The 454,275-nt window shown below is 70.0% G+C and carries 408 protein-coding genes, 15 tRNA genes, 3 rRNA genes, 1 other RNA gene, 19 pseudogenes and 2 riboswitches (1 of these 448 cut by a window edge); of the genes and pseudogenes, 224 read left to right on the top strand and 222 right to left on the bottom strand.

Features of this window, described 5'->3' with window-relative positions:
- Positions 1 to 228: 228 nt before the first annotated feature.
- A complete protein-coding gene (locus ACKTSN_RS26110) occupies positions 229 to 1,329 on the bottom strand; it encodes a citrate synthase 2 (protein ID WP_409471333.1) in 1,101 nt (366 codons plus the stop codon).
- Positions 1,330 to 1,693: 364 nt separating this feature from the next.
- Between ACKTSN_RS26110 and pdxH the strand changes: the two genes are divergently transcribed.
- A complete protein-coding gene (pdxH, locus tag ACKTSN_RS26105; protein WP_409471332.1) occupies positions 1,694 to 2,371 on the top strand; it encodes a pyridoxamine 5'-phosphate oxidase in 678 nt (225 codons plus the stop codon).
- 48 nt (positions 2,372 to 2,419) lie between these two features.
- Here the strand turns inward: pdxH and ACKTSN_RS26100 are convergent, their stop codons facing one another.
- The 12 genes and pseudogenes from ACKTSN_RS26100 to ACKTSN_RS26045 all read right to left on the bottom strand — a co-directional run bounded on the left by ACKTSN_RS26100 (position 2,420) and on the right by ACKTSN_RS26045 (position 17,757).
- On the bottom strand, positions 2,420 to 3,070 hold the full coding sequence (locus tag ACKTSN_RS26100; protein ID WP_409471331.1) for a TetR/AcrR family transcriptional regulator: 651 nt from the start codon (positions 3,068 to 3,070) through the stop codon (positions 2,420 to 2,422).
- Positions 3,058 to 3,207 (bottom strand): annotated as a pseudogene (locus ACKTSN_RS26095) (enoyl-CoA hydratase); the annotation flags it as partial. The gene ACKTSN_RS26100 and the pseudogene ACKTSN_RS26095, both read right to left, overlap by 13 nt.
- Positions 3,208 to 3,233: 26 nt before the next feature.
- Positions 3,234 to 4,073 (bottom strand): IS5 family transposase, encoded by an 840-nt coding sequence (locus ACKTSN_RS26090; protein ID WP_409467189.1) that lies wholly within the window; start codon positions 4,071 to 4,073, stop codon positions 3,234 to 3,236.
- A 213-nt stretch (positions 4,074 to 4,286) separates the two neighbouring features.
- Positions 4,287 to 4,895: pseudogene (locus ACKTSN_RS26085) on the bottom strand (enoyl-CoA hydratase family protein); the annotation flags it as partial.
- A complete protein-coding gene (locus tag ACKTSN_RS26080; RefSeq protein ID WP_409471330.1) occupies positions 4,892 to 6,460 on the bottom strand; it encodes a 4-coumarate--CoA ligase family protein in 1,569 nt (522 codons plus the stop codon). The pseudogene ACKTSN_RS26085 and the gene ACKTSN_RS26080, both read right to left, overlap by 4 nt.
- 30 nt (positions 6,461 to 6,490) lie before the next feature.
- Positions 6,491 to 7,651, bottom strand: coding sequence for an acyl-CoA dehydrogenase family protein (locus ACKTSN_RS26075; RefSeq protein WP_409471329.1), 1,161 nt, complete (start codon positions 7,649 to 7,651; stop codon positions 6,491 to 6,493).
- 56 nt (positions 7,652 to 7,707) lie between these two features.
- A complete protein-coding gene (locus tag ACKTSN_RS26070; protein ID WP_409471328.1) occupies positions 7,708 to 9,552 on the bottom strand; it encodes a biotin carboxylase N-terminal domain-containing protein in 1,845 nt (614 codons plus the stop codon).
- Between the two features lie 5 nt (positions 9,553 to 9,557).
- Positions 9,558 to 11,156: an acyl-CoA carboxylase subunit beta gene (locus ACKTSN_RS26065; protein WP_409471327.1), complete on the bottom strand. Its 1,599-nt coding sequence runs from the start codon at positions 11,154 to 11,156 to the stop codon at positions 9,558 to 9,560.
- Positions 11,153 to 12,826: an acyclic terpene utilization AtuA family protein gene (locus tag ACKTSN_RS26060; RefSeq protein WP_409471326.1), complete on the bottom strand. Its 1,674-nt coding sequence runs from the start codon at positions 12,824 to 12,826 to the stop codon at positions 11,153 to 11,155. Before ACKTSN_RS26060 ends, ACKTSN_RS26065 begins: the two co-directional genes overlap by 4 nt.
- Positions 12,823 to 13,617 (bottom strand): TIGR03084 family metal-binding protein, encoded by a 795-nt coding sequence (locus ACKTSN_RS26055; RefSeq protein ID WP_409471325.1) that lies wholly within the window; start codon positions 13,615 to 13,617, stop codon positions 12,823 to 12,825. The genes ACKTSN_RS26060 and ACKTSN_RS26055 overlap by 4 nt, the downstream gene beginning before the upstream one ends.
- Before the next feature lie 167 nt (positions 13,618 to 13,784).
- Complete coding sequence (locus ACKTSN_RS26050; RefSeq protein ID WP_409471324.1) at positions 13,785 to 14,726, bottom strand: EamA family transporter; 942 nt, start codon at positions 14,724 to 14,726, stop codon at positions 13,785 to 13,787.
- Between the two features lie 106 nt (positions 14,727 to 14,832).
- The gene (locus tag ACKTSN_RS26045; protein ID WP_409471323.1) at positions 14,833 to 17,757 is read right to left on the bottom strand and encodes an FAD-binding and (Fe-S)-binding domain-containing protein; all 2,925 of its coding nucleotides are present in this window, start codon (positions 17,755 to 17,757) and stop codon (positions 14,833 to 14,835) included.
- A 222-nt stretch (positions 17,758 to 17,979) separates the two neighbouring features.
- On the opposite strand from ACKTSN_RS26045, the gene ACKTSN_RS26040 reads away from it, so the two are divergent.
- From ACKTSN_RS26040 to serC, 7 genes are all read left to right on the top strand, one after another.
- Positions 17,980 to 19,764 (top strand): ATP-binding protein, encoded by a 1,785-nt coding sequence (locus ACKTSN_RS26040; RefSeq protein ID WP_409471322.1) that lies wholly within the window; start codon positions 17,980 to 17,982, stop codon positions 19,762 to 19,764.
- Positions 19,761 to 20,168, top strand: a complete 408-nt coding sequence (locus ACKTSN_RS26035; protein ID WP_409471321.1) for a roadblock/LC7 domain-containing protein — start codon at positions 19,761 to 19,763, stop codon at positions 20,166 to 20,168. The genes ACKTSN_RS26040 and ACKTSN_RS26035 overlap by 4 nt, the downstream gene beginning before the upstream one ends.
- Entirely contained in the window at positions 20,165 to 20,512 is a 348-nt protein-coding gene (locus ACKTSN_RS26030) for a DUF742 domain-containing protein (RefSeq protein WP_409471320.1), read from the top strand. Before ACKTSN_RS26035 ends, ACKTSN_RS26030 begins: the two co-directional genes overlap by 4 nt.
- Positions 20,493 to 21,125 carry a GTP-binding protein gene (locus ACKTSN_RS26025; RefSeq protein ID WP_409471319.1) on the top strand — a complete coding sequence of 211 codons (633 nt, stop codon included), beginning with the start codon at positions 20,493 to 20,495 and terminating at the stop codon, positions 21,123 to 21,125. The genes ACKTSN_RS26030 and ACKTSN_RS26025 overlap by 20 nt, the downstream gene beginning before the upstream one ends.
- Positions 21,122 to 22,345 (top strand): cytochrome P450, encoded by a 1,224-nt coding sequence (locus ACKTSN_RS26020; RefSeq protein ID WP_409471318.1) that lies wholly within the window; start codon positions 21,122 to 21,124, stop codon positions 22,343 to 22,345. Before ACKTSN_RS26025 ends, ACKTSN_RS26020 begins: the two co-directional genes overlap by 4 nt.
- Positions 22,342 to 23,565, top strand: a complete 1,224-nt coding sequence (locus ACKTSN_RS26015; RefSeq protein ID WP_409471317.1) for a cytochrome P450 family protein — start codon at positions 22,342 to 22,344, stop codon at positions 23,563 to 23,565. The genes ACKTSN_RS26020 and ACKTSN_RS26015 overlap by 4 nt, the downstream gene beginning before the upstream one ends.
- Before the next feature lie 424 nt (positions 23,566 to 23,989).
- Positions 23,990 to 25,108, top strand: a complete 1,119-nt coding sequence (gene serC, locus ACKTSN_RS26010; RefSeq protein ID WP_409471316.1) for a phosphoserine transaminase — start codon at positions 23,990 to 23,992, stop codon at positions 25,106 to 25,108.
- Between the two features lie 63 nt (positions 25,109 to 25,171).
- Here serC and ACKTSN_RS26005 read toward each other — a convergent pair whose 3' ends face one another.
- Both ACKTSN_RS26005 and ACKTSN_RS26000 read right to left on the bottom strand, forming a co-directional pair.
- Positions 25,172 to 25,993, bottom strand: a complete 822-nt coding sequence (locus ACKTSN_RS26005) for an ABC transporter permease (RefSeq protein WP_409471315.1) — start codon at positions 25,991 to 25,993, stop codon at positions 25,172 to 25,174.
- Positions 25,990 to 26,949 (bottom strand): ATP-binding cassette domain-containing protein, encoded by a 960-nt coding sequence (locus ACKTSN_RS26000; RefSeq protein ID WP_409471314.1) that lies wholly within the window; start codon positions 26,947 to 26,949, stop codon positions 25,990 to 25,992. The genes ACKTSN_RS26005 and ACKTSN_RS26000 overlap by 4 nt, the downstream gene beginning before the upstream one ends.
- A gap of 95 nt (positions 26,950 to 27,044) precedes the next feature.
- Between ACKTSN_RS26000 and ACKTSN_RS25995 the strand changes: the two genes are divergently transcribed.
- Entirely contained in the window at positions 27,045 to 27,839 is a 795-nt protein-coding gene (locus tag ACKTSN_RS25995; protein WP_409471313.1) for a TetR/AcrR family transcriptional regulator, read from the top strand.
- Here the strand turns inward: ACKTSN_RS25995 and ACKTSN_RS25990 are convergent.
- On the bottom strand, positions 27,836 to 28,813 hold the full coding sequence (locus ACKTSN_RS25990) for a WD40 repeat domain-containing protein (RefSeq protein WP_409471312.1): 978 nt from the start codon (positions 28,811 to 28,813) through the stop codon (positions 27,836 to 27,838). The genes ACKTSN_RS25995 and ACKTSN_RS25990 overlap by 4 nt on opposite strands.
- An 88-nt stretch (positions 28,814 to 28,901) precedes the next feature.
- On the opposite strand from ACKTSN_RS25990, the gene ACKTSN_RS25985 reads away from it, so the two are divergent.
- Complete coding sequence (locus ACKTSN_RS25985; RefSeq protein ID WP_409471311.1) at positions 28,902 to 29,576, top strand: SGNH/GDSL hydrolase family protein; 675 nt, start codon at positions 28,902 to 28,904, stop codon at positions 29,574 to 29,576.
- A gap of 251 nt (positions 29,577 to 29,827) precedes the next feature.
- On the opposite strand, the gene ACKTSN_RS25980 is transcribed toward ACKTSN_RS25985, so the two are convergent.
- Entirely contained in the window at positions 29,828 to 30,721 is an 894-nt protein-coding gene (locus ACKTSN_RS25980; protein WP_409471310.1) for a LysR family transcriptional regulator, read from the bottom strand.
- Between the two features lie 127 nt (positions 30,722 to 30,848).
- On the opposite strand from ACKTSN_RS25980, the gene ACKTSN_RS25975 reads away from it, so the two are divergent.
- From ACKTSN_RS25975 to ACKTSN_RS25955, 5 genes are all read left to right on the top strand, one after another.
- Positions 30,849 to 31,202 carry a DoxX family protein gene (locus tag ACKTSN_RS25975; protein ID WP_409471309.1) on the top strand — a complete coding sequence of 118 codons (354 nt, stop codon included), beginning with the start codon at positions 30,849 to 30,851 and terminating at the stop codon, positions 31,200 to 31,202.
- A 193-nt stretch (positions 31,203 to 31,395) separates the two neighbouring features.
- Positions 31,396 to 32,016 carry a DUF5753 domain-containing protein gene (locus tag ACKTSN_RS25970; protein WP_409471308.1) on the top strand — a complete coding sequence of 207 codons (621 nt, stop codon included), beginning with the start codon at positions 31,396 to 31,398 and terminating at the stop codon, positions 32,014 to 32,016.
- The gene (locus ACKTSN_RS25965; protein WP_409471307.1) at positions 32,013 to 32,249 is read left to right on the top strand and encodes a DUF397 domain-containing protein; all 237 of its coding nucleotides are present in this window, start codon (positions 32,013 to 32,015) and stop codon (positions 32,247 to 32,249) included. The genes ACKTSN_RS25970 and ACKTSN_RS25965 overlap by 4 nt, the downstream gene beginning before the upstream one ends.
- A gap of 124 nt (positions 32,250 to 32,373) precedes the next feature.
- Entirely contained in the window at positions 32,374 to 32,670 is a 297-nt protein-coding gene (gene yidD, locus ACKTSN_RS25960) for a membrane protein insertion efficiency factor YidD (RefSeq protein ID WP_409471306.1), read from the top strand.
- Positions 32,671 to 32,712: 42 nt separating this feature from the next.
- Positions 32,713 to 33,708, top strand: coding sequence for an aldo/keto reductase (locus tag ACKTSN_RS25955; RefSeq protein ID WP_409471305.1), 996 nt, complete (start codon positions 32,713 to 32,715; stop codon positions 33,706 to 33,708).
- 126 nt (positions 33,709 to 33,834) lie between these two features.
- On the opposite strand, the gene thpR is transcribed toward ACKTSN_RS25955, so the two are convergent.
- Genes thpR through ACKTSN_RS25940 form a run of 3 tightly spaced genes read right to left on the bottom strand, consistent with a single transcriptional unit; the run spans position 33,835 to position 36,307 of the window.
- Positions 33,835 to 34,407, bottom strand: a complete 573-nt coding sequence (gene thpR, locus ACKTSN_RS25950) for an RNA 2',3'-cyclic phosphodiesterase (RefSeq protein ID WP_409471304.1) — start codon at positions 34,405 to 34,407, stop codon at positions 33,835 to 33,837.
- A gap of 43 nt (positions 34,408 to 34,450) precedes the next feature.
- Positions 34,451 to 35,842 carry an MFS transporter gene (locus ACKTSN_RS25945; RefSeq protein WP_409471303.1) on the bottom strand — a complete coding sequence of 464 codons (1,392 nt, stop codon included), beginning with the start codon at positions 35,840 to 35,842 and terminating at the stop codon, positions 34,451 to 34,453.
- 27 nt (positions 35,843 to 35,869) lie between these two features.
- Positions 35,870 to 36,307 (bottom strand): MarR family winged helix-turn-helix transcriptional regulator, encoded by a 438-nt coding sequence (locus tag ACKTSN_RS25940; RefSeq protein ID WP_129803609.1) that lies wholly within the window; start codon positions 36,305 to 36,307, stop codon positions 35,870 to 35,872.
- 148 nt (positions 36,308 to 36,455) lie between these two features.
- Here ACKTSN_RS25940 and ACKTSN_RS25935 point away from each other — a divergent pair, with 148 nt between their 5' ends.
- Positions 36,456 to 36,644: a ribbon-helix-helix protein, CopG family gene (locus ACKTSN_RS25935; RefSeq protein ID WP_129803610.1), complete on the top strand. Its 189-nt coding sequence runs from the start codon at positions 36,456 to 36,458 to the stop codon at positions 36,642 to 36,644.
- Positions 36,645 to 36,660: 16 nt separating this feature from the next.
- On the opposite strand, the gene ACKTSN_RS25930 is transcribed toward ACKTSN_RS25935, so the two are convergent.
- Positions 36,661 to 38,112 (bottom strand): NCS2 family permease, encoded by a 1,452-nt coding sequence (locus ACKTSN_RS25930; protein ID WP_409471302.1) that lies wholly within the window; start codon positions 38,110 to 38,112, stop codon positions 36,661 to 36,663.
- 170 nt (positions 38,113 to 38,282) lie between these two features.
- Between ACKTSN_RS25930 and ACKTSN_RS25925 the strand changes: the two genes are divergently transcribed.
- The gene (locus tag ACKTSN_RS25925) at positions 38,283 to 38,549 is read left to right on the top strand and encodes a DUF2530 domain-containing protein (protein WP_409471301.1); all 267 of its coding nucleotides are present in this window, start codon (positions 38,283 to 38,285) and stop codon (positions 38,547 to 38,549) included.
- A 108-nt stretch (positions 38,550 to 38,657) separates the two neighbouring features.
- Positions 38,658 to 41,051: a cation-translocating P-type ATPase gene (locus tag ACKTSN_RS25920; protein ID WP_409471300.1), complete on the top strand. Its 2,394-nt coding sequence runs from the start codon at positions 38,658 to 38,660 to the stop codon at positions 41,049 to 41,051.
- A gap of 3 nt (positions 41,052 to 41,054) precedes the next feature.
- Here the strand turns inward: ACKTSN_RS25920 and ACKTSN_RS25915 are convergent, their stop codons facing one another.
- The 4 genes from ACKTSN_RS25915 to ACKTSN_RS25900 form a co-directional block, all read right to left on the bottom strand.
- Positions 41,055 to 41,993, bottom strand: a complete 939-nt coding sequence (locus tag ACKTSN_RS25915) for a hypothetical protein (RefSeq protein ID WP_409471299.1) — start codon at positions 41,991 to 41,993, stop codon at positions 41,055 to 41,057.
- Positions 41,994 to 42,140: 147 nt separating this feature from the next.
- Positions 42,141 to 43,001, bottom strand: a complete 861-nt coding sequence (locus tag ACKTSN_RS25910) for a DUF5707 domain-containing protein (protein ID WP_409471298.1) — start codon at positions 42,999 to 43,001, stop codon at positions 42,141 to 42,143.
- A gap of 175 nt (positions 43,002 to 43,176) precedes the next feature.
- Positions 43,177 to 46,302 carry a sacsin N-terminal ATP-binding-like domain-containing protein gene (locus ACKTSN_RS25905; RefSeq protein WP_409471297.1) on the bottom strand — a complete coding sequence of 1,042 codons (3,126 nt, stop codon included), beginning with the start codon at positions 46,300 to 46,302 and terminating at the stop codon, positions 43,177 to 43,179.
- Between the two features lie 90 nt (positions 46,303 to 46,392).
- Positions 46,393 to 47,319, bottom strand: coding sequence for a DUF3027 domain-containing protein (locus ACKTSN_RS25900; RefSeq protein WP_409471296.1), 927 nt, complete (start codon positions 47,317 to 47,319; stop codon positions 46,393 to 46,395).
- Positions 47,320 to 47,631: 312 nt separating this feature from the next.
- Between ACKTSN_RS25900 and ACKTSN_RS25895 the strand changes: the two genes are divergently transcribed.
- The 4 genes from ACKTSN_RS25895 (at position 47,632) to ACKTSN_RS25880 (ending at position 51,238) form a co-directional block, all read left to right on the top strand.
- On the top strand, positions 47,632 to 49,023 hold the full coding sequence (locus ACKTSN_RS25895; RefSeq protein WP_409471295.1) for an MFS transporter: 1,392 nt from the start codon (positions 47,632 to 47,634) through the stop codon (positions 49,021 to 49,023).
- 117 nt (positions 49,024 to 49,140) lie between these two features.
- On the top strand, positions 49,141 to 49,608 hold the full coding sequence (locus tag ACKTSN_RS25890) for a DUF2771 domain-containing protein (protein WP_409474919.1): 468 nt from the start codon (positions 49,141 to 49,143) through the stop codon (positions 49,606 to 49,608).
- A gap of 11 nt (positions 49,609 to 49,619) precedes the next feature.
- Positions 49,620 to 50,330 (top strand): futalosine hydrolase, encoded by a 711-nt coding sequence (locus ACKTSN_RS25885; RefSeq protein WP_409471294.1) that lies wholly within the window; start codon positions 49,620 to 49,622, stop codon positions 50,328 to 50,330.
- On the top strand, positions 50,327 to 51,238 hold the full coding sequence (locus ACKTSN_RS25880; RefSeq protein ID WP_409471293.1) for a 1,4-dihydroxy-6-naphthoate synthase: 912 nt from the start codon (positions 50,327 to 50,329) through the stop codon (positions 51,236 to 51,238). Before ACKTSN_RS25885 ends, ACKTSN_RS25880 begins: the two co-directional genes overlap by 4 nt.
- 14 nt (positions 51,239 to 51,252) lie before the next feature.
- Here ACKTSN_RS25880 and ACKTSN_RS25875 read toward each other — a convergent pair whose 3' ends face one another.
- Positions 51,253 to 51,636, bottom strand: a complete 384-nt coding sequence (locus ACKTSN_RS25875) for a cold-shock protein (RefSeq protein ID WP_129798464.1) — start codon at positions 51,634 to 51,636, stop codon at positions 51,253 to 51,255.
- Between the two features lie 717 nt (positions 51,637 to 52,353).
- On the opposite strand from ACKTSN_RS25875, the pseudogene ACKTSN_RS25870 reads away from it, so the two are divergent.
- Positions 52,354 to 52,868 (top strand): annotated as a pseudogene (locus ACKTSN_RS25870) (Tn3 family transposase); the annotation flags it as partial.
- Between the two features lie 80 nt (positions 52,869 to 52,948).
- Positions 52,949 to 54,310 (top strand): CoA transferase, encoded by a 1,362-nt coding sequence (locus ACKTSN_RS25865; RefSeq protein ID WP_409471292.1) that lies wholly within the window; start codon positions 52,949 to 52,951, stop codon positions 54,308 to 54,310.
- A 61-nt stretch (positions 54,311 to 54,371) separates the two neighbouring features.
- Here the strand turns inward: ACKTSN_RS25865 and ACKTSN_RS25860 are convergent, their stop codons facing one another.
- Positions 54,372 to 54,518, bottom strand: a complete 147-nt coding sequence (locus ACKTSN_RS25860; RefSeq protein WP_409471291.1) for a hypothetical protein — start codon at positions 54,516 to 54,518, stop codon at positions 54,372 to 54,374.
- A 302-nt stretch (positions 54,519 to 54,820) separates the two neighbouring features.
- Positions 54,821 to 56,440: a recombinase family protein gene (locus tag ACKTSN_RS25855; protein WP_409471290.1), complete on the bottom strand. Its 1,620-nt coding sequence runs from the start codon at positions 56,438 to 56,440 to the stop codon at positions 54,821 to 54,823.
- A gap of 220 nt (positions 56,441 to 56,660) precedes the next feature.
- On the opposite strand from ACKTSN_RS25855, the gene ACKTSN_RS25850 reads away from it, so the two are divergent.
- Positions 56,661 to 56,933: a hypothetical protein gene (locus ACKTSN_RS25850; protein ID WP_409471289.1), complete on the top strand. Its 273-nt coding sequence runs from the start codon at positions 56,661 to 56,663 to the stop codon at positions 56,931 to 56,933.
- On the opposite strand, the gene ACKTSN_RS25845 is transcribed toward ACKTSN_RS25850, so the two are convergent.
- Both ACKTSN_RS25845 and ACKTSN_RS25840 read right to left on the bottom strand, forming a co-directional pair.
- Positions 56,888 to 57,535, bottom strand: coding sequence for an HAD family hydrolase (locus ACKTSN_RS25845; RefSeq protein ID WP_409471288.1), 648 nt, complete (start codon positions 57,533 to 57,535; stop codon positions 56,888 to 56,890). The genes ACKTSN_RS25850 and ACKTSN_RS25845 overlap by 46 nt on opposite strands.
- A 236-nt stretch (positions 57,536 to 57,771) precedes the next feature.
- Complete coding sequence (locus ACKTSN_RS25840; protein WP_409471287.1) at positions 57,772 to 58,710, bottom strand: hypothetical protein; 939 nt, start codon at positions 58,708 to 58,710, stop codon at positions 57,772 to 57,774.
- An 80-nt stretch (positions 58,711 to 58,790) separates the two neighbouring features.
- Between ACKTSN_RS25840 and ACKTSN_RS25835 the strand changes: the two genes are divergently transcribed.
- The 3 genes from ACKTSN_RS25835 to ACKTSN_RS25825 all read left to right on the top strand — a co-directional run bounded on the left by ACKTSN_RS25835 (position 58,791) and on the right by ACKTSN_RS25825 (position 62,031).
- Positions 58,791 to 61,394, top strand: a complete 2,604-nt coding sequence (locus ACKTSN_RS25835) for a helicase-associated domain-containing protein (protein WP_409471286.1) — start codon at positions 58,791 to 58,793, stop codon at positions 61,392 to 61,394.
- A gap of 190 nt (positions 61,395 to 61,584) precedes the next feature.
- Positions 61,585 to 61,713, top strand: coding sequence for a hypothetical protein (locus ACKTSN_RS25830; protein WP_263494553.1), 129 nt, complete (start codon positions 61,585 to 61,587; stop codon positions 61,711 to 61,713).
- 84 nt (positions 61,714 to 61,797) lie between these two features.
- Positions 61,798 to 62,031 (top strand): hypothetical protein, encoded by a 234-nt coding sequence (locus ACKTSN_RS25825; RefSeq protein ID WP_409471285.1) that lies wholly within the window; start codon positions 61,798 to 61,800, stop codon positions 62,029 to 62,031.
- Here ACKTSN_RS25825 and istB read toward each other — a convergent pair.
- From istB to ACKTSN_RS25805, 4 genes are all read right to left on the bottom strand, one after another.
- On the bottom strand, positions 62,009 to 63,223 hold the full coding sequence (gene istB / locus ACKTSN_RS25820; RefSeq protein WP_409474918.1) for an IS21-like element helper ATPase IstB: 1,215 nt from the start codon (positions 63,221 to 63,223) through the stop codon (positions 62,009 to 62,011). The two genes, ACKTSN_RS25825 and istB, sit on opposite strands and share 23 nt — an antisense overlap.
- A gap of 284 nt (positions 63,224 to 63,507) precedes the next feature.
- Positions 63,508 to 63,756 (bottom strand): hypothetical protein, encoded by a 249-nt coding sequence (locus ACKTSN_RS25815; protein ID WP_409471284.1) that lies wholly within the window; start codon positions 63,754 to 63,756, stop codon positions 63,508 to 63,510.
- Complete coding sequence (locus tag ACKTSN_RS25810; RefSeq protein WP_409471283.1) at positions 63,744 to 63,968, bottom strand: hypothetical protein; 225 nt, start codon at positions 63,966 to 63,968, stop codon at positions 63,744 to 63,746. Before ACKTSN_RS25810 ends, ACKTSN_RS25815 begins: the two co-directional genes overlap by 13 nt.
- The gene (locus tag ACKTSN_RS25805; protein ID WP_409471282.1) at positions 63,965 to 64,102 is read right to left on the bottom strand and encodes a hypothetical protein; all 138 of its coding nucleotides are present in this window, start codon (positions 64,100 to 64,102) and stop codon (positions 63,965 to 63,967) included. The genes ACKTSN_RS25810 and ACKTSN_RS25805 overlap by 4 nt, the downstream gene beginning before the upstream one ends.
- A gap of 239 nt (positions 64,103 to 64,341) precedes the next feature.
- Here ACKTSN_RS25805 and ACKTSN_RS25800 point away from each other — a divergent pair, with 239 nt between their 5' ends.
- Both ACKTSN_RS25800 and ACKTSN_RS25795 read left to right on the top strand, forming a co-directional pair.
- Complete coding sequence (locus tag ACKTSN_RS25800; protein WP_409471281.1) at positions 64,342 to 65,082, top strand: XRE family transcriptional regulator; 741 nt, start codon at positions 64,342 to 64,344, stop codon at positions 65,080 to 65,082.
- A gap of 4 nt (positions 65,083 to 65,086) precedes the next feature.
- Positions 65,087 to 65,557 carry an NUDIX domain-containing protein gene (locus tag ACKTSN_RS25795; protein ID WP_409471280.1) on the top strand — a complete coding sequence of 157 codons (471 nt, stop codon included), beginning with the start codon at positions 65,087 to 65,089 and terminating at the stop codon, positions 65,555 to 65,557.
- A gap of 63 nt (positions 65,558 to 65,620) precedes the next feature.
- Here the strand turns inward: ACKTSN_RS25795 and ACKTSN_RS25790 are convergent, their stop codons facing one another.
- The gene (locus ACKTSN_RS25790; protein WP_409471279.1) at positions 65,621 to 65,746 is read right to left on the bottom strand and encodes a helix-turn-helix domain-containing protein; all 126 of its coding nucleotides are present in this window, start codon (positions 65,744 to 65,746) and stop codon (positions 65,621 to 65,623) included.
- 73 nt (positions 65,747 to 65,819) lie between these two features.
- A pseudogene (locus ACKTSN_RS25785) lies at positions 65,820 to 66,020 on the bottom strand (recombinase family protein); the annotation flags it as partial.
- Positions 66,021 to 66,073: 53 nt separating this feature from the next.
- Here ACKTSN_RS25785 and ACKTSN_RS25780 point away from each other — a divergent pair.
- The 3 genes and pseudogenes from ACKTSN_RS25780 (at position 66,074) to ACKTSN_RS25770 (ending at position 68,848) form a co-directional block, all read left to right on the top strand.
- A complete protein-coding gene (locus ACKTSN_RS25780) occupies positions 66,074 to 66,259 on the top strand; it encodes a hypothetical protein (protein WP_409471278.1) in 186 nt (61 codons plus the stop codon).
- Positions 66,256 to 67,105 (top strand): annotated as a pseudogene (locus ACKTSN_RS25775) (IS5 family transposase). The gene ACKTSN_RS25780 and the pseudogene ACKTSN_RS25775 overlap by 4 nt, the downstream one beginning before the upstream one ends.
- 93 nt (positions 67,106 to 67,198) lie before the next feature.
- Entirely contained in the window at positions 67,199 to 68,848 is a 1,650-nt protein-coding gene (locus ACKTSN_RS25770) for an ISAzo13 family transposase (RefSeq protein WP_409471277.1), read from the top strand.
- 175 nt (positions 68,849 to 69,023) lie between these two features.
- On the opposite strand, the gene ACKTSN_RS25765 is transcribed toward ACKTSN_RS25770, so the two are convergent.
- Entirely contained in the window at positions 69,024 to 69,431 is a 408-nt protein-coding gene (locus ACKTSN_RS25765) for a DUF3224 domain-containing protein (RefSeq protein ID WP_409471276.1), read from the bottom strand.
- Positions 69,432 to 69,534: 103 nt separating this feature from the next.
- Here ACKTSN_RS25765 and ACKTSN_RS25760 point away from each other — a divergent pair, with 103 nt between their 5' ends.
- Positions 69,535 to 70,506, top strand: coding sequence for a helix-turn-helix transcriptional regulator (locus tag ACKTSN_RS25760; protein ID WP_409471275.1), 972 nt, complete (start codon positions 69,535 to 69,537; stop codon positions 70,504 to 70,506).
- Positions 70,507 to 70,850: 344 nt separating this feature from the next.
- Here ACKTSN_RS25760 and ACKTSN_RS25755 read toward each other — a convergent pair whose 3' ends face one another.
- Positions 70,851 to 71,921: a recombinase family protein gene (locus ACKTSN_RS25755; RefSeq protein ID WP_409471274.1), complete on the bottom strand. Its 1,071-nt coding sequence runs from the start codon at positions 71,919 to 71,921 to the stop codon at positions 70,851 to 70,853.
- A gap of 28 nt (positions 71,922 to 71,949) precedes the next feature.
- On the opposite strand from ACKTSN_RS25755, the gene ACKTSN_RS25750 reads away from it, so the two are divergent.
- Positions 71,950 to 73,590 (top strand): DNA repair helicase XPB, encoded by a 1,641-nt coding sequence (locus ACKTSN_RS25750; protein ID WP_409471273.1) that lies wholly within the window; start codon positions 71,950 to 71,952, stop codon positions 73,588 to 73,590.
- Here the strand turns inward: ACKTSN_RS25750 and ACKTSN_RS25745 are convergent.
- Positions 73,562 to 74,731: pseudogene (locus ACKTSN_RS25745) on the bottom strand (glycosyltransferase 87 family protein); the annotation flags it as partial. The gene ACKTSN_RS25750 and the pseudogene ACKTSN_RS25745 overlap by 29 nt on opposite strands.
- A gap of 280 nt (positions 74,732 to 75,011) precedes the next feature.
- Here ACKTSN_RS25745 and ACKTSN_RS25740 point away from each other — a divergent pair.
- Positions 75,012 to 76,241 (top strand): RNA-guided endonuclease InsQ/TnpB family protein, encoded by a 1,230-nt coding sequence (locus tag ACKTSN_RS25740; RefSeq protein WP_409471272.1) that lies wholly within the window; start codon positions 75,012 to 75,014, stop codon positions 76,239 to 76,241.
- A 34-nt stretch (positions 76,242 to 76,275) separates the two neighbouring features.
- Here ACKTSN_RS25740 and ACKTSN_RS25735 read toward each other — a convergent pair whose 3' ends face one another.
- Positions 76,276 to 76,455: a hypothetical protein gene (locus ACKTSN_RS25735; protein WP_409471271.1), complete on the bottom strand. Its 180-nt coding sequence runs from the start codon at positions 76,453 to 76,455 to the stop codon at positions 76,276 to 76,278.
- A gap of 283 nt (positions 76,456 to 76,738) precedes the next feature.
- On the opposite strand from ACKTSN_RS25735, the gene ACKTSN_RS25730 reads away from it, so the two are divergent.
- Positions 76,739 to 78,817: a HelD family protein gene (locus tag ACKTSN_RS25730; protein WP_409471270.1), complete on the top strand. Its 2,079-nt coding sequence runs from the start codon at positions 76,739 to 76,741 to the stop codon at positions 78,815 to 78,817.
- A 171-nt stretch (positions 78,818 to 78,988) separates the two neighbouring features.
- Here the strand turns inward: ACKTSN_RS25730 and ACKTSN_RS25725 are convergent, their stop codons facing one another.
- The 5 genes from ACKTSN_RS25725 to ACKTSN_RS25705 all read right to left on the bottom strand — a co-directional run bounded on the left by ACKTSN_RS25725 (position 78,989) and on the right by ACKTSN_RS25705 (position 82,709).
- Complete coding sequence (locus tag ACKTSN_RS25725) at positions 78,989 to 79,681, bottom strand: copper homeostasis protein CutC (protein WP_409471269.1); 693 nt, start codon at positions 79,679 to 79,681, stop codon at positions 78,989 to 78,991.
- Positions 79,682 to 79,795: 114 nt separating this feature from the next.
- Entirely contained in the window at positions 79,796 to 80,479 is a 684-nt protein-coding gene (locus tag ACKTSN_RS25720; RefSeq protein ID WP_409471268.1) for a maleylpyruvate isomerase family mycothiol-dependent enzyme, read from the bottom strand.
- A gap of 121 nt (positions 80,480 to 80,600) precedes the next feature.
- Positions 80,601 to 81,506, bottom strand: coding sequence for a DUF3800 domain-containing protein (locus ACKTSN_RS25715; protein WP_409471267.1), 906 nt, complete (start codon positions 81,504 to 81,506; stop codon positions 80,601 to 80,603).
- Between the two features lie 157 nt (positions 81,507 to 81,663).
- Positions 81,664 to 81,867: a DUF397 domain-containing protein gene (locus ACKTSN_RS25710; RefSeq protein ID WP_409471266.1), complete on the bottom strand. Its 204-nt coding sequence runs from the start codon at positions 81,865 to 81,867 to the stop codon at positions 81,664 to 81,666.
- Positions 81,864 to 82,709, bottom strand: a complete 846-nt coding sequence (locus tag ACKTSN_RS25705) for a helix-turn-helix domain-containing protein (RefSeq protein ID WP_409471265.1) — start codon at positions 82,707 to 82,709, stop codon at positions 81,864 to 81,866. The genes ACKTSN_RS25710 and ACKTSN_RS25705 overlap by 4 nt, the downstream gene beginning before the upstream one ends.
- A 109-nt stretch (positions 82,710 to 82,818) precedes the next feature.
- Here ACKTSN_RS25705 and ACKTSN_RS25700 point away from each other — a divergent pair, with 109 nt between their 5' ends.
- From ACKTSN_RS25700 to ACKTSN_RS25670, 7 genes are all read left to right on the top strand, one after another.
- On the top strand, positions 82,819 to 83,319 hold the full coding sequence (locus ACKTSN_RS25700) for an ATP-binding protein (RefSeq protein ID WP_409471264.1): 501 nt from the start codon (positions 82,819 to 82,821) through the stop codon (positions 83,317 to 83,319).
- Positions 83,320 to 83,426: 107 nt separating this feature from the next.
- On the top strand, positions 83,427 to 84,938 hold the full coding sequence (locus tag ACKTSN_RS25695; protein WP_409471263.1) for a type I restriction-modification system subunit M: 1,512 nt from the start codon (positions 83,427 to 83,429) through the stop codon (positions 84,936 to 84,938).
- Positions 84,939 to 85,132: 194 nt separating this feature from the next.
- Positions 85,133 to 85,938, top strand: a protein-coding gene (locus ACKTSN_RS25690) for an IS5 family transposase (protein ID WP_409474691.1) whose coding sequence is annotated in 2 segments (ribosomal slippage) — positions 85,133 to 85,454 and positions 85,454 to 85,938 — 807 coding nt in all. Because the reading frame shifts where the segments join, the coding sequence is not laid out codon by codon here.
- Positions 85,935 to 87,038, top strand: a complete 1,104-nt coding sequence (locus tag ACKTSN_RS25685; protein WP_409471262.1) for a restriction endonuclease subunit S — start codon at positions 85,935 to 85,937, stop codon at positions 87,036 to 87,038. Before ACKTSN_RS25690 ends, ACKTSN_RS25685 begins: the two co-directional genes overlap by 4 nt.
- Positions 87,039 to 87,214: 176 nt before the next feature.
- A complete protein-coding gene (locus ACKTSN_RS25680) occupies positions 87,215 to 90,799 on the top strand; it encodes a DEAD/DEAH box helicase family protein (RefSeq protein ID WP_409471261.1) in 3,585 nt (1,194 codons plus the stop codon).
- Between the two features lie 68 nt (positions 90,800 to 90,867).
- On the top strand, positions 90,868 to 91,512 hold the full coding sequence (locus tag ACKTSN_RS25675) for an HD domain-containing protein (protein ID WP_409471260.1): 645 nt from the start codon (positions 90,868 to 90,870) through the stop codon (positions 91,510 to 91,512).
- Between the two features lie 28 nt (positions 91,513 to 91,540).
- Entirely contained in the window at positions 91,541 to 92,623 is a 1,083-nt protein-coding gene (locus ACKTSN_RS25670; protein WP_409471259.1) for a GNAT family N-acetyltransferase, read from the top strand.
- Here ACKTSN_RS25670 and ACKTSN_RS25665 read toward each other — a convergent pair.
- Positions 92,605 to 92,883 carry a DUF4031 domain-containing protein gene (locus tag ACKTSN_RS25665; RefSeq protein WP_409471258.1) on the bottom strand — a complete coding sequence of 93 codons (279 nt, stop codon included), beginning with the start codon at positions 92,881 to 92,883 and terminating at the stop codon, positions 92,605 to 92,607. The genes ACKTSN_RS25670 and ACKTSN_RS25665 overlap by 19 nt on opposite strands.
- The gene (locus ACKTSN_RS25660; protein WP_129798473.1) at positions 92,880 to 93,263 is read right to left on the bottom strand and encodes a hypothetical protein; all 384 of its coding nucleotides are present in this window, start codon (positions 93,261 to 93,263) and stop codon (positions 92,880 to 92,882) included. Before ACKTSN_RS25660 ends, ACKTSN_RS25665 begins: the two co-directional genes overlap by 4 nt.
- A gap of 55 nt (positions 93,264 to 93,318) precedes the next feature.
- On the opposite strand from ACKTSN_RS25660, the gene ACKTSN_RS25655 reads away from it, so the two are divergent.
- The 3 genes from ACKTSN_RS25655 (at position 93,319) to ACKTSN_RS25645 (ending at position 96,699) form a co-directional block, all read left to right on the top strand.
- Positions 93,319 to 94,233 (top strand): MurR/RpiR family transcriptional regulator, encoded by a 915-nt coding sequence (locus ACKTSN_RS25655; RefSeq protein ID WP_409471257.1) that lies wholly within the window; start codon positions 93,319 to 93,321, stop codon positions 94,231 to 94,233.
- Positions 94,234 to 94,364: 131 nt separating this feature from the next.
- Positions 94,365 to 95,300, top strand: a complete 936-nt coding sequence (murQ, locus tag ACKTSN_RS25650) for an N-acetylmuramic acid 6-phosphate etherase (protein WP_409471256.1) — start codon at positions 94,365 to 94,367, stop codon at positions 95,298 to 95,300.
- Between the two features lie 16 nt (positions 95,301 to 95,316).
- Entirely contained in the window at positions 95,317 to 96,699 is a 1,383-nt protein-coding gene (locus ACKTSN_RS25645) for a PTS transporter subunit EIIC (RefSeq protein ID WP_409471255.1), read from the top strand.
- Here the strand turns inward: ACKTSN_RS25645 and ACKTSN_RS25640 are convergent.
- Positions 96,674 to 97,063 (bottom strand): hypothetical protein, encoded by a 390-nt coding sequence (locus ACKTSN_RS25640; RefSeq protein ID WP_409471254.1) that lies wholly within the window; start codon positions 97,061 to 97,063, stop codon positions 96,674 to 96,676. The genes ACKTSN_RS25645 and ACKTSN_RS25640 overlap by 26 nt on opposite strands.
- Before the next feature lie 114 nt (positions 97,064 to 97,177).
- Here ACKTSN_RS25640 and ACKTSN_RS25635 point away from each other — a divergent pair, with 114 nt between their 5' ends.
- The 6 genes from ACKTSN_RS25635 (at position 97,178) to ACKTSN_RS25610 (ending at position 101,187) form a co-directional block, all read left to right on the top strand.
- Positions 97,178 to 98,017 carry a helix-turn-helix domain-containing protein gene (locus ACKTSN_RS25635; protein WP_409471253.1) on the top strand — a complete coding sequence of 280 codons (840 nt, stop codon included), beginning with the start codon at positions 97,178 to 97,180 and terminating at the stop codon, positions 98,015 to 98,017.
- Positions 98,001 to 98,204: a DUF397 domain-containing protein gene (locus tag ACKTSN_RS25630; RefSeq protein WP_409471252.1), complete on the top strand. Its 204-nt coding sequence runs from the start codon at positions 98,001 to 98,003 to the stop codon at positions 98,202 to 98,204. The genes ACKTSN_RS25635 and ACKTSN_RS25630 overlap by 17 nt, the downstream gene beginning before the upstream one ends.
- A gap of 26 nt (positions 98,205 to 98,230) precedes the next feature.
- On the top strand, positions 98,231 to 98,782 hold the full coding sequence (locus ACKTSN_RS25625; protein WP_409471251.1) for a DinB family protein: 552 nt from the start codon (positions 98,231 to 98,233) through the stop codon (positions 98,780 to 98,782).
- 229 nt (positions 98,783 to 99,011) lie between these two features.
- Complete coding sequence (locus tag ACKTSN_RS25620) at positions 99,012 to 99,878, top strand: hypothetical protein (RefSeq protein WP_409471250.1); 867 nt, start codon at positions 99,012 to 99,014, stop codon at positions 99,876 to 99,878.
- 59 nt (positions 99,879 to 99,937) lie between these two features.
- Complete coding sequence (locus ACKTSN_RS25615) at positions 99,938 to 100,615, top strand: Uma2 family endonuclease (protein ID WP_409471249.1); 678 nt, start codon at positions 99,938 to 99,940, stop codon at positions 100,613 to 100,615.
- 2 nt (positions 100,616 to 100,617) lie between these two features.
- A complete protein-coding gene (locus tag ACKTSN_RS25610; protein WP_409471248.1) occupies positions 100,618 to 101,187 on the top strand; it encodes a hypothetical protein in 570 nt (189 codons plus the stop codon).
- Positions 101,188 to 101,209: 22 nt separating this feature from the next.
- Here ACKTSN_RS25610 and ACKTSN_RS25605 read toward each other — a convergent pair.
- Positions 101,210 to 102,055: pseudogene (locus ACKTSN_RS25605) on the bottom strand (MFS transporter); the annotation flags it as partial.
- A 452-nt stretch (positions 102,056 to 102,507) separates the two neighbouring features.
- Between ACKTSN_RS25605 and ACKTSN_RS25600 the strand changes: the two are divergent.
- Positions 102,508 to 103,841: pseudogene (locus ACKTSN_RS25600) on the top strand (transposase).
- Between the two features lie 426 nt (positions 103,842 to 104,267).
- Here the strand turns inward: ACKTSN_RS25600 and ACKTSN_RS25595 are convergent.
- The 8 genes from ACKTSN_RS25595 to thrC form a co-directional block, all read right to left on the bottom strand.
- On the bottom strand, positions 104,268 to 106,454 hold the full coding sequence (locus ACKTSN_RS25595; protein ID WP_409471247.1) for a permease: 2,187 nt from the start codon (positions 106,452 to 106,454) through the stop codon (positions 104,268 to 104,270).
- Positions 106,451 to 107,104 (bottom strand): ABC transporter ATP-binding protein, encoded by a 654-nt coding sequence (locus tag ACKTSN_RS25590; RefSeq protein WP_409471246.1) that lies wholly within the window; start codon positions 107,102 to 107,104, stop codon positions 106,451 to 106,453. Before ACKTSN_RS25590 ends, ACKTSN_RS25595 begins: the two co-directional genes overlap by 4 nt.
- A 148-nt stretch (positions 107,105 to 107,252) precedes the next feature.
- A complete protein-coding gene (locus tag ACKTSN_RS25585) occupies positions 107,253 to 107,621 on the bottom strand; it encodes a hypothetical protein (RefSeq protein ID WP_409471245.1) in 369 nt (122 codons plus the stop codon).
- Positions 107,622 to 108,542: 921 nt separating this feature from the next.
- Positions 108,543 to 109,670: an NADH:flavin oxidoreductase gene (locus ACKTSN_RS25580; protein WP_409471244.1), complete on the bottom strand. Its 1,128-nt coding sequence runs from the start codon at positions 109,668 to 109,670 to the stop codon at positions 108,543 to 108,545.
- Positions 109,671 to 109,865: 195 nt separating this feature from the next.
- Positions 109,866 to 111,488, bottom strand: coding sequence for a chaperonin GroEL (gene groL / locus ACKTSN_RS25575; RefSeq protein ID WP_385511124.1), 1,623 nt, complete (start codon positions 111,486 to 111,488; stop codon positions 109,866 to 109,868).
- 300 nt (positions 111,489 to 111,788) lie between these two features.
- Entirely contained in the window at positions 111,789 to 111,995 is a 207-nt protein-coding gene (locus ACKTSN_RS25570; RefSeq protein WP_019057200.1) for a cold-shock protein, read from the bottom strand.
- 439 nt (positions 111,996 to 112,434) lie between these two features.
- A complete protein-coding gene (locus ACKTSN_RS25565; protein WP_129798483.1) occupies positions 112,435 to 112,710 on the bottom strand; it encodes a MoaD/ThiS family protein in 276 nt (91 codons plus the stop codon).
- Positions 112,711 to 112,754: 44 nt separating this feature from the next.
- Entirely contained in the window at positions 112,755 to 114,038 is a 1,284-nt protein-coding gene (gene thrC, locus ACKTSN_RS25560) for a threonine synthase (protein ID WP_409471243.1), read from the bottom strand.
- Positions 114,039 to 114,056: 18 nt separating this feature from the next.
- A riboswitch (SAM riboswitch) is annotated at positions 114,057 to 114,204 on the bottom strand.
- A 155-nt stretch (positions 114,205 to 114,359) separates the two neighbouring features.
- Between thrC and ACKTSN_RS25555 the strand changes: the two genes are divergently transcribed.
- Both ACKTSN_RS25555 and ACKTSN_RS25550 read left to right on the top strand, forming a co-directional pair.
- Positions 114,360 to 115,304: a glucosyl-3-phosphoglycerate synthase gene (locus ACKTSN_RS25555; protein WP_224736158.1), complete on the top strand. Its 945-nt coding sequence runs from the start codon at positions 114,360 to 114,362 to the stop codon at positions 115,302 to 115,304.
- A gap of 83 nt (positions 115,305 to 115,387) precedes the next feature.
- Positions 115,388 to 116,776 (top strand): alpha,alpha-trehalose-phosphate synthase (UDP-forming), encoded by a 1,389-nt coding sequence (locus tag ACKTSN_RS25550; protein WP_409471242.1) that lies wholly within the window; start codon positions 115,388 to 115,390, stop codon positions 116,774 to 116,776.
- A gap of 118 nt (positions 116,777 to 116,894) precedes the next feature.
- Here ACKTSN_RS25550 and otsB read toward each other — a convergent pair whose 3' ends face one another.
- From otsB to ACKTSN_RS25535, 3 genes are all read right to left on the bottom strand, one after another.
- Positions 116,895 to 117,752 (bottom strand): trehalose-phosphatase, encoded by an 858-nt coding sequence (gene otsB, locus ACKTSN_RS25545; protein ID WP_409471241.1) that lies wholly within the window; start codon positions 117,750 to 117,752, stop codon positions 116,895 to 116,897.
- Positions 117,753 to 117,909: 157 nt separating this feature from the next.
- Positions 117,910 to 118,143, bottom strand: a complete 234-nt coding sequence (locus ACKTSN_RS25540) for a DUF3263 domain-containing protein (protein WP_409471240.1) — start codon at positions 118,141 to 118,143, stop codon at positions 117,910 to 117,912.
- Between the two features lie 36 nt (positions 118,144 to 118,179).
- Positions 118,180 to 119,430 (bottom strand): extracellular solute-binding protein, encoded by a 1,251-nt coding sequence (locus tag ACKTSN_RS25535; protein ID WP_409471239.1) that lies wholly within the window; start codon positions 119,428 to 119,430, stop codon positions 118,180 to 118,182.
- Positions 119,431 to 119,566: 136 nt separating this feature from the next.
- On the opposite strand from ACKTSN_RS25535, the gene ACKTSN_RS25530 reads away from it, so the two are divergent.
- The 4 genes from ACKTSN_RS25530 to ACKTSN_RS25515 all read left to right on the top strand — a co-directional run bounded on the left by ACKTSN_RS25530 (position 119,567) and on the right by ACKTSN_RS25515 (position 123,307).
- The gene (locus tag ACKTSN_RS25530; protein WP_409471238.1) at positions 119,567 to 120,511 is read left to right on the top strand and encodes an ROK family protein; all 945 of its coding nucleotides are present in this window, start codon (positions 119,567 to 119,569) and stop codon (positions 120,509 to 120,511) included.
- Positions 120,512 to 120,573: 62 nt separating this feature from the next.
- The gene (gene nagA / locus ACKTSN_RS25525) at positions 120,574 to 121,722 is read left to right on the top strand and encodes an N-acetylglucosamine-6-phosphate deacetylase (protein WP_409471237.1); all 1,149 of its coding nucleotides are present in this window, start codon (positions 120,574 to 120,576) and stop codon (positions 121,720 to 121,722) included.
- 132 nt (positions 121,723 to 121,854) lie between these two features.
- The gene (locus tag ACKTSN_RS25520) at positions 121,855 to 122,790 is read left to right on the top strand and encodes a 1-phosphofructokinase family hexose kinase (protein ID WP_409471236.1); all 936 of its coding nucleotides are present in this window, start codon (positions 121,855 to 121,857) and stop codon (positions 122,788 to 122,790) included.
- 97 nt (positions 122,791 to 122,887) lie between these two features.
- Positions 122,888 to 123,307: a hypothetical protein gene (locus ACKTSN_RS25515; protein ID WP_409471235.1), complete on the top strand. Its 420-nt coding sequence runs from the start codon at positions 122,888 to 122,890 to the stop codon at positions 123,305 to 123,307.
- A 132-nt stretch (positions 123,308 to 123,439) separates the two neighbouring features.
- On the opposite strand, the gene ACKTSN_RS25510 is transcribed toward ACKTSN_RS25515, so the two are convergent.
- The 3 genes from ACKTSN_RS25510 to cdgB all read right to left on the bottom strand — a co-directional run bounded on the left by ACKTSN_RS25510 (position 123,440) and on the right by cdgB (position 127,963).
- On the bottom strand, positions 123,440 to 124,390 hold the full coding sequence (locus tag ACKTSN_RS25510) for a carbohydrate-binding protein (protein WP_409471234.1): 951 nt from the start codon (positions 124,388 to 124,390) through the stop codon (positions 123,440 to 123,442).
- Positions 124,387 to 125,850 (bottom strand): RNA-guided endonuclease IscB, encoded by a 1,464-nt coding sequence (gene iscB / locus ACKTSN_RS25505; protein ID WP_409471233.1) that lies wholly within the window; start codon positions 125,848 to 125,850, stop codon positions 124,387 to 124,389. Before iscB ends, ACKTSN_RS25510 begins: the two co-directional genes overlap by 4 nt.
- A gap of 460 nt (positions 125,851 to 126,310) precedes the next feature.
- Positions 126,311 to 127,963 (bottom strand): diguanylate cyclase CdgB, encoded by a 1,653-nt coding sequence (gene cdgB, locus ACKTSN_RS25500; RefSeq protein WP_409471232.1) that lies wholly within the window; start codon positions 127,961 to 127,963, stop codon positions 126,311 to 126,313.
- A gap of 367 nt (positions 127,964 to 128,330) precedes the next feature.
- Here cdgB and ACKTSN_RS25495 point away from each other — a divergent pair, with 367 nt between their 5' ends.
- A complete protein-coding gene (locus ACKTSN_RS25495; protein WP_409471231.1) occupies positions 128,331 to 128,849 on the top strand; it encodes a flavin reductase family protein in 519 nt (172 codons plus the stop codon).
- Between the two features lie 15 nt (positions 128,850 to 128,864).
- Here ACKTSN_RS25495 and ACKTSN_RS25490 read toward each other — a convergent pair whose 3' ends face one another.
- Positions 128,865 to 129,707, bottom strand: a complete 843-nt coding sequence (locus ACKTSN_RS25490) for a sigma-70 family RNA polymerase sigma factor (protein WP_409471230.1) — start codon at positions 129,705 to 129,707, stop codon at positions 128,865 to 128,867.
- Positions 129,708 to 129,817: 110 nt separating this feature from the next.
- The gene (gene arfB, locus ACKTSN_RS25485) at positions 129,818 to 130,255 is read right to left on the bottom strand and encodes an alternative ribosome rescue aminoacyl-tRNA hydrolase ArfB (RefSeq protein ID WP_409471229.1); all 438 of its coding nucleotides are present in this window, start codon (positions 130,253 to 130,255) and stop codon (positions 129,818 to 129,820) included.
- A gap of 160 nt (positions 130,256 to 130,415) precedes the next feature.
- Here arfB and ACKTSN_RS25480 point away from each other — a divergent pair, with 160 nt between their 5' ends.
- Positions 130,416 to 130,991 carry a TerD family protein gene (locus tag ACKTSN_RS25480; RefSeq protein WP_409471228.1) on the top strand — a complete coding sequence of 192 codons (576 nt, stop codon included), beginning with the start codon at positions 130,416 to 130,418 and terminating at the stop codon, positions 130,989 to 130,991.
- A gap of 81 nt (positions 130,992 to 131,072) precedes the next feature.
- Positions 131,073 to 131,615: a GNAT family N-acetyltransferase gene (locus tag ACKTSN_RS25475; RefSeq protein ID WP_409471227.1), complete on the top strand. Its 543-nt coding sequence runs from the start codon at positions 131,073 to 131,075 to the stop codon at positions 131,613 to 131,615.
- Positions 131,616 to 131,638: 23 nt separating this feature from the next.
- On the opposite strand, the gene ACKTSN_RS25470 is transcribed toward ACKTSN_RS25475, so the two are convergent.
- On the bottom strand, positions 131,639 to 133,045 hold the full coding sequence (locus ACKTSN_RS25470; protein WP_409471226.1) for a M1 family metallopeptidase: 1,407 nt from the start codon (positions 133,043 to 133,045) through the stop codon (positions 131,639 to 131,641).
- A 38-nt stretch (positions 133,046 to 133,083) separates the two neighbouring features.
- Between ACKTSN_RS25470 and ACKTSN_RS25465 the strand changes: the two genes are divergently transcribed.
- Positions 133,084 to 133,584, top strand: a complete 501-nt coding sequence (locus ACKTSN_RS25465) for a hypothetical protein (protein ID WP_409471225.1) — start codon at positions 133,084 to 133,086, stop codon at positions 133,582 to 133,584.
- A 113-nt stretch (positions 133,585 to 133,697) separates the two neighbouring features.
- Here ACKTSN_RS25465 and ACKTSN_RS25460 read toward each other — a convergent pair whose 3' ends face one another.
- On the bottom strand, positions 133,698 to 134,399 hold the full coding sequence (locus tag ACKTSN_RS25460; RefSeq protein ID WP_409471224.1) for a pentapeptide repeat-containing protein: 702 nt from the start codon (positions 134,397 to 134,399) through the stop codon (positions 133,698 to 133,700).
- A 161-nt stretch (positions 134,400 to 134,560) separates the two neighbouring features.
- Here ACKTSN_RS25460 and ACKTSN_RS25455 point away from each other — a divergent pair, with 161 nt between their 5' ends.
- From ACKTSN_RS25455 to ACKTSN_RS25440, 4 genes are all read left to right on the top strand, one after another.
- Entirely contained in the window at positions 134,561 to 135,730 is a 1,170-nt protein-coding gene (locus ACKTSN_RS25455; RefSeq protein WP_409471223.1) for an FAD-dependent oxidoreductase, read from the top strand.
- 57 nt (positions 135,731 to 135,787) lie between these two features.
- A complete protein-coding gene (locus ACKTSN_RS25450) occupies positions 135,788 to 136,759 on the top strand; it encodes a zinc-binding dehydrogenase (protein WP_409471222.1) in 972 nt (323 codons plus the stop codon).
- 65 nt (positions 136,760 to 136,824) lie between these two features.
- On the top strand, positions 136,825 to 138,327 hold the full coding sequence (locus tag ACKTSN_RS25445) for an MFS transporter (RefSeq protein WP_409471221.1): 1,503 nt from the start codon (positions 136,825 to 136,827) through the stop codon (positions 138,325 to 138,327).
- A gap of 34 nt (positions 138,328 to 138,361) precedes the next feature.
- Positions 138,362 to 139,240: an aminoglycoside phosphotransferase family protein gene (locus ACKTSN_RS25440; RefSeq protein ID WP_409471220.1), complete on the top strand. Its 879-nt coding sequence runs from the start codon at positions 138,362 to 138,364 to the stop codon at positions 139,238 to 139,240.
- Here the strand turns inward: ACKTSN_RS25440 and ACKTSN_RS25435 are convergent.
- Together ACKTSN_RS25435 and ACKTSN_RS25430 are read right to left on the bottom strand one after the other, a co-directional pair.
- On the bottom strand, positions 139,237 to 140,961 hold the full coding sequence (locus tag ACKTSN_RS25435) for an HEXXH motif domain-containing protein (RefSeq protein WP_409471219.1): 1,725 nt from the start codon (positions 140,959 to 140,961) through the stop codon (positions 139,237 to 139,239). The genes ACKTSN_RS25440 and ACKTSN_RS25435 overlap by 4 nt on opposite strands.
- A 9-nt stretch (positions 140,962 to 140,970) precedes the next feature.
- The gene (locus ACKTSN_RS25430) at positions 140,971 to 141,141 is read right to left on the bottom strand and encodes a hypothetical protein (RefSeq protein ID WP_409471218.1); all 171 of its coding nucleotides are present in this window, start codon (positions 141,139 to 141,141) and stop codon (positions 140,971 to 140,973) included.
- 187 nt (positions 141,142 to 141,328) lie between these two features.
- Here ACKTSN_RS25430 and ACKTSN_RS25425 point away from each other — a divergent pair, with 187 nt between their 5' ends.
- The 4 genes from ACKTSN_RS25425 to ACKTSN_RS25410 all read left to right on the top strand — a co-directional run bounded on the left by ACKTSN_RS25425 (position 141,329) and on the right by ACKTSN_RS25410 (position 144,889).
- Positions 141,329 to 141,631, top strand: coding sequence for a trypco2 family protein (locus ACKTSN_RS25425; protein ID WP_224736702.1), 303 nt, complete (start codon positions 141,329 to 141,331; stop codon positions 141,629 to 141,631).
- Between the two features lie 41 nt (positions 141,632 to 141,672).
- A complete protein-coding gene (locus ACKTSN_RS25420) occupies positions 141,673 to 142,743 on the top strand; it encodes an effector-associated domain 2-containing protein (protein ID WP_409471217.1) in 1,071 nt (356 codons plus the stop codon).
- Positions 142,744 to 142,874: 131 nt separating this feature from the next.
- Complete coding sequence (locus ACKTSN_RS25415; RefSeq protein WP_165396447.1) at positions 142,875 to 143,051, top strand: hypothetical protein; 177 nt, start codon at positions 142,875 to 142,877, stop codon at positions 143,049 to 143,051.
- Between the two features lie 14 nt (positions 143,052 to 143,065).
- Positions 143,066 to 144,889, top strand: coding sequence for an HEXXH motif domain-containing protein (locus ACKTSN_RS25410; protein WP_409471216.1), 1,824 nt, complete (start codon positions 143,066 to 143,068; stop codon positions 144,887 to 144,889).
- 63 nt (positions 144,890 to 144,952) lie between these two features.
- Here the strand turns inward: ACKTSN_RS25410 and fxsT are convergent, their stop codons facing one another.
- From fxsT to ACKTSN_RS25395, 3 genes are all read right to left on the bottom strand, one after another.
- Positions 144,953 to 148,789 (bottom strand): FxSxx-COOH system tetratricopeptide repeat protein, encoded by a 3,837-nt coding sequence (gene fxsT / locus ACKTSN_RS25405; protein ID WP_409471215.1) that lies wholly within the window; start codon positions 148,787 to 148,789, stop codon positions 144,953 to 144,955.
- Between the two features lie 401 nt (positions 148,790 to 149,190).
- On the bottom strand, positions 149,191 to 150,672 hold the full coding sequence (locus ACKTSN_RS25400; RefSeq protein WP_409471214.1) for an effector-associated domain 2-containing protein: 1,482 nt from the start codon (positions 150,670 to 150,672) through the stop codon (positions 149,191 to 149,193).
- 126 nt (positions 150,673 to 150,798) lie between these two features.
- A tRNA-Thr gene (locus ACKTSN_RS25395) sits at positions 150,799 to 150,872 on the bottom strand.
- A 217-nt stretch (positions 150,873 to 151,089) separates the two neighbouring features.
- Between ACKTSN_RS25395 and ACKTSN_RS25390 the strand changes: the two genes are divergently transcribed.
- The 3 genes from ACKTSN_RS25390 to ACKTSN_RS25380 all read left to right on the top strand — a co-directional run bounded on the left by ACKTSN_RS25390 (position 151,090) and on the right by ACKTSN_RS25380 (position 153,750).
- A complete protein-coding gene (locus ACKTSN_RS25390; RefSeq protein ID WP_409471213.1) occupies positions 151,090 to 152,226 on the top strand; it encodes an ABC transporter ATP-binding protein in 1,137 nt (378 codons plus the stop codon).
- Positions 152,227 to 152,442: 216 nt separating this feature from the next.
- On the top strand, positions 152,443 to 152,898 hold the full coding sequence (locus ACKTSN_RS25385) for a hypothetical protein (protein WP_409471212.1): 456 nt from the start codon (positions 152,443 to 152,445) through the stop codon (positions 152,896 to 152,898).
- Between the two features lie 120 nt (positions 152,899 to 153,018).
- On the top strand, positions 153,019 to 153,750 hold the full coding sequence (locus ACKTSN_RS25380) for a nucleotidyltransferase family protein (protein ID WP_409471211.1): 732 nt from the start codon (positions 153,019 to 153,021) through the stop codon (positions 153,748 to 153,750).
- Positions 153,751 to 153,830: 80 nt separating this feature from the next.
- On the opposite strand, the gene ACKTSN_RS25375 is transcribed toward ACKTSN_RS25380, so the two are convergent.
- The 6 genes from ACKTSN_RS25375 to ACKTSN_RS25350 all read right to left on the bottom strand — a co-directional run bounded on the left by ACKTSN_RS25375 (position 153,831) and on the right by ACKTSN_RS25350 (position 160,197).
- Positions 153,831 to 155,567 (bottom strand): DoxX family protein, encoded by a 1,737-nt coding sequence (locus ACKTSN_RS25375; RefSeq protein WP_409471210.1) that lies wholly within the window; start codon positions 155,565 to 155,567, stop codon positions 153,831 to 153,833.
- Positions 155,568 to 155,685: 118 nt separating this feature from the next.
- Positions 155,686 to 156,624: a 23S rRNA (guanosine(2251)-2'-O)-methyltransferase RlmB gene (gene rlmB, locus ACKTSN_RS25370; RefSeq protein ID WP_409471209.1), complete on the bottom strand. Its 939-nt coding sequence runs from the start codon at positions 156,622 to 156,624 to the stop codon at positions 155,686 to 155,688.
- Positions 156,625 to 156,709: 85 nt separating this feature from the next.
- Positions 156,710 to 158,110 carry a cysteine--tRNA ligase gene (cysS, locus tag ACKTSN_RS25365; protein WP_409471208.1) on the bottom strand — a complete coding sequence of 467 codons (1,401 nt, stop codon included), beginning with the start codon at positions 158,108 to 158,110 and terminating at the stop codon, positions 156,710 to 156,712.
- An 86-nt stretch (positions 158,111 to 158,196) separates the two neighbouring features.
- Entirely contained in the window at positions 158,197 to 158,691 is a 495-nt protein-coding gene (gene ispF / locus ACKTSN_RS25360; protein ID WP_409471207.1) for a 2-C-methyl-D-erythritol 2,4-cyclodiphosphate synthase, read from the bottom strand.
- Positions 158,681 to 159,421 (bottom strand): 2-C-methyl-D-erythritol 4-phosphate cytidylyltransferase, encoded by a 741-nt coding sequence (gene ispD / locus ACKTSN_RS25355; protein WP_409471206.1) that lies wholly within the window; start codon positions 159,419 to 159,421, stop codon positions 158,681 to 158,683. Before ispD ends, ispF begins: the two co-directional genes overlap by 11 nt.
- Before the next feature lie 293 nt (positions 159,422 to 159,714).
- Entirely contained in the window at positions 159,715 to 160,197 is a 483-nt protein-coding gene (locus ACKTSN_RS25350) for a CarD family transcriptional regulator (RefSeq protein ID WP_003953493.1), read from the bottom strand.
- Between the two features lie 584 nt (positions 160,198 to 160,781).
- On the opposite strand from ACKTSN_RS25350, the gene ACKTSN_RS25345 reads away from it, so the two are divergent.
- Positions 160,782 to 161,480, top strand: a complete 699-nt coding sequence (locus ACKTSN_RS25345) for a DUF461 domain-containing protein (protein ID WP_409471205.1) — start codon at positions 160,782 to 160,784, stop codon at positions 161,478 to 161,480.
- Positions 161,481 to 161,551: 71 nt separating this feature from the next.
- Here the strand turns inward: ACKTSN_RS25345 and ACKTSN_RS25340 are convergent, their stop codons facing one another.
- Complete coding sequence (locus tag ACKTSN_RS25340; protein WP_129798507.1) at positions 161,552 to 162,232, bottom strand: response regulator transcription factor; 681 nt, start codon at positions 162,230 to 162,232, stop codon at positions 161,552 to 161,554.
- Positions 162,229 to 163,542 (bottom strand): sensor histidine kinase, encoded by a 1,314-nt coding sequence (locus tag ACKTSN_RS25335; protein ID WP_409471204.1) that lies wholly within the window; start codon positions 163,540 to 163,542, stop codon positions 162,229 to 162,231. The genes ACKTSN_RS25340 and ACKTSN_RS25335 overlap by 4 nt, the downstream gene beginning before the upstream one ends.
- Positions 163,543 to 163,779: 237 nt before the next feature.
- On the opposite strand from ACKTSN_RS25335, the gene phoU reads away from it, so the two are divergent.
- From phoU to ACKTSN_RS25310, 5 genes are all read left to right on the top strand, one after another.
- Positions 163,780 to 164,457 carry a phosphate signaling complex protein PhoU gene (gene phoU, locus ACKTSN_RS25330; RefSeq protein ID WP_409471203.1) on the top strand — a complete coding sequence of 226 codons (678 nt, stop codon included), beginning with the start codon at positions 163,780 to 163,782 and terminating at the stop codon, positions 164,455 to 164,457.
- 125 nt (positions 164,458 to 164,582) lie between these two features.
- Entirely contained in the window at positions 164,583 to 164,744 is a 162-nt protein-coding gene (locus tag ACKTSN_RS25325; protein ID WP_409471202.1) for a hypothetical protein, read from the top strand.
- 113 nt (positions 164,745 to 164,857) lie between these two features.
- Complete coding sequence (locus ACKTSN_RS25320) at positions 164,858 to 165,106, top strand: SCO4226 family nickel-binding protein (protein ID WP_224734858.1); 249 nt, start codon at positions 164,858 to 164,860, stop codon at positions 165,104 to 165,106.
- Between the two features lie 135 nt (positions 165,107 to 165,241).
- Positions 165,242 to 165,646, top strand: coding sequence for a hypothetical protein (locus ACKTSN_RS25315; RefSeq protein ID WP_409471201.1), 405 nt, complete (start codon positions 165,242 to 165,244; stop codon positions 165,644 to 165,646).
- A 571-nt stretch (positions 165,647 to 166,217) separates the two neighbouring features.
- Positions 166,218 to 168,260 carry a PA14 domain-containing protein gene (locus ACKTSN_RS25310; protein WP_409471200.1) on the top strand — a complete coding sequence of 681 codons (2,043 nt, stop codon included), beginning with the start codon at positions 166,218 to 166,220 and terminating at the stop codon, positions 168,258 to 168,260.
- On the opposite strand, the gene ACKTSN_RS25305 is transcribed toward ACKTSN_RS25310, so the two are convergent.
- Positions 168,261 to 168,803: an IS630 family transposase gene (locus tag ACKTSN_RS25305; protein ID WP_409471199.1), complete on the bottom strand. Its 543-nt coding sequence runs from the start codon at positions 168,801 to 168,803 to the stop codon at positions 168,261 to 168,263. It lies immediately after the preceding gene.
- Between the two features lie 39 nt (positions 168,804 to 168,842).
- Between ACKTSN_RS25305 and ACKTSN_RS25300 the strand changes: the two genes are divergently transcribed.
- From ACKTSN_RS25300 to ACKTSN_RS25280, 5 genes are all read left to right on the top strand, one after another.
- Entirely contained in the window at positions 168,843 to 169,259 is a 417-nt protein-coding gene (locus tag ACKTSN_RS25300; RefSeq protein ID WP_409471198.1) for a hypothetical protein, read from the top strand.
- Between the two features lie 1,190 nt (positions 169,260 to 170,449).
- Positions 170,450 to 170,926: a hypothetical protein gene (locus ACKTSN_RS25295; RefSeq protein ID WP_409471197.1), complete on the top strand. Its 477-nt coding sequence runs from the start codon at positions 170,450 to 170,452 to the stop codon at positions 170,924 to 170,926.
- Between the two features lie 67 nt (positions 170,927 to 170,993).
- Positions 170,994 to 171,740, top strand: coding sequence for an ABC transporter ATP-binding protein (locus tag ACKTSN_RS25290; RefSeq protein ID WP_409471196.1), 747 nt, complete (start codon positions 170,994 to 170,996; stop codon positions 171,738 to 171,740).
- On the top strand, positions 171,731 to 173,047 hold the full coding sequence (locus ACKTSN_RS25285) for a DUF7224 domain-containing protein (RefSeq protein WP_409471195.1): 1,317 nt from the start codon (positions 171,731 to 171,733) through the stop codon (positions 173,045 to 173,047). The genes ACKTSN_RS25290 and ACKTSN_RS25285 overlap by 10 nt, the downstream gene beginning before the upstream one ends.
- Positions 173,048 to 173,051: 4 nt before the next feature.
- Complete coding sequence (locus ACKTSN_RS25280) at positions 173,052 to 173,642, top strand: hypothetical protein (protein ID WP_409471194.1); 591 nt, start codon at positions 173,052 to 173,054, stop codon at positions 173,640 to 173,642.
- A gap of 167 nt (positions 173,643 to 173,809) precedes the next feature.
- Here the strand turns inward: ACKTSN_RS25280 and ACKTSN_RS47555 are convergent.
- A pseudogene (locus tag ACKTSN_RS47555) lies at positions 173,810 to 173,887 on the bottom strand (transposase); the annotation flags it as partial.
- A gap of 13 nt (positions 173,888 to 173,900) precedes the next feature.
- On the opposite strand from ACKTSN_RS47555, the pseudogene ACKTSN_RS47550 reads away from it, so the two are divergent.
- The 8 genes and pseudogenes from ACKTSN_RS47550 to ACKTSN_RS25240 all read left to right on the top strand — a co-directional run.
- A pseudogene (locus tag ACKTSN_RS47550) lies at positions 173,901 to 174,348 on the top strand (transposase); the annotation flags it as partial.
- A 64-nt stretch (positions 174,349 to 174,412) separates the two neighbouring features.
- On the top strand, positions 174,413 to 175,678 hold the full coding sequence (locus tag ACKTSN_RS25270) for an IS701 family transposase (RefSeq protein ID WP_409471192.1): 1,266 nt from the start codon (positions 174,413 to 174,415) through the stop codon (positions 175,676 to 175,678).
- Between the two features lie 176 nt (positions 175,679 to 175,854).
- Positions 175,855 to 177,117 (top strand): IS701 family transposase, encoded by a 1,263-nt coding sequence (locus ACKTSN_RS25265; protein WP_409467247.1) that lies wholly within the window; start codon positions 175,855 to 175,857, stop codon positions 177,115 to 177,117.
- Between the two features lie 307 nt (positions 177,118 to 177,424).
- Complete coding sequence (locus ACKTSN_RS25260; protein ID WP_409471191.1) at positions 177,425 to 178,150, top strand: sigma factor-like helix-turn-helix DNA-binding protein; 726 nt, start codon at positions 177,425 to 177,427, stop codon at positions 178,148 to 178,150.
- Positions 178,147 to 178,878, top strand: coding sequence for an HNH endonuclease (locus ACKTSN_RS25255; protein ID WP_409471190.1), 732 nt, complete (start codon positions 178,147 to 178,149; stop codon positions 178,876 to 178,878). The genes ACKTSN_RS25260 and ACKTSN_RS25255 overlap by 4 nt, the downstream gene beginning before the upstream one ends.
- 59 nt (positions 178,879 to 178,937) lie before the next feature.
- Positions 178,938 to 180,581, top strand: coding sequence for an ATP-binding protein (locus ACKTSN_RS25250; protein ID WP_409471189.1), 1,644 nt, complete (start codon positions 178,938 to 178,940; stop codon positions 180,579 to 180,581).
- 238 nt (positions 180,582 to 180,819) lie between these two features.
- On the top strand, positions 180,820 to 181,059 hold the full coding sequence (locus tag ACKTSN_RS25245; RefSeq protein ID WP_409471188.1) for a helix-turn-helix transcriptional regulator: 240 nt from the start codon (positions 180,820 to 180,822) through the stop codon (positions 181,057 to 181,059).
- A 553-nt stretch (positions 181,060 to 181,612) separates the two neighbouring features.
- A pseudogene (locus ACKTSN_RS25240) lies at positions 181,613 to 182,864 on the top strand (tyrosine-type recombinase/integrase).
- 78 nt (positions 182,865 to 182,942) lie between these two features.
- On the opposite strand, the gene ACKTSN_RS25235 reads toward ACKTSN_RS25240, so the two are convergent.
- A complete protein-coding gene (locus ACKTSN_RS25235) occupies positions 182,943 to 183,704 on the bottom strand; it encodes a phosphoglyceromutase (protein ID WP_409471187.1) in 762 nt (253 codons plus the stop codon).
- 182 nt (positions 183,705 to 183,886) lie between these two features.
- On the opposite strand from ACKTSN_RS25235, the gene ACKTSN_RS25230 reads away from it, so the two are divergent.
- Positions 183,887 to 185,146, top strand: a complete 1,260-nt coding sequence (locus tag ACKTSN_RS25230; RefSeq protein ID WP_409471186.1) for an MDR family MFS transporter — start codon at positions 183,887 to 183,889, stop codon at positions 185,144 to 185,146.
- A gap of 6 nt (positions 185,147 to 185,152) precedes the next feature.
- Here ACKTSN_RS25230 and ACKTSN_RS25225 read toward each other — a convergent pair whose 3' ends face one another.
- Positions 185,153 to 185,629: a DUF2000 family protein gene (locus ACKTSN_RS25225; protein WP_409474917.1), complete on the bottom strand. Its 477-nt coding sequence runs from the start codon at positions 185,627 to 185,629 to the stop codon at positions 185,153 to 185,155.
- Here ACKTSN_RS25225 and ACKTSN_RS25220 point away from each other — a divergent pair.
- Entirely contained in the window at positions 185,628 to 186,461 is an 834-nt protein-coding gene (locus tag ACKTSN_RS25220) for a helix-turn-helix domain-containing protein (RefSeq protein WP_409471185.1), read from the top strand. The two genes, ACKTSN_RS25225 and ACKTSN_RS25220, sit on opposite strands and share 2 nt — an antisense overlap.
- 32 nt (positions 186,462 to 186,493) lie before the next feature.
- On the opposite strand, the gene ACKTSN_RS25215 is transcribed toward ACKTSN_RS25220, so the two are convergent.
- The 3 genes from ACKTSN_RS25215 to mshA all read right to left on the bottom strand — a co-directional run bounded on the left by ACKTSN_RS25215 (position 186,494) and on the right by mshA (position 189,266).
- A complete protein-coding gene (locus tag ACKTSN_RS25215; RefSeq protein WP_409471184.1) occupies positions 186,494 to 187,300 on the bottom strand; it encodes a hypothetical protein in 807 nt (268 codons plus the stop codon).
- Positions 187,301 to 187,407: 107 nt separating this feature from the next.
- A complete protein-coding gene (locus tag ACKTSN_RS25210) occupies positions 187,408 to 187,911 on the bottom strand; it encodes a YbjN domain-containing protein (protein ID WP_409471183.1) in 504 nt (167 codons plus the stop codon).
- A gap of 14 nt (positions 187,912 to 187,925) precedes the next feature.
- Positions 187,926 to 189,266, bottom strand: coding sequence for a D-inositol-3-phosphate glycosyltransferase (mshA, locus tag ACKTSN_RS25205; protein WP_409471182.1), 1,341 nt, complete (start codon positions 189,264 to 189,266; stop codon positions 187,926 to 187,928).
- Between the two features lie 263 nt (positions 189,267 to 189,529).
- Here mshA and ACKTSN_RS25200 point away from each other — a divergent pair, with 263 nt between their 5' ends.
- The 3 genes from ACKTSN_RS25200 (at position 189,530) to ACKTSN_RS25190 (ending at position 193,294) form a co-directional block, all read left to right on the top strand.
- Positions 189,530 to 190,321, top strand: a complete 792-nt coding sequence (locus ACKTSN_RS25200) for a class I SAM-dependent methyltransferase (protein ID WP_409471181.1) — start codon at positions 189,530 to 189,532, stop codon at positions 190,319 to 190,321.
- A gap of 209 nt (positions 190,322 to 190,530) precedes the next feature.
- Positions 190,531 to 191,610, top strand: a complete 1,080-nt coding sequence (locus tag ACKTSN_RS25195) for a C40 family peptidase (protein ID WP_409471180.1) — start codon at positions 190,531 to 190,533, stop codon at positions 191,608 to 191,610.
- Positions 191,611 to 191,932: 322 nt separating this feature from the next.
- Positions 191,933 to 193,294, top strand: a complete 1,362-nt coding sequence (locus tag ACKTSN_RS25190) for a PP2C family protein-serine/threonine phosphatase (RefSeq protein ID WP_409471179.1) — start codon at positions 191,933 to 191,935, stop codon at positions 193,292 to 193,294.
- A gap of 37 nt (positions 193,295 to 193,331) precedes the next feature.
- Here ACKTSN_RS25190 and ACKTSN_RS25185 read toward each other — a convergent pair whose 3' ends face one another.
- The 4 genes from ACKTSN_RS25185 to ACKTSN_RS25170 form a co-directional block, all read right to left on the bottom strand.
- Positions 193,332 to 193,664, bottom strand: a complete 333-nt coding sequence (locus tag ACKTSN_RS25185; protein WP_385265771.1) for a DUF2516 family protein — start codon at positions 193,662 to 193,664, stop codon at positions 193,332 to 193,334.
- Between the two features lie 155 nt (positions 193,665 to 193,819).
- On the bottom strand, positions 193,820 to 194,485 hold the full coding sequence (locus ACKTSN_RS25180) for a hypothetical protein (RefSeq protein WP_409471178.1): 666 nt from the start codon (positions 194,483 to 194,485) through the stop codon (positions 193,820 to 193,822).
- A gap of 82 nt (positions 194,486 to 194,567) precedes the next feature.
- Positions 194,568 to 195,077: a helix-turn-helix domain-containing protein gene (locus ACKTSN_RS25175; RefSeq protein ID WP_409471177.1), complete on the bottom strand. Its 510-nt coding sequence runs from the start codon at positions 195,075 to 195,077 to the stop codon at positions 194,568 to 194,570.
- A gap of 66 nt (positions 195,078 to 195,143) precedes the next feature.
- The gene (locus tag ACKTSN_RS25170; protein ID WP_409471176.1) at positions 195,144 to 195,626 is read right to left on the bottom strand and encodes an HAD domain-containing protein; all 483 of its coding nucleotides are present in this window, start codon (positions 195,624 to 195,626) and stop codon (positions 195,144 to 195,146) included.
- A 218-nt stretch (positions 195,627 to 195,844) separates the two neighbouring features.
- Between ACKTSN_RS25170 and ACKTSN_RS25165 the strand changes: the two genes are divergently transcribed.
- The gene (locus tag ACKTSN_RS25165; RefSeq protein WP_409471175.1) at positions 195,845 to 196,702 is read left to right on the top strand and encodes a nitroreductase/quinone reductase family protein; all 858 of its coding nucleotides are present in this window, start codon (positions 195,845 to 195,847) and stop codon (positions 196,700 to 196,702) included.
- A 39-nt stretch (positions 196,703 to 196,741) separates the two neighbouring features.
- Here the strand turns inward: ACKTSN_RS25165 and ACKTSN_RS25160 are convergent, their stop codons facing one another.
- From ACKTSN_RS25160 to ACKTSN_RS25140, 5 genes are all read right to left on the bottom strand, one after another.
- Complete coding sequence (locus ACKTSN_RS25160) at positions 196,742 to 197,617, bottom strand: hypothetical protein (protein WP_409471174.1); 876 nt, start codon at positions 197,615 to 197,617, stop codon at positions 196,742 to 196,744.
- A gap of 84 nt (positions 197,618 to 197,701) precedes the next feature.
- Positions 197,702 to 199,831 carry a phosphotransferase family protein gene (locus ACKTSN_RS25155; protein ID WP_409471173.1) on the bottom strand — a complete coding sequence of 710 codons (2,130 nt, stop codon included), beginning with the start codon at positions 199,829 to 199,831 and terminating at the stop codon, positions 197,702 to 197,704.
- A gap of 279 nt (positions 199,832 to 200,110) precedes the next feature.
- On the bottom strand, positions 200,111 to 201,010 hold the full coding sequence (locus tag ACKTSN_RS25150; RefSeq protein ID WP_409471172.1) for a winged helix-turn-helix domain-containing protein: 900 nt from the start codon (positions 201,008 to 201,010) through the stop codon (positions 200,111 to 200,113).
- Between the two features lie 52 nt (positions 201,011 to 201,062).
- On the bottom strand, positions 201,063 to 201,782 hold the full coding sequence (locus tag ACKTSN_RS25145) for an HAD family hydrolase (protein WP_409471171.1): 720 nt from the start codon (positions 201,780 to 201,782) through the stop codon (positions 201,063 to 201,065).
- Between the two features lie 29 nt (positions 201,783 to 201,811).
- The gene (locus ACKTSN_RS25140; protein WP_409471170.1) at positions 201,812 to 202,690 is read right to left on the bottom strand and encodes a GntR family transcriptional regulator; all 879 of its coding nucleotides are present in this window, start codon (positions 202,688 to 202,690) and stop codon (positions 201,812 to 201,814) included.
- A 159-nt stretch (positions 202,691 to 202,849) separates the two neighbouring features.
- Here ACKTSN_RS25140 and ACKTSN_RS25135 point away from each other — a divergent pair, with 159 nt between their 5' ends.
- Entirely contained in the window at positions 202,850 to 203,038 is a 189-nt protein-coding gene (locus ACKTSN_RS25135) for a hypothetical protein (RefSeq protein WP_224737260.1), read from the top strand.
- 38 nt (positions 203,039 to 203,076) lie between these two features.
- Here ACKTSN_RS25135 and ACKTSN_RS25130 read toward each other — a convergent pair whose 3' ends face one another.
- Positions 203,077 to 203,985, bottom strand: a complete 909-nt coding sequence (locus ACKTSN_RS25130; RefSeq protein ID WP_409474916.1) for a FadR/GntR family transcriptional regulator — start codon at positions 203,983 to 203,985, stop codon at positions 203,077 to 203,079.
- A 163-nt stretch (positions 203,986 to 204,148) separates the two neighbouring features.
- Between ACKTSN_RS25130 and ACKTSN_RS25125 the strand changes: the two genes are divergently transcribed.
- Complete coding sequence (locus ACKTSN_RS25125) at positions 204,149 to 204,334, top strand: hypothetical protein (protein WP_409471169.1); 186 nt, start codon at positions 204,149 to 204,151, stop codon at positions 204,332 to 204,334.
- 189 nt (positions 204,335 to 204,523) lie between these two features.
- Here the strand turns inward: ACKTSN_RS25125 and ACKTSN_RS25120 are convergent, their stop codons facing one another.
- Positions 204,524 to 205,774 carry a GNAT family N-acetyltransferase gene (locus ACKTSN_RS25120; protein WP_409471168.1) on the bottom strand — a complete coding sequence of 417 codons (1,251 nt, stop codon included), beginning with the start codon at positions 205,772 to 205,774 and terminating at the stop codon, positions 204,524 to 204,526.
- A gap of 119 nt (positions 205,775 to 205,893) precedes the next feature.
- Entirely contained in the window at positions 205,894 to 206,511 is a 618-nt protein-coding gene (locus ACKTSN_RS25115) for an aerial mycelium formation protein (RefSeq protein WP_409471167.1), read from the bottom strand.
- A 169-nt stretch (positions 206,512 to 206,680) separates the two neighbouring features.
- On the opposite strand from ACKTSN_RS25115, the gene dtd reads away from it, so the two are divergent.
- A complete protein-coding gene (gene dtd, locus ACKTSN_RS25110; RefSeq protein ID WP_409471166.1) occupies positions 206,681 to 207,106 on the top strand; it encodes a D-aminoacyl-tRNA deacylase in 426 nt (141 codons plus the stop codon).
- Positions 207,107 to 207,250: 144 nt separating this feature from the next.
- On the opposite strand, the gene ACKTSN_RS25105 is transcribed toward dtd, so the two are convergent.
- The 5 genes and pseudogenes from ACKTSN_RS25105 to ACKTSN_RS25085 form a co-directional block, all read right to left on the bottom strand.
- Positions 207,251 to 208,216, bottom strand: coding sequence for a YgfZ/GcvT domain-containing protein (locus ACKTSN_RS25105; RefSeq protein WP_409471165.1), 966 nt, complete (start codon positions 208,214 to 208,216; stop codon positions 207,251 to 207,253).
- A gap of 10 nt (positions 208,217 to 208,226) precedes the next feature.
- Positions 208,227 to 208,667, bottom strand: a complete 441-nt coding sequence (locus ACKTSN_RS25100) for a Fur family transcriptional regulator (protein ID WP_409471164.1) — start codon at positions 208,665 to 208,667, stop codon at positions 208,227 to 208,229.
- 31 nt (positions 208,668 to 208,698) lie between these two features.
- On the bottom strand, positions 208,699 to 209,274 hold the full coding sequence (locus ACKTSN_RS25095) for an FABP family protein (protein WP_224735953.1): 576 nt from the start codon (positions 209,272 to 209,274) through the stop codon (positions 208,699 to 208,701).
- Between the two features lie 326 nt (positions 209,275 to 209,600).
- Positions 209,601 to 209,840, bottom strand: coding sequence for a hypothetical protein (locus tag ACKTSN_RS25090; protein WP_409471163.1), 240 nt, complete (start codon positions 209,838 to 209,840; stop codon positions 209,601 to 209,603).
- Positions 209,841 to 209,958: 118 nt separating this feature from the next.
- Positions 209,959 to 211,044 (bottom strand): annotated as a pseudogene (locus tag ACKTSN_RS25085) (RNA-guided endonuclease InsQ/TnpB family protein); the annotation flags it as partial.
- Between the two features lie 70 nt (positions 211,045 to 211,114).
- Between ACKTSN_RS25085 and ACKTSN_RS25080 the strand changes: the two are divergent.
- On the top strand, positions 211,115 to 211,477 hold the full coding sequence (locus ACKTSN_RS25080; RefSeq protein ID WP_409471162.1) for a DsrE family protein: 363 nt from the start codon (positions 211,115 to 211,117) through the stop codon (positions 211,475 to 211,477).
- On the opposite strand, the gene ACKTSN_RS25075 is transcribed toward ACKTSN_RS25080, so the two are convergent.
- From ACKTSN_RS25075 to ACKTSN_RS25035, 9 genes are all read right to left on the bottom strand, one after another.
- Complete coding sequence (locus tag ACKTSN_RS25075) at positions 211,471 to 211,857, bottom strand: VOC family protein (RefSeq protein ID WP_409471161.1); 387 nt, start codon at positions 211,855 to 211,857, stop codon at positions 211,471 to 211,473. The genes ACKTSN_RS25080 and ACKTSN_RS25075 overlap by 7 nt on opposite strands.
- A 10-nt stretch (positions 211,858 to 211,867) precedes the next feature.
- Positions 211,868 to 212,128, bottom strand: coding sequence for a DUF3099 domain-containing protein (locus tag ACKTSN_RS25070; RefSeq protein ID WP_409471160.1), 261 nt, complete (start codon positions 212,126 to 212,128; stop codon positions 211,868 to 211,870).
- Positions 212,129 to 212,216: 88 nt separating this feature from the next.
- A complete protein-coding gene (locus ACKTSN_RS25065; protein WP_010351646.1) occupies positions 212,217 to 212,504 on the bottom strand; it encodes a DUF1416 domain-containing protein in 288 nt (95 codons plus the stop codon).
- A gap of 53 nt (positions 212,505 to 212,557) precedes the next feature.
- Complete coding sequence (locus tag ACKTSN_RS25060) at positions 212,558 to 213,397, bottom strand: sulfurtransferase (protein ID WP_409471159.1); 840 nt, start codon at positions 213,395 to 213,397, stop codon at positions 212,558 to 212,560.
- Positions 213,398 to 213,521: 124 nt separating this feature from the next.
- Positions 213,522 to 213,602, bottom strand: a complete 81-nt coding sequence (locus ACKTSN_RS25055) for a putative leader peptide (protein ID WP_350310325.1) — start codon at positions 213,600 to 213,602, stop codon at positions 213,522 to 213,524.
- A gap of 200 nt (positions 213,603 to 213,802) precedes the next feature.
- Complete coding sequence (locus ACKTSN_RS25050; RefSeq protein WP_409471158.1) at positions 213,803 to 214,537, bottom strand: LmeA family phospholipid-binding protein; 735 nt, start codon at positions 214,535 to 214,537, stop codon at positions 213,803 to 213,805.
- 99 nt (positions 214,538 to 214,636) lie between these two features.
- Entirely contained in the window at positions 214,637 to 215,821 is a 1,185-nt protein-coding gene (locus tag ACKTSN_RS25045; protein ID WP_409471157.1) for a hypothetical protein, read from the bottom strand.
- Positions 215,822 to 215,829: 8 nt separating this feature from the next.
- The gene (locus ACKTSN_RS25040) at positions 215,830 to 216,084 is read right to left on the bottom strand and encodes a MoaD/ThiS family protein (protein ID WP_129798554.1); all 255 of its coding nucleotides are present in this window, start codon (positions 216,082 to 216,084) and stop codon (positions 215,830 to 215,832) included.
- Between the two features lie 63 nt (positions 216,085 to 216,147).
- Complete coding sequence (locus tag ACKTSN_RS25035; RefSeq protein WP_409471156.1) at positions 216,148 to 217,011, bottom strand: alpha/beta hydrolase; 864 nt, start codon at positions 217,009 to 217,011, stop codon at positions 216,148 to 216,150.
- A gap of 165 nt (positions 217,012 to 217,176) precedes the next feature.
- Between ACKTSN_RS25035 and ACKTSN_RS25030 the strand changes: the two genes are divergently transcribed.
- The 6 genes from ACKTSN_RS25030 to ACKTSN_RS25005 all read left to right on the top strand — a co-directional run bounded on the left by ACKTSN_RS25030 (position 217,177) and on the right by ACKTSN_RS25005 (position 222,754).
- Positions 217,177 to 217,956 (top strand): response regulator transcription factor, encoded by a 780-nt coding sequence (locus ACKTSN_RS25030; protein WP_409471155.1) that lies wholly within the window; start codon positions 217,177 to 217,179, stop codon positions 217,954 to 217,956.
- An 84-nt stretch (positions 217,957 to 218,040) separates the two neighbouring features.
- Complete coding sequence (locus ACKTSN_RS25025) at positions 218,041 to 219,063, top strand: LacI family DNA-binding transcriptional regulator (RefSeq protein ID WP_409471154.1); 1,023 nt, start codon at positions 218,041 to 218,043, stop codon at positions 219,061 to 219,063.
- 142 nt (positions 219,064 to 219,205) lie between these two features.
- Positions 219,206 to 220,225 carry a S1C family serine protease gene (locus tag ACKTSN_RS25020; RefSeq protein WP_409471153.1) on the top strand — a complete coding sequence of 340 codons (1,020 nt, stop codon included), beginning with the start codon at positions 219,206 to 219,208 and terminating at the stop codon, positions 220,223 to 220,225.
- Between the two features lie 53 nt (positions 220,226 to 220,278).
- Positions 220,279 to 220,485: a hypothetical protein gene (locus ACKTSN_RS25015; protein ID WP_409471152.1), complete on the top strand. Its 207-nt coding sequence runs from the start codon at positions 220,279 to 220,281 to the stop codon at positions 220,483 to 220,485.
- Positions 220,486 to 220,598: 113 nt separating this feature from the next.
- Positions 220,599 to 221,333: a response regulator transcription factor gene (locus ACKTSN_RS25010; RefSeq protein WP_409471151.1), complete on the top strand. Its 735-nt coding sequence runs from the start codon at positions 220,599 to 220,601 to the stop codon at positions 221,331 to 221,333.
- Entirely contained in the window at positions 221,330 to 222,754 is a 1,425-nt protein-coding gene (locus ACKTSN_RS25005; protein WP_409471150.1) for a HAMP domain-containing sensor histidine kinase, read from the top strand. Before ACKTSN_RS25010 ends, ACKTSN_RS25005 begins: the two co-directional genes overlap by 4 nt.
- A 125-nt stretch (positions 222,755 to 222,879) precedes the next feature.
- Here ACKTSN_RS25005 and ACKTSN_RS25000 read toward each other — a convergent pair whose 3' ends face one another.
- The 4 genes from ACKTSN_RS25000 to ACKTSN_RS24985 form a co-directional block, all read right to left on the bottom strand.
- Entirely contained in the window at positions 222,880 to 223,083 is a 204-nt protein-coding gene (locus ACKTSN_RS25000) for a hypothetical protein (RefSeq protein WP_409471149.1), read from the bottom strand.
- Positions 223,080 to 223,430 (bottom strand): DUF6247 family protein, encoded by a 351-nt coding sequence (locus tag ACKTSN_RS24995; protein ID WP_409471148.1) that lies wholly within the window; start codon positions 223,428 to 223,430, stop codon positions 223,080 to 223,082. Before ACKTSN_RS24995 ends, ACKTSN_RS25000 begins: the two co-directional genes overlap by 4 nt.
- 259 nt (positions 223,431 to 223,689) lie before the next feature.
- On the bottom strand, positions 223,690 to 224,796 hold the full coding sequence (locus tag ACKTSN_RS24990; RefSeq protein ID WP_409471147.1) for an ABC transporter permease: 1,107 nt from the start codon (positions 224,794 to 224,796) through the stop codon (positions 223,690 to 223,692).
- A complete protein-coding gene (locus ACKTSN_RS24985; protein ID WP_409471146.1) occupies positions 224,793 to 225,521 on the bottom strand; it encodes an ABC transporter ATP-binding protein in 729 nt (242 codons plus the stop codon). The genes ACKTSN_RS24990 and ACKTSN_RS24985 overlap by 4 nt, the downstream gene beginning before the upstream one ends.
- A gap of 399 nt (positions 225,522 to 225,920) precedes the next feature.
- On the opposite strand from ACKTSN_RS24985, the gene ACKTSN_RS24980 reads away from it, so the two are divergent.
- The 3 genes and pseudogenes from ACKTSN_RS24980 to ACKTSN_RS24970 all read left to right on the top strand — a co-directional run.
- Positions 225,921 to 226,091, top strand: coding sequence for a hypothetical protein (locus tag ACKTSN_RS24980; protein ID WP_409471145.1), 171 nt, complete (start codon positions 225,921 to 225,923; stop codon positions 226,089 to 226,091).
- An 89-nt stretch (positions 226,092 to 226,180) separates the two neighbouring features.
- The gene (locus tag ACKTSN_RS24975) at positions 226,181 to 226,702 is read left to right on the top strand and encodes a hypothetical protein (protein ID WP_409471144.1); all 522 of its coding nucleotides are present in this window, start codon (positions 226,181 to 226,183) and stop codon (positions 226,700 to 226,702) included.
- Positions 226,627 to 227,016, top strand: a pseudogene (locus ACKTSN_RS24970) (pectinesterase family protein); the annotation flags it as partial. The gene ACKTSN_RS24975 and the pseudogene ACKTSN_RS24970, both read left to right, overlap by 76 nt.
- Positions 227,017 to 227,022: 6 nt before the next feature.
- On the opposite strand, the gene ACKTSN_RS24965 reads toward ACKTSN_RS24970, so the two are convergent.
- From ACKTSN_RS24965 to ACKTSN_RS24955, 3 genes are all read right to left on the bottom strand, one after another.
- Positions 227,023 to 228,651 carry an IS200/IS605 family accessory protein TnpB-related protein gene (locus tag ACKTSN_RS24965; protein WP_409474915.1) on the bottom strand — a complete coding sequence of 543 codons (1,629 nt, stop codon included), beginning with the start codon at positions 228,649 to 228,651 and terminating at the stop codon, positions 227,023 to 227,025.
- Positions 228,652 to 228,912: 261 nt separating this feature from the next.
- Positions 228,913 to 229,974 carry an LmeA family phospholipid-binding protein gene (locus ACKTSN_RS24960; RefSeq protein ID WP_409471142.1) on the bottom strand — a complete coding sequence of 354 codons (1,062 nt, stop codon included), beginning with the start codon at positions 229,972 to 229,974 and terminating at the stop codon, positions 228,913 to 228,915.
- Positions 229,975 to 230,032: 58 nt separating this feature from the next.
- Positions 230,033 to 231,841 (bottom strand): bifunctional metallophosphatase/5'-nucleotidase, encoded by a 1,809-nt coding sequence (locus ACKTSN_RS24955; RefSeq protein WP_409471141.1) that lies wholly within the window; start codon positions 231,839 to 231,841, stop codon positions 230,033 to 230,035.
- Positions 231,842 to 231,986: 145 nt separating this feature from the next.
- On the opposite strand from ACKTSN_RS24955, the gene mshD reads away from it, so the two are divergent.
- The 6 genes from mshD (at position 231,987) to ACKTSN_RS24925 (ending at position 238,460) form a co-directional block, all read left to right on the top strand.
- Positions 231,987 to 232,916, top strand: coding sequence for a mycothiol synthase (gene mshD, locus ACKTSN_RS24950; RefSeq protein WP_409471140.1), 930 nt, complete (start codon positions 231,987 to 231,989; stop codon positions 232,914 to 232,916).
- Between the two features lie 105 nt (positions 232,917 to 233,021).
- Positions 233,022 to 235,379 (top strand): RNA degradosome polyphosphate kinase, encoded by a 2,358-nt coding sequence (locus ACKTSN_RS24945; protein ID WP_409471139.1) that lies wholly within the window; start codon positions 233,022 to 233,024, stop codon positions 235,377 to 235,379.
- Positions 235,360 to 236,529 (top strand): CHAD domain-containing protein, encoded by a 1,170-nt coding sequence (locus ACKTSN_RS24940; RefSeq protein ID WP_409471138.1) that lies wholly within the window; start codon positions 235,360 to 235,362, stop codon positions 236,527 to 236,529. Before ACKTSN_RS24945 ends, ACKTSN_RS24940 begins: the two co-directional genes overlap by 20 nt.
- Before the next feature lie 23 nt (positions 236,530 to 236,552).
- On the top strand, positions 236,553 to 236,978 hold the full coding sequence (locus ACKTSN_RS24935; RefSeq protein ID WP_409471137.1) for an NUDIX hydrolase: 426 nt from the start codon (positions 236,553 to 236,555) through the stop codon (positions 236,976 to 236,978).
- A 380-nt stretch (positions 236,979 to 237,358) separates the two neighbouring features.
- Positions 237,359 to 238,198: a hypothetical protein gene (locus ACKTSN_RS24930; RefSeq protein ID WP_409471136.1), complete on the top strand. Its 840-nt coding sequence runs from the start codon at positions 237,359 to 237,361 to the stop codon at positions 238,196 to 238,198.
- 85 nt (positions 238,199 to 238,283) lie between these two features.
- On the top strand, positions 238,284 to 238,460 hold the full coding sequence (locus ACKTSN_RS24925; protein ID WP_224735933.1) for a hypothetical protein: 177 nt from the start codon (positions 238,284 to 238,286) through the stop codon (positions 238,458 to 238,460).
- An 8-nt stretch (positions 238,461 to 238,468) separates the two neighbouring features.
- Here the strand turns inward: ACKTSN_RS24925 and ACKTSN_RS24920 are convergent, their stop codons facing one another.
- The gene (locus ACKTSN_RS24920) at positions 238,469 to 238,816 is read right to left on the bottom strand and encodes a metal-sensitive transcriptional regulator (RefSeq protein ID WP_224735932.1); all 348 of its coding nucleotides are present in this window, start codon (positions 238,814 to 238,816) and stop codon (positions 238,469 to 238,471) included.
- 212 nt (positions 238,817 to 239,028) lie between these two features.
- Here ACKTSN_RS24920 and ACKTSN_RS24915 point away from each other — a divergent pair, with 212 nt between their 5' ends.
- Positions 239,029 to 239,649: a DUF47 domain-containing protein gene (locus tag ACKTSN_RS24915; protein ID WP_053759661.1), complete on the top strand. Its 621-nt coding sequence runs from the start codon at positions 239,029 to 239,031 to the stop codon at positions 239,647 to 239,649.
- 7 nt (positions 239,650 to 239,656) lie between these two features.
- Positions 239,657 to 240,655: an inorganic phosphate transporter gene (locus ACKTSN_RS24910; RefSeq protein WP_409471135.1), complete on the top strand. Its 999-nt coding sequence runs from the start codon at positions 239,657 to 239,659 to the stop codon at positions 240,653 to 240,655.
- Between the two features lie 579 nt (positions 240,656 to 241,234).
- Here ACKTSN_RS24910 and pstB read toward each other — a convergent pair.
- The 4 genes from pstB to pstS all read right to left on the bottom strand — a co-directional run bounded on the left by pstB (position 241,235) and on the right by pstS (position 245,349).
- Positions 241,235 to 242,011 carry a phosphate ABC transporter ATP-binding protein PstB gene (pstB, locus tag ACKTSN_RS24905; RefSeq protein WP_409471134.1) on the bottom strand — a complete coding sequence of 259 codons (777 nt, stop codon included), beginning with the start codon at positions 242,009 to 242,011 and terminating at the stop codon, positions 241,235 to 241,237.
- Between the two features lie 46 nt (positions 242,012 to 242,057).
- Positions 242,058 to 243,116, bottom strand: coding sequence for a phosphate ABC transporter permease PstA (gene pstA, locus ACKTSN_RS24900; RefSeq protein WP_409471133.1), 1,059 nt, complete (start codon positions 243,114 to 243,116; stop codon positions 242,058 to 242,060).
- Positions 243,113 to 244,120 (bottom strand): phosphate ABC transporter permease subunit PstC, encoded by a 1,008-nt coding sequence (gene pstC, locus ACKTSN_RS24895; RefSeq protein WP_409471132.1) that lies wholly within the window; start codon positions 244,118 to 244,120, stop codon positions 243,113 to 243,115. Before pstC ends, pstA begins: the two co-directional genes overlap by 4 nt.
- A gap of 104 nt (positions 244,121 to 244,224) precedes the next feature.
- On the bottom strand, positions 244,225 to 245,349 hold the full coding sequence (pstS, locus tag ACKTSN_RS24890) for a phosphate ABC transporter substrate-binding protein PstS (protein ID WP_409471131.1): 1,125 nt from the start codon (positions 245,347 to 245,349) through the stop codon (positions 244,225 to 244,227).
- Between the two features lie 558 nt (positions 245,350 to 245,907).
- Between pstS and ACKTSN_RS24885 the strand changes: the two are divergent.
- Positions 245,908 to 246,248 (top strand): annotated as a pseudogene (locus ACKTSN_RS24885) (BBE domain-containing protein); the annotation flags it as partial.
- 27 nt (positions 246,249 to 246,275) lie between these two features.
- Here the strand turns inward: ACKTSN_RS24885 and ACKTSN_RS24880 are convergent.
- From ACKTSN_RS24880 to ACKTSN_RS24860, 5 genes are all read right to left on the bottom strand, one after another.
- Positions 246,276 to 246,980 carry a phosphatase PAP2 family protein gene (locus ACKTSN_RS24880; protein ID WP_409471130.1) on the bottom strand — a complete coding sequence of 235 codons (705 nt, stop codon included), beginning with the start codon at positions 246,978 to 246,980 and terminating at the stop codon, positions 246,276 to 246,278.
- Positions 246,981 to 247,179: 199 nt separating this feature from the next.
- Positions 247,180 to 248,145 carry an NlpC/P60 family protein gene (locus ACKTSN_RS24875; protein ID WP_409474914.1) on the bottom strand — a complete coding sequence of 322 codons (966 nt, stop codon included), beginning with the start codon at positions 248,143 to 248,145 and terminating at the stop codon, positions 247,180 to 247,182.
- 229 nt (positions 248,146 to 248,374) lie between these two features.
- Positions 248,375 to 249,364: a hypothetical protein gene (locus tag ACKTSN_RS24870; protein WP_409471129.1), complete on the bottom strand. Its 990-nt coding sequence runs from the start codon at positions 249,362 to 249,364 to the stop codon at positions 248,375 to 248,377.
- A 319-nt stretch (positions 249,365 to 249,683) separates the two neighbouring features.
- Positions 249,684 to 250,487, bottom strand: a complete 804-nt coding sequence (locus ACKTSN_RS24865; protein WP_409471128.1) for a Uma2 family endonuclease — start codon at positions 250,485 to 250,487, stop codon at positions 249,684 to 249,686.
- A gap of 33 nt (positions 250,488 to 250,520) precedes the next feature.
- Positions 250,521 to 250,946 (bottom strand): ATP-binding protein, encoded by a 426-nt coding sequence (locus ACKTSN_RS24860; RefSeq protein WP_409471127.1) that lies wholly within the window; start codon positions 250,944 to 250,946, stop codon positions 250,521 to 250,523.
- Positions 250,947 to 251,131: 185 nt separating this feature from the next.
- Between ACKTSN_RS24860 and ACKTSN_RS24855 the strand changes: the two genes are divergently transcribed.
- Genes ACKTSN_RS24855 through ACKTSN_RS24845 form a run of 3 tightly spaced genes read left to right on the top strand, consistent with a single transcriptional unit; the run spans position 251,132 to position 252,402 of the window.
- Entirely contained in the window at positions 251,132 to 251,977 is an 846-nt protein-coding gene (locus ACKTSN_RS24855; RefSeq protein ID WP_409471126.1) for a helix-turn-helix domain-containing protein, read from the top strand.
- Between the two features lie 7 nt (positions 251,978 to 251,984).
- Positions 251,985 to 252,164, top strand: coding sequence for a DUF397 domain-containing protein (locus tag ACKTSN_RS24850; RefSeq protein ID WP_409471125.1), 180 nt, complete (start codon positions 251,985 to 251,987; stop codon positions 252,162 to 252,164).
- A complete protein-coding gene (locus ACKTSN_RS24845; protein WP_409471124.1) occupies positions 252,157 to 252,402 on the top strand; it encodes a DUF397 domain-containing protein in 246 nt (81 codons plus the stop codon). The genes ACKTSN_RS24850 and ACKTSN_RS24845 overlap by 8 nt, the downstream gene beginning before the upstream one ends.
- On the opposite strand, the gene ACKTSN_RS24840 is transcribed toward ACKTSN_RS24845, so the two are convergent.
- Positions 252,396 to 253,331 (bottom strand): oxidoreductase, encoded by a 936-nt coding sequence (locus tag ACKTSN_RS24840; RefSeq protein WP_409471123.1) that lies wholly within the window; start codon positions 253,329 to 253,331, stop codon positions 252,396 to 252,398. The genes ACKTSN_RS24845 and ACKTSN_RS24840 overlap by 7 nt on opposite strands.
- An 89-nt stretch (positions 253,332 to 253,420) precedes the next feature.
- Between ACKTSN_RS24840 and ACKTSN_RS24835 the strand changes: the two genes are divergently transcribed.
- The 8 genes from ACKTSN_RS24835 (at position 253,421) to ACKTSN_RS24800 (ending at position 261,537) form a co-directional block, all read left to right on the top strand.
- Entirely contained in the window at positions 253,421 to 254,059 is a 639-nt protein-coding gene (locus tag ACKTSN_RS24835) for a TetR/AcrR family transcriptional regulator (protein WP_409471122.1), read from the top strand.
- 290 nt (positions 254,060 to 254,349) lie between these two features.
- Positions 254,350 to 254,658, top strand: a complete 309-nt coding sequence (locus tag ACKTSN_RS24830) for a hypothetical protein (protein WP_006136301.1) — start codon at positions 254,350 to 254,352, stop codon at positions 254,656 to 254,658.
- 89 nt (positions 254,659 to 254,747) lie between these two features.
- Complete coding sequence (locus ACKTSN_RS24825; protein ID WP_409471121.1) at positions 254,748 to 254,873, top strand: hypothetical protein; 126 nt, start codon at positions 254,748 to 254,750, stop codon at positions 254,871 to 254,873.
- Positions 254,870 to 255,694, top strand: coding sequence for a hypothetical protein (locus ACKTSN_RS24820; protein WP_409471120.1), 825 nt, complete (start codon positions 254,870 to 254,872; stop codon positions 255,692 to 255,694). The genes ACKTSN_RS24825 and ACKTSN_RS24820 overlap by 4 nt, the downstream gene beginning before the upstream one ends.
- Positions 255,684 to 257,024 (top strand): hypothetical protein, encoded by a 1,341-nt coding sequence (locus ACKTSN_RS24815; protein ID WP_409471119.1) that lies wholly within the window; start codon positions 255,684 to 255,686, stop codon positions 257,022 to 257,024. The genes ACKTSN_RS24820 and ACKTSN_RS24815 overlap by 11 nt, the downstream gene beginning before the upstream one ends.
- Entirely contained in the window at positions 257,021 to 258,580 is a 1,560-nt protein-coding gene (locus tag ACKTSN_RS24810) for an SCO6880 family protein (protein WP_409471118.1), read from the top strand. Before ACKTSN_RS24815 ends, ACKTSN_RS24810 begins: the two co-directional genes overlap by 4 nt.
- A gap of 14 nt (positions 258,581 to 258,594) precedes the next feature.
- Positions 258,595 to 260,004, top strand: a complete 1,410-nt coding sequence (locus ACKTSN_RS24805) for an ATP-binding protein (protein WP_409471117.1) — start codon at positions 258,595 to 258,597, stop codon at positions 260,002 to 260,004.
- Positions 260,005 to 260,013: 9 nt separating this feature from the next.
- Positions 260,014 to 261,537 (top strand): type IV secretory system conjugative DNA transfer family protein, encoded by a 1,524-nt coding sequence (locus ACKTSN_RS24800; RefSeq protein ID WP_409471116.1) that lies wholly within the window; start codon positions 260,014 to 260,016, stop codon positions 261,535 to 261,537.
- Between the two features lie 16 nt (positions 261,538 to 261,553).
- Here the strand turns inward: ACKTSN_RS24800 and ACKTSN_RS24795 are convergent, their stop codons facing one another.
- The 5 genes from ACKTSN_RS24795 to ACKTSN_RS24775 form a co-directional block, all read right to left on the bottom strand.
- Positions 261,554 to 262,117, bottom strand: coding sequence for a GNAT family N-acetyltransferase (locus tag ACKTSN_RS24795; protein ID WP_409471115.1), 564 nt, complete (start codon positions 262,115 to 262,117; stop codon positions 261,554 to 261,556).
- 61 nt (positions 262,118 to 262,178) lie between these two features.
- A 5S ribosomal RNA gene (gene rrf, locus ACKTSN_RS24790) occupies positions 262,179 to 262,295 on the bottom strand.
- A 95-nt stretch (positions 262,296 to 262,390) separates the two neighbouring features.
- A 23S ribosomal RNA gene (locus ACKTSN_RS24785) occupies positions 262,391 to 265,512 on the bottom strand.
- Positions 265,513 to 265,815: 303 nt separating this feature from the next.
- Positions 265,816 to 267,341: ribosomal RNA gene (locus ACKTSN_RS24780) — 16S ribosomal RNA — on the bottom strand.
- The 16S, 23S and 5S rRNA genes sit together here, the layout of an rRNA operon.
- A 637-nt stretch (positions 267,342 to 267,978) precedes the next feature.
- Complete coding sequence (locus tag ACKTSN_RS24775; RefSeq protein ID WP_129798593.1) at positions 267,979 to 268,533, bottom strand: MarR family winged helix-turn-helix transcriptional regulator; 555 nt, start codon at positions 268,531 to 268,533, stop codon at positions 267,979 to 267,981.
- 151 nt (positions 268,534 to 268,684) lie between these two features.
- Here ACKTSN_RS24775 and ACKTSN_RS24770 point away from each other — a divergent pair, with 151 nt between their 5' ends.
- On the top strand, positions 268,685 to 269,944 hold the full coding sequence (locus ACKTSN_RS24770; RefSeq protein ID WP_409474913.1) for an MFS transporter: 1,260 nt from the start codon (positions 268,685 to 268,687) through the stop codon (positions 269,942 to 269,944).
- Between the two features lie 180 nt (positions 269,945 to 270,124).
- Here ACKTSN_RS24770 and ACKTSN_RS24765 read toward each other — a convergent pair whose 3' ends face one another.
- Entirely contained in the window at positions 270,125 to 271,771 is a 1,647-nt protein-coding gene (locus tag ACKTSN_RS24765) for an ATP-binding SpoIIE family protein phosphatase (protein WP_409471114.1), read from the bottom strand.
- A 235-nt stretch (positions 271,772 to 272,006) separates the two neighbouring features.
- Entirely contained in the window at positions 272,007 to 273,374 is a 1,368-nt protein-coding gene (locus ACKTSN_RS24760; RefSeq protein WP_409471113.1) for an NAD(P)/FAD-dependent oxidoreductase, read from the bottom strand.
- A gap of 422 nt (positions 273,375 to 273,796) precedes the next feature.
- Between ACKTSN_RS24760 and ACKTSN_RS24755 the strand changes: the two genes are divergently transcribed.
- Together ACKTSN_RS24755 and ACKTSN_RS24750 are read left to right on the top strand one after the other, a co-directional pair.
- The gene (locus ACKTSN_RS24755; protein WP_409471112.1) at positions 273,797 to 274,558 is read left to right on the top strand and encodes a TetR/AcrR family transcriptional regulator; all 762 of its coding nucleotides are present in this window, start codon (positions 273,797 to 273,799) and stop codon (positions 274,556 to 274,558) included.
- A gap of 221 nt (positions 274,559 to 274,779) precedes the next feature.
- Positions 274,780 to 276,609 (top strand): sigma-70 family RNA polymerase sigma factor, encoded by a 1,830-nt coding sequence (locus tag ACKTSN_RS24750; RefSeq protein WP_409471111.1) that lies wholly within the window; start codon positions 274,780 to 274,782, stop codon positions 276,607 to 276,609.
- 34 nt (positions 276,610 to 276,643) lie between these two features.
- Here the strand turns inward: ACKTSN_RS24750 and ACKTSN_RS24745 are convergent, their stop codons facing one another.
- A complete protein-coding gene (locus tag ACKTSN_RS24745) occupies positions 276,644 to 278,728 on the bottom strand; it encodes an asparagine synthase-related protein (protein ID WP_409471110.1) in 2,085 nt (694 codons plus the stop codon).
- Positions 278,729 to 279,440: 712 nt separating this feature from the next.
- On the opposite strand from ACKTSN_RS24745, the gene ACKTSN_RS24740 reads away from it, so the two are divergent.
- From ACKTSN_RS24740 to ACKTSN_RS24725, 4 genes are all read left to right on the top strand, one after another.
- The gene (locus ACKTSN_RS24740) at positions 279,441 to 280,865 is read left to right on the top strand and encodes an MFS transporter (protein ID WP_129798599.1); all 1,425 of its coding nucleotides are present in this window, start codon (positions 279,441 to 279,443) and stop codon (positions 280,863 to 280,865) included.
- Positions 280,866 to 280,950: 85 nt separating this feature from the next.
- Positions 280,951 to 282,162: an L-2-hydroxyglutarate oxidase gene (gene lhgO, locus ACKTSN_RS24735; protein ID WP_409474912.1), complete on the top strand. Its 1,212-nt coding sequence runs from the start codon at positions 280,951 to 280,953 to the stop codon at positions 282,160 to 282,162.
- A 203-nt stretch (positions 282,163 to 282,365) separates the two neighbouring features.
- Entirely contained in the window at positions 282,366 to 283,253 is an 888-nt protein-coding gene (trmB, locus tag ACKTSN_RS24730; RefSeq protein WP_409471109.1) for a tRNA (guanosine(46)-N7)-methyltransferase TrmB, read from the top strand.
- Between the two features lie 49 nt (positions 283,254 to 283,302).
- On the top strand, positions 283,303 to 284,631 hold the full coding sequence (locus ACKTSN_RS24725) for a PrsW family intramembrane metalloprotease (protein ID WP_409471108.1): 1,329 nt from the start codon (positions 283,303 to 283,305) through the stop codon (positions 284,629 to 284,631).
- 124 nt (positions 284,632 to 284,755) lie between these two features.
- On the opposite strand, the gene ACKTSN_RS24720 is transcribed toward ACKTSN_RS24725, so the two are convergent.
- The 5 genes from ACKTSN_RS24720 to ACKTSN_RS24700 form a co-directional block, all read right to left on the bottom strand.
- Positions 284,756 to 285,802 (bottom strand): M23 family metallopeptidase, encoded by a 1,047-nt coding sequence (locus tag ACKTSN_RS24720; RefSeq protein WP_409471107.1) that lies wholly within the window; start codon positions 285,800 to 285,802, stop codon positions 284,756 to 284,758.
- 11 nt (positions 285,803 to 285,813) lie between these two features.
- Positions 285,814 to 285,971, bottom strand: a riboswitch (cyclic di-AMP (ydaO/yuaA leader).
- Between the two features lie 225 nt (positions 285,972 to 286,196).
- A complete protein-coding gene (locus tag ACKTSN_RS24715) occupies positions 286,197 to 287,396 on the bottom strand; it encodes a PP2C family protein-serine/threonine phosphatase (protein WP_409471106.1) in 1,200 nt (399 codons plus the stop codon).
- A gap of 174 nt (positions 287,397 to 287,570) precedes the next feature.
- Positions 287,571 to 287,644, bottom strand: a tRNA-Met gene (locus ACKTSN_RS24710).
- Positions 287,645 to 287,719: 75 nt separating this feature from the next.
- The gene (locus ACKTSN_RS24705; RefSeq protein ID WP_385264396.1) at positions 287,720 to 288,355 is read right to left on the bottom strand and encodes a GTP cyclohydrolase II; all 636 of its coding nucleotides are present in this window, start codon (positions 288,353 to 288,355) and stop codon (positions 287,720 to 287,722) included.
- A 122-nt stretch (positions 288,356 to 288,477) separates the two neighbouring features.
- A complete protein-coding gene (locus ACKTSN_RS24700; RefSeq protein ID WP_409471105.1) occupies positions 288,478 to 288,990 on the bottom strand; it encodes a MarR family winged helix-turn-helix transcriptional regulator in 513 nt (170 codons plus the stop codon).
- Positions 288,991 to 289,073: 83 nt separating this feature from the next.
- On the opposite strand from ACKTSN_RS24700, the gene ACKTSN_RS24695 reads away from it, so the two are divergent.
- A complete protein-coding gene (locus tag ACKTSN_RS24695; protein ID WP_409471104.1) occupies positions 289,074 to 290,204 on the top strand; it encodes a dihydrofolate reductase family protein in 1,131 nt (376 codons plus the stop codon).
- Between the two features lie 142 nt (positions 290,205 to 290,346).
- Here the strand turns inward: ACKTSN_RS24695 and ACKTSN_RS24690 are convergent.
- A pseudogene (locus tag ACKTSN_RS24690) lies at positions 290,347 to 291,423 on the bottom strand (hypothetical protein).
- Between the two features lie 247 nt (positions 291,424 to 291,670).
- Here ACKTSN_RS24690 and ACKTSN_RS24685 point away from each other — a divergent pair.
- Together ACKTSN_RS24685 and ACKTSN_RS24680 are read left to right on the top strand one after the other, a co-directional pair.
- Positions 291,671 to 293,164: pseudogene (locus ACKTSN_RS24685) on the top strand (PP2C family protein-serine/threonine phosphatase); the annotation flags it as partial.
- The gene (locus tag ACKTSN_RS24680; RefSeq protein WP_409471103.1) at positions 293,164 to 293,640 is read left to right on the top strand and encodes an ATP-binding protein; all 477 of its coding nucleotides are present in this window, start codon (positions 293,164 to 293,166) and stop codon (positions 293,638 to 293,640) included. The pseudogene ACKTSN_RS24685 and the gene ACKTSN_RS24680, both read left to right, overlap by 1 nt.
- On the opposite strand, the gene ACKTSN_RS24675 is transcribed toward ACKTSN_RS24680, so the two are convergent.
- Positions 293,615 to 293,800 (bottom strand): hypothetical protein, encoded by a 186-nt coding sequence (locus ACKTSN_RS24675; RefSeq protein ID WP_409471102.1) that lies wholly within the window; start codon positions 293,798 to 293,800, stop codon positions 293,615 to 293,617. The genes ACKTSN_RS24680 and ACKTSN_RS24675 overlap by 26 nt on opposite strands.
- A 226-nt stretch (positions 293,801 to 294,026) precedes the next feature.
- Between ACKTSN_RS24675 and ACKTSN_RS24670 the strand changes: the two genes are divergently transcribed.
- From ACKTSN_RS24670 to ACKTSN_RS24640, 7 genes are all read left to right on the top strand, one after another.
- On the top strand, positions 294,027 to 295,232 hold the full coding sequence (locus tag ACKTSN_RS24670) for a cytochrome P450 (RefSeq protein ID WP_409474911.1): 1,206 nt from the start codon (positions 294,027 to 294,029) through the stop codon (positions 295,230 to 295,232).
- A gap of 114 nt (positions 295,233 to 295,346) precedes the next feature.
- Positions 295,347 to 296,411, top strand: coding sequence for a type III polyketide synthase (locus ACKTSN_RS24665; RefSeq protein ID WP_409471101.1), 1,065 nt, complete (start codon positions 295,347 to 295,349; stop codon positions 296,409 to 296,411).
- A gap of 192 nt (positions 296,412 to 296,603) precedes the next feature.
- Positions 296,604 to 297,836 carry a helix-turn-helix domain-containing protein gene (locus ACKTSN_RS24660; RefSeq protein WP_409471100.1) on the top strand — a complete coding sequence of 411 codons (1,233 nt, stop codon included), beginning with the start codon at positions 296,604 to 296,606 and terminating at the stop codon, positions 297,834 to 297,836.
- Between the two features lie 105 nt (positions 297,837 to 297,941).
- On the top strand, positions 297,942 to 298,184 hold the full coding sequence (locus tag ACKTSN_RS24655; RefSeq protein WP_409471099.1) for a hypothetical protein: 243 nt from the start codon (positions 297,942 to 297,944) through the stop codon (positions 298,182 to 298,184).
- Positions 298,181 to 298,522, top strand: a complete 342-nt coding sequence (locus ACKTSN_RS24650; protein ID WP_409471098.1) for a hypothetical protein — start codon at positions 298,181 to 298,183, stop codon at positions 298,520 to 298,522. Before ACKTSN_RS24655 ends, ACKTSN_RS24650 begins: the two co-directional genes overlap by 4 nt.
- A gap of 363 nt (positions 298,523 to 298,885) precedes the next feature.
- Entirely contained in the window at positions 298,886 to 299,404 is a 519-nt protein-coding gene (locus tag ACKTSN_RS24645) for a hypothetical protein (RefSeq protein ID WP_409471097.1), read from the top strand.
- A 16-nt stretch (positions 299,405 to 299,420) separates the two neighbouring features.
- Positions 299,421 to 299,549 (top strand): hypothetical protein, encoded by a 129-nt coding sequence (locus ACKTSN_RS24640; RefSeq protein WP_409471096.1) that lies wholly within the window; start codon positions 299,421 to 299,423, stop codon positions 299,547 to 299,549.
- Positions 299,550 to 299,908: 359 nt separating this feature from the next.
- Here ACKTSN_RS24640 and ACKTSN_RS24635 read toward each other — a convergent pair.
- The 6 genes from ACKTSN_RS24635 to ACKTSN_RS24610 all read right to left on the bottom strand — a co-directional run bounded on the left by ACKTSN_RS24635 (position 299,909) and on the right by ACKTSN_RS24610 (position 308,370).
- A tRNA-Lys gene (locus ACKTSN_RS24635) sits at positions 299,909 to 299,981 on the bottom strand.
- Between the two features lie 100 nt (positions 299,982 to 300,081).
- Complete coding sequence (locus ACKTSN_RS24630; RefSeq protein ID WP_409471095.1) at positions 300,082 to 301,620, bottom strand: amino acid permease; 1,539 nt, start codon at positions 301,618 to 301,620, stop codon at positions 300,082 to 300,084.
- 61 nt (positions 301,621 to 301,681) lie between these two features.
- Positions 301,682 to 304,813, bottom strand: coding sequence for an FG-GAP repeat domain-containing protein (locus tag ACKTSN_RS24625; RefSeq protein ID WP_409471094.1), 3,132 nt, complete (start codon positions 304,811 to 304,813; stop codon positions 301,682 to 301,684).
- 225 nt (positions 304,814 to 305,038) lie between these two features.
- Entirely contained in the window at positions 305,039 to 307,174 is a 2,136-nt protein-coding gene (locus ACKTSN_RS24620; RefSeq protein ID WP_409471093.1) for a DEAD/DEAH box helicase, read from the bottom strand.
- Between the two features lie 230 nt (positions 307,175 to 307,404).
- Entirely contained in the window at positions 307,405 to 307,944 is a 540-nt protein-coding gene (locus ACKTSN_RS24615) for a hypothetical protein (protein WP_409471092.1), read from the bottom strand.
- 75 nt (positions 307,945 to 308,019) lie between these two features.
- Positions 308,020 to 308,370, bottom strand: a complete 351-nt coding sequence (locus tag ACKTSN_RS24610) for a metallopeptidase family protein (protein ID WP_409471091.1) — start codon at positions 308,368 to 308,370, stop codon at positions 308,020 to 308,022.
- Positions 308,371 to 308,476: 106 nt separating this feature from the next.
- On the opposite strand from ACKTSN_RS24610, the gene ACKTSN_RS24605 reads away from it, so the two are divergent.
- The 4 genes from ACKTSN_RS24605 to ACKTSN_RS24590 all read left to right on the top strand — a co-directional run bounded on the left by ACKTSN_RS24605 (position 308,477) and on the right by ACKTSN_RS24590 (position 310,393).
- Positions 308,477 to 310,030: a metallophosphoesterase family protein gene (locus ACKTSN_RS24605; RefSeq protein ID WP_409471090.1), complete on the top strand. Its 1,554-nt coding sequence runs from the start codon at positions 308,477 to 308,479 to the stop codon at positions 310,028 to 310,030.
- An 80-nt stretch (positions 310,031 to 310,110) separates the two neighbouring features.
- Positions 310,111 to 310,183 (top strand) — tRNA-Glu (locus ACKTSN_RS24600).
- Positions 310,184 to 310,221: 38 nt separating this feature from the next.
- Positions 310,222 to 310,296: transfer RNA gene (locus ACKTSN_RS24595), tRNA-Asp, on the top strand.
- Positions 310,297 to 310,319: 23 nt separating this feature from the next.
- Positions 310,320 to 310,393: transfer RNA gene (locus ACKTSN_RS24590), tRNA-Phe, on the top strand.
- 144 nt (positions 310,394 to 310,537) lie between these two features.
- Here the strand turns inward: ACKTSN_RS24590 and ACKTSN_RS24585 are convergent.
- Positions 310,538 to 311,710: an RNA-guided endonuclease InsQ/TnpB family protein gene (locus ACKTSN_RS24585; RefSeq protein ID WP_409471089.1), complete on the bottom strand. Its 1,173-nt coding sequence runs from the start codon at positions 311,708 to 311,710 to the stop codon at positions 310,538 to 310,540.
- A 155-nt stretch (positions 311,711 to 311,865) separates the two neighbouring features.
- Between ACKTSN_RS24585 and hrpA the strand changes: the two genes are divergently transcribed.
- The 3 genes from hrpA (at position 311,866) to ACKTSN_RS24570 (ending at position 316,643) form a co-directional block, all read left to right on the top strand.
- Entirely contained in the window at positions 311,866 to 315,840 is a 3,975-nt protein-coding gene (gene hrpA, locus ACKTSN_RS24580; RefSeq protein ID WP_409471088.1) for an ATP-dependent RNA helicase HrpA, read from the top strand.
- Between the two features lie 93 nt (positions 315,841 to 315,933).
- A tRNA-Asp gene (locus ACKTSN_RS24575) sits at positions 315,934 to 316,008 on the top strand.
- A 434-nt stretch (positions 316,009 to 316,442) separates the two neighbouring features.
- A complete protein-coding gene (locus tag ACKTSN_RS24570; RefSeq protein ID WP_409471087.1) occupies positions 316,443 to 316,643 on the top strand; it encodes a DUF6274 family protein in 201 nt (66 codons plus the stop codon).
- 392 nt (positions 316,644 to 317,035) lie between these two features.
- Here the strand turns inward: ACKTSN_RS24570 and bldC are convergent, their stop codons facing one another.
- Together bldC and ACKTSN_RS24560 are read right to left on the bottom strand one after the other, a co-directional pair.
- Positions 317,036 to 317,242 carry a developmental transcriptional regulator BldC gene (gene bldC, locus ACKTSN_RS24565; RefSeq protein ID WP_003949541.1) on the bottom strand — a complete coding sequence of 69 codons (207 nt, stop codon included), beginning with the start codon at positions 317,240 to 317,242 and terminating at the stop codon, positions 317,036 to 317,038.
- Positions 317,243 to 317,753: 511 nt separating this feature from the next.
- Positions 317,754 to 318,605 carry a hypothetical protein gene (locus ACKTSN_RS24560; protein WP_409471086.1) on the bottom strand — a complete coding sequence of 284 codons (852 nt, stop codon included), beginning with the start codon at positions 318,603 to 318,605 and terminating at the stop codon, positions 317,754 to 317,756.
- A 221-nt stretch (positions 318,606 to 318,826) separates the two neighbouring features.
- Here ACKTSN_RS24560 and ACKTSN_RS24555 point away from each other — a divergent pair, with 221 nt between their 5' ends.
- Positions 318,827 to 319,927, top strand: coding sequence for a Leu/Phe/Val dehydrogenase (locus ACKTSN_RS24555; protein ID WP_409471085.1), 1,101 nt, complete (start codon positions 318,827 to 318,829; stop codon positions 319,925 to 319,927).
- Positions 319,928 to 320,229: 302 nt separating this feature from the next.
- Positions 320,230 to 320,481 (top strand): DUF3073 domain-containing protein, encoded by a 252-nt coding sequence (locus ACKTSN_RS24550; RefSeq protein ID WP_129798627.1) that lies wholly within the window; start codon positions 320,230 to 320,232, stop codon positions 320,479 to 320,481.
- A 154-nt stretch (positions 320,482 to 320,635) separates the two neighbouring features.
- On the opposite strand, the gene purM is transcribed toward ACKTSN_RS24550, so the two are convergent.
- From purM to purS, 7 genes are all read right to left on the bottom strand, one after another.
- The gene (gene purM / locus ACKTSN_RS24545) at positions 320,636 to 321,706 is read right to left on the bottom strand and encodes a phosphoribosylformylglycinamidine cyclo-ligase (RefSeq protein WP_409471084.1); all 1,071 of its coding nucleotides are present in this window, start codon (positions 321,704 to 321,706) and stop codon (positions 320,636 to 320,638) included.
- A 34-nt stretch (positions 321,707 to 321,740) separates the two neighbouring features.
- A complete protein-coding gene (gene purF, locus ACKTSN_RS24540) occupies positions 321,741 to 323,267 on the bottom strand; it encodes an amidophosphoribosyltransferase (protein WP_409471083.1) in 1,527 nt (508 codons plus the stop codon).
- Between the two features lie 61 nt (positions 323,268 to 323,328).
- Entirely contained in the window at positions 323,329 to 324,132 is an 804-nt protein-coding gene (locus tag ACKTSN_RS24535) for an META domain-containing protein (RefSeq protein WP_409471082.1), read from the bottom strand.
- 46 nt (positions 324,133 to 324,178) lie between these two features.
- Entirely contained in the window at positions 324,179 to 324,976 is a 798-nt protein-coding gene (locus tag ACKTSN_RS24530) for a maleylpyruvate isomerase family mycothiol-dependent enzyme (protein WP_409471081.1), read from the bottom strand.
- Between the two features lie 89 nt (positions 324,977 to 325,065).
- Positions 325,066 to 327,324: a phosphoribosylformylglycinamidine synthase subunit PurL gene (purL, locus tag ACKTSN_RS24525; RefSeq protein WP_409471080.1), complete on the bottom strand. Its 2,259-nt coding sequence runs from the start codon at positions 327,322 to 327,324 to the stop codon at positions 325,066 to 325,068.
- Positions 327,321 to 328,001, bottom strand: coding sequence for a phosphoribosylformylglycinamidine synthase subunit PurQ (gene purQ, locus ACKTSN_RS24520; protein WP_224739379.1), 681 nt, complete (start codon positions 327,999 to 328,001; stop codon positions 327,321 to 327,323). Before purQ ends, purL begins: the two co-directional genes overlap by 4 nt.
- Entirely contained in the window at positions 327,998 to 328,273 is a 276-nt protein-coding gene (gene purS, locus ACKTSN_RS24515; RefSeq protein ID WP_409471079.1) for a phosphoribosylformylglycinamidine synthase subunit PurS, read from the bottom strand. The genes purQ and purS overlap by 4 nt, the downstream gene beginning before the upstream one ends.
- Positions 328,274 to 328,681: 408 nt before the next feature.
- Between purS and ACKTSN_RS24510 the strand changes: the two genes are divergently transcribed.
- The 6 genes and pseudogenes from ACKTSN_RS24510 to ACKTSN_RS24485 all read left to right on the top strand — a co-directional run bounded on the left by ACKTSN_RS24510 (position 328,682) and on the right by ACKTSN_RS24485 (position 331,868).
- Complete coding sequence (locus ACKTSN_RS24510) at positions 328,682 to 328,999, top strand: histone-like nucleoid-structuring protein Lsr2 (RefSeq protein WP_409471078.1); 318 nt, start codon at positions 328,682 to 328,684, stop codon at positions 328,997 to 328,999.
- A gap of 145 nt (positions 329,000 to 329,144) precedes the next feature.
- Positions 329,145 to 329,216 (top strand) — tRNA-Gly (locus ACKTSN_RS24505).
- Between the two features lie 80 nt (positions 329,217 to 329,296).
- Positions 329,297 to 329,372 (top strand) — tRNA-Gly (locus ACKTSN_RS24500).
- Between the two features lie 118 nt (positions 329,373 to 329,490).
- A pseudogene (locus tag ACKTSN_RS24495) lies at positions 329,491 to 329,721 on the top strand (ABC transporter ATP-binding protein); the annotation flags it as partial.
- 160 nt (positions 329,722 to 329,881) lie between these two features.
- Positions 329,882 to 331,579, top strand: a complete 1,698-nt coding sequence (locus ACKTSN_RS24490; RefSeq protein WP_409471077.1) for a hypothetical protein — start codon at positions 329,882 to 329,884, stop codon at positions 331,577 to 331,579.
- Positions 331,580 to 331,795: 216 nt separating this feature from the next.
- A tRNA-Gly gene (locus tag ACKTSN_RS24485) sits at positions 331,796 to 331,868 on the top strand.
- 45 nt (positions 331,869 to 331,913) lie between these two features.
- Here the strand turns inward: ACKTSN_RS24485 and ACKTSN_RS24480 are convergent.
- The 6 genes from ACKTSN_RS24480 to ffs all read right to left on the bottom strand — a co-directional run bounded on the left by ACKTSN_RS24480 (position 331,914) and on the right by ffs (position 341,048).
- Positions 331,914 to 332,813, bottom strand: coding sequence for a phosphoribosylaminoimidazolesuccinocarboxamide synthase (locus ACKTSN_RS24480; protein WP_409471076.1), 900 nt, complete (start codon positions 332,811 to 332,813; stop codon positions 331,914 to 331,916).
- 73 nt (positions 332,814 to 332,886) lie between these two features.
- Positions 332,887 to 334,392, bottom strand: coding sequence for a N,N-dimethylformamidase beta subunit family domain-containing protein (locus tag ACKTSN_RS24475; RefSeq protein ID WP_409471075.1), 1,506 nt, complete (start codon positions 334,390 to 334,392; stop codon positions 332,887 to 332,889).
- Positions 334,393 to 334,717: 325 nt separating this feature from the next.
- Positions 334,718 to 336,868, bottom strand: a complete 2,151-nt coding sequence (locus ACKTSN_RS24470; protein ID WP_409471074.1) for a hypothetical protein — start codon at positions 336,866 to 336,868, stop codon at positions 334,718 to 334,720.
- 285 nt (positions 336,869 to 337,153) lie between these two features.
- Positions 337,154 to 338,404 carry a phosphoribosylamine--glycine ligase gene (purD, locus tag ACKTSN_RS24465; RefSeq protein WP_409471073.1) on the bottom strand — a complete coding sequence of 417 codons (1,251 nt, stop codon included), beginning with the start codon at positions 338,402 to 338,404 and terminating at the stop codon, positions 337,154 to 337,156.
- Between the two features lie 164 nt (positions 338,405 to 338,568).
- Positions 338,569 to 340,881 carry a DNA polymerase III subunit gamma and tau gene (locus ACKTSN_RS24460; RefSeq protein WP_409471072.1) on the bottom strand — a complete coding sequence of 771 codons (2,313 nt, stop codon included), beginning with the start codon at positions 340,879 to 340,881 and terminating at the stop codon, positions 338,569 to 338,571.
- A gap of 68 nt (positions 340,882 to 340,949) precedes the next feature.
- Positions 340,950 to 341,048: signal recognition particle sRNA small type (gene ffs, locus ACKTSN_RS24455), an RNA gene on the bottom strand.
- 72 nt (positions 341,049 to 341,120) lie between these two features.
- Between ffs and ACKTSN_RS24450 the strand changes: the two genes are divergently transcribed.
- Positions 341,121 to 341,205: transfer RNA gene (locus ACKTSN_RS24450), tRNA-Ser, on the top strand.
- A gap of 207 nt (positions 341,206 to 341,412) precedes the next feature.
- Here the strand turns inward: ACKTSN_RS24450 and ACKTSN_RS24445 are convergent.
- Complete coding sequence (locus ACKTSN_RS24445) at positions 341,413 to 342,738, bottom strand: helicase-associated domain-containing protein (RefSeq protein WP_409471071.1); 1,326 nt, start codon at positions 342,736 to 342,738, stop codon at positions 341,413 to 341,415.
- Between the two features lie 58 nt (positions 342,739 to 342,796).
- A complete protein-coding gene (locus tag ACKTSN_RS24440) occupies positions 342,797 to 343,519 on the bottom strand; it encodes a hypothetical protein (RefSeq protein WP_409471070.1) in 723 nt (240 codons plus the stop codon).
- 134 nt (positions 343,520 to 343,653) lie between these two features.
- On the opposite strand from ACKTSN_RS24440, the gene ACKTSN_RS24435 reads away from it, so the two are divergent.
- The 5 genes from ACKTSN_RS24435 to ACKTSN_RS24415 all read left to right on the top strand — a co-directional run bounded on the left by ACKTSN_RS24435 (position 343,654) and on the right by ACKTSN_RS24415 (position 350,285).
- The gene (locus tag ACKTSN_RS24435) at positions 343,654 to 344,898 is read left to right on the top strand and encodes a plasmid pRiA4b ORF-3 family protein (protein WP_409471069.1); all 1,245 of its coding nucleotides are present in this window, start codon (positions 343,654 to 343,656) and stop codon (positions 344,896 to 344,898) included.
- Between the two features lie 78 nt (positions 344,899 to 344,976).
- Complete coding sequence (locus ACKTSN_RS24430; protein WP_409471068.1) at positions 344,977 to 345,258, top strand: CopG family transcriptional regulator; 282 nt, start codon at positions 344,977 to 344,979, stop codon at positions 345,256 to 345,258.
- Positions 345,255 to 345,677: a hypothetical protein gene (locus ACKTSN_RS24425; protein ID WP_409471067.1), complete on the top strand. Its 423-nt coding sequence runs from the start codon at positions 345,255 to 345,257 to the stop codon at positions 345,675 to 345,677. Before ACKTSN_RS24430 ends, ACKTSN_RS24425 begins: the two co-directional genes overlap by 4 nt.
- Positions 345,678 to 346,364: 687 nt before the next feature.
- Entirely contained in the window at positions 346,365 to 348,800 is a 2,436-nt protein-coding gene (locus ACKTSN_RS24420) for a helicase C-terminal domain-containing protein (RefSeq protein ID WP_409471066.1), read from the top strand.
- A gap of 63 nt (positions 348,801 to 348,863) precedes the next feature.
- A complete protein-coding gene (locus tag ACKTSN_RS24415; protein ID WP_409471065.1) occupies positions 348,864 to 350,285 on the top strand; it encodes an ATP-binding protein in 1,422 nt (473 codons plus the stop codon).
- Positions 350,286 to 350,562: 277 nt separating this feature from the next.
- Here the strand turns inward: ACKTSN_RS24415 and ACKTSN_RS24410 are convergent, their stop codons facing one another.
- On the bottom strand, positions 350,563 to 352,296 hold the full coding sequence (locus ACKTSN_RS24410; protein ID WP_409471064.1) for a stealth family protein: 1,734 nt from the start codon (positions 352,294 to 352,296) through the stop codon (positions 350,563 to 350,565).
- Between the two features lie 10 nt (positions 352,297 to 352,306).
- Positions 352,307 to 354,049 (bottom strand): stealth conserved region 3 domain-containing protein, encoded by a 1,743-nt coding sequence (locus tag ACKTSN_RS24405; protein ID WP_409471063.1) that lies wholly within the window; start codon positions 354,047 to 354,049, stop codon positions 352,307 to 352,309.
- 352 nt (positions 354,050 to 354,401) lie between these two features.
- On the opposite strand from ACKTSN_RS24405, the gene ACKTSN_RS24400 reads away from it, so the two are divergent.
- A complete protein-coding gene (locus ACKTSN_RS24400) occupies positions 354,402 to 356,822 on the top strand; it encodes a helicase-associated domain-containing protein (RefSeq protein ID WP_409471062.1) in 2,421 nt (806 codons plus the stop codon).
- 22 nt (positions 356,823 to 356,844) lie between these two features.
- Here ACKTSN_RS24400 and ACKTSN_RS24395 read toward each other — a convergent pair whose 3' ends face one another.
- Both ACKTSN_RS24395 and ACKTSN_RS24390 read right to left on the bottom strand, forming a co-directional pair.
- Positions 356,845 to 357,174 carry a branched-chain amino acid transporter permease gene (locus ACKTSN_RS24395; protein ID WP_409471061.1) on the bottom strand — a complete coding sequence of 110 codons (330 nt, stop codon included), beginning with the start codon at positions 357,172 to 357,174 and terminating at the stop codon, positions 356,845 to 356,847.
- A complete protein-coding gene (locus tag ACKTSN_RS24390; protein ID WP_409471060.1) occupies positions 357,167 to 357,907 on the bottom strand; it encodes an AzlC family ABC transporter permease in 741 nt (246 codons plus the stop codon). The genes ACKTSN_RS24395 and ACKTSN_RS24390 overlap by 8 nt, the downstream gene beginning before the upstream one ends.
- A gap of 62 nt (positions 357,908 to 357,969) precedes the next feature.
- Between ACKTSN_RS24390 and ACKTSN_RS24385 the strand changes: the two genes are divergently transcribed.
- Entirely contained in the window at positions 357,970 to 358,431 is a 462-nt protein-coding gene (locus ACKTSN_RS24385; RefSeq protein WP_409471059.1) for an Lrp/AsnC family transcriptional regulator, read from the top strand.
- A gap of 2 nt (positions 358,432 to 358,433) precedes the next feature.
- Here ACKTSN_RS24385 and ACKTSN_RS24380 read toward each other — a convergent pair whose 3' ends face one another.
- The 10 genes from ACKTSN_RS24380 to ACKTSN_RS24335 all read right to left on the bottom strand — a co-directional run bounded on the left by ACKTSN_RS24380 (position 358,434) and on the right by ACKTSN_RS24335 (position 371,110).
- On the bottom strand, positions 358,434 to 359,219 hold the full coding sequence (locus ACKTSN_RS24380) for an Fpg/Nei family DNA glycosylase (protein WP_409471058.1): 786 nt from the start codon (positions 359,217 to 359,219) through the stop codon (positions 358,434 to 358,436).
- Between the two features lie 91 nt (positions 359,220 to 359,310).
- Positions 359,311 to 361,326 (bottom strand): beta-galactosidase, encoded by a 2,016-nt coding sequence (locus ACKTSN_RS24375; protein ID WP_409471057.1) that lies wholly within the window; start codon positions 361,324 to 361,326, stop codon positions 359,311 to 359,313.
- On the bottom strand, positions 361,323 to 362,636 hold the full coding sequence (locus ACKTSN_RS24370) for a glycoside hydrolase family 36 protein (RefSeq protein ID WP_409471056.1): 1,314 nt from the start codon (positions 362,634 to 362,636) through the stop codon (positions 361,323 to 361,325). The genes ACKTSN_RS24375 and ACKTSN_RS24370 overlap by 4 nt, the downstream gene beginning before the upstream one ends.
- Positions 362,637 to 362,663: 27 nt before the next feature.
- Positions 362,664 to 363,551, bottom strand: coding sequence for a carbohydrate ABC transporter permease (locus tag ACKTSN_RS24365; RefSeq protein ID WP_409471055.1), 888 nt, complete (start codon positions 363,549 to 363,551; stop codon positions 362,664 to 362,666).
- The gene (locus ACKTSN_RS24360; protein ID WP_409471054.1) at positions 363,548 to 364,531 is read right to left on the bottom strand and encodes a carbohydrate ABC transporter permease; all 984 of its coding nucleotides are present in this window, start codon (positions 364,529 to 364,531) and stop codon (positions 363,548 to 363,550) included. The genes ACKTSN_RS24365 and ACKTSN_RS24360 overlap by 4 nt, the downstream gene beginning before the upstream one ends.
- Positions 364,528 to 365,838, bottom strand: a complete 1,311-nt coding sequence (locus ACKTSN_RS24355; protein WP_409471053.1) for an ABC transporter substrate-binding protein — start codon at positions 365,836 to 365,838, stop codon at positions 364,528 to 364,530. Before ACKTSN_RS24355 ends, ACKTSN_RS24360 begins: the two co-directional genes overlap by 4 nt.
- A gap of 226 nt (positions 365,839 to 366,064) precedes the next feature.
- Entirely contained in the window at positions 366,065 to 367,903 is a 1,839-nt protein-coding gene (locus tag ACKTSN_RS24350; protein WP_409471052.1) for a copper resistance CopC/CopD family protein, read from the bottom strand.
- 72 nt (positions 367,904 to 367,975) lie between these two features.
- The gene (locus tag ACKTSN_RS24345; protein ID WP_409471051.1) at positions 367,976 to 368,449 is read right to left on the bottom strand and encodes a cupin domain-containing protein; all 474 of its coding nucleotides are present in this window, start codon (positions 368,447 to 368,449) and stop codon (positions 367,976 to 367,978) included.
- The gene (locus ACKTSN_RS24340; RefSeq protein WP_409471050.1) at positions 368,446 to 369,054 is read right to left on the bottom strand and encodes a GNAT family N-acetyltransferase; all 609 of its coding nucleotides are present in this window, start codon (positions 369,052 to 369,054) and stop codon (positions 368,446 to 368,448) included. The genes ACKTSN_RS24345 and ACKTSN_RS24340 overlap by 4 nt, the downstream gene beginning before the upstream one ends.
- Positions 369,047 to 371,110, bottom strand: coding sequence for a penicillin acylase family protein (locus ACKTSN_RS24335; protein ID WP_409471049.1), 2,064 nt, complete (start codon positions 371,108 to 371,110; stop codon positions 369,047 to 369,049). The genes ACKTSN_RS24340 and ACKTSN_RS24335 overlap by 8 nt, the downstream gene beginning before the upstream one ends.
- A gap of 78 nt (positions 371,111 to 371,188) precedes the next feature.
- On the opposite strand from ACKTSN_RS24335, the gene ACKTSN_RS24330 reads away from it, so the two are divergent.
- The 4 genes from ACKTSN_RS24330 to ACKTSN_RS24315 all read left to right on the top strand — a co-directional run bounded on the left by ACKTSN_RS24330 (position 371,189) and on the right by ACKTSN_RS24315 (position 373,315).
- Entirely contained in the window at positions 371,189 to 371,899 is a 711-nt protein-coding gene (locus ACKTSN_RS24330) for a siderophore-interacting protein (protein ID WP_409474910.1), read from the top strand.
- A gap of 114 nt (positions 371,900 to 372,013) precedes the next feature.
- The gene (locus tag ACKTSN_RS24325; protein WP_409471048.1) at positions 372,014 to 372,691 is read left to right on the top strand and encodes an HdeD family acid-resistance protein; all 678 of its coding nucleotides are present in this window, start codon (positions 372,014 to 372,016) and stop codon (positions 372,689 to 372,691) included.
- A 102-nt stretch (positions 372,692 to 372,793) separates the two neighbouring features.
- Positions 372,794 to 373,105, top strand: coding sequence for a hypothetical protein (locus ACKTSN_RS24320; protein ID WP_409471047.1), 312 nt, complete (start codon positions 372,794 to 372,796; stop codon positions 373,103 to 373,105).
- A 72-nt stretch (positions 373,106 to 373,177) separates the two neighbouring features.
- Positions 373,178 to 373,315, top strand: a complete 138-nt coding sequence (locus tag ACKTSN_RS24315; RefSeq protein ID WP_409471046.1) for a hypothetical protein — start codon at positions 373,178 to 373,180, stop codon at positions 373,313 to 373,315.
- A gap of 73 nt (positions 373,316 to 373,388) precedes the next feature.
- Here the strand turns inward: ACKTSN_RS24315 and ACKTSN_RS24310 are convergent, their stop codons facing one another.
- A complete protein-coding gene (locus ACKTSN_RS24310; protein ID WP_409471045.1) occupies positions 373,389 to 374,936 on the bottom strand; it encodes a recombinase family protein in 1,548 nt (515 codons plus the stop codon).
- Positions 374,937 to 375,003: 67 nt separating this feature from the next.
- Between ACKTSN_RS24310 and ACKTSN_RS24305 the strand changes: the two genes are divergently transcribed.
- A complete protein-coding gene (locus ACKTSN_RS24305) occupies positions 375,004 to 375,300 on the top strand; it encodes a type II toxin-antitoxin system VapB family antitoxin (protein ID WP_004943146.1) in 297 nt (98 codons plus the stop codon).
- Between the two features lie 134 nt (positions 375,301 to 375,434).
- Positions 375,435 to 376,049: a LytR C-terminal domain-containing protein gene (locus ACKTSN_RS24300; RefSeq protein WP_409474909.1), complete on the top strand. Its 615-nt coding sequence runs from the start codon at positions 375,435 to 375,437 to the stop codon at positions 376,047 to 376,049.
- A gap of 25 nt (positions 376,050 to 376,074) precedes the next feature.
- Here ACKTSN_RS24300 and upp read toward each other — a convergent pair whose 3' ends face one another.
- Positions 376,075 to 376,710: a uracil phosphoribosyltransferase gene (gene upp, locus ACKTSN_RS24295; protein WP_129798663.1), complete on the bottom strand. Its 636-nt coding sequence runs from the start codon at positions 376,708 to 376,710 to the stop codon at positions 376,075 to 376,077.
- A gap of 105 nt (positions 376,711 to 376,815) precedes the next feature.
- On the opposite strand from upp, the gene ACKTSN_RS24290 reads away from it, so the two are divergent.
- The 9 genes from ACKTSN_RS24290 to ACKTSN_RS24250 all read left to right on the top strand — a co-directional run bounded on the left by ACKTSN_RS24290 (position 376,816) and on the right by ACKTSN_RS24250 (position 382,400).
- The gene (locus ACKTSN_RS24290) at positions 376,816 to 377,037 is read left to right on the top strand and encodes a hypothetical protein (protein WP_385510586.1); all 222 of its coding nucleotides are present in this window, start codon (positions 376,816 to 376,818) and stop codon (positions 377,035 to 377,037) included.
- A 303-nt stretch (positions 377,038 to 377,340) separates the two neighbouring features.
- Positions 377,341 to 377,880, top strand: a complete 540-nt coding sequence (locus ACKTSN_RS24285) for a hypothetical protein (RefSeq protein WP_409471044.1) — start codon at positions 377,341 to 377,343, stop codon at positions 377,878 to 377,880.
- Positions 377,881 to 377,936: 56 nt separating this feature from the next.
- The gene (gene tadA / locus ACKTSN_RS24280) at positions 377,937 to 378,368 is read left to right on the top strand and encodes a tRNA adenosine(34) deaminase TadA (RefSeq protein ID WP_409471043.1); all 432 of its coding nucleotides are present in this window, start codon (positions 377,937 to 377,939) and stop codon (positions 378,366 to 378,368) included.
- Positions 378,369 to 378,435: 67 nt separating this feature from the next.
- A tRNA-Ser gene (locus tag ACKTSN_RS24275) sits at positions 378,436 to 378,520 on the top strand.
- A 167-nt stretch (positions 378,521 to 378,687) separates the two neighbouring features.
- Positions 378,688 to 378,867: a hypothetical protein gene (locus tag ACKTSN_RS24270; RefSeq protein ID WP_129798666.1), complete on the top strand. Its 180-nt coding sequence runs from the start codon at positions 378,688 to 378,690 to the stop codon at positions 378,865 to 378,867.
- Positions 378,864 to 379,157 carry a Dabb family protein gene (locus tag ACKTSN_RS24265; RefSeq protein WP_409471042.1) on the top strand — a complete coding sequence of 98 codons (294 nt, stop codon included), beginning with the start codon at positions 378,864 to 378,866 and terminating at the stop codon, positions 379,155 to 379,157. Before ACKTSN_RS24270 ends, ACKTSN_RS24265 begins: the two co-directional genes overlap by 4 nt.
- Positions 379,158 to 379,305: 148 nt before the next feature.
- The gene (locus ACKTSN_RS24260; RefSeq protein WP_206306856.1) at positions 379,306 to 380,151 is read left to right on the top strand and encodes an RNA polymerase sigma factor SigF; all 846 of its coding nucleotides are present in this window, start codon (positions 379,306 to 379,308) and stop codon (positions 380,149 to 380,151) included.
- 524 nt (positions 380,152 to 380,675) lie between these two features.
- Positions 380,676 to 381,611, top strand: coding sequence for an RNA polymerase sigma factor SigF (locus tag ACKTSN_RS24255; protein ID WP_409471041.1), 936 nt, complete (start codon positions 380,676 to 380,678; stop codon positions 381,609 to 381,611).
- A 39-nt stretch (positions 381,612 to 381,650) separates the two neighbouring features.
- Positions 381,651 to 382,400 (top strand): hypothetical protein, encoded by a 750-nt coding sequence (locus ACKTSN_RS24250; RefSeq protein ID WP_409471040.1) that lies wholly within the window; start codon positions 381,651 to 381,653, stop codon positions 382,398 to 382,400.
- Between the two features lies 1 nt (position 382,401).
- Here the strand turns inward: ACKTSN_RS24250 and ACKTSN_RS24245 are convergent, their stop codons facing one another.
- Entirely contained in the window at positions 382,402 to 382,596 is a 195-nt protein-coding gene (locus tag ACKTSN_RS24245) for a hypothetical protein (protein ID WP_409471039.1), read from the bottom strand.
- 195 nt (positions 382,597 to 382,791) lie between these two features.
- Here ACKTSN_RS24245 and ACKTSN_RS24240 point away from each other — a divergent pair, with 195 nt between their 5' ends.
- From ACKTSN_RS24240 to ACKTSN_RS24230, 3 genes are all read left to right on the top strand, one after another.
- The gene (locus ACKTSN_RS24240) at positions 382,792 to 383,280 is read left to right on the top strand and encodes a MarR family winged helix-turn-helix transcriptional regulator (protein ID WP_409471038.1); all 489 of its coding nucleotides are present in this window, start codon (positions 382,792 to 382,794) and stop codon (positions 383,278 to 383,280) included.
- 27 nt (positions 383,281 to 383,307) lie between these two features.
- Complete coding sequence (locus ACKTSN_RS24235; protein WP_409471037.1) at positions 383,308 to 385,842, top strand: MFS transporter; 2,535 nt, start codon at positions 383,308 to 383,310, stop codon at positions 385,840 to 385,842.
- A 90-nt stretch (positions 385,843 to 385,932) separates the two neighbouring features.
- Entirely contained in the window at positions 385,933 to 386,760 is an 828-nt protein-coding gene (locus ACKTSN_RS24230; RefSeq protein WP_409471036.1) for a YceI family protein, read from the top strand.
- Positions 386,761 to 386,788: 28 nt separating this feature from the next.
- On the opposite strand, the gene ACKTSN_RS24225 is transcribed toward ACKTSN_RS24230, so the two are convergent.
- Together ACKTSN_RS24225 and ACKTSN_RS24220 are read right to left on the bottom strand one after the other, a co-directional pair.
- Positions 386,789 to 387,181, bottom strand: coding sequence for a VOC family protein (locus tag ACKTSN_RS24225; protein WP_409471035.1), 393 nt, complete (start codon positions 387,179 to 387,181; stop codon positions 386,789 to 386,791).
- Entirely contained in the window at positions 387,178 to 387,480 is a 303-nt protein-coding gene (locus ACKTSN_RS24220; RefSeq protein ID WP_385510572.1) for an ArsR/SmtB family transcription factor, read from the bottom strand. Before ACKTSN_RS24220 ends, ACKTSN_RS24225 begins: the two co-directional genes overlap by 4 nt.
- 165 nt (positions 387,481 to 387,645) lie before the next feature.
- Between ACKTSN_RS24220 and ACKTSN_RS24215 the strand changes: the two genes are divergently transcribed.
- The gene (locus ACKTSN_RS24215; RefSeq protein WP_224737193.1) at positions 387,646 to 388,122 is read left to right on the top strand and encodes a PPOX class F420-dependent oxidoreductase; all 477 of its coding nucleotides are present in this window, start codon (positions 387,646 to 387,648) and stop codon (positions 388,120 to 388,122) included.
- A 4-nt stretch (positions 388,123 to 388,126) separates the two neighbouring features.
- Here ACKTSN_RS24215 and ACKTSN_RS24210 read toward each other — a convergent pair whose 3' ends face one another.
- The 7 genes from ACKTSN_RS24210 to ACKTSN_RS24180 form a co-directional block, all read right to left on the bottom strand.
- Positions 388,127 to 388,888, bottom strand: coding sequence for a TetR/AcrR family transcriptional regulator (locus ACKTSN_RS24210; RefSeq protein WP_409471034.1), 762 nt, complete (start codon positions 388,886 to 388,888; stop codon positions 388,127 to 388,129).
- A gap of 157 nt (positions 388,889 to 389,045) precedes the next feature.
- Entirely contained in the window at positions 389,046 to 390,536 is a 1,491-nt protein-coding gene (locus tag ACKTSN_RS24205) for an MFS transporter (RefSeq protein WP_409471033.1), read from the bottom strand.
- 97 nt (positions 390,537 to 390,633) lie between these two features.
- Positions 390,634 to 392,751, bottom strand: coding sequence for an ArnT family glycosyltransferase (locus tag ACKTSN_RS24200; RefSeq protein WP_409471032.1), 2,118 nt, complete (start codon positions 392,749 to 392,751; stop codon positions 390,634 to 390,636).
- Positions 392,748 to 394,196, bottom strand: a complete 1,449-nt coding sequence (locus ACKTSN_RS24195; protein ID WP_409471031.1) for a glycosyltransferase — start codon at positions 394,194 to 394,196, stop codon at positions 392,748 to 392,750. The genes ACKTSN_RS24200 and ACKTSN_RS24195 overlap by 4 nt, the downstream gene beginning before the upstream one ends.
- Positions 394,197 to 394,210: 14 nt before the next feature.
- Positions 394,211 to 395,794 carry a sensor histidine kinase gene (locus ACKTSN_RS24190; RefSeq protein ID WP_409471030.1) on the bottom strand — a complete coding sequence of 528 codons (1,584 nt, stop codon included), beginning with the start codon at positions 395,792 to 395,794 and terminating at the stop codon, positions 394,211 to 394,213.
- Positions 395,791 to 396,531 (bottom strand): response regulator transcription factor, encoded by a 741-nt coding sequence (locus ACKTSN_RS24185; protein ID WP_409471029.1) that lies wholly within the window; start codon positions 396,529 to 396,531, stop codon positions 395,791 to 395,793. The genes ACKTSN_RS24190 and ACKTSN_RS24185 overlap by 4 nt, the downstream gene beginning before the upstream one ends.
- Positions 396,532 to 396,730: 199 nt before the next feature.
- Positions 396,731 to 397,624 (bottom strand): DUF2797 domain-containing protein, encoded by an 894-nt coding sequence (locus ACKTSN_RS24180; protein ID WP_409471028.1) that lies wholly within the window; start codon positions 397,622 to 397,624, stop codon positions 396,731 to 396,733.
- A 120-nt stretch (positions 397,625 to 397,744) separates the two neighbouring features.
- On the opposite strand from ACKTSN_RS24180, the gene ACKTSN_RS24175 reads away from it, so the two are divergent.
- From ACKTSN_RS24175 to ACKTSN_RS24150, 6 genes are all read left to right on the top strand, one after another.
- Positions 397,745 to 398,284, top strand: a complete 540-nt coding sequence (locus ACKTSN_RS24175; protein WP_409471027.1) for a class F sortase — start codon at positions 397,745 to 397,747, stop codon at positions 398,282 to 398,284.
- 44 nt (positions 398,285 to 398,328) lie between these two features.
- Positions 398,329 to 398,820 carry an RNA polymerase sigma factor gene (locus ACKTSN_RS24170; RefSeq protein WP_409471026.1) on the top strand — a complete coding sequence of 164 codons (492 nt, stop codon included), beginning with the start codon at positions 398,329 to 398,331 and terminating at the stop codon, positions 398,818 to 398,820.
- Positions 398,804 to 399,358 (top strand): hypothetical protein, encoded by a 555-nt coding sequence (locus ACKTSN_RS24165; protein ID WP_409471025.1) that lies wholly within the window; start codon positions 398,804 to 398,806, stop codon positions 399,356 to 399,358. Before ACKTSN_RS24170 ends, ACKTSN_RS24165 begins: the two co-directional genes overlap by 17 nt.
- A gap of 554 nt (positions 399,359 to 399,912) precedes the next feature.
- On the top strand, positions 399,913 to 400,170 hold the full coding sequence (locus ACKTSN_RS24160; protein WP_409471024.1) for a hypothetical protein: 258 nt from the start codon (positions 399,913 to 399,915) through the stop codon (positions 400,168 to 400,170).
- 285 nt (positions 400,171 to 400,455) lie between these two features.
- Positions 400,456 to 401,850: an FAD-binding oxidoreductase gene (locus ACKTSN_RS24155; RefSeq protein ID WP_409471023.1), complete on the top strand. Its 1,395-nt coding sequence runs from the start codon at positions 400,456 to 400,458 to the stop codon at positions 401,848 to 401,850.
- Between the two features lie 169 nt (positions 401,851 to 402,019).
- The gene (locus ACKTSN_RS24150) at positions 402,020 to 402,751 is read left to right on the top strand and encodes a ferritin-like domain-containing protein (RefSeq protein ID WP_409471022.1); all 732 of its coding nucleotides are present in this window, start codon (positions 402,020 to 402,022) and stop codon (positions 402,749 to 402,751) included.
- 171 nt (positions 402,752 to 402,922) lie between these two features.
- Here the strand turns inward: ACKTSN_RS24150 and ACKTSN_RS24145 are convergent, their stop codons facing one another.
- Positions 402,923 to 403,075 carry a hypothetical protein gene (locus ACKTSN_RS24145; protein ID WP_409471021.1) on the bottom strand — a complete coding sequence of 51 codons (153 nt, stop codon included), beginning with the start codon at positions 403,073 to 403,075 and terminating at the stop codon, positions 402,923 to 402,925.
- Here ACKTSN_RS24145 and ACKTSN_RS24140 point away from each other — a divergent pair.
- Both ACKTSN_RS24140 and ACKTSN_RS24135 read left to right on the top strand, forming a co-directional pair.
- Positions 403,061 to 403,282: a hypothetical protein gene (locus ACKTSN_RS24140; RefSeq protein ID WP_409471020.1), complete on the top strand. Its 222-nt coding sequence runs from the start codon at positions 403,061 to 403,063 to the stop codon at positions 403,280 to 403,282. The genes ACKTSN_RS24145 and ACKTSN_RS24140 overlap by 15 nt on opposite strands.
- 67 nt (positions 403,283 to 403,349) lie before the next feature.
- Positions 403,350 to 404,138 (top strand): calcium-binding protein, encoded by a 789-nt coding sequence (locus ACKTSN_RS24135; RefSeq protein ID WP_409471019.1) that lies wholly within the window; start codon positions 403,350 to 403,352, stop codon positions 404,136 to 404,138.
- Between the two features lie 174 nt (positions 404,139 to 404,312).
- Here the strand turns inward: ACKTSN_RS24135 and ACKTSN_RS24130 are convergent, their stop codons facing one another.
- From ACKTSN_RS24130 to ACKTSN_RS24115, 4 genes are all read right to left on the bottom strand, one after another.
- Positions 404,313 to 405,236 (bottom strand): hypothetical protein, encoded by a 924-nt coding sequence (locus ACKTSN_RS24130; protein WP_409471018.1) that lies wholly within the window; start codon positions 405,234 to 405,236, stop codon positions 404,313 to 404,315.
- Between the two features lie 73 nt (positions 405,237 to 405,309).
- Positions 405,310 to 406,143: a hypothetical protein gene (locus ACKTSN_RS24125; RefSeq protein ID WP_409471017.1), complete on the bottom strand. Its 834-nt coding sequence runs from the start codon at positions 406,141 to 406,143 to the stop codon at positions 405,310 to 405,312.
- A gap of 356 nt (positions 406,144 to 406,499) precedes the next feature.
- A tRNA-Arg gene (locus ACKTSN_RS24120) sits at positions 406,500 to 406,572 on the bottom strand.
- 190 nt (positions 406,573 to 406,762) lie between these two features.
- Positions 406,763 to 406,853: transfer RNA gene (locus ACKTSN_RS24115), tRNA-Ser, on the bottom strand.
- A gap of 180 nt (positions 406,854 to 407,033) precedes the next feature.
- Here ACKTSN_RS24115 and ACKTSN_RS24110 point away from each other — a divergent pair.
- Together ACKTSN_RS24110 and ACKTSN_RS24105 are read left to right on the top strand one after the other, a co-directional pair.
- Positions 407,034 to 407,567, top strand: a complete 534-nt coding sequence (locus ACKTSN_RS24110) for an SSI family serine proteinase inhibitor (protein WP_409471016.1) — start codon at positions 407,034 to 407,036, stop codon at positions 407,565 to 407,567.
- A 296-nt stretch (positions 407,568 to 407,863) separates the two neighbouring features.
- Complete coding sequence (locus tag ACKTSN_RS24105) at positions 407,864 to 412,207, top strand: PAS domain-containing hybrid sensor histidine kinase/response regulator (RefSeq protein WP_409471015.1); 4,344 nt, start codon at positions 407,864 to 407,866, stop codon at positions 412,205 to 412,207.
- A gap of 9 nt (positions 412,208 to 412,216) precedes the next feature.
- Here ACKTSN_RS24105 and ACKTSN_RS24100 read toward each other — a convergent pair whose 3' ends face one another.
- Positions 412,217 to 412,795, bottom strand: coding sequence for a TetR family transcriptional regulator (locus ACKTSN_RS24100; RefSeq protein WP_409471014.1), 579 nt, complete (start codon positions 412,793 to 412,795; stop codon positions 412,217 to 412,219).
- Between the two features lie 141 nt (positions 412,796 to 412,936).
- On the opposite strand from ACKTSN_RS24100, the gene ACKTSN_RS24095 reads away from it, so the two are divergent.
- The gene (locus tag ACKTSN_RS24095) at positions 412,937 to 414,139 is read left to right on the top strand and encodes an MFS transporter (RefSeq protein WP_409471013.1); all 1,203 of its coding nucleotides are present in this window, start codon (positions 412,937 to 412,939) and stop codon (positions 414,137 to 414,139) included.
- A 57-nt stretch (positions 414,140 to 414,196) separates the two neighbouring features.
- On the opposite strand, the gene ACKTSN_RS24090 is transcribed toward ACKTSN_RS24095, so the two are convergent.
- From ACKTSN_RS24090 to ACKTSN_RS24065, 6 genes are all read right to left on the bottom strand, one after another.
- The gene (locus tag ACKTSN_RS24090; protein ID WP_409471012.1) at positions 414,197 to 415,852 is read right to left on the bottom strand and encodes a long-chain fatty acid--CoA ligase; all 1,656 of its coding nucleotides are present in this window, start codon (positions 415,850 to 415,852) and stop codon (positions 414,197 to 414,199) included.
- Positions 415,853 to 416,000: 148 nt separating this feature from the next.
- Entirely contained in the window at positions 416,001 to 416,567 is a 567-nt protein-coding gene (locus tag ACKTSN_RS24085; RefSeq protein WP_224740374.1) for a SigE family RNA polymerase sigma factor, read from the bottom strand.
- Between the two features lie 148 nt (positions 416,568 to 416,715).
- Positions 416,716 to 417,861: a lipid-transfer protein gene (locus ACKTSN_RS24080; protein ID WP_409471011.1), complete on the bottom strand. Its 1,146-nt coding sequence runs from the start codon at positions 417,859 to 417,861 to the stop codon at positions 416,716 to 416,718.
- On the bottom strand, positions 417,858 to 418,253 hold the full coding sequence (locus ACKTSN_RS24075; protein WP_409474908.1) for a MaoC family dehydratase: 396 nt from the start codon (positions 418,251 to 418,253) through the stop codon (positions 417,858 to 417,860). The genes ACKTSN_RS24080 and ACKTSN_RS24075 overlap by 4 nt, the downstream gene beginning before the upstream one ends.
- A gap of 2 nt (positions 418,254 to 418,255) precedes the next feature.
- Complete coding sequence (locus tag ACKTSN_RS24070; RefSeq protein WP_409474907.1) at positions 418,256 to 419,113, bottom strand: bifunctional MaoC family dehydratase N-terminal/OB-fold nucleic acid binding domain-containing protein; 858 nt, start codon at positions 419,111 to 419,113, stop codon at positions 418,256 to 418,258.
- Between the two features lie 264 nt (positions 419,114 to 419,377).
- Positions 419,378 to 419,698, bottom strand: coding sequence for a hypothetical protein (locus tag ACKTSN_RS24065; protein WP_409471010.1), 321 nt, complete (start codon positions 419,696 to 419,698; stop codon positions 419,378 to 419,380).
- A 360-nt stretch (positions 419,699 to 420,058) separates the two neighbouring features.
- On the opposite strand from ACKTSN_RS24065, the gene ACKTSN_RS24060 reads away from it, so the two are divergent.
- Both ACKTSN_RS24060 and ACKTSN_RS24055 read left to right on the top strand, forming a co-directional pair.
- Positions 420,059 to 420,928, top strand: a complete 870-nt coding sequence (locus tag ACKTSN_RS24060) for a bifunctional DNA primase/polymerase (protein ID WP_409471009.1) — start codon at positions 420,059 to 420,061, stop codon at positions 420,926 to 420,928.
- A gap of 54 nt (positions 420,929 to 420,982) precedes the next feature.
- A complete protein-coding gene (locus ACKTSN_RS24055; protein WP_409471008.1) occupies positions 420,983 to 421,345 on the top strand; it encodes a hypothetical protein in 363 nt (120 codons plus the stop codon).
- Positions 421,346 to 421,430: 85 nt separating this feature from the next.
- Here the strand turns inward: ACKTSN_RS24055 and ACKTSN_RS24050 are convergent.
- Together ACKTSN_RS24050 and ACKTSN_RS24045 are read right to left on the bottom strand one after the other, a co-directional pair.
- A tRNA-Ser gene (locus tag ACKTSN_RS24050) sits at positions 421,431 to 421,515 on the bottom strand.
- 63 nt (positions 421,516 to 421,578) lie between these two features.
- On the bottom strand, positions 421,579 to 423,066 hold the full coding sequence (locus tag ACKTSN_RS24045) for a S1C family serine protease (RefSeq protein WP_409471007.1): 1,488 nt from the start codon (positions 423,064 to 423,066) through the stop codon (positions 421,579 to 421,581).
- Positions 423,067 to 423,300: 234 nt separating this feature from the next.
- Between ACKTSN_RS24045 and ACKTSN_RS24040 the strand changes: the two genes are divergently transcribed.
- The 3 genes from ACKTSN_RS24040 to ACKTSN_RS24030 all read left to right on the top strand — a co-directional run bounded on the left by ACKTSN_RS24040 (position 423,301) and on the right by ACKTSN_RS24030 (position 426,037).
- A complete protein-coding gene (locus ACKTSN_RS24040; RefSeq protein ID WP_409471006.1) occupies positions 423,301 to 424,128 on the top strand; it encodes a glycerophosphodiester phosphodiesterase in 828 nt (275 codons plus the stop codon).
- Positions 424,129 to 424,267: 139 nt separating this feature from the next.
- Positions 424,268 to 424,906: an ATP-binding protein gene (locus tag ACKTSN_RS24035; RefSeq protein ID WP_409471005.1), complete on the top strand. Its 639-nt coding sequence runs from the start codon at positions 424,268 to 424,270 to the stop codon at positions 424,904 to 424,906.
- Between the two features lie 165 nt (positions 424,907 to 425,071).
- Complete coding sequence (locus tag ACKTSN_RS24030; protein WP_409471004.1) at positions 425,072 to 426,037, top strand: DUF5926 family protein; 966 nt, start codon at positions 425,072 to 425,074, stop codon at positions 426,035 to 426,037.
- Between the two features lie 251 nt (positions 426,038 to 426,288).
- Here the strand turns inward: ACKTSN_RS24030 and ACKTSN_RS24025 are convergent, their stop codons facing one another.
- Together ACKTSN_RS24025 and ACKTSN_RS24020 are read right to left on the bottom strand one after the other, a co-directional pair.
- Positions 426,289 to 426,927, bottom strand: coding sequence for a hypothetical protein (locus ACKTSN_RS24025; protein WP_409471003.1), 639 nt, complete (start codon positions 426,925 to 426,927; stop codon positions 426,289 to 426,291).
- A gap of 55 nt (positions 426,928 to 426,982) precedes the next feature.
- Positions 426,983 to 427,648, bottom strand: coding sequence for a bifunctional DNA primase/polymerase (locus tag ACKTSN_RS24020; RefSeq protein WP_409471002.1), 666 nt, complete (start codon positions 427,646 to 427,648; stop codon positions 426,983 to 426,985).
- A 505-nt stretch (positions 427,649 to 428,153) separates the two neighbouring features.
- On the opposite strand from ACKTSN_RS24020, the gene ACKTSN_RS24015 reads away from it, so the two are divergent.
- A complete protein-coding gene (locus tag ACKTSN_RS24015; protein ID WP_409471001.1) occupies positions 428,154 to 429,662 on the top strand; it encodes a PP2C family protein-serine/threonine phosphatase in 1,509 nt (502 codons plus the stop codon).
- 80 nt (positions 429,663 to 429,742) lie between these two features.
- The gene (locus ACKTSN_RS24010; protein ID WP_409471000.1) at positions 429,743 to 431,209 is read left to right on the top strand and encodes an aminopeptidase P family protein; all 1,467 of its coding nucleotides are present in this window, start codon (positions 429,743 to 429,745) and stop codon (positions 431,207 to 431,209) included.
- 62 nt (positions 431,210 to 431,271) lie between these two features.
- On the opposite strand, the gene ACKTSN_RS24005 is transcribed toward ACKTSN_RS24010, so the two are convergent.
- The gene (locus ACKTSN_RS24005) at positions 431,272 to 431,724 is read right to left on the bottom strand and encodes an ATP-binding protein (RefSeq protein WP_409470999.1); all 453 of its coding nucleotides are present in this window, start codon (positions 431,722 to 431,724) and stop codon (positions 431,272 to 431,274) included.
- Positions 431,725 to 431,965: 241 nt separating this feature from the next.
- Here ACKTSN_RS24005 and ACKTSN_RS24000 point away from each other — a divergent pair, with 241 nt between their 5' ends.
- The 9 genes from ACKTSN_RS24000 (at position 431,966) to ACKTSN_RS23960 (ending at position 441,793) form a co-directional block, all read left to right on the top strand.
- Positions 431,966 to 432,778: a hypothetical protein gene (locus ACKTSN_RS24000; protein ID WP_409470998.1), complete on the top strand. Its 813-nt coding sequence runs from the start codon at positions 431,966 to 431,968 to the stop codon at positions 432,776 to 432,778.
- Positions 432,779 to 432,948: 170 nt separating this feature from the next.
- Positions 432,949 to 433,692 (top strand): YcnI family copper-binding membrane protein, encoded by a 744-nt coding sequence (locus tag ACKTSN_RS23995; protein WP_409470997.1) that lies wholly within the window; start codon positions 432,949 to 432,951, stop codon positions 433,690 to 433,692.
- Between the two features lie 99 nt (positions 433,693 to 433,791).
- A complete protein-coding gene (locus tag ACKTSN_RS23990) occupies positions 433,792 to 434,442 on the top strand; it encodes an SCO family protein (protein WP_409470996.1) in 651 nt (216 codons plus the stop codon).
- Positions 434,439 to 434,888, top strand: coding sequence for a copper chaperone PCu(A)C (locus tag ACKTSN_RS23985; protein WP_409470995.1), 450 nt, complete (start codon positions 434,439 to 434,441; stop codon positions 434,886 to 434,888). Before ACKTSN_RS23990 ends, ACKTSN_RS23985 begins: the two co-directional genes overlap by 4 nt.
- 13 nt (positions 434,889 to 434,901) lie before the next feature.
- Entirely contained in the window at positions 434,902 to 436,851 is a 1,950-nt protein-coding gene (locus ACKTSN_RS23980; protein ID WP_409470994.1) for a copper resistance CopC/CopD family protein, read from the top strand.
- A gap of 7 nt (positions 436,852 to 436,858) precedes the next feature.
- Positions 436,859 to 438,157 (top strand): iron uptake transporter deferrochelatase/peroxidase subunit, encoded by a 1,299-nt coding sequence (efeB, locus tag ACKTSN_RS23975; RefSeq protein WP_409470993.1) that lies wholly within the window; start codon positions 436,859 to 436,861, stop codon positions 438,155 to 438,157.
- A gap of 70 nt (positions 438,158 to 438,227) precedes the next feature.
- The gene (gene pheA / locus ACKTSN_RS23970; RefSeq protein WP_409470992.1) at positions 438,228 to 439,160 is read left to right on the top strand and encodes a prephenate dehydratase; all 933 of its coding nucleotides are present in this window, start codon (positions 438,228 to 438,230) and stop codon (positions 439,158 to 439,160) included.
- Between the two features lie 555 nt (positions 439,161 to 439,715).
- Positions 439,716 to 440,993 carry a serine--tRNA ligase gene (serS, locus tag ACKTSN_RS23965; protein ID WP_224739974.1) on the top strand — a complete coding sequence of 426 codons (1,278 nt, stop codon included), beginning with the start codon at positions 439,716 to 439,718 and terminating at the stop codon, positions 440,991 to 440,993.
- A complete protein-coding gene (locus tag ACKTSN_RS23960; protein ID WP_409470991.1) occupies positions 440,990 to 441,793 on the top strand; it encodes an HAD family hydrolase in 804 nt (267 codons plus the stop codon). The genes serS and ACKTSN_RS23960 overlap by 4 nt, the downstream gene beginning before the upstream one ends.
- Before the next feature lie 409 nt (positions 441,794 to 442,202).
- Here ACKTSN_RS23960 and ACKTSN_RS23955 read toward each other — a convergent pair whose 3' ends face one another.
- The 5 genes from ACKTSN_RS23955 to ACKTSN_RS23935 all read right to left on the bottom strand — a co-directional run bounded on the left by ACKTSN_RS23955 (position 442,203) and on the right by ACKTSN_RS23935 (position 446,084).
- A complete protein-coding gene (locus ACKTSN_RS23955; RefSeq protein WP_409470990.1) occupies positions 442,203 to 442,469 on the bottom strand; it encodes a hypothetical protein in 267 nt (88 codons plus the stop codon).
- 107 nt (positions 442,470 to 442,576) lie between these two features.
- A complete protein-coding gene (locus tag ACKTSN_RS23950; protein WP_129798780.1) occupies positions 442,577 to 443,296 on the bottom strand; it encodes an ABC transporter permease subunit in 720 nt (239 codons plus the stop codon).
- A 10-nt stretch (positions 443,297 to 443,306) separates the two neighbouring features.
- A complete protein-coding gene (locus ACKTSN_RS23945; RefSeq protein ID WP_409470989.1) occupies positions 443,307 to 444,218 on the bottom strand; it encodes an ABC transporter ATP-binding protein in 912 nt (303 codons plus the stop codon).
- Positions 444,215 to 445,123, bottom strand: coding sequence for an ABC transporter permease (locus tag ACKTSN_RS23940; RefSeq protein ID WP_409470988.1), 909 nt, complete (start codon positions 445,121 to 445,123; stop codon positions 444,215 to 444,217). Before ACKTSN_RS23940 ends, ACKTSN_RS23945 begins: the two co-directional genes overlap by 4 nt.
- Positions 445,113 to 446,084 carry an ABC transporter ATP-binding protein gene (locus tag ACKTSN_RS23935; RefSeq protein WP_409474906.1) on the bottom strand — a complete coding sequence of 324 codons (972 nt, stop codon included), beginning with the start codon at positions 446,082 to 446,084 and terminating at the stop codon, positions 445,113 to 445,115. Before ACKTSN_RS23935 ends, ACKTSN_RS23940 begins: the two co-directional genes overlap by 11 nt.
- A gap of 228 nt (positions 446,085 to 446,312) precedes the next feature.
- Between ACKTSN_RS23935 and ACKTSN_RS23930 the strand changes: the two are divergent.
- Positions 446,313 to 448,071 (top strand): annotated as a pseudogene (locus ACKTSN_RS23930) (SDR family oxidoreductase).
- Positions 448,072 to 448,229: 158 nt separating this feature from the next.
- Positions 448,230 to 448,778, top strand: a complete 549-nt coding sequence (locus ACKTSN_RS23925; RefSeq protein ID WP_409470987.1) for an RNA 2'-phosphotransferase — start codon at positions 448,230 to 448,232, stop codon at positions 448,776 to 448,778.
- A gap of 148 nt (positions 448,779 to 448,926) precedes the next feature.
- On the opposite strand, the gene ACKTSN_RS23920 is transcribed toward ACKTSN_RS23925, so the two are convergent.
- Positions 448,927 to 450,177 (bottom strand): RNA-guided endonuclease InsQ/TnpB family protein, encoded by a 1,251-nt coding sequence (locus ACKTSN_RS23920; RefSeq protein ID WP_409474905.1) that lies wholly within the window; start codon positions 450,175 to 450,177, stop codon positions 448,927 to 448,929.
- A gap of 237 nt (positions 450,178 to 450,414) precedes the next feature.
- On the opposite strand from ACKTSN_RS23920, the pseudogene ACKTSN_RS23915 reads away from it, so the two are divergent.
- A pseudogene (locus tag ACKTSN_RS23915) lies at positions 450,415 to 450,690 on the top strand (LLM class flavin-dependent oxidoreductase); the annotation flags it as partial.
- A gap of 98 nt (positions 450,691 to 450,788) precedes the next feature.
- The gene (locus ACKTSN_RS23910) at positions 450,789 to 451,424 is read left to right on the top strand and encodes a DUF6083 domain-containing protein (RefSeq protein WP_409470986.1); all 636 of its coding nucleotides are present in this window, start codon (positions 450,789 to 450,791) and stop codon (positions 451,422 to 451,424) included.
- Between the two features lie 84 nt (positions 451,425 to 451,508).
- Here the strand turns inward: ACKTSN_RS23910 and ACKTSN_RS23905 are convergent, their stop codons facing one another.
- Genes ACKTSN_RS23905 through ACKTSN_RS23895 form a run of 3 tightly spaced genes read right to left on the bottom strand, consistent with a single transcriptional unit; the run spans position 451,509 to position 453,375 of the window.
- Complete coding sequence (locus ACKTSN_RS23905; protein WP_409470985.1) at positions 451,509 to 452,411, bottom strand: LLM class flavin-dependent oxidoreductase; 903 nt, start codon at positions 452,409 to 452,411, stop codon at positions 451,509 to 451,511.
- A 26-nt stretch (positions 452,412 to 452,437) separates the two neighbouring features.
- Positions 452,438 to 452,872: an SDR family NAD(P)-dependent oxidoreductase gene (locus ACKTSN_RS23900; RefSeq protein WP_409470984.1), complete on the bottom strand. Its 435-nt coding sequence runs from the start codon at positions 452,870 to 452,872 to the stop codon at positions 452,438 to 452,440.
- 17 nt (positions 452,873 to 452,889) lie between these two features.
- Positions 452,890 to 453,375, bottom strand: a complete 486-nt coding sequence (locus ACKTSN_RS23895) for an RrF2 family transcriptional regulator (RefSeq protein ID WP_409470983.1) — start codon at positions 453,373 to 453,375, stop codon at positions 452,890 to 452,892.
- A 565-nt stretch (positions 453,376 to 453,940) separates the two neighbouring features.
- On the opposite strand from ACKTSN_RS23895, the gene ACKTSN_RS23890 reads away from it, so the two are divergent.
- On the top strand, positions 453,941 to 454,275 hold the 5' portion of the coding sequence (locus ACKTSN_RS23890) for an NAD(P)/FAD-dependent oxidoreductase (protein ID WP_409470982.1). It continues 886 nt past the right edge of the window; 335 of the gene's 1,221 nt are visible here — the first part of the coding sequence; the start codon lies at positions 453,941 to 453,943; its stop codon lies off the right edge, out of view.

The raw sequence follows: 454,275 nt of genomic DNA, 5'->3' as shown, positions 1-454,275 counted from the left end.
AAGGAGGTGATCCGGTACATGTATGAAACCCGGACGCGCGAGGTGGCTGCGGGCTAGCGGCCCGTCACCACACCCAGTGCGGTGCCGGACCAGTGCGTGACAGACGCGTGCAGCCGGCCCAATCTCAAGCAGTCACCCGACCCGCGAGTCGCCGGTACGTCCGGCCGGCTCCTCCGCTGGAGGAACCAGACTCGCGGGTCGTCTGCGTTCAGGGACCGTTTCAGGCGGTCAGTGGGCGATGTCCTCGTAGCCCTCGATTGCGCGCAGGTCGCGGGGGCCCGGGCCGACGTAGCGGGCGGAGGGGCGGACCAGGCGGCCGGTGCGCTTCTGTTCGAGGATGTGGGCGGACCAGCCTGCCGTGCGGGCGCAGGTGAACATCGAGGTGAACATGTGGGCGGGGACCTCGGCGAAGTCCAGGACGATGGCCGCCCAGAACTCCACGTTGGTGGCCAGGACGCGGTCCGGGCGGCGGTTGTGGAGTTCTTCGAGGGCTGCTTTCTCGAGGGCCTCCGCCACCTCGTAGCGGGGGGCGCCCAGCTCGCGGGCCGTGCGGCGGAGGACTCGGGCGCGCGGGTCCTCGGCGCGGTAGACGCGGTGGCCGAAGCCCATGAGGCGTTCGCCCTTGTCGAGGGCCTGCTTGACGTATGCCTCGGCGTCGCCGGTGCGCTCGATCTCCTCGATCATGCCGAGGACGCGGGAGGGGGCGCCGCCGTGCAGCGGGCCGGACATGGCTCCTACGGCGCCGGAGAGGGCCGCCGCCACGTCGGCGCCGGTGGAGGCGATGACGCGTGCGGTGAAGGTGGAGGCGTTCATGCCGTGTTCGGCTGCCGATGTCCAGTAGGCGTCGACCGCCGCCACGTGCTTGGGGTCGGGCTCGCCGCGCCAGCGGATCATGAAGCGTTCGACGACGGAGTGGGCCTTGTCGATCTCGCGCTGCGGGACCATGGGCAGGCCCTGGCCGCGGGCGGACTGGGCGACGTAGGAGAGGGCCATGACGGCGGCTCGTGCCAGGTCCTCGCGGGCCTGTTCGGCGTCGATGTCGAGGAGGGGTTTGAGGCCCCAGACGGGCGCCAGCATGGCGAGTGCCGACTGGACGTCGACGCGGATGTCGCCGGAGTGGACGGGGATGGGGAAGGGCTCGGCGGGCGGCAGGCCGGGGTTGAAGGCGCCGTCGACGAGCAGGCCCCAGACGTTGCCGAACGAGATGTGACCGACCAGGTTCTCGATGTCGACGCCTCGGTACCTGAGGGCGCCGCCCTCCTTGTCCGGTTCGGCGATCTCCGTCTCGAACGCGACGACTCCCTCGAGCCCAGGTACGAAGTCGGACATCAGGCGGCTCCTCGTGATGTTGGGACGGGTGGTGTTGTGGAGGGGTTGAGCTGTGGGGCTTGTGGGGGTGGTGGGGCTTGTGGGGTGATGACGGGTGGGCTTCAGCGTGTGGGTGGTGCTGGTGCGGCGACCATGAGCTGGTGCGAGTGTGGTGATCGCCCGGTGGATCCGCGGTCGTGTGCGTGGCGTTCGAAGACTCGCGGTCCTGGGCGGTCACTGGGGTGATGCCCGGCTGGCGGTCACCCAACCGGGACGGCCTCTCAGCACGATATCTCCGAGTGCCACCCTTGGGGAGAGTTTGCGGCACTCAGTGCCAGTCAGTGACGAAGGCCACCGCCCGCCGCGCATACGGCAAGATGATCGCGTGACCGACGAAGCCGCCGTTCCCGCCGCGCACCCCGATCCTGCCGCGATGCGCAAGCACTACCGGGCCGAGGGTCTCGCCGAGACCGATCTGGCCGCCACTCCCGTCGAGCAGTTCGCGCGCTGGTTCCGGCAGGCCGCGACGGAGGGGCGGCTGTTCGAGCCGAACGCCATGGTGGTCTCCACGGCCGACGCGGAGGGCCGGCCCAGTTCTCGTACGGTGCTGCTGAAGCACTTCGACGAGACCGGTTTCGTCTTCTACACGAACTACGACTCCCACAAGGCCCGCGACCTTGCCGAGAACCCGTACGTCTCGCTGCTCTTTCCGTGGTATCCGATGGCCCGGCAGGTGATCGTCACCGGCATCGCGCGGCGTACCGGGCGGGACGAGACGGCGGCGTACTTCCGTACCCGGCCGCACGGGTCGCAGCTCGGGGCGTGGGCGAGCGCGCAGTCCTCGGTGATCACGACCCGTGCGGATCTCGAGGCCGCGTACGCCGAGCTGGCGGCCCGCTATCCGGACGGTGAGCAGGTGCCGGTGCCGCCGCACTGGGGTGGTTTCCGGGTGGCCGCGCAGGCGGTGGAGTTCTGGCAGGGGCGGGAGAACCGGTTGCACGACCGGTTGCGGTACGTGGCGCAGGCGGACGGCAGCTGGCGGGTGGAGCGGCTCAGTCCGTGACGGGGCCTCATCCGTGACGCGACTCAGTCCAGGACCCGGCTCCGTCCGTCAGGCGGCCCCATCCGTCACGCGGCCCAGCGCGTCGTCCAGGAGTGTCGCCCACTGGGTCACCACGCCTTCGCGGCGCTGGGCGTCGTCGGTGAGAAGGTTGGCCAGGCCCAGGCCGCGGGCCATGTCGAGGAGGCCCTGGACGGTTTCGCGGACGCCGGGGCGGGGTTCGTCGGCGGCGAGGAGGTCCACGGCTATGCGGTGGGTTTCGCGGCCGACGCGGGCTTCGAGTTCCGTGACGCGGGGCCGCAGCTGGTCCTCGTTGGAGGCGGCGACCCAGAGGTGGAGGGCGGCGCGGAACAGTGGCCCTGTGTAGAGGTCGACGAGGGCCGCCACGACGGCGCGGCGGTCGCCGGCGGCGCCTTGGGGGAACAGGGCGCGCAGGGCGAGGGAGCGTTCCTCGGCGACGTATTCGACGGCGGCGGTGAAGAGGTCCTCGCGGGTGGGGAAGTGGTGTTGGGCGGCGCCGCGGGAGACTCCGGCGCGTTCGGCGACGACGGCGACGGTGGAGCCTGTCCAGCCGTGTTCGGCGAGGCAGGCGACGGCGGCTTCCAGGAGCCGTTGCCGGGTGGCGCGGCTGCGGTCCTGCTTGGGAACGCGGTCGACGGTGGTCACCGTGGTGATGGTGTTGGCCGAGTTCACAGCACCCATGGGGGATCCCGTCGTTCGAGGAAGGCGGTCATGCCTTCGCGGGCGTCGGCGGAGGCGAACATGCGGGCCGAGAGTGCGGTCAGGTGGGCCGCGTCCCGGTCGAATGTCTCCAGCACCCTAGCTGTGAGAGGGCGTTTGATGTAGACGAATTGCCGTTTATTTCCTAGTAAGTTCCTCGCCAGGTTGGTGTGGTCTCGTCCGTTATGCGCTTGGTGAGGTTGTCGATCGAGGCGATGTGGATCATGGCTTCGGAGCTGGCGGGCAGGGTCTCGTAGTCGCGGGTGAGGCGGCGGTGCATCATGATCCATCCGATACTCCGCTCCACGACCCAGCGTCTTTTGACGACATGAAAGCCGCGGATTTCGGGGTTTCTTTTGACGACTTCGACGTCGATTCCGAGGTTGGCTCCGTGCTCGATGACGGCGTTTTTGAAGCCGGTGTCGACCCACGCCTTTGAGATGGTGGGGTAGGTCTTCTTGGCCTGGTCGAGGAGTTGTATTCCTACGGCGTTTTCCGACAGGCTTGCGGCGGTGACGGTTACGGCGAGGAGTAGGCCGAGTGTGTCGGTGATGATGCCCCGCTTCCTACCGACGATCTTCTTTGCGGCGTCGGTTCCCTGGCTGGTCAGGGGTACGTTGGTGGAGGTCTTGACGCTCTGGGTGTCGATCACGGAGGCGGTGGGTTCGGGTTTGCGGCCTTCCTTGACGCGGGCCAGGCCGGTGAGGTCGTAGTTGAGCTGGGCGAGGATTCCTTCGTCGCGCCAGGCGGCGTAGTAGGCGTAGACGGTGCCGTGGTTGGGGAAGTCGTGCGGGAGGTATTTCCAGGGGATTCCGGTGCGGTTGACGTACAGGATTGCGTTGAAGACATCGCGCAGTTCGACCTGGGCCGGCTGGCCGGTGGGTCTGCGGTCGAGTCGGGCTTTCCTCCAGGCGGATAAGGTCGGTTCGATCAACGCCCATCGGGCGTCGGACAGGTCGCTGGGGTACGGCTTGCGCTGGCTCACGAAAGGGCTCTTACACGAACAGCACCGCTGACAGCGGTACTTGACCGGCTGGGCGTTTCCATGACGTCCATAGACCAGACGGAATCTGGGTGCGAGATGCGGAGTAAATAGGCGCCGAGGCTGGAGCCTGGAAGGCCGTGAAACTGCACGTAGGGCGTGAATCACTCCAAAGAGATCACGCCGCAAGAACGACGCAACACCGCAAGCCATACCTAAACGCCCACTGAGCAGGCGTTTCGTCTCGGTCAGGGCCTGGGGAGCCGCTTTGCGCAGGCTGTCCAGGACGGGGGCCAGTACGTCGTCCACGTCGTCGCCCGTCGCTGTCAGCAGGCCGATGCGGGCGGCCTCGGTGGCGTCGAAGCGTTCACCGGTGAGGTAGTGGCGGGCGAGGGCGCGGGGGTCGGTGCGGGGCAGGAGGGTGAGGGAGATGACGGCGGGGGCGACGCCGATCCGTACCTCCGTGAACGCGAAGGTGGCCGCGTCGGACGCGGCGGCGATGTCGCAGGCGGCGAGCAGACCGAGTCCGCCGGCCCGTACGTGTCCGGTGACTCGGGCGACGACGGGTTTGGGCAGTTCCACGATCTGCCGGAGCAGGCCGACCAGCGTGTCGGGGTGGGGTGGGTCGCGCAGGTCGGCGCCTGCGCAGAAGGTGGTGCCGGTGTGGGTGAGGACGACGGCGCGGATGTCGCTGTCCTTGCCGCAGTCGGTGAGGGTGTCGGCGAGTTCGCCGACGAGCGCTGCCGAGAGGGCGTTGCGGTTGGCCGGGGAGTCGAGGGTGAGGGTCTCGACTCCCCGCGTGCGGGTGCGGCCGATCAGTGTCACGTGGTCTCCCGGAGCTGCCGGCGCAGGATCTTGCCGGAGGTTGCGCGGGGCACGGCGTCGATGAAGGTGACCTGGCGGACCCTCTTGTAGGGAGCGACGCGTTCGGCGACGTACATCATGACCTCTCCTTCGGAGAGGTCGGGTGCGGACGGCTGGCGGACCACGTACGCGCGCGGGATCTCGTTTCCGTCCTCGTTGTAGACGCCGATGACGGCGGCGTCGGCGATGCCCGGGTGGGTGAGGAGCAGGGCTTCCAGTTCGGCGGGGGCCACCTGGAAGCCCTTGTACTTGATGAGTTCCTTGACGCGGTCGACGACGAAGAGCCATCCGTCTGCGTCGACGTGTCCGATGTCGCCGGTGTGCAGCCAGCCGTCGGTGTCGATCATCGCGGAGGTGGCGTCGGGGCGGCCCAGGTAGCCCTTCATGACCTGGGGGCCGCGGATGAGGATCTCGCCGGCTTCGCCGACTCCGAGGTCCTTGTCGGGGTCGTCGAGGGAGACGATCCGCATCTCGGTGCCGGCGATGAGGCGGCCGACGGTCCCGGGCGGGGCGTCGTGCATGGCGTCGAGCGGGACGACGTGCGTGCCGGGGGACAGTTCCGTCATGCCGTAGGCCTGGCCGACGGGCGGCAGGTTCAGGCGGCGCGAGCAGGCGGCGGCGAGGTTGGCGTCCAGGGGGGCGGCGGCGCTGATGACGTACTTCAGGGACGACAGGTCGTACTGCGCGACCGTCGGGTGTTTGGCGAGGGCGAGGACTATGGGCGGGGCGACGTACAGGCCGGTGATGCGGTGGTTCTGGATGGCGGCAAGGAACTGTTCCAGATCGAAGCGGGGCAGGACGACGACCGTGGCGCCCATCCTCAGGGGCGCGTTCATCAGGGCTGTCAGCCCGTAGATGTGGAAGAAGGGCAGGACCGCGAGGACGCGGTCGCCGGGGCCGGCGGAGATGGCCGGTTCGAGCTGGGCGAGGTTGGTGGCGATCTGGCGGTGGGTGAGCATCACGCCCTTGGGGATGCCCGTGGTGCCGGACGAGTACGGGAGGGCGGCGACGTCCGCCACGGGGTCGATGTCGATCTGCGGTTCGGGGGCCGTGGACGCGAGCATGTCGATCAGCGAGCGGTGGCCGGGCGCGCTGTCACAGACGAAGATCTCCCGGACGCCGCCCGCGAGTTCGGCGGCCCGCCGGGCGGTGTCCAGCAGCGGCGAGACGGTGACGATCCAGCGGGCGGCCGAGTCGCGGAGCTGCTTGGCGAACTCCTCGGCCGTGGCGAGCGGGTGGACGGTCGTGACGGAGGCACCCGCGCGCGTGGCGGCGTAGAAGGCCGTCGGGAAGGCGATGGTGTTGGGGCTGTGCAGGGCGAGGACGTCGCCCTTGCGGACGCCGGCCTCGGCGAGCGCGGCGGCGATCCGCCGGTGGAAGCGGTCCACCTGCTCGTAGGAGAGGGTGGTGCCGTCGGTGCCGTCGATGAGCGCGGGCGCGTCACCGAATTCCGCGGCCCGGCCGAGCACGGCCTCGTGGATGGGCAGTTCGACGGGTGATACGTCTGCGTACTCGCTGCGGAACATCGGTTCCTCCTCGCACAACGCTGTGCCGGATCAGTACGACTTGGGCAGGCCCAGGGTCTGGTGGGAGACGTAGTTGAGAATCATCTCCCGGCTCACCGGTGCTATACGAGCAACGCGTGCGGCCGTTATCAACGATGCGAGCCCGAACTCGCGCGTGAGGCCGTTTCCGCCGAGGGTGTGCACGGCCTGGTCGACGGCCCTCACACAGGCCTCCCCGGCCGCGTACTTGGCCATGTTGGCGGCCTCTCCCGCACCCATGTCGTCCCCGGTGTCGTACAGGTGGGCCGCCTTCTGCATCATCAGGCGGGCCAGTTCGAGGTCGATGTGCGCCTGGGCGAGAGGGTGGGCGATGGCCTGGTGGGCGCCGATGGGCGTGTTCCAGACGCTGCGGTCGCGGGCGTACTCGATGGCTTTCGCGAGGGCGTAGCGGCCCATGCCGATCGCGAAGGCGGCCGTCATGACGCGTTCGGGGTTGAGGCCGGCGAAGAGTTGCAGCAGGCCGGCGTCCTCGTCGCCGACGAGTGCGTCGGCGGGCAGCCGTACGTCGTCCAGGACCAGCTCGAACTGCTTCTCCGCGGCGTTCAGTTCCATGTCGATGGGGTGCCGGGTGAAGCCGGGCGCGTCGCGCGGGACGATGAACAGGCAGGGCTTGAGGCGGCCGGTGCGGGAGTCTTCTGTGCGGCCGACTATGAGGGTGGCGTCGGCTGTGTCGACGCCGGAGATGAAGACCTTACGGCCGGTCAGGAGCCAATCGGGGCCGTCTTTGCGTGCCGTCGTGGTGATGCGGTGGCTGTTGGAGCCGGCGTCGGGTTCGGTGATGCCGAAGGCCATGGTGCGGGTGCCTTCGGCGATGCCGGGGAGCCATTGTTGTTTCTGGTCGTCGGTGCCGAAACGGGCGATGACCGTGCCGCAGATCGCGGGGGATACGACGAGCATGAGGAGGGGGCAGCCGGCTGCGCCGAGTTCTTCGAGGACGATGGAGAGTTCTGTGATGCCGCCGCCTCCGCCGCCGTATGCCTCCGGCAGGTTGACGCCGAGGTAGCCGAGTTTTCCGGCTTCTGACCAGAGTTCGTGGGGGTGGCGGTTTTCGGCGACGGCTTTGGTGAGGTATTCGCGGCCGTAGCGGTTGCCGAGGGCGGCTACTGCGGCTCGTAGGGTCTTGTGTTCTTCGGATTCGATCGTAGGGGTCATGTGCGCCCTCCGGGTGCGGGTTGTTTGTGGCTGGTCGCGCAGTTCCCCGCGCCCCTTTAGGTCTCCTGCACTACCGCCAGTAGTGCGCCGACCTGCACTTGTTGGCCCGGGGTGGCGTGGAGGGCTGTGAGGGTGCCTGTGGCCGGGGCTGAGATCTTGTGCTGCATCTTCATCGCCTCCAGCCACAGGAGGGGCTCTCCGGCCCGTACCGGTGCCCCTACGGTCACGCCCTCGGCGACGCGGACGACCGTGCCGGGCATGGGGGCGAGGAGGGATCCGGCGGCGTGCTGGGCCGTGGGGTCGGGGAAGCGGGGGAGGGCTGTGAGGGAGGTGGAACCCACGTACACCTGGTCGCCGTACGCCGCCACCTCGAACTTCCTTCGTACGCCGTCCACTTCGAGTACGACGAGCGTGGCGCCGGCGTGCACGACCCGTACGCCGTCGGCCGTCAGGCCGCCTCCGCGTGTGTGGCGGTAGCGGGCCTCGTGTTCCTCGCCGGCCATCAGGTACCGCTTGATCTGCGGCTGTGAGGGCACGTTGCGCCAGCCGGCGAAGCGGGAGCGGCCGTGGGCGTCGGCGAGGGCGGCGGCCAGGGGGGTGAGGGGGTCGGGGGTGGGATCGGTGAGTTCGGGGAGGTGGCGGTCGTAGAAGCCCGTGTCCATGCGGGCGGTGGTGAACTCCTTGTGCCGCAGGGAGCGGATCAGGAGGTCGCGGTTGGTGGTCGGGCCGTGGACGACGGTTCGTTCCAGGGCGCCGGCGAGTTTGCGGAGGGCCTCCGCGCGCGTGGGGGCGTGGGCGACCGCCTTGGCGAGCATGGGGTCGTAGTGGATGCCGATGTCGTCGCCGTCGGTGTAGCCGGTGTCCAGGCGGATGCCTTCGGGGGCGGTGAGGCGGTGCAGGGTGCCGGTCTGGGGGGCCCAGTCGCGGGCCGGGTCCTCGGCGTAGAGGCGGGCCTCCATGGCGTGGCCACGCGCGCGTGGGGAGTCGATTTCGAGGGCGTGGCCCTCGGCGACGCGGAGTTGGAGGGCGACCAGGTCGATGTCGAACACGGCTTCTGTGACGGGGTGTTCGACCTGGAGGCGGGTGTTCATCTCCAGGAAGTGCGCCTTGTCGTCGGCGACCAGGAACTCGACGGTGCCGGCGCCGACGTAGCCGACGGCGCGGGCGGCGCGTACAGCGGTGTCGTACAGCTCCTGGATGAGCTCGTCGGTGAGGCCGGGGGCCGGTGCCTCCTCGATCACCTTCTGGTGGCGGCGCTGGAGGGAGCAGTCGCGGGTGCCGAGCGCCCACACCGTGCCGTGCGTGTCGGCGAGGACCTGCACCTCGACGTGGCGGCCGTTCTCCACGTACGGCTCGACGAACACCTCGCCGTCGCCGAAGGCGCTCGCCGCCTCGGCGCGGGCGCCCTCCAGCGCGGCGGGCAGGTCGTCGAGCCGGCGCACGATCCGCATCCCGCGCCCTCCGCCCCCCGCGGCCGCCTTGACCAGCACCGGCAGGTCGTCCGCGGTGACGTCACCCAAGGGCGCCAGCCCCAGCAGCTGTTTGGCACGTGTCTTGGACGCCATCGCTTCGATGGCCTGCGGGGGCGGGCCGATCCACACCAGGCCCGCGTCGAGGACCGCTCGGGCGAAGTCGGCGTTCTCGGAGAGGAAGCCGTAGCCGGGGTGGACGGCGTCGGCGCCGGCCGCGACGGCCGCCTTCACGATCAGGTCGCCGCGCAGATACGTGTCGGCGGGCGCCGTGCCCGGCAGCCGTACGGCCGTGTCGGCCACGCGCGCGTGGAGGGCGTTTTCGTCGGCGTCCGAGTGCACGGCGACCGTCCGGATTCCCAACTCACCGCAGGTGCGGAAGATCCGGCAGGCGATCTCGCCCCGGTTGGCGACGAGCAGAGTGGAAATCATGGACCTCACATCCGGAAGACGCCGAAGCCGCCGCGTACGCCCTCGTAGGGCGCCGTGTGGATGGCGGACAGGCACAGGCCGAGGACGGTGCGGGTGTCGCGGGGGTCGATGACGCCGTCGTCGTAGAGGCGGCCGGACAGGAACATGGGCAGGGACTCGGACTCGATCTGCTGCTCGACCATGGCCCTCAGCGCGGCGTCGCCCTCCTCGTCGTACGGCTGCCCCTTCGCGGCGGCCGACTGGCGGGCCACGATCGAGAGCACGCCGGCGAGCTGCTGCGGGCCCATGACGGCGGACTTGGCGCTGGGCCAGGCGAAGAGGAAGCGGGGGTCGTAGGCGCGTCCGCACATGCCGTAGTGGCCGGCGCCGTAGGACGCGCCCATGAGGACGGAGAGGTGGGGGACCTTCGAATTGCTCACCGCGTTGATCATCATCGCGCCGTGTTTGATGATGCCGCCCTGCTCGTACTGGCTGCCGACCATGTAGCCGGTGGTGTTGTGCAGGAAGAGCAGGGGGATGTCGCGCTGGTTGGCGAGCTGGATGAACTGGGCGGCTTTCTGGGACTCCTCGCTGAACAGGACCCCTTGGGCGTTGGCCAGCACGCCTATGGGATAGCCGTGCAGGGTCGCCCAGCCGGTGGCCAGGCTGGTGCCGTAGCGCGGCTTGAACTCGTCGAAGTCGGAGGCGTCGACGATCCGGGCGATCACCTCGCGTGGGTCGAAGGGGGTCTTCAGGTCGCCGGGGACGATGCCGAGGAGCTCGTCCTCGTCGTACTTGGGGGGTGCGGCCGGGCCCGGATCGTCGTACGCCTTGCGGTGGTTGAGGCGGGCGACCACGCGCCGGGTCTGGCGGAGCGCGTCCTGCTCGTCGACGGCGAAGTAGTCCGCGAGGCCCGACACGCGCGCGTGCATGTCGGCTCCGCCGAGGGACTCGTCGTCGCTCTCCTCGCCGGTGGCCATCTTCACCAGTGGCGGGCCGCCGAGGAACACCTTCGCGCGTTCCTTGACCATGATCACGTGGTCGGACATGCCGGGGATGTATGCGCCGCCCGCGGTCGAGTTACCGAAGACCACGGCGACGGTGGGGATTCCGGCGGCCGAGAGGCGGGTGAGGTCGCGGAAGATGGCGCCACCCGGGATGAAGATCTCCTTTTGTGAGGGCAGGTCGGCGCCGCCGGACTCGACCAGGCTGATGCAGGGCAGCCGGTTGGCGAGGGCGATGTCGTTGGCGCGCAGGGCCTTCTTCAGGCTCCAGGGGTTGCTGGCGCCACCGCGCACGGTCGGGTCGTTGGCGGTGATCAGGCACTCGACGCCCTCGACGACCCCGATGCCGGTGACGAGCGAGGCGCCCACGGTGTACTCACTGCCCCACGCGGCCAGCGGCGACAGTTCCAGGAACGGCGTGTCGGGGTCGAGGAGCAGCTCGATGCGCTCACGGGCGAGGAGCTTGCCGCGCCGCCGGTGCCGTTCGACGTACTTCTCACCGCCGCCCGCGAGGGCCTTGGTGTGTTCGGCGTCGAGGTCGGCGAGCTTGGCGAGCATCGCGTCGCGGTTGGCCCGGTAGTCGGCGCTGGTGGTGTCCAGGGCGGAGGACAGGACGGTCACAGGAGGGCCTCCGGGATGTCCAGGTGGCGGGAGCGCAGCCATTCGCCGAGGGCCTTGGCCTGCGGGTCGAAGCGGTGCTGGGCGGCGACGCCGGCGCCGAGGATGCCCTCGACGACGAAGTTGAGGGCGCGCAGGTTGGCCAGGCTGTGCCGCGTGACCGGCAGGGTGCGGCTCTCGGGGATCAGCTCGCGGAAGCGGTCCACCGTCAGCTCGTGCGCGAGCCACCGCCAGGCCTCGTCCGTACGGGCCCACACCCCCACGTTGGCGTTCCCGCCCTTGTCGCCGCTGCGGGCGCCGACGACCAGGCCGAGGGGGGCGCGGCGGGTCGGGCCTGGTGGCAGGGGCTCCGGCAGGGGCGGTTCGGGCACGTCTTCGAGTACGAGGGTCTCGGCGGCGGGAGCCGCAGGTAGACGGCGTCCGTCGTGGAGGACGGCCACATGGTCGACGGCACCATGGGGGACGTAGACATCCTCGAAGACCCCATAAGTCGAGCCCTTTCCAGGTGGCGCCAGCACATGGAAGCCGGGGTAACTGGCCAGCGCCAGCTCGACGGCGGCCCCGCTCAGGGCCCGGCCGACGGTCTCCTGGTCGGGGTCCCGTACGACGAGCCGGAGCAGGGCGCTCGCGGTCTCCTCGGTGTCGGCGTCGGGCCGGTCGGTGCGTACGAGGTTCCACCGCACCTCGGCGGGCGGGGACTTGGCGAGGGCGTCCGCCATCTGCTGCCGCACGAGCGCGGCCTTGGCGTCGATGTCGAGGCCGGTCAGCACGAAGGTGACCTCGTTGCGGAAGCCGCCGAGCCGGTTGAGGCCGACCTTGAGGGTCGGCGGCGGGGCCTCGCCACGGACACCCTCGATGCGGACGCGGTCCGGTCCGTCCTGCGTCAGCCGTACGGTGTCCAGCCGGGCGGTGACGTCGGGCCCCGCGTACCGGGCGCCGCCGGTCTCGTACAGGAGCTGGGCGGTCACCGTACCGACGTCGACGAAACCGCCGGTGCCGGGGTGCTTGGTGATGACGGCGGTGCCGTCGGGGTGGATCTCGGCGAGGGGGAACCCGGGCCGGTGGGCGTCGCCGTCGCGGAAGAAGGAGTAGTTCCCGCCGGTGGCCTGCGTGCCGCACTCCAGAACATGCCCGGCGACGACGGCGCCCGCGAGCCGGTCGTACTCCCCCGGCTGCCAGCCGAAGTGGGCGGTGGCGGGCCCGGTGACCATGGCGGCGTCCGTCACCCGCCCGGTCACCACGATGTCGGCGCCCTCGCGCAGGCAGGCCGCGATGCCGAAACCGCCGAGGTAGGCGTGGGCGGCGAGGCTTCCGGGGTGCCGGGCGGTGAGGTCGTCGCCCTCGACGTGCGCGACGCGTACGGGGATGCCGAGGCGGTCGGCCAACTCCCGTACCTTGTCGGCGAGTCCGGCGGGGTTGAGGCCGCCGGCGTTGGTGACGATCCGGACTCCCCGCTCGTGCGCGAGCCCGAGGCACTCCTCCAGCTGCCGCAGGAAAGTACGGGCGTATCCGGCGCCCGGGTCCTTCAGCCGGTCGCGGCCCAGGATCAGCATGGTCAGCTCGGCGAGGTAGTCGCCGGTCAGGACGTCCAGTTCGCCGCCGGTGAGCATCTCGCGCATGGCGTCGAAGCGGTCGCCGTAGAAGCCGGAGGCGTTGCCGATGCGGAGGGTCATCCGGCGGCTCCCTTGGGTGGGCGGCCGGTGCCGGGCGGGCCCGCGAAGGCCTGGGCGATGTCCAGCCAGCGGTCGGCGTCCGAGCCTTCGGCGCGTAGGGCCAGGTCGGTGCGGTGGGCGCGCTGGGTGACCAGCAGGCAGAAGTCGAGGGCGGGGCCGGTGACACGCTGGGCGGCGTCCTCGGAGCCGTATGCCCACAGGTCACCGGAGGGGCTGCGGAGTTCGACGCGGAACTCCTCGGCGGGCGCCGTGAGACCGTGCACGCCGAAGGCGAAGTCGCGGGCCCGTACCCCGATGCGGACCACATGCCTCAGCCGGTCCGTGGGGGTGCGCACCACACCCAGGGCGTCCGCCACGTCCTGGCCGTGGGCCCAGGTCTCCATGATGCGGCCCGTGGCCATGGAGGCGGCGGACATGGGTGGGCCGTACCAGGGGAAGCGGGCGCCGGGCGGGGCGGCGCGCAGGGCCTTGTCGAGGGCGGTACGACCCTCCCGCCACCTCGACAACAGCTCGGCGGGCGGGAGGTGGGCGCCGTCGTCCGCGCCGTCGTCGACGAACGTGTCCGGCGCGGCGAGCGCCTTCTGCGCGACCGCCCGGAAGCCGTCGGCGTCCGTGACGGCCAGCAGGGCCTGCCGGTCGGTCCAGGCGAGGTGGGCGATCTGGTGGGCGACGCTCCAACGGGAGGCGGGGGTCGGGAGCCTCCACTGCTCGGGCGTCAACTCGGCCACGAGCGCGTCGAGTTCCTCGCTCTCCTCGCGCAGATCGTCGAACACGGGCGTCGGATCGGACACGGGCGCTCCCTAGGGCACGGCGGTGTGCGGCGCGGTGTGGGGAGCATGGCAGTGACGCCAGAAACAATCAAGCGTGCTTGCATGAAAATATGGCCGGGTTGCGCGGAAGCGCTCGGGCGGGGGGCGGGGCAGCCCGGCACTGATGGGTGCCGCAGCGGCCCGAACCGTCAAGAGGCGACCTTGCCCCTCAACTGTCGCGTCTGCGTCCGCACCGCCCCCATGCTCGCCGCGACGACAAGCGCGATCGCGGCGGCCTCCATGACGGAGAGGGCCTGGTCGAGGACGAGGAAGCCGGCCGTCGCCGCGAGGGCCGGTTCCAGGCTCATCATGATGGCGAAGGTGGGGGCGGGCAGGCGGCGCAGCGCGAGGAGTTCGAGGGTGTAGGGGAGGACGGAGGAGAGAAGCGCCACCGACGCACCCAGGCCGAGCGTCACCGGGTCGACGAGTTTCATCCCGGACTCGGCGATGCCCAGCGGCAGGAACAGCAGGGCCCCCACCGCCATCGCCAGAGCGAGTCCGTCGGCCTGGGGGAAGCGGCGACCCGTGCGGGCGCTGAAGACGATGTACGCCGCCCACATAGCGCCCGCGCCCAGCGCGAACACCACCCCCACCGGGTCGAGGTCGCCGAAACCGCCGCCGCTGAGCAGGACGACACCGGCGAGGGCCAGCCCGGCCCACACCAGGTTGAGCGCCCGGCGTGACGCCAGGACGGACAGGGCGAGGGGGCCGAGGACCTCCAGCGTGACCGCCGGGCCCAGCGGGATGCGGGCGACGGACTGATAGAAGAGGCCGTTCATCGCGGCCATCGTGATGCCGAAGACGATCACCGTGCCCCAGTCGGTACGGGAGTGACCACGCAGGCGCGGACGGCAGACCAGCAGCAGGACCACCGCCGCCACCAGCAGCCGGAGCGCCACCACGCCGAGCGCACCGGCCCGCGGCACCAGGGTGACCGCCAGGGCGCCGCCGAACTGCACCGAGACCCCACCGGCGAGCACCAGTCCGACGGGACCGAGTGAGCCCCAGCGGCGTGCGGTGCCGTTCTTCGACGCGGGTGCGGTCCGAGTAGGGGTGGGCGAAGACGTGGTGGTGGCGTCGGGGGTACTCACAGGCGATCCAGGGCTCGGCTCGAGGTTCGTTCATCACGATGTACTGACGAGTCCAGGGTAGTGGACTACGTCAGGTGTGTGAACCCATGATGCGACTGTCCCGGAGTCAGGGCCCGGACGCCTCCAACGCCTCCGCCAACACCTCGGCCAGATGCCGCCCCCGCACCCCGGCCAGCTGCTCCAGCTGCGTCCGGCAGGAGAACCCGTCCGCCAACACCGCCGCCTCCGCCGCCGCGCCCCGCACCGCCGGCAGCAACTGCTCCTCCGCGCACGCCACCGACACCTCGAAGTGCCCTTTCTCGAAACCGAAGTTGCCCGCAAGGCCACAGCAGCCGCCGCTCAGTCCCCCGGAGAGCCCCGCAGCCTCACGCAGTCGGCGGTCGGCCGCGTCCCCCAGTACCGCGTGCTGATGGCAGTGGGTCTGCCCCACCGCCGCACGGTCGACCGGGGGCGGCCTCCAGCCGGGGGCGAGTCGCTCGAGGGCCTCCGCGAAGGTCAGGACGCGGTCGGCCAGGCGGCGGGCGCGCGGGTCGTCGTGCAGCAGCTCCGGCAGGTCCGTGCGGAGCGCGGCCGCACAGCTCGGCTCCAGGACGACGACCGGCGCACCGGCTTCCAGCACCGGTGCCATCAGGTCCAGCGTGCGGCGCATCACCGTGCGGGCGCGGTCGAGCTGGCCCGTGGAGACGTATGTCAGGCCGCAGCAGACCCGGCCGCGGCGGGCGGTCAGCAGAGTGAGCGCACTTCGGTCCTGCCCGGCCCTCCTGCGTGCCGTCGGCGGTAGGGCCACTGTCAGCCCCGCCGCCTCCAGCACCCGTACGGCCGCCCTGCCGACGGACGGCGAGAGGTGCTCCGTGAAGGTGTCCGGCCACAGGACGACCCGGGGGCCGCCACGGGCCCGCGCACCGGACTCCCGTCTCCACCACCGGCTGAACGTCTCCCCGGCGAGCCGCGGAATCTCCCGCTCCGGCGCGATCCCGCCGACCCGCTTGCCCAGCGCCGCCAACAGCCCGACCGATGCCAGGGCGTTGACCAGCGGCGCGGTGCGGGTACGCGCGACCGCCCGCAGCCACACCGGAAGCCACCCCATCGTGTAGTGCGCGGCCGGTCTGCGTCGCCCCGCGTAGTGGTGGTGCAGGAACTCCGCCTTGTACGTGGCCATGTCGACGCCGACCGGGCAGTCCGTGCGGCAGCCCTTGCAGGACAGGCACAGGTCCAGTGCGTCCCTGACCTCCTCCGAGCGCCACCCGTCGGTGATCACCTCGCCCGCCAGCATCTCGTGCAGCAGCCGGGCCCGCCCGCGCGTGGAGTGCTCCTCCTCGCCCGTCGCCCGGAACGACGGGCACATCACGTCCGCGCCGGACACCGTCGTCGTACGGCACTTGGCGACGCCCACGCACCGTCGTACCGCCGCGGAGAAGTCGCCGCCGTCCGTCGGGTAGCCGAAGGCGACCTCCACCGGCTTGCGCGGCAGCACCGCGAACCGGAGGTTCTCGTCCAGCCGGGCCGGCCGGACCAGCATTCCGGGGTTGAGCAGGTCGTCCGGGTCCCAGATGTCCTTGGCACGGGCGAAGAGGGCGACCAGCTCCGGTCCGTACATCTTCGGCAGCAGTTCCGCCCGTGCCTGGCCGTCGCCGTGCTCCCCGGACAGCGAGCCGCCGTGCGAGACGACCAGTTCGGCCAGCTCGTGCGAGAAGCGGCGGAAGCGGACGATGCCGGCCTCCGTCAGCAGGTCGAAGTCGATGCGGACGTGGATGCAGCCGTCCCCGAAGTGGCCGTACGGCGTGCCGCGCAGGCCGTGGTCGGCGAGCAGGCGCCTGAAGTCCCGTAGGTAGTCGCCGAGTCGGGCGGGCGGCACCGCGCAGTCCTCCCAGCCCGGCCATGCTTCCGTGCCTCCCCCCGGTCCCGTCCGGGAGGTGCCCCCCGGCATCCGGGTCGCCGTGCCGCTCGCGTCCTCGCGCAGCCGCCACAGGGCGCGCTGTCCGGCCGGGTCGGTGACCACCACGGCGTCGGTCACGTCCGCCGCCCGGACGATCGCCTCCGCATGTGCGCGTGCCTCCGTCTTGCTCGCGCCGCCCGCCTCCACGAACAGCCAGGCGCCGCCGCGTGGCAGCCCCGCCGACGGCGGTATGAGGTCGGCGGCCATGCCCTCCACGGTCAGCGGGCCGTACGGCAGCAGTCCGGCCGCGGCCTGGGCCGCCGCGCTCTCGTCCGCGTACGCCAGCACGGCGAGCGCACGCGCGCGGGGTGCCTCGACCAGGCGTACGGCCGCCTCCGTCAGGACGCCCAAGGTGCCCTCGGAGCCGCAGAAGGAGCGGGCCACGTCCGCACCCTTCTCCGGGAGCAGCGCGTCCAGCGCGTACCCGGAGATGCGGCGCGGCAGGGACGGGAACCCCGTCCGCAGGAGTGCCAACTCGCCCTCCACCAAGTCCCGCAGGCCCTCGGGGGCGCCCTGCCAGTCCGGGCCCAGGGTCAGCGCGTCGCCCCGCGCGGTGAGCACCGACAGCGCGCGGACGCTGTCCGCCGTGGTGCCCCAGGCCACCGAGTGGGAGCCGCACGCGTTGTTGCCGATCATTCCGCCCAGCGTGCAGCGGGCATGGGTGGAGGGGTCGGGGCCGAAGCGCAGGCCGTGCGGGGCGGCGGCCTCCTGGAGGCGGTCCAGGACCAGGCCCGGCTGCACCACGGCCGTGCGCGCCTCGGAGTCCAGGGACACGATCCCGTTCATGTACCGGGTGAAGTCGAGCACCACGCCTGTGCCCGTCGCCTGCCCGGCAATTGAGGTGCCGCCACCACGGGCGACGACCGGCACGCCGTGCGCACGGCACACGCTCAGCGTCGCCGCCACGTCGTCCGCGTCCCGGGGAGCCACCACGCCGAGCGGCACTCGTCGGTAGTTGGACGCGTCCATGGTGTGCAGCGCGCGCGCCGTCGTACCGAAGTCGACCGCGCCGCGCACCGCCGCGTCCAGTTCCGCCCGCAGCGCGGCGGCGTCCACGTCCACCGCCGCGGGCTGCCGCTCCCCACGATCCGTCATGTTTCCCAGGATGCCTCCGACCACTGACAGTGACCGGCCCAAAGCGTGCCGAAACCTCACATACGACAGTCGGACGATGGGATTTCGCGCCGGGGGGTGGCTCATTCCGATCAGGGACTCTCCTATAGTTACGCCGATTGAGCATCTGGGGTCGCTGCTCGCCCTCCGGCCCTACGCGCCACAGCCCCTGGACACGACCGAGGCCGACCGAGGAAACGATTCATGACCGCCCCCATACCGTCAGGCGAACGCCCCACCCTCCGCGCCGCCGCACCCGCCGCACTGGCCACCGCCGTGCTGGCGGGCCTCGCCGTCGCCGCCGCGGTCCTGGTGGCGCCGTCGGCGGTCCGCGCCCCCCTCGCCTGGGGCGGCGCTGCCGGAGCCCTGCTGTTGTCCGCGGCGGTCGCCCTCGCCTTGCACGGCACCGGATCGGCGCGGCTGGCGCGCCGCCAACTGGACGCCGTGACGCTGGAGGCGAGCCGAGTGCTCCAGGAGCGCGCCCGGCTCGCCGAGGAGTTCGCGCGGGAGCGGGGCCGGCTGACGGACGGATTCATCGAGGAACGCGTACGGCAGAGCGACGAGTTCGAGCGGGAGCGGGCCCGGCTCGCCGAGGAGTTCGCGCGGGAGCGGGCCCGGCTCACCAACGAGTTCGCCCAGGAACGGACGGCCCTCAACGAGGAGTTCGCCGAGGAGCGGGCCACGCTCACCGCCGACATCGCCCGGCTCACCGTGGAGCGGACCCGTCTCGCCCACCGCCTGCGCCAGGCCACGAACGCGCGGGACGCGGCCCTCTCCGTCACCGCCAACGTCGCCGGCCGCATGCAGGCCCTGGCCACCGGCATGCTCGCCGACCTGCGTGCGATGGAGGACAAGCACGCGGACGAGGACGTCCTCGCCGACCTGCTCCACCTCGACCACCGCACCGCGCAGGCGGGCCGCCTCGCCGACTCCGTCGCCGTCCTCGCGGGCGCCCGCTCCGGCCGCCGCTGGGCGCGCCCCATCGTCATGGAGTCGATCCTGCGCGGCGCGATGGGCCGCATCAGTGGCTATCAGCGCGTCCGTGTCCACTCCTCCAGCGACACCGCGGTGGCCGGGCACGCCGCCGAGGGCGTGATGCACGCGCTCGCCGAACTCCTCGACAACGCTGCCAACTTCTCCCCGCCGACCGCCGAGGTCCACGTCTACGTCGAGGAGGTGCCCTCCGGGGTCATCGTCTCCGTGGAGGACTCGGGCCTGGTCATGGGTGACGTGCAGCTGCGCCGCGCCGAGCGGGCCGTGTCCGGCGACATCGGCGAGCTGGACGGGCTCACCGGCACCCGGCTCGGCCTCGCGGTCGTCGGCCGGCTCGCCCGCAAGCACGGCCTGAAGGTGTCCTTCCGGCCCTCCGCGCGCGGCGGTACCGGCGTGCTGATGCTGATTCCGCAGGACATCCTGTCCCAGCCGGTACTCCCGGCCCCCGCGGATCGCGCACCGGACCAGGTCACCGACGCCGCCGCCGAGCACCAGCCGTCGTACGCCGCCGCCCGGGCCCCGCAGGACCTCGACCCGGACCCGGTGCCCACGCACGAGTCGCCCACCCATGACTCCCCCGGGCCGGACACCGCCGGACTACCCCGGCGCCGCCGCGGGCACACGCTCGCCGCGGCCGAGCGTGCCCACGCCGCCGCCCACGCCGAGCGCGAGCCGCGCCTCCCCGACGACACCATGGCACGGGGCGTCCGCTTCAGCAGTTTCCGCCAGGCGGTCCGCGGCACGATGCCGGACCAGGCCGCGGTCCAGGGCACAACCGCGGAACCGGAAGCCGTACGGGAGGCGGCACCGGAGCCGGAGCCGGAGCCCGGCAGCCGCCTACGTGACACACAGGCACCCGACACGGCAAGCGGGCCTCTCGTACGAGAAACGCCCGAGCCCGCACCCGATCCCACCGCACCGGAGCCGCTCCCCGACCCCGCCGCACTCGAAGCGGCAGCCACCCCCTCGTACCCGGAAGGCAACACCACCCCATGACCGGCACCACCACCGCCGACGAGAAGCTGACCTGGCTCATCCAGGGCCTGCTGGAGCGCACCCCGGGGGCCCGGCATGCGCTCGTGCTGTCCCGGGACGGGCTGAAGCTGTGCCGTACCCCGGAGCTCTCGGTCGACCAGGCGGACCAGCTCGCCGCCATCGCCGCCGGCATCCAGTCGCTCTCCCACGGCGCGTCCATCGAGTTCGGCGACGGCAGCGGAGGCGTGCGCTCGGCGATGGCCGAGTTCTACGGCGGGGTCCTGTTCATCGTCGAGGCGGGCGAAGGCGCGCACCTCGCCCTGGTCACCGCCGAGGACGCGGACGCGGGGCTCGTCGGGCACAACATGAGCGAACTCGTGGAGCAGCTCGGCGAGTACCTGACCGCGCAGCCCCGTACGTCATGAGCCGCCCCGGCAGGGACGACGCGCCGGACCGGCTGTACACCCTCACGGGAGGGCGCAGCCGGTCCGACTCGGCGGACCGGTTCGACCTGGTGACGCTCGTGGTCGCCGAGTGCGACCCGGTGCCGGGCATGCAGTCGGAGCACGCCGCGATCCTGCGGATGTGCGAACGGCCGACGGCGGTCGTGGAGATCGCCGCCGAGCTGCGGCTGCCGGTGAGCATCACGCGCATCCTGTTGTCCGACCTCCTCGCGGCGGGCCGCGTCAGCGCCCGCCACCCCCGTATCGCCGCACTTCCCGATCCCGACATCCTGGAGCAGGTGCTCGTTGGACTCCGCAACCTCTGACGGAAAGACCTCGGACACCCGCACTCCGCTGGGTGCCCAGGCCGACAACGGACTGAAGATCGTGATCGTCGGCGGCTTCGGCGTCGGCAAGACGACCCTGGTCCACTCGGTGAGCGAGATCCGTCCGCTCAGCACCGAGGAGACGATGACCCAGGCCGGCGAGACGGTCGACGACGTGACCGGAGTCGGGGAGAAGTCCGCGACGACCGTCGCCTTCGACTTCGGCCGCATCTCGCTGGACGACCGCAACGTGCTGTATCTGTTCGGCGCGCCCGGCCAGGAGCGGTTCTGGTTCCTGTGGGAACGGCTCTTCTCCGGCACGCTCGGCGCGGTCGTCCTCCTCGACACCCGGCGCATCGACGACTCGTGGTACGCCATCGACCGCCTGGAGCGCCACGGCATGCCGTTCATCGTGGCCTGCAACGACTTCGGCGGCCCCCCGCACACGCACGACGAGATCCGCGCGGCCCTCGACCTCGACCCGCAGATCCCGCTGATCGACTGCGACGCGCGCTCCCGCGAGTCCGGCAAGCAGGTCCTGATCGCGCTGGTCGAACACCTGCAGCACCTCTACGCCGCCCACGCCCCCATAGCCGAACAGGAGCTGGTGTGACCACCGCCCCCGTGCCCCTGAGCGGGCCCCGGTTCCAGACCGAACCCACCGCGCTGTACCGGGAGATGCGGCGCGACCACGGTGCCGTGGCACCGGTCGTCCTCGACGGCGACGTACCGGCGTGGCTCGTGCTCGGCTACCGCGAGCTGCACCAGGTGACCGGCGATCCGGTGCTGTTCAGCCGGGACTCCGACCTGTGGAACCAGTGGGACAACATCCCCGCCGACTGGCCGCTGCTGCCCATGATCGGCCGCAAGCAGCCGTCGATCCTCTACACCGTCGGCGAACGCCACCGCGAACGCGTCGCGATGATCAGTAATGCGCTGGAGGCCACGGACCCGTTCGAACTGCGCGGCCACGTCGAGCGGTTCGCGGACGAGCTGCTCGACGCGGTGTGCGGCAAGGGCGAGGCGGACCTCATCGCGGACTACGCGATGCTGCTGCCCGTGCGCGTCCTGGCGGTCCTGTACGGCTTCGCGGACGAGCAGGGCCCGGGTCTGGTCAGCGCCCTCAACGACATGATCGACGGAGGGGAAGGGGCGATCCCGGGCCAGATGCATCTGGTCACGTCCATGACCGCTCTGCTGGCCGACCGCAAGGCGAACCCCGCGGACGACGTCGTCTCGCGGATGCTCGCCGACGAGAGCGGCTTCACGGACGAGGAGGTCACCCAGGACCTCATGGTGATGATGGCCGCCGGCCACCAGCCGACCGCGGACTGGATCGGCAACTCGCTGCGGCTGATGCTGACCGACGAACGCTTCGCCGCCTCCCTCTTCGGCGGGCGCCACAGCGTCGCCGAGGCCATGAACGAAGTTCTGTGGGAGGACGCGCCCACGCAGAACGTGGCGGGCCGCTGGGCCTCTCGCGACACCCGCCTCGGCGGCCATCACATCCGCGCCGGCGACATGCTGCTGCTCGGCCTCCAGGGCGCCAACAGCGACCCCCAGGTGCGCATCGACGGCTCCGTGCTGACCGGCGGCAACAACGCGCACTTCTCCTTCGGGCACGGCGAGCACCGCTGCCCATTCCCGGCGCAGGAGGTGGCGGAGACGGTCGCGCGGACGGCCATCGAGGTCGTGCTGGACCGGCTGCCGGACATCGACCTCGCCGTACCCGCCGAGGCGTTGACGCGGCGTCCGTCGCCGTGGCTGCGGGGACTGACGGCACTGCCGGTGAGGTTTACGCCCACCCCTTCGATTGGAAGCCCTTCCGCATGACCACTACCGACAGACCTCCCATAACCCTGGACCCCTTTGTCTCCGACCTGGACGCCGAAAGCGCCCGGTTAAGGGAGGCCGGCCCGCTCGCCGCCGTGGTGCTGCCCGGCGGCGTTCCCGTGTGGGCGGTCACCCACCACGCCGAGGCCAGGCAGTTGTTGACCGATCCCCGGTTGGTGAAGGACATCAACGTCTGGGGCGCCTGGCAGCGGGGCGAGATCGCCCCCGACTGGCCGCTGATCGGCCTCGCCAACCCGGGCCGCTCCATGCTCACCGTGGACGGTGCCGACCACCGGCGGTTACGCACCCTCGTCGCGCAGGCGTTGACGCCGCGGCGGGTGGAGGAGATGCGCGACCGGATCACGAAGCTGACGGAGGGGCTGCTGGACCGGCTGCCCACGGACGGCCGCGTGGTCGACCTCAAGGCGGAGTTCGCGTACCCGCTGCCCATGTACGTCATCGCGGACCTGATGGGCATCGAGGAATCCCGGCTGCCGCGTCTGAAGGAACTGTTCGAGAAGTTCTTCTCGACGCAGACCCCGCCGAACGAGGTCATCGCGACGCTCACCGAGCTGGCGGGGATCATGGCGGACACGGTGGCGGCCAAGCGCGCCACCCCCGGCGACGACCTCACCTCCGCCCTCATCCAGGCCTCCGAGAACGGCGACCACCTCACCGACGAGGAGATCGTCTCCACGCTCCAGCTGATGGTGGCGGCGGGCCACGAGACGACGATCTCGCTGATCGTCAACGCGGTGGTCAACCTCTCGACGCACCCCGAGCAGCGGGAGCTGGTCCTGGCCGGCGAAGCGGACTGGTCGGCGGTGATCGAGGAGACCCTGCGCCACTCCACCCCCACCTCCCACGTCCTGATCCGCTTCGCGACGGAGGACGTCCCGGTCGGCGACAAGGTCATCCCGGCGGGCGACGCGCTGATCGTGTCGTACGGCGCTATCGGCCGCGACGAGAAGGCGCACGGCCCGACCGCGGGCGCCTTCGACATCACCCGGGAAACAAAGAACCGGCACATCTCCTTCGGCCACGGCCCGCACGTGTGCCCCGGCGCGGCCCTGTCCCGCCTGGAGGCCGGGGTGGCACTGCCCGCGCTGTACGCCCGCTTCCCGGCCCTCGACCTGGCGGTCCCGCGGGCGGAGCTACGCAACAAGCCGGTGCTGACCCAGAACGACCTCTTCGAGCTACCGGTGCGGCTGACCTCGTAGGACGTGGCGGCCCGGGAAGGTTGTCGGTCGGGGAGCCGCGAAGGTCCCCGGTCGGCGACCCGTGAAAACCCCAGATGAGGGCCCACCAAGCTCCCCGGTCGAGGGACCGCCACAAACCCGACTGGGGCCCGCGAAGGCCCCCGGCTGGGGCCCGCGGAGATCCCCGGTCGAGGGACCCCGAAAAACCCCGGCCGGGGCCCGCCAAGATCCCCGGCCGGGCCTGCTGAGATCCCCGGTCGGCACGACGTGCGACCCCACGCCACAGCTCAGCGTCGGCTGGTCGCGTCACCGAACCAGGCCCGCGAAGATCTGCGGTCCCAACCTCGTATATCCGCTATCCGCACAAGTCCAATGGCCGGAGAGTGTCGTCTCATCGAACGGACACGTTTCCGTCCGGTTTCGCCGAGGAGATACCCTCCGGCTCGTGGCTGATATCCAGATTCCTGACGAGATCAAGCCCGCGGATGGCCGTTTCGGCGCGGGTCCCTCCAAGGTGCGGGTGGAGGCGCTGGACGCACTCGCCGCAACCGGTAGCTCCCTGCTCGGCACGTCCCACCGCCAGGCCCCGGTCAAGAACCTGGTCGGCAAGGTACGCGAGGGCATCCGCGAGCTGTTCCAGCTCCCCGAGGGCTACGAGGTCATCCTCGGCAACGGCGGCTCCACCGCGTTCTGGGACATTGCGACCCACGGCCTGATCGAGAACAAGTCGCAGCACCTCAACTTCGGCGAGTTCTCCTCCAAGTTCGCCAAGGCCGCGAAGCTCGCCCCCTGGCTCGCCGAGCCCACGGTCATCTCCTCCGACCCCGGCACGCACCCCGAGCCGGCCGCCGAGGCGGGCGTCGACGTGTACGCCTTCACGCACAACGAGACGTCGACCGGCGTCGCGATGCCGATCAAGCGCGTGACCGGTGCCGACGAGGGCGCCCTGGTCCTGGTGGACGCCACCTCCGGCGCCGGCGGCCTCCCGGTCGACATCGCCGAGACGGACGTCTACTACTTCGCCCCGCAGAAGTCGTTCGCCTCCGACGGCGGCCTGTGGATCGGCGTCTTCTCCCCGGCGGCGATCGAGCGTGCCGAGCGCGTTCACGCGTCCGGCCGCCACATCCCGGAGTTCTTCTCGCTCCCCACGGCGATCGACAACTCCCGCAAGAACCAGACGTACAACACCCCGGCCCTCGCCACCCTCTTCCTGCTGAACCAGCAGCTGGAGTGGATCAACGGCCAGGGCGGCCTCGACTGGGCGGTGCGCCGTACGGCCACCTCCGCCCGCACGCTGTACGGCTGGGCCGAGGACATCAAGTACGCCAACCCGTTCGTCACCGACCCGGCCAAGCGCTCCCAGGTCATCGGCACGATCGACTTCACCGACGAGGTGGACGCGGCGGCCGTCGCCAAGGTCCTGCGTGCCAACGGCATCGTCGACACCGAGCCCTACCGCAAGCTCGGCCGCAACCAGCTCCGCGTCGCGATGTTCCCGGCGGTCGAGCCGGCGGACATCGACGCACTGACGAAGTGCATCGACTACGTGATCGAGAAGCTGTAGCGGCTTCCCGTACGACGACGAGGGGCGCCCGGAACTCTCCGGGCGCCCTTCATCGTTGAGTCGTCAGCGGCTGAGCTTCTGGAACCGCCGGACGGCCAGCGGCAGGAAGATCACCGTCAGGATCACCGGCCACACCCCCGCCATCAGCAGCGCGTTCTGCTCGACCCAGGAGTCGCCGCCGCCGATCGGCGTGCCGAACAGCTCGCGCGTGGCCGCGGCCGTCGACGAGATCGGGTTCCAGGCCGCCACCCAGCCCAGCCAGTCGGGCATCAGCTGGGGCGCGACGAAGATGCTGGAGATCATCGTCAGCGGGAAGGCCACCGCGAACAGTCCGCCCGCCGCCTCCGGGTTGGGCACGAGCAGCCCGAGCCACACCCCGATCCAGATGAGCGCGAACCTCAGCCACAGCAGCAGCCCGAACGCGGCGAGGAAGCCCCACCCGCCGTCCGGCCGCCAGCCCATGGCCAGCGCCGTCAGCATCATGATCCCCAACTCGGCGCAGGCCACGAGCAGATCGGTCACCCCGCGCCCGGCGACCACCGCGGAGGAGGCCATCGGCATCGAGCGGAACCGGTCGATGACGCCCTTGGTGGAGTCGTACACCACGACCGTGGCGGTGTTGATGAAGCCGAACGCCATGGTCATCACGAACATGCCCGGCATCAGGAAGTCCTGGTAGTCCCCGCCGCCGGGCACCTTCATCGCACTGCCGAAGACATAGCCGTACAGCAGTACGGACAGGATCGGAAAGCCCAGCTGCCAGGCGATGTTGACAGGCTGGCGCTGGTAGTGGGTCAGGCCGCGCCGGACGATGTTCCAGCAGTCGGCGAGCAGCCAGTACGTACGCCCGCGGGTGGCCGGGCCGGTCAGGTCCACGGCGCTCATGCGGCGGCCTCCTTCTCGGTGCGGTGTCCGGTCAGGCGCAGGAACACGTCGTCGAGGCTGGGCCTGCGCAGCCCGATGTCCTCGACCCGGACACCCTCGTCCTGGAGCGTGCGGGCCACGTCCGTCAGCGCGGACACCCGGTCGGTGACCGGTGCGTGCACCCTCAACTCGGTCTCGTCGGCCTCGGGTTCACCGTCCGAGACCCGGGCGACCACCTTCACCACCCGGGGGATCTCGGACCGCTCGGCGACCACGACCTCGATACGGTCGCCGCCGACCCGGTTCTTCAGCCCGTCCGGCGTGTCGTCGGCGATGGCCCGCCCCTGGTCGATGACGGTGATGTGCGAGGCGAGCTTGTCGGCCTCCTCCAGGTACTGCGTCGTCAGCAGCACCGTCGTCCCACTCGCCACCAGCGCCCGCACCGACTCCCAGACCTCACCGCGGCTGCGGGGATCCAGCCCCGTCGTCGGCTCGTCGAGGAAGAGGACCGCCGGGGCCAGGATCATCGAGGCGGCGAGGTCGAGGCGGCGCCGCATGCCGCCGCTGTAGCCGCCGACGCCCTTGCCGGCGGCGTCGGTCAGGTCGAACTGCTCCAGCAGCTCGGTGGCGCGCGCCCGGGCCCGCTTGCCGCCGAGGTGGAACAGCCGGCCGAACATCTCCAGGTTCTGCCGCCCGGTGAGCACCTCGTCCACCGCCGCGTACTGCCCGGTGAGCCCGATCCTCGCCCGCACCTCGCGCGACTGCCGGGCCACGTCGAGTCCGGCCACCGTCGCGCGCCCGCCGTCCAGCCGGACGAGCGTGGAGAGGATGCGTACGGCGGTGGTCTTGCCGGCGCCGTTCGGCCCGAGCAGTCCGTGCACGATGCCCTCGCGCACGGCCAGGTCGAAGCCGTCGAGGGCGCGTTTCTCGCCGTAGCGCTTCTCCAGGCCCTCGGCCCGGACCGCGTATCCGTCCATGGTTGTCCCTTCCGATACCCGCACCAACCGAGTACACCGTACCCGATTTCGCGTACGACGTACTCAGTTTTTCTTCCGGGACATAAGCTGAGGTCATGACGAGCGGCAAGAGCGGCACCGGCGGGCGCACCGGCGCCACGGAGACCAGCGGCAGCGGCGATATCGTCCGCACCCTCGAACTCCTGTGGAACACCGGCCGACGGCCGAGTCGCGGCCCGAAACCGGGGCTGACCCTGGACCGGATCGTGGAGGCAGCCGTCCGGGTGGCGGACACGGACGGCCTGGACGCCGTGTCCATGCGCCGTATCGCCGCCGAACTCGGCACCGGCGCGATGTCGCTGTACCGCTACGTCCCCGGCAAGGCCGAGCTGCTCGACCTGATGCTGGACCGCGTCCAGCGCCCCTCCGAGAACCCCGCCGACCTCGGCGACGGCACCTGGCGTTCCGCACTGGAGGCCCTGGGCCGCGCCACCCTCGCCCTCTACCGCCGCCACCCCTGGCTGCTCCACGTCAACCAGGCCCGCCCGATCCTCGGCCCCAGCGCCCTCGACGGCATGGAGAAGGTCCTCTCCCGCATCAAGCCCATGGGCCTGACCGACCCGGAGCTGGTCTCGGCGATCATCATGGTCGACTCGTACGTCGTCGGCGCCGCGCGCACCCAGGTGTACCAGGAGGAGGCCGAGCACCGGTCGGGCCTGACGGACGCCGAGTTCTGGCAGGCACAGGTGCCCGTACTGGAGAAGGTCATGGCCACCGGCCGCTACCCGATCATGGCCTCCCTCGCGGACGACACCTGGAGCGCCGACTTCGACCACTTCGAGTTCGGCCTGCAACGCCTCCTCGACGGCCTGGAGGTGCTGGTCGCACAGCGGGGTGGCGCTACGAGTTAGCCCTTGCGCCGCAGCAGCCGAAAGCCGAGCAGGACGGCACAGGCGACGGCCACCGCGAGCACCCCGGTCCGGGCCGAGAAGCCCCCGCCCTCACCCTCGCCACCAGCGCTCGAACTCCCCTTGTCGGACGGCGACTTGGACTCGGAGGACCCGCCGGGCACATCCTCCGGCTCCACCGAACTCCCCGCCCCCTCACTGCCGTACATGAGCTTCGCCCCGTCGGCGGAGTAGGTGACGGACTCCCCCTGTCCCAGGAACGGCACGCTGAGCCGCCCGGTCCGCTTGATCTGCCCGCCGTTCCAGTCGTACGCGATACCGCCGAAGTAGCTGCGTACGGCGAGTTGTTCGCCGTCCGGGGACAGCGCGGCGTCGGTGGCCTCCAGTTCGGGGACGGCGGCGATGGGCTCGAAGACGTTCGTTCCGGAGGAGGACAGCTTCGCCGGCCCCTCGTACAGGTGCCCGCCCTCCTCCTTCTTGTCGATGATGTAGACCCGCCCGGTCTTCGGATGCACGACGAGCGACTCGGCGTCGCGGGCGCCGTCGGAGTACTTCACGACGTACTGCGTGGCCCGCACGGTCCGGTCCTGGAGCTCCTTGGGCTCGGGCAGCTGGTAGATCCAGACGTGGTCCCAGGTGCCGCCGAGGTTGTCGCCGATGTCGCCGACGTAGATCTGGTTGCCGGGGCCGATGGAGACGGCCTCGACGTCCCGGGGCGTGCCGACGCCGGTCAGGGTGAGGGTGGCGACGGTCTCGCCGGTCGAGCTGTCCACGGCGTACAGATAGGCCCCGTCGTCGCTGTCGTTGTGGGTCCAGTAGATGCCGGGGTGCTGACGCGATGCAGCCAGCCCGCTGGACTCGGTGATACGCGGGTCCTTGATCGTGAACCCCCCGTCCCCGTCGGCGGCGGAGGCGGACGGCACGGCGAGCGCGCCCGTGAGCAGGGCAGCGGCGAGAACGGCGAAGGATCGGCGCATGCCCCAAGCCTGCCACCCCGCACGCCTGTTCTGGGGGCGTGGCAGGCCTCACACCCCACCGGCCCCGCCGATCATCCATCATGAGCGGATGCTCAGGTTCATGCCCGTAGGCGACTCCATGACCATCGGCAGCGCGGGCGAACACACCTGGCGCTACCGAATGTGGCAGCACCTGCGCACGACGTACGGCGGCCCCTTCGCCCTCGTCGGCCCACGCGAGACGCTGTACGACAAGGCCGCCGACGCCCCCACCTCGTATGAGTACGCCGACCCCGACTTCCCCCGCTCCCACCTGGCCGGCTGGGGCGAGGGCTGGCTGCACATGGCACCGCTGATCGGCGAGGCGGTGCGATCCTGCCGCGCGGACGTCCTCCTGGTCTCCCTCGGCCTGATCGACCTGGGCTTCTATACGAACGCGGAGCAGACGGCGGAGAACGCACGGGCGTTTGTGGGGCAGGCGCGGTCGGCGAACCCGGGGGTCCGCATGGTCGTACTCCCGGTGATCCCGAACGTGCGGGCGGAGTCGGACGCGTTGTTCGCCGCCGAGGTCACCCGCTTCAACGAACTGCTGGCGAAGACGATCGCGAACCTGGACGAGCCACGCTCCCCCCTGCTCCTGGCCTCCCCTCCCCCGTCGTACGACATCCACCTCGACACCTACGACGGCACGCACCCGAACGCGTACGGCGAGCACAAGATCGCGGCGACGTTCGCGGACGCCATGCACCAGGCGTGGGGCATGGGCGACAGCTACGGCGCCTGACCGCCCACGGCCGCACGAGGAACTCGGCACGCCCCCCCGCACTCCGCAGGTGATTGGAGGATCTGTGCCACCAGCCGGCTCCGCCACCTGGGCTTTTCTCCCGCTGGGTGGCACAAATCTGCCAATCACTGTTCCAGTGCCCGCCGTTGGAGCGATCCGAGGGCGGGATACTGGCCGGCCCCGGCGTGCCCGCGCGCACCCGGCGACGATCGCCCGCCACAGGTCGGCGTGCGGGGCGGGGGCGAGGAGGCTTACCGGGGTCTGCTGTCCAGGCAGCAGCGGACGAAGTCCTGAACGACGGGGTTGGTGTCGTCGGCGGGGGCCCAGGCGACGGCGACCTGACTGGGGCTGACGCCGGTGACCGGGCGGTAGGTGATGCCGGGGCGGGCGTAGTAGCGCCCGGCGGATTCGGGGGCGAGGGCGATGCCGTAGCCGTTGGCGATCGCACTGAGCCATTCGTCGGGCTGGTCGGTGACGGCGCCGACGCGGACGGGGCGGCCTTCACGTTCCTCGGTGGCCAGCCAGTACTCCCGCCATCGCCCCGCTTCCGGCGGAGCTGCCACGAACGGCTCGTCCCACAGATCCCGGAAGGGAATCACGTCGCGCGCAGCGAAGGGATGCGCCGTCGGCAGGACGACACACCGGGGCTCGGTGAACAGCACCGCCACCCGCAGCACATCCTGGCCGGGGAAGGGCAGCCGCACCAAGGCGGCGTCGACGTCCCCGTCGGCGAGCCCGGCGGACGGATTCGACCAGGCGGCCTGCCGCATGTCGGCCCGCCAGCCCGGCCGGCGCCGGGAAAACTCCGCGACGATGTGCTGGGTCGCCTCGTTGGCGGCGCTGGCCAGGAAACCGACCCGCAGCACACGCGCCGCCCGGCTGGCCGCGCCCTTCGTCTCCCGCAGTATCCGATCCCACTCGGCCAACAGCACAGGCACCCTCTCCGCCAGCACCCGCCCCGGCTCGGTGAGCGCCATTCCCGCCCTCGACCGAGTGAACAGCGGCACTCCGACCCGAGCCTCCAGCTGCTTGATCTGCTTCGTCAGCGCCGGCTGGGACACGAACAACCGCTCCGCCGCACGCGTCAGACTCCCCTCCTCCGCCACGGCGACGAAGCAGCGCAGCAGCCGGGTGTCGACATCCATACCCAAAGGTTATAGACGCAGGTATTGGACGCCAAGGACACATTCCGGTGAGGCTTGACGTAGCGATCGGGTCGCGCCTCGCCCACGCTCACCACATGCTCAACCGAGAGGGAAGGCGCATGTTCACATGTTCACCGCCTACCTACTGATCACCCTCATCACGATCGCGGCCAACGCCGGGATCGCCGTCGCGGACCTCTCGAGGGCCAGGTTCGTCCTCGCCAACTCGGCCGAGGTAGGCGTCCCGGAATCCTGGATCCCCTGGCTCGCGGCGCTCAAGGCGTCCGGAGCCGCCGGCCTCCTCCTCGGCCTCCTGGGTGCCCGATCCCTCGGCATAGCCGCCGCCCTGGGACTCACCCTCTTCTTCGTCGGCGCCATCGCCGCACACATCCGCGCCCGCGTGTACTGCAACATCGCGTTCCCGGCCGCCTTCTTGACCCTGGCCACCGCATCCCTCACCCTGGCGGCCATCACACGATAACCGCCCCACAATTGGCCGCTTTGCGCCACCAACAGCCCACCCCACCTGGGCTTTCCGCGCCCCAAGGTGAGCCAAAGCGGCCAATTACCGGTCCGACGCACTCCGCACCCCTACCCCACCCCACCCACCGGCCGGGCCGTGTCGCAGACGTGGTGTACGGCGATCGCCCACCGGTAGGGGGGAATCCGCGGGTGTGACACATCTGCCGGAGGTGTCACACTCTCGGCCGGTACACCACGCCCGCCCGTGGACGTGGCCACCGGCCGCAAGCCGCCGCCCCCACCCGGCGTGCCGCCACCCCGCCGACGCGCCCGCCGGCCCCCGCTCACCCCCCAACGGGCCTGACCCGCAAACATGCCTGGCCACCCGCCTTTCCGGGCCGCTCGCTCGCTTCTCCCCCGTGCTTCCGCGAGCCGAGTCAAGGGTCGGCCGCAGGCCGATCGGCCGGCGCAAGCCCGCGCCGACTGTCGGGTTCGTACTCGAAGAGCACACCCTGACTCGTCCCCTCGGCGGCACGGCGGCCCTCAAGGAGCAGTTGGCGTGCATTCTGGACGTCGGCGAGCAACGGAACGTTCAGATTCAGGTCATGCCGCACAACCGTGAGGTCCACGCCGGGCTGAACGGCCCGATGATTCTTCTGGAGACGTCTGAGCGAAAGCAGCTCGCCTACGTCGACGGACCGAGCGGTGGCTACTTCGTCACCGAACAACCCGGCGTGGGCGACCTGTTCGCACGGTATGGCATTCTGCGAGCTCAGGCCCTCAGCCCCGAAGAGTCCGCGAAACTGATCGAACAGGTGGCGAGCGAACTATGAGCACTGACCTGATCTGGTTCAAGAGCAGCGACAGCGAGGGCGAGGGCGAATGCCTGGAAGTCGCCCTCCCCTGGACCAAGTCGAGTCACAGCGGTGACCAGGGCGGCGAGTGCCTCGAAATAGCCCCCACCTCCACCACCATCCACATCCGCGACTCAAAGAACCCCACCGGCCCCACCATCACCCTCTCCTCCCCCGCCTGGACCGCCTTCCTCCCCCATGTCACGACGTAAACCTCACGAGCAGCCCCGCCGCGCGAACCGCTGCTGCACATGTCTGGAAGGTTGCCTGGACATCCGGCTCTGGTGGTCGACCGTCACAGCACCCTGCCGTGAAATCGCCGCGCTAACAGCGTTGTTGACCCTGTTCGGGGCCGCACCCGGCGTCGCCGACCCGGCTGCCCCCACGCCTCGGGGTGCGGCCGCGCGCGCCCTCTACTCTGCTGTCGCGCGCTACCGCTACGAGATCAGCCCGAAGCTGCCCGCCCGTTGCCCCTACACCCCCACCTGCTCGACGTACGCGATCAAGGCACTGCACCGCCATGGCGCACTGCGCGGCGGCATGCTGACCCTCGGCCGCCTGTTGCGCTGTACGCCCGAGCGGGCGCGGCGGCGGGGCGGGCTGGACCCGGTGCCGTCGGCGCGGTCGCGGTAACTCCTTGCATAGAGCGAACTCCAAGCCGTTGGCTTGACCCCCATGAAGTACACGCAGCTCGGACGCACCGGACTCAAGGTCAGCCGACTGGTCCTCGGCACGATGAACTTCGGACCGCAGACGGACGAAGCGGACAGTCACGCGATCATGGACGCGGCGCTGGACGCGGGGATCAACTTCTTCGACACCGCCAACGTCTACGGCTGGGGCGAGAACAAGGGCCGTACGGAACGCATCATCGGAAACTGGTTCGCCAAGGGCGGTGACCGGCGCGACAAGGTCGTCCTCGCCACCAAGGTGTACGGGAACATGGCCCCGGACGACAACGAGCCATGGCCCAACCACAACAAGCTCTCCGCGCTCAACATCCGCCGGGCCGTGGACGCCAGCCTGAAGCGGCTGCAGACCGACTACATCGACGTCTACCAGTTCCACCACATCGACCGGGCCACGCCCTTCGAGGAGATCTGGCAGGCCATCGACGTCCTCGTCCAGCAGGGCAAGATCCTGTACGTCGGCTCCTCCAACTTTCCCGGGTACAAGATCGCCCAGGCCAACGAGATCGCCGCCCGCCGCGGCGGCACCATCGGCCTGGTCAGCGAGCAGTGCCTCTACAACCTTGCCGAGCGCCGCGCCGAGATGGAGGTCATCCCGGCCGCGCAGGACTACGGCCTCGGGGTCATCCCCTGGTCGCCGCTGCACGGCGGCCTGCTGGGCGGCGTGATCAAGAAGGAGGTCGAGGGCGGCCGACGCGCCTCCGGGCGGGCCGCCGCCACCCTCGCCGACCCGGCCGCACGCGCGCGGATCCAGGCGTACGAGGACCTGCTCGACAAGCACGGCCTGGAGCCCGGCGAGGCCGCCCTGGCCTGGCTGCTCACCCGCCCCGGCGTGACCGGCCCGATCGTCGGCCCGCGCACCGCGGAGCAGCTGACGTCGGCCCTGCGAGCGGTCGAGCTGGAGCTCTCGGACGAGGTGCTGGCCGGACTGGACGAGATCTTCCCGGGTCCGGGGCCGTCTCCGGAGGCGTTCGCCTGGTAGGCGCGGGCACCAAGGGGTGGCGGCGCGCTACTGTCCAAACGCCGCCGCCACCGCAACCACCACAAACATCAGCACAAGCGCACCGGCCATGATCCGGTTCCGGGTTTTCGGGTCCACGTATCGAGACTAACCGGCGCCACCGAGCCGCCAGCGGGCGACCGCCTCGTACCGGGGCTGCTCGGCCGGCACCCCGGACTTCGGCAGGTTGCTGCGCACCAGGACCAGCTCGTCCACCGTCCAGGTACGGCTCCCGAACCCGGCCAGCGCGTCGACGTACGCCCGCACGTTCACCCCGTACCGGCTGCGGGCCACCGTCAGGTGGGCCTTGTAGCGGTGGTGCTCCCCCATCGGCACACCCGCCTTCCGCGCGGCCGCCTCGGTGCGGTCGGCCAGCAGCCCCAGCGTCACCAGATCACCCTCGGCCCCGGCCCACAGCGCTCTCCCCCGCCCGAACTGTCCGCCCCCGCGCAGGGCCAGCGGGAAGGCCGGCGTGCGGTGCGCGGCCCGCTCCAGCCGCTCCGACAGTTCCGGTACGAGGTCGTCCTCGACCTCCCCGTAGAACGCAAGGGTGAAGTGCCACCCGGGCCGCCCGGTCCAGCGCAGCCCGTCCGCGCCGGGCAGCTTCTTCAGCTCGGCCACTTCCGAGGCGAGCTCATGGACGACCTCGTCGGGCGGCAGCACGGCGGCGAAGAGTCTCATGAGCCCAGTCTGCCCCCGCTGCACTCGGAGAGGTCTCCGCCGATCACGCCGCCGCAGCCAGCTCCTCCCGCTCCTCCTGCTCCTTCTGCTCCTCCCGCGGAACGAACCGTACCCGCGGATGCCCGGCGTTCCACCCCACCGACAGCCGCAGGCCGCCCGCGCGGGCCAGGATCAGGCCGATGGCAATGGCCGCGGCAGCGGCCACCGCACCGCCGGCCGCAAGGCCGACCCTCGCGCCGTACGTGTCCGTGATCCAGCCGACGATCGGTGCGCCCACCGGCGAACCGCCCAGGAACACCATCATGTACAGGGCCATCACCCGCCCCCGCATCGCCGGATCCGTGGCCATCTGGATGCCGGTGTTGGCGGTGACGTTGACCGTCATGCCGAACAGGCCGAGCGGGATCATCAGCAAGGCGAAGAGCCACAACGAAGGGGTCACCGCGGCCACGATCTCCACCGTGCCGAAGACCAGCGCCGCCGCGGCCAGGAGCCGCAGCCGAGCCGTGCCCCGCCGGGCCGCCAGCAGCGCGCCCGTCACCGAGCCGACCGCCATCAGCGTGTTGAACAGGCTGTACGTGCCCGCGCCGACGTGGAAGACCTCGTCCGCGAACGCCGACAGGTAGACCGGGAAGTTGAAGGCGAACGTCCCTATGAAGCCGACCAGCACGATCGGCCAGACCAGCTCGGGGCGGCCGGCGACGTAGGCCAGGCCCTCACGCAGCTGTCCCTTGCCGCGCGGGGCGCGCCGGACGGGGTGCAGTTCGCGGGCGCGCATCAGCAGCAGGCCGGCGATGGGCGCGACGAAGGACAGGCCGTTGAGGAGGAACGCCCAGCCGGTGCCCACGCCGGTGATCAGGAGGCCCGCGACGGCTGGACCGACCATGCGGGCGGACTGGAAGTTGGCGGAGTTGAGGCTGACCGCGTTCTGGAGCTGGTCGGGGCCGACCATCTCGGAGACGAAGGACTGCCGGGCCGGGTTGTCGACGACCGTGGCGAGGCCGACGGCGAAGGCGGCGACGTAGACGTGCCAGACCTCGACATGGCCGGTGATCGTGAGAAACGCCAGCGCCAGACCCGTCACCGCCATCGCGGTCTGGGTGACCAGCAGGGTGGGGCGCTTGGGGAGGCGGTCGACGAGGACTCCGCCGTAGAGGCCGAAGAGCAGCATCGGCAGGAACTGCAGCGCCGTCGTGACGCCTACGGCCGTCGCGGAGCCGGTGAGGCTGAGGACCAGCCAGTCCTGGGCGATGCGCTGCATCCAGGTGCCGGTGTTGGAGACGACCTGGCCGATGAAGAAGAGGCGGTAGTTGCGGATCTTCAGCGAGCTGAACATCGAGGACTTGCGGATGCTGCGGGTGCCCTCGACGGGGTCTTCGGGGGTGTCGTGGGTGGTCGGTGCGGGGGCGGAGTGTGCTCCGGGTCCCGTACTCAAAGGGGTTCGCCTCCTCCGGTGGTGCGGTTACAGATGCGCGAGCTTCTCCAGTACGGGGGCGGCGGCGCGCAGTTTCGCCCACTCGTCCTCGTCGAGGTCCTCGACCAGCGAGGCCAGAAACGCGTTGCGCTTGCGGCGGCTCTCCTCGAGCATCGCCTCGGCGCGCTCGGTCTGCGTGACGACCTTCTGGCGCCGGTCCTCGGGATGCGGCTCCAGCCGGACCAGCCCCTTGGCCTCGAGCAGCGCCACGATGCGGGTCATCGACGGCGGCTGCACATGTTCCTTGCGGGCGAGCTCGCCCGGGGTGGCCGTGCCGCAGCGGGCCAGGGTGCCCAGCACCGACATCTCGGTGGGGCTCAGCGACTCGTCGACCCGCTGGTGCTTGAGCCGACGGGACAGTCGCATCACGGCGGAGCGAAGAGAGTTCACGGCGGCCGCGTCGTCGCCATGGGTTAGGTCCGGCATGTTCTTTAGGGTAACTCATTACCCTACCTAAGGACCAGTCGCGACACGCACAGATGACCGTGACACGCGCCACCGAAACCGGATCATCACACGAACGAGTGAGCCACTTCCGGAAAGTGACGCACCACTGGGTCGCCTTGCAACCCTCGTGTCCATGGGGACCAGTGTGCTCAGCCTGCGGATCGACGGGGAGCTGCTCGAACGGCTCCGGGACCATGCGGCGAAAAGAGGAATGAGCGTCCAGGACTATGTGATCCGGACGCTCATTCGGGACGACTTCGACGAACGCTTCAAGTCGGCGGTCGAAGAGACGGAGAGGTTCTACGGGGTCACCTGACGGCCCCCGTGCGGCATCAGGTCAGGCCCAGTGCCGGCATCAGGTAGTAGAAGGCGAACACCGCTGCCACCACGTACATCGCCGCCGGGATCTCCCGGCCCCGTCCGGCCGCCAGGCGCAGGACGACGAAGGCGATGAAGCCCATACCGATGCCGTTGGTGATCGAGTAGGTGAACGGCATCATCAGCATCGTCACGAAGGCCGGAATGGCGATCGTGTAGTCCGCCCAGTCGATCTCCTTGACCGAACCGGCCAGGATCAGGAAGCCGACCGCGACCAGCGCGGGGGTGGCTGCCTGGGACGGGACCATCGTGGCAACCGGGGTCAGGAACAGCGCCACGGCGAACAGCGAGCCGGTGATCACGTTCGCGAAGCCGGTCCGGGCGCCCTCACCGACGCCGGCCGTGGACTCCACGAAGCAGGTGGTGGCCGAGGAGGAGCTGGCGCCGCCCGCGGCGACCGCGATGCCGTCGACGAAGAGGACCTTGTTGATGCCGGGCATCTGGCCCTGGGCGTCGGTCAGCTTGGCCTCGTCGCTGACGCCCATGATCGTGCCCATGGCGTCGAAGAAGGTTGACAGCAGGACCGTGAAGACGAACAGGGTGCCGGTCAGCACGCCGACCTTGGCGAAGCCGCCGAACAGGCTGACCTCGCCGATCAGGCCGAAGTCGGGGGTGGCGACCGGGTTGCCGGGCCACGTCGGAGTGGTGAGACCCCAGGAGGGGACGTCCGCGACGGCGTTGATGATCACCGCGAGGACGGTCATCGCGACGATCGAGATCAGGATCGCGCCGGACACCTTGCGCACGATCAGCGCCAGCGTGAGCAGCACGCCGAGGATGAAGACCAGGACCGGCCAGCCGTTGAGGTGACCGGTGGCGCCGAGCTGGAGCGGGACCGTGGTCTGGGCGACGTCCGGGATACGGGAGACGAAGCCGGCGTCGACGAGACCGATCAGCATGATGAACAGGCCGATACCGATGGCGATGGCCTTGCGCAGGCCGTAGGGAACGGCGTTCATCACGCGCTCGCGCAGGCCCGTGGCGACCAGCAGCATCACGACGAAACCGGCGAGCACCACCATGCCCATGGCGTCCGGCCAGGACATCCGCGGGGCGAGCTGGAGCGCGACGACCGAGTTCACGCCGAGACCGGCGGCCAGCGCGATCGGCACGTTGCCGATGACGCCCATGAGGAGCGTGGTGAACGCCGCCGTCAGGGCCGTCGCGGTGACCAGCTGGCCGTTGTCGAGCTGGTTGCCGTACATGTCCTTCGCGCTGCCGAGGATGATCGGGTTCAGCACGATGATGTAGGCCATCGCGAAGAAGGTGGCGAAACCGCCGCGGATCTCGCGGGCCAGGGTGCTGCCCCGTTCGGAGATCTTGAAGTAGCGGTCGAGTGCGCCGTAGGCGGGCTGTGCGCCGGGGCCTTCGGGCGCGGGGGCCTTGGCGGGGGCCGAGGTGGACATGCAGGACCTCATCACCAACGGACACCCCCCATGCCCCGTTGGACTTTCATACGAACAGAAGTGGCCAGAAACAAACGGTTTCAGTATGAACATATGATGACGAGATCGCTATCTTCGCGCGTAGACCCGAAGCGCTCCGAGGACCTCCGGCGACCTCTAAGCTGTCCTCCATGGCGAAGTGGACCCCCAAGCACGAGGCACCGGAGCCCCTGGAGGGCCCCGTGGTCGGCACCATCACCGGCGGCACGATCGTCTGGTTCGCCCTCTTCCTGGTGCAGCTGCCGTTCTACGGCTGGTTCGACGACCACGGGCACACCTGGTGGCTGTGGACCTGCCTGGCCGGCGGGGGGCTGGGGCTGCTCGGCATCTGGTACGTCCGCCGGCGGGACGCGGCGATCAAGCGATCGGCGCGCGAGCAGACGCCGGCCACCCCGTAAGCCCCCTAGTAAGCTCCTACGCCCAGGGCCCTACGGCAGTCCTCCCCTAGTCGGATCTTCCGCCCACTCCGGGGGTGAAGCCCCACATCCGCACGTACCGTCGAATGCATGACGCACATCGACGCGGACGCCGAGCTCGGCCCCGCGCACCCCGCACCCGTGCCGTCGGTGACGACCGGGCTGACGGCCGCCGAGGTCGCCGAGCGGGTCGCACGCGGGCAGGTCAACGACGTACCGGTGCGCAGCAGCCGGTCGATGGCCGACATCATCCGCGCGAACGTCTTCACCCGCTTCAACGCGATCATCGGCGTGCTCTGGGTGATCATGCTGTTCGTCGCGCCGATCCAGGACAGCCTGTTCGGCTTCGTGATCCTCGCCAACACCGGCATCGGCATCATCCAGGAGTGGCGGGCGAAGAAGACCCTCGACTCCCTCGCCCTGATCGGCGAGGTACGGCCGGCCGTGCGACGCGAGGGGGTCACCGCCGAGGTCAGTACGTCCGAGATCGTGCTGGACGATCTGATCGAGATCGGGCCGGGAGACAAGGTCGTCGTCGACGGGGTGTGCGTCGAGGCCGACGGGCTGGAGATCGACGAGTCCCTGCTCACCGGTGAGGCCGATCCGGTCGTCAAACGGCCGGGGGACCAGGTCATGTCCGGGAGCTTCGTGGTCGCGGGCGGTGGCGCGTTCCAGGCGACCAAGGTGGGGCGCGAGGCGTACGCCGCCCAGCTCGCCGAGGAGGCCTCCCGCTTCACGCTCGTCCACTCCGAGCTGCGCTCCGGGATCTCCACGATCCTCAAGTACGTGACGTGGATGATGATCCCGACCGCGATCGGCCTGATCATCAGCCAGCTCGTGGTCAAGGACAACGACCTCAAGGACTCCCTCGCCCGCACGGTCGGCGGCATCGTGCCGATGGTCCCGGAGGGGCTCGTCCTGCTCACCTCCGTCGCCTTCGCGATCGGCGTCATCCGGCTCGGCCGGAAACAGTGCCTGGTGCAGGAGCTGCCCGCGATCGAGGGCCTCGCCCGCGTCGACACCGTCTGCCTGGACAAGACGGGCACCCTCACCGAGGGCGGCATGGACGTCACCCAGCTGCGGCTGCTGAACGGCCACGACGAGGCCTACGTACGGCAGGTCCTCGGCGCCCTCGGCGAGTCCGACCCGCGGCCGAACGCCTCCCTCCAGGCGATCATCTCCGCCTACCCGGACGGCGAGGAGTGGCGCGTCACCGAGGCGCTGCCCTTCTCCTCCGCCCGCAAGTACAGCGGGGCGTCCTTCAGCGAGGGCAACGGCGAGGCCAGTACGTGGCTCCTGGGCGCCCCCGACGTACTGCTCGTGGAGGACGATCCCGCCCTCGCCGAGACCGAGCGGCTGAACGAGGAGGGCCTCAGGGTCCTGCTGCTCGCCCGCACCTCCGGCGACCTCGACTCTCCCGACGTCACCCGGGACGCCAAGCCCGCCGCCCTCGTCGTACTGGAGCAGCGGCTGCGGCCGGACGCCGCCGACACCCTGCGCTACTTCGCCGAGCAGAACGTCCGCGCCAAGGTCATCTCCGGCGACAACGCGGTGTCGGTGGGCGCGGTGGCGAGCAAGCTCGGGCTCGACGGCAGCACGGTCGACGCCCGCCGGCTGCCCGCCGACCGGGACGGCATGGGCCGGGCCCTCGACGAGGGCACGGTGTTCGGGCGGGTCACCCCGCAGCAGAAACGGGACATGGTGGGGGCTCTCCAGTCCCGTGGGCACACGGTCGCCATGACCGGCGACGGGGTGAACGACGTCCTCGCCCTGAAGGACGCCGACATCGGGGTCGCGATGGGCACCGGCTCGGAGGCGACACGGGCGGTGGCGCAGATCGTGCTGCTGAACAACAGCTTCGCCACCCTGCCGTCGGTGGTCGCGGAGGGCCGGCGGGTGATCGGCAACATCACCCGGGTCGCCACGCTGTTCCTGGTGAAGACGGTCTACTCGGTGCTGCTGGCCGTCCTGGTGGTGTGCTGGCAGGTCGAGTACCCGTTCCTGCCGCGCCATCTGACCCTGCTGTCGACGCTGACGATCGGCGTCCCGGCGTTCTTCCTGGCCCTCGCGCCCAACAAGGAGCGGGCGAAACCCCACTTCGTCCGGCGGGTGATGCGGTACGCGATACCGGGCGGGGCACTGGCCGCGCTGGCGACCTTCGGCACGTACCTGATCGCCCGCCGGCACTACACCGGTCCGGGCGCGTTGGACGCGGAGACCAGCGCGGCGACGCTGACGCTGTTCCTGATCGCGATGTGGGTGCTGGCGATCATCGCCCGGCCGTACACCTGGTGGCGGATCGGGCTGGTGGTGGCGATGGGGGCGGGGTTCCTGGTGGTGCTGGTGGTGCCGTGGTTGCAGGAGTTCTTCGCGTTGAAGTTGGTGGGTGTGACGATGCCGTGGATCGCGGTGGGGATCGCCGCGGGTGCGACGGTCGCCCTGGAGTTCCTGTGGAAGTGGGTCGACCGCCGGGTTCCCGCCTAGGGCCTAATACACGTCGACGTAGTCACCGGCCACGGTGGCCGGCGCGGTGCTGGTGATACCGGCGTAGGTGAAGCGCCAGTAACCGTCGACCGAGGCCTTCACCGTGGTCTTCAGGGCGCCGCCCGCCGCCGTCTGGATGCCCTTGACGTTGGTGTAGTTGGTGGTGCCCGCCTTGCGGAACTGCAGCACCACCTTCTGGCCACTGGGCAGACCGACGTACGTGCCCGTCTCCCAGTTGGCGCGGGTCAGCTTGCCCGTGATCGTGAGGGTCGCGTCCTTCTTCACCGGCTCCGGCGAGGCGTTGACCGTCAGCTTGGAGCCGCGCTGCACCAGCGTGGTGCCGAGGTCGCCCTGGTCGGCGTACCCGACCTTGGTGATGTCGAAGTTCTCGCCCGCCGGGTCCTGGCCGTTGTACGCGATGGCCAGCGCCGCGCCCTTCCAGGTGCCGGCGTCGGTATTGAGCAGGTCGCCCTCGCCCGGGTAGATGTCGATCTTGCCGGTGCAGGTGGCGGTGGTCGCCGTGGCGGTCGTGCAGGTGGCCGGCTTCACGCCGAACAGGGTGGTGTCGGGCGTGGCGAAGGCGCCCCGGTAGAGGTAGGGGCCGGTCAGGAAGTCCTGCGCGGTGATGTCGACGTCCGCTCCATGGGTCAGCGTGTAGGTGACCGTCGTGGAGTAGTGACCGGTGGCGCCGACCTTGACCGCCTTGGCGATCTTGAAGTTGGAGAAGGAGGCGTCCAGGGCGTACGGCTCGTCCTGGGCGGCCTTGGTGCTGAACGCCGTCGCACCGGAGGGGGTGTGGGCGGCCTGGCGGATCTTCGCGACGGCCTCGCGGTAGTCGGCGCCGGAGACGCCGGAGACATCGGCGGCCTGAGCGGCCGGTACGGCGAGGGCGGAGAGGGCCAGGGCGCCGGTCACGGCGGCGACGGTGGCTCGTATACGCATGCGTTCCCCAGTGAGTGATCGTGGAGCCTGTTGGCTCACCTGATCAGATAGGCGAATGCCTGTAACGGTTGCTCCGGCAGGGAAAGTTGGGAAAAAAGCACCCGGCCCCGGATGGCTTCCGGGGCCGGGCGGCAGTCGTGCTGTTGCTTACTTCACGTCGATGTAGTCGCCCGTGGCGTTGACGGCCGCGGTGCTGGTGATGCCCGCGTAGCTGAAGCGGTAGTAACCGTCGACGGAGGCCGCGACGGTCGTCTTCAGCGCGCCGCCCGTGGCGGTCTTGATGCCCTTGACGTTGGTGTAGGTGCTGGAGCCCGCCTTGCGGAACTGGAGCACCACGCTCTGGCCGCTGGGCAGGCCGGAGTAGGTGAGGGTCTCCCAGTTGGCGCGGGACAGCTTGCCGCTGACCGTGATGGTCTTGCCCTTCACCACCGGCTCCGGCGAGGCGTTGACCGTCAGCTTCGACGCGCGCTGGACCTTGTGGGTCTTGTAGTAGTCGTTCCAGTAGATCTCGCCGTCGTTGGAGAGCACGCCCGCCGTCACGTGCCAGTTGCCGGCCAGCGAGTTCTTGAGCAGGTCGGCGTAGGTGTCACCGGTGATGGTGAGCTTGCAGGTCGACGTCGTGGCGCTGGAGGCGGTGCAGGTGGCGGCCTCCTCGTTCGGGCCGAGGTAGCCGTCGACGTCGGTTTCGACGTCGGTGCCGTGCCACAGGTCGATGTAGGCGTCCGCGATGCCGCTCTCGTGGGTGGCGGTCAGGGACACCGTGAAGGTCTTGACGGTGGTGGTGCCGAACACGAGGTTCTTGCCCGCGTTCACCGTCACGTTGGAGACGGTGGGCACGGCGGCGGCCGTGCTGAACGCCGACTTGGCGGAAGAGGTGCCGAAACGCTCGGCAGCGCTCGGCCGGTCCAGGCTCGCGGCATCCCGCGAGTCGGCCTGCGCGAACGGCACGGCGAGGGCGGAGAGGGCCAGGGCGCCGGTGACGGCGGCCACGGTGGCTCGTATGCGCATGTGTTCCCCACGTGGAGAGGGGCCCCGACTGTGGTCGTTCCCTACGGCTCGTCGTCGGCCGGGGCCCAAGTGATCGTGGAGCCTGTTGGCTCGCATGATCTGACACGTGACTGGTGTGAATGGTTGCACGTCGTACGAAAATTTTGTGGGGAAATTCTGAGGCTCTGTGAGCGCCTCAGTCGAACCACCGGTCCCGTGCCAACTCCGCCGTCCGTGACGGGTCCTCCAGCAGTGCCGCCACCTCGAAGCGCCGCGGCCACTGGCCCGCCGCCCAGGCGAGACCGGCGGCGACACCCTCCAGCGTGGCGGCGTGCAGTACGCCGTCGGAGGTGACCCACCAGTCGATCTCCACACCGTCGACGACGAGTTCCTCGTGCTCGACGTAGGTGTCGGGCGTCCGGGGGCCCAGCAGCACCCGCACCGGCTCCGGCACCTCGTGCTCGGTGCCCTCGGAGTCCACCTCACCGGTGACGGACTCGCTCAGCCGCCGCACCTGGAACAGCTCCGCCAGCTCGGCGGCCCGGGCCGGCGGCACCGGCAGCAGGGGCACACCCTCGGTGAACGGCAGCAGGTCCGGCGAGTCGACGACCACCGCGTCGGCCGCGTCCACGACCTCGACCCGCCCGTCGACGACCGCCCGCAGCTCGTCCGGCAGGGTCACCTGCTCCGGGTCCAGCTCGGCCAACGCGCCGTACAGGCCGTGCAGTTGGGCGCCGGTGACCTGCCGCTCGGGGTCGGCGAGCCGGTCCAGCAGCTCGGCGGCGCCGCCCGGCTCGTCGAGGAGGGCCGCGACCGACGTTCGTACGCCGAGCGCCCGCAGCACCTGCTCGTCGTCGAAGCCGGTGGCGTCGGCCTCGTCGTACAGGCCGCGCAGCAGCGGATCCCCACCGGCGGCGAGCAGCCCGGCGGGGCGGCGTCCGTCGAGCACCGGGTGCCCACGCAGCCACCAAGCGGTGTAGGGCCGTACGACCTCATGGGTGCCGTCGGGCAGCAGGATGCGCACCGGCTGGATGAGCGCGTCACGCAAGGGGGGTTTCGACAGCAGGGCGAGGGCCTGCGGCCACTTGTCGTCGGCCACCAGATCCAGATCGCGTACGGCGATGAGTTCCGTCGCCACCGGCGGCACCGGCGAGTCCGGGAAGCGGTCGAGGATGTCCTCGCACCAGACGTCCACGGCGTCCAGCAGACCGGGGTCGTCGGGCTCGGCGAAGTCCCCTTCCCGGGGCTCGAGTTCATCGGGGTCGAGGACGACGTCGGTGGCGCGGACCAGCGCGAAGTCGGCGAGGACGCCACAGGCGGCGAGCGGCTGCTCACCGAAACGCTCGGCCAGCTCGGCGTCGACGAAGGCGAGTTCACCCTCACGCATGACCTGGGCGAAGGGGCTGCCGGGGAAGACGAGTTCGCCTGCCGGGGCCAGTTCCCCTTCCTCGTCCGGGAGGGCGAGGGCGCCCAGCCAGGGCTCGTCACCGGCTTCGAGCCCGGCGTCTCGCACGAGCGCGAGGACGGTGTCCGCCAGCTCCTCGGCGTCCGGGGCGTCCTCCTCCCAGAGGGCGCCGCCCTCGTCGTCGAGGGAGGCGGCGACGGCGGCGCGCACCTGCGGGGTGGTGAGCACGGCACGCGGGGTCGCGGGCAGGGCGCCGAGCTTCTCCAGGAGCGGGTGCGCGGCATCCGGGTGGGCGACCTTGAGGCCGAGCCGGGCGAGGACCTCGGGGTCGATGCGGGCGGCGTCCGGGGCGGGCAGGAGGACCTGCCGGGGCCCGATCGTCGTGCGCCGGTCGGCCAGCGGCACGGGAAGCCCGGTGAGCCGGTCCGGATCCACCCCGGCGAGGCTGTCGTACAGCCGCCGCCACCAGCCGGGCTCCTTCTCCAGGCCGGCCAGCCGGTCGATGGCGTCGCTCAGCCGGACCCGGGCGACCCCGAGCGTGCGCAGTTCGACCCGCCGTTCCAGCCCGGCGGGCAGCAGCGTGGGCAGCACCTCGGCGAGCACCCGTACGGTGTCGGCGCCGGCGCCCTCGACGACCTCGGCGTCCCGCGGCCGGAGGGACTCGGGCAGCTCGTCGGAGCCGTCGCCGGCGGGCGGAACGGCCGGCGGCAGGAAGGACGTCCGCGGCAGCCGCTCGAGAATCGCCTGCCGCAGCGCCCCGTCCAGCTCGCCCTTCCCCAGCGGGCCGGGCACGAGGTCGATGATCGCCTCGCTCACCGGCCGCCATTCGGCGAGGAGTTCGGCGTACGCGTCCGCCGCACGCTGCACGACGAAGTCGGTCAGCGGGCCGGGCGCGGCGTGCCGGCGGGTGGTGTCCAGCGGGAAGGACGCGATGAGCAGGGCGGGCACGCCGAGGGGCTCGTCGCTGGGGGTGGGAGCGTGGACGACGGGGCTGGTGCGGGGCCGGACGGGAGTGCCGTGGGCGGCGTCGATGGGCACGGCCCAGGTGACGGACCAGTGGGGGCGCAGCCGCTCCTCGACGGGGCGGCCGGCGAGCAGATCGGGCGTGAGGGGGCCGTGGGCGGAGGAGGTGCGCCAGTGGGTGACGCCGTTGCGGGAGTCCTCCACGACCGTGAAGGCGCCGTCGGTGCTGCGGCGCACGGTGCGGGGGGCGTCGCCGTCGATCTCGACGACAACCTCTTCCAGTCCCGGCAGGGTGAGCAGCAGGGAGTCGTCGACGGCGCGCAGCAGCCGCTCGGCGAGATCGGCGGCGGCGGTGTCGCGCAGCGGCAGGATGACGACGGTGTCGTACGGGTCGGGCGCGGTGCCCTCGGCGGCGAACGGCAGCCGCAGCAGGGGCACGTGTCCGTCCCGCCGGCGGATCTCGTCGCCCAGGCCGGGGCTGTGCCGGGCGGTGTCGGCGGCGAGGTCACGGGCCTCGGCCAGGGACCAGCGGACACCGCCGTGCCGGCCGACGACGGCGGGCTCGTCGGTGACGGCCAGTACGGCGGCGAAACCGACGCCGAAACGGCCGATGGACGGCGTGTCCCGCTTGGCGGAGGCGCGGAGAGTGGCCAGCGACTCGACGCCGGCGGCGTCCAGGGGGGCGCCGGTGTTGGCGGCGAAGAGGACGCCGTCGCGGAGGGTGAGCCGGAGCCGGCCGGGCACGCCGGCGCGGGCGGCGGCGTCGGCGGCGTTCTGCGCCAGCTCCACGACGAGCCGGTCCCGGTAGCCGCCGAGGACGAGATCCTCCTCGGCGTTCGCGTCCTCACGGAACCGCGCCGGGCTGGTCGCCCAGGCATCCAGCACTCCGCGCCGCAGACGAGCCGTCCCGAAGGGGTCCGCACCTTCGGCGGCAGGCCGCACGAACTTGCTCACGTTCACTCTCCTCATCGCCGTGAGGAGAAGGTATCGCGCGGGAGCGACGACCGTGACGTCACGATCTCAGCCGGCCCCGGAGTCGGGACGCTACGAATGCCCCAGCTCGGCCACCGACTCGTCGGGCACCTCCGGAACCGACCCGGAATCCCGCGCCGGCCGCAGCGGGAACGGATCCACCCGCGTCTCGTCGATCACCGGCGGAATCGGCTGCGGCGGCTTCGGCATCACCGCGGCCTCGGAGTGCCCACCGCACCCGTACGCCAGCGACACCACCCGGCCGTCGGCCGGCGAGAACTCGTTCGCGCAGACCCCGAAGGCCTGCCCCAGTGACCCTCCGATCGGCACCAGGAAGCCGCAGCTCGCGCAGGACGCCGGCGCCGCCTGCGCCATCGGCGTCTTCGGGCCGAAGCCCTCCTCCCAGCGGTCGGCGGCCACATGCAGCCCGTACCGGGACAGGACCCGGGCGCGGCGCATGCCCAGTTCCTCGGCGACCGCCGCGATCGAGCCGCGCGTGGGTGCCGTCGGGAGGGTGGCCGGCGGGCCCGCCGTGACCTCGGCGTCCTCGGCCTCGACCAGTTCCGCCATGTCCGCGGACACCGCGGAGTTCGGCGGCGGCCCCTCCTCGCCGGTGAAGCCCGGCTCCAGCCGCAGATCCTCGGCGTCCGTGGGGAGCAGGTCGCCGGGGCCCATGTCGCCGGGGCGCAGCCGCTCGCTCCACGGCACCCACTCCGGCGCCAGCAGCGCGTCCGGGCCGGGCAGCAGGACGACCTCGTCCAGCGTGACGATCTTCGCGCGGGACGCCCTGGCCACCGTCACGGCCCAGCGCCAGCCGCGGTACCCGAGCTCCTTGCACTCGAAGAAGTGCGTGACAACGCGGTCGCCCTCGGAGGCCGTGCCGACGTGCTCCCCGACGACGCCGGGCGCGGCGGCCTCCTCGGCTGCGGCGCGGGCGAGGTCGACGGCCTCGGCGCACAGGCGGTCGGGGGTGCGGCTTCGCGTGGTCGCTGCGCTCACAGGTATCGCTTCTCTCCTACGCCGTCTCTCGGGTGCGGTGCCTTGAGGCGTCGGGGCGGACGGAGCGGACCTGGGGACCGCGTCGACGTCCGCGCGCCATCGCGCTCGGGCGCACCTGTCACCATCCATTCTGCGGGATGGCCGAGATACGCACGCTACCTGTTGTCCGGCGCTGGGCCTACACCGGCGGGAGTCTTCGCTGCTTCCCGGCGGTCTTTCCCGCCCACCCACCGGACGCGGCGACCTGTGAAGTGCACGCCCATACGCGCCGTAACCGCACTACGGACGTCGCTCTCGGGGCACTATGACGGGGTGGCAAGCGGCATCAAGGGCAGCAGCGGACGCAGCGGAACGGGCCGGACGCATGGCTCGCTCCGTTCGCTCGGCCGTGCCCTGCACTTCCCCCTGACGGGTACGGCCCGCGGTATCCGCAAGGCGACCCACGCGCACGGCGCCGGTGAGTCGGGGCTCGGCAAGCTGATCGAGCTGCACGGCGTGAACGGCGCGGGCGATGTCATGATCACCGTGGCGCTGGCCTCCACCGTCTTCTTCTCGGTGCCGACCGACGAGGCCCGCGGGCGCGTCGCGCTCTACCTCGCCATCACCATGGCGCCGTTCACTCTGCTCGCGCCGGTGATCGGCCCGCTGCTCGACCGGCTCCCGCACGGCCGCCGCGCGGCGATGGCGGGCGCGATGCTGGCCCGGGCGCTGCTTGCGCTGGTGCTGTCCGGAGCGGTCATCACCGGCAGTATCGAGCTGTATCCGGCGGCGCTCGGCGTGCTCGTCGCGTCGAAGGCGTACGGGGTGGTCAGAAGTGCCGTGGTGCCTCGGCTGCTGCCGCCCCGGTTCTCCCTGGTGAAGGCCAACTCCCGGGTCACCCTCGGCGGGCTGCTGGCGACCGGTGTGGCGGCGCCGGTCGGGGCGGGGCTGCAGGCGATCGGGCCGCGCTGGCCGCTGTACGGCGCGTTCGTGATCTTCATGGCCGGAATGTTCCTGTCGTTCTCCCTGCCGCCGAAGGTGGACTCGGCCAAGGGCGAGGACACCGCCCTGCTCGCCGCGGACGCCGACCATCTGCACGGGCCGCACCTACGGCCGGTCAAGCGTCCGGGGCTCAGGACGGTCGGGACCGCGGTCACCCACGCGCTCGGCGTCAACGCGGCGATCCGCTGCCTCGCCGGGTTCCTGATCTTCTTCCTGGCCTTCCTGCTGCGCGAGCACCCCATGACCGGGCAGAGCGCGGCAGTGTCGCTGGGCATGGTGGCGGTCGCGGCGGGCGTGGGCAACGCGCTGGGTACGGCGGTGGGGGCGGCCCTGCGGGCACGGGCACCGGAACTGATCATCGTGACGGTCGTGGCGGTGGAGCTGGGCGTGGCGATCACGGCGGCGGTGTTCTTCGGCGCGTTCCTGGTGGCGTGCCTGGCGGCGGTCGCCGGGTTCGCACAGGCGCTGGCCAAGCTGTCCCTGGACGCGCTGATCCAGCGGGACGTACCGGAGCTGGTGCGGACGTCGGCGTTCGCCCGCTCGGAGACGCTGCTGCAGATGTCGTGGGTGATCGGCGGCGCGATCGGCATAGCACTGCCCCTGAACGGCACCCTCGGCCTCGTCGTGGCCGCCTGCATCGTCGCCGCCGGCTGGCTGACCACCGTCCGCGGCCTGCTCAGCTCGGCGCGGCGCGGGGGTGCGGCCCGGGTGCGGGTGGTGTAGGGGCGGGCGAGTCGCGGGTGGTGCAGGGGGCGGGCGAGTGGCGTAACGCACGGCATGGCCTGTACCCCACGTGGGGAGCGGGTCGCGCGTGACCGATAGCCTTCGGGTATGACCACGATGCAATCCGTTGTGCGACGCCGCCGCGCCGTCGCCGCCGCCGGCGCCGTTTCCGCCGGACTGCTCGTCCTGTCGGCCTGCGACAAGCCGTCGCCGATGTCGACGATCACCGTCGGTTCGAGCTCGGTCAGTTCGGAGGCCACCTGCTACCACGAGGGTGACGCTCTCACGGCCGAAGAGCGGTCCGGGTGCCTGAAGGAGGAGGGCATCAAGTCCATCTCGGTCGACCCCGACGAGACTGTGCGCTTCGGTGTGGACCCGAAGATCGCGGACAAGGGCTGGACGATCCTGATGAACGGCCAGCCGCTCACCGACTCCAGCACCAAGACGTACCGGACCATCCCGGGCAGCGTGTTCTTCAACGCCCAGTACGGTGCCCAGGGCAACTCCACGCTCGTCTCGATCATGGGCGGCAAGCAGGAGGCCCCCACCGGCCTGTGGTCCTTCAGGCTGAAGAAGGACGCCTGACCCTCACCGCAGTGTCCCCCGCAGGCATCCTCGTAGCCACCGCCGTCCCCGCAGAACGGGACGCGGTGGCACGTGCGTTCCCGGGCCCGGTCACGGACGTCTCCCTCCCCGGAGCCGCCCTGCACCGGCCCCCCGCCGGCCCCGACCTCCTGGCCGCCGGCGTCGGCCCCGCCCTCGCCGCCGCCTCCACCGCGGCCGCGCTCACCGCCGCCGCCCTGGCCGGCACCCCGTACGCCCTGGTCGTCTCGGCCGGGATCGCCGGCGGCTTCGTGCCCGAGGCTCCCGTCGGCTCGCTCGTCGTCGCCGACGAGATCACCGCGGCCGACCTGGGGGCCGAGACCGCCGACGGCTTTCTGCCGGTCACGGAGCTGGGCTTCGGCACCGTCACCCACCGTCCGCCGCACACCCTCGTACAGGCCGCCGCCGACGCCACCGGAGCCCGCGTCGGCCCGGTCCTCACCGTGTCGACGGTGACCGGCACCGTGGCCCGTGCCACCGCCCTGCGCGCCCGCCACCCGCGCGCCCTCGCCGAGGCCATGGAGGGCTTCGGTGTCGCCGAGGCCGCCGCCGCGCACGGCACGCCCGTCCTGGAGTTGCGCGCGGTGTCCAACCCGGTCGGCCCGCGCGACCGTGCCGCCTGGCGGATCGGCGAGGCTCTGGCGGCGCTCACCGAGGGATTCGGGAAGCTCGCGCCCGTACTGGAGAGTTGGAAGCAACCATGAGCCCTGACATGCGTTCGCTGCAGATCGCGTACTCCCCCTGCCCCAACGACACCTTCGTCTTCGACGCCCTCGCCCACGGCCGCGTGCCCGGCGCTCCCGCGCTCGACGTGACCTTCGCGGACATCGACATCACCAACGGCATGGCCGAGCGCGGCGAGTCGGACGTGCTGAAGGTGTCGTACGCGGTGCTGCCGTACGTTCTCGGCGAGTACGCGCTGCTGCCGTGCGGCGGGGCGCTGGGGCGGGGGTGCGGTCCGCTGGTGCTGACCCGGGAGCCGGGGGTCGACCTGACGGGCCGTACGGTCGCGGTGCCCAGCGAGAAGTCGACCGCGTATCTGCTGTTCCGGCTGTGGGCGGCCGACACCCTTGGAATCGAGAGGGGCGGGCCCGCAGGGCCCTCGGTTGAGGGTGGTGGTGGGCGACGGGTGGGCGGGGTGGGCGAGATCGTGGTCATGCCCTTCCACGAGATCATGCCCGCCGTGCGGGACGGGAAGGTCGACGCGGGCCTGGTGATCCACGAGGCGCGGTTCACGTACCAGAACTACGGGCTGCACAAGCTCGCGGACATGGGCGAGCACTGGGAGAACACCACCGGGCTGCCCATCCCGCTGGGCGCGATCATCGCCAAGCGGTCACTGGGAGCGGACACGCTGACGCTGCTCGCCGAGTCCATCCGTTCCTCTGTACGGGCGGCCTGGGACGACCCCGAGGTGTCCCGTCCGTATGTGATGGAGCACGCCCAGGAGATGGACCCGGACGTCGCCGACCAGCACATCGGGCTGTACGTCAACGAGTTCACCGCCGGCCTCGGCGAGGACGGCTACGCGGCCGTACGCGGACTGCTCACGCGCGCGGCGGCCGAGGGGCTGGTGCCGCCCCTCGGGCCGGAGGCGCTGGATTTCCCCTGAATCTTGAACGGGGTTTACACGTCGAGCTGGTCGGCGACCGCTCGGAGCAGGCCGGCGATCTTCTTGCCGGAGGCCTTGTCGGGGTAGCGGCCCTTTTCGAGCATCGGGGTGATGTTCTCCAGGAGGGTCGTCAGATCCTGGACGATGGAGGCCAGCTCATCCGGCTTCTTGCGCTGTGCGGCCGCGACCGACGGGGTCGGGTCCAGGAGGGTGACCGAGAGGGCCTGGTCGCCGCGCTGTCCAGCGACCACACCGAACTCCACGCGCTGACCTGGCTTGAGCGTCTCGACTCCGGCGGGGAGAACGGAGGAATGGACGAAGACGTCACCGCCGTCGTCGCGGGAGAGAAAGCCGAAGCCCTTCTCGCTGTTGAACCACTTGACCTTGCCAGTCGGCAAAGCACACACTCCCTCGATCGGTCCCGGACGGGCCCCGGACGCCGTTGAACTGCCGTCGAACCACCTTACCGGGGGTCTCTCCAGGGGAACACGCCTTAAAACGGGACTGAGCCTGGACGACGTATTCGCGCACGTCGTCGCGGACGGCATCGGCATCCCAGGCGGCCCGGGCAGTTCTTGCGCGGCAGGTCCGACAGCAGGCCCAGCACCAGCCGCCCGGCGCGCAGGCGGGGTTCGTACCGGGCGAACCCGCCCGCGATACGCCCCATGGCCACCTCGAACGCCTCCCGCCAACGGCCGGGATCTATGCTGCGACCTGCGGCCACCGTCTCATCGAAAGTCCACACAACTCACGATGATCAACGGTGGCCGCGCCCATCTCTGCACCGGCCCCCACCAGCAAGATCACGGTCCAGAGCTGGGGTATTGGCCGCTGTGTCGGTGGCACATGGCCATCGCCGCTGCCCCATGGAAAACCTGTCCTGCTGCATGGGAGCGCGGCGCCGTCATTCGAGACCGCCTGCTCGATCAGCTGGGAGCGTGGGTCAGTAACGGGCAACCGCTGCGTGATCGTGCCGGGCTGCCTGGGACGCCAGCCGGATCACCCCGCAAGGCGCCGGCGGCGGGCACGCTGCCGGCACGTCGCGCCGCAGTAACAGGCCTGGCGGCCGGTGGACCGGGCTGGCAGCGCGGCCCCGCACTCCTCGCAGCGCGATGCGGTTGAGGGGCTCCATCCACACCGGTGCCGTCCGCGCTTACGACGTCATCCGTATGCTCTCGCGCGACGGCCGCCCCACCCCGCTCGGCGACGCGATCACGCACTACGGGCGGATCGCCAAGACCCTGCACATCCTGCGCCTGGCGGACGAGCCCGGCTATCGCCGACAGATGAAGGTGCAGGCCAACCTCCAGGAGGGCCGCCACGCGCTCGCCCGGAAGGTCTTCCACGGGCGGGCCGGGCAGCTCTACCAGCGCTACCAGGACGGCATGGAGGACCAGATCGGCGCCCTCGGACTGGTGCTGAACGCGCTGGTGCTGTTCAACACCCGTTATATGGACGCCGCCGTGCAGCAACTGCGCCCGGACGGGTTCGATGTCTGCGATGAGGACGTGGCCCGCCTCTCCCCTTCGTGCGGCACCACATCAACATGCTCGGTCGCTACTCCTTTCAGCTCCCGGACCTGCCCGGCGGCATGCGGCCTTTGTGTGACCGGGATGCCGCTGACGAATAGATGGGGGTGAGCGGTCCAACAAGGTAGGTGAAGTGTTTGCACCTGACACCGCCGCCCTCGTGGTGGTGCAGGCTAGCCGAATGATTCATACCAACGACGAGGCGACTGCTCAGGCCTGGATCGCCCTCGGCGGGCGGGCCGAACTGGTCGAGAAAGTGTTGTACGAAGGGGCGAGTGGCGTGCTGCCTGCACGTCTGCCGGTGCGGGAGTTGGCGCGGGCCACCGTGGGTGTGTGCTCGCTGGCTGCTGCGGAACTACTGGCGCGGCGGGGCCGGGGTCCGGTACCGGCGGTTCGGGTGCGCGAGGGAGCGGTGGCCACGGCGTTCGTCAGCGAGCGACACCTGCGCATCGATGGCCGTGTCCCGGCGTCCTTCGCACCGTTGTCCGGCTTCTGGCGGGCGGCGGACGGCTGGGTACGGACCCATGCCAACTACCCCCACCACCGTTCCCGGTTGCTGAGAGCCCTGGGCATGTCTGACACCGGCGACGATCGGGCTCTGGCCAAGCTGTTGTCGGACGAGCTGGCTACGCGCTCGGCACAGTCCGTACAGGAGACCGTCTATGCGGCGGGCGGCCTGGCTGTGGCCGTGGCCTCGGCCCTGCTTGAGACCACACTCCCGCTGGTCGAGACGCGGCTCGTCGGGGAAAGCGGCCCACTGACGCTGCCGGCGGCGTCGCTGCCAGCCGGTGGAGTACGGGTCTTGGACCTGACCAGGGTCATTGCCGGGCCGGTCGCGACGCGCACACTCGCCCTGCTGGGGGCCGATGTGTTGCGTGTGGACTCGCCTCAGCTTCTGGAGGACCAGGACGCCCACGCTGACACCGGTTTCGGGAAGCGCTCTACGCTGCTGAACCTCTCTGCTCCCGGAGACCGGAACGTCTTCGAAAACCTCCTCGGCTCAGCCGATGTCGTGCTCACCGGTTACCGGCCTGGCGCGCTGGATCTGCACGGTCTGGCGCCCGACGCTCTGCTGGCAAGGCGACCTGACTTGATCGTCGCCCAGCTCTGCGCCTGGGGCTGGTCGGGACCGTGGGCTTCGCGGCGTGGCTTCGACAGCCTCGTCCAAGCAGCGAGCGGTATTGCCTCGATCGAGGCTTCCACCGACGGCTCCCCAGGAACGCTGCCCGCGCAGGCGCTGGATCACGGAACCGGGTACCTCCTCGCGGCCGCAGTCTTGCGCGCACTGACCGACAGACAGGAAAACGGTGGTGGGAGGCATCTACGGCTGTCGCTTGCGGGCACCGCGTCCTGGCTCTTGCACGACATCCCTCCCGCCCCGATCGAAGGCGACGAATACGCACTACGACCCTGGCTGGCCAGAACCGCGTCACCCTACGGATTGCTCGACCATGCTCTTCCCCCAGTGCACTACGACGGGGCACCTCGAAACTGGGACCGCCCGCCCACGGAGTGGGGCAAAGATCTGCCGGTCTGGGCCTGATCGCGTACAGGGCGCACCCGGAGGAGGGGGACAACGCGGTCTCAGGCAGTCTCTCCCGTACTCAGCGACGGCTGCCTCCCGGCGCGATCTCACCGAGGGGGACCTCCAGTCCCCGCTCGGCGAACGCCTCGCTGGCGGCGGCAGGCACCTGGGCCCGGTTGCGGCGGGCGGCGGCCCGGTCGCCCCCGCGCGCCCGCCTGGTCGGCACCCCGGGGCAGCAGGCCGCGCCGAGCCGGAACGGGGGCTGACGGCCGTTCCCAGCCCCGACGAGACAGGAAAGGAGTACGACCGCACGACCTCCCGGGAGCCGTGGAACCCCGGCGCAGCCGCAGCGACACGCGAAGGCCCCGCCCGCTCTCACGCGAGACAAACGGGGCGAACCAGCAACTCCGTCATGCACTCACGACCACTGACGAATCGAGATTAATTCGAATCGTTAAAGGTATGGGGTCGAATTCCGAAACAATTAAAATGCAAGAATAAAGCCCCGCAATCCAACGGGGATTTTTCTTATACACTCTCCTGTCGCGCAAATGCCAGCGCCTTGAACCGGCATTCCTCCGGTACGTTATGGCTCACCACAATTCTGGTCACCTTCTCTTTCTTGGTCAGACTGAACTCCTGAGCCATGGTCTGAATATCTCCCAGATCCATGACCATTCCCCCCTCTTTCTCGTCCGCCCCCTTATCCCAAGCCCAGACCTTTACTTGGTAGGTACGCAGGAATTCCCTACGATCTTCCTGGTCTTTGACCTCCCAGACTTCTCCGTACTTCTTACCCGTGGCTTTCAGAGTCGGGGTAGCCCTTTCCTCTTCCTGCTTTGCCAGGAGAGCGACTTTCCCAGACAGACTCTTGTGTATACGACGGTAAGACTCTTCCTGTCCCTCTCCGTCGTATTCCCCTGCAAGGTAGTCCGCCTCTAGGCGTTCCAGCCGTGCCCTAGCCGACTGGAGTTCCCTTGCCTGTGAGGGACTCTTACCGGCTCGCTCGTACATGTCCCACTGACCGACGCTCCCCCGGATCTCCTGATCAACCCACTGGTCAAGGGCGTCCGCACGGACATAGAGACCCGTTGCGCACGCCCCACCCTTGAACTTGTTGGAGCACCGGTAATACCTGTGTCCGGGAACCTTCGTACCGTCTTTCCTTGTGTGCCCGGAGCCCAAGAGAGAAGTAACCGGCGCTCCACATTCACCGCAGCGAGCAATACCGGACAGGAGACTCTTAGCGCCATTACGGCTTTCTCCTGTAGAGGCTTTGGGAGCGGGTTTGATCCGATCCACCAGGTCTGCCCATTCATCCATGGAGGCCAGGGGCATCTCAGGGAGAACGACCGGCTCTCCCTGGTCATCCAATACAGCCTCACCCTTGTAGGTGTAGATACCGGGAACCCAGGGAGAGCGGATGAATTTGTTGATGATGGTGGACTGCCACTGAGTTCCCTTGGTTTCCTCCCCCTTCAACTTCCTGAGGTGATCCGACCACGTGAGAATTCCACGGGAGTTGAAGTCACGTGCGATCCGGTGTGTGGACTGCCCCTCTCGGATACGAGAGAAGATCTCTTCCACGTACGGGTGGAAGCCCTGGTCAATCTCCAGGATCTTCCGCTTCCCGCCTTCAACAGCCTTGATGCGGTAGCCGGTAGGTGGAGCACCCGTGAGCCATGAACGGTTCTCCAGCCGAGTCTGTACGCCGTTCAGGACGCGTGCCTGGATCGTGTCCCACTCAGCCTCAGCGAAGACGGCCGTCATCCGAGCCATCATCTTTCCCTGAGGGGTGGACAGGTCGAATCCCTCTTCAACACAGACGATGAACTTGCCGTTCTGCTGTGCCCACTCCAGAAGCTCATTGAAGTGCATGGAGCGACGGGTAAGCCTGTCCATCTTGGCCGCAATGATCACGTCGAACTCATCGGCTCGGGACATGAGCCAGCGTCCAAGCTTGGGCCGCTTGAAGGGACTCAGGGAGCCGGATACGTCGGTGTCCTCTGCCTCCCCCACCAGGACGCCGGACAGGTGAGGAGAGCTGACGTGGTGTCGGATCACGCCACGCTGCCACCCGATGGACGTAGAGCCGTCAGAGTCGGCGGACAGGCGCAGACATGCGAGGTACCGCAGGTTGGGTTGCATGGGAGAGAGGCTAGCGGAGTCTGTGTGTCTAGGTGACTGACTTGACTTTTCCGGTAGGCACGCTTGTCCTCGTGCTCGTCGGAAAACTGCTTCTGAAACGGCTCTTGACAGCACTCGGGCGGGTCGTCCATGACCCGCCGGTACCAAGGCCAATGGGTCTTCAGGCCGGTGACAAGACGTCGCCCGGTTGTTCCTTCGCGCTGGGAACTACCCTGGTCGGGTGCGTGACAAAACCCAACCGAATTCCGCCGCGCCCGGTGACCGACTGATCCGTGCCGGTGCCGTCGTCTTCGTCGTCGGGGCCGTGGCCACTCTCGTCACGGTGGCCCCGCTGTTCCTCGGGACGACGCCTTTTCCGACCTACATGTTCCTACTGAGCATGCTCATGGGGGTCGGCTTCCTCATCGCCGGGGCGGGCGTGTTCCAGGCGATCGCGGCGGGGCGGCGTCAGGCGCGCGGTGCGTCGACCGCTTCCGGTGCTGCTTCGAGATAGGCCGAAAGCCACTCCGGGAACTCGCCGAGACCGGCGAGGACGACATCCGCGCCTGCCGCGCGCAGTTCGTCGGCGTCGCACGGGCCGGTCGCCACGGTCACCGACAGCGCGCCGGCCGCACGGGCGCCGCGTACGTCGCCGGTGTGGTCGCCGACGTACACACTCGCGGCGTGCTCGCGCAGTGCCTCCGCCTTGGCCTCCGCCCATAGGTTGCCGATCACCGCGTCGGGCTCGATGCCGAGGTGGGTGAGGTGCAGCTTGGCGTTGGGCTCGTACTTGGCGGTGACGACGACCGCGCGTCCGCCGGCCGCCCGGACGGCCTCTATCGCCTCGTGGGCGCCGGGCAGGGCGGGGGTCGCGGCGATGGCGATCGACGGGTACATCGCGCGGTAGACGTCGGCCACGGCGGGCACGTCCGCGGCCGGGAACCAGTGGCGCAGCTCCTCCTCCAACGGCGGGCCCAGCCGGGTGATCGCCAGGTCGGCGTCGATGTACGTTCCTGTCCGCTCGGCCAGTGCCAGGTAGCAGGCGTGGATGCCGGGGCGGGAGTCTATGAGCGTCATGTCGAGGTCGAAGCCGACGGTGGGCGGGCGCGAAATCATATGGGCCATTGTGCAGGGTGCCTCCGGCGGTCGGGCCGGGTGTGCCTTGTGCTGGTGGGTGGGCGTGCGCCTTGGGCCGGTGGTGGGGCGGGGTCGGGGCGGTGTGGCGAGTCCGCCGCGGGTTGCGCCCCTCTGCCTGCTGCCACAGTGGGCCGACGTTGGGACCGGCTAAGCGGCGGACTGCGCCACACCGCCCCGACCCGCTTCCGTGGCACGGCGGCTTTCCCGCCGCCTGGCTAGCGCTCCTTCTGGGAGCGCCATACCAGGAACAGGGCCGATGCCAGGGCCGCGCCTCGTAGGACCCAGGGCCAGGTTTCGGCCAGTGCGTCGTTCATGTGGCCCTCGGGAACGGGGGTGCCCCAGCGGCCTTCGGTCCTTCCCCAGAGCCAGACGAAACCGGCGGTGACCGCCAGGGCGGGCAGGCCCATGACCGCCCATTTCACTTCTGCGCGGGTCAGACGGCGCGAGGCGTACGCGATGAGCCAGCCGAAGGCGAGGGCGAGCAGGTTGCCGAGTACCGCGCCGACGACCAGGAGGGCGGCGGCCAGGAGCAGGAAGGGGTTGCTCCAGGTGCCGGGGGACGGGAGCAGGCGGCGGCGAGGGGTGGGTTCGTCCTCGTCCGGTTCCGTCGCCTGCCCGACCGGCGGCTCGGGCTCCTCGGGCAGGTCCTTCGGTGGCGACTTGAGCAGTTCCGGGATCTCCACGCCGCCCACGAATCCGGGCACGCTGTCGCCGACCCCGAACGGGCTGCTGTCCACCCGCCACCAGTCGGGCTGCGTCGCGCTGTCGCCGAGTTCGTGCTCGCCGGCGCGGTGGGGCGGGGACGGGGCGTCGGAGGGTGCCGGTGCGGGGGGTTCGGCGGGGCGGGGGCGGGGCAGCATGCTGCGCTTCGGTTGCTGGTCCCGTTGTGCAGGTACGGCCGTCGGTGGTGACTCCGGGCGGGTGCCGGAGTCGCCTGCGGCGGCGACCACCTCGTCGGGGCTGCCGATGCGGGCGATGATGCGGCGGACGGCGGCGGGGCTGTCGACGACGGCCTTGGCGCGGCGCCGGTCGATCTCGTCGCGCAGCTGCGATACCAGGCGCATCCGGGTGGCGGAGGACAGCTGCCGCTGCTGAGCCACGTCACCGACGCGGCTCAGATACTCGTAGACGACCTTGTCGCTCTCGATCCCCACGCTGTCCCCTCCGGGGCGGGTGTGCCGGTTTCCCCGTGGGACGACGGTAGCGCAGGCCGCCACCCGCTACCGTGGAGCGGATGAGCAGCGATGAGAAGCCGGTGGCCCCGCGGTCCCTCGCGGAGGCGCTGCGTGCGCGGGACGACGCCTCTCTGGCCGTGCTGCTGCGCAGCCGGCCCGATCTCATCACGCCCGTGCCGACGGATCTGACGCAGCTCGCGACCCGGGCCGGCACCCGTGCCTCGGTCGTGCGCGCCCTGGAGCGGCTCGACCGGTTCGCGCTGCAGACGGCTCAGGCGCTGGCGGTGGCGGCGGATCCGGCGACGTACGAGGAACTGCTCGGGCTCATGGCCGGGGACGAGGGCGATCCGCTCGTCGCCGCCGCGCTGCCGCGCGCCCTCGGCACGCTGCGCGAGCAGGCCCTGGTGTGGGGCGACGACGAACGGCTGCGGCTGGTGCGCACGGCTCGGGAGCTGCTCGCGCCGTCGCCGCAGCATCCGTCGCCGACCGGGCTCGGTCCGGCGGTCCAGGAGGCGTCGGCGGGCATGTCGCCGGGGCGTATCCAGGAACTCGTGACGGCCGTCGGGCTGCCCTCCACGCACGACTCCGTCTCCGCGGTGGCCGCCCTCACCGCCCTGTTCACCGACCGGGCGCGGATGGCCGCGCTGCTCGCCGGGGCCCCGGCCGAGTCGCTGGAGGTGCTGGAGCGGCTGGTGTGGGGGCCGCCGTACGGCCAGGTCACCGCCACTCCGGCACCCCGGCTGCGCTGGCTGCTCGACCGCGGGCTGCTGCTGCCGACGGCGCCCGGCACGGTCGCACTCCCCCGGGAGGTCGCCCTGCACATGCGCGGCGGCCGCGCGCACCGTCTGCCGGAGCCGGTGCCGCCGCCCGTGGAGGTGGCGGCCAGGCACCGTCCACAGGTTGTGGACGCCACGGCGGCCGGGCAGGCCTACACCGCGCTGGCCACCGTCGAGGAGCTGATGAAGGACTGGGACGAGGGCGGGCCCGCGGTGCTGCGCGCGGGCGGGCTCAGTGTGCGCGACCTGAAGCGGACCGCCGTCGCGCTGGACGTGTCCGAGCCGGTCGCCGCGTTCTGGGTCGAGCTCGCCTACGCGGCGGGCCTGGTGGCCTCGGACGGCGAGGCCGACGAGCGGTACGCGGCGACCCCGGCGTACGACGAGTGGCTGGAGCAGCCCGCCGCCCAGCGCTGGACCCGGCTGGCGGAGGCGTGGCTCGCCGCGACCCGGACGGCGGGGCTGGTCGGCGGGCGGGACGCCAAGGAGCGGGCGCTGGCGGCGCTGGGACCGGGCCTCGACCGCTCCGCGGCGCCGGAGGTACGGCACCGGGTGCTGAGCCTGCTCGCGGGACTGCCGGAGGGGGCCGCGCCGACGGCGGAGTCGGTGCTGGCGCGGCTGCGGTGGGAGCGGCCGTTGCGGGGGCGGGAGGGCCAGCGGGACGGCGGGGGGCGGGATTCCGCGCGTGATTCCGTCCAGGACGGTGGCACGGGCGGGCGCGACGACGATCTGCGTGCCCGGCTCGCCCAGTGGACCCTGACCGAGGCTGAGCTGCTCGGTGTGACCGGGCGGGGGGCGTTGTCCGCGCACGGGCGGGCGCTTCTCGGGGCGAGCGCCGCCGCGCACATGGCGGACGAGGAGCCGGAAGGCCCCGGTGACAAGCTTCCCGTCCGCCATCGCCCGCCCACTGCCCCGGCGCCCCTGTCGCCCGGCGAGCAGGCCGTCGCCTCCGCCACGGCCGCCCGGCTGCTCGTCCCGCTGCTGCCCGAACCGCTGGACCACGTCCTGCTCCAGGCCGACCTCACCGCGGTCGCGCCGGGCCCGTTGCAGCGGCCGCTGGCCGACATGCTGGACGTGCTCGCCGACGTGGAGTCGAAGGGCGGCGCGACCGTCTACCGCTTCACGCCCGCCTCCGTACGCCGCGCCCTGGACGCCGGCCGCAGCGCCTCCGACCTGCACGACTTCCTCGCGGCACACTCCCGTACGCCGGTGCCGCAGCCGCTCGCCTACCTGATCGACGACGTGGCCCGCCGGCACGGCCAACTGCGCGTCGGCGCCGCCTCGGCGTATGTGCGCTGCGACGACGACGCCCTGCTGGGCGAGATCCTCGCCGACAAGCGGGCCGCCGGCCTGCGGCTGCGCCGCCTCGCGCCGACCGTGCTGGCCGCGCAGGCCGACCCGGCGGCGCTGCTGGAGGGGCTGCGCGCGATGGGCTTCGCGCCCGCCGCCGAGTCCGCCGAGGGCGATGTACTGATCACGCGGGCGCACGCCCACCGCACCCCGCCGCGCACCGCACCCGAGCCGGTGCCGGACGGCCCGCCCGCCCCCGACGCGACGCTGCTGACGGCCGCGATCCGGGCCATCCGGGCGGGCGACCTGGCCTCCACCGCCCCGCGCAAGCCCACCGGGACGGCCCCGGTGACCGGCGGTGAGCTGCCGCGCACCAGCTCCGCCGACACCCTGGCCACCATGCAGGCCGCCGTCCTGACCGGCCAGGCCCTGTGGATCGGGTACGTCAACGCCGAGGGCGCCGCCAGCCAGCGGGTGATCGCGCCGGTACGGGTGGAGGGCGGTTTCGTGACGGCGTACGACCACACCGCGGACGAGGTCCGCACCTATCCGCTGCACCGGATCACCGGGGTCGCGGAGCTGGCCGACGACCAGGTGTGAGCGCCGGTCACTCACACGGGCGTAGGCCCGAATTCATGCACGCCACGCCGGACACTTCCCACCCATGAGGGAGCTTGCAGGTCGCGGCGCATTCCGCTGCGGGCCGCCGGGCAGCCACCGGATGTCCTGATCAAGCCCGAACCGCCCGGCAGGGGGCTCGGGCGAACACAGCTGAAAGGAAATCCCACACATGCGTGCTGCCCGTCGTTTCGCCGCCGTCCTGGCCGCCACGGCCATGATGCTCGGCGCCTTCACCACCCAGGCCGCGGCCGTCGGCATCGATGTCGCCGGCCTGGTCATCGAGACGCCGCCCGTCTGACGCGCCCGCACACCTCATAGGGCCGGTCCCGGCGCCCCGGGACCGGCCCTCCCCTCGACCTCCTGTGAAAGGCCCTGACGTCCCATGCGTTCCAAGCTGCCCGTCCGCGCCCACTCCGCCGTCGCCGTCTGCGCCGCCGCGCTGGTGACCGCCGCCGCCCTTGTCGCCGCGCTCGCGCCCGAGGCCTCGGCTGCCCCGACCGCGCCGCTGCCGCTCCCGGCCGCCGGGGCCGGAGGCGAGCCCCTCCTCGCCAACATCGACGGGCACATCTTCGCTCAACCGCTGGTCAACAACCTCACCCTGCCCACTCCGAAGTAGCCCGGCGCATCCGGTAGCTCTCCCCTTCGAGCCGCACGATCTCGGCGTGGTGGGCCAGCCGGTCCACCATCGCCGGGGCGGCCGGACCGCCGAACACCTCGTCCCACCTCTCAAGCGGGCGGTCGCTGGTCACGATCAGCGACCCCCGCTCGTAGCGGTGGGCAACCAGCTGGAAGAAGAGCCGGGAGGTGTCCGCGTCGAAGGGCACGTACCCGACCTCGTCGACGATCAGCAGCGGGCAGTCGTCGAGGGCGGTGAGCTCCTCGTCGAGCCGGCCCGCCGCCTGCGCCCCGGCCAGCCGCGCGGCCCAGCCGGCGGCCGTGTCGAACAGCACCCGGCGGCCGGCCTGGCAGGCGCGCACGCCGAGCCCGACGGCCAGGTGCGTCTTGCCGGTGCCGGGCGGCCCCACGAACACCACGTTGCCGTGCGCCGCGACGAAGTCCAGCTTGCCGAGCCTTGCCACGGTCTCCCGGTCGAAGGCCCGCGGGTGTTCCGCGTCGAACTCCTCCAGCGCCTTCCGGGCCGGGAAACCGGCGGCGCGGATCCGCTCCTCGGCCCCCGTCTCGGCGGGCGGCGGCCCGGCCTGGGCCGGGATCGACACCGCCGCCGGGGGCCGCACGGGTTCGGAGTCGTCGGCCCGGTGGTCCCGGTGGTGGGCGCGTTCGGCGTGCGCGGCCATCGGGCCCGACATGTACGCCAGGATCGCCGCCGACACGATGAACGCCATGTGGATCACCGTGCCCCACAGCAGGGAGTGCCGGGCGGTGTGGTGCACATCCACGAACATCTGCAGCAGATGGACCGAGGAGATGCCCACGATGGCGGTGGCCAGCTTCACCTTCAGCACGTTGGAGTTGACGTGCGAGAGCCATTCCGGCTGGTCACGGTGGCCCTGGAGGCCGATGCGGGAGACGAACGTCTCGTAGCCGCCGACGATCACCATGATCAGCAGGTTGGCGATCATGACGACGTCGACCAGCTTGAGCACGGCGAGCATGACGTAGGTCTCGGTCGCCTGCCCGGTGATGCACCGGAGGATTAAGGCCCACAGTTCGTTGAAGAACTTGTAGACGTACACCCCCTGCGCGGCCACGAGGCCGAAGTACAGCGGAGCCTGCAGCCAGCGGGTGGCGAACAGGGCGTAGCCGAGGGTGGTGGTGGGCGGGGACGGGTCACGAGTGATGGCCTGCACGGTCGGCCATTCTTCGCAGCCGGAGCCGTACAGGTGAAACCGTTCCACCCCCAGGAATGAATAGACATCCTGTACGACGGGACGTGCGCGCCTCCGCGACCAGGAACCGATCAGGAATCGATCAGGCACACTGGACGTTTGGCCGTACCGTCCGGCCGCACGGAAAGGGTGCCGCGTGAATGGTCCAGTTCCGGCGGGGGTACTGCAGCGTGAAGCCCCGCCCATGCGCCTCGGGGGAGCACGGACGGGGGGCCGACTCAATGAGCCGTGTTGCTCGCCGTCGCTCAGCGGGTCGGGGTCTCTTCGTCGCGGGTGACGCGGGCGTGGTTGGTGTATTCGCGGCGGAACAGGTCGTGTCCCGTGCGTCCGGTGTGCCTCAGCGCCCAGTCCTGGGCGTCGTTCGGATCGCCCTGAGGGCCGGACGATTCCCCGCAGCCGTACGCGACGCAGAACAGCTCGGCCGTGACGCCGCCCTCCGGGGCGTGGCGGATCGTGTGGTTGACGTAGCGCAGGACGGCCCTCACCTCGTCCACCTCCTGGAAGCGTTCACCTCGCGCACCTTGGCGCGGAGTTCGTCGGACGTTGTCGCCTCTCTGAGGGCCTGCGGGGGCACGTCCCACTCGATGCCGCCACCGGGCGGGCGGAGCTGTACATAGGAGCCCTCAGCGCCCATGACCTCGCCGAGGCGGTCGTTCCTTGTGTCCACGGCCAGCGTGCCGACCTCCGGGACGTCCTGGGTGGTCATGAGCACCCCCGGCGGATCACCTCTGCGAGCTTCAGCGCGGTGTCGGAGTTCACCCGGCCCAGGTCCACCAGGGGCAGGCCGGACATGAGCGCGGTGAGGTCGGTGCCCAGAGACGGGAGCGTGATGCCGGCCATGGCACATGCCTCCCTCAACTCCCGTGCTCCGGAGTCCGCTTCGCGCTACACGGCCGACGAGTGGTCCTGTTCGGCCGGCTGTCGTTCCGTGCTCACCGCAGCCCCCTTGCTCTCGGTCATGCCCTCGATCGTCCGCTTGTCACTCGGGACGGTGGAACCTCGTACGTTTCCCACTTCGGGACGTCCTGAAGCGGGTAAAACGTCCCTGGGTACGTCCCGGACATACGAGGGGGGATGGCATGCCGAACGAGAGACTGCGTACGGCCATGGCGGCGGGAGGCTGGACCTGCGCGACGCTGGCAGAGAAGGCGGAAGTCGACCCCAAGTCCGTCGAGCGATGGGTGAATCTGGGGCGCACACCACGCAGGGCCACGGCGCTGCGGGCCGCCGAAGTGCTCGGAGAGGACGTGCACGCCCTGTGGCCCGCGCTACGACAGGCCCGTCCGGCACGCGCCGTGAGTCCCGAACTCGTGGTGCTCTACGGCCAGCGGGCGGACGTGCCGGTATCGGCATACGTAGAGCTTTTCGCGTCGGCCCGTGAGCGCATCGACATCCTGGTGTACGCCGCCGTGTTCCTGCATGAGGCGTATCCCCGGCTGAACGACTTGCTCCGGGAGCGTGCCGCCGATGGTTGCGCCGTCCGCATTGCCGTGGGGGACGCCGACAGTCCGAACGTCCAGCAGCGCGGAAGGGAAGAGCGGTTCGGGCACGGCATCGAGTCACGCTGCCGTCTCGCGCTCCTGCACTACCGCCCACTGGTCGGTGTGCCCGGCATCGAGGTGCGTACGCACGGGACCACGCTGTACAACAGCCTGTACCGGGCCGATGACCAGCTCCTGGTGAACACGCACGTCTTCGGTGTGAATGCCTACGGGGCGCCTGTGTGGCACCTGCGCCGGACCGGCGGCAGCGGCATGTTCGACACCTATGCGGGGAGCTTCGACGCCGTATGGGCGGCCGGCCGACCTGTGGAAGGGTGATCCCGTGGCACGCACCGAGTACTACGACGATCCCAGCGCCCCAGAGCCCAACAGCCTGGTCGTGGCGGCCTCGGCCGTCGTGACCGACGACAAGGGGCGCATCCTCCTCCAGCGCCGCAGGGACAACGACCTGTGGGCCCTGCCGGGCGGGGGGATGGACATGGGCGACTCGTTGCCCGGTACGGCCGTACGAGAGGTCAAGGAGGAGACGGGCCTCGACGTGGAGATTACGGGACTGGTCGGGACGTACACCGACCCCCGGCACATCATCGCCTACAGCGACGGCGAAGTGCGGCGGCAGTTCAACGTGTGCTTCACGACCCGCATCATCGGGGGCACGCTGGAGATCTCGGACGAGTCCACGGAACTCCGTTTCGTGGATCCAGCGGAGCTGGACGCGCTTCCCATGCACCACACGCAACGGCTGCGCCTGACGCACTTCCTGGAACATCGCTCAGCCCCGTATCTCGGCTGAAGCACGTTGCAGGGCCGTTCCCCGACCACCTCCACACGGGGAGACCCCCCAGGGCCAACGGGCCTACTCCGCGTCGGCGAGTGCCCAGTAAAGCGTCGTGCGGCTCACGCCCAGCGCCTTGGCGATCGCCGTGACACTCTCGCCTTCGGCGCGGCGCGCCTGGGCGGCGGCGAGCTTGTCGGCGTTCATGACGGTCGGCCGTACGGCCGAGTACGCGGGCCGCCTCCAGTCCGGCGCGGGTACGGTCCTTGATCAGGGAACGCTCGTACTCCGCCATGGCGCCCACCACTTGGAGCATGAGGGGCCCGTCCGGAGTGTTGGGGTCATTGCTCGCCAGGGCGCCCGTGAGGACCTCGAAGCCGATGCCGCGCGCCGCCAGGGCGCCCACCGTCGTCACCAGGTCGATCAGGGAGCGGGCGAAGCGGTCCAGCTTCCACACGCACAGGGTGTCTCCGGGGCGGATGCACTCCAGGACGGCCGCCAGTTCGGGGCGGTCGGTGTTCTTGCCGCTGGCCTTTGTCGCAGTACCGGCAGGTCTGGGCCGACCACGCCGAGAACACCCAGGCCGTCTTCCTCAGCAACCCCCGGCTCTACAAACACGAACGGGCCCGAGCCCAGGCCGCGTTCGACCGCGCCAGCCGCGTCGTCGCCGAGATCGACGCCACAGTGCACACCCCCGAGGAGCTGGAAAGTGACGCATGACCGCCAGGCGGAGACCGAGACCAGGATCCGAGCAGTGATGCGCCAACTCCTCGCCGGGCCAGACCCCGAGGGCCTGAAGTGCGACGTCAAAAGCCTGTGCACCCTCGCCGGAGTGCCACGGGCGACGCTCTACCGCACCTACCCACACCTCAAAGCCGACTTCGACCGCCAGCGCACGACTTCCCGCCATGGGAGACGGTCTACGGCTACTTCGCGAAGTGGTAGAAGGACGGCGTGTTCGCCCAGCTCAACGGCCTGCTCAGGGAGTTGGTGCGGCAGTAGGAGGGCCGGAACGCGAGCCCGTCGGCCTGCGTGATCGACGCGCAGAGCGTGAAGAACTCCACCAGTGTCCCCGCCACGAGTCAGGGCACGGATGAGGGCAAGAAGATCGTGGGCAGGAAGCGGAGCATTGTGACCGACACGATCGGCCTCCTGCTCGCGGTGCTGGTCACCGCGGCCAGCGTCCAGGACTCCGTGGCCGGCACCCAACTGCTCGGCCAGGTCGCCGCCGACCACCCCGGCATCCGCAAGGCCCGGGTCGACGGCGGCTACCGCAAGCACTTCGTCGAGCACGCCGCCACCCTCGGCATCGACATGGAAATCGTCGCCCGCACCCCCGGGGGCCAGGGGATTCACCCCGATACCGAAACGCTGGACAGTCGAGCGGACCTACGGCTGGCTCATGCTCCACCGCCGCCTGGCCCGCGACTACGAAACCCTCCCCGCCTGCTCCGAAGCCATGATCCACCTGGTCATGACCGACCTCATGGCCCGCCGCCTCACCGGCGAGACCCCATCTCCTGGCGTGACCCCACAAAGCCACATCAACCGCAGATTCCGGGATGAAACATCGGGAGAAAACGACCTCTGAACGCACTTATGATGGGCCTGTCGATGAATTAGTGCGTCTCTTGCGGTAGTTGGGCTCGTTGATGCGGTATGGGGCGCTTCGATGAGCTGATCATGTCGTTGCAGGAGAAGCTGGAGGCGGTGACGCCGCATCTGAACGAGCGGCAGCGCCGGATCCTGTACGCCGCGGAGGCCCGGCAACTCGGGCACGGCGGGATCGCTGCGGTGGCACGGGCCGCGGGCGTCTCGAAGGGCTGCGTCAGCCGCGGCCTGGCCGATCTCGATGCGGGCGAGGAACCGGACGGGCGGGTGCGACGGCCGGGGGCGGGCCGCCCCGCCCTGGCGACAAAGGACCCGGGTCTGATGCCGGCCCTGCTGGAGCTGGTCGAAGACAGCACGCAGGGCGATCCGATGAAGCCGCTGACGTGGACGACGAAATCGTTGCGCCGCCTCGCGGACGAGCTCGCCGCCCAGGGCCGGAAGGCGGGCCGCGACACCGTCGCGGCCCTGCTGAAGGCGGCCGGGTTCAGCCTGCGCGGCAACGCGCGGGTGCTGGCCGGCAGCCACCACCGGGACAGGGACGCACAGTTCCGGCACCTCAACGACACGGTGGCCGAGTTCCTCCACGCCGGGGACCCGGTGATCAGCGTGGACACCAAGAAGAAGGAACTGATCGGCCCCTTCGCCCGGCCTGGGCGCGAGTGGGCCCCGCCGGGCGCCCCGGTCAAGGTCCTCGACCACGACTTCCCCTCACACGCGACCGGCACCGCGATCCCCTACGGCATCTACGACCTGGGCCGCAACGCCGGCTTCGTCGTGGTGGGCACCGACCACGACACCGCCGCGTTCGCCGCCTCCTGCCTGCGTCGCTGGTGGCGGGAAGAAGGACGGGCCGCATACCCGCACGCGAAGCGTCTGCTGATCACCGCGGACGGCGGTGGGTCCAACAGCTCCCGCGCCAAGGCATGGAAGGCCAACCTCGCCGTCCTCGCCACCGAGACCGGCCTCGAGATCAGCGTGCGCCACCTACCGCCGGGAACATCAAAATGGAACCGGGTCGAGCACCGCCTGTTCTCCTTCATCTCCCTCAACTGGCGCGCCCACCCGCTGACCAGCTACGAGACCGCCCTGAACCTGATCTCGGCGACCACCACCCGCACCGGGCTGTCCGTCACCGCGCGCCTGGACACCGGCAGCTACCCCACGGGGATCGAGATCAGCGAGCAGCACGCAGCCGCCCTGACCATCCGCCCCGATACCTTCCACGGGGAGTGGAACTACACCATCCCACCCCAACCCGGACTCCCCGACGTCCCGCTCCATCCGCCCGGCCGCCGGTCCCACCCCCGCCACGCACACACCTTCGGCGCGACCCTGGCCACCCATCCCCTCCTGACGGGTCTCGAGCGCACCGACCTGGACCGTCTCACCATCAGCGTCCGCGAACGCCTCGACGCCCTGCCGCCCAAGCAGCGGCCCCGGCACCGCAAACTCACCACGGAGAACATCATCTGGGCCGCCGTCCTCGACCAGCGCGGCCTGTCCCGCTCGCTGACCTCCTACCTCTTCCGCATCGGAGAGAACCAGATGAGAGCCCTGATCAAACAGGTCCGCCCCTTCCTGGAGGACTACGGCTACCGCCCCGAACCGATCCCCGCCCGCCTGATCGACCCCAGCGACCTCGCCAACTACGTCATGCACGCGACAGCCACAGCCAGCGAGCGCGAAACGTCCCACTAATTCATCGACGGCCCCATGGTGCTCCGGGGCGGGCGGGAGGCGACGTCTGTGACCTTCAGAGCTTCATGACGCTGGGTCTTCATGGGCATTTGGCGCTTGCGTGGGGCGATGGCCCGCCCCATTGTCGGGGCGGGGCCTGCGGGTTCATCCCGAGACGCACTGCCTGGGGTATTTGTCAGTCCAGGTCGTAGTCAAAGGTGTAGGGGACGGACGGTTCGCCGTGCTTGGCGGTGAAGCTGCCGGTCCCGCGCAGTCCGTCCAGTTCTCCGGTTCCTGATCCCGGCACGATCTCGAAGGTGCAGTGCACGGTGCCGTCGGCATCGAAGGAGCCCCGTTCTTCAGCGACGAAGGTGCCCTCGCGACCGTCGAGGCGGCCAGCCAGGACCTCCATGCCGGTGAACGTGCCGGTCTTCTCCGTGACGTAGACGATGGTGTATTCGCAGGTGGTGTCCGTGGCCTCGATGCCACCGGAGAAGGCGTTGGTGACGGTGGCGTGGGCGAGTTTCGGACTCACCTCGCTCGGCGTGAGGGTGCGCTCTTCCCAGTTGGCGAAGGTGAAGTGGCCGCTGGTCTGGACGGGCATGGCTGTCCTCTTGATCGGTCGCACGGTCTTTCCCGTGCAGTGCGTGATCAGCCTGACCGCTGTACCTGACATCTCCCGTCAGGTACAGCAGGACAATGCCTCCATGCGTGCCGACCGGCTTCTGTCCCTGCTTCTGCTGCTCCAGAACCGTGGGCGGATGACCGCGTCCGAACTCGCCGCGGAGCTGGAGGTGTCGGTCCGCACGGTCTATCGCGACATCGAGGCGCTGAGCGCGTCGGGCGTCCCGGTCTGCGCCGACCGCGGGCCAACCGGTGGCTACCGGCTGATGGACGGGTACCGCACCCGGCTGACCGGGCTCACCGACACCGAGGCCGCATCGCTCTTCCTCGCTGGAGCTCCCGGGCCTGCGCGCGATCTGGGCCTCGGGGCGGTGCTGGCCGCCGCCCAGCTGAAGCTGCAGGCCGCTCTTCCAGCCGAACTGGCCGACCGGGCCCGGCGCATCCAGGACCGGTTCCACCTGGATGCGCCGGCCTGGTTCCGGGACGCCGACCCGGTTCCGCATCTGGGGCCGGTGGCCCAGGCAGTGTGGGGACAGCGGGTGCTGCGGGCGCACTACCGGCGGTGGCGTGGCGAGGTGCACCGGGAGCTGCATCCGCTCGGTCTTGTCCTCAAGGGCGGGATCTGGTACCTGGTGGCGCGGGCCGACGAGACCATGCGGACCTACCGGATCTCGCGGTTCCTGGCCGTGAACAGCACGGGAGAAGTCTTTGATCGCCCGGCGGGATTCGACCTGGCTGCCTACTGGGAGGAATCCTCCCGGCGCCTGGAGGCCGCGCTTCACCAGGGAGTTGCGCTACTGCGGATCTCGCCTCGTGCCCAGCGGATGTTGCCCATGCAGTTCGGTGCGGCGGGCGCGCGGGCCCTTGAGGGAGCCGGTCCGCCGGATGCTGAGGGCTGGGTGCAAGTGGAGATGCCGGTCGAGACGCAAGCCGTCGCGGTCAGCGACCTGCTCAGACTGGGTACCGAGGCCGAGGTGCTCGGCCCGCCCGAGCTGCGGGAGGCCATCGCCCAGACCGCGGCCGCACTGGCCAGCCGTTACGCGGCATCGCTGTGAACCCGGGCTTCGGGATCAGGTCCCACCCTCGGCGCGAGGCCAAATAGCTGCCTTTCAAAGGAACTTTCCTTGGGGAATCACAGAGGAAGAAGTACGGAGAGGCAGCTTTTCTGCCTCGACCGGCGGGGTACGGGTCGTGCCTCCGGCGGCCCTGGAACCCGTAACGCCTCTCAGTCGCCATACGCTTGCGGGGCGTGATGTTCGGCCAGGGGGGTGCACCCCACCTCGCTGGCTGTCGGCCCCTCAGCGCCGCGCCCCGTAACCCGCCTCGGGCACGCAAACGGCCCGCCGTTGGAAGCAAGTCCAGCGAGCAGGCCGAGAGCGGTGGTCAGTGCCGGCTCAGCTCAGAAAAGAGTGCCGTCCACCTCCTCCGCCATCGTGTCGATGACGGGTGCGGTGTCCTTGCCGTCCGCTTTGGCGCGACGAAGCTTCCCCTCGTCCCCGAAGAAGACCGAAAGGCGCGAGGTGTCCATGCGGGGGCCGCCACCTCGAGCGGGGGCAACTTCCACATAGGCTCCCGCCTCCAAGAGGAGGTCCCGCTTGCCCTCCGTGTTGGCGTCCTTCCACAGCTCGCCGAACGTCTTCCCCGTCGGCACGGCCTCCACCCCGGCGGGCTTGGCGTTGCCCTGCCGCTCCTTGAGTGAAGCGAGGCGGTCTTCCAGCTTCGCGTACTGGTCGGCATAGCGCCTTGCTCCGTCCTCCCCCTTGAAGAGACCGCGCTCGTAGCGGTCCTTCTCAAGGTCGCTGAGCGCTTCCTCGGCCTGCCGGATCTGCGGGCGGAAGTCCTCTCCCACGCGCTCCACCATGCGCACCACGGGGAGCTTGCCGAACTGTTCGAGGAACAGTTCCGTGACATGTGCTTCGGTGTGCTCGGCCGCCACGTTGGGGCCGTAGCAGGTCCCCTGCTGTCCCGTGCGCTGGCGCTGCTTCAAGCGCCCGATGCAGCGATACCGCACCTTCCCTTTGGCGGTGAAGGTGTACATGCGCGAGTGGCACAGTCCACAGTACAGAACCGCGCGCAGCAGTGACGTACGCTCACGGCGCTGTTCACCCGCCCCCTTGCGACGCTTCAGCTCGTCCTGCAACGCGTGCCACGTGTCCATGTCCAGGATCGGCGGACGCGTGACGAGCGGGAGCCCGTCCGTGCGCAGGATCGGCTTGCCGTCCTCACGGTCCAGGCCGCGCGAGTAACCCGAGACGTCGATGTCCTCCTCGACGGCTATGACCTGCCAGCCACGGGCCGTGCACAGGGCCTCACAGGCCGCACGCTGACGTTCGGGAGAAGTAGACTCTTCTGTTTCGCGCGATAGGCGAACATAGATGGCGGCGCGCATTCCTGGTGTGCTGCCCGGAACGCCCTTCGGGCGCCGGGCACGGGGCATGGCCCGAGCCGTGGCAGGTGTGGTGTCTGTCACGCTGACGATCCTATTCACGGAGGTATGTGTGTCCTGCCTGATCGTCCAGTCCGACAAAACTCTGCTCCTGGAAGTCGACCACGAGCGTGCCGACGACTGCCGTCGGGCCATCGCGCCGTTCGCGGAGCTGGAGCGGGCGCCCGAGCACATCCACACGTACCGGGTGACGCCGCTCGGCCTGTGGAACGCGCGCGCGGCCGGGCATGACGCGGAGCAGGTCGTGGACGCGCTGGTGCAGTACAGCCGCTACCCGGTGCCGCACGCGCTGCTCGTGGACATCGCCGAGACGATGGACCGCTACGGGCGGCTGACGCTGAGCAAGCACCCGGCGCACGGGCTGGTGCTGACCACCACCGACCGACCGGTCCTCGAAGAGGTCCTGCGCTCCAAGCGCGTCGCACCGCTCGTCGGCACCCGGATCGACCCCGACACCGTGGCCGTGCATCCCTCCGAGCGGGGGCAGATCAAGCAGGTGCTGCTGAAGCTGGGCTGGCCCGCAGAGGACCTCGCCGGGTACGTCGACGGCGAGGCGCACCCGATCGAGCTGCACGAGGACGGCTGGGCGCTGCGCCCCTACCAGAAGCAGGCGGTGGAGAACTTCTGGCACGGCGGCTCCGGCGTGGTGGTCCTGCCCTGCGGCGCCGGCAAGACACTGGTGGGCGCGGGCTCGATGGCGCAGGCGAAGTCGACGACCCTCATCCTCGTCACGAACACGGTCTCGGCCCGGCAGTGGAAGCACGAGCTGGTGAAGCGCACCTCGCTGACCGAGGACGAGATCGGGGAGTACAGCGGTACGAAGAAGGAGATCCGCCCGGTCACCATCGCCACGTACCAGGTGCTGACGACCAGGCGGAAGGGCGTCTATCCGCATCTGGAGCTGTTCGACTCCCGTGACTGGGGCCTGATCCTCTACGACGAGGTGCACCTGCTGCCGGCGCCGGTCTTCAAGTTCACGGCGGACCTCCAGGCGCGGCGGCGGCTGGGCCTGACGGCGACGCTGGTGCGGGAGGACGGGCGCGAGTCGGACGTGTTCTCGCTGATCGGGCCCAAGCGGTTCGACGCGCCGTGGAAGGAGATCGAGGCGCAGGGCTACATCGCGCCCGCGGACTGCGTCGAGGTCCGTGTCAACCTCACGGACGCCGAGCGGCTGGCGTACGCCACCGCCGAGACGGAGGAGAAGTACCGCTTCTGTGCGACGACCGACACCAAGCGCAAGGTGACGGAGGCGATCGTCCGCCGGTTCGCCGGGCAGCAGATCCTCGTCATCGGGCAGTACATCGACCAGCTGGACGAGCTGGGGGAACATCTGGGTGCCCCGGTGATCAAGGGCGAGACGTCCAACGCCCAGCGGGAGAAGCTGTTCGACGCGTTCCGGGAGGGCGAGATCAGCGTGCTGGTGGTGTCCAAGGTCGCCAACTTCTCCATCGACCTGCCGGAGGCCACGGTCGCCATCCAGGTGTCGGGCACCTTCGGCTCGCGCCAGGAGGAGGCGCAGCGCCTGGGGCGCGTCCTGCGCCCGAAGGCCGACGGTCACCAGGCGCACTTCTACTCGGTCGTGGCCCGGGACACGATCGACCAGGACTTCGCCGCCCACCGCCAGCGGTTCCTGGCGGAGCAGGGCTATGCGTACCGGATCGTGGACGCGGACGAGATCCTCGCGGAGAGCTGAGCGGCACGTGTCGCACCTCGGCGGGCGCGAGGTGCTCCTGCTGCCGGAGGAGGGCTGACGCCAGCACGGCCAGCCCCAGCAGCGGGTAGGGCGAGGCCAACGGCTGTTGCCACCACGGGAGTCGGAGGTCGAGGTCGCCCTGGTGGGGCAGCAGCCACATCGTGCGGGCCGTGAAGAGCAGGGCCGTGAGCGCGGCCAGGCGGGCGCGGCCCTCGGCCAGGAGTACGGCGATCAGCGGCACGCACCACACCCAGTGGTGGGACCAGCTGATCGGGGAGACGAGCAGCGCGGTGACGGCCGTGACGACGATGCCCCTCCGGTCGTCACCGGCCCGGCCCGCGAGCCACAGCCCGGCGGCGGCGAGCAGCAGCGCCGGGAGCATCCAGGCCGGACCCGGTGACGGGTCGCCGAGCGCGCGGGCGAGCAGGCCCTGCAGGGACTGGTTGTCGACGATCCAGGGCTTGCCCACGCGGTCCGTCTCGTAGAGGCGGCGGAGCCAGAAGTCCGCGCCGGCGGACGGCAGGATGAGGACGCCGAGCAGGACCGTGGCGGCGAGGGCGGCGGTCGCGGTGAACGCCTCGCGGGTGCGGCGGGTGAGGAAGAGATACGCGATGAAGACGGCCGGGGTGAGCTTGATCCCGGCCGCGATGCCCAGCGCCACGCCCTTGCCGGGGGCGCCGGGCGGACGGGTGAGGTCCCACAGGACCAGGCAGGCGAGCAGCAGGTTGATCTGGCCGAAGAGGAGGGTCTGGAAGACCGGTTCGAGCCAGAGTGCCAGGGCCGTGCCCGCGCACAGGGTTGGAAGGCGCAGGGGCAGCCCTGCCAGCCGGGCGGAGAGGTGGACGAGGCAGGCGACGAGCAGGGTGTTGGCTGCGAGGAACGCCGCTTTGAGGGCCGTGACCGGAATCCAGGCCGTCGGGACGAACAGGAGCGCCGCGAAGGGCGGGTAAGTGGCGGGAAGCCGCCACTCGGTGACCCTGAAGCCGTACAGATCGCTGCCGCGCAGGACCGCCTCACCCTGGGCCCGGTAGACCAGCGCGTCCGCCATCGGTGAGCGCTGTACGGCGCACAGGGCGGCGAAGGCCCCCAGGGAAACGGCCAGGAGGAGGAAGGGAGTTGCGGAGTGTGATCGGTGGGTCACGCAGTGACCCTAGTCGGTCACCTGATTCTTGCGAGGACGCCCCGGCGGTCACGCCGGGGAGAAATCGCATCCCGTGACGGCGACGCGGAGCGTCGTCGTGTCCGGTCGCCTGGGGCGCGGAGCGCCCGCAGGACGGCGCGAGCGAAAGCGAACGTGTGTGCCTGTATTCGCTGGTTGTGGTGACAGTGCCGCGGTGGGGGCACGGGTGTGCGCATGTCGCACGTACGGTCTCGCTGTGGAGGCCGGGATGAGCGGGCGGGGCGTGGGAGGGGGTGATGTCGTGTCGCTGGTGAAGGGGGCTGGGGAGGGCGGGCACGCCCGGTACACGTTCCGGCTGCGCGTGTCGTCGACCGCCCGCACCGCGCTGCTCGCCGAGTGGGACCGCTGCCGGTGGATCTGGAACGAGTGCGTGGCCAAGTCCAAGGCCGCACACGCCTGGAACCAGAACCGGCCCGAGGGTGAGGACAAGCGCACCTGCGGCCCGGCACAGCTCGACAGGATGCTGACCGAGGCCCGCGAACGCACGCCGTGGCTGCGCGAGGGCAGTTCGGTGCCGCAGCAGCAGATCATCCGGGACTTCGGCCGCTCCCGCGCGAAGGCGCAGAAGGACATCAAGGACCGGCTGCCCCTGCGGCAGCGGGCCGGAATGCCCAGATGGAAGAAGAAGCGCGAGGCGCTGCCCACGCTGAACTACACCCGGCGCGGTTTCCGGCTGAAGGACGGGCGTTTGCACCTGGCGGGCGGGATCGTGCTGACGGTGGTGTGGTCGCGCGAGCTGCCCGCCGACCCGTCCAGCGTGCGGGTGTACCGCGACAGCGTCGGCCACTGGTACGCCTCGTTCGTCGTGCCCGCCGAAGTCCAGCCGCTCGCCGAGACCGGCCAGGTGATCGGCGTGGACTGGGGGGTGAAGGAGACCGCGACCACCACCTCGGACGCACACGATCTCCCGCACACCGAGCACGGGAAGAAGGCTGCCACGAAGCTGTCGCGGTACGACCGGATGATGGCCCGCCGCAAACCGCCCACGGGCCGGGCCGCCTCCAAGGGCTACCGCGAGGCGAAGCACCTGCGAGCCAAGGCGCACCAGAAGGTCGCCCGGCAGCGGCAGGACACCGGCCGCAAGTGGGCCAAGCGCGTGGTGACCGACCATGACGCCATCGCGGTGGAGGACTTCCGGCCGAAGTTCCTCGCCAGGACGTCGATGGCCCGCAAGGCCGCCGACGCCGCCATCGGCGCCACCAAGCAGGCCCTGATCGAGATGGGCCGCAAGCACGCACGAGACGTCCGCCTGGTGCACCCCGCGCACACCACCATGGACTGCGCATCGTGCGGAGCGAGAACCAAGCACGCACTTCCGCTGTCCGAACGTACCTACACCTGCACCGCGTGCGGGCTCGTGTCCCCCAGGGACAAGAACTCCGCCCGCGTGATGTTGGTCCGGGCAGGTCTGAACCCGGCTGGTGTCGAGGGCGTAAGACCTCCCGGACCGCCGGTCCGGGAGGCTGCCTGAGCCAGGAATCCCCCTCGCTCACGAGGGGGAGCATTCAATTCCGGCGTACGCCCGCCTCCTCGCCGTACTCACCGAGGATGATGACGTCGAACGCGGCCCCCGCGAACACCCGCACGGCGCGCAGGGCCTCGCCGAGACGGTGCCGGTGGCTGCCGACGAGGGCGGTGGCGCCGGACGGCCGGGCCGGAGCTGGGGTGATGGTCGCTCCACTCATGTCTCCATGGTGGATTTCCGCACCCGGGAACGGAACCGGTCTGGGGGCCGAACCTCGACCGCCTCCCCGTAGCTCTCTGGTGGGACCCCCTCCCCTGAAGGGGGATGAGGCACCCCCCTAGGGGTAAGGAATGGGTCGCCGGAAATTCATTGGCGTCGTACTCCCCCGATTACCTAGAATCTCCGCTCTTGCCCGCCTCCCCAGCGGAGTGCCGCCGTCCGGCCGGAAACCGGACGGCATCGACCACCCCACACTCACGCAGGTCCCCGACGGAGGCACCCCCTTGTCCACGCCCGCCGACGACCCCCTCTCCCGCGAGCGCGCCCATCTCTCCGCCTCCCGTGCCGCGCTGCGCGCCATGCGGGAGGACGTCGAGTCGCTCGACATCAGTGACGTCACCGCGAACTGGGTCAACGCCCAGATCCTGGAACACCAGATCGGCGAGCGGATCAAGGCCCTCGCCGATCTCAGCGACACGCCACTGTTCTTCGGCCGGCTCGACTATCTGCACGCACCGGGGGCCGAGCAGGCCGAAGGGGCGGAAGGGGAGCGCCCGCGGCCGGAGGCCGCTTATCAAACACTGCACATCGGGCGTCGGCATGTGCACGACGCCGACGGCGACCCGATGGTGATCGACTGGCGTGCGCCGGTGTCACAGCCGTTCTACCGGGCTTCCAAGAAGGACCCGATGGACGTCGGCCTGCGCCGCCGCTTCGGCTACACCGGCGGCGAGCTCACGGCCTACGAGGACGAGCACCTGTCCGACCCCGCCGAGGCGGCGAAGGCCAGCAGGCTGCTCCAGCAGGAGATCGAGCGCCCGCGTGTCGGCCCGATGCGGGACATCGTGGCGACCATCCAGCCCGAACAGGACGAGATCGTACGGTCGGGACTCTCCGGGACCGTCTGCGTACAGGGTGGTCCGGGCACCGGGAAGACGGCCGTCGGCCTGCACCGGGTCGCGTACCTCCTCTACGCTCACCGGGAGCGGCTCGCCCGCACCGGCACCCTCGTCATCGGGCCGAACCGGTCCTTCCTGCACTACATCGAGCAGGTGCTGCCCGCGCTGGGTGAGCTGACGGTCCGCCAGGCCACGGTCGACGACCTGGTGGCCCATGTGGAGGTGCGCGGCACGGACGACGCGGCGGCGGCGATCGTCAAGGGCGACGCCCGGATGGCCGAGGTCCTCCGCAACGCCCTCTACGCGCATGTCACGCTGCCGACCGAGCCGGTCGTCGTCGTGCGCGGCTCCCGGCGCTGGCGGGTCCCGGCGTACGAACTCGAGGACATCGTGCGGGAGTTGCTGGACCGAGGCATCCGCCACGGCGCCGCCCGCGAGGCGCTGCCGCAGCGGATCGCGCACGCCGTGCTGGTGCAGATGGAACGGTCGGGTGAGGCGCCGGACGACCGGGTGCAGGACGCGGTGGCCCGCAACGCCGCGGTGAAGGCGGCCGTCAAGGCGATCTGGCCGCCCGTCGACCCGGCGAAGCTGGTGCTGCGGCTGCTGACCGACATGGACTTCCTCGCCGTCCATGCGGACGGGATCCTCACCGAGGAGGAGCAGAAGACGATCCTGTGGGCGAGGCCGGTGCGGTCGGTGAAGTCCGCCAAGTGGTCGCCCGCGGACGCCGTGCTGATCGACGAGGCGACGGACCTCGTCGACCGCACGCCCTCCCTCGGCCATGTCGTCCTCGACGAGGCGCAGGACCTCTCCCCCATGCAGTACCGGGCGGTCGGCCGGCGCTGCACCACCGGCTCCGCGACCGTCCTCGGCGACCTCGCGCAGGGCACCACGCCATGGGCGACGAGGAGTTGGGACGAGGCCCTCACCCACCTCGGCAAGCCGGAAGCGGTGATCGAGGAACTGACGGCCGGCTTCCGCGTCCCGACGGACGTCATCACCTACGCCTCACGGCTCCTGCCCCACATCGCGCCGGGGCTGACACCGGTGGCGTCGGTGCGCGAGAACCCCGGGTCGTTCGAGGTACGGCCGGTCACCGGCGATGCGGACGTGGTCGCGGCGTGCACGCAGGCGTTGCGCAACGAGGGCTCGATCGGCCTGATCGCCGCCGACGCCCGCGTACCGGCCCTCGCGGAGGCCCTGACGGCGGCGAGCATCCCGTACCTCTCGCCGGGCGAGGAAACAACCCCCGACTGCCGCCTGACCCTGGTCCCGGCCTCCCTCGCCAAGGGCCTGGAGTACGACCACGTCGTCCTCGACGAGCCCCAGGCAGTGGTCGACGCCGAACCGGACGAACGCACCGGCCTACGCCGCCTGTACGTGGCCCTGACCCGAGCGGTATCGGGCCTGACGGTGACCCACGCGGCCCCACTGCCACCACAACTCAGCGACGCTGCCCGCTAAGCCGCGGGCATTCATGCCGCATAGGGCGGCAGGGGTGGGCGCGGACGACACCCGCCACCCCGTCAGTCCGCGGGCATTCGTGCCGCCCAGGGCGGCACGGGTGGGCGCGGGCGGCACCCCTCAGCGCCGGGCCGCGCGACCCACCCCCGCCCAGCCGCAACGCCGGACCGGTCACACCCCGTCCAGCACCCGCCGCCACTCGGCGACGGCCTCCGCCGAGACCGGCCCGTCCCAGCCCCCCGGCCGAGCCGCCCCGCCGATGTGAAACGCGTCGATCCCCCCGTCCAGCAGGCCCGGCACGTGGTCCAGCCGCAACCCACCGCCGACAAGGAGCTGCTGCTCGTACCCGGGCTCTCCGCAGCGCCGCGCCTCGGCGAGCAGCGTGGGAAGGCCGTCGTCGACACCGCCGACCGACCCGGCCGTCAGGTAGGCGTCCAGTCCCGGGAGGTCCCCGAGCTGCTTACGCAGCGCGTCCCGGTCGGCGGCCCGGTCGATCGCCCGGTGGAAAGTCCACCGGCACCCGCCCAGAACCCCGACCACCCGCTCCACGGCATCCAGATCCACCCCACCGTGCGCATCGAGGAACCCGAGCACGAACTGCTCCGCCCCGACCTCCCGCATCTCCCCGGCGACCCGCACCAGCCGCTCGACGTCCCCGGCGGCGAACCCGTCCGTGAGCCGGAGCATCACGCGTACGTCGATGTCGACGGCGGCCCGGATCGCGGCGACGGTCCCGGCCGGCGGCGTGAGCCCATCGGCCGCGATGTCGGTGACCAGTTCGAGGCGGTCCGCGCCTCCGGCCTGGGCGGCGACCGCGTCCTCGACGTCGAGGGCGATCACCTCCAGGACTGCACGCTTGCTCATGGGACCCCATTCGTCGGCTACAGGTCTAGTCCAATCTAAGACTACGCCCGGAGCCAGCCCGGCACCCCTGGCCACCCGCGTCGGCAGCCTGTCGGCCGCGTTGGCCGCACGGGGTCAGTCACCGAAAATATTCAGCTCCGCCGCCCGCACCCCCGCCAGCTCGAACGCGGCCCCGTCCACCGGCCGCCCCGCATACAGCCGTACGAGCGTCGCCGCGTCCCCGATGTACCGCGCCGGCGTCCGCTCCCCGCTCACCTCACCGAACCGCAGCGGCTCATCCACGTCGTCGAGGTCGGCGTGCAACGGCACATGCCCCCGGTTCCTGGTGATCCAGGCGAGCAGGTCGAGCGCGTACGGCAGCCCCTCCCCCTCGTACGCCCCTGCCTCCCCGAGCGCCTCGCGCACGTCACCAGCGTGCACCCATTCCCCGAGCGCAACCCCGTCCAGCACCCCGCCCGCCTTGGCGATGGCCGGCCCCGCCTCGGTCATCCCGCGCTCCAACTCGTCGACGACCTGCGCGTTCGTCCAGTCGGCCCGCTCGGCGATGTCCCGGTCGTTGGACTCGGGCGAGAACACGCCCTCCTCGAAACGGCGCTCCACCACCCGCATCAGCGCGGCGGAGCAGTGCGCCAGCACATCCCGCACCGTCCACCCAGGACACGCCGCCGTGGGAGTCGCGAAGTCCCCGTCCGTCCTCCCCCGCAACAGCGGGATCAGCGCGTCCCGTTCCACCACCAGCAGCCGACCCGGCAGTTCCGGATCCCGTACGTCGCCGTGCATGTCAGCAGGAGTCGTCATGCCTCCACGCTAGTGCCGGGAGCGCCCCGCAGTCCGTACCGAGCGTGGTACACCCCGTGCTGATCTACGCACTGGAACGGCCAAACCCTCGACCGGTGATGCCTCGTCCCGCATCCACGCACTACAACGCGCTCGGCAGCTCGCCTCCATCCGCCTGCTGTGCGGGGATAACCAGCTTCTGCGCGCCGGGCTTGCCGGGTCCGAACATCAAGCTCGAAGGCTGAGCGGTCCGCCGGTCGGAGACCACGATCCCGCCGCGCCACTTGCCCACTGGGTCCTGGTACCGGAACTGCAGCTTCTTGAGACGCTCTCCGAACTGCTCCCTCAGTGGGCGATACGCGTCGTCACAGTGCACGTTCCACGTCACGTCGCTCAGATAGGCATGACATGCGATGGGGAACAGCAGTGAGGAGACGACGAGGTCCGAGAGCTGAAGCAGCGTGTGCGTGTCACTGTGCCCGAAGACCGGTGACTCGATGACGCCCTTGAGGCTGTCACCGCCCGACCGGTACTTGCGCGTCGTGACGCAGTGCACGTTCGGTGCGTTCTTGGACTTGGTTCGGCTGTCCAAAATCATGACACCACGCGAGTGACAGTCCAGCAGCTGAGCCTGGAACGTCTCGGTGAGGCTTCCGACCGAGGTGCTGTACACGCCGGTCTCGTTGAAGGCGAGGCCCTCTTCCTTCACCCACACACGGGCCAGAAGGCGGGCGTTGTAGCGTTCCAGTAGGCCGAGGATGGAGTCAACGAGGAGCATCGCCGCCCGGCGCTGGTCCCGGTTCCCCACACGGATGTCCTTGCGGACGTCAGAACCCTTGATCTCCGTGTGGATCACCTCGGAGAGGTGCACGGCATGACGTAACTGCGGTCGGTACTTCTTCTTGACGTTGAGGAACTCCCAGGTCAAGTGCTTGATGTCGGAATCGTGAACGGTGAAGCCACCGACGACAAGGACCGGTGGGGCGTCCGGTCTGGCGGGATCGAGAGTCTGGCCGTTACCCGCTTCGTCGATGTAGCACAGGTACAACGATCCCTCCCGGAAAGCACTCGGGCCGCCCCCGAAGGAGCGGCCCCAGGACCTGGTGCAGCCATATGCACCGTGTTTTGTTTGCTACCGCCGATGCTGCCAATGCGGCCGATGAGGGTCAAGCCGACCGTCACGCCATGTTGACGCCGGTTTTCGGTCAGTACAGGCGGACTGCGTTCGTGACGAAGGCGGACCAGGCAGCGCTGGTCACCGTGAAGGTGCCGCGACCGGTGTCCTTGGAGTCGCGGACGTGGACGGAGGCGGGGAGGGCGGCGACCTCGACGCACTCGCCGCCCGCGCCACCGCTGTAGCTGGACTTGAACCAGTGGAGCGACTGCGCCTCGGACTGCTCGGTTTTCATAGGTCTCCTTGCAGCAACTTCTCGATGTGGAGCACGGATTCGACAGGGGACAGCGCCTGTGCCCGCAGGATTCCATACCGCACGGCGAACCCACGTACGCTTTCCCGCTTGGTGATCACGCGCCCGTTGGCCTGGCTCTCCACGTACGCGACCTGCTCCCCGCCCTCTGGGGTCATCATCGTGAACGGGCCGTCTGCCCCCGCGTGATCGACGACCCGAGTCGGCATGACCTGGATCTCGACATGGGGGTTCTCTGCGACGAGCAGCATGTGCTCCAGCTGACCGCGCAGCACGTCCGCCCCGCCGAAGGGACGCTCCAGCACGGACTCCTCGATGACGAAACTGAGCGTCGGTGCGGGCTTCCTCTCATAGATCTTGTGGCGAGCCATCCGCGCCGCCACCATCTGCTCAATCTCGTCCTCTCGCCGCCGGGGCCGCCACACGGTGAACATGGTCCGGGCGTACTCCTCGGTCTGGAGAAGACCGGGCACAGCCAGCACCGCGTATGCATGGAACTCGACGGCCTCCTCCTCGATCCGAGCCGCGTCACGGAAAAAGGCCGGATACCGCGTGAGCGCCACGGCCCGCTTCATGGCAAGCAGCAGCCCACCGCCGTCCAGCAAGCTGTCGAGACTGTCGATAGTTTCCGGCCGCGGAATCCGCCGCCCTTGCTCGATCGCGGCGATCTGCGCCTCGCTGTATCCGAGGCGCGGGCCGAGGGCAGCCTGCGTTAGTCCAGCCCTCTCGCGGAGGATCTTGACCTGCTTGCCGAAGGACCGCAGAAGTTCATCGGCGGGATCCTCACTCCGCGCCGCACGCGGCTGCTCCGAAACCTGCATCATGGGCTGTCCCTCTCCCTGCCCGACAGATACTCCCCGGCATCCCTACAGCGACGCTGTGTAAGGGGTTTGGTGCTGGTCACGGTATGCGCGCAGCGGCACGCTCACTCACATGACGACCGAAACTCCCTCATTCGAGGAAGCCAACCAACTCACCTCGCCCAAGCTGGAGTTCTCCATGCACTTCACGTCCACTCCGCGAGGTGTTCGCCTGGCCCGGCGACTCACGTCCCACCGGTTGAACACCTGGGGCTTCCCGTACGGGTCGGAGGTGAACGACACGGTGACCCTGCTCGTCAGCGAACTCACCACGAACGCGGTGACACACGGCCGTGTCTCCGGCCGCGACTTCCGCCTGGGTCTGGCCCTGGCCGCTGCTCGCGATCTCCTCCGCGTCGAGGTCACCGACACGCGAGACGACCGCCTGCCCCCGCCTCGGCCCTGCGCCCCACAAGACCCTGAGGCGGAAACGGGCCGCGGTCTCTGGCTGGTGGCCTGCCTCGCGAGCCGGCTGTCCGTCGAGCCGCGCGAAGAGGGAGGTCCCGGCAAGACGGTACGAGCCGAGCTGAAGCTCTGCGGCAAAGCGCCCGCGACCGACGGGGTCTCGGACTGACCGGATGACCGTACGGTTATGACGTGAGCGGTACGGGTCCCAGCCGAGGTGTTCCGTATCCTCAGCATCGGCCGCCATTGTCACTGCTGGGTCGTAGGATCCCTCGTGTGATTACGGGCGAGCTGAAGAGCAAGGTGGACCGCGTCTGGGACGCGTTCTGGTCGGGCGGGATCTCCAACCCGCTGGAGGTGATGGAGCAGATCACTTATCTGCTCTTCATCCGGCGTCTGGACGAACTGCAGACGGTCAAGGACAGGATGGCCCGGCGCGGCATCCAGGACACCAACCCCTTCTTCGGCCCTGATCAGCAGAACATGCGCTGGCAGAACTTCAAGGACGACGAGCCGGCGCAGATGTACCAGACGGTCGCCGAGAAGGTCTTCCCCTACCTTCGCGCGCTGGGCGGCGAGGACTCCACGTACTCGCACCACATGAAGGACGCCCGCTTCACGATCCCGACGCCCAACCTCCTGTCCAAGGTCGTCCTCCTCCTGGAGGGCATTCCGATGCAGGACAAGGACACAAAGGGCGATCTGTACGAGTACATGCTCGGCAAGATCGCCACCGCGGGACAGAACGGGCAGTTCCGCACACCTCGACACATCATCCAGTTGATGGTTGAGATGACCGAGCCGAACCCCCGCGACGAGATCTGCGATCCCGCCTGCGGCACGGCCGGTTTCCTGGTGAGCGCGTCCGAGTATATGCAGCGCGTCCACAAGGACGACCTGGTCGAAGCCGACAACCAGCATCACTTCAACAACAGCATGTTCCACGGGTTCGACTTCGACTCGACCATGCTCCGCATCGGCTCGATGAACATGCTGCAGCACGACGTCGCGAGCCCGGACATCCGCTACCGCGACTCCCTCTCGCAGAGCGCGGGCGAGGAGACCGACCGCTACTCCCTGATCCTCGCGAACCCGCCCTTCGCTGGGAGCCTCGACTACGAAACGACATCCTCAGAGCTGCTGAAGGTCGTCAAGACCAAGAAGACCGAACTCCTGTTCCTGGCCCTCTTCCTCAAGCTGCTCAAGCCGGGCGGCCGGGCCGCGGTGATCGTCCCCGACGGCGTCCTCTTCGGCTCGACGAAAGCACACAAGGAACTGCGCCGCATGCTGGTCGAAGACCAGAAGCTCGACGCGGTGGTGAAGCTCCCGTCCGGCGTCTTCAAGCCGTACGCCGGCGTCTCCACCGCCATCCTCTTCTTCACGAAGACGGACTCCGGCGGCACGGACGAGGTCTGGTTCTACGACGTCCAGGCAGACGGCTTCAGCCTGGACGACAAGCGCAACCCGCTGCTGGCTGAGGACCGCCTGGGCGCCCGCGCCACCGACCTCACAGCCGATGAGCATACGAAGAACAACCTCCCGGACGTTCTTGCCCGCTGGAAGCGCCGAACCACCGACGAACGCACCCGCGCCCGCACAGAGCAGAGCTTCTGCGTACCCAAGTCCGACATCGCTGCCCAGGGTTATGACCTCTCCCTGAATCGCTACAAGGAAATAGTCCATGAAGAGGTCGCTACACGGCCGCCTTTGGAGATCTTGGACGATCTGGAGCGGTTGAACAAGGAGATCGAGGCGGGAATGGCGAACCTGCGAGAGGCACTGTCGTGAACAACGCACGGCTTGGTGACGTAGCGTCATTTATTCGAGGTATCACTTTTAAACCAAGTGATGTCGTCCCTCTCGACACACCTGGAGCGGTTCAATGCCTACGAACCAAGAATGTTCAGTCTGATTTGGATCTAAGAGCTTGTCTCACGTGGTGTCTGATCGATGCGGCATGATTCCTTCTTATGGGTGTCGATCTGTCGCAGCGGTTGGTTCCTGACGAACTCTGGTTGCTGGCGGCTCCGTTGCTTCCCTCGTTCGCGCCGCGCCCGCAGGGAGGAGGGACGGCCCCATGCGATGAGCGGGCCGTGTTCACCGCGGTTGTGTACGTGCTGACCAGCGGATGCGCGTGGCGGCATCTTCCCGAGACGTTCGGCGTCTCTCCCGCCACCACGCACCGCCGGTTCTCCGCGTGGACAGAAGCCGGGCTGTGGAGACGTCTACACCGGGCCGTCTTGGACGAGCTCGGTGCCCGCGGAGAGCTGGACTGGTCCTCCACGATCGTCGATGCAGCCTCGGTCCGCGCGAAAAAGGGGGATCGCTGACCGGGCGCAATCCGGTCGACCGGGGCAAGAAGGGCAGCAAGCTGCATGTGCTGTCCGACGCTCAGGGCTTACCCCTGGCGCTCGGCGTGTCCGGGGCGAACGTCCACGACAGCCAGGCTCTGCTGCCCCTGGTCCTGGGCATACCCGCGATCCGCTCGCGGCGCGGTCCGCGCCGGCGCCGTCCCGGCAGGCTCCGTGCGGACAAGGCCTACTACTCCGCCGAGCACGTGAAGTGGCTGCGCGGGCGCGGCATCGTCCCGCGTATCGCTCGGCCCGGCATCGAATCCAGTGAGCGCCTGGGCCGACACCGCTGGAAGATCGAACGGTCGATCTCCTGGCTCTTCGGCTACCGCCGCCTCACCGTCCGGTACGAGAGGAAGGGCACACACTTCTTGGCCTTCCTCGGCCTCGCAGCGGCACTGACCTGCTACAAGAAACTGGCCAAGCTCGCCACGTGAGACAAGCTCTAAAAGATGTGTGGGCCGTCGATTCCAACTTCGTCAAGAGAGGCGAGCAGTATCTAGAGGAGGGAGATCTGCTCATCTCCAGTGCAAATAGCTGGAATCTCGTAGGCAAATGCTCATGGGTTCCCAAGCTTAGCGAACCGGCAACTTTTGGCGGCTTTGTGACAGCCTTGAGAGGGGACTCCTGCACAATTGACCGTCGCTATCTGTACCGCTGGTTCTCCATGCCGCAAACCCAGGAGACGGTCCGGAGCTTCAGCCGCCAGACCACGAATATCGCTAACTTGGACCTAAAGCGTTGCGCCGATCTCAAGGTCCCTCTCCCGCCTCTTCCAGAGCAGAAGCGCATCGCTGCCGCCCTGGACCAGGTAGACGTCCTGCGCGCCAAGCGCTGCCAAGCCATCGCTCTACTCGACGACCTCACCCAATCTGTCTTCCTCGACATGTTCGGCACCGAGAACCCAGATTGGCCAGAAGTCACGGTTGAGGAGTTGGCCCAGGACCGGAAGGGGAGCATCCGCACGGGCCCGTTCGGGAGCCAGCTCCTGCACGAGGAGTTCACCGACAGTGGCATCCCTGTCCTCGGCATCGACAATGCCGTTCACAACGAGTTCCGCTGGGGCGAGCGCCGGTACATCACAGAGGAAAAGTACGAGCAGCTCAAGCGTTATACGGTGCTCCCTGGCGATGTACTCATCACCATCATGGGAACCTGCGGCCGCTGTGCCGTGGTTCCTGACGACATCCCAACCGCCATCAACACAAAACATCTGTGCTGCATCACCCTGGACCGGACAAAGTGCCATCCCGAGTTCCTGCACAGCTACTTTCTACTGCATCCGGCGAGTCGTTCTTACCTGACCCGCACAGCAAAGGGGGCGATCATGTCGGGTCTCAACATGGGCATCATCAAGGAATTGCCCGTCAAACTGCCGCCGCTCTCGCTGCAACAGAGGTATGTGGATGAGTTGAGCCAGATCCGCTCTTCAAGAGCATTCCATGAGCGCCATCTTGCTGCCGTCAGCGAGCTGTTTGCCTCCCTCCAGCAGCGTGCCTTCTCCGGCACCCTCTGGGATCATGAAACCGCCGCGTAGGGCCTGACGGGCTCGCGCGCGCCGCGCATGCATCACCCCGTCACCGACCGTCACCGCAACCACCTGCCAGCCGGTCGGTGTCCAGGTAAACCGTCACACCAAGTCGTAAAGGTCACCGCGGGCGCAACCATCAGGGAAGGCGCACGCATCACAGGGGGAAGGGGCACACCTCCGTCATGGGCATAGAGGGGCACGGGAGCGACCAGGGGCAGCGGAAGGACCGGGAGGAAGGGGACGCGAAGGGCACACGGGACGTCGCCGCCGCCCACAACATCGGCCAACCGCAGAGCAACTTCCTCTTCCTCCGCGACGAGTGGCCCGCCCTCTACGACGAAGCCCTTCGCGCCGAGCGTCTCGCCTACGCGGACCCCCGTACCTCCTGCTTCTACGCCCGCCGAGTCCTTGAGCTCGCCGTGCACTGGATGTACGACAAGGACTCCGCGCTGCGCCCTCCCTACCAGAACGACCTGAGCGCGATGCTCAACGAGCCGAGCATGCGGAATCTGGTCGGGCCGACCCTCAGCGCGAAGATGGATCTCATCCGGCGTCAGGGCAACTACGCCGTGCACCGCCCGGCCCCTGTCCAGGCCAAGGACGCGGTGCGAACGGTCGCCGAGCTGTTCCACGTCTTCTACTGGTTCGCCCGAACCTACGCGCCCGACCCGGCCACGGCTCCCGCCCCCGGCGTTCAGTTCGACACCCAGCGCATTCCGCGTCCCGTCCCCGCCGAAGTCCGGCTGCGCCGCCAGGCCGAACTGAAGAAGCAGGCTGAGGAGGACCAGGCACGCTGGGACGCCCAGGCAAAGGAGCTGGCCGAGGAGCGTGCGAAGGGTGCGAAGCTCGCCTCCGAGGTGGCCGAGCTGCGCGCCCGTGTCACCGAGCTCCGCAAGGCCAACGAGGCGCGCCCCGACACCCACGACTATGATGAGGCCGCCACCCGCGACCTGTTCATCGACCTGCTCCTCAAGGAGGCGGGCTGGGACCTCGCCGAGGAGCGCGACCGCGAGTTCCCAGTCGACGGTGAGCCGGGGGTGATGAGCAAGTCCGGCAAGGGCTACGTGGACTACGTCCTGTGGGGCGACGACGACCGGCCCCTCGCCATCGTCGAAGCCAAGCGCACCCGTGTCGACGCCCGCGCCGGCCGTCAGCAGGCCGAGCTCTACGCCGACGCCCTCGAAGCCACTTACAACCAGCGGCCGGTGATCTTCTATACCAACGGCTACGAGACCTACCTGTGGGATCAGTGGGACGAGAGAAACGGCTATCCGCCCCGCAGGGTTCAGGGCTTCCGCACCAAGGACGAACTGCACTGGCTGATCCGCCAGCGTGCCGGCCGACTCGCCCTGAAGTCGTCCAACGTCAACCAGGGCATCGCGGGCCGCCCTTACCAGCTGCAGGCCATCCAACGCGTCAGCGAGAGCTTCGAGAAGGAGAACCGCCGCCGCGCCCTGCTCGTCATGGCGACCGGCACCGGCAAGACCCGTACCACGGTGGCCTTCGCCGAGCTGCTGCAGCGGGCGGGCTGGGCGCGGCGCATCCTCTTCCTGGCCGACCGCCAGGCTCTCGTAAACCAGGCGGTGCGCGCGTTCAAGGAGCACCTGCCGAACAGCGTGACGGTCAACCTCCTCACCGAGAAGAAGACCGACGCCCACGTCTACGTCTCGACGTACCCGACGATGATGAATCTGGTCAACGAGATCACGGAGGACGGCCGTCGCCGCTTCGGGCCGGGCTTCTTCGACCTGGTCGTCATCGACGAGGCCCACCGCTCGGTCTACGACAAGTACGGCGAGCTCTTCGAATACTTCGACAGCCTCCTCCTGGGGCTGACGGCCACGCCCAAGGACGACGTCGACCACAACACATACCAGCTGTTCCAACTCGAGGACGGCGTCCCCACCGACTCCTACAGCCTGGACCAGGCGGCCGCGGACGGCTTCCTGGTGAAGCCGAACGTCGTCGACGTGCCCTTCGACTCCCTCAGGCGAGGTTTCCGGTACGACGACCTCACCGAGGAGCAGAAGGAGGCCTGGGACAACCTGGAGTGGACCGAGGACGGGCAGGTGCCTGACGCGGTCCCCGCGGACGAGGTAAACCGTTTTCTGTTCAACCGGCCGACCATCGACAAGGCGCTCGAGGTCCTGATGCGGCATGGTCTGCGCGTCGAAGGCGGAGACCGGCTCGGCAAGACGATCATCTTCGCCAAGAACAACACGCATGCCCTGGCCATCGAGGAGCAGTACAACCTCCACTATCCGCAGGGTGCCGGGAACGACGCCCGTGTCATCACCTACCAGGAGAAGAACCCCCAGCAGCTCATCGACGACTTCTCCGACCCGGCCAAGGCCCCGGACATCGCCATCTCGGTCGACATGCTGGACACCGGCATCGACGTGCCCGAGGTGCTGAACCTCGTGCTGTTCAAGCCGGTGTACTCGCGTACCAAGTTCTGGCAGATGATCGGCCGCGGTACCCGCCTGTGCGAGAACATCTACGGGCCCGGCCGCGACAAGGACGGTTTCCACGTCTTCGACCTGTGCGGCAACGCCGAGTTCTTCAATCAGGAGCTCGACCGTGCCCCTGCCCGGCAGGCTCCGACGCTCACCGAGAAGCTCCTGCAGCGACAGCTCGACCTCATCCGGACGCTGGACCGCCGCCAGGCTCCTGACCCGGCGCAGGACGGCGGTCCGGACGCGATCGACACCGAGGCGTCCCTGCGTTGGGCGGCGGCGCACCGTCTCCACCAGACCGTGCGGGGCATGAACCTCGACAACTTCCTCGTACGGCCGCACCGCCGTCATGTCGAGGTCTTCGGCGGTGACTTCGCCGCCTGGCTCCGCATCGATGACGACGCAGCCCACGCGCTGAGCGAGGACGTCCTCGGCCTGCCGTCCGACTACTGGCCCGAGGGCGAGGACACGGGCGAGGAGGCCAAGCGCTTCGATCTCATCGCCTACCGCCTCCAGCTCGCGGCCCTCGAGGGAGGTTCCGACTACACGCGCCTGCGTGGCCAAGTTCAGGAGCTCGCTCAGGACCTTCTCGGCAAGACCAACATCCCCGTCGTTCGGGACCAGGCCGGCTTGTTGGAGGCCATCGCTGACAACGCGTGGTGGCAGAACGTGACCGTCCCGATGCTGGAGCACGTGCGCCGCCGCGTGCGCGGCTTGGCCCATTTGGTCGACACGCCGTCGGCCCGGAAGATCGTCTACACGGACATAGCAGAAGATCACGGGGACCTGACGGAGGTCGAGCTCAAGGGACTGCCCGTAGGCACGGACGAGGAGCGCTTCAAGCAGAAGGCCCGCGCCTACCTCCAGAGCCACCGTGAACAGGAGGCCGTCCGCAAGCTGCGCGAGAACGAGCAGATCATGGCCGAGGACCTCGCCACCTTGGAAGAGGTCTTCCTCACCGAGGGAGTCGCCTCCGCCGAGGACCTGGAGCAGAAGCGCGCGGCCGACGGTGGTCTCGGCGTGTTCCTGCGCCGCGTCGGCGGCCTGGACCAGACCGCAGCGCAGGAGGCCTTCTCCGGCTTCATCGCCGATCACGACCTCTCCGCCGACCAGATCGACCTTGTCGGGCTCATGGTCCGGTACGTGGTGGCGAATGGTCTCATCAGCATCCGCGAGCTGTACGAGAACAACCTCTTCAGCAGTCGCGGGGTCATCGACAACTACTTCACCGACGACGAGATCGACGCCCTGGATCTCGTCTTCCGCACTCTGCGCTCCCGCGCCGTTCCGGATGCGGATCTCGCAGCTTGAGGAAGCCTGGCGTGGGTCAGCCTGCCCAGCAGGCCGCCGTCCGGGCATGCAGCGGGAACAATGACGGTATGGCCGATCTCGACGCCCTCCGCGCCCGTTTCGCCCACGCACTGGAAGGAGCCCGCGGCCCCGGGGGTGGCCCCGATCCCGCCCCCTACGCCGACAACCTCCTCGCCCGCTGGCAGGAGCCGCAGCGCCGCTACCACACGCTCGCGCATCTCACCGCCGTGCTGGATCACATCGACGTGCTGGAGAAGTACGCGGACGATCCGGACGTCGTCCGGCTGGCCGCCTGGTTCCACGACGCGGTCTACCTCCCCGACCGCTCCGAGAACGAGGAGCGGTCGGCCCGTCTTGCCGAGCGGGCGCTGCCCGAGGCCGGGGTGTCCGAGGCGAAGGCGGCCGAGGTCGCCCGGCTGGTCCGGCTCACCGCGGGCCACGCCCCGGCCGACGACGACCGCAACGGCCAGGTCCTGTGCGACGCCGACCTGGCGATCCTCGCCTCGCCCCCGTCGTCGTACGCCGTCTACACCGCCGCCGTCCGCGAGGAGTACGGCTTCGTCCCCTCCGGCGCCTTCCGGGCCGGCCGCGCCGCCGTCCTCCGCGAACTCCTCGCCCTGCCCCGGCTGTTCCGCACGCCGTACGGCGCGGAGCGCTGGGAGGCGACGGCCCGCTACAACATCACCTCGGAGCTGGAAATCCTGTCGTCCTGAGCGGGTGCCGGCCTCTAGCCTGCGGTGCATGACAGACATGGGTGGGGAACGGGTGCGGGAGGCCGTCGCGGGCGCCGTCGCGGTGCTTCGGACGGCGACCGAGCGGGACTGGGAGAGCGTCGACGCGGGCTCGCTGACGTGGAGTTGTCGCAGGACAACCGAGCATGTCGCGAGCTGTCTGCTCGCGTACGCGGGGCAACTGGCGGGGCGGGTGCAGGGGGCCTACTCCCCGTTCAGGATCAGCATCGTGGACGGCACGAGCAACGAGGAGCTGCTCCAGGTCCTCGAGACAACCGGCGCGCTGCTCACCGCGGCTGTCCGCACCGCGCCCCGCGAGGCGCGCGCCTTCCACCCGTATCCCTTCCGCAGCGCGAACCGCGACGGCTTCGCCGCGATGGGCGTCGCCGAGGTGGTGCTGCACACGCATGACATCGCCGAAGGGCTGGGGCTGACGTACGAACCCCCCGCCGAGCTCGCCGAGTTCGTCCTCGGCACGATCTTCCCGCACGTCCAGCCCGGCCCCGGCGCCTGGCGCACCCTGCTGTGGGCCACCGGCCGCGGCGAACTGCCCGGCCGCGCCCCGGTCACCGAGTGGCGCTGGAACAACAACCTGGTCATCCCTGCCGAACGCCTCACGCTGGAAGGCGTCACTCCGCTCGCCGCCGCCGACCTCGCCGCGGGCGGCGACGGCGGGTTCGAGTGGGTCGAGGGCGGCCCGTTCGAGGGCACGCGGGACGCCGCCGGAATGACGGTGAAGGCGTACGAGGCGGGGGTGCACCGCCCGGAGTTCGGGCTGTTCGTGCTCGTACGGCACGAGGACGGGCGCGCGATCGGCGGCATGGGCTTCCACGGCGCCCCCGACGAGGACGACCGCGCCGAGGTCGGCTACGACCTCACCGAGTCCGCCCGCGGCCGCGGCTACGCCACCGAGGCGCTGCGGGCGCTGGCCGGGTGGGCGCTGGCGCGTGCGGACGTACGGTCCCTGTGCGCGACGGTCGACCGGGACAACCTGCCGTCTCAGAGGGTCGTCGAGCGGGCCGGGTTCCTGCGGGTGGGTGAGGACGGGGTCGGCGAGGACGGGGAGCAGTTCGCCTACGAACTGCGGCCCTGATCCAGCCGCTTCCGCCGACGCAACCCGGCGCCGTGCAGCAGCCGCACCACCTCGCGGCTGCTGACCTCCACCGCCCCGGCACGCACCACCTCCGCGTACCGGTGGGAGGGGATGTCGTAGTGGTCCCGCTCGAAGGCCCGCCGGGGCACACCCAACTCCTCGGCGAACTTGTGGAGTTCGTCGTACGAGACATCGCTGATCAGATGCGACCACATGCGCCCGTGGCCCGGCCAGGTCGGCGGATCTATGTAGACCGTCACGAGGACGGCGCCCCGCCCCCGCAGGACCCCAGCAGGCCGACCGCGGCGACCTTCACGCCTGCCTTGTGGCACACCCAGTGCGGGTCGGGCCCGAGCTCCGGTTCGACGTCCAGCGCATGAGGATCCCCGGAGCCGCACACCGGGCACAGCGGCCAGCGCCCGTACCGCTCCAGCAGCGCGTCCTGCACGTCCTGGGCGACCAGCCCGGCCACATACGCGGCGCCCTCCGGCCACTGTTCCACCCACCAGCGCCGCTGCGCGACGGACTCCTCGACCAGCGACACGACGTCCGCCTCGGCGACCTGGTTCGCGACGAGGTCGGCGAGCACCAGGGCGCGGGCCGCGTGCAACGCCTGCTCAAGGGGGCTGATGGGGTCCATGTCCCCATTGTGCGCACTCTTGACCGCAACACCGAGCCGAAAATATCTTTCATCTGTGACCAGTAACGTGAAGGAAACTTTCGGGACGCCTCCCGCGCCCGCAGCCCTCGCCGCCAAGGTGCGCACGCTCGCCCCGTCGATGACGCGGTCCATGCAGCGGGTCGCCGAGGCCGTCGCGAACGACCCGGCCGGCTGCGCGGCCCTCACCGTCACCGGTCTCGCCGAACTCACCGGCACGAGCGAGGCGACCGTCGTCCGCACCGCCCGCCTGCTCGGCTACCCCGGCTACCGCGACCTGCGCCTCGCCCTCGCCGGTCTCGCCGCCCAGCAGCAGTCCGGCCGGGCGCCCGCCATAACGACCGACATCGCGGTCGACGACCCGATCGCCGACGTCGTCACCAAACTCGCCTACGACGAACAGCAGACCCTCGCCGACACCGCGGCCGGCCTCGACATCGCCCAGCTCGGCGCCGCCGTCACCGCCCTGGCCGGCGCCCGCCGGGCCGACGTGTACGGCGTCGGCGCGTCCGGTCTGGTCGCGCAGGACCTCACGCAGAAGCTGCTGCGCATAGGTCTCATAGCCCACGCGCACAGCGACCCGCACCTCGCCGTCACCAACGCCGTGCAGCTGCGGGCCGGGGATGTCGCCATCGCCATCACCCACTCGGGCTCGACGGGTGACGTCATCGAGCCGTTGCGCGTCGCCTTCGAGCACGGGGCGACCACCGTCGCGATAACCGGGCGCCCGGACTCGTCGGTCACGCAGTACGCCGACCACGTCCTGACCACGTCCACGGCCCGGGAGAGCGAGCTGCGGCCGGCCGCGATGTCGTCGCGGACGAGTCAGTTGCTGGTGGTGGACTGTCTGTTCGTGGGGGTGGCGCAGCGGACGTACGAATCGGCGGGGCCGGCGCTGGCCGCTTCGTACGAGGCGTTGGCGCATCGGCATCGGGGACGCGGTAGACCGTAGGGCTGAGTGTCGTGCGTTGTCTGCGGGCCGTATGTGGCTTGTCGCGCCCGCGCGGCGGAGCCGCAAGATGTCACAGCCCCGCGCCCCTTCTCGGCGTGACCTGGACCCGTACTGAAGAGAGCCGTTTCCTCATGACCTCCATGTCCGATCCCCGTGATCTGCAAGCGCAGTTGGACACGCTGACCACCGAAGCCTTCCGCCCCGAGCTCGCCGAGATCGACCGGCTGCCCACCCTGGAGATCGCGGCGCTCATGAACGGCGAGGACGCCGGCGTACCCGCGGCCGTCGCCGAGCGGCTGCCGCAGATCGCCGCCGCGATCGACGACATCGCCGCCCGCATGTCCCGCGGCGGCCGCCTCGTCTACGCCGGCGCCGGCACCGCGGGCCGCCTCGGCGTGCTCGACGCCTCCGAGTGCCCGCCCACCTTCAACACGGCCCCGGCGCAGGTCGTGGGCCTGATCGCGGGCGGCCCGGCGGCGATGGTCACCTCCGTCGAGGGCGCCGAGGACTCCGCCGAGCTGGCCCGGCAGGACCTGGACGCCCTGCACCTCACGCCGGACGACACGGTGGTCGGCATCTCCGCCTCCGGCCGCACCCCGTACGCGATCGGTGCCGTCGAACACGCCCGTGCGCGCGGCGCCCTCACCGTCGGCCTGGCCTGCAACGCGCACAGCGCGCTCGCGGCCGCAGCGGACCACGGCATCGAGGTCGTCGTGGGCCCCGAGCTGCTCACCGGATCGACCCGGCTGAAGGCGGGCACGGCACAGAAGCTGGTGCTCAACATGCTCTCGACGATCACGATGATCCGCCTGGGCAAGACGTACGGGAACCTCATGGTCGACGTACGCGCCTCGAACGAGAAGCTGCGCGCCCGCTCCCGCCGGATCGTCGCCCTGGCCACCGGCGCGCCCGACGACGAGATCGAACGCGCCCTCGCCGCGACCGACGGCGAGGTGAAGGCGGCCATCCTGACGATCGCCGGCGGCGTCGACGGGGGGACGGCCGCCCGCCTTCTGGAGGAGTCAGGCGGCCATCTGCGCGCGGCACTCGAGACGGCGGCCCGCTGAGCAGCACCCTCGGGGCATGCGCAAAGACCCAGCCGAAGTAGCCGCCGCGCTCCTGCCCCTGGTCGGCGGCCCTGCGAACGTCACGTCCGTCGCCCACTGCATGACCCGGCTCCGCCTGGATCTGGCCGACCCGTCCCGGGTGGAGGAGGAGCGGCTGAGGGCGCTGCCGGGGGTGCTCGGTGTCGTCGTGGACGACGACTCGTACCAGATCGTGCTGGGGCCGGGTGCGGTGGCGCGGGTGACGGCGGAGTTCGAGGCGCTTCTCGGGCGGACGACGGCCGACGAACTGGCGGCGCGGGGCGCGGAGCTGAAGGAGGCCCGGCGTCGGCGCAACGCGACGCCGGGGAAGCTGGCCCTGCGCCGCGTCGCGAACATCTTCGTCCCGCTCATCCCCGCGCTGATCGGCTGCGGAGTGCTGGCGGGCGTGAACGGGCTGCTGGTCAACGCGGGCCTGCTACCGGCCGTGACGCCCGCCCTGTCCTCGATCGCCTCGGCCTTCATGGCCCTGATCGCGGTGTTCGTCGGCCACAACACGGCGAAGGAGTTCGGCGGCACACCCGTGCTGGGCGGCGCGGTCGCGGCGATCGTCGTGTATCCCGGCGTGGCGAAGGTGACGGCCTTCGGCCTGCCCCTGTCCCCCGGTCAGGGCGGCGTGCTGGGCGCGCTGGCGGCGGCGCTGCTCGGGACGTACGTGGAGAAGTGGTGCCGCAGACGGGTCCCGCCGACCCTGGACGTCCTGCTGACCCCGACACTGACGGTCCTGGTCGCCGGCCTGGCCACCCTCTACGGCCTGATGTACGCGGCCGGTGAGATCTCCACCGCCATCGGCACCGCCGCGAACTGGCTCCTCACCACGACCGGCGCCTTCGCGGGCCTGATCCTCGGCGGCCTGTTCCTCCCCCTGGTGATGCTGGGCCTCCACCAGGCCCTGATCCCCATCCACACCACCCTGATCGAACAGCAGGGCCACACGGTCCTGCTGCCCATCCTGGCCATGGCGGGCGCGGGCCAGGTGGGCGCGGCGATGGCGGTGTACGTCCGCCTGCGCCACGACACCTCCATCCGTACGACGATCAGGTCGGCGCTTCCGGCGGGTCTGCTGGGCGTGGGAGAGCCGTTGATCTACGGCGTCTCCCTCCCCCTGGGCCGCCCGTTCCTGACCGCCTGCGTGGGCGGGGCGGCGGGCGGCGCGTTCGTCGGCGTGTTCGCGATGCTCGGCGACCAGGTCGGCGCGACGGCGATCGGCCCGTCGGGGTGGGCGCTGTTCCCGCTGCTGGCGGGGAACGCGGGGTTGGGGGTCTCGGCGGCGATCTACGCGGGCGGGTTGCTCACCGGCTACGCGGCGGGCTTCCTGACGACGTACGCGTTCGGACTCACAGCAACCGACTCTCCTGGTTGACACGCCGGACCCGCTCACGCAGCACCTCCTTGGGCGGCACCTCCCCCAGCGACTCCGGCGGACAGTCCCACTCCCGCCCACCGCACACGGGCCGCAGCTGCACCCGGCCACCCACGTGCCCCGTCACTTCCCCAACCCGCCCGTCCCGCACGTCCTCGACGTACGCCCCCACCGGCGGTGTCTCCCCACGCAGCGCGGACGCCAGGTGCTCGGCCGTACGCACATTGCAGCGCCCCAGGTCGACCAGGGCGAACGGCTCGTCACTCGCGCCGGTCACCGGGTCGACGCACAACGACGGCAACACGACGCCGACTCCGTTCAGCGCCGCCCGCAACGACTCCACGATCTCTTCGGTCGACCGCACGCTTCCTTACCTCCACGCTGAGTTTCCGATTCACGACACAGCGTGTCGGGCGCGCTTCTAACCTGGCCAGATATGGCGCCCCAACAACGTCGTCTGTCGGACAGGGAGTTGCCCATGCCAGGACCGAAGGGCCTCGATCCGTCGTCATCGCCGCGCGCGCTGCTGGGCGCGGAGTTACGGCACGCTCGTGAGAAGGCCGGGCTGAGCCAGAACGAGCTGGGGCAACGGCTGTTCGTGAGCGGCTCGTTCGTCGGGCAGCTGGAGGCGGGTACGCGGCGGATCCAGCCAGAACACGCCCGGGTGTTGGATGAGGTGCTGGGGACGGAGGATTTCTTCCAGCGGAACTGCAAGGCGGCGGCCAAGTCGAAGTACCCGGAGCACTTCGCGGAGGCGGCGGAGGCCGAGGCAACGGCCACGGAAATCAGGCAGTACGCACCGCTCCTCATCCCCGGGCTGCTACAAACCCCCGCGTACGCACGAGCCGTGTGCCGGGCGTACCAGCCGACGGCCCCGGAGGAGATGATCGAGGAGTTGGTGTCGGCCCGGATGGAGCGCACCCGACTCCTCGATGATCCAACAGAGCCGTTGTTGTGGGCGGTGATTGACGAGGCGGCTTTGCGGCGGGTGACGGGCGGGCCCGAGGTAATGGCGGAGGCCCTGCGTCATATCGCCGATTTGGGTCGCCGGGGTCGGGGCATCGTGCAGGTGCTGCCGTTCGGTGCAGGAGCGCACGCGGCGATGGAGGGCTCCATCAAGCTGATGGACTTCGAGGACGCCCCTCCGCTGGTCTACTTCGAGGGGGTCGGCACCGGACGACTGGAGGACGACCCGGCGACCGTCAGGCACCAGAGGTTCACCTACGAACTCCTTATGGCCTGCGCACTCTCGCCGCAGAAGTCCCTGGCCCTGATCGAGGCGATGGCGCAGGATTACGCCCATGAGGAACCTCCCTGAGTACGACCTGGACGGCGTCACCTGGCACAAGTCCAGCTACAGCGGTGGCAGTGGCGGCGACTGCCTGGAAGTCACCCACGACTTCCCCACCCTCGTCCCCGTCCGCGACTCCAAGCACCCCGAGGGCCCGAAGCTCATATTCCGAGCGTCGGCCTGGTCGGCCTTCGTTAAAGCGGTCAGGATCTGACCTCAATGACTCCTAGCGTGGCTGTCATGACTGAGACCACGCACAACACCGCCACTGCCACCGCCACTGCCGCCGACGAGCGCGCCGACCTCCTGGAAGCGCTGGCCAAGCAGCGGCACTTTCTGCACTTCACCACCCGCGACCTCACCGACGAGCAGGCCGGGCAGCGGACCACCGTCAGCGAACTGTGTCTCGGCGGCCTGATCAAACACGTCACGTCGATGGAGCGGAACTGGGTGGAATTCATCCAGCACGGCCCGTCGGCGATGGGCGACTTCACCGCCATGACGGAGGAAGACTGGGCCAAGCGGGCCGACGAGTTCCGGATGCTGCCCGGGGAGACGCTGGTCGGCGTGCTGGCGGAGTACGAGGAAGTGGCCCGTCGGACCGATGAGTTGGTCGCCGCCCTGCCCGACCTGAACGCCGCCCATCCGCTGCCCAAGGCCCCGTGGTTCGAGCCCGAGGCTCGATGGTCGGCCCGCAGGGTGCTGCTGCACATCGTCGCCGAGACCGCCCAGCACTCCGGCCACGCCGACATCATCCGCGAGGCCCTGGACGGCGCGAAGAGCATGGGCTGACGCACCGACCGCCCGGCCCGAAGCTCAAGCATCCAGCCCCGAGCCCTCTTTACAAGGAATGGGTGGTGGACCTGAACCCACCCTCCCACCCGGCGAGTTGACTTGACGCGTTCGGCTTGCCACGCAAAGTCACGATCGTCTAGCGTGCCCGCATAACGAACAGCCCCCGCCAGGTGCAGCAACACCTGCGGGGGCTTGACCTACGAGATCGAAGGAACAGTTCGATCCCATGGCTGAAGCCAAGCTTAGTGCTGCCTTCCGCTCTGCGCACGCAGACCCGCACCCCATGGCCAACCCGGGCTACGGAAAACGCAGCGCCCCCGACCAACACCCCCGCACGAACCACGACTTCGCCCACCTCCCGCCTCGCGAAGCCGCCATCGCCGCGTACATCGACCGCCTCCCCGACGGCGCCGACATCTCCGTAAAAACGCTGGCCAAGCACCTCCCGTACGGACAGTGCGCCCTCCGCACGGCCCTCAACAACCTCCAGCGGGCAGGGCACTTGCGCCGTGGTCGCGAACACCTGGCCGACTCGGGAAGCCAACGCTGGATCACCCGAACGTGGTTCACGCGTACCGCACGCGACGATGACTGGTGGGCGGCGTTCACGAAGGGCGACGTGCCGGAGCCGAGGGCGGAGCCGCAACGCCCCACCCGTTCCCGCGCCCACATCCTCCTCGCCGCCCTCGGCCGTACCGCCCCGGCCCTGTCGCTCTCCGAGGCCGAGTGCGCACAGCTCGCCCCGCTGCTGACGGAGTGGTTCGCGCGGGGCGCCACCGACGACGCCGTGCTCCGCGCCCTGACCAACGGCTTGCCCACCCCGGTCCACTCCCCGGCGGCCCTGGTTCGCAGTCGGCTGACCACCAAGCTGCCATCAGAACCCGCAACCCGGCCGCCCCTCCGCATTCTGGAGTGCGCCGATTGCGGCATCCCCGGCCGCCCGGAAGCGCTCCCGGGTGGTCTCTGCGGCGCATGCCGGGGCGAACGCGCCCCCGCTCGCCCCAATACGCCACTGCCCGCCTCCGCAGTCCATGCCCGCGCGGCCGAGATCCGCGCCGCGATGGTCCCACGACGAGAGAAGGCCCTCGTATGACGGCTCCTACGGTCCGACGCCACCGCCCCGGGGCACCATGGAGGGGAGGAGGCAACCACATGACCCCCAGCACCGCTCAGCGCCCGCAGATCTCTCCCGAGGACTTCGAGGAGCTGGCCAGCAACGCCCCCGAGCGCGTGAAGCTCGAGCTCATCGGGGGGCGGCTGTACGTCAAAGGCGACCACATCGAGATCGAGGACTTCGAGGAGCTGGCCCGCAGGGCTCCCGAGGGCGTGAAGCTCGAGCTCATCGACGGAAAGCTAGAGGTCAAGCCGTTGCCCGATCAGCGCCACCGCGCCATCGTCATGTGGCTTCTACGGCTCTTCGTGCAGCATCGCCCCGAGCTTGCTCTCTACCCCGAGCAGGGCCTCAGGATCGGTGCCTACCGCAAGGGCCACGCCTGCGCCGACGGAGCACTGGCGCCGCTCGACCACTTCGTTGCCCAGGACGGCGACTGGGCCGATCCGGACGGCGTCCTCATGGTCGTGGAAGTCACCTCCCACGACCGGGACACCGACAGGCGCGACCGGATCGACAAGGTTCGCGGTTACGCGGAGGCAGGCATTCCCATCTACCTGCTCATCGATCGGGACAACGACACACTCACGGTCTACAGCGACCCCGAGAACGGGGTGTATCGACAGAAACCGTTGTATTCCTACGGAGCCGTGGTCGAGCTCCCTTCCCCTGTGAACCTCACCCTCGAGACCGAAAAGCTCAAGGACTACGCCGACTGACCATGAACCACGCCCAACTCACTGCCCTCGGCCGCGCCCTCCGTCTCCTCGGCGAGCACGGCGAAGGGCTGAACCCCGACACTCCGGACGCCAAACTCCACGAGGTCAAGGCCGATCTGCAACGCGCCCTGGATCTGCTGGAGGAGAGCGTCAGCACGGCCGCGCCCACCACCCGCTGCCCGGAGCATCCCACCGGCCCCGTCGACGAAAGCGCCCCCGACCTCTGCCTGCTGTGCGAGACCCGGCGCCGGGCGGCCCGCCGCGCCGAGTTCAACGGGCCCTCCGCGCCACCCCGCCCCACCGGAAACGCCCCCTCCCGCTACGGCGTGCGCGCCGACCGCCCCCAGCCCCAGCAGCGCTGGCTGCCGGAGCTGTGGAACGGTCAGGAGTGGCAGTTGTGCGGTACGCCGCGCCGGGACCGGCGGGAGGCCGAGCTGTATATCGCAGCCCAGCGGCGCGGCTCCCGGCCCGCCATGGCGTACCGCCTGGTGCACGAGTTCACCGACTACGAGGTGCTGCGCGTGTGGGGCACACCCGTGCGGGTCGACATCGAGCCGATGGGCAACCTGTAGGCCGTACGACGAGCTCGAACGCCTACGCCTTCACTGCGGAGACCTGCGCCGGTTCCGCCTCCGCGGCCGCCGCCCCGGCCGCCGGACGCCCGCGCGGGATGAACGACGCGACGGCGAAGGCGAGCAGTGCCGCTCCCGCGCCGATTGCGAGGATCGTGCGGAAGCCGTCCTGGGAGGGCAGCGCGACGGGGCCGAGGTTGACGGTCATCTGGGCCAGGATGACGCCCGCCACCGCGCTCGCCGTGGACGTACCGATGGACCGCATCAGGGTGTTGAGGCTGTTGGCCGCGGCCGTCTCGGAGGGGGCCACCGCGCCCATGATGAGCGCGGGCATCGAGCCGTACGTGAAGCCGATGCCGGCGCCGATGACGCAGGAGACCAGGACGAAGTGCCAGACGGCGTCCATCAGCACGATGTTCAGGCCGTAGCCGCCGGCCACGATCAGGGCGCCGATCATCAGAGTGACCTTCGGTCCCTTGGCCTTGGACACGGCGGCGGAGACCGGCGCCGTCAGCATCATCACCAGACCGGACGGTGCCATGACCAGACCGGCGGCGAGCATCGACTGGCCCAGGCCGTAGCCGGTCGCCTCGGGCGCCTGCAGCATCTGCGGAATCACCAGGGACATCGCGAACATCGCGAAGCCGACGGCCACCGAGGCGAGGTTCGTCACCAGCACCTGACGACGGGCCGTGGACCGCAGGTCCACCAGCGGCTGGGTGACGCGCAGCTCCCACCAGCCCCACACCAGCAGGACGACGACGGCCGCGGCGAACAGGCCGAGCGTGGTGCCGCTGGTCCAGCCCCAGTCGGCGCCCTTGGAGATCGCCAGCAGCAGGCAGACCAGGCCGGCCGCCATGCCGAGCCCGGGGCGCGTTCTTCGACGAGGCGGAGCGGATTCCGCTGAAGGAGGTGGTGCCCGAGCAGTGGCGGGCGACGGTGGTGGACGAGCGGGGCCGGGTGGAGCGCATTCCGTACGAGTTGTGCGTGCTGGCCTGTCTGCGGGACGCGCTGCGGCGGCGGGAGATCTGGGTGGCCGGGGCGAACCGGTGGCGCAATCCGGAGGACGACCTGCCGCAGGACTTCGAGGACAACCGAGACGTGCACTACGCGGCGATCCGCCAGCCGCAGGATCCGGAGGCGTTCATCGCCGCCTTGCAGGGCCGGCTGCGTGCGTCCCTGGACCGGCTGGAGACGGCGCTGGTGGAGGACACCACCGGCGGGGTGAGCATCACCCGGCGGCACGGCGAGCCGTGGATCAAGGTCTCTCCTCAGCCGAAGCTGGAGGAGCCGGAGAACCTGGTCGCGGTCAAGGCCGAGATGGAACGGCGCTGGGGGACCATCGACCTCCTGGACATCCTCAAGGAGGCCGAGTTCGACACCGGCTTCACGTCGGAGTTCGCCTCGGTGGCCACCAGTGAGCGACTGCCGCGGCATGTGCTGCGGCGCCGGCTGCTGCTGGTGCTGTTCGCGCTGGGCACGAACATGGGCATCAAGCGGGTGGTGGCCACCGGCAAGCACGGCGAGTCGGAGGCGGTCCTGCGCCGGGTGCGGCACCTGTTCGTCAACCGGGACAACCTGCGGGCGGCGGTGACGAAGCTGGTCAACGCCACCTTCGCTGCCCGGGACGAGGCGTGGTGGGGCACGGGGACGGCGTGCGCGTCCGACGGCCGCAAGTTCGGTGCCTGCTCGAGCAACTTCATGACCGAGTGGCACCAGCGCTACCGCGGGCTCGGGGTGATGATCTACTGGCACGTCGAGCGGAAGTCGGTGTGCATCTACTCCCAGCTGAAGTCCTGTTCGGCCTCCGAGGTCGCCGCGATGATCGAGGGCGTGCTGCGGCACTGCACCGAGATGGTCGTTGACCGGCAGTACACCGACACCCACGGCGCCTCGATCGTCGGGTTCGCCTTCGCCAACATGCTCGACTTCAAGCTGATGCCCAGGCTGAAGGACATCGGCTCCTCCCGGCTGTACCGGCCGGCCGCCGGGGAGGACGACAACTGGCCCACCCTGGCGCCGGTGCTGTCCACCCGCACCATCGACTGGGAGCTGATCCGCCAGCAGTACGACCAGATCGTGAAGTACACCACCGCGCTGCGTCTGGGGACGGCGGAGGCCGAGCAGGTGCTGCGGCGCTTCACCCGCGGCGGTCCCAAGCACCCACCTACCGGGCGATCGAGGAGCTGGAGCGGGCGGTGCGTACGGCGTTCATCTGCAACTACCTCGCCGATACCGAGATGCGCCGGGAGATCCACGAGGGCTTGCAGGTGGTGGAGAAATGGAACAGCGCGAACAAGGACCTGTTCTATGGCAAGGACGGCGACCTGACCGGCCAGGACAAGGAGTCCCAGGAGGTATCCATGCTCGCCCTGCACCTCCTGCAGTCAGCCCTGGTCTACGTCAATACCCTGCTGCTTCAGCAGATCCTCGCTGCCCCCGAGTGGGCCGAGCGCCTGACCGACGCCGACCGGCGGGCCCTGTCCCCGCTGTTCTGGACGCATGTCAACCCCTACGGCCGGTTCGAGCTGGACATGAACAACCGGCTCGACTTGGCTCTCGGGGCGGCGGTTCCCGGCCCCCGCACCACACCCGACACGGAGGCTGTCAAGCCGACGTCTCCTGCGGACCGGGCGGGATCACGAGGAGCATAGGCGATGTGCGTGACGTCCTCAGCGGGGACGAGATCAACGACCTGCTCAACTGCGACGGCGACGCTGGGTGGGACGCGGACGACGAATACGAGTGAGTGCGCTGAATATCCCCGGACGCCCAGGCGTCCGGGGCACGTGCGGTCCGCGTCGCGTCGGGGGAGGTCACCCGACGCTGTAGCGGGCGGTGTCGTCCAACCGGGTGATGAAGCCGCCAGCGGTGTTGCGGGTGAGCAGGAGCTGCGGTTCGGCTACCGCCTTCACTGAGGCCGGGCAGCTCCAACTCACCAGCTGAGGAACGGCTTCACTCCGCCTCGATTGTGCACCGTACGCGGAGCACGACTGCGACTGGTGGCGACAGTCCACTCCGCAGGCCCCCGAAACAAGATCACCTGTCTCTACGAAACCCGGACATCCCAAGCAGCCCACTCAGTCTGCTTTTGGTCTCCAGAATGGTGCGGCGCGTCGGGCGGAATGCGCCGCGAGGAGGCCGATGGCCACGGCGGCCAGGGAGAAGCCGGTGGCTGCGGTGGCCAGGACCGGCCAGGAGAATCTGCCCTCCCGCAGGGAGATGACGAAGAACAGTGAGTGCCAGTTGGTGATGAAGGTCGCGAGGGCGGTCGCGGTCAGCAGCGGCACAGTCAGGTACCACAGGGCGATCGTTCGAAAGACCTGGTCGTTGCCGGTCAGAACGCTCAGTGGTGCCAGCCCCGCCCTGATGCGTACGAACTCTGCGGCGGCGCTGATCAGCCCCGCCACGAGCAGCAGTGCCAGGCCGGTGCCGCCGAAGAGGAAGAGCCAGTTGTTGAGCGTGTTCTTCTGTTGAGCGCCGATCACCCAGGTTTCTCCGGGGGTGTCGACGTTGATGCCGGGGTGGGCAGCGTAGGCGGCTTTCTCGATCTCGGCACGGTGCCCGGGTTCATCGGTGGTGACGATGAGGGACCCGTTGATCTGGCTGACGGGCAAGTCGCCGTTGACGGCCCGGACAGTGAGGTTGCCTGCGTAGGGACGGGCCAGTTCTTCCAGCCGGGGATCGCTCGTGGCGACCTGCTGTGCGGTGGCCGGACAGGGCAGGCGCAGGGACTTCAGGTCGGGGCAGGATCCCGCCAGGTCGATGCGAGGGTGGTCACCTTCAGGATGGGTGGTCGCGACCAGGAGATGCGTCCCGTCGGGAAGGTCGCGTGAGAAGTTCTTGACGGCGCCGGAGGTGAGAGTGCTGCTGTGGACGGTGTAAAGAGTGTCGCCGACGCGTTGGGTGATCCGCTGTGCGGCGGCGGCGCTGTCTCCCAGGCGGCTGTTCCAGACCTGGAGGTGGCTGATGAGGCCGATGCCGATGATGAAGACCACGGAGAGGCGCACCAGGACGCCCGGGTGGGCTGCGGTCCAGCGGCCTGCGATGAGCCGGCCGGGATTCCCGTTGCGGTAGCCGCTGGCGGCGATGCGTTTGCCGTTGGCGATGGATAGCTGGGCGATCACTGAGGGCAGCGTGGCCCACATCAGGACGGTGCCAGCCAGGAAGATAGCGATGTCCGGGCCCTTGGGGGCGTACTGGCTGAAGGCGATCGCCAGGACGCCGACCACGCACAGGGCCAGGCGCCATTTCGGCAGCCGTGAAGTGGATGTGCTTGGCCGGGTGGCCGTCTTGGAGCGTTGCACCCGGTGCAGGATCACGACGAGCAGCAGGGTAAGGACCAGGGATACGGCGAGTGCGCCGGACAGTTCGGGCCACGCCCGGCGCGTGTCGGCTGTGTTGATGATGTAGCCGGTGACAGGCAGGCGGACATCGGTGGCCAGCAGCAGTGCGGCCGGGATGAGAGCCACCAGGGTTCCGGCAGCGGCCGGTACGAAGGCCTCCCCGATGTTGATCACGGCTCGGTGGGCCCAAGAGGCGCCCAGGGCGTTGATGAGCTGGCTTCGGCGGTCACGGGTCGCCGATCCGACGCGGGTGGCCACAACCAGCAGTGCCAGGGCGGGTACGGCCATCAAAACGGCGATAGCACCGCCGGTTTCGACCGCCGTGTGGGGATAGGTCTCCTGGTTCATCGGGAAGAGTTGGCCGAAGCCGGTGATGTACTGCCAGGACTCTGCTGTGGGGTCAGCCAGCGGGTGGGCCGGGCGGACATAGGCCATACGCTCGGAGGGCGATCTCAGCCCCTGCGGGTTGATGGTTCCGGCGTAGTGGCCGTAACGGTCAAGGCTGTCGTAGTCCTCAGCTGCCCGGGCCAGCTCGGGAGAGAGGAAGGCTTCGCCGGGGCGGGGCCAGTGGGAGAGCCCTGGCGGTGGAGGACTCTTGGGTGCGAGCGGCTCGATGTAGATGACGCCGTGTGGTGAGGTACCGAAGGAGTCGACGGCTTCCTTCCATAGGGCGGTGGCCTGCTGGGCGCTGCCGGTCACGATGGGGCCGCGGGCAGTGTCGCGCTGGGTGCGTCCGTCGAACGTGGCGGTGGTGGTGGCAAACGCCAGGGCGGTCAGGGCCATGGCGGCCGAGGCTGCCATCAATGCCCAAAAGCGCAGTCGCGTGCCGGGCGTCGTTCGTGCTGCGGCCAGACCGACTCTGAGGAGTTGGATCCACAGTCGGCCCGGGCGGCGGGTCTGGGCGGGGGGCGAGCCGGTCACGCGGGGGTTCCTCGGTGGGTGGGGAGGAGAGTGCTCTCCTGCAGCTGGAACACATCTGTGGCGCGTTCGGCGATGGAGGGGTCGTGGGTGACGACCAGGAGCGCGCAGTGGCGTTCACGACAGAGTCGGAACAGCTGGTCGGCAACGTTCTCACGCGCCTTGGGGTCGAGTGCACCGGTTGGTTCATCTGCCAGCAGCACCGACGGCTGCGCGATCAGGGCCCGGGCCACTGCGGTGCGCTGGCGTTCTCCGCCGGAGAGCATCCCCGTAGGGGTGGTGCCGTGGGGAACATCGAGTTCATCGAGGAGCCGGATGGCGGCCTCGTAGGCCTGGTGGTGGTCGGAGCCGTCCAGGAGCATGGGCAGTGCGACGTTTTCCACGGGCGTCAGTTCGGGGAGCAACTCGCCGAACTGGAAGACCATGCCGAGGTGTTTGCGACGGGCCTTGGCCAGGGCGCCGGGCAGCAGACCGGTCAGACGGTGCCCTCCAGCGGTGATCGTGCCGGAGTCGGGCTTGATCAGGCCGAGTACGCACATCAGGAGTGTGGACTTGCCTGACCCGCTGGGCCCCGTGATGGCCACGGACTCCCCTGGAGCCACGGTGAGGTCGACGTTGTTGAGGAGTACGCGGTCCTCGACCTGATAGGTCAAGCCCTTTACCCGAAGGCCATCGCCCAGCTGCGGTGTGTGGGTCACAGCACGTCCATATTCTTGAAGAAGGCAAGCGAAGAGGAAACGGGTACCGCCGGGCAAACCGCAGTGCGGCTTGCCCGGCGGACGGTGTTGCGGTGACGCCAGGTTACGGAGCAACCCAACCCGAGCAGTCGTCCTCAGCCCAGTCGTTCTCGTCGCACGCCTTGAACTTGATGACCTTCGAGCCGTCACCCGAGATCACGCGGGTCCCGGAACCGCTGTGGTTCCACAGCGTGCGGAGGGTACCGGCGCTGTCCTGCCGGTAGTACTCGGCCTTGCCCGGGTCACCGTCGTTGCTGCCGTCATAGACGGAGATGAGCCCGCTGTCGCTGTTCCACGGGCTGGTAGCAGTGACGCCACCGCCGGTGACGCTAAGCGCCATGGCACTGGTGGTGGGCACCGCGATGCCGATGGCCAGCGCTATGCCGGCTATCGCCTGATCCTGCGCATGAGTGTTTCCCTCCCCTTGAGTCAACCGATGCGGCTCTTGTGCCGCCCGAGATCACTGATTGATCATGTATAGGCCAAAGGTTCTCCCCAACAAGATCACGCATGAATGGCCAAATCACGCCGTGGAACGCACCAGATGGCTGGTTGCGGTCCACGGCGGCGGGGGCGAGCACGCGGTGCGCGGCGGCACGCTGACGGTCGAGGCTGTCCACCACCTCCGGCTTCCACGCGATCGTCACCTTGGGGAACCGGCACTGAAGCTCGGTCCGGAGTTCCATAGCGGCGGCCGGACTGTCGACCGGGTACACCGAGAAGTCGATGCTCTCGCCATCCGGGCGGAAGATCGCGGCACCAAGCCGGATTGGGGTGCTGGCGTGTGCACGCGACGTGCTACTGCTGACCGAGCACGTCGACGCCGAACTCCGTCGTCGGGCGCCGTCGGCACAGACACGGCAGCTGTAGTTCGTGATCGGTAACGGATCCGGGCTGGTCAGCGGTTCCACGAGGCTGCTTGCGGGCATGGGTACGGCCACCGTGATCATGACCGTTTGTGACGACGAATCAGGACGCGGTGGCCGTGGAGGTCACGGTAGCGCAGGCGGTGTGGCGGGACGGCTTCGGGGCGGCCATGGGGCTGGTAGCGGACTGCTTTCCACGCCGTGAGACGCGGCGGACGCTGCGGGAGACGGTCGAGGCGGTACTGATGGGGCTGGAGCGGATCAACTGCTGGACGCTGGCCGAGGCGCTCGGGCACTGCGGTCCGCACCGGCTGCAATGTCACGACACGTTGGATCAGGCGCCGCAAAAGCGTCAGGTGACTACAGAGAGCTACTCGTCGGATGGCGGCAGCTATATCGGATGGCGGCAGCTATACGAGAACAGGGCCCAAAAGGGCGGTGGCCCCGGCGATCACGTGATCGCCGGGGCCACCCACCGTCGCCGATCGTCAGCTCAGCGAGGCCAGCGACGCCGCGCCGTACGGGGCCAGTTCGTCGAACCGGCCCGCCAGCACCTTCGCCGCCCACTGCGGGTCCTGGAGCAGCGCGCGGCCGACGGCCACGAGGTCGAACTCGTCGCGCTCCAGGCGGTCCAGGAGGTTGTCGAGGCTGCCCACCGCGGCGCCCTTCCCCTGGAAGGCCTCGAGGAATTCGCCGTCCAGGCCGACCGAGCCGACGGTGACGGCGGGCTTGCCGGTCAGCTTCTTCGTCCAGCCCGCGAGATTGAGGTCCGAGTCCTCGAACTCCGGGAGCCAGTAGCGGCGCGTAGAGGCGTGGAAGGCGTCGACACCGGCCGACGCCAGCGGGGTCAGGATCGCCTCCAGCTCCTCCGGCGTCTCGGCGAGCCGCGCGTCGTAGGCACCCCCCTTCCACTGCGAGTAGCGGAAGAGGACCGGGAAGTCCGGTGAGACCGTCTCGCGGACGGCGGCCACGATCTCCGCCGCGAACTTCGTACGGGCCACCGGATCGCCGCCGTACGCGTCCGTACGGCGATTGGTGCCCATCCACAGGAACTGGTCGATGAGGTAGCCGTGGGCGCCGTGCAGTTCCACGCCGTCGAAGCCGATCCGCTCGGCCGCGGCGGCGGCCTCGGCGAAGGCCGCGATGACGTCGTCCAGGTCCCGCTGGGTCATGGCCTTGCCGGCGCCCTCCGTGCCGTCCAGGCGCAGCCCGGACGGGCCGACCGCCGGGGCCTCGGGGAACGGCGGCTTGCCCGTGCTGCGCACCATGCCGATGTGCCACAGCTGCGGCACGATCCGACCGCCGGCCGCGTGTACTTCCTCGGCGACCTTCGCCCAGCCGGCCAGCTGCTCCTCGCCGTGGAAGCGCGGGATGTCGTCACTCTCCCCGGCGGAGTCATGGCCGACGTAGGTGCCCTCGGTGACGATCAGGCCGACGCCCGCGGCCGCGCGGCGGGAGTAGTACGACACCACGTCCGCGCCGGGGATGCCGCCCGGGGAGAACGAGCGCGTCATCGGCGCCATCACGATGCGGTTGGGGACGGTCAGGCCGCCCACGGTGAAGGGGCGCGCGAGGACCTGGGCCGCTCGGGAGTCGGAGGACGCGGGAACGGTCACGTGAAGCTCCTGGGAGTGAGTCGGGCCGGTACATGCACATGCATTACTTGCGCACGCACTTCAACGGACTCGTAGGACCCCGCATTCCGTCGCCTCCCCGGCTCCGGCGTGACCCCGGACACGCCCGAGGGCGGCACCCCTGCTGGCAGGGAGTGCCGCCCTCGGTCCAACGGACGGTTGATCAACCGAAGTTGATCAGAAGTCCATGTCACCGCCCGGCATGCCGCCGCCGGCGGGCGCGGCGGCCTTCTCCGGCTTGTCGGCGATGACGGCCTCGGTGGTGAGGAACAGCGCGGCGATGGAGGCGGCGTTCTGCAGAGCAGAGCGGGTCACCTTCGCCGGGTCGATGATGCCTTCCTTGACCAGGTCGACGTACTCACCGGTCGCGGCGTTCAGGCCGTGACCCGGGGTCAGGCCGCGCACCTTCTCGACCACGACGCCGCCCTCGAGGCCGGCGTTGACGGCGATCTGCTTCAGCGGGGCCTCGAGCGCGAGCTTCACGGCCTGGGCGCCGGTCGCCTCGTCACCCTCGAGCTCCAGCTTCTCGAACACCTGGGAGGCCTGGAGCAGGGCCACGCCACCACCGGCGACGATGCCCTCCTCGACGGCCGCCTTCGCGTTGCGGACGGCGTCCTCGATGCGGTGCTTGCGCTCCTTGAGCTCGACCTCGGTGGCGGCACCGGCCTTGATGACGGCCACGCCGCCGGCCAGCTTCGCCAGGCGCTCCTGGAGCTTCTCGCGGTCGTAGTCCGAGTCGCTGTTCTCGATCTCGGCGCGGATCTGGTTGACCCGGCCGGCGACCTGGTCGGCGGAGCCGGCGCCGTCGACGATGGTGGTCTCGTCCTTGGTGATGACGACCTTGCGGGCGCGGCCCAGAAGGTCCAGGGTCGCGTTCTCCAGCTTGAGGCCGACCTCCTCGGAGATGACCTCGCCGCCCGTGAGGATGGCGATGTCGCCGAGCATGGCCTTGCGGCGGTCACCGAAGCCCGGGGCCTTGACGGCGACGGACTTGAAGGTGCCGCGGATCTTGTTGACGACCAGGGTCGACAGGGCCTCGCCCTCGACGTCCTCGGCGATGATCAGCAGCGGCTTGCCCGACTGCATGACCTTCTCCAGGAGCGGGAGCAGGTCCTTGACGTTGGAGATCTTGGAGTTGGCGATGAGGATGTAGGGGTCCTCGAGCGACGCCTCCATGCGCTCCATGTCGGTGGCGAAGTACGCCGAGATGTAGCCCTTGTCGAAGCGCATGCCCTCGGTGAGCTCGAGCTCGAGACCGAAGGTCTGCGACTCCTCGACGGTGATGACGCCTTCCTTGCCGACCTTGTCCATCGCCTCGGCGATGAGCTCGCCGATCTGGGTGTCGGCGGCGGAGATGGAGGCCGTGGAGGCGATCTGCTCCTTGGTCTCGACCTCCTTGGCCTGGTCGAGCAGCGCACCGGAGACGGCCTCGACGGCCTTCTCGATACCGCGCTTCAGGGCCATCGGGTTGGCGCCGGCGGCGACGTTGCGCAGGCCCTCCTTGACCAGGGCCTGGGCGAGCACGGTCGCCGTGGTCGTACCGTCACCGGCGACGTCGTCCGTCTTCTTGGCGACTTCCTTGACCAGCTCGGCGCCGATCTTCTCGTACGGGTCCTCGAGCTCGATCTCCTTGGCGATGGAGACACCGTCGTTGGTGATCGTGGGGGCGCCCCACTTCTTCTCGAGGACGACGTTGCGGCCCTTGGGGCCGAGGGTGACCTTGACGGCGTCCGCGAGCTGGTTCATGCCGCGCTCGAGGCCGCGCCGCGCCTCCTCGTCGAACGCGATGATCTTGGCCATGTGAAGTGGTCCTCCCAGGACTGGGGGTGATTACTTCGGACCGCGCCCGCGCCCGCGACGGACGGCTCGCCTGCCTTGTGGTTCCTTGCCCCACCCGGCCTGCGGCCTCACCGACTCGGTCCTTCTTTGTCACTCTCACCTTCAGAGTGCTAACGCCAATGATTAGCACTCGCCCCTGCCGAGTGCAAGCGCCTCCCACGGACCGAGGCCGACCTCCGGGCAGACCGAAGGGCTCGCACCCCGGGAGGTGCGAGCCCTTCGAAGACGAACAGAAGAACGTCGCTGCAGTCGGCGCGTGCTTCAGCTGGTCGCGAGCCGGACCATGTCCGCCTGCGGCCCCTTCTGGCCCTGCGAGATCTCGAAATCGACCCGCTGACCCTCTTCCAGGGTGCGGTATCCGTCCATCTGGATCGCGCTGTAGTGGACGAAAACATCCGCACCACCGTCGACCGCGATGAAGCCGTACCCCTTCTCCGCGTTGAACCACTTGACGGTGCCCTGAGCCATGCCTAACTCCCCTATTACTGGCCCTTGCACAGATCCACACTTCGCGGATCCGGGTCAGACCTCACCCCCCATTGGTTGGGGGCGTGCGCCGGAACGCGTCGACCGCGGCCGAATGTATCTGTCCAACTGCCGTCTGCAACAGGTCAGTCGGACGAGAATTCTGGGCACCGAGGGCCGGGAATTTGCGGAGAATTCGCCCGAATTCAGGGCAAGTCGGGCCCCATAAAGGGAACGAAAGACGCAAAAGAGCCACACATTTTGGCTGCTTCTTATCGCACGCGGAGCCGGAACTCATATGCGTCCGGCATGCGGGTCGCAGTGCTTTCCCCAACTGTACCGCGCTCAATCACACTGAATTGCCCCCTCCGCTTCTCTCACGGAGGGGGCAAATCGATGAACATTGCGTAACCGGCGTTACTCACGGTAACGCAGGAGCGGATCAGCCGCCCGCGACCGCCGGGATGATGGAGACGCCCGCACCGTCCGGGGTCGCCGTCTGAAGGCCCTGCTCGAAACGGACATCGTCGTCGTTGACGTACACGTTGACGAAGCGGCGCAGCTTGCCCTGGTCGTCCAGGACGCGGGCCGAGATGCCCGTGTGGTTCTTCTCCAGATCGGCGATGACCTCGGCGAGGGTCGCGCCCTCGGCGGCGACCTCTGCCTGACCGCCGGTGTAGGTGCGCAGGATGGTGGGGATGCGGACGGTGACGCTCATGAAATGACCTCCGGTCGGGTGAACGGGCCCAGGGGCGCGGGACTTCAGACGAGGCCGGCTTCCCGGAACGACTCCAGGTTGGGACGAATGGTCGCGGTCAGCCCGGTGCCGGCCACCGCGTCCAGCGTCTTGAGACCGTCGCCGGTGTTGAGGACGACGGTGGTGAGGGCCGGGTCGAGGAGACCGTTCTCGATCAGCTTGCGCGTCACACCCACGGTCACTCCACCGGCGGTCTCCGCGAAGATGCCCTCGGTCCGCGCCAGCAGCTTGATGGCGTCCACGATCTGCGCGTCCGTGACGTCCTCCACCGCACCGCCGGTGCGCCGGGCGATGTCCAGGACGTACGGCCCGTCCGCGGGGTTGCCGATGGCCAGCGACTTGGCGATGGTGTCGGGCTTCTGCGGCCGGACGACGTCGTGGCCCCCCTTGAAGGCCACCGACACCGGCGAGCAGCCCTCGGCCTGCGCGCCGAAGATCTTGTACGGCTTGTCCTCGACCAGCCCGAGCTTGATCAGCTCCTGGAGCCCCTTGTCGATCTTCGTGAGCTGGGAGCCGGAGGCGATCGGCACGACGATCTGGTCGGGCAGCTGCCAGCCGAGCTGCTCGCAGATCTCGTACGCCAGGGTCTTGGAGCCCTCCGCGTAGTACGGCCGCAGGTTGACGTTGACGAAGCCCCAGCCCTCGCCGGCGGGGTCGCCGATCAGCTCGGAGCAGAAGCGGTTCACGTCGTCGTAGTTGCCCTCGATGCCGACGAGTTCGCCGCCGTAGACCGCGGCCATGACGACCTTGCCCTGCTCGAGGTCGTGCGGGATGAACACACAGGAGCGGAAGCCGGCGCGGGCCGCCGCGGCGCCCACCGCACCGGCCAGGTTGCCGGTGGAGGAGCAGGACAGGGTGGTGAAGCCGAAGGCGCGGGCGGCCTCCAGGGCCTGGGCGACCACGCGGTCCTTGAAGGAGTGGGTCGGGTTGCCGGAGTCGTCCTTCACGTACAGCCCGCCGGTGACGCCGAGTTCGCGCGCGAGGTTGTCGGCCTTGACGAGCTTGGTCCAGCCCGGGTTCAGGTTCGGCTTGCCAGCCACGTCCGCGGGGACGGGCAGCAGGGGTGCGTAACGCCAGATGTTCGACGGTCCCGCCTCGATGCGCTTGCGGAGCTCCTCGGCGTCGTATGCGGAGAAGTCGTAGGCGATCTCGAGCGGGCCGAAACACTCCTCGCACGCGAAGACCGGGCCGAGCGGTACGCGGTGGCCGCACTCGCGACAGGACAGCGCGGCGGCGGGACCGAGATCGACGGTGGGGGTGCTGGTGCTTGCGACAGTCTGCACAGCCATGTGAGGCGAGGCCCTTTCTCCTCATCTTCCTCACGACGCATCTCGCCGTGAGACGGAATTGGCACCTTCCCTAGCCGGGAGCCTCACCACGTCTGCGTGACAAGAACCGGCTGGAGGGTTGCCGGGGCTTCATCGGGCCGTTTCCCTCTGCCCCTCTGGATGAGCTGTATGTGGTTGTAGACGCAAACAACCCCCGACATGCGATGGTCATCAGCGTTGTTCAAGACTGTAACCGAAGGCCAGGACAGTTGAGATAGTCGTCCGAACCGCGAGATGGATCACAACCCCCCTCGCCTGGAGAACGCAGAGGAGCCGCAAGCTGTGCTGGAAGAAGTCGAGCGCTGGCTGAGCACCCGCTCCTGGTCCCTGACCGATCGCCCGCTCCACAAGATCCTGGCCGCCAAACGCACGACGGGCCAGTCGGTCAGTGTCGTGCTGCCCGCACTCAACGAGGAGGAGACCGTCGGCGACATCGTCGCCGTGATCCGTCACGACCTCATGCAGCAGCTCCCGCTCGTCGACGAGATCGTCGTCGTCGACTCGGGGTCCACCGACCGCACCTCCGAGGTGGCCGCCGCCGCGGGCGCCCGGGTCGTCCACCGCGACGACATCCTGCCGCGCATACCGGCCGTCCCCGGCAAGGGCGAGGTCCTGTGGCGCTCCCTCCTCGTCACGAGCGGGGACATCGTCTGCTTCATCGACGCCGACCTGAAGGAGTTCTCCTCGGACTTCGTGTCGGGCATTGTCGGCCCGCTGCTCACCGACCCGGAGGTCGACCTCGTCAAGGGGATGTACGACCGTCCGCTCGGCGGTACGGCGGGGCAGGGCGGCCGGGTGACCGAGCTGATGGCCCGTCCGCTGCTGAACATGCACTGGCCGCAGCTGGCCGGTTTCGTCCAGCCGCTGGGCGGCGAGTACGCGGCCCGCCGCTCGCTGCTCGAACAGCTCCCGTTCCCTGTCGGCTACGGCGTGGAGCTCGGCATGCTGGTCGACTCCCTCCACCTGGCCGGCCTCGACGCGCTCGCGCAGGTCGACGTCGGGGTGCGCAAGCACCGCCACCAGGACGGGCAGGCGCTCGGCCGGATGGCGGCGGCGATCTACCGCACGGCCCAGCTGCGGCTGGCCCGCGGCCATCTGATCCGGCCCTCCCTCACCCAGTTCGAACGGGTGGAGGACGGATTCGAACCGCGTACGTTCTCCGTGGACACGGAGGAGCGTCCGCCGATGGTGGAGATCGCCGAGTACGCCGCCCGGAAAGTGGCGTGACCGTTTTATGGGCGTTGTATACGGCCCCGCCGGGCGGCCTTCCGTACGTTTGAGCGGATCCGGCTCGGGCTAGGTTGAGGCGTATGGCTTCAAAGTACGGTGCTGCGCAGGTACTGGTGGCCTCCAACCGTGGCCCGGTCTCGTACGAGGTGCGCGAGGACGGCTCGCTGGCCGCCAGACGCGGCGGCGGCGGGCTGGTCTCCGGGCTGTCGGCCATCGGGCCGGACGCCGGCGCGCTGTGGGTGTGCTCCGCCCTCGGCGACGGCGACCGGGAGGCCGTGCGGCGCGGGGTCGGCGAATCCGGTGTGCGGATGCTGGACATTCCGGCCGACGTGCACGCGGACGCGTACAACGGCATCGCCAACTCCGTGCTGTGGTTCGTCCACCACATGCTGTACCAGACGCCGCTGGAGCCGGTCTTCGACGCGGAGTTCCGGCGGCAGTGGGCCTCGTACGAGGCGTACAACCGCGCCTTCGCCGAGGCGCTGGCGCAGGAGGCGGCGCAGGGTGCCGCGGTGATGGTGCAGGACTACCACCTCAGCCTGGTCCCGGGGCTGCTGCGCGAGCTGCGCCCGGATGTGCGGATCGGCCACTTCTCGCACACGCCGTGGGCGCCGCCGGAGTACTTCCGGGTGCTTCCGGACGACATCGCCGGGCAGTTGCTGCGCGGGATGCTGGGCGCGGACCGGCTCGGCTTCCTCACCCATCGCTGGGCGGACGCGTTCACCGCGTGCTGCGAGGCGTTCGCCGGGGGCCTCGGGGACACGCGCGTCGGGGTGCACGGACTCGGTGCGGACGCGGACTTCCTGCGGAAGCGGTCGCACGAGGCCGATGTGAACGAGCGGATGGCGACGCTGCGGGCGGAGATCGGCGAGGGCCGCAAGGCGATCGTCCGGGTGGACCGGACCGAGCTGTCGAAGAACATCGTGCGGGGCCTGCTGGCGTACCGGCAGCTGCTCGACGACCACCCGGAGTGGCGTGAGCGGGTGGTGCACGTCGCGTTCGCGTACCCGTCGCGGCAGGATCTCGCCGTGTACCAGGAGTACACGGCTCAGGTGCAGCGGCAGGCCGAGGAGATCAACGGGCGGTACGGGACGCCGGGCTGGACGCCGGTGGTGCTGCACGTCAAGGACGACTTCGCACGGTCGCTGGCGGCGTACCGGCTGGCGGACGTGGCGCTGGTCAACCCCATCCGGGACGGGATGAACCTCGTCGCCAAGGAGGTGCCGGTCGTCTCCGACGAGGGGTGCGTGCTGGTGCTGTCGCGAGAGGCGGGGGCGTATGAGGAGCTGGGGGAGGATGCGATCGGGGTGAACCCGTACGACGTGGTCGGGACGGCCGAGGCGTTGTACGAGGCGCTGAGCATGTCGGTCGGCGAGCGGGCCGAGCGGACGAAGAGGTTGGCGGCGGCGGCGACTTCGCTTCCGCCCGGTCGGTGGTTTCTGGACCAGCTGAGTGAACTGAACGCCTGATCAGACGGTGCCCGGCGTTGGTGGCTGTGCCCACCCTCCCCCACTCTCGGCTTCGCTCGAGCGGGGGACCCCCATCGCCCTGCGGAACGACTGCCCACAGCCAGGTCAGGCCAGGCCGTCAGCCGATGTGTGCCGCCAGGGCGGTCAGCAGGTCTACGACGCCCTCCGGGCCGGGCACCACCACGTCCGCCCGTTCCCTCAGCTCGGTGACCTCGTCGCTGCCGCTGCATACCAGCAGGCCTGGGGTGCCGTCGGAGCGGAGTGTGTCGATGGCGGCGTAGGCGGGGAGGTCGCCGAGGTCGTCGCCGGCGTAGAGGACGGAGGCGGCGGAGAGGTCGCGGACGTGTTCCAGGAGGGCGACGCCCTTGTCCATGCCGGGTGGGCGGAGTTCCAGAACCATGCGGCCGGGTTCGACGATCAGGCCGTGCCGGGTGGCGAGGTCGGAGAGGGGTTCGCGCAGGGCCTCGAACGCGGCCTGGGGGTCGGCGGCGCGGCGGGTGTGGACGGCGACCGCGTGGCCCTTGTCCTCCACCCAGGTGCCCTGCCCGGCGCCCACCCGTTCGAGCAGCCCCGGCAGTTCCTCGCGGACGGCGGCGACACCGGGGTGCGGGGCGGGGGCGCTGACCTCGCCGCTCACGGCGTCCCAGCGTTCGGCGCCGTAGTGGCCGAGGACGACGAGGTGCTCGAGGCCGGGTACGCCCGCGAAGCCGCCGTATCGCACGGCCACGTCCGCCGGGCGGCCGGTGATCACGGCGACGGAGGCGACCTTCGGGGCGAGGGCGGCGAGCGCGGGCACCGCGTCGGGGTGGGCCCGCGCCTGCTCGGGGTCGGGCACGATCGGGGCGAGCGTCCCGTCGAAGTCGAGGGCGATCACCGCCTTGCCGGGCCGGGCGAGAATCGCGTCGAGCCCGTCACACCCGGCAGGGGTCGAGGGCGTCGGGAGAGTCGTACGGGGTTCGGTCTCGTGGCTGCCCATAGGGCGACCATATCCGTGGGCGGGCTATTACACGCCGGTCGGCGAAATTGAGCCCGTCCGGCGATTGAGGACGAGGCCGTTCAGGCCGAAGCGGGGGCCTGGGGGCGGCAGCCCCCAGCGGGGGCCCACACCACGCCGGGTGACCAGAAAACGCCGGTCACCGCCCCGCCCGCCACCGCTCCCGCAGCCTGCGAAGGCGATTCACCGTCACCGGATCGTGCGCCAACGCCCGCGGATCGTCGAGCAGGGCGTTGAGCAGCTGGTAGTAGCGCACCGGGGCCAGGCTCAGCTCCTCCCGTATCGCCCGCTCCTTCGCACCGGGCCCGGCAAACCCCCGGCGTTCCAGCGCGAGGATGTCCTGTTCCCACCGTCCGAGCCGCTCCTGCTCCATGCCCGAAACCGTAACCCCCGGCACCGACAGCGCGACCTATCCCGCTGCCGAGCTCTCCGCCGTGGTCGCCGTCGACTGCAGCTGACCGAGGATCGCCGACGGGCTGCCACCGGGCTCCACGGTGGAGCCGATCCGCTTCTTGACCTCCGCGCTGACCGCCGCCCAGGACGTCTTGCCGACGGGGTAGAACTCGGCGAGCGGCAGTTCGTCCAGGAACGGCTTGAGGTCCTGGTCCTCGGACGCGCCGCTCATGACCTCGGACGCGGCGTGGGTGACCGGCAGCAGGTCGTACTCGCGGGAGAAGGCGAGGACGTTCTCCTCGCTGTAGACGAAGTCGAGGAAGTCGCCGACCTGCTCCTTGTGGCCGTTCTGCTTGAACGCCAGCATCCAGTCGGCGACGCCCATCGTGGCCTTGCTCTCACCGTTCACGCCGGGCATCGGCACCATGCCGAACTTCACGCCCTTCTTCTCGGCCATCTTCATCAGGGACGGATGGCCGTTCAGCATGCCGACCTCGCCCCGGGCGAAGGCGGCGAACGCGTCGGCGCGGTTGAGCTTGCCGGGGGCGACCGGCCCGGTGAGGTCCTCGCCGACCAGCTCGTCGCGCAGCCAGGTGAAGGTCTCGACGTTCTCCGTGGAGTCGATGCCGTAGGTGCCGACGGTGTCGGTGTAGCCGCCGCCCCCGCTGAGCAGCCACTGCATGGTCTCGGCCTGCGCCTCCTCGGAGCCGAGCGGCAGGGCGTAGGGGTACTTCACGCCCTCGGCCTTCAGGGCCGCGGCGTCGGCGGCCAGTTCCGCCCATGTGGTGGGCGGGGTGAGGTCGGCCTCCTCGAAGAGGGTCTTGTTGTAGAAGAGCAGGCGCGTGGAGGCGGCGAACGGCAGGCCGTACTGCACCCCGTTGACCTGCCCCGCGCTGGCGAGCGCGGAGGAGAAACCGGCCTGGACCGGTATGGAGAGCAGGTCGTCGGCGGTGTAGAGCAGGTCGTCGGCCGCGTAGTCGGCGTACGCGCCGATCTGGGCCATGTCGGGCGCCTTCCCGGCCTCGATCATCTCCTTCACCTTGGCGTCGACGTCGTTCCAGGAGTAGACGCTGACCTCGACGTTCACATCCGGGTGGTCGGCCTCGTACTCCTCGACCAGCTTCGCCCAGTACTTCTTCGAGCTGTTGGCCGCGCTGTCGCCGTAGTCGGCGGCGGCCAGCCGCAGCGTCACGTCGTCCGTGTCTCCGCCGAGGCCGCAGCCGCCGAGGGCCGCCGTCATGCCCAGTGCGGACACCACCGCGATCATTCCTGTCCTGCGCCGCTGCACGTGCTCTTGCCCACCCTTGCCGAAATATACATCTGACTTTTTAAAACCGAGGTCAAGGTCTACACCACGTAAGTGGACTAGACCTCTTCCGGGTCCTCGGGCCACACTGTCCCCCGTGAGACACGTCATCGCCCTCGATGTGGGCGGCACCGGGATGAAGGCCGCCCTGGTCGGGGCGGGCGGCGCCCTGATCCACCAGGCGCGCCGACCGACCGGGCGGGAACGCGGGCCCGGCGCGGTCGTCGACGGCATCCTCGACTTCGCCGCCGAGCTCCGCGCGTACGGCGAACAGCACCTCGGCACGCCCGCGGCCGCCGCCGGCGTCGCCGTCCCCGGCATCGTCGACGAACAGCACGGCATCGCCGCCTACGCGGCCAACCTCGGCTGGCGTGACGTCCCCCTGCGCGAACTCCTCGCCGACCGGCTCGGCGGCATCCCGGTCGCCCTCGGCCACGATGTGCGCACCGGCGGGCTCGCCGAGGGCCGGATCGGTGCCGGGCAAGGCGCGGACCGGTTCCTGTTCGTGCCGCTGGGCACCGGCATCGCGGGTGCCATCGGCATCGACGGCCGGGTGGAGGCGGGTGCGCACGGCTTCGCGGGCGAGATCGGCCATGTCGTCGTACGGCCCGGCGGGACGCCCTGTCCGTGCGGGCAGCGCGGCTGCCTGGAGCGGTTCGCGTCGGCGGCGGCGGTCAGCGAGGCATGGGCGGCGGCGACCGGGGACGCGCAGGCGGACGCGGCCGACTGCGCCAAGGCCGTCGCGTCCGGCGACCAGAAGGCCGTACGGATCTGGCAGGACGCCGTGAACGCCCTCGCCGACGGCCTGGTCACCGCCCTCACCCTGCTGGACCCGCGCACGCTCATCATCGGTGGCGGGCTCGCCGAGGCAGGGGAAACCTTGTTCACACCGCTGCGGGACGCGGTGAAACAGCGCGTCACCTTCCAGAAACTGCCGACCATCGTCCCGGCGGCCCTGGGCGACACGGCCGGCTGCCTGGGCGCGGGACTTCTGGCCTGGGATCTCCTCGAGACAACCGACCGCAAGGAGGAAACGGCCTGATGGCAACCCCCTCAGGGGCGCGGGGAACTGCGCGACCAGCCACAACGCACCCGCAGCCCGCGATGCACAGAACACCGCTGGTCCTCTTCGGCGCCAACGTGGTCATGCCCACGGGAACCGTCAAAGACGGCCAAGTGATCGTCGACGGCACCCGCATCACCGGCACAGCCCCAGAAAACGCCCAGGTGATCGACCTGCGAGGCCACTGGCTAGTACCCGGCTTCGTAGACATCCACAACCACGGCGGCGGCGGAGCCTCCTTCACCTCCGGCACGGTCGACGAGGTCCTCAAGGGCATCCACACCCACCGGCTGCATGGCACGACCACCCTGGTCGCCTCCACGGTCACCGGCGACATGGACTTCCTCGCCCACCGGGCCGGCCTCCTGTCCGAACTCGCCGAGCAGGGCGACATCGCCGGCATCCACTTCGAGGGCCCGTTCATCTCCCCCTGCCGCAAGGGTGCGCACTCCGAGGAGCTGCTGCGCGACCCGGAGCCTTCCGAGGTCCGCAAGCTGATCGACGCGGCGCGCGGCAGGGCGAAGATGCTCACGCTCGCCACCGAACTGCCGGGCGGCATCGACTCCGTGCGGCTGCTCGCCGAGCACGGGGTGATCGCGGCGGTCGGCCACACGGACGCGACGTACGAGCAGACGGTCGAGGCGATCGGCGCGGGCGCGACGGTCGCCACGCACCTGTTCAACGCCATGCCCGCGCTCGGCCACCGCGCCCCCGGCCCGATCGCCGCCCTGCTGGAGGACGAGCGGGTGACCGTCGAGCTCATCAACGACGGCACGCACCTGCACCCGGCCGCCCTCCAGCTGGCGTTCCGTCACGCGGGCCCGGCGCGGGTCGCGTTCGTCACCGACGCGATGGACGCGGCCGGTTTCGGCGACGGCCGCTATCTGCTCGGCCCGCTGGAGGTGGAGGTCAGCGACGGCGTGGCGCGCCTGGTGGAGGGCGGCTCGATCGCCGGCTCCACGCTCACCCTGGACCGCGCCTTCAAGCGGGCGGTGACCATCGACCGGCTGCCGGTGGAGCACGCGGTGGCGGCCCTGTCGGCCAACCCGGCGCGGCTGCTGGGCCTGGACGACCGGATCGGCTCCCTCGAACCCGGCAAGGACGCCGACCTGGTGCTGCTGGACGCCGACTTCGAACTCAAGGGCGTGATGCGGCAGGGAGAATGGGTGGTTGAGCCCCAACTGCCCTGATACATCCGCCAGTAGAGAGCCGGCCGAAGAGACGGTGGCCGACCGGACGACTGTGCCGACCGCCGTCTCTTTGGCATGATCGACCCTCCGGAAAACGACAAGCGCACGAACCTTCGGGGGAGGTCGGCCCAGGTGATCCTCACGGTCACGCTGAACACCGCTCTCGACATCACCTATCGCGTACGGTCCCTGCGGCCGCACACCACCCACCGGGTCTCCGAGGTGACCGAACGCCCCGGCGGCAAGGGCGTCAACGTCGCCCGCGTTCTGGCTGCGCTCGGTTACGAGGTGACGGTCACCGGCTTCGTCGGCGGCAGCACCGGACGGATCGTGCAGGACGCCCTCACCGCCACGCCGGGTGTGGTCGACGCGCTCGTCCCGATCGGTGGCGTGACCCGGCGCACCATCGCCGTCGTGGACGAGCGGACCGGCGACACGACCCAGCTCAACGAGCCCGGCCCGGCCATCGCACCGGCCGAGTGGTCCGCGTTCCTGGAGGCCTACGAGGACCTGCTGGCGCCGGCGAGCGCGGTGGCCCTGTGCGGCAGCCTGCCGCCGGGTGTGCCGGTGGGCGCGTATGCGGGCCTGATACGCACCGCGCGTGCGGCGGGCGTGCCCGTGCTGCTGGACACCAGCGGCGAGCCGCTGCGCCGCGGGGTGGCCGCCCGCCCGGACGTCATCAAGCCCAACGCCGACGAACTGGCCGAACTCACCGGCTCCCACGAGCCGTTGCGCGCAACACAGGACGCGCGCAGGCGAGGCGCCCGCACGGTCGTCGCCTCCCTGGGCGCGGAAGGCCTGCTCGCGGTAACCCCCGAGGGCCGCTGGCACGCCACCCCGCCGAACCGCACCCACGGCAACCCGACCGGCGCGGGCGACTCAGCGGTCGCGGGCCTGCTGTCGGGGTTGGTGGAGCGGCTGCCATGGCCCGACCGGCTAGCGCGCGCTGCGGCGCTGAGCGCGGCCAGCGTGCTCACGCCAGTGGCGGGCGAGTTCGACGACGCAGTGTACAGGGAACTGCTGATGCGGTCTTCAGACACACGCGAAGGAACAGTGGCGCAAATTTAGCCAGCTAGCTGGCAGGCGCACTAAACCCTCTTGACCGATCGGCAGCGACAGCCAAGATTGACGCATCCCTGACAGTCGAATACATTTTCGAGGAAATATGAAGAAGCGCCTTATGGCGGCGACGAGTGTTGCAGCTTCCGCACTACTCCTGGGCCTTTTTTCTGCCACCCCCGCGTCGGCTGCAACGCTCCGTGGACAGTGCAGCACAACCGGCGCTTGGGGTGGCATAACCGTTAACAACTTCAACGGGGCCACCGACAGAATCGACTTCTCCATGACGATCTCAGACACAAGCGCCGATGGCCATCACGCCAGAATCCGCCTGAAGACGAAGAATCACGTCGGTACCGTGAAGAACTGGTCATGGCACGCAAACTACGGAGGCGAGGGCCATGACGAGAGAGTGGTGACCTACGCACATGATGACAGCGGCATCTTTTCTGTCGGCATCCAGGTAGCCAGGTTCGAGGGCAGCACGCTCCTCAACTCCTGCACCGAGTGGACTACCGCCAGCTGAGTTCTCATTACTCTCATCAGAGATAGATGACATCGTGGCTCCTGTCGTCACTTCTGGAATCTGCACTCCAGTAGTCGCCAGGAGCCTCGTTGGCTTTACATGGGCTTGTTCTACAACCTGACGGCTCCCCTCCTACTTCCACCCCCTCTTAAGCCAAAGCTGGTCGAAGTTGGCCTCGCAGGAGTTGCCCTGCTCACAGGAGATCTTAACGACGTTGGTGCCCTCATTAAGCTGAATGTTGGACCACGTTGAGGTCCAACCCTTCTCGTAGTCGCCCTCTGAAGCCTTCGCGAAGTTGGCCATGTTGAGCGGTCGGGTCTGGGCCGTGCCGTTGATCGTGAGGGTCGCGTTGGCGTCCTTGCCGGGCACGCCGTAGCCGACGTACAGCGTGTACTTGCCGGACTCGGGGATGCCGTTGACGGTCCAGGTGACCGAGGCGCCGACGGCGTTGAAGCCGGTCACGTAGACACCGCCGCCCGCCTTGGCGCCCTTGATGTCGGAGGCGGTGGTGGCGCCGCCCGCGAACTGCAGGGCCCTGGCGTCGATGGCGGGCAGCTCCTCCTCGCTGCCCGCGCTGCTCTCGCTCGAGGGGCTCGACTCCGCGCTCTGGGAGGCCGACGGCGTGGTGGTGGGCTGGTCGTCGCCCGCCGAGTTGTCGTCGTCACCGCCGAGCATCGCGACGCTGATGCCGATCACGACGGCGGCGACCACCGCGATCGCGCCGATCAGCAGACCCTTGGTGTTGGGGCCGCGGCCCCGGCCGCCACCGCCGCCCGGGGCGGACTGCGTCTGGACGGTGGGGGCGCCGCCGGGGAACGACTCCGGCGCGGCGTAGTGCGGGTTCGGCTGGCCGTACGCCCCCTGCTGCTGGGGCACGGCCTGGCCGTACTGCGCGGTGGGTGCGGTGGGCGCCGCCTGCTGGCCGTACTGCCGCTCGCCGACCGATCGCACGCGGTTGACGGAGCCGGGGTAGCCGTAGCCGCCGGACGGCGGCTGGGCGCCGTTGGCCTGACCGTCGGCGTAGAGGTAGCCGAACGGGTCGTCGTCCTCGGGCGTGCTCGCGCCGTTGTTGCCGGGCGTCATCGAACTCCTCCTATGTGGACACCGGCGGCTCCGGCCGGGGACTGGAAGCTCCGTTCCTCTGTGCGGACGGCATAACCGTAGCCATCCGCACGCTGGAGCAGACTCACGTGCTGATGGCCAATACCCTGCACGACACCTTGTCGCGTGCGGATGTTGAAACGTCCTGACGCTCGGACGGCAACTCGGCCCACATGGGTTCCTGCCTTCTTACCGGTCGGCACGACGGCACGCACTAGATCGCCCGTTTGAAAACCATGATGGCTCTTGGTCCGAGGCAGTACGAGACGTGGGAAGCCGTACTTGTCGGTGCGGGTGCGCGCGTAGCTGCCCCGCCCGGTAGCGGTTGCGACAAGCACATGCGACGGGTGGCGCACAATGCGGCAGCCGGGTCCGGTCTCGCCGACTGCCAAGGCATCAAGGGTGTGCGACTTAGCCAGTCCGCACAGAGCACGGTTGTACTTCGTCATCCCCCCGGACCAGCAGGAAACCGGGCGGCCAAGGTTCTGGAGCCGCTCGGCAAGCTGATTGCGGGTGGCGTTCATCACCGCCGCATCCCTCAGTGGAGTCTTGGCCTGCTGCTTTAGCTGTGCAGCAACTTCAGGCCTGCCCTTCAGGAACACCTCGACCGGCAGGGATGCCTTGGCCTGGTTGCAAGGCGCACAAGACAAGGTCAGGTTTGAAATACGGTTTGTCCCGCCGCTGGCCCTGGGTTGGATGTGCTCGACCTGCAGGGGAACACCGCTCCTACCGCAGTAGGCGCAACGCCGCCCCCACTTCTCCAGCAGGTAGTTGCGGAGCTCGTACCCGGCAAGGGTTCCTTGCTGGTACTCGCTCCCGATCAGCCCTCGTCCGGCCGACATCACATGAGTGTCGAAAGCGACTCTCTCGATGTGGACCTCCGTCAGCGGCGCCAATCGCGACAGACGCTCGACCTGTGCCCATGTCGTGTCAACCCTGTGCTGCAGCGATGGTGGCAGCCAACCGCTGCAGCGGCGCCGGTTGTCGAAGCGGGGAGCGCGGTAGCGGGTGTTGGCTCCTCGGCGTCTCCTTCGGTGACTCGCGCGCTGTTCCATACTTGCCCGGATGGCAGGGCCCCGGTGCAGCAGTTCCACCGCGTACAACCCGCGCCGAAGAACGGTGGCATCACGATGGGTAGCTGAAGTCCGAGTGATGTCGTCCGTTACCGCGATACCTGTTGCCTTCGACCCGGGATCGATCCGGACTGCGACGCCACTTACGTCCGAGTCTGCCAGTAGGCGGTCCTTGATGCGGATGGTGAAAGGTGTGTAGCGGGCGACGGCGGCCCGTCCCTTCCGCAGCAATTCGCGAGCCCGGGCGGGGTGGCAGGGCATCAAGGGGCGACCCTTGCGGTCCAGAACGAACACCCGGGGCGCGCCTGTGCCAGGTTTCGGTGGCGGCTCCCGCAGCCCCGGTATGTCCAGGGACTCGTCATCGTGCATCAGGTTGTCCTCGCGATGATGCTGTCGTCACCGACAGCGCGTTCTCTCGCACTCAGCGAAAGCGAGTGTTCTGTGACTCCCACTCGCGAAGGTGATCGCGTGCAGGTATCCCCTCGCCCATGTCCCGTACCGGTTCCCTTGCCCTAAGCAGGCAAGGCCCTGTACCCCGTTTCGTCTCTGCTCCCGGAGATGTCTGCAGGTACAGGTTCCAGAGCAGGCCGCTGAGGAAGCACGGGCTGGTGGGTCGACACACCTGCACGGAACGTAGCCATCAAGGTCACCTCCCTATTGACGATGGCTCGGGCTGGTCACTCAGAACCCGCCGTACAGATGTACGACGGGTTTCAGCCGTCTGACTGTGGAGCGAGTGACCCCTAGGTCTCCTCAATGCGGACGAGCCTACCTGCCGCGAGTGACAGCAGAGGCGGGTTCTGACCTTCTAGGGCCCCTGACCTGGGTCTTAGCCCGCCCGCCGATGCTGTTTGGGACGAGACCGTTTCTCGACGTACATCCGTTCGTCAGCGGATTTCAACACCTCGTCCGCCGTCATGCCGCAGTGCGCCCATCCGATACCGAAACTCGCCCCGACCCGGACGGCCCGCCCCTCGGCCCGGATCGGCTGGATGATCTCGTTCCGCAGCCGTACGGCGAGGTCCTGGGCGTCGGCCCGGCCGAGGCCGTCGGCGAGGATCACGAACTCGTCGCCGCCGAGCCGGGCGACCGTGTCGCCGTCGCGGACGCCGTTGCTGAGGCGGCGTGCGACCTCGATGAGCACCGCGTCGCCCGCGTTGTGCCCGAACCGGTCGTTGATCGACTTGAAGCCGTCGAGGTCGCAGAAGAGGACCGCGAGCCCCTTGGTGCCGTCGTCGTGTTCACCCTCGGGGGCGATGGTGTGGACGTGGTGGTCGTAGACGTCGTACGCGTCCCGGCGCGCCGGGAAGTCGAAGCCGGCGTCGTAGGCGGGGTGGCCGTAGGCCGCGTCCTGGGAGTCGTGGACGGCGGGCAGGCCGGACTGCGGGCGCTGGCAGAGGCGGGCGGAGAGGCGGGAGCGCAGCTCGGCGGAGTTCGGCAGGCCGGTGAGGGAGTCGTGGGAGGCGCGGTGGGCGAGCTGGAGCTCGCGGCGCTTGCGCTCCTCGATGTCCTCGACGTGGGTGAGCAGGAAGCGGGGGCCGTCGGCGGCGTCGGCGACCACGGAGTTGCGCAGGGACACCCAGACGTAAGTGCCGTCGCGGCGGCCCAGGCGCAGCTCGGCGCGGCCGCCCTCGGCCGAGGTGCGCAGCAGCGTGCCTATGTCCTCGGGGTGGACGAGGTCGGAGAAGGAGTAGCGGCGCATCGCGGAGGCGGGGCGGCCCAGCAGGCGGCACAGGGCGTCGTTGGTGCGCAGGATCCGGCCGTGCTGGTCGCCGCCCATCTCGGCGATGGCCATGCCGGAGGGGGCGTACTCGAAGGCCTGCCGGAAGCTCTCCTCGCTGGCCCGCAGTGCCTGCTGTTCGCGTTCCAGGCGGACCAGGGCGCGCTGCATATTCGCGCGTAGACGAGCGTTGCTGATGGCGATGGCGGCTTGGAAGGCGTACATCTGGAGCGCCTCGCGCCCCCATGCGCCGGGGCGGCGGCCGTTGCGCGGCCGGTCCACGGACAGGACGCCGATCAGTTCACCGGAGGACGGGCCGCCCTGGGCGCCCGGCGCGTACATCGGGGCGAACAGCCGGTCGGAGGGGTGCCACTCGTCCTCGAAGCGGGGGGCGGGGCCCTCGGTGTACCACTGCGGGACGTCGTCGTCGTCGAGGATCCAGCCCTCGGTGTGCGGGATGAAGATCAGGTCGCCCCAGGTCTCGCCCATGCTCAGCCGGCGCTCCCACGACTCACGGGAGCCGACCCGGCCGGTGATCAGGGCCTCGGCGGCGGGGTTGCCGGAGAAGGCGGCGACGACGAGATCGCCGTCCGGGCGGACGAGGTTGACGCAGGCCAGCTCGTAGCCCAGGGCGGTGACGACGCCGTCCGCGACGGTCTGCAGCGTGTCGGCCAGGCTGCGTGCGGTGTTCATGTCCGCCATGGCCTGGTGCAGCTGCCGCAGGGACGCAAGGCGGACATACGGCTCCGACTCGGTCTCCATGCTCGCCCTCCCCCCGAGACCTCGCAGCGAATCAAGGGTTCTCTTCGGCGTATCGTCCTTCAGCTTCCCGCCACTGAATCACAGCGCGCTGCCCACTCGGTACACAGGGTCAACAATTAATGCCCCTTGTGACTCAAGTCACAGCAGAACGTGAACAATTGAGTGGGGTTTCTGTGTTTTTCCCGTGCGTTTACCGAACGCAAGCTTTGTAGCGATGTCCTTCGCTGGTCCTACGACCGTGCTCGGGCTGAGGTCCGATGCGGGGGCACGCACCGGAGACTAGCGTTTCGGTGTGCTGAACACCCGCCCTCCCGCTCCGCCCGCCCAACCCGCTCCCGCGGCCGATGCCGCCGGGCATGCTGTGGGGGTGAGCAACGACGAGTTCAGGGCGGCCATGTCCCGGCTGGCGGCCGGTGTGGTCCTGGTGACCGCGAAGGAGCCGCCGCTCGACCCGGACGACCCGCAGGCGCCGGGTGGTGAGGACGTCGGCATGACGGCGACGGCCTTCATGTCGGTGTCCCTGGACCCACCCCTGGTCCTGGTCAGCCTGCGCGAGGGCTCCCGCATGGACGACCTGCTCGCCGAGCAGCCCCTGTGGGCGGTCTCGGTGCTCTCCGAGAGCCAGCGCCACATCGCCGGCCGCTTCGCCATGAAGGGCCGCATCAGCGACCGCCTGCTCTTCGAGGACATCCCCTACGTCCGCGGCGAGGCCACCGGGGCGCCCCTGGTCGGCGGCGCCCTGGCGACCCTGGAGTGCCGCACCGAACAGCGCGTCACGGCCGGCGACCACACGCTGGTGGTGGGCCGCGTCCTGACGGCCCGCCTCCCCAGCGCGGACGGCGGGCCGCTGACGTACTTCAAGGGGCGGTACCGGCAGCTGGGGTAGCTCAGCGCCGGTGGACTACCCCAGGGTGATGTCCAGCCGGGACAGGTCTGCCGGGTCGGTGATGCCCTCGATGACGGCGATCCGGTCCCGTACGAACCTGAAGATCGTCGCCCGCTCGACGCGTCCGTCGGCGGAGAACACCACAAGCCCGGTGGCCCCGTCGACCAGAGCGGGCCGCCCGGTCCGGCCGAGGCGGGCGTAGCTGATGGCGCCCGAGGCGACTGCCGCCGCCCCGGTGTTCACACCGGCCTCGGAGCGGACCACCACATCCGGGTCGAGCACCTCCAGCAGCCCGTCGAAGTCCCCGCCCCGCGCCGCGGCGAGGAAGGCGTCGACGACCTGCCGCTGCCGTACGAGATCGGCATCGGGCGCCGGAGCGCCCTGCACCCGGCGCCGGGCCCGGCTGGCCAGCTGCCGGGCCGCCGTCGGCGTACGGCCCACGATGGCGGCGACCTCCTCGTACGGCACGGCGAACATGTCGTGCAGCACGAAGGCCAGCCGCTCGGCCGGGGTCAGCGTCTCCAGGACGACGAGCAGCGCGACGCCCACCGAGTCGGCGAGCAGCGCGTCCTGCTCGGGGTCGGCTCCGGCGGCGGGGACCGGCGCGCCCGCGTCCAGCGACTCCTCCGCGCGGGACTTGCGGGAGCGAAGCATGTCCAGGCACACCCGGCCCACCACGGTCGTCAGCCAGCCGCCGAGGTTGCCGACCTCCCGGGTGTCGCTGCGGCTCAGCCGGAACCAGGCCTCCTGCACCGCGTCGTCGGCCTCGGCGAGCGAGCCGAGCATGCGGTAGGCCACGGCACGCAGATGCGTGCGGTGTGCCTCGAAGCGCTCGGCAAGGAAGTCGTCGTCGCCCATGTGTCCTGTGTCCCCAGCCCTCGTAGCGGACCACCGTCAGTGGCATTCATTGGCATTCCACCGCCTTGACGGATCCCGCGGGGCAAACGTGACAGCATCCCGGGCACGTTCTATCCCCAGTCGCGGCCCGACCGCCCCCGCTTGGTCTCCGAGCGCTGTTTCTTCTTCCGCAGGCGGCGTTCGTTGATGCCGCGCGGTATGCGTGTCGGTTTGCGGGGCTTGGGCGGGGGTGCGGTCGCCTCGGCGAGGAGTGCTGCGAGGCGTACGGCGGCGGTCTCGCGGTTGCGCCACTGGGACCGGTGCTCGGAGGCGCGGACCGCGATGACGCCATCGACCAGGCGTCCGGCCAGCCGCTCCAGTGCGCGTCGCTTCCACACCTCGGGCAGTGCCTCGGTCGCGGCGAGGTCGAAGCGCAGTTCGACCTGGGAGTCACTCGTGTTGACGTGCTGCCCGCCCGGCCCCGAGGAACGCGAGAAACGCCACTGGAGCTCGGCCTCGGGGAGCGCGACGGAGCCTCGGACGACGTAGGGACCGGACATGGCTGACATGTTCCCGCCTGGAGTGGGCTCCAGTCACGCGAATATCGCCGAAGGTAAAGAAAGTAAAGAGCCGGGAACCCGTGGCACCTCCCTCCACGTTCATAGGGGTAGCTGTAGCTTCAGTACCGCACACGCATAGCGCACGCATCGAGGGAAGGAACTCCCGACCATGGCTGTAAGCCTGTCCAAGGGTGGCAACGTCTCGCTCACCAAGGAGGCTCCGGGCCTGACCGCCGTCACCGTGGGCCTCGGCTGGGACGTCCGCACCACCACCGGCACCGACTTCGACCTCGACGCGTCCGCGATCGCGGTCAACCAGCAGGGCAAGGTGTACTCCGACCAGCACTTCGTCTTCTTCAACAACAAGCAGACGCCGGACCAGACGATCGTCCACACGGGCGACAACCTCACCGGTGAGGGCTCGGGCGACGACGAGCAGATCAATGTCAACCTGGCCGGTCTCCCGGCCGACATCGACAAGATCGTCTTCCCGGTCTCCATCTACGACGCCGAGACCCGCTCGCAGAACTTCGGCCAGGTCCGCAACGCCTACATCCGCATCGTCAACCAGGCCGGCGGCACCGAGATCGCCCGCTACGACCTCTCCGAGGACGCCGCCACCGAGACCGCCATGGTCTTCGGCGAGCTCTACCGCAACGGCGCCGAGTGGAAGTTCCGCGCCGTCGGCCAGGGCTACGCCTCGGGCCTGGTGGGCATCGCCCAGGACTTCGGCGTGAACGTCTGAGTTCCCCGCCCACACAGTGACGTGGCCCCCGGCCGGGAAACGGCTGGGGGCCACGTCGTGTGCCGCGGTAGTTTGCCCCGCGTGCTCATCGACGTCCTGCGCCTCCCGCCCGGCGCCGACCTTCCGGCCCCGCTGCTGACCGAACTCACCGCGCTGTATGCCGCCGACCGCGACTTCCAGGCGCTCAGCGGTGACTTCCCGGACCCGGACGACATCCGTCCGGAGCAGGTGGCCGCCGCGCTGGCGGAGGAACTGGCGAACCCGGACGTGGAGGTACTGCTCGCGCGCGCCTCCGAGCGGCTGGCCGGGATCGCCATCACGCTCGCCCGCCACCCCGACCCGGACGACCCGGACCCGTGGATCGGGCTGCTGCTGGTGGACCCGGCGGGCCGGCGTCAGGGGTACGGCCGCCGGCTCGCGTCCCACGTCGAGGAACGGTTCCGCGCCGCGGGCCGCAGCGCCGTGCGCCTCGCCGTCCTGGACAACAATCCCAAGGGCCTCGCCTTCTGGACGGCCCTCGACTACGAGATCATCGGCCACCGCGGCGACCGCCGCCTGGGCCGCCCGTGCGCGGTCCTGCGCAAGCCGCTGCACTCCCCCGGGCTGTCGGCTCCGACCGAGTAGGGGTACCCCTGAGGTCGGACGCGTCAGGCGCGGTCCGGTTTTCCCTCGCCGTACAGCCAGTCGTCCCAGATGCGGCCGAAGTCCTTGCCGGGGGCCTTCTTCTCGACGTACGCCGTGAAGTCCTCGGTGTCCGCGGTGCCGTGGCGGTGGGCCTTCGCCCAGCCCCGGATCAGTTCGTGGAACGCGGCGTCGCCGACGGTCCGGCGGATCTTGTGCAGGACCATCGCGGCGCGGTCGTAGACGGGTCGGCCGGAGATGCGTGCGGCATCGGGCGGGTTTGCGGGCGGGAACGACCAGATCGCCTCGTTCTCGGCCGGGTTGTTGTAGTGGTCGCCGGTGTACAGGGCGTCGAAGATCTGCTGGGCGGTCTCGCCGCCGTGGTCCTCCTGCCAGAGCCATTCGGCGTAGGTGGCGAAGCCCTCGTTGAGCCACATGTCCTGCCAGGTCCTCGGGGAGACGGAGTCGCCGTACCACTGGTGGGCGAGTTCATGGACGAGGAGCCGGATGTCGGGGGCGCCGGGGAAGACCGGGCGGCTCTGGGTCTCCAGGGCGTAGCCGGCGTCACCGACGCGCTCGACGATCGCGCCGGCGGAGGAGAAGGGGTACGGGCCGAAGAGGTGCTCGGCCCAGGCGAGCACGTCGGGGATGCGGGCCAGAACCGCGCGGCTCGCCGGCGTCTCGGCGGGGTCGACGGCGGTGTACACGGGCAGGCCGTCCTCGGTGGTGGAGCGGGTGATGTCGTAGCGGCCGACGGCGAGGGTGACGAGATAGCTCGCCATCGGGGCGGTGGTGCGCCACGCGGAGGTCGTACGACCGCCAGTGGTCGTCTCGCTCGTCAACTCCCCGTTGGAGACGGTCCGCAGACCCTTCGGGACGGTGACGGCGAGGTCGTACGTCGCCTTGTCGGAGGGGTGGTGGTTGCCGGGGAACCAGGCCATCGAACCGGTCGGCTGGCCGAGGGCGAGCGCGCCGTCCGCGGTGGGCAGCCAGCCCTCCTCGGAGCCGTCCGGGTCGGTGATCGTCACGGGGGTGCCCGAGTAGCGGACCGTCACACGGAACGTGCGCCCCTCGGCGAGGTCGTCGCGGGGGCGGATCGTCAGTTCCTGGCCGGTGCGGTTCCAGCGGGCGGTGGTGCCGTCGACGGTGACCTTCTCGACGTCCAGGCCTTTGAGGTCGAGGTTGAAGGCGGAGAGGTCCTGGGTGGCACGGGCGGTGGTCACCGTGCGGCCGGTGAGGTGGCGGGAGGCGGGGGTGTACGCCAGGGTCAGGTCGTAGTGGGTGACGTCGTAGCCGCCGTTGCCGGCCTTCGGGAAGTACGGGTCGCGGACACCGGAGCCGCCCGGGGTGCCCTGGGCGCCGCCGGTTCCGCACGCGGGCGCGGTCAGGGCGAGGACGAAGACGGTCGGGACAACGCGGGCGAAACGGGACACGTCTGAGATCCTATGAGCGGCGTGACACCATCGCCTACGTGCTCGACATCGGCTACGCCCTCTCCAACCGGTTCCCGGACCCTCCCCAGACCGACTACCGCCGCGCGGACGTACACGCCCTGCGCCACGATCTGTTCTGCGGTGACGTCTATCTCGCCGACACCAAGACGGACCGGGAGCTGTCCACAGCCTGGGGATGGGTGCCGGTGCTCGACTTCGCGTGGGCGCTGTGCGACATCGTCGAGCAGCTCGACCGCGATCCCGCGGGCTCCCGCGCCGCCCGCCCGCAGCGCGCGGAGCTGGACTTCACCGAGTCCACCGACCGGATGCTGTTCGAGCGCCGCTTCGGGTGGGTGGACATCGAGTCCGACTGGATGCCGGCCGAGGAGCCGCCGCTCACCTTCTCCCATGCCGAGCTGCGGCGCGAGGCGCGGGACTTTCTGCACGATCTGATCGCCGACCTGTGCGACCTGCACGAGTCCCTCGCGGACAATCCCGTGATCTGGTCGTTGCAGGCGCGGTTTCCGCGGGTGCGGTGAGTTTTGTGGCGGGCGTCTGCTGGGGGCCGCGCCCCCAGACCCCGCTTCGGCCTGAACGGCCTCGTCCTCAATCACCGGACGGGCTGAAAGTGACCGGCGCTGACCGGTCACCCTTATTCGACCCGAATCCCCGCCTCCGCCGCCAACACCGGTGCCAGGTCCAGCAGTTGCCCCGTGCTGATCACCGCCCCCGACAGCCGGTCGATTCCCCGGGCGATCTCCAGCGGAGCCGCCCCGCGCAGGTCCACGTCTCTCAGCGTCGCCGCGCTGAGGTCGGCGGCTCTCAGCGCGCAGTCCACGAACTCGACGCGGGTCAGTTCCGCGCCCCCGAAGTCGGGTTCCACCAGGACGCAGCCCTCGAAGACGACATCCTTGAGCCGGGCCCGGCGCAGGTTCAGGCAGTCGATCTTGCCGCCGCGGATCAGGACGCGTTCCAGGGCGGCGCCGTGCAGCTGTACGCCACCCAGGCGGGCGTCGGTCAGTTCGACGTCGCGCAGGGTGGACTCCGCCAGGTCGGTGCCGACTCCGCGTGGGGCGGTGAGGACGGAGTCCAGGATGCGGGCGCGATACAGCCGCGTCTCGTCCAGGGCGCACGCCGTGAGCGCACAGTCCATGAAGCGGGCGCCGCCGCCGTCCTGCCCGGCGAAGTCCGCGTCCCGGAAGTCCAGCCCGTCGTAGTCCCCGTCCGGCTCCAACTCACCCCCGTCGTACGGCTCCAGCTCCGGCAGCCGCACCTCCGGCCGCCGCGCCGCCCGCACACCGGACCCACCGCTCCCACCGGCTCCGCCGGCCCTGCCCGTCCCTGTCCTCGCCATGGCCCCATGCTGCACCCCGCCGCTGACAATCGGCGTGAGCTGGGAAAACCTCACCGGGGAGCGCCGCCCGCCGAGCCCGCCGGCCCCCGATGTCACATTCGCGGCCCCTCGATCCGTCGTACTCGTGAAAGAGGCGACCCGAGCAGAGGGAGACCCCACTCATGCACCGCATCACCGTCATCGGCGGCGGTTTCGCCGGCCTCACCGCAGCCGTCACCGCCGCCGAAGCGGGCGCCAAGGTCACCGTGTACGAAGCCCACCACACCCTGGGCGGGCGGGCCCGGACCGCCGAGGGCCCGTACCGCACGAACGAGGGCCCGCACGCCCTCTACAACGGCGGCCCGCACTGGGCGTGGCTCAAGCAGCGGGACCTCATCGGCCCCCTGGCGACCATCCCGCCCCTGGAGGCCGCCAGGCTGCGGCTGCGCCACCGGGGCGCCCTGCGCCGTACCCCGCCGTTCGCCATGCTCAAGCTGCTGCGCCGCAGCGCCCGGCAGGCTCCCGTAGACGTCGACTTCCTGACCTGGGCCACGGAACAGGCGGGCGAGGAGGGTGCGCGGGCCGCCGCCCACTACGCCGCCGTCGCCCTGTTCCACCACGACCCCGGCGCGCTGTCCGCGGCGTTCGTCCAGGAGCGGCTGCGCCGCGCCGCCAAGCTGCCGCCCGAGGCGCACTATCCGCGCGGCGGCTGGGCGAACGTGATCGACCGTATGGCCGCCCGCGCCTGGAATCTGGGCGTCCGGATGGAGACCCTGTCCCGCGTCGACACCCTGCCCACCGACACGCCGGTCGTCGTGGCCACCTCCCTGGACGCCGCCCGCCGCCTTCTCGGCAACGCCTCCCTGACCTGGCCGAGCGGCCGTACCGCCCTCATCGACCTCGCCGTGCGCACCCGGCGCGGCGACGCCTTCGTGGTGTCCGACCTGGACGCGCCCGGCTGGCTCGAACGCTTCACGGCGCAGGACCGCACCCTCGCCCCGGCCGGCGAGCAGCTGATCCAGGGGCAGATCCCGCTCGCCCCGCACGAGTCCCGCGCCGACGGCATCGCCCGCGCCGAGCAGCTTCTCGACCTCGCCTTCACCGGCTGGCGCGAGCGCGTCACCTGGCGGCGGGAGGCGGTCGCGAGCGGCCGTACCGGAGCCGTGGACCTGCCCGGCACCACTTGGCGGGACCGGCCCGGCGTGGACCGCGGCGACGGCGTGTACCTGGCGGGCGATCAGGTCGCCGCGCCGGGTGTGCTGTCGGAGGTGTCCTTCAACAGCGCCCTGACCGCCGTGTCCCTGGCGCTGGGGCAGCGCGGCCGGCAGCCGCTTGACCTCAAGCGCGCTTGAGGCTGAAGGGTGGGGACGCCACCACAGAAGGACACGTCTTGAAAGGCAGGACCTCACATGCACGCCATCCGCCTCCACGCCTTCGGCCCGGCCGAGAACCTCACCCTCGAAGAGGTCGAGGACCCGGTGCCGGGCCCCGGCCAGGTCCGTGTCGCCGTCGCCGCGGCCGGCGTGCACCTGCTGGACACGGCGATCAGGGCGGGCCACCCGGGCCCCGGCCCCGCCCCCACGCTGCCGACCGTGCCCGGCCGTGAGGTCGCCGGCGTCGTCGAGTCGCTCGGCGAGGGCACGGACGAGGCCTGGCTCGGCAAGCGGGTCGTCGCCCACCTCGGCTTCGTCCCCGGAGGTTACGCCGAACTCGCCGTCACCGGCGCCGACCGGCTGCACGAGATCCCGGCGAACCTCGACTTCACGCAGGCCGTCGCCATGATCGGCACGGGCCGCACGACGATGGGGATCGTGCAGTTCGCCGAGCCGGGCCCGGACGACGTGGTCGTGATCCCGGCCGCCGCCGGCGGCATCGGCACCCTGCTCGTGCAGTACGCCAGGAACGCCGGCGCCACCGTCGTCGGCCTCGCCGGCGGCCCGGAGAAGACGGCCCGGGTCGCCGCGAACGGCGCCGACCTGGCCGTCGACTACAAGGACCCGGCCTGGCCCGAGAAGGTCCAGGCCTACGACGGCAAGGTCACCGTCGTGTACGACGGCGTCGGCGGCGACACCGCCCGTACGGCCGTCGGCATGCTCGCCCCCGGCGGCCGGCACATCGTGTTCGGCTGGTCGGCTGAGGGCATCCAGGGCGGCGAGCCGCTGGTCGTCGAGGGCGTCACCGAGCAGGTCCTCGGCCCGGTGATGCTGGAGAAGGCGGGCGGCCCCAACCCCCTGCGCACCCTCGAACTCCGGGCCCTCACCGAGGCCGCCGAGGGCCGTCTCGTCCCGGCCGTGCACCGCTTCCCGCTCGCCGAGGCGGCGGCCGCGCACCGGGCCCTGGAGACCCGCGGAACGACCGGCAAAGTCGTCCTGGAGCCGTGACACGGCACCACCGGACCTCGGTGTAATACACCGCAAAACACCCCGGTTCATGGTCTTCTGGCCGGATGAGTGCTTCCCGGACGGCTGAAGCCGGCGCATCCGTGGACCCCGACCCCCGCCGCTGGTGGGGGTTGATGGTGATCGCCCTCGCACAGCTGATGGTCGTGCTCGACGCCACCATCGTGAACATCGCGCTCCCCTCCGCACAGCGCGACCTGGACATGTCCGACGGCAACCGCCAGTGGGTCATCACGTCCTACACCCTGGCGTTCGGCGGTCTGCTCCTGCTCGGCGGCCGCGTCGCCGACCTGGTCGGCCGCAAACGCACCTTCGTCATCGGGCTCGTGGGCTTCGCCACCGCCTCCGCGTTCGGCGGCGCCGCCGCGAACGCCGGCATGCTGTTCGGTGCCCGCGCCCTCCAGGGCGTCTTCGCCGCGATCCTCGCCCCCTCCGCGCTGAGCCTGCTCACCACGACGTTCACCGACTCCCGGGAACGCGGACGGGCCTTCAGCATCTACGGCACCCTGGCCGCCAGCGGCTCCGCGATCGGTTTCATGGTCGGCGGGCTGCTCACCGAGTACCTGAACTGGCGATGGTGTCTCTACGTCAACGTGCCCATCGCGGTCCTCGCGGTCGCCGGCGCCTTCGCCCTGCTCCAGGACAGCCCCGGCCACGCGGGCGCCCGCCTGGACGTGCCCGGCGTCCTGCTGGGCTGCGGCGGCCTGGTCGCGATCGTGCACGGCTTCGGCGAGGCGGAGTCCCGAGGCTGGTCGGACCCGATGGTCCTCGGCCTGTTCGCGGGCGGCGTGGCCCTCGTGGCCGTCTTCGTGTGGTGGCAGACCAGGGCGTCCGTGCCGCTGTTGCCCCTGCACATCATCAAGGACCGCAACCGCGCGGGCTGCTACCTGACCATGATGCTGGCCGTCATGGGCATGTTCGGCATGTTCCTGTTCCTGACCTACTACCTGCAGACCGTCCTCGACTACACCCCCGTGCAGACGGGTCTGGCATTCCTCCCGCTCACGGCGTCCATCCTCATCGGCTCCACCCAGATCGCGGCCCGCCTGCTCCAGCACGTGCCGCCCCGCCTGCTCCTGGCCCCCGGCATGGTCCTGGCCGCCTCCGGAATGCTGTTTCTCTCGCGGATCACCGTGCACTCCGGGTACGCCACCGACATCCTGCCCGCACTGATCCCGATGGGCATCGGCATGGGCCTGACCTTCACGCCGGTCTTCTCCACGGCAACCGCCGGCGTCGCCCCGCACGACTCGGGCGTCACCTCGGCCGGCGTCAACACCGCACAGCAGGTGGGCGGTTCCATCGGTACGGCCCTGCTCAACACCATCGCCACCACCGGCAGCACCACCTACATCGCCGCGCACCTCACCGGCCCCGCCCAACGCGCCGAGGTGACCCGCGAGGGCATCGTCCACGGCTACACCGTCGCCATCCGGTGCGCCGTCGGCATCATGCTCCTGGCCGGCCTGGTGGCAGTCCTGATGATCACAGCGAAGGCCCCGAAAAGCCGTGCGGCGGCCCAGCCCCCGGTACCGGAGTCGGTCGCCTGACCCGACCGCCCGGCAGCAGCGTTAGGGTCGGGCAGTGATCGAGATTCCGGACGGACTGGCGGCGGCGCAGGCGAAGTTCAACGGCGAGGCGGGCCGGGACTTCATCGCCCGGCTGCCGGAGCTGGCGGCCGCCTTCCTGGACCGCTGGGAACTGGGCCTCGACGGCACCCCGATGCACGGTGTGGCCGCCCTGGTCCTGCCGGTGCTCCGCGCCGACGGCACCCCGGCCGTGCTGAAGCTGCAACTCCTGGACGAGGAGAGCGAGGGGGAGCCGGTCGCGCTGCGGGTGTGGGACGGCGACGGAGCGGTACGGCTTCTCGACCACGACCCGGACACCGGCACGATGCTCCTCGAACGCCTCGACCCCGCCCGCATGCTGTCCCACGTCCCCGACACCCGCGAGGCCGTCCTGGTCATCGCCCGCATGCTGGCCCACCTGACCTCCGTACCGGCACCGGACGGCATGCGGCGGCTCGGTGACATCGCGCGGGCGATGCTGGAGCAGACGCCGGGGGCGCTGAAGCGGATCACGGACCCGCAGGCCCGCCGCCTGCTCGCCGGCTGTGCGGCCGCCGTGCGGGAGGTCGTCGACGAGCCCGGCGACCGACTTCTGCACTGGGACCTGCACTACGAGAACGTCCTGGCCTCCGACCGCGCCCCCTGGCTCGCCATCGATCCCAAGCCCCTCGCCGGCGACCCCGGATTCGACCTGCTGCCCGCCATCGACAACCGCTTCGACGCCGCCGACATCGACTGGCGGCTCGACGCGATGACCGACGTCATGGGGCTGGACCGGGCGCGGGCCCGGGCCTGGACGCTGGGGCGGGTGCTGCAGAACTGCCTGTGGGAGATCGAGGACGGCCGGCCGTTGGAGGAGGAGCAGCTGGAGATCGCACGCCGCCTGCGCGGTTAGGGCCTGTCCGGCGGGAGCATGCGGCCCAGCTCCAGCGGGTCGGCACGTCCGTCGAGTTCGGTGTGCAGGGCCGCGGCCAGCTCCGGTTGGGCGAGCAGTCCCTCGCCGGCGGGGTCCCCTTCGGCCCGGGCGGCGAGTCCCAGCCCCACCCAGGTCTCGGGGTCGCCCTCGCCACGGACGATGCGCGCGTGGCAGGCGCGCATCGCCTCGGCCGTACGGCCCGTGACGAGGTCGATGTCCTCGGGCCGCGCCCCGCTCACCGTGGCACCGGGGTCGTCCCGCAGCCTCTCGAACCCGGCCGGGTCCGCCAGCAGCCACCTCGCCAGCACCGCCCGCGTGTCGAAGCCACGCACCGGCCGCCCCGGGACGAGCGTCGGCCCGTGGCCCGGCGCGACGGGCGGGGCCTCGTGGGGCCAGGCCGCCACGAGAGACCGGACGGTGCCGCGGTCGGGTCGCAGGTGGTACGCCCGCCAGGTCGCGCGGTGGTCCGCGATCGCGAGGTCGGCCGCGGCGCGGGCCCGCCCGTCCACCGGCTCCGCGAGCCACGGCTCCAGCCGCCCGGCGAGCTCGGCCACCAGGCGCCGCCCCAGGTCGGTGAGCCCGTCCGACCGGCCGATCGTGTGGAGCGCGTGGGCGGTCTGGGCTCGCCACAGCGCGTACTCGAACCGCCCGAGCGGATGGTCGCGCCACCGCCAGAAGGCGGTGACTCCGAAGAAGGCGTACACCCCTTGGAGGAGCCCGCCCAGCGGCCGGGGGTCGTCCCGCCACGGGGCGTAGTACAGCCGGGTGTCCCGACCCTCGTACAGGGTGAACAGGTGCATGAACGCGCTGAGTTTGTTGTGCTGGAACTCGTGCACCAGCGTCGAGGCGAACTGCTCGCCGTCGTCGGGGACCGACGCCACCGCCGTGCCGAAGGCGTCGCCGGAGGAGGCGCTGTGCGGCCGGAACCGCTCGGAGCGCGGGCGGGGCACCAGGGACACCAGTCCGTCGGCCAGCGCCCGGGCCTCCTCCCGGTCGGTGGCGTGCAGGATCTCCCAGGCGGAGTCGAACAGCTTCTGCCACTCGGCGGCGGAGTCGAGCGGCTCGGGAAGGCGGGGTGTGCGCAGGGCGCGATAGGGGTCGATGTCGTCCAGGAGGAGCGTGCACCCGTCGGCGCGCAGCTCGGCCGGCGCGTGCCAGTCCGGTCCGCCCAGCCGGCGGCCCGCGACCGTCACGTCCCCGTCCTCGGCCAGGACCTCGACCACGGTCCAGTCCGGACCGCCGGGCACCCGCATGGCCCCGAGCGCGGGCAGCACGGCCCAGCCGTGCCGGACCGGGATGTCGGTACGGAACTCCAGGCCGGCGCGGACCGCCGCGCTCGCCGCGAGTGCGTGCAGGTGCCCCGCCTCCGCCCACAGGGGCGCGTCGTGGTCGGCGGTGCCGCGCAGCCGGCGCAGTGTGTGCGCCGCCCACACGCCGACCGCCGGATACGACAGCAGCCGCTCCACCTCCGGCGTGGCCACGGACCAGGCCCGCGACAACAGCCGCCAACCCTCGGTGAGCGGGGGCAGCGGGCCGGTCGGTGCCGTCGCGGCCGCGTCCAGCAGCGCCCGTACGACAAGCAGCCGCCAGCTGCGCTCGCTCGCGCGCAGGGCGTCCACTGTCGCGGGGCCTCCCCCGCCGCCCAGCAGTTCGTCGAACGACTGCGGTGACAGGACGTGGGGTCGGGCCGTTTCTTGCATGCAGGGTGCCTATTCGTCGCGCTGTGGTTGGTAGCCGCCCAGGCTGCCGGCCGGGTCGTCGATACGGCTGAGCAGGCGCCGCATCGAGCCCTCGGCGGACGGCAGGTCCAGGGCGGGCCAGATGTCCAACGGGACGCCGCTGAGGTCGATCAGCTCCGACTCGACTCCGGACTTCTCCATGACGCCGTCCCCATGACTGTGGAAGTGAAGTGATGCGAACAATGCCTGATTTGTGCCACTACCTTGCAGTTTCGACACTTTCCAGGCCGCTGCATGACCCTAATGCACGCCTGGAGTCACACAGATCCAGGAATGCGGAATCCACCCGGATCGAGTGAAGGAAGGGCGGTCCGGGTAGGGACCGGACGTGATTGAACTCGCCGAGCTGATAGAGGAGTTGCGCCGCGAGCTGACCGCGGCACGCACCGCCGCGCAAGGGGAGGACCTGTACTTCGAGGTGGGCCCGGTGGAGCTGGAGGCGGCCGTCGTCGTGGAGCGGTCCGCGACGGCGGGCGGGAAGATCCGCTTCTGGGTGGTGGAGACCGGCGCGGACGGCCGGATGGCGGACAGCGTCACCCACCGGGTGAAGCTGACGCTCGATCCGCGCACCCGCAGCGGCGGCGGACGTGCGCCGTGGGTGGGCGACGACGAGGCCGAGGGCGAGCGCTGAGCGGGGTGACTCGGGCGCGTCGCGGACTGGAGCCGGCACGGGTGGCGGAGGTGCTGGTACGACGGCCCGAGGGCCGCGGCGCCGGACGCCGGGGTTCCGGCTACCGCGTCGGCCCGTCGTACGTCCTCACCGCCGCGCATGTCGTCCGTACCGCCGAGGGGGAGCGGCCCCAGGTGCACGTACGTTTCGAAGCCGACCGCCCCGACGAGTGGACCGCGCCCGCGCGCGTGATGCTGGCCTCCGAGAAGGCCGACGTGGCGCTCCTGGAGCTCACCGGGCCCGTGCCGCCCGGTATCCACGCGGCCGGGACCGAGCCGCCCGCGTACGGTGCCGTGTCCGACACGGACGAGCTGCTGCCGTGCAGCGCGCTGGGCTTCCCGCGGTTCAAGCTGCGCGAGGACCGGATGCGCCGGCTCGACGACGGCTCCCCCTCCCAGTACCGCGACTCCTGCCACGCCACCGGGATGATCTCGGTGCTGTCCAACCGCCGTGAGGGCACCCTCGAACTCGCGGTCACTCCACCGGAGTCGGACCCCGAACCCGACCGCTCCCCCTGGGCGGGCATGTCCGGTGCGGCGGTCTGGCATGACGGCACGCTGATCGGGCTGGTCAGCGCCCACCACCGCTCGGACGGTCTGGGCCGCCTCGCCGCCGTCCGCGTGGACCGCTGGTACGAGCTGCTGCCGAAGGCCGAGCTCACCCTGCTGCACCGGTACGCCGGACTGCCCGAGTCACCGCCCGAGCCGGCCGCCCTCTCTCCCGGCACCGCGGGCCCCGGCAGCCTGGCGCACCTGCCGGACGACCTGCCGCTGCGGGAACTCGACGGACTGGTGAGCGCGTTGACCGCACTGCCCACGGTGAGCGACCGCACCACCCTGGCGCTGGCGCTGGGCAGCATCGATCCGGTGATCGCGGCCATGAGCCCCCGCTCACCGGCGCTGCGTCCGGACGTGTTCGGGATCCTGCGCACCTGCCTGCGCTATCGCGGCACGTTGGACCAACTCATGGAAGCGATACGGTTGATGGAGGGCGACTCCGCCGGAGTGGCCCGTATGAACGAGGAGGCGGTGGAGCTGTCCCGGCGCCACCGCGGCGGTGATGACGACCGCTGACCTGATATCGCAGCACCGCGCGGATGTGGTGTTTCATCCAGGCTACGGCGGGCCATTATCAGGGGGATGTGAGCAGCCCGCATCCGCAATTGCAGCCGGGGGGAAGGGGTTTGGCCGTCATGGAGCCGTCTGTGGCCGCCGTCGAGTCCAGCCTTGTCGATCTCGCGGGGGTGTCTCTTGAAACACTGCGCTCCATTGACAGTCGATTTCTCGCCGCGTCCCTCGAGGAGCTGCAGCACGGGATCGACCACCCGCTGGCCAGTGTCAGCGACTTCGGAGACAAAGACGGCGTGGAGGCGTTCGACTGACGACGGGGCCGCCCATGAGTGCTGAGCCGTCCCTGCCGCATCATCGTGTCCCGCCCGGCAGCCTCGCCGAACTGACCCGCGGCGAGGGCGGACCGGCGACCGTGGACCTGCTGACCGCGGCCGAACGCAGCCGTCGGCTGCTGCTCTTACGGATGCTCGACGACGCCACGGACCTGGGTCCGGCGTGGGATCTGCTCAGCGCCGCCCAGCGCCGCGCCCCCGCCGTCGTCGACGAGCTGCTCATCTATCCGCAGACCGGGATGTGGCTGGCCACCGCACTGCGCCGGCTGCGCGCGAGCACCGCGGAGAAGGACGAACCGCCGCTGCCGGTGGTACTCGGCCATGTCCGCGCACTGGCCGCCGCGGCTGCGCTACGCGCGGAGCTCGACTTCACCGTCGAGGTACCCGTCCGGCACGGCCGGGTACCCCTGCCCACTCTGGGCTGCGCGGAGCTGCCCTCGGCCGAGCCGTGGACGACGGCCACCGTGCGGGCCGAAGCCGGACGTGCCGTGGTCGAGACGCCGGGGCACATGGTCGCCGTACCGCTGCCGCCGGGCTCGGCGGGGCCGGGGTGGCATCCGGTGCGCCGGCTCGCGGTCGGCCCGGCCGAACGCCGGCTGGAAGTCGCCCTGGACGACGTGGACCCGTACCGGACGTATCCGCAGCCGACCGAGCCGCGGCCGCTGCCCGAGGAGGCCGCGGCGCAGTGGCGGCAGATGCTGGAGCGGGCCTGGGGGGTGCTGCTGCGGGACCAGCCCGAGACGGCCGCCGCGATGCGGCGGGGCGTGTTCTCCCTGAGTCCCACCCCGACAAGGGAAAGGTTTCGGCCGCGCAGTGTGTCGTCAGGTGACGCGTTCGGCGGCATCGAGGCCTCGGAGCCGGACGACGCCGTCCAACTGGCCGTCACGCTCGTGCACGAGTTCCAGCACACCAAGCTGGGCGGGCTGCTGCATCTGACACCGCTCGTGAGCCGGGGCGCCGACAGCGGTACGGAGCTGTGGTACGCGCCCTGGCGGGACGACCCCCGCCCGCTCGAAGGGCTCCTTCAGGGCATCTACGCCTTCGTGGGCATCACCCGTTTCTGGCGTGCCCACCGCCGGGCCGCCGGTGCGCGGACCGCGACGGCGCACTTCGAGTTCGCGCTGTGGCGAGCCCACGTGACCACGGCGATGGAACAGATCCACCGTCATCCACGCCTCACCCCGCTCGGCATCACCCTGCTGGACACGCTGCGCGACCGCTGCGCGCAGTGGCTGGCCGAGCCCGTACCGGAGGACCAGCTGGCGGCGGCCCGGCTCTGCGTCGCCGACCATGTGGCGCGCTGGCGGGCCCACCATCTGCGGCCCGCCCCGGCAGCCGTGGACGAGGCGGTACGGGCCTGGCTGGCCGGCGAGAGCGGACCGCCCGGCGCCCTGGCGGCCGAGCCCGAGGTGGTGCCCGATCCCTCCGCACGGTGGCTGGACTGTCTGGCGATGCTCGTCCGCCACCGCCTCACCGGCGCGGACGACGACCGCCACTCCGAGGAGCCCGAGAAGGCCGCCGCACGGGTCACCGGAGCACTGGCCGGCGACGCCCTGCTGGCCGCCGGCGACGCCGTCGCGGCCCGTCAGGCATACGTGGCCCACCTGGCCGTGGAACCCGGACGGGCCGGCACCTGGGCGGGCCTCGGCCGGGCGCTCGCCACGTCGGACACGCACCCGATCGCGGCCCAACTACTGAGCCACCACCCCGAACGGGCCCGCGCGGTGCACGAGGCCCTGCTCCGCGTCACCGGCACCCCACCGGACCCTGTCCACCTGGCCACCTGGCTCGGCTCACCCTCGTCCGAAGCGCACTGACCGGACACGGCGGTGCCGCCCTTCCTCCGGAAGAGCGGCACCTCGGGTCGTACGCCCGTCACCTCACAGCGGCATCGGGTCGATGTCGCAGTTGGCCCGCTCCCGGGCCCGTGCCTGGAGCGTCGCCGGGTGAGGACCGGAGTCGGCGGAGCGCATCCGGGGTTCGTCCAGGACGCGCTCCAAGCGGGCCAGGACATCCGCGTGCAGCGTCTCGCCCTCCGCCTCACGGCCGACGGCGATGAGGTCCAGGGCGAGATTGGCGCCGCCCACCAGCGTGGTGGGGTGGTCCTCGCCCAGGCGCGCCAGGCACAACGCCCTTGTCTTCTCGCCGAGTTCACGGGCCTCGTCCGCCCGCCCCAGCGCGCTCAGATCGCTCGCCAGGTTGATGGCACAGGCCAGCGCGATCGGATGGCTCTCACCCAGGCGTTCGGTCAGCAACCGGAGCGCCTCCTCGTCGCGCTGCCTGGCCTCCTCGACCCGGCCCAGCAGACGGTAGGTCACCGCCAGGTCGATGTCGGCCGCCAGGACGTGCGGATGGTCGCTGCTGAACAGCCGCCCGAACCGCTCGCACGCCCGCTCGCCGCGGTCGCGGGCCGCCTCCAGCTCGCCGTTGTGCCGCAACGCCACCGCCAGGGCGAGCGCGGCCGTCAGGGACTCCGGGTGGGTGTCGCCGTAGCGGCGGGTGAACTGGTTGAACGCCTCGCGCGCCAGTTCCAGCGCGGTGGCGTGGTCGCCCTCCTTGCGGCAGGACTCGCTCAGCTGCCGGAGAGTCTGGAGGGTCGTGGGGTTGCCCGGCCCGAAGATGCTCCGATAGCCGTCGACGACCGCCTGCTGCAGGGACCGTGCGCCGATGTAGTCACCGGTCTCACGGACGTCGATGGCGATGCTCGCCTCGGTCATCAGCGACTGCCGGTGTTCACGGCCGTACAGCCGCGTCTTCATCGCGTGCGTTTCCCGGTCCAGTTCCAGCGCGCGCTGGAAGTCGCCGACGAGCCGGAGGCTCACGCCCAGGTTGTGGGCGGTGGCCAGCGTGGCGGGGTCGTCCTCGCCGAAGGCGCGGCGGGCCCGGTCGTAGGCCGTCTCGTCCAGTTCGGCGCCGGTGGCGAAGTCTCCCTGGACACGGCGTACCGCCGCCTCCAGGTTCATCGTCTCCAGCGCGTCCTCCCGGGTGTCCTCGCGGTCCGGGGGTGCCGTGCGGTCGTAGACGTCCTTGAGCTGGGCGGCGATCCGGGACGCGTCGTCGTACCGGCCCACCTTCAGATAGAGGAAGCCGAGCCACCACCCCATCAGGAGGGTCTGCTGGTCCTCCTCGCCGAACAGTCGCTGCCAGGTATCCCAGGCCTGCTCGGTGAACTCGCGGGCGACCTTGTGGTCGCCCCAGTACCAGAGGTATCTGGCGACGTTCCGCACGAGCTGGCGGACCCACGGCTGGTCGGACTCGATCGCGCCGGAGGCGATGACATGGCCGTAGAGCTCGGCGTAGCGCGGCCAGTTGGCGGCTGCTTGTGGTGCCTTCGGGTCGGCGGCGGCCAGGAGTGTGTGAGCGCCGTTTCGCATGCGTTTCTGTTCCTCGGCGGTCATCCGGTTGATGAGCACTGCCTGCACCAGGCGGTGCATCTCGATCGAGTTGGTCCGATGGTCTATGCGGGCGAGGGAGTACCGGTTGATCTCCCTTATGGCCCGCGCGAGACGCATCGGATCGTTCAGCGCTCGGTCGAGTTCCGGGTCGATGGTGCTGCCGCCGAGGCCGGAGAAGATGGAGCGCGAGATGGGGTCCGGCGCGAAGTAGGAGCAGAGCTGGAGCAGGCGCAGGGCGGTGAGGCTGCGGGTCTCGAGGTGGTCGAGGGAGACGTTCCACGCGGCGGCGACCGGGAGCTGGTAGTCCGGCGGCGGGGACACCTCGAGGAGCTCGCTGCGCTTGTGCTCGAACAGCCGCAGGTACTCCGACACCGGCATCCCGGTCTCCGCCCGCCAGGCCGCGGCCTGTTCCAGGGCGAGCGGGAGGTCACCCAGGGCGTCGGCAAGGCGGTCCGCCTCGGCGTCGTCGAGGTCGTCGGGACCGGAGCGGCGCAGCAGCTCCTTGCTCTCCTCGCGGGTGAACACGTCGACCTCCAGCGACGGTCCCACCACGCTCCAGCGGCGGTTGCGGGAGGTGACGAGGATGGTGCCGCTGCCCCCGGTGGGGAAGTAGTCGCGGACCCGCTCGGGACTGTCGGCGTTGTCGAAGATCAGCAGCCAGCGGGAGTACGGCCGCCCCTCGCGCAGCGCCTCGCGCACCGCGGGTCCCGCGATGTTGGCCTCTGACGTGGTGACGAGGCCGAGCCGCTGGGCGAGTTCCACCAGGGCCTGGCCGATCTGGCCGGGGCGCTCTGCGGGGATCCACCAGACGATGTCGTACTCGGACTGGTGCCGGTAGGCGTACTCGATGGCCAGCTGGGTCTTGCCGACACCGCCCATGCCGTGGATGGCCTCCGGCAGCACGGTCGTCGTCGTGCCCTCCCGCAGGCGCTCGCTCAGCCGTTCGAGCAGATCCACGCGACCGGTGAAGTTCGGGTTGCGTGGGGGGATGTTGCCCCAGATGCGCGGCTGCGTCGAACGCCCGCTCTCCACCGCGGGCTCCTGCTGCGTGGTGGACATGGCCGTGGCTCCTTCTGCAGTTGTCTCGTGCGCGCGAGGGGCTGGGTGCCCGGGGCGTGGGCCCGCGCCTTTGCGCAGGCTAACGGTGTTCTTGCGGTCGTAATCGCGTAGTGCGCGGGCGAGTCGCTCGGCTTGTGGCAGGAAACGTCCGGACAGAGCACGCAGCGCGGCCAGTTCGACGCGCAGGAACGCCACGTTGTGCCGGGTCACCGGCGGGACACGGGCCGCCTCGAGCGGATCGCCGGCCGGCTCGGTGCCCTGCGGGGCGAGCAGCGCCCGTACGTCGTGCAGCACCCGGACGGTGTCACGGCGGCGGGACAGCGCCAATAACTCCTGGCGGTTGTCCGCACCGAAGGTGAAGGCCACGCCCGCGGCGCGCTCGGCATCGCCGCTCGCCGGCCGCACCAGTCCGCTCATCAGCAGCTCGGTGAGGTGGGCGGGCCCGGCGCCCGACACCGACGCGGTGAGCGCCGTCATCACCGGCAGCGTCAGCGGGGCCGCCGCCAGCCGGGTGGCGAGCGCGAAGGCGGTGGGCGAGGCGGCGGCGCGGAACTCCGAGACGCGCTCCCGGGCGGGGACGGCGCTGTCGGGGTCGGGGACGTCATGGACCCAGGGCACCGCCCGCGCGGCGTCCGCCCGCCGCTTCCAGTCACGGGCGCGGACGCCGGACATCTCCGTCCACCCGGTCGCACGCCCGGCCACCAGGTCGACCCAGCAGGACAGGGAGCGCTCGGTCGGTTCCAGGACGGGGACCGGCACGACGCCGGCCCGGGCGGCCGCGTCGTCGACGGGTTCGAGGGGGGAGGTGCGCAGCTCCCACCGCAGGGAGTCGTTCGGCGCCCAGGGGTGTGCGGCGCCCAGGCGCATACGGTGCACGTCCAGGCCGGTGCGGAACCACAGCCGCTGCGGCAGCAGATGCAGCACGGCGAGCGGCTCGGACCGGCCGAGTTCCCGCAGCAGCGGCAGCACCGCGCCCGCCCGCCAGCCCGCGGCGAGGCCGTCGGTCAGCACCAGCACCACCCGGTGCCGGGTGTCGTTGGGGGGCAGGTGATCCAGCCGGATCCGGGTCGGCTCGGTGTCGTCCGAACTCAGGAGCCGCACGGTGGCGACCGGGCCCAGCCGCTCCTGACGGGCGAGCCCGTCGGCCAGCCGGGCGATCGTCGCCGCCCAGACGCTCATGCTCACGTGGTCGTCGACGACGAGCAGGACGGCCGGGCGGTCGGCCGGGTCCGACGGCTCCAGTCCGCTCAGGGCATGCAGCACGCCCTCGAATGACGTGTCGTCAGAAGTCGGTGGATATACGGGTCGTGGGCCGTCATCACGCTGCATAAGCGCCCTCGGAGCGTCCAGTGCTGCCCGAGCACGGGGGGAGGGCGGAGGAGGAGTCCCGCAGTCCGCGGGCATGCGTGACATCCACGTTGCCAAGCCTGGCAGCGGTCTGCTTGCGGTGCAAGACGGGAGTCCACCGGGCGGATGACGGGAGGGATCACAAGTCGACTGTCGGGAACGCGCCCCCGGTGGTGTGGAGTACGCAGGACGTCCGCTGGGGCCGTCTCGACCACCAGCGTGACACCCCGTCAACCCCCCGCGCAAGACCGTCGCAATCCGTTCCCCCATCGGTAATCGCGGCAGGATCGACTCGGCCTGTGCCTCGTTCCGCAGGGTCATGGCCCGTACCCCGACCCGGGCGGCCCCGGCTTGCGGTCGGGGTCGTCGAGCAGAATGGCCAGGTGGCGGCCCACATGCTGGTCCCAGCCGTCGGGTCCGAGTGCCAGGGCCTCTTTGCGCCACTTTCCGATGCGTTCCGCGAGACTTCCTAGCCCCCGGTCCTGCAGTATTTCGCCGATGGCGTCCTGGAACGACGGATCCGAGCAATCGCTGCGGTGCCAGACCATCGCGGGTACGCCGGCCCGCAACCCGGCCAGGACCTCCCGCCGGCCGGTGCCCGAGTCGTCGCCGGGCGGCTCGCTGAGCACCAGGCAGACTGCGTACCGGTCCTCCTTCAGCTCACGCTCCAGATGGAAGAAGTACGTCTCGTCCTGCTCCGGACGGCTCCAGTGCGGATGGCTGTCCGCCGGGCGCTCCCGAAGCTGGCGCCACTTGTTGTGCCAGGGCCGGTGCCACGCGGCCCGCTGCAACCGCTCGAGGCTGCGCACCACCACCGGGTAGTCCAGCGCCAGCGGGGTGGGCGAGTCGGACTCGGACTCCTTCGGCCACCACTCGACGGGCTCGTTCAGCAGCTCCCACGGCAGGATGAACTCCAGGAGGACGGGCTGCCGCAGGTCGGCCCATCTCTCCTCGACCTCCTCTATCAGCCCCTCCACCGCGCCGGGGAGCTCCTCCCGGTGCAGATGGACGGTCTCACCCCGCACGGGGTGCCAGCCCTCGGGGTCGGACTGACGCCAGTGCGACAGGTAGAAGCGGTCCGGCTCGACCCGGTCCGGCTCGAACTGGATCATCAAATACGCGGGGACGAGCGAGGGCGCGGCCTGCGGGAACTCCGAGTGCTGCCAGTCCGCCAGTGCGCCGTCCAGCCGCAGGGCGTGGGCCTGGCTGCGGGTGAAACGGCGCAGCACCTCGGCGTTGTCGGCCTGGCTCTCCGCCACCAGCCGGTCGGCACACAGCGCGAGGAAGGCCATGCTGGGCGGGAGTTCACCGTTGGGGGAGTTCTCCCCCGCCAGCCGCAGGAAGACCTGCCACCCGGTCCGGCACCAGGGGGGCAGTTCCTGCACCCGGGAGCGGCTCGCGCGGCGCGCCATGGTCGCCAGGTCCGGGGAGTTCATCGACAGCAGGACGGACCGTAACGGACGCAGATCGGCGTTGTTGAAGAAGTCGACGGCCTCCCATTCGTCCACCAGCGGCCACAGAGTGGCGACCGTCGCCGACTGCTGCTCCACGTACTCCAGCGAGCGCACCAGACAGGCCAGCCCGTCGCCGACCTCGGTGCACGCCTTGACGATCTGCAGCAGCCAGGGCCGCAGCCGGTCCCCGCCGAACGGCTCCACGGGCGAGGCCAGCTCGGCCGCGAGCATCTCCCGCCAGATCTCACGGCTGCTCGCCTGAATCACCGTGGCCGAGCCCTGCAGGGCGTCCACGATGGAGACGACCAGCTCGTTGCGGACCCGTTCCGGACTGCGCCCGTTCACCCCGTTACCTCCAGACAGCCGACGCGGTTCCCTGATGGTGCCGACCAGAGTACGGCCGTGGAGCGGGGCAGTGCAGGGGAAAGCGCGGGTCACCGGCACGGTCGGCCCGGGACCCGCACTGTTCGGAGCCCCCTGTCGGATTCGAACCGACGACCTTCGCTTTACAAGAGCGGCGCTCTGACCAGCTGAGCTAAGGAGGCCTGCACGCGCGCATGACGTGCGTGCCTGTGCAGTGTACCCAGGTCCCGGCCGAGCTCTGTCGAAAATTTCCGCGAAGTTCACAGCCTCCGGGCTACTGACAGAACAGGTGAACGGCAGGTACCGTCCTGAGCCAGTTCACTCTCGTGGACTACACCACCACCTTCCTACAACGGATCGTCCGGCACGTTCCTGCCGGTAGAAGGGGGCCCATTCACCATGGCCACTGTCTCGTTCGACAAGGCGACCCGGATCTACCCGGGTTCCACCAAGCCCGCCGTCGACGCACTCGACATCGAGATCGAGGACGGGGAGTTCCTCGTCCTGGTCGGTCCGTCCGGTTGCGGCAAGTCCACCTCCCTGCGGATGCTCGCGGGCCTGGAGGACGTCAACTCCGGCGCCATCCGCATCGGTGAGCGCGACGTCACGCACCTGCCGCCCAAGGACCGGGACATCGCCATGGTGTTCCAGAACTACGCCCTCTACCCGCACATGACCGTCGCCGACAACATGGGCTTCGCGCTCAAGATCGCCGGCGTCAACAAGACGGAGATCCGGCAGAAGGTCGAGGAGGCCGCGAAGATCCTCGACCTCACCGAGTACCTGGACCGCAAGCCGAAGGCGCTCTCCGGTGGTCAGCGCCAGCGTGTCGCCATGGGCCGCGCCATCGTGCGTGAGCCGCAGGTGTTCCTCATGGACGAGCCGCTGTCCAACCTGGACGCCAAGCTCCGCGTCTCCACCCGTACGCAGATCGCCTCGCTGCAGCGCCGCCTCGGCATCACCACCGTCTACGTCACCCACGACCAGGTCGAGGCCATGACGATGGGCGACCGGGTGGCCGTGCTGAAGGACGGTCTGCTCCAGCAGGTCGACTCGCCGCGCAACATGTACGACCGCCCGGCCAACCTCTTCGTGGCCGGCTTCATCGGCTCCCCGGCGATGAACCTCGTCGAGGTCCCGATCACCGACGGCGGCGTGAAGTTCGGCAACAGCGTGGTGCCGGTCAACCGCGAGGCGCTGAAGGCCGCCTCCGACAAGGGTGACCGCACCGTCACCGTCGGTGTCCGCCCCGAGCACTTCGACGTGGTCGAGCACAACGGCGGCGCCGCCTCCGCCCTGTCCAAGGACAGCGAGGACGCCCCGGCCGGTCTCGCCGTCTCCGTGAACGTCGTCGAGGAGCTCGGCGCCGACGGCTACGTCTACGGCAGCGCCAAGGTCGGCGACGACCTGAAGGACCTGGTCGTCCGCGTCAGCGGCCGCGCGGTCCCGGAGAAGGGCGCCACGCTGCACGTCGTGCCGCGGCCGGGCGAGATCCACGTCTTCTCGACCTCGACGGGCGAGCGGCTCTCCGACTGACGCGCGCCAAACACCCATCCCGGGTAATTCACCCAGGTTGACGAAAAGGGCCCCGCTGCCTGCGGCGGGGCCCTTTTTCTTGTCGACAAATACCCCGGCACACCGGCTCATTTCGAGCAGTGTTCGTCAACCTCGCACCAAAAAGAGGCCCTACTTCGCCCCCCGAACCGGTGACCAAATGTCGCCAAATCATTACCGGGCGCTACCCTCACTCGCGTGAAGCACTCCACCACCCAACCCACGCGACGCGGCCAGGGCCCCGCCCGCCGGATCGGCCGCACCCTCGCCCTCGTTCTGCCCGTCGTCCTGGTGCTCTCCGGGACCCTCGCGGTCACGCGGGTCAACTGGTCGGGGAACCCCGAGAGCTCGGTGCTCACCGCCTCGGACGTCTCGGCCTCCGGCGCCACGTCGCGCACCGCCACCCGCGCCCCGCACGAGGTGCTGCGCGACCAGCTCCTGACCGAGCTGCAGGAGCAGAACCCGGGCGTCGCACTCACCCACCTCCAGCAGGCCGTCAACGAGCGCCCCTCGCTCGCCGGGCACTGTGCGTCCATCGCCCGTGCCCTGGGCCGCGCCGCGGTCCGCATCTACGGCCCGACCCGAGCCCAGTCGTACGCCCGCCCCGTCTGTGACACCGCCTTCGCCTCAGGCATCCTCTCCACCCACGCCTGACCCCGCCCCTGGTCCCCTGCCCCGGCCACGCACGCTGACCGGGGCAGGGGCCCGGGGCCCGGCGCATGCCGGTCCCCCTCCCCGACCCCGCCATTCCCACCCCCGCGTACAGTGCCGGGCATGACCGATCCGAACGTCCTGTCTCGGCCCGTCCAAGCGGTCATCCTGGCCGGCGGTCAGGGCTCCCGGCTGCGCCCCTACACCGACGACCGGCCCAAGCCGATGGTCGAGATCCCCGGCACAGGGACGCCGATCATCGGCCACCAGCTGGCCTGGCTCGCCGAAGAGGGCGTGACCGACGTGGTGGTCAGCTGCGGCCACCTCGCCGAGGTCCTGCAGGAGTGGCTGGCGTCCGCCGACCTGCCGGTGACGGTCACGACCGTCGTCGAGACGGAGCCGCTCGGCCGCGGTGGCGGCCTGAAGTACGCCGCCGCTCGTCTCCCACACCCCGACCGGCCCTGGTACGCCACCAACGGCGACATCTGGACCCGCTTCTCGCTGCGCGACATGGCCGACTTCCACACCGAGCGCGACGCCGTGGCGACGCTCGCTCTGGCCCGCCCACGCCTCCCCTGGGGCGCGGTGCAGACGGACGGCTTCGGGCACATCACGGATTTCATCGAGGCCCCGCCGACGACGCACGAGATCAACGCGGGCGTCTACGTCTTCTCCCCCCAGTTCGCCACGATGCTCCCCGAGCGCGGCGACCACGAACGCACCACGTTCCCCCGTCTGGCCCGGGAACGCCGCCTGGCCGGCTTCCCGATCCCGCAGGGCGCCTACTGGCGTGCCATCGACACCGCGAAGGACCTCACGGAGGCCGCGAAGGAGCTGGCCGCACTGGGCCGTTGAGGAGAGGCTGCGAGCACGTACGACGGGGTCCCGCACAGCACACCGTGCGGGACCCCGTCGTCCACGACCGTCGTGGCTGCCTAGCCCAGCAGGCCGCCCACCAGTCCGGGCTCCCCGGAGGACGAGGACCCTCCGCCGGAGGAGCCGCCGGCGCCGGTGCCGCCCGGGGCGCCCGTGCCGCCGGTCGAGGCTCCGGCGGTCGGGCCGGCGCTGGTGCTCGGGGCCTGCTCGCCCGGGGTGGACTGCTGCGGCGGGGCCTGGCCCGCGGTGCCCTGGGTCTGGCTGGGCGAGCCGCCGGTGGCGGTACCGCTGTCGCCGGTGGCGCCCGGCGTGGTCGCGGCGCCTGCCGTGGGCGCGGCCGAGGTGGCGCCCGGGGTGGTCGCGGTGCCGGCCGTGGCCGACGGGGTGGTACTCCCCCGCTCACTGGGCTTCGACGGCAGCGGGGAGCCGGGCAGTTCGTTGCGCGGGGCCTCGCCGGGGCCGGGGACGACGACCCGGTCGGCGTCGCGGACGGCACCGCCGAGCAGCGAGCCGGTGAGCAGGGTCAGCCCGGTGACGACAGCGGTGACGAGGACGCCGCGGCGCAGGACGTAGCGGCGTAGCTCCCAGATGTCGGAGCGGGGTCCGAGCCGGCGCCAGGCGAGTGCGGCCAGCCGGCCGTCGACGGAGTAGACGGGCGCGCCTGCGATGATCAGCGGCGACCAGGCGGCGAGGTAGATGATGTCGGGGGCGTCGTAGGCGGGGACGCTCTTCCAGCTGACGGTGACGAGGAGCGCGGCGGACAGCAGCGCACCGCCGACCGCTGCGACCCGCTGCCAGCACCCCAGGACCGTGAGGACGCCCACGATGACCTGGGCGAAGGCGATCAGCAGCCCGGAGCCGACGGGGTGCTGGAGGGCGAACTGGCGCAGCGGCTCGGCGACTTCCCAGGGGTGCAGGGTGTTGAGCCACCTGACCATGGACCCGCGCTCGCCGCCGTCGAAGAAGACGGGGTCGCAGAGCTTGCCCATGCCGGCGTAGATGGAGATGCAGCCGAGGAAGACCCGCAGCGGGAGGAGGACGACGCCGAGGTTCATCCGGCGGCCGGGGTAGTACGCGTGCCGTGCGGGATCGTCGCCCTGGCGGCGGGTGCGCGTCCCGGTGGTGTCCTCACCGGCGGCGGTGTCGTCGTAGCCGCCGTACTCGTCGCGCTCGTCGTAGCTGTCGTAGCCGTCGAACTGCTCGCCCCGGTGGGCCGGTTCGTCGTAGGCGCTGCCGACGGTGCGCGTGTGCGGCAGCAGACGCGTCTCGCCGGTACCGGGGGTGCGCTGGGCGCCGATGACGGGGGTCTCGACGGTCTGGTCCAGCTCGTCGTAGTCGGCGTATCCGGTGTAGTGGCCACCGCCGTATCCGGCGTCGACGTCGATACGCGGGATGACCTGGGTGGCTCCGGCGTCGACGGCGGACTCCTCCGGATGGCGGACGCCCGCACCGCGCACGGCCTGGAGCAGGCGGTGGGCGCCGGTGTCGTCCGGGGCGGACCTGCCGCTCCAGACGACGGGACGGCGACGGGCGGCGCCGGCCGTCCGGTCCGCTCTGCCCGCCGTGCCGACGAGGGGTGTGCGGGCGGTGTCCGCGGCGGCGCTCAAGTGCCGTGCGACGCGCGGGGATTGGGCGCGCCCCGAGGAGGCGCCCAACTGCACGCGGAAGCTCGCATGGTTGACGATGATCTGCGCCGGATCGCTCGGCACCTTCACCATGCTCAGCGCGGGAGCGTCGTCGAATCCCGACGAGCGGTCCCCCGTGGGTGTGCGGGGTGTTCTGGTGTCCACACTCATCTAACCGAGTGACGTGTGATTAGGACACTGCTTTGACTCGCCGGAAGTGTCCGGACCGCGTCAAGCTTGTCCGGACCGCCCGGAACACCCCGAGTGGGTGACTACGAAGAACAGTTGTTCACGACCGTCGGCGGGCCGCCTCGTACAGCACGATCCCCGCCGCCACACCGGCGTTGAGCGACTCGGCCCCGCCCGGCATCGGAATCCGCACCCGGAAGTCGCAGGTCTCCCCGACGAGCCGGGACAGGCCCTTGCCCTCGCTGCCGACGACGATGGCGACGGGGCCGCCGAGGGCGTCCAGCTCACCGAGTTCGACGTCCCCGTCGGCGGCGAGTCCGACCACGACGATGCCGGCCTTCTTGTACGCCTCCAACGCGCGCGTGAGGTTGGTGGCCCGCGCGACCGGCGTACGGGCGGCCGTACCGGCGGACGTCTTCCAGGCGCCGGCGGTCATTCCGGCCGCGCGCCGCTCGGGCACGACCACGCCGTGCCCGCCGAACGCGGCGACGGAACGCACGACCGCGCCGAGGTTACGCGGGTCGGTCACCCCGTCGAGAGCGACGATCAGCGGGTCCTCGCCCTCGTCCGCGGCGGCGTCGGCGAGGTCCTCGGGGTGGGCGTACTCGTACGGCGGCACCTGGAGCACCAGGCCCTGGTGGTTGAGCCCGTTGGTCATGCGGTCGAGCTCGGGACGCGGCGCCTCCATGAGGTTGATGCCGCCGCGCTCGGCGGCGAGCTGGAGCGCCTCACGGACCCGCTCGTCGCTGTCGATGAACTGCTGGACGTACAGAGTGCTGGCGGGCACGCCCTCACGCAGCGCCTCGACGACCGGGTTGCGCCCGACGACCAGCTCGGACGCCGCCTTGCCGCCGCGGCGCTGCGGCGTACGGCCCTGCGCGCGACGGGCCTTCGCAGCGGCGGCCCGCTGCTTGGCGTGGCCCTTGCGCATCTCGGCGGGGGGCGTCGGCCCCTTGCCCTCGAGGGACCGGCGCCGCTTGCCGCCGCTGCCGACCTGCGCGCCCTTCTTGCCGGACATGCGGCGGTTGTTCGCGGCCATGACCTACCTGTCTGTGTGATGCGATGGAGTACGTACGTCAGTGCAAGTGTGCCGCCCGAGTGGCCGGGCGGCACATCCTGGGTGGTCAGCGCGGACCGGGCATCCAGCGCGGTCCCTGTGGGCTGTCCTCGACGGCGAGGCCGGCCTGCTTGAGCTGGTCGCGGATGGCGTCCGCGGTGGCCCAGTCCTTACGGGCGCGGGCCGCCTCACGCTGGTCGAGTACGAGGCGTACGAGGCTGTCGACGACGCCGTGCAGGTCTTCGCTGCGCTCACCCTCACCGGCCCACTGGGCGTCCAGCGGGTCGAGGCCGAGGACGCCGAGCATGGCGCGGACCTCGGCGAGGCGGGCGACGGCGGACTCCTTGTCGTCGGCGGCCAGCGCGCTGTTGCCCTGCCGGACCGTGTTGTGCACGACGGCGAGCGCCTGCGGCACGCCCAGGTCGTCGTCCATCGCCTCGGCGAAGGAGGGCGGCACCTCGGCGGCGGGCTCGACGGGGCCGCCGGCCAGCTCGACGACGCGCTGCACGAAGCCCTCGATCCGGGCGAACGCCGACTCGGCCTCGCACAGGGCGTCCACGCTGTACTCGATGGTCGAGCGGTAGTGCGGGGTGCCCAGGTAGTAGCGGAGCACGATCGGGCGCCACTGCTTGACCATCTCGGACACGAGCACCGAGTTGCCCAGCGACTTGGACATCTTCTCGCCGCTCATGGTGACCCAGGCGTTGTGCAGCCAGTACTGGGCGAAGTCGTCGCCGAAGGCCTTGGCCTGGGCGATCTCGTTCTCGTGGTGCGGGAAGACCAGATCCAGGCCGCCACCGTGGATGTCGAAGGCCCTGCCCAGGTACTTGTGCGCCATGGCCGAGCACTCCAGGTGCCAGCCGGGACGCCCGCGGCCCCACGGGCTCTCCCAGTCGGGCTCGCCGGGCTTGGTGGCCTTCCACATGGCGAAGTCGCGCGGGTCGCGCTTGCCGGTGATGCCCTCCTCGGCGGGCTGGCGCATCTCCTCCAGGTCCTGCCGGGACAGCTCCAGGTAGGCGGGCCAGGACCGTACGTCGAAGTAGACGCTGCCGTCGGCCTCGTAGGCGTGTCCGCGCTCGATGAGGCCGCGCATCATCTCGACCATCTCGGTGATGTGGCCGGTGGCACGCGGCTCGTACGTCGGCGGCAGGCAGCCGAGCGCGCGGTAACCGTCGTCGAAGGCGCGCTCGTTGTCGTAGCCGATGGACCACCAGGGGCGGTTCTGCTCGGCCGCCTTCCAGATGATCTTGTCGTCGATGTCGGTGACGTTCCGGATGAACGTCACCTCGTAGCCGCGGTACTCGAACCAGCGGCGCATGATGTCGAAGTTGAGGCCCGAGCGGATGTGCCCGATGTGGGGTGCCGCCTGCACGGTGGCACCACACAGGTAGATCGAGACACAACCCGGCGTGAGCGGGGTGAAGTCACGGATCTGCCGGGCGCTGGTGTCGTACAGGCGAATAGTCACCACTCCAGGGTAGTGGGCCGGGAGCTGTGCCTCGTGCCGCTTGTGGACAAGGTGCACCTTTTCGTGACGCCCCCTCCCAGGTGCCGTCAGCCGGTGCGCACCACAAGTGCCGTCGCCACCGCCATCAGGCCTTCCTCGCGCCCCGGGAAGCCGAGCCCGTCCGTCGTCGCGCCGGAGACGGACACCGGTGCTCCCGCCGCCTCGGACAGGACCTTCTGGGCCTCGTCCCGCCGCTTGCCGATCTTCGGCCGGGCCCCGACGACCTGCACCGCGATATTGCCGATCCGGAACCCCGCCTCACGCACGATCCGCGCCGCCTCCGTCAGCAGCGCCACCCCGGACGCCCCGGACCACTCCGGCCGTCCGGTCCCGAAGTGCTGCCCCAGGTCACCGAGCCCGGCGGCGGAGAACAGCGCGTTGCACGCGGCGTGCGCCACGACGTCCGCGTCGGAGTGCCCGGCCAGGCCCGGTCCCTCGCCCTCCCACTTCAGGCCGGCGCACCACAGCTCGCGGCCCTCCTCGAAGGCATGGATGTCGGTGCCGATGCCGACCTGGGGAAGCAGCGGTGCCTCAGAAGCCATCGGTCAGCCTCCGGCGCGCCAGGACCGCCTCCGCCAGCACCAGGTCCAGCGGGCGGGTGACCTTGAAGGCCTCCTCGTGCCCGGGTACGACGACGACCTGTTCCCCGAGCTGTTCGACCATGCTCGCGTCGTCGGTGACGTTGTCGGTGACCGTCTCGTGGGCGCGCAGCAGGACCTCGCGATCGAAACCCTGCGGTGTCTGCACCGCACGCAGCCGGGCCCGCGCGGGCGTGGCCACCACGGGCTCCGGCGCACCGGGGGTCTCGGCGGGCTCGACCTCCTTCACCGTGTCCGCGAGCGGCAGGGCCGGCACCACGGCCGGCGCACCGGCGCGCACCGCCTCGATCACGGCGTCCACGGTGTCGACCGGCACCAGCGGCCGGGCGGCGTCGTGCACGAGGACGATGTCGTAGCCGGGCGGCAGGGCGACCAGGCCGAGCTTCACGCTCTCCTGGCGGGACTGTCCGCCCGGTACGACGAGGAAGTCGGTGCGCTCGGGCAGCACGTCCGCGTCGAGCAGTGACTTGACCTCGGCGGCTCCCTCGGGCGGGGCCACGACGACCACGAGGGAGACGGCGCGGGACGCGGCCAGGGCGCGTACCGCGTGGATGAGCATGGGGGTGCCGTTCAGCGCGCGCAGCGCCTTGGGGGCGCCCGGGCCGAGGCGTACGCCCCGGCCGGCGGCGGGAATCACCGCGGCGGTACGCGAAGGGCGCGAATCGTCAGACATCGGTTCCTGTCAGGTTTGTGTGCTCGGCCTACTTGGGTATGGCCTCAGCGTGCCGGGCGCACAACGGCTTGACAGGACCCTTCCGTGACCCTCGTCGAGCCTCCTGCCCGAGCCCGGCATGCACAGTACCGGGGGGAGATTCCCTCGGCATATGGCGTACGGCGTACGAGCATGCCCGGCCCGGGTGCGAACATGCCGCAGCGCCCGGCGACAGCAATACGTCATCGGGCACCACAGCATTTCGACGTGCCGGCTTTTGATGTCCACAGCGGCAGCGGGCCTGCTGCCTCGCGTCAGGAGGCGAGCACCTCGTCGAGCAGGGCCTCGGCCTTGTCCTCGTTCGTGTTCTCCGCGAGGGCGAGCTCGCTCACCAGGATCTGGCGAGCCTTGGCGAGCATGCGCTTCTCACCGGCGGAGAGTCCACGCTCGCGCTCACGACGCCACAGGTCACGTACGACTTCCGCGACCTTGATGACATCGCCGGAGGCGAGCTTCTCCAGGTTTGCCTTGTAACGACGGGACCAGTTCGTGGGCTCCTCGGCATACGGCGCGCGCAGCACCTCGAAGACCCGGTCCAGCCCGTCCTGACCGACCACATCACGTACGCCGACGAACTCCGCATTGTCCGCTGGCACACGCACCGTCAGGTCACCCTGGGCGACCTTCAGCACCAAGTAGGTCTTGTCCACGCCTTTGATCTGGCGAGTTTCGATGGCCTCGATCAGCGCGGCCCCGTGATGGGGATAGACCACGGTGTCGCCAACCTTGAACGTCATGTGACAGGTACCCCTTCCGTGGCTATCCAGGGTAACACGGAAACGGCAGCTTCTGAATGGCGTTTTCGCAGGTCAGGGCATATCTCGGGGCTTGACAACAGCAACAGGAACGTGCTTCGCCGGACCCGCGGAGCAAAGTATTCGCAGGTCGGAGCGGCTCTCCGGGGCGGGCGAAACGTGCACGTTACGCACCTCCGACGGCTCCATCAACCAGCCGAACGTCCCTAAATGTCCGGTTCCAAACGCTCGACTTCCGCTACTCCGTTCGGCGTCCGGGGGTCGCTGTGAGACGAATCCGGAATTGATCACGACACCCCCGTCACGACCGTGCCGGTGATCAATTCCGGGCCGACCACGCATTCCTTCACCCACATTTCGCGAAGGCTTATGTGAATGCCGTACGAGCGCGTCACACGCCGGAACAGGACACCCGGCCGTACGCCCTGCCGAGCGAAGCCGGGCGCCCGCGGGGGAGGGTCGGGTGCGGCCGCGCGGGAACGGCTCGGTAACCTGGGGCCGCTGACAGCCACTTAGGGCGGCTTTACAAGGAAAGCTGCCCCTGCGTTCAAGGAGTTGCCGCCGCCGTGAGCAGCAGCCTTCGACGCGGCGCCCTCGCCGCCTCCGCCATCGCGTTCTCGATCGCCTCGCTCGCCGCCTGCGGCGCCGGCAACAACTCCCAGACACTGGAGATCCAGCCGGACCACGCGGCCACCAGCGTCGGCGACATCAAGATCCAGAACGCTATGGTCATCACCCAGCCCGACCCGGAGGCGACCGGCCCGGCCGTCGTCTCCGCCACCGTCTTCAACAGCGGCAGGGCCGCCCAGACGCTGGACTCCATCACCGTCGACGGCGCCGGCACCGCCAAGATCTCGCCCGCGACCGGCAGGGGCACGCTGTCCGTCCCGGCCGGCGGCTCGGTCGTCATCGGCGGCAAGGGCAACGCCTCGGCCGTGCTGAGCGACGGCGAGGGCGTCACCGACGGCGACGCGCAGAAGGTCACCTTCTCCTTCAGCCGGACCGGTGACGTGAGCCTGCGTGCCTTCGTCGTCCCGGCCGAGAGCTACTTCACCTCGTGGGGCCCGACGGAGGTGCCGGCCGCGCCCGGGGCTTCGGCCTCCACGAGCGAGGAGCCCGCCGAAGGCACCGAGGGTGCGTCGGGCTCGCCGAACGAGACCGGGTCCGCCACCGGCACGCCGGCCGACCCGGAGTCCGGCACCCCGACCGACGCGGCGTCCGCGTCGGTGACGGAGTCGCCCGCGGAAGAGGACGCCGGTCACTGAGCAGCGTCGTACGCACAGAAGGGCGGGACCTCACTGGGAGGTCCCGCCCTTCTGTGCGTACGCGCTGCGGTTTACGGCTCAAACTTGTAGCCGAGTCCTCGCACCGTCACCAGATACCTCGGCGCGCCCGGATCCGGCTCGATCTTGGCGCGCAGTCGCTTGACGTGGACGTCGAGGGTTTTGGTGTCACCGACGTAGTCGGCGCCCCAGACGCGGTCGATGAGCTGCATACGGGTCAGCACGCGGCCGGCGTTGCGCAGCAGCATCTCCAGCAGATCGAACTCCTTCAGCGGCAGGTCGACCTTGGAGCCGCCGACGGTGACCACATGGCGGTCGACGTCCATTCGGACCGGGCCGGCCTCCAGCGCGGCCGGGGCCACCTCCTCCGGCTCGCCGCGGCGGCGCAGCACGGCGCGGATGCGGGCGACCAGCTCGCGGGTGGAGAAGGGCTTGGTGACGTAGTCGTCGGCTCCTATTTCGAGACCGACCACCTTGTCGATCTCGCTGTCCTTGGCGGTCACCATGATGACGGGGACGTTGGAGCGGCCGCGCAGCTGACGGCACACCTCGGTGCCCGGCAGTCCGGGCAGCATCAGGTCGAGGAGGACGAGGTCGGCGCCGTTGCGCTCGAACTCGTCGAGTCCGTCGGGCCCGGTGGTCGCGACGGCGACCTCGAAGCCCTCCTTGCGGAGCATGTATGACAGAGCGTCGGAGAAGGACTCCTCGTCCTCGACGACGAGCACTCGGGTCACGGAAGGACCTCCGGGGCAGGAAGTGATTCGTACGGGGGTGTGTCGGGGGACGAGTCGGCGGACTGCCCGGCCTCGTCAGGAGCGGGGTGCTGGTGCGCCCGGTCGCGGGCCTGGCCCGCCTCCGGCAGCCGCAGCGTGAAGGTGGAGCCCTGTCCCTCCGAGCTCCACACCGTGACCTCCCCGCCGTGCGAGGCGGCCACGTGCTTGACGATCGCCAGCCCGAGGCCCGTACCACCGGTGGCACGGGAGCGGGCCGGGTCTACTCGGTAGAAGCGCTCGAAGATGCGCTCCTTGTCCTTGTCGGAGATGCCGATGCCCTGGTCGGTGACGGCGATCTCGATGATGTCCCCGCCGGAGCCGTTCACCCGGCGGGCGGCGATGCCGACGCGGGTGCGGGCGGGAGAGTAGTTGACGGCGTTCTCGACCAGGTTGCCGAGGGCCGCGGCCAGCTTGCTGCGGTTTCCCCAGACATGCAGGTCGGCGGTGCCGCCCACCCGTCGCCCACCACCACCCTGACCGAGCCCTTCGGGCGCCCATACATTCGAGGCCATGGTGATCTGCTTGGTGCCCGCCTGGTGGCGGCACCGGTCGATGGCCTCGGCGACCAGCTCGTCCACCCGGACCGGCTCGGCGTCCTCCAGCGGGTCGTCGTTCTGGACCCGGGAGAGGTCGATGAGCTCCTGCACCAGGTTGGTCAGCCGGGTCGCCTCGATCTGCATCCGGCCGGCGAAGCGCTCCACGGCCTCGGGGTCGTCGGAGGCGTCCATGACGGCCTCGGACAGGAGGGAGAGCGCGCCGACGGGGGTCTTGAGCTCGTGGCTGACATTGGCGACGAAGTCGCGTCGTACCGCCTCTATCCGGCGGGCCTCGGTGAGGTCCTCGACCAGCAGCAGCACCAGCCGGGAGCCCAGCGGGGCGACCCGGGCGGAGACGGCGAGGGCCTCGCCGCGGCCGCTGCCGCGCCGGGGCAGGTCCAGCTCCACCTGGCGTATCTCACCGTCGCGCCGGGTGTCGCGGGCCATCTGCAGCATGGGGTCGACGGCGAGCTTGCCGCCGCGGACCAGTCCGAGGGCGTACGCCGCGGAGCTGGCCTTGACGACGGCGTCGGCCTCGTCCAGGACGACGGCCGAGGAGCGCAGCACGGACAGCACCGTGTCGACGCCGGGCGGAAGCACCGGGTCGGTGTGCAGGGAGGTCCGGGTGGGGCGCTTCAGGTCGCGTTCGCTCCAGCGGAACGCCAGCATGGCGATGACACCGGTGAGCACACCGGCGATCGCTGCCGCTGCGGCGACCGCCGCGTTCACGTCCATGCATCCAGGTTAGGCATGCCCTAATGGTTGCCCACAGCCGTCCGGGTGCGAGCTCGAACACTCGTCGCCCAGAGTTCACCTTGGAGCCAGGGATGGTTCATTCGAGGGGGCGGAAACGGACGCGTAGGGACCGGAACGTGGGAGCGTGGGATTCGTAAGACCGGCTTTCACCACGGGCCACCGGCCCTCTGAATCCCCGAATGAATCCCCCCAGAAATCGCACGAGAGGGAACCCTGATGCGGGACGCGTACCACGAGGAACTGGACTCGATCGGCGACAGCCTGGTCGAGATGGCCCGGCTGGTCGGGTCGGCGATCGGGCGCGCCACGACAGCCATTCTCGATGCCGACCTGAAGCTGGCCGAGAACGTGATCGAGGCCGACAAGAAGGTCGACGAGCTCCAGCACGACCTGGAGGCCCGGGCGATAGCCCTGCTGGCCCGCCAGCAGCCGGTGGCCACGGACCTCCGGATAGTGGTCACCTCGCTGCGCATGAGCGCCGACCTCGAACGCTCCGGCGATCTCGCCCAGCACGTGGCGAAGCTCGCCCGACTGCGCTTCCCCGAGCGGGCGGTCCCGCACGACCTGCACGCCACGATCCTGGAGATGGGCCAGCTCGCGCAGCGCCTGATGGCCAAGACCGCCGAGGTCCTCGTCACCAAGGACGTCGATCTGGCGATGCAGCTGGAAACCGACGACGACGCGATGGACCTGCTGCACCGCACGCTGTTCCAGCACCTCATCGACGAGCGCTGGAAGCACGGCATCGAGACCGCGGTCGACGTCACGCTCCTCGGCCGCTACTACGAGCGCTTCGCCGACCACGCGGTGGCCGTCGCCAAGCGCGTGGTGTTCCTGGTCACCGGCGAGCACGCGGACGAGCTCCAGCCCGAGATCCACGTCGAAGGGGCCTGAGCGACGGGCGCGCGAAACCCCTGACCGGGCCGGGCCGCTGCGTGCGCGAGCCACAGTGCGCCGTTGATGCGCCCGGCAAACGGGGCTGCAATGGGCTGACAGGCACCAGCCTTGAGGAGGGACCCATGGCCGAATCCCCCAGCACGCCCGGTACGACGCCCGACCCCACCCAGGAACGCGCCAGCGAACAGCCCGTCGAGATCAACAGCCTCACGCTCATCGGCGCGTGCGGCTGCGGCTCGGGCTGCACGTGCGGCTGCCAGCAGGGCAATCCCTGCCAGTGCTGACTCCGCTCCACGACGCCTGAGGGCTCCCGGCGCCGGCGCCGGGGGCCCTTCGCGTCGCCCTGCCTACGGCACGGGCGCAGCATGGAGTAAGGACGGGAAGGAGGTGCGAGGCCATGGCTGAGTTCATGGACGTCCATCACGACATGCGGGGCATCACAGCCGACCAGCTGCGCCAGGCCCACCAGGCCGACCTCGCGATAGAAGGGGAAGAGGGCGTGCACTTCAAGCAGGCCTGGGCGGACCCGGACTCCGGAGTCGTCTACTGCCTGTCCGAGGCCCCCTCGGCGGAAGCGGTCCAGCGCATCCACGAACGCGCCGGCCACAAGGCGGACGAGATCCATCCGGTACCGCTGACGGTCTGACCCGACGCCACGCAATCACCGACGGCCCCTGCCCGCGGAACGCGCAGACGGGGGCCGAGGAGATCGACCGATCGGGTCGAGTTGCCTGCCCAAGGGCTTGTCGGCCTTCTTCCTGGGCCCTTTTCGGCCCAGGGTGTGATCATGAAGACCCTGCGATTGCACTGTCTGCACCGCTCCGTCGCGAGCGCGGCTGCAGCAGCCGTCATCAGCCTTGCAGCAGCCCTGACCGCCGCCTCACCAGCCGCGGCCCAGGAGGATCCGGCCTCTGCCCGGCAGACATGCCGAGTGACCGTGGAACAGAGGCGGGGCGGCCTCGAACAAGTCATGTGGGCCCTCATGGCCGGCCCCCAGGCCAACACGGCGCTGCAGGAATACTGCTCACCTCAGCGTCAGGACCAGGGCGACGGTCAACGTCAGGACCAGGGCGACGGTCAACGTCAGGACCAGGGCGACGGCCGTACCCAGAGCGACGATGCACGTCTCCCGGCTTCCGGCGACATGACCGACGGCGGGCAGGCGACGCAGAGCGGTAACCCCTGACAGTCACCCGGTGCGCGGGGCCACTTCGGACGCGGCCCGAACACCTTTGAGGACCTGCGACGGCCCCGAGTTGCCACGAGCCCCCTGCCGGCGGAGAACCCGCGGGCAGGGGGCTCGATCAGTGTTGGCTTACCGGTTCGGGCTACTTCTTCTTGCCCTGGGTCTGGCGGGCCCGTTTTTTGGCCCTGGTCAGGGGGCTAGTTACCCCAACTGACCTGCGTTCGACCCGTCGTTGGTGGTCGTTGTCTGTCGTCGTTAGTCGTCCTCGGAGGTGCCAGAGAGGTTCCGGGACTAGTAGTGCTTCGTGAGGTCTGCTGATCTTGGCTGGTCGGGGGCATGGCGGAGGGATGTGGCCGGCGCAAGTCGATCCAGCTGATGGCCGAGCGGTTGCCGGACGGGAACATGCGCGCGGCGCCGCTACGGCTGACGTCCACCGGTACGGCCGACGCGTGGCGAACGTCCGTGAAAAATGGTGAGCGGGCGGGGCAACCCTGCTCTCGCCCCATGAGTCACACAGGCGTCACCCGTTTCACGGCCTTTCCCTTGGTCCAGAAGGGGCCCACTCTCTGTGATGACTCGTACCCGGCTGTCCGCGCTGGCCGCGACGGCCGCGCTCGCCACCACCGGCGGCCTGATCACCGCCGCCCCCGCCTCCGCGGCGGTCACCTGCACCTCTCCCGTCTGGAGGGCGCAGTACTTCGGCAACTCCACCTTCAGCGGCACGCCGAAGCTCACCGCCTGCGACACCGCCATCAGCGAGAACTACGGGTACGGCGACCCGGCCGGCGTCACGCTGCCCAAGGACAACTTCTCCGTCCGTTGGTCCCTCACCCGTGACTTCGGCTCCGGCGGCCCCTTCCGGCTCTCCGCCGCCACGCAGGACGGCATGCGCGTCTACGTCGACGGTGTGCGGAAGATCGACCTGTGGAAGAACGTCTCCACCACCGCCCGCAAGACCGTCGACCTGACCATCCCGGCCGGCAAGCACACGATCCGCGTGGACTACGTCGCATGGACCGGCGTCGCCAACGCCGCCTTCACGTACACCCCGCGCACCGAGGCCGCCGTCGACACCGTCAAGCCGCTCGCCCCGACCGGCCTCACCGCCGCGTACGACAAGGCCACCGCCAAGACCACCCTGCGCTGGACCGCCAACAAGGAGATGGACCTCGCCGGGTACCGCGTGTACCGCCGGCTGAGCGCCACCAGCTGGGCCAAGGTCAGCGGGACGTCCCTGCTGACCACCCGGTCCTTCGTCGACGCCCCGCCCGCCACCGGCCAGACCTTCCTGTACGAGGTCCGCGCCGTCGACAAGGCCGGCCGCGAGTCCACCGGCAGCCCGGACGTGACGGCGACGACCGTCGACCGCACCGGGCCGGCCGCCCCCACCGGACTCACGGTCGCCACCGGCGACGGGTGGTGGGACACCCTGAACTGGCAGGGAGTCGCCGACACGGCGAAGTACGAGGTGTACGCCTCGTCCGCGGCTGCCGGACCGTTCGAGCTGCGCGGTACGACGACCACGACGTCGTACCGGACCAGCGGCGCCGTGAACACGAACACGTACTACCGGGTCCGGGCCCTCGACGCAGCCGGCAACCCGGGGGCGTACGCGACGGTCACCAGCGACGGCGTCGACCGGATGCCACCGAAGTCCCCGACCGGCGTCACCGCCAGCGCCCGTCCCGGCTACACCAACGTGCACTGGAGCCAGCCCGACGGTTTCTACGAGGACTGGGACAACGGCGGGCTCTACCGCGTGTACCGCTCGCCCGGCAAGACGTTCGACCCGACCGCGCGCACCCAGGTGACCTGCGTCGCGGAGGAGAGCCACGAGGCGAGCAACGGCGGCAACTGCTACGACGTGGACATGCCCGCGAACACGTACGTGACGTACGCCGTCACGGCGGTGGACCCGTACGGCAACGAGTCGGCGTACTCCGCGCCGGTCGTCGTCCGCACCGGCGACACCGTGGCGCCCGGCCCGGTCACCGGCGTGAAGGTCACCCCGCGCGCCGACGGCATGCTGGTGAGCTGGGCCGCCTCGCCCGAGGACGACATCGACGAGTACGTGGTGTGGACGGGCGTCCGGCAGGCCGACGGCACGGTCAAGTGGCTCGGCCCCGACACCTGCGCGGAGGGCACGAGCAACCCGCTCGCGATCCTCTGCGGCGACCTGCCGGACGGCGAGACGCACGTGTACGCGGTGATGGCCAAGGACCGCTGGGGCAACACGCTGCACCCGAGCGACCCGAAGGTCACCGTGGTCGAGGCCACCGAGCTCGACGTCCGGCCGTCCGTGACCGTCACCCGGGACTGGAACCTCGGCAGGTTGAGCCACAACGCGACGGCCACCCGTCCGTCCGTCGACTGGCAGTGCACCGACACGGCCCGCTGCGCCACGGTCACCGGCTACCGCGTGAGCCGGTGGAACCCGGTGACCAAGGCGTACGAGCCCCAGCACGACGGACTACTCCCGGCGGACGCCCGGACGTGGGCGGACACCACGGCGACGAAGGGGAACACGTACTTCTACACGCTGGAGGCCGTGACGGCCGACGGTGCCGTGGTGGGCACGTACCCCTGGTACACCGTCTTCCAGGACCGCGTCTAGCTAGTGAGCTGGTCCGGAGATTCTTGAGCAGTAGCGGCAGATGCGGTCGATGATCTGGTCGGCGGTCTTGGTCCACTTGAAGGGCTTGGCGTTGCTGTTCCAGATCTCGATCCAGTCCTCGAGTGTGGTCTTGAGTTCATCGAGGGAGCAGAACACGCCGCGTTCCAGGCAGCGCCGTTCCAACTCGGCGAACCACCGCTCGACCTGGTTGATCCACGATGAGTAGGTCGGGGTGAAGTGCAGGTGGAAGCGCGGGGGCTCCACCAGCCACCGATGGACCACTGGCGCTTTGTGGGCGGAGAGGTTGTCGCAGATCACGTGGACCGCCAGGCCGGGATCGGTCTGGCGGTCGATCTCGGCCAGGAAGTCGCGGAAATCTACCGCTCGGTGCTGCGCGGACAGCTTCCCGGTCACCTTGCCGGTGGCGGTGTTCAGGGCGGCGAACAGGTCCACGGTGCCGTGCCGGACGTAGTCGAAGCTGCGCCGCTCCGGGGTGCCCGGGACCATCGGCAGCACTGGTGCGGTCCGCTCCAGTGCCTGCACCTGGGGCTTCTCGCGCTATACGTCGGGGGGGAGCTGACCGTGGAGAACATCCTGTCCGTGGCCATCGGGGCCGCTATCGGCCTCATAGGGGCGGTGTTCGGTTCGTGGTTCACCGCGCGCCGGCAGGATCACATGTGGCTCCGCGAGCAGAAGCTCAAAGCCGGGATCGGCTTCAACACGGCCGTAGTTCAGCTGCTGGACTACCTGAAGGAATCACAGCTGAGTGACGACGGTCCCGGAGCCAACGAGTTGGCGAACCAGATGCAGGAAGCACGCTCAGCCCTCTACCTGCTCTGTGCCAGCGACACCGTCGATCTCGCCGATGCTCTCGCACGTCGGGTCTGGAGGACCCGGCCCACCGACGGCAGGGACGACCGCCGGGCCGAGTTCCGAGAGACGCTAGACCTCCTGCGTCGCTTCACCCACCAGCTCCGGCAAGAAATCGCCAGATCGTAGTCCCCCACCGTGTCCGGGCTAACCCACGGGCCTGGTCCGCTTGTCGCTTGTCTTGTCGCTTGTCGGCTCGCAGGTCAGAGCCTGTTCCGGGCTATCCCCGCAGTGCGGTCCCGTCTTGTCACGACAAGCGACAAGGGCATGAGCGTGCCGGGGGAAGAAGGGCAAGAAGGAGCGGCCTGCGGCCGCGCGTCTTCGAGGCGCCCACCCGCATCCGTCGCGTGCCATGGCGGCGAAGTACCGCCAGAGCATCGCATCGAGACGCCTCACCCCGCCCTGACGGTCGTCTGACACCTGACGCCGTTACGGCCCCCTGACACCCAACCCCTAGGCAAACGCGGGTGTCACCCGTTCTAACACCCGCCTGACACCTGACGCTGACACCCTCCCCGGCCTGACACCTTGCCCCGTACGCGTCCGAGGACGGCATTCCAAGGGGCAGACGGCAGACCAGCGGACGCCGTCGGGCCTCTACCGCTCCGGGGGCTTCTGGAGGCTTTTCCGCAGGGGGCAGGACGGCCGTGCCCACCGCGCTCCTGCCCCCGCCTGAAAAGCCGTCCCTACTCCCATTACTAGTAGGGCTTGGTCAGGTCGGTGCGGGTGTTGCGTGTCCTGTGGGTTCGGTGTGTCGTTGCTGGTGTGATACCGGAAGAGATGGCTTGTGTGCGTGACGAGTTGCAGAACTTCGCTTCCGAGGTCTTCGAGGCGTTCGCCCCACCGCGACATACCCACGGCGATACCGACCTGGCCACCCCCTACCAGACGCGAGGCTTTGGCGGCCTCGGCCCCGCCCAGCCGTAACCGGCCGTCACCTCATCGGCCACAGCGTCAACATCACCGCCGCGCGAGCGGGGCCCGGCCGCAGCCGAAGGCATCCTCAACTCAGTGTCTGCACAGCAACGACGAATCGATGCCTACTGGGCATTCCGTCTCGAACGGGAGCGCCGACGCGTCCGTGAACCTCAGCACCAGGCGACTTCACAATCGGCGCTTGATCAACAAGTCCCTGTCAAGGAACTGCACAAGTACGCCTGTATGACCTAGAGTTGATCACAAGTGGATCACGTTCATCGGGGTGATCTTCCGTGTGGTCTGAACCGCGGGTGAAGCTTGGCCGCCTCATCCAGGCCGTGCTCCCGGAGGGGACGGCGAGGCCGATCCGGCCTCGCGAACGCCAAACCCAGGAGTGATCCATGCGTTCTTCTCTCAGCATGTCCAAGACCGCGACGGTCGTGGCCTGTGCCGCCCTGCTGCCGCTCGTCGCCGCACCTACCGCGTCCGCCGAGGACGCGCTGGGGGGTAAGCAAGAGGGGATCTCGATACAGGCCATCGACAGCTACCTCACGGCGGTGCGGCCCGGCTTCCAGTCCAGCAAGACCGACATCGGCTCGGCCCCGACGATCATCGACTTCTACAACTGCACCACCTCGGATCACGGGTACGTCAACGAGTCAACCTCAGTTCAGCTGATCAATTACAACTACACCGCTCCGAACGAGTACTGGGAGACGAAGACCTTCACCGCCTGTTTTGACGGAGGCCAGTCCCACGGAGAGTGGACCGGGAGGAAGGGTGATGACCTCTTCTTCCAGATCAAGTCGGTGAACGGGAGCACGAACGGTTCCGGCAGCGGACCGACGCTGAGCGCCACGCGCGTACACATGTGGTGATCTGAGGCAGATCAGGGCCCGCACCGAACCGGTGCGGGCTTTCCCCCACCGTAAGAGAGCGCGCACCATGCCCATCGGCTTCCACGCGGCCGCGTTCGGCTATCGCCGCCGCAGTCCGATCATCCGGGACTTCACCTTCGCCTTCCCGCCCGGCCGAACCGTGTTCCTCGGCCCCAACGGCGCCGGCAAGTCGACGGTCCTGTCCCTGGCCGCCTCCGTGCTACGGCCGCAGGCCGGCACCGTCGCGTACGACAGACGCAGGACCGACCGGCGCGGCGACCTCGCCGAGTACCGTCGGCGCATCGCGTGGCTGCCCCAGCACATCGAATCGGTTCCCCGGTTGACTGCCCGCGAACAAGTGGCCTATGTCGGCTGGCTGAAAGGCATGAATCGCCGGGACGCCTGGGACTCTTCTCTCGGAGCTCTCCAGCGAGTCGAACTCGCCGACATGGCCGACCAGAAGGTACGCCGGATGTCCGGCGGTCAGCAGCGCCGGGTCGGCGTCGCCCAGTCACTGGTGCACGAGGCCGAAGTTCTTCTGCTCGACGAGCCGACCGCCGGCATGGACCCGCGCCAGCGACGCGTCTTCCACGAGATCCTCGGCGGTCTCGACCAGCACGTGCTGCTCTCCACCCACGACGTCGCCGACCTGGAGGACACCTACGACCACGTCGTCGTGCTCAACGGCGGGGTCATCCGCTTCGCCGGTGCGGTGCGCGACTTCCTCGCCCTGGCTCCGTCCGGCACCGCGCCGGGCCGCGTCGCGGAGGCCGCCTACTACGACACCATCCAGGAGGAGGCGGCATGCGCATAGCAACAGCACTGCGCACCACCAGCGTCATCTGGATCGCTCCTCTGGTCCTCGCGTGGGTGTGGCTGGTCACCAGCCACGAGGCGGCGAACGAGCCGGCCTACTGGGCCGGCAACACCGCCCTGGTCGGACACACCCTCCCCTTCTACGCCCCCGCATGCGCGGCCTTCGCAGCCTGGGAGGCCGGGCGCATGAGGAGGGCGGGGGTCCACCGGCTAGCGCCCGTGCGCGGCCGATACGCGATCGCGATCAGCGCACTGTGGCCCGTGGCACTTCTCGGAGTGGCGGGGGTCATGGTGTGCCTGCTGACCGTGCGCCTGGAGACCGGCGCCGCACATGACTGGCCGCACCTGGGCGTGCTGGCCATGGCCGGGTACCTCATCACCGTCCACACAGTCCTCGGCTACGGCCTCGGCATGCTGCTGCCACGGATCCTGGCCACGCCGCTGATCCTCGTGATCGACTACCTGTGCCTGGTGATGCCCGTCACGGTCGTCGACCCGATGTGGCTGCGAGAACTCACCGGATGGCTCGCCGCCCCCTACGGGGACGTCACCATCACCATGAACCCGGTGGCGCTCGCCGTACCGATGGTGCTGGCCACCGGCGTCCTGGCGGCCGTGCTGGTCAGCGCGGAAATCGCCCGGTGGCGTCGCACCCGCGTCGTACGCGTCGGCGCCGCGGCTGTCGCATCCCTGGTCTGCCTGAGCGTGTTCACCGTCTCGGCCGTTCTGCCCGTGCGCGACTGGAACGGTGACCCGCCGCTGCGCGCCCGCACCGACCCGCCCGTGTGCACCGGCGATTCCCCCAGGATCTGCGTCCCCGTGGAGGTGGCCGGCAGCCTGGACCAGTTGGCCGCCGCCGCGAAGGAGATCGTGCCGCGCCTCGTCGAAGCGGGCTTGGAGCCGCCCGAGAAGATCGCGTTCGTCTCCGAGGCAGCCGACATCGATCCGGGGACGTGGCGGCTGTTCCTCCTCCGCGGCATGAGCGACGTGGATGTGAGGGCGAGCATCGCGGCGTCGGCGCTGCCGACGATCCCGCCGTGTCCCACCAAGTCCGATGCCCGCACCGGCCATGCGGGCACGCTCGCGGCCTGGCTCATGGTCAAGGCCGGCATGGACGTCGACGAGATCCGTAGTCAGTACAGTCAGAAGCTGGCCGCCGACCCCCGGGTGATGTCCGTGGTGGACAGGGAGACGAAGCTGTCGCCCCACGAGCAGTTGTCGTGGTTCACGCGCAACGTCACGTTGCTCCAGCAGTGCAAACCCGCTCCGGAGACCATGCCGGCCGTCGCCAGTGCGGAAGGGTGATCCGATGCACCTGTGGCTGAGAACGCGACAGATCCCGGTCCTCGCGGCCGCTCTCGTGGCGTACGCCGCGCTGACCGCGGCGGCCGGGGACACGATGGTCGATCTCCCTTCCCTGGGCAGCGACGCCGCCCGGCCCCTGGTTCTCTTCGCCCCGCTCCTGGCCTGCATGGGGCTCGCGTTCTGCCTCAGCAGCAGGCTCCCCGCCGCCGAGGCCTCGGGCAGCCGTCCCGTCCCCCGGTTCGACCAGGCACTGGTCCTGATCACCGCCTTGGCCACGGTGGCCGTGGCGTACACCGTCACCGTGCTCCTCGACGCCTCGACCGCGAACACCGCCGGCCGCAACACCGCGTTCCTGGTCGGGCTGATGCTGTGCGCCCGCCGGGTGGCGGGTCATCAGGCGGCCGCCATTACTCCCGTCGCCTGGGTGATCACGATGATGCTCATCGGCAACTCGGGCGGCAACGGTCAGGCCCAACCATGGTCGGTCATCCTCATGCCCCCGGACCACATACCCGCCGCACTCACAGCCACCGCGATGCTGGCCCTCGGCACAGCGTCGGCTCCGGCCGCCCCGATGCTCCGCGACGCGGCCTGACTTGGAATGGGGCATGTCGTCGCGGTCGCGGACTTCCTCGGGCAGCGTGACCACCCGTCGGGTGGTCGGGACAATGGAGACCATGACCGATTACGCCGGGTGCCATCCGTCTGCTGTTCCAGAAGTGGTTCGGTGACATGTAAGGGGGCGTTACTGACTTCGGCTTGTCAGGGTGACGCTGGACCGTCGAGGGTCAGGCCGGTTCCGGCTATGAAGCCGTCGAGGGTGTCGGGCCGGTAACGAAGGGGGTTGGAGCCGGTCGAGCAGGGGCAGTAGCCCATGTCCATCGTGGTCACCGCCGGGCATCGCGGGGACTCCCCGCAGTTCGAGGCCGTTTCGGGCCGGGTCGGGGTGCCCCGACCGGGATCGGGCAGGCCGCGCACCCCGCCGCGGCGGGTGCGCGCCGACAAGGCGTACCTCCCGCAAGAACCGCGCCTATCTGCGGCGGCGCGGCATCCGCTGCACCATCCCGGACAAGGCCGATCAGGCCCGCAGCCGCTAGAAACGCGGCTCGCGCGGCGGCCGTCCGCCGACAGCCGATCCCGAGGAGTACAAGGCCCGGCGCGCGGTCGAGTGCGGCGTCAATCGCCTCAAAAGACACCGTGCCGCGGCCACGCGGTACGACAAACTCGCGGCCCGCTACCAGGCAACCGTCCTGGTGGCGGCCATCAACGAGTGGCTTCGACCAGACGTTTCACTCACCTAGTAGTGCTTGGTCAGATTTGGATGCGCTGAGCGTGTCTCTTGGTTCGGTGTGTCGTTGAGGTGGTGTGACGCCAGACGAGATTGCTGCGGTGCGTGGTGAGTTGGAGACGTTCGCGGCGGAGATGTTCGAGCCGTTTGCGCGCAACGACCAGCGCCGGTGGGGCCAGGTCTACCTGCGCGGACTGCTGACCGACGGCAAACGCAAGTCGGTCGAGCCGATGGCCGCCCGGCTGGGCGAGGACGGCAACCGGCAGGCCCTGGCCCACTTCATCACCACCAGCCCGTGGGATCCCTCCCACATCCGGGCCCGTCTGGCCTGGAAAATGGAGACGGAGATCCACCCCACCGTGCTGGTCTTCGACGACACTGGCTTCCTGAAGGACGGCAGCGCCTCGGCGTGCGTGTCGCGGCAGTACACCGGCACCGCGGGCAAGGTCACCAACTGCCAGGTGGGCGTCTCGCTGCACCTGGCCTCCGACCATGCCTCGGCTGCGGTCAACTGGCGGCTGTTTCTGCCGCAGACCTGGGATCCCGCATCGCCGAAGGCGGATGCGGACAAGGTCGCCCGCCGCCGGTCCTGCGGCATCCCCGAGGACGTCGGCCATGTGGAGAAGTGGCAGCTGGCCTTGGACATGGCCGACGAGACCCGTTCCTGGGGGATCGAGGTACCGCTGGCCATCGCGGACGCCGGATACGGCGACGCCGCAGCCTTCCGGCTCGGCCTGAACGCCCGCGGCATGCATTACATCGTCGGGATCTCCACCACATTGTCGGCCCAGCCCGGCGACGCGGTGCCGGTGTGCGAGTCGTACTCCGGGACGGGACGGCCGCCGGTGCCGAAGTACCCGGACAGGCCGCGGTCGGTGAAAGAGCTGGTCATCGCGGCGGGCCGGAAGGCCGCACGGCCCATCCAGTGGCGTGAGGGCTCCCGGCCCGGCACCGGCCGCTCCGGCTTCAAGCGCATGTACTCCCGGTTCGTGGCCTTGCGGATCAGGCCTGCCGGGCGCGAGATCCGGCAGGCCACCGACGGCCCGGAACTGCCCGAGTGCTGGCTGCTGGCGGAATGGCCCGCCGGCCAGAGCGAGCCGGTCCAGTTCTGGCTGTCCGACCTGCCCGCCGACACCCCGCTGACCACACTGGTCCGGCTTGCCAAGCTGCGCTGGCGCATCGAGCACGACTACCGCGAGATGAAGCAGGCCCTGGGACTTGCCCACTTCGAGGGCCGCACCTGGAACGGCTGGCACCACCACGTCACCCTCGTCTCCGTCGCCCACGCCTTCTGCACCCTGCAACGACTGGCACGAGCCCCAAAAGACGCGGCGCCGGCCTGAGCCTTTACCAGGTCATCCGCGAGCTGCAGACCCTCCTCGCCCTCTGGACCGGCGCCTGCCCCACCTGCCACCGCGACATACCAACCCCGCTACGAACCTGACCAAGCACTACTAGTAGGGCTTTGTTAGGTACCCCGATTGATCATCGTCAGGTAGATTGTGATGTTCTGTCAGGTGTGACACCTGAGGAGATGGAGACGGTCCGCCCGCGCCTGGAGGCGTTCGCGGCGGAGATGCTCGGTTCGCTGGCGCGTCGGGACCAGCGGGCCAAGGGCGAGCTGTATCTGCGCGGGCTGATGCTGGACGGCAAGCGCAAGTCCATGCAGCCGATGGCCGAGCGCCTGGGCGTGGACCACCAGCAGCTGCAGCAGTTCGTCTCATCGTCCACCTGGGACTACTCCAAGGTCCGTGAGCGGCTGGCCCGTTGGGCTGCCGCGCACATTTCTCCCGAGGCGTACGCGATCGATGATGTCGGCTTCCCCAAGGACGGCTACGACTCACCGGGGGTGGCGCGGATGTACTGCGGCGCCCTGGGTAAGCGCGGCAACTGCCAGGTCGGCGTCAGTGTGAACCTGGTCAGTGACCGTGCGTCATCGGCTGTCGACTGGCGCCTGTTCCTGCCCGAGAGCTGGGACGACACCAAGTACGGCGAGGACGCGCTGATGGCCGAGGCGATCCGGCGCCGCCGCGCCAAGGCGGGAATCCCGGACACCGAGCGGCACCGGGAGAAGTGGCGCCTGGCGCTGGACATGCTCGACGAGGTGCGCGACAACTGGGAGTTGCCCGACCTTCCGGTCGCCGCCGACGCCGGATACGGCGACGCCACCGGCTTTCGCGAGGGCCTGACCGAGCGCGGCCTGACCTACGCGGTCGCGGTCAAAGCCACCACGACCGCGCACCCCGGCAATGCCACACCCCAACGCCCGCCGTACTCCGGGCAGGGCCGCCCTCCCGTGTCCGCCTACCCCCAACCGCACACCACCCTGCGCGCCCTGGCCCTGGCCGTCGGCCGAGCGGCCACCCGCACCGTCACCTGGCGCCAGGGCAGCAAGGCCACCAGACGCAACCCGAACGCCGAGATGCGCTCGCAGTTCCTGGCCCTGCGGGTCCGACCGGCCAACCGCACCATCCGCCGCGCCGCCGACGGCTCCCTGCCCGACTGCTGGCTGCTCGTCGAGTGGCCACCCGACTCCGCCGAGCCAACCGACTACTGGCTCTCGACGCTTCCCGCCGACACCCCACTGCGCGAACTGGTACGAATCGCCAAGATCCGATGGCGAGTTGAGCACGACTACCGCGAGCTCAAGGACGGTCTGGGCCTGGACCACTTCGAGGGCCGCAACTACCTCGGCTGGCACCGCCACGTCACCCTCGCGTCCCTCGCCCAGGCCTTCTGCACCATGCTCAGGCTCGACCCAAAAGCCCCTGCGCCGGCCTGACCCTCTACGCGGTCCTCCGCGAACTCCAGGCCCTCCTGGCCACCTGGACCGGCGCCTGCTCGATATGCGGCCAACCCGCACCAGCACCCGAACCCCACCACAGGACCTAACAAAGCCCTACTAGAGAGTTGAGGGAAAACAGCGTCCGCAGCGTCCGTCGAGCCTCCCCCACCACTTCTGACCTGCACTGTTCCTGTGGACGCTAAACAAAATGTGTAGCGTCCGCCAGCGTCCGGCCACCCTCTGCTACTAAGCGGTCGTCGTCGTACGAGCGGCCGATGGACTTTAGCGACCGATCACGGCCTACGTGCTGGCCCCGATGGTGGAGGAGCAGCAGGAGCAGCCTCTTGCCGAACGGTCGGAGGAACTGTTGCGGCTGCTGGCCGACCTGCCGGACCGGGAGCGTGAGGCGCTGCTGATGCGGCTGGACGGCTGCTCGAAGAGTGTCGTGGCGTCGCGTCTGGGGTGCAGCCTGCACACCGGTGACCGGCTGTTCGAAACGGCGCTGCTACGGGTCCAGATGTGTCACCCGGAGATGGCGCGCGAGCCGGTTGTGGTGGAGTCCCTCCCGGCCTGGCAGCGTGGGGCGTTGGCCACGCTGGATGACACCCGGCGTCAGGCGCTGCTGAGCATCGGTGACCTGCCGCGTCAGGTGCTGCTCATGCACCTGGCCGAAGGGCTGGACAGCAAGCAGATCGCTGCCCGACTCGGGGTCGACCGCTGGGCAATCATGGGCGCGTACAGCGCCGCCTCTTCGCTCAAGGTGGCCGGGCAGGTCACCATGCGCGGCACGTTCCGTGAGAAGGGTGCCGCCGCTCGCGCCCTGGCGGAGACGCTGCGCGGCGAGGTGGAAGCGCTGAAGCCCGGTGAGCGGGTACCGGCGGAGCGCGACCTTGCCCCCCGCTTCCAGTGCTCCGCGAAGACCGTCCGCGCCGCCATGAACATCCTGCGCGCTGAGGGTCTGGTCACCATGATCCGCCCGTACGGGCTGTTCCGTGGGACGGCGACCCGTGACCTGGCGGTCGCGGCGTGAGCAACCGTCCGCCGCATCTGAACTCGCACCGGCGGCGAGCCCGTAAGCAGCGGCTCGCCGCCCGCGACGGACAGCAGTGCTACTACTGCCGCCGTCCGTTCCGGGAGCTCCGGGAAGCCACCGCCGACCACATCGTCCCGGTGAGCTTGTGGCGCACCTGGGCGGTATCGGCCCTCGTGCTGGCCTGCCGGTCGTGCAACGACACCAAGGCCAACCGGCTCCCGCTCTCGCTCGCCCTGGTGCTGTGCGCGACGTTCCCGTCGACGGGCGTCAACAACGCTTCGACGCCCGTCGACACGGCGGACAGCGGCGCGTCTCTCACCAGCGTGACGACCCGCGTCACACCCAGCGTCACGCCGGACGTCACGCCCTGGATCGACGCCGACTCGACGCCCGTCAACGGGGGTTCGACGCCCGTCGCCCCGACCGTCGACGCCCCGACTGTTCACGTCTACGGCCCCGCGTTCACGGCCGCTCACGACGTGTTCACGGCGTCGTTCACGCTCGCCGTCTGGCGACTGCTGGCCCGACTCGCGCACACCCACCAGCCGACTTTCGCGGCCGTGTGGTCGCCCGACCCGACCGCCCGACGGTCGACCCCTGACCGGCGTCAATCGACCTGCCACGGCCGCCGTGAACGGCGGCCGTCGGCCCGACCGAACTGCCTGCGCGCGCCCCGACCAGTGCGGACGTGCGCGGGCCCGACCGGAGAGGCGGTGCCCGCGTGAACGCGGTGAACACCCCCGTGAACGGATCGACCCGACCCGTGAATGGGACAGCCCGACCGGTGAACGCGGTGAACACCGCCGTGAACACCGATCCGCACACCGACCCCGCACGGGTCGACCGCACGCCCGCACGTGCGGACGGCCGGGCCACACGGGCAGGTCGTACGCCCGCACGGGCCCCGCACACCGACGGAGACGGCAAGCCGCCACCGGCCGCCGCGCGGATCGTGGCCATGGCGCGTGAGCAGTACCGGTTCGTCATGTCTACCGACGGCCGCCCCTACGCGGTCGCCCTGGACGGCCCGAACATCGCGCTCCCGCTGCGGGGCCGGGCGGGTGTGCGTCAGCGCCTGGCCCGGCAGTTCGCGGACGCCTACCCCGGAGAGGTCGCCTCACAGTCCGCCCTCGCGGACGCCATGACCGTGCTGGAAGGCATCGCGGAGGACACCGACCCGGTGGTGGTGAACCTGCGGGTGGGCCGCGACCCCGCCGGCGCCATCGTGGTCGACCTCGGCAGCGCCGACGGCCGCGCGGTCGTCGTGACCGGTGTCGGCTGGAACGTGGTCGACCGGGCCCCGGTCCTCTTCCGCCGATCCGGCGCCATGGCCCCCATGCCGCAACCCGTGCTGGACGGGGACGGTTTGGCCAAGCTGCACGCGCTGCTGAACATGGACGAGAGCACGTTCCATCAGCTCGTGGGCTGGCTGGTCGCGGCCTGGATCCCGGACATCCCCCACCCGGCGCTGGTGTGCAAGGGCGAGCAGGGAACGGGCAAGTCCAAAGCCGCGCAGATGTTCATCAACCTCGTCGACCCCTCCCCGGCCGCCAAGCGCAGTCAGCCACGGGACGAAAAGGCATGGTCACGCCAAGCCTTCAGCTCATGGGCGCTCTGCCTGGACAACATCAGCACCATCCCGCCGTGGCTCTCCGACACCCTGTGCAAGGCCGTCACCGGCGACGGGGTGGTCGACCGGGCCCTGTACACCGATGACGACGTCGTGGTCCTCACCTTCCGGCGGGTGCTGGCCATGACCACCATCGACGCGGGAGCCCTCGCCGGGGACCTCGCCGAACGGGTCCTGCTGCTGGACTTGCAGCTCATCGAATCCACCCGGCGCCGCTCCGAGGAGGAGTTGGACGCCACCTTTGAGACCGTACGGCCCGCCGTGCTCGGGGCCCTGTTCGATGTCCTGGCGTGCGCGCTCGCGGTGCTCCCCAGCGTGCGGCTGGAGTCCATGCCGCGCATGGCCGACTTCGCCCGCGTGCTGGCGGCCGTCGACCAGACGCAGGGCTGGCGCATCCTGGAGGACTACCTCGCCACGTCGGCGAACGTCGCCACGGACGCGATGGAGGGCGACCAATTCGCCATGGCCATCGCCGCCCTGGTCGACCAGGCGGACACCTGGCAGGGCACGGCCGCCCAGTTGCTCGAAGCCCTCCCCGCCCCGCTCGTACGCCCGCCGAACTGGCCCAAGGACGCCACCCGCGCGAGCGGACGCGTCAAGCGACTCGCCCCGCTGCTGCGGTCCATCGGGATCACCGTGGACGACACGCAACATAGCCGCGACCGGCACCGACACCGACTTCTCACCCTGTCCCGCGCACCCGACGAAGACGAGTCAGCGTCCGCACCCGAACAAGCCTCCCTCTGGCCGGAGGTAGCCCCGCCGGGGCACGGCAGAACCCCACCTGAACAGCCCTGACGTCACCGGAACACCTACCGGGCCGGGCCGCACACCAGCGGCCCGGACACGTCGAAGCTGCGGACGCTACAGCCGTCCAGCGTCCACAGCGTCCGCACCCCTCACCCCCACTTGCCTGCACGAATACAGCCGTGCGGACGCTAGGGCGCTGCGGACGCTGGAATACAGCAACTCTCTAGGACGGCCGCCCAGCACCACTCCCACGCACCGCACCCCGGACACGAGGAGTCACCACCCCATGACCACCGAAGAGCCGACCGACCAGCGCACCATCCTGCGCGGCAGCCTCCCTGACCGCTACCTCACCCCGGAAGACCTGGTCACGATGTTCAGCCTCCCGAGCGTCGAGACGGTCTATCAGTGGCGCCGCAAGCGCATCGGCCCGCCGGGCTTCCGAGTCGGCCGGTACATCCGCTTCAACCCCGCCGCCGTACAGGCGTGGGAGGCCGAACGGACCACCCTCGGAGACGCGGCCTGAGCCGTCCGGTCGGCGGGGAGGAAGCACCCGCCGGGCCGGGGAGGCGGGGAGAACTCCCCCACCGCCTCCCCGCCCCGCATTCCCCGCACTGACCAGTGCAAAAGCCCTCCCGAAAACCCCCTCAGGACGCCCTCGAAGCCCCTGTCTCCGCCTCCCCGCCGGGCCATGGCGGACACCGCGACCGGCAGGGAGGAACGACACGTCGGCCAAGGGAGGCAGGGAGAACTCCCTGACCGCCTCCCTGACCCGCTTCCCTCTCCCTGACCAGCGCGGACACCCCCTCAGGGAGGCAGGGAGGCACACCCCCGGCACCCCCGAAAACCCCCTCAGGAAGCCACCCGGCACCCCTATCTCCGCCTCCCTGAACCACCGCCGGACGCTGCTACCGGTAGCACCCCCACCCGCTACCGGTAGCAACTCCGCTAGCAACCCAAACCCCCAGTGATCAGGCCCGTAGCAAGTAGCGGGCCCCGCCCACCACACCCCAAAACCGGCGGGAGAGCCGCCCCTTGGCCCTCCCGCCCCCTGCTACCAACCGAAGGAGACAGCCCTCATGGCTGGCCACATCTTCGACCGCTGGATCAAGACCACCACCGACACCGACGGCAAGACCGTCCGCGTCAAGACCGACCGTTACGGCACGGGGATGCGCTACCAAGCCCGCTACCTCACACCCGACGGCAAGCGGAAGAACAAGTCCTTCCCCGACGGACAGAAGCGCCTCGCCGAACAGTGGCTGAGCACCATGCAAGCTGAGCACCATGCAAGCGGACCTGGCGCGCGGCGACTTCATCGACCCGAACGCGTCCCGTACGACGTTCCAGGAATTCGCGGAGAAGTGGCTCGCGAGCCAGAGCGGCGATCCCAACACCCGCGCGTCGATGGAGTCTCAGCTCAAGCTGCACGCCTTCCCCCGCATCGGGGCTCGTCAGCTCGGATCGTTCCAGCCGAGCCACATCCGGGAGTTCGTGACGCAGCTCGAAGCGTCCGGCATGTCCGGCGCGTACGCGCGCGTCATCTTCTCCAACGTCCGTGCCGTGCTCTCGGCAGCCGTAGAGGACGGATGCCTACGCCGGAACCCCTGCAACTCGCACACGGTGACCCCGCCGGCCATCGGTGCGCGCCGCGTCGTCCCCTGGGAGCCTGAGCGCGTCTTCGCCATGCGCGCCGCCATGGTCGACCGCTTCCGACCGATGGTCGACGTGGGCGCCGGATGCGGCCTGCGGCAAGGGGAGATCCTCGGGCTGTCCGTCGATGACATCGACTTCGACAGCGGCACCGTGCACGTGGTGCAGCAACTCAAGCTGAGCCTGAGCAAGGCAGTGTTTGCGCCACCGAAGGGCGGCAAGCTCCGTGACGTGCCGCTGCCCGATCCCGTGGCAGAGGCGCTTCAGGAGCACATCAAGCGGTTCCCCCCTGTGGAGATCAAGCTCCCCTGGATGCGGGCGAACGGTCAGCCGGTGACGCGGCGGCTCATCTTCACGGGTCCCAACGGTGGGCACGTCTGGCGTACGTCGCTGAACGAAGACCACTGGAAGCCCGCTCTCGCCAAGGCGGGCGTCATCCCGAAGGCCAAGAGCCGCGAGCACGCCGCCGCCCGCGAGCACGGCATGCACGCGCTACGGCACTTCTACGCGTCCGTGCTCCTGGACGCCGGGGAGAGCATCAAGGCCCTCGCGGAGTACCTCGGTCACTCGGACCCAGGGCTGACGCTGAAGGTGTAGGCGCACCTCATGCCGAGTAGCCGGGAGCGGGCCCGGAAGGCTCTCGGGCAGGCTCTCCGGCCACAAGATCAGACGGACTGAGGTTCCAGAGAGGTTCCACGGCATGAAAACGCCCCTGAGTCGCGCCGTATGCGCAGCTCAGGGGCGTGATCACCCAAGCTACTTCTTCTTGCCCTGGTTCTTGACCGCCTCGATCGCCGCCGCAGCCGCCTCAGGGTCGAGGTACGTGCCGCCGGAGGTGATCGGCTTGAAGTCTGCGTCCAGTTCGTAGGACAGCGGGATGCCCGTCGGGATGTTCAGGCCCGCGATGTCCGCGTCGGAGATGCCGTCGAGGTGCTTGACCAGGGCGCGCAAGGAGTTGCCGTGGGCGGCGATCAGGACCGTGCGGCCGGCCAGCAGGTCGGGGACGATGCCGTCGTACCAGTACGGGAGCATGCGGACCACGACGTCCTTCAGGCACTCCGTGCGCGGGCGCAGCTCCGGGGGGATGGAGGCGTAGCGCGGGTCGTCCGACTGGGAGAACTCGGCGCCGTCCGCCAGCGGCGGGGGCGGGGTGTCGTACGAGCGGCGCCACAGCATGAACTGCTCCTCGCCGAACTCGGCGAGGGTCTGCGCCTTGTCCTTGCCCTGCAGGGCGCCGTAGTGGCGCTCGTTCAGCCGCCAGGAGCGGTGGACCGGGATCCAGTGGCGGTCGGCGGCCTCCAGCGCGAGCTGGGCGGTGCGGATGGCACGCTTCTGGAGGGACGTGTGGACCACGTCGGGCAGCAGGCCGGCGTCCTTGAGCAGCTCACCGCCGCGGACCGCCTCCTTCTCGCCCTTCTCGTTGAGGTTCACGTCCACCCAGCCGGTGAACAGGTTCTTCGCGTTCCACTCGCTCTCGCCGTGGCGGAGGAGGATCAGCTTGTACGGTGCGTCGGCCATGGCTCTGAGCGTAATCGAAGGCCCTGATCGCTTGTGCGCCCGGCCGAAGCGTGGACGGTTGACGGGATCTGTTAATTGAGTGGCCGCCCCGAGGCCCGCATCCGTAAGGTCTGCTGACGGCAAGAGCCGCTTACTTCGGCGTCGCTTGCATCCGAGCCGCTTACGTCCGTGGGGGATCCTCGATGTCACTCGCCAGCCTGAGACGCGCCGCCACAGAGACCGTCTCCGGGCTCCCCCGCGAGTTCTGGTGGCTGTGGACCAGCACCCTCGTCAACCGGCTCGGCGGCTTCGTCGCCACCTTCATGGCGCTCTACCTGACCCTCGACCGCGGATACTCCGCCTCGTACGCCGGTCTGGTCGCGGCACTGCACGGACTGGGCGGCGTCCTGTCCTCGCTCGGCGGGGGTGTGATGGCGGACCGGCTGGGGCGACGGCCCACCCTGCTCGTCGCCCAGGCCTCCACCGCCGTGTCCGTCGCGCTGCTCGGGTTCATGCACCATCCGGTGGCCATTGCCGCCGTCGCGTTCCTGGTCGGTGCCGCCTCCAACGCCTCGCGGCCGGCCGTGCAGGCGATGATGGCCGACATCGTGCGGCCCGAGGACCGGGTGCGGGCCTTCTCCCTGAACTACTGGGCGATCAACCTCGGCTTCGCCGTTTCCTCCATGGCGGCCGGTTTCATCGCCGAGGTCAGCTATCTCGCCGGCTTCCTGCTGGAGGCCGGGATGACCATGGCCTGCGCGATCGTCGTGTTCGTCAAGCTGCCCGAGTCCCGGCCCGTCCAGACGGTCGCCGCGGCCAAGGAGGAGGCCGTGGGGCTCGGGACCGTGCTGCGCGACGGGCGGTTCATGAGCGTCGTCGGGTTGTCCTTCCTGGTCGCGCTGGTCTTCCAGCAGGGCTCGGTCGGTCTGCCGATCGCGATGGGCGAGGCCGGGTTCGCGCCCGCGGACTACGGCATGGCGATCGCCGTCAACGGTGTCCTGATCGTCGCCTTGCAGATCCCGGTCACGCGGTTCATCGAGCACCGGGATCCGCGCCGGCTGCTCGTGATCTCGTCCCTGCTCGCCGGCTACGGGTTCGGGCTCACCGCCTTCGCCGGGTCCGTCGGGGTCTTCGCACTCACCGTCTGCGTGTGGACCCTGGCGGAGATCGTCAACGCCCCCACGCAGACCGGTCTGGTCGTGCACCTGTCGCCGGTGCACGGTCGCGGGCGCTACCAGGGCATGTACACCATGTCCTGGTCCGTCGCCGGCCTCGTCGCGCCCCTGATGTCCGGCTTCGTCATCGACCGGTTCGGCGCCGAGTGGCTGTGGGGACTGTGCGCGGCCGTCGGCACGTTGGCGGCCCTCGGCTACGGTGCCCTGATGCGCCGCCTGCCGGCCGAGGACACGCCGGGCGGCCCCACGGCGCCGACCACTGCGAAGCCCGAGGTCAGCGCCGCATGACGCCCCTCAGGGATGCATCCGTGCACCCTTGAGGGCCTTGTCCACGGCATTGCGCGGCCCGTACACCGCGAGGCCCACCAGGTCCAGCTCCGCCGTCGGTACGGCCCGTACGGCCGACCGGTTGTCGCGGTCGTTGCCCGTGGTGAAGAGGTCCGAAGTGAAGACCGCGCGCGGGAGGGCGCGGGACAGCACGCGCGCGTGCGCCGCGGTGAGGGTCTCCTTCGTGCCCTCGAAGACCAGCACCGGCTGGCGGAACATCGGCAGGTACGGCACGCCGTCGGCGTCCTCGTACGGCTCGCCGATCACCTCGGGGACGGTCGTGCCGAGGCCGCTGACCAGGAAGGCGGTGACGTTGAGCCGCTGCCAGGTCTCCAGGTCCTCCCGCAGCAGGACGGCGATCTTGGTGTCGAAGCGGATGGGTTCGGTGGTCATGGGACGAGACTGCCGACCCGCATACGACGTCGTCTTGTACGTTCTTTGCATGGGCACCGGCAAGGGCTCGGCCGAGCAACAGGACGTCTCCGCCTGGCGCCCGCGCGTCAGCGGCGTCGTGGAGGTCTTCCACGCCCACTTCACCGAGTACGCGTATCCGATGCACGTCCACGAGGCGTGGACGCTGCTCATCGTCGACGACGGCGCCGTACGGTACGACCTGGACCGGCACGAGCACGGCACCCCGCACGACACGGTGTCCCTGCTGCCGCCGCACGTCCCCCACAACGGCTCCGCCGCCACCCCGCACGGCTTCCGCAAGCGCGTGCTGTACCTGGAAGGCACGCGGCTCGGCGAGGATCTGATCGGCCCGGCGGTGGACTCCCCCGATCTCCGTGACCCCGTACTGCGCCTGCGCGTCGGCCAGTTGCACACCGCGCTCTCCCGCCCCGGCGACGAACTGGAGGCGGACAGCCGGCTGACCCTCATCGGGGAGCGGCTGCGCGCGCACCTGCGGCCGACGGACAAGGCCGTGGTGGGCACCCGCCGCCCCGACCCGGCCCTCGCCCGCCGACTGCGTGAACTCCTCGACGAGCGCGTCGTGCAGGGCGTCACCCTCGACGATGCGACCGGGCTGCTCCACGCCCATCGCGCCCATCTCGTACGGGCGTTCAGCACGGCGTACGGCATCGCCCCGCACCAGTACCTGATGTCCCGCCGCGTCGACCGTGCCCGCCGGCTGCTCCTCGACGGACGACCGCCGGGCGAGGTCGCAGCGGTGACCGGCTTCTACGACCAGTCCCATCTCACCCGGCACTTCCGGAAGTTGGTGGGGGTGCCGCCGGGGCGGTACGCGAGGACAGCCAAAAGGCAATGGTGGTGAGGACGGCCGGAAAAACGAGCGGCAGAGCCTCGTCAGACGACGTCGACGTAGTCGCCCTTGGCCGTCGCGCCGCCCGTCGTGGCCGTCTCACCGAAGGTCCAGCGCCAGTAGCCGTCGGCGGAGGCCGTGACCGTGGTCTTCAGGTCACCCGTGGAGCCGGCCCGCACGTACTTGACCGTCGTGTACGTGCTGGTGCCCGCCTTGCGGAACTGGAGCTTGGCCAGCTTGTCGCCGTAACCGACGTACGCGTGCTTCACCCAGTCCGCGCGCGTCGCCTTGCCCGTCACAGTGATCGTCTTGCCCTTCGCGACCGGCTCGGGAGAGGCGTTGACGGTGGCCCGCCCCGCGCGCTTGACCTGCACGCTGCCGAAGCCGGTCAGGTACTCCTCGGCCTTGATCTTGGTGTCCGACTCGTCCCACAGGCGCGCGGCGACGGCGATCTTCCAGCTCGTGGCGTCGTTGTTGGAGTCCAGGGTGTAGCGCGGGTCGATGTACAGCTCGCCGTCGCAGTCCCCGGAGGTCGGGCTGTCGTCGTACGTCGTGACGCTGGCCATGTAGATGCCGCCGTGGTCGGCGCCGGCGGCGGCCGTGGTGTCGTGGTACAAGTAGGGATGCGCGTCAATGGTGGTGGGCGTATAGCCCGAGGGCCAGGTCACGCGGAAGCTGACGCTGGGGAACTTCTCCTCGCTGATGCCCACGACGATGGGCTTGCCGTTGTTCACGACCATGTCGGTCACCGTGATGCCGGTGTCCGCCGCCTCCGCGGCCGGTGCGGTGAACGCCACGAAGGCGAGCGCTCCCGCGAGCGCGGCCGCAGTGCCGGTTCTGCCTGTGCGCATGCACAACCTCTTTGCTGGTAAGGGCCTGACAGCGACTGAGACCGCAGCAGGCCCGCAGAGGTTGTACGGATGCCTGTGTTGTGTCCGTCCCCGGACGCCGACAAGGTCTACTCCCTGGGACGCCGCGTGAGATGCGCGAAGGCGTCCAGGTTGCGCGTCGACTCCCCGCGTGACGTCCGCCACTCGTACTCCTTGCGGATCGCCGACGCGAACCCCAGCTCCAGAAGCGTGTTGAAGGCCCCGTCCGCCGCCTGAAGGACCTGGCCGAGGAGGCGGTCGATCTCGTCCGAAGTCACGGCGGCAAGCGGCAGCTTGCCGGTGACGTAGACGTCGCCGAGCGGGTCGACGGCGTAACTCACGCCGTACAGCTTGAGGTTGCGCTCCAGGAGCCAGCGGTGGACCCCCGCCTCGTTCTCGTCGGGGTGGCGGATCACGAAGGCGTTGAGGGAGAGCGAGTGCCTGCCGACGATCAGGGAGACCGTCGTCGACAGCTTGCGGGTGCCGGGCAGCTTCACGACGTAGTGGCCGGACCCGGGACTCTCCCATTCGAGCTCGGCGTCCTTGAGCACGCCCTCGATGACCTCTGCCGCCTGCTGCTGTGCTGCCGCCATGATGGGAGCGTACGTCAGCCGTGCAGGGCGCGGGCGTGGCGGCGGTGGGCGTGCAGTGCGGCCGTGTAGACCTCGGCGGTGGCGGTGGCCGAGGCGTCCCAGCCGAAGGAACGGGCGTGCCGGGCGGCGGCTGCCCCCATCCGGGCGGACAGCTGCGGGTCGTCGGCGACATCACGCAGCACGCGCGCGTAGGCGGCCGGATCGTGCCCCTGGACGAGGAAACCGGTCTGTCCGTCCCGCACGGCCACCGGAAGGCCGCCGACCGCGGCGGCCAGCACCGGCGTACCGGCCGCCTGTGCCTCTATGGCGACCAGGCCGAAGGACTCGCTGTAGGACGGCATGACCAGCACGGACGCGGCCCGGAACCAGTCGGCGAGCTGGTCCTGGTCCACGGGCGGGCGGAACCGCACCACATCCGCGATACCGAGGCGCGCGGCGAGCTTCTGCAGGCCCTCGGGCTTGGCCAGGCCGCTGCCGCTGGGGCCGCCGACGACCGGCACGACGATGCGCGAGCGCAGGTCGGGCCGCTCGTCGAGCAGCACGGCCACCGCGCGCAGGAGCACGTCAGGGGCCTTCAGCGGCTGGATGCGGCCCGCGAAGAGGGGGATCAGGGCGTCCTGCGGGAGGCCCAGCCGGGCACGTGCGGCGGCGCGGCCGTCGGCCGGGTGGAACCGGCCGAGGTTCACGCCCGGGTGCACCACGGCGACGTCGGCGGGGTCGGCGGAGTAGTGCCGTACGAGCTGGTCGGCCTCCTCGGCGGTGTTGGCGATGAGCCGGTCGGCGGCGGCGACGATCTGGGTCTCGCCGATGACCCGGGCGGCAGGCTCGGGGGTGTCGCCGTCGGCGAGGTTGGCGTTCTTGACCTTGGCCATGGTGTGCATGGCGTGCACCAGGGGGACGCCCCAGCGCTGGGCGGCGAGCCAGCCGACATGACCGGAGAGCCAGTAGTGGGAGTGCACGAGGTCGTAGTAGCCGGGGCGGTGGCCGGCCCAGGCCTGCATCACACCGTGCGTGAAGGCGCACAGCTGCGCCGGGAGGTCCTCCTTGGCGAGGCCCTCGTAGGGGCCGGCGTCGACGTGCCGGACGAGAACGCCGGGGGCGAGTTCGACTGACGGCGGAAGGGCGGCGGTCGTGGCCCGGGTGAAGATCTCGACCTCGATGTTGATCGCGGCGAGGCGCTGAGCGAGCTCCACGATGTAGACGTTCATGCCGCCGGCGTCGCCGGTGCCGGGCTGGTGGAGCGGGGACGTGTGCACGGAGAGCATGGCCACACGGCGCGGGCGGCGGTGCCCCAGCCGAAGCCGCGGCGGCGCCGCCGGGGAACGGCGACCGAGCCTGCTGACGTATTGGCTCACGTCGCGTTCCTCCTTGCCGCGGGCACACCTCGGGGAGGACGTGCGGGGTCCTCGAAGGAAGGCAACACCGGAGGGGGCCGCTCCATTTCCACGCAAGGCGTTTTTGCCAAATCATTACCGATGGCCGCTCAACCGTTCGATGGATGTGACGTGCACCAACGCCGGGCAACCAGAAACCCCCGACCACTTACCCTCGACGCATGACGCCCCGCGCAGCGACCCTCCCCCACTCTCGGCTTCGCTCGAGCGGGGGGACCCCCATCGTGGGAACGGTGACGCGCGGGACGACCAACCCCAACCGCCTCCGCCGTATGGACCGCTGGATCGCGGCAACGCACGGCGCCGCCCTCCGCCGCGCCGCCGACCCCGTCGCCGTCGACCTCGGCTACGGCGCCGCCCCCTGGACGGCCGTGGAACTGCTCACCCGCCTGCGCGAGACAGCGCCACGCGCGCGCGTGGTGGGTGTCGAGATCGACCCGGCCCGGGTCACGGCGGCACAGTCGTACGCACGCGACGGCCTCGTCTTCCGGCACGGCGGCTTCGAGATCCCGGTCCCGCAGCGGCCGCATCTCATCCGCGCGGCCAACGTCCTGCGGCAGTACGGCGAGGCGGAGGTCGCCGACGTGTGGGCGCGGCTGTGCGCCCGGCTCGCGCCCCCCGACCCGGCGACCGGTGCGCGGGGCGGACTGCTGGTCGAGGGGACCTGCGACGAGATCGGGCGGCGGCACGTATGGGTGGCTCTCGGTCCCGAGGGCCCGCGCACGGTCACCTTCGCGACCCGGCTGGGCTCCCTGGAGCGCCCCTCGGACCTGGCGGAACGCCTGCCCAAGGCGCTGATCCACCGCAACGTCCCCGGCGAGGCGGTGCACGCCTTCCTGCGCGACTTCGACCGCGCCTGGGCCGCCGCCGCGCCCTACGCCTCGTACGGGGCCCGGCAGCGCTGGATCCGGGCGGTGCGGGACCTGACGGCCGACTGGCCGGTGGCGGACGGGCCGGCCCGCTGGCGGCAGGGCGAAGTGACCGTGCACTGGGCCGCGTTGGCACCCAGGATGTGATCGCTCTCCCCCTCGTTCCCCCACGCGGACCCACACGGGCCGGGGACGCGGAACGATCTCGGTGAGTCGTTCGTCACAAAGAGCGGGGAGATCGTCGTACGACGGGCGGAATGGGGGAGGGAGTCACTGCCTCTGTCGTTTTGCGCCGCGGCGTGGCACGATCCCCGACGTCTGAAGTTACTGACGGTTCATCAGTTTGGGGGCTGGCTATGGGTACGGGCAAGCGCAGTCTGATCGCGGCGGCCGTGACCGTGGTCTGCGCGGTCACCGTGCTGGCGGCGCCCAGAACGGCGTTCGCGGCCCCGGCTCCCACCCCGTCACCCTCGTCGGCTTCCTCAACCACGGTGTCCACCGAGGAACTTGAGACCGTCCGCAAGAAACTCGACAAGCTCTACCGGGCGGCGTCCTCCGCGACCGACGCCTACAACGCGGCGGAGGAGAAGGCCGAGCAGCAGTCCGCCGAGATCGTCGCCCTGGCCAAGAAGATCGCCAAGGGGAAGGAGAAGCTCCGGGAGTTGAAGAAGCGCGCGGGCGCCGCAGCCGCCGCCCAGTACCGCACCGGTGGCCTCCCGCCCGAGGCCCAGCTGATGCTGAGCGACGACCCGGACGAGTTCCTCGACGGCACCGGCCGCGTCCGCCAGGGGGAGCGCGCCACCAGGCACCTCATCGAGGAAATGACCCGCACCCAGCAGGACTTGGAGCTGTACGCCAAGGACGCCTCCGCCCAGTGGGCGAAGCTGGAGGCCAACCGCAAGGCCAAGGCCGCCGCCCAGAAGAAGATCGAGAAGCAGATCGCGGCGGCCGAGAAGCTGGAGTCCCAGCTGGAGAAGGAGGAACGGGAGCGCCTGGCCGAGCTCGAGGAGCAGGCCGCCTACAAGGCACAGACCACCTGGCTCAGCTCCGGCATCCTCGACGAACTGCACGGCACCGCCACCCAGCAGGGCAAGAAGGCCGTGGAATTCGCGACGGCCCAGATCGGCAAGCCGTACGAATGGGGCGCCGAGGGCCCGAAGACCTACGACTGCTCCGGACTGACCTCCCAGGCGTGGGCGACGGCCGGCAGTGTGATCCCGCGCACCTCGCAGCAGCAGTGGAAGCAGCTGAAGCACATCGACATCGAGGACATGCGCCCGGGCGACCTGATCGTCTACTTCGACGACGCCAGTCATGTCGGGATGTACGTGGGCGACGGCGCGATGGTGCACGCCCCACGACCGGGGCGGGCGATCACGATCGCGGGCGCCGGGTCGATGCCGATCCTTGGGGTTGTACGGCCGGACGCGGGCTGAGAGGACGTACGGCGGACCCGGGCCGAGGGACGTAAGGCGGACATGGCCGACGGGCGTACCGCCAACTCGTGAGCTGGGCCACGTGACCCACTCCACCCCGTGCCGCCCCCCAAACCCCCGGCGGACGTGACCTTCGTCATCCCCAGCAGCGCACCACCCTGCCCAACTGCGGTATAGAACGCGGCATATGACAGTGGCCGCATCCGGAGCGGCGTGGCTCACACCATTCCTTTGCGGCGCCGACACCCGCTATGGTCCCGGTCGGTGGGTCGAGGTCCCTCGCCCCGCCGTGCCCTCGGGGGGAGGGAAGGAACTCAGGACAATGCCCGTACCCGTACCGCGGCAGAGAGCGATCCCGGCCGTGGAAAGTGGTCAGGCGCAGGCCGCGTCGACAGTCGGCGGCCACTCCGGTGCTTCCGGTGCATCCGGCGCAGAGACCGCATACAAGGAAAAAACCGCCGAGAACACCAAGAGCACCACCAGCACCCTCGTCAGCTCCGACACGACCAGCACCAACCTGACGCTGCTGCTGATCGAGGACGACCCCGGCGGCTCGCCGATCGTGCCCGAACTGCTCGATCAGGCCGGCAAGCCGATCCGCGTCCGCACCGCCCGCAACCTCACCGAGGCCGAGCGGCTGCTCACCGACGATGTCCACTGCATCCTGCTGGACCTCGCGCTGCCGGCGCCCGGCCGGGCGGACGACAGGGACGACGAGCTGTCCGTGCTGCGCCATGTGCTGGAGCTCGCGCCCCGGCACGCCGTCCTCGCCCTCACCGCGTCCGGTGACGCCGAGCGCGGCGCCGAGGCGGTGCGGGTGGGCGCCCAGGACTACCTGTTCCGCGACGAGCTGGACGGCCGCCTGCTGAGCCGGGCGATCCGTTATGCCGTGGAGCGGAAACGTTCCGACACGGCCGAGCGGCGGCTCGCCGAGGGCCGGATGCGCGCCCAGGAGAACCGCCGACTGGAGCGCGGGCTGCTGCCCACGCCGCTCCTCGACGGCTCCCCGCTGCGCTTCGCCGCCCGCTACCGCCCCGGCCGCTCACGCGCCCTGCTCGGCGGCGACTTCTACGACGTCGTGCGCACCCCGGACGGCACCGTGCACGCCATGATCGGCGATGTCTGCGGCCACGGCCCGGACGAGGCGGCGCTCGGCGTGGAGCTGCGCATCGCCTGGCGCGCGCTGACGCTGGCCGGGCTGTGCGGGGACGAGCTGCTCGGCACGCTGCAGCAGGTGCTGGAGCACGAGCGCGCGGACGACGAAATCTTCGCGACGCTGTGCACGGTGGACATCGCGCCGGACGGCCGCCGCGCGGGTCTGTGCCTTGCGGGGCACCCGGCTCCGCTGGTCGCCCGCCCTGGCCGGCCCGCCCGGCTGCTGCCGTACGACAACAACGGCCCCGCCCTCGGTCTGCTGCCGGGTGCCCGCTGGCCTCGGATGCAGGTGGAGCTGGGCCGGGAGTGGAGCTTGATGCTCTACACCGACGGTCTGATCGAGGGCCACATCGGCCAGGGCCGCGAGCGGCTCGGCCAGGACGGCATGGTCGAGATGATCCGCCGCCAGCTCGCCCAGGGCCTGAACGGCGAGGAGCTGCTGCGGGCGGCGGTCAACGAGGTCCGCCAGCTCAACGGCGGCGAGCTGGCGGACGATGTGGCGGTGCTGCTGCTGGACCGGGTGCCATAGCCTCCGGCGGTCGTGGCAAGCGCCCGCCGTGCACGGCTTACCGCCCGCCGTTGTACGGCCCGTACGGCCCGTCGCTGCTGGAGCCTCTGCGGGCGCGGCCGCCGCCGGGCAGGCCGCGCAGGGCGGGGCGTACGTCGACCATGTACACGATGGTCGCGATGAGCCCGATGATGGGCAGGAACGACAGGATGTTGAAGATCAGGTTCACCACGAAGGCGAGCCCGAGGATGATCAGCCAGAACGGCTTGGTCTGCTTGTCGGCCGCGCGGTAGGCGTCCTCTCGGCGCGTGGCCGCGTCGATCAGCGCGAAGCCGCTGAAAAGGATCAGGGCCATGCTCAGCAGCCACATGAACCCTGCGAACCCCTGCATCAGCACAACGTCCACCACCCGTTTCGGCTAGTCCTACGCGGTCACCGTACCCGCAACCGCAGGCCCGCTACCCGAAGAACGGGTCGGGCACCCCAGGAGTGCCCGACCCGTTACAGGTCACCCGTTCGTGTCACTCAGCGTGATCGCGGACGGTGTCACTTCGCCGGCGGCGTGGTCTTCTTCGCCGTCGTCTTGCGGGCCGGGGCCTTCTTCGCCGCGGTCTTCTTTGCCGGGGCGGCCTCGGTCCCGGCCGCGGCCTTGGTCTCGGTCTTGGCCGTGGCGGGCTTGTCCTCCTTGACCTCGACCGGCTCGGCCTTCGGCTCGACGGCCACGGCCAGCTCCTCGATCTCCTCGGCCGCCTCGCCGCGCCAGGTCTTCACGGCCTGCTCGCCGTGCTCGGCGACCTTCTCGTAGGTCTCACGGGCCTTCACGGCGTACTCGGCGGCCACGCCGACGCTGCGCAGGGCGAGGTCCTGGGCGGTCTCGCCGAGCTTCTTCAGGTCGGCGTCGATCGTGCTGCCGAGCTTCTTCAGATCCGCGTCGAGGGAGCCGAGGAACTCGTTGACCTTGTTCTGGAAGGTCTCCTGTGTCTCCTTGACGCGGGCACCGGCCTCCTTGGCGCGGGCGCTGGCCTTCTCCTGGACGGCCTTGGGGTCGGTGTTGCGGACGGCCTCGATACGGGCCGGGGCCTCGGCGCGCAGCTGCTCGACCAGGCCCGGCACCTTCCTGGCCTGCTGGAGGGCCAGGTCGGCGGTGCCAGCGGCGAAGTAGAGCGGCCTCGGGTCGCTGAGGGTCTTGCGCAGGTCGTCGGTGATGGCCATGGTGCTGGTCCTCCCGGTGGCTTTCTCTTGAGGGTTTGGGGTCCCGCAGCCGGTCAGCCGCCCGGCCGGGCGTTCCGCTCGCTCAACCGGCGGTCCGCCGCTGCGGGTCGGCGTCGCTGCCGTCGGCCGTGCGGGGGCCGCGTACGCCGGTGTCGCTGTCGTGGGCGTCGCCCCGAACGTCATCGACCTGAACGTCATCGACCTGAACGTCGTTGTCCTGAAGGTCCTCGCCCGGAACGCTCTCGAAGCCGTTCTCCTTGCGAAACGACTCGTACACCTGGAGCAGCACCTGCTTCTGCCGCTCGTTGAGGGTGGGGTCGGCGAGGATGACGGCGCGCGTCTCCACCTCGTCCCGGTCCCGCTCGGCGTCGAGGATCCCGGCCCGCACGTACAGCGTCTCGGCGGAGATCCGCAGCGCCTTGGCGACCTGCTGCAGCACCTCCGCGCTCGGCTTGCGCAGCCCGCGTTCGATCTGGCTCAGATACGGATTGGACACCCCGGCGGCGTCGGCGAGCTGCCTGAGCGACAGCTGCGCGTTGCGCCGCTGCTCGCGCAGGTACTCACCGAGATTGCCGACGTTGAGCGTTGCCATACGTCCACCTTGCCGCGTCGCGCTAACAATTGCAAGCACCTCGCTTGCAAAAGTGCGCCACGCCATTCAGCGGCCGCCGAGCCACTCCTCCACGACCCCGAAGTCCGCGTCGGTAAGCCCGTACCGGTGGTCAACGCGGTGCAGCAGCGCCCGTTCGACATGGTGGGCGGCCACCCAGTCCCGGTCGGCGGCGGTGATCTCGTCGTCCAGCCAGACGAAGGGCCGGCCGGCCGCCCACGCGGCGACGGTCCGCGTCTTCCAGTGCAGCGGACCCGGCCCCTCCGCCTCGTCCGCCCAGTGCACCACCGGCAGCGGCGGCAGGCCGAGCCACGGGGCCACGCACGCGTTGGCGTCGTCGAGCCACGTCGTGGCCCACACCAGCTCGCACCCCAGGGTCAGCAGCCAGGGCCCGAGCGCCGGGTCGATCCTGGCCAGCAGGGGGTGCGCGGCGGCCTCGGCGGTCAGCTCGAAAGGTGTCTCGTACACCGGGTACGGGTCCACCGCCCCGAACGGGAGCAACGTCCCGTCGATATCCAGGAAGAGGAGCATCACGTCCTACGCTACTGTTCCCCCCATGACTGCCGGGTTTGCGGCCAAGTGCCGTGAGCGAGTTGGGTGCCCGGCCTCCGAGTGAGGTCGGGGCGGGCGAGGAGCCCGCCGTTCTTTCTCTGCGCATGCGTCCTCTGCGGATACATCCTCCGCGGATACGTCCTGTGCGCATACGTCCCAGAAGACCGACGACGGAGAAAGAACACAGAAGGAAGCGAATGCCCAACGACACCATCAACGACTTCAACCAACAGGTCATCGAGGAGTTCCGCGCCCACCAGGGCCGCGTCGGCGGCCACTTCGAGGGCGCCCGGCTCATCCTCCTGACAACCACCGGGGCCCGCTCGGGCGCCCCGCACACCACCCCTGTCGGCTACCTTCCCGACGGCGGCGAACGCATCCTGGTCATCGCCTCCGCCGGCGGCGCGCACCGGCACCCCGCCTGGTATCACAACCTGGTCGCCCACCCCGAAGTCACCGTGGAGAGCGGCGCGTTCACCTACCAGGCGCGGGCCGTGGTGCTGGCGGACGAGGAGCGCGACCGTGCCTTCGCGCGGGCCGTCGAGGCGGACCCGGGCTGGGCGGCGTATCAGGAGAAGACGCGACGGGTGATACCGGTCGTGGCGCTGTACGAGATCGCCGGCGACGGGCCCCCGAACATCAACGCCGGCTCCATGGGGGAGGCGATCAAGGTCGTCCACGACGCCTTCCGCCGCGAACTCGCCCTGATCCGTCAGGAGATGAGCGCCACGAAGGGCAACATCCCGCAGCTCGGCGCACAGCTGCGCGTCAACTGCCTCACCTTCTGCCACGGCCTGCACAACCACCACACCGGCGAGGACATCGGCCTGTTCCCGTTCCTGGCCGACCGCCGTCCGGCGTCCGCCCCCGTGCTGGAACGGCTGCGCGAGGAGCACGAGCGGATCGCCGAGCTGGTCGAGGACCTGCGCCGGGCGGTCGCCACGGAGGACCCGGCCGTCGCACGCGCCGAGGTCGAACGCCTCACGGCCGAGCTGGAGGCGCATCTGGCGTACGAGGAGGAGCAGTTGATCCCCCTCCTCGACGCCGCCGCCTGACCTACGGCGGGCGCCTGCGCGGCACACCGCAGGCGCCCGTCAGGCCGCCGTCCCGGGCCGCCACCGGGGCCGGGCCGCGAGGGCCCACAGATTGTCGAAGTGCCTGTTCCATGTGGAAAGGGCTGTATCAGCGGCAGCCGTACCTTCCCGGGACGAGACGGTGAGGTCTGTTGTGTATCCCTTGGGGTCGTAGTACTCCGAGCCATTGGCCAGCAGGCTCCTGCGCGCGGAAAGGTCGTACAGGCCGTGCAGCACCTGCTCCCGGTTGAAGATGCAGATCTTGTCGCGGGGAATACCGGGGTACAAGCGGTACTCGGACTCGACCCGGACAAGGCCGGCGGCGTTGAGCCGTTCGGCAAGGACGGTCAGCATCTCGTCGTACTCCCGGCAGCGGCGCTCGAGGCGCTCACGGAAGTCGGCGTCGTCGACGGGGGCACCGTCGTCGCCCACCTTGGACGGCACGATCATCGGCTGTCCGAAGTCCGGGACGAGCATCCGGACCGTGACGCGACGGGTCGGACCGGCGTTGTCGAGCAGGTCCTCGAGTCGGTGGTAGAGCTCGTTGAACAGGGTCTCGCCCGTGTAGCCGAGAAAGCTGATCTCCACTTTCCGGGCGCGGAAGGCGTCGCTCACGAAGCTGCCCAGCCGGCTGGAGTTCACCAGGGTCCGCGACGGCGCCCGCACGGAGGAGGTGAGATCCTTCAACGTGTCGTACAGGACGTAGCCGACCAGACTGAGCAGCGCCCCGCCCAGGTACGCCTTGCCCTCCAGCGCGTCCCCCACCGCCGGGACGACCTGGGCCGTCAGTCCGGTGACGAAGATCCCGAGCAGTACCGCCCGGGTCACCACGGGCTCGAACCTCTCCTGAAAGCGCCTCAGCCGCTCGCTCACGCCACTCTCGGACCGCCCGGCCATTGCGCGCTCCCTCCCCCGCACCGAGGCGACGACGGGCGTCATATGCCCGTGGACAGCTCGGCCCCCGTTCCTGCCATGGTCTCGTCAGGTAAGGGCGCGGGCAAGATAGGGGTTGGCTGTCGCGCGGAGCGGCAGACCGAGCGTCGCCGTGGCCGCCGCCAAGGTCATGGCGTACGAGTCCACGGCCCGACGGACGTTCGGAGCGTCGAGGCTGGCGCCGGTCACCAGGCGGTCGAGGTCCACGTAGGCCGACCGTACGATCTCGAGCCACCGGTAGACCCGCCAGTCCTTGCGCCAGTCACGCGTGTGGTCGGCGGGCAGCCGGCTCTCCCAGCGCCGGAACATGCGGTCCCGGATCTCGGGACGGGTCCGGGTGAGGTGCATGTGCCGGACCAGGTCGTAGAGGGGGTCGCCGACCAGGGCCATCTCCCAGTCGATGATCGTCAGCGCCAGCCGGTCGTCACGGCGCACGAGGTTCCAGGGGTGCAGGTCTCCGTGCAGCAGCGCAGGTTTCCGGTGGGTCACCCGATGCCGGGACAGGATCTCGCGGAGCCGGGAGGCCTTGGGCAGCCCGAGCTCCCTGGCGAGGTGCTGCGACTCCCGCGGCAGATCATGGACCAGAGCAACGAGTTGACCGCAGAGCCAGTCGTGGAATCCCCTTTCGCCGGCCGTCGGGTCGACTGCGGTGTAGTCGACCTTGGTCAACTCGCAGAGCTGGTCGACGAGGCCGTCCGCCTCATGCGGCAGCAGACCGTGCACCGGGTGCTGGGGCACGCGGTCGACTTCACGGGAGCCGACGTGGGGCCCGACATAGGTGTGGACGGCAAAAGGCTCACCCAGGTAGCCCGTGCCCAGGGCGAGGACCCTCGGCGCCGCCACCTCGACCCGTGACTGCTCGATGGCGCGGAGCACGGCGTGCTCGCTGAGATAACTGGGTTCCCGCCGGCATACGCTCGCCACCTTGCGGCGCACCACCACGGGGAAGTCGACCCCGCTCACGCGGACCACGGAGTTGAGGTGTGCGGTGCCCTTGAACACCCGGCCGGCCGGTGCGGCCCCTTCTTCCCGCAGGGCTTCGGTCACGGCAGCGTGGGGGAAGTCGCGGCGCTCCGGCAGCCTCTTGTCGGGCTCCCAGTCAAGATCCTCCGTCACCGGGCCCCGGCCGCCGCTCAGCACCGTACGGTGGGAAGCCCGCCAGCGGTGGAGGATCCCTTCGATCTCCTGAGAGCTCGGCACATTGCTGAGCCTGAACGGTTCCCCAGCCGCCTCGAGAGCCCTGCGCACCGACGCCGTCGCCTGGTGCAGGCTCTCCTGGTCGGTCGATCCCTCCAGAGACCGTGCGGCACGCATCACGTCCGGATAGACGGACTGCGCCCGCTCGAAGTCGACGTAGTGGCGAAGGTCCTTGGCCAGGCCGTTGACGGCCGCCGGGCGGACGTGCCCCATGGCATCGGCCCACGCTGCGGTCACCTCGTCCCACTGGAAGGACGGATATCGCATGCGCACGAGGTGGATGGCGAGGTCGTGCAGGGGGTCGCCGTAGGTCGCCAGTTCCCAGTCGACGCAGACGAGGGGCGGATCACCCGCGTCTGTCACGATCAGGTTGTCCCGGTGAAGGTCCCCGTGGAGCAGGCTGTACGGCCGTCTCGCCATGGTCGGCACCCGCTCGCCCAGCCGGATCAGGGCGTCCTCCGGGATACCGAGTGCCGTGAAGAGTCCACCGAAGGCCGACCAGTTGGGCCTGCGGATCTGCCGGTCGGCGAGGTGGACGAGAGTCTGCAGGAAGCCCTGACTGTCCGTGTGGTTGCCGGGCCAGTGCGCCGGCAGCGGCGGCAGCGCTCCTCGCCGTACGTGTGCCATCCGGGCAAGCAGCCCGGCAAGTGCTCCGACCAGCATCGTGTCGACGGGCTTGTCGTTTCGGCAGACGCTGGAGAGCGGCACCCCTTCCACATGGCTGTGGATCGCGAACCCGTCGCCTTCGGCGAGGCACTCCGGCACCTGTGGGAGGACGCCCCGGACGGCGTCGAGGATCCACGGCTCGTCCTGCCAGGTCCTGATCACCACGGGCAGCACGTCGCGGCGCCGGATCCGCACGGTCACGGGCGTGCCGGGATCGCGGCGCAGCAGGCGCGCCACATCCTCCGGCAACGGCGTCACATAGTTGTGGTTGTGGTGCCCGCTGCTCAGCCGGCCGTGTGCCTCGGCGCTCGCCACGAACTCCCTCAGGACAGCGCCGGTCGCACCACCGTCCGAGCGCACCCCGAGTGCGTGTCGGGAATGAGGAGGTGCGCCCACTGGCCGCTCCGGGGTCATTTGCACAGGATGGACGGATAACGCAAACGCTTGGTCTCAGTACACACCCCGTCCGACCGGAGTCACGCCGGAGTAGGCACAACGGGTGGTGTTCCACTCGTCTGCGCAAGGTCGTGAGGCCGGCCGGTTCACCATGTCACACGGATGGGCGAGCGCGGTTGCTCACGCGATTCGCGCATGCTAGCGCACGCGTCCGCCCGGCCCCGCGCCGAGCAGCTCCCAGACGGAGCTGAACCACGCGCGCATGCTGGTGACGAAGACCGACCCCGACGAGTTCGGATCCGCGTCCTGCACATGGTGGGTCAGCGTGGCGCCGAGGCCCAGCACGTCCAGGGCGGTGACCTCCTCGCCCGTGTCCAGCAGCAGCTGACGCTCCACCACCTCGTAGGGGCCGTGCAGCACCTCGGCGTCGTTCAGTACGTACAGCTTGAAGGCCGGCGTCAGGGGCGCGTGCCGGATCTGCACGTCGACGGACGGCACCAGCTTCTCCGTCCGCAGCTCCTCCAGCACACCGCGCAGGGAGTCGGTGTGGCGGTCGGTGATGGCGTTCAGGCGCTGCCGCAGGCGCATGTCGCCCGGGTTCCCCTTGACCCGCGGATACGGCAGTGGAAGGTCCCTCCCGGGCAGCAGCATGCGCAGACCGATGTGCTGGGGCGCGATGAAGCCGCCGCGGATCCGCTCCGCCTGCAGTCGGATGTGCGCGTCCAGGGACTCGGAGGTCAAGGTGTAGACGTCGAGGGCCACTTCGGGCTGCTCGAAGGCCTCACTGATGAGCGGGCCCAGGGTCACGCCGCCTCGCAAGCGGGTCGCCTTGGCGGCCGAGGACTGGATCCGCTGCGCCTTGACCACCCGCGATCCGCTGCCCTGCCGGGACTCGATCCAGCCCTCGTCGGCCAGCTCGCGCAACGCCCGTTGGACGGTGCCCCGGGAGACCCCGAACTCCTCGGCGAGGTCACGCTGGGACGGCAGGAAGGAGCGCAGCGGGTACCTCCCGTCCGTCATCCGGGTCCGCAGCGCATCGGTGACCCGCTGGAACTCCCTGCCACCGCCCTCACCGGTACCGTGCTGCCGTTCGTACACACGGCGACCGTACCGCTCGCAGTTCACCCGCACCTCTGGTACAGGCGATGGCTCAGGGCCGAATCCGCAGTGCCTCGAGTATCGGCTTCAAGGAGCCCACCACGTTTACGGCTCCGGCCTTCCGCAGCCGCTTCTCCTTGTCCTCGTTACGCGCGTAGCCGAGAAACGGGACGCCGGCTGTCTTGGCGGCTTCCAGGTCTGTGGGAGCGTCACCGATCATCAGGGCGGCCGGCGGCGCTGCCCCCATGGCGCTGAGGGCGCGGTTGAGGCAGTGCGGATCCGGCTTGAGCTGATGCAGGTCCGCGGTCCGGCCATAGATGTGGGGGGCGAAGCAGGAGAACAGACCGCGGCCTGTCAGATACGCGTGGACCACACGAGGCGAGTTGTTGGTGGTGATCGCCAGCCGGGAGCCCAACGCGGTCCAGGTACGTATCAGCGGATCGGCGTACGGCGTGGGCATCGCCGAGGGAGCGGCTCTCAGCTCCTCCTTGGTGAGACGTTCCTCGATCTCGGCCACCAGGTCACTGCCCGGGTGCCTGCGGTTGACGGCGCGCAGGATCTCCTGCGGGTCGTCGGTCTGCCTTTCCTGCTCCTTCAGCAGACCGCTCAGCCCTCGCTGTCCGAGCCAGTCCACCAGATCGCTCGCCACCCGTTCCGCCGAGTGCCCGGCGAAGAGCCGGCAGATCGGCCCGTCGAAGTCCCAGAGCACGACACGTGCACGTGTGATCAGGTCCCGCAGTCCGTCGGTCTCGCTGCCGGTCTGAGATGTCACCGCATCAGTCTGCGTCGTATCAGAAGTCACTAGGAGAGTGTCAGGTCCGTCGTGATGGTTTCCCAGAGGGCGTCGAACCACTTCTGGGATTGCTCCACGAACGCCGCGTCCCGGCTGGCGGCATGCTGCTCGAAGGAGAAGAGGAGGGATTCGGTGCCCAGGACGTCGTACATGTCCAGGGGTCCGGTCCCGTCGTCCTCGGCGCGGCGCGTGACCATGTAGTACGCGATCAGCGCCTCCGTGCCGTTGAGGAGGTACAGCTTCACCGGCGGGGTGAAGGGCAGCGCGCGGAAGGTGACGGTCACGTCGATGCCGTGCGAGGCGCGCAGGGAGCGGAGGTTGTGCTGGAGGACGTGGCCCTGGGCGTTGCGCTGGGCGAGCCAGCGCTGGTGGACTGGGTCGTCGCCGCCGCCGCCCTCGACCGAGATCGGGAAGGCCAGGTTGATGTCCCGCGAGGGCAGCAGGATGCGTACGTCGATGGACTCGGGGTGGACGCGGCCCTCGTGGATGGCACGGACCGAGTCGCCGAGTGCCAGCATCAGGGTCTCGGCGGTCAGGCAGGCGGCGTCGATGCGCACTCTGCGGGCCGCGAAGGCCTCCGTCAGGCGCGGTGCCAGGGCCACCATCGTCGGCTGGGGTTCGTTCCTCGTCGGGGCCGGTTCCGCGATGCGCGGTGGGCTGCCCTTGCTGACGTTGGTGAGGAGGCCGTCCTCCTGGAGGGCCCTCAGGGCCTGACGGACGGTCCCGCGTTCCACGCCGAACTCCTCGGCGAGTTCGGCCTGGGTGGGCAGGCGGTCGCCCGCCTTCAGGTCGCCGGCGCGGATGCGTTCCCGCAGGGTGTCGGCGATCTCCTGGGCCGTGAGCCTTCTCATGCCGTTCACTGCCACGTTCTCCTGGGTCACGACCAAACGCTACAACTCAAAGCCATCTAAGGGCACTTGTTTGGAAGTTGTTTATAGCTAGCAGCCAAGTGGGGACAACTTATACAGAGTTGGCTGCCAACTTAGCGCTAAATGGCTTGAGTTGGCGGAGGCTTTGCCTCCTCAACGCCCGAAGGGGGAACCATCGTGCCTGCCCTCGCCCTCCTCTCCGCCCTCTTCGTCGTCGGCTTCGAGCAGATGATCGAAGTGAAGTACGGCGCCACCGGTGTCGTCGGTCTGCTCCTGCTCACCATAGGCATCAAGGCGAAGAGCCCGGCCGTCAGCTCCGTCGGGGCGGTCGTGCTCGCGCTTCTCCTGACCGGCCCCGCCATGTGAACGACCGGCGCCCGGCGGGAGGCGCCCCCGGGAGGCGCTCAGCTCGTGAGCACCAGCTCCGAACTGATCGTCTCCCACAGCGCGTTGAACCACAGGTGCGACTGCTCGACGAACGTCGTGTCGCGCAGGCCCGCACCCTGCTCGAAGGCGAACAGCATCGACTGTGTGCCCTCGGCGTCGTACAGCTGAAGCTGTTCGTGGTCGATCTCCTCCTCGCGCCGCCGGAGCGTGTAGTACGCGAAGAGCGCCTCCGTGCCGTTGAGCAGGTACAGCTTCACCGGCGGCGTGAACGGCAGCGCGCGGAAGGAGACATGCACGTCGATGCCGTGCGAGGCGCGCAGGGCGAGCAGGTTGTGCTGGAGGACCTGGCCCTGGGCGTTGCGCATCGCGAGCCAGCGCTGGTGCAGCCGGTCGGCGTCGGCGGGGTCCACCGGCGCCGGGAAGGCGAGCTCGATGTCCCGGGACGGCAGCAGGACCCGGACGTCGACCTTGGCCGGTTTCAGCTGTCCCGCGTGGATCCGGCGCAGCGGCTCGCCGATGGAGAGCGTGAGGGATATCGACGTCAGGCACAGGGCGTCGATCTCGACGTGCGGGGCCGCGAAGGCGGCCGCCATGCGGGGCGCGAGGGCCACGGTGGTGGGCTGCGGCGGGGCTCCCGGGCCGGCCAGCGCCCGGCCCGGGTCGGGCGCCACCGTCGCGGGGCTCCCTTTGGACACGTTGGTGAGCAGCCGCTCCGTCTGCAGGATGCGCAGCGCCTGCCGGACCGCCGCGCGCTCGACACCGAACTCGTCGGCCAGCTGGGCCTGGGTGGGCATGCGCTGACCCGGCTGCAGCACCCCGGACCTGATCCGGGCGCGCAGCACGTCTGCCACGTCACGGTGTGTCTTCTGGGGCGGGTGTGGCCTCTTCCGCCCATTGACGGAGGCGTGTTCCGGCTCCACAACCAAACAGTACAACTTCCCGCCATCTTCCGGCAGCTCATAAGTAGGTGGTTATGAGACGCTTCCAAGTGGAGATAAGTACAGTGAAGTTGGTCGCCAACTTCAACAACATGGTCAAACAAACCGGAGGTTGGCCACCAGGGTCGAACAGTCCCGAAGGGGGGACCGTATGCCGCTCATCGCCCTCGTCATCGCCGCTCTGGCCATCGGAGTCGAGCAGTTCGTCCAGTGGAGGTTCGGCCCCCTGGGCCTCATCGCCCTCGTCGCGCTGACCCTCGGCGTCAAGGCCAAGAACACCATGCTCGGGGGCATCGGAGCGGTGCTCCTCGTGGTGCTGCTTTCCCAGTCCGGCTGACACCCAGGATCCGGCTGGCCGGGCTCCCTTCCGGAGGGGAGCCGGGTGCCCGGTCAGTCTGCACAGTCACAACTGAACAGCGACAACCGAACAGCGGAACAAGCACACCGCACAGCCACAACCGAACAACAACCACAACTCAACAGCACGCTACGGATGAGTCCACCCGCCGTCGGCAGAAGGGAGCACTCAGAACAGGTCCGGGCACCAAGGCCGCCTGGACGTGCGCAGCAGGGCGTCGGCCGATCGGGCGGCGCCCGCTCGTGCTTCCCGCACCCGGCCCAGCGTCGCGAGCCGCACCGCCGACTCGTCCCCGAGCCACAGCGCCGCCAGGTCGCCGACGTCCAGCGTGAGGTCGGCGCTCTGCGTGGTCGGCGCACAGGACGCACCTGCCGCAGACGCCTCGAGCCGGTACCGTCCGCCCGCGAGCCCTCCCGCGTCGACCACCTCCAGCACCAGCGAGCCCTCCCCCTCGTACGTCCGCGCCTGAAGCGCCCGTACGACGTCCAGGATCCGCACCCACAGCCAGTCGGCCTGCGTGGTGACACGGGCGGCACGCGGGTCCGGCAGGTAGAGCGGCAGCAGGTCGTCCGGGGCCCGCCAGCCGGTCTTCACCTGGGTGATCCAGTCGATCGAGCAGAGGTAGTGCCACAGGGCGCGCTCGGCGGCCGGGGTCACCGCGATCAGCCAGTTCACGTCGGCGGTGTTGTGCGGCTGCTTGCCGTGCCAGTTGTCGTCGGCCTCGTAGGACACCATGCCCTCGACCTCGCCGGTGGCCGAGCGGTGGACGGCGTAGAAGGGCTCGGTCCAGGACCCGTTGTAGCGCAGGGCGCCGGTGTTGTACCGCCACCACAGCTCGCCCCGGCTGACCGCGCCGGGCTGGGCGCGGCGCAGCCGTTCGTACAGTTCGGGGCCGAGCTTGCGGATGTCCTCGCCGTCCACGACGTCGATCCGGCCGCCGCCCTCCGGCCCCGACCAGCGGGGGTCGAGGCCGGTGCGGGGCACGTCGATGGTCCACTCGGTCGTCCAGGTGGCCGGTCCGAAGCCGTAGCGGCCGTAGATCGGGTACTCGGCGGCGATCAGGGTCGCGACGACGTCCCCGCGTTCCTTCGCCGCCGCCAGGTCCTGGGTCATCATGCGGCTGAGGAGGCCGCGGCGACGGTGCGTGGGGGTGACGGTGACATTGGATATGGCGTCGGCCGGGACGGCGGCGCCGCCCACGGCCGTGAGTTCCTGCGCGAAGGACCGGAACGTCGCGACACACCGCTCGCCGTCGAACGCACCGAGCAGTCTGCCCGGCACGAACTGGTGACGGCGGGCCCGAAGTTGCTCTTCCGTCAGCGTCGGCTCCCGCAGGAAGCCGACGTTCAGGGCGCGATGCCAGTCCTCGAAGTCGGATTCGGTGATCGGGCGTACGGCAAGGTCGTCGCGGCGGCTCATGGGGCCACCGTAGGCGTACGCGGGTGACGGTGTCGCGGGGATTTGAACGGCGGGTGGGCGGATCAGAAGACCGCCCGAGAACCGCCCGTGTCTCCCCCACCGGCCCGCGTGCCCGGGCGTCACATCAGCAGGTCGTCGACCTGCGCCTCCCCCTCGCGGTAGCGGCGGGCGATCTCCGCGCTGCAGCCGTCTGCCGTCCGCTGCAGCCGCTGCCTGCGCCGGGACACCTGCTGCTCGTAGCGCACCAGCCGCCCCATCGCGGTGGTCAGCTCCAGGTCCGTACGTGCATCCAGGGCCGACAGCTCGACCTCGGCGAGCATCTCGGCGGCCAGCCGCCGGTACTCCTCGCTGTGCGGGGTCCCCAGCGTCACATGGCGGGCGGAGGAGCGGTGCCGGGCGGGGGCGTCGGTGAGGATCTCCGAAAGCCGCTCGACGACGGACGCCTCGCCCGCCTCCAGCAGGGACTTCGGCCCGCGTCGCGCCAGCTCCGCGCGCAGGATGTCGATCCGCCCCTGGAGCAGCCGGCGTACGTAACTGAGGTCGGCCTCGTCGCGCTGGGCGTCCCGACGCAGGATGCGTAGTTCGGGCAGGCTGAGTGCGGTCAGATCGTGCTCGGGCGGATCCGGGAGCAGCTGCGGGCTGTCGGTGCGCTGCACGGGCGGCCGGAGTGACTCTCCGCCTCCCGCGTGGGTCAACGAGACAGCCACAGGTGGCTGTCCGGTACTCGGTGTGCTCATGTGCCTCTACCGTCCCCTCAACCGGCTGTTGCCACATCGTGCCACCCCAAGTGGCCCGTATGGGACTTAGTACCCCCGAACGACCCCAGATGGGGGGTTAGGGATCAAAAAGAGAGCTGGTACGGACCATCTGCGAAGCCGGATGGCGCACCCCGGCATGATTGGTCGTATGCGTGCAGTGGTGCAGAGGGTGGACGGTGCGAGCGTCGTCGTGGACGGCGAGACCGTCGGAGAGATCATCGGTGAGGGGCTCTGCGTTCTGGTGGGGGTGACCCATGAGGACACCAAGGAGAAGGCGGCCCAGCTCGCTCGCAAGCTCTGGTCGATCCGCATGCTGCACGACGAGAAGTCGTGCAGCGACGTCGACGCTCCGCTTCTCGTGATCAGCCAGTTCACCCTGTACGGCGATGCCCGCAAGGGGCGGCGGCCCACCTGGAACGCGGCGGCGCCCGGCGAGGTGGCCGAGCCGCTGGTCGACGAGGTGGTCGCTCAGTTGCGGGCGTTGGGGGCGACCGTCGCGACGGGGCGGTTCGGGGCGCGGATGCGGGTGTCTTTGACGAATGACGGGCCGTTTACGGTGCTGTTGGAGATGTGAGCCGCCCTGCGTTGTGGCTGGGGTGGGGTGGGTCGCGCGGCCCGGCGCCGGCGGGGTGCCGTCCGCGCCCCACCCGTGCCGCCTTGGGGGTCCCCCAGGCCCTTGAGGCACTGGGGGAGGCACGACTGCCCGCGGGATGCGGGCCTACGGCTCGACCACGACCTCCTGGGCCGCCGCCGTCGTGTCGGCCACCAGCCGTGCGTCCACCGGGACGTTTCGCTTCACCAGGGCGAGGGCGATCGGGCCCAGTTCGTGGTGGCGTACGGACGTCGTGACGAAACCGATCTTGCGGCCGTCGGGGCCGTCGTCCGCGAGGCGCAGCTCGGTGCCGTGCGTCGGCAGGTGCACCTCGCTGCCGTCCAGGTGCAGGAAGACCAGCCGGCGCGGCGGCTTGCCCAGGTTCTGCACCCGGGCGACGGTCTCCTGGCCCCGGTAGCAGCCCTTCTGGAGGTGCACGGCGGTGCCGATCCAGCCCAGCTCGTGCGGGATCGTGCGGTGATCGGTCTCGAAGCCGAGGCGCGGCCGGTGCTGCTCGACGCGCAGCGCCTCGTACGCCAGGATCCCGGCCGGGGGACCGGCCTTCTCGGCGTACGACTCGAGGTCCGCGCGCGGCAGGAACAGATCACGTCCGTACGCCGTCTCCCGTACGACGGTGCCCTCCGGCACCTCGGTGATCGAACCGGCCGGCAGGTGCAGGACCGCGAAGTCGGCCGTCCGGTCGGCGACCTCGACCCGGTAGAAGAACTTCATCGACTCCAGGTACGCGATCAGCGCGTCCTGGGTGCCGGGTTCGATGTGCGCCCAGACGGTCTCGCCGTCGTCGACGAGATACAGCGCGTGCTCGATGTGGCCGTGCGCGGACAGGATCAGCGCCTCGGTGGCCTCGCCCGCGGGCAGCTCGCTGACGTGCTGGGTGAGCAGCAGATGCAGCCAGCTCAACCGGTCCTCGCCGGTCACGGTGACGACTCCGCGGTGCGAGAGGTCGACGAAGCCGGTGCCGCCGGCGAGGGCGCGCTGCTCGCGGAACAGGTCGCCGTAGTGGGCGGCGACGCCTTCGTCCACACCCTCGGCGGGGACGGCGCCGGGCAGGGACAGCAGGGGGCTCTTCATACGCCCAAGCCTACGACTCGGTAGGTGAACTCCTGGCAGCCGAGCAGTCCCTGCACCGGCCGAAGATCGCGAAGTGCTTCATGTCGGTGTCGAAGCCGAAGCGGTCCCGCAGCTGGGCGGTGAAATCGGCGGCGACCTCCACATCGGCCTCGATGACGTTCGTGCAGTCGCGGCAGACGAGGTGGAGATGGTGATGCCGGTCGGCCAGGTGATAGGTGGGCGCACCGTGCCCGAGGTGCGCATGGCTGACCAGCCCGAGCTCCTCCAGCAGCTCCAGCGTCCGGTAGACCGTGGAAATGTTGACCCCCGACGCCGTCTTCCGTACTTCCACGAGGATGTCGTCGGGGGTCGCGTGCTCCAGGTTGTCCACGGCTTCGAGCACGAGCTGCCGCTGCGGCGTCAGCCGGTAGCCGCGCTGCCTGAGGTCACTCTTCCAGTCGGTGCTCACCACACTGGAAGTCTAGAGCCAGATGAGGAAAGGCCTACTTGAAGAAGGCGATGCCGTCGTCGGGGAGGTCGTCCGGCAGGGCCTTCGCCCAGCGCTCCACGTCCTCCGGGGTGACGACCTTCTTCAGCTGGGCCGACATGTACGGCCGCAGCTCGACCTCGGGGGTCTGCTTCTCGCCGACCCACATCAGGTCGCTCTTGACGTAGCCGTACAGCCGCTTGCCGCCGCTGTAGGGGCGGGACGCGGCGGTGCGGGCGACCGCGTCCGTGACCAGGTCGATCTGCGGCTTCTGGTCGGCCAGCTCGCCGTACCAGATCTCGATGACGCCGTCGTCGCGGGTCATCGTGACCTCGACCTTGCGGTCGGCGTCGATCCGCCAGAAGCCGTGCTCGGACTCCAGCGGCCTGACCTTGTTGCCCTCCTGGTCCAGCACCCAGGTGTGGGAGCGGTACTCGAGGAAGTCCCGGCCGTCGTGCGTGAAGGTGACCTCCTGCCCGAAGTTGCACTTCTCGGCACCGGGGAAGTCGTGCACGCCAGCGCCCGCCCAGTTGCCGAGCAGGAAGGCAAGCGGGACGAGGTCCTTGTGGAGGTCGGACGGGATCTCGATCATGATCAGCTCAGAAGTCTCGTACGTCGGTAATGGCGATGGTCAGCGCTGGCCCTGGTACAGCTTCTTCACGGCCAGACCGGTGAAGGCGAGGACGCCGACGCAGACCAGGACCAGAAGGGCTTCGAAGAAGACGATCACGGGATGCTCCTTGGTGAGCGGAGGTGCGTGTTGCACGGGGCCGGGCCCCAGCTTACGCGGGTGGGGCCCGGCGCTCTCTGTGAGGTACGCCCTCAGCCGAGCAGCAGCAGGTAGATACGCGCGTGGTGCCGTCCTCAGTGGTCCCAGCCGCGTGCGGCGATGTGCCGCAGGCCATGGTCGGTCAGGTCCTACCCGAAGTCCTCCCCGTCCTCCTTCGAGGCGAGCTCTCCGAGGAACTCGCTGTCCGCGAGGTACTCGCTCTCCCGCGCCCCCCTTCGGGCGCTCCGGCAACAGTTCGCGCAGGTCTCCCGTCGGTCCCGACGCGGCGGTCCTGCGGCCGACAGCGGTTCGACCTCGCCCTTCGCCTGCCCGACCGAGGGCTGGGACAGCAGCGGCAACGCGGTGGGCTGCCGGGCGGCCTGCACCACGTATCCGGCGCAGTTGCCAGCGACAACGCCGAGGGCCTCAGCCGCGGCAATCAGCAGCGCCGTACGGCCCTTTCGGCGCGGTGCCGCTAGAGCTTCCGGTGCTCGCGAGACTTCCAGGTCACGAGACGTCCCCCACAGAACTTGAATGCTCCCTCTCCTGATGGAGGGGGATTCCTGGCTCACGCTGCTCGGTGGTCCGGCGGACCGTCGAGTCTGACGCGATCGGCACCAGCCGGGTCCAGACCTGCCCGGCGGAGCATCACGAACGCGGAGTTCTTGTCCCGGGGGACGACCGCTGCGCACGTGGTGCACCGGTAGATACGTTCGCTGAGCGGCAGGCGGTGCTTGGCTCTCGCCCCGCACGCCGCACAGTCTGTCGTGGTGTGCGCCGCAGCCACCAGGCGCACATCCCGTCCATGCTTGCGGCCCATGTCCACCACAGCCCGCTTCGCCGCACCGATGGCCGCATCGGCCGCCTTGCGGGCCATCTTCGACTTCGCCAGGACCTGGGGCGGAAGTCCTCCACCACGATCACGTCATGGTCGCGCACCACGCGTTTGGCCCATTTGCGGGCGCTGTCCTGCCGCTGCCGGGCCACCTTCTGGTACGCCTTCGCCGCCCGGTGCTTCGCCGCACGGTAGCCGCGCGAGGCGGCCTGCCCCTTCCGGGGGCGGCGGCGGGCCATCTGCCGCTGATGGCGAGCCAGTTGGGCAGCGGCCTTCTTCCCGTGCTGGGGGTGGGGCAGGTCGTGGGCATCGCTGGTGGTCGTCGCGACCACGCGCACGCCCCAGTCGACCCCCAGCACCCGGCCCGTGGGCGGCAGCGGCTCACTCGGGGCGGGCACGACGAAGGACGCGTACCAGCAGCCCAGGCTGTCCTGGTAGACGCGGACCGAGGTCGGGGCGGCGGGCAGCGGGCGCGACCACACCACACCCAGCACGATGCCTCCGGCCAGGTGCAGGCGCCCAGCGGTGAGACGGAAGCCACGCTGGGTGTAGTTCAGGCTCGGCCGCGAGGCGCGCTTGCCCTTGCGGGTCTTGAAACGCGGCAGGCCCGCCCGCTGCCGTGGCGGCAGCCCGGCCGCGATGTCCTTCAGCGCCTTGGCGCGGGATCGGCCGAAGTCGCGGATGATCTGCTGCTGCGGCACGCACGAGCCCGCCCGCAGCCACGGCGTGACCTTGCGGGCCCGGGTGAGCATCCGGTTCCGTTCCACGCCTCGCAGGCGACTCATGGTCAACACCGTGGGTTGCAGCTGCGTTGATTACGATTCGGCCATGGCGAAGAAGCTCGTGATCAAGGTGACGGCGGGGGCCGATGCCCCCGAACGCTGCTCGCAGGCGTTCACGGTGGCGGCGGTGGCCGTGGCGAGTGGCGTGGACGTCTCCGTGTGGCTGACCGGCGAGTCCGCGTGGTTCGCCCTGCCGGGCCGTGCGGCCGAGTTCGAACTGCCGCACGCGGCGCCGCTGCCCGAGCTGATCGACTCGGTCCTGGTGGGCGGTCGGTTGACGCTGTGCACCCAGTGCGCGGCCCGCCGGGACATCACGGAGAAGGACGTCATCGAGGGCGTGCGGATCGCGGGCGCGCAGGTGTTCGTGCAGGAGTCCCTCGCGGAGGACACCCAGGCGCTGGTCTACTGACCGCTCTCGGTCCACAGGCAGAAGGGGTGCCCCGCCGGGTCGAACAGCACCCGTACGTCGTCCTGCGGCTGGTACGCCGCGAGCGTGGCCCCCTCGGCCACGGCGCGCCGCGTCTCCCCCTCCAGGTCGTCGACCTCGATGTCCAGGTGGAGCATCATCTGCTGGTCGCCGGGGTTCCTGGTGGGCCAGACGGGCCGGACGTACTCGGGTTCGGTCTCGAAGGCCAGGGCCAGGCCCTCGGTGCCGGGCGGCGGGCCGATGAGCAGCCAGTCGGGCTCCTCGGCACGCACCTCGTAGCCGAGCAGCCGCAGGTAGAAGCCGGCGAGTTCATGCGCGTCGTGCGCGTCGAGCACCACGGTGGACAGCCTCGTAGGCGACATGCACGTCTTCCTACCGCGGCCGCTTCTTGCCGTCCAGCTCGTCCCACCACTCGTCGGACTGTGGGTCCCCGGAGGGGTCGTCCCACCAGCGGTCGTCGGGGCCGCGGCGGTTGGCGATCATCGCGGCGACGGGCGGGATGACCATGGCGACCACGCACATGGCCACGGCGGCCGCCGTCGACCACAGGCGCACGACGCCCCAGGCCAGGACGAAGAGCGTGAGGCACGTTCCCATCATGGCGAAGTAGACGTGACGCCGCCGTGCGTACATGACTCCAGGGTAGGTCCGTAACGCGCCGAAGGGCCGCGGCCCAGGTGTCCAACCCGGGGGCCGCGGCCCTTCGTCGTACGGGGTGCCGTCAGACCGCGATCGCGACCTCCGCCAGACCGCCCTGCTGGGCGACGACCGTGCGGTCGGCGGTGGCGCCGGGGACGAGGGCGCGGACGGTCCAGGTGCCCTCGGCCGCGTAGAAGCGGAACTGGCCCGTCGCGGAGGTGGGGACCTCCGCCGTGAACTCGCCGGTCGAGTCCAGGAGGCGGACGTAGCCGGTCACCGGCTCACCGTCACGCGTCACCTGGCCCTGGATGGTGGTCTCACCGGGCTTGATCGTCGAGGCGTCGGGGCCGCCGGCCTTCGCTCCACACATGTCGTTTCTCCTGAAGAGGTCCAGAAAGGCCTGGAAAGGTCGGTCGGGGTCGGTTACTTGTTGGCGCCGAGCTCGATCGGCACGCCGACGAGAGAGCCGTACTCGGTCCAGGAACCGTCGTAGTTCTTGACGTTCTGCACGCCGAGCAGCTCGTGCAGGACGAACCAGGTCAGCGCGGAGCGCTCCCCGATACGGCAGTAGGCGATGGTGTCCTTGGCAAGGTCCACCTGCTCCTCGGCGTAGAGCTCCTTGAGCTCCTCGTCCGACTTGAAGGTGCCGTCGTCATTGGCGTTCTTCGACCACGGGATGTTGCGGGCGGTCGGGACGTGGCCCGGACGCTGCGACTGCTCCTGCGGCAGGTGCGCCGGTGCGAGCAGCTTGCCGGAGAACTCGTCGGGCGAGCGGACGTCGACCAGGTTCTGCGAACCGATGGCGGCGACCACGTCGTCACGGAAGGCGCGGATCGAGGTGTCCTGCGGCTTGGCCTTGTATTCGGTGGCGGCGCGCTCCGGCACCTCCTCGACCAGCTCGCGGGCGTCCAGCTCCCACTTCTTGCGGCCGCCGTCGAGCAGCTTGACGTTCTCGTGGCCGTAGAGCTTGAAGTACCAGTAGGCGTACGAGGCGAACCAGTTGTTGTTGCCGCCGTAGAGGATCACCAGCGTGTCGTTGGCGATGCCCTTCGCCGAGAGGAGCTTTTCGAAGCCCTCCTGGTCGATGAAGTCGCGGCGGACCGGGTCCTGGAGGTCCTTGGTCCAGTCGATCCGGATGGCGTTGCGGATGTGGTTCTTCTCGTAGGCGGTGGTGTCCTCGTCGACCTCGACAATGGCGATGCTCGAGTCGTCCAGGTGCTCCTGCAGCCAGTCGGCGTCTACCAGGACGTCGCTGCGGCTCATGCTCTTTCTCCTCCGGGGCAGTTGCGGCGGGGCGTGCGAGTGCGAGGGTGCGCTGATGCCGGGGCCGGCGCGGCGCACGGATGCCCTGAGCAGGGCAGGGGAACGCGGAAGGCGGGGCTTCCGCTCAGAAGGTGCGACAGAGCATGGCGGCAACGCGGCACAGGTCTACTGCCCGCCGCTTCGTGAGATCCGCCTGTCGCTTCATAGGCTCGATCGTAGGGACGGATCAGCGGGCGTGTCACCGGCGTGTCGCATTCTGAGACACGATCGTCCGGGATATGGGATCAGATGCGCATCCGGGCCGCCGCGGAGCGGCGTCCGGGCGTGGGGACGCCACGCGGCAACTGCCGTACGGACACAACCGTCTCGCCTTTCGGACAGACCCGGTCCGCCACCCGCCGCGTTCTACCCGGCGAGCCGGACGTTCGAACCCCGCACCGTGAACTCGACACCGTTCTCCGCCGCCTCGACCTTGTCGAGCTGGATGCCGCCGGGCAGCTCGTCGATCCGCTGCTCGAAGTCGGTGATCGCCCGGATCTGTGACTCGCCGACCTCGACGCCCCCGAGCGAGGGCAGCGCGTCGGCGCTCACCCGCACGGTGTCGCCCTCGGCCTTGACGGAGCTGAGCACGGAGACCGGCTGGGGCAGCCTGGTGCCGAGGACCGTCGCCTCGACCGCGACCTTGATCTTGCCGTTGCCGCCGTCGGACAGGCCCACGACCTCGGCGGTGACCCCGGGCGCGACCTGCGTCGGCTCGGACTTGGCGGTCTTGAGCAGCTCGTCGTAGGTGATGCTCGCGGTGCCGGTGGCGCTGGCCGCCGTGGCGGAGCTGTAGTCGCCGGAGAACTCGACGCCCTTCATGTTCGCCGTCAGGTCGTCGATGCGGATCCGCTCACCGTCGCCCGCGGCCGCCTCGTAGTCCTTGATGCCGACCTCGACGTCGTCCAGCGTGCCGCCGGCGACCTGGGTGAGGAACGGGAAACCGTTGATGGACACGTCCGGGGTGGCGGTCAGGTTCTCGGTGGTCTTCAGCCGGTCCGCGACCTCGCCCTCGGCGAAGTTCACGGCGAGGCGGTCGGCCACCACGAACAGGCCGCCGAGGACCACGACGACGATCAGAAGTATTCGCAGCGCGCGCATGTTCCCCCACCTCGGCGGTCTTCAGGTCGAGGGTCACGGTAACCCGGCCGGGAAGGCCCACCGCGGAATTTTCGATCACCTGTGACAACAGGCCGTGCCTCAGACCAGCGCCCGCCCCAGCACCCACACCACCGGTGCCGCCACGCTCAGCGGCAGGGCGACGCCCGCCGTGAAGTGGACGAACCGGGACGGGTAGTCGTAGCTCGCGACCCGGTGGCCGATCAGCGCGCAGGCCGCGGCCGCGGCGCCCAGCAGCGCGCCCCCCGTTCCCACGTCGGTCATGCTGCCCACCGCGATACCCGCACCGGCCGCGGCGAGCAGCGCGACGACCACGGAGGCCGGCGTGGGCAGCGGCAGCGCGCGGGCGAGAACCGCCACGGCCGCCGCGGCGGCACCGACCATGACCGCGTCCGGCTCGGCGGCGAGGTAGCCGCCCGCGACGATGGCCAGCGCGGCCGAGACGACCGTCGCCATCAGGCCGTACATCCGCGTGTCGGGGTCGGCGTGCGAGCGCAGTTGCAGGACCAGCGTCAGCAGGACCCAGACGCCGAGGGTGCCCAGGATCGCGGCGGGCCCGTGGTCACGGCCCGCGACGAGCAGCGCCACGTCGGCGGTCAGCGCGCCCGCGAACGCCAGCGCGATGCCCTGCCGGGCCGGCCACATGCCGTTCAGCCGGAACCAGCCCGCGGCGGTGACCGCCTGCAGGACGACGAGCGGTACGAGCAGGGCGTACTCGCCGAGCGCCGCCGTGCCGGACAGCAGCAGGCCGAGCAGCGCGGTGAGCGCGGCGGGCTGCATGCCGGGCTCGATGATCGGGGAGCGGCCTTCGAGGCGGGCGCGCTGGGCGTCGGTGATGCGGGCGTTCCCGGCGATGGTGGCGGGGCCGTAGGCGGGGCCCGTGGAGTCGGCGGCGGGGGGCGCGGGTGTCGGTTCGGGCGACGTGGGCCGGTCCGGCTGGTCCCACCCGGCGTTCGCGCTCTGCGGGGGCAGGTACTGGCCGGTGGTCCCGTACGCGGGCGACTGCGGCGGCAGGTACGCCGTCTCGGCCGGGTCGACGGCGGCGACCGGTGGGTGCACGTCCGTCTCCCAGGTCTGCCCCTGCCACTGCTGCGTGTACTGCTGGGCGGCCTGCGGATCGTCGTACGACTGCGGGTGCCCGGGCCACGCCTGGGGGACCTGGGGCTGCGGTGCCTGCTGCTGGTACGGGTCGTAGCCCTCGTACCGACCGTCGTAGGACCCGTCGTAAGAGCCCTCGTACGGACCCTGGTACGGCTGGTTGCTCATCGGTGTGGTCACCCTCCTGCGAACGGCGGGAGCACCTCGACCGTGCCGCCCTCGGCCAGCCGTACCGTCTCATGCCCGCGGGTGCCCACGGGGTCACCGTCGACGAGGAAGGAGCATCGCTGCAGGACGCGCGTCAGTTCACCGGGGTGTCGTTCGCGCACGGCGTCGAGCGCCTCGGCGAGCGTGGCCGCGTCGTACGGCTCCTCGGCGATCCCGGCCGCGGCCTTCGCGGCGGCCCAGTAGCGCACCGTGACCTTTGCCATCTCGTTCCTCTGGTCCATTCGGCGATGAACACCACTTGTCGTTCGGCGGTGAACACCGCAAGGCTAGCCCGCCCTGCTGACAGCCCAGTCCCCGATACGGGCGAGGAGTTCGTCGGCGGCCGCGTGCTCGGCGTGGCCCATGCCGGGCTCCAGCCAGAGTTCGCCGTGGTCGCCGGCGGCCGCGGCCAGCATGTGGGGGTGATCGACGGGGAAGTAGCCGTCGCGGTCGCCGTGCACGATGAGCAGCGGGGTCGGTGCTATCCGGGGAACCGCCTCGACCGGGGACAGCGGGACCGGGTTCCAGTCCCGGTGGTGGATGCGGGTACGGAAGCCGTAGCGGCCGACCAGCCGGCCCGCGGGGCGGGTCACCAGCCAGTGCACGCGCCGCATGGGCGCCGTGCCCCGGTAGTACCAGCGGGCCGGCGCGCTCACCGACACCACCGCGTCCGTGCGCCCCTCGCGCTCCCCGCCGTGCAGCGCCGCGTGCCGCAGCACCACCGAGCCGCCCATGGAGAAGCCGACGGTCACCACGCGCGCGTGCCCGAGCCGGCGCGCCCAGGTCACCGCGGCCGCCAGGTCGAGCACCTCGCGGTCGCCGACGGTCGACCGTCCGCCCGACGCCCCGTGACCCCGGAAGGAGAAGGTGACGACGGCGCCGTACCGGGCGAGGGCCCGCGCCACCCGCCGGACGTGCGGCCGGTCCGCGTCACCGGTGAAACCGTGCGCGACGACGAACACCGGATGGCCGAACGGGGCCGTAAAGGTTTCGTATACGACGTCACCCGGGTCGTATACGGCGTCGATCGTCACACCGTCGGCGGTGCGCAGAAACGTCCGCAATGGTGCGGGTCTGCTCACCCCCGGCGTCTCATACTTCGGACGAACGGTGGTGGATCGTGCCGTATGACCTGCCGGACCGTTGCTCATGTGGGCTATTCTGCTGGGCAGAGGACTCGGGCAGCGTAGCCCCCGGGTCCTTTTGTGCTTTCGGGAGCGTTGTATACGAAGCGGGAAACCGCAGGTGTACGGGGCACCGGGATCGCAGCGCAGTACCGCAAACGTCCTCGCAGGGACCGAGGAGGAACCAGACGTATGAGTTCTCTGCTGCTCCTGACCAACGCTCTCCAGCCGTCGACGGAGGTGCTGCCCGCGCTCGGCCTGCTGCTGCACAACGTGCGGGTGGCTCCGGCGGAAGGGCCCGCCCTCGTCGACACCCCGGGTGCCGACGTCATCCTGATCGACGGCCGCCGTGACCTGCCGCAGGTGCGCAGCCTCTGCCAGCTGCTCCGTTCCACGGGCCCCGGCTGTCCCCTCATCCTCGTCGTGACGGAGGGCGGGCTCGCCGCCGTCACCGCGGACTGGGGCATCGACGACGTACTCCTCGACACCGCCGGCCCGGCCGAGGTCGAGGCGCGGCTCCGGCTCGCCATGGGCAGGCAGCAGATCGTCAACGACGACTCCCCGATGGAGATCCGCAACGGCGACCTGTCGGTGGACGAGGCGACCTACTCGGCCAAGCTCAAGGGCCGGGTCCTCGACCTCACCTTCAAGGAGTTCGAGCTCCTGAAGTACCTCGCGCAGCACCCCGGCCGGGTCTTCACCCGCGCCCAGCTGCTGCAGGAGGTCTGGGGCTACGACTACTTCGGCGGTACGCGCACGGTCGACGTCCACGTACGACGGCTGCGCGCCAAGCTAGGACCCGAGCACGAGTCGCTGATCGGGACCGTCCGGAACGTCGGTTATCGATTCGTTACGCCGGAGAAGGTGGACCGCGCCGCGGAGGAGGCGAAGGCCAAGGCGGCCCAGCCAAAGCCGGAGGATGCGGACGAGACGGCCCCGTTGGGCGCCGCCGAGGTCCCGGCCGACCTCTAGCAGGCGCGCGAACGGCTCGGGGCGGGCGCAGGGACGCCCCTGTACGCCCTGCCCAGAGCCGGTCCATCCGCGTAGACTCCGCGCGTGGCCAAGGTGACTCGGGACGACGTAGCACGGCTGGCAGGGACGTCCACTGCCGTGGTCAGCTATGTCATCAACAACGGACCCCGGCCGGTCGCCCCGGCCACGCGCGAGCGTGTCCTCGCCGCCATCAAGGAGCTGGGCTACCGGCCCGACCGGGTCGCACAGGCCATGGCGTCCCGGCGCACGGATCTCATAGGCCTGATCGTGCCGGACGCGCGCCAGTCGTTCTTCGCGGAGATGGCGCACGCGGTCGAACAGGCCGCGTCCGAGCGCGGAAAGATGGTCCTCGTCGGCAACACCGACTACGTCGGCGAGCGCGAGGTCCACTATCTGCGGGCCTTCCTGGGGATGCGCGTCTCCGGGCTGATCCTGGTCAGCAACGCACTGAACGACCTCGCCGCCGCCGAGATCGACGCCTGGGACGCCCGGGTGGTGCTGCTGCACGCGCGACCGGAGGCCATCGACGACGTCGCCGTCGTCACGGACGACCTGGGTGGCGCCCAGCTCGCCGTACGCCACCTCCTGGAGCACGGCTACGAGTACGTCGCCTGTATGGGCGGCACCGCCGAGACCCCCGCGGTCGGCGACCCCGTCTCCGACCACGTCGAGGGCTGGCGGCGCGCGATGGACGAGGCCGGGATCTCCACCGAGGGACGGCTCTTCGAAGCGCCGTTCAACCGCTACGACGCGTACCGCATCGCCCTGAACATCCTCTCCGGGCCGAACCGTCCGCCCGCGATCTTCTGCTCCACCGACGACCAGGCGATCGGCCTGCTGCGCGCGGCCCGCGAGCTGCGCATCGACGTCCCCGGCGAGCTGGCGGTGGCCGGCTTCGACGACATCAAGGAAGCGGCCCTGGCCGACCCGCCCCTGACGACGATCGCATCGGACCGCTCGGCCATGGCCCGGGCGGCGGTGGATCTGGTCCTGGACGACGGACTGCGGGTTGCGGGATCGCGGCGGGAGCGGCTGAAGGTGTTTCCGTCGCGGCTGGTGGTGCGCCGGTCGTGCGGGTGTGAGTAAGCGCTTTCGGCGCTGTATGAACCGTCTCTGAGAGACCTCGCCGAGCCGCGAGAACCATCTTTATATCGGGCATACGAGGTTCTGTCGGGCTTCTCAGGGAGCATTCAGGCAGCTCTCATCGTCGGGCGACAAGCTCATGAACATGACCGAGAGCCTCCGCCCCAGCGGCGAGTACGAGAACCCGTACCAGGGCAACCAGCAGTACGCCTCCTCTCCCGTGAACCCCGAGTGGCCTCCCCCGCCGGCGCACCAGCCCACCGCGCTCCTCACCGAGCCGGTCTCCCACGCCCCCACGAAGAAGCGCACCCGCGGCCCGGTCGCGCTGATCGCCGCCGTGGCGATCGCCGCCGCGGCCATCGGCGGCGGCACGGCCTACGGCATCCAGGAGCTGACCGGCGGTTCCGACACCGTGGCCGCCAGCAGCACCAGCACCCATGTCGTGCCGTCCAGCCAGAAGGGCACGGTCGCCGGCGTCGCCAAGGCGGTCAGCCCGAGCATCGTCGAGATCAACGCCACCTCGAACGCCGGATCGTCCACCGGCTCCGGCGTGATCATCACCGGCGACGGCGAGATCATCACCAACAACCACGTCGTCTCCGGCGCCTCGCAGATCAAGGTGACCACCAGCGACGGCAAGGAGTACACCGCCCGGGTCGTCGGCACCGACAGCAGCAAGGACCTCGCCCTGATCAAGCTGGACGACGCCTCCGGCCTGACGGCGGCCACCCTCGGCAACTCCGACGGTGTGCAGGTCGGCGACGAGGTCGTGGCGATCGGCTCGCCCGAGGGCCTGACCGGCACGGTGACCAGCGGCATCGTCTCGGCGCTTGACCGGGATGTGACCGTCTCGACGGACGAGGGTCAGCAGCAACAGCAGGGTGGCGGTGGCTGGCCGTTCGAGTTCGGCGGTCAGGAGTTCAACGGCGACACCGGTTCGTCGACGACGACGTACAAGGCGATCCAGACCGACGCGTCCCTGAACCCCGGCAACTCCGGCGGCGCGCTGATCGACATGAACGGCAACATCATCGGCATCAACTCCGCCATGTACTCGGCGGCGGGCTCCTCCTCCGACGCGGGCAGCGTCGGCCTCGGCTTCGCCATCCCGATCAACACCGTCAAGTCCGACCTGGCGAAGCTGCGGGCGGGCTCCACCGAGTGAACCGCTGAACGAGAGACGCGCGACGCCAGACTCGGAACGAGAGGGAGTACGTCATGATCAAGCAGGTTTCGCACCACGTGACCGGTGTCGGCGCGGCCGACCTCGCCCTGGCCCTCGGCGTGGCGTACGAGCTGCACACGCCGACGGCACCGACCAGGGCGCCGGAGGTGGCCCCGCAGATGATGGGCCTGCGCACTACGACCGCCCGCCCGCACCGCCGCAAGGTGGCGCTGAACCGTCTCTCGGCGATGCGCGGCTGATCTCCACCCAGCCGTCCTCTCTCCTACGCGCCGACCGGGAGGCATGCGAGGCTGAAGGCGTTCATTACGTCCAGTCCGCCGCCCGTCCCACCGCACCCGAGGAATCCCAGCCCATGAGCCCCGCCGAAGGCGACCGTGACCCCCAGCGCATCCTCATCGTCGACGACGAGCCGGCGGTGCGCGAAGCCCTCCAGCGCAGCCTCGCCTTCGAGGGGTACGACACTCAGGTCGCGGTCGACGGCGCCGACGCCCTGGAGAAGGCGACCGCGTACCGGCCCGACCTGGTCGTCCTCGACATCCAGATGCCCGGCATGGACGGCCTGACCGCCGCCCGCCGCATCCGTGGCGCCGGCGACACCACACCGATCCTGATGCTGACGGCCCGCGACACGGTGGGCGACCGGGTCACGGGCCTCGACGCGGGCGCCGACGACTACCTGGTCAAGCCCTTCGAACTGGACGAACTCTTCGCCCGTGTCCGCGCGCTGCTGCGCCGCAGCTCGTACGCGGCGGCGGTCGCGGGTACGGCCGAGGAGGACGAGGCCCTGACCTTCGCCGACCTGCGCATGGACCTCGCGACGCGCGAGGTGACGCGGGGTGGACGGGCGGTGGAGCTGACCCGTACGGAGTTCACGCTCCTGGAGATGTTCATGGCCCACCCGCGCCAGGTCCTCACCCGTGAGCAAATCCTCAAGGCGGTGTGGGGCTTCGACTTCGAGCCGTCGTCGAACTCGCTGGACGTGTACGTGATGTACCTGCGCCGCAAGACGGAGGCCGGGGGCGAGCCGCGGCTCGTGCACACAGTGCGTGGGGTGGGCTATGTGCTGCGGCAGGGTGGCGCGGAGTGAGAAAGGCGGTACGGCGGCTGCGGTCACTGCCGATTCGCTCGCGGCTGGCTCTGTTGGTGGCGACCGCGGTGGCAGTGGCGGTGGCAGCGGCGTCCGCCGCGTGCTGGTTCATCACGCGGGCGCAGCTGAACTCGCAGTTCGACACGACGTTGCGGCATACGCAGGTCGACGGCCGCTATCTGCGCAGCATGCTCGACGCCTGCACGTCCGACGGCACGGCGACCGTCGGGTCGCTGCCCGGGTACCTCGTGCAGATCGTGACGGCCGACGGCTCCACCTGCCGGCCGTCCTCGGACGCCGAGCTGCCCGTCTCCGCCGAGGACGTGGCGGTCGCGGCGGGCGAGCAGCGTGCCGCCCTGCACACCGTCACCGACGGCAAGGGCGTGGAGCGGCGCGTCTACACCTACGTCCCCGGTCCTGGCCCGGCCACCATCGGCCTGGACCGCTATGCGGTCTCGCTGGCCCAGCCCACGAGCACGGTCGACAAGCCGCTGACGACGCTGGCGTGGGTGCTGCTCATCGTGTCCGGCATCGGCGTCGTCGGCGCCGGAGCAGCGGGCCTGTGGGTCGCCCGGACGGGCCTCCGCCCCGTCGACAAGCTCACCGAGGCCGTGGAGCACGTCGCCCGTACCGAGGACCTGACCATCCGCATCCCGGTGGAGGACGACAGCGAGGACGAGGTCGCCCGCCTCTCCCGCTCCTTCAACTCGATGACGTCGGCCCTGGCCAGCTCCCGTGAGTTGCAGCAGCAGTTGATCGCGGACGCGGGCCATGAACTCCGTACGCCCCTGACCTCACTGCGCACCAACATCGAACTCCTCACCCGAAGCGAGGAAACAGGCCGCCCCATCCCCGAGGCCGACCGCAAGGCCCTCCTCGCCTCGGTCAAGGCGCAGATGACGGAACTGGCCGCGCTGATCGGCGACTTGCAGGAACTGTCGCGTTCGGAGGGCCAGCGGGGCGAGCGCGTCCAGGTGGTGTCCCTGGAGGACACCGTCGAATCCGCCCTGCGCCGCGCCCGCCTGCGCGGTCCGGAGCTGACGATCACGGCGGACCTGGAGCCCTGGTACGTACGGGCGGAACCGGCGGCTCTGGAGCGGGCCGTCGTCAACGTCCTGGACAACGCGGTGAAGTTCAGCCCCGAGGGGGGCACGATCGAGGTCCAGCTGGCGTCCGGCGTCCTCACGGTCCACGACCACGGCCCCGGTATCCCCGCCGACGAACTCCCCCACGTCTTCGACCGCTTCTGGCGCTCACCGAGTGCCCGCGCCCTGCCCGGCTCGGGCCTCGGCCTGTCGATCGTGGCCCGCACCGTCGAGCAGGCGGGTGGCCAGGTCACCCTGGCTCGCGCGGATGGCGGGGGCACGGTGGCGACGGTACGGCTGCCGGGGGCGGCTACTCCTCCGCCGGGAGCGGTGTAAGAGGATCGCCTTCTTGCCAGAAGACCTCTTCGACCACGATCTGGGGATCCTCGGTTCGGCGGACGAAGCCGTACTTCAGCCAGCCGTTTCCGTGGTCGAAGAAGCAGACGTGGCGACCCTTCGGATCAGTGGACCGGCACGACCCACATGCCCTCGGGCAGTCCGGCATCAGCATCGATGCCGCGGAAATACGGGTCTTTCGCCGTGACCAGTTCAGCGCGCGCCGCGAGGGCGATCTCACGAACATGGTCGGGCAGCGCCTCGAAGATGGCGAGAGCATCGATCCGCCAGTCCGCCTGCCAAGGCGGCCCCATGAACCCATCAGTCACTCGCCGGGCTCCAGTTCACGGACCCGGTGATGAATCTTCGCCGCCTCTTCGAGGAGAGGCTTGGCCTCGGCGATGTCGGTGCACTCGTACGCGGCTCGGTGTTCAAGATCGCGAACATGCGCGTCCAGCTCGGGGTCGCGGGCGAGGGCGTACTCACCCCACCAGAGGGCCATGAACGCAGGCACCGGCCCGAGGTTGTAGGCGTCGGCGATCGCCCGCTTCCAGTGCGCGTCGAAATCCGGGAGAAGTTCGGGAGTGTGCTCGGCAATGGCCTCGCGCAACGCCTTCGGGGTCCGCTCGGGCATGGGAGGGATGATCGGATCGGGTTCCGCAGCGTGGGCACTCATGCTCGCTGTCCCCCTTCGACGCGCCGTGTCTACGACCATAGCCGCACTCACCGTCCCCACGCGGATGGTCCTCGCACCGGCTCCGACCGGGACAGTGACCCGACGATCATGTTCTCTGTCATGAGATCACCGTGACCGGGCCGAACCCATTTCCGTCTCGGTTTCCGGCCCGCTTCACTCGATGGTGTTCACGCCCCCCACCCTTGACGCCCACCATGAACGCCGACCATGACGAGGACGGCACCGGCGGCACGCCGGGTCACGCCTCGTCCCAGCGGAACAGCCGGGCGGCGATCAGAGTCAGGACGGCGGCGAAGGCGAGCAGACCCCCTATGACGGGCAGGGCCGTGGACCAGCCTTCGCCTCGGGACAGTACGTCCTGCAGCGCCTCGCCGAGATGCTTGAGCGGCAGAAACTCCGACACCGTACGAAGCCACTGCGGTGCGGAGTCGAGTGGGAAGAAGGAGCCGGAGAGGAAGGCCATCGGGAGGACGACGATCTGGGCCATCCCGTTGGCGGCCTCCTCGGACTTGGCCCAGGCGCCGACGGCCAGCCCGATGGACATGAAGGCCAGCGTGCCGCTCAGGATCAGCGGAAAGGACAGCCACCAGTGACCGGTCAGTCGCAGACCGAAGTAGGGCAGGGTGGCCACTCCGAGGAAGATCGCGGTCTGGGCGAGGGCCAGCGCCAGATTCACGCCGATGCGGGCACCAATCACCGAGCCGGCGTTGACAGGCGCCAGCCACAGTCGGCGCAGGATGCGCTTCTTGCGCCAGCCAACCAGGTTGAGCGCAGTGCCGAACACCGCACCCATGGCCACCGCCCAGCCGAGCAGGCCGGGGGTGAGGAACTGGATCGGCTTGGTCGACTCGTCCTCGACCTGCCCTGACGTCAGCGTGTAGGCGGGCGGCTGACCGGTCGCGGCCTGGTTGGCCCGCTCGACGATCGATCCCAGGATGCCCTGCACGTTCCCCGCCCGTACCAAGTCGGCCGCCGAGAAGCGCAGCTCCACCTGTCCCCCGGTCTGGGTGACCGCGGCGTCGGCGTCGCCCTTGCGGACCTTTTCCAGGGCATCTGTGCGGGCCGCCGCCGAGCCGTCCGTCTTCTCGATCCGCAGCACGTCACGGAGCTGTTCACGTTCCTTGTCGGGCATCTCGTCCAGAACGGCGACATCGCCGACCTGGATCACCTTCGACTCGGAGACGCCGGCGTCCTTGAGCAGGGTGCCGAGCAGTACCAGGAACATCAAGGGGAAGACCAGCATGAAGAAGACCGCTGTCCGGTCGCGCAGCAGGCCCAGCGTCATGGCCCTGGTGAGACTGCGGAAGGACTGAATCCCCGGCCCCGTGCCCTTCCTCGTCCTCACTCGCGGTACTCCCGTCCGGTCAGCTGGAGGAAGACATCCTCGAGGGAGTCCACCCCCAGCTCGCTTATCAAGTCGCCGGGCGGGCCGACTCGCAGGACTCTGCCGTGGTCCATCACCGCCACCCGGTCGCACAGCGTCTCGGCCTCGTCCATGTAGTGGGTGGTCAGGACGACGGTGCGGCCCTCGGCGTTGATGTCACGCAGGAGATCCCACAGGTTCCGGCGAGCCTGCGGGTCGAGGCCCGTGGTCGGCTCGTCGAGAAAGACCAGCTCCGGGTCGTGGACGAGCGCGCAGGCGATGGAGAGCCGTTGCATCTGGCCGCCGGAGAGCCTTTCGGCGCGGACGCCGGCCTTCTCGGTCAGGCCGACCTTCTCCAGCATCGCGTCGGCGTTCCCCCCGGGGACGCCGTAGAGCGAGGCGAAGGTGTGGATCTGCTCACGAGCGGTGAGCCTCTCGAAGAAGGCGGAGGACTGGAGTTGGACACCGATCCGGGGCAACAGGGCCTGGTTGCGCGGCCAGGACGCCTCGCCGAGCACGGTGACGCTGCCCTCGTCGGGCTCACGCAATCCCTCGATGATTTCCAAGGTGGTGGTCTTGCCCGCGCCGTTCGGTCCGAGAATGCCGTAGAACTCGCCGCGCTCGACCTCGAACGAGACGCCGTCGACCGCCTGTACATCCCCGTACCGCTTGCGCAGTCCTTCGACTGTGATCGCATCGGTGGCCATACCGGCCGACGTTATCCCGGAACGCTGGGCTCAGGTGACGCTGTGACAGGTCCTGCCCGGATCCGCGCAGCAGGGCTCACGTCGCGGGCTCCCACTCCGTGCAGCCGTCCGGTTGCGGGGCGCCCAGGATGTCGGTCCCCGCGTACGCGTCCTGTCACTGGTCGGCAAAGGACTTGCGCCAGGCTGGACGCGAAGGCCGGGGACTACGCGGTCTCCTTCACGCCGCGCACGAACGCGGACGAGGAGTCGACCGCAGAGCCGTCCGACCCGGGCCAGGGGGCGACCCCGGAGCCGACCGACGGGGCAACAGAGGCACCGACCGAAGAGCCGACCGAGGAACCTACCGAGCCCAGCGAACCCCCGACCCCTGTCACCGTCGTGACCCAGACCGTTGTCCCAGTGCCCCCGGATGGCAGCGGCGATGGCCTCGGCTCGGTGATCGCCTCCTTCGGCTCCCTGCTGAGTGGTGCGGCAGCGGTCGGCACCCTGCTCCACGCCGTCCATCTGAGCCGGCAGAACCGCAACGCCGCGGCGAGGGACGACGACCCGGCTCCGGAGCCGACCCCGTAAGCACCCCACAAGCACGGCAACCTTTCCCCCCGTCAGCTCCGACAGGCAAGTGACGTACCCCCCACCACTTGACCTGATCGGAAGCAGCCGTGACTGAAACCCGCAACCGGCACCGGCACCGCAGAAACAGGACCGCACTGGCGATCGGTGTCCCCCTCGCCCTGACCGCCGCCGGAACCATGGCCTACGGCAACGCGTTCGGCGTCTTCGGCCAGGACGCCAAATCCACTGCCTCCGCGGCCGCCCCCGTCTGGGCCACCGCCACCGCCGATGGATTCGCCTCCGTCAACTCCCTCGGGCAGAACGGCACTTATGGCGGCCGGGACGGTCAGATCGTGACCGTGAAGACGCAGGCCGACCTGGAGAAGTACGCGACGGCCGCCGAGCCGTATGTCATCGTCGTCGCCGGCACCATCAACATGAACCCCGTCGGAAAAGAGATCAAGGTCGCCTCCGACAAGACCATCGTCGGCTCCGGCACTTCCGGGCAGATCGTCGGCGGCGGGTTCTTCCTCGGTACCGGCGTTCACAACGTGAGAAGCGCTGGGACGGCACGTCGGCGGGGTACGTCACCGCCCCGTCGACCGCCGCGAACCGCAAGGGCATCCTGATCGCCAACTCGACCGTCAACGGCGATGTGTCCGACCGGAGCTTCTACCTCGGCCGTCCCTGGCACGCGGGCGGCGACGCGTCCCTCGATCCGCAGACGACGGTCCGCAACACCAGCCTGAGCGCCGCGATCCGGACCACTCCCTGGACCGACATGAGCGGCTTCTCCTGGAAGGACGACCGTTTCGCCGAGTACAAGAACACCGGCCCGGGCGCGGGCAGCGCGAGCAGCGAGCGGCCGCAGCTGACCGACGCTCAGGCTTCCGGCCAGGAGATCGGTGACTGGTTGGGCGACTGGACGCCGACTGCTTCCTGACCGTTCCTAAAGACTGAGCGGGAGTGAGTCCTGTTGCCAGAACCCATGCTCAGCCGCGTGCCCCGAACGGTGCTGGGCACGCTGGTCGGCCGTTTTCACTCCGCACCCAGCGCCATCGGATCGTGTCCGTGGTCCGGGGATGCGGGGGCGGCTTTCCTCACGCCGTCGGGTGCCGTGTCCGGCCTGGGCGGTCCGATGCCCACACCCATCGCTCTGGTGGGTGCGGGGCGGTGTCGTCCGTCGCCGGATACGGTGCCCGAGGGCGCGCCTTCCGATGGCCGCACTCGCGGCGTCGTGCCGCGTGGTGGCCCGCTTCGTGCTGGTGAGGGGCTTCTGCCAGTGCTGCGCGCCCCACTGGGAGGTGTAGGCGGGATCGACCGCGACGATGGTGATCCCCAGCTCAGCGGCCATGCTGACCAGCCGCGCCCGTAGCTTGGAGACGGGCATGCCGCTGATGAGCTTGCGGAACCGCTTTCGTCTGCCGTGCTTCTCGCGGGTCTTCTCCGCGCCGAAGTCGAGGTCTTCGATCGCGATGTTCAGTCCGTGCCGGGCGGCCCAGTGCAGCAGGCGGATCAGGGCGTGCCGTACCTGGGCGTCCCGGTAAGAGGCGGGGCCTTCGAGGTCGAAGGAGAACCTGCGGGGTTCGCCGCACGGGTTGCCGTGCTCGTCCAGCCGCCAGGCCGCGAGGTGGTCGGCGTTGGTGTCCACGCCGATCAGGCCGCCGCGCCTCGCCCCGGACAGGGGAACGGTCAGAGCCGGAGGGATCGTCCACGAGGCGGTCAGGTACCAGCGCCCGCGCTCCACGTCCAGGTGGATGCGGTAGGCCACGGCCCGGTTCGCCGATACACGGTCGGCCCACTCCTCGCCCCGGTAGCGGAAGACCACAGTCTGGGTGAGGACGTACCGGCCGTGCCCGCTATTGGCCAGGTGGGCGAGCGGAGCGGGAAGCTTGATGGAGACTTCGCCGTCGGGGGTGACGCGGATCGTCTCGTTCCCGAACCTCTTCCCGCTCTCGCCGTCCGCCTGCAAGAACCAGCGCGACGCTTCCCACCGCTGCCGCCACTCGGCTTCGGTGAGCTGGGCGGCTTCGAGACGGTGACGGCCCCGGGCCTGCTTCTTGCCGCCCCGCACGACGCGGACGCGTCCGGCTTCGCGGTCGGCCCGCTCAGCGGTCAGCCGGTCGGCAAGCACGTGCAGACGCCTGGTCTTGGCGAACCACTCCTGCCGGGTGCGGTACCCGCCCGGAGCACGCTTCGTGCCCTTCTCGCCGACCGGCAGGGACAGCCGGTGCTCGATCGTCTCGATGCCCGCTTCCAGTCCTCGGATGTGGGCGAGTTGCGCACGCCGGGACAGCGCCCACTGGTCGTGGGTGGCCTTGGTGATCGATCCGGCCCAGCGGGAGGAGGACTCCTCGGTCAGGGCACGCTTGCGCTCGGCCCACGTGTCCGTGGAGTGCTCCAGACCGTCCATGCAGCGCCGCTTGAGATCCCTTGAGGCGAGCGCGCCGAGGTGCGCGCCCACGGCCCGCAGCACCTTGTCCTCCTCCGGAGTGAGGCCCTTGAGGCGGGTGCGGATGGCGACACCGGACGGGCCGGGCGCCACGAACGGAGCGGCCACCTCCCGCAGCTCACCCACCCCGATCACCCCCAGCCAGGAACAACGCAGTCCGTCACCCCGCTCAACGACCACCATCCGGAAAGGTCATGTATTCGATTGACAGACACAAGTTCCCCGAAGCGGGCCGCTGCTGCCGGGCACTCACTCATCCACACCAGAACACACTTGCGCGTGCTTGTACGGCAGCAGCACGCAACCCCCTCCGACTCCCTTCCCGGCCCCGGCCCCGATCGCAGAGGCAGTCGATCCGGGCCGGGGCTCCGCTCACACCGGCCGCTCTTACGGGCCGAACGCCAGCCCCTCCCCCGCGAGCCGCACCCTGATCCCGTCCTCCTCCACCCGTACGTCCCGCAGGCGCAGCTCGCCCTGGGGCGGCTCCGGCAGCCGGAAGCCGAGGGAGAGCCGGTCGGCGAGGACCGGGCGGGTCAGCCGGGAGAGGGCGTCGAGGAGGGCCGTGTCGAAGCCGAGGCGGTCCAGTACCTCGGGGTGGGCCAGGGCCAGGTCGAGGAGGTTGATCCGCATGGCCTGGTGGACGAAGCGCTCGGAGCCGGTCAGCTCGGCGAGCCGGTCGGCGTTGCTCAGGGCCTCGCGGACCGTCGCCTCGGGCACCCCCATGCGCTGTACGACGGACGGCACCGTCAGCAGCGCCCGTACCTTGCGGGTCTCGCGGGCGAGGTCGGCGGCCGACTTGGGCGTCAGGTGCAGGCCCTCCGAGGCGCGGGCACCGGGCCGGTACGTCGCCAGGTCCCCGATGTCCAGGCGTATTCCGCCGATCTGCGTGTCGATGCCCTGGTCGCCGTCGTGCCCGATGCGGACGTCGGCCCGCAGCCGAAGATCGTGCCCGGCGACCGGCAGCGTGCCGCGCGCCGAGACGCGGTCTCGGCCGGCGCCGGTGAACGTCACCTGGGACGCGCCGAGTTCGCGGTTCAGGTCGGCGAAGGAGAGCAGGACGTCGCCGTTCAGCTCGGGGACCCGGGCCCCGCGTATGGAGGTCGGTCCGTCGCCGTCGAACCGTACGTCGTGTGCTGTGGCCGACACCGCGGCCAGCGTGACCCGGTCGGCCGCCACGTCCGGGACGGTCACCTTCACCGAGTCCAGGCGGCCGTCGACGAGCTGGAGCAGGAAGGGGAAGCCGCCGATCTCCACCTCGGGTGCCGCGGTGAGGTCCATGCGGTCCCCGGAAGGCCGGTCCACGGAAGGCTGGTCCACGGAGGGCTCCTCCGTGGAGGGGTCCTCCTGAAGGAACTCCTCCAAAGGGCCGTCGTCGAGAGCGCCGAGTTCGCCGAGCTCTTCGTGCGGGTTGAAGCGGGAATGCGTCGCTATGTGGTGGGGGGTACGCATCGATCCATCCGAACATGCGTACCGACCCCACCCGCAACCTCTTCCGGAGGTGTGCGACCTAGCTCACGATCGTAATCCGGTTCGCCGCCGGCGGCGAAATCGGGTCCGTGGCCGAGGAGTTGGCCGTCAGGTACTGCTCAAGCACCGCCAGGTCGTCCGCGCCGACCAGGTCGTTCGTGCCCTGGCCCAGCGTGGGGATGCCGTCGCCGCCGCCCGCGAGGAAGCTGTTCGTCGCGACGCGATAGGTGGCCGCCGGGTCGATCGCGGCGCCGTTCAGCCTGATCGAGTCCGTCACCACACGGTCCGCGCCCGACTTCGTCAGGTCCAGCGTGTACGTCAGACCGGCCGACGGCTGCAGGATCTTCGGAGCCGCCTCGTTCGAGCCGCTGACCTGCTCCTTGAGGATCTGGATCAGCTGGGCGCCGGTGAAGTCCTGAAGGTTCACCGTGTTGGAGAACGGCTGCACCGTGAAGCCCTCGGCGTAGGTCACCACGCCGTCGCCCTCACTGCCCTTCGCCGCGTAGGTCAGCCCCGCTCGCACGCCGCCCGGGTTCATCAGCGCCAGGTCGGTCTCCGGGTCGAGCTCCTTGGCGTACGCCAGCTGCGCGTCCGCGATGAGGTCACCCATGGGGGACTCGGTGCCGGTGCTGGGGATGTCGGCGGAGATGTAGCCGATCGCGCGGTTGCCGATGGGCGCCGCGAGGGTGTTCCACTTGCTGATCAGCTCGGTCATGTCCGGCGCCTTCGGGACGTCCCGGGTGACCACGTGATTCGCGGACTTCACGGCCGTACGGGCGATGTCACCCGTGAAGCGGTCGTACGTCAGCGTCGTGTCCGTGTAGAGGCGGCCGAAGGACGCGGCCGAGGTGACCATGCGCGGCTTGCCCGCCGGGTCGTTGATCGTGCACACGTACGCGGCGTGGGTGTGGCCGGTGACCAGCGCGTCCACCTGCGGCGTGATGTTCTTGGCGATGTCGACGATCGGGCCGGAGATGCCGTCGCCCGCGCCGGGCGCGTCGCAGTCGTAGTTGTACGCCGACGAGGCCGGGGCCCCGCCCTCGTGGATCAGCGCGACGATCGACTTCACGCCCTGACGCTGGAGCACCTTGGCGTACTTGTTGATCGTCTCGACCTCGTCCTTGAACTTGAGGCCCTTGACGCCCTCGGCGGAGACGACGCCCGGGGTGTCCTCCAGGGTCACGCCGATGAAGCCGACCTTGACGTCCTTCTTCTTCCACACCCAGTAGGGCTTGAGGATCGGCCTGCCGGTCTTCTCGTCGAGGACGTTCGCCGCGAGGTACGGGAAGTCGGCGCCCGCGAACTCCTCGTCCGTGTAGCAGCCGTCCGTCGGGTGGCAGCCGCCGTTCTGCAGGCGGGCCAGTTCCCTGGCGCCCTCGTCGAACTCGTGGTTGCCGACGGATGTGACGTCCAGTTCGAGCTTGTTCAGCGCCTCGATGGTGGGCTCGTCGTGGAAGAGGCCCGAGATCAGCGGGGAGGCGCCGACCATGTCGCCGCCGGCCGCGGTGATCGAGTACTTGTTGCCCTCGCGCGCCTGGCGCAGATGCGTGGCGAGGTACTCCACGCCGCCCGCGTTGATGGTCTCGGTCGTACCGTCCTCGTGGACCTCGGTGACCCTGCCGGAGGAGCCGCTGGGCGGCTCGAGGTTGCCGTGCAGGTCGTTGAAGGACAGCAGCTGCACGTCCTGGTAGCGGCCGGGTCGGTCACCGCCCTTGCGGCTGTCGTCGGCGCTCGCCGTCGACGGCAGTGCGGCCGCCAGCGCGCCGACCGTGGCGAGTCCGGCGGCGGCCGCGAGCAGCCGGGTCGTACGGCGTCTGCGGCGGTGGTGCGGCTGAGGTGTTGCCGGCATGCGTCCCCCCTGTGGGTCGTCCGAGGCCATGGCGTGATCGCCCGCAGCCTAGGGTCAACGCGCGTAGCGCGACAGGGGGTTAACGGTTACATCCTGGTTTCTCCCTGCCGACACTTTGCCGGGCCCGCCCTTTACCCTCGTAGGCATGACCAGCGACGACAGCGACCGGCAGGCCGGCCACTCCCGATCCATCGAGACCTACGCCGTGCTCGGCCCGGAGCAGACCGAGGCGGTACTCGCCCTGCTCGCCGAGGCCGCGCGGAGCGACGGCCAGCAGGCGGTGTCCGAGCAGGGCCGGCTGCAGCTGCGCGGCGGGGAACGCGAGGGCGTGTCCCATCTGCTGCTCACCGTCGGCGGCGAACTCGTCGGCTACGCCCAGCTGGAGGACACCGACCCGGTGGAGGCGCCGGCCGCCGAACTGGTCGTCCACCCCGCCTACCGCGGTCACGGACACGGCCGCGCCCTCGGCTCGGCGCTGCTCGCCGCGTCCGGCAAGCGGCTGCGGGTGTGGGCGCACGGCGGCCACTCCGCCGCCCGGCACCTCGCCCAGGTCCTCGGCCTCACCCTGTTCCGCGAACTGCGCCAGATGCGGCGCCCGTTGGCCGGCCTCGTCCTGCCCGAGCCGACACTGCCGGACGGCGTGACCGTGCGCACCTTCGTGCCCGGGCGGGACGACGCGGCCTGGCTGGCCGTCAACGCCGCCGCCTTCGCCCACCATCCCGAGCAGGGCTCCCTCACCCAGCGGGACCTGGACGACCGCAAGGCCGAGCCGTGGTTCGACCCGGCGGGCTTCTTCCTCGCCTTCCGCGGCGACGAACTCGTCGGCTTCCACTGGACCAAGGTCCACGCGCAGGAGCAGCTCGGCGAGATCTACGTCCTCGGCGTCGCCCCCGCCGCCCAGGGCATCGGCCTCGGCAAGGCCCTCACCGCCGTCGGCCTGCGGTATCTGGCGGCGCAGGCCCTGCCGACGGCGATGCTGTACGTCGACGCGGACAACACGGCGGCGGTGGCGGTGTACGAGGGGATGGGCTTCACGACCCACGAGACGGACCTGATGTACCGGACGGAGACCTGACCGACACCGCCCCCGCCGCCGTCGACGCCCGGGAGCCTCCCCCCGCTATCCCGCACGTCATGTCTCCGTAACCATCGATTCAGACGGGCTTGCGACGCTCGGCCAATGACGCCCGTCGTGCCAGAGCCTTCGCCGCCCCCCGAGGGGCCCGCGGGGAACGGGGCCGCCGCCACGCTCCCGCCCGCTCGCTCCGACGCGCCCGTTTCGCTCACGGCGCGGAACAATGGGGGCATGAGCCAGCAGAACGTCCAGGCAGAGGTCAAGCACGCACAGCCCTCCGTGGGCTCCATAGCCGCCCACCGCCCGCACACGGTGTCGGCGACGGTCTCCGATCTGGAACCCGACATCGATGCCGACCTCGACGCGTACGAGGACGGGCAGGTGGACGGCGTCCAGCTGCCGCAGGGCCGATTCCTCGACCGGGAGCGCAGCTGGCTGGCGTTCAACGAGCGCGTCCTGGAGCTCGCCGAGGACCCGAACACGCCCCTTCTGGAGCGGGCCAACTTCCTCGCGATCTTCGCCAGCAACCTGGACGAGTTCTTCATGGTCCGGGTCGCCGGTCTGAAGCGCCGTATCCACACCGGCGTCGCCACCCGGTCCGCCTCCGGCCTGCAGCCCACCCAGGTCCTGGAGATGATCTGGGCCCGCTCCCGCGAGCTCATGGCCCGGCACGCCGCCTGCTTCCACGAGGACGTCGCCCCCGCCCTCGCCGAGGAGGGCATCCACCTGGTCCGGTGGAACGAGCTGACCGAGAAGGAACAGGCCCGCCTGTTCACCCTCTTCCGGCACCAGATCTTCCCGGTCCTGACCCCGCTGGCGGTCGACCCGGCGCACCCCTTCCCTTACATCTCCGGCCTGTCCCTGAACCTGGCCGTCGTCGTACGGAACCCGGTGAGCGGCCACAAGCACTTCGCCCGCGTCAAGGTGCCGCCGCTGCTGTCCCGCTTCCTGGAGAGCTCCCCGGGCCGGTACGTCCCGATCGAGGACGTCATCGCCGCGCACCTGGAGGAGCTGTTCCCGGGCATGGAGGTCCTGGAGCACCACGCCTTCCGCGTCACCCGCAACGAGGACCTCGAGGTCGAGGAGGACGACGCCGAGAACCTTCTCCAGGCCCTGGAGAAGGAGCTCATGCGGCGCCGCTTCGGCCCGCCGGTGCGCCTGGAGGTCGAGGAGTCCATCGACCGTGAGGTGCTGGACCTGCTGGTCCGGGAACTGAAGATCAGCGAGGCCGAGGTCTATCCGCTGCCCGGCCCCCTGGACCTCACCGGCCTCTTCCGCATCCACAGCCTCGACCGTCCCGAGTTGAAGTACCCGAAGTTCGTCGCCGGCACCCACCGCGACCTCGCCGAGGTCGAGTCGGCGTCCGCGCCCGACATCTTCGCCGCCCTGCGCGCGAGGGACGTACTCCTGCACCACCCGTACGACTCGTTCTCCACGTCGGTGCAGGCCTTCCTTGAGCAGGCGGCCCAGGACCCGGACGTCCTCGCCATCAAGCAGACCCTGTACCGGACCTCCGGCGACTCCCCGATCGTGGACGCCCTGATAGAGGCGGCCGAGTCCGGCAAGCAGGTCCTCGTCCTGGTGGAGATCAAGGCCCGCTTCGACGAGCACGCCAACATCAAGTGGGCGCGCAAGCTGGAGGAGGCCGGCTGCCACGTCGTCTACGGTCTGGTCGGCCTGAAGACCCACTGCAAGCTGTCGCTCGTCGTCCGCCAGGAAGGCGACACGCTACGGCGGTACTGCCACGTCGGCACCGGCAACTACCACCCGAAGACGGCCCGCCTCTACGAGGACCTCGGCCTGCTCACCGCCGACCCGCAGGTCGGCGCGGACCTGTCCGACCTGTTCAACCGGCTGTCCGGCTACTCCCGCCGGGAGACCTACCGCCGTCTGCTGGTCGCCCCCAAGTCGCTGCGCGACGGCCTGATCGCGCGGATCAACAAGGAAGCCCAGCACCACCGTGCCGGACGGCACGCCTACATCCGCATCAAGGTCAACTCGATGGTCGACGAGGCGGTCGTCGACGCCTTGTACCGCGCGTCGATGGCGGGCGTGCCGGTCGACGTCTGGGTGCGCGGCATCTGCGCGCTCCGCCCGGGCGTGCCGGGCCTGTCGGAGAACATCCGGGTCCGCTCGATACTCGGCCGCTTCCTCGAACACTCCCGCGTGTTCGCCTTCGGCAACGGCGGCGAACCCGAGGTGTGGATCGGCAGCGCCGACATGATGCACCGCAACCTCGACCGCCGTATAGAGGCCCTGGTCCGGGTCGTCGACCCGGCGCACCGCGCCGCGCTCAACCGGCTCCTGGAGACCGGCACGTCCGACTCCACCGCCTCCTGGCACCTGGGCCCGGACGGCGAGTGGACCCGGCACGCGATGGACGGTGACGGCGGGCCCCTGCGAAACATCCAGGAGATGCTCATAGACGCCCGGAGGCGCCGGCGTGGCACAGCAGCACCTTGACCCGACGGACCCCGTGGCCGGTCCGGTGACCGGGGACGCCCTCGCGGGCTACCTGCGGGCCCAGGCCACCGAGTTCCTCCGTGCACTCCGACAGCACCGGGAGACCGGCGCCGGGGGAAACCACAACGGTACGGAGGAGACCGTCGACGCGGCACGCGCCCTGCGCCGCTCGGCCCGCCGCATCAGCGGCAGCCTGCACACGTTCCGTCCCCTGCTGGACACCGACTGGTCGGAGGGAATGCGCCCCGAACTGGCCTGGCTCTCCGGCACGCTGGCCCTGGAGCACGCCTGCGCGGCCCGCCTGGACCGCCTGCTCCAGGCCCTGCACCGCCTGTCGGGCGCAACGTTCCCGGCGCAGGCTGATGTAACTGACGTAGCTGCGGCCGCCGACGTAGCTGCGGGCAGTCGTGCCGCTGGGGCGGCACGGGTGGGCGATGAGGGTGCCCCCGCGCGAGCTCGTTCGAGCGTGGGGGAGGCACCCGGCACCGCCGGCCCCCCGACCCCCCGCCCGTCCACCCGGGAACGCGGCAACCTCACCGTAGGCGCAGCAAAAGCAGGCGCCCTACTGGAACGCCAGCTCACCCTCGCCCGGACCCGAGCCCACTCCAGCGCCCTCCAAGCCCTGGGCTCCAGCCGCTTCCACGCCGTCGCCGACAAGGTCGCCGTCCTGGCCAGCGAGGTCCCCCTCACCCCGACCGCCGCCACAGCCGACCTGCGCCCGCACGCCGCCGCGGCCGAGGAGCGCCTCACGGACGCGGTGGCCGCCCTCCCGCTGATCACCGCCGGTCACCCGTACAACGCGGAGGCGCTGATCCACGGCCTGTCCCCGGACCCGTCCCCGCACCCGCAGGACGCCCCCTGGCACCAGGTCCGCCTGCTGCTACGCCTGCACCGCTACGCCCGCGAGGTGCTGGACGGTCAGAACGCCCCGGTCGACGTCCGTCTGCTGGCCGCCGGCCAGGCCCTCAACCGGCACCGCGACGCCGCGGAGGCGGCAGCGGCAGCAGCCGCGGCGGCCCGTACGCCACGCATCGCCCCGGCGACGGCGTACGCGCTCGGCGTGCTGCACGCCGACCAGCGGCACGAGGTGGAGGCGGCGCGGTTCGCGTTCCAGCAGTCGTGGCAGAAGCAGACGGTAGGCACGTCCTGACCCGAGGGGGCGGTGAACGGCAGGTGACCGGTACGAAGGACAACACGCCCGTCCAGGCAGCCGGCTGCGTCCTGTGGCGCCGCTCCCCCATCGACGGCCAACTGGAGCTCTGCCTGGTCCACCGTCCCAAGTACGACGACTGGTCCCACCCCAAGGGAAAGCTGAAGCACGGCGAGGATCCGCTGGCCGGCGCGCTGCGCGAAGTCGAGGAGGAGACCGGCTACGCCGCCGCGACCGGCGCCGAGCTGCCCACCCTGTACTACCTCGCGAACGGCCGCCCCAAGCAGGTCCGCTACTGGGCGGCCGAGGCCGTCTCCGGCAGCTTCACCCCGACCACCGAGGTCGACCGCATCCTGTGGCTGACTCCCGACGCGGCCCGCCGCCGCCTGACCCGGCCCCGCGACGGCGAGCTGGTCGACGAACTCCTGGCCACCATGCGCCACGCCTGAAGCCGCTCACCGCTCAACGTCAGGATCCGGCTAGATGCCCCGACGCGTCCGTACGGGCCCGGCTTCTCGCCCGGCGGGCCGGCCCACGCCAGCCGCAGGTGCATCGCGCCACACAGAACGGACCCTGCTCGACCGTCGTCGTGCGATGCTCCGGATGATCGTCCCCGGCGTCGGTCCGGCCCCGCTCAGTCACGCCGACAACGTTACCCAGGCCAGGTAAACAGCTCCCAAGCCCCTGGTAAGGGTCTTCTCTGCCCCCACCGGAAACCACCGCCGAGCACCCCCACGACCCCACCCCCCGCGTGACGGCTCAACCTACCCGTCGTTAACCGGAACGACAGGGGGCCAGTGACGGACGTACGGCTGGGGGTAGGCAGGCGATGGCGGAGCAGCAGCAGGGCAGGGCGAGCGGGACGGTCGTCGTGGCGGGGCTGATGGCCTGTATCTGCCTCGGCGGTACCGGATGCTCCGACAGCGGCGCGGCCGCGGACAACGCCCACCCCGCCGACCCGGTCCGCACCCTGCAGAACGCCGCCGACGCCCTGCGGGACGCCGGCAGTTCCAAGGCCCGTACGTCCATGGAGATGGCCACCGGCGGCACCCGTGTCACCATCCGCGGCGAGGGCACGTACGACTACACCCGGCAGCGCGGCCGCCTGAAGGTACTGCTCCCCCAGGATCCGGCCGGCGAGCAGGAGCACCGCCCGATCACCGAACTCCTCGCCCCCGGCGCCCTGTACATGAAGAACCGCGGCGCCGGCGTCCCCGCCGACAAATGGGTGCGCGTCGACACGGCCACCCTCTCCGACGGAAACCTGGTGACCGGCGGCGCCACCGACCCCTTCGCCGCCGCCGAGGTGCTGCGCGGCGCGCGCTCCGCGGAATACGTCGGCCGGACCGAGATCGCCGGCACCGAGGTCAGCCACTACCACGGCACCGCCGACCTGGCCCGGGCCGCGCAAAATGCCTCGGCTGGGAGCAAGGAATCCCTCCAGGCAGCGGCGAAAGGGTTCGCCACGGCCGAGGTGCCGTTCGACGTGTACCTCGACGACCAGGGCCGCATCCGCAAGGTCCGGCACCGCTTCAGCTTCGTCAACGGCCACCACAGGACCCCCGTGGCGGTCTCGTCGACGACCCTCCTCTACGACTTCGGGGCCCCCGTCGACGTACGGCTGCCGCCCGCAGAGCACATCTACGCGGGCCGGATCGCCGAGGAGTGACCGGCGCGAACTAGCCCGTCCGTGCCATGCGCGTTGTGTAGGCCGCTCCCTACTCTAGAAAGTCGGTGACGGCAGAGAAGAGGTGATGCACGTGGCTCCGGTCGGCGGTACGGCAGTTCAGGACCACGTGGCCCTCGCCGAGATAGAGCTGTGCGGAGAGCTGATCATCGCGGCCTCGGCAGCGGACGACAGGCTGAGCCTGGAGAGCATCGACGAGGTCCTGCGAGTGGCCGAAGAACGCGCGGCGGCGTCCAACACCTGAGCGAACGCTCACGTCCGCAGCAACCGCCCGATGGCTTTCGTGGCCTCCTCCACCTTGGCATCGATCTCGCCACCGCCCTTGAGGGCGGCATCGGCGACACAGTGCCGCAAATGCTCCTCCAGCAGCTGCAGTGCGAAGGACTGCAGAGCCTTGGTGGACGCGGACACCTGCGTGAGTATGTCGATGCAGTAGACGTCTTCGTCGACCATCCGCTGCAGCCCCCGGATCTGCCCCTCGATCCGGCGCAGCCGCTTCAGATGCTCGTCCTTCTGCTTGTGGTACCCGTGAACGCCACGGTCGTGGTCGGTCACCACGCTCTCGGAGGGCGCCCCGGAGCCGGTCTCGGTGGTCGTCATGGCGTCCTCCATCCCCATACCCCTACTGGGTATATCGTACCGAACTTTGCTGGGTATAGGCCCCTTGGCCGCTGCCCGGACCGGACCGCCGAATCGCCCCCGTACAGACGAACTATTTTCATGGGCGACACTGGAGGACGGCCCATTAGCCGTGGCCGGATGATGCACCTAGCATCAGCCTGACCGAAACCGAAGCACTTAGAGGAACCCACGTGCGCTTTCGTCTGACCCCCAGGGAGACGAGCTTCTACGACATGTTCGCCGCATCCGCGGACAACATCGTCACGGGCTCCAAGCTCCTGATGGAACTGCTCGGGGCGGACGCTTCCGCCCGGGCCGAAATCGCAGAGCGTATGCGGGCAGCGGAACACGCCGGTGACGACGCCACACACGCGATCTTCCACCAGCTGAACTCCTCGTTCATCACGCCCTTCGACCGCGAGGACATCTACTCCCTCGCATCCTCCCTCGACGACATCATGGACTTCATGGAGGAGGCCGTCGACCTGGTCGTCCTCTACAACGTCGAGGAACTCCCCAAGGGCGTCGAGCAGCAGATCGAAGTCCTCGCCCGCGCAGCCGAACTGACGGCCGAGGCAATGCCGCACCTGCGCACCCTCGACAACCTCACCGAGTACTGGATCGAGGTCAACCGCCTCGAGAACCAGGCCGACCAGATCCACCGCAAGCTTCTGGCCCACCTCTTCAACGGCAAGTACGACGCGATCGAGGTCCTGAAGCTCAAGCAGATCGTCGACGTCCTCGAAGAGGCCGCCGACGCCTTCGAGCACGTGGCGAACACGGTGGAGACCATCGCCGTCAAGGAGTCCTGACCCGTCCATGGACACCTTCGCCCTGGTCGTGACCATCCTGGTCGCCCTCTTCTTCACCTACACCAACGGCTTCCACGACTCGGCGAACGCGATCGCCACGTCCGTGTCGACGCGCGCGCTGACCCCGAAGGCCGCCCTGGCCATGGCCGCGGTCATGAACCTGGCCGGTGCGTTCCTGGGCAGCGGCGTGGCGAAGACGGTCAGCGAGGGTCTGATCGAAACCCCCGAGGGCTCCACGGGGATGGGCATCCTCTTCGCCGCCCTCCTCGGCGCGATCACCTGGAACCTCGTCACCTGGTACTTCGGCCTGCCGTCCTCCTCCTCCCACGCCCTGTTCGGCGGCATGGTGGGCGCGGCACTGGCCGGCGGCACACAGGTCTACTGGGACGGCGTCCTCGAGAAGATCATCATCCCGATGTTCGTCTCCCCCGTGGTCGGTCTCCTGGTCGGCTACCTGGTGATGACGGCCATCATGTGGATCTTCCGCCGAGCCAACCCGCACAAGGCCAAGCGCGGTTTCCGTATCGCGCAGACCGTCTCCGCGGCCGGTATGGCCCTGGGCCACGGCCTCCAGGACGCCCAGAAAACCATGGGCATCGTCGTCATGGCCCTGGTCATCGCCGACGTCGAGGACTACGGCGACCCGATCCCGGTCTGGGTCAAGATCGCCTGTGCGCTCATGCTGTCGCTGGGTACGTACGCGGGCGGCTGGCGCATCATGCGCACGCTGGGCCGCCGCATCATCGAACTGGACCCCCCACAGGGCTTCGCCGCGGAAACCACCGGTGCGTCGATCATGTTCACCACTGCGTTCCTCTTCAAGGCGCCCATCTCCACGACTCACGCCATCACCTCGGCCATCATGGGCGTCGGCGCGACGAAGCGGGTGAACGCCGTGCGGTGGGGTGTCGCCAAGAACATCGTCCTCGGCTGGTTCATCACGATGCCGGCAGCAGCGATCATCGCGGCGCTGGCCTTCGGCCTCGTACACCTGGCGTTCCTGTAACCCCTGCCCGGCGTTGCGCTGGGCGGGGGGTGGGTCGCGCAGCCCGGCGCTTACGGGGAGCCGCCCGCGCTCACCCGTGCCGCTCTGGAGGTCTCCCCCCAGGCCCTTAAGGCACTGGGGGGAGGCACGACTGCCCGCGGCTTGACGGGCATGCCCGCGGCTTGACGGGTTGGGGGCCGCAGTCGCGTACGGCGGGAAGGGGACGTGTCGGGGGGTGTCCGCCCGCAGCGGATGCCGGAACCGACCGGTTCCCAATCCAAGAAACCCAACGGCAGACCGAGGACGGACACCCCCCGGCGCGGCCCCGACCCACAACGAAACCGCAGGCGCAACCCCCACCCCCACGCACCCGCACAGGCCGCCGCAGGCATCCCACCACCCACCCGCACAGGCCGCCGCAGGCATCCCACCACCCACCCGCACAGGCCGCCGCAGGCATCCCACCACCCACCCGCACAGGCCGCCGCGGGCACCCGCCCCGCAGGCCCCCCAACCGAAAGGGGCCCGCCCCCGGAAGCCAGGGGCGGGCCCTTTTTGTCCTCGCGGTGGCACCGCCATGCAGCACCGCGAGGGGTCTGATCAGCCGAACCGGCCGGAGATGTAGTCCTCCGTGGCCTGAACCGACGGGTTGGAGAAGATCCGCTCCGTGTCGTCGATCTCGATCAGCTTGCCGGGCTGCCCGACAGCAGCGAGGTTGAAGAACGCGGTCCGGTCGGAGACCCGCGCAGCCTGCTGCATGTTGTGCGTCACGATGACGATCGTGAACCGCTCCTTCAGCTCACCGATCAGGTCCTCGATCGCAAGCGTGGAGATCGGGTCAAGGGCAGAGCACGGCTCGTCCATCAGCAGAACGTTCGGCTCCACAGCAATCGCCCGCGCGATGCACAGCCGCTGCTGCTGACCACCGGACAGCCCGGACCCCGGCTTGTTCAGCCGGTCCTTCACCTCGTTCCAGAGGTTCGCACCCTTCAGCGACTTCTCGACGATGTCGTCCAGCTGCGACTTCTTGTACGAGCCGAGCAGCTTCAGACCGGCCGCGACATTGTCGTAGACGGACATCGTGGGGAACGGGTTCGGCCGCTGGAAGACCATGCCGACCTCACGCCGCACGGACACCGGGTCGATCTCGGCGGCGTACAGGTTCTCGTCGTCGAGCATGACCTTGCCCTCGACGCGTCCACCCGGAGTCACCTCGTGCATCCGGTTCAGCGTGCGCAGGAACGTGGACTTGCCGCAACCGGACGGCCCGATGAAGGCCGTAACGGACCGGGGCTCGATGGTCATCGAGATGTCCTCGATGGCCCGGAACGAGCCGTAGTAGGCGCTGAGGCCGCTGACATCAATGCGCTTGGCCATGAAAAATCACTGCTTCTTTCGGGAAATCGGTCGCTGAGTGGCCGCGTCAGCGACCGGTCTTCGGGGCCTTCCAGCGGGCGATGCCGCGGGCCAGCAGGTTCAGGATCATCACGAAGGCGATCAGCGTCAGGGACGCCGCCCAGGCGCGGTCGTACGCCGGCTGGGCACCCGCGCTCTGCGAGTACTGCTGGTAGATGTACAGCGGCAGCGAGGCCTGGGCCCCTTCAAACGGGTTGTTGTTGATGAACGGGTTACCGAACACCAGCAGCAGCACCGGAGCGGTCTCACCGGCGATACGGGCGATCGCCAGCATGATGCCGGTGGTGATACCGCCGATCGCGGTCGGCAGGACGATCTTGAGGATCGTGCGCCACTTGGGCACGCCGAGCGCCAGCGAGGCCTCGCGCAGCTCGTTCGGGACGAGCTTGAGCATCTCCTCGGTGGAGCGGACCACGACCGGCATCATCAGGATCGCCAGCGCGAGCGAGCCGGCGAAGCCGAACGGCTGCATCTCGAAGATCAGCATGATGCTGAGGATGAACAGACCGGCGACGATCGACGGGATACCCGTCATGACGTCGACGAAGAAGGTGACGGCCCGGGCGAGGTTGCCACGCCCGTACTCCACCAGATAGATCGCGGTGAGCACGCCGATCGGCGCGGCGATCAGCGTGGCGAGGCCGACCTGCTCCAGGGTGCCGATGATGGCGTGGTAGATACCGCCGCCCGGCTCCCGGTCGGCGACGACGCCCATCGAGTGGGTCAGGAAGTAGACGTCGAGGACCTTGACGCCGCGCTCGACGGTCGCCCAGACCAGGGAGGCGAGCGGCACCACGGCGAGCAGGAAGGCGACCCAGACCAGGGAGGTCGCGATGCGGTCCTTGGCCTGCCGCTTGCCCTCGACCATCGAGGCGATGACGTACGTACCGAGGGTGTAGAGGATCGCGGCGATCAGACCCCACTGGATCCGGCTGTCCAGTCCGCCCACGACACCGATGCCGACGGCGACGGCGAGGGAGCCCGCGGCGATCGCCCACGGGGACCACTTGGGCAGACTGGCGCCGCGCAGGGTGGTGGGGCGCTTGTCGGTGAGGACAGTGCTCATGCGTTGGCCCCCGAGTACTCCTTGCGGCGGGCGATGATCATGCGGGCCGCGCCGTTGACCAGCAGGGTGATGACGAACAGGACCAGACCGGAGGCGATGAGCGCGTCACGGCCGAAGTCGTCCGCCTCGCCGAACTTGGCGGCGATGTTCTGGGCGAACGTGCCGCCGCCCGGGTCGAGCAGGCTGGCGTGGATCAGGAAGTCCGGCGACAGGACCGTGGCGACGGCCATCGTCTCGCCGAGCGCGCGGCCGAGGCCCAGCATCGAGGCGGAGATCACGCCGGAGCGGCCGAACGGCAGTACCGCCATGCGGATGACCTCCCAGCGCGTGGCGCCGAGGGCCAGGGCCGCCTCCTCGTGCATCTGCGGAACCTGCTTGAAGACCTCACGGCTGACGTTCGTGATGATCGGCAGGATCATGATCGCGAGCAGGATGCCGACGGTGAGCATGGAGCGGGGGGCGCCGCCCTGCCAGTCGAAGATGCCGGTCCAGCCGAAGTACTCGTCCAGCCAGCCGAACAGGCCGTCCATCTGCGGTACGAGGATCAGGGCGCCCCACAGGCCGTACACGATGGACGGCACCGCGGCGAGCAGGTCGATCACGTAGGCGATGGGACCGCTCAGCTTGCGCGGGGCGTAGTGCGTGAGGAACAGCGCGATGGCGACCGCGATCGGGACCGCGATGACCATGGCGATGATCGAGGAGACCACGGTGCCGTAGGCCAGTACGGCGATACCGAAGACCGGCGGCTGGGTGCCCGTGTTCCACTCGAAGGTGGTCAGGAAGTTGCCCTCGTCCTTGCTGATGGCGAGGACGGCCCGGTAGGTGAGGAAGCCCGCGATCGCGGCCATGATCGCCAGCAGCAGAATGCCCGAGCCGCGGGACAGACCGAGGAAGATCCGGTCTCCGGGTCGGGTGGCGCCGCGGGCGGCGCGCTTGCGCTCGGCCTCACTGGGCTGGGGCGTGGAGGGAGGTGCTGCAGTGTTCTGTGTCGTTATGTCCATCGGGTTCTCCGGTCTGCGGAGCCGCACTCGACGTACGGATCCTGGCGGCGGTGCACCGGACGGTGCGGTCCGGTCCCGTGGCGGAACCGGACCGCACACTCAGGTCAGCTCAGGCCCTCGATGGTGGTGCGGACCTTGGCGATGATGTCGTCGGGGATCGGCGCGTAGCCGGCGTCGGCCAGCAGGCCCTGGCCGTCCTCGCTGGCGATGTAGTTCAGGAACGCCTTGGTGGCGGGCAGGGTGTCCGCCTTGTTGCCCTTGTCGCAGACGATCTCGTAGGTGACCAGGGTGATCGGGTAGGCGCCGTCGGCCTTGGTCTTGTAGTTGATGTCGAGCGCGAGGTCCTTGCCCGTGCCGACGATCTCGGCGTCCGCGATGGCCTTGGTGGCACCGTCGGTGGAGGCCTTGACCGGCTCGCTGGCGCCGGTGTCGATGGCGACGACGGCCATGCCCTCGGCGTAGGACAGCTCCATGTAGCCGATGGCGCCGGAGGTCTGCGAGACCTGCTGGGCGACACCGGAGGAGCCGGACGCAGCCTGGCCGCCCTCGGCCTGCCAGGCCTTACCACCCTCGTACTTCCAGTTCCCCGGGGTGGTGGCGATCAGGTACTTGGTGAAGTTGTCCGTGGTGCCGGACTCGTCGGAGCGGTGGAACGGCTGGATGGCCAGGTCGGGCAGCTTGGCGTCGGGGTTCAGCTTGGCGATCGCCGAGTCGTTCCACTTCTTGATCTTGCTGTCGAAGATCTTGGCGAGCGTCGGGGCGTCCAGCACCAGGTTGTCGACACCCGGGACGTTGTACGAGACCGCGATCGGGCCGCCGACCATCGGCAGGTCGATGCCCTGGCCGCCGGAGCAGACCTCCTTGGAGGCCGCGATCTCCTCGGAGTCCAGCGCGGAGTCGGAACCGGCGAAGGCGACCTGGCCCTGGGTGAACGCGGTGATGCCGGCGCCGGAGCCGCCACCCTTGTAGTTGATCTGCACGCCGTTGCACTGCGCGGTGAACTGCTTCACCCACGCGTCGATCGCGTTCTTCTGCGCGGACGAGCCGTCGGCCAGCAGCTGGCCCTTGGCGTCGCCACAGTCGATGTTGCCGGCCTGGGCGGTGTTGGTGGCACCGTCACCGCCGTTGCTGCCGGTGTCGTCGGAGCCGCACGCCGTGAGGGCCAGGGCGCCGGAGACGGCGAGAGCACCGAGGGTGAGGGCCCGCCGGTTCATGCGCTGAAGCTTCACTTTCGGGAGTTCCTTCCAGGAGCCGCCGTCCTGATCGGCGGCGTGCGAAGTCTGGGTGATGTGAACGCACGCTCGAGGTGCGCCCGTCATCCGTACGGCCGAAATTAGGCAGAACAGGTGAAGCCACCTATGGCCGTAAGTGAACGCAGGGTGAACCCCTGCGGTCGGTGCGGTTAGGTCACGGAATGCTTACGGGGAGAACACGCCGAGGTTCCGGCAGGTCGCCCATCAGGGGCGACCCCCGCCGAAGCCGTACGAACCGGAAGCGGCACGTCGGATTCCCGGCCCCCGACAGCTGCGCGCCCCGCTGTCTCCGAGAGCTCGTCGGTCACGTACATACGCGGAATCACGGGCGAAACTACACGCTTTCCACAACGCAGGTCATCACGGCCGGTCACGGATGAGACGAGCACCATATGGCGCCGCCCACAGACCGGTCGGGCGTCCGTGGAACCCCCGCGGCAGGGGACCCGTCTCGTCTGACGAAGACGGGCGGTAGCGGGGAGGCACCATGGAGCGGCGGACGTTCATCGGCGGCGGGACGGCCGCGATCGTGGGGGTGGCGTCGGCAGCATCGCCCTGACCGCACTCGGCGGCGCGGTCAACCGCGTCTCCCCGACGGCGACGGCCTTCGTGCACCGCCGCTCCCGGATGCTGGCCCAGTACATCGCCGCCTGGCGCGCGGGCACGTCCGGCTCGACGGCCCAGTCCTGGCTGACGTCGGCGCACCGGTCGATGCGCCCGTACGCCTCGGGCGCGGCCTACCAGAACAGAACTACACGGACCCGACCCTGACGAACTGGCGGAAGGCGTACTACGGGGATGCGGCGACCCGTCTGACGAAGCTGAAGCGGATCTACGACCCGAACCGGGTGTTCACGTACCCCCAGGCACTGTGAGACAGCCGAACGCCCCCTACACGCCCCTCACGCTGCCAGGTCCCGCTCCTCGGACCCGGCCGGTTCCGTACGGGTGTCCGGGATCAGCGTCTCCTGGCCGCCCGCCGAGGAGCGGCGGCGGATCAGCCGACCCGCACGCGGCGACCGCTCGACGGCCTTCATGACCGGCGTGAGCAAGGCCATGGCCAGCGGCGACAGCAGCAGGGCGACCGCCGTGCCGAGCGCGAATCCGCCGATGACGTCCGTCGGGTAGTGGACGCCCATGTAGACCCGGAGGAACCCTTCGAGCAGGGCGAGCCCGATGCCGGCGAGCCCGAACTTCCGGTGGGCGACGAAGAGACCGACACCCATGGCCATGGTGATGGTGGCGTGATCGCTCACGAACGAGAAGTCGGTCTTGCCGGAGACCAGGACGTCCAGCCCTTCGTGGCTGAAGAAGGGCCGCGGCCGTTCCACGAACCCCCGTATCGGCACGTTCACCAGCACCGCGATACCGGCCGCCAGCGGCGCCCACACGAGCGCGGCGACGGAGGAGGCCGCCTCCTCGCCACCACGCCTGCGCACGGACCACCAGCACCACACCACGAGCAGCACCATGGCGAGCAACAGCCCGTACTCACCCACGAACTCCATGATCCGGTCGAACCAGGACGGTGCGTCCTTGGCCAGGCCGTTGATGTCGTAGAGCAACTCGACGTCAGGGTTCGACCCGGATTGTGCGAGTCCAGCCATGGTGCAGCGGGCCCCTTCGTCGTCGTCTCCGCGGGCACAGGTGCGTGCGCCGCTCTGCCACCCCCGTGGTGTGTAGATCCGCGTGGCTCGGCTACGTCAACAGGAACGCACGACTCCCATCACTGCGTTCCACACTCCACTAAATGATCACGCAGACGTTATCGAAGAGAGACCCATCATCGCAGCTCAGGGGGGAGGCTCACGTTCGGTTCACCCCGGATCCGGCGGTGGCCGGGAGCGCTTTTGCGCCATCTTCGGTGACCCGGGTGGCACCGAAGTAGTCAGGGGTGTCGATCGGGTCGAACCGGATGACAGCCCCCGGCCTCGGGGCGTCGATCATGTACCCGCCCCCGACATAGATCCCCACGTGCCGAATGGCCCGCGAATTGGTGAGGTCGTCCGAGAAGAACACCAGATCCCCCGGCAGCAGTTCCTCGCGCGAGGGATGCGGCCCGGCGTTGTACTGATCATTGGCGACCCGCGGCAGCGTGATCCCCACACTCTCGTACGCGGCCTTGGTCAGCCCCGAGCAGTCGAACCGTCCGCCCTGCTCAGCCGTACCGTTGCCGCCCCAGAGGTACAGCGTGCCGAGCTTCTCCTGCGCGTAGTGGATGGCACCGGCGGCCTGCTCGGAAGGATCGACGCGGCCGACGGGCGCGGCGAAGCTCTGCTCGAGGGTCGTGATGGTCTTCACGTAGTTCTGGGTCTCCTTGTACGGCGGCACGCCCCCGTACTTGATGACCGCGTACGCCCCCGCGTTGTAGGCGGCGAGCATGTTCTTCGTCGCGTCCCCGGGCACGTCCTTCACGTACTTGGCGAGCTCGCAGTCGTACGAAGCGGCCGACGGAATCGCGTCATTCGGATCCCACACATCCCGGTCCCCGTCCCCGTCGCCGTCGATCCCGTGCGTGGCCCAGGTGCCGGGGATGAACTGCGCTATCCCCTGCGCCTGCGCCGGGCTCTGGGCCTTCGGGTTGAACCCGCTCTCCTGGTAGAGCTGGGCGGCGAGGAGGGCGGGGTTGATGGCGGGACACATATTGCCCCACTCCTGCACGAGGGGCTGATAGGCCGCGGGCACGGCCCCCTTGGCGAGCTTCTTGCCCGCCCCGTTCACGCCGTTGACGAGGTTTCCGGCGACGAGGTACACGCCCACGACGAGCAGCATCACGAAGCTCAGGCCCAGCGCGACCGCGACACCACTGGCCACCCATACTTTTCGCACGGCTCAACCCTCCCCCATATCGCCGCTGTTCAAGGCCATTTCCAGTGAGAGTGGCGTTATTTCACCGTGAAGCCGCGGATCCTTGTTGGTGCAGCTGATCGGAGACTCGCGGGAGTTGGAGTACCCGCGGCGCGACTCGGCGAGGCGGGTCGAGTACCAAACCCCCCACCGCTCATTGAGAGACCAGCTCGAACGGATGACCAGCGTCGCGGGGGCACACGGCGATGGTCAGCCGGCCGCGGCCCGGCGAGACCTCGGTAGGGTCGTTGGCCCACCTGATGCCCGTGTCCTGCCGGTCCTCGTACGGGATCCAACTGGTGGTGCTGGGGTCCCATTCGTACCGGGCTGCTGTGAGGAGCGGGGCAAGTTCCGTACCGCAGACGGAACAGGCCAGTGTCCGCGGTCCCGTGAGTGGCCAGGCGATGTACCCACCGACCTTCCAGCCAGGAGCTGTGGACAGGTCCGAGATGTACCGATCACCCTCGTCCTCCGGTCCCTCCCATGCGGCGATGCGGTCCTGCAGGGCCGGATCGAGAGCCATGAAGTACGGATGCTCGACGACCTCCTCGGGATGCAGCACGCAGGGGGAGGGGACGAGTTCGGGACGGCCGACGACCTCGGGGACAGGCTGCTCGGCCAACAGCGCGCCGACATCCTCCGAGTGACGCTGGCGCAGCTCCACGTGGAGCTCGTAGCGGCTGTCGCCGTGCCTTTCGAAACCGCACCAGAACACCTGAAGCAGGTCCCCCTCCCCTGTGCCGGGCAGACCGGGGACGTCGCGCCGGTACAACTGAGCCACCGCTATCAGCGGGATGGGATCCGTGTCGGCGAGATGCGGGGCGTGCCGGCCGCGCTTGAACCCGGCGAGTTCCGCGGCTTCCTCGGCGGTCGGCCCTCGTGGGTCGCGCCGTCGGGCCCGCTCCCGGATCTCCCGCTCACGCACCACCTCGGAGTACCGGTAGCCGCTGCCACGCTTGTGCGGGATCGTGCAGACCGGCCACGGCTCGTCCGCGGGCCACAGCAGCGGGCCGCCAACCGAACTGTCACGCATCGTGGGTGTGCCGCGACGCGGATGCAGCCGAGTGGTGGACCGACGCATCGTGGCCAGGTCGGGGAAGACCGCTTCAACATCGACGGGTCGGGGCGGGGTGGTACGGGGCATGGGTCAGGGCTCCCGGGGGTTGGGTGCGGACTCGGACGGGGATACGGGGCCGAGGGCCGGACGGTGATCCCGATGAAGTCCAGAATCTCGTCCAGCCAGCCCAGCAGCGTGTACCCCAAGACCCACACAACCCCCGTCGATGCAGCATCAGTTCAACTAGTCACTTCGGCGTAGCACGTGTAGTGACATGGCCAGTCGAACGATCGTTGCAGTCGACACTGCGTGTGCGAGTCAGGGTTGGCGGAGCCAAGGTTGCTGTCGACGGCCGGACGGGACGCGAAAGTCTGAGACGCCGGCGTCCTGCTCCCCGGAGCTCTCCTTAGCTTTCCTTCTGGCCTTGCCGGCGAGGCGAAGTGCCGTACAGCGGGAAGCCGTCTGTGGAGACCTCGATGCCGAGCGGCTCGGGCAGCCGCACGGATTCCCCGAACTTGCCCGGCAACACATCCTGATAGGCGCCGTTGTCCGGGTGGGTATGCAGGGCCCAGGTGCCGTTGCGGGGGTCGACGACGAGGAGGACGGGGACGCAGGCCACGGCGTACCAGTCGGCCTTGTCCCGGATCTCACGGGACTTCTCCGACCGGGAGATGACCTCGACGGCAAGCGCGGTGTCCTCCGGCGCGGCAAGCCAGTCGTCGTCCTCTTCCCACTCCAGGGGCAGGACGATCAAGTCCGGCGTCACATAGTCGTCCGGGTCTTCCGGCAGGGCGATCGAGGACACCTCGTACACGTCCAGCCCTTCTGGCAGAGCAGCGGCTTCGAGCTGCCTCCGCACCCGCTTCACCACGCCCGCGTGCTTGCCACGTGGCGTCGGGGACATCACGAGCTTCCCTCCCACGATCTGCACGCGCAGACCTGTCGCTTCCTCGATCTTCTCGGCGGCCTCGCGCAGATGCCCCGGACGGGGTCGCAGAGGGGGCCACGTGCCCGGTGACACGGACATGGCTCGCCGCCTCCGTCCCTCCACCTTGTCGGCGTCCTCGGCTGGGCGAGCGGGCTCGGTGGGAGGTCCGACATCCCGCTCGGCGTCGACTCCACCGTACTGTGCGGCCTGCTTCTCCGCCTCCGCGTCACGCTCCCCGCAGGTACGCGCGGTCTTCTCGAGTCGCTGCTCGGCCTTCGCCACGACTCCCCTCCCCACCGCTCCGATAACGCGCCATTACTTTAGGTCACTCCCCTGACACTCGGCCCACAGCAGCTTTCCGCCCGTCACCCCACCGACCTCCACACCCAAGGCGTCGGCACACGCCTGCACGAGCAGCAGCCCACGCCCGTGCTCGGCGTCGGGCGGGGCCGCGGAGAGGGGGGACTCAGCGAACCCTGGTGGGACTCGGGGGTCGGCGTCCCAGACGGCGACTCTGAGCAGTCCTGGCTGGGTGCGGTGGAGGCGGAGGGCGTAGGGCCCGGTGGTGTGCAGGTGCGCGTTGGTGAGGAGTTCGGCGGCGACGAGCTCCGCGGTGGGGGTGAGGTCGGTGAGGTCGTGGGCGGCGAGGACGGTGCGGAGGGTTGCGCGGGCGATGCCCGGTGCGCGTGGATCGTGCGGGAGTTGGAGGGTGTAGGTCCAGGGCGGGGATACGGTGGGCATGGAAGTGTCCGATCAGGTAGGGGGTGTTGAGGTGAGCCCAGTGACCTCGCCGCTCCGTCGAGCGGGGCACTTCTGGGCGGTGGGCCCAGTTGTAAGGTAGCGGCACACAGTGAATGCATGAACCGATTCCTTCTAATCACATTCACTACCACCCCTGTGAGTGACAACGAGGAGGCGGCAAGCCCGTGAGGAACCCGACGGGTCGCCAACTGCGGTTCGGCGCTGAGCTGCGCAAACTGCGCGAACGTGCGGGCCTGAGCGCCACCGAGGCCGGTCAACTCCTGGGCATCAAGCAGTCGCAGGTCAGCAACATGGAGGCCGGTCGCGTAGGCGTGAGCCCCGAGCGGGTACGCACGATCGCCTGCCACTACGACTGCTCCGACCAGCCCCTCATCCAGGCGCTCGGCGACATGACCTCCCAGCGCACACGCGGCTGGTGGGAGCAGTACCGCGAACTACTGCCCACGGCACTCCTCGACCTGGCCGAACTGGAGCACCACGCCCAGTCGTTGCGCGCCGCCACCACGGCTCGCATCCCGGGCTTGCTCCAGACTCGCGAGTACGCCCTCGAAATCTTCCGTCAGGCGGTCACCGAGCTCTCGCCACCCGACATCGAGAACCGCCTCTCGTTCCGCATCAAGCGGCAGGCGATCCTCTACCGAGAGAGCAACCCCACCCCATACGAGGCGACCGTCCACGAGGCGGCCCTGCGCATGAAGGTCGGCGGACCCACGGTTTCCCGGCAGCAGTTGCAGTACCTGCTCGACATGAGCGAGCGCGACCACATCACCCTGCGTGCAATCACCTTCGACGCCGGCGCCTACCCGGGATCCGGACAGTCGATCTATTACTCGTACGGCCCAGTACCCCAACTGGACACCGTCCAGCTCGACCAGTCCCACGGCGTCGCTTTCCTCGATGCCGAGGCTCAGCTACAGAAATACCGGACGCTCTTCGATCGGATCGACGCCGTAGCACTGAGCCCGGAAAAGACCCGCGACCTTGTCCACCATCTGATGCGAGAGCTGTGAGGCACCCATGAACTGGCAGAAGTCCTCCTACTGCAGCGAAGGCAACTCCTGCGTCCACGTCGCCACCACCACCGAAACGATCCATCTCACCGAAAGCAGCGACCCCACCGGAGCCATACTCAAGGCCACCCCGGCCACCTTCGAAGCCCTCCTCGCCACCCTCAAGAAGGGCCCCCACCGTGGGTGAAATCCCCCCGAACCTCACCTGGGAACGCGCCGCCCCACCCGACGCCACCGGCCCTGGCCCCTGGATCGAGATCGCCTTCGGCGAAGGAGAGGACGGCGACGCCCCCGTCTACATCCGCGAGACCAGCGACCCGGGCAACGTGGTCACCACCAACCGCCGCAAGTGGGACGCCTTCGTACTCGGCGTACAGGCAGGCGAGTTCGACCACTTCGTGGAGGGCGTCAACGGCGTTCAGTAACCGCCCCCGCTCACCGCCCCCAGCGGGAACCTCACGCCCGTCAGCTCCTCCGAAACCGTCCACAGCCGCCGAGCCGCCGCCGGGTCGCTCGCCGCAGCCGAGCGGCTCACCAGGGTCGGTGCGCCCCGCATCTCACCCAGGCCGTCGGGGCCGACGTAGCTCGCGCCAGGCAGGTCCTGCGTCGCCACGTACAGCGTCGGCAGGGCCCCCGCCCTGTCGTCCTGGGCGAAGAAGCGGTTGCCGAGCATCATGGCCACCCGGCTCACGCGGCTCGCGGCGTGGCTCTGGAGGTTGGTCGCCGCGTACCCGGGGTGCGCAGCGAGGGCGCGGACGGGAGAGCCGGACTCCGTGAGGCGGCGCTGGAGTTCGAGGGTGAAGAGCAGGTTCGCCAGCTTGGACTGGGCGTAGGCGCGCACCGGCGTGTAACCCGACGTCAGATTCAGGTCGTCGAAGCGGATGACGCCGTCGCCGAACCGGTAGGCGCCCGAGGACACCGTCACCACGCGGTCGGTGACGTACGGCAGCAGCAGGTTCGTCAGCGCGAAGTGGCCCAGATGGTTCGTGCCGAACTGCATCTCGAAGCCGTCCTTGGTCCGCTGCTCCGGGAGCATCATCACGCCCGCGTTGTTGATCAGCAGATCCAGCGGACGGGCCTCCCAGCCCTCCGCGAACGCGCGGACCGAGGCCAGGTCGGCGAGGTCGAGGCGGCGGACCTCCGTGCTGCCGTTCACGGCCGCGGCCGCGGCCCGGCCGCGCTCAGGATCCCGTACGGCGAAGACGACATGCGCCCCCGCCCGGGCCAGCGCGTCCGCGGCGGCGAGGCCGATGCCGCTGTTGGCACCGGTGACGACCACCGTCCGGCCGGTGAGGTCGGGAAGGCGGCTTGCGTTCCATTTCGCCGGCCGGGCCGGCTTACGCGTCGTAGCCATGCTCCCAATGTAGGCAGCGCCAACAATGCTGTCAATGACAACAATGGTGACGACATCAACAAAGGTGACACCGGCAACATCGAGATACGATGGTGCGCATGCCCGAGAGCCGCCCCTACCACCACGGAGACCTGCGCGCAGCCCTGCTCGCCGGCGCCGAGCGCACCCTGCGGGAGAAGGGGGCCGCCACCCTGTCCCTGCGCGAACTCGCCCGCGAGACCGGCGTCAGCCACGCCGCCCCGGGCCGGCACTTCAAGGACAAGCAGGCCCTGCTGGACGCCCTCGCCCTCACCGGCTTCGAGCGCCTGACCGAGACCGTGGTCACCGCGGACGACCCCGCACTCCCGATCGAGGAGCGGCTCACCCATCTCGCCAGGGCCTACCTCGGATTCGCCATCGAGAACGCCGCGCTACTGGAGCTGATGTACGCGCGCAAGCACGACCCGGACGTCTCCCAGCAACTCGCGGCAGCCGTCGAGCGAACAATCGAGCCGTTTGTGCGCCTCATCGAAGGCGCCCAGCAGCGCGGCGAGATCGTCGAGGGGGACCCCGAGCACATCACCCTCATCACAGGCGCCACCCTGCACGGCATCGCCGCCTTCGCCGCCAACGGCTCGCTCCCGGCCCGGGCCGCACTCGACGGCATCGGCGAACTGGTCCACCATCTCCTGCACGGACTCCGGCCCCGCCGACCCCTCGCCACCGAGCCAGGTCACACCGGGAGATAGCCTTCATCCGGAGAACATCGTCACGACCCTGTCACCCGACCGGCCGTCAAAAACGGCTCCGGGGCGCAGAAGAGCACAACGACGGAACCACATGACGGGTTTCGTTCCCACCTCGTTGCCCGGCGTGACCTGCCGTGATACACAGAGTGACGATACGAGGTGTTCGTACGAAACCCGCCACTCGATGACGCCAAGTCGACATACGACAGCGCCATTGTCGGCGAGAATGAGGCCTGACCTCTGCGCACCGCAGGGGACTGCGGAACTACCCACCAGGGGCGGTGACTTACATGCTCTTTGCGGCCGACGAGGGAGACATCAACACCATCATCGGCGGGATCGCTCCGGACTGGGGCCCCTTCGGCAGCCTGGGCAACGAGGCGAAGGTGATGATCGAGGTCGTGATGGCAGTGGCCATCCTGATCTGCCTCGGCATCGCCATCTGGGGCGCCGCCAAGCAGCGCATCGGCGCGACGGCCCTGCGCGACACCTTCAGCGCGGAACAGGGCAAGGGCCTCATCATCGCCGGCCTCACCGGGGTGTTCATCATCGGCTCACTCGGCACGCTCTTCACCATCGTGTACGGCATGGCCGTATAGGCCGCGTCCCTCCCCTCCGGGCACGCCCGGTCCGGTCCCCTCCACCCCACCCGCCCGTCGTGCCCACCGGTTGAGGTTGCGTTTCCCTGATGTCCCTGATGTCGAGTCACCACACCGCGCCCGCGCGGGAACCAGCACGGCTACCGTCGTACATCTACGCGTTCAGTCGGTACGACGGTTTCCGCTACGACGTCGAGGGGGCGTACGCGGCATGAGTCTCGGTGACGAACACGAGGCCTCCGGCGGTTACGGAGGTACGGGTCACACCCGCACCCGGCTGCCCGACAGCGACCCCTACGGGGGTGCGCGGCGGGGCGGCCGTTCGTCGTCGCGCAGCCTCGTGACGGTGGTGGGGGTGGTGGTGCTGCTGATCGCTGCGATCGCATTCGCCAACAGGGGAGGAGACGATTCCCCTTCCACTGACGCGAGCGGCGGCTCCGGCCCGGAGGCGGCGCCTACTGCGGCGAGTGGGGAGCGGCCGGTGGAGGGCAAGACGGGCGGGATTCCGACCGGGTACGCCCATGACGAGGAGGGGGCGCAGAGTGCGGCGGCGAACTATGCGGCCGCGCTGGGGTCTGACGGCATGTTCAATACGTCCAGACGCCACGAGATCGTGCAGACAATCGCCGATCCCGGTGCGGTGGGCCGACTCCAGTCCGGCTTCGACGCCGACTATTCAGCAGACCTCCTGAAGAAGATCGGCCTCAAAGGCGACGGCGCCGCTCCAGCAGGCAGCACCTTCGTCAACCGCACACTGCCGGCTGGCACCAAGGTCACGTCCTTCAATGATGGCGAGGCCACTGTCGAGGTCTGGTGCAACAGCCTGTTCGGCCTTGCCGGCGAAGGCTCGACCAATCCCGTGACCAGCGGGTGGTTCACCGTGACCATGAAGCTGAGCTGGAGCGGTGACTGGAAGGTCCTGGAGACCAGCCAGAAGACTGGCCCGACTCCCGTCGCCGGAGACAACCCCGTTTCCGGCGTCGACGAGATCGGCAAGGCGGTCAAGGAGTTCGGAGGGTTCACGTATGCCCGGTAGCCCGCACCGCGTGCTCAAGCTCACCGGCCTCGTGGCCGCCGCACAGGCAACCGCCGTGCTGGTGGCCAGCCGTGCCTTCGCGGCACCCACTCCCACGCCAACGCCATCGCCGACAGGCAGCGAGGATCCCTGCTCGCTGATCGCCGGCCCCGCGAAGGAATACTGCGAACGCGGCGACAGCGAACGCGGCGGCAGCTCCCCCACCCTCGACCCCACCTCCACCCTCGACCCCCTCTCCTCCCTCGCCCAAGGCTGCGCCGACGCCGCCTCCTGGACCATCGACAAGCTCAGCGAGGCCGTCAACGACACCGCGAACGTCGACTTCACGAACGCCAGGTTCCTCCAGCAGTACGCCGTCGTCTTCGCCGCGTCGACGATCCTCACCCTCCTCCTCTGGCTGCTGGCCGTGGCCAAGCGAGCCGTCCGCGGCGTCCCCCTCAGCACAGCCGTCGGCGAGGCGATCGGCTTCCTCTGGCTCACCGTCCTGGCCTCCGCCTTCACCCCGCTGATCCTGTACACGGTCGTCTCGGCGACGGACGGCGTCTCCGACGTCCTGGCGAAAACCACCGGCGACCAGACGGACGCCTTCTTCGGCAACTTCTCCGGCGCCTTGAAGAAGGGCGAGGACATCGGCGGCGGCCCGATCATGCTGATCGTCGTCTCCCTGGTCTCCATCCTCGCCGCCGGTGTGCTGTGGCTGGAGCTGGTCATCAGGGCCGCGCTGCTCTACGTCGGCGCACTGCTCGGCACCGTCGTGTACGCCGGCCTCGTCGACAAGAACCTGTGGGGTCACGTCCGCCGCTGGGCCGGCATCATGATCGCCGTCATCCTCGTCAAGCCGGTGATCGTCATCGTCCTCGGCCTCGCCGGCGCACTCTCCGCCGACGACGGCCCCGACGCCTTCTCCGCCGTCGTCTCCGGCCTTGCGATCATCCTGCTCGCCATCTTCGCCTCCGCGATGATCTACCGCTTCGTCCCCGGCTTCGGCGACGAGATCGCCGGCTCCCGCAACAACCGCATCATGCAGAGCGCCGAAGGAAAGGCCGCCGCCGTCATCAGCTCCCCGGCGACCCTGGTGGCCCAGGGCATCAAGACCCACAGCACCCGCGCCGACAACAACAGCGGCCAGTCCGGCGCCAACACCGCCCCCCGCCCCGCCAACCAGGCGTCCGGCGGGGTCGCCGCGCACAGCTCGCGCCCCTCGCACGGAGGCGGTGGATCTGTTCCGTCCGCCGCACCCGCGCCGCGCTCGTCCAGCCCGGTGAACACCCCGCACGCCAGCAACACCCGCAACAGCAGTCCCAACCGCACGGGAGGTGAAGGGCGTTGACGACCGAGTCCCACCTGTCCCATCCGGTCACGCCCCGCCGTACATATCTGATCGGCCGCGCCCGGCCGAACGCGATCGTCGGCCGCAACCGCGAGACCGGCGAGATCGCGCTGATCATCGCGGGCGCGTTCCTGGGCATGATGTGCGGGCTTCTCGTCCCGGTCCTCTCCCTGCGCATCGTGCTGCTGATGGGCTTCCCGCTGGTCGCGCTGGCGGTGGTCTACGTGCCGTACAAGCACCGCACGTTCTACAAGTGGTTCGAGATCAACCGCAGTTACAAGCGCACCCTCCGCTCGGGCGCCACCTACCGATCGGCCGCCATCGAGGCCGGCACGCGTCTCGACGGGCTGGAGCTCGAGATCGGCCCGCCCCCCGGCATCGGCCGCATCACCTGGCTCGCCGCACCCTTCGGGCCCGACGAGATCGCCGTACTGCTGCACGCGGACCGCAAGACGGTGACCGCCGCCATCGAGATCGAGGGCCCGGGCGTCGGTCTGCGCGACTCCGAGGACCAGGAAGCCCTCGTCGACCGCTTCGGCACCCTCCTCAAGCACGTGGCCAACGGCGACGGCTTCGTCACCCGGCTGCAGATGCTCGCCCGCACCCTCCCCGCCGACCCCGACGCCCACGCCAAGGACGTGGCCGTACGCGGCGACGACCGGGCCCCGTCCTGGCTGCAGCAGTCGTACGACCAGCTCCAGTCGATGGTGTCGACGAGCAGCGAGCAGCACCGCGCGTATCTCGTCGCCTGTATGCACTACACCCGTGAACTCGCCGCCGAGGCCCATGCGATGGCCCGTGCCGCCCGCCCCCACGGCGGCGGCAAGGTCGACCGGGACGCCGGGCTGGCGGTCGTCATGGCGCGCGAGCTGACGGACATCTGCTCGCGCCTCCAGGAGGCCGACATCCGCGTACGGCAGCCACTCGGGCAGGGACGGCTCGCCTCGCTCATCCACTCCATGTACGACCCGGACCACCCGATCGACCACATCCAGGCAATGACGAAACGCAATGCCTGGCCGGCCGAGCTGGACGCCATGGAGCCGACGTACCTCCAGGCGAAGACCCGCGAGTCGTCCACCCGCGCCCCCTGGTGCCATGCCACGGCCTGGGTGAAGGAGTGGCCGATGACCCCGGTGGGCGTCAACTTCCTGGCGCCCCTCCTCGTCCACACCCCGGACGTCATCCGAACGGTCGCCGTGACGATGGATCTCGAACCCACCGAGGTAGCCATCGAACGCATGCTGACCGAGAAGACGAACGACGAGGCCGAAGCCTCCCGCGCCGCCAAGATGAACCGTACCGTCGACCCGCGCGACGTCGCCGCCCACAACCGTCTCGACCAGCGAGGAGAAGATCTGGCGAGCGGTGCGGCAGGGGTGAACCTGGTCGGCTACATCACCGTCTCCTCCCGCACCCCGGAGGCGTTGGCGCGCGACAAGCGGACGATAAGGGCCTCGGCCGGCAAGTCGTATCTGAAGCTGGAGTGGTGCGACCGCGAGCACCACCGGGCCTTCGTGAACACGCTCCCGTTCGCCACCGGAATCCGAAGGTAGGGGTTGATGCCCTGATGCGGGACCCGCTCTCCGCCATCACCGAAGCCTTCACGTCCTTCCTCTTCGGCAAGGTCGAGACCACCCGGCTGCCCGTACGCACCTCCACGGGCCAGGCGCAGGCGGTCTACCTCCCCACCGCCGCCCCCGGCCTCGGCGACTCCGGCGTCATCATCGGCCGCGAGGTGTACTCCGGGAAGGGCTACATCTACGACCCCTTCCAGCTCTACGGCCAACAGCTCCCCGCCCCGCACTGGCTGGTCCTCGGCGAGTCCGGCAACGGCAAGTCGGCGCTGGAGAAGACATACGTCCTACGACAGCTGCGCTTCCGGGACCGGCAGGTCGTCGTGCTCGACGCGCAGGGCGAGGACGGCGTCGGCGAGTGGAACCTCATCGCCCAGGAACTGGGGATAACTCCCATCCGCCTGGACCCGATGGCCGCCCTCGACCACGGCATCCGCCTCAACCCGCTCGACCCGGCGATCACGACGACGGGTCAGCTCGCCCTGCTCCGGACCATCATCGAGGTCGCGATGGGGCATGGGCTGGACGAGCGGTCCGGCTTTGCACTCAAGGTCGCGCACGCCTACGTCAACGAGACCATCGTCGAGCGCCAGCCGGTCCTGACCGACATCGTGGAGCAGCTACGGCACCCCGAGCCGGAGTCCGCCGAGGCGATGAACGTCGACATAGACGACGTACGGGCGTGGGGCCTGGACGTGGCGCTGGTCCTGGACCGCCTGGTCGACGGTGACCTGCGCGGCATGTTCGACGGCCCGACAACGGTCGGGATCGACCTCGACGCCCCGCTGATCGTCTTCGACCTCTCCCACATCGACCGCAACTCCATCGCCATGCCGATCCTGATGGCGATCGTCGGCGTATGGCTGGAGCACACCTGGATCCGCCCCGACCGGAAGAAGCGCATCTTCCTGGTCGAGGAGGCCTGGCACATCATCAACAGCCCCTTCGTGGCGCAGCTGTTCCAGCGGCTGCTGAAGTTCGGGCGACGGCTGGGCCTGTCCTTCGTGGCGGTCGTGCACCACCTGTCCGACGTCGTGGACGGGGCAGCGGCGAAGGAGGCCGCGGCGATCCTGAAGATGGCATCGACCCGGACCATCTACGCCCAGAAGGCGGACGAGGCGAGGGCGACGGGCCGGGTGCTGGGTCTGCCGCGGTGGGCCGTCGAGATCATCCCGACCCTCACTCCCGGCATCGCCGTCTGGGACGTCAACGGCAACGTCCAGGTCGTCAAACACCTGGTCACGGAGACGGAACGCCCGCTGGTCTTCACCGACCGGGCGATGACCGAGTCCTCCAGCGAACTCGCCGACGACGCCCTGCGCGCCGCCGAGCTGGAGGCGGAGGAGCGGGCGGCGGCCTTCATGGAACAGCACCTCGGCGACTCCGAGTCGACGGTGGCGTAGGAGGGCGGCGTGAGACCGGACGACCACCGGCGGGACGGCCAGGGCGGTATCCCCGACGGCCTGCTGATCGGCATACTCGCGTTCCTGCTCGGCATGACGCTGCTGGTCTGGTCGGCCACGGGCCTCGCCGGCTGGTTCTCCCACGGCGCCTGGCCGTCCGGCGTGACCTTCACCCGCACGCCCCTGGCCATGCGCCACCTCGTCGCCGAGCCCCACGACATCACCGGCGCCTGGCCCCACACGCCGGGGACGCAGCTCTCCGGGTACGGGCTGTTCTGGGGGCTGTTCATCGGTCAGCTGATGGTGCTGGTCGTACTGACGGTGTTCGTGATGGGGACGCTGGAGCGGTGGAAGGCGGTACGGGCGAGACAGAGGTCTGCGCCGACGGGCCGCTCCGAGGACGACAAGAACGTCACCCCGGCCCCGACGATCGAGCCGCAACAGTCCCGGGCCCCGGCAGAGCAGGCACCCATCACGGACCGGGACCGGCCGCACGAGGTCCCCACCCCGAGAAGAGCCCCGGACCCGGATACCACGGCGCCACTCCGCCCAACGTCACCGCACCCGGAGCCCCTCACATCCCTGTTCGGCGGTGAACGGGTGGGCGGATGGGAGAAAATCCTCGTGATGCCGGCGGAAATCCGCCACTCCACCGCAGCCCAGGCCATCCGCGACGCGGAAGGCCCCGCCCTCGTCGTCACATCGAACCCCACCCTCTGGCAGGACACCAAGGACGCCAGATCAAAACTCGGTCCAGTCCTCCTCTACGACCCCACCCACCGCTGCGACACCCCGGCCCGCCTCCACTGGTCCCCCACCACAGGCTGCGAGGACAAGCCGACGGCAACAGCAAGAGCCGCCGCCCTCCTCACGCCGGTCCGCCCCACCGCCAAGATCGACCAGGCCGTCAGCGACACCGCCGAGACGCTGCTCCGCAGCTACCTCCACGCCGCCGCCCTCGACAACCGCACCATCCGCCACGTCCACCGCTGGTCCCAGGGCACCCAGATCCAGGAAGCCGTACGCACCCTGCGTACGCACGCCAAGGCGGCCCCCGGCGCCGCCGGCGAACTCGAGGCCGCCCTCACCGCGCACCCCGAACGCCGCGACATGGCTCACGAGTTGACCAGTCGCGCCCTGTCCTCACTGTTCACGGTGAACGTCCGCGAGGCATGCACCCCAAACCGAACTGATGCGCTCACCTTGGATTCCTTCATCGACGAAGGGGGCACGCTTTATATGGTCGGTGAATCCATCGAGGACCCCAGGACGAACCCCGGCGCGATGCCTCTCCTCACGGCCCTCGTCTCCAGCGTGGTCGAGCGCGGCCGGCGCATGGCCGAACGGTCATCCTCCGGTCGCCTCGACCCACCACTGACCCTCGTCCTCGACGACATCGCGGCCGTGGCCCCGCTCCCCCAACTCCCGTCCCTGCTCGCGTCCGGACCGGACCAGGGCCTCCCCACCCTGGCCCTCATCCGCTCCCGCGAACAGGCCCGTTCCCGCTGGCCGCACGACGAGCTGCCGGTCTGACGTCACCCTCTCTCGTTCACCCTCTTTCGAGAACGAACTCCCGCTCACAGCCGCCCGTTTGTCCGTCCAGCGGCACGGTCACCCCACTCGGCTCGAACCCCACCTTCCGGTAGAAGGCCTGCGCCCGCCCGTTGTCCTCGTGCACGATGAGCCGCACCCGCTCCAGCCCCCGCCTCCAGGCCCACTCCAGGGCCTCGTCGAAGAGCAGCTCGGTCAGCCCGCACCCACGGTGCTCGGGCCGCATGTACACGCCCACGACATGCCCCTGCCGCCGCTCGACGGGAAACCCGGCCCAGTCCGTCGTCCCCGGCTCCTCGACCAGCACGGTCAACGTCCCGACCAACTCCCCGCCAGGTCCCTCAGCAACGATCTGCTGCGCCGCTACCGCTCCCGCGGCACCCCTCGCCGCCCGTTCCTGCCAGAAGGAGTCGGGCCGGGCAGCGGCCTCCTCATACGTCTCCAGAAAGGCAAGATGCGCCACCGGATCCCGCAGCGCCCTCAACCGCAGCTCCTTCACCGCCGGCCACTCGTCAGCACGTATGGACCGGACGACGTACCGCTCATCGGTGCTGATGCTCATGGGCGCCACCGTAACGCAGAAAACCCCCGTGCCGGACGGCACGGGGGTTTTCCCAATGATTGTTCGGCGGCGTCCTACTCTCCCACAGGGTCCCCCCTGCAGTACCATCGGCGCTGTGAGGCTTAGCTTCCGGGTTCGGAATGTAACCGGGCGTTTCCCTCACGCTATGACCACCGAAACACTATGAAACTGTGAACTTTGCCGCGCCATACCCGTGACCTGGGTATGGGGCTGTTCGTGGTTTCAGAACCAACACAGTGGACGCGAGCAACTGAGGACAAGCCCTCGGCCTATTAGTACCGGTCAACTCCACCCATTACTGGGCTTCCATATCCGGCCTATCAACCCAGTCGTCTACTGGGAGCCTTACCCCATCAAGTGGGTGGGAGTCCTCATCTCGAAGCAGGCTTCCCGCTTAGATGCTTTCAGCGGTTATCCCTCCCGAACGTAGCCAACCAGCCATGCCCTTGGCAGGACAACTGGCACACCAGAGGTTCGTCCGTCCCGGTCCTCTCGTACTAGGGACAGCCCTTCTCAAGACTCCTGCGCGCACAGCGGATAGGGACCGAACTGTCTCACGACGTTCTAAACCCAGCTCGCGTACCGCTTTAATGGGCGAACAGCCCAACCCTTGGGACCGACTCCAGCCCCAGGATGCGACGAGCCGACATCGAGGTGCCAAACCATCCCGTCGATATGGACTCTTGGGGAAGATCAGCCTGTTATCCCCGGGGTACCTTTTATCCGTTGAGCGACGGCGCTTCCACAAGCCACCGCCGGATCACTAGTCCCGACTTTCGTCCCTGCTCGACCCGTCGGTCTCACAGTCAAGCTCCCTTGTGCACTTACACTCAACACCTGATTGCCAACCAGGCTGAGGGAACCTTTGGGCGCCTCCGTTACCCTTTAGGAGGCAACCGCCCCAGTTAAACTACCCATCAGACACTGTCCCTGATCCGGATCACGGACCCAGGTTAGACATCCAGCACGACCAGACTGGTATTTCAACGACGACTCCCCCTGAACTGGCGTCCAGAGTTCACAGTCTCCCAGCTATCCTACACAAGCCGAACCGAACACCAATATCAAACTGTAGTAAAGGTCCCGGGGTCTTTCCGTCCTGCTGCGCGAAACGAGCATCTTTACTCGTAGTGCAATTTCACCGGGCCTATGGTTGAGACAGTCGAGAAGTCGTTACGCCATTCGTGCAGGTCGGAACTTACCCGACAAGGAATTTCGCTACCTTAGGATGGTTATAGTTACCACCGCCGTTTACTGGCGCTTAAGTTCTCAGCTTCGCCCACCCGAAGGTGAGCTAACCGGTCCCCTTAACGTTCCAGCACCGGGCAGGCGTCAGTCCGTATACATCGCCTTACGGCTTCGCACGGACCTGTGTTTTTAGTAAACAGTCGCTTCTCGCTGGTCTCTGCGGCCACCCCCAGCTCAGAGCGCGAAGCTCATCACCGGATGTGGCCCCCCTTCTCCCGAAGTTACGGGGGCATTTTGCCGAGTTCCTTAACCATAGTTCACCCGAACGCCTCGGTATTCTCTACCTGACCACCTGAGTCGGTTTAGGGTACGGGCCGCCATGAAACTCGCTAGAGGCTTTTCTCGACAGCATAGGATCATCCACTTCACCACAATCGGCTCGGCATCAGGTCTCAGACTTAATGCAAGGCGGATTTGCCTGCCTTGCGTCCTACACCCTTACCCCGGGACAACCACCGCCCGGGATGGACTACCTTCCTGCGTCACCCCATCACTCACCTACTAACCGCTTGGTTCGGCGGCTCCACCACTCCCCTCAACTCCGAAGAGATCAGGGCGGCTTCACGGCCTTAGCATCACGATGCTCGATGTTTGACGCTTCACAGCGGGTACCGGAATATCAACCGGTTATCCATCGACTACGCCTGTCGGCCTCGCCTTAGGTCCCGACTTACCCTGGGCAGATCAGCTTGACCCAGGAACCCTTGGTCAATCGGCGCACACGTTTCTCACGTGTGTATCGCTACTCATGCCTGCATTCTCACTCGTGAACCGTCCACCACTGCCTTCCGGCGCGGCTTCACCCGGCACACGACGCTCCCCTACCCATCACAGCCGCCGTTGGGCGTATTGCTGCAATGACACGACTTCGGCGGTACGCTTGAGCCCCGCTACATTGTCGGCGCGGAATCACTAGACCAGTGAGCTATTACGCACTCTTTCAAGGGTGGCTGCTTCTAAGCCAACCTCCTGGTTGTCTGTGCGACTCCACATCCTTTCCCACTTAGCGTACGCTTAGGGGCCTTAGTCGATGCTCTGGGCTGTTTCCCTCTCGACCATGGAGCTTATCCCCCACAGTCTCACTGCCGCGCTCTCACTTACCGGCATTCGGAGTTTGGCTAAGGTCAGTAACCCGGTAGGGCCCATCGCCTATCCAGTGCTCTACCTCCGGCAAGAAACACACGACGCTGCACCTAAATGCATTTCGGGGAGAACCAGCTATCACGGAGTTTGATTGGCCTTTCACCCCTAACCACAGGTCATCCCCCAGGTTTTCAACCCTGGTGGGTTCGGTCCTCCACGAAGTCTTACCTCCGCTTCAACCTGCCCATGGCTAGATCACTCCGCTTCGGGTCTTGAGCGCGCTACTGAATCGCCCTGTTCGGACTCGCTTTCGCTACGGCTTCCCCACCCGGGTTAACCTCGCAACACACCGCAAACTCGCAGGCTCATTCTTCAAAAGGCACGCAGTCACGAGACACCAGCAAGCTGATGTCCGACGCTCCCACGGCTTGTAGGCACACGGTTTCAGGTACTATTTCACTCCGCTCCCGCGGTACTTTTCACCATTCCCTCACGGTACTATCCGCTATCGGTCACCAGGGAATATTTAGGCTTAGCGGGTGGTCCCGCCAGATTCACACGGGATTTCTCGGGCCCCGTGCTACTTGGGTGTCTCTCAAACGAGCCGCTGATGTTTCGACTACGGGGGTCTTACCCTCTACGCCGGACCTTTCGCATGTCCTTCGCCTACATCAACGGTTTCTGACTCGTCCCACGGCCGGCAGACCGTGGAAGAGAGATCCCACAACCCCGTATACGCAACCCCTGCCGGGTCTCACACGCATACGGTTTGGCCTCATCCGGTTTCGCTCGCCACTACTCCCGGAATCACGGTTGTTTTCTCTTCCTGCGGGTACTGAGATGTTTCACTTCCCCGCGTTCCCTCCGCATACCCTATGTGTTCAGGTATGGGTGACAGCCCATGACGACTGCCGGGTTTCCCCATTCGGAAACCCCCGGATCAAAGCCTGGTTGACGACTCCCCGGGGACTATCGTGGCCTCCCACGTCCTTCATCGGTTCCTGGTGCCAAGGCATCCACCGTGCGCCCTTAAAAACTTGGCCACAGATGCTCGCGTCCACTGTGCAGTTCTCAAACAACGACCAGCCACCCATCACCCCGAACCCTTACGGTCCGAGTGCACTGGGGCCGGCGACCGAGGAAAGTTCATTCCCTCAGACACCCAACAGCGTGCCCGACACACTCCCCGCTTCCCTCAACGTTCCACGCTCCGAAGAGCAGTACTAGAAGGAGAAGACGATCAAGTGTGCCGAGTAGTCAACGTTCCACCCATGAGCAACCAGCATCAGACGTTCGCCGATGTACTGGCCTCTGACCAACCGGAGTTGGTGAGAAGTGCTCCTTAGAAAGGAGGTGATCCAGCCGCACCTTCCGGTACGGCTACCTTGTTACGACTTCGTCCCAATCGCCAGTCCCACCTTCGACAGCTCCCTCCCACAAGGGGTTGGGCCACCGGCTTCGGGTGTTACCGACTTTCGTGACGTGACGGGCGGTGTGTACAAGGCCCGGGAACGTATTCACCGCAGCAATGCTGATCTGCGATTACTAGCAACTCCGACTTCATGGGGTCGAGTTGCAGACCCCAATCCGAACTGAGACCGGCTTTTTGAGATTCGCTCCACCTCACGGTATCGCAGCTCATTGTACCGGCCATTGTAGCACGTGTGCAGCCCAAGACATAAGGGGCATGATGACTTGACGTCGTCCCCACCTTCCTCCGAGTTGACCCCGGCGGTCTCCTGTGAGTCCCCATCACCCCGAAGGGCATGCTGGCAACACGGGACAAGGGTTGCGCTCGTTGCGGGACTTAACCCAACATCTCACGACACGAGCTGACGACAGCCATGCACCACCTGTACACCGACCACAAGGGGGCGCCTGTCTCCAGACGTTTCCGGTGTATGTCAAGCCTTGGTAAGGTTCTTCGCGTTGCGTCGAATTAAGCCACATGCTCCGCTGCTTGTGCGGGCCCCCGTCAATTCCTTTGAGTTTTAGCCTTGCGGCCGTACTCCCCAGGCGGGGAACTTAATGCGTTAGCTGCGGCACCGACGACGTGGAATGTCGCCAACACCTAGTTCCCACCGTTTACGGCGTGGACTACCAGGGTATCTAATCCTGTTCGCTCCCCACGCTTTCGCTCCTCAGCGTCAGTAATGGCCCAGAGATCCGCCTTCGCCACCGGTGTTCCTCCTGATATCTGCGCATTTCACCGCTACACCAGGAATTCCGATCTCCCCTACCACACTCTAGCTAGCCCGTATCGAATGCAGACCCGGGGTTAAGCCCCGGGCTTTCACACCCGACGTGACAAGCCGCCTACGAGCTCTTTACGCCCAATAATTCCGGACAACGCTTGCGCCCTACGTATTACCGCGGCTGCTGGCACGTAGTTAGCCGGCGCTTCTTCTGCAGGTACCGTCACTTTCGCTTCTTCCCTGCTGAAAGAGGTTTACAACCCGAAGGCCGTCATCCCTCACGCGGCGTCGCTGCATCAGGCTTTCGCCCATTGTGCAATATTCCCCACTGCTGCCTCCCGTAGGAGTCTGGGCCGTGTCTCAGTCCCAGTGTGGCCGGTCGCCCTCTCAGGCCGGCTACCCGTCGTCGCCTTGGTGAGCCATTACCTCACCAACAAGCTGATAGGCCGCGGGCTCATCCTGCACCGCCGGAGCTTTGCAGCCCCCGCCATGCGGCGGGGGCTCATATCCGGTATTAGACCCCGTTTCCAGGGCTTGTCCCAGAGTGCAGGGCAGATTGCCCACGTGTTACTCACCCGTTCGCCACTAATCCCCACCGAAGTGGTTCATCGTTCGACTTGCATGTGTTAAGCACGCCGCCAGCGTTCGTCCTGAGCCAGGATCAAACTCTCCGTGAATGTTTACCGGTGATCCGGTGCAACACCACGAGAGCGGTGCGAGGGGAGGAATAATCCCCTCGCACACAGCGTCCTCGCTGTGTTATTTCAAAGGAACCTCGCCCTCCCGAACGGGAGAGACGGGGTATCAACATATCTGGCGTTGACTTTTGGCACGCTGTTGAGTTCTCAAGGAACGGTCGCTTCCTTTGTACTCACCCTCGCGGGCTTTCCTCCGGGCTTCCCTTCGTTCTTGCGTTTCCGACTCTATCAGATCTTTTTCCGATCCGATTTCCTCGGTGCTTTCCAGGTTCCCGCTTTCGCGTTTCCCTTTCCGGCGGTTCCGACTCTATCAGACCCTTCGGGTCTGACTCCCAGTCAGCGGGGTTTGCCTTCCCGGCCGTTGGGCCGTTCCGACGCCTCAAACCTTAGCGGATTCTCTCGGTGATTCCCAATCGGGCCGCCGAGTCCCACTCGAATTGAATTCGGGCGCGCCGAAATCAACCCCGTCGGGAGATCGTGCTGGTGGTTTGAGTTGCCGCTTTCGCGGCGGGAGGTGCTGCCGCAGAACCGTTACGGCTCCGTGGCAACCCGAAGAACTTTACGGATCGGGTAGGGGACTGTCAAGCTCCCCCTGTCAAGATCTTTTACGCCCGCTTCAGTCCAGGTCGCTGAGGCGGCCGCCGGCGTCCGGCTGGGCGTGTTCCACCCTGCGCAGGAGCCTGGTCAGGACCTCGCCGAGGACTGTTCGCTCGTCCGGGGACAGGTCCTGCAGGAGGTCCTCCTCGAAGACCGACGCCAATCGCATGGCCTCGAGCCACTTCTCACGACCCTCGGGGGTCAACTCCACGATCACCCGTACGCGATTGGTCTCGTCCCGCTCCCGGGTGACCAGACCCTCGGCGACCATGCGGTCGATGCGATGGGTCATCGCGGCCGGTGTGAGACCGAGGCGCTTGGCGAGGTCGCTGGGGCCCATGCGGTAGGGGGCGCCGGAGAGGACAAGGGCCTTGAGGACCTCCCACTCGGCGTTGCTGATGCCGAGCGCGGCGGTCTGGCGGCCGTAGGCGACGTTCATACGGCGGTTCAGGCGGGAGAGTGCTGAAACGATCTTCTCGACCTGGGGGTCGAGGTCCCGGAACTCGCGCTGGTAGGCGGCGATCTGTTCTTCGAGTGTCGGCTCGGTGACGCCGGTGCCGGTGGTGTCGCCCATGGGGGAAGTATCGCACGGTCCTGCTTGGCGTTGAAGTCCTTCTGTATGTACTCTTTAGCTTCGAAGTTTAGGGGTGAAGTCTTCATCCCTAACTAGTGACGCTCGCAAGTACTTGAGAGAGGTGGACGTGACCAGGGCGATGGGCGCAGCAATGCGCCGGATCCACGTGGGCAACGCACTCAGCGCGTTCGGGCTCGGCTTCACCGTCCCCTACCTGTACGTCTATGTGGCGCAGGTGCGGGGACTGGGGGCCATGACGGCGGGGCTCGTACTCGCCGTCTTCGCCGTGGCCGCGCTGGTCGTGCTGCCGTTCGCCGGGCGGGCCATCGTCCGGCGTGGCCCGCTGCCGGTGCTGCTCGCCGCCCTGGTCACCGCCGCGCTGGGGGCGCTGAGCCTGGGGTTCGCGGGCCATGCGGTGGCTGTGCTGCTGTCGGCGGGGGCGCTCGGGGCCGGGCAGGCCGTGATGCAGCCGGCGCTGGCGACGATGATCGTGGACTGTTCGTCGGCGGAGACGCGGTCTCGGGCGTTCGCGATGCAGTTCTTCCTGCAGAACCTGGGGCTGGGTGTCGGCGGGCTCATCGGTGGTCATCTCGTCGACGCGACCCGGGTCTCGTCCTTCACGCTGCTGTTCGCGATCGAGGCGGCGATGTTCCTGCTGCTGGTCGTGGTGATGGCGACGGTGCGGATGCCGCACTCGCCGCGGATCGGGGATGCGCCGGGGCGGTCGGCGAAAGGCAGCTGGAAGCAGTTGCTGGGTAACCGGGCGATGGTGCAGCTGTGTGTGTTGGGGTTCGTGCTGTTCTTTGCGTGCTACGGGCAGTTCGAGTCGGGGCTGAGTGCGTACGGGGTCGAGGCGGCCGGGATTTCTACGTCTGCCCTGGGGACGGCGCTGGCTGCCAACACCGCGATGATCGTGGTGGCGCAGTTCGCCGTGCTGAGGTTCGTCGAGCGTCGGCGGCGGTCGCGGGTGATCGCGGTGGTCGGGCTGATCTGGGCCGTCGCGTGGGTCGTGGCCGGGTATGCGGGGTTGGGGCACGGTAGCCAGGAGATGGCTACGGCGGCGTTCATCTCGACGTATGCGCTGTTCGGGCTGGGTGAGGCGATGTTGTCACCGACGGTGGCTCCGCTGGTTGCCGATCTTGCGCCGGTGGGGATGGCTGGGCAGTACAACTCGGCGTTCGCGCTGGTGAAGCAGCTTGCGTTGGCGGTTGGGCCGGCGGTGGGTGGGCCGATGGGGGCCGCGCTGCACGGGCCGTATGTCGTGACGTTTCTGCTGTTCTCGTTGGGGATCAGTGTGTTGGCGGTGCGATTGGGGCGGCAGTTGACTGAGGTGCAGGATCGGCCGTGGCTGGGGCGGAGTCGGGTTGTTACGCGGGGTGGGGCTTCGGAGGCGGTTCCTGCGGAGGCGTGAGCTGTGGGCACGTGAGGCGGAGGACGCCGACGTTGTGGCTGGGCGGGGGTGGGGTGCGCAGCCGGCGCTGACGGGGTGCCGCCCGCGCCCACCCGTGCCACCCTGGGGGCCCCTCTGGGGGAGGCACGAATGCCCGCGGGCTGACGGCGGCGCGAATGCCCGCGGACTACGGCGTCGTTGTCAGGCCTTCGGGAGGGCGAACTCGCACCACACTGCTTTTCCGCCGCCCGGGGTTCGTCTGCTGCCCCAGTTGGAGGCGATGGTCGCGACGATGGCGATGCCTCGGCCCGACTCGTCGCCCGGTTCTGCGCGGCGGCGGCGGGGGAGGTGGTCGTTGCCGTCGGTGACCTCGACGATCAGGCGGCGGTCGGTGCGGCGTAGGCGGAGGCGCATGGGTGGGGTGCCGTGTTGGAGGGAGTTGGCGACCAGCTCGCTCGCCGCGAGGACGCCGAGGTCATGCAGGTCGGGTGGGAAGCGCCAGCTGGTGAGGACGCCGGAGGCGAACGCACGCGCGCGTGGGGCCGCTTCCACGCCGCCGAGCAGTTCCAGGGCCGCGTTGCGGAACAGGTCGCTCTCCGGGCCCGTACGGGCTGGATGCTGGAGAACCAGGACGGCGACGTCGTCGTCGTGGTCCGCCGTCACGCCCGCCGAGCGGACCAGGCGGTCGCAGATGACCTGCGGGGTGCCGGTCGCGCCTGCCAGGGCGCGCTCGAGGGCGGCGATGCCCTCGTCCAGGTCCTTGTCCCGGCGCTCCACCAGGCCGTCCGTGTAGAGGACGGCGGTGGAGCCGGGGCCCAGGGGGATCGAGCCCGAGGTGTGCATCCAGCCGCCCGTCCCGAGGGGCGGGCCGGTGGGTTCGTCGGCCTGCAGGACGTTGCCGCTGTCGTCGCGGACGAGGATGGGGAGGTGGCCGGCCGAGGCGTACACCAGCCGTCCCTCGTTCGGGTCGTGGACGGCGTACACGCACGTGGCGATCTGATTGGCGTCGATCTCCGCGGCGAGGCCGTCGAGGAGCTGGAGGACCTCGTGCGGGGGCAGGTCGAGGCGGGCGTACGCGCGGACGGCGGTACGGAGCTGGCCCATGACCGCGGCGGCACGGACGCCTCTGCCCATGACGTCGCCGATGACCAGGGCCGTGCGGCCGCCGCCCAGGGTGATCACGTCGTACCAGTCGCCGCCGACGGCGGCCTCGGTGCCGCCGGGCTGGTAGGTGGCGGCGATGCGGAGGTCGTCGGGCTGTTCCAGCTCCTGGGGGAGCAGGGAGCGCTGGAGGGTGACGGCGGTCTCGCGCTGCCGGCGTTCGCTGGCGCGGAGGCGTTCGGCGGCCTCGGCGTGGTCGGTGACGTCCGTGGCGAAGACGAGGACGCCGGGGTCGCTGCCGTCGCCCTCGGCGACCGGGGTGCAGGTGAAGGTGTAGGAGCGGCCGTCGGGGGCCTTGCGGGACTTGACCGTGCGGGGCTTGCCGCTGCGCAGGACCTGGTCCAGGAGGGGCAGCAGGCCCAGTTCATGGAGTTCCGGCAGGGCCTCGCGGGCGGGTGCGCCGGGCGGGCGTACGCCGAAGGCGGTGGCGTAGGCGTCGTTGACGTAGGCGAGGCGGTGGTCGGGGCCGTGGACCAGGGCGACGAGGGCGGGGACTCGGTCGAGGACCTCGCGTACCGGGAGGTCGTCCACGGCGGGGACCGGCACCGGGTCGTCGGTCAGGTGTTCGGTGCGGGCTGCGGGGACGGAGCCATCACCTCGCCGGTCCGGGGTGACCGTGTGTGCGGTCCGCGCTGCGGCGCGGCGCTGCGTTCCGGGGAGCCGGGCGCTCCAGCGCGTGAAGTTCACGAATCCTTGCCTCGTGTAGTCGTCGTCGGCCGGCTCCGGATCCGGCCCGGTCCCCCGGGGGTCGTACGTCGATGGCCGTACCTTGTCACGGCCCCTGGGAAGTACAGCACTTGGGAGAAGCCTCGTGGGTTGGTGGGCAGGGGCTCGCCCTGTCGCGGGGATCAGTCTGGCAGTGTGGCCGACCGTGCCGACATCCGTCAGACGCCGGGGTGGCCGCAGGAGTTCCTCGCGAGGGTCAGGTCGACCCCTTCGGGTCGTAAGGAGGCTTTCCACCGGCCGCGAGTTCGAACTCGGCTCGGGGATGTTCGAGTGAACCGAGCGAGACGATCTCCCGTTTGAAGAGGCCCGCGAGGGTCCATTCCGCCAGCACGCGCGCCTTGCGGTTGAAGGTGGGCACCCTGCTGAGGTGGTAGGCGCGGTGCATGAACCACGCGGGGTAGCCCTTCAGTTTGCGCCCGTAGACGTGGGCGACGCCCTTGTGCAGTCCGAGGGAGGCGACCGAACCGGCGTACTTGTGGGCGTACGTCTGGAGGGGTTCGCCGCGCAGGGAGTGGACGATGTTGTCGCCGAGAACCTTGGCCTGACGGAGCGCGTGCTGGGCGTTGGGGGCGCATGTGGTGCCGGGTGCGCCGACGGTGACGTCGGGTACGGCAGCGGCGTCTCCCGCGGCCCACGCGTGCGCGTGCCCCTCGATCGACAGTTCGGCGGTGCATTGCAGTCGGCCGCGCTCGGTGAGCGGCAGGTCGGTGGCGGCGAGCAGCGGATGGGGTTTCACGCCGGCCGTCCAGACGACCGTACGCGTGGGGAATCGTTGTCCGTCGCTGAGGACCGCGACCCGGTCGGCGCAGGATTCGAGGCGGGTGCCCAGGAGCACCTGGATGTTGCGGCGGCGTAGTTCGGTGACCGTGTAGCGGCCCATTTCCTCGCCGACCTCGGGGAGGATGCGGTCCGAGGCCTCGACGAGGATCCACTTCATGTCCTCGGGCTGGACGTTGTGGTAGTAGCGCGTGGCGTAGCGGGCCATGTCCTCCAGCTCGCCGAGTGCCTCGACTCCGGCGTACCCGCCGCCCACGAAGACGAAGGTGAGGGCCGCGTCGCGGATGGCGGGGTCGCGGGTGGAGGAGGCGATGTCCATCTGCTCCAGGACGTGGTTGCGCAGGCCGATGGCCTCCTCGACGGTCTTGAAGCCGATGCCGTGGTCGGCGAGGCCGGGGACGGGCAGGGTGCGCGAGACGGACCCGGGGGCGAGGACGAGTTCGTCGTACGACAGCTGCTCGGTGCCGGTGCCCTCCTCCTCGGTGGCGAGGGTGGTGAGGGTCGCGACGCGTTCGGCGTGTCGGATGGAGCGGACCTCGCCGATGACGACCCGGCAGTCGGCCAGGACGCGGCGGAGCGGTACGACGACATGGCGGGGGGAGATGGAACCGGCGGCCGCCTCGGGGAGGAACGGCTGGTACGTCATGTACGGGTCGGGCGTGACGACCGTGATCTCGGCCTCGCCGCGCCCGAGTTCCCGTTTCAGCTTCCGCTGCAGGCGCAGGGCCGTGTACATCCCGACGTAGCCGCCGCCGACAACGAGAATGCGCGCAGGTTCCTTCACCATCCCATGACGCACCCGGCGCTTGCGTTTGTCCACAGCTCCGGCAAATTGTGTGACCGCGCGCGGGGCATGCGCGGGGGTGGCCGAAATGTCGGCGCAGGCGACAGCCGTGCAGGTCAGCGAGGGTGAGCCGGGTGGCGTAACGGTGTGCAACCGGGACGTATACGACCCGTACTCCGATCGGGGGGCGCTCCGTGCGGAACCTGCCCCTTCTGAATTGAGCCCCTCTCAACTATGTTCGTGTGTCGACGGGGTGTAGGGGGATGCGCTCGCCGGGTTCCCGGGTGCCTGGGTTCTCGGGCTCGCGACGGGCAGGCTCGTGGTCCGGCGGGCGGGCTCGCGGTTCCGGGCTTGTTCCACACGCTCCGGCTTACCTATGGCGGGGAGAGTCTCCGGGGGGAGACGTCATTACCGGGGGATTTCGTATGCACATTCAGGACTCTCGTTGGTCTACCACTTCTGCCATCGCACCTGGTGGTGTGGTGGGCGCGGCGGCGGGCAACGGACGCGGGGACGGACCGCGGACGACGCCGCTGCGCGTGGACGCACAGCGCAATCTCGAGCATGTACTGCGGGCGGCGCGCGAGGTCTTCGGCGAGCTGGGCTACGGCGCGCCGATGGAGGACGTGGCGCGGCGCGCCCGGGTCGGTGTCGGCACGGTGTACCGGCGCTTCCCGAGCAAGGACGTCCTGGTCCGGCGGATAGCCGAGGAGGAGACCTCCCGGCTGACCGACCAGGCCCGGGCGGCGCTCGGCCAGGAGGACGAGCCGTGGTCGGCGCTGTCGCGTTTCCTGCGTACGTCGGTGGCCTCGGGTGCCGGGCGGCTGCTGCCGCCGCAGGTGCTGCGGGTGAGCGTCGCGGACGAGGCCGGCGAACGCGCCGGGCTCGACGAGGCGCGGGTGCCGCAGCAGCGGATCCAGCCCGGCGCCGGTGAGCTGCGGCTCGTGCCGGAAGGGTCGTCGACGGCCGAGGAAGACAGCGGGGCGGCGGCGCTGCTGGACGTCGTGGGCCAGCTCGTGGAGCGGGCGCGCACGGCGGGTGAGCTGCGGCCGGACGTGTCGGTGTCGGACGTCCTGCTGGTCATCGCCACGGCGGCGCCCTCGCTGCCGGATGCCGCGCAGCAGGCGGCGGCTTCGGCGCGGCTGCTGGACATCCTGCTGGATGGGCTGCGGTCGCGACCGGCGTGACGTGTGGTGCAGCGGGTCGGGGGCGGTGCGCCACCCCCGGCCCAACGCCTCCTCCGTGACCCCCCGTTGAGCCTTGCCCGAACGACTGACGACCGGTACCGGCGCACAACAGGTCCCCACGGACGAGTGGATGGTCCGCACTCCGCCTCCTGAACAAAAGCCAATATGGCACTCTGGCTCCTGTTCGGGGCTGGTTGGGCAGGCGGCGGGGGCTTTCCGCGATGGGCGTTGACGGGCGGGACGAGTCACTCGGTGGCGACGGCACCGAGGCCGAGGGCCTCACGCCACCCCAGGTACCGGCGCAGCGCGACGGGCGGCGGGACGGCTTCCTGACGCCGCCGACGTCCGACGCCGGCCTGGTCACACGGATGCGCGCGGGCGACGACACGGCCTACGAGGAGCTGTACCGGCGCCACGCGGACGCGGTCCGCCGGTACGCGCGCACGTGCTGCCGGGACGCCCACACCGCAGACGACCTCACCGCCGAGGTCTTCGCCCGCATGCTCCAGGCGGTACGCGGCGGCTCCGGGCCCGAGCACGCCGTACGCGCGTATCTGCTCACCACCGTCAGGCGGGTCGCCGCGAACTGGACGAACTCCGCGAAGCGGGAGCAACTGGTCGACAACTTCGCGGTGTTCGCCACACAGGCCGCCCGGTCGGACGGGTCCAACCCGGACACACTCGAACTGGGCGCCGATGTACGGGCGATGCACGAGGCCGAGCAGTCCCTGGCGATGCGGGCCTTCCGGTCGCTGCCGGAGCGCTGGCAGGCCGTGCTGTGGCACACCGAGGTCGAGGACGAGTCCCCGAGCGAGGTCGCCACGCTCTTCGGGCTCGACGCCAACGGCACCCGCGTCCTCGCCAGCCGCGCCCGCGAGGGCCTCAGACAGGCCTACCTCCAGGCCCACGTCAGTGCCGCCCTCACCAGCGACGAGGAGTGCGCGCGCTACGCCGACCAGTTCGGCACGTACGCCCGCCGCAGGCTGCGCACCCGCGCCGAGCGGGGTCTGCGCAAGCACCTGGAGGAGTGCGCCAGGTGCCGGCTGGCCGCCGGCCAGATCGAGGAGGTCGCCGGAGGCATCCCCGCCGTCGTGCCGGTTGCGGTCATCGGCTGGTTCGGAGCCGCCGGGTACGCCAAGGCGGCCGGGATCGTCGCCGGAGGCGCCGGAGCGGGTGCTGCGGGTGCAGCGGGCGCGTCGGGCGGTGGCTCGTCCGGCGGGGCGGGCGCCGGTGGTGCGGCGTCGGAGGGGCTGGGTGCGCCGGTGAAGGCCGGTATCGCGGCCGGGGTGGTCGCCACGGCGATCGCGGTGGTCGCGCTCGCCCTGGCCGGCGACGACAGCCCGCCCGAGGAGCCGGAGGCGAGGCCGCGCGCGTCCGCGCCGATCGTCCGGCCCGAGCCGCCCGCGCCCACTCCCACGCCCACGCCCACGCCGTCGCCCGAGGAGCCCGCTCCGAGGCCGCCGGCGATCGTCCCGGCGGCGGATCCGGCCCGGACACCCACACCGTCCCCCACGCCCACTGCGGCGCCCGCTCCGACGCCCACGCCCACCCTGGAGCCGACGCCCACCCCGACGCCTACGGCGACGCCCACTCCGACCCCGACCCCGCCGCCCCCAGGGACCGACTACCAGCTGAGCGAGCTGTCCTACGACCTCACCGGCGACGGCACCGAGCCCGAGATGCGGCTCAGCGGCAGCACCTGGGTGTGGCAGCGCAGCGGCCTGTCGATCGGCGGTACGTCGTACGCGCGCGGGGTGACCGTCCACGGCCGGTCCTCCGTCACCGTCGACCTCAACCGCGAGTGCGCCTCCTACGACGCGTGGGTCGGTGTCGACGACGGGATGCTGAAGCTCGGCCTGGTCTCCTTCTCCGTCCACGCGGATGGTGTCCAGCTGTGGAAGTCCGGGGTGATCAAGGGCGGCGACGCCGCCGTCCCCGTCCATGTGGACCTCACCGGACGCAGGACCGTACGGCTGGTGGTGGAGCCGCACAGTCCCCTCGACAACCTGGCACTCGCGGACTGGGCCGCGTCGAAGTTCACCTGCTCGTAAGGGGCGTCGAGGCGCGTTCCGCACGCGCGTCGGCTCACGCGCCCGAGGCCAGCGCCCCCCGGCGCGGTGTGATCCCCGCCGGTACCGCACGCGCGCGTGCCGGTGTTCCCGTCCAGCAGGTGCCGCGCCGGGCGAGCAGGCGGCGCAGCCACAGCTCCAGGGACACCAGGTCGGCGAGCCCGTCCAGGGGCAGGGGGTCGCCCTGTGCCGCCGCGCGCAGGGCCTTGCGGACGACCCGGGCCTCGACCAGCCCGGCCTCCGCCAGCAGGGGCGTGTCGAACAGCGCCATCAGGGAGTCCACGGCAACGCGCAGTCCCGCACGTGCGGCCGCCGCCGCGGGCGCATGCGAGGGCGCGCCCCAGCCGGGCGGGAGGTCGGCGACGCCGGCGCCCTTCAGGACCGTACGCAGGATCGCCGCCCGGGCCCCGGGCTGGACGCGCAGCGCCTCGGGGAGGGCCCGGCAGGCGCGCACGACCTGGTTGTCGAGGAAGGGTGTGTGCAGGCGCTGGAAGCGGATCTCCGCGGCCTGCTCCAGTACGCGGAGATCCGCGGCCGCCCGGGCCAGCGCCCCGCGCGCGCGGAAGTCGCCCGGCCGCTGCCCGGGTCCTACTCCGGAGCGATGGGTCGCCCCCTGCAAGCGAATCGATACTTCTGCCAGCGCCTCACCGGTCAGCCACCGGGCCGCCGGCCCCGGTCTGGCCCAGGTGAGCGCGGCGAGCGACGCCCCCACCGCTCCGCCGGGTTCGTCGAACCGCTGCTGGAGCAGCCGCTCGGCGAGCCTCTCCAGACCCGCGCCGTAGGGCGTCCGGGCGAGCCGGCGCGCGGCGGCGTACACGCGCGCGGGAACCATCACCGAGCCCTCGGCCTTCGCCAGTGCGGCCACCGGCCGCACCAGGTGCCGCCGCTGCCGGTCCATCAACAGGTCGGCCAGGCGCGCCGGATGGGCGTCCAGCACCTGTCGGGCGCCGTAGCCGGTGAGGTGGTCGGCGCTGCCCGCGGCGAGCCGCGTGCGATGCCGTACGGCGGTCACCAGGCTGGGGCCGGGCTCGTCCGTCAGCGGGCCGTCCAGGTTGCCGTACGGCAGGGTCTCCTCGCCGCCGGTCACCACCACGTGGTGCAGGCGGGGGTTGGCGGCCAGGGTGCCCGCCCGCTCCAGTTCGGCCTCCCGGCCGCCGACGGCCAGGTCGTTGAAGGTGACGGCCAGCAGCCGCTCGCCCGCGCCCGTGCCGTGCCCCAGCACGGTCCCCGGCATCCCGGGCAGCCCCGCCGCCAGCAGGGCGAGGGTGCCCGAGGCCGACCCGCCCGACAGATCCGCGCCGATGCCGGGCACCGGCGTCCCGCGTGCGGCACGCCGCTCGGCCGGCCCCATGCCGGGCACGGGCCCGGGGTCGATGTCGGCGCCGGGGACGTGCCGGGGCGCGGCGAGGCGGGCGCGTACGGCCTCGACGAGCGCGTCGCGCACGGCACCGACCGCGCTGTCGGGATCGGCGGGTGGCGCCGCGACGGCGAGGGAGGCCACCGGCTCGTACCCGGCGATCTCGCGCGCCCCGGCGCGCAGGATCAGTGCATGCCCCGGCGGAATGCGCCGCACGCCGTCGTACGGGGTGGAGTCCTGCAGCGCGGCGGGTACGTCGGGGGCGGCCAGCAGGGCCGCGAGGTGACCGAAGTCGAGGTTGGCCTCGATGAGGTCGGCCAGCGGCAGCGCGGCGGTCGCGTACGCCGTGCCGCCCGCCCAGGGGGTGTGGAACACCGGGCGGGCGCCCGCCAGGTCACCGCAGACCGTGATCCGCCGGCCGACCTGGACGACCGCGGTGTAGCTGCCCGGCCAGGCCGTCAGATGCCGAAGTGCCCCTCCGCGCGCGGCGAACAGCCCGACCCGCAGTTCCTCGTCCGACGCCCCGCACGTGCCGAGCACCGCGATCCGGCTCTGGGCGTCGGCCGTGACCACCCGTACCTCGTCGGGGCGCCAGTCGCCGACCGCCCACAGCGGATCGGGGTCGCCCCACAGGAGTTGGGAGCCGACCGGGTGCAGGGTCTCGCCGTCGTAGCCGGTGGCTCCCGCGGAGCCGAGGCCGACGGCCCCCGCGGCGGTGCTGCTCCATCCCACCAACCACCGCATCGACGCCTCCACAGGCTGGGGACAACCAGTGCACCGTACGAACCGGTTCCCCATGCTGCCACGAAGCGCGCGCCCCAGAGCGTCGACGGTGCCGCTTGTGATCCCCGAAATGCGCCCCGCGCACCGCCCCGTGCGACCCCGCAGCCGGCCCGAGAGCTCTCAACACCCGCCCCGCACAAGGCAACTGCGACGCGAATGCGCCCCCGATACGCTCCCCGAAAACCCCCAACGCGCCCTCAAACACCATGGTGGACGCGGTAATCACGCACAGACAGCCGGGTCGATTTTCGGCCAATTCGCTGCTACGCCACGTCGACCGCGAGCGCCCCGTACACGCTCCGTACAGGCTCTGCGCACTGCTCGGTCAGCGCACGGTCCGGGAGGCGGAGTTCGCCCCCCGGACCGGTCCGCCGCCCGCGGGGATTGAGGCGGCGGTGTCCCCCAGCCCACTGGTCCCAGTACAGCGGGCCGACCCACGCACAGCCATGGAACCGCTCCCGAGGTGGCCGGAGAAGAGCGCACGGACGGGCGCACGGCCACACACCGGGAGCACGTCACAACTGTGCGTACCGGGACCGTACTTGCGTACGGACCACAATCCCGCCATCCGGAAGAATGCCCCTTAACGCTTGGGATGCGGCGAACTACGCTGGGTTTACGAATGCCGCGTGGTTATGCCAGCGCGGCAGCCGTCTGTGTCGAGGGGTGGCGCATGTCCAGGGAGCAACGCGGGCCCAACGAAAAGCTCGGCGCCGTTCTCGCCCTCGCGGGAATCAGCAACGCAGGACTCGCACGACGGGTCAACGATCTCGGCGCACAACGCGGGTTGACGCTTCGCTACGACAAGACGTCCGTGGCGCGCTGGGTGTCGAAGGGCATGGTGCCGCAGGGTGCCGCGCCGCACCTCATCGCGGCCGCCATCGGCCAGAAGCTCGGCCGCCCGGTGCCGCTGCACGAGATAGGCCTGGCGGACGCGGATCCCGCACCCGAGGTGGGCCTCGCCTTCCCCCGGGACGTCGGGCAGGCGGTGAAGTCGGCGACGGAGCTGTACCGCCTCGACCTCGCCGGCCGCCGGGCAGGCTCCGGCGGCATCTGGCAGTCGCTCGCCGGATCGTTCGCAGTGAGCGCATACGCAACGCCCGCCTCACGGTGGCTGATAACCCCGGCCGACAGTTCGGTCGCGCGGGACGCGAACCCCGCCGAGGGCTCCGGCGCACCGCTCAAAGTCGGCCACAGCGACGTACAGAAGCTGCGGGAGGCAGCCGAGGACGCCAGGCGCTGGGACTCCAAGTACGGGGGCGGCGACTGGCGTTCGTCGATGGTGCCGGAGTGCCTGCGCGTGGAGGCGGCCCCGCTGCTGCTCGGCTCGTACTCCGACGAGGTCGGCCGCGCCCTGTTCGGCGCCTCCGCCGAACTCACCCGCCTCGCCGGGTGGATGGCCTTCGACACCGGCCAACAGGAGGCCGCCCAGCGCTACTACATCCAGGCCCTGCGCCTGGCCCGCGCGGCGGCCGACGTCCCCCTCGGGGGATACGTCCTGGCGTCCATGTCGCTCCAGGCCACCTATCGCGGCTTCGGCGACGAAGGCGTCGACCTCGCCCAGGCCGCGCTGGAGCGCAACCGGGGACTGGCCACGGCCCGCACCATGAGCTTTTTCCGGCTCGTCGAGGCACGCGCGCATGCGCGCGCGGGTGACGCCCAGGCGGCCGGAGCGGCCCTGAAGGCCGCCGAGGGCTGGCTGGAGCGGTCCCGCGAGGGCGACAGCGATCCGTCCTGGCTCGGCTTCTACTCCTACGACCGTTTCGCCGCCGACGCCGCCGAGTGCTACCGGGACCTGAAGGCGCCCCGCCAGGTCCGCCGCTTCACCGAGCAGGCGCTGTCGAAGCCGACGGAGGAGTACGTCCGCTCCCACGGCCTGCGGCTCGTCGTCTCGGCCGTCGCCGAACTGGAGTCCGGAAACCTGGACGCGGCCTGCGAGCAGGGCGTGCGGGCGGTCGAGGTCGCCGGGCGCATCTCCTCCGCACGGACCACCGAGTACGTGAAGGACCTCCTGCACCGTCTGGAGCCGTACGGCGACGAACCGCGCGTGGTGGAGCTGCGGGAACGGGCCCGCCCGCTGCTGATGGCACCGGCCTGAGGCCGAAGGGCCGGCTGAGGGCCCGCCCGGGTTTGAGCGCATTGTCAGTGGCGCAGTGCACTATCGAAGCCGGGAGGTGGAGCAGGTGCGGAAGATCGCCTACGACTGCGACGTGCTGGTGATCGGCGGCGGGATCGTCGGTCTGTCGACGGCGTATGCGATCACGCGTGCCGCGCCGGGCACGCGCGTGACGGTGCTGGAGAAGGAGCGGGGCCCGGCCCGGCACCAGACGGGGCGCAACAGCGGCGTCATCCACAGCGGGATCTACTACCGCCCCGGCTCCCTGAAAGCGCGGTACGCGGTGCGGGGCGCGGCCGAGATGGTGAAGTTCTGTGCGGAGTACGGCATCGCGCACGCCGTCACCGGCAAGCTGATCGTCGCAACGCAGCGGGCGGAGCTGCCCCGGCTGCACGCGCTCGTGCAGCGCGGCCGGGAGAACGGCATTCCGGTACGGGAGCTGGTCGCGGCGCAGATCGAGGAGTACGAGCCTGAGGTGCGGGGGCTGGCGGCGATCCACGTCGGTACGACCGGCGTCTGCGACTTCGCCGCCGTTGCGCGGCAGCTGGCGGAGGCGTCCGGAGCGGACATCCGGTACGGGGCACAGGTGCTGCGGGTCGACCGGCGGGCGGGGCTGGGGGTCGCCGTGCGGACCGCGGACGGGGCGGTCGTGCGGGGGAGGGTGCTGGTGAACTGCGCCGGGCTGTACTGCGACGAGATCGCGCGGATGACCGGGGACGACCCGGGGATGCGGATCATTCCCTTCCGGGGCGAGTACTACGAGCTGGGGCGGCCGGAGCTGGTGCGGGGTCTGGTCTATCCGGTGCCGGATCCGGCGTTCCCGTTCCTCGGGGTGCATCTCACGCGCGGGATCGACGGGGGTGTGCACGTCGGGCCCAACGCCGTGCCGGCGCTCGCCCGCGAGGGCTACGGGTGGGGGGTGATCCGGCCGCGTGAGGTGGGGCTGGCGCTGAGCTGGCCCGGGGCGTGGCGGATGGCGCGGCGGCACTGGCGGTACGGGGGTGGGGAGGTGCGGCGGTCGGTGTCGAAGGGGGCGTTCACCGAGGCGGTGCGGAGGCTGTTGCCGGCGGTGACGGAGGGGGATCTTGTGCCGGCGGCTTCGGGGGTGCGGGCGCAGGCGGTGCTGCGGGACGGGACGCTGGTGGACGACTTTCTGATACGGGAGGGGGAGCGGGCCGTGCATGTGCTCAACGCGCCGTCTCCTGCGGCTACGGCGTCTCTGCCGATCGGGAGGGCGGTGGCCCGGAGGGTGTTGTCAGTGTTGGGTGCGGTGAGCTGAGGGGGACCGGCGTGGGCTGAGCGGGGTTCACGGGACCGGCGTGGCACCTGGCGGGGGTGGGGTGCGCAGCCCGGCGCTGACGGGGTGCCTCCCCCAGAGGGGGGACCCCAGCGCCTACCCGTGCCGCCCCAGGCGGCACGACTGCCCGCGGGCTGACGGGCCGAGCCGGCGCAGTCTTTCGGCCGCGTAAAATCGACTCCACTGTGTCTGACTCTCTCCACACCCCCGAAACCCCCCACCCCACCCCCGGTGTCTCTGTTCGGCGTACGCGGGGGAAGGGGGGGCCGCGGTTTCCTGGTGGGCCCAAGGCGGATCCTGCGGGGTCGCACTTCGAGCGGCGGATTCGGAGTTTTCAGCCGCGGCGGAGCCGGGTGACCGCCGGACAGGCCGACGCGTTGCAGCGGCTGTGGCCCAAGTGGGGACTGGACATCGACGGGCAGCGGGTCATCGACCTGACGGAGTTGTTCGGCAACGCCAACCCCGTCGTGCTCGAGATCGGGTTCGGGATGGGCGAGGCCACCGCCCGGATGGCCGCCGCAGACCCGGACACCAACATCCTCGCGGTGGACGTCCACACGCCCGGCCAGGGCAATCTCCTCAACCTCGCCGACCAGTCCGGCCTCACCAACATCCGGGTGGGCAACGGCGACGCCATCATCCTGCTGCGCGAGATGCTCTCCCCCGACTCCCTCGACGGGCTGCGCGTCTACTTCCCCGACCCCTGGCCCAAGAAGCGGCACCACAAGCGGCGCCTGATCCAGCCGACCTTCCTCACGCTGGCCGCGACCCGGCTCAGGCCGGGGGCGATCGTGCACTGCGCGACCGACTGGGAGCCGTACGCCGAGCAGATGCTCGAAGTCCTCACGGCGCATCCCGCCTTCGAGAACACCCGGCCCGACGGCGGTTTCGCGCCACGCCCCGGCTTCCGCCCGCTCACCCGTTTCGAGGGCCAGGGCCTGGACAAGGGTCATGTCGTGAACGACCTGCTCTTCCGCCGCGTACAGCACGAACAGCACCCCGCAGAACACGCACACGCACAGCACGAAGAGCACCACCAGCAGGACCACGACCAGTCCTCCACCGGCGCCTGAGCCCTCGCGCCCTCGCGGGCGGCGCCCCTGCCTCGTTAGGGTCAATGCCGTGGCCACCAGTCCCCCGTACCCGACGCACCCCAGCGTTCCCACCGGCGGCGCACTGCGGCGGCATCCGCACTGGTGGCAGCGCACGTGGGTGCGTTACGGCGCGCTGATCACCCTGCTCGCGATCTCCGGCCTCGTCATCCTCGCCCTCGTCCGCGAACAGACCGGAACCGAGGGATTTCTGGTCGGCCTCGGCCTCGCGATCCTCCCGGTACCGCTCCTCATAGCCGCCTTCCGCTGGCTCGACCGCGTCGAGCCCGGCCCCTGGCGCAACCTCGTCTTCTCCTTCGCCTGGGGCGCCTGCGCGGCGGCGCTGATAGCGATCGTCGCCAACAGCTTCGCGACGAGATGGATAGCGACGGCGACCGCCGATCCGGCGAGCGCGGACACCCTGGGCGCCACCGTCATAGCGCCGATCGTCGAGGAGTCCGCGAAGGCGGCCGCCATACTCCTGCTCTTCCTCTTCCGCCGCCGGGACTTCACCGGGATCGTCGACGGTGTCGTCATCGCCGGGGTCACCGCGACCGGGTTCGCGTTCACCGAGAACATCCTCTACCTCGGCACCGCCTTCGGCACCGACCAGCTCACCGGCGGCAGCGGCATCGCCTCCGTCACAGCGGCGACCTTCTTCGTCCGCGTCATCATGTCGCCGTTCGCGCACCCCCTCTTCACCGTCCTCACGGGCATCGGCTTCGGCATCGCGGCGCTCGCCGGGCAGCGCCAGCATCTGCGGCGCGTTCTGATGCCGCTGTCCGGGCTGCTGCTCGCGATGGGCATGCACGCGTTCTGGAACGGCTCGGCGACCTTCGGCAACTTCGGATTCTTCGCGGTGTACGGCGGGTTCATGGTGCCCACGTTCGGACTGCTGACCTGGTTGGTGATCTGGACCCGGCAGCGGGAGCTGCGGACCGTGCGCGAGGAACTGCCGGCCTATGTCGCCGCCGGCTGGCTGGCACCGGCCATGCCGTTCGCGCTGGGCTCGATGCGGGCGCGCCGGCTGGCCAGGGAGTACGCCGGGCACCACCTGGGGAAGCCGGCCGCGCGGGCGGTGGCGCAGTACGAGGCGTACGCGACGTCGCTGGCGTTCCTACGGCATCGCGGGCGCCGGGGCCGGGCCGGCGCGGACTTCGTCGTACGGGAAGGCGAACTGCTGTGGGAGCTGTGGCGCCGACGGGAGGTGGCGCGGCCGGCGCTGGAGTATGCGGCGCGGGTCACGGCTCCGCCGGTACCGGTGGCTGTGCCGCCCTGGCCGATGACGGCACCGTATCCCGCATACCAGCCGTATCCCCAGTACCAACGGCATCCCGCGTACAACCCGTACCAGTCGTAGCGGCGCGCCGAGCGATCGGCGCCATGAGGTCCCGGCAACAGCCGTTCCGCACACACCGCGAACCGGCAGCCCTGACGTCGGGGGGGTTGCCGTCAGGACCGCCGGGGTTCGAAAGGAGCGGCTGTCAGGGGTTGAGGCCCTTGCTCTGCAGCCAGGCCAGCGGGTCGATGCCGCTGCCCGCACCGTCGGGGTGCACCTCGAGGTGCAGGTGAGCCCCGGTGACGTTGCCCGTGGCGCCCACGCGCCCGATGACCTCGCCCGTGGTGACCTTCTGGCCGACGCTGACGTTGATGGACGACTGGTGGGCGTACCAGATCTCGGTGCCGTCGTCGAGGGTGAGGACGGTCTTGTAGCCGTACGACCCGTTCCAGCCGGCCTCGGTGATCGTGCCGCTGTGCACGGCCTTGAGCGGCGTGCCCGTCGGCGCGGCGAAGTCGAGGCCGGTGTGGTAGCCGGAGGACCACAGGGCACCGGCCTGACCGAAGCTCGAGGTGATGGTGTACGAGGAGGTGGGCAGCGCGTACTGCTTGGCCAGCTGGGCGAGGCGCTCGGCCTCGGCCTTCTGGCGGGCCTCCTCCTCGGCCTTCGCCTTCGCGGCGGCGGCCTTGGCCTCGGCCTCCTTCTCGGCCTTGGCGGCGGCTTCGGCGGCGGCCTTCTCGGCGGCGGCCTTGGCGGCGGTGGCGGCCTTGGTGTCGACCTGGTCCTGCTGCTGTTCGGCCTGGGCGATGATGCGGGTGCGCAGCGCCTCACCGGCGTCGGTGGTGCCCTGGGCGGTGTCCGCGGTGGTCACGCCGAGGCCGCTGAGCGGAGCGGTGGCGGTCTCGGCGGAGGTGTCGGAGTCGGCGGAGTCGTCGGAGATCAGCGCGCCCACGGCCGGCAGGTCGGGCATCGAGATCGACACCGGCGGCTTGCCGGTCTGCGCGCTGGCCATGCCGCCCGCGCCGACCGCGGCTATGACGCCGACGCCGAGAACCGTGGAGCTGCGGGCGAGTCCACCGCCGCGCTGCTTGGAGACGCGATGCCGGCCGCGTACGGGGCGGAGGGACTCCGCGGTGGGGTTCCACTCCTCCCAGGGACCCTCGTCGGTGCGCTGCCCGCCGTAGACGACGGTGTCGCCGGAGCGCTGGGGCGGCACGAAGGGGGCTTCTGGGGCAGGCCGGTTGGACGCCACGTAGGCGTACTCCTTTCCTTCCTTCTCGCCTACCGGGTTAGCTGACGGGTTCGGAGCAGGAAGGTCTCCTACGCGCGTAAATCAGCCGTGCTACCACGGCGACTTACGCCCGATTCACCCCAAGTTGGTGGTTCCCCGGTTCCCTTACGGGATTCGGCGCGTGCGCACGGAGCCGACTCTTGTGACGGCTGGGACGACCGCGCTGCGTTATCGGACGTTAATAGAAGCGGGGCGTGAATTCCAAGCGGTTCCACTTGATCTTTAACGATTTCCGGCCGGACGTACAGGCCCATGAACGGCGAAAATCGGGCGAGTTGACCACGCTTCAAAGGCGTCACAGTTTCTGACTGTATGTCAGTTGTTATGCGGAGGGCGTTCGCCCGATCACGTCCGGTTACGGTCGTCGTACGGCGAGCAGAGCCATGTCGTCGGTCATCCCGCCCCCGGAGTGCCGACGCACTTCTTCGGCCAGAGCGCCGAGCAGCTCGCCGGGTCCGCGGAAGGTGCGGCCCGCCAGTCGCCCCGCGGGGTCGTAGAACCTGCCGTGCGCGTCGCGGGCCTCGGACAGGCCGTCGGTGTGCAGCAACAGCATCGCCCCGTCCGGAAAACGGGACTCCTCCACACGGGCCGGCCAGGCGCCCAGATCGCCCATGCCGAGCGGTAGCGCGGGTTCGCGGGCGGGCAGCGGACGTACGGCGCCATCGGCACACAGCAGCAGCGGCGGCGGATGACCGCGGTTGAGGATCCGTACGACCCCGTCACCGGGCGGCAGCTCGGCGAGTACGGCGGTGGCGAACCCCTCGGTGGCCTCGACGCCGTCGCGCCGCGCGGCCTCGCGCGTCAGCGCCCGCTCCAGCCGCTCGGCGACCCCCTGAAGCGTCGCCTCCTGCTCGGCGGCCTCCCGGAACGCCCCGATGACCACGGCGACGGCCCCCACCGCGCCCATCCCCTTGCCCCGTACGTCGCCCACGACGAGCCGTACGCCGTGCGGGCTGTCCTGCACCGCGTACAGGTCGCCGCCGATGAAGGCGTCCGCCTGGGCCGCCTCGTAGCGTGCCGCGATGTCGAAGCCGCCGATCCGCCCGAGGGGTTCGGGCAGCACCGCGCGTTGGGCGGCCTCGGCGATCTTCCACGCCGAGTCGAGCCGGGCGTGGCTGCGGCGTACCAGCGCATTGATGAGCACGGCCAGCACGGCGACCGTCGTCACGGTGACGAGCTCGGTGAGCGCGTCGACGCGCAACGCCGTGCCGTACCGGATGTGCAGCCCGAGCGCGACGGTGACGGACGCGATGCCGGTGAGGATCGTGGCCCGCCGGGACAGCAGCGGGGCGGCGACCAGGGGTGCGGCGGTGAACAGGGGGGCCGCGGTGTAGGGGCGGGGTGTGACGTAGTCGTAGACGCCGCCGGTGACGAGCAGCAGCGCGGGCAGCGCCCGGACGAAGGTGCGCGCGTACGAGATCCGCCGCGCCTCGCTCCGGCCGGCCTGCAGGCGCGCGGCCTCACCGCCGAGCCCGTGGCCAGGGACCGTCTCCTCAGGCAACCGCCCGCCCCCTCGGGCGTACGGCGCCTCTCCTTCAGCCTCCGCAGGCCGCACCCTCGTCTCCCGCCACGCACGTCCACGCACCGCCTCGTCCGTCCAGGTTTTCCGGAGCGGGGGCGGGGGGCGAGCCGGATGGACCGACCGGATGACATGCCGGTAACCCTCGGTCATGTCCGGTAACGCCTGAGGCCGGAATCCATGAACTGGATTCCGGCCTCAGACCTTCAGTAGCGGGGACAGGATTTGAACCTGCGACCTCTGGGTTATGAGCCCAGCGAGCTACCGAGCTGCTCCACCCCGCGTCGGTATGACACCAGTGTACGCCATCCGCGGGGCCGGTCGCGCCAGGGTTTGTGTCCGCCCGGCGACCCTCCCGCTCAGCCCGCGTTCAGCTCCGTCAGCTGACCGAGCGGCAGGGTGTGCTGCGTCTGCAGGACCTTGGCGCGCAGGTAGCGGACGTTGTGGGCGGTGGTGAAGACGCCCGTCGGGATACGGTCGCGGACCGTGAGGCCCAGCGTGCGCAGCTGGTCGGCCTTGTCGGGGTTGTTGGACAGCAGGTCCAGGTCCGTGACGGACAGGGCCTGGAGCATCTGGGCCGCCGACGTGTAGTCGCGGGCGTCCTCCGGGAGGCCGAGGGCGGTGTTCGCCTCGTAGGTGTCCAGGCCCTGGTCCTGGAGGGCGTAGGCGTCGAGCTTGTTGTAGAGGCCGATGCCGCGGCCCTCCTGGCGGAGGTAGAGCAGGACGCCGCCGCGGGCCGCGATGCGCTCGACCGCCTCGCGCAGCTGGGGGCCGCAGTCGCAGCGGGCGGAGCCGAAGACGTCGCCGGTCAGGCACTCGGAGTGCAGCCGGACCAGGGGCACGGGCCCGGGGTCGCCGAGGACGACGGCCACGTGTTCCTGGCCGTCGGTCAGGCCGTGGAAGGTGACCAGTTCGGCGTCGACGCTGTAGCCGTCGTGGAAGCGCAGCGGTACCCGGACGCGGGCGCGCGGCGTGGCGGCGGGGAAGTCGGGCATGCGGGCCTCCGATACCGTACCAGCTGCTTCAGTTTTGAAGCAGCCTCTCGATCAGGGACCCTACCCATGCTTGAAGTTTGAAGCAACGCGGATGAGGTGGGGCCGGCGATGTGTGACGCGGCTCACGAACAGGGCGACGAACGGCGCAGCCAGGGGACATCGGTGGGCGCACTCTGCGGGTCGTCACCCTGGAGGGCCCGGGTCACGCCCGTGAAGATCTCCTCCAGCTGACCCACCTGCTGCGGGGTGAGGTGGTCGAAGAGCAGGGCACGTACCGTCTCGACATGACCCGGCGCCGCACGCTCCAGGACCGCCATCCCCTCGTCCGTCAGGGCGGCGACGCTGCCCCGCTTGTCCCACTGGCATTCCTCCCGCCGCACCAGGCCGTCCTTCTCCAGCCGGGTCACCGCGTATGTCAGCCGGCTGCGGGTGATCTTCAGCCGTTCCGCGAGGTCGGTCATGCGCAGCCGGCGCTCGTCGGTCTCGGAGAGGTTGGCCAGGATGGAGTAGTACAGATGCGGCATGCCGGCCTCCTGCTGGAGCTGCCGGTCGAGCGCATCCTCCACGAGGTGGGCGGCCGCGATGTACGCGCGCCAGGCGCGCTGCTCCTCGGGGGTGAGCCAGCGAGTCGTCATACGACCAGTGTAGGTTTGCTTAAAACTTGAACCAAGCCCCGCCGTCTCCGGCCGTCCCGGCCGTTTCCCAGATGGGTGCGCCGATGCCCCTCCCCCACGTCCTGCTGTCCGCCGCCGTCTCCCTCGACGGCTACCTGGACGACACCGGCCCCGAGCGCCTCCTGCTCTCCAGCCCCGCCGACTTCGACCGGGTCGACGAGGTACGGGCATCCGTCGACGCCATCCTGGTCGGCGCCGGCACGATCCGCGCCGACAACCCCCGGCTGCTGGTCAACTCGCCCGAGCGGCGTGCCGCCCGCGTGGCCGCCGGGAAGCCGGAGTATCCGCTGAAGGTCACGGTCAGCGGCTCGGGAGACCTGGACCCGGCCGCCAAGTTCTGGCACACGGGCGGGGAGAAGATCGTCTACACGACGACGGAGGGCGCCCGGCGGCTCCGGGCGGCGGACCTCGCCGCGGACGTCGTGGCGCTCGGACCCGGCCTCGACTGGCGGGCGCTGCTCGAGCATCTGCACGACGTACGGGGAGTGCGGCGGCTCATGGTCGAAGGGGGCGGGACCGTCCACACCCAGCTGCTGCGGGACGGCCTCGCGGACGAACTGCACCTCGTCCTCGCCCCGCTGTTCGTCGGGGACCCGGACGCGCCCCGGCTCTTCGGGCCCGGCCCGTATCAGGGCGGGCGGCTGCGCCTGGTGGAGACGCGGGCCATCGGTGACGTCGTTCTCATGCGCTACGAGCCCACCGCACCGGGCGTCGGCGGGCTGCCGTCGGCTGCCGACCGGCACTGGCTGGCGCTCGCCTGTGAACTGGCCGCGCAGTGCCCCCCGTCGAAGACCGCGTTCAGCGTGGGGGCCGTGGTGGTCGCGGACGACGGCACCGAGCTCGCGCGGGGGTACTCGCGGGAGGCCGGGGATCCGGTCGTGCACGCGGAGGAAGCCGCGCTGGCGAAGATCGACCCCGGCGATCCGAGGCTGGCCGGTGCGACGGTGTACAGCAGCCTGGAGCCCTGCGTGCGCCGGGCCTCACGGCCGCGGCCGTGTGCGCGGTTGATCCTCGACGCCGGGGTGCGGCGGGTGGTGACGGCCTGGCGGGAGCCGGACACGTTCGTCGCCGGGGCCGACGGGAGCGGGGCGCTGGCCCGGGCGGGCGTGGATGTGGTGGTGCTGCCGGAGTACGAGGGGGCGGCGATGACTCCGAACGGGCACTTGCTGGGCTGACCGGCTGTGGGGGTGCGGGTACCGGGCAGGCGCGGTGTCGGCGCGCCAGGACGACGAAGACCAGGATGGAGACGATCTTGGCCACCGTCACGATCCGGCTGATCGCCGCGGGCCTGACACGGATCAGCAGGAAGAACCGTTCCTAGAGACTGAGCGGGAGTGGGTCCTGCTGCCAGGGCCCGTGCTCAGCCGAACGCCCCGAACGGTGTTGGGCGTTCTGGTTCCCCGCGTTCGCTCCGCACCCGGCGCGCACGGATCGTGTCCGTGGTCCGGGAATGCGGGGGCGGGGTCCCTCACGCCCAGGGACCTCCGGTCGGGCCTGGACGGTCCGATGCCCCGCACGATCGCTCCGGTCGTGTGGGGCGGTGCCGTCCTCCCCCAGTGTCTTAAGGGCCTGGGAGGTACCCCCAGCCGGATCGGGTGTCCCTGGGCGCGCCTGCCGATCGCCACGGCGGCCGCGTCGTGGCGGGTGGTGGTGCGGTTCTTGCTGGTGAGGGGCTTGTGCCAGTGCTGGGCGCCCCACTTCGAGGTGTACGCGGGGTCGACCGCGATGATCGCGATGCCGGTGGCGTCGGCCATCGAGGACAGCCGGGCGCGCAGCCTGCTGGTGGGCATGCCGGAGATGAGCTGTCGGAACCGCTTCTTGCGGCCGTGCTTCTCGCGGGTCTTCTCCGCCGCGAAGTCCAAGATCCTCGATGGCGATCGCGGCCACACCGCAGCCCTTGGCCCAGTGCAGCAGCCGGGTCAGGGCGTGCCGGACCTGGGCATCGCGGTGGCCGGCGGTGCCGGACAGGTCGTAGGAGAACCGCCGGGAGCGGTAGCCGCCCGGCGCGCTCTTCGATCCCTTCTGCCCGACCGGCTGCGCCAGCCGGTGCGCGATCGTGGCAATCCCGGCCTCCAGAGTGCGGATGTGAGCCGACTGGCAGCGGCGGGCGAGCGCCCACTGGTCGTGCGACGCCTTGGTGATCGCCCCGGCCCAGCGCGCCGACGAGAGCGGGGTCAGCTCACGCTTACGCGTTGCCCACCGGTCGGTGGAGTGCTCCAGACCGTCCGCGCACCGCGCCTTGAGGTCCCGCGAGGCGAGCGAACCCAGATGCGCGCCGACCAGCGCAAGAACCGTCTCGTCCTGCGCGGTGAGGTGCTTGATCCGGGTACGGATCGCCACCCCGGACGGGCCGGACACAACGAACGGCTCGGCGACCTTGCGCAGCCCGCTCATCCCCACCCCCGGCCCGGCTCCGCCCCGACGATCTCCTCCCCCACCCAACGAAGCCCGACCGCAGAGGTCACGCATTCGACGTCAGGATTTCCGTTCGCCCCACGGCGCTCTGGCGGACACGCGCGTCACGCCAAGCACACTCCCGCTCACCAGAACGCGCTTCACCGAGGCGCCCTCCTCGGTGAGCACCTTCCGGATGCGGAGGCCCAGCCGGTGTCGGATCGTGGAGGCGAGGTGGTGAGAGCGCGTGTCGGACTTCCAAGACCCGGAATCGCCCGCTCCGCTGCCCTCTGCCACCTGGTACGTCCTGGACGAGGACCTGCGGGTGCGGTGGACCAGTGCGGCGTACGACGAGCAGGCGGGCGAGGTCGAGCGGGAACTGCGGAAGGCGCTGGGCGACTCGTCACCGCTTCTGCTGGAGCATGCGTACCACCGGGCCGACGGGTCGCCCTCCGGCCGGACGTACAGCCTGTCCGCGCACCGTCTCGACGGTCTCGACGACCTCGGCGCAGGCTTCCGCGGCCTGGTCGTGGCCGTGCAGGACGTCACCGAGCGCGACCGGACGCGGCGGCGGGAGGTGGCGTCGGCCGCGGTCCGGGCGGCCGTCGGGCGGAGCCTCGATGTCACGGTCACCTGCCGACAGTGCGCTCAGGCCCTGGTGCCGGGGTTCGCCGACATCGCGGTGGTGGACGTCGTGGACGACGTCCTGCGCGGGGAGGAGCCACCTCCCGCCCCGCTGGGGCGCGGCGTCCCGCTCCGGTGCGCGGCCGCATGCGGGGCGGACACCACGCCACCCCGGCCGGAGGGGGAGGTGCGCAGCACGCCCTACCGCACACCGCAGGCGCGCTGCCTGTCCGATCTCCTGTCCCGGCTCGCCGACCTGAGCGACGCCACCGAATGGCTGGCCGCCGACCCCGCGCAGGCCCTGATGATCGAGACATTCGGCGCCCGCAGTCTGCTCACCGTTCCGCTGACGCTGCAGGGTGCGGTGCTCGGGCTGGTCAGCCTGTACCGCCTGCACGGATCCGATCCGTACGACGAGCGGGACGTCACCGTCGCCACCGACCTCGCCTCGCACGCCGCGCTCAGCCTGGACAACGCCCGCCGCTACGAGCGCGATCACACCATCGCGTCGACCGTGCAGCGCCGGCTGCTGCCCCATCGGGTGCCGAGCCCGCCGGCCCTGGAGACCGCCCATGTGCACGTGCCGGGCAGCAGCAGCGGATGCTGGTTCGACGCCATCGCCCTGCCCGGTGCGCGCACCGCACTGGTCGTCGGCGACGTGGTGGGCCACGGCATCGAAACCGCCGCCACGATGGGGCAGTTGCGCATGGCCATCAACGCCCTCGCCGTCCTCGACCTGGATCCGGACGAGTTGCTGGCCCGCCTCGACGACACCGTCACCCGGCTGGCCGCGGAGCGCACCGCGCACCAGGAGCCCGTCACGGCCGACTGCCTGTACGGCGTCTACGACCCGTTCGCGCGCACGTGCACGCTCGCGCGCGCCGGAAGCCTGTCACCCCTGGTCGTACACCCCGACGGCCACACCTTCCTTCCCGACCTGCCGGAGGGTCCGCCCCTGGGCGCGGGCGAGCCCGTCCCGTTCGCCGCCACCACGGTCCCGCTCGACGAGGGCAGCGTTCTCGCCTTCCGCACCGGGGCCTTCGGGTCGGAGGGCGCCGACGCGTCCGACCCCGTACGCCGGGCCGTGGCGCATCCCGACCGCCCGCTCAGGGATCTGTGCGACGCGGCGGTCTACGCTCTCCCCGCGGGCGGCGATGCCGACGGTGCCGTACTCCTGCTCGCCCGCACGGGGCCCTCCCGACCGACCACGCCGCCGCCGTGGAACTGCCCCACGACCCGACGAGCCCGGCGCGGGCCCGGAGCTTCACACGCGACCACCTGGCGGCCTGGCACGTCGACGGGGCCACCTCCTACGCGGCCGAACTCATCGTCAGCGAACTGCTCACCAACGCCGTCCGCTACGGCACACCCCCCGTACGCCTTCGCCTCATCCGAACCGACACCCTGACCTGCGAAGTCCACGACACCGGCGCCGCAGCACCACACCTACGCCACGCCCGCACGGTCGACGAGGGCGGCCGGGGCCTGTACATCGTCTCCCAGCTCGCCGCCCGGTGGGGGACCCGCTACACCCCGACCGGAAAGATCCTCTGGACCGAACAACCACTCACGGCGACGGGCGTGGGGTGGTGAGCTCGGTGGGTCCGTCGGTCGCGGCGTCGGAGTAACGGCGGGGCCCCGTGGGGGTGCGCGGGGCGATCCTGCGCGCGGCGCCGCGCAGTTGCGGCGAAGCCGGCGGGCGGCTCCCGGTGGAGATGCCGCACGACTGCGCCATCGCGTCGACGCCCGCCAAGTCACCATGGTGGAACTCACGGGGACTCAGCCGAATCCGCGGGTCGACCCGCACGTTCTCGTGACGCTCAGCGCAGCCGTCCGCGGCCCGCGATGTGCGGCCATGGCATGCCCAGGATGCCGGGGCGGGCAGCGGCGCGTGTAACTCCACTGGCGATCGGGTACTAATGCCGTGTTCAGCCCAAATGTTGCGGTTTGCCCTCTATGTCCCACACATGGAGCTGCATATGAAACACGGCTCGAACGTACGGCACTGTCCCTTCGAATTCGCCGAAGCCCTCGAATTCGATCCGCAGCTCAAGCAGCTGCTGACCGAGGAGCCTGTCGCCCGGATCCGCCTTCCGCACGGGGAGGAGGAAGCCTGGCTCGTCACCCGCTACGAGGACGTGCAGACGGTGACCACCGACCGGCGTTTCAGCCGGAATGCCATCATCGGCCGGGACTTCCCGCGGATGACCCCGGAGCCCATCGTTCAGGACGAAGCGATCAACTTGATGGACCCACCGGCCAGCAGCCGTCTGCGCAGCCTGATTTCCAAGGGGTTCGCACCGCGCCACATGGCGCACATGCGGATTCGCACCCAGCACGTGGTGGACCAACTGCTGGATGGGATGACGGAATACGGCCCGCCTGCCGACCTTGTCGAGCACCTCGCGAATCCCCTGCCCCTGACCACGATTTGCGAGGTCCTCGACATCCCCGAGGCCGACCGGTCGCAACTGCGTGCGCACGCGCGGACCATGATGGACATCGGCGTCGACAACCGGGACAAGGCCGTACGAGCCAAAGCCGACCTCCGTGCGTACTTCGCCACGCTGACCGCGCACCGGCGCCAGAATCCCGGGGACGACCTGATCAGCGCCCTGGCGACCGCCCGGGACGGGGACGAGATCCTCGACGACCGGGAACTGACCGTCATGGCGATGGTCCTGCTCATCACCGGCCAGGACACGACCACGTACGAGATCGCGAACATCGCCTACACGCTGCTCACTCGACCCGATGAGCTGGCCGTGCTGCGCGCCCGCCCGGAGATGCTCCCGCAAGCGATCAACGAGCTGTTGCGATTCATCCCCTTCCGTAAGGGAGTCGGCATTCCCCGCGTCGCGACCGAAGACGTGGAACTGAGCGGAGTGACCATCCGCGCAGGGGACATCGTGCACGTGTCCTACCTGACGGCCAACCGGGACGGCCGGAAGTTCGACCGGCCTGACGAGCTGGACCTGGAACGGTCCGGTCCGCAGCACATGACCTTCGGCTGGGGCGGGCACCACTGTCTCGGCGCCCCGCTCGCCGCCACGGAACTCGAGGTGGCATTCGGATCGCTTCTTCAACGCCTTCCCGAAATGCGGCTGGCGAAAGCGGCCGAAGAAGTGCGCTGGAACACAACGTCGATCTGGCGTTATCCCCTCGCACTGCCCGTCACCTGGTAGCGAGGTAATGCCGCCCCCGTCCCCGCGCGTGGAATTTCCCTTCCACGACAGGTCGTAGAACCTCACCCCGTGCAGAACCGCACCGTATGGATCCAGTCCGCGAGGAGGAGATTCATGGCTGTTCTCTGCAAACCGGCAATCGCGGTCCCCGAGTACGTCATCACCAACGACGAAACCCTCGAACTGGCTCGCAGGCTGCACAGCGACCATCCGCAACTCGACCTCGTCCTCGACCTGATCGCCCACACCGGGGTGCGGAAACGCCACCTCATACAGCCAATAGAAAGGGTGCTGCAGCACCCTGGCTTCGACGAACGCAGTGTCATCTATGAGGCCGAAACCAAGGCTCGCGTCCCCGCCGTGGTGACCCAGGCACTCGGTCACGCCGAACTCGAGCCGGAGCAGATCGACTTGATGATCTACGTCTCCTGCACCGGCTTCATGATGCCGCCGCCAACGGCCTGGCTCATGAAAACGATGGGCTTCCGGCCACAGACGCGGCAGCTGCCGATCGCCCAACTCGGTTGCGCCGCGGGCGGTGCGGCCGTCAACCGGGCCCACGACTTCTGCACGGCGTACCCCGACGCCAATGTGCTCATCGTCGCCTGCGAATTCTGCTCGCTGTGCTACCAGCCCACTGATGTCGGTGTGGGGTCGCTCCTGTCCAACGGCCTGTTCGGTGACGGTATCGCCGCCGCCGTGGTCCGGGGCAACGGCGGCACCGGAATCCGTCTGGAAGGCAACGGCTCGTACGTCATCCCGAACACCGAGAGCTGGATCTCCTACGCCGTCCGCTCCACCGGCTTCCACTTCCAGCTCGACAAGCGTGTGCCCGGCACCATGGAGCCCCTCGCCCCGGCCTTGAGCGCGCTCGCGGAAGAGCACGAGTGGAACGCCGGCAAGCTGGACTTCTACATCATCCACGCGGGTGGACCGCGCATTCTGGATGACCTCAGCCGCTTCCTCGACGTGCCCCCCGAAGCGTTCCGCTTCAGCCGTGCCACGCTCACGGAATACGGCAACATCGCGAGCGCGGTGGTGCTCGACGCCACGGCGCGCATGTTCGACGAGGCATCGGCCTTCGACGGCGACCGCGGCCTGATGGCCGGCTTCGGGCCCGGCATCACTGCCGAGATCGGGCTGGGCACCTGGACTTCGGGCCCTGACGCAGTGGAGTGAGCTCACCCCTGTCAACAACACCGCGGTCGGCCGGATCGAAACGTGTTCGGAACCATCGCCCTCTTCGCCCGCTGAACAGCGAACGCCCCCTGCGTTGCCACACGGCAATGCAGGGGGCGTTTCGTCATGCCCGTGGCCATTGACGGCCGCCGTACCCTGGCCCCAACGGCACCGGCACCCGAGGGGGCACGCGTGGATCTCTCAGCGGAACTCGGCGTCGGCGAACGGATCAGGGTCCTACGGGAGTCCCGCGGAATGTCCCGGGCTGCCCTCGCCCAGCTCTGCGGCCGTGGCGTCGACTGGCTGAAGAAGATCGAGGCGGGCGACCGCGAACTGCGCAGTCACGAGCTGCTGTTGCGACTGGCCGCCGCCCTCCAGGTGCACGATCTGTCCGTCATCACTGGCAACGACGACGGCCCAGCGAGCACAGTGCCGCTCGGCAGGCTCAACCACCCGGGCATGCCGGCCATCTGGGCCGCTGTCATGCAACGCACCCTCGCCACGCGCAGCTCGGACGCTCCGAGGGATCCGTCGATCCTCCAGGGCCGTGTGGACCAGACCTGGCGCCAATGGCACACGTCGCCCCACAACCGAACCGAGGTCGGCGCCCAGCTACCGGAACTGATCCGGGACGCCGAGGCGACCGTGCGCACGCTCGACGGCGACGAACGGCGGGCCGCCCTCGTCGCCCTGTCCGACGTCTACCGGCTCACCGGACAGGCCACCGCCTACGTCGCCCCAGCCGAGATGGCATGGGTCGTCGCCGACCGCGCCCTGTCCGCCGCGCAAGACGCCGATGCGCCGTCGGCCATCGCCGCAGCGGCCTGGAACATGGGCAACATCCTGCGCGAGACGGCGTACCCCGAGGAAGCGCTGCGCGTCGTCCTGGAAGCCGCCGACCTGATCCGCCCCCACCTCGACGACGCACCCGAGGACTGGCGCGGCATCTACGGCGCACTCCAGCTGCACGCCGCCGTCACCGCCGCCCGCGAGGGCCGTGAGGGCGACGCCTGGCGGTACTGGGACAAGGGCGACCAGGTCGCGAAGTCCCTGCCCGCCAGCTACGTACACCCGAGCACGGTCTTCGGACGGGCGAACGTGGACTTCCACGCCATCTCCGTCGCGACCGACCTGCGCAAGTCCGCGAAAGCCCTGGGCCTGGCCGACGACATCGACCCCGACACCATGCCCTCCGGCGAGCGCCGCGCCCGCCTGTGGGTGGAGGTTGCTCGCGGGCACCTCCAGCGCGGCGACCGCACGGCCGCCCTGCACGTCATGCAGATGGCGCACCGGATCAGCGCCGAGACCGTCTCGTACACGCCGTCCGCGCGGTATGTCGCCGCGGACCTGTGGCGCAATGCCCCACGCGCCATGCGCACGGAGGCCGGCCAGCTCGCCGAGAAGGTAGGCGTCGCAACGGGCTGACCAGGGGGACAGTCTGGGACAGGGGGACAATCTGTCCCCCTTCTCTCTTGCCCACGCCCCTACGGTGACGCTCCGCACTCAGTCACCTACCGAACGGGGCACGACATGGAGTTACTGCCTGCCCGCTTGCACGCCTCCACCCGCCGCCACGAGGCGCTCACCACCGTCAGCGCCACCGGCGAGGTCCGCGTGCCACTCGCGCTGTACGCGGTCGACGAGTTGCGCGGTACAGCCGACCTGGTCATGTCCCGCGCCGAGGCACAGCGGCTCTTCACCCAGCTCGCCGAGGCGCTCGGCTTCGTGTACCAGATGCCGACGCCGACACGCGGGTTGGAGGCCGTGCGATGAACACCACCAGCACGCCGGCTGCCAGTGCACTCGCCGAACCGCCTCTCCCCAGCCTCAACGGTCTGTCAGAGCAGCAGATCCGCGGCACAACGTGTGTGTGGGACGGCATCGCCCTCACCCCGGAGACAGCCGTCGACCTCGGCCCGCGAAAGACGAGGCGCCTCGACGGCGAATGCCAGTGGTTCCCCCGGGCGTGCCGAACGTGCGTCGGCCAGCAGGCCATGCGCGTCCTTTTCGATCACACAGAGGGCTGTGAGCAGTGCAGGCGCACCGAAAAGGACAGCGCCTGCGACACCGGCCGCGCCCTGCTCCGCCTGTCGATCCGAAAGGGACGCTGATCGCGGCCGGTGTCGCAACACCCCAGGCCTCGCTACCGACGAGTGCGGGCTGGAGCGCAGTCAGGGACGAACCGATGACGTGGCACCCGGAGCTCCCGGCCGCCACGGAGCTGACCCGCGCGCAGTACTCGGGATGGGCCTGCTGCTGGTGCAGCGCATCACTGATGAGTGGCGGTGTCAGCGCCGGGATCGCACAGGGCAAGTCCGGCGCCCATGTCCTCGACGTGGAGGTGTACGAGTGCGGGCCGCGCTGCCCACAACGCCCATGCCCCGCTACACGGGCTCCCGCCGGCCGGTGGATCCGGCAAGAACTCCCGGCCCGGGCGGGCCATCCCCATCCGCAACGAGCGATGGAGATCACCCATGAGCGTACCTCCCAACCCCGGCCCTGACCCGGACCCCAAGCCCGGCCCAGTGCCCGCGATCCCGCGGCTCCTCATCACCGACCAGCAGTTCTCCAGCTGCCGCGGCACCGTCCTGGACGCCAACCCGGACATGCCCGAGGAGATGGCCGGCCGCGTCGTCGAGGAGGCGCTGAAGTTCGTGACGGCCTGCGCGAAGAACCCCACCACGGGGCTGGCCCTCTCCCGCATCGTCGACGAGAGATGGCACGCACTGATCCTGCACACCGTCTTGTACGCGGAGCTGTGCGAGAGCCTCGGCAGCTTCGTCCACCACTACCCCGGCTACGACCCGACGCACTACGACCCGCCGATCCTGAACCGGACCCGCGAGAAGATCACGGAACTCGGCTGGGATGCGGATCCTGAGCTGTGGGGGCCGCCCTCTGACGAAACGCTCGTGTCTGTGGCGGCGAAGTGCCAGCACGCGCCCGAGTGCACGATCCGTCCCATGCCGAAGCCCCAGCCGCCCGTAGGCTGACGGCTGGAGGTGTCGCATGGCTGAGTGGATCGACCCGCGGTACGCGGAGCTGGTGGCGGCGTGGAAGCGCGCGCATCAGCCCGACTCCCGCGATCCGCAGCAGGAGCGGCCTGTGCGGGGTTTCGTCACCCCGCCCAAGCCCTGACGGTAATTACTAGTGCCGCGGCAGGCAACGTTCGCCCCGTCGCGACGCCCGGCACGCCCTCTCGCCGCACCGGCCGAAAGCCCAAGTACGTCCAGTACGAGGACTTCCGGCCGGCACGCCGAGAGCACGCACCGGACGCCGCTCCTTGACGGGCAAACGTTGCCTGCCGCGGCACTAGGTCTGGGCTCAAGCCCTGACCGAACCCGCGGCCCCTACCGGCGTCCCCCGTCGCTGGCCAGGGCCGCTTCATGTCCTGATCGTCTGCCCTTCGGGCCAGCAGCGGGCCAGCTAACGATCTCCAACGCCCCGCAAACACCTCGAGCCCCAGTCCAGACACGGTCTGAACTGGGGCTCTCCGGTAGGCCGTGTGGGACTCGAACCCACAACCAATGGATTAAAAGTCCACTGCTCTGCCAATTGAGCTAACGGCCCAGGCGATGTTGCCTCCCCGAGCATAGCCGGACGAGGCCGTGTCGCCGATCGGGTATCCGGGACACGGCCTCGTCGGGGCGCGGACAGGCGACCACGGGCGTTACGGATCAACGGGGTCGGGCGCCCCGGAACGCGACGCCTCACGGGCCATTGTGCGTTCATGGGCGGGGTTCAGGAACCAGTGCCGTGCCGACGCCAGCCACCACGTCGCGGCGAAGCCCAGGACGACGAGGACGGCGACGGGGGCGTAGTTGAACGTCTCCCAGGTGACCGGGGAGACCTGCGGCAACATGAACAGGACCGTGATCACGCCGACCCAGCCGACCGCCACGACTCCGACCGCCGTCGACCACCGGCCCAGATGCCACGGCCCCCGCTCGAACGCCGCCCCCTTTCGCAGTCGCAGCAGTGTCGGGACGACGTACGCGATGTACAGGCCGATCACGGCGATCGACGTCACCGCCGCGTACGCCGTGACATTGATCAGGTACGGCAGGCCGAGGACGAGCGCGCCCAGGGCCGCCAGCCACACCGCCGCGACCGGCGTCCGCGTGCGCGGGCTCACCGTGTGCCACACGCGCGAGAACGGCAGCGCGCCGTCGCGCGAGAAGGCGTAGATCATGCGGCTGTTGGCCGTCACCGACGCCATCCCGCAGAACAACTGCGCGCCGATCACCACCAGCAGGAACAGCTTGCCGGCGGTCGCGCCGAGCGCGTCGAGCAGGATCTGCGCGGGCGGCGCACCGGTCGGCGAGGTGCGGGCGCCGTCGTACGACTGGATGGCGAAGGTGAAGCCCAGCAGCAGCACGAAACCGGCTATCCAGGAGGTCCAGATGGAGCGGACGATGCCCTTCGGGCCCGCCGTGGACGCGTCGTGGGTCTCTTCCGTCATGTGGGCGGAGGCGTCGTAGCCGGTGAAGGTGTACTGGGCCATCAGCAGACCCAGCAGCACCACGTACGCCCCACTGCCCCAGCCCGTGTGGTTGACGAACTCGCCGAAGACGAAGGACGGCGACTGGTGCTCGTCCGGTACGAAGGTCAACGCGCCGACGATCAACGCGACGCCCAGCACGTGCCACCACACGCTGACGCTGTTGAGGAGAGCGACGATCCGTACGCCGAAGGTGTTCAGCAGGCCGTGCAGGATCAGGATGCCGGCGAAGAGCAGGATCGTCCGGCCGGGGGTGACCTCCCAGCCGAACTCCAGGTTCAGGTACGCGCCCAGGAAGGACGCCGCCCCGAAGTCGATGCCGGCCGTCACCGCCACCTGGCCGAGCACGTTGAACCAGCCCGTGAACCACGCCCACGCGGCGGCCGACCGCGCGGGCGCCAGCCGGTGGGCCCAGAAGTACAGGCCCGCGGAGGTCGGGTAGGCGGAACAGATCTCGGCCATCGACAGGCCGACGAACAGTGTCATCAGGCCGACGGCGACCCAGCCCCAGGTGATCACCGCCGGGCCGCCCGTGTTCATGCCGAACAGGTACAGGGTCAGGCAGCCGGAGAGGACCGAGATGATCGTGAAGGAGACGGCGTAGTTGGCGAACCCCGACATCCGGCGGGCGAGGACCTGCTGGTAGCCGAGTTGGGCCAGCCGCTCCTCGTCCGAGGGCGGCGCACTGCGTATGGCGTCATCTGTCATGCCCCCAGCGATTCCCTCACCAGGGGCGTGACATGCGTCACAGCTTGTTACAACAGGCGCATCAGAACAGGCCCTTGTAGCCCTGCCAGCCGGTCGCGATCTTCACACGCGACCCGAACGAGCCCTTGCCGGTGCCGGGGACGCGGTAGAGCACACCGGCGGTGTCGCGCGCGACGAGGTCGGCCGCGCCGTCCCCGGTGATGTCGCCGACCCCGACGACCGCGTTGTAGGACACGCCCCAGCTCGCAGACAGCTTCACCCGTGAGGAGAAGGTGCCCTTGCCGGTGCCGTAGTAGCGGTACAGCGCGTTGGTCCTGTCCTGCGCGACCAGGTCGCCGATGCCGTCGCCGTTCAGGTCCCCGGCGCCCACGACCTTCTTGTACGTCTTCCAGTTGTCGTACAGCTTCACGCGGGACGACAGCTTGCCGGTGCTGGTGCCCTTGTAGAGGTAGACCGCGCCGGTGGAAGCGGTGCGGGCGATCAGGTCCGGCCGCCCGTCCTTGTTCACGTCACCGGGCGAGGTGAGCACGTCGTACTGGTTCCAGCCGGTGCCCGTCGAGATCGTGGTGTACGGCGTCGACGGCGTCAGCGCGGCGTTGCAGGCCGGCCTGTACAGCCGCACCGTCCCGCTGCTGAATCTGACGAGAACGTCGTTGCAGCGGTCGCCGCTCAGGTCACCGACCGGCACCGCCCGCACGCTCGTCGCCCAGCCGCTGCCGGAGACCTTGCCGGAGAACGCGCCCTTGCCCGTGCCCTGCTGGAAGGTCAGGCCGCCGGAGGAGTTGAGGGTGAGCAGGTCGCCGATGCCGTCCGGGTACCCCGACGAGCCCACGTGGTCGTGGCGCACCGGGCTGCCGTCGCGCAGCCGCACCGTGCCGCGCACCTCCAGCGGCGCGCCGACGCCGTCGGCGGGTGTGACGGTGACCGTCCAGTCGTAGGTGCCGTTGGGCAGGAACGCGTCACCGGGCTGCGTGCCGTCGACGGCGAACCAGCCGACCTTCAGCTCGCCGCGGGCGGCCCCGCCGTCCCTGCCGTCGCTGTAGACCTTGCCGGTCGCACGGTTGCGGGCGGTCACCCGGTAGTTCGCGGACGGCTTCGACAGCAGCAGGGTGGTCAGGGTGTCCGGTGTCGTGTCGACGGTGTGGGGTTCGACGTACTCCGCGTTCCACCGCGGCGGCGCCAGCAGGCGCAGCGGCTGCTGCGGCACCCCGGACGGCACCAGGTGTACGCGCTCCTGGCCGTCCACGTACGCGGCGTTGGCGCCGGACTCGTCCACCGTCCAGCGCACGTCCCGCTGCGAGACGCCGGTGTCGGGCAGGTCACCGATGACCCGGCTCGCGGGCGTGCCGTCCGCGACCGTGGTGAGCGTCAGCTTCCCGGCGGCCTTGTCGTGCGTGACGACGTACCCGTCGCCGAGCTTCGCCTCGTCCGCCGGGACCGGCACGGACTTCTTCGCCGTACGGTCGTATACACCGGCGCGGCCGTCGCAGGTCCAGTACAGGTAGCGGCCGAGCGCCTGGAGTTCGGTGGGGGTGCAGCCGGCGTCGGTGGTGAGGGTTTCGGTGGTCTTCTTCTCCGTCAGGTTGTACGCGGTGACGCTGCCGACCGTCGCACCGGCGGTCCACAGGACGTCGCCGGAGAGGGCGGCTGCGCCCGAGGCGCGGGTGACGGCCGGGACGCCGGAGCTGTCGATCTTGAGGACGGTCAGCTGGTCCGCGGTCGTATGGATCAGGTACTCGCCGGACACGTCGGTGATCCGCCCGCCCGCGGGGACGCCACGCTCCCAGAAGTCGTACTGGCCGGGCCCGTTGACCCGGAGCCGGTCGTAACTCGCCGAGTCCTTCGACAGCCAGACCGCACGGTTGTCGGCCGTGCCGTACAGGGAGCAGCCGCCCTCCGCTGTCGGGCAGCTGTGGAGCAACATGTCGGTTCCGTCGTACGAGGAGCGCGCACCGAACTCGGGCGTGCCGGTCGGGGCGACGGTCCGGACGTAGGTGTCGCGGTACCCGCCCCAGCTGTCGTCGGCGACCAAGAGCCGCCCCTGGTCGAGGGCGAGGCCCTGGATCTTGTACGGCGGCTTCGGCAGCGCCTTGACCTGGGTGACGACGGGCGCCGCGCCCTCCGCACCCGGGGTGATGCGCTGGAACCCCCAGTCGTCGGCGGTCGTACCTCCGACGAACAGGGCCGTTCCGTCCGCGGGGGTGGAGACGCCCTGGTTGGAAGAGGTGAGCAGGGAGACAGAGGGGCCGCCCGCGATCGGCACCGCCTTCACGACCCGGCCCCCGCTGGGCCGGTGGACGAGCCAGTCCCCGACGACGGCCAGGCCCTCCGCCGGCCCCGGGCTGGTGCCGGCGTCCAGGCTGACCTCGACCGGGTCTGCCGACAGGTCGGAGCGCGGCACGACCAGGGCTTTGGGGCTGCTCACGCCGGCGTACAGCGCCACGTGGTCCGACGAGAACCTCAGAGAGGAGAAGCCCGAGGGCAGAGGCTGGGTCCAGCTGCGGACCCGGGCCGTCGCCCGGTCGACCTCGACGATGCGGTTGGTACCGTCCAGCCGGGCCATGAAGAAGATGGTGGTCGCGTCCGCGCCCCGCGGCATTCCCAGCACCATGCCCGCGGGTACGCCGATCTCGGTGTCGACCATGGCCCCGTCCTCACCCACGGTCGACAGACGCAGGTCCTGTGCCGTGGTCGTGCCGTCTTCGCCGGTGACGCTGCGGTAGGTGACCGCCGTACTGCCGTAGAAACGGAACAGGGTCCGTCCCTCGGACATCCGGACGGTGCGGCTCGTGCCCTCTGCGGCGTCGAACAGGTCGGTCCGGCCGTCGTTGTAGCGGTAGGCGAGGATGTCGCTGCCCGTGCCGTGGACGAGCATCGCGTCCCCGGTCGGCGGAGCGGCGACGGACGTGCCGTCCGCGTAGCGCGTCCACATGATCCCCGAGTGGCCCTCCATCCGATGGAAAAAGCCCTGGGCACCGGATGCGTCCGTGCCGTACTGGACGTCGGTGGTCCCGACGAGCGACCCCACCGTAGGCGAGCTCCGCAGCATCGCCGGCACCACGGTCTCCTGCGGTACCTCCACCGCCGACGCCGCCGGGAGCAGCCCGGCCCCGGCTGCCAGCGCCACCGATGCGGTGACGGCGACGGCCGCGCGTCTCGCGCGGGAACGGTGTACGGAGACACGACGAGCCAAGATGACCCTCCCCAGAAGTAGCGGAGGGTACCGACGCCCTCCCGGGTGGTCCCGGCCCCCGGCGTCACATCCCTCCCAGAAGTCGGCCGATCATACAGGGACCCCACAGCTCATGGGAACGCGCTTTCGACACCCCGTGCAGGTACGAAAAAGCGCCGTGGCCCCACCCGGCAAAAGGATGGGGCCACGGCGCTCACAGCTCAGTGGCTCAGTTGCCTACGGACGTCAGCCGTTGCGCTTCCAGCGCGGCTTGTCCTCGCGGCGGCCGAAGGAACCGCCACTGCGGTGGTCGTCGCGGCGGCCGTACGGACGCTCGTGACCGCCGGTGCGGAAGCCCGGGCGGTCGCCCTGGCGGTCCCGGTTGAACGGGCGGTCGCTGCCGCGGTGGCCGCCGCGCTCGTCACGGCGCCCGGCGGTGCGGTCGTCGCGGCGCTCGAAGGGACGGCCACCACGGTCGTTGTCCCGGCGCTCGAAGGAACGCCCACCACGGTCACCATCGCGACGCTCGAAGGAACGCCCACCACGGTCGTTGTCCCGACGCTCGAAGGAACGCCCGCCACGGTCATCCCGGTCGTCACGGCGGAAGCCACCACGGTCGTCGCGGCGCTCGAAGGAACGCCCCCCACGGTCGTTGTCCCGACGCTCGAAGGAACGGCCACCACGGTCGCCCCGGTCGTCGCGACGGAAGCCGCCGCGCTCGCCGTCCCGGCGCTCGAAGCCACGGTCACGGTCGCGGTCCCGGTTGAACCCGCCCCGGTCACCGTCCCGACGCTCGAAGGAACGCCCACCACGGTCACCCCGGTCATCCCGACGGAAGCCACCACGGTCACCCCGCTCCTCACGGCGCTCACGACGCTCGTACGACGACGAAGCCTCGGCCCGGTCCACGTCCCGCGCCACCGGCTGCTCGGGCACGGACACCTCGACGGCCTCCGCCACCGCGGCCTGCGCCTCGGCCACCGCCGCCTCGGGGTCCTCGCCCCGCTCGCGTGCGACCCGGGCGACCAGCCGGTCGGCCTCCTCGCGCAGCTCGGCGGCACGGCGCTGCGCCCGCTCCAGCTGCTTGGTGAGCTGGGCGACCTCACGCTCGGCCTGCTGCGCCGCGTTGCCCGCGGACTCGGCCTGCACCTCGGTCATCGAACGGGCGCCGGTGATCTCGGCGACCTCCGGGTCGAAGGCGCCCGCGCCCTGGATGATGTGGCGCGAGGCGTCGACGCCCGCGTCCTCCATCAGCCGGAAGATCTGGCGCCGCTGATGCGGCAGCGCGAGGGAGACGACGGTGCCGGTGCGCCCGGCGCGCGCCGTACGGCCGGCCCGGTGCAGGTAGTCCTTGTGGTCGCCGGCCGGGTCGACGTTCAGGACGAGGTCGATGCCGTCGACGTGAATGCCGCGCGCCGCGACGTCCGTCGCGACCAGGACGTTGACGTAGCCGTCCTTGAAGTCCGCCAGCGTCCGCGTGCGCGCGCCCTGCGTCATACCGCCGTGCAGCGCATCGGCCTTGGCGCCGGCGTCGCGCAGCTGCTCGGCGACCCGGTCGGCGCCGAGCTGGGTGCGGACGAAGATGATGGTGCGGCCCTTGCGGGAGGCGATGGCCGCCGTGACCGGCGCCTTGTCCTTGGGCTTCACGATCAGGATGTGGTGCGACATGGTCGTCACCGCGCCCTGCGCCGCGTCGACCTCGTGCGAGACGGGGTCGTTGAGGTACCGGTCGACGAGGGTCTTGATCTCGTTCTCCATCGTCGCGGAGAACAGCATCCGCTGACCGCCCGCCGGAACCTGGTCGAGCAGCTCCGTCACCTCGGGCAGGAAGCCCAGGTCGGACATCTGGTCGGCCTCGTCGAGCACCGCGATCTGCACGTCCTCGAGGGAACAGGCACCACGGTTGATGATGTCGCGGAGGCGACCGGGGGTGGCGACGAGGATGTCGACGCCACGCTCCAGGGCGTAGATCTGGTTGCCCATCGACGTACCGCCGCAGACGACCTTCATCTTCAGCCCGAGGACGTCCCCGTACGGCTGCAGCGCGTCGGCGACCTGCATGGCGAGCTCACGGGTCGGCGTGAGGATGACGGCGCGCGGCTTGCGCTTCTCGGTGCGACCGCCGGCCAGCGTGGCCAGGGTCGGCAGGCCGAAGGAGAGGGTCTTGCCGGAGCCGGTGCGGCCACGGCCGAGGATGTCCTTCCCGGCCAGGGCGTCCGGGATGGTCGCCGCCTGGATCGGGAAGGGGGTGGTCACGCCGTTCTGCGCGAGCTTGCGCACGACACCCTCGGGAAGGCCGAGGTCCGCGAAGGTCAGCTCGGGGGTTTCCTCGACGGCCTCGTTCTCGGGCACGACGACGTGATCAGTACTGGAAATGGACATGCGTATGCGAAACCTTCCGGAGTCTCGTCGGCACGCGCCCGTCAACTCCGTGATTCGCAATACGACCGCCTCAATGCGGTCCGCCACGGCAAGGGAGAGTACGCGCCACACGGCGCGCTCTGCGTTGGCGCCGGGCAAATGGGATCAAACGATCTGCCACCATACGCACCCACCACCCCCCATGGCAAACCGAGCCCATATCCCCAGCCCAGCGGCCCTGGGGCCGGTACCTACGCCGGCGCCCCGGCCTCCGGCGCCGGCTCGCGGTGCACCAGCTGCGGCCTCGGCTCCTCGTGCGCCGACGACGACGGCTCGGCAACCGTCGGCTCGGGAGACGCCGGAGGTTCCGGCGACGGCGGGGGCGGCTCCGGCGCCGGAGTGGTCCGCGTCGGGCTCGGCGGCGCAGGCGTCGGCGCGGGACCCCCGGGTCCCACGGTCCGCCCCGGCCCGCCCGGCACCGAAGCCGACGCACTCGCCCCGGGGACGTCCGCCGACTCCGACGGCGAGGCCGACTCCCCCGGCTTCGCCGTGCCGTGCCCCTTCCCGCCCTTGCCGCGCCCGTCCTCGGCCCCACCCGCGGCCTGGCCGTGCCCGGCTCCACCGTCCGGCCCCACCGAACCCCCGCCGGGCGCCGCACCGTCCCGCTGCCCCGCCGAATGCGACGGCCTGGCCCGCCCTCCGTCGTCGTCACCCACGCTCATACAGCCGGCGGCAGCGGCGAAGGCCACGACAGTGGCGGCCAGGCGGACGGGTACGAGCAAGGGGCGCACGGGCAGCCACCTCCGGGGAGGGTGAAGGAGTCAACATGCCCAACTCCCGCCGCCCACAAGAGGACACGCGCACGGTCATCCGTATCCCAGGGCGTGCAACCGCGCGTCGTCGATCCCGAAATGATGGGCAATCTCATGAACAACAGTGATTTCGGTCTCCGCGACGACGTCCTCCCGCGAGCCGCAGAACCTGAGCGTCGGCCCCCGGTAGATCGTGATCCGGTCCGGCAACACCCCGGCGTACCACTCGCCCCGCTCCGTCAGCGGAGTCCCCTCGTACAGCCCGAGCAACTCGGGATCGTCCGCCGGGGGCTCGTCCTCGACGAACACCGCGACGTTGTCCATCAGCCGCGTCAGCTCCGGCGGAATCCGGTCCAGCGCCTCGGCGACCAGTTCCTCGAACTCCTCGCGCGTCATCTCCAGCACAGGCCCATTGTCCGGTACGACACCCCCGTATGAGAGCCGCAGGAGCACTCCGTTACGACCTGCACAGCCCCGCATATCCACCCCGGGGCACGGGCATAGGGGACCAATGGCCCGCGTCCCAGCCGCAGTCCTGAACACGATCACCCGCATACGAAGGCCCCGCCGCCTCCGCCCCCACCCCGCAGTCGAACTCGTCTCCCAGCCCCACAACCCCTGGATCCGCGCCCTCGGCCTGATCGCAGTCGTCCTGCTGGGCGCCTGGCTCGGTCTGCTGGTCGTCGGCAACGTGCGCGTCCCGGTCGGCCCGATGGACACGACGATGACCCTGCGCCCGTCCCTCGCCGGCGGCACGAAGATCAACGTCTCTCCACTGGGCGCCCTCCACCTGGACAGCCACATCGCCCCGGTCCGCCTGGACGTGAACGTCGACCAGCTCGACCCGGACCGCTCCCAGGCCCTCGTCGACCACCCCGAACGCCTCTCCGGCCTCCAGGACGAGGTCGCCCAGGACGTCGGCCACGGCGCCCTCGACCTGGCGGTGCGCTCCTGCGTGGCCGTGGTCGCGGGCGCCACCGCCCTGGGCCTCGCGGTCTACCGCCGCCCGCGCCGGGCCCTGGCAGCCGGCGGCCTCGCCCTCACCCTGCTCGCCGCCTCCGGGGTGACCGCGTACGCCACCTGGAATCCCAAGTCCGTCCTGGAACCGAGGTTCTCCGGCCTGCTCTCCTCCGCCCCCTCCCTGGTCGGCGACGCCCGCAGCATTGTCACCGAATTCGACGTCTACCAGCAGGAGTTGGCCCGCCTGGTGACGAACGTGACGAAGCTCTACGACGCCACCTCCACGCTCCCCGCCTACCAGCCGGATCCCACCACCATTCGCGTCCTGCACGTCTCCGACATCCACCTGAACCCGGCCAGCTGGAAGATCATCGCCTCGCTGGTGGAGCAGTACGAGGTGAACGTGATCGTGGACTCCGGCGACACGATGGACCACGGCACAGCGGCGGAGAACGGCTTCCTGGACCCCATCGAGGACCTGGGCGCCCCGTACGTCTGGGTCCGCGGCAACCACGACTCCCTGATCACCCAGCGCTACCTCGAAGGCCTCAGGAACGTGCACGTCCTGGACGACGGCCGGGCGACGACCATCGCGGGCCTGCGCTTCGCGGGCATCGGCGACCCACAGTTCACCCCCGACCGCACCAACAAACCCGGAGCCGACGCCTCCCAGGAACTGGCCGGCGCCCGCCTGGCCTCGGCCCTGCGCGACCAGCGGGCCGCCGGCACCCCCGTGGACGTGGCCATCGCCCACGAGCCGCCGGCCGCCCGCCAGACCGACGGTGAGGTTCCCCTGGTCCTGGCCGGCCATGTGCACCACCAGGAAATGGAGGTCATGCGGTACGGCACCCGGCTGCGCATCGAAGGCTCGACGGGCGGCAGCGGCCTGCGCGCGGTGGAGGGCGAGCACCCGGACCCGATCGAGGCGTCGATCCTCTACTTCGACCGGGACACCCGGCGCCTCCAGGCCTGGGACGCGATCAGGCTGGGCGGCCTGGGCCTGACGACGGCGGAGGTCAGCCGCCACCTGGTCGAGGAGAACCAGCCTGGAGCCACCCCGTCTCCGACCCCGTCCCCCACTCCCTCGCCCACCCCGTCTCCATAAACCGTTTTGGCGATCCCTCCCGCCATCCCATATGCTTCTCACGTCCCCGACGCGCTGAGAAGCGCCCAGGCGGGCCGATAGCCCTCATCGTCTAGCGGCCTAGGACGCCGCCCTTTCAAGGCGGTAGCACGGGTTCGAATCCCGTTGGGGGCACGCAGTACGGTGTGCGACACTGTCGTACGTCATAGCTTGGTCCTGTGGAGCAGTTTGGAGTGCTCGCCACCCTGTCAAGGTGGAGGCCGCGGGTTCAAATCCCGTCAGGACCGCTGAGGCCCCTCGTAGGCCTCACGGCTGGGTAGCTCAGTTGGTACGAGCGTCCGACTGAAAATCGGAAGGTCGCCGGTTCGACCCCGGCCCCAGCCACAGTCAAGGCCCCGATCTTCGGATCGGGGCCTTCTCGTTCGTCTCACGGTCGCTGTACGAGCGATCGCGTCCGCTACCGGGCAAACACCCCCCGGCTCGCAGCTCGCCCCGCCGATGGCTTCGGCGGCGACGGCGCATCCAGCCCTACGCGATCAGCGTGAGGGCAGGGACCTGTGACTCGGCCCCGCAGACCCACGCCCACCAGCCGCGATCGCCGATGACGTGGGACGCATTCAGGTCCGCGTGCTCAACGAAGCCGCAGTTCCTGCAGGTGAATTCGGCCTGGTTCGGCCGGTTCCGCTTGTCGATGTGGTGGCACCGGGAGCACTCCTGGCTGGTGTATGCCGGATCGACGTACACCACCGGTACTCCGACCCTGCGCGCCTTGTATTCGATGAAGGCGCCGAGCTGGGCGAAGGCCCAGGAGTTGATCGTGACGCGTTGGGGCTTTTTCAGCCGTGCCCGTTCGCGGATGCCGCTCAGGTCCTCCAGAGCGATCCCGCGGCCGGTGCGTTGTGCCTCCGCCACGATGTGCTTGCTGATCTTGTGGTTGATGTCACGGACCCGCCGCGCTTCCTTCCCCGCGCGGCGTTTGGCCCGCCGCTTGGCGGACCGGGTCTGTTTCTTGGCGAGCTTGTCCCGATTACGGCGGTCGTTCTCCCTGCTCCGGTTGAGACGTCGGCCGCTGTGCCGGTGGCCGGTCGAGGTGGTGGCGATGTTGGCGATGCCGAGGTCGACGCCGATGAACCCGTGTGGGGCGGGGTTGCACGGGTCTTCTGGAATGTCGACTGTGGCCAGGAGGTACCACTGACCGTTCTGGCTGATGAGGTCGGATTCTCCCTGGCGGTGGCGGGCGAGCAGGCGGAGCTGCTGCTCTTCGCCGGTGAAGGGGAGGCGCTTCATGCGTCCGGCCACGGTCCAGATGGAGACGGTGCGATGTTCCATCTGCCAGGACAGCATGCGGTCGTCGTACGGCTGGGCGCTCTCGGGGCGGAAGGTGATGGGCTTTTCCGTCGCCCTGCGGTAGCGCTTGGAGCCTGGCCTGCCGAGGTTTCCGGCCTTGATGTTTCCGGCGAGGGAGGCGTAGGCGTCGCAGGTTTTCTTGATCACGTGTTGAGCTGCCTGGGCGCCGAGGGACCAGCGAGACTTGATCGTGGTGTAGGTGAGAGCGCGCAGTTCGCGGTTGCGTTTGACGTTGGTGGTGAATGCGGTGTGGGAGGCGTGGTCGGCGGCTTCGTTGCAGGCGTGCAGGGTCGCTTGCAGTGTCGACGCCTGTTGGGGTGTCGGCAGGAGCTTCACGCGGACCACGATCTTCACGAGCAGTGAATCTACGTCGCATCGTGGTGTCGATCAGGGAATCGATCTCCGATCATTCGATCGAATGATGCTTCGGACAGCTGAACGAGTTCGGCCGTCGTGCCCGGCAAAAGCGTTCGCCACGGATTTCCCGGGGATGAGATCCTGGGTCCCGTATGTCTACGCACCCTGCCACCGCCCTCGGCGCCCTCGCCCCCCGCCTCACCGAGCTCTCGCTGCGCGATGCGCACCGGCTCGGGCGGCGGCTCGAGGGTGCGCGCAAGATCCGCAACCCGGAGGCCCGTGCCGCCGTCCTCGCCGAGATCGAGGCGGAGGTCGCCAGGGCCGAGGAGCGGATGGCCGGCCGGCGGGCGCGCGTGCCCGCGGTCACCTACCCGCCCCAGCTGCCCGTCAGCCAGAAGAAGGACGAGATCGCCGACGCCATTCGCGACCACCAGGTCGTGATCGTCGCCGGTGAGACCGGGTCCGGCAAGACGACACAGATCCCGAAGATCTGTCTCGAGCTCGGGCGTGGTGTCCGCGGCATGATCGGGCACACCCAGCCCCGCCGTATCGCCGCCCGTACCGTCGCCGAGCGGGTGGCCGAGGAGCTGGACACTCCGCTCGGTGAGACCGTCGGCTGGAAGGTCCGCTTCACCGACCAGGTGAACCCGGACGCCACCTTCGTCAAGCTCATGACGGACGGCATCCTGCTCGCCGAGATCCAGACCGACCGCGAGCTGCGCGCCTACGACACGATCATCATCGACGAGGCCCACGAGCGGTCCCTCAACATCGACTTCCTGCTCGGATATCTCGCGCAGTTGCTGCCGAAGCGGCCCGATCTCAAGGTCGTCATCACCTCCGCCACCATCGACCCCGAGCGCTTCTCCCGGCACTTCGGCGACGCGCCGATCGTCGAGGTCAGCGGCCGTACGTATCCCGTGGAGGTGCGCTACCGGCCCCTCCTCGAAGAGGACGGCGACGACGCCGACCGCGACCAGATCACCGCGATCACCGACGCGGTCGAGGAGCTCCAGAGGGAGGGCCAGGGCGACATCCTGGTCTTCCTCTCCGGTGAGCGGGAGATCCGGGACACCGCGGACGCCCTCACCAAAAAGCAGTACCGCTTCACCGAGATCCTCCCGCTGTACGCCCGCCTGTCCCACGCCGAGCAGCACCGGGTCTTCCAGCCGCATGCCGGCCGCAGGATCGTTCTGGCGACCAACGTCGCCGAGACGTCCCTCACCGTCCCGGGCATCAAGTACGTCATCGACCCCGGCTTCGCCCGGATCTCCCGCTACAGCCACCGCACCAAGGTCCAGCGGCTGCCCATCGAGCCGGTCTCCCAGGCGAGCGCCAACCAGCGCAAGGGCCGCTGCGGCCGCACGTCCGACGGCATCTGCATCCGGCTGTACAGCGAGGACGACTTCCTCGCCCGGCCGGAGTTCACGGACGCGGAGATCCTCCGTACGAATCTCGCGTCCGTCATCCTCCAGATGACCGCGGCCGGCCTCGGCGACCTCGAGAAGTTCCCGTTCATCGACCCGCCGGACCATCGCAACATCCGCGACGGCGTCCACCTCCTGCAGGAGCTGGGCGCGCTCGACCCGGCCCAGAAGGACCCGCGCAAGCGCCTCACCGACACCGGCCGCAAGCTCGCGCAGCTCCCCGTCGACCCGCGCCTGGCCCGCATGGTGCTGGAGGCCGACAAGAACGGCTGCGTCCGCGAGGTCATGGTCATAGCCGCCGCTCTGTCCATCCAGGATCCGCGCGAGCGCCCGGCCGACAAGCAGACCCAGGCCGACCAGCAGCATGCCCGCTTCAAGGACGAGACCAGCGACTTCCTCGCCTATCTCAATCTCTGGCGGTACATCCGCGAGCAGCAGAAGGAGCGCGGCTCGTCCTCGTTCCGCCGGATGTGCAAGCAGGAGTACCTCAACTTCCTGCGCATCCGCGAATGGCAGGACATCTACACCCAGCTGCGCACGGTCGCCAAGCAGATGGGCATCCATGTCAACGAGGACGACGCCCCCGCCGACCGTATCCACGTCTCCCTGCTCGCCGGCCTTCTCTCCCACATCGGGATGAAGGATGTGAAGGAGTCCAAGGACAGCAGGGACTCCGGCGCGCGCAGGGAGCGCAACGAGTACCTCGGCGCCCGTAACGCCAAGTTCGCGATCTTCCCGGGCTCGGCGCTCTTCAAGAAGCCGCCGCGGTTCGTGATGTCCGCCGAGCTCGTGGAGACCTCCCGCCTCTGGGCCCGCGTCAACGCGAAGATCGAGCCGGAGTGGGTCGAGCCGCTCGCCGAGCACCTCCTCAAGCGGACGTACAGCGAACCGCACTGGGAGAAGGACCAGGCCGCGGTGATGGCGTACGAGAAGGTCACGCTGTACGGCGTCCCGATCGTCGCCCAGCGCAAGGTCAACTACGGCCGGGTCGACCCGGAGGGCTCCCGCGAGCTCTTCATCCGCAACGCCCTGGTCGAGGGTGACTGGCGCACGCACCACAAGTTCTTCGCCGACAACCGCAAACTCCTCACCGAGGTCGAGGAGTTGGAGCACCGCGCCCGCCGCCGGGACATCCTGGTCGACGACGAGACCCTCTTCGACTTCTACGACCAGCGGATCCCCGAACACGTCGTCTCCGGCGCCCACTTCGACTCGTGGTGGAAGCGCAAGCGGCACGAGCAGCCGGACTTCCTGGACTTCGAGCGCGAGATGCTCATCCGGGAGTCGGCGGAGGCGGTCACCAAGGCGGACTATCCGGACTCCTGGCGGCAGGGCCCGCTGAAGTTCCGGGTCACGTACCAGTTCGAGCCGGGCGCGGACGCCGACGGCGTCACCGTCCACATTCCGCTGCAGGTCCTCAACCAGGTCACGGACGAGGGCTTCGACTGGCAGATTCCGGGCCTGCGGGAGGAAGTGGTCACCGAGCTGATCCGGTCCCTCCCGAAGCCGATCCGCCGCAACTACGTACCGGCGCCCAACTACGCGAAGTCGTTCCTGGAAAGCGCCACCCCGCTCCAGGAACCCCTCACCACCACCATGGCCCGCGAGCTGAAGCGCAGGGTCGGCGTCCCCTTCACCGCGGACGACTTCGACTGGTCGAAGGTCCCCGACCATCTGCGCATCACGTTCCGCATCGTCGACGAGCGCCGCCGCAAGCTGGCGGAGGACAAGGACCTTGAGGCGCTGAAGCTCCGGCTGAAGCCGAAGGCCCGCAAGGCCCTCTCGCAGGCCGCCGCGGCCACGGCCGAGCGTCAGGGCGGCGAGTCCGTCGAGCGCAAGGGCCTGACCGACTGGACGATCGGCACGCTCACCCGCGTCTTCGAGACCCGCCGGGCCGGCCAGCCCGTGAAGGCGTACCCGGCGCTCGTCGACGACGGCGACACGGTCTCCGTACGCCTCTTCGACACGGAGGCGGAGCAGGCCGAGGCCATGTGGAAGGGCACGCGCCGCCTGATCCTCCGCAACATCCCGGTGAACCCTGCGAAGTTCGCATCCGAGAAGCTGACGAACGCCCAGAAGCTCGCCCTCTCCGCCAACCCGCACGGCTCGATCCAGGCCCTGTTCGACGACTGCGCGACGGCTGCGGCCGACAAGCTGATCGCGGACTTCGGCGGGCCGGCGTGGGACGAGGAGTCGTACCGAAAGCTGTACGACAGGGTGCGTGCCGAGATCGTCGACACGACGGTTCGTACGGTCGGGCAGGTGCAGCAGGTCCTGGCCGCCTGGCAGGCCTGTGAGCGCCGTCTGAAGGCCGTACGCAGCCCCGCGCTCCTGCCAAACCTCCAGGACGTACGGGGGCAGCTGGACGCCCTTGTGAAGCCCGGCTTCGTGGCGGAGGCGGGACTGCGGCGCCTGCCGGACCTGATGCGCTACCTGGTCGCCGCGGACCGCCGACTGCAGCAGATGCCGACGAACGTCCAGCGGGACACCACGCGCATGGAGAAGGTCAAGGAGATGCGGGACGAGTACGCCTGGCTCCTCGAGCAGATGCCACAGGGGCGCCCGGTCCCGTCCTCGGTGCTGGACATCCGCTGGATGATCGAGGAACTCCGCGTCAGCTACTTCGCGCACGCCCTCGGCACGGCGTACCCGGTCTCCGACAAGCGCATCGTGAAGGCGATCGACGCGGCGGCCCCGTAACGGAGTGGCCACCCAGGGTGAGTTCGACCAGGACCCCGCCCTCCTGTACAGTCTCTTCTCGCAGCGCAACGCAACAAACGCGCAGCGAAACCTGGTCCTGTGGAGCAGTTTGGAGTGCTCGCCACCCTGTCAAGGTGGAGGCCGCGGGTTCAAATCCCGTCAGGACCGCAGCAAACGAATGAGGCCCGCATCCGCTCAGGACGCGGGCCTCGCTCATGCCACCCACCACCCTGCCAAGGTGGAGGCCGCGCCCACGGCGCAGCCGCAATCGGGTACAGCAAATCCCGTCAGGACCGCAGCAAACGAATGAGGCCCGCATTCGCTCAGGACGCGGGCCTTACTCATGCCCCGGCGCACGCATCCGGCGCCGGTCGGCGAAATCTCAGCCCGTCTGGGGCCCCTTCTGGGGGAGTTTGAGGACGAGGCCCGTTCAGGGCCGAAGCGGGGGTCTGGGGGCCGCAGGTCCCCAGGGGGCGGTCACCGCAGCGCCGGGTGCCACGAAGCACCGTTACCGGCGGAGCCCCTCGCCACCTTGACGGCGTCACATTCGCTCGGTACTCAGAAACCAGGGCAGCGTTCCCGTACGACCCCGGAGGTGGCGTATGGCGGCATCGGTCAGGCACGAGACGCGGGCGTTGCTCCGCGCGCATCTGTCGGCCGCGTCGTCGTATCGGCATCTGACCCGGCACTGCCCGATCTGCCACCAGCTCCTGCGGCTCGCCATGGCCTCCGCGCCGCAGGCGACGGACGTACCGGAGGAGAGCGCCGAGGACGAGCGCCCCTCGAGCGCCTCCGTCACATGACCAACTCCCCTATCGCACATAGGTCAGAGGCAACAAGCACCCTGTCATGTGACGGGTGTCACCGCATGAGTTTCTGAAACCGCGGCACTTACCCATCCCCTACAACAGTTCAATTTAATATGTGCAATTGCACTACCAGGGAGGGTGCCCGCACAGCAGCTTCGACACCCCTCCCCAGACTCCGACAAGGCAGCCCACAGGGTCGACCTCCGGCGCACAAAAAGATCGCGCTGGACCCGGCGGAGTCCAGCGCGATCGGCGACGCACCCTGTCAGTTGCCTGAAGACCTTGGGCGTGGACCCTGTTGGGGCAGGATCCGCGTCGGTTGGAGCTTGGTTCGGACGCCGCGGCTGGTTGGGGGAACCGGCCGGTTTGCCCGGTTATTCAGTTGTTCAGGCCTCGCTGCGCTGCTGCGGGATGCCCGCGAGCAGTGCGCGGACCTCGGCCTCGCGGTAGCGGCGGTGCCCGCCGAGCGTACGGATGGAAGTGAGCTTGCCGGCCTTCGCCCACCGCGTAACCGTCTTCGGGTCGACGCGGAACATCGTGGCGACCTCAGCCGGGGTCAGCAGCGGCTCGGCATCAGGGGTGCGAGCGGTCATGAGCGGCCTCCTCGGGAGAACCGAACCTTCTCGGTTCTTTCCTCTAAATTCTGCACCTTGACCCGCGTTGCCCGAAATGGCGGACGCGAGTCGAGTCGGTTATAGGACGAACGGCTTGTCCTCGGCACTACAACTACACCATCTGTCCAGCCGCGTCGGCCAAACCGATGGAATTGCCCTCCCAGGTGTTCATCAGCGACGGAAGCCGATGGACCATGCCATAGCGGACAGTCACGCCGCTGTGACGATCAGTCACAGCGGCGATCCGGAGTCACCAGACCCCCCAAAGCGTGCAATGCTGAGATTCCGCCCATAGTTGAGCACATGGGACGGATGGAGTCCTCCCTGGACTCCTTGTCCTATTTTGGCACGAGGGGGGTCAAGGGGCGCAAGGGACGTGTACGTGCGGTCCGTCACGCTTGTCGCCTCCATCACACCCTTGACACAAACGCCCAGATCGCGCTCTAGGTCCGTTGTTGAGGCTCCGTAAGGTGCGTCACAGCACAGTACGTCAGTTCGCCGAACGCAGGTCGCGTACCGACCGCCAGCGCTCCACGAGCCGGCCGTACGCCTCGCCCGCCGCGGCCCCGTCGCCGTTGCGCAGCGCCTCGATACCCTCGGCCACGTCGGCCGCCGAGTGATCGCCCTCCAGCTCGCCGGCCGACAGGGCGTGCACCAACCCGCCGTAGTCCAGCTCCACCAGGGAACGCGGATGGAACTCCTCCAGCCAGCGCCCGACGTCCACGAGACCGTCGATGAGCGGTCCCTCGTCCATGGCGTTCCTGAGGGTGCGCAGGGCGCGGGCCACCCGGCGCCGGGCCTGCACCATGGGCGTGCGGTAGCGCAGCACCGGCGCGGAGTCCTCCGTGCCCCCGGCGCCCTTGCCGTACTGCCGCTCCTCGTCCGAGACCAGGACGAACCAGGTCAGCGGCACCTGCCAGGTCGCGGTGCGGATCCAGGGGCGGGCGTCCGGGTTGAGGGCGAGCCAGCGCTCGTAGTCCTGGGCGGCCTGGTGGCGGACCAGCGGAGGCAGGACGGCGTCCAACAGGGGCGGCGGGAACTCCTCGGCAAGATCGCCCAGGGCCTGCCAGCCGCGCAGCCGGGTGCGCCAGGGGCAGACGTGGACCACTCCGTCGGCCTCCAGCACGAAGGCGTCGCGGCTCTCGTGCACCGGCACCGCGACGGGCGGGGTGGGCAGCAAGTCGGCCAGGGAGCGGCGGAGTTCGTCCTGGTAGGAGGGGCGGTCGGGGCGGTGGGCGTAGCGGACCCACTGGCCGCGCTCCGGCTCCGGGAAGGCGGCCAGCGGCTCGTACACGCGCAGGTACGCCGCATACGGGACGATCACCGAGGACACCTTGGGCACGCCTGCTCCCTCCCCCGCCGGCTGCCGGGGAAAACTGCGGAACCCGCCCACAAACGCGCGGGAAAACTATGCAAATCGTCGCACGGACGTACTCCGTCCGGAGGTGATCCTGAGCACTGCTCGGTCGGCGGGGCCACAAGGCTCTAATCTCATGCTCACAGGCCCCGCCACCTCTACGGGAGCCCCGTCAACCGCCGCTACTTGCATCAGGAGTCACCACCGTGACCGACGTAACCGGCGCACCTGCTGATGTACTGCACACCCTGTTCCACTCGGACCAGGGGGGTCATGAGCAAGTCGTGCTCTGTCAGGACCGCGCGAGCGGCCTCAAGGCCGTCATCGCCATCCACTCCACCGCCCTGGGCCCCGCGCTCGGCGGTACCCGCTTCTACCCGTACCGGAACGAGGCGGAGGCCGTCGCCGACGCGCTGAACCTCGCCCGCGGGATGTCGTACAAGAACGCCATGGCCGGGCTCGACCACGGCGGCGGCAAGGCCGTGATCATCGGTGACCCCGAGCGGATCAAGACCGAGGAGCTGCTGCTCGCCTACGGCCGGTTCGTGGCCTCGCTGGGCGGTCGGTACGTCACGGCCTGTGACGTCGGTACGTATGTCGCCGACATGGACGTCGTCGCACGCGAGTGCCGCTGGACGACCGGGCGCTCGCCGGAGAACGGCGGCGCGGGCGACTCCTCCGTGCTCACCGCGTTCGGCGTCTACCAGGGCATGCGGGCGTCCGCCCAGCATCTGTGGGGCGACCCGTCGCTGCGCGGCCGCCGGGTCGGGATCGCCGGCGTCGGCAAGGTCGGCCACCACCTGGTGGAACACCTGCTGGCGGAGGGCGCCGAGGTCTTCGTCACGGATGTGCGCGAGGAGGCCGTACGGCGGGTCACCGAGCGGCATCCGAACGTGCTGGCCGTCGCCGACACCGACGCACTGATCCGGATCGACGGGCTCGACATCTACGCTCCCTGCGCGCTCGGCGGGGCGCTGAACGACGACTCCGTGCCGGTGCTGACCGCCAGGGTGGTCTGCGGCGCGGCCAACAACCAGCTCGCCCACCCGGGCGTGGAGAAGGACATCGCCGACCGCGGGATCCTCTACGCGCCCGACTACGTGGTCAACGCCGGCGGCGTCATCCAGGTCGCCGACGAGCTGCACGGCTTCGACTTCGACCGGTCCAAGGCGAAGGCCGCGCAGATCTACGACACCACGCTGGCCATATTCGCACGTGCGAAGGCGGATGGCATTCCACCGGCCGCCGCGGCCGACCGGATCGCGGAACAGCGGATGTACGACGCCGCCGCGTTGCGGGGATGGTGACGTTCGGCGAGGGCGGCTGACAGGTTTGGGCGGTACCTGCCGGTGGACACTTGGAGAGAACTCTCACTTCGACCGGCGGGTCGTCCGCCAATAAGTGGTTAAAATCGCCACTGACCAGCGAGGACGGGGCTCCTCGAAGGTTCTGTGCACACGCCCTTCCTGCGGGCGACGTACCGTATGGGCGCGGGCTCAGGTACCGTGGAAGCCCTACGGACCGGCCTCTCCACGGAGAGTCCGTTCCGGATCATGAACGCGTGTCAGACTCTGGGGCCGTCGAGCCCCGTCGTTGAGGGGGTCGAGCCATGGGGCGCGGCCGGGCCAAGGCCAAGCAGACGAAGGTCGCCCGCCAGCTGAAGTACAACAGCGGTGGGACTGACCTCTCACGCCTGGCTGAAGAGCTGGGCGCATCGACGTCGAACCAGTCGCCGAACGGCGACCGCTTCGAGGACGATGAGCAGGACGACGACCTGTATTCGCGGTACGCCGACCTCTATGAGGACGACGACGAGGACGACGAGGACGATCAGTCCTCACAGCATCGTCGCGGCGCGTGATGCCTGCAGCGGCTTAGCCGTGCCTTACCCGGTCCGGGGCTTCAAGCGCCGGACCGGGTTTCGTGCTGCCGCCTCAGGGCTTCGCCCGGACCCGCTCCTCGAACTCCCCCCACTCTCGACTGCGCTCGAGCAGGGGGATCCCAAGGGGTTCCGTTTACGCGTAGTCACCCACGAGGGCGGCACCGGTCGGGTGCTCACCCCGGTCCGTGATCTCGCCGGCGACCCACGCGTCCACCCCGCGGTCGGCCAGCGTCGCCAACGCCACCTCGGTGGATTCCTCCGGCACGATCGCGATCATGCCGACGCCCATGTTCAGGGTCTTCTCCAGCTCCAGGCGCTCGACGTCACCGGTCCGGCCGACCAGGTCGAAGACCGGGGCCGGGGTCCAGGTGGAACGGTCGACGATCGCGTGCAGCCCGTCGGGGATGACCCGGGCCAGGTTGGCCGCGAGTCCGCCGCCGGTGATGTGGCTGAAGGCGTGCACCTCGGTGGTGCGGGTCAGGGCCAGGCAGTCCAGGGAGTAGATCTTCGTCGGCTCCAGCAGCTCCTCACCGAGGGTGCGGCCGAGCTCGGAGATCTCCGATTCCAGGGTCAGGCCCGCACGGTCCAGCAGAACGTGCCGGACCAGTGAGTACCCGTTCGAGTGAAGACCGGAGGACGCCATGGCGATGACGGCGTCACCCGTACGGATACGATCCGGGCCGAGCAGCCGGTCGGCCTCCACGACGCCCGTACCGGCACCGGCGACGTCGAAGTCGTCCTCGCCCAGCAGACCCGGGTGCTCGGCCGTCTCACCGCCGACCAGGGCGCAGCCCGCCAGCACACAGCCCTCGGCGATGCCCTTCACGATGGCGGCCACCCGCTCCGGGTGGACCTTGCCGACGCAGATGTAGTCGGTCATGAACAGCGGCTCGGCGCCGCACACCACGATGTCGTCCATGACCATCGCGACCAGGTCGTGGCCGATCGTGTCGTAGACGCCCAGCCGACGGGCGATGTCGACCTTGGTGCCGACACCGTCCGTGGCGGAGGCGAGCAGAGGACGCTCGTAGCGCTTGAGAGCGGAGGCGTCGAAGAGGCCGGCGAAGCCGCCGAGGCCACCGAGGACCTCGGGGCGCTGCGTCTTCTTCACCCACTCCTTCATCAGCTCGACCGCGCGGTCGCCCGCCTCGATGTCGACGCCGGCAGCCGCGTAGGAAGCACCGGGCACAGCAGTCTCAGACATTGCCTGGGATCTTTCGGGTTGGTTTCTACGGGGCTTACGGGCGACGGATCGCGTCGACGGCAGCCGGGGCGGCCGTACCGGCCGCGAGCTCGGTCTCCAGGAGCTGCTTGCCGAGCAGCTCGGGGTCCGGGAGCTCCATCGGGTACTCGCCGTCGAAGCAGGCGCGGCACAGGTTCGGCTTGGCGATGGTGGTCGCCTCGATCATGCCGTCGATGGAGATGTACGCCAGGGAGTCGGCGCCGAGGGAGGTGCCGATCTCCTCGGTGGTCATGCCGTTGGCGATGAGCTCGGCGCGGGTGGCGAAGTCGATGCCGAAGAAGCAGGGCCACTTCACGGGCGGGGAGGAGATCCGGATGTGGACCTCGGCCGCGCCGGCCTCGCGCAGCATGCGGACCAGGGCCCGCTGGGTGTTGCCGCGGACGATCGAGTCGTCGACGACGACCAGGCGCTTGCCCTTGATGACTTCCTTGAGCGGATTCAGCTTCAGACGGATGCCGAGCTGGCGGATCGTCTGCGAGGGCTGGATGAACGTACGGCCGACGTACGCGTTCTTGACCAGACCCGCGCCGAACGGGATGCCGCTCGCCTCCGCGTAACCGATGGCCGCCGGGGTGCCGGACTCCGGGGTCGCTATGACGAGGTCGGCCTCGACGGGGGCTTCCTTCGCCAGGCGGCGGCCCATCTCGACGCGGGAGAGGTAGACGTTCCGGCCGGCGATGTCGGTGTCCGGGCGGGCCAGGTACACATACTCGAAGATACAGCCCTTGGGCTTCGCGTCCGCGAATCGCGAAGTGCGCAGGCCCTGCTCGTCGATGGCGATGAACTCGCCGGGCTCCACCTCGCGCACGAAGCTGGCGCCGACGATGTCGAGAGCGGCGGTCTCGGAGGCCACGACCCAGCCGCGCTCCAGGCGGCCCAGGACAAGGGGTCGGATGCCCTGCGGGTCGCGGGCGGCGTACAGGGTTTGCTCGTCCATGAAGGCAAGGCTGAAGGCGCCCCTGACCTGCGGCAGGACGACGGGGGCCGCCTCCTCGACGGTCAGCGGCTTGCCGTCGGCGTCGACCTGGGCGGCGAGCAGGGCCGTCAGGAGGTCGGTGTCGTTGGTCGCCGCGACCCGGGTGGTGCGGCCGTCCTGCTTGGGCAGGTCGGCGACCATCTCGGCGAGCTGGGCGGTGTTGACCAGGTTGCCGTTGTGGCCGAGCGCGATAGAACCGTGCGCGGTGGCGCGGAACGTCGGCTGGGCGTTCTCCCACACCGAGGCGCCGGTGGTCGAGTAGCGGGCGTGACCGACCGCGATGTGACCCTGGAGGGAACCGAGGGAGGTCTCGTCGAAGACCTGGGAGACCAGTCCCATGTCCTTGAAGACGAGGATCTGGGAGCCGTTGCTGACCGCGATTCCCGCGGATTCCTGGCCCCGATGCTGGAGGGCGTAGAGCCCGAAGTACGTGAGCTTTGCGACCTCTTCACCCGGAGCCCAGACACCGAAGACGCCACACGCGTCCTGGGGGCCTTTTTCGCCGGGAAGCAGATCGTGATTGAGTCGACCGTCACCACGTGGCACGGCTCCGAGTGTAGGCGAGATCGACCACTGGTCCGAATTGGTGATACTCGGCGGTAACCGGTCACTTCCCGGCCGTCGCGGTCACGGACTCGCCGTTTTCGCTGGTCAGCGTGAGGGTGCGGTGCTCCAGGCGGTAGCTGACCGTGCCGTCGAAGAGGCGCAGGAGGCGCTTTTCCGTATCCATGAGTGAGGCTTCGCACATCATGCGCGTGGTGGATGCGGTGCCCAGGGTGATCCGCCCGTCGCGCACGGTGGCCTCGGCGTTGACCTTGTTGCAGGCGAGGCGGCCGCTGACCTTGCCGGGCTTCTCCTCGAAGGTGAGGTACGCCTTGCCCTCGGCGCCCCTCGGGAGGGACTCGACCACCTCGCCCTCGCCCAGTGCCGTCACCGTCCACTTCGTGCCGTACAGCGGGGCGTCCTGCTCCTCGGTCAGCCGGACGGTGTCGCCGACGTCGGTGGTGAGGGTGAGGCGGTCGCCGCTGACCTCGGTTTTCAGCGGGCCGTCGGCGAGGGTGCGGGCGAGGTTCTCCTCGAAGGTCATGGGGGCGTCCTCGCAGGCCATCTCGGTCACCGTGGCGTCGCTGAGCCGGATGCGGTCGCCGTCGAAGGCGACCCGGGCGCTGAAGTGGTTGCAGCCGTAGTTGCCCTGGGCCTTGCCGCTGTCGTCGATGGTGACGTGTGCGTCGGTGGGGGCGTCGTGCTCCTTGCCGTCGACGGTGAGGCTGTCGACGGTCCAGTGCACGCCGGTGACGGGCTTCTGGGCGGCGGCCGACGTGCTGCCCGCCTGTTCACTGCCGCAGGCCGCGGCGAGGGGGACGAGGGCGAGGGCGGCCGTGAGGGTGATGCGCTGCTTCTGCCTGTACATGCCGATTCGACGGGACGGGTGGGGTGATTGGTTCCCGGTTTTCCGGTTACGACATCAGCGGAAGGAACTCCCCCAGATCTGCCCGCTCCCCGCTCGCGCTGGCCTTCGCCTCGCGGACGGCCTCGGTCCACTCCATCCGCCCGGTGGCGAGCCGGAGCCAGGTCAGCGGGTCGGTCTCGACGACGTTGGGCGGGGTGCCGCGGGTGTGCCGGGGGCCTTCGACGCACTGCACGACGGCGTAGGGCGGGATCCGCACCTCGGTCGCCCCGCCTGGTGCCTTCGCGGCGAGCGCGTCGGCGAGCAGCCGGGTGGCGGCGGCGAGGGCCTGGCGGTCGTAGGGGATGTCGAGGCCGGGGACGGCTGCGTTCAGGTCGTCGGTGTGGACGACGAGTTCCACGGTGCGGGTGACGACGTAGTCGGCCAGCGGGAGGGCGCCCGCGCTGGTGGGGAGCAGCCGGGTGCCGGGGTGCGCGGCGAGGTCGGCGGTGAAGCGCTGCTCGATGCCGGCGAGGTGGGCGTCCAGGTCGGGATGCTGTTCGGCCAGGTGACGGGTGGTGTCGGCGATGCCCGGGGCGTCGACGGCGATCGCGAACGGCCAGTCGAGCAGCCGCGCGTCCTGCCGCACGGGCGCGGGCTCCCGCACCAGCCGGCTCACCGCGGCAAGGGCCATCCCGGTGTGCACGATCAACTCCCGCACGGTCCAGTCACCGAGGCGGGTGGGAAGGGCCAACTGCTCGGGGGTGAGGCTGCGGACGGCCTCCCGTACGTTGCCGAACTGGGCGAGCACGGCTGCGCGGGTCTTGGCGGGGTCGTAGGTGCGAGGGCGCTTCTTGGCCGGGGGCATGGCCGGAGCCTAGTTCTTCCCACTGACCGTGCGGACACCAGAAGGCCCCGCCCGGCAACCGGACAGGGCCTTCGAGGTCGTGCGAGTGGTTACGCCAGCAGCGCCGGAATCGTCGCCTCGTGGGCCTCGCGGAGCTCCTGCAGGGAGAGCGCGAACTCGCCCTGGACGTCGAGCGCGTCGCCGTCGACGACACCGATGCGGGCGGCCGGGAGGCCGCGTGCGCCGCACATGTCGTTGAAGCGGACCTCCTCCGAGCGCGGGACGGCGACGATCGCGCGGCCGGCCGACTCGGAGAAGAGGAAGGTGAACGCGTCCAGACCGTCCGGCACGACCAGACGGGCACCCTTGCCGCCGAGCAGCGCCGACTCGACCACGGCCTGGATGAGACCGCCGTCGGACAGGTCGTGCGCGGAGTCGATCATTCCGTCGCGGGAGGCGGAGATCAGGATCTCGGCGAGCAGCCGCTCACGCTCCAGGTCGACCTCGGGCGGCAAGCCGCCGAGGTGGTCGTGGACGACCTGGGACCAGGCCGAACCGCCGAACTCCTCACGCGTGTCGCCGAGGAGGTACAGCAGCTGCCCCTCCTCCTGGAAACCGACCGGCGTGCGACGAGCGACGTCGTCGATCACGCCGAGGACCGCGACGACCGGGGTCGGGTGGATGGCCGCCTCGCCCGTCTGGTTGTAGAGCGAGACATTGCCGCCGGTCACGGGCGTGCCCAGCTGCCGGCAGGCGTCTGCCAGGCCCCGTACCGCCTCCGCGAACTGCCACATCACCGCCGGGTCCTCGGGGGAGCCGAAGTTCAGGCAGTCGGAGACGGCCAGCGGCTTCGCGCCGGTCGTCGCCACGTTCCGGTAGGCCTCCGCGAGGGCCAGCTGGGCACCCTTGTACGGGTCCAGCTTGGCGTACCGGCCGTTGCCGTCCGTCGCGATGGCGACGCCGAGGCCGGTCTCCTCGTCGATGCGGATCATGCCGGAGTCCTCGGGCTGGGCGAGGACGGTGTTGCCCTGCACGAAGTGGTCGTACTGCGAGGTGATCCACTTCTTGGAGGCCTGGTTCGGGGACCCGACCAGCTTCAGGACCTGGTCCTTCAGCTCCTGTGAGGTCTCCGGCCGCGGGAGCTTGCCCGCGTCGTCGGCCTGGAGGGCGTCCTGCCAGGACGGGCGGGAGTACGGGCGCTCGTACGTCGGACCCTCGTGGGCGACCGTGCGCGGGTCGACGTCGACGATCTTCTCGCCGTGCCAGAAGATCTCGAGGCGGTCGCCGTCGGTCACCTCACCGATGACCGTGGCGATGACGTCCCACTTCTCGCAGATCTCCAGGAAGCGGTCGACCTTGCCCGGCTCGACGACCGCGCACATGCGTTCCTGCGACTCGCTCATGAGGATCTCCTCGGGCGAGAGCGTGGAGTCGCGCAGCGGTACGTCGTCGAGGACGACCGTCATGCCGCCGGAGCCGTTGGAGGCGAGTTCGCTGGTCGCGCAGGACAGGCCGGCCGCGCCCAGGTCCTGGATGCCGACGACCAGCTTCTCCCGGAACGCCTCCAGGGTGCACTCGATGAGGAGCTTCTCCTGGAAGGGGTCGCCGACCTGGACGGCGGGGCGCTTGGAGGGCTTGGCGTCGTCGAAGGTCTCGGAGGCGAGGATCGACGCGCCGCCGATGCCGTCGCCGCCGGTCCGGGCGCCGTACAGGATGACCTTGTTGCCCGCGCCGGACGCCTTCGCGAGATGGATGTCCTCGTGCCGCATGACTCCGATGCAGCCGGCGTTGACCAGGGGGTTGCCCTGGTAGCAGGGGTCGAAGACGACCTCACCGCCGATGTTGGGCAGGCCCAGGCAGTTGCCGTAGCCGCCGATACCGGCGACGACGCCCGGGAGGACACGCTTGGTGTCGGGGTGGTCGGCCGCGCCGAAGCGCAGGGGGTCCACGACGGCGACCGGCCGCGCGCCCATCGCGATGATGTCGCGCACGATGCCGCCGACGCCCGTCGCGGCGCCCTGGTAGGGCTCCACGTACGAGGGGTGGTTGTGCGACTCGACCTTGAAGGTGACCGCATAGCCCTGGCCCACGTCGACGACACCGGCGTTCTCGCCGATGCCGACGAGGAGGGCGTCGGACTCGGGGGCCTTCTCGCCGAACTGGCGGAGGTGGACCTTGGAGGACTTGTAGCTGCAGTGCTCGGACCACATCACCGAGTACATCGCGAGTTCGGCGCCGGTCGGGCGGCGGCCGAGGATCTCGACGACCCGCTCGTACTCGTCCTTCTTCAGGCCGAGTTCGGCCCAGGGCAGCGCGACGTCGGGGGTCGCGGCCGCGTGCTCGACCGTGTCCAGAGGCGTCCTGCTCATGCGTTGACCAGCTTCTTGAGGATCGAGGTGAAGAAGGGGAGGCCGTCGGTGCGGCCGGTGCCGACGAGCGGCTCGACGGCGTGCTCCGGGTGCGGCATCAGGCCCACGACGTTGCCGGCCTCGTTGGTGATGCCGGCGATGTCCCGAAGGGAACCGTTCGGGTTGAAGTCCAGGTAGCGGAAGACGACCCGGCCCTCCGCCTCCAGCTGGTCGAGCGTGTACGAGTCGGCGACGTACCGCCCATCCATGTTCTTCAGCGGGATGTGGATCTCCTGGCCGGCCGTGTAGTCACTGGTCCAGGCGGTGTCCGCGTGCTCCACCCGCAGCTTCTGGTCACGGCAGATGAAGTGCAGATGGTCGTTGCCGAGCATCGCGCCGGGCAGCAGATGGGCCTCGGTGAGAACCTGGAAGCCGTTGCAGATGCCGAGGACCGGAAGACCGGCCTTCGCCTGCTCGATGACGGTCTCCATCACCGGCGAGAAACGGGAGATGGCCCCGGCACGCAGATAGTCGCCGTAGGAGAAACCGCCGGGCAGCACCACGGCGTCGACCTGCTTCAGGTCCTTGTCCTTGTGCCAGAGAGCAACAGGCTCGGCGCCCGCGAGCCGGATCGCACGCTGTGTGTCCCGGTCGTCGAGGCTGCCCGGAAAAGTGACGACGCCAATACGTGCGGTCACTTCGCGGCCCCCGCGGCGTGCGCCTCGTTGTTGTCCACCCTGACAGAGAAGTCCTCGATCACGGTGTTGGCGAGGAAGGATTCCGCAAGCTCGTGGATGCGGGCGAGCGCGGCCTCGTCGACCGGCCCCTCAACTTCCAGTTCGAATCGCTTTCCCTGACGTACGTCCGAGATCCCGTCGAAACCCAGCCGCGGCAGTGCGCGCTGCACCGCCTGGCCCTGGGGGTCGAGGATCTCCGGCTTGAGCATGACGTCGACTACGACGCGTGCCACTGGCACTCCCGGTGTGTGGTGCTGAGCAGGTTCCTTCAGACTACCCGCACAAAATTTCTACGCGGGTAGAGTTGTAGGAAGCTACGGGCCGATCATCACGATCCGGCATCGGAGGCGACCCGTTCACGAAAAGTTCCGGGAAAGATCCAGGATCCGCACGTGATGGCTATTGCGCCCACCCGCCTCCCCCACCACCCTCAATCGAAGTCGCCGCGCTCCCCCCCCTTGAATCCTGGACACGCGGGGAGATTTACTCGGGCTTCACATTGCTTTGCCGAGCACTGTACAAATGAATTAGCAATAGCCGATACTTTCTCCGATAACTGGCCGACAGCCGACATCTCCGCGGCATCTCCATGACGTCTTGGCACGTCATCACCGAGGTGCCGCACGAAGGGACCGATATTCGTGGCGCAGCGTGTCGTAGTCACTCTCTTTGACGACATCGACGGCTCGGAAGCGGCGGAAACGATCGCCTTCGGACTCGACGGCAAGTCGTACGAGATCGACCTGAACGAAACCAATGCCAAGAAACTGCGTAAGGCGCTCGAGCCGTACGTGGAGGCCGGCCGCAAGCGGTCGAAGTCGGGCAAGGCCTATCGGCAGACGGAGGTCGCCCCTCACCCGGCGGCCGTTCGGGCCTGGGCGCAGGCCAACAAGATGGACGTACCGGCGCGGGGCCGGATCCCGAAGAAGGTCTACGAGGCGTTCGCCGCGGCCCAGTAAGCCCGCACCGTGGAGCTGGACGGGCTCCGGGCTCGGCCGCTCACGCGCCCCTCGCAGGAGCCGACTTGCGCAGCACCCCTGGTGATCAGCTAGAGTCTGGAGCACGCCGAGGGGCGAGGCGGAAAAGCCCAGCCCACGGAGTCATGCGGGTGTAGTTCAGTAGTAGAACATCCCCCTTCCAGGGGGAAGGCGCAGTGTGCGATCCCTGTCACCCGCTCTGCATCGCCGTCTCGACCACTCAAGTGGATCGGGTAAGCTGGTGCCCGCACCGATCGGTGAAAGCCGATCGGGAGCAATGCGGACGTAGCTCAGTTGGTAGAGCGCAACCTTGCCAAGGTTGAGGTCGCGAGTTCGAGCCTCGTCGTCCGCTCCAGTCACAAAGGCCCCGGTCGATCGACCGGGGCCTTTGGCGTAGTGCGGATGGCCTCTGTCTGACATATGTCATTCCGAGTGGTCTGCTGCCGGGGCGCGGCCGCCGGGATGCTGTGGTCATGAACACGAGCGAACACGAGCACGTGACAGAGGTCACCGACCTGAGGCGTGTGTACGGGGGCGGGTTCAAGGCCGTGCGCGGGATCAGTGATCCCTACGCTGAGCGGGCCGTCGTACGGCCGCGGACCAGGGTGATGCTGCAGGAGGGCGGCTCTCCGTCGGAGCTGACCGTCGCCGAGACCGCGCGGATGTGGGCGGGGTGTACGTGTCGGGGTCAGCCCGAGCGAGAGCCGCACGGGTGAGCAGCTCTTGACTGAGAATCGGCCGTGTTTGGCCAGCGTGTCCCTCTTGCGGGTGAACGAGACCGACTCCGGAGATCATGCGAGCACATGGAACGCATGATCTGTGATGGCAGCTGAGTTCGCTGTGACCAGGGGAGGGGAGCGGTCGATGGCACGAGAGCGCACGAGGAAGCGTGAACTGCGTGTGCTGGCCGATCCGTTCACCGTCGCCGCCCCGTCCGGGGCGCGGATCAGGGACCGGCTTCGTCTGGAACCGGCCGATGAGAAGGTCCTCCGCCTGGTGGGCGAGCACCTCGGGCATCATCAGCGGGCCGACCTGGCCGACCGCGTCAGGGTTGGCAACGTCAAAGCGAAGGACACGAAGCGGGCAGAGCGGAAGAAGAAGCTCACCGCCGTGTCCTCCTCCCGATGGGCCGGGGCAATGACTCGCGCCAGCGAGGACCAGTACCAGCTGTCGATGCGCGTGTTGTACGACGAGCGTGCCAGCCTGCGCCGCGCCATCCGTGTCATGAGCGGTCGCCTGGCAGCGCCGTGCGGCAAGCGCTCCAAGAGCGGGACGCGCGGTTACACCGATCAGAACGAGCGGTTCCAGAAGCAGCGACGCCTCCACAGGCTCAAGTCCCGGCTCGCTGCCGTCGAGGAGCGGATCGCGTCGGGGCGCCCGTCGATCGTGGTCGGCGGGCGACGCCTGGCGGAACTGCGGCACCATCTCGCGGATGCCCAGCTCACCGAAGTCGAGTGGCATGACCGGTGGGAGGCCAAGCGGCTGTTCCTCACCGCGGACGGCGAATCCGGCGCCCCGCACGGCAACTACACCATCACCGTCGACCCCGTCGACGGCACGGTGACCGTCGTGCTGCCGGAGCCGTTGCGGCACCTGGCCAACAGCCCGCGGGGCCGGTACAGGCTTTCCTGCACCGTGCGGTTCTCGCATCGCCGCGAGGAGTGGCTCGATCGTGTCACCTCTCACCGAGCCGTCCGCTACGACATCAGCGTCGACCCGATCCGCGACCGCTGGTACCTGGACGCGTCCTGGGCTGCCGACGTCGCCGCACTGCCCACCCCGGACGAGATCAAGGCCTCGTGTGAGCGGCTGCTGGGCGTCGACCTGAACACCGACCACCTCGCCGCCTACGTGCTCGATGTACATGGCAACCCGATCGGCGAACCGATCACGATCCCTCTGGACCTGACCGGCCCCGCTGCCACGCGGGACGGACAGCTCCGCGCCGCGATCAGCGACCTGATCGCCCTCGTCAAGGAACACGGCTGCGCGGGGATCGCAATCGAGAACCTGGGCTTTGCCGAGGCCCGCGCCGCAGGCCGGGAGACGATGGGCCGAGGCAAGAGAGGCAAACGCTTCCGTCGCATCGTGGCCGGCATCCCCAGTGCGCGCTTCCGTGAACGTCTGCGCGGCATGGCCTACCACCAGGACTTGGTCGTCATTGCGGTCGACCCGGCGTACACCAGCCGCTGGGGCGGGCAGCACTGGAGGAAGCCCCTGCAGGACCAAGCGAAGACCACGGTCACTCGACACCATGGTGCCGCTGTGGCCATCGCACGACGCGCTCTCGGGCACGGGATCCGGCGTCGGCCAGGTGTGACCGCCCACCACCAGAGGATGGTGGTGCGGAGAGCTACCGGCCAGGCCGTGTCCCTCCCGCGGGCGCGTGGGACCGCGAGCCCACCCAGGACAGCGGGCGCGCCCAACCAGGGCGGCAAGACCCGACTGTGCCGAGGCGACCAGCTCGCGCTGTTCCCCGGCCTCGAAGACCGTTCGCGAGGCCACCGGACCACCGCTGGCCCGGATTACAGCGCTTCGGCCGGTACAGGCCGAAAACGCTAGGAACCGTATAGTTGCTCTCGCGCCACGCCCGGCCGCTCGCCGACCGCCCGTCGTGGAGATCGCCGAGTGGACCGTGCTGTCCCCCAGTGACCGATATGGAACCACCTCTTCTCGGCGTTCTCGGCGTTGGTCACGCGAGGAGTGGAGGTCCGTCTCCGCGGCGTTTCTTCGCCCACGAGCGAGATTGCTATAGTTGCTCTCGCGCCACGGCGCAGTGCGGACGTAGCTCAGTTGGTAGAGCGCAACCTTGCCAAGGTTGAGGTCGCGAGTTCGAGCCTCGTCGTCCGCTCTGGACAAAGACCCCGGTCATCGCGACCGGGGTCTTTTTCGTGGCTCAGCTCCAGGTGGTGCCCGTCAGGCGCTCGTACGCCTCCACGTACTTGGCCCGGGTCGCGTCCACGACCTGCTGCGGCAGCGGAGGCGGCGGCTGCTCGCTCGTGCGGTCCCAGCCCGACTCGGCGGAGGTCAGCCAGTCGCGGACGTACTGCTTGTCGTACGACGGCTGCGCGCGGCCCGGCTGCCACTGGTCGGTCGGCCAGAAGCGGGAGGAGTCCGGCGTGAGGACCTCGTCGGCGAGGACCAGGGTGTCGTTCTCGAAGCCGAACTCGAACTTGGTGTCCGCCAGGATGATCCCGCGGTCGCGGGCGATGTCGCGGGCGCGGGAGTAGACGGCGAGGGTGGCCTGGCGCAGCTGGGCGGCGGTGTCGGCGCCGACCTGGCGGGCGACCTCCTCGTAGGAGACGTTCTCGTCGTGCTCGCCGACCTCGGCCTTGGTGGCGGGCGTGAAGATCGGGGCGGGGAGTTCGGAGCCGTCGACGAGGCCTTCGGGGAGGGCGAGGCCGCAGACGGTACGGGACTCCCGGTACTCGGCCAGGCCCGAACCGGTGAGGTAGCCGCGGGCCACGCACTCCACCGGGATCATCTGCAGCGACTTGCAGACCAGGGTGCGGCCGGCCCAGTCGGCGGGGGCGCCCGGCGGCAGTTCGGTGCTCAGGACATGGTTCGGGGCCAGGTCGGCGAGTTGGTCGAACCACCACAGGGAGAGCTGGGTGAGGACGCGGCCCTTGTCGGGGATCTCGGTCGGCAGCACCCAGTCGTAGGCGGAGATACGGTCGCTGGCGACCATCACGAGGTCGCCCGCCTCGTTCTGGTACAGCTCGCGCACCTTGCCGGTGTGCAGATGCACCAGGCCCGGAACCTGGATCGGCTCGGGCTTTTCTACGAATCCGGACACGGTTCCTCCCCGTGGTTCTGTCCAATGGGTCGATTCTCCCGTATGCCGGGATGAGCGTGGACAGCGGGTCAGGTCAGTCACGTTTGCAGATGCGGTCCAGGAGGTTGGCCGTGGCCCGTTGGATACGGGGGTCCACGTGGCCGGGGCGGTCCAGGGCGGGGGACCAGGCGAACGTCCCGGCCGCGAAGACGAGGGCACCGGAGGGGGCGCGGTACAGGGACGTCTCCTGGTGGCGGAGCACACCCTCGCTGTCGGTGTAGGGGGAGTGGGCGAGCAGGACGCGCTCGTCGTGGTCGGGGAGCGGGGCGCGCGGGAAGTAGCGGTCGGCCTCCCCCGCGACCAGGCCCTCGATCTCGTCGCCCTCGTGCGCGCCGGTCGCCTCCCACAGCCAGTGGTCGGCGTTGCGCACGATCAGGGGGTGCGGCTCGGGGACGCGGCCCGCGTACTGGATGCCGATCAACTGCTGCTCCGGCCGGTCGACTTCACGCCACAGCACCGGCCTGCCCGGGCCCTTGCGCTTGCGGCAGGTGAGGAGACGGTCCGGGGTGCCGGACGGTGCCGGGCCGAGCTGCACCTGCCAGTACATGGTGTTGGAGGAGAGGAAGACCAGGGACGTGCCGTACTCCCGGGCGAGTTCCACGGTGCGGCGCATGCTCGTCGACCAGTACTCGTCGTGGCCCGGGAAGACCAGGCCCCGGTAGCGGGTGGGGTCGACACGGCCGGCGTGCAGATCGCGGGCGTCGGCGTACGCGAGGTCGTAGCCGTAGCGCTCGGCCCAGCGGATGAAGTCGTAGGCGTGGCCCACATGGAGGGGCAGGCCCGCGCCCGCGTACGGCCGGTCGAAGGAGACGGTGGTCGCGGCGTCGGCTTCGCCGAGCAGTCGGCCGTGCTCGTCCCAGGCGTGGTAGAGGCTCGCGCCCGTGCGGCCGTCCTCCGGGTAGAGGTTGTACGCCTGCCAGGTGATGTCCGGGAGCAACAGGAGCAGGTCGGCCGGGTGATGGTGGCGGACCGTGAAGGGAACGTGGGAGCGGTAGCCGTCGGCGGTGGTGAGGACGGCGACGTAGGCGCCGACACTCCAGTACGACGGGATCTGGAGCCGCCAGGACAGCCACCAGTGGTGGCAGGAGACCGTGCGGTCGGCGGTGAGCGGCGGGGGCTGCACGATGCCTGACAGCCGGGGGCTGGTGGTGATCTTGGCGGCGCCGTCACCGCCGTAGTGGCCGATGCGGTAGATGTCTACGGTGAACTCCTGGGGCGGGTCGACGGTGATGTGGAAGTCGACTGCCTCACCGGGGGCGGCCGCGCCGGTGGACGTGAAGCCCTTGATCTGACGGTGGACGTCGTCCGCGGAGCGGGGGCCGTAGGCGGAACGGGGGGCGGGGACGCGGGGGGTGCCGGTGGCGGTGAGCGGGGGCTGCTGGCCGGGGGCCGGGTCCACGTACCAGGGGACGACCTGGCCGGTGTCGTCGAAGTACGTCTCGCTGCCGCGCAGCCAGGGGACCGGGCCCTGGCCGAAGGGATCCGTCACGGCGTGTGCCAGTGCTCCCGACTCCCAGCGGCGGATCTGCTCCGACCCCATGGTCGCTTCCCTCCCTCGGGCCCCGTTTTGTTGTGTCGTGCTGTGTCGGCTGCGGGTGCGTGCTTGTCCTGCGGTGCTTGTCCTGCGGTGCTTGTCCTGCGGTGCTTGTCCTGCGGTGCTTGTCCTGCGGTGCTTGTCCTGCGGTGCTTGTCCTGCGTGCTCGTCTTGCGGTGCTCGTCCTATGTCGAGCGCTCTTGCCATGTGCGCGTTCAGTACCCAGCACATCACATTCCGCACTGAGCCCGTCACGGTTCGTTTTGAATTGACCGAAAACGGAAGCGGGGGCTCCATGTCGGGCTCCGCGTCGGGGGCTCCACGTCGGGGCTCAGACGAGCCGTACCGGCTTCTCCGGGCGTATCCCGACCTCGGCCAGCCAGGACCGCAGGGGTGCCGGGTCGCCGTCCTCTATGAGGCTCAGCACTCTGGGGGTCAGATCGGCTGCGCGTTCGCCGTTGACCAGGAGGGACGGGCCGTCGAGCCAGTCGAGGCCAGGGGTCGCGCCGGCCGTGTCCATCGCGGCGCAGCACACCATCGCGGTGACGTGGTCGGCGAGCAGTTCGCGGGGGGTGCGTGGGGGTTGGAGCGGGAAGAGGGGGAGCGTTCCGCCGTCCCAGAGAGCGATGTCGGGCGCGGCGGCCGGTGGGCCTGCCTGGGGGGCGAGACCGGAGGCCTCCTCCCGCGCCACCTCCGCACTGAGCCCGGCGGCCAGGGCGGCGCAGCGGGGGGTTGGGGGTGGGGGGTCGGCTATGGGCAGGGGCTCTGCGGGCTCGTGGGTGGGCGGGTGGGGGGGTGGGGGGTTGGCGGACTTGGTGGTGGGGGCGTTGGTGGGGGTGGGGGCGCCGGGCGCCTGAGGTAGGTGGGTGGTCGGGGTCGGGTGAGCCGGGGGGCGGGTCCTTTGGTCCGATGCGTCGGTCGGACGGTCCGGGGCCCCGGTCGGACGGTCCGAGGTCTCGGTCGGACGGTCCGAGGTCTCGGTCGGACGGTCCGAGGTCTCGGTCGGACGGTCCGAGGTCTCGGTCGGGCGACCCGATGTTCCAGTTGGCTGGTCCGATATGCCGGTTGGCTGGTCCGATGTGTGGGTCGGGCGGGCAGAGGTCCCCGTCGGCATACCCGATGCCCCGGTTGATCGGCCCGGGGCCCGCACCAGGGGTTCAGGTGTCGTTGGGTCGGGTGGGGGTGGGGGGGCCTGTGTGGGGGGTGGGTTTGTGAGGTGGTCGAGGACGCGGGCCAGGGTTGGGCCGCTGTCCGCGCCGCGGGTGACTCGGCGGACTCCGAGGGTGTCCAGGACGCGGTGGAGGCGGGCCGCGTCCGTGCGCCACTTGCGGTCCACGACCTCGTCCGGGTACTCCTGCCAGTCCACCGGCGACCAGGCAGGGCCGGATTCGGCCGGCCCGCCGTGGAAGAGGCGGGCGGCGAGCAGCGAGGCGGCCTCGTCGATCGCGCCGGGCTCTTCGAGCAGGTCGCAGGCGGGACGCTCACCCAGTCGGGAGGCGAAGCCCTCGGCCAGGCGGTCGCGTCGGGACAGTTCGGTGAGGGCCGCGACGACGCCCGCGTCCAGCCGGGAGGGCCAGCGGCCCATCCGCCAGGCGGGCAGCGCGACCCGGGTGAGCAGGCGGTCCCAACCGGCGTACGCCAGCCCGACCTGTTCCTGCGCAACGATCCGCAGCCCGTAATCCACAGCCTGTGCACGCTCGGCGGCCGCGGCGGCGACCCCGCGTTCCATCTGCGCCGTGTGCTCCTGGCAGCCGCGCAGCAGCAGGCGGGCCACCCGGCCGAGGCCCGCGCACACCGTGCGGACCACGGGACCACGGCCCGGCGTCGAGACGACGGCCACCGCCGCGTCCAGGCCCCGGACGAAGCGCCGGGCCGCGGCTATGTCGGGGTGTGCGGAAGGCCCCGTACCGGCGACAACCGGGGCCAGGACCGCGCGCAGCTCCCCGACGCGCATCCACCACAGGAACGGGGAGCCGATGACGAGGACGGGGGCGGCATCCGTACGGCGTTGGGCGTGCCGTTCGGTGCCCGACCTCCCGTCGGTGTCCCCGAGCGCGTGCGGGGGACCGTGTGCCGGATGGGTGCGGTCCTCCAGCCAGCTGTCGCAGTCCGGGGTGAGCGCTATCGCGGACGGGGCGGGGACGTCGAGACGGTCGGCGAGGTCGCGCACCAACCGGTACAGATCGGGGGCCGCCTCCTCGGCGATCGGCACCGTCGGACTCACCGCGGGCCGCGCCCGGGCGACGAGCAGCGCGAAACCGCCCGCGGCCAGCAGGAAGAGAACTGCGACCGCGCTCACCGCCCAGCGGGCGACGCCCCAGCCCTGGCCGACGAGATGGCCGGTGGAACCGCCCGCGAGCAGGACCACGGCGACCGCAGTGGGCAGCACGGCGACGGCCAGCGCCCGGCTGCGGATCCGCAGCACGGCCAGCGCCCGGGAACGCGCGGACTGCGCCCCCGTCTCCACACCCATACCGGTCACGACCGGACCTCACCCCCTCCCGTCCTGGCTGCCTTGGCGTTGCTCACTCCCCCACTGTGGCACCCACCACTGACATCGCAATGTCGATGGGCCAAGTGCCGGAACGCTTGCGCCGCACCCTAGTTGGGGCCTCGTCCCTCGTCAGCCGGATAGGACATCGGTCACTCGATGGAATGGCTCTGGGGAAAGGTGAATGACGGAGGGCAAGGATCAGGCCCCGGCTGCGGGATGCATCCGGGGCCTGCAAAGTGCCTGGTCAGGCGGTGGATCGTACGGGTAGTGGGGCTATGCGCCCGCCGCCTTCGCCGCGATGTCCGTACGGTGCTGGGAGCCGTCCAGACGGATGCGGGAGACCGCCCGGTAGGCCCGCTCCCGCGCCTCGGTGAGGTCACCGCCCGTCGCGGTGACGGACAGGACACGACCACCCGCGCTGACGACGGAATCGCCGTCGCGCTTGGTACCCGCGTGCAGGACGTAGGCGTGCGGGGCGTCGTACGCGGCCACCTCGTCGAGACCGGTGATCGGGTCGCCGGTGCGCGGGGTGCCGGGGTAGTTGTGGGAGGCGACGACGACCGTGACGGCCGCGTCGTCGCTCCAGCGCAGGGGTTCCAGGTGGGCGAGAGTGCCGTTCGCGGCGGCCAGCAGGAGGCCGGCCAGCGGAGTCTGCAGACGGGCAAGCACCACCTGAGTCTCGGGGTCACCGAAACGTGCGTTGAACTCGATCACGCGGACACCGCGGGAAGTGATCGCCAGCCCGGCGTAGAGGAGGCCGGAGAACGGGGTGCCGCGACGCCGCATCTCGTCGACCGTCGGCTGCAGGACGGTCTCCATGACCTCGTCGACCAACTTCGGATCCGCCCACGGCAGCGGGGAGTACGCGCCCATGCCGCCGGTGTTCGGGCCCTCGTCGTTGTCCAGCGCGCGCTTGAAGTCCTGGGCGGGCTGGAGGGGGACGACCGTCTCGCCGTCGGTGACCGCGAAAAGGGAGACCTCAGGGCCGTCGAGGAACTCCTCGATGACGACGCGCTCACAGGCGTTCGCGTGCGCCTTCGCCGCGCCGAGGTCACCGGTCACGACGACGCCCTTGCCGGCGGCCAGACCGTCGTCCTTGACCACGTACGGCGGGCCGAACGCGTCGAGCGCCTCGTCGACCTCGGCCTCCGTCGTACAGACATACGAGCGGGCGGTGGGAACCCCGGCCGCAGCCATCACGTCCTTGGCGAAGGCCTTGGACCCCTCCAGTTGCGCGGCCTCCCTGGACGGGCCGAACACCGGGATACCCGCCTCGCGCACGGCGTCGGCGACCCCCGCGACAAGCGGGGCCTCCGGGCCTACGACCACCAGCCCGACGTCGAGCTGTGCGGCCAGCGCGGATACGGCTGCGCCGTCCAGGGCGTCGACCGGGTGCAGCTCGGCGACCTCGGCGATGCCGGCGTTGCCGGGGGCGCAGTGCAGCGCGGTGACGGCGGGGTCGAGGGACAGGGAGCGGCACAGGGCGTGTTCGCGGGCGCCGCTGCCGATGACGAGGACCTTCACGGGGTCAGCCTAACGGCAGGCGGCGGGGTGTCCTTGTGCGGGCTTCCGAAGGGGTGGGGGGAGGCGGCTTGTGGGTTCCTCCAAGGAGGGCTTGTGCCGACTCGAAGGAAGGCCTGCTCGAAGGAAGTCGTGCTCGAACGAGATCCTGCCGAAGGGGTCCTGCGCTACTCGTTCGAGAGCTCCTCCACCACCGTCGCGCCCAGTTCCCGCACGATCAGTTCCTGGCCGGAAAGGGCCGACTCGTCGAGGTCGGGGTCGTCGTCCTCGGGGATGTCGTCCTCGGGGGCGACGGGGGCGGAGGGCGGCGGCTCCGGGGCGGATGGCGGCGAGGGGGTGGGAGCGGGTGCCGGGGTCGCCGGGGCCGGTACAGGGGACGTGGCGGCCTGTGTGGGTGCGGGGCGCTGCGGAGCGGCCGCCGTACCGCTGCCGTAGCCACCGGCGGCACCGGCACTGTTGTGACCGCCCGTGGCACCACCGCCGTAGCCACCACCGGCGTTGAAGCCCCCGGCCGGCGGCGTGCCTGAACCGCCCGACGGGTCGACGATCGCCTCGATCTTCCAGTTGACGTTGAACTGCTCGCCCAGCGCCTGGCGCAGCACGTCCTCGCTGCCGCTGCTCGCGAAGTTGTCCCGGGCGCCGGCGTTGACGAAACCGAGTTGGAGGGTGGTGCCGTCGAAGCCGACGACCTGGGCGTTCTGGCTGAGCAGGATCCAGGTGAAGCGGCGGCGGTTCTTCACCGCCTCCAGGATGTTGGGCCAGAGCGCGCGCGGGTCGAGGCCGCCGCCCGGGGCCGGTGAGGCAGCCGGCGGGGCGGCGGGCGCGGAAGGCGTGGCGGGCGTGGACGCGGACGGGGAGTCGCCGGGCGGCGGCGCGGGTCGGCCGCCGCCGCCCGCGGGGGCCGCGGTGGGCCAGCCGCCGGGCCGTCGGCCACTACCCGCGGCGGTCGCGGTGGGCCAGGCTCCGGGTGCGGAGGCTGCTGGTGCGGGAGCCGGAGGCTGGGCAGGCTCGCCCACGGCAGGAGCGGGCCCGGCGGGCAGGTCCTGACCACCCGGCGCACCCTGAGCGGCGGCCACGCGCCGTTCCCCGGGCCCGCCCGGGCCTCCCGGCGCTCCGCCCTGCTGGGGACCACCGGGCGGGGGACCAGCCGCCGTATCCGAGGTACCCGGCGTGCCAGGGCCGCCGCCGGCCCCCCGTACGGCAGCCCGAGCCGCAGCCACGCCACCGCCCGGCGGAATCGCCGCACCCGCAGCCGCTCCCCCGTGCACCTCGGGCCCGGGCACGTACTCCATGGCGGGCGCCCCGGCACCCGTCGAGAAGTTCACCCCGCGCTCCAGCCGATCAAGACGGGCCATCACGGACCGCTCGTCCCCGTACGCGGCCGGCAGCAGCACGCGCGCGCAGATCAGCTCGAGCTGGAGGCGCGGGGAGGTCGCTCCCCGCATCTCGGTCAGCCCCTCGTTGACGATGTCGGCTGCTCGGCTCAGCTCGGCGGGGCCGAAGGTGCCTGCCTGGGCCTGCATCCGCTCCAGCACGTCGGCCGGAGCGTCGATGAGCCCCTTGTCCACCGCGTCCGGCACGGCGGCGATGATCACCAGGTCCCGCAGCCGCTCCAGCAGGTCGGCGACGAACCGCCGCGGATCATTGCCTCCCTCGATGATCCGGTCCACGACCTCGAAGGCGGCGGCCCCGTCCCCGGTGGCGAAGGCCTCGACGACGGAGTCGAGCAGTGACCCGTCCGTGTAGCCCAGCAGCGAGGTGGCCATGGCATACGTCACACCGTCCGCCCCGGCGCCCGCGAGCAGCTGGTCCATGACGGACATGGAGTCACGTACGGACCCGGCACCCGCGCGCACCACCAACGGCAGCACGCCGTCCTCGACGGGGATGTTCTCCTTCTGACACACCTCGGCGAGGTAGTCCCGAAGGGTGCCGGGAGGCACGAGCCGGAACGGATAGTGATGGGTCCGCGACCGAATCGTGCCGATGACCTTCTCGGGTTCGGTGGTCGCGAAGATGAACTTCAGATGCTCCGGCGGCTCCTCGACGACCTTGAGCAGCGCGTTGAAGCCGGCCGACGTGACCATGTGGGCCTCATCGATGATGTAGATCTTGTACCGGCTGCTCGCGGGTCCGAAGAAGGCCTTTTCCCGCAGCTCACGGGCATCATCGACACCACCGTGCGAGGCAGCGTCGATCTCGATGACGTCGATGGATCCCGGCCCGGTCCGCGCGAGATCCCGGCACGACTGGCACTCCCCGCAGGGGGTCGGCGTAGGACCTTGCTCACAGTTCAGACACCGCGCCAGGATCCGTGCGCTCGTCGTCTTGCCGCATCCACGCGGACCGCTGAACAGGTACGCGTGATTGACCCGGTTGTTCCGCAGCGCCTGCTGCAGCGGGTCAGTGACATGCTCCTGCCCGATGACCTCGGCGAACGACTCCGGGCGATAGCGGCGGTACAGCGCGAGAGACGACACGCATACGAGGTTATAGGCGCCCACTGACAACAGGACCCGTCCAGGAAACCGCGAGCCCCCGCCCCGGCAACGCAAGCGCCCCCCACGCACCCGCCAGAGCCAACCTACCCTTGCTGCCTTCCGGCCCTGGGGGAGTTCAGTCAGATAGCGCCGCGTGAGGGGCTTCGCACAGCCTACCTGATGCTGAGGTGCGGGAACGAGTTCGCGAGCACTCCTCTCGGTCATGTAATGTTTCCGGCGGAGGATTCGCCTAGAGGCCTAGGGCGCACGCTTGGAAAGCGTGTTGGGGGCAACCCCTCACGAGTTCGAATCTCGTATCCTCCGCAGCCGCCTGAACAGGCGAAACGAAGTTCCGGACCGCAGCTCGCGGTCCGGAGCTTCGTCGTGCTCTGGTCTCAGTTTTGGTCTCATTTATCTCCGGCATTCGACCCATTTCGCTCGCACGGCAGACCGCTCCCCGGTGACCAGCGATCGCGCATCAACGTGCGCCTCGGGCCGGAGGCGAGGGCGCCGCGAAGTAGTCTGCTCACCTCATCCCAGCGGGTAGCCCAGGACGCGAGTGGCCTTGCGAAACGCCTGTAGCTGCTCGGGGGAGACCACGAGGTGGCGTTCGCCGAGCCGGGTGCACAACGCGCGTAGGCGGCGGTCGCTGACAACGAGGGCCGCCAGTGCCTCGTCCTCGCATTCGATGAGGTGGACCTGTCCTGTGTCACGGAGTCGGCCGGTGCGACGGGCGGCATCGTCCAGCAGCGTGGTGACGGTCTGGGGCAGAGGGTGCGAGGCTGCCTGGTCCGCGTAGCGGCGGAACTCGTCGAGAGTGTGCCCGCGGTCGAGGGCGCTCAGGAGGGACGCGGTGCTGAGCGTCCAGACCCGGTCGGATTTGCTGTCGGCGAACGTGCCCAGGAGAAGTGCGTCGGCCGAGGGCAGCCCGTCGAGAGCGACGATGTCGAAGTTCGCCAGGACGGTGATCCTGCCCGAAGGGACGGCCGGTGCGGGAGACGGGGCGTAGTCGTCGGTGAGGCCGACGGCGTAGGCACCGAGAGGGTTGAGGCGGACCGCGGTCAGGCCGTCGTAGCGGCTGAGCCGGTCGAGGTAGTCGCCGCCCCAGTTGTGCCGGTAGTCGTCGCGGGCGCCCTCCGGGGCGACGTGCTCGATGTCGATGAGGCCGAGCGTGGCGGCGTACTCGAAGAGCACCGTCAGGGTGTACCGGCCCTGGAGGAGTGACCAGCCGTGGTGGCCGTCGTAGCCGAGGCTGCCGTACTGGGGATCCTCCAGGTAGAGCTTCCACAGGGCACGTTCACTGCGGTGGACGACGGGATTCAGACCAGTCGCGCCCATCTCGGCGAACAGGCCGTCGATGGATGTCCACTCACCTGGGGTGAGGCAGGCCAGCGCCTGGCCGACGATCTTGCGGCGCGGTTTGGCGACGGTCAGGACATTCGCCGCGCGCTGGCCCTTGATCTCCTCCACGCGGGAGAACTCGTCCAGGAGACTGTTGTTCAGCCAGCGCTGCCACAGCGGGGCGATGGTCAGGTGCGCCGGCCGGGTAAGCGCGGCCCGTCCGCGCGGAGTCAGCCCCAGTCGGCCGCCGGTGAGCTGGGCGAGGCCGCCTGCCTGGAGCAGCATCGGCCAGGCGAAGGCGGCGATGGCCTCGTGCTCATAGAAGTCGCCGCCCTCCAGGGCGTCGGCGACCGCCGCGACAGTGGCGGCGCCGGGGCGACGGGTCTTCTCACTGCACCGGAGCTTCCCTGCGGCGCATAGACGCAGCACCGCCAGCAGGCTGGCCTGCGACTCATGCTCGGTGTGCCGGACCTGCGGAGCGTCGGTGGACTCCTGTTGCCGTTCGACCGGTATCACTTCTCGTGTTCCCCGCTTCGTGCCGCTCGCGTCTCGTTCCTACCGATGGGGAACGTGTCTACAGGTGGGCAACGTAGTCGTAGTTGCCCGGACCGCAGGTACGCTCAAGTGTCTGGACCACCTTGCGTGGGTCGTCGTAGGGACCGGAGAAGTAGAACGGCTTACCGTCCCGGCCGAAGCCGATGGTGGGCCGATCGGCTGGCGGGGTTCCCAGGTGTACGGCGGCGTCGGTGAAGCCGGCCGCGGGCTCGAAGCCGAGGCCGCGGGCGTAGGTGACCGCGTCGCGCACGATCGTCTGGGCCTGCTCAACGCTGATCGACAGCGGCGGGTGGGCGAAAGCCGAGTAGTACATCGGTACGTATGTGGTCAGGGAGCCGGAACCCATCACCTCCGGGTCGGTCTCGTTCTTCACCCCCAAGCAGTACACATCCACCAGGAAACCGGTGACGGTCACCCTGCTGGCCCGTTCCTGGCGGGCCAGCAGGATCTGGGCGAAGCCACCCGTGTCCGGATCCGGCTCCCGGCCGATCGGGTCGGCCGCCGCCCAGTCCGGGGCCCCGGTCATGTCCAGTCCCGCGCTCCAGCCCGCATTGACCCAGCAGCCCACCACTGGCCGCTCATCTGGTGGAGTGTGCGCCTGCGCCGCCTCGGCGACCTGCCGCACCAGCGCGGTGGCCTGGGCAGGACGCAGCCCCAGCGCCTTCGCGATCTGCTTCGGCGCGCTGCCGCGCTCCCTCATCTCCCGTACCCGGGCCAGCAGTTCCTCGTCGTGCGTGGTCACCGCCACAGTCTGCCACGCCAGCGTCATGCCTCATGACGGAGTGCACGTGAGCACATTCGGGCCCAGCTGCCCGCCGCCTGTCATCCTGGGCTCGGTGGCAACGGACGCAATCGAGCCGGAACGTGTGGATCAACATGGGTGAGGCAGTAGGCAGGACCGCAGAGCAGATGCGAGCGCTGGTCGGCTGGGTCGGTGCGGGTCGCAAGCTGACCCAGACCGGCCGTGTGACGCTCGCTGACGCGCGGGCACTGGTGGAGGTTCTGGGCACCGGCGACCGGATGGACCCGGTGATCGGAGACCGTACGTTCAAAACGAAGTCCAGCGAGGAGCTGTACCACCTCACACTGCTGGTCGAGTGGGCGAAGGCGGCACGACTGCTGCGGACCACGGGCGGACGCCTGCTGCCAGTGAAGAAGAATGCCAAGCTGCTGGACCGCCCCGACGAGCTGCGTCGCGCGCTGTTCGCCGCACTGCCGCACATCGGCCCGGCCGTGACGGTGTCCGGCTGGCTGGAGTCCCTGTTCGCGCACGAGTACGACCGGGGCCTGCGGGCCTTGCTGCAGCGGCTATATACAGCCACGACCCCGGTGCCGCTCAGTGACCTGTACGAGGTGGTGTGGCAGGCGGTCAGCCCGCTATACGTGCTCGACGACCTGTCCGCCGACCGTCTGAGGCATCTGCGCACCGCGGGCGACCACGACATCCAACGAGCCCTGAAGGCCCTCGCCTCCCTGGGCGCTGTCCATCTCACCAAGGAAAGCGCCGAGTTGACAGCGACCGGCCGCACCGAGACGGCCCGACTGCGCGGCGAGCCCGAGCCCGGCGACCCGGTGTTGCAGATCCTCGTCGAGCTGTCAGACGTGGACAGCCCCCGGGTTTGGCGGCGACTACTGGTGCCCGCTGGGATCCGCCTGGACCGGCTTCACTCAGTGATCCAGACCGTGATGGGCTGGGAGAACTGCCATATGCACGCGTTCACCATCGACGGCGTCCAGTACGGCCGTGCCGACGGCGAACTGGGCTTCCGCGACGAGCGCGCCGCCACACTGGGCGCCCTGCTCAAACCGGGCGCCGACTGTGTTTACACGTACGACTTCGGGGACTCCTGGGAGCATTTTGTCACTGTGGAGCAGTTCCAGACAGCCTCAGCCGGGCTCCACTATCCGCACTGTGTGGACGGTAGCGGGGCGTGCCCGCCCGAGGACTGCGGCGGCGCCCCCGGCTACAGCGATCTCAAAGTGATCCTCGCCGACCCGGCTCATGAGGAACACCACGCCATGCTGGCGTGGCTCGGACTTCGGTCCGCCACGGAATTCGCCCCTGGCCGTTTCGCGCCGGACGAGGCCAACGCGCGGCTGCTGCACCTCACAGCAGCGTGAAGGACGAGCCGTCCGGCGACGCCGCTGTTTGTGGAGCACCCTGGTAAGGGGGGTAACACCAGGAGTATGGTCTCTTGTATGGCGACAACCAAGAAGGTGACGGTGACGATCCCCGCGGATCTCCTGGACGAGATCCGCGGGGAGGCGGCGGAACGGGGCCTGTCGGCGTACGTCGCCGAGGCGCTGCGCTTCAAGCGCGACCGGGACCGGCTACGGGAACTGTCCGACTGGCTGCAGGAGGAACACGGCCCCCTCAGCGAGGAGGAGCGCACGGCAGCGTTCGAGGAGCTGGAGGATCTCGACGCCGAGCACGAGCGCCGCCGCGCCGCCGGAAAGCACGACGCCGGAGAGGCCGCGTGAAGAAGGCCGGTAAGCAAAGGCAGCGGCCACTGCGCGTCTTCGTACTCGACTGCGAAGCCCTGTCCCTGGCCGTGCGAGGCGACCGGAGGATGATCGCCTGGATCGACCTCGCGGCCCGAGGCGAAGCTGAGGTGGTGACGTCTCCGATGACGCTGGTCGAGGCATACGACGGCAGAACTACCGAGCAGCGATGGGACTGGGTGCTCTCCAGGCTCAAGGTCGCCGACATCGGAAAGGACGAGGCGCGCCAGGCCCGCCGCCTCCTGGCTGATGCCAAGCTGCACGGCCACAAGTACGCGATCGACGCCGTGCTCGCCGTCATCGCGCGACAGCAGAAGGGGCAGGTCACCGTCTTCACCTCGGACGTGGACGACCTGGAGCAGCTGGTTCCGGACTCGATCGTCGTCAAGAAGGTATGACCCGGCGCTCTGGTCTCAGTTTTGGTCTCATTCACCCCCGTCCAGCGCCGTTCGAAGCGCCCGCCACCACCCGCTCCACCGCAGGTCAGAATGGCCCCGGCCCTCCCCGAACCCCCAGACGATCATTTGGAAAGCGTGTTGGGGGCAACCCCTCACGAGTTCGAATCTCGTATCCTCCGCAGCCGCCTGAACAGGCGAAACGAAGAGTCGAGCCACAGTCGTGGCTCGACTCTTCGGCGTGGAGCGGTTGCATTTTTGGTTGCGTTTACAGTCGACATTCAGGACATCTCGGCGAACAGCCAGGTGCACGCTTCCGCATCCCACGGCGGGTGGCCGGCACCGGCTACGTGGCAGCCCCCTACGGAACCCGGCGGTAGACGTCGCGACGGTTGCCACCAGCGGGCGTTGTGCCCTTGGAGGGCTTTGATGTCGAACCCAGTCGCGTCCCCCGCGCCCATCGACTTCTGGAGTTCGGCGAGGCGGTACAGGATGCGCGGCGAGTCCCGGCGCGGGATCCGCTCGGGCCTCTCGCCCCGCAGTCGAGGCGGGCCACAAGCCGCCAACGCTCGCTGGAGGGAACCTGCCCTCATGCTGCACCCGCTGATCACGGAGATACGCCATTCTTGAACCCGGCGCCGAGACTCCGGCCCCCGCTGTGACCCCCTGGTCTGACGAGGTGCATCCCGCGTGAAGTCCCGACCCCCACTGGCGACATGGCTGGGCAGCCTCGACGGCTCTCGTCTGGCACGCGTGCTCGGAGCACGAAAGGACGCCATGTCCCCTCCGGAGCCGCGCTCGGTGGGAGAACTGGCGGATCGTCTTCAGCGCCCGGGATCGGTGGCACTGGCTCTTCCGCTGCTCGCGCTGCCGCACCTCCAGGTGGCCGAAGCGCTGGCGGCGCTCGGTGCGCGCGCGTCGCACGATGCCCTGGCGAAGCTGCTGGGTGCGACGGACGACGAAACCACTCGCGAGCTGGACGCCGTGCTGGAAGTGCTGGCCGATCATGCTCTGGTCTGGCCGGACAGCGCGGGCGAGCTCCGCATGGCCAAATCGCTGCGCCAGGCATGGGACGCCCCCCTGGGGCTGGATGCTCCGCTGGAGCAGCTGCTCGCGGGCGCGACCTCCGACGAGCTGCGCGGCATGCTGGCGGCACTGGGTGTCACGCCACCGGGCACCAAGCCGCAGCGACTGGACGCACTGGTGGAACACCACAGCGACCCGGAACAGGTTGTCTCGGTGGTCGCGAAAGCCCCTGCGGCGGCCCGGAAGCTGCTCGAACGCCGGGCGGAGGGTGGGCCGGGGCAACCGCAGTTCATCGTGCTCGGCACTCCCGGCCCCGGCCTCGAACCGGGCGCCCGGTGGGCACTGGACCGGGGACTCCTGATCCAGGACCGTCACGGTTACGGCCCGGCCCGTATGCCGGCCGAGGTGGCGCTCGCGCTGCGCGGACCGGGCTGGCACGCTCCGTTCGCGCCCGTCCCGCCTTCCGTGCGATCGGCGTCTGTCACCCCGGCGGAGGTGGACCATGAGGCATCGGCTGCAGCCACGGCGTTCGCGTCCCATGCCGTCTCGATCCTGTCGGCCTGCTCGGCGACCGCGCCGGCCCGGCTGAAGTCCGGTGGGATCGGTGCGCGTGAACTGGCCCGCATCGGCAAGGCCGCGCAGGCCGACGACGCCGTCGTACGCCTTGCCCTCGAGACCGCGTATGCCGCCGGGCTCCTGGGCCGGGACGGCAGTCGCGTGGCGCCCACCGAGGCGTACGACGCCTGGGCGGAACAGGAACCCCCGGAGCAGTTCGCCGTACTGCTCCAGGCATGGCGGAACCTGGCGCTCACCCCCACCCAGGCGCGCGACGAGGACAACAAGGCGCTCCCTGCCCTCGCTGACGCACCGCCCTGCAACGGCTGCTTGCAGGCCCGCCACGGGCTGTTGGCCGCAGCCGCACAGCTTCCGGCAGGGCAGGGCACGACGGTCACCTCGGATCTGGGGCCCCTGATCGCCTGGCACCGCCCGCTCGCCCACTCATCGCTCCCGAAGGGAACACCGTTCGCCACCGTGATCCGTGAGGCCGAAATCCTCGGCGTACTCGCTCGCGGCGCCCTGTCCGCCCTCGGCATCCATCTGCGGACCGGCGACATGGAGGGGCTGGGCATCGAGTGCCGGCGGCTGCTGCCCTCGGCCACCGCGACGGTACGGATCGGCGCCGACCTCACCGCCGTCGTCACCGGCACACCGTCCGCGCGGCTGGCCTCGCTCCTGGACTCCGCCGCCGACCGGGAGACCAGCGGCACGGCATCGGTGTGGCGGTTCAGCGCCGACAGCATCCGCCGGGCCCTGGACGCCGGCCGTGTCCCCGACGACATCGAAGCCGACCTGGCCGCTGTCGCCGCCGGGCCCCTGCCGCAGCCGCTGTCGTACCTGATCACCGACACCGCGCGTGGCCACGGGCGCGTGCGCATCACCCCCGCCGCCTGTGTCCTCCACGGCGACGAACCCGCGCTCTTGGCGGAACTCGCCGCCCACCGCAAGCTCGCCAAGCTTGGGCTACGCCAGCTGGCGCCGACGGTGCTGATCAGCCGCAGCCCGCTCGACACGACTCTCGCCACGCTCCGGGCCGAGGGTTACGCCCCCGTCGCCGAGACTGCCGAGGGCACGGTACGGATCGAGAAGACCCGGCCTCAGCGGGCCGCCGCTCCTGTGCCGACTCCGCGCGGCACCGGCGCGAGGGGTAGCGGCCGGATCACTGCCACAGGCGTGGCGAAGGCACCCGCCCCAGTTGATCCGAACATCTTGGCGGCCCAGCTGCTGAAGGCCCCGCCGACGCCTCCCGAACCCGCGCCGTTCGACGGAGGAGCGGCCTTCGCCACGGACACCGAGGAGATCGTCGCTGGGTGGGCGAAGCGCCTGCCGTACAGCGACGTCCGTCAGCTCGCCCATGCCATCGATGCCCGTGAACCCATCACCGTCGAGTACGTCGCCACCTCGGGGAACCGGACGGTGCGCACCCTCAGCCGCCTCATGCTCGACCCGCCCTACCTCGAAGCCTGGTGCCACCTGCGAGACGACGAGCGCGTTTTCACACTCTCCCGTATCCACAGCGTCATGAGCCTCATGCTCGAATAAGAGAGAGATGGTATCGATGGCGATAGTATCTCTGTCGAGACTATCTCCATCGGGAGACTTGCCATGCGTCGTTTCATCGGGCGGGACCGCGAGCTGAACGTGCTCGACAACGCCTTGCAGGCAGTTCATGAGGCCGTCGGGTCGGCGAAACCGGGACAGTGCATCCTCATGCGGGGAAGGCGGCGAGTCGGTAAGTCCAGCCTCGTCGAGGAGTTCCTCCGGCGTACCAAGAAGCCGTACCTCTTTTTCACCGCGGCGGGCGGCACGGCGGAGGACGAGTTGACGGAGCTGCTCGACGCCGTCGCCAGATCCACCCTCCCGGAGCGGGGACTGTTCCTGGAGGAGACCCCGACGCAGTGGAATGCAGCATTCAGGCTGCTCGCGGAAGTCCTGCCCGACGATGCTCCCAGCGTCGTCGTCATCGATGAGGTTCCGTATCTCATGGACCGCATCGACGCCTTCGAGGGCATGCTCCAGCGGGCGTGGGACCGCCTGTTCAGCCGCAAGCCGGTTCTCCTCCTACTGGTCGGATCCGACCTGTCGATGATGGAGGCGCTGAACAGCTACGACCGCCCCTTCCATCAGCGGGGCCGCGAAATGGTCGTGGGGCCGCTGAACCCGGCCGACATCGGCGAGATGCTCGGACTTCCGCCGGTCGCCGCCTTCGACGCCGCGCTGATCACGGGCGGTCTCCCGCTGATCTGCGCGGAGTGGCGGGCCGGAGCGGACGTCTGGGAGTTCCTCCGCGACTCGCTGGACAACCCGATCTCGGCGCTGCTGGTCTCCGCCGAGCGCTCACTGGCCGCGGAGTTTCCACCACAGGCGATGAGCAGGGAAGTCCTACGGGCCATCGGATCCGGGGAGCGAACGTTCACCAACATCGCGCGCGCCGCCGGCGGTATCGCCCACACCACTCTCACCCGAGCCACTGACGTGCTGACCGAGAAACGGGTGGTGGCCGCCGAACTGCCCCTCTCACTGAGACCGTCGAAGGAACGCCGCTACCGGGTGGCCGACCCCTACCTGCGGTTCTGGCTCGCGTTTCTGGATCCGCACATGGCGGAGATCGAGCGGATGCGGGGCGATCTCACACTGAGCCGGATCAAGGAGCAGTGGACGAGCTGGCGGGGCCGCGCGATCGAGCCCCTGGTCCGGGAATCCCTCGCCCGTCTCCTGCCGGACGGGCTCCTGCCCGCCGCCCCGGCGATCGGCGGGTACTGGACCCGCAGCAACGACGTCGAGATCGACCTGGTGGGCGCTGACAGGCAGCCGGTGGCCAAGCACTTGCTCTTCCTCGGCTCGGTCAAGTGGCTGGAGCACTCCGCGTTCGACAGCCACGACCTGGCCGCGCTGCAGAAGCACCGAGCCGCGATCACCGACGAGCCTGTACCGCTCGTGGCGGTCTCCCGCAACGGGGTCAGTTGTTCCGGGCTGCAAGCCGCGTACGGCCCCGAGGAACTGCTCAGCGCCTGGTGCAGGGCATGAACAGGAACTGAACCCCCGTGGTTGCAGTTCTGGTTGCATTCACCGGTGTTCAGCACCGTCCGGCACCTGCCCTCAGCACCATTGCGCCGCAGGCCAGGACACTCCTGATCACTCCCGAACCCCCGGACGAACATTTGGAAAGCGTGTTGGGGGCAACCCCTCACGAGTTCGAATCTCGTATCCTCCGCAGCCGCCCACCAGGGCAGATGAAAGGCCCTGGGGGCGACTGCGGTCAGGCGACGCCCCGCTGCGCGGACGGGCTGCAACACGGGCAGGGTCAATCGCGAAGCTGTGCTTCCTCCCGTGTCGGCTGCGGCGGGATGCTCGCCGTGAGTGGCGCGATCGGGTGCGAGGTGGTCTGAGGCGCCCCTTCGAAGCGGCTCGGGAACGGGTACTTGCGTTCCAGGAAGGTGCGGATCGCGGCCTGGACAGCCGCCCTGGCCGACGGGGCGGTGTCCACGTCGTTGAGGCAGAAGAAGTCGATGTCCTCCCCGGTTGCGAGGCGGGCCAGGCGCCGACGCATGTCCGGTGTGCCCAGTTGGACGTAGCGGAAGCGGTAGTCGGCGGGGACGGCTCGGCCGGTTGCGATCGCCCAGTGGTGGTGGAGTGTGGACGCCGGGGCCACGTCGGTGGTGGAGCGGAAGCGCGAGTAGGAGGTCCGCTCGAGTTCCTCGATTTCGAGGAACTCCATCTCCCGCATGACCGACAGCAGTTGGGGATGCGGGGTGTGCAGCGACTTGTTGGTGATGTGTCTGCCGTGGAAGCGTCTGATCACCTCGCGGGCATTCTTGCCGGCAGAGTTCGGGGCCGGCTCCAGCGGGTGCGGGGTGCCGACGCCGAGTTTCAGCGGGGACAGCGGGATCCGGGCGATGCCGTTGCCGTGGAAGAAGTTCTCGGCCCGTACCGGGCGGTTGATGAAGACGTCGTCGTTGAAGTAGAGGTAGTGCTCCGACAGGCCAGGGATGTGGTGCAGTCGGCTCTCTATCGCGTGCGAGTTGAAGACGGGGAGCGCGTCGGCCGGGAGGATGTCCCGGTGGTCGACCACGGTCAGGCCCTCCGCGTCCGGGTCCAGCCAGGCGGGGATCTGGGAGTCGGTCACCAGGTAGATGTGCCGGACGAACCCGGCGTACATCTCCAGCGAGCGCAGTGCGTACTTCAGTTCGTCGTGGCTGGTGTAGCGGGAGGCGCCGGTCTCGCGCGGGGCGATGACGTTGTCGGAGAGATCCTGATGGGCACGGCGCTTCGCGGCCATCGCCGGGTCGTCCCCGTCGACCCAGGTGTACACGGCGTCGACGGGGAAGCGCACCTCGTCGATGCCCGGCTCGGCGAACGGGGCGAACGTCGGCACGCTGCGGCGGCGGCACGCCACCGCGGCCGGCTGCTGCGCCACCACCGGGAGCACTTCCGACACGGGGTTGCGGCGGGGGGCGACGAGCGCCGGGCCGAAGACGTCCGGCAACCGGCTGCCGGGCACGGTGAGCCAGGAGGGATCCGTGCCCGGGGCAGCGGTGGCGAGGTCCCGGCCGTGCCGCCAGAACTCGATGTCGCAGCCCGTTTCGAGGCCGGTGAGGACCTGCCCTTTCGGGCCGAGGCGCACCACGCCGGTGCGGAGCACCGCTGCCCGCCTCAGCGCCCGCGGCAGCTTCCCGTCGGCCCACAGTGCCGCGTTCGTCACGGCGCCGTCCGGTCCGACGGCGCCGACATACCCGACGGTGCCGGCGAAGCGCTGAGCGGCCCGGGAGAGGACCGCGCCGCGGTACGTCTCCTCCACACCGATGACCTGCCGCGACGCACCGTACCCGTGGTCGGCGGGGACCAGGAAGTACGGGACGCCGAGCCCCTCCAGCAGGCTGCACACCCGCTCGAGATCGGCTTCGACGGCGTCCGCGGCGGTGTAGCCGGCGACCGTACGACCGTACAGCCGCATCGGTCCGAAGGTGACCCGGCGCGGTCCGGGGACGGCGGCCCGCAGGCGCCGTCGGGCCCGGGCCGCACGATGTCTGGCGAGCATGCCCCCGCGTTCACGCCGGGGAGGAATCGCCTCCCGAGCACGGCGATGCGGAGCATCGCCAAAGTGCGGACACGGAGCGTCCCAAGCGCGCTACAGTCAGTGCGTTCCGGGCGAGAACCAAGTCCGGCGCAGTGCAACACCTTTGTCTTTCAGGGCACCGGGCAGGTTCCGTCCCGGCTGGCGTTGATCGCGTCAGACTCCCCGCTCGCTGAGCGGGAGAGCAGCGTGAGTCAGGAATCTCCCTCGCTTTGCGGGGAAGAGGGTTCAAATACCGGAAGCTGTACTTCCCCGGCACTTTGCGGCCGGGGATCAGCGCGTACTGGTAGAGCAGCGGGGCCGTCATGGCGATGTCCTGCGGCGAGCGGAAGCGGGACGCCGTGGTACGGCGGACGTCCTCCTCGAACAGCTCCTCGAGCGCCTGCAGCGTGCCTCGCTGCTGCGGCAACGGGGTGTGCATGAAGTTGTTCGTCGTCATCCGCCCGAACTTCTCCAGCAGCAGCCGACGGACGTTCTTGCTGGCGGAGTTGGTGGCCGTCTCCTCGGCGTGCGGCTTGCCGACGCCGATCTTTAGCGGGGACACCGGGATCTTCATCAGACCACTGCCGTGGAAGAAGTGCTCCGCGGTGACCCGGCGGCCGACGAACACGTCGTCGTTGAAGTACAGATAGTGCTCCGACAGGCCCGGGATGTGGTGCAGCCGGGTCTCGATCGCGTGGGAGTTGAACACCGGCAGGACATCCTGCGGGAAGATGTCGCGGTGGTCGACGACCGTGATCCCCGGGGCCCGGTCGTCGAGCCAGTGCGGCTTCTGGCCGTCGGTCACGATGTAGATGTGCCGGACGAAGTCGGCGTACATCGCGAGCGAGCGCAGCGAGTACTTCAGCTCGTCATGGCTGGTGTAGCGGGAGGCGTTGGTCTCCTTGTCCAGGATCTCGGCGATGCCGTGCTCCTGGTACCGGGCCCGCTTGGCCCGCATCTCCGGCTCCTCGCCGTCCACCCACGTGTAGACGACATCGACGGGGAAGGTCACGTCGTTCACGGTCGGCAGGGTGAGCGGGACGAAGCTCGGCAGCTCCCGGTCGCCGACCCGCACCGCGGCCGGCTTCTGCTCGGATGCCGGCAGTACGTCGGTGATGCCGTTGTTCCGCGGCGCGATGAGGGACTCGGCGAAGATGTCCTCGGAGGCCTGCGGCTGCACCTTGGCCAGCCGGCGAGGCCCGTCGTCGGAGGCGAGGAGCTGTGCCCCGTCCTCCCAGAACTCGACGTCGCAGGCGAGCTCCGGCCCGGCGAGCAGCTGACCGGAGGGCCCGAGGTGGTTCTCCCCGATCCGCAGCGTGGGGGCCGTACGCAGCGGGGTCGGCAGTACACCGTCCATGAACAGTGCGGGATTCTTGAGCTTTCCGCCGGGCAACGGTCTGCCGATGAACACCGCCTTCCCCGCGTTCTGCGCCTCGAGGACGGTGAGGAAGCGCTCCCGGTCGACGGCGTTCACGCCGACCGTGTGGCGCGTACGGGAGGCCGGCACGAGGAAGTAGGGGATACCTTCCTGCTCCAGCGCGGCGACGACCAGGCCGAGGTTGGCGGCGGCCGCCTCAGCAGCGCTGAACCGGGTCACGACCCGTCCGTAGAGCTGCTGGCCGCGCACCGCCACCGGGCGGAGCACCGGGTCCGTGACCGCTGCCCTGCGGCGCCGCCGCATGGTACGCAGCTGCCACACCCTCTCGGCGGCCTTCCGCTCGACTCGCGGTCGCATTCGCCGGGCAAAGGAACGCACGGTCACGTTCTGAGCTCCTCTTCATGAACCCCTACACATCCCTGCGTTAGCCAGACAGATGCATGCGATGGAAGGTTGCAGAAGAGTTCTCCGAGAATTAACGAACGATGGGTCGTCCGCGCAACTGACCCGAAGCTGGACGTGGTATAGAGCTGTCGCCTACGCGGGCGCATCGTTGCTCGAAGTCCCGGCCTTCGGTTGCACTTCCGGTTGAATCCTGCTGCCGTGTGGCGCGCGCCGTCCTTCGATGCGCCATCCTTGTGCCCTGCCAGGACCGTCGCCGGTCCGGAAGACACATGGTGCTCTGTCACGGTGAGGTGTTCGCATCAGTATGCGCAGCGGATCGACTCTGGCCGCATGGCTGCACGGTCTTGACACCCCACGGCTGGAGCGGGTTCTCGCGGCTCGTGCGGACGCCGTGTCACCGCCGGAGCCGCGATCGGTCGGCGAACTGGCGGACCGTCTGCAGCGCCCGGCGTCGGTGGCGTTGGCGCTGCCCCGGATCGCGCTGCCGCATCTGCAGGTGGCCGAGGCGCTGGCAGCCGTGGCGTCCGTGCCGCGCGCCGGCCTGGCGCGGCTGCTGGGAGCCACGGGCGAGGAGAGCGCCTGCGCGCTGGACGCGGCGCTGGACGTGCTGGCCGATCACGCACTGGTGTGGCCGGACGACAAGGGCCTGCTGCACATGGCGGCCCCGCTGCGGCAGGCATGGGACGCACCACTGGGGCTGGACGCACCCCTGACCCGGCTGCTGGCGGACATGACCTCCGAGGAACTGCGTTCCATACTGGTGGCGTTGGGCGAACGGCCCGGTGGCACCAAGCAGCAACGGCTGGCGGCTCTGGTGGATCACCACAGCGACCCGGAACGGATCGCCGCACTGGTGGCACAGGCACCCGCGGCCGCCCGAAAGCTGCTTGAGCGGCGGGCGAGTTACGCGCCGGACCGGCCGGAGTTCACCGTCTTCGGGGCCCCGCAGGCCGACTCGGGGCCGGGTGCGCGCTGGGCGCTGGAGCGGGGACTGCTGGTCCAGGACCGTCACCGGTACGGAGCCGCCCGTATGCCGGCCGAGGTGGCGCTCGCACTGCGCGGAGCCGACTGGCGTGCCCCGTTCGAGCCCGTCCCGCCCGTCGTGCCTACGGTGCCCGTCGGCTCGGCAGAAGTGGACCGGGAGGCGGCAGCCGCGGCCACGGCGTTCGCCGCGCATGCCGCCTCGGTGCTGGCGGCGTGCTCGGCCGTTCCGCCGAAGCTGCTGAAGTCCGGCGGGGTCGGGGCACGTGAGCTGTCCCGGATCGGCAGGGCAGCGCAGTGCGACGACATCGCGGTACGTCTCGTTCTGGAAGCGGCGTACGCCGCCGGGCTGCTGGCCCGGGACGGCGACCAGGTCGCGGCGACGGAAGACTACGACGCCTGGGCGGAACGAGAACCTGCCGAGCAGCTCACCGTACTTCTCCAGGCCTGGCGGACGCTGCCGCTCACCCCGGCCCGGGCCCGCGACGAAGACGGCAAGGCGCTGCCCGCACTCGCCGGAGCACCGCCCTGCACGGGCTGTGTACAGGCCCGGCACGGGCTCCTCACCGCCGCAACGCACCTTCCTGCGGGCCGGGGAGCGAAGAACGCCGCGGAACTGGGGCCGCTGGTCGCCTGGTACCGCCCGCTCGCCGATCAGCTCCCCGAGGACACCACACCCTTCGCCACCCTGGTCCGCGAAGCGGAACTGCTCGGCGTCATCGCGCGGGGTGCCCTGTCCCGCATCGGTGCCGCCCTCGAGGCCGAAGACGCCGAAGCACTCGCCGCGGCCTGTCAGCGGCTGCTGCCGACGGCCACCAGGACAGCCCGCTTCGGCGCCGACCTCACCGCAGTCGTCACCGGCACACCGTCCGCCCACCTCGCCGACCTGCTGGATGCCGTCGCCGACAGGGAAGCCGGCGGCACGGCATCCGTGTGGCGCTTCAGCCCGAGCACCGTCCGCCGTGCCCTGGACGCCGGCCGGACACCCGACTCCATCGCGGCCGACCTGGCCGCCGTTGCCGTCGGCGCCCTCCCCCAGCCGCTGTCGTACCTGATCCACGACACCGCGCGCAGCCACGGCCGGATGCGCGTCACCTCCGCGGCCTGCGTGATCCACGGCGAAGAACCCGCCCTCCTCGCCGAACTCGCCGCCCATCGGAAGCTCACCCGCCTCGGCCTGCGGCAGCTGGCACCCACGGTGCTGGTCAGCCGGACCCCGCTCGAGAAGACCCTGGCCGCACTCCGGGCCGCGGGCTACGCCCCCGTCGCCGAGACCGCTGACGGAACCGTACGGGTGGAGCAGAACCGGCGCCCCCGCGCCGCCGGCCCGGTCCCGCCGCCACGCCTGCCGGGCGGCACGGCGGGCAGGCGGAACGCGAGCGCCCGTACACCGCAGGTCCCGGCGACCGTCGACCTGGGCGCCCTGGCCACCAGGCTGCGAGCCGCGCCGCCGAGCACCCCGCAGCCCGAACCGGGCAACGGAATCCCCTTCGACAGCGACACCGAGGAAATCGTCGCCGGGTGCGCGCGCCTGCTGTCCCTCGCCGATGTCCGTCAGCTGGCCCACGCCATCGACGAGGGGCGGGAGGTGACCATCGAGTACGTCGCCGCCTCGGGCAGCCGCACCGTACGCACCCTCAGCGAGCTCGAACTCGACGCGCCCTACCTGTATGCCTGGTGCCACCTGCGCAACGACGACCGCGTCTTCACCCTCTCCCGCATTCACGGTGTCATGCCCGCGTAGCCCCCGCCCTGGTCGTTCGGGCTCAGTGCGCGAAGGCCGTACTCGCCAGGAGCACGTGTACGGCCGTGCCGCCGAGGATGCTCAGGAGGGCGTTGCGGCGCCACAGGTGCAGGCCGACGGTGACGGCCAGGGCAGCCGGCGGGGCGACGGCGCGCGGCTCCGGCAACGGCAGGTCGCGCAGGCAGTAGACGACCAGGATCACCATGACGCCGGCGGGCATGCGGGTGCTGAGGTACTGGACGGTGCCGCTCGCGCGCAGCGGGGCGAGGGCCACGAAGGGCAGGGCGCGCAGGCCCCAGGTGACGGCGGCGGTGACGGCGATCGCGGCGATGGCATAGCGGGTGTCAGACATGGCTCGGCTTCCTGCCGGTCGTGTAGTGGCGGGCCAGGAGCCCGGCCGTGAACAGGGCGAAGGCGGCCAGGAGCAGATGGCCGGGGAAAAGGAGACGGGCGGCCAGGGCGCTGAGGAGGGCGAGCAGGGGGATGGGCAGGTCGCCACGCAGGTCCCGGAGGGCGTCGAGGGCCAGGACGGTGAACAGGGCGGTCAGGGCGAAGTCCAGGCCGGTGACGCTGTCCGGGATGAGGGAGCCGAGCAGGGCTCCGGCGGTCGCGCTGCCGGCCCAGTACAGGTGCATGAAGAGCTGCAGCCAGAGGATGCGGCGGCTGGGCCAGGTGCGGGCCTGGTCTCCGGCGGTCAGGGCATACGCCTCGTCGGACAGCGCGAAGGTGCTGTACGCCTGGCCGAGGCGGCCTGTCACGCGGTGCAGGGGGAAGGACAGCGCGTAGAAGACGTGCCGGACGTTCACCATGAAGGCGGTCACGGCGATCGTCGCCAGTGGGGCGGCGGCGGTGACCATGCCGATGAGCAGGAACTCGAACGATCCGCCGTAGATCAGTGCGGCGGACAGGCCCGCCCACCACCAGTCGAGACCGGACTGAACGACGAGCGCCCCGAAGGCGAGACCGAGCGGGAGGAAGCCCAGGCCCACGGAGGTGGAGTCCGCGAAGGCCGCCCGCATGGGGGCGGGCCTGGACCGACCGTCAGCAACGGCAGTGGTGGCGGTAACGGCGGGGCTTGTGCGCATGTCGACATTTTAGAAAGCTTCTCGCCTTATATGGTTGCCGATTGTGCCTATACGATCTCTTCATGAGCAATGAAATCAACCTCGACGCCCTGGACAAGGAAATTTTGTTTCACCTGCGTCAGGACGGGCGGCTGACCAACGTGGAACTGGCCAAGCGGGTCGGTCTGACTCCGCCGCCCTGTCTGCGTCGGGTCAAGCGGCTGGAAGAGGCCGGCGTCATCGCCGGCTACCGGGCCGTCATCGATCCCGAGGCCCTGGGACGCGGGCTGGAAGTCCTCATCGACGTCGAGATCTACGCCCAGGACCGCAGAACCGTCGAGGAGTTCGAGGACACCGTGGCCTCCTATGAAGAGGTCGTCGAATTCCGTCGCATGTACGGACGCCCCGACTATTTCGTCCGCGTCGCCGCCGCCGACCACGCCGCCTACGAAGCCTTCGTCACCGAGAAGCTCAGCGGCCTGCCCGCGGTTCTTCGCCTCCAGTCCCACCTCACCATGAAGAAGATCAAGGCTGACGGCAGCTGACGCTAAGGACCGGGCTGGCACCGCGGGCACCACATCGTGGTCCGGCCTGCCAGGCGGCACCGGCGCAGGGGGGTGCCGCAGCGTGGGCAGTGCGGGTCGGGGTCGTCGCGGTGGCCGGTGAGCCAGGAGTCACGCGGTGGTACGCAGCCGGCCGTGACCGAGGAGCGCAGGGTGCGGCGCATCTGTGTGTACAGGCGCCGACGGTCGGCCTCGGTGAGATCGCCCGCCCGGCCGGTGGGGCGCAGTCGCGCGCGCCAGAGGATCTCGTCGGCGAGCAGATTGCCGAGGCCGGCCAGGACGGACTGGTCGGTGAGAGCGGTCTTGAGGGTGCCGCGGCGGGAGGACAGCGCGGCCTCGAACTCCTTGCGGTCCACCGCCATCGCGTCGGGGCCCTGGCGGGCCAGCAACCGTGCGACCTCGGAATCGTCGGCCAGCCAGAGGCCCTGGAGCTTGCGCTGGTCGCGGTAGCGGAGCTGACGGTCCCGGCCCAGGGTGAACAGGACGCGGTCGTGGGGTTCGGCGGCGTCGTCGGGATGGCCGCAGACCAGTCGACCGGTCATGCCGAAGTGCAGCATGAGGATGTGGCCGCCGCCGATACGGGCGAGGAGCCACTTGCCGTGGCGCTCGAGGTCGGTGAACCGCCGGCCCTCGAGCGCGTCGCGCAGCCCCCGCGCGCTCACCCTGTGCAGCACGCCGGCGTCACGCACGTCGACGCGTCGGACGACCCTGCGCAGCGCGCAGGACTCGAACACTTTCCGGAATGCCTCGACGTCTGGCAGCTCGGGCATGGAGGGAGCCCCCCAGCAGTCGGCCGGGCACGGTGAGCACGCTCACCTCCATGGTGGCTCCCTCCAGGCAATGTGTTCCCGGTGTCAGGGGCTACTCTCGCGGCTCCCGTACCACCGCCACGCCCCCCGCCGGGACCGTGACCGAACCGTCCTCGGCCGGCTTGCCGGTGAGCAGTTCCGTCGCCGCTGCCGACACGGAGACCTCCGCGCCCCGGCCCGTGTGGTCGATCAGGAAGAGGTAGTCGGCGTCCGGGCCGCGGCGCAGCACCGCCTCGATTCCGTCCGGTGTCGTGCGGACCGGCGCCACGCCCGCTTCCGAGCGGATGCGGTCGAGCAGCGAACCGAGGGTCGCCGGGTCGGGGCGGGTGGCCAGGTACCACGTCGTGCCCTCGCCGAAGGTGTGGCGGGTCACTGCCGGGCGGCCGGTCAGGGGGCCGTCCGTGTACGAGGCCACGACCTGGGCGCCTTCGGTGCGCACCCGCTCCGACCACAGGGTCCCGGTCGCGTCCGGCGCCACCTCGCCGGTCAGGCCGACCGTCTCTTCCGGGAGGAGCGGGAAGAGTTCGTCGCTGCGGACGCCGAGCGCCTCGCGGAACGCGCCGGGGTAGCCGCCCAGCCGTACGTGGCAGTTCTCGTCGACCGCGCCGCTGTGGAAGCCGACCGCGAGGGTGCCGCCGCGGCGGGCGAAGGCGGTGAGGTTCGCGGCGCCCGTGTCGTCGACCAGGTACAGGTTCGGGGCCAGGACCAGGCGGTACGACGACAGGTCCGCGTCCGGGCGGACGAAGTCGACGGCGATGCCCGCGCGCCACAGTGGCTCGTACCAGTCCCGTACCAGGTCCTGGAAGCGGAGTTCGCCGTTCGGCTGGGAGGGCAGTTCCAGGGCCCAGCGGGCGTTCCAGTCCCAGACGATGGCCACCTCGGCGGTGCCGGTGCTGCCGCGGACTTCCGACAGCGCCTGCAGATCCGCGCCCAGTCGGACGACGTCCTGCCAGATCTGGCTGTCCGTGCCGGTGTGCGGCAGCATCGCCGAGTGCCACTGCTCGGCGCCCGCTTTCGCCGCCCGCCACTGGAAGTACGCGATGCCGTCCGCGCCGCGCGCGACGTGAGCCAGCGCGTTGCGGCGCAGCTCGCCGGGGCGCTTGGCGCGGTTGACGGGCTGCCAGTTGACCGCGCCCGTCGAGTGCTCCATCAGCAGCCACGGGCCGCCCGCCAGCGAGCGCATCAGGTCGCCGCTGAGCGCGATGTCGATCTCCGACTCGGGGTCGGTGGACATCAGGTAGTGGTCGTTGGAGACGACGTCCAGCTCGGGCGCCCAGCGCCAGTAGTCCAGCGCGTCGAAGTTCTGCATCACCATGAAGTTGGTGGTGGCGGGGATCGAGGGGGCCGCCTCCCGCAGCACGTCCCGCTCGGCGGTGCAGAGCGACAGCAGCTCGTCGGAGCAGAAGCGGCGCCAGTCCAGCTGGTGCGTCGGATTGGGAACGGCGCCGGTGGCGCGGGGCGGCAGGATCTCGTCCCAGTCGTAGTACCACTGGCTCCAGAAGGTGGTGCCCCAGGCGTGGTTCAGGGCAGCCAGGTCCTCGTAGCGGTTGCGCAGCCAGACCCTGAACGCCGCCGCGCTCGTGTCGCAGTAGCACTCCGCGTTGTGGCAGCCGTACTCGTTGTGGACGTGCCACATCGCCACCGCCGGGTGGTCGGCGTAGCGGTCGGCCAGGGCGCGGGTGATCCGCAGGGCCGCCCTGCGGTACGCCGGGCTGCTCGGGCAGAACGTCTGGCGGCTGCCGTACGACAGTCTGCGGCCGTCCCTGTCCACCGGGAGCGCCTCGGGGTGGGCGCGGAAGAACCACGCCGGCGGCGCGGCCGTCGGGGTGGCCAGGTCGGCGGCGATGCCGTTCTCCTGGAGCAGGGCGAGGATCCTGTCCATGCGGGAGAAGTCGTACTCCCCCTCGGCCGGCTCGAGCAGCGCCCAGGAGAAGATGCCGACGCTGACCATGGTGACCCCGGCCTCGCGCATCAGGCGCATGTCCTCGGCCCAGACCTCCTCGGGCCACTGCTCGGGGTTGTAGTCGCCGCCGTAGGCGATACCGGGGACGTTCAGCACCCGCTTCATCGGGCAACACCGCCCAGCAGACGGCGCGTTGTGGCCACGCCCCACTCGTCAAGCGACAGCAGGCGGTCGCTGGAGGCCATCAGGCCGCCGGTCGCCTCGACATGCGCGGCCCAGCGTTCTCGGGTCTCCACGGCCGGGCGGGCCATCAGGCAGTCGGGGTCGTTGATCCAGAGGCGGCCGTGCTGCCACTGGCGTCCGACGCCGGTGAACTCGGCGGGGTCCTGGCCGGGCTGGCTGTAGTCGTCGGCCTCGGGACGGCGGTGGGGTGCGGTGTCCGGGCTGACCCGCATCGCGTCGAACAGGCCGATCGACGCCAGCATCGGCGCGCCGCAGCCCAGCAGATACGCGTCCGGGCCGATCGCCTCGCGGATCAGCTCGATGCCCGAGCGGTACGCCGTGAGCGCGTCCACCGACGCGTGCCGTACGCCCTCCAGCGCGCCCGCGTAGAGGAAGTCGACCTTGAAGTAGTCGTAGCCCTCGGAGCGCAGGGTCGTGAAGACCTCCGTCAGGTACGCCGCCGCGTCCGGGTGGGTGGTGTCGAGGACGTACAGGTCGTGGCCCCAGTTGCGGCCCGCGTGCAGCGGGGCGCCGTCGGCCGACCGTACGAGCCAGTCGGGGTGCTCGGCGGCCAGTTCGCTCGCCGGGTCGACCAGGAACGGCGCCGTCCAGATGCCCGCCCGGCGGCCCCGGGCGCGGATGGCGTCCGCGATGCCGGCGCGGGAGCGGAAGCGGCCGGAGAGGGTGAGCCAGTCGCCGAGGGCCTTCTGGTAGCCGTCGTCGATCTGGACGACGTCGATGGGCAGGTCGAGCGTGTCCATCGCACGGAGGTTCTCGTGGATGTCGTCCTCGGTGACGGCGGTGAAGTACTCGTACCAGGAGCACCAGACGGTGGGTGCGGTGCGAGGGGCTTCGAGGCCGAGCCCCGAGGCCCAGTCCGCCAGCGTCGACCGGATGTCGGCGCCCGTCCACTCCTTCACCGGGCCGTTCGCGCTCACCTCAGCGGTGCCGTCCGTCACGACCAGCCGGATCGACGGTACCTCGCGGGTCGGGTCGGCCGCCGCCCACAGGCGGACCGGGGAACCGTCCCCGGGGTCGAGGGCGAGCAGGCCCTCGCCCTGGAAGGTGTCGTCCGGGACGGTGTGGCCGGGGCGGTAGCAGACCGTCGCCCAGTTGTCGTTGGTCGGGCGGTACGGCTTGTCGCCGAGGGCGTAGGCGCCGCTGGGGCTCCAGGACTGCCAGCCCTCCTCGTGGACGCGGGCGGTACTGACGTCCACGGGCACGGAGGCGAGCGGCGTGAAGGGGTGGGGCACGGTGGTTCTCTTTCGAAAAGGCGGGCGTCAGCCCTTGTTGGCGCCGAGCGTGAGGCCGCTGACGAACTGCCGCTGGAGCAGGAAGTAGACGATCAGCGTCGGGATAGCGGTGAGCAGGGCGCCGGCGGCGACCAGGTTGGGGTCGGTGAAGTACTGGCCGGAGAGGTTGTTCAGCGCCGAGGTGATCGGCATGTTCTCGCCGGTGGAGATCAGGACGAGGGCCCAGAAGAAGTCGTTGTAGATCCAGATGGACAGCAGCGTCGCCAGAGCGGCCATCGCCGGGCGGCACAGGGGCAGGGTGATCTGCCAGTACAGGCGCCACACCGAGGCACCGTCGACCAGCGCGGCCTCGGTCAGCTCGTGCGGCAGCATCTTCATGTAGTTGCTCAGCACGAAGGCGCAGAAGCCGGACTGGAACGCCACATGGATGAGGACGAGGCCGAGCGCGGAGTCGTACAGCTTGCCGCTCATCGTGATGCCCGGCAGGTCGATGAGCAGGTACAGGCGGTACAGCGGCGTGATGATGACCTGCTGCGGCAGCAGGTTTCCGGCTGTGAAGACCAGCAGCAGGAACAGGTTGATCCGGAAGTCGAAGCGGCTGACGTAGAAGGCGACCATCGACGACAGGAACAGCGTCAGCAGCACCGCCGGGACGGCGATCAGCAGCGTGTTCCCGAAGTAGTGCGTCATGTCCGACTGCGTGAACGCGTTGGTGAAGTTGTCGAAGTTCAGCGTGTCCGGGAGGGACACATAGCCCTTCTCGCTGGTCTCGGCGTACGGACGCAGGGCCGCGTAGATCGCCCACGCCAGCGGCGCCAGCCAGGCCAGCGCCATGCTGCCGAGGACGACATGCAGCAGGACCCGGGCGGGGCGGACCGGCGTGCGCTTCTTCACGGCAACAGTCGCGGTGCTCATGCTCGCCGCTCCTTCCGGAAGGTGGCCACCAGGTAAGGAATGATCACGACGAGCGAGATCAGCAGCAGCACGACGGCGATCGCGGAGCCGTATCCGATCCGGCTCGACTCCCCGACGATGTTGTTGGTCACGAGGATCGACAGGAGCTCGGTGCCCTCGGCACCGCCGTTGAAGACGTAGACGAGGTCGAACGCGCGCAGGGCCTCGATGATGGTGACGACCAGGACGATGGTGTTGGTGGGGCGCAGGGTCGGGAAGACGACGTTCTTGAACGTCTGCCACTCGCCCGCCCCGTCGATCGCGGAGGCCTCGCGCAGGGACGGGTCGACGCCCTTCAGGCCGGCCAGGTAGAGGATCATCATGTAGCCGGTGTGCCGCCAGGACGCGGCGACGAGGATCGCCCACAGGTTGAGGTCCGGGTCACCGATCCAGTCGATGTACTTTCCGGGCTCGTTGGCGCCGATGATGCTGTTGATCAGACCGGTGTCGGGGTTGTAGACGAGCTGCCAGACGAAGCCGATGACGGCCATGGACAGCACGACCGGCAGGAAGAACGCCGTCTGGTAGAAGCGGCTGAACCGGATCTTCTTGTCCAGCTGCACGGCCAGGAAGAGGCCGAGCGGGGTCGGGATCACGATCAGCACGACGAACCAGATGACGTTGTGCTGGACAGCCGGCCAGAACTGCGGGTTCTGCTCGAACAGTTCCTTGAAGTTCTGCAGCCCGACCCACTGGATGGAGTCGAAGCCGATGCCGTCCCAGGTGGTGAAGGCGAGCGCGATCGAGGCGAGCGCGGTCACCCACACCAGGGCGATGTGCAGGATCGTCGGCAGGGTCGCCATCAGACCGAGCGTGAGCCGGTCGCGGCGGGTGAGCAGGCGGCGGTGCCCCTGGGGCACCTTCTTCTGCTTGGCGGGGGCAGCGCCCGGAGGCGGCACGGTGGCCGCCTCCGGGATCTCCTTGGTGATGTCGGTGCTCATGAGGAGGCGAAGATCGTCTTCTTCTGGCGCTCGATCGAGGACAGCAGGCTGTCGACGCCCTTGGGATCGCGGATGAACTTCTGCAGCGCGGGCTGCATCACCGTGGAGGTGAAGTCCGGCCGGCTGTCGCGGTCCATGAACTGGGTGAGGCTCTTGGCGCCGCTGATCATGTCGTACGCCTTCTTCTGCAGGGCGCTGTACGAAGAGGTGTCGGCCTTGGTGGAGGCGTGGACCACGCTCGGGTCGGACTTGAGGTAGATGTCCTCGGCCTCCGGGGTGCCCAGGTACTCCAGGAGCTTGACCGCCTCGGCCTTGTTCTTCGGGTTCTTGCTCATCATGAAGCCGTCGGTCGGCGCCTCGACGGTGTCCTGGCCGTGCGCCGGGTCGATCTCCGGGAAGGCGAAGAAGTCGAGGTCCTCGAGGTCGTCCGGGTTGGTGAACTGCTGGGCCACGAAGGCGCCCATGAGGTACATGCCGGCCTTCTTCGACACCAGCGTCTGGGCCGCGTCCTGCCAGGTGCGGCCGACGGCGCCCTCCTGGTGGTAGGGGAGGATCTCGGCCCACAGGTCGAAGGCGGCGCGCACCTTGGCGTCGGTCCAGGAGGCCTTGCCTGCCATCAGGTCGACGTGGAAGTCGTAGCCGTTCTTACGGAAGTTGATCTGGTCGAAGGTGCCGAGCGCGGGCCAGGCGTCCTTGTCGCCGAAGGCGATCGGGACCAGGTTGTCCTTCTGCATCTGCTTGCACAGGGCGATGAAGTCGTCCCAGGTGGTGGGGACTTCGTAGCCCTTCTCCGCGAAGACGCTCTTCCGGTAGAAGACCGCCCAGGGGTACGTGTAGAGCGGCACGAAGTAGAACTTGCCGTCCTCGCCCTTGCTGAGCTTCTGCATCGCCTCGGGGAAGTTGCCGCTGATCTTCTGCCACACGTCGTCGATCGGGGTGGCGAGGCCCTTGGCCGCGAAGAACTGCATCCGGTACCCGGCGAACCAGGTGAACACGTCGTCCGGCGTGCCCTGGAGGTAGGAGTTGATCTGCTCCTGGAAGGTGTTCGAGTCCTTGGTGTTCACGTCGACCGTGATGCCGGACTTCTTCTTGTAGGCCGCGTAGATGTCGGCGAACGCCTTCTTCGGCACCGGGTCGGACGCCTTGGAGCCCAGGGTGACCGTCTTCGGGTCGGCTGCCGTGCCGCTGCCGCCGCAGGCGCTGAGCAGGGGTATGCCGGCGCCGAGAACGGCGGCGCCGCCGACGCCGCGCAGCAGGGTGCGGCGGCTCGGGCCAGGGAGCGTGAGACCGGAGGGAGTTGTGTGCATAGCGGCTCCTGAAGGGGGGCAGGGTCCGGTCCGAAAATTGGTCGAAACCAATCAGAAAACAACCTGACCGAACACGAGGGTGGCGTAATAACAGCCGCATGTCCGGGCATACGTCAAGGGTGGACGTCACCCTTTGTTGAAACGTAACCGTCACACTCGTACGCCCCAGCGATCACGCACAGGCTGTCACAGAAATAAACACAACCAATCAGACCCCAGGTCTGTCCTAGCCGACGCGCACGTCCTTCTCCACCGTGACCTGGTCGATCTCCGTGGTCCGGACGGTGATCCGCATCGTCCAGGTGCCCGCCAGCGGGAGCCGGAGCGTGTCCGTCGCCCAGTAGCCACCGCGGTCCTCCAGCCGGGCGTCGATCGGGCCGACGTCCTGCGCGCGCAGGGTGAACGTCATCCGCAGCTCGGGAACGGTGGACAGACCGCCGTCGGACCCGAAGACCACAGCCTGCACCTGGTTCCGGCCCACGCGGCCGGGGGAGAGCTCGACCTGCACCCTGCCCCGCCCGTTCGGCGTGCCGACGTCGAAGGGGACGACCGTGCTGGACGCGGCGGCCGCCCCGCCTGCCGGGGCCGCCTGCGCGGCGGCACTCTCGCTCGCGGCCCGGCCCGGCAGGGTGACCGTGAGGAGCGTGGTGATCACCAGGACGAGCACCCCGGTCACGAACTCGACGAGGACGGAGCGCCGCAGGGCGCGGCGGTGCGGGTCGCCGTCGGGGGGTGGGGTGGGGGTCGGGGTGGGGACGGGGGCACCGTCGACCGGTTCGCTCACGCCCGCCGCCCGGCCCCCCACCAGTTCCGGAACCCTCTCCGCGGCAGCGGTCCGGGCCGGCTGTGCCGCCCAGTGGGACGTCCAGCGGCGGGAGACGGCCGCGGCCGCGAGCAGCAGGGTCACCGCGGCCAGCTTGGCGAGCAGGAGGCGGCCGTACGTCGTGCCGGTGAGGGCGTTGAAGGAGCCGAGGCCGCGCCAGGACTGGTAGACGCCGGTGACGGTCAGGACGGCCACGCAGACGAAGGCCAGCCGGGAGAAGCGGGTGACGGCGGGGGCGGTGAGGTCCTGCGGGGCGCGGTACAGCACGGTGAGCAGGGCGGTCAGGCCACCCAGCCAGACGGCCATGGCGAGCAGGTGCAGCACCGAGGAGGTGATCGCCACGGGCACCTGAATGCCGGCGGAGGCGTGCTCGGCGGCGGCCCAGGTGAGGGCGAGGCCGAGGGCGAGAGGGACGCCCAGCACGGCGTGCGGACGGCGCCAGGACCGTCGTACGAGGAGGAACGCCCCCGCCAGCAGCGCCAGCCGGGCCAGCAGTGCCAGCCCTGGCCTGCTGGTGAGCGTGGCGCGCAGGACGGCCGGGTCGAGGGCGTCGGCGAGACCGGTGCCGCGCTCGTAGGGGCCGCGCAGGAGGAGCAGGGCGGTGGTGGACACCAGCAGGGTGAGACAGGCCGCGGGGATCAGCCGGCGCAGGGCCTTCGAGGGGCGGCCGAGGACCGCGGCCGTGAACACGAGGACGCCGATGAGCAGGGCCAGTCCGCCGTACGCGCAGTAGCGGGCGATGTTGTACAGCGAGGTCGCGGCCGGGTCCTCGGCCGGGGCGGTGACGGCGACGGTGGTCGCGGAGGGTTCGCCGACGGAGAAGATGAACGCGCCGGAGACGGGGTGGCTGTCCGCGGAGACCACGCGCCAGGCCACGGTGTACGTGCCGTCCTCCAGGTCGGCGGGCAGCCGCAGCCGGACTGTGTCGGAGCGGCCGTCCACGTGTGCGGCCCCGCTGGTGCGCAGCGGACGGTTGTCGGGGGCGATGACCCGGACCGAGTCGTCGAGCAGGCCGACGGACTCGGTGAAGGTCAGGGTGATGTGCCGGGGGGCGGAGTCGAGGACGGTGCCGTCGCGGGGGTCGGTGCTGCCGAGTCCGGCGTGGGCCGACGCGGGGCCGGCCCCGCCGAGGAGGAGCAGGACCAGCACGGCGCCCAGCAGCACCAGCCGGTGAAGTCGCCGGGGGTGTTCGTGCGCTCCGTGGTCGCCGTCGTCCCGTTGTCCGCCATCGCGCAGCCCCATCGCTTCTCCGTCGTCGGATGTGCCCCCCGCGATACGTACGGACGCGGGCGCCGGTGTGCTCACGCACACGCTTCACGGGCGGCAGAGGTCCACGATCCGGTCGGCCCGGTCCGGGTAGCGGGCGATGAGGTCGGCGGCGTCCCCGTGTTCGTATCCCTCGAAGGTGAATCCGGGTGCCATCGTGCAGCCGAAGAACGCCCAGGCGCCGCCCTCGACGACCCGCCCGCCCATCCAGGTGCCGGCCGGCACGGTGAACTGGGGGTGCTGGCCGCCGAGTACGTCCGGTCCGAGCACGGCGGTGCGGGAGGTGCCGTCGGGGGCGAGGAGCAGGAGCTCCAGCGGGTCGCCGAGGTAGAAGTGCCAGACCTCGTCGGTGGGCAGCTGGTGCAGGGCGGAGTAGTCGTCCCGTTTGAGCAGGGCGACGATGGCGGTGCCTTCCGGGCGCCCGTCGGGCCGCTGGGGCCCCGCCCAGGTCTCTCGGAAGAGGCCGCCCTCGCGGGGGATCGGCTCCATGGCGTAGTGCGCGACGAGGTCTTCGGGGGTCACGCGGGGAAGGCTACCGCCCGGCTGAGGAAGGCGAGTTGAGCGTGCTTCTCCGGCAGGTACACGTCGGGCAGGTCGATCTCCGGCAGTACGACCTTCGGCCCTGCTTCGAAGCCCTGCCGCAGGAAGCGGGCGATCGCCCTGTCGTTGCGCACGTCGGGGTCGACCACGATCCGCTGCCGGTCCAGGGTGAGCAGCACGTACACGGTGATGACGGACACCAGCAGCGCCGTCCAGCCGGGGCGTGCGCCGCCCGGTCCGGCGGGCGCGAGCAGCAGGTGGACGCCGATGTCGCCGGGCCGGACCTCGTAAGCCTCGCCGACCCGGTCCGCGCCGGGCTCGTACGTCTGGAGCAGCGCGACCGGTTCGCCGTCGCGCACGACCAGGTGGGCGTGGTGGGTGTCGAGGGTGTCCATGTGCGCGTAGATGTCGGCGACCTGGTCCCGCGTGAGGCCGTTCATGCCCCAGAAGGCGGCCCGTTCCTCGCTGACCCAGCCGTGGATCACCTCGGCGTCGCCCTTCGCGTCCAGGGGCAGGACGCGGACGGTGCCGAATCCGTCGACCGCCTGTTCGTGGACGGCGGTGCGGGCGGCGTACGGGTCAGACATCGTCGGTCTCCTTCGTCAGACGGGCCCAGTCGGTGACGACGGGCACGAGATCTCCCTTGAGCCACAAGGGGAGTTGGTCGCGGTGGTGGGGCGAGCCGGGGACGCCGGACGCGCCGAACGGCACCACCCACAGGCTGTCCTCGCGACGGGCCAGGTCCCACACGTAACGGGCGGCCGGACCGCGTGCGGCGCGGTCGGTGAGGCCGGGGACCGCGGAGGTGCACAGCACACAGTCGTGGTCGCCGGACAGGCCGGGTTCGTCGTACGACGTGCCTGCCAGAGCCCGCCAGGGGGCGAGACGGTGGGTGTCGCCCCAGGTGCGCTGCGGCTGCCCGGCGACCTCCCGGACCGCGTCCCGGACGATCGCGGCGCGGTCGATGCCGTACAACTCGTCCGCGCTCAGCAGATGTTCCAGGGCGAGGCCGATGCGCGGGACGAGCGCGAGCCACGGAAGCAGGACCTCCGGGTAGGCGGGCGGCTCGGTCAGCCGGGTGAACGCCGGGTGGGCGGCGAGCCGGCGGACCACCGCGCCGCGCAGCGCCGCGTAGGCGGCGGCCTCGGGGCTGGTCGCGTCCATACGGCGGTCCCAGTCCAGGAGGCGGTCGCACAGGGCGGCGGCGTCGGGGGACAGGTCGTCGAGGGCCTCGAGGTGGGCGAGGAGGGGCGCGGCGGAGGCGAGGTGGGTGTCGGTGTGGATCGCGGGCATGTCGGCCGCCGACCACTGGTCCTTCTCGCCCAGCAGCGCGGCGATCCGGCCGGCGCGGTGCGGCGCGGCGAACTCGACGCCGAGGGGGGTGGCGGGGCCGCGCTGGTTGGCCATCACCGCGATGCCGTCGGTCAGGCCCGCGCGGGGCATCTCGTGCCAGCCGCGCCACTCGTGGCCGGGCTCCCAGGCGGGGACCGGCCGGATGCGGTTGGCCTCGGCGCGCACCGGTACCCGACCCGCGACCCGGTGCAGGGTCCCGCCCTCGGTGTCGGCGGCCTGGACGACGTTGACCGGCTCCGCCCATACGTCAAAGGCGCGGTCGACGTCGGCGACCGTGCGGGCCCGCAGCAGCGGCAGCAGGGCGGCGAAGCCGAGGTCGCCGGTGACGCGGGGCGGGTAGCGCAGGCTGAGGGCGAGGGGGGTGCCGTCGTCGAGTCCTTCGGGTCCACCGGCGACGACCGGCCCCCGTTCGGTCTCGATCACCTCGACCGGCACCCGCTCCGCACCGCCGACCTCGACGAACTCCGTGTGCCGCGCGGCCCGTTGCCAGCGCCCGTCCGGGTCGAGCGCCTCGACACCGGCGCCGGTGCGCCGCAGCCGCTCCTGGTAGAGGTCCTGGTAGTCGGCCATGGCGTTGGTGATGGCCCAGGCGACCGTGCCGGTGTGGCCGAAGTGGGCGATGCCGGGGACACCGGGGACGGCGAGGCCGACGACGTCGAACTCCGGGCAGCACAGGCGGATCTGCTGGTACACGCCGGGGTCCTCGATGAACCGGTGCGGGTCGCCCGCGATGACGGCCTGCCCGGTGACGGTGCGTTCGCCGGCGACCAGCCAGCCGTTGCTGCCGGAGGTGCCGGGACCGTCGGTGGCGAACAGCCCCACCGCCTGCGGACCCAGGTGCCGTACGACCTGCTCGCGCCAGAGTTTCGCCGGGAAGCCCGCGAACAGGATGTGCGTGGCGAGCCAGACGCCGAGCGGGGTCCAGGGTTCCCAGTGGCCGGGGGCCAGTCCGGTCGCGGCGAACTCGGGCGTACGGCGGGCGCCTTCGGCGAGGCCGTCGTTGACGCCGTCGACGTAGGCCCGGACCCAGTCGGACGTGTCGGGATCCAACGCGTCGAAGCAACGTCTCGCCGTGTCGTCCAGCCGCGCGCGTCTCGCGAAGACGTCCCAGGCCACGGCGTCGGGACCGAGGAAGGACGCCGAGGTGCCCTGGGCGCGGTGGCGTTCGACCTCCAGTTGCCAGGCGCGGTCGAGGGCGGTGACCCGGCCCTGGGCGTGGGCGAGTTCGCGGGCGCCGGAAGCGCGCAGATGCGGGATGCCCCAGGCATCGCGGTGGATCTCGGTGGTCACCCTGTCGCCCTCCTGTGTTTTAGGTTAGCCTCACCTAAGTTAGTCGTGGTGGAATCGTACGCGAAGGGTGAAGACGCGATGGGGCAGGGGCGGAGTTGGGAGGGCGCGGTCCTCAGGCTGCTGCGGGCGAAGGACTTCGTGTTCACCGTGACGGGCGCCGAGGACGTCACCGCCGAGTACCGGCGGCTCCACCTCACCGACGGCGGGATGCTCGCCGCGACCGGCGTGCACCCGACGATGTGGGTCCGGCTGTGGTTCGACAACGCGGGAAAGCCGCACCAGCGGGCGTACACGCTGGTCGACCCGGATCCGGCGGCCGGCACCTTCAGCCTCGAGTTCGCACTCCACGAAGGGTGCGCCAGTGACTGGGCGCGGGCGGCGAAGCCAGGGGACACGATCGAGGCGACGGTGCAGGGGACGGGTTTCCAGCGGCCCCGACCCGAGCCCTCGCACGTCTTCGCGATCGGGGACCCGGCCTCGCTGCCCGCGCTCAACTCCCTCCTCGACGAACTGGGTTCGGCGTCGGCGACGATCTGGTTCGAGGGCGAGCCGGCCGGACTGCCGTACCGGGGAGACAACGACCGCCACGAGCTGCGCACGCTCCCCCGCGGACACCTGGTCGACGACGTGAAGACGACGCTGCCCGAACTCCTGGCGGCCACTGCGCACCCGTACGTCTGGATCGCCTGCGACACCGCGACGACCCGCACGCTGTCGGCGTACGTCCGCAAGGACCTGTCCGTGCCGAAGGACCGTATGCACGCGCTGGGGTACTGGCGCGCGACCTGACGCCGGACGCGGCGGATCCAGCAGCTGTGGCGGCCAAGGCCGCGAAGAAGTAGCTGTCAGCCGAGTGGCCCGCTCCGGGATGCGGGCCGCTCGTCCGCGTTCCCAGCATGGAGCATGACCGAGCCACCGAGCGGCTCCCCCTGGGGTCCCGAGTACGACGACCGGCGCGTGCACGCCACCCGTGCCCCGCACGCGCCGCGCCCGCCGTACGACGGCCCCGAACCGCCCTTCGAGGGACCGCTGCACCTGATCTCCCGCGCCGCCTGGAAGGTCGTGCTGGTCACCGGGATCGCCTCGCTGGTCCTGGGCATCCTGGTCCTGTTCTGGCCGGGCGCCACGCTGCTGGCCGCCGGCATCCTCTTCGGCCTCTACCTCCTCGTCAGCGGCGTCCTCCAGCTCACCTCCGCCTTCGGCACCCACAAGACGACCTCGCTGCGCGTGCTGGCCTTCATCAGCGGCGCCCTGTCGATCCTGCTCGGCCTGTTCTGCTTCCGCGGCGCCATGCAGTCGATCCTGCTGCTCGCGCTGTGGATCGGCATCGGCTGGCTGTTCCGCGGGATCACCCAGACCCTGGCCGCCGCGTCCGACCCGGCGGTGCCCGCCCGCGGCTGGCAGATCCTCCTCGGCATCGTCACCGTCCTCGCCGGCGTCGTTCTGATCGTCTCCCCGTTCGAGTCGGTCGCCGTCCTCACGATCGTCGGCGGCTGCTGGCTGATCGCGGTGGGCATCGTCGAACTCCTCACGGCGCTGCGCATCCGCGCCCTCACCCGCCACGTCCCCCGCGAGCTGTGACCGGGAGAACCTCATGCCCGTCATGCCCGAGCCCGGTACGCCGAGCGAGCGAATAGCGCAGGCCCTAGGGGCCTCGTCCGCCCGCCGGGGAGGTGAGCAGCCGTGAATGCCGTCCCGGCTCCGAGTCGCTGGGCACGGGTGGTCGTGCTGTTGCTCGCCCTGGTCGTGCCGGCGGCGCACACCGACGCGGTCGCCGTGCCCGCCGTGGCCGTGGTGGGCGAGGTGACCGAGGGCGACGTGCTGGACACCGCCGTACGGCCGCCGGGGCGGGCCGTGCACCAGCCCGCCCTGCCGCAGCGGCCGGTCCGCCCACCTGCCCCGGCGCCCCACGGGATGCCGGCCCGCCCCTGCCCGGCCCCGCCCTGGCCGCCGTACACCCCAAGTGCCCTGCGTTCCGTGGTCCTGCGCTGCTGATGCACCCGTCGTCCCCCAGGCCGGTCAGTACGACCCCCAAGGAAGACAGACGGACGCAAGGAAGAAGCAGCCATGCCCTCAGATCCCTACGCGGTGCTGCGCGCCCTGGTGCGCGCGGAGGCCGCCCGCAGTGCCCCGAAACGGGAAGCGAAGGAAGCCAAGCCGCAGCAACAGCCCGGCCACGTCGGGGAGGAACAGCGGCGCGGCTGACGTGAAGCCGGACGCCCCCGCACGGGGCGTCCGGCTCAGCGCTTTCCACGGGCCACCTCACCCATCGGCCCTGTCATCGACCGAGCTTCGGCGCGACCCAGGTGACGGTGGTTCGGCGGCCTGCGTCGTAGAGCTCCCACTTGTTCCCTCGCGACAACGCCTTCGCCACCTCGATGCGGTCGATGAAGCAGCGGAGAAATGTACGCCTGTCGGTCAGCGGCGCGGACCACCACTCACCGGCCTCATACGCCTTCGTCCTGACCACGAGATTCGCTACCGAGCCGAAACGAGCACCTGCCTCGACAAGAAGCTCGACCGAGCACGGCCGACCCTCATCGGCTCGGGAGACCTCGGTGAAGATCCGCTGGATCACGTACTCCTCGACGTGCACTCGCTTGATGCTGTTTCCGCCCTCATGTCCGCCCGTCGCCCCTTTGGGCCGGGAGCAGCGGTACGAGGCAGTGGCGTCAGCTGAGCCATTGCTGACCATGGTCGCCCCGCACACGCAACGCAGCACTCCCAGACCGCTCAGAAGTGAACTGGCCCGTCGCCCGTCCTTCTCCGCCCCGCGAGTGTCCAGCCATGCCTGAAGCTCCTCCCAGTCGGCAGTGCCGAGCACGGGTTCATGACTCATCACCGGCATCAGAGTCTGCGGATCGACCACGCTTCGGTACCCGACGACGGAGCGACGGGTACCAGGGGCGTCCGTCGAGTCCGGACCGTAGACCGGTTCCACCATGTGACCGATCAACCGCGGATCTCTCAGAATCCTCTTGAGCGTCGACACCTCCCACAGTGACGGCCCGCGTCGCTCTTTCAGCCCGTCAGGTCCCGTTGCCCGCCACTTGTCGGCGAGCCGTGCGGTCTTCGTCGGCACTCCCTCCGCATTCAGTTCGGCGCAGATGCCCGAGAGCGACCCGGGGTGTCGTCGGCCGACCGGTACTTCTTCATCCTTGTGTGTGAGGATCCTGCGTACGACGTCCCGAATGACCTCGGCTTCCTCCGGCACCACAACCAGCTGCCGAATCGTGAGTCCGTCCCTTCGCGCCTCGGTCACCGCGTATCCGAACGGCGGAAGACCGCCCACCCAGGAACCCGCTTCACGCAGGACCCTCTTCGTGTCGCTCACGTGACGTGACCGGTTCACGCTCTCCTGATGTGCCGCCTCCAAGCGCCGGGCCAGCTCCTCTGTGTCTGCGGGGCCGTACACGCCCTCGGTCACCGAGATCACTGTCACACCGAGCCCATGGAGTTCACCCGCAAGAGGCCGGACCGCGCCCACGTCCTGCCGGGACAGACGACTCAGATAGTTCACGACGACCACGTCGACACACCCAAGCCGCACATCGGCCAGCATGCGCTCGAACTCCGGAGGGGCGGAACCGGCGCGGTAGGCCGAAACGGCCTCATCCACGTACTCGCCCACATACCGGTAGCCACGTGCGGCCGCCTCGGCGCGGCAGGCGGCGAGCTGCGCTCGTACGGATCCAGCTGACCTGTCCGGTCGTCCGAGGCTCTGCCGCGCATACCCGACCGCTACCTTTCGATCATCCATAGGGGGAATGTGTCGGCAACCCAGCCACATCCACCCCCTTTGACCGATATTGGCCGTGGTTTGCACGTACTTGACTAGCGCGGCCCGAGCCGGGAGGCTGCGGCCGGGGAGGCTAGACGGGTAGGCTTTCCGTGTGATCTTCAAGCGCATCGGAAACGGCCGGCCGTACCCCGACCACGGCCGGGAAAGCACCCGGCAGTGGGCGGACGTCGCGCCGCGCCCGGTCCGCCTCGATCAGCTCGTGACGACCAAGCAGCAGCTCGACCTCGAGACCCTGCTGGCCGAGGACTCGACGTTCTACGGCGACCTCTTCGCGCACGTCGTGAAGTGGCAGGGAGACCTGTATCTGGAGGACGGCCTCCACCGCGCGGTGCGGGCGGCCCTCCAGCAACGCCAGGTGCTGCACGCCCGCGTACTCGAGCTGGACTGAGGCCCGCCCAAGGCACCCGCCGGCAACGGCTTGGCCCTTTCGGGTTCTCCTGAGCGGCGTCGAATGATCATCTAGTAGGCATTGCCGCCCGGGCGCACTACGCTGCGCCCATGAGCATGCTGACTCCCCCCGGCATGGGCGGCCAGTACCGCATCACGGGGGACAAGTACCCGCGGATGCGCCCGCCCCGGCGGCGCGGCAGGCTCGTACTCCTCGTCACCGCCTCCGTCGCCGTGCTCGGTGTCCTCGGCTGGGGGACCCTCCAGCTGATCGACGTCTTCACCGGCGGCGACAAGGCGTCGGCGGTCGGCCCCGAGGCGGACTGCGCGACCAAGGCGAGCCCATCGCCCAGCGCGGCCAGGAACCTGCCCGAGCCCCGCGCGATCACCGTCAACGTGCTCAACGCCACGACCCGCAGCGGCCTCGCCAAGCAGACCGCCGACGAACTGAAGAAACGTGGCTTCAGGATCGGCGACGTGGGCAACGCGCCGAAGGAGCTCGACAAGAAGGTCGGCGGCACCGGCATACTCCTCGGCCCCACCGCGTCCCTGAACACCTCGCTGCCCGTCCTCGCCACCCAGCTCACCACCGCCGAACGCCGCACCGACGCCGGACGCAAGGGCCCGGCCGTCGACCTGATCCTCGGCAACCGCTTCAAGGGGCTGACGAAGCAGGCGGACGCCGCCGCGGCGCTGGCCGCACTGGCCGAGCCGGAGCCGACGCCCACCGCGTCGAAGAAGAGCTGCTGAGCCTCGTACGAGGCTCAGCAGGGCCCTATTCGGCCGCCCCGTACATCCGGTCCCCGGCGTCGCCCAGGCCCGGCACGATGTAGCCGTTCTCGTTGAGGCGCTCGTCGACCGATGCCGTCACCACCGTCACCGGGGTGCCCGCCAGTTCGCGCTCCATGAGCTCGACGCCCTCCGGGGCGGCCAGCAGCACCACCGCGGTCACATCGTCGGCGCCGCGCTTGATCAGCTCCTGGATCGCCGCGACCAGCGTGCCGCCGGTGGCGAGCATCGGGTCCAGGACGTACACCTGCCGCCCGGAGAGGTCCTCCGGCATGCGGGTGGCATACGTGGACGCCTGCAGCGTCTCCTCGTTGCGGATCATGCCCAGGAAGCCCACCTCGGCGGTCGGCAGCAGCCGGACCATGCCGTCCAGCATGCCGAGGCCGGCCCGCAGGATCGGCACCACCAGCGGGCGCGGATGGGAGAGCTTCACGCCGGTGGTGGAGGCGACCGGCGTCGTGATGTCGACCTGCTCGGTGCGCACGTCGCGCGTGGCCTCGTAGGCGAGCAGGGTGACCAGCTCGTCGGCGAGACGGCGGAAAGTCGCGGAGTCGGTGCGCTGGTCGCGCAGCGTGGTGAGCTTGTGGGCGACCAGTGGGTGGTCGACGACGTGGAGACGCATGCCCCCAACAGTAGCCGCGCTTCGTGGCCGCCACGCCCTGGCGTCAAACCCCCCGTCCGGGGGAAGGTGGGAGGGACGGATGGGGGTGATGTGCCTGTGCCTGACCTGCCTGACCTGCCCGAGGGCGACACCCCGGGGGACCGGGATTCCGCCGGACGGCGCACGGCCGCGACGCCGCAGGAGACCGACGCCGAGCGGAGGCGGCGCCGGGCACGGTTCCTGCGTGAACTCGCCGAAGCGCGAGAACTTCGTGACCGCGTCCAGCCCCGGCGCGCCAAGACGGCCCGGCTGCGACACGCGATGCGCATGCGAACGTTCCGCTGGTAGATCCACGGCCCGTCCCGGTGGCGGGAAGATCCTCGCCTCGCACGGTCGTTGTCGGGGTGGGCGTGCGTGGCCGACCGCGAAAGCCGCGTACGATCCGCAGGTGGTGGCAACGAGCGTGCTGGTGAGTCGTTCGCGGACATGCGATCAAAACTGCCGGACACAGGGAGCCGAAGACGTCCCCTGAGCGCCTTGTTTCTGCCACGATTCCGAGTGGGTGGGACTCGGAGCCCGAGCTCTCCCCGCCCGCAGCCTCCGCCGGGGGGACCCCCAACCGGCACGCCTCTGACCAGTGGGAGAGTCACGGTGTACTTCGCCGCACTGCTCGCGCGCACCGAAGACGGGTGGGAAGCGAGCGACACAGAGCTCGACGATGTGGAGACCCTGTCGGATCTGGCCGACCTGGCCCGGGAAGCCTCTCCCGACGACGACACGGTGCTCGTCCTGATCGAGCAGGAGGACGCCTGGTTCGGCGTCGTCCGCATCGATGGCGAGGACGATCCTCGGATCTACGTCTCGGACGCCGCCGCAGCCGCCCGCAGCAGCTACGGCGAGATCCTGCTCACCGACGAGCTGCTCGGCAGGGAGCCCGGCGACGACAGCGCCGACCTGGACTCCCTGGACCTCGACGGCACCGAGGACGGTGAACCCGCCGACGACGACGCCGACACGGACGCCGGCGACGGCGGCTCCGCCGAGGCCGTGCCGCACGGCCCGGTCGGCGACACCGCCGTCCTCGACGACCTGGGCGTCAGCGAGAAGGAACTGCTGTCGCTCTCTGAGGACGCCCTGACCGCGATCGCCGAGTCCCTGGGCGCCTCGGAGGTCCTGGAGACCGTCCGCTGACCCCGCCCGGCACCGCACGGTCACCCGACCCGGTACGCGACCGCTGGCGGGCCGCGATGCGGCATGCCCTGGACGAGGCCGAACGGGCCGTCCGCGGCGGCGACGTCCCCGTCGGCGCGGTCGTGCTGTCCGGCGACGGCAGGACCGTGCTGGCCACCGGGCACAACGAACGCGAGGCCACCGGCGACCCGACCGCGCACGCCGAGGTCCTCGCCATCCGCCGCGCGGCGGCGAAGCTCGGTGAGTGGCGGCTGTCCGGCTGCACCCTCGTCGTCACCCTCGAACCCTGCACGATGTGCGCGGGCGCGATCGTCCAGTCCCGCGTGGACCGCGTCGTCTACGGCGCCCGCGACGACAAGGCGGGCGCGGCCGGCTCCCTCTGGGACGTCATACGCGACCGGCGGCTCAACCACCGCCCCGAGGTGATCGAGGGCGTGCTCGCCGAGGAGTGCGCCCGGCTGCTCACCGACTTCTTCCGCGACCGCTGACCGGCCGCCGTGGCAGGCGCGAATACCGATTTCGGACCATGCCCCACCTTGTTGTAAGGTCTCCCTCGGTAGCGTGTCCGAGCGGCCGAAGGAGCTCGCCTCGAAAGCGAGTGTGGCGCAAGTCACCGAGGGTTCAAATCCCTCCGCTACCGCTCGAGAAAGGGCCCCGTCGTCAGACGGGGCCCTTCGTGCATGCCGGGACATGCCAGTACAACGAATCCCGCCCGGCGAGGCGTTGGTCGTCAAATACGACGTGAAGTTACACTCACCGCCGGCAACAGGGGTCCCATCAGGCGCAGCAGGCACAGGGGAGGCCGCAGTGGCGGTGAATTCGAAGAAGATCGCCGTCTATGTGCTTGTGGTCTTCGCGCTCTACGTGATCATCACGGACCCGTCCAAGGCCGCCGACTACGTCCAGATAGGGTTCGAGGGCATATCGGACGCTGCCAAGGCCATCGGTGACTTCATGACCTGGGTCGCCAACGGAGGAGAGTCATGATCCGCCACCTGGTCCTGTTCAAGCTCAACGAGGGCGTCGAGCGTGACGACCCGCGCGTCGTGCAGGGCGTCGAGGCCTTTCGGGCTCTCGGCGACCAGATCGAGGAGCTGCGCTTCTGGGAGCTCGGCTGGAACGTCAGCGACCGGCCCATCGCGTACGACTTCGCGATCAACTCGGCCGTCGACGACCAGGACGCCCTCAAGCGCTATGTGGAGCATCCGGCGCACCAGGCGGGCGTCGCCCTGTGGCGGGAGTTCGCCACTTGGGTGATCGCCGACTACGAGATCTGAGGCCCACGGACTTCCGAGCCCTCCGCCGGAACGGCGGGGGACCCTCACGCGTCTTATGCCCCAACTTGCCTTCAACACGGCGTTATGCGGTGCTTGCACACGGTGCACATGTCTTGTGATGCTATGACCGCTTTTGACAGATGTGTTGATGGACCATGAGGTGGAGTTGACCGTGTCGGCCAGTACTGCGCCTCAAGCACCCCCCGAGGAGGAGGCCGCGCCGCAGCGCAGCCGAGGCGCCGACACACGGGCACTCACCCAGGTTCTGTTCGCCGAGCTCAAGAAGCTGGAGCCGGGCACGCCGGAACACACCCGGGTGCGGGGGGCGCTGATCGAGGCCAACCTTCCGCTCGTGCGCTACGCGGCCGCCCGTTTCCGCTCCCGGAACGAACCCATGGAGGACGTCGTCCAGGTCGGCACCATCGGGCTCATCAACGCCATCGACCGTTTCGACCCGGACCGGGGCGTGCAGTTCCCGACCTTCGCGATGCCGACCGTCGTCGGGGAGATCAAGCGGTACTTCCGCGACAACGTCCGCACGGTCCACGTACCGCGCCGGTTGCACGAGCTGTGGGTACAGGTCAACAGCGCGACCGAGGACCTGACCACCGCCTTCGGGCGCACCCCGACGACCGCCGAGATCGCCGAGCGGCTGCGCATCACCGAGGACGAGGTCCTGTCCTGCATCGAGGCCGGACGGTCGTACCACGCGACCTCGCTGGAGGCGGCCCAGGAGGGTGACGGCCTGCCCGGCCTGCTCGACCGGCTCGGCTACGAAGACCCCGCCCTGGACGGGGTCGAGCACCGCGACCTGGTCCGGCATCTGCTCGTCCAGCTCCCGGAACGCGAGCAGCGGATTCTGCTGCTGCGCTACTACAGCAACCTCACCCAGTCGCAGATCAGTGCGGAACTCGGGGTCTCGCAGATGCATGTGTCGCGGCTGCTTGCGCGGAGCTTTCAGCGGCTGCGTTCGGCGAACCGGATCGAGGCGTAGCGCTCCGCGGGGTGCCGGGACAGGCCGTCGGTCGTCTGCGGCGCCGTCTTGGCTGGTCGCTCCCCCACTCTCGGCTTCTCCCCCACGCTCGGCTTCGCTCGCGCGGGGGGACCCCCATGAGCGGGGGACCCCCACCGCGGCGGAGCCGCATATCGACACAGCCCCGCGCCCCTTGAGGGCGTTGCCCAACCGCAGCTGACAGATCCCGGCCGCAGAACCGGATCGTGCTGTCGCCGGGAATCGAACCGGCGCACAACCGAAAGCCGGATCGAGGCATCACCAGCACGGGCGAATCGCTCACCAGGGCCGTTGCCGTCGAATTTGTGCCGAAGAACCGTCAGACCCCCTTCTTCCAGGGCGGATTCGCATCTCATGTGTCGACATGTCTCTACAGCGTGTTGCCGACATGTGACATTCTGCGGGAAGAGCGTTTGCCGGTGCCCCGGCGCCGGTATTCAGGTGAAGGCTGACGTTCCTCATCGGGAGCGTTCGCCGCGACCGTCCCGCGACCCAAAGGGGGTGGCATGTCCGCAGACCAGGGCAGCTCGAAGGTGCTGACGCTCACAAAGAGCGAGGCAGCGCCGGAGGCTCTCGACGCGCTCGACGCCATCGGCGCCCTCAACGACGTATCGGCCCTCGAGGCCACGGCGGCCCCGGCCCTCGAGGCCACGCCCACCCCGGCCCCGTCGGCCTCGGAGTCCATCGACACCCGCACCCTCTCCCGCTCCCTGTTCCTGCGGCTCGCCGCGCTCGACGAGGACAGCCCGGAGCGCGCGTACGTCCGGGACACCCTGATCGAGCTCAACCTCCCCCTCGTGCGCTACGCGGCCGCCCGCTTCCGCTCCCGCAACGAGCCGATGGAGGACATCGTCCAGGTCGGCACGATCGGCCTGATCAAGGCCATCGACCGGTTCGACTGCGAACGGGGCGTGGAGTTCCCGACGTTCGCGATGCCTACGGTCGTCGGCGAGATCAAGCGGTTCTTCCGGGACACGTCGTGGTCGGTGCGTGTGCCGCGCCGCCTCCAGGAGCTGCGCCTGGCCCTGACGAAGGCCAGCGACGAGCTGTCCCAGAAACTGGACCGCTCCCCGACCGTGACCGAACTCGCCGCCGTCCTCGGCGTCTCCGAGGAGGACGTCGTCGACGGCCTCGCGGTCGGCAACGCCTACACCGCCTCGTCCCTGGACTCCCCGGCACCGGAGGACGACGGCGGCGAGGGCTCGCTGGCCGACCGGCTCGGCTACCAGGACACGGCGCTGGAGGGCGTGGAGTACCGCGAATCCCTGAAGCCGCTGCTGGCCAAGCTCCCGCCCCGTGAGCGGCGGATCATCATGCTGCGCTTCTTCGCCAACATGACCCAGTCGCAGATCGGCGAGGAGGTCGGCATCTCCCAGATGCACGTCTCCCGGCTCCTCACCCGGACCCTGGCCCAGCTGCGTGAGGGGCTCATCTCCGACTGAAGGCTTCCTATTTGACGGAGTGTCAGCCACTATGGCGCGATGCTTCCAGCGACCTGGACCCGTGGCCGCCGGGGCGCCGTGATCGGTGCGTCGGCGGCCGTCGTCTGCCTCGGTGCGGTACTCGCCGGGTACGGGGGCGGCGGCGCGGACGGCGGATACGTCGCGGTCGGCGCGGGCGGAGGCCCGTCCGGGCGTACAGCGGCGGAGCCGACGGGTGGCGTGCGGCTGGTGCCCCTCGACGGAGCGGAGGCGGCGGGCGAGGGCGAGGGCAGCCCCTCGGCCAGCTCTTCTGCCGGCAGGGGAAGTTCAGGGCAGCCGTCGCCGGACAGCACGCCGAGCGCAGGTAGCGGCCTCGCCTCCACGAGCGGCGATCACGGCAGGCCGGCCACCGACGCACCCTCGGGCGCCGACGCGCATTCCAGTCCTGCAGAGGCGGGTTCGCCGGCTCCGACGCCCTCCCCCACTCGTACGGCACCTCAGGGGCCGGCCGCGCTGAGTGTGGGCGAGCCCGTGCGGGAGGCCACCGACAAGCGCTGGTGCGAGAAAGTGACCCTCGCCCTGCACAACACCGGCGGAACCGCGGTGCGTTCGGGCACGGTGACCTTCGGGACGCACATCATCGGCGCGCTCGGCATCGACTGGGGGACGGTCGAGTCGAGCGGGAAACTTCCGGCGCCGATCGGAGCCGGCGCGCGGAAGGAAGAGACCTGGACGGTGTGCGTGGACGCGTGGCGGGTGCCGCTCGGCATGCACATCGAGACGCGCGACGTCGACGTGCGGTGGGAGTGAACTACTTCAGCGCGAGCCAGGCGACCGCGGCGACGATCACGACGGCGGCCACGATGCCGACGATCAGGCCGATGCGGGGGCCCGCCGGGGCGGCCGCCTGCTGCCGGGTCTGAGGGCCCTCGTCGACGAACGCGCGGAACATCTGGGTGCTGCCGGCGGGGTCGTGGTTGCCCTGGGGGTTCTGGGTGTTGGCCATGGCCCGAGACCCTAGCGAAAACATCGGGGCTGCCCAAGTGCGGGGTTCGTCACGGCACCGGTAGGCCCGACCTGCACCTTTACATCCGCCAATACTTGCCTTTGCCAAGTTTTTATGCCCGGTACACCCGATTTAGTTTGCCTGCGGCAACCAATAAATCTATGGTTGCCCTAAGCAACAAACACGGGAGATGCCATGGCCGAGCAGGCGCAGTACGAGGAGCTGGCCCGCCAGCTCAGTGGCGTCGGGGTCGTGAAGCGGGAGATGGCCCGGATTCTGCCGACCGACTGCCCGGGCGGCTCGGCCGCCGTACTGACGCTGCTCGACCGGCACGGCGACATGCGCATCGGCAGGCTCGCCGAGCTGCTGGCCGTCGACATGTCGGTCACCAGCCGTCATGTCACCCATGTCGCGGAGCGGGGCTGGATCGAACGCTCCCCCGACCCGGCGGACAAGCGCTCGCGCATCCTGCGCCTGACCCCGGTCGGCCGCGCCAAGCTCGACGAGCTGTCCCGGCGGACCACCGACCTGCTGGCCGACCGGCTGAGCGACTGGACCGACGACGAGGTCGGTGAACTCACCCGGCTCATGGCCCGGCTCCGGACCAGCTTCGGCGACTGCCGGTCCACCGCCCGGTCCGCCCCTCCCGCCGACCCGACCACCCGTACACCCGCACGCACCTAAGAGATGCACGTAAGAGATAGGAAGCCCATGGCAACGACCACACCAGCCGGTGTGCGGGCCCACGCCAAGCACGGGGGAGGCTCGCACGGCTCCGCCGACGGCGCTCCGATGTCGCACCGGCAGATCATGGAGGCGCTGACCGGCCTGCTGCTCGGCATGTTCGTCGCGATCCTGTCGTCGACGATCGTCTCCAACGCGCTGCCCGACATCATCAGCGACCTCGGCGGCGGCCAGAGCGCCTACACCTGGGTGGTGACCGCGTCGCTGCTGGCGATGACCGCGTCCACTCCGCTGTGGGGCAAGCTCGCCGACCTCTTCTCCAAGAAGCTGCTGATCCAGCTGGCTCTGGTGATCTTCGTGGTGGGCTCGGCGGCCGCCGGTCTGTCCCAGAACCCGGCGACGCTGATCACGTTCCGCGCCGTCCAGGGCATCGGCATGGGCGGTCTGTCCTCGCTGGCCCAGATCATCCTGGCGGCGATGATCTCGCCGCGTGAGCGCGGCCGGTACAACGGCTACCTCGGCGCCACGTTCGCGACCGCGATGGTCGGCGGCCCGCTGATCGGCGGTGTCATCACCGACACCGACTGGCTGGGCTGGCGCTGGTGCTTCTACGTCGGTGTGCCCTTCGCCGTCATAGCCCTGATCGTGCTCCAGCGCACCCTGCACCTGCCGGTCGTCAAGCGGCGGGTCAAGGTCGACTGGGCGGGCGCCTTCTTCATCACGGCCGCGGTCTGCCTGCTGCTGGTCTGGGTGACCTTCGCCGGTGACAAGTACGACTGGGTGTCCACGCAGACGTACGCCATGGTCGGCGGCACGCTCGCGCTGCTGGTGATCTTCCTGCTGGTCGAGGCGAAGGCGTCCGAGCCGATCATCCCGCTGCGGCTGTTCCGCAACCGCACCATCACGCTGGCCTCGCTCGCCTCGCTGTTCGTCGGCATCGCGATGTTCGCCGGCACGATCTACTTCAGCCAGTACTTCCAGCTGGCCCGGAACGAGTCGCCGACCATGTCCGGCGTCCTGACCATCCCGATGATCGGCGGTCTGTTCCTCTCCTCCACCGTCTCCGGCCAGGTCATCACCCGCACCGGACGCTGGAAGGCCTGGCTGCTGGCCGGCGGTGTGCTGGTGACCGGCGGTCTCGGCCTGCTCGGCACGATCCGGTACGACACCGAGTACTGGCACGTGGCGGCCTACATGGCGCTGCTGGGCCTCGGCGTCGGCATGATGATGCAGAACCTGGTGCTCGCCACCCAGAACCAGGTGGACCCGACCGACCTGGGCGCCGCCAGCTCGGTGGTGAACTTCTTCCGGTCCCTCGGCGGTGCGGTGGGCGTCTCCGCGCTGGGTGCGGTGCTGAGCACCCGCATCACGCACTACGTCGAGGAAGGGGCGTCCGACCTCCCCCCGAAGTACGCGTCCGCGCTCTCCGAGTCCGGCTCCTCCGGCAGCATCCCGGACATGGACGCCCTGCCCGGTCCGATCCGCACCCTCATGGAGAGCGCCTACGGCCATGGCATCGCGGACGTGTTCCTCTACGCCGCGCCGATCGCCCTGCTCGCTCTGCTGTTCTCCCTGTTCATCAAGGAGGTTCCGCTGAAGACCCAGGGCGCGCTGGCGCAGTCCGCCCAGCAGTCCGCCCAGCAGTCCGCCCAGGCGGAGACGCCCGCGGACGTGTCCGCGCCGGCCGGCGAGCAGGAGCGGGTCCCGGCCCTCGTCGCCGCGACGCCTCTGGCCGGTCCCGAGGGGACGCAGCGGCTGGCGGCGGTCGCCACCGCGGCAGCCGAGCCGGGTCCCGCCGGCGACGGCATCCCGGTCCGCGGCCAGGTCCGCGGCGCCGAGAGCGCACCCGTCCCGCAGGCCGCCATCACGCTGATCTCCCTCTCGGGCCGTCAGCTGGGCCGGTCGGTCGCGCAGGCCGACGGCTCCTACGCGGTGGACGCGCCGGGCACGGGCTCGTACGTCCTGATCGCCTCCGCCGACGGGTTCCAGCCGCAGGCGTCGACGATCGTCGTGAACGGTGAGCCGCTCACGTACGACATCCTGCTCAGCGGCACCAGCGGGCTGACCGGTGTCGTGCGGGCCGCCGGGAACGCGCTGCCCGTGAAGGACGCGATGGTCATCGTGACCGATGTGCGCGGCGACCTGCTGGCCAGCCAGACCACCGGTGAGCACGGCGAGTTCGGCTTCGCCGAGCTGGTGCCGGGGACGGTGACCGTCGCGGTGAACGCCGCCGGCTACCGGCCGCGTGCACTGCCCGTCGAGGTGGGCGGCACGGGCGTCACTCGCATCGAGGTCGACCTGGACGCGGGCGCCCAGGTGCAGGGCGTCGTACGGGCGCCGCACGGGCCGCTGGCCGACGCCCGGGTGACGCTGGTCGATGCGGCGGGCAACGTCGTCGGCACCGCCACCACCGGGACGGACGGGGCGTACGCCTTCACCGATCTCGACAGCGGCGACTACACGGTCATCGCAACCGGCTACCCGCCGGCGGCGACGGCACTGACGGTCACCGGCACCGGCGTCGACGGCCACGACATCGAACTCGCCCACCCCGGCGAGTAGCAGACCCCGGCCCGTGGCGGGCGGCGCGCTCTGAGCGGAGGTGCGCCCCGCCACGGGCCGGTTTCTTTGAGCTTCTGAGGAGTACGTGAGATGGGACTGACCGCGAGGATCCGTACCCGGGACGGATGGGCCGTGTCGCACGCGGTCGTCACGGTGACCGACATGACCGGAACGCAGGTGCTGCGGGCGGAGGCGGACGCGGAGGGAGCCGTACGGGATGCGACCCCGCTGGAGCCGGGGGCGTACACCGTCATCGTCACGGCCGTCGGCTACGCGCCCGCCGCCGCGAGCGCGATCGTCACGGCAAGCGGCCGGGCCGAGGTCGGCATGGTGACGCTGGCCCGGCAGGGCGGGGCCGAGCTGCCCCCGCCGGGGCCGTGGACGATCGATCCGGCGCACTCCAGCGTGGGTGCCGTCGCCCAGCATCTGGGGATCTCCAGTGTGCACGGCCGGTTCACCGACTTCACCGGCGCGATCGAGATCGCCCCGGACGACATCGCCAAGTCCCGGGTGGAGGCGGTCATCCGGGCCGCCTCCATCGACACGGGGAACGCGATGCGGGACGGACACCTGAAGTCGCCGGACTTCCTGGACGTGGAGAACCACCCCGAGATCACCTACCGGTCGACGGGGCTGAGGGCGAACGGCCCCGACCGCTGGACCGTGCACGGCGAGCTGGGCATGCACGGGGTCGTACGCCCGGTAGACCTGGACCTCGCCTACCTCGGCACGGGCCCCGACCCCTGGGGCGGCACCCGCGCCGCCTTCCGGGCGACGACGGAGCTGCGGCGGGAGGACTTCGCCATGAACTACAACCAGGTCGTCCAGGCGGGCATCGCCGCGATCGGTACGACGCTGAAGGTGGAGCTGGACGTCCAGGCGGTGCAGGGGGAGGCACCCCTACAGGCAGGGAGCTGACGGACGGCACAGCTGTCCACCGGGCCGCCTACTGCGGCTGTGTCGCGATCTGGATCAGGTTGCCGCAGGTGTCGTCGAAGACGGCGGTGGTGACGGGGCCCATCTCCACGGGCTCCTGGGTGAATCGGACGCCGAGGCCGCGCAGGCGCTCGTACTCCGCCTTCACGTCGTCGACGGCGAACTGGGCGAGCGGGATGCCGTCCTGGACGAGCGTGTCGCGGTAGGTCCTGGCGACCGGGTGACCGACGGGCTCCAGGAGGAGTTCGGTGCCGCCGGGCTCCTCGGGCGAGACGACGGTCAGCCACCGGTCCTTCTCGCCCACCGGGACGTCGTGCTTCTTCACGAAGCCGAGGATCTCGGTGTAGAAACGCAGGGCCTTGGCCTGGTCGTCGACGAAGACGCTGGTCAGATGGATCTTCATGGGGTGCTCTCCTCCGGTCCGGATGTGCCGGGCACGTGCCATCGCTCGGCGATCTGCCGCAGCGGGGCTGTGTTCAGGTCGTGGAACTTGTAGCGGCCCTCCCGCCTGGTCTCGACGAGCCCGGCGGCCTCCAGCACGGCGAGGTGCTGGGAGACGGCCTGGCGCGAGATGCCGAGCTGATGCTTCATGCTCAGTCGCGAGCAGATCTCGAACAGTGTCTGTCCCGACTTCTCCGTGAGCTCGTCGAGGATGGTGCGGCGGGTGGGGTCGGCCAGGGCTTTGAAAAGTTCTTCGGCCACGATCACACCATAGGCAAGTGCACACTTGCCTATCAAGTCGAGGTGTGCGTGTGCAGGACCGCGGCCGACTCGGCCGCCGGGTTCATGGACGTCGACGCTACGCCGTGGGCGGGGCGCGCTGCCCGTCGGCGGGAGCCCGGGCCGCCGCAGTCCTAAGCTGACGCCATGGCACCGAACATCGCGACCAACACCCGTGTCTCCCTGGACGAACTGCTGGAATTTGTACGTCCCCGGCACCGGGCCATCCTGTTCACCCGGCGGGCCGATGGCAGTCCGCAGGCATCCCCGCTGACCTGCGGCGTCGACGACTCGGGGCGGATCGTGGTCTCGACCTACCCGGAGCGGGCCAAGACCCGCAACGCCAAGCGGGATCCGCGGGTCGGCGTTCTCGTCCTGAGCGACGACTGGAACGGGCCGTGGGTCCAGATCGACGGGACGGCCGAGGTCATCGACACGCCCGACTCGGTCGAGCCGCTCGTGGAGTACTACCGGAACATCGCCGGTGAGCACCCGGACTGGGACGAGTACCGGCAGGCCATGGTCAAGCAGGGCAAGTCGATCATCCGGGTCACACCGGAGCGGTGGGGTCCGGTGGCGACAGGGGGCTTTCCGGCGCGGCTGGTGTCGGGGACCGGGGACTGATCGGTCAGTCCCGCTCCACCATCGCCTCGATGCCCGCGACCAGCAGATCCAGGGCGAAGGTGAAGTCCCGGTCCAGCATCTCCGCGACCGTGTCGCCGCCGCGGGCCGCCATGATGTCCTTGGACTCCTGGATGACCTCGGCGGCGTCCGGCGCCTCGGTCACCGTGCTCACGGCTTGCTGGAAGTAGTCGTCCGGGGTCATGCCGGCGTCCGCGACCCGGGTGAAGAAGTGGCCCTCGATCGTGCCGTACCCGTACACGAACTGGAAGACGGCCGAGATGGCGCCCGTGACGCCGCGCGCGGGCAGCCCGGTCTTGCGGATCACCCGCTGGACGACGCGGGAGAAGGCGAGGCTGTTGGGGCCGATGTTGAGGTACGTCCCGGCCAGCGGCGACAGCCAGGGGTGGCGCACCAGCAGCGCACGGTACTCGGTGGCGAGCGCGCGCAGCTGGTCGCGCCAGTCCTCGTCGGCGTCCGGGTCGGGCAGCCGGAGCTCCCCGTAGGCGGCGTCGAGGGCGAGTTCGAGGAGGTCGTCCTTGGTGTCGACGTACCAGTAGACACTCATCGCGGTGACGTTCAGCTCGGCGGCGAGCCGGCGCATCGAGAACTTCGCCAGCCCCTCGGCGTCCAGCACCCGCACCGTCACCGCGGTGATCCGCTCCCGGTCCAGCCCCGACGGCTGCCCGCCCCCACGCCCGCCGCGGGGTGCCTTGCCCTCCAGCCAGACACTGCTCCGCGCCGAACGCTCGCCCGCTGCCCTCGCCATGGGCGCACCTTCCTGAACACTCCGGTAACTGCTCACAAGGCTAGGCTGCAACGCCGTGAACAGGGGCGCGGGGCTGTATCGATATGCGGCTCCGCCGCGTGGGCGCGACAAGCCACAACGATTCCGCACCCGCCGGACGACAGAGCCACCCTAGTTCCTAGGCATCAGCCCGCTCCGCCCTGCGCAGCAGTACCGCCGCAAGCAACCCACCCAGCAACACAGCCACCGCCCCCACCAACTGACTGCTCTCCAGTCCGGAGGAGAACGCGTCCAGGATCCGGCCCCGCTCCGCCTCGCCGTCCGCCGAGGACAGCGCTGCCGGCAACGAACTCGCCGCCACCGGAATCAACGCGGCGAACCGCGAGTTGAGCACCGCGCCGAGCACCGCAACGCCCAACCCGTTCCCGAACTCCGCCAGCGTGCCGTTGATCCCCGCGCCGACACCCGCCTTGGCCGGCGGAATCGCGCTCATGATGGCGTGCGCCATGGCCGGGTTGGCGATGGCGCACCCCGCGCCGATGAGCAGCAGTCCGAGCAGCGTGCCGGCATATCCGCCGGAGGCCAGCGTCGCGATCGACACCAGGCCGCCGGACATCAGCACCATGCCCAGCGCGATCGACACCGGCATGCCGAGCTTTGTCGTCCACTTGGCCGCCACACCGGTGAAGTTCAACGCCACCACGGTCAGCGCCAGGGGCGCCGTCCGCAGCCCCGCCTCCAGGGGGCCGTAGCCGAGCACGAACTGCAGATGCTGGGTGAGCAGGAACAGCGCCCCGCCCATCCCGAAGGTGATCAGCACCGCGCCGGCGACCGCGCCCGTGAACCGCTGGTTGCGGAAGAAGTGCAGGTCGAGCATGGGATACGGGATCCGGCTCTCCCAGTAGGCGAACGCGGCCAGCACCACGACCGCGACGGCCCCGCTCACCAGCACCTGGTCGGACGTCCAGCCGTGCTCGGGCCCGGAGATGATCGCGAACACCAGTGACGACATGCCGATGGTGGACAGCAGCGCACCGAGCAGGTCGGGCCGGTCGCCCTGCGGATTCTTCGACTCCGGTACGAGCGCCACGACCGCGGCCAGGCCGAGCGCCGCGACCGGCAGGTTGATCAGGAAGATCGCGCCCCACCAGAAGTGGTCCAGCATGAAGCCGCCGATCAGCGGACCGCATGCGAAGCCCAGCGCGTTGACCGCGCTCCAGATGCCGATCGCCTTGGCGTGCTCCTCCGGCGCGAAGATCTGCATCGCGACGGCGAGAGTCGTGGTCAGCAGCAGCGCACCGCCGACGCCCATACCCGCCCGGGCGGCGATCAACTGCCCGGTGGAGTCGGCCAGTCCGGCCACCAGCGAGCCGATGCCGAACAGGGCCAGGCCCGTGATCAGCATCTTCTTGCGGCCGTAGCGGTCGGCGGCGCTGCCCGCGGTGAGCAGCAGACCCGACTGGACCAGCGAGTACGCGTTGATCATCCACTGGATGTCGGAGGTGGCCGCGCCCAACTCCTCGGTGAGGGAGGGGATCGCCACGTTCAGAACGGTGTTGTCGAGCAGCACGGTGAGCTGCGCGAGGCAGATGACGCCGAGGATCAGCCAGCGCTGCGGGTGGCCGCCCGGGGCTTGCTGCGGGGACTGCGTCTGGGAGGTCGTCGACATGCTATACACCGTAGAACATCTCCCATACGGTGTACAACACGGATTCCCGCCGCACGGAAGCGGAGAGCCGGTACGGCGGGAATCGGTTTGGCGTAGGTCAGCTGCTGCTCGAACTCGTCGGCTGCGTCAGGTCGTAGAAGGTGGCGGATCCCACCGTGACCTCCTTGAAGTTCTCCTCGACCCACGAGGTGATCTGCGAGGACGTGCCGCTGTCCGCGCCACCGCCCATGCCTCCGCCGGCGATGAAGTAGTGGATCCTGCCGTCCGCCACGTACTCCTTGAACTCGGCCGGCGTCGGCGACGGGTCGGTGCCGTTGAAGCCGCCGATCGACATCACCGGGTCGCCGGTGGACAGCTGGTAGCTCGCGGCGTTCTGGGCGCCGATGGCGGCGGCGACCCAGGTGTAGTCGCCGGAGTTCTCCTCCAGCAGCTCCTTGGCCTCCTCGCTGACGGAGGCGCCGTTGAGCAGGCCGCCCATACCGCCGCCGTCACCGGTCCCGTTCTGCTGGCCCGGACCGCCCTGCCGGCCCTGGCCCTGCTGACCCTGCTGGTTCTGGCCGGGGAAGCCGCCGGTCGGGGGCTGGGCCATGCCGCCGCCCTGCTGGTTCTGTCCGTTCTGCTGGTTCTGCGGGCCCGGCATGGCGCCGCCACCGGGGCCGCCGCCCATGCCGCCGCCGCTGCCCGGGCCGCCGCCCATGCCGCCCTGGACGGACGGGCCCGCGGTCACGATCGACCCCGTGTGGCCCTCGCCCAGCGTGGTGAGCGTGTACGCGGTCGGTCCGGCCAGCCCGGCGACGAAGCCCAACGCGACGACAGCCAGGGCGAGTTGCCGCCCGAGCCGGCCCACGAAGACCAGGCCGAGCGCGGCCACCAGGCCGCCGGCGAGGACGAGCCACTTCAGCCACGGGTAGTAGTCGGAGGAGCGGTTGAGCAGGACGTACCCCCAGGCCGCGGTGGCCGTCATCGCGGCCGCCAGCGTCAGCGACACCCACATCCGGCCGCGTTCCTGCCAGAGCAACGCGGCGCCCATGCCGATCAGCGGGGCGATGCAGGGGGCGAGGGCGACGGTGTAGTACTCGTGGAAGATGCCCTGCATGAAGCTGAAGATCACCATGGTGATCAGCAGCGAGCCGCCCCAGAGGAGGAAGCCGGCGCGGGTGGTGTCCGTCCGCTGGAGCTTCCGGGTCATGACCAGGGCCGCCACCAGCAGGATCAGCGTGGCCGGAATCAGCCACGAGATCTGGCCGCCGATGGACGAGCTGAACATCCGGTCCCAGCCGGTCTCACCCCAGCCGCCGCCCTGGCCGTCGCCTCCGACGCTGCCGGTCTCCTCGCCGTTGATGCGGCCGAGCCCGTTGTAGCCGAAGGTCAGCTCCAGGAAGGAGTTGTTCTGCGAACCGCCGATGTACGGGCGGGAGGACGCCGGCCACAGCTCGACGATCGCCACCCACCAGCCGCCGGCGACGACCATGGCGAGGCCGGCGAGGAGCACCTGCCCGATGCGCTTCTTCAGGGTCGTCGGTGCGAGGACGACGTACACCAGGGCGAGCACCGACAGGATCAGGAACGCCTGCAGCGTCTTGACCAGGAAGGCGAGGCCGATCGCGGTGCCCGCCCACACCAGCCATTTCGTCTGCGCCTTCTCCAGGGCGCGCTGGGTGCAGTACACGGCGGTCGCCATCAGCAGGGCGAGGGCCGCGTCCGGGTTGTTGAACCGGAACATCAGCGCGGTGACCGGCGTGAGCGCGAACACCGCCATCGTGACGAACCCGGCGCCGGCGGAGAACCGACGGCGCACGGACGCGTACAGCACGCCCGCCGTCGCGACCGCCATCAGCACCTGCGGGAACAGGATCGCGAACGAGTTCAGTCCGAAGAGCCGCACCGACAGGGCCATCGGCCACAGCGAGGCGGGGGGCTTGTCGACGGTGATGGCGTTCGCCGCGTCCAGCGAGCCGAAGAAGAACGCCTTCCACGACTGGCTGCCTGCCTGGACGGCCGCGGAGTAGAAGGAGTTGGCGTAGCCGGAGGCGGTGAGGTTGTAGGTGTACAGCGCGCCGATGGCGAGGAGGGTGGCCAGGAATGCGGGGCGCACCCAGCGCGGATCCTCGGGCCGACCGCGCCAGAGCCGTCGTACGAAGTTCTGCCCGGGTTCGTCGGGCGCGGGCGGCGTCGGTGTGTCGACCGGCGGAGCCGGCACGGTCGTTGTCGTCATCGGAAGTCCCTCGGGTCGGTGTCGTTCGGGCGCACCGGCTGCAGCTGCAGGGTGGCGTCCCGCCAGGTGGTGCGGTCCGCGACGGAACCGGCGCGGAAGTGGTCTGTGCCGTACGGCTGTTGGGCCCCGGTGGGGATGTGGTGCAGCGGCGGGTGCGGTTGGTACGGGGTGGTGGGCGAGGCGACGGCCGTCGACGCGTCCTGCTCACTCCGGTCCGGGAAGACCCACGCCCGGAAGAACAGGAACCGCAGCACCGTCGCCGCGAGGTTGGCGGCGATCAGGACGGCGAGCTCCGTGGAGTGACCGGGGTGGGAGGTCGCCGCGTTCAGGGCAGCGAGGGAGCCGCTGGTGAGGACCAGGCCGATACCGAGGACGACCAGGCCCTGCGCCTGGTGCTTGACGGCACCGCCGCGGCCGCGCACGCCGAAGGTGAGCCGCCGGTTGGCCGCGGTGTTGGCGATCGCGGAGACCAGCAGGGCGAGCGCGTTGGCGAGCTGCGAACCGGTGAAGCCGCGGAAGGCGGTGTAGAGCAGCAGGTAGAAGAGGGTGGACAGACCGCCGACGACACAGAAGCCGAGCAGCTGGCGGGCCAGTCCGTTGGGGACGTCGGGCAGCTCGCGGTCGCGCGGGTCGTCGCCGAAGGGGCGGGTGAGCCGGTCCAGCGGCAGCGAACCGGTGGCCAGCGCCTTGCCCACCCGCCACACGCCCTTGAGGTCGTCGGTCGCCGACTTCACGATGTGCACGGTCGAGTCGGGGTCGTCGACCCAGTCGACGGGCACCTCGTGGATCCGCAGGCCCGCACGCTCGGCGAGCACCAGCATCTCGGTGTCGAAGAACCAGCCGGTGTCCTCCACCAGCGGCAGCAGCACCTGGGCGACATCCCTGCGGATCGCCTTGAAGCCGCACTGCGCGTCCGAGAAGCGGGCCTGGAGCGAGCTACGCAGGATGAGGTTGTACGAGCGGGAGATGAACTCCCGCTTGGCGCCGCGCACCACGCGTGAGGAGCGGGCCAGCCGGGAGCCGATCGCCAGGTCCGAGTGGCCGGAGATCAGCGGCGCCACCAGCGGCAGCAGCGCGTTGAGGTCGGTGGACAGGTCGACGTCCATGTACGCGAGGATCGGGGCGTCCGAGGCCGACCAGACGGTGCGCAGTGCGCGCCCGCGGCCCTTCTGCTCCAGCCGGAAGGACCGAACCTCCGGAAGCTGCGCCTCCAGCCGTGCCGACACCTGAGGTGTGGTGTCCGTCGACGCGTTGTCCGCGATCGTGATGCGGAAGGGGTACGGGAAGGTGCGCGCGAGGTGCTGGTGCAGCCGCAGCACACACGGCTGGAGGTCCTTCTCCTCGTTGTAGACGGGAATCACTACGTCCAGGACAGGCGTACCGGCTGGTGCGGCCGGGAGGTGCTCCCGCGCCGGCAGGGTGCCGGGAGAAGAGTCGGTTCGCATGGGAACGACTCTTGTCAAGCCCCCTGTTGCACCCGTGTGTTGACGCTGTGCTGTGCCTGTGAGTGCTGTTGCCAGTTCATTTCGGCGACCGGCTGGGGCGCCGACGCCGGCAGATGCACCGTGAACACGGTCCGTCCGGGCACGCTGTCCACGGTCACCGCTCCACCGTGCGCGCTCGCCACCGCCTGCACGATGGCAAGGCCCAGGCCGGTCGAGCCGGTGGCGCGGGAGCGCGCGGAGTCGCCGCGCGCGAACCGTTCGAAGACGTGCGGGAGCAGGTCGGCCGGGATGCCCTGGCCGTTGTCCTCGACGTCCACGCACATCCAGGGGCCGCGCCGCTGCACGCGCGCGGTGACCGTCGTACCCGGCGGGGTGTGTTTGCGGGCGTTGCCGAGCAGGTTGATGAGCACCTGCTGGAGCCGTGCCGCGTCCCCGGCGACAAGGGCCGGTTCGTCGGGCAGGTCGAGACGCCAGTTGTGCTCCATGCCGGCCGCACGGGCGTCGCTGATGGTGTCCACGACGAGCGGTACGAGATCGGTCTGCTCGAACTGCAAGGGCCGCCCGGCGTCCAGGCGCGCGAGCAGCAGCAGGTCCTCGACGAGCAGGGTCATCCGGCCCGCCTCGGACTCGATACGGCCGAGAGCGTGCCGGGTGTCCGGCCCGACCTCTTCTCTGCCACGTCTGGTGAGCTCGGCGTACCCACGAATGGACGCCAGCGGCGTCCGCAGCTCATGACTGGCGTCCGCGACGAACTGCCGTACCCGCGTCTCGCTCTGCTGCCGTGCGTGCAGCGCCCCGTGGACGTGGTCCAGCATCCGGTTCAGCGCGGCGCCGACCTGGCCGACCTCGGTGTACGGGTCGGTCTCGGACTCGGGGACCCGCTCGCTGAGGTTGACCTCGCCGGTGTGCAGGGGGAGTTCGGAGACTCGGGTGGCGGTGGCGGCGACCTTGCGCAGGGGCCGGGTGGCGACGCCGACGAGCAGATACCCGGCGATGACGGCCGCGCCGAGACCGGCGGCGGTGACGCTGATCTCGACGAGGATCAGGGTGTTGATGGTGCCGTCGACCGTTTCGGTCGGCAGGGCGACGTAGTAGTTGTCGCCGTCGTTGCCCTGGACGTACTGCACCAGATACTCACCGAGGCCGGGGACGGTCACGGTGTGGTGGCCCGTCGTGGGCACATCGGCGAACACGGCCCGCTGGGCCGCGGTCAGCTCCGTGGCCTTCATCCGCTTGAAGCCGTCGGACTCCTGCTCGGCGACCACCGCCCTGCTGATCGCGCCCTTCGCACCGACCTGCACGGCCACGGTGTCCGGCTGCGTCGGACCGGTGGTGATGAAGCCGTCGATCCGGTCCTGACCCAAGGCGAGCTCCGCGTCCAGCTTCCCGGGCGGGGGCCCCGAAAGTCGCTTCCCGGCCTCGAAGACCTGCCCGTTCAGCTGGTCGTACAGATGGGACCGCAGCGCCAGCGTGGTCACCGTGCCGATCACCGAGCAGACCACGGCGATCAACACCAACGACGCGACGACGAGCCGCGTCCGCAGCGTGCGCGGCTTGCCTGCGCGCTTGCCCGCCCGCGGCCGTCGTCGCCGACTCATGACGCCGCGGGCTTGATCAGATAACCGGCCCCACGCCGGGTGTGGATCATCGGCTCGCGCCCGGCGTCGATCTTCCGGCGCAGGTACGAGATGTACAGCTCGACGACATTGGCCTGCCCGCCGAAGTCGTACGACCAGACCCGGTCGAGGATCTGCGCCTTGCTCAGCACGCGCCGCGGATTGCGCATGAGGAAGCGCAGCAGCTCGAACTCGGTGGCGGTGAGGTGGATGTTCTCGCCGGCCCTGGTCACCTCGTGACTGTCCTCGTCGAGAGTGAGGTCACCGACGACGAGCATGGAGTCGGACCGCCGGTCGGCGGCGCCGGACCGCCGTATCAGCCCGCGCAGCCGTGCGACGACCTCCTCGAGGGAGAACGGCTTGGTGACGTAGTCGTCGCCTCCGGCGGTGAGCCCGGCGATGCGGTCCTCGACGGCGTCCTTGGCGGTCAGGAACAGCACCGGCACATCCGGCAGCTCCCGCCGAAGCCGCCCGAGAACGGTCAGCCCGTCCATGTCGGGCAGCATCATGTCGAGGACGACGGCATCGGGCCGGAACTCACGCGCGGTCTGGACGGCACCCTGGCCGTCCCCCGCGCTCCGGATCTGCCAGCCCTCGTAACGCAGGGCCATGGACAGCAGCTCGGTGATCGACAGCTCGTCGTCCACAACAAGCACCCGGACGGGGCTCCCGTCCGGCCTCAGCAGTTCGGTGCGCCCCTGGGGCGAGGTCGTGGTCATGATGGACACCATGAAGGCGCGCTCTGAGAGCGCCCTTTCGACAACCTGTGATTTCCCTGAGAAACACACAGGCACCTCTCAGGAGGCTCCTGGGAACGCCGGCGCGGGGCGCCGGGGGGGGAGGAACCGCGGAGACCGCTTGTGAGCGGATCACCACGAGCCATCACAGTCCGCCTGCACCATCACAGGTCCGCCCGCATCAGAACAACCCGTCCTGCAACCCACCCCCTCCCCCTCCCTTGAGCTCCCGCACCGGCACGGACGTCTCCCCGCCCGCGCCCCCGCCACCGACCGGAACCAGCTCCCACCCGGTCATGAGCCGCGTGTCCAGAACGACGACGCCCCGCCCTCCGGTCGCCAGATGCAGATCAGGCCCGGCGGCAGCCACCAGCTCCCCACTCACCACCCCACCGGCGACGAGCTCGCTCACCTCCCCGACCGCGCGCGGCGCCCCCTCCAGCCCGAACGCCCGCACATGATCCACCGCTCGGAACGGCTCCCGCGCCAGCGACTCCGGCCACCCACCGAGCGTCACCGCCCGCCCGTGCAGCTCTTCGATCTCCGCCGCCCGCTCCGCCTCCGTCCCCGGCAGCACGGCCCGTACCGCCCGCTTCTCGGCGTACGGAATCCGGTCCGGCACCCGCAGCGCGGCCCGCAACAGCTCCTCGGCCCGCCGCGCCGCCATCAACGGCCCGGCACCGAGCCAGCTGAAACAGACCGCCCCCTGCTCCAGCAACCGGGCCGACCCCCGCTCGACAGCAGTGATCCCCACCTTCGCCATCCCCGGCCCGAACCACGCGAGATACACGTGATACGGCCGCGGATCGTCGGGAACCGCATCGGCCGCCACGGAGTGCGCCCGATCCAACCGCGCACACTCCCCGCACCGCGCCCCGGTACTCCGCCCCGGCACGGCGGCCCTCCCCGGACACGCATGCCCCCGCGCACCCACACACGTCCGCACACCCCCTTCCACGACCCCGAAGGCCACCCGTTTCCCCCAGGTCAACGCACTCGCACGCCCCCCGCTCCACACCAACTCGGGCCCACCGGCCGCCCACCGCAGCCCCGAGCACCTCCACATCTGTGCCATTGCCTCCGAGCGTAGGGGCAGCCACTGACAATGCCCCTGTTACGCCCTCTGACCAGCTCTGACCAGCGAAGCACCTGCTTTGCCATCTCTTTACAACCTGCTCCGCCGCCGCCTCGTCTCATGGGCTGCAGCGGCCGGGCCACGACCGCAAGTCCCCGGAGCTCGCAGCAGCGGCCCACTGTGAAGTCGGCGCAGGTGCTGGGGCGTTCGGCGCCGGTCAGGCTGCGGATCCCGGCCATCGGCGTCGACACCCCCGTGATGCGGCTGGGGTTGGCGCCGGACGGCAGTGTGCAGGTGCCGCCCATCACGGCGGACGACCGGGCGGGCTGGTACCGGCACTCACCGACACCGGGTCAGGTCGGCCCGTCGGTCATCCTCGGCCATGTCACGGTCGGCCCCTACGGGGACGGGGTCTTCCGTCACCTCGCACGCCTGCACCGGGGCGACCGGATCGTCGCGCGTCTGGAGAACGGCACGGCGGCGGTGTTCACCATCAGCACCGTACGGACGGTGGCCAAGGCGGACTTCCCGGCCGACGACGTCTACGGGAACGTAGACCGTCCGGAACTACGTCTGATCACGTGCGGCGGCCCCCGTACCGGCGACGAGTACCGCGACAACGTGATCGCCTTCGCCACGCTGAGCGCCACGACTTCCTGAGCACGCCTGCCCACAACGACGTGCCCTCACGACCATGGAGAGCGTTGAAACGGTCCCGCGACAAGGCAGCGTCCGAGCTGTTCGCCGCCCTCTACCCGCGTCTCGCCGGCTGGTGCCGCCGTCTCGTCGACGACGACGAGACGGCCCACGAGATCGCCTCGGAGGCGTTCACCCGGCTCTGGGCCCGCTGGACGTCCGTGGAGGAACCCCGCGGTTTCCTCTACGTCACCGCGGCCAACCTCGTCCGGGACCACTGGCGCAAGCTGGAGCGCGAGCGCAGGGCCATGCGCCGTGCGACCACAGAAGCCGCCGTCCGCCCCCACCTCGAACAGGCCGACCCCTCCGTACGCCTGCTCGTGCAGTCACTGCCGGAACGACTCCGCGCCCCGATCCTCCTCCACTACTACGCTGACATGCCGATCCGGGAGGTGTCCGTGCTGACCGGACGCAAGGAAGGAACCGTCAAGGCCGACCTCCACGCGGCCCGCGAACTGCTCCGCGTCCACCTGAGGAGAAGCCTTGACCACACGCTTTGACGACGGCCCGGAGTTCGACCCCCACGACCCCCTCGCGGTCATCCTCCGGCCCCCCTCCGACCACCTCGGCCCACCCCCCGGCCGATACGAGGCGATCCGCCGCACCGCGGCCCGCCGCCGCCTGCTCCGCACCGCGGCCGGGGTCGGCGTGTCCTGCGCGGTCGCCGCCCTCATCGCACTCCCCCTCCACCTGGCGGCACCCGAGACACCCCGACCCCCGACGGTCCCTCTCGCCCCCCCCACCCGCGAGCGGCCCTACGACGCCGCTTCCCTCCACTCCCTCGCCGTCCCGCACCCCGTCGACGCGGCCCGAGCCCGCCACCCCCCGCCCCACCACAAGCCCTCTGCCCGACGAGCCCGGCACCCCGACCAGCCCGGCACTCCCCACTCAGGAACCGTCGGTGACACCAACCGCAGCGCGGGTCGAACCGTCAGCGAGCCGGCCCCGGACCTCCTTGGGCTGGCACGGAGGATTCAGCACACCCGCTGGCCCTGGCGGTATCCCGCTCTGAAGCCGTCCCTGAAGCCCCGCCGATAGTCCCGATAGTCCTGGTACCGATCCGGAACAGCGGCGGCTCGTCGATAGTTGTCGTCGTACCGGTCGCGCCAGTCATGCCGGTCGTACCGATGGCAGTCCCGCAGGCCCACGCGGAATCCGAATCGGAAGCCGTCCCTGAAGCCCCGCCGGTAGTCCCGGTCCCGGTACTGCTCAGGGACGGCGGAAGCTGTACTGACCTGAGTCTCGCTCGGTGTGGCCGCAGCTGCTTGCTGAACGCTGACCGGAGTGAGGACGACGGTTGCGGCGATGAGAGCCGAGCTCAGGGCGACGACCCGTCGTCTGTTCGCAGCGGGCATACCTACCCCCTCTTGGGTGGAGTTCACATACGGTCAAATCCCACTGTAACCACCCATATGGGGTACGCAACCGGTGCCAGACGGGTGATCCTTGCGCGCCGAGTTGCCGCGGAGCGGCGCGTCTGATGGGGACCCTTCCCGGGCCCGTGATGGGACGATGCCCCTGCGGATCCGCGAGCCGGAGGAGACCGCGCCTGTCCGCTGTGGAGACAACGGCCCGCGACGGGAGCTGACCCGATGAAGCACCGCACTGCCACTGCTCCTACGACCCTCCTCGCCGCCGCCCTCCTCGCCCTAGTGGCCGCGTGCGGCTACGAGGAGGGACCGCCCGGACGCGTCATCGACAAGGAACGCGCGTACACGGGCATGGGGGCCGAGATCAACGAGCTCACCGTACGCACGTCGGACGGCGAGGAGGAGACGTTCTTCGTGACCCGTGACGACTACGACACCTGCTATCGCGGCTCCTCCTACCCTGCCTGCACCGAGCGCTGACCGAACAGCGGGGACAGCCAGTCGACTTGCACTGGTGTCATCGCGGATCTCCTCGTCCTGCCTGGGTGACTGACGGCTCATCACCTACGAGCACCGCCGGAACCCCTCCCGCTCCGGTCGGACGACCTGCGAGAGACGGCAAGGGAAGCCGACGTCCTGCAGAGCGTACGGATTGCGGGGCACCCGGGCCGGCGGGACGCTGGTCATGTCAGCACCGCGGTGTGCGGTGGGCGGATGCCGGGCCATGGCGGCCGACCGACCAGTGAGCCGGGTGGGGAGATTTTCATGAACACATCAACTCTGGAAACCATGAGGACCGCGCTGCGTGGCCCGGTCACAGGGCCCCAGGACCCCGACTACGACCAGGACCGCAAGGTCTACAACGCGATGATCGACAAGCGTCCGGCCGCGATCGCCCGCTGCGTCGATGCCGGGGATGTCATCGCCGCCATCAAGGTCATCCGCGATCAGGGCCTGGAACTGGCCGTCCGTGGAGGCGGGCACAGCGGCCCCGGCCTCTGCCTCGTGGACGGCGGTGTCACCGTCGACCTGTCCCCGATGCGGTGGGTACGTGTCGACCCCGCCGCCAGGACCGCCCAGGTCGGCGGCGGCACCCAGCTCGGCGACCTCGATCACGCCACCCACGCCTTCGGGCTCGCGACACCCTCGGGCATCATCTCGATGACGGGCGTCGGGGGCCTGACGCTGGGTGGCGGCCACGGCTACCTCACGCGCAAGTACGGCCTGACGGTGGACAACCTGCTCGCGGCGGACGTCGTGCTGGCCGACGGCAGCTTCGTCACCGCGAGCGAGACCGAACACCCGGACCTGTTCTGGGCCCTGCGCGGTGGCGGCGGCAACTTCGGGGTCGTGACCTCGTTCACGTACCGCCTCCACCCGGTGGACACGATCGGGTTCGGAATCACCGCATGGCCCGTCGACCGGGCCCGTGAGGTGCTGACGTGGTACCGCGACTTCCTGCCGCAGGCACCGGAGGACGTCTACGGCTTCTTGAACATCTTCACCATCCCGCCGGCCCCGCCGTTCCCGGAGGAGATCCACGGCCTGAAGGTGTGCGGCGTGGTGTGGTGTCACACCGGTGACCTGAGCCGCTTCGAAGAGGCACTCACACCGGTGCAGGAGCCGGGGCAGCCTGCCTTCCACTTCACGTCACCGATGCCGTATCCCATGCTGCAGACCAGCCTCGACGAACTGATCCCCACCGGATACCAGTGGTACTGGCGCGGCGACTTCTTCGACAGCATCCCGGACGCCGCCATCGACGTACACCTCAAACACGGCGAGAATCTCCCCACCCCGCTGTCGCTGATGCACCTGTACCCCGTCGACGGCGCCGCCCACCGAGTGGGCCCCGACGACACCGCATGGGGCTACCGGGACGCCGTCTGGTCCGGCGTCTTCGCCGGTGTCGACCCCGATCCGGCCAATGCCGAGACCATCAGACGGTGGTGTGTCGACTACTGGGAGGAGATGCACCCGTACTCCATGGGCGGCTCGTACGTGAACTTCCTCGGCGAGGGCGAGGCCCCCGGCCGGGTCCGTGCCACATACCGCAACCACTACGACCGCCTCGCCCAGGTCAAGCGCACATACGACCCGGACAACATCTTCCACGCCAACCAGAACATCACCCCGGCCGCACAACCGGAATCCGCTTGAAGCGCCGCCTCCGTGCGGCCTTTCCTCGGTGGCGCCGGTGAACGCGTACCGGCTGGTTCCGAAGGCCCACAGGACCGAAGGCCGTCGGGCGGCAGCGGAACGGTTCGGTGTCTGCCGGCGTCGTCCCTCTCCGGGGCACGGTGGCCGTGTCCCAGAGAGGGGTGACCGGGTGCATACGGGCGAGTTCGCCAAGTGGACACAGCGGTTCGAGGACGAGCGGGAGCGCAGGCACGCCCGGAGTGACCCGGACTGGGGGCGAGGGGCGACGCTGCATCCGGCGGTGTGGGCCAGTATTCAGCGCTTCCAGGTCGGCGAGGACGGTGACGGCGCGAACCTGGTCGGCAAAGCGGACCAGGCCGGCGACGCCGACTACGCGCAGGCGGTCCGGCTCTTCGTCGCCGAGGAACAAAACCACGCCCGTCTGCTCGCCCGGCTGCTGGCTGCGGGAGGCATACCGCCGTTGACCGGCCACTGGAGCGACACGGTCTTCGTACGGTTGCGGCGTCTCATGGGCCTGCGCATGGAACTGCTGGTGCTGATGATCGCGGAAGTGGTGGCGCTGCGTTATTACCGGGCCCTGCGCGATGGTGCCCGGGACGAGCTCACCTCGGATGTGGCGGGCCGGATTCTGTCCGACGAGCAGCACCACGTCCCGTTCCACTGCGAGCGGCTGCACGCCTCCATGGCAGAACTGCCCCGCACCATGCGCCGTCCGGTGACGGCCCTGTGGCGACTTCTTCTGCTCGCGGTCTCCCTCGTCGTTGCTGCTGACCACGGCCCGGCGTTGCGCCGGCTCGACCTCGGGCGCCTTCGTTTTGTGCTCGATGTCATGGCATCGTCCGACGCGGTGGTCTCCGCGGTGCTGGTGCCCCGCCCCGATGCATGGTCGAGCATGGGTTGACGACCGACAGCCCTGCCTGCCCACCTCCTGGCTTGCCGGCACAGCCCTCCGCGCCGCACCGTGACGTTTGAGCATGCAGGTGCGCTGGGTATAGGGGACCGCCTGTGTGACGGCTGTGCCTAAGTCATCGCAATCGAACAAGGGGATGAGAGTGGCACCGCGGGCAGCACATCATCGGCGTTCGCTGAAGCGTCGTGTCTTTGCCGGGGTTTCTGTCGCTGCGGCGGCCGGGACCGCGGCACCGTCGCCGCCCTCGGTCTCGGCGACCGGCCCGACCTCGCCCTCGACGATGACGGCGACGGCGACGGCATGCTGGTCTTCCACACGGTCGTTCCCACGTCCACGATCCCGTCCAGCTACACCAAGACCAGCGCCCGCCTGATCAGCCGTTCCGGCGCCTTCGGCACCACGAAGACGCTCACCTCGGACGGCCGGGTGCCCCAGGTCGACGCCCGCCCGAGCTCCCGGTTCACGGTGATCTGGCAGCAGGCCACCCACCCGTACACGATCAAGTCCGTCGCCGGTCCCTGATCGGCTTCAACCGCCCCGCCGCGCCCCGTTCGGCGGGTTCCAACTCATCGCTCCGTGAAGGAAATACATGCGCAAGCGCGCTGCTTATGCCGTGCTCACTGCTGTCGCCGCGCTGGCCGGCTTCGCCGTCCCTGGTGCCTACGCTGACGAGACCGTGGGCGATATCCAGGTCACCAGCGTCGCCGTCAACGGTGGTAAGAGCATCGTGGTCGACACGGCCGACAAGACGATCACGGTCTCGGTGACCGCCACCGACCCGTCGGGCATCTGGGACGCGGACTTCTACCTGTGGCGGGGCCCGGACGGCTCTGACCCGTATTACAGCCCCGACGGCTACATCCTGCCCAACGAGGACACCACCCCGGCGGACTGCGTCGCCTCCAGCAGTACGACGTCCACCTGCTCGAAGACCTTCACCTTCGAACCGGACTGGTGGCTCACGAACGCCGACGCCGGCACATGGAAGGTCGGTGTCCAGGTGTGGGCGAACGACGACAGCTGGACCGAGCGGTGGGCCTACACCACCACCCGCCTCCAGCGGCACTCCAAGCTGACCGCCAACGCAAGTCCTGAGCCGATCGCCAAGGGCAGGACACTGACGATCACCGGCAAGCTCACCCGGGCCAACTGGGACACGCTCGATTACCGGGGCTACGCCAACCAGCCGGTCAAGCTCCAGTTCCGCAAGGCCGGTACCACGACCTACACCACCATCAAGACCGTGAACACCTCCAGCACCGGCAGCCTGACGACCACGGTCCCCGCGTCCGAAGACGGCTACTGGCGCTGGGACTTCGCAGGAACCTCGACCACTCCGGCCGTCAAGGCGACCGGCGACTTCGTGGACGTGCAGTGACCCGAACGCCGCTCTCGACGGCTGTCACATGGACCGCCTGCTCAGGAGGCGCCCCGGTCGTCAGTGATCGACACAGTTGATGTCAGACCGAAGTCAAAGGCCCCGGACCATGATCGGTCCGGGGCCTCTTGGCTGGTGCCCCCGGGCGGGATTCGAACCTACGACACCCAGCCGTCACTTCCTGTCGAGTTGGAGCAAGCCGCTGTAGTCGGCCGTGATCGTGTGGCCGTAGAAGGGATCCGTGCCGGTGGTACGGCCGATCACCGTGGCCTCGCCGCGCTGGAAGGGCACGGTGCCCGTGGGCGTGGCCTGCGCGGTCCACGGCGTGGGATCGCCCGGCACGCACGCCACCTCCGTACGGTACGACCCGCGGACGGTGGCGCCCTCGACGGTCTGGCTCACCGTGCCGTACGACTGCACCGTCACAGGCGAGTTGCAGGTGACCGTGCCGTGCACGACAGCCTTCCCGCTGGTCCTGTCGGCGACGCCGTCGGCGGCGACCTGTAGCCCCAGCACGGTCTCGGCGGGCGGCTCCGGATTGGTCAGGCGAACCTCGCCGCGCACCGACTCCGTTGCTCCCGGACAGTGCTGCTCGAAGGAAGCGTCGAGAGCCTTCACATAGCCATGAGTCCCGAACTCCACGGAACGAATGGTGAAGGAGCCCTCGGCAAGACAGTCCCGGCCGTTGCCCCTGAGCTCGATCCGGGGCTCGCCCGGAGCCGGATTGGCCTTGGCGCCGGTGTAGGTGCCGGGCACCAGCGGCTGCGACGGTCCCCACGGTGCCTCCAGGTGCAGGGACCAGGTGTCGCCGCCCGCACTGTCGACGAAGACGCCGACGCCGGTTCCGACGCCGTTGCTGGTGTAACCCTGGACGGTCATCCCGTCCAGGGAGCCCTCGCCATCGGTGTAGGAGTACGACTGACCGGCGCTGATGTATTCACCGGCATCCCCGCTGAAGGCGAAGGTTCCGTACTCGACCTCATACGCCTGCGCCATGCCGCCGCCCAGCAGGCCCGACGCGACAGCCGTGAAGGCCAGCGCCGTGGCGAGGCCGGTGGTGATGCGCGTATACGCGTTGTTGCGTGCGCGAAGTCTCAAGGAAAGCTCCACAGGTCCATGGATCGATAGGAAGAGACAGGTAGAGAGATGAATGTGAAGTACGGCAGCCGCTTCAGCTCTTGCGGAGGGACACGGGGGCCGTCTGGGGCTCGGTGACGACCGTGTGCCCGTACACCGGATCAGTCGCCTGCGCCTTGAACTCGACCATGGCATCGCCCTTTTCGAAGGGGACGGCGCCGACGGTGCCCTCCGCTGCCCACGTGGCAGGCGTGCCCGGTGTGCAGTCCACCCGTGTGTAGTACGAGGCGGTCGCGAGGGTGCCCTTGGCCACGACCTGGTCGATCCTGCCGTTCACCAGCACATTGACCGGCTCGGTGCAGGTCACGGTGCCGTGCACGGCGGGCTTCCCGTCGGCTCCGACCGTGCCGGAGGCGGCGATGTCGACGCCCAGCGACAGCTCCGCGGGCGGCGGTGGGTTGGTGAGGTGGACCTGGCCGGTGAGGCCGGGGGTACTGCCCACGCAGTTCTGCTGGAAGCTCGCGTCCAGTGCCTCCACGTAGCCGCGCGGTCCGAGGACCATACGGTCGATGGTGAAGGATCCCTCGGACTCACAGCCGTAGAAGGTGCCGCTGACGGAGAGCCTCGGCGCACCCAACGCCGGTGTGTCGGAGGCGCCGGTGTACGTTCCCGGGGCCAGCTGCTTCCCGTACTCGGCTCCCATGACGACATCCCACCGATCGCCGTTGGCGCCCAGAACGATGACGGTGAGCCGGTTGCGGTCGTCGTCCCAACCGGCGTACATGGCGTCGGCCGAACCTTCGCCGTCGGTGTACGAGTAGGAGTAACCACCGCCGACCGGGTCCCCGACCTCGCTGACGACACCGAACGTCCCGGATTCCACTTCGACGGCCTGCGCCGGGGAACTCACCAGAAGGCCCGCTGTCACCACCCCGATGCCCAGGGATACACCGACGCTCCTGGCAAGCCGGGTGAACGCACGCGATCGAACACGCATACTCATGCTGCCCCAAGAGTGAGGGATGAGCTCGTCAAGAGCTCCTGCCGTGGGGGGCGGCGGGAGGAGTATGCCAACCCCGCAGCGATCTTGACAACCTTGCGCTCACTCGCCGGTCCGCTGATCAGCGGCCTCGCCGACCAGCAAGACAGAACGAGCACACGGCTCTGACCGGCTCAGACCAGCGCGGCCTGTGGGCTGACGATCGCCATGACGATGGAGGTCCACGCTGCTGTATGTCCAGAAAAGTCAAAGGCCCCGGATCTCTCCGGGGCCTCTCACCTGTGCGCACTCGGCAGGATTCGAACCTGCAACCTTCTGATCCGTAGTCAGATGCTCTATCCGTTAAGCTACGAGTGCTTGTCTTTGTTCTGTTTTCCCGCCGCTCCCGGCCCTTCTGGCCCGCTCGCGGCGACAGGAAGAACATTACATGACTGCCGCCGTCATGTGAAATCCGTTAGCCGTACCCCTTGTGACCTGCGAAAACGCGCTCTGAGGGGGTGAAACGGCGAAGCCCCGGTCGGGATGGACCGGGGCTTCGGTGATCGCGCGGAGGCGGAGGGATTTGAACCCTCGATGGGCTTTAAGGCCCAAACCGCATTAGCAGTGCGGCGCCATAGACCGGACTAGGCGACGCCTCCAGCACAACCGCCCGCGCGAGCGCGAGTGGTTCGTGCAGATGATGACACAGTCGAGCGTGCTGTCACCAATCGCCCCCCACGGTACTAGGCAGGCGGGTCGCAGAGCAAAGGGCTTAGCCGCGCGTCCGGTGGGCAACGGCGGGCGCGCAACATCCGGGGGCGTACAGCGTTAGTCAGGTCATGTTGCAGGTCACCCCCCTCACCCTCGCCCGCCCGGCGCTCCGGCGGCTCGGAATCGCCGCCGGTGCCTCCTTCGCCGCGCTCACCGCCCTCGCCGCGGCCCCGGCAGCCGCCGCGGCCACCGACGCCTCCTTGGGCACACCGGCCGCGCCTTCCCCTGCAGCACCTCCGCCCGTCCCTGACCGCGGCCGGGACGGTGATCGCCTCACCGTCACCGTCCGGGATTCCGGCGGGCGGGCGGACGGGACGTATGAGCTGCGGTGTCATCCGGAGGGCGGCGGTCATCCGGATGTGAGCGGGGCGTGTCGGGTCCTCGACCGGGAGACGCGGTGGGGGGTGGGCGCCTTCGCGCCCGTGCCGTCGGACAGCGTGTGCACCATGCAGTACGGCGGGCCCGCCACCGCGCACGTCACCGGGACGTGGGCCGGACGCCCCGTCGACGCCACGTTCGACCGCCGCAACGGGTGCGAGATCGCCCGCTGGGACCGGCTCGTGCCGCTGCTGCCGGAGGTGCCGTCGGAGGCGGGGACCTAGCGGCACTGCGTAGCGGCTGGTTCCGGCAGCAGGGGCGGTCGGCGGAAGCAGTGGGAACCGGCGGAAACGACAGTGCTGTAAAGGTCTCGCGGAGGGCGCGTGCCGTGGGCGTGCACGGGCGGGGGACCGCGCTGGTTCGTCGTCCGTTGGGCGTCGCCTCGTCGTGCGAGCTCTCTCTCATCCGGCGTCGCGAGCGCAACCCCAGCCCTTAGACTCCCTCGCGTGACACGTCGCGGGCAGGTTGGCAAGATGGCCCGAGCGGTCGGCAAGGTGCGGTAACAGGGAGGAAGCGTCTCGTGAGCAGCAGGCCATCCCGAGGCGCTGCTCGCCTCGCAGCCATACTCGACGCGCTGCCCGACGCGTTGGTACTGGTCAACGCCAACGGGACCGTCGTCAACGCGAACACCATCGCGCTCGAGGCCTTCGAGGCGCCGGGTACCGCGCTCGTCGGGCGCGGGCTGCTCGATCTGCTGCCGCAGTTCGACTCGAAGCTCATCCCGGGTTCGATGCGGCGGCCCGATCACGTCGATCCCCCTGGGCGCACCAAGCCGACCCGGATGATCGCCCGGCGGACGGACGGGAGCGAGTTCCCCGTCGAGGTCACCAGCGCGAATCTGGAAAACGGCCAGCAGGCCTACGACAGTTACGGCTACAGCAGCGACGAGCTGCTCATGCTCGTCGTGCGGGATCTTTCCGGGACCGTCGACACGGAGGCGGAGCTCGCCCGCTCGCAGCGGCAGACCGAAATGATCCTGCGGGCCGCCTCCGAAGGCGTCGTGGGGACCGACACCGACGGGCGGATCGTGCTCGTCAATCCGGCCGCCGCGCAGATACTGGGCTACCGCGCCGGCGAGCTCGGCGGCAAGGAACTGCACACGCTCGTCCTGCACTCGCGGGCCGACGGCTCGCCCTTCCCGTACGAGGAGTCCCCGCTCGCCGACACCCTGCGTTCCGGGCGCAAGCACCGGGTGCGCGGGCAGGCGCTGTGGTCCAAGAACGGCAACAAGGTGGCCGTGGACCTGACGACCGCACCCGTTCGCGACGGCGACCAGCTGGTCGGCGCGGTGATGACGTTCACCGACCGGCGGCCGTACGACACACTCGCCGAGGAGAAGGCAGCCGCGGAGAAGCAGCACGCGGAAGAGCTCGAGCGGCTCTCCGAGGAGCATGCCTCCGACCTCACCGCCCTGCGCCAGCAGCACGTCACCGAGCTCGAGGAGCTGCGCGAGCGGCACGAGGAGGAACTGGCGGCCGGCGAGGACCGGTACGCCGCGCTCGCCGAGCGGGAGAAGGACCGGTACGAGGCCCTGGCCGGGCGACATGAGCAGTTGCTGACGCTGCTCGGCGGGTCGCTGCGCGGGCCGCTCGACGAGCTGCGCCGCGAGCTGGCGGCGCTGGCCGCGGACGACGCCGGGCAGCTGTGGCCCGAGGCCAACCAGGTGCTGCATCACCTCTCGGCCGGGTACTCGCGGATCACCCAGCTCATCGACAACGTCCTCGGCTATCAGCGGCTGGACGCCGGGACCGAGGACATCGCCCGTACGAAGGTCATGCTCGACAGCGTCGTGGCCGCCGGTGTCGACGGAGCCGTCGAGCTCATCGGGCCGGGGCGGATGCAGTTCGCCGTGCACGCGCCGCCCATCGAGGCCGAGGTCGACCCGAAGCTTCTCGCCACCGCCCTCGCGCACCTCGTCGCCGATGTCGCCGGGGTCGACGCGACCGGCAACTCGCCCGTCTCGGCGGGCGGTTACATGGACAACACCGTCGTGGTGGCGGCGGCGCAGCGCGGTGAGGTCGTACGGATCGAGGTGCGCGGGCCGTACGCCGGGGGAGACCCGGTGCACGAGCCGATCGTGCGCGGGATCGTGCGGGCGCACGGTGGTGTGCTGCAGACGCACGAGGTGCCGGGGATGAGCGGCAGCGCGTACGTCCTGGAGGTTCCGCTCGGGGGTGGGGCGGGGGCCGTTTCCGCGCCGGCCGCGCCCGAGGCCGCCGGTGACGAGGCCGGTGCCGGCTCGTCCGAGCAGACCTCGGGCGGGGGGCGGCGGGCCCGGCGGGCCTCCGTGGACGCCTTCCTGGAGAGCGACGTACCGGGATCCGGGCCCGAGACGGAGGCGGCCGCGCCCACGGGGCGGCGGCGCAGGCGTGCTGCCGCACCCCAGGCCCTGAAAGCGCCGGTCGAGGCGAGCGAGGTCGTCGGCGGTACGGGACGCAGGCGCGGGCGGCCGGCCGAGGACGCCGGCGGGGTGGACGGTGCGCCGGAGGCTGCGGCGGGCGGTGTTGCCGAGGGTGCCGTCGTCACGGCTGCCGAGCACGCCGCGGGCGCCGCGGCCGTGGGCACGGGGCTGGGCGGGACCGTTCCGCCGCAGGGCGTGCCCGCGCCCGGTGGCGGACGGCGGGCCCGGCGCGCGGCGGGGGAACAGCACGCCCTGCCGCCGGCGCTGCCCGCGGCAGCGGCATCACCGGCCCCGGCCGGCTCGGGTGTCGAGGACCAGCAGCCGACCGGGCGGCGGCGGCGTGCCCTCGCCGCCGCCCAGGAACGTGCCGCCGCGCAGGAGGCAGAGCCGCGTACGGTCTTCGCGCTGCCGCCGGCGGAGGCGGACCGGTCGTCGTCCGACGAGCAGCAGCCGGCTGCCGTCGCCCAGGTGCCGGATCAGCCACAGGCCGTGCAGGTGCCGGGGCAGGGCGCCTCTGGTGCCGGACACGCCGATGACCACGGCCGGCACGACGCCGTGCCGCACGACCAGTCCGAGGACCACACGCCGCCCCAGCCGCACCCCGCGAGCGCACCGACGGGCCGACGCCGACGGGCCGTTGCCCAGCCGACGGAGGCGGCGACCGTGACGTCCCCGCAGGCCATTCCGGCCCAGATGACCCCGGGTCAGGGGACTCCGGGCCAGGTGACGCAGGCAGTCCAGGCGGCACCTGCAGCCCAGAGTGCTCAAGCGACCCAGACCGCACCCGCCGGCCTGCGCCAAGCCGTGCCCGCACAGCACGCGCCCGCTCAGGCCCCGGTCCAACCCGTTGCCGCACCGGGCGCCCAGCCCGTCGCGCAACCCCTCCCGGGCCAGGCCGCTCCTGCGCAGAACGGTACGGCGCAGGGCCAGCCCCTCCCCGCCGAGGCGCCCCCCGGTCACGGCACCCCGGCCCCGCAGCAGTGGCCCGGCACGGCCGACTCCGACGACACCGCCGGCACGGGCGCCTCGGTACCTCCGCAGGGCACGGGCGCCGCCGTACCGCCGAACGCCGCGGGCCCCGCCGTACCGCCGAACGCCGCCGGAAACCCCGTACCCCCGGCTCCCGCCCCCGCTCCGCAGCCGACCCCTCAGCCTCAGGCCGCAGCCCAGCCCCAGACCCCGCCCAACGGCGCAGCCCAGCCCGCGCCGCAGACCCCCGCTTCCGGCACTCCCCTCCCCCCTGAAGCGGGGCAGGCGGCTCCGGTGCAGCAGGCGCGGGTCGCGCAGCCGCTGCCCGCCGAGGCCGCCGCCGCGCCCGCGGATTCGAACTCCACGCAGGGCCGGGCGATCAGTGTGCGGACGTTGGGGCAGGGTGTGCCGTTCACGCGGCAGGCGGCGCAGGTGCAGCAGCCGTCGGGCGGCGCCACGCCTCCCCCGCAGCAGTCCACCAACGGCGGACGACGCCGCAAGCTCGGTACACCGCCGGACCCGGCCGGCGCGCGCCCGGAGCAGCCCGCCCGCCCGCATCCGCCGGCCGAGCAGCCCCCCGTACAGCAGCAGCCGCAGCCGTCCCTCGCGGGGCAGTCCCGGCTGGCCGCGGGGGCGAGTGAGGGTGCCGGACGCTCGTACGCGATAGGCGCACCGGACGAGAACGCCGCCGAGGGACCCGAACCGCTGGACGGTCCGGGCGGCGCCGTCGAGGTCGCCGACACCCCGCGGCCGCAGCCGATGGACGACGAACTGCCGCCCGAGCCGCTGGACAACCCGCGTCGGCTGCTGGTCTGGCCCGCGCCGGACGTGTCGACCCAGCAGGCGCTCAGCGACCGCGGCTACCGGCCGGTGATCGTGCACTCGCGCGAGGAGGTGGACGCGCAGATCGCCGCGTTCCCGGCGGCGCTGTTCGTCGACCCGCTGACCGGGCCGATCACCCGGACCGCACTGCAGTCGCTGCGGCAGGCCGCCGTGGCCGCCGAGGTGCCGGTCATGGTCACGGCCGGGCTCGGGCAGGCGACGCGCGAGGCGGCGTACGGCGCCGATCCCGCCGTCCTGCTGAAGGCGCTCGCGCCGCGCGACAGCGAGCAGCACCCGCCACGCGTGCTGCTCATCGAGGAGCACGCGGAGATCGCACTGGCGCTGACGGCGACGCTGGAGCGGCGCGGGATGCAGGTGGCGCGGGCGGCGAGCGACACGGACGCGGTGACGCTGGCGGGGCAGTTCCGACCGAACCTGGTCGTGATGGACCTGCTCCAGGTGCACCGGCACCAGGCCGGGATCGTCGACTGGCTGCGCGCGAACGGGCAGCTCAACCGCACCCCGCTGGTCGTCTACACGGCCGCCGTCGACCAGGCCGACCTACCGCGGCTCGCGTCGGGCGAGACGGTGCTGTTCCTCGCCGAGCGGTCCACCAGTTCCGAGGTGCAGAGCCGGATCGTGGACCTGCTGGCACGGATCGGCACGAACTGAGGCTGCGGTTCAGCGTGCCGTCAGCCGACGCGCCGCCTCCTTGATCGATGTGCGCAGGCGGTCGCGGTCGGTGTCGTCGGCGCCGACGAGGATGCGCTTCATCTGCGGGACGACGACAGCCCAGTTGGCGAGGGCGGTCAGCAGGAAGAGCAGGTCGGGGGCCGGGATGGCGTCGGTGATGACGCCGCGGTCCTGGCCGTCCTGGACCAGGGCGACCTTGCGGGCGTAGTGGTCCTGGCGCTCCGTCTCGTCGGGGAGTTCGGCGCTGCCGTACTCCAGCCCCTCCCAGAAGAGCAGGCGCAGCAGTTCGGGGTGGGCGGCGTGGTAGTCGATCAGGCGGTCGATCCAGCCCTCGATGTCGTCCGGGTCGACGGGGACGGAGATGGCGAGGTCGAGCATCTTCTTCTCGAGGACGTGCGCGAACAGCTCCGCCTTGTTGCCGAAGTAGGCGTAGATCAGCTGCTTGTTCGCCTTGGCCTCGCTCGCGATGCGGTCGATGCGGGCGCCGGCGATCCCGTGGCGGGCGAATTCGGCGACGGCCGCCTCGAAGATGCGGGCCTTGGTGGCCTCGGGGTCCCTGACTGCCATGGTGACAGGGTAGCGGAGGTAACCAACTGTTTGGTTGACGGGAATGCATGCACCTCGCAGACTGTTGGGCGGGAAGTCAACCAACCAGTTAGTTGCTAGAGCGGGCTCGAACGAGTCCGACTCGAAGGAGTCCTTCCGCTCATGCCCTCGGCAACCACCACCCACCAGGCGACGTCGGCCCCCGTACGGAAGCCCGGTTCCACCGCCCCCGCCCTCTTCCTCACCCTCATCGCCGTCTGCAGCGCGGTCACGGCCGCCAACATCTACCTCGCCGCCCCGCTGCTCTCCCTCATCGCCCGCGACTTCGGCTCGGCTCCCTCGGCCGTGGCGTGGATCGCCTCGGTCGCGCAGTTCGGCTACGCGGTGGGCCTGCTGCTGTTCGCCCCGCTCGGCGACAGCGTCAACCGGCGTCGGCTGGTCACCGGCCTGACCGTGGTCACCACGGCCGCGCTGGCCGCCTCCGCCGCCGCCCCCGGCACTGCCGCCCTCGCGGCCGCCGTGTTCGTGACGTCCGCGGCGACCGTCGTCCCGCAGCTCCTCGTCCCGCTGGTCGCCGAGCGCGCCCCCGCCGATCGCCGGGCCCGTCATGTCGCGGCGGTGATAGCGGGGCTGTTCGCCGGCGTCGTCGCGGCCCGCGTGGTCGGCGGACTGGCCGGTCAGGCGTTCGGCTGGCGGGCGGTGTTCCTGGGCGCGGGCGTGCTCACCCTCGTCCTCGGCCTGGCCACGGCCCTGGTGCTGCCGTCGGAGCGCCGACCCCGGACCGGTCATCTGTTCTCCGGCATCCCCGCGCTGCCCGGACTGGTCCGCCGCTCCCCCGACCTGTGGCGGGCGTGCGTGCGGCAGGCGGGAATGTTCGGCGCGTGGAGCGCCCTGTGGACCTCGCTCGCGCTGCTGCTGACGGGGCCGGAGTACGGCCTGTCCACCGCCACCGCCGGGCTCTTCGGCCTCTTCGGGCTCGCGGCCAGCGTGGTGGCTCCGCTGGCGGGCGGTCTGGTGGACCGTTTCGGCGCCGCCAGGGTCGTACGCTCCGCGTATCTGCTCGCCGCCGTCGCCGTGCCGCTGTTCTGGCTGGGCGGGCAGGTGATCTGGGCCCTGTTCGTGGCGGCGGTCGTCATCCACGCCGCGCTGGTCGCCTCGCACGTCGCCAACCAGACCCTGGCCCTGACCACCACCTCCACCCCGGCCACCGCCAACACCGCCTACGTGGTCGCCGGCTTCGCGGGCGGCGCCGTCGCGTCCGCCCTCGCCGGCTCCGCCTTCAGCCACTGGGGCTGGGGTGGCGTGTGCGCTGTGGCAGGGGTGTGGCTGGTGCTGGGGTGGACGACCACGGCGGTACGGCGGTGAGTGACCACCGCGGCGGTACGGCCCTCAAGGCCGCCGTACCGCCGTGGCCGTCGTCCGTCAGAGCTGCGTGACGTCCAACTCGCCCTCCGCGTACTGCCTGCGCAGCACCTTCTTGTCGAACTTTCCGACGCTCGTCTTCGGCACGGCCGGGATGATCGTCCAGCGCTCGGGGAGCTGCCACTTGGCGATCTTTCCCTCGTCGGCGAGGAAGGCCCGCAGCGTCTCGAAGTCGGCGGTGGCGCCCTCCCGCAACACGACCGTGGCCAGCGGGCGTTCGCCCCACTTCTCGTCGGGGACGGCGACCACGGCGGCTTCCGCCACGTCCGGGTGGGACATCAGGGCGTTCTCCAGCTCCACCGACGAGATCCACTCGCCGCCGGACTTGATGACGTCCTTGGCGCGGTCGGTGAGGGTGAGGAAGCCGTCGGGGGAGATCGTGCCGACGTCCCCCGTCTTCAGCCAGCCGTCCTCGCTGAACTTGTCGGCGGGGCACAGGGGTTCGGCGTCGGGGCCGTTGTAGTAGGCGCCGGCGATCCACGGGCCGCGGACCTCCAGCTCGCCGGCGGACTCGCCGTCCCAGGGGAGGCGTTCGCCGCCGGGGCCGGTGAGGCGGGCCTCGACGCTCGTCGGGAAGCGGCCCTGGGTGAGCCGGTAGGCGAACTCCTCCTCCGTACCGACCGCGTGGGCCGGCGGGCGGGCGACCGTGCCGAGCGGCGAGGTCTCCGTCATGCCCCAGGCGTGGCAGACCCGCATGCCCAGCTTGTCGAAGGCCTCCATCAGCGAGGGCGGACAGGCGGAGCCGCCGATGGTGACCTGGGTGAGGGAGGAGACGTCGCGGGGACGGGCGGTCAGCTCGGCGAGCAGGCCCTGCCAGATGGTGGGGACGGCGGCGGCGTGCGTCGGCTTCTCGCGCTCGATCATCTCGGCGAGAGGGGCGGGCTGCAGGAAGCGGTCCGGCATCAGCAGGTTGACGCCGGTCATGAAGGTCGCGTGGGGCAGGCCCCAGGCGTTGACGTGAAACTGGGGGACCACCACCAGGGAGGTGTCCTGGTCGGTCAGGCCCATCGATTCGGTCATGTTGACCTGCATGGAGTGCAGGTAGACCGAACGGTGGCTGTAGACCACGCCCTTGGGGTCGCCCGTCGTGCCGGAGGTGTAGCACATGGCGGCGGCCTGGCGCTCGTCCAGCTCCGGCCAGTCGTACGCGGTCGGCTTGCCGGCGATCAGGTCCTCGTACTCGTGCACCTGGACGGTCGCGTCGGCGAGCAGCGAGCGGTCACCGGGGCCGGTGACGACGATGTGCTTGACGGTCTTCAGGTGCGGCAGCAGCGGGGCGAGCAGCGGCAGCAGGGAACCGTTGGCGATCACGACCCGGTCGGCGGCGTGGTTGACGATCCAGGCCAGCTGCTCGGGGGGCAGACGGAGGTTGAGGGTGTGCAGGATCGCGCCCATGGAGGGGATCGCGAAGTAGGCCTCGACGTGCTCGGCGTTGTTCCACATCAGGGTGGCGACGCGGTCGTCGGCGGCGACGCTGAGGTCGTCGCGCAGGGCGTGCGCCAGCTGGGCCGCGCGGGTGCCGGTCTCGGCGAAGGAGCGGCGGTGTGGTTCACCCTCGCCGGTCCAGGTGATCACCTGCGACGATCCGTGGATCGTGGATCCATGGGTCAGGATCCTTGAGATCAGCAGCGGTACGTCCTGCATGGTGCTCAGCACGGTTCCTCCCGGGGCGACATTGCCTACGCGGCGGTAAGGGTTGCGCTGATTCTGCGCACATACCGCGCGGTATGTCACTAGATCCCGGTGATCGATCACGGCACGTTGCCGCACACAACAGCGCATTGCTACCGGACACGACGCTGCGCTATCGAACAAGCCCCAGCTCAGGATCCTCACGCAGCTTGCCGAGCGCCCGCGACACCGCCGACTTCACGGTCCCCACGGACACGCCGAGCACCTCGGCCGTCTGGGCCTCGCTCAGATCCTCGTAGTACCTGAGGACGACCATCGCCCGCTGCCGCGCGGGCAGCCGCATGATCGCCCGCCACATCGCGTCGTGCAGCGCCTGCTGCTCGGCCGGATCGTCGCCGCCGGGCACCGGCTCCGGCTCGGGCAGCTCGTCGCAGGCGAACTCGTCCACCTTGCGCTTGCGCCACTGCGAGGTGCGGGTGTTCAGCAGCGCGCGGCGGACATAGCCGTCCAGCGCGCGATGGTCCTCGATACGCTCCCAGGCGACGTACGTCTTGGTGAGCGCGGTCTGCAGCAGGTCCTCCGCGTCGCTCGGGTTCGCGGTGAGCGACCGGGCGGTACGCAGCAGCACCGGCTGGCGGGCCCGTACGTACGACGAGAACGACGGGTACGTCGCGCACGGATGGCTCTGCCTCGCTGAAGCAGCGGCGGTCGAAGCGCTGGTGCAGACGGGTGTGGTCATGGCTCAACGCTAGGTTCGCGACCGCCTCGGGCGGATCGGCCGCAGGTGCCGAAGACGAGTCCCCCTCAGGTTGTAGGGGTGGTGCCGGCTGCACCTCCTGGAGGTGGACGAGGGGAGGAGACGTACTGCGGGTTTACCCCTTGGGGACTCACCCGTCCGCGGTGAGGACCAGCCCCGAGGTCGGCACTCCCGTCCCCGCCGTCACCAGCGCCCGTGCCGCACCCGGCACCTGGTTCACGGATGTGCCGCGCAGCTGCCGTACCGCCTCCGCGATGCCGTTCATGCCGTGCAGGTAAGCCTCTCCCAGCTGGCCGCCGTGCGTGTTCAGCGGCAGCCGGTCCGCGGCGACGAAGCCGGCCGCCTCCCCGGGGGCGCAGAACCCGTACTCCTCCAGTTGCATCACCACGAACGGTGTGAAGTGGTCGTAGAGGATGCCCACGTCGATGTCGGCCGGCCCGAGTCCCGATGTCCGCCACAGTTGCCGGGCCACCACCGCAGCCTCCGGCAGGCCGGCCAGGTCGCCCCGGTAGAAGCTTGTCATCTGCTCCTGCGCCCGGCCCGCGCCCTGGGCGGCCGCCGCGATCACGGCCGGGGGATGCGGCAGGTCGCGGGCCCGCTCCACGGACGTGACAACAAGGGCCTGGCCGCCGTCCGTCTCCTGGCAGCAGTCCAGCAGCCGCAGCGGCTCGGCGATCCAGCGGGAGGCTGCGTGGTCGGCGAGGGTGATCGGGCGGCCATGGAAGTACGCCGCCGGGTTGGTGGCGGCATGGCGGCGGGCGGTGACCGCCACCGGCCCGAACGCCTCCTGAGCAGTCAGCCCGTACGTGTGCAGATAGCGCTGGGCCGCCATCGCCACCCAGGAGGCCGGGGTGAGCAGCCCGAACGGCATCACCCAGCCGAGCGCCACGCCCTCCGCCGACGGCTCCCGGTGCCGTACGCCGGAACCGAAGCGCCGGCCCGAGCGTTCATTGAACGCCCGGTAGCAGACAACGACCTCCGCCACGCCCGCTGCCACCGCCAGCGCCGCCTGCTGCACGGTCGCGCACGCCGCGCCGCCCCCGTAGTGGACGCGGGAGAAGAAGGACAGCTCGCCCATGCCGCAGGCCTGGGCGACGGTGATCTCCGGGCTGGTGTCCATGGTGAACGTGACCATGCCGTCCACGTCGGCCGGCGTCAGTCCGGCGTCGTCGAGGGCCGCCCGCACCGCCTCCACGGCCAGTCGCAGCTCGCTGCGCCCGGAGTCCTTGGAGAACTCGGTGGCGCCGATACCGGCGATCGCGGCGCGCCCGCTCATGCGGGGCCCCGAGCGGGAAGCGTGACCGTCACCGTGCCGGTCACATGTCTGCCGATGCCGTTGTCGCCGGTCACCCGCACCACGGCCGTGTCCGCGTCGACCGCCTCGACTCGGCCGGTCAGCACCATCGTGTCGCCGGGGTGGTTGGGCGCGCCGAGCCGGATGGCCACCTTGCGGAGGGCTGCCGTGGGGCCGAAGTGGTCGGTGATGTAGCGGCCGACCAGGCCGTTCGTCGTCAGGATGTTCATGAAGATGTCGGGGGAGCCCTTCTGCCGGGCCGACTCCGGGTCGTGGTGCACGTCCTGGTAGTCGCGCGAGGCGATCGCCCCCGCGACGATCAGCGTCCGGGTGATCTCGATCTGCAGCGGCGGCAGTTCGTCGCCCACGCGCACGCTCACCCCATCACTCCTCGGAACACGGGAAGCACCAACTCCTCGTCGTACCGCTGGAATTCGAGCCGCACCGGCATCCCGATCCGCACCTTGTCGTACGGCACCCCGATCACGTTGCTGACGATCCGCACGCCCTCCGCGAGCTCGATCAGCCCCACCGCGTACGGCGGGTCGAAGGCCGGGAACGGGGGATGGTGCATGACGACGTACGAGTGGACCGTGCCGTCGCCGACCGCGCGGACAGTGTCCCAGTCGAGGCAGCCGCAGGCGTTGCAGCCGGGCAGCCAGGGGAAACGCAGGGTCCGGCAGTCCGTGCAGCGCTGGATCAGCAGCTCGTGCCGCTCGACGCCCGCCCAGAAGCCGGCGTTGTCGCGGTTGACGACGGGGCGGGGGCGGCGGTGCTGCGGCGGGGGTTGCTTCTGCCGTGCGGGCGCGTACTTGAGGATGCGGAAGCGGTGCGTGCCGGCGAGTTCGCCGGCCGTGCGGATGTCCGTGCGGGTCGTGACGAAGTACCCGGCGCCCAGTTTTGTCGTCTTCCGATCCGAGACCGACTCGATCACCGTGTCGAAGGTGAGCTCGTCGCCGGGTCGCAACGGCCGCAGATACTCCTGCTCGCAGTCGGTGGCGACCACCGCGGTGCAGCCCGCCGCGTCCAGCAGGCCGAGGAGTTCGTCGTACGCCGTCGTACGCGCCGTGTGCCCGGTGAGGCCGCCCATGGTCCAGGCCTGGAGCATGGCGGGCGGGGCGATGGCGTCGGGGCCGGTGTACGCCGGGTTGGTGTCGCCGAGGGCCTCGCACCAGTGGCGGATCATGGGCAGGTTGACGGGATCCTTACCCTTCCCGGCGACGGTGGCGGGCATGCCTTCGTAGGCCTTGAGGCGCGTGGACAGGTCGGCGGCGTCGTCCTCCACGGTCGTACCCCCTCCCGCACTTCCGTTCCTTGCGGGCGCTTCTCGGTGCTTCCCGCGACGGGTTTCTGACTGTCCGTCAGATGGGGCCCGGTGTCAAGGTCGGCGCACACGCCTGCGCGGCGGCGCCGAAGCACCGCCGCGCGGACGGACCTTGCTCACCCACAGAGCACACCCCACACAGGAGTCGAGGGGGCCGGCGCCGGCCCCCTCGCGTCACCACCAGAGGGGGGTGAAGTTGACGGCCGTGTTGTCGTTGCCCTGGTTGATGGCCGTGAACGCGGAGCCGTCGACCTGCGCGGTGTTGGACTGGTTCGAGGCACCGGAGCCGACGGCCTGCTGCTGGGTGGTGGACGAGTTGCCGTTGTTGTCGTCGCCGACACCGCTGCCGACGACGCCCGCGACGGCGGTCGAGGCGCTCGATCCGTTGTCCGCGAACGAGCCGTTGTCCGCCGTCGCGACACCGGCGAAGAGGGCGGCTGCGAGCGGAAGGGCGGACAGTGCGGCGACAACGCGGGCGGTACGGATGTTTGCCATGTGTGTTCCTCCAGAACCAAATACGCACCGGCCGGGCGGCCAAGAGCGCTGAAGTACGGCTTTCACCAGGGCAGTTGGCCGACCGCCCCGGTGCTGTGAGCACGACGTCGCGAGACCAGAGTTGCCCACCGAATCCCCGGCGAACCACCCAGGAAGCCGTGATTCGTCCTCAAGCGTGATGACAAGTCGATAAACCCCTTTTGCCGCGTTAGCCCCACAGGTCAGGACGGGACAGACGGATCCAACCCAAGCACCGCAACAGGTAAAAGGTTCCGCCACATTTCCGGCCAACCTCCCGGCGAGCGGCGCGCCGCGCCCACCCCTCTTCCCTTCTTCGAACGTACGCACGAAAATAAAGCCATGGCCACCACCGACCGGCAGGCCACGACGCTGGCCCTCGCACACGCCCTGTCAGCCGCCGAACGCGGACTGGCCGTCATCCCCCTGACCCGGACGAAACTCCCGGCCCTGCGCTCCCCGCACCGGGGCGACCCCACCGCCCCCGTGTGCCACGGTGAATGCGGCCGCTTCGGACACGGTGTGTACGACGCCTCGACCGACCCGCGCCGCATCCGCGAACTCTTCGCCGCCGCCCCCTGGGCCACCGGCTACGGCATCGCCTGCGGCCTGCCCCCGTACCACCTGATCGGCATCGACCTGGACACCAAGTCGGGCACCGACTCCTCCGCCGCCCTGCGCGAACTGGCCCTGCGTCACCTGTTCACGATCCCCGCGACGGTGGTCGTCCTGACGCCCAGCGGCGGCCGCCACCTGTGGCTGACCGGACCGCCCGACGTGGCCGTCCCCAACTCGGCCGGCCGCCTCGCCCCCGGCATCGACGTCCGGGGCGCCGGCGGCTACCTCGTCGGCCCCGGCTCACGCACCGACCACGGTGTGTACGGCACCGCACCGGGCACCGCCCACCTGGCGCCGGCCCCGTGCCCGCCGGCCCTCCTGCGCCTCCTGCTCCCACCGCCCCGCCCGCCCCACCGCACGGCGGGGCCATCGACCGCCGGACACGGCCAGGGCCTGGTCCAGTTCGTCCTCGCAGCACACGAGGGCCAGCGCAACACCCGCCTCTTCTGGGCAGCCTGCCGCGCCTACGAGAACGGTCTGGGCCTCGAACTGGTCCCGGCCCTGATCGAGGCGGCCCGGGGGACGGGCCTCAGCGAACGGGAGGCACGGGCGACGATCGCGTCCGCGGCACGGTTGACGCAGCAGCGGCAGTGAGGGCCGTACCGACATCCGGGGCGATGAGATGTGCCGCGGCCCCAAGGTGTGCCCATGACGGGCACCCCGAGCGCCGGCCGGGCGCGGAACGTCCGGGCATGGGCAAAGCAGGCCTGCGTGAATCTCGTGCTGGGCTGCATCGCCGTCATCCCGCTCTGGCTGCTCCTGCTGTTCGCGATCAACTTCCCCCTCGCCTCACTGGGCGTGACCCGGCGGGAGCCCACGGAGAACGACGGCATGCTGCCCTGGCTGATCCTGCTGGTGCCGCTCCTGTCAGGCCTTCTCGCCCTGTGGTGGTCCCTCAACGCCCTGATCCGCCGAAGGACCGACCTCCCCACCCGCATCTACTGGCCCCTCGGCGCGGCAACGGCACTCCTCCCCACGCTGACGACGTGGGCACTGGTCGCCGTCATGTGAGGCGACCGTGCCTCCCACGGCGGCCGGCGCCGGGCAGCAGCACGGCCCCTGACCGATTCACCCGGTCAGGGGCCATTTCTGCGGGCGGTGGGTGTGGGATTTGAACCCACGGTGACTCGCGCCACGACGGTTTTCAAGACCGTTCCCTTAGGCCGCTCGGGCAACCCACCCCGCGCCGCCGATCACGGGCTGCGCGGGACAAGAGTAACCGGTTGGCACGCGCGCCGGGTGGGTCAGTTGTCGCCGACTCGGGAGCCCAGGGTGAGTTCGACGGTGTCGGTCCTGCCGTCGCGCTCGTAGGTGATCGTGACCTTGTCGCCGGGCTTGTGGGTCCAGATCTCGCCGATCAGGGTGGGGCCGCTGTCGATCACCGTGTCGTCGAGCTTGGTGATGACGTCGCCGGGCCTCAGGCCCGCCTCGTCCGCAGGGCCGCCCGCCTCGACGGGGTCGGAGCCGCCGGCGCCCGTGTCGGTGATCTTCGCGCCGTCGCCCGAGTCCTCCAGGGAGACGGACGCGCCGATCTTCGCGTACACCGGCTTGCCGGTCTTGATCAGCTCCTGGGCGACGTACTTGGCCTGGTTGATGGGAATGGCGAAGCCCAGGCCGATGGAGCCGGACTGGCCGGTGCCGAACCCGCCGTTACTGCTGGACTGGATCGCGGAGTTGATGCCGATGACATTGCCCTGCGCGTCCAGCAGCGGGCCGCCGGAGTTGCCGGGGTTGATCGAGGCGTCGGTCTGCAGCGCGCTCATGTACGACGCCTGGCTGCCGGTGCCGTCGCTGGAGGCCACCGGGCGGTTCTTGGCGCTGATGATGCCCGTGGTCACCGTGTTGGACAGGCCGAAGGGGGCGCCGATGGCGATCGTCGAGTCGCCGACGGCCACCTTGTCGGAGTTGCCCAGAGTGAGCGGCTTGAGGCCCGAGGGTGCGTCCTCGAGCTTGATGACCGCCACGTCGTAGCCCTGTGCGTTGCCGACGACCTGGGCGTCGTACCTCTTGCCGTTCGGGAAGGTGGCCGTGAGCTTGCCGCCGTCGACCGCGTCCGCCACCACATGGTTGTTGGTGACGATGTGGCCCTCGGTGTCGAAGACGAAGCCGGTGCCCGTGCCGCCCTCGCCGCTGCTGCTCTCGGCTTCTATGGTGACCGTGCTCGGCAGCGCCTTCGCGGTCACGGCCGCGACCGTACCGGCGTCCCGCTTGAGGTCGCCGCCGCTGTCGGACGCGGAGACGGTGGTGGAGCTGGTGTCGTCCTCGTTCTTGGCGAGCGTGTAGCCGAGTCCGCCGCCCAGACCGCCCGCGACCAGCGCGGCCACCAGGACCGCGGCGAGCAGACCGCCGCGCCTGCGGCCGGGCTTCGGTGCGGGCTGCTGGTACGAGGATCCCCAGCCGGAGCCGTCGCCCGCCCCGCCGCTGCCGGCGGCGTACGCCGGGGTGGGCGGGGGCGGCCAGCCGCCCTCGGGTGCGGAGCCGGAGGCCGGAGGTCCGGGGTGCGGGTTCGAGGAGCCGCCCTCGGGGGTCGCCGACGCGTACGCGGGCGCCCCTTGGGCAGGGGCTCCGGGAGCAGGGGCCTCGGGCGCGGCCGGCGGCGCGGCCGGGATCGGGGTCGTCGGCGCGTCGGCGGCGGGCGGGGCCGGCTGCGGGGAGGCTGCGGGGGTGTCCACCGGCACGGGGGGTGCAGACGGGGCCGGGGGTACCGCAGTGCCCTCGTTCTCGGTGCTCACAGCTTTTCTCCTCGGTCCACGGCTGTTGTTCTGTCGATGCAGCTGTGCATCTGCTCGCTGGTCCTTTTGTATGCCGTCAGCTTTTCCCACAGGCCGTCAGGGCACCATAAGCGGTTGCTGTGGGTGTTCGATTCTCCTTTATATAGGACCTATCTGACCAATGGGATGCGTTCCCACCGCCGCCGAAACCCCTCCGACCCGACGGCTACCCCCTCCCGGTGGCACCATGACGCGGTGACCCACGCACGACAGCACCGGATCCAGGTCGTCGCCCACCGTGGTGCCTCCGAGGACGCCCCCGAGCACACCCTGGCCGCGTACAAGAAGGCGATCGAGGACGGGGCGGACGCCCTCGAGTGCGATGTCCGCCTGACCGCGGACGGCCATCTCGTCTGCGTTCACGACCGCCGCGTCGACCGTACGTCCAACGGTCGCGGCGCGGTCTCCGCGCTGGAGCTCGCCGACCTCGCCGCCCTGGACTTCGGCTCCTGGAAGCACCGCGGCTCCCCACGTCACCGGGACGAGGAGCCCGACTGGGAGCACCGCCCGGAGGACCCGGCCGAGACCTCCGTCCTCACCCTGGAGCGACTGCTCGGGCTCGTCGCCGACGCCGGGCGGCGGGTGGAGCTGGCCATCGAGACGAAACATCCCACGCGCTGGGCGGGGCAGGTCGAGGAGCGGCTGCTGCTGCTCCTGAAGCGGTTCGGGCTCGACGCCCCGGCAGCCCCCGAGAAGTCGCAGGTACGGGTCATGAGCTTCTCGGCGCGTTCGCTGCACCGCGTCCGGGCGGCCTCGCCGACGCTGCCGACGGTCTATCTGATGCAGTTCGTCTCACCCCGGCTGCGCGACGGACGGCTTCCCGCGGGCGTCCGGATCGCGGGCCCCTCGATCCGGATCGTGCGCAATCACCCGATGTACATCAAGCGCCTGAAGCGGGCCGGTCACCAGGTGCACGTGTGGACCGTGAACGAGCCCGGGGACGTGGATCTCTGCGTCGGCCTGGGCGTTGACGCCATCATCACCAACCGCCCCCGCGCGGTACTGGGGTGGCTGGGTCACTGACCCATGAAACCAACCTTGACCCGATCGTTCACCTGCACCATTCTCCCGTCTCGGCCACACCGTCGAAATCCAGCCACACGCCGACCGGCTCATCACGGGGAGTGCACCGGCGCGTTCGGTCCGTGTTCGATCTTTGCGAATGCGTCACCGGACGTGGATTGGCCGGTTTCCGGTACAGGCCATTGGGGCATCCACACCGTGGCGTGGGGCGAAGGAGGTCTCGGGGGTGGCGTTGGTGGTGGCACAGGAGGTGCCCACGTCGTCGAGCATGGCCGTACCCCATGACCCTGCGGGCGTGGGGGAAGCAAGACACCGAATGCGTGATCAGTTGCGCAGGGGTGGCGTTGCGGAATCGGTCATCGACGATGCCGTACTGATCCTTTCCGAACTTTTGAGCAACGCGTGCAAACACGGCCGACCACTGGGCGACGCCCTGGCCGGTGACGGCGACGTCCGGGCCGCATGGCGCGTGGACCCGGGCGGCCGGCTGGTCGTCGAGGTGACGGACGGCGGCGGACCGACGCGGCCGGCCCCGGCGACCCCTTCGGTCACCGCACACGGGGGCCGCGGGCTGAACATCATCACGGCACTGGCCGACGACTGGGGCGTCCGGGACGACACCCGGGGCGAGGTCACGGTGTGGGTCGTGGTCCACGACGACGTACACGATCCCGACGCGGCGCACCGACGCGACGACTTCGCTACGCGTGTCACGGCCCCGTCGGTCACGGCCATCCCGGACCTGGACTTCGCGGACACGTTCGACGACCTGGACTGAACGCTCCGCCGACGGGGGCGACCCGGGCCGCACCTCGCACCGGGCACCCGCCGACAGCTCCCGTTGTCCACAACGCCCCCGTCATCCACAGGTTCCCGTCACCCCGCGTACGAACGGCTAGGCTCCCGCCAGTACGAGACGAGCCGTAACCGGGAGACACCCACCATGGCCAAGAAGCGACCCCAGACGAAGGCCGCACGCCCGCAGCTCACGGACGGAGAGATCCCGGTCGTCGGCGCCCGTGAGCCCTGCCCCTGCGGCAGCGGACGCCGGTACAAGGCCTGCCACGGCAGGGCCGCCGCACAGGCCGCGACCGAGCTGGTGCACCGCCCGTTCGAGGGCCTGCCCGGCGAGTGCGACTGGGTGGCCCTGCGCGAGCTGGTCCCGGCGGCCACGGCCGAGCTGACTCTGAAGAGCGGCCTCCCCGAGGGCGTCCCGTCGGTCACGCTGGCCACCGTTCTGCCGATGGCCTGGCCCGCCCTGCGCCGCGACGACGGCTCGGTCCTGCTCGGCCTGCAGAACGACACGGCGTCCGGTGACATCAGCCGTGATCTCGCCGACACCCTGCAGCGCGCCCTGGAGGCCAGGCCGGGCACGCCGGTGCAGGGCCGCCGCGCCCCGGCCGAGGGCCCACGACTGCAGGACCTGCTCGACCCGAAGGGCGCCTTCGAGCCGGTCGTGCACCCGGGCTTCGAGTTCTGGGTCCCGGACCCGGAGAACGCCACGCCGGAGGTGACCGCCTCCCTGGAGCGGGCCAACGCCGCCGCCATCCCGACAGTGAAGCTCCAGGGCGTCGACGCCGCCTACTGGTGCGAGACCCCGGAGAAGAACCACCTGCGCTGGGTCATGCCGCACCCGGAGGAGCAGCTTCTGGACGCCCTCGCGCGACTGCACGCGGCCGGCCGGTCGAACCTCGGGGAGGGCACCCGGCTCGTCGGCTCCTTCCGGGCGCACGGTCTCACCGTCCCGGTCTGGGACCTGCCGAGCGGTGTCACCGCCGAGGCCATCGAGAAGCCGGCGGTCGAGTTCGCCGAGCGTCTCGCCGCCGCCCTGGCCACGGACGCGCCGCTCACGGCGGACGAGCGCCGCGCACGCGGCGGCCTGACCAACCGACAGGTCACTCTCAGCTGACGCACAGCGAAGTCACAGGGTTCGGCTGACCGGCCGGTCAGCCGAACCACCCGGCGAAACGGTGCATCGGCCCACAACTCCCGTTCCTAACAGGCCAGTCGGTGTCCGGATTGCCGAGGAAAACCGGAGATCGAATTTGCGAACAGCCGATCTCTTGTTACCGTTCCAGTAGCCCGGTTGCTGGTGCATCCCCCGTCGCCAGCAACCGGGTCCTTTCATGTGCGGTCTCGTTCACGGAACGCCGCCACGCGTCAACTGCCCCTAGGCGCACCGAAGTTGCTGCCCGAGCGCAGCAGCAGCGGCCCCCGTCCGCCGCGCGCCGCGTACTCCGCGACCGCCGAGTAGTCCCCGGGGTCCCCCTGCGTCCGCTCGCGGGGCGTCTCGCAGCTGGCCGGCTCGTCCTCCGCGCCCACCGCACACCGCATCTGCACCGTGCGGCCACCCGGCCCCATCAGGCTCAGTACGGCGTCCAGGGCGTCGCCGGTCGCATTGCGGTAGTAGGTGCGCGCCCAGGTCTGCTCGCCCTGCGTCAGGACACAGGTCTGCGCCTCGATGCCGTCGGGGGAGGTGAGTTCGGGACCGCAGCGGGCGGCGGTCGCCAGGCCCAGGCCGAGCAGGAACGGGGAGCGCCTCGGCGCGGGCCGGTCGGCGGACGCCGCCGCGCCCTCGCCGACGGCGGCGGCGTCATCGTGAGCAGCACCGGCGTCAGGGCGGGAACCCGCGGCGCCGTCACGGGAACCCACGGCGCCGGAACCTTTGGCGTCGCCGCGCGGGGACAGCCGTACGGTCACGGGGTCCGGTTCGCCCACGGGGCCCGCGGACGCCACGGCCAGTGGCAGCGCGACCGCGCACGCCACGACGCCCGCGAGGGCGAGCAGGCGGACATTCATGAAGGGACGATAACGAGCCGGCCGGCGCGCCCGGTTCCGTGCGCGCCCGACACCCCTAGAACTCGGGCGCGCTCACACCCGTACGAGTGAGAGCCTCGACCACTGCGTCCACCACGGCCTCCACATCGGGCACCCAGGGAGCGGCCGAGCCGGGCAGCGGAGCCCGCTCCCAGCGAATCTGGCCCTGGCCGGTCTCGGACGGGGGCAGCGCGAGATAGCCGCCCTCACTGTGAAAGCGCAGCGAACCGGGGACGAAGTCCTTGGCGTAGAGCAGTTCGCCCAACTGCTCCATGGAGTACGGCCGGACGAGCAGCGCCCAGCGCGTGCGGGAGGCGAGGACCGGGCCGAGGCGCATTCCCTTGTGGTCCAGCGCGTCGAGGGCGCGGGCCGCAGCGGGGACGGGGAGGCTGACCGCGCAGGGGGACCGGCCGCCGGTGGCGAGGATGATGGGCGCCGCGGGCCGGTTGGTCCACCACCAGCGCACCATGCGCTCGTCGGTGGTGGCCGCGAGCAGGCCGGGGTCGAAGGGGTGCGCTCCGGGCACCGTGCACTCGGGGTCGGGGCAGCCGCAGCGGTCCCGTCCCTGCGGGTCCGCCGTGACGCCCGGGAGTACCGGCCACTTCCATTCCGTCGCGAAGGTCAGGGCCGCGCTGAGCACCTCAGGCCTCCCGTCGTTCCGCCTGGACAGGAGCCTGCGTCGCCTTCCGAGGATCTCGCGCATGAGCGCTCGTTCCTTTCCGTTGCACGCCTGGCAACACCGTGGACCACATCACACCATGTGTCGATCACTTCACTGTGCGTACCTGTTGGCGCATCACACCCGCGCTCTCCAAGCACGGGGAACCCCTATGGGCCGAGCGTTGGCTGCGTCCGCGTCCATACCGCGTCTGTCAAAAGCATGGGCGTGGCGTGGGGTGGCGAAGTGTGGCGTTTGCCGTCCCGAGTATTTCTCTCCGCCGCCGCCACGGGAGGATGGGGCTCGGTCGTCGGTGGTTAAGACGCCCGGGTCCGTCGCCAGGTTCCGGGTGACTCCCAACCACCCCTGGCCTTCTCCGAGTACGTACCCATCACGACCGCTGTGACGCTCCGTCGAGCAAGCCCAGTCGACCGCAATAGGCCCTTACCCGAGGCAGTTTTCAGCCAACTTCCGCTTTTCGCAAGAGTTCCCAGGAGATCCGTCCCGAGACCACGGCAGCCCCACGGACACCAGGAATCCCGGCAGGACAATGCTGGACATCTCCTCACGAGTGCGTGTACATGTGGAGACACTGCTAGCGGCGCAGAATGACATGGGGGTTCGCGATGGTTTTGCGCAAAACGCACCGGTCGGAAAGCCGGACGCCATGAACGCCCCGCACCCTCCGAAAGTGGCCGGAATCGATTCAACGGTTCCGGCGCCCGCGCACACTGTCGCCCCCTCCGCCCCCACCACGTCCGCCGTCACCACCGGCCCGGGAGCCCTTCTCCAGGACCGGCTCGCCGGCTGGGTCTCGGACCTCACGACCCTCCACGAACTCACCGAACGCCTGGCCCGCACGGACGCACTGCCCGCAGCGCTCCAGGAACTGCTGCGCGCCGGAGCCGCCCTGGTGGGCGCCTCGCGCGGGCTCGTCGTTCTGGAACCGGCCGACGGACTCGGCCCCCGCACGACCCTCGGGCTCGGCCTCGGCCAGGCCGACCTCGGTCACCTCGAGACCGTGCCGCGCGCCTCGATGCCGTACGGCGAACTGCTCGACACGCCGCCCGGGCCGCCCGCCGAGGTACGCGAGATCGTCCGGCCCGACCTGTTCGCCGAGGACGGGCTCGACCCCCGCCACCGCGAGGTGGCCGCCCGCCTCGGCTACGCCGCCAGCTACGCACTCCCCCTGTCCGCCGAGACCGCTGGGCGGGTCGGCGCCGCCATGTGGGTCTACGACGAGCCCGCCGAACCGGTCGAGCGGCAACGGCACCTCGTCGGCCTGTACGCCCGCTACGCAGCCGAACACCTCGCGCGGCTCCTCGAAGTCGAGCGCACGCGGGCGTGCATGGCGACGATCTCCGAGGAACTGCTCCCCTCCCGGCTGCCCCGCGTCTCCGGCGTCCAGCTCGCCGCCCGGCACCGCACCGGCCCGCGCGGCGGCGGCGACTGGTACGACGCGCTGCCGCTGCCCGACGCGGCCCTCAGTCTCGCCGTCGGCTCGGTCACCGGGTCGGGGCCCAGCGCCGTCGCCGCGATGGGGCGGCTGCGGGCGTCTCTGCGGGCGTACGCCGTGATGGAGGGCGAGGACCCGGTCGCCGTCCTGTCCGACCTGGAGCTGCTGCTGCGGCTGACCGAGCCCGCCCGCTCGGCCACCGCGCTGTTCGCCTACTGCGAGCCCGACCTTCACAAGATCACGCTGGCCGGTGCCGGGCACACCCCGCCGCTGCTGATCGGGGAGCGGCGCACGGAGTTCGTGGAGACCTCCGTCTCGGCCCCGCTGGGCATGCTCGCCTGCTGGGAGGCACCGAGCGTGGAGGTGCAGGCGACGGCGGGAGAGACGGTTCTGCTCTACACCGACGGGCTGCTGCAGCGCACCGGCGATCCCGTCGACCGCGCCTTCGCCCGGCTTCATGCGGCGGCGGCCGGACTGTCCCGGGCCAAGCGGCGCGACCCGGAGGCGATCGTCGACCACATTCTGCGGACCGTCCTGCCGGACGGGCTGGACGCGGGGGACAGCGAGGAGGACGTCGTCCTGCTGGCGGCGCGTTTCGAGTGAGGCGGTAAGAGGTCTTTCGGCCCTGGGCCCCCTTCCGTGCGACCGTACGATGGAGGGGGTCCAGTGCCGTATCTAGGAGGATGACCGTGGCCGAAGAGCTCCCGGAGACCCCGGTGGAAGCTTCTGAGGAAGAGCCGATCAAGCAGCGGAAGAACGGCCTGTACCCGGGCGTGTCCGACGAGCTGGCGGAGAACATGAAGTCCGGCTGGGCCGACACCGAGCTGCACGACCTGCAGCCGATCGCCCAGGCCGCCGAGACCTCCGCCCGACGTGCCGCGCTGTCCGCGCGCTTCCCCGGCGAGCGTCTGGTGATCCCCGCGGGCAACCTGAAGACCCGCTCGAACGACACCGAATACCCCTTCCGGGCCTCGGTCGAGTACGCGTACCTCACCGGCAACCAGACCGAGGACGGCGTCCTGGTCATGGAGCCCAAGGGTGAGGGCCACCAGGCGACGATCTACCTTCTGCCCCGCTCCGACCGCGAGAACGGCGAGTTCTGGCTCTCCGGCCAGGGCGAGCTGTGGGTCGGCCGCCGGCACTCGCTCACCGAGGCGGAGCAGCTGTACGGCATCCCGGCCTCCGACGTGCGCGAGCTGGCCGACGCCCTGCGCGAGGCCACCGGCCCGGTCCGGGTCGTCCGCGGCTACGACGCCGGCATCGAGGCGGCCCTGACCGACAAGGTCACCGCCGAGCGCGACGAGGAGCTGCGGGTGGTCCTCTCCGAGATGCGGCTGGTCAAGGACGAGTTCGAGATCGGCGAGCTGCAGAAGGCCGTCGACTCCACGGCGCGTGGCTTCGAGGACGTGGTGCGGGTCCTCGACAAGGCCGAGGCGACCTCCGAGCGCTACATCGAGGGCACGTTCTTCCTTCGCGCGCGCGTGGAGGGCAACGACGTCGGCTACGGCTCCATCTGCGCGGCCGGCCCGCACGCCTGCACGCTGCACTGGGTACGCAACGACGGGCCCGTGCGCTCCGGTGACCTGCTGCTGCTGGACGCGGGCGTGGAGACGCACACGTACTACACCGCCGACGTCACGCGCACGCTGCCGATCAACGGGCGCTTCAGCGAGATCCAGAAGAAGATCTACGACGCGGTGTACGAGGCCCAGGAGGCCGGGATCGCGGCGGTGAAGCCGGGCGCGAAGTACCGGGACTTCCATGACGCCGCACAGCGCGTGCTCGCCGAGAAGCTGGTCGAGTGGCGGCTCGTCGAGGGGCCGGTCGAGCGGGTGCTGGAGCTGGGGCTGCAGCGGCGGTGGACGCTGCACGGGACCGGGCACATGCTCGGCATGGACGTCCACGACTGCGCTGCCGCGCGGACCGAGACGTATGTGGAGGGCGTCCTGGAGCCCGGGATGTGCCTGACGGTGGAGCCGGGCCTGTACTTCCAGGCCGACGACCTGACGGTGCCGGAGGAGTACCGCGGTATCGGTGTCCGCATCGAGGACGACATCCTGGTGACCGCGGACGGGAACCGGAACCTGTCGGCCGCGCTGCCTCGTCGCTCCGCCGAGGTCGAGGCGTGGATGGCCTCGTTGAAGGGCTGACGTCGGACTGACGGCCGGGTACCTACGGGGTGCCCGGCCGGAGGTCCGCTCCCCGGCCGGCTTCAGGACGCCGTCATCAGCGGGGAGTTGTCACGCCACTTGAGGATCTTGTCGAAGCTCACCACCGCCCCGCCCGGTCCGGGCCTGTTGCCGATGTGGACGTGGTCGGCGAGCTCCTCGATCAGGCACAGGCCACGGCCGTGCTCGGCGTCTGGGCGGGCGGGCGCCGGACGGGCCTGGGGACGGGCGAATCCCGGACCCGAGTCGGCGACCTCGATACGGCACTTCTCGCCGTCCAGGTAGGCAGTGACCCGGTACGCCTCCGAAGTGCAGCCGTGCACGGTGTCCCCGCCGTGTTCCACGGCGTTCGCACAGGCCTCGGTGAGCGCGACGGAGAGGTCGTACGAGACGTCGGGGTCGACGCCCGCCGTCTCCATCGTGCCGAGCAGCAGGCGGCGGGCGAGCGGAACGCTTGCGGCCTCGCGCCGAAGATGGAGTGACCACCACATGCTCATGCTCCAGCCTCCTGGCCGCGGCTCGACATACCGTTACGTATTACCGCGCGTACCCGGGTGTAAGCGCGAAACCGACGTGATGCCGCCCATATGGTGGATGCGCCAGGGTGGCAGGTGGTGTATGTGAGGCCTGCATACACCAGTCGGGTCGGTCCGGGCATCGGGTGATCTTCCGGATGGTACGGAATCTTGCGGACCTGCCGTACGGCGGCAACACGGCCAGTGCGATGATGAGCCCGCCATGACTGCCCCCCAGCCGCGCACGGTGCGCTCCGGAACCGACCTCCGGATCCTGCGGGCCGCGGTGTTCGCCGCGGTCTGCGTCGTGCTGTCCGCGGGCGGGCACGCGCTCGCGTCCGGCGGGGTTCCGCTGTGGACGCTGGGCGCGGGATTCCTCGCGATGCTCGTGGTCGCCGCGCCGCTCGCCGGTCGCGAGCGCTCGCTGCCCGGGATCGCGGCGCTGCTCGCGGCCGGACAGATCGCCCTGCACACGCTCTTCGGACTGGGACAGCACGGCTCGGCCCCGCTCACGGCCTCCGCCACGTCGGCGTCCGACGCCTCCCTGGTCGAACAGGCCGCGCGGCTGGTGTGCGGGACCACGGTGGCGGCGATCAGCCCGGCGCAGGCCCAGCGGATCCTCACGGACGCGGGGATCTCCCCCGACGCGGGAGCGCAGGCCGCGCACCACCCGGCGGACGCCATGGCCACCGCCTCCGGTTCCCCGGCCGCGCTGCTGCCGTCCCTGCCGATGCTGCTCGGCCACGTCCTCGCGGCGATCGCCGCCGGCTGGCTGCTGCGCCGCGGGGACCTCGCCCTGCTGCGCCTGGCGGAACTCTCGGCGTACTCGGTCACGGAGGGGGCCCTCGTGCGGTCCCTGCGCGGGGCGCTCGCGCTGGTGCGCGCCCTGTGCGCGGGGCTCCCGGCGGCGCCCGAGGCCGGCCCGCGCTTCCGGCGCGCCGCCGCGCCCACCTGCCCCCAGCCCCGTACGACCGCACTCCAGCACACGGTGATCCGGCGCGGCCCGCCGTCCGCCGCGCTCGCTCTCGCCGCCTGACGCGACGCGACCGCCACTTCGTTCGGAATCCGGCCGAAGGGTGAGTGCCGCCGTCGCGCGGCACACGCGCGTGCAGCCCTGTCCAGGGTCGTCGAGGAATCAACCCGCACGCGCGCGTACCCCTCTTCACCACCACCGGATCCTCACTCGAAGTGGAGTGCTCACCGCCCATGAAGGCTTCCCGTATCGCCGCCGTCGGCGCCGTTGCCGCCTCGGCCGTCGTCGTTCTGTCCTCCCCCTGCTTCGCGCACGTCACCGTGCAGCCCGAGGGCGCGGCTGCCAAGGGCGGCTACGCTGTCGTCGACTTCAAGGTCCCCAACGAGCGCGACAACGCCTCGACCACGAAGCTCGAAGTCAACTTCCCGGCCGACCATCCGCTGTCCTCGGTGATGCCGGAGCCGGTACAGGGCTGGGACATCGAGGTCACCAAGTCCGAGCTGGACAAGCCGATCGACTCGCACGGCCGGCAGATCACCGAGGCCGTCAGCAAGGTCACCTGGACCGCCAAGGGCGACGGCATCAAGGCCGGCTTCTTCCAGAAGTTCCCGGTCTCCGTCGGCGCGCTGCCCGAGGACACCGACGAGCTGGTCTTCAAGGCCATCCAGACGTACTCCAACGACGAGGTCGTCCGCTGGATCGAGGTCCCGCAGGAAGGCCAGGAGGAGCCGGAGAACCCGGCGCCGGTGCTCGCGCTGTCCGAGGCCGAGGAGGACGGCCACAGCCACGGCTCCTCGACGGCAGAGGAGACCACCGACGACGCCTCGGCCGCCGCCGCGAACACCGCGTCCGACACCGCCGAGCCCGCCGACAGCACCGACACCACGGCCCGTGTCCTCGCCGTCGTCGGCATCGTCGTCGGCGCGGCAGGTGTGGCGTACGGCGTGCTGGCCGGCCGTCGGCGCAGCAACGCCTGACGCCTTCCGATCCGTCGGTGCGCGCCGGGTCCGGACGACGCGTGAGGCGTCGTCCTGCACTCCGGCGCGCACCGGAGACCTCACATCTGGGACTTTTCCATGCGTAAGAAGACCTTCGCGGCGGCTGCGCTGCTCGCCGCCGCCACCCTGACCCTGTCCGCCTGCAGCAGCGGTGACGAAGGCGGATCGCCCGTCACCATGGTGTCCGAAGAGGCCGGCTCCGACCGGGCCGCCACCGTCCTCGACCAGCCCTTCGAGAAGCCGGACCTGGTCCTGACCGACACCCGGGGCAAGCAGTACGACCTCCGCAAGGAGACCGCGGGCAAGCCGACACTGATCTACTTCGGCTACACCAACTGCCCCGACGTCTGCCCTCTGACGATGAACAACATCGCCGTCGCCAAGAAGCAGCTGCCCAAGGCGGAACAGGACGAGCTGCAGGTCGTGTTCGTCACCACCGACCCGGAGCGGGACACCCCGTCCGCGCTCGGCAAGTGGCTCAAGGGCATCGACCCCCAAGTCGTCGGATTGTCCGGCGACTTCGACACCATCCAGGCCGGCGCCCGCACACTCGGCATCTCGATCGACCCGCCGAAGAAGGAGAAGGGCAAGATCGTCTCCACGCACGGCACCCAGGTCGTCGCCTTCTCCCCGAAGAACGACGCGGGTTACGTCCTCTACGGCGAGGACGCCACCGTCGACGACTACACCAAGGACCTCCCCAAGCTCGTCAAGGGGGAGACGCCGTGAGGCGTCTCGCTGTCGCGGCGGCGGTGACGGCCGGAGCGCTGGCCCTCACCGGCTGCGGCGCCGACTCCGACGACGCCGAGGGCGCCCTCTCCGTCAGCTCCGCCTACATGCCGCAACCCGTCTCCGACTCCATGGCGGCGGGCTTCCTGACGATCGCCAACACGAGCGGCAAGGCAGCCGAGTTGACCTCGGTCACCAGCGACATCGGTGAGGTGACCGTGCATGAGACCGTCGGGCAGGCGATGCACGAGGCCCAGGAGGTCGCGGTGCCCGCACACGGTCGACTCGTCCTCGAAAGCGGGGGAAGCCACCTGATGTTCGAGAAGCTGAAGCGCAAGCCGAAGCAGGGTGAGACGGTCTCCGTCGAGCTGCACTTCGCCACGGCCGTGGTCACCGTGGACATGCCGGTGAAGTCGGCGACGTACACCCCGAAGACCGGGCACTGAGGGAGGGACCCCCTTGACGCAGACCATCGCCCCCCGCGTCCGAAGCCTGGTGCTGCTGCTCCTGGCCGCCGCCGGCCTGCTCCTCGCCGGCGCCGCACCGGCCTCCGCGCACGCCGCGCTGACCGGCAGCGACCCCCAGCAGGGAGCGGTGGTCGACAAGGCCCCGACACAGGTCTCGCTCACCTTCTCCGAGACCGTCTCGCTCTCCGACGACTCGCTGCGTGTGCTCGACCCCAAGGGCAAGCGGGCCGACACCGGCGCGGCGAGAAACGTCAGCGGAACGACGTACGCCGTGAAACTGCACTCGGGTCTGCCCGACGGCACCTACACCGTCACCTACCAGGTGGTGTCGGCCGACAGCCACCCCGTCGCCGGCGCCTACACCTTCTCCATCGGCGCCCCCTCCTCGACCTCCGTCACGGTGTCGGACCAGACGGCGGGGGGCGGGGTCGTCGGCTGGCTGTACGGGTTCGGGCGGTATGTGTCGTACGCCGGCTTCACCGTGCTGGCCGGCGGCGCCGCCTTCGTCCTCGCCTGCTGGCCGCGCGGCTCGGGCGTACGGGCCGTGCAGCGGCTCGTCGTCTCGGGGTGGGTCGCGCTCACCGCGGCCACCCTCGGCCTGCTCCTCCTGCGCGGCTCCTACACCAGCTCCGGGAAGTTCGGCGACGTCTTCGACCTGGACCTGCTCGGGCAGGTGCTGCAGACCAAGACGGGCGCGGCCCTGGTGTCCCGGCTGCTGCTGCTCGCCGCGGCGGCGCTGTTCATCGCCGTGCTCTTCGGGGCGTACGACAAACGCGAGGAGGAGGAGAAGCGCGACCTGACATTCGGACTGGCCGTCGGCGGAGGTGTCGTGGCCGCCGGGATCGCCGCGACCTGGGCGATGGCCGAGCACGCCTCGGTCGGCCTCCAGGCCGGGATCGCGATGCCCGTCGACGTCGTCCACCTGCTCGCCGTGGCAGCCTGGCTCGGTGGGCTGTGTGCGCTGCTGGTCTCGCTGTACTGGGCACCGGCAAAGGCTCCGCTGGATGCGGGTGCCGTACGGCGGTTCTCGCAGATCGCGTTCGGCAGCGTGGTCGCGCTGGTCGCGACCGGCCTCTACCAGTCCTGGCGGCAGGTCGGCTCCTGGACGGCACTCACCGGCACCCGGTACGGGCAGCTGCTGCTCGTCAAGGTCGGGCTCGTGATGCTGCTGGTCGGCATCGCATGGATCTCTCGGCGGTGGACCGCCCAGCTGACGGACCCGGTCACCGCGACCGGCGGGAAACAGCGGGAGTGCACGAAGGAACGGGTCACGGCACGTGCCGCTTCCGGTGACGGCAAGCGGGCGGATGCCGAGGACGGCAAGCAGGCGGCCTCCCGCTCCAAGCGGACGGATGCCGCAGATCCGAAGCGTGCCGCCCAGCTCGCCCGGCAGCGGGCCGCCATGGATACCGCACACCAGAAGCGCGTCCGGGACGCCGACCCGATCCGCCACGGACTGCGCCGCTCGGCGCTGGCCGAGGCGGGCGTCGCGGTCGCCCTGCTCACGGTGACCACCCTGCTGACGTCCACCGAACCGGGGCGCACGGTGGAGGAGGCCGAGGCGGCCACGTCGGCGTCGTCGTCCTCGTCCTCCGACGCCGGGGCCGTGACCCTCGACATGACCTTCGACACCGGCGGCGCGGACGGCAAGGGCGTCGTACGGCTCGACATCGACCCCGCGCGGGTCGGCGGCAACGAGATGCACGTCTATGTGCAGCGGCCCAACGGCCGCGCCTTCGACATCCCCGAGGTGAAGGTCGCCTTCACCCTGGAGTCCAAGGACATCGGACCGCTGCCCGTCGTCCCGGACCACATCACCACCGGACACTGGTCGGCGAACGGAGTGCAGATCCCCATGGCGGGCGAGTGGAACATCGCCGTCACCGTGCGGACCTCCGACATCGACCAGACCACCGTCTCCAAGAACGCGCAGATCGGCTGACCCCACCATGGCTGACCAGTCCATTCCGGAGGCCCGTACTCCCGAGGCGAGCCCCAAGGGGGCGGTTTCCCCGGAAGCCGCCCAGAAGGAAGGCATCTCACGGCGCGCGCTGCTCGGTACCGCCGGCGCCACCGGGCTCGTGCTCGGCGCGGCGGGCGGTGCCGTCGGATATGCCGCCGCGCCCGCGCAGGCGACGCCGCTCACCTCGCTGGGCGCCGATCAGGTGATGTTTCACGGGAAACATCAGCCCGGCATCACCACCGCCCTGCAGGCCCGCGGCCACCTCGTCGCCTTCGATCTGGCCGCGGGCGCGGGCCGCAAGGAGGCGGCCGCGCTGCTGCGCCGCTGGTCCCAGACGGCCCGGCGGCTGATGGCGGGCGAGCCGACGACACAGGACGACACGGATGTGGCACGTGATGCGGGGCCTTCGTCGCTGACCATCACCTTCGGCTTCGGGCACAGCTTCTTCGGCCGTACGGGCCTTCAGAAGCAGCGCCCGGTCGCCCTCGACCCCCTGCCCGACTTCTCCTCCGACCAGCTCGACAAGGCGCGCAGCAACGGCGACCTGTGGGTGCAGATCGGCGCCAACGACGCCCTGGTCGCCTTCCACGCCCTGCGCGCGATCCAGAAGGACGCGGGCAGCGCGGCCCGGGTCCGCTGGCAGATGAACGGCTTCAACCGCTCGCCCGGCGCCACCGCCCACCCCATGACGGCACGCAACCTGATGGGCCAGATCGACGGCACACGCAATCCGAAGCCGGCCGACTCCGACTTCGACCAGCGGATCTTCGTGCCGGCGTCCGGCTCGAACGACCCGGCCTGGATGGCGAACGGCTCCTACGCCGTTGTACGGCGCATCCGCATGCTTCTCGACGACTGGGAGCAGCTCTCGCTGAAGGAGCAGGAGAACGTCATCGGGCGCCGCAAGTCCGACGGGGCGCCGCTGTCGGGCGGCACCGAGACGACCGAGATGGACCTGGAGAAGACGGACGCCGAGGGCAACCTGGTCGTCCCGATCAACGCGCACGCGCGGATCACCCGGCCCGACCAGAACGGCGGTGCGGCGATGCTGCGGCGCCCGTTCTCGTACCACGACGGCTTCGACACCGACGGCGTGCCGGACGCCGGTCTGCTGTTCATCTGCTGGCAGGCGGATCCGCTGCGCGGGTTCGTGACGGTACAGCGCAAGCTGGACCGGGGGGATGCCTTGTCGCAGTTCATCCGGCACGAGGCGAGCGGGCTGTTCGCGGTGCCGGGTGGGGCGGCGGAGGGGCAGTACGTGGGGCAGAAGTTGCTGGAGGGGTGAGGGGCACCCGGTGGAGCGGCGATCGTGAGACACGTAAGCCGGTTTTCGGGGTGCCCATTAGGGTGAGGACATGCCAGCGAGCTATGCGTATCTCGGCCCCGAGGGCACCTTCACCGAAGTCGCTCTGCGCACGCTTCCGGAGGCGGCGACCCGGGAGCTGGTCCCGTACGTGTCCGTGCAGTCCGCGCTCGACGCGGTGCGCGTCGGCGAGGCCGAGGCCGCGTTCGTGCCGATCGAGAACTCCGTCGAGGGCGGCATCACCACCACGCTCGACGAACTGGTCGCGGGCCAGCCGCTGATGATCTACCGCGAGGTGCTGCTGTCGATCACCTTCGCGCTGCTGGTCAGGCCGGGTACCAAGCTGTCGGACATCAAGACGGTCACCGCCCACCCGGCCGCGCAGCCGCAGGTGCGCAACTGGCTGAAGGCGAACCTGCCCGACGCGCTCTGGGAGTCCGCGGCCTCGAACGCGGACGGCGCCCGTCTGGTGCAGGAGGGCCGGTACGACGCGGCCTTCGCAGGTGAGTTCGCAGCCGCCCGGTACGGCCTCGAGGCCCTGGAGACCGGGATCCACGACGCGGAGAACGCCCAGACGCGGTTCGTGCTGGTCGGCCGCCCCGCCCGGCCCGCGGCGCCCACCGGCGCGGACAAGACGTCCGTCGTGCTGTGGCAGCGCGACGATCATCCCGGCGCGCTGCGCGACCTGCTCGGCGAGTTCGCCACCCGGGGCATCAACCTGATGCTGCTGCAGTCCCGGCCGACCGGCGCCGGCATCGGCAACTACTGCTTCTGCATCGATGCCGAGGGCCATATCTCCGACCGACGGGTCGCCGAGGCCCTGATGGGGCTCAAGCGGATCTGCCTCCAGGTGCGCTTCCTCGGCTCGTACCCGCGCGCGGACGCGACCACGGCGGACGTACGGCCGCTGCTGCCGGGCACGTCGGACGAGGAGTTCTCGTCGGCGGCCGATTGGGTGGCTAGGTGCCAGGACGGCCGGTTCTAGCGCTCTTTCGGCCAGTCCTGTCCAGTCCCTCTTCCGGTCAGTCCTACCAGCATATTTTCGTCATCCACAGGTGTTATCCACAGGTACGCTTCTCGACCTGGGGACAAGTCGACAGGGGAGCGCCACTCGGTCGACAAATCGGCCAGCATGCCCTCATCGTGTCCACCCGGGCGCAGGTCACCCTTCGTCCACGCTTTTCCTTCGGGCAACCCTTCGGGGCGAAGTATTTCCACTCGAAAGTGGGCGTAAGTGACGTTTACCCCGGGAATCCTGAGCTTCATCCACGAGTTCCGGAATGATCAACTCCGACATCCACAGATCTTCACACAGCCTGTGGATAACTCTTCAGAGGGTGTGGATCCCTGTGGACAACCGAACCCCCAAGTCCCGTACTTCTCAAGGAAATCCAGTCAACCGACCCTCCCTCGCATGCCTCCATCAAGGGAACCCGAAGATCATTACTGACAGCATGGCAATTTACTCACACCTGTACGTAAGCCGCATCTCGGAATAGTGAGTCGTGGGCCCTCACCCCGCACCGGTAGCCTTGACCGCGTGATTGACCTTCGCCTGCTCCGTGAGGACCCCGACCGTGTGCGCGCCTCCCAGCGCGCCCGTGGAGAGGACGTCGCGCTCGTCGACGCTCTCCTGTCTGCCGACGAGCGGCGCAGGTCGTCCGGCGTCCGCTTCGACGAACTGCGCGCCGAGCAGAAGGCGCTCGGCAAGCTGATCCCCAAGGCCACCGGGGACGAGAAGGCCGAGCTGCTGAAGAAGGCGAGCCAGCTCGCCGCCGACGTCAAGGCGGCCGACGCCGAGCGCGACGCGGCCGACGCCGAGACCCAGGAGCTCCTCCTCCGGCTGGGCAACCTCGTCCACCCGGACGTCCCCGTGGGCGGCGAGGAGGACTTCGTCACCCTGGAGACGCACGGCACGATCCGTGACTTCGGCGCCGAGGGCTTCGAGCCCAAGGACCACCTGGAGCTCGGCCAGCTGCTCGGCGCCATCGACGTCGAGCGCGGCGCGAAGGTCTCGGGCTCGCGTTTCTACTTCCTGACGGGCGTCGGCGCGCTGCTGGAGCTGGCCCTGGTGAACGCCGCGCTGGCGCAGGCCACGGCGGCCGGCTTCACGCCGATGCTGACGCCGGCGCTGGTCCGCCCGCAGGCCATGGGCGGTACGGGCTTCCTCGGCCAGGCCTCGCAGGACGTCTACCACCTGGACAGCGACGACCTGTACCTGGTCGGCACCTCCGAGGTGGCGCTAGCCGGCTACCACATGGACGAGATCCTCGACGCCGACCGCCTCCCGCTGCGCTACGCGGGCTTCTCGCCCTGCTTCCGCCGCGAGGCCGGCTCGCACGGCAAGGACACGCGGGGCATCTTCCGCGTCCACCAGTTCGACAAGGTCGAGATGTTCTCGTACGTCGCCCCCGAGGACTCACAGGCCGAGCACCAGCGCCTGCTGGAGTGGGAGAAGCAGTGGCTGACGTCGCTGGAGCTGCCGTTCCGCGTCATCGACGTCGCCTCCGGTGATCTCGGCGCCTCGGCCTCGCGCAAGTTCGACTGCGAGGCGTGGATTCCGACGCAGGGCAAGTACCGCGAGCTGACCTCGACCTCGGACTGCACCGAGTTCCAGTCCCGCCGTCTGTCGATCCGGGTCCGCGAGGACAAGAAGGTGCGGCCGCTGGCCACGCTCAACGGCACACTGTGCGCCGTACCGCGCACGATCGTGGCGATCCTGGAGAACCACCAGCAGGCCGACGGCTCGGTCCGCGTGCCCGAGGTGCTGCGTCCGTATCTGGGCGGCCGGGAGGTCCTGGAGCCGGTGGCCAAGTGACCACCGGTTTCCCCTACCGCCTCATCGCGACCGACCTCGACGGAACGCTGCTGCGCTCCGACGAGTCGGTCTCGCAGCGCACCCGTGCCGCGCTCGCCGCGGCCACCGCGGCGGGCGCCGCGCACATCGTCGTCACCGGCCGTGCGGTCCCGTGGACCCGGCACATCCTCGACGACCTCGGCTATCACGGGCTCGCGGTCTGCGGGCAGGGCGCGCAGGTCTACGACGCCGGCGAACACCGTCTGCTGACGTCGGTGACCCTGGACCGGCAACTGGCCGGGGTGGCCCTGGCCAAGATCGAGGCGGAGGTCGGTCCGCTGTATCTGGCGGCCAGCCGCGACGGGCTGGACGGCGAGGTGCTGGTCGGGCCCGGCTACTCGGTCACGGGCGCCCTTCCGGCCACTCCGTTCACCGATGTGTCCGATCTGTGGGCCGCCCCGCTGAACAAGATCTACATCCAGCATCCGACGCTGACGGACGACGAACTCGCCGAGGCGGCCCGCCGGGCCGCGGGCGGCTTCGTCACCGTCGCCATGGCCGGCCAGGGCATCGTCGAACTCCTCCCCCTCGGCCTCTCGAAGGCCACGGGGCTGTCACTGGCCGCCCGCCGCCTGGGTATGAAGGCCGCAGACACCATCGCCTTCGGCGACATGCCCAACGACATCCCGATGTTCGCCTGGGCGGCCCGGGGGGTGGCGATGGCCAACGCCCATGAGGAACTGAGGGCGGTGGCGGACGAGGTGACCTCCTCGAACGAGGAGGACGGCATCGCGGTGGTGCTGGAGCGGCTGCTGGCGTAGCTGTTCTCAGCCGGCGTAGCTGCGAGCAGTCGTGCCGCTGGGGCGGCACGGGTGGGCGCAGCGGCACCTCGTAGCGCCGAGCTGCGCATCCCGCCCCGCCCGCCCCAGCGCAGGGTGCCTCTCAAAGAGGCGACACCTGGGAAGGCGGCCCACGCAAACGCAGTGCATCCGCGTGCTCGAAGCGGCCGCCCCGGGCGCCCCCCGTGCGGAACGGGCTCGACGGAGCGTTGGGGCTACTCCGGAGCCCGCCGCGGGCTGCCCTGTCGGGAGCTGGGCGCACTGCCGTGCATGGGCATCGCCCAACTCCTCTCCCAGAACGTGGCGCCGGCTCGATCCGGCGTCGTGGACACAACCACTGTGCCGGTACGACGAGTTGGGCGCCACTGATTAAGGGCGGGCCGCACGGTGGCTACCGGCGGCGCCACCTGCGCCGACGCACCTTGCTGAAGAACCACCCCGCAGGCGGCTCGTCGGAGCGCCAGGGCTGCGGCTCGGGCTCCTCGCGGCGCCAGCGTTCGGCAAGCATCCTGGCCCGCGCGGACGGCTCAGACGTCTCGGCGGCGCGTATGAAGTCCTCGTCCAGGACGAGGTCGTCCCAGGTCTCGGACCCGGCGCCATCCCCGGCCTCGTTCCCGGACCGACCGCGACCCTCGCTCTCCGGCGTCTGCCCTGCCATCTCCGTTCCTCTCAGCCGTGCTTCCCCCGTACATTCCGCTTTGCCCAGTGTGCCCGGACAGAGGTGAAGCCCGCGTCAAGGCCGAGCCGCCGGCCGTGCGGCCCCGGTCACTCCTCCCCGGCCAGGGTCAGCGACCGCAGCTTCTGGCCGGCGTACCAGGTGGCGAGCACCGTGACCGCCACCAGCAGCACCGTCGCGGTCGGCAGCCCGACGTCGGAGGTCACCAGGTCGCCTTCGCCGACCCGGTGGGCCACCGCCAGCGACCACTGCTGGACGCTCAACGTGCGCGCCCCGGCCACCAGGGAGCCGAACAGGGCCTCCCAGACGAGCGCGTAGACGAGGCCGAAGACGACCGCGTGCCGGGACACCGTGCCGAGCAGCAGGAACAGGGCCGCGTAGGCGATGGAGGCGACCAGCGCGGCCACCGTGTAGGCGACGGCGATCTGCTGGCCGTTACCGTTCAGGATCAGGCCCGCGATGAGCGTGGGCACCGCCGAGAACACCATGGTCACGGCGATCGCGACGATCAGCTTGGTGAAGATGATCGTCGGCCGTTTCACCGGCTTGGACAGCAGGTACACCACCGAGCCGTCGTCGATCTCCGGCCCGATGGCGCCCGTGCCCGCGATGACGCCGATGATCGGCACCATCGTGGCGAGCGCCAGCCCGCCGAGCAGGTCAGCCGCGGTCTGGTCGTCCGCGCCGGCGAGGCCGCGCACCACCACGGAGATGGCGATCAGCAGCAGCGGCAGCGCGCCGAGGATCAGGGCCCGGCGTCGGCCGAGCAGGGCCCGGTAGGTGAGGCGGGCGACTGTGGGGTCGTACATCTTCGGCCTCCTACGCCGCGACCAGATACGAGAACACGGACTCGAGGGACTCGTCGGACGGCGAGACCGTCAGCAGACGGATGCCGTGGTCCCGGGCCACCCGCGGCAGCAGGGCGGTGAAACGGCCGAAGTCGACGGCCTGGATACGCAACGCGCCCTCCGTCAGGTCGACTTCGATGCCGGACGTCGACGGGTCGGCGATCAGCGCGGCCGCGAGGGCGCGGTCGTCGCTGGAGCGCACCAGGTAGCGGTGCGGCCGGTCGGTCATCAGCCGGCGGATCTTGCGGAAGTCGCCGCTGGCCGCGTGCCGTCCGGCGACGACGACCTCGATGTGCCAGGCGAGTTGCTCGACCTCTTCGAGGATGTGGGACGAGAAGAGCACCGTGCGGCCCTCGTCGCCCATCTTCCGCAGGAGGTCCATCAGCTGCATGCGCTGGCGTGGGTCCATGCCGTTGAAGGGCTCGTCCAGGAGGAGGAGTGACGGGTCGTGGACCAGGGCGGACGCCATCTTCACACGCTGGCGCATGCCCTTGGAGTACGTCTGGATCTTGCGGTCCTGGGCGTACTCCATCTCGACCGTGGCCAGGGCCTTTTGCGCCGCCTTCGCGCCCAGGCCGTGCAACTCGGCATTGGCGACGACGAATTCGCGGCCGGTGAGGAAGTCGTACATCGCCTCGCGCTCGGGGACGATGCCGATGTGCTTGTAGATCGACTCGTTGCGCCACACCTGCCGGCCGTCGAGGGTGACCGTGCCGGTGGAGGGGGCCAGGAAGCCACCCATCATGTTGATGAGGGTGGACTTTCCGGCGCCGTTCGGGCCGAGCAGGCCGGTGACGCCGGGGCCGATCGTCATGGTGATGTCGTTGACGGCGACCACGTTGCCGAACCAGCGGGAGACATGGTCGATGGAGAGCGTGGTCACAGTCCGACCTTTCGGTAGCGGCGCATCAGGAGGCCGTAGCAGGCGGCGATCAGGCCGAGGGCGACGAGGACGTAGACCACGCCCTCCCCGTTCGTCGGGCCGGCGCCTCCGGGGAACACCGAGGTCGCGCCGAGGAACGCGGACTGCACTCCGTCGATGAGCGTGATCGGCGAGAAGAGGCCGATCCAGGCGATGGATCCGGTGCTGTTCTGCACCTCGGCGATGGCCTGGAGGGTGGAGACCGCGCCGTAGGAGATGGTCAGTACGGCGATCACGGCCGCGATGCCGAAGCCGCGGCGCGGGGTGACCGCCGCGATGACCAGGCCGAGGCCGGCGAAGAGCAGCGAGAGCAGTGCCACGGAGACGAGTCCCTGTGCGAATCCCTTGGTCTGGTCGGCGAAGTCGAGCTTGGCCAGCAGAGCGCCCACATAGAGGACGAGCAGTGGGGCGGCGGTCAGGATGAACATCGCCGAGGCCAGTGCCGCGTACTTCGCGCGGACGTAGTCGGCGGTCTCGATCGGCCGTGAGAAGTACAGCGGCACGGTCTTGAAGCGCAGGTCGCGCGAGACGGACTGGGGTGCCTGTGAGGCGACGTACAGGCTGATGACGGCCTGCATGACGATCGCGTAGCGGGTGTACTCGACGGGCAGGTCGTTCGCCTTGGTGGCGACGGCGACGGCGACCATGATGGCCGCGGGCACGCACATCACCACGAACAGCAGCATCGGCAGCACCTTGGACTTCACCGAGCGGCCGAGGCCGTAGGCGCCGCGCAGGGACTGCGAGTAGAGGGAGCGGCGGGCGTAGGAGCGGCCCAGGCGCGGGCCGTCGTAGGTGCGGTAGCCGATGTTGTGGATGCGGGTCTGGTCACCCGGCGGGGACGCTACGGGGTGCTCAACTGCCATGGCCGACCGCCTCCTTCCGCTGCTCGTCGGTGTCGGTGTCGGTCGTGAAGACCTCCGAGATGTGGTGCCGGCGCTGCTCCATGCGGACCAGGCCGAGACCGAGGTCGGCGACGGTGTCCCGGACCAGGTCGTAGGTCTCCTCGCCCTGCGCGGTGAGCAGCAGGACGTGTCCGGCGCCGGGCAGGCCGCTGCCGGCGTCGACGGTCACCCCGCGCGCGTGGAGCGCTTCGCGCACCGCGCGGGTGCCGTCCGGGTGTTCGTCGGTGTCGGTGACCTCGATTGCGAGGGTCGTCGTGGTCTGGGTGAAGTCCGTGGTGGAGCTGGAGCGCAGGAGCTTGCCGCCGTCGATGACGACGACGTGGTCGCAGGTGCGTTCCAGTTCGCCCAGGAGGTGGGAGGTGACCAGAACCGAGATGCCGAAGTCGGTGTGGATGCGGCGGATCAGGCCGAGCATCTCGTCGCGGCCGACCGGGTCCAGGCCGTTGGTCGGCTCGTCCAGGAAGACCAGCTGCGGGTCGTGGACCAGGGCCTGCGCGAGCTTCACGCGCTGCTTCATACCGGTCGAGTAGCCGCCGATGGGGCGGTACCGCTCCTCGTACAGGCCGACATGGCGCAGGGTGTCCGCGGTGCGCTCACGCGCGGCGGTGGGCGGCAGGCCGGACATGCGCGCCATGTGGACGACGAACTCGGTGGCCGAGACGTCGGGCGGCAGACAGTCGTGCTCCGGCATGTACCCCACGCGCTCGCGGATGGCGGCGCCCTTGGTGGCGACGTCGAGGCCGAGCACTTCGGCACGGCCCTCGGTGGCAGGGGACAGACCCAGCAGGATCTTGATCAGTGTGGACTTGCCGGCCCCGTTGGCTCCGACGAGTCCGGTCACACCGGGCCCGACGTCCGCGGAGAGCCGGTCAAGCGCGGTCACCCTGGGGAACCGCTTGCTCAGGCTTTCGGTCGCGATCACAGTCACGTCCCAGACGGTAGTGACGCGGGCCACGCCAGTCGTCAGACCGCAGAGCCGTCTTGGAGTCACTCTCGAGTAGTACGGGACCCTGAGGATCCCCCTGAGGTCGAACGGCCACGCCTGTTGACGCGGCCTCTAACAAGTGTCAGATTCGCCGATGTCTCGTGACGAGCACGTACCTCAACCGGACGACGATGTGCCGCACGTCAGGCGCTGAGCGGAGGAGAAGTGACGGTGCTGAAGGGCGCGCGGGAGCGCCGGGTGCGTACGGGCGGGGTCGAGCTGTGCGTGGCCGAGCTGGGGGACCCGGAGCAGCCGACGGTCGTGCTCGTGCACGGCTACCCGGACAGCAAGGAGATCTGGTCCGAGGTGGCCGCCCGCCTCGCCGACCACTTCCACGTCGTGCTGTACGACGTGCGGGGCCACGGCCGGTCCACGGCGCCGCAGCCCCTGCGCGGCGGATTCACTCTGGAGAAGCTGACGGACGACTTCCTCGCCGTCGCGGACGCGGTCAGCCCGGACCGTCCGGTGCACCTCGTGGGGCACGACTGGGGCTCGGTGCAGTCCTGGGAATTCGTCACCGTTCGGCGCACCGAGGGCCGGATCGCGTCCTTCACCTCGATGTCCGGTCCTTCGCTGGACCACTACGGCCACTGGATCCAGCGGCGCGTAAAGCGCCCGACCCCGCGCCGCGTCGGCCAACTCCTGAGCCAGGGCGCCAAGTCCTGGTACGTGTACCTGCTGCACACGCCCGTGCTGCCCGAACTGGCTTGGCGAGGCCCCCTCGGCAAGCACTGGCCGCGCATCCTGGAACGCGTCGAGAAGTTCCCCGGCGGCGACTACCCGACCTCGTCGCTGCCCACCGACGCGGCGCACGGGGCGTGGCTGTACCGGGACAACGTACGGCCCCGGCTGCGCAGACCCCGCCCGGACGCGTACGCGCACGCGCCCGTGCAACTCATCACGCCCCTGAGGGACGCGTTCCTGTCCGAGAAGCTCTACGACGAACTGGAACGGTGGGCTCCTCAGTTGACCCGCCGCACGCTCCCGGCCAAGCACTGGATCCCGCGCACGCGCCCCGATCAGCTGGCCGCCTGGATCGAGGAGTTCGTGCTGGCGAACGAGTCGGGCAGGCCGGTGATCGAGGCGACCGGACGGTACGCCGACCGCTTCGGCGGTCAGCTCGTCCTGGTCACGGGGGCGGGCAGCGGCATCGGGCGGGCCACGGCGTTGGCGTTCGCCCGGTCCGGCGCGCGCGTGATCGCCGTCGACCGGGACGCGGAGGGGGGCGGCCCGTACGGCGGAGACGTCCCGCCTGATCGGGGCTCCGGCGGCCCGGGCGGAGACCGTCGACGTCTCCGACGAGCAGGCCATGGAGAAGCTCGCGGAGAAGGTCGCGGCCGAGTACGGCGTGGTGGACGTCCTGGTGAACAACGCCGGAATCGGGCTGTCCGGCCCCTTCCTCGACACCACACCGGAGGACTGGCGCAAGGTCCTCGACGTCAATCTGTGGGGCGTGATCCACGGCTGCCGGCTGTTCGGCCGGCAGATGGCCGCGCGCGGGCAGGGCGGCCACATCGTCAACGTCGCCTCAGCGGCGGCGTACCAGCCCTCCAGGGCGCTGCCCGCGTACAGCACCTCCAAGGCCGCCGTGCTGATGCTGAGCGAGTGCCTGCGCGCCGAACTCGCCGGGCAGGGCATCGGCGTCACGGCGATATGCCCCGGCTTCGTCAACACCAACATCACATCCACGGCTCGGTTCGCGGGCGTGGACGCGGAGGAGGAGAAGCGGCGCCAGAAGAGGTCCGCGCGCCTGTACGGGCTGCGGAACTACCCGCCGGAGAAGGTCGCCGACGCCATCCTGCGGGCGGTCGTCCGCAACGAGGCGGTCGTTCCGGTGACGCCCGAGGCACGCGGCGCCTATCTGCTCGCCCGGTTCATGCCTCGGGCGTTGCGGAGGATCGCACGGGTGGAACCGCCGTTGTGAGCGGGAGCCGGGCACGAGGCGCCTACACCCTGTGAGGTTCCGGGCCGGTTGTCCACAGGAGCGCCCATTCCCCTGTGGAAAACTCACGATGCTTGTGGATCAAACATCCCGAGCAAAATAATGTGCGTGATCCACGTCTCGCCCGGCACGCTGGTGGGATGGATGAAAGACGCACCGTGAAGGTGTCGAAGTACCTCTCGAAGCACCTGCGCCACCAGCCCGGACGGATCGGGCTCACTCTCGACGAGGGCGGCTGGGTCGAGATCGACACGCTGATCGCCGCGGCCGCCGCGCACGGCTTCCGGTTCACCCGGGAGGAACTCGACCACGTGGTCGCCGCCAACGACAAGAAGCGCTTCGCCATCGAAGGCACGCGGATCCGCGCCAGCCAGGGGCACAGCGTCGAGGTGGACCTCGGACTGCCCCCGGCGACCCCGCCGTCGTACCTCTACCACGGCACGGTGGCCGGCAACCTGGACGCGATCCGCGCCGACGGACTCAGGCCCATGAACCGCCACGACGTGCACCTCTCGGCCGACCGCGAGACCGCGACCCGGGTCGGCGCCCGCCGCGGCCGTCCCGTCGTGCTGTCGGTGGACACCGGCGCGATGCACCGAGACGGCCACATCTTCCGGGTCAGCGCGAACGGCGTGTGGCTGACGAAGGCCGTCCCACCGCAGTACCTGCACTTCCCCGAGCCGCACTGAACCGCGCTGGTCGCACCGATGCCCGGCGACCGCACCCACAACGAGTGGATCCCGATGACCACGCTCACCCCGCGGCTGAGCAGCCGCGCGCGTACGGTGAGCGTTTCACTTGAATCCTCCCCTCCCTGAAGGGGAGGGGATTCCTGGCTCAGGCCGCCACCTGGGCCAGCGGCCCGGGAGGTCTTACGCCCTCGGCACCAGCCGGGTTGAGACCAGCCCGGACCAGCATCACGCGGGCGGAGTTCTTGTCCCTGGGGGACACGGCTCCGCACGCGGTGCAGGTGTAGGTGCGTTCCGACAGCGGCAGTGCGTGCTTGGTTCTCGCTCCGCACGATGCGCAGTCCATGGTGGTGTGCGCGGGATGCACCAGGCGGACGTCGCGCCCGTGCTTGCGGCCCATCTCCAGCAGAGCCTTCTTGGTGGCGCCGATCGCCGCGTCGGCCGCCTTGCGCGCCATCGACGTCCTGGCGAGGAACTTCGGGCGGAAGTCCTCCACCGCGATGGCGTCGTGGTCACATACGACGCGTTTGGCCCATTTACGGCCGGTGTCCTGCCGCTGCCGGGCCACCTTCTTGTGCGCCTTCGCGCGCAGCTTCTTGGCCGCGCGGTAGCCCTTGGAGGCCGCCTGCCCCTTGGCGGGTTTGCGGCGGGCCATCATCCGGTCGTACCGCGACAGCTTCGCCTGGGCCTTCCGGCCGTGCTCGGCGTGCGGGAGGTCGTGGGCGTCGCTGGTGGTGGTTGCGGTCTCCTTCACGCCCCAGTCCACGCCGATCACCTGGCCGGTCTCCGGCAGCGGCTGGACTTCGACGGGCACGACGAAGGAGGTCCACCAGTGGCCGACGCTGTCGCAGTACACGCGCACGCTGGACGGGGCAGCGGGCAGGGCCCGCGACCACACCACGGTCAGCACGATGTTCCCGGCGAGGTGCAGGCGGCCGTCCTTCAGACGGAAGCCGCGCCGGGTGTAGTTCAGCGTCGGGTCGCTCTCGCGCTTCTTCTTCCACCCGGGCATCCCGGCCCGCTGTCTGAGGGGCAGGCGCTCCTTGATGTCCTTCTGCGCCTTGGCGCGGGCCTTGCCGAAGTCCCGGACGGTCTGCTGCTGCGGCACCGAGCTGCCCGCGCGCAGCCACGGGGTGCGCTCGCGGGCCTCGGTCAGCATCCTGTCGAGCCGGGCCGGGCCGCACGTCAGCCTGTCCTCGGGGTGCGCCGTGTTGTGCGCGTGCACGGCCTTGGACTTGGCCACGCACTCGTTCCACACCCACCGGCACCGGTCCCACTCGGCGAGCAGCGCGGCGCGGGCGGTCGACGACACGCGCAGCCGGTAGGTGTACCGGGCATGCCCGCCCTCCCCGACCTCCCTCACCACCGGCACGACATCACCCCCGCCCCGCCCGCTCATCCCGGCTTCCACGAGGAGACCGTACGTGCGACACCCGCACACCCGTACCCTCATCACGCCACAGTCACCACAACCAGCGAACACAGGCACGCGCGTTCGCTTCCCCCCGGCGGCTCCGCCGGGGTCTTGCGGGCGCTCCGCGCCCCGGGAGGCCGGACACGGCGACGCTCCGCGCCGCCGTCACGGGATGCGATTCCTCCCCGGCGTGAACGCCGGGGCATCCTCGCAAGAATCAAGGTGAAACAGCTCGGGCCGCTTAGGCTCGGTGGCATGAGCTTGCGCCTGAGCACCGTGATCCTCCCGTACCGCCGCTGGCACGAGGGAGGCCGTACGACGTGGCAGCGCGCGGAGCAGCTCGGCTTCCACGGCGCCTTCACCTACGACCACCTGTCCTGGCGCAGCTTCCGGGACGGCCCGTGGTTCGGTGCCGTGCCGACGCTGACCGCCGCAGCCGTCACCGACTGGCTGCGTCTGGGCACCTTGGTCACCTCAATCAAGGCTTTTTCGCCTATCGCAGCCTGACCAGGAGGAATCGACTCCCCCGCTGTCCTCGACCGCTTGTCGGTGGGTAGTGCGAAGATCTGCACAGCCGGTCGCCGGTGTCTCGGCGAATGTCTTGTGGGTGGGGGTTCATGATCTCGGGCAAGCGATGCGATGAGCGCGGAGCGGTCGGAACCGGCCGGCCCCGACGGAACGATCCGCATCTCGTGGTCTGCGACGACTGTTGGCCACAGGGACGTTGTGCTGTCGCAGCCAAGTTGCGCTGCGATGCCTGCGACGATCCGCGTGCCCGATGGATCGCAAGCCTTGGGATGGCTCTCTGCACCGCGTGTGAGGAGGCGGGTTCCGGCCACCCGAGTCGCGAACCGGTGCTGGTGGGCGAAGTGCTGGCGACCACGGCTGAGGCCCTGGCCTATGCGGCTCACTCGGCCACGGCCGTGCCGGACGCCAGTACATCGAGGTCGACGACGTGCGACGCATGCGCCGGAGAAGCCGAATGGTATCGGACGGTCCGAGGACGCTGGGTCATGATCGAGCCCGGTGACTGGCCAATCGGGCGCATCCCCGTCGGCAGGCGCTGGCGCGTCGCGGATGACGGCACTGCGGTCAACCTCGGCCCGGCCTCACCGTCCGACACCTGCCGGATCAGCCACTTCGACGTCTGCCCATCACGACCTGCCCCGTCGGACTCCCCTGTGCTTCTCGCCCTTTGGCGACGAAACGCTCAGCGCGTGATCCGCTCGTGAAAGCGGTCTGTCGTGGGGTGCTCAGTGACGTGACCTGATCACCTGCCTCTGACTGCCCCGGACCCATGATTCTCAGGAGATCCGTCAGGCCAGCTGCGCGACTGCCTCCGTCGCAATGCGCTCGAAGACTCCTTCGTCCGCGGCGAAGTCCGAGTCGGGGATGGGCCAGTGGATCACAATCTCGGTGAAGCCCAGTTCCTGGTGCAGGCCGGCGAAGTCCACGAACGCGTCGAGGGACTGCAACGGCCGGCCACGGTCCGGGGTGAAACCGGTGAGCAGGACCTTGTCCATGGCATCTGCGTCACGGCTGGCGTCCGCACACGCCTTGCCGAGTTTGTCCACCTGATCGCGCAGAGCCTGGCGCGACTGCTCAGGCGTACCCGACTCGTACAACTTGGGGTCGCCGGTGGTCACCCACGCCTGCCCGTACCGCGCGGCGAGCCGTAGCCCGCGCGGGCCGGTGGCAGCCACCGCGAACGGCAGCCGGGGGCGCTGCACACAGCCCGGGATGTTGCGCGCCTCGTGCGCCGAGTAGAAGTCGCCCTCGTACGACACCGCGTCCTCGGTCAACAGCCGGTCCAGCAGCGGCACGAACTCGCCGAACCGGTCGGCACGCTCCAGCGGGGACCAAGGGTCCTGCCCCAGGGCCGTGGCGTCGAAGCCGGTGCCGCCCGCGCCGATGCCCAGCGTGACCCGGCCACCGGAGATGTCGTCCAGGGAGATCAGCTCCTTGGCGAGGGTCACCGGGTGCCGGAAATTGGGCGACGTAACCAGGGTGCCCAAGCGTATACGCTCCGTGACACCCGCAGCGGCTGTCAGCGTCGGTACCGCCCCGAACCACGGCCCATCCCGGAACGAACGCCAGGAGAGATGGTCGTAGGTGTACGCGGTGTAAAACCCGAGCTCCTCCGCGCGCTGCCATGCGACACGGCCCTCTTCGTGCCAGCGGCGGTACGGGAGGATCACGGTACTCAGGCGCACACTCATGGCTCAGAGCCTACGACGCTGCTCGGTCAGCCGAAGAAAGAGCCGACCTGGGGCCGGCTCGGAGGCTGTGCAGTCGGTGTCGAGGCCGCGAGCAAGCGGCCGCCACCTCGCCGGAACCGCTCCGGCCATGAGTCACAGTCCAGAAGTCCGGCGCAGCCTGGAGCGTACGACCCCCTCACGGCCGCCGGGGCGGCAGTGCAGTGCGCTGCGGCCTTGGTCGCCGAGTACGTCGGGGTGGCCGGCAGGGGCGCGAACGCGAGCCCGGAGGAGACGTTGATGACCACCGCGTCCGCCTTGTCGACCAGCAGGGGCAGGAAGGCGAACGTCATGCGGATCGTGCCCAGCAGGTTGACGGTGACGTGGTCCTCGGCGACGGGCAGGGAGGCCGGGTCGAGGAGGTTCTCGGGCAGCATGATGCCCGCGTTGTTGATCAGGCGCCTGCGCAAAGAGTGTGCGGTCATGCCGCGCGAGAACAGGATCAGTCGCGCCCAAACGCTTGGCGAACCCGTGCCGGCACGGCGGGAGCCTGTGCGGCGGCCGCAGCCTGCACATCGGCGAGGCTCTGCTCGGCCAGCGCCTTCCGCCAGGCCGCTTCGGCTCGCCCCATGGCAACCTTCACCGCGCACGACTGGGCGAAACTGGCCTCGGGGCATCGCTCCCCGATGGTGCCGCACCGACGGATCTCAGTGCAGCGGAAGAGGGGCTCATCCCCCTCCACGGCAAGGACAACATCCAGTGCCGACATCGCCTCCAGGGGGCGGGCCAGCCGAAAGCCGCCCCGCGCACCCGGCACGGACTCCAGCAGACCGGCCTTGACCAGCAACTGCAGCTGCTTGTTCAAGTAGGACGCCGACAGGTCATGGGCAGCAGCCAGTTGCGCGGTCGTCACCGGCTCGCCGTCTCCCAGCAATGCAAGGTTGAGCAGCGTATGCATCGCCCACTCAACACCCTTACTCGTCCGCATAACTGGATACTAAGGATCCAGTTATGCGGTCCGTCAAGAAAGCTCGCGGCGTCCGCGCTCCACCCTGGCATCGCCGACCGGCCCTCCCTTGGCGCGGGCGCCGACGGCGGCGCTGGCGATCCCGGCCGGGTACTTGCCCTGGCACTGCCGGCGAAGCCCGGTGGTTAACGTCGTCCACGGTCAGCCGCGTGATCCGCACCTCGCCGTTTTACAACCTCTCCGCATCTGCTGCATGACGGGTCGTCGCGGAAGCGCGGTGCCGAAGCCGGCGCAGGCGACCGTCTGCCGCCTTTGCCGTCCGGATCGCTGAGGATGGTGGAGGAGGCGCGGTCGGGGTGCGGGCCGGCCGTCCTCACCGGCGGCCTCGTCGTCCTGAGTGCGTGGTATGCCGGGCGCGCCCTGGCCTGCCCCTGCGCAGAAACCTTGACACTAGATATCCAGGATAAATAATATCCAGAAAATCCTCGCCTGCAGCACCGTGCTGCACATGAGTCCTGTCGAAGTCGAGTGCCCGCAGTGCCGGTTCGACCGGGGTCTCGATGGCAGAGCCGGAAGGAAAATCTGGATGAAAAACATCCTGGTAATTGGTGGCGGTTTCGCCGGCGTGTGGAGCGCTGCCAGCGCCGTGCGCACCGCCCGTGAGAACGGGATCCCGGAGTCGGAGCTTCAGGTCACCCTGGTCAGCAGCGGTGACGACCTGGTGATGCGGCCGCGGCTTTACGAGGCCGATCCCGAGAAGATGCGCGTCCCGCTCGACCGGATTCTCGGGCCGGTCGGTGTCCGCCGCATCGCTGCCACAGTGACCCACATCGACACGGCCGCCCGATCGGTCACCGCCACCGGCAGGGACGGCCGGACCGACATCATCTCGTACGACCGCCTGGTCCTGGCGACCGGCAG

The organism is Streptomyces flavusporus (assembly GCF_046267975.1).
In the GTDB taxonomy this organism is placed as follows: domain Bacteria; phylum Actinomycetota; class Actinomycetes; order Streptomycetales; family Streptomycetaceae; genus Streptomyces; species Streptomyces flavusporus.
The sequence above is the reverse complement of the archived record's forward strand: the minus strand, read 5'-3'. Positions and strand labels throughout refer to the sequence as shown.

Coding starts and splice junctions, on each gene's coding strand:
- ACKTSN_RS24835 (WP_409471122.1), top strand. CDS start 253,421: ATGGTGCGCATGCCCGAGAGCCGCCCCTACCACCACGGAGACCTGCGC.
- ACKTSN_RS25045 (WP_409471157.1), bottom strand. CDS start 215,821: ATGAGCAACCAGCCGTACCAGGGTCCGTACGAGGGCTCTTACGACGGG.
- efeB (WP_409470993.1), top strand. CDS start 436,859: ATGGCTGACCAGTCCATTCCGGAGGCCCGTACTCCCGAGGCGAGCCCC.
- ACKTSN_RS25175 (WP_409471177.1), bottom strand. CDS start 195,077: ATGGCAACGCTCAACGTCGGCAATCTCGGTGAGTACCTGCGCGAGCAG.
- ACKTSN_RS24095 (WP_409471013.1), top strand. CDS start 412,937: ATGCCCTCGGCAACCACCACCCACCAGGCGACGTCGGCCCCCGTACGG.
- ispD (WP_409471206.1), bottom strand. CDS start 159,421: ATGTCTGACGATTCGCGCCCTTCGCGTACCGCCGCGGTGATTCCCGCC.
- ACKTSN_RS25120 (WP_409471168.1), bottom strand. CDS start 205,774: ATGAGCCGCCGCGACGACCTTGCCGTACGCCCGATCACCGAATCCGAC.
- ACKTSN_RS25165 (WP_409471175.1), top strand. CDS start 195,845: ATGCCCAACGACACCATCAACGACTTCAACCAACAGGTCATCGAGGAG.
- ACKTSN_RS24910 (WP_409471135.1), top strand. CDS start 239,657: ATGGACACCTTCGCCCTGGTCGTGACCATCCTGGTCGCCCTCTTCTTC.
- ACKTSN_RS25980 (WP_409471310.1), bottom strand. CDS start 30,721: ATGGATGTCGACACCCGGCTGCTGCGCTGCTTCGTCGCCGTGGCGGAG.
- ACKTSN_RS25195 (WP_409471180.1), top strand. CDS start 190,531: ATGGGTACGGGCAAGCGCAGTCTGATCGCGGCGGCCGTGACCGTGGTC.
- ACKTSN_RS26035 (WP_409471321.1), top strand. CDS start 19,761: ATGACCGGCACCACCACCGCCGACGAGAAGCTGACCTGGCTCATCCAG.
- ACKTSN_RS23895 (WP_409470983.1), bottom strand. CDS start 453,375: ATGCGGACGAGTAAGGGTGTTGAGTGGGCGATGCATACGCTGCTCAAC.
- ACKTSN_RS24870 (WP_409471129.1), bottom strand. CDS start 249,364: ATGCCCCGTACCACCCCGCCCCGACCCGTCGATGTTGAAGCGGTCTTC.
- ACKTSN_RS25125 (WP_409471169.1), top strand. CDS start 204,149: ATGCCGCTCATCGCCCTCGTCATCGCCGCTCTGGCCATCGGAGTCGAG.
- ACKTSN_RS25070 (WP_409471160.1), bottom strand. CDS start 212,128: ATGTACGCACGGCGGCGTCACGTCTACTTCGCCATGATGGGAACGTGC.
- ACKTSN_RS25965 (WP_409471307.1), top strand. CDS start 32,013: ATGAGCACTGACCTGATCTGGTTCAAGAGCAGCGACAGCGAGGGCGAG.
- ACKTSN_RS25380 (WP_409471211.1), top strand. CDS start 153,019: ATGACCGATCCGAACGTCCTGTCTCGGCCCGTCCAAGCGGTCATCCTG.
- ACKTSN_RS25455 (WP_409471223.1), top strand. CDS start 134,561: ATGCACCGCATCACCGTCATCGGCGGCGGTTTCGCCGGCCTCACCGCA.
- murQ (WP_409471256.1), top strand. CDS start 94,365: ATGACCTCCATGTCCGATCCCCGTGATCTGCAAGCGCAGTTGGACACG.
- mshD (WP_409471140.1), top strand. CDS start 231,987: ATGACCAGCGACGACAGCGACCGGCAGGCCGGCCACTCCCGATCCATC.
- ACKTSN_RS24535 (WP_409471082.1), bottom strand. CDS start 324,132: ATGTACAGGCAGAAGCAGCGCATCACCCTCACGGCCGCCCTCGCCCTC.
- nagA (WP_409471237.1), top strand. CDS start 120,574: ATGCACAGAACACCGCTGGTCCTCTTCGGCGCCAACGTGGTCATGCCC.
- ACKTSN_RS25075 (WP_409471161.1), bottom strand. CDS start 211,857: ATGTCGCCTACGAGGCTGTCCACCGTGGTGCTCGACGCGCACGACGCG.
- ACKTSN_RS24550 (WP_129798627.1), top strand. CDS start 320,230: ATGGGGCGCGGCCGGGCCAAGGCCAAGCAGACGAAGGTCGCCCGCCAG.
- ACKTSN_RS24250 (WP_409471040.1), top strand. CDS start 381,651: ATGCTTCCAGCGACCTGGACCCGTGGCCGCCGGGGCGCCGTGATCGGT.
- ACKTSN_RS24395 (WP_409471061.1), bottom strand. CDS start 357,174: ATGTCTGACACCCGCTATGCCATCGCCGCGATCGCCGTCACCGCCGCC.
- ACKTSN_RS25030 (WP_409471155.1), top strand. CDS start 217,177: ATGAGTTCTCTGCTGCTCCTGACCAACGCTCTCCAGCCGTCGACGGAG.
- purM (WP_409471084.1), bottom strand. CDS start 321,706: ATGTCTGAGACTGCTGTGCCCGGTGCTTCCTACGCGGCTGCCGGCGTC.
- ACKTSN_RS24300 (WP_409474909.1), top strand. CDS start 375,435: ATGGGCGGCCAGTACCGCATCACGGGGGACAAGTACCCGCGGATGCGC.
- ACKTSN_RS25550 (WP_409471242.1), top strand. CDS start 115,388: ATGGCTTCAAAGTACGGTGCTGCGCAGGTACTGGTGGCCTCCAACCGT.
- ACKTSN_RS24010 (WP_409471000.1), top strand. CDS start 429,743: ATGACCGTGGCCGAAGAGCTCCCGGAGACCCCGGTGGAAGCTTCTGAG.
- ACKTSN_RS24255 (WP_409471041.1), top strand. CDS start 380,676: ATGTCCGCAGACCAGGGCAGCTCGAAGGTGCTGACGCTCACAAAGAGC.
- ACKTSN_RS25930 (WP_409471302.1), bottom strand. CDS start 38,112: ATGTCCACCTCGGCCCCCGCCAAGGCCCCCGCGCCCGAAGGCCCCGGC.
- ACKTSN_RS25635 (WP_409471253.1), top strand. CDS start 97,178: ATGCCAGGACCGAAGGGCCTCGATCCGTCGTCATCGCCGCGCGCGCTG.
- ACKTSN_RS26045 (WP_409471323.1), bottom strand. CDS start 17,757: ATGACGGATCGTGGGGAGCGGCAGCCCGCGGCGGTGGACGTGGACGCC.
- ACKTSN_RS25490 (WP_409471230.1), bottom strand. CDS start 129,707: ATGGGCGACGACGACTTCCTTGCCGAGCGCTTCGAGGCACACCGCACG.
- ACKTSN_RS25855 (WP_409471290.1), bottom strand. CDS start 56,440: ATGCAACCCAACCTGCGGTACCTCGCATGTCTGCGCCTGTCCGCCGAC.
- ACKTSN_RS24195 (WP_409471031.1), bottom strand. CDS start 394,196: ATGCGAACCGACTCTTCTCCCGGCACCCTGCCGGCGCGGGAGCACCTC.
- ACKTSN_RS24995 (WP_409471148.1), bottom strand. CDS start 223,430: ATGAGTGCCCACGCTGCGGAACCCGATCCGATCATCCCTCCCATGCCC.
- ACKTSN_RS25910 (WP_409471298.1), bottom strand. CDS start 43,001: ATGCGCATACGAGCCACCGTGGCCGCCGTCACCGGCGCCCTGGCCCTC.
- ACKTSN_RS24840 (WP_409471123.1), bottom strand. CDS start 253,331: ATGGCTACGACGCGTAAGCCGGCCCGGCCGGCGAAATGGAACGCAAGC.
- ACKTSN_RS25925 (WP_409471301.1), top strand. CDS start 38,283: ATGGCGAAGTGGACCCCCAAGCACGAGGCACCGGAGCCCCTGGAGGGC.
- ACKTSN_RS24060 (WP_409471009.1), top strand. CDS start 420,059: ATGGCCACCACCGACCGGCAGGCCACGACGCTGGCCCTCGCACACGCC.
- ACKTSN_RS24880 (WP_409471130.1), bottom strand. CDS start 246,980: ATGGCTGGACTCGCACAATCCGGGTCGAACCCTGACGTCGAGTTGCTC.
- ACKTSN_RS24830 (WP_006136301.1), top strand. CDS start 254,350: ATGCTCTTTGCGGCCGACGAGGGAGACATCAACACCATCATCGGCGGG.
- ACKTSN_RS24775 (WP_129798593.1), bottom strand. CDS start 268,533: ATGGGCGACACCACCGGCACCGGCGTCACCGAGCCGACACTCGAAGAA.
- ACKTSN_RS25735 (WP_409471271.1), bottom strand. CDS start 76,455: ATGAGTGGAGCGACCATCACCCCAGCTCCGGCCCGGCCGTCCGGCGCC.
- ACKTSN_RS24365 (WP_409471055.1), bottom strand. CDS start 363,551: ATGAGCACCGCGACTGTTGCCGTGAAGAAGCGCACGCCGGTCCGCCCC.
- cdgB (WP_409471232.1), bottom strand. CDS start 127,963: ATGGAGACCGAGTCGGAGCCGTATGTCCGCCTTGCGTCCCTGCGGCAG.
- rlmB (WP_409471209.1), bottom strand. CDS start 156,624: ATGGCCGCGAACAACCGCCGCATGTCCGGCAAGAAGGGCGCGCAGGTC.
- ACKTSN_RS24360 (WP_409471054.1), bottom strand. CDS start 364,531: ATGAGCACCGACATCACCAAGGAGATCCCGGAGGCGGCCACCGTGCCG.
- pstA (WP_409471133.1), bottom strand. CDS start 243,116: ATGAGCACTGTCCTCACCGACAAGCGCCCCACCACCCTGCGCGGCGCC.
- thpR (WP_409471304.1), bottom strand. CDS start 34,407: ATGAGACTCTTCGCCGCCGTGCTGCCGCCCGACGAGGTCGTCCATGAG.
- ACKTSN_RS24390 (WP_409471060.1), bottom strand. CDS start 357,907: ATGCGCACAAGCCCCGCCGTTACCGCCACCACTGCCGTTGCTGACGGT.
- ACKTSN_RS24570 (WP_409471087.1), top strand. CDS start 316,443: ATGGCGGCATCGGTCAGGCACGAGACGCGGGCGTTGCTCCGCGCGCAT.
- ACKTSN_RS26060 (WP_409471326.1), bottom strand. CDS start 12,826: ATGACCCTCCGCATCGGCAACGCCTCCGGCTTCTACGGCGACCGCTTC.
- ACKTSN_RS24265 (WP_409471042.1), top strand. CDS start 378,864: ATGATCCGCCACCTGGTCCTGTTCAAGCTCAACGAGGGCGTCGAGCGT.
- ACKTSN_RS25325 (WP_409471202.1), top strand. CDS start 164,583: ATGGCCGAATCCCCCAGCACGCCCGGTACGACGCCCGACCCCACCCAG.
- ACKTSN_RS26075 (WP_409471329.1), bottom strand. CDS start 7,651: ATGACCCCTACGATCGAATCCGAAGAACACAAGACCCTACGAGCCGCA.
- ACKTSN_RS24760 (WP_409471113.1), bottom strand. CDS start 273,374: ATGGTGAAGGAACCTGCGCGCATTCTCGTTGTCGGCGGCGGCTACGTC.
- ACKTSN_RS24080 (WP_409471011.1), bottom strand. CDS start 417,861: ATGAGCGGGCGCGCCGCGATCGCCGGTATCGGCGCCACCGAGTTCTCC.
- ACKTSN_RS25765 (WP_409471276.1), bottom strand. CDS start 69,431: ATGCCCGTCCAGACCAGCGGCCACTTCACCTTCGCCAACTGGGAAGAG.
- ACKTSN_RS24475 (WP_409471075.1), bottom strand. CDS start 334,392: ATGGGGTCGGAGCAGATCCGCCGCTGGGAGTCGGGAGCACTGGCACAC.
- ACKTSN_RS25280 (WP_409471194.1), top strand. CDS start 173,052: ATGCACCTGTGGCTGAGAACGCGACAGATCCCGGTCCTCGCGGCCGCT.
- ACKTSN_RS25320 (WP_224734858.1), top strand. CDS start 164,858: ATGGCTGAGTTCATGGACGTCCATCACGACATGCGGGGCATCACAGCC.
- ACKTSN_RS24135 (WP_409471019.1), top strand. CDS start 403,350: ATGCGCAAGCGCGCTGCTTATGCCGTGCTCACTGCTGTCGCCGCGCTG.
- ACKTSN_RS25510 (WP_409471234.1), bottom strand. CDS start 124,390: ATGACGCCCGGCAACAACGGCGCGAGCACGCCCGAGGACGACGACCCG.
- ACKTSN_RS25160 (WP_409471174.1), bottom strand. CDS start 197,617: ATGGCCGGGCGGTCCGAGAGTGGCGTGAGCGAGCGGCTGAGGCGCTTT.
- ACKTSN_RS25880 (WP_409471293.1), top strand. CDS start 50,327: ATGAGCCCTGACATGCGTTCGCTGCAGATCGCGTACTCCCCCTGCCCC.
- ispF (WP_409471207.1), bottom strand. CDS start 158,691: ATGGCTTCTGAGGCACCGCTGCTTCCCCAGGTCGGCATCGGCACCGAC.
- ACKTSN_RS25335 (WP_409471204.1), bottom strand. CDS start 163,542: ATGGACGTGAACGCGGCGGTCGCCGCAGCGGCAGCGATCGCCGGTGTG.
- ACKTSN_RS25890 (WP_409474919.1), top strand. CDS start 49,141: ATGCAATCCGTTGTGCGACGCCGCCGCGCCGTCGCCGCCGCCGGCGCC.
- ACKTSN_RS25065 (WP_010351646.1), bottom strand. CDS start 212,504: ATGTGTGGAGCGAAGGCCGGCGGCCCCGACGCCTCGACGATCAAGCCC.
- ACKTSN_RS24875 (WP_409474914.1), bottom strand. CDS start 248,145: ATGCTGCTCGTCGTGGGCGTGTACCTCGTCGCCGGAAACCTCGTCAAC.
- ACKTSN_RS25955 (WP_409471305.1), top strand. CDS start 32,713: ATGAAGTACACGCAGCTCGGACGCACCGGACTCAAGGTCAGCCGACTG.
- bldC (WP_003949541.1), bottom strand. CDS start 317,242: ATGACCGCTCGCACCCCTGATGCCGAGCCGCTGCTGACCCCGGCTGAG.
- ACKTSN_RS24020 (WP_409471002.1), bottom strand. CDS start 427,648: ATGCGCGAGATCCTCGGAAGGCGACGCAGGCTCCTGTCCAGGCGGAAC.
- ACKTSN_RS25810 (WP_409471283.1), bottom strand. CDS start 63,968: ATGACCACCCAGGACGTCCCGGAGGTCGGCACGCTGGCCGTGGACACA.
- ACKTSN_RS24160 (WP_409471024.1), top strand. CDS start 399,913: ATGAAGCACCGCACTGCCACTGCTCCTACGACCCTCCTCGCCGCCGCC.
- ACKTSN_RS24405 (WP_409471063.1), bottom strand. CDS start 354,049: ATGCGACCGCGAGTCGAGCGGAAGGCCGCCGAGAGGGTGTGGCAGCTG.
- ACKTSN_RS23995 (WP_409470997.1), top strand. CDS start 432,949: ATGAAGGCTTCCCGTATCGCCGCCGTCGGCGCCGTTGCCGCCTCGGCC.
- ACKTSN_RS25660 (WP_129798473.1), bottom strand. CDS start 93,263: ATGGACCCCATCAGCCCCCTTGAGCAGGCGTTGCACGCGGCCCGCGCC.
- ACKTSN_RS25615 (WP_409471249.1), top strand. CDS start 99,938: ATGACCCCCAGCACCGCTCAGCGCCCGCAGATCTCTCCCGAGGACTTC.
- ACKTSN_RS25410 (WP_409471216.1), top strand. CDS start 143,066: ATGAGTGCTGAGCCGTCCCTGCCGCATCATCGTGTCCCGCCCGGCAGC.
- ACKTSN_RS23900 (WP_409470984.1), bottom strand. CDS start 452,872: ATGACCGCACACTCTTTGCGCAGGCGCCTGATCAACAACGCGGGCATC.
- ACKTSN_RS24955 (WP_409471141.1), bottom strand. CDS start 231,841: ATGCCGGCAACACCTCAGCCGCACCACCGCCGCAGACGCCGTACGACC.
- ACKTSN_RS25050 (WP_409471158.1), bottom strand. CDS start 214,537: ATGCGCGCGCTGCGAATACTTCTGATCGTCGTCGTGGTCCTCGGCGGC.
- ACKTSN_RS24655 (WP_409471099.1), top strand. CDS start 297,942: ATGGAGTTACTGCCTGCCCGCTTGCACGCCTCCACCCGCCGCCACGAG.
- ACKTSN_RS25220 (WP_409471185.1), top strand. CDS start 185,628: ATGGGCACCGGCAAGGGCTCGGCCGAGCAACAGGACGTCTCCGCCTGG.
- tadA (WP_409471043.1), top strand. CDS start 377,937: ATGCGGCATGCCCTGGACGAGGCCGAACGGGCCGTCCGCGGCGGCGAC.
- ACKTSN_RS24930 (WP_409471136.1), top strand. CDS start 237,359: ATGGCGGAGCAGCAGCAGGGCAGGGCGAGCGGGACGGTCGTCGTGGCG.
- ACKTSN_RS25060 (WP_409471159.1), bottom strand. CDS start 213,397: ATGAGCCGCAGCGACGTCCTGGTAGACGCCGACTGGCTGCAGGAGCAC.
- ACKTSN_RS25225 (WP_409474917.1), bottom strand. CDS start 185,629: ATGCAAAGAACGTACAAGACGACGTCGTATGCGGGTCGGCAGTCTCGT.
- ACKTSN_RS24175 (WP_409471027.1), top strand. CDS start 397,745: ATGGGCTGCAGCGGCCGGGCCACGACCGCAAGTCCCCGGAGCTCGCAG.
- ACKTSN_RS25215 (WP_409471184.1), bottom strand. CDS start 187,300: ATGCGCACAGGCAGAACCGGCACTGCGGCCGCGCTCGCGGGAGCGCTC.
- ACKTSN_RS25625 (WP_409471251.1), top strand. CDS start 98,231: ATGACTGAGACCACGCACAACACCGCCACTGCCACCGCCACTGCCGCC.
- ACKTSN_RS24245 (WP_409471039.1), bottom strand. CDS start 382,596: ATGGCCAACACCCAGAACCCCCAGGGCAACCACGACCCCGCCGGCAGC.
- ACKTSN_RS25295 (WP_409471197.1), top strand. CDS start 170,450: ATGCGTTCTTCTCTCAGCATGTCCAAGACCGCGACGGTCGTGGCCTGT.
- ACKTSN_RS25670 (WP_409471259.1), top strand. CDS start 91,541: ATGACAGACATGGGTGGGGAACGGGTGCGGGAGGCCGTCGCGGGCGCC.
- pstC (WP_409471132.1), bottom strand. CDS start 244,120: ATGGACATAACGACACAGAACACTGCAGCACCTCCCTCCACGCCCCAG.
- ACKTSN_RS24945 (WP_409471139.1), top strand. CDS start 233,022: ATGACGCCCGTCGTGCCAGAGCCTTCGCCGCCCCCCGAGGGGCCCGCG.
- ACKTSN_RS24210 (WP_409471034.1), bottom strand. CDS start 388,888: ATGGCGAGGGCAGCGGGCGAGCGTTCGGCGCGGAGCAGTGTCTGGCTG.
- hrpA (WP_409471088.1), top strand. CDS start 311,866: ATGTCTACGCACCCTGCCACCGCCCTCGGCGCCCTCGCCCCCCGCCTC.
- ACKTSN_RS25230 (WP_409471186.1), top strand. CDS start 183,887: ATGTCACTCGCCAGCCTGAGACGCGCCGCCACAGAGACCGTCTCCGGG.
- ACKTSN_RS24820 (WP_409471120.1), top strand. CDS start 254,870: ATGAGTCTCGGTGACGAACACGAGGCCTCCGGCGGTTACGGAGGTACG.
- ACKTSN_RS24670 (WP_409474911.1), top strand. CDS start 294,027: ATGAAACACGGCTCGAACGTACGGCACTGTCCCTTCGAATTCGCCGAA.
- ACKTSN_RS24605 (WP_409471090.1), top strand. CDS start 308,477: ATGGCCCGCGTCCCAGCCGCAGTCCTGAACACGATCACCCGCATACGA.
- ACKTSN_RS25975 (WP_409471309.1), top strand. CDS start 30,849: ATGTTCACCGCCTACCTACTGATCACCCTCATCACGATCGCGGCCAAC.
- ACKTSN_RS24985 (WP_409471146.1), bottom strand. CDS start 225,521: ATGGCCACCGATGCGATCACAGTCGAAGGACTGCGCAAGCGGTACGGG.
- ACKTSN_RS25760 (WP_409471275.1), top strand. CDS start 69,535: ATGCGTGCCGACCGGCTTCTGTCCCTGCTTCTGCTGCTCCAGAACCGT.
- ACKTSN_RS24000 (WP_409470998.1), top strand. CDS start 431,966: ATGACTGCCCCCCAGCCGCGCACGGTGCGCTCCGGAACCGACCTCCGG.
- ACKTSN_RS23905 (WP_409470985.1), bottom strand. CDS start 452,411: ATGAGTGTGCGCCTGAGTACCGTGATCCTCCCGTACCGCCGCTGGCAC.
- ACKTSN_RS25350 (WP_003953493.1), bottom strand. CDS start 160,197: ATGACGTTCAAGGTTGGCGACACCGTGGTCTATCCCCATCACGGGGCC.
- groL (WP_385511124.1), bottom strand. CDS start 111,488: ATGGCCAAGATCATCGCGTTCGACGAGGAGGCGCGGCGCGGCCTCGAG.
- ACKTSN_RS24215 (WP_224737193.1), top strand. CDS start 387,646: ATGGCACCGAACATCGCGACCAACACCCGTGTCTCCCTGGACGAACTG.
- ACKTSN_RS24190 (WP_409471030.1), bottom strand. CDS start 395,794: ATGAGTCGGCGACGACGGCCGCGGGCGGGCAAGCGCGCAGGCAAGCCG.
- ACKTSN_RS24700 (WP_409471105.1), bottom strand. CDS start 288,990: ATGACGACTCGCTGGCTCACCCCCGAGGAGCAGCGCGCCTGGCGCGCG.
- dtd (WP_409471166.1), top strand. CDS start 206,681: ATGCGTGCAGTGGTGCAGAGGGTGGACGGTGCGAGCGTCGTCGTGGAC.
- ACKTSN_RS25700 (WP_409471264.1), top strand. CDS start 82,819: ATGACGACCGAAACTCCCTCATTCGAGGAAGCCAACCAACTCACCTCG.
- ACKTSN_RS26015 (WP_409471317.1), top strand. CDS start 22,342: ATGACCACTACCGACAGACCTCCCATAACCCTGGACCCCTTTGTCTCC.
- pstB (WP_409471134.1), bottom strand. CDS start 242,011: ATGGCCAAGCGCATTGATGTCAGCGGCCTCAGCGCCTACTACGGCTCG.
- ACKTSN_RS25105 (WP_409471165.1), bottom strand. CDS start 208,216: ATGAAGAGCCCCCTGCTGTCCCTGCCCGGCGCCGTCCCCGCCGAGGGT.
- ACKTSN_RS25095 (WP_224735953.1), bottom strand. CDS start 209,274: ATGATCGAGATCCCGTCCGACCTCCACAAGGACCTCGTCCCGCTTGCC.
- ACKTSN_RS24665 (WP_409471101.1), top strand. CDS start 295,347: ATGGCTGTTCTCTGCAAACCGGCAATCGCGGTCCCCGAGTACGTCATC.
- ACKTSN_RS25770 (WP_409471277.1), top strand. CDS start 67,199: ATGGGGCGCTTCGATGAGCTGATCATGTCGTTGCAGGAGAAGCTGGAG.
- ACKTSN_RS24200 (WP_409471032.1), bottom strand. CDS start 392,751: ATGACGACAACGACCGTGCCGGCTCCGCCGGTCGACACACCGACGCCG.
- ACKTSN_RS24155 (WP_409471023.1), top strand. CDS start 400,456: ATGAACACATCAACTCTGGAAACCATGAGGACCGCGCTGCGTGGCCCG.
- ACKTSN_RS26030 (WP_409471320.1), top strand. CDS start 20,165: ATGAGCCGCCCCGGCAGGGACGACGCGCCGGACCGGCTGTACACCCTC.
- ACKTSN_RS23910 (WP_409470986.1), top strand. CDS start 450,789: ATGTCTTGTGGGTGGGGGTTCATGATCTCGGGCAAGCGATGCGATGAG.
- ACKTSN_RS24035 (WP_409471005.1), top strand. CDS start 424,268: ATGCGTCACCGGACGTGGATTGGCCGGTTTCCGGTACAGGCCATTGGG.
- ACKTSN_RS24770 (WP_409474913.1), top strand. CDS start 268,685: ATGCGCCGGATCCACGTGGGCAACGCACTCAGCGCGTTCGGGCTCGGC.
- ACKTSN_RS24180 (WP_409471028.1), bottom strand. CDS start 397,624: ATGGCACAGATGTGGAGGTGCTCGGGGCTGCGGTGGGCGGCCGGTGGG.
- ACKTSN_RS24430 (WP_409471068.1), top strand. CDS start 344,977: ATGGCGACAACCAAGAAGGTGACGGTGACGATCCCCGCGGATCTCCTG.
- ACKTSN_RS25610 (WP_409471248.1), top strand. CDS start 100,618: ATGAACCACGCCCAACTCACTGCCCTCGGCCGCGCCCTCCGTCTCCTC.
- ACKTSN_RS26070 (WP_409471328.1), bottom strand. CDS start 9,552: ATGATTTCCACTCTGCTCGTCGCCAACCGGGGCGAGATCGCCTGCCGG.
- ACKTSN_RS26005 (WP_409471315.1), bottom strand. CDS start 25,993: ATGAGCGCCGTGGACCTGACCGGCCCGGCCACCCGCGGGCGTACGTAC.
- ACKTSN_RS23920 (WP_409474905.1), bottom strand. CDS start 450,177: ATGAGCGGGCGGGGCGGGGGTGATGTCGTGCCGGTGGTGAGGGAGGTC.
- ACKTSN_RS25865 (WP_409471292.1), top strand. CDS start 52,949: ATGATTCATACCAACGACGAGGCGACTGCTCAGGCCTGGATCGCCCTC.
- ACKTSN_RS23940 (WP_409470988.1), bottom strand. CDS start 445,123: ATGGCAGTTGAGCACCCCGTAGCGTCCCCGCCGGGTGACCAGACCCGC.
- ACKTSN_RS23955 (WP_409470990.1), bottom strand. CDS start 442,469: ATGGCAGGGCAGACGCCGGAGAGCGAGGGTCGCGGTCGGTCCGGGAAC.
- ACKTSN_RS24330 (WP_409474910.1), top strand. CDS start 371,189: ATGGGGCAGGGGCGGAGTTGGGAGGGCGCGGTCCTCAGGCTGCTGCGG.
- ACKTSN_RS24375 (WP_409471057.1), bottom strand. CDS start 361,326: ATGAAGCGGGTGCTGAACGTCCCCGGTATCGCCTACGGCGGCGACTAC.
- ACKTSN_RS26040 (WP_409471322.1), top strand. CDS start 17,980: ATGACCGCCCCCATACCGTCAGGCGAACGCCCCACCCTCCGCGCCGCC.
- ACKTSN_RS25675 (WP_409471260.1), top strand. CDS start 90,868: ATGGCCGATCTCGACGCCCTCCGCGCCCGTTTCGCCCACGCACTGGAA.
- ACKTSN_RS25540 (WP_409471240.1), bottom strand. CDS start 118,143: ATGGAGCAGGAGCGGCTCGGACGGTGGGAACAGGACATCCTCGCGCTG.
- ACKTSN_RS25450 (WP_409471222.1), top strand. CDS start 135,788: ATGCACGCCATCCGCCTCCACGCCTTCGGCCCGGCCGAGAACCTCACC.
- ACKTSN_RS25630 (WP_409471252.1), top strand. CDS start 98,001: ATGAGGAACCTCCCTGAGTACGACCTGGACGGCGTCACCTGGCACAAG.
- ACKTSN_RS25010 (WP_409471151.1), top strand. CDS start 220,599: ATGAGCCCCGCCGAAGGCGACCGTGACCCCCAGCGCATCCTCATCGTC.
- ACKTSN_RS24110 (WP_409471016.1), top strand. CDS start 407,034: ATGTTGCAGGTCACCCCCCTCACCCTCGCCCGCCCGGCGCTCCGGCGG.
- ACKTSN_RS24640 (WP_409471096.1), top strand. CDS start 299,421: ATGGCTGAGTGGATCGACCCGCGGTACGCGGAGCTGGTGGCGGCGTGG.
- thrC (WP_409471243.1), bottom strand. CDS start 114,038: ATGGCTGTGCAGACTGTCGCAAGCACCAGCACCCCCACCGTCGATCTC.
- ACKTSN_RS23950 (WP_129798780.1), bottom strand. CDS start 443,296: ATGTACGACCCCACAGTCGCCCGCCTCACCTACCGGGCCCTGCTCGGC.
- ACKTSN_RS25310 (WP_409471200.1), top strand. CDS start 166,218: ATGACTCGTACCCGGCTGTCCGCGCTGGCCGCGACGGCCGCGCTCGCC.
- ACKTSN_RS24065 (WP_409471010.1), bottom strand. CDS start 419,698: ATGGCAAACATCCGTACCGCCCGCGTTGTCGCCGCACTGTCCGCCCTT.
- upp (WP_129798663.1), bottom strand. CDS start 376,710: ATGCGTCTCCACGTCGTCGACCACCCACTGGTCGCCCACAAGCTCACC.
- arfB (WP_409471229.1), bottom strand. CDS start 130,255: ATGTCAGCCATGTCCGGTCCCTACGTCGTCCGAGGCTCCGTCGCGCTC.
- ACKTSN_RS25245 (WP_409471188.1), top strand. CDS start 180,820: ATGACCACCGAAGAGCCGACCGACCAGCGCACCATCCTGCGCGGCAGC.
- ACKTSN_RS25710 (WP_409471266.1), bottom strand. CDS start 81,867: ATGAAAACCGAGCAGTCCGAGGCGCAGTCGCTCCACTGGTTCAAGTCC.
- ACKTSN_RS25565 (WP_129798483.1), bottom strand. CDS start 112,710: ATGAGCGTCACCGTCCGCATCCCCACCATCCTGCGCACCTACACCGGC.
- ACKTSN_RS24070 (WP_409474907.1), bottom strand. CDS start 419,113: ATGCCCGCCACCGTCGCCGGGAAGGGTAAGGATCCCGTCAACCTGCCC.
- ACKTSN_RS25055 (WP_350310325.1), bottom strand. CDS start 213,602: ATGAAGCGACAGGCGGATCTCACGAAGCGGCGGGCAGTAGACCTGTGC.
- ACKTSN_RS24225 (WP_409471035.1), bottom strand. CDS start 387,181: ATGAAGATCCATCTGACCAGCGTCTTCGTCGACGACCAGGCCAAGGCC.
- ACKTSN_RS25460 (WP_409471224.1), bottom strand. CDS start 134,399: ATGGCGAGGACAGGGACGGGCAGGGCCGGCGGAGCCGGTGGGAGCGGT.
- ACKTSN_RS25040 (WP_129798554.1), bottom strand. CDS start 216,084: ATGGCAAAGGTCACGGTGCGCTACTGGGCCGCCGCGAAGGCCGCGGCC.
- phoU (WP_409471203.1), top strand. CDS start 163,780: ATGCGGGACGCGTACCACGAGGAACTGGACTCGATCGGCGACAGCCTG.
- ACKTSN_RS24960 (WP_409471142.1), bottom strand. CDS start 229,974: ATGCGTACCCCCCACCACATAGCGACGCATTCCCGCTTCAACCCGCAC.
- ACKTSN_RS25620 (WP_409471250.1), top strand. CDS start 99,012: ATGGCTGAAGCCAAGCTTAGTGCTGCCTTCCGCTCTGCGCACGCAGAC.
- ACKTSN_RS25570 (WP_019057200.1), bottom strand. CDS start 111,995: ATGGCTCAGGGCACCGTCAAGTGGTTCAACGCGGAGAAGGGGTACGGC.
- ACKTSN_RS24025 (WP_409471003.1), bottom strand. CDS start 426,927: ATGAATGTCCGCCTGCTCGCCCTCGCGGGCGTCGTGGCGTGCGCGGTC.
- ACKTSN_RS24860 (WP_409471127.1), bottom strand. CDS start 250,946: ATGCCCACCGTATCCCCGCCCTGGACCTACACCCTCCAACTCCCGCAC.
- iscB (WP_409471233.1), bottom strand. CDS start 125,850: ATGCACGATGACGAGTCCCTGGACATACCGGGGCTGCGGGAGCCGCCA.
- ACKTSN_RS25170 (WP_409471176.1), bottom strand. CDS start 195,626: ATGCTCCTCTTCCTGGATATCGACGGGACGTTGCTCCCGTTCGGGGCG.
- ACKTSN_RS24920 (WP_224735932.1), bottom strand. CDS start 238,816: ATGACGACCACCGAGACCGGCTCCGGGGCGCCCTCCGAGAGCGTGGTG.
- ACKTSN_RS26000 (WP_409471314.1), bottom strand. CDS start 26,949: ATGGACGGATACGCGGTCCGGGCCGAGGGCCTGGAGAAGCGCTACGGC.
- ACKTSN_RS25015 (WP_409471152.1), top strand. CDS start 220,279: ATGATCAAGCAGGTTTCGCACCACGTGACCGGTGTCGGCGCGGCCGAC.
- ACKTSN_RS25835 (WP_409471286.1), top strand. CDS start 58,791: ATGAGCAGCGATGAGAAGCCGGTGGCCCCGCGGTCCCTCGCGGAGGCG.
- ACKTSN_RS24650 (WP_409471098.1), top strand. CDS start 298,181: ATGAACACCACCAGCACGCCGGCTGCCAGTGCACTCGCCGAACCGCCT.
- ACKTSN_RS23925 (WP_409470987.1), top strand. CDS start 448,230: ATGGATGAAAGACGCACCGTGAAGGTGTCGAAGTACCTCTCGAAGCAC.
- ACKTSN_RS24355 (WP_409471053.1), bottom strand. CDS start 365,838: ATGCACACAACTCCCTCCGGTCTCACGCTCCCTGGCCCGAGCCGCCGC.
- ACKTSN_RS25705 (WP_409471265.1), bottom strand. CDS start 82,709: ATGATGCAGGTTTCGGAGCAGCCGCGTGCGGCGCGGAGTGAGGATCCC.
- ACKTSN_RS25080 (WP_409471162.1), top strand. CDS start 211,115: ATGGCGAAGAAGCTCGTGATCAAGGTGACGGCGGGGGCCGATGCCCCC.
- ACKTSN_RS25535 (WP_409471239.1), bottom strand. CDS start 119,430: ATGATCGCGGTGGTGTCCGCACTGGGCATGACGGCGGCCCTCGGCGGC.
- pheA (WP_409470992.1), top strand. CDS start 438,228: ATGCCAGCGAGCTATGCGTATCTCGGCCCCGAGGGCACCTTCACCGAA.
- ACKTSN_RS25985 (WP_409471311.1), top strand. CDS start 28,902: ATGCTCAGGTTCATGCCCGTAGGCGACTCCATGACCATCGGCAGCGCG.
- ACKTSN_RS24140 (WP_409471020.1), top strand. CDS start 403,061: ATGCTGGTCTTCCACACGGTCGTTCCCACGTCCACGATCCCGTCCAGC.
- ACKTSN_RS25790 (WP_409471279.1), bottom strand. CDS start 65,746: ATGAACGCCGACAAGCTCGCCGCCGCCCAGGCGCGCCGCGCCGAAGGC.
- ACKTSN_RS24185 (WP_409471029.1), bottom strand. CDS start 396,531: ATGACCACGACCTCGCCCCAGGGGCGCACCGAACTGCTGAGGCCGGAC.
- ACKTSN_RS24325 (WP_409471048.1), top strand. CDS start 372,014: ATGACCGAGCCACCGAGCGGCTCCCCCTGGGGTCCCGAGTACGACGAC.
- ACKTSN_RS24795 (WP_409471115.1), bottom strand. CDS start 262,117: ATGAGCATCAGCACCGATGAGCGGTACGTCGTCCGGTCCATACGTGCT.
- ACKTSN_RS24315 (WP_409471046.1), top strand. CDS start 373,178: ATGCCCTCAGATCCCTACGCGGTGCTGCGCGCCCTGGTGCGCGCGGAG.
- ACKTSN_RS25035 (WP_409471156.1), bottom strand. CDS start 217,011: ATGAGCAACGGTCCGGCAGGTCATACGGCACGATCCACCACCGTTCGT.
- ACKTSN_RS24740 (WP_129798599.1), top strand. CDS start 279,441: ATGTCCAGGGAGCAACGCGGGCCCAACGAAAAGCTCGGCGCCGTTCTC.
- ACKTSN_RS24015 (WP_409471001.1), top strand. CDS start 428,154: ATGCTGGACATCTCCTCACGAGTGCGTGTACATGTGGAGACACTGCTA.
- ACKTSN_RS24435 (WP_409471069.1), top strand. CDS start 343,654: ATGGGTGAGGCAGTAGGCAGGACCGCAGAGCAGATGCGAGCGCTGGTC.
- ACKTSN_RS24240 (WP_409471038.1), top strand. CDS start 382,792: ATGGCCGAGCAGGCGCAGTACGAGGAGCTGGCCCGCCAGCTCAGTGGC.
- ACKTSN_RS25920 (WP_409471300.1), top strand. CDS start 38,658: ATGACGCACATCGACGCGGACGCCGAGCTCGGCCCCGCGCACCCCGCA.
- ACKTSN_RS25830 (WP_263494553.1), top strand. CDS start 61,585: ATGCGTGCTGCCCGTCGTTTCGCCGCCGTCCTGGCCGCCACGGCCATG.
- ACKTSN_RS26100 (WP_409471331.1), bottom strand. CDS start 3,070: ATGGGTGCTGTGAACTCGGCCAACACCATCACCACGGTGACCACCGTC.
- ACKTSN_RS24235 (WP_409471037.1), top strand. CDS start 383,308: ATGGCAACGACCACACCAGCCGGTGTGCGGGCCCACGCCAAGCACGGG.
- ACKTSN_RS24925 (WP_224735933.1), top strand. CDS start 238,284: ATGCACGTGGCTCCGGTCGGCGGTACGGCAGTTCAGGACCACGTGGCC.
- ACKTSN_RS24825 (WP_409471121.1), top strand. CDS start 254,748: ATGTCCCTGATGTCGAGTCACCACACCGCGCCCGCGCGGGAACCAGCA.
- ACKTSN_RS24745 (WP_409471110.1), bottom strand. CDS start 278,728: ATGCGGTGGTTGGTGGGATGGAGCAGCACCGCCGCGGGGGCCGTCGGC.
- ACKTSN_RS25445 (WP_409471221.1), top strand. CDS start 136,825: ATGAGTGCTTCCCGGACGGCTGAAGCCGGCGCATCCGTGGACCCCGAC.
- ACKTSN_RS24205 (WP_409471033.1), bottom strand. CDS start 390,536: ATGTCGACGACCTCCCAGACGCAGTCCCCGCAGCAAGCCCCGGGCGGC.
- ACKTSN_RS24695 (WP_409471104.1), top strand. CDS start 289,074: ATGCCCCTCCCCCACGTCCTGCTGTCCGCCGCCGTCTCCCTCGACGGC.
- ACKTSN_RS24380 (WP_409471058.1), bottom strand. CDS start 359,219: ATGCCCGAGCTGCCAGACGTCGAGGCATTCCGGAAAGTGTTCGAGTCC.
- ACKTSN_RS24085 (WP_224740374.1), bottom strand. CDS start 416,567: ATGACCACACCCGTCTGCACCAGCGCTTCGACCGCCGCTGCTTCAGCG.
- ACKTSN_RS24400 (WP_409471062.1), top strand. CDS start 354,402: ATGCGCAGCGGATCGACTCTGGCCGCATGGCTGCACGGTCTTGACACC.
- ACKTSN_RS25480 (WP_409471228.1), top strand. CDS start 130,416: ATGGCTGTAAGCCTGTCCAAGGGTGGCAACGTCTCGCTCACCAAGGAG.
- ACKTSN_RS24350 (WP_409471052.1), bottom strand. CDS start 367,903: ATGGGGCTGCGCGATGGCGGACAACGGGACGACGGCGACCACGGAGCG.
- ACKTSN_RS24645 (WP_409471097.1), top strand. CDS start 298,886: ATGAGCGTACCTCCCAACCCCGGCCCTGACCCGGACCCCAAGCCCGGC.
- ACKTSN_RS25915 (WP_409471299.1), bottom strand. CDS start 41,993: ATGCGTATACGAGCCACCGTCGCCGCCGTGACCGGCGCCCTGGCCCTC.
- ACKTSN_RS25805 (WP_409471282.1), bottom strand. CDS start 64,102: ATGGCCGGCATCACGCTCCCGTCTCTGGGCACCGACCTCACCGCGCTC.
- ACKTSN_RS24230 (WP_409471036.1), top strand. CDS start 385,933: ATGGGACTGACCGCGAGGATCCGTACCCGGGACGGATGGGCCGTGTCG.
- ACKTSN_RS25210 (WP_409471183.1), bottom strand. CDS start 187,911: ATGGCGGCAGCACAGCAGCAGGCGGCAGAGGTCATCGAGGGCGTGCTC.
- ACKTSN_RS25680 (WP_409471261.1), top strand. CDS start 87,215: ATGGGCATAGAGGGGCACGGGAGCGACCAGGGGCAGCGGAAGGACCGG.
- ACKTSN_RS24030 (WP_409471004.1), top strand. CDS start 425,072: ATGGCCAAGAAGCGACCCCAGACGAAGGCCGCACGCCCGCAGCTCACG.
- ACKTSN_RS24750 (WP_409471111.1), top strand. CDS start 274,780: ATGGGCGTTGACGGGCGGGACGAGTCACTCGGTGGCGACGGCACCGAG.
- otsB (WP_409471241.1), bottom strand. CDS start 117,752: ATGGGCAGCCACGAGACCGAACCCCGTACGACTCTCCCGACGCCCTCG.
- ACKTSN_RS24005 (WP_409470999.1), bottom strand. CDS start 431,724: ATGAGCATGTGGTGGTCACTCCATCTTCGGCGCGAGGCCGCAAGCGTT.
- ACKTSN_RS23990 (WP_409470996.1), top strand. CDS start 433,792: ATGCGTAAGAAGACCTTCGCGGCGGCTGCGCTGCTCGCCGCCGCCACC.
- ACKTSN_RS24850 (WP_409471125.1), top strand. CDS start 251,985: ATGAACTGGCAGAAGTCCTCCTACTGCAGCGAAGGCAACTCCTGCGTC.
- ACKTSN_RS25940 (WP_129803609.1), bottom strand. CDS start 36,307: ATGCCGGACCTAACCCATGGCGACGACGCGGCCGCCGTGAACTCTCTT.
- ACKTSN_RS25435 (WP_409471219.1), bottom strand. CDS start 140,961: ATGCAAGAAACGGCCCGACCCCACGTCCTGTCACCGCAGTCGTTCGAC.
- ACKTSN_RS24805 (WP_409471117.1), top strand. CDS start 258,595: ATGCGGGACCCGCTCTCCGCCATCACCGAAGCCTTCACGTCCTTCCTC.
- ACKTSN_RS25720 (WP_409471268.1), bottom strand. CDS start 80,479: ATGACGACTCCTGCTGACATGCACGGCGACGTACGGGATCCGGAACTG.
- ACKTSN_RS25845 (WP_409471288.1), bottom strand. CDS start 57,535: ATGATTTCGCGCCCGCCCACCGTCGGCTTCGACCTCGACATGACGCTC.
- ACKTSN_RS25115 (WP_409471167.1), bottom strand. CDS start 206,511: ATGAGCACACCGAGTACCGGACAGCCACCTGTGGCTGTCTCGTTGACC.
- ACKTSN_RS25645 (WP_409471255.1), top strand. CDS start 95,317: ATGCGCAAAGACCCAGCCGAAGTAGCCGCCGCGCTCCTGCCCCTGGTC.
- ACKTSN_RS24620 (WP_409471093.1), bottom strand. CDS start 307,174: ATGTCCATTTCCAGTACTGATCACGTCGTCGTGCCCGAGAACGAGGCC.
- ACKTSN_RS24410 (WP_409471064.1), bottom strand. CDS start 352,296: ATGCTCGCCAGACATCGTGCGGCCCGGGCCCGACGGCGCCTGCGGGCC.
- ACKTSN_RS24100 (WP_409471014.1), bottom strand. CDS start 412,795: ATGGCAGTCAGGGACCCCGAGGCCACCAAGGCCCGCATCTTCGAGGCG.
- ACKTSN_RS24530 (WP_409471081.1), bottom strand. CDS start 324,976: ATGCCCCCGGCCAAGAAGCGCCCTCGCACCTACGACCCCGCCAAGACC.
- ACKTSN_RS26080 (WP_409471330.1), bottom strand. CDS start 6,460: ATGTTCCGCAGCGAGTACGCAGACGTATCACCCGTCGAACTGCCCATC.
- ACKTSN_RS24385 (WP_409471059.1), top strand. CDS start 357,970: ATGAGCAATGAAATCAACCTCGACGCCCTGGACAAGGAAATTTTGTTT.
- ACKTSN_RS24055 (WP_409471008.1), top strand. CDS start 420,983: ATGACGGGCACCCCGAGCGCCGGCCGGGCGCGGAACGTCCGGGCATGG.
- ACKTSN_RS25235 (WP_409471187.1), bottom strand. CDS start 183,704: ATGGCCGACGCACCGTACAAGCTGATCCTCCTCCGCCACGGCGAGAGC.
- ACKTSN_RS25190 (WP_409471179.1), top strand. CDS start 191,933: ATGCCCGTACCCGTACCGCGGCAGAGAGCGATCCCGGCCGTGGAAAGT.
- ACKTSN_RS25725 (WP_409471269.1), bottom strand. CDS start 79,681: ATGAGCAAGCGTGCAGTCCTGGAGGTGATCGCCCTCGACGTCGAGGAC.
- ACKTSN_RS24755 (WP_409471112.1), top strand. CDS start 273,797: ATGCACATTCAGGACTCTCGTTGGTCTACCACTTCTGCCATCGCACCT.
- ACKTSN_RS24630 (WP_409471095.1), bottom strand. CDS start 301,620: ATGACAGATGACGCCATACGCAGTGCGCCGCCCTCGGACGAGGAGCGG.
- ACKTSN_RS25285 (WP_409471195.1), top strand. CDS start 171,731: ATGCGCATAGCAACAGCACTGCGCACCACCAGCGTCATCTGGATCGCT.
- ACKTSN_RS24490 (WP_409471077.1), top strand. CDS start 329,882: ATGGCACGAGAGCGCACGAGGAAGCGTGAACTGCGTGTGCTGGCCGAT.
- ACKTSN_RS24415 (WP_409471065.1), top strand. CDS start 348,864: ATGCGTCGTTTCATCGGGCGGGACCGCGAGCTGAACGTGCTCGACAAC.
- ACKTSN_RS25185 (WP_385265771.1), bottom strand. CDS start 193,664: ATGCAGGGGTTCGCAGGGTTCATGTGGCTGCTGAGCATGGCCCTGATC.
- ACKTSN_RS24705 (WP_385264396.1), bottom strand. CDS start 288,355: ATGCCCGACTTCCCCGCCGCCACGCCGCGCGCCCGCGTCCGGGTACCG.
- ACKTSN_RS25430 (WP_409471218.1), bottom strand. CDS start 141,141: ATGGAGAAGTCCGGAGTCGAGTCGGAGCTGATCGACCTCAGCGGCGTC.
- ACKTSN_RS25515 (WP_409471235.1), top strand. CDS start 122,888: ATGAAGAAGCGCCTTATGGCGGCGACGAGTGTTGCAGCTTCCGCACTA.
- ACKTSN_RS25390 (WP_409471213.1), top strand. CDS start 151,090: ATGGCCACTGTCTCGTTCGACAAGGCGACCCGGATCTACCCGGGTTCC.
- ACKTSN_RS25020 (WP_409471153.1), top strand. CDS start 219,206: ATGACCGAGAGCCTCCGCCCCAGCGGCGAGTACGAGAACCCGTACCAG.
- ACKTSN_RS25180 (WP_409471178.1), bottom strand. CDS start 194,485: ATGGCCATCACCGACGACCTGCGCAAGACCCTCAGCGACCCGAGGCCG.
- ACKTSN_RS25375 (WP_409471210.1), bottom strand. CDS start 155,567: ATGAGTGTGGACACCAGAACACCCCGCACACCCACGGGGGACCGCTCG.
- ACKTSN_RS25990 (WP_409471312.1), bottom strand. CDS start 28,813: ATGCGCCGATCCTTCGCCGTTCTCGCCGCTGCCCTGCTCACGGGCGCG.
- ACKTSN_RS24340 (WP_409471050.1), bottom strand. CDS start 369,054: ATGTCTGACCCGTACGCCGCCCGCACCGCCGTCCACGAACAGGCGGTC.
- ACKTSN_RS25290 (WP_409471196.1), top strand. CDS start 170,994: ATGCCCATCGGCTTCCACGCGGCCGCGTTCGGCTATCGCCGCCGCAGT.
- ACKTSN_RS24815 (WP_409471119.1), top strand. CDS start 255,684: ATGCCCGGTAGCCCGCACCGCGTGCTCAAGCTCACCGGCCTCGTGGCC.
- ACKTSN_RS25995 (WP_409471313.1), top strand. CDS start 27,045: ATGACGAGCGGCAAGAGCGGCACCGGCGGGCGCACCGGCGCCACGGAG.
- ACKTSN_RS24260 (WP_206306856.1), top strand. CDS start 379,306: ATGGACCATGAGGTGGAGTTGACCGTGTCGGCCAGTACTGCGCCTCAA.
- ACKTSN_RS26110 (WP_409471333.1), bottom strand. CDS start 1,329: ATGTCCGACTTCGTACCTGGGCTCGAGGGAGTCGTCGCGTTCGAGACG.
- ACKTSN_RS25825 (WP_409471285.1), top strand. CDS start 61,798: ATGCGTTCCAAGCTGCCCGTCCGCGCCCACTCCGCCGTCGCCGTCTGC.
- purL (WP_409471080.1), bottom strand. CDS start 327,324: ATGAGCAGGACGCCTCTGGACACGGTCGAGCACGCGGCCGCGACCCCC.
- ACKTSN_RS25800 (WP_409471281.1), top strand. CDS start 64,342: ATGCCGAACGAGAGACTGCGTACGGCCATGGCGGCGGGAGGCTGGACC.